The organism is Amycolatopsis vancoresmycina, assembly GCF_000716785.1.
GTDB lineage: Bacteria > Actinomycetota > Actinomycetes > Mycobacteriales > Pseudonocardiaceae > Amycolatopsis > Amycolatopsis vancoresmycina.
In genome coordinates this window covers 395,946-857,318 of the sequence record NZ_JNYY01000001.1, presented here as the reverse complement: position 1 = coordinate 857,318, position 461,373 = coordinate 395,946, and the positions used below count along the sequence as shown (strand labels likewise).

369 protein-coding genes (2 of these 369 running past the window's edge) are annotated in these 461,373 nt (G+C 72.5%); 182 read left to right on the top strand and 187 right to left on the bottom strand.

Annotated elements, in window-relative coordinates:
* Positions 1–66, bottom strand: partial view of a fumarylacetoacetate hydrolase family protein gene (locus OO60_RS03630; protein ID WP_004558403.1) — the start only. The gene continues 1,353 nt to the left of window position 1, outside the view; 66 of the gene's 1,419 nt are visible here — the first part of the coding sequence; the start codon lies at positions 64–66; its stop codon lies off the left edge, out of view.
* Between the two features lie 73 nt (positions 67–139).
* Positions 140–1,576 carry an aldehyde dehydrogenase family protein gene (locus OO60_RS03625; protein ID WP_033260757.1) on the bottom strand — a complete coding sequence of 479 codons (1,437 nt, stop codon included), beginning with the start codon at positions 1,574–1,576 and terminating at the stop codon, positions 140–142.
* A gap of 138 nt (positions 1,577–1,714) precedes the next feature.
* Here OO60_RS03625 and OO60_RS03620 point away from each other — a divergent pair, with 138 nt between their 5' ends.
* Positions 1,715–3,145 (top strand): GMC family oxidoreductase, encoded by a 1,431-nt coding sequence (locus OO60_RS03620; protein WP_004562821.1) that lies wholly within the window; start codon positions 1,715–1,717, stop codon positions 3,143–3,145.
* 76 nt (positions 3,146–3,221) lie between these two features.
* Here the strand turns inward: OO60_RS03620 and OO60_RS03615 are convergent, their stop codons facing one another.
* The 3 genes from OO60_RS03615 to OO60_RS03605 are packed head-to-tail and all read right to left on the bottom strand — an operon-like array spanning position 3,222 to position 7,448.
* Positions 3,222–4,823, bottom strand: coding sequence for an amidohydrolase (locus OO60_RS03615; protein WP_004562822.1), 1,602 nt, complete (start codon positions 4,821–4,823; stop codon positions 3,222–3,224).
* A 2-nt stretch (positions 4,824–4,825) separates the two neighbouring features.
* Positions 4,826–5,578 carry a MoaF C-terminal domain-containing protein gene (locus OO60_RS03610; protein ID WP_004562823.1) on the bottom strand — a complete coding sequence of 251 codons (753 nt, stop codon included), beginning with the start codon at positions 5,576–5,578 and terminating at the stop codon, positions 4,826–4,828.
* Between the two features lie 7 nt (positions 5,579–5,585).
* A complete protein-coding gene (locus OO60_RS03605; protein ID WP_004562824.1) occupies positions 5,586–7,448 on the bottom strand; it encodes a primary-amine oxidase in 1,863 nt (620 codons plus the stop codon).
* A 113-nt stretch (positions 7,449–7,561) separates the two neighbouring features.
* On the opposite strand from OO60_RS03605, the gene OO60_RS03600 reads away from it, so the two are divergent.
* Positions 7,562–8,260 carry an SDR family NAD(P)-dependent oxidoreductase gene (locus tag OO60_RS03600; protein ID WP_004562825.1) on the top strand — a complete coding sequence of 233 codons (699 nt, stop codon included), beginning with the start codon at positions 7,562–7,564 and terminating at the stop codon, positions 8,258–8,260.
* Positions 8,261–8,272: 12 nt separating this feature from the next.
* Positions 8,273–9,073 (top strand): SDR family NAD(P)-dependent oxidoreductase, encoded by an 801-nt coding sequence (locus OO60_RS03595; protein WP_004562826.1) that lies wholly within the window; start codon positions 8,273–8,275, stop codon positions 9,071–9,073.
* Between the two features lie 47 nt (positions 9,074–9,120).
* Here the strand turns inward: OO60_RS03595 and OO60_RS03590 are convergent, their stop codons facing one another.
* From OO60_RS03590 to OO60_RS03545, 10 genes are all read right to left on the bottom strand, one after another.
* Positions 9,121–9,813 (bottom strand): ABC transporter ATP-binding protein, encoded by a 693-nt coding sequence (locus tag OO60_RS03590; protein WP_004562827.1) that lies wholly within the window; start codon positions 9,811–9,813, stop codon positions 9,121–9,123.
* The gene (locus OO60_RS03585) at positions 9,810–11,528 is read right to left on the bottom strand and encodes a branched-chain amino acid ABC transporter ATP-binding protein/permease (RefSeq protein ID WP_004562828.1); all 1,719 of its coding nucleotides are present in this window, start codon (positions 11,526–11,528) and stop codon (positions 9,810–9,812) included. Before OO60_RS03585 ends, OO60_RS03590 begins: the two co-directional genes overlap by 4 nt.
* Positions 11,515–12,375 (bottom strand): branched-chain amino acid ABC transporter permease, encoded by an 861-nt coding sequence (locus OO60_RS03580; RefSeq protein WP_004562829.1) that lies wholly within the window; start codon positions 12,373–12,375, stop codon positions 11,515–11,517. The genes OO60_RS03585 and OO60_RS03580 overlap by 14 nt, the downstream gene beginning before the upstream one ends.
* Before the next feature lie 10 nt (positions 12,376–12,385).
* On the bottom strand, positions 12,386–13,558 hold the full coding sequence (locus OO60_RS03575) for an ABC transporter substrate-binding protein (protein ID WP_004562830.1): 1,173 nt from the start codon (positions 13,556–13,558) through the stop codon (positions 12,386–12,388).
* Complete coding sequence (locus tag OO60_RS03570) at positions 13,555–13,968, bottom strand: nuclear transport factor 2 family protein (RefSeq protein ID WP_276204643.1); 414 nt, start codon at positions 13,966–13,968, stop codon at positions 13,555–13,557. Before OO60_RS03570 ends, OO60_RS03575 begins: the two co-directional genes overlap by 4 nt.
* An 11-nt stretch (positions 13,969–13,979) precedes the next feature.
* Positions 13,980–14,747, bottom strand: a complete 768-nt coding sequence (locus OO60_RS03565; protein ID WP_004562832.1) for a MoaF C-terminal domain-containing protein — start codon at positions 14,745–14,747, stop codon at positions 13,980–13,982.
* A gap of 57 nt (positions 14,748–14,804) precedes the next feature.
* Positions 14,805–15,749: an AraC-like ligand-binding domain-containing protein gene (locus OO60_RS03560; protein WP_004562833.1), complete on the bottom strand. Its 945-nt coding sequence runs from the start codon at positions 15,747–15,749 to the stop codon at positions 14,805–14,807.
* Positions 15,750–15,887: 138 nt separating this feature from the next.
* Entirely contained in the window at positions 15,888–16,619 is a 732-nt protein-coding gene (locus OO60_RS03555; protein ID WP_004562834.1) for a glycosyltransferase family 2 protein, read from the bottom strand.
* Positions 16,616–17,899: a bifunctional PIG-L family deacetylase/class I SAM-dependent methyltransferase gene (locus OO60_RS03550; RefSeq protein ID WP_004562835.1), complete on the bottom strand. Its 1,284-nt coding sequence runs from the start codon at positions 17,897–17,899 to the stop codon at positions 16,616–16,618. Before OO60_RS03550 ends, OO60_RS03555 begins: the two co-directional genes overlap by 4 nt.
* Positions 17,896–18,846: an acyl-CoA dehydrogenase family protein gene (locus OO60_RS03545; protein ID WP_051767625.1), complete on the bottom strand. Its 951-nt coding sequence runs from the start codon at positions 18,844–18,846 to the stop codon at positions 17,896–17,898. Before OO60_RS03545 ends, OO60_RS03550 begins: the two co-directional genes overlap by 4 nt.
* 75 nt (positions 18,847–18,921) lie before the next feature.
* Here OO60_RS03545 and OO60_RS03540 point away from each other — a divergent pair, with 75 nt between their 5' ends.
* Complete coding sequence (locus OO60_RS03540) at positions 18,922–19,893, top strand: magnesium transporter CorA family protein (protein WP_033260931.1); 972 nt, start codon at positions 18,922–18,924, stop codon at positions 19,891–19,893.
* Here OO60_RS03540 and OO60_RS03535 read toward each other — a convergent pair.
* Positions 19,888–21,042 carry an NAD(P)/FAD-dependent oxidoreductase gene (locus OO60_RS03535; protein ID WP_003101548.1) on the bottom strand — a complete coding sequence of 385 codons (1,155 nt, stop codon included), beginning with the start codon at positions 21,040–21,042 and terminating at the stop codon, positions 19,888–19,890. The two genes, OO60_RS03540 and OO60_RS03535, sit on opposite strands and share 6 nt — an antisense overlap.
* A gap of 333 nt (positions 21,043–21,375) precedes the next feature.
* Between OO60_RS03535 and OO60_RS03530 the strand changes: the two genes are divergently transcribed.
* Positions 21,376–25,911, top strand: coding sequence for a HAMP domain-containing protein (locus OO60_RS03530; RefSeq protein WP_003101551.1), 4,536 nt, complete (start codon positions 21,376–21,378; stop codon positions 25,909–25,911).
* A gap of 4 nt (positions 25,912–25,915) precedes the next feature.
* Complete coding sequence (locus tag OO60_RS03525) at positions 25,916–28,291, top strand: SpoIIE family protein phosphatase (protein ID WP_003101554.1); 2,376 nt, start codon at positions 25,916–25,918, stop codon at positions 28,289–28,291.
* 58 nt (positions 28,292–28,349) lie between these two features.
* Here OO60_RS03525 and OO60_RS03520 read toward each other — a convergent pair whose 3' ends face one another.
* Positions 28,350–29,447: a calcium:cation antiporter gene (locus tag OO60_RS03520; protein WP_003101557.1), complete on the bottom strand. Its 1,098-nt coding sequence runs from the start codon at positions 29,445–29,447 to the stop codon at positions 28,350–28,352.
* Positions 29,448–29,498: 51 nt separating this feature from the next.
* On the bottom strand, positions 29,499–30,410 hold the full coding sequence (locus OO60_RS03515) for a LysR family transcriptional regulator (protein ID WP_003101569.1): 912 nt from the start codon (positions 30,408–30,410) through the stop codon (positions 29,499–29,501).
* A gap of 70 nt (positions 30,411–30,480) precedes the next feature.
* Between OO60_RS03515 and OO60_RS03510 the strand changes: the two genes are divergently transcribed.
* The 3 genes from OO60_RS03510 (at position 30,481) to OO60_RS03500 (ending at position 34,076) form a co-directional block, all read left to right on the top strand.
* Positions 30,481–32,214, top strand: coding sequence for a pyruvate dehydrogenase (locus OO60_RS03510; RefSeq protein ID WP_003101573.1), 1,734 nt, complete (start codon positions 30,481–30,483; stop codon positions 32,212–32,214).
* 132 nt (positions 32,215–32,346) lie between these two features.
* A complete protein-coding gene (locus tag OO60_RS03505; RefSeq protein ID WP_003101575.1) occupies positions 32,347–33,336 on the top strand; it encodes a hypothetical protein in 990 nt (329 codons plus the stop codon).
* An 89-nt stretch (positions 33,337–33,425) separates the two neighbouring features.
* The gene (locus OO60_RS03500; protein ID WP_003101578.1) at positions 33,426–34,076 is read left to right on the top strand and encodes an HNH endonuclease family protein; all 651 of its coding nucleotides are present in this window, start codon (positions 33,426–33,428) and stop codon (positions 34,074–34,076) included.
* On the opposite strand, the gene OO60_RS03495 is transcribed toward OO60_RS03500, so the two are convergent.
* Positions 34,073–34,825, bottom strand: a complete 753-nt coding sequence (locus OO60_RS03495; RefSeq protein WP_033260754.1) for a fructosamine kinase family protein — start codon at positions 34,823–34,825, stop codon at positions 34,073–34,075. The genes OO60_RS03500 and OO60_RS03495 overlap by 4 nt on opposite strands.
* 54 nt (positions 34,826–34,879) lie before the next feature.
* Between OO60_RS03495 and OO60_RS03490 the strand changes: the two genes are divergently transcribed.
* Entirely contained in the window at positions 34,880–35,236 is a 357-nt protein-coding gene (locus OO60_RS03490) for an MmcQ/YjbR family DNA-binding protein (RefSeq protein WP_033260753.1), read from the top strand.
* Here OO60_RS03490 and OO60_RS03485 read toward each other — a convergent pair.
* Positions 35,161–36,018, bottom strand: a complete 858-nt coding sequence (locus tag OO60_RS03485; RefSeq protein ID WP_033260752.1) for a GNAT family N-acetyltransferase — start codon at positions 36,016–36,018, stop codon at positions 35,161–35,163. The two genes, OO60_RS03490 and OO60_RS03485, sit on opposite strands and share 76 nt — an antisense overlap.
* An 80-nt stretch (positions 36,019–36,098) precedes the next feature.
* Complete coding sequence (locus OO60_RS03480) at positions 36,099–38,171, bottom strand: putative Ig domain-containing protein (protein ID WP_003094033.1); 2,073 nt, start codon at positions 38,169–38,171, stop codon at positions 36,099–36,101.
* A gap of 197 nt (positions 38,172–38,368) precedes the next feature.
* Here OO60_RS03480 and OO60_RS03475 point away from each other — a divergent pair, with 197 nt between their 5' ends.
* Positions 38,369–39,571: a phospholipase D-like domain-containing protein gene (locus OO60_RS03475; protein WP_003094034.1), complete on the top strand. Its 1,203-nt coding sequence runs from the start codon at positions 38,369–38,371 to the stop codon at positions 39,569–39,571.
* A 39-nt stretch (positions 39,572–39,610) separates the two neighbouring features.
* Here OO60_RS03475 and OO60_RS03470 read toward each other — a convergent pair whose 3' ends face one another.
* On the bottom strand, positions 39,611–42,598 hold the full coding sequence (locus OO60_RS03470; protein ID WP_033260751.1) for an AfsR/SARP family transcriptional regulator: 2,988 nt from the start codon (positions 42,596–42,598) through the stop codon (positions 39,611–39,613).
* A gap of 271 nt (positions 42,599–42,869) precedes the next feature.
* Between OO60_RS03470 and OO60_RS03465 the strand changes: the two genes are divergently transcribed.
* Positions 42,870–43,247: a DUF488 domain-containing protein gene (locus OO60_RS03465; RefSeq protein WP_033260930.1), complete on the top strand. Its 378-nt coding sequence runs from the start codon at positions 42,870–42,872 to the stop codon at positions 43,245–43,247.
* Positions 43,248–43,474: 227 nt separating this feature from the next.
* Here the strand turns inward: OO60_RS03465 and OO60_RS03460 are convergent, their stop codons facing one another.
* A complete protein-coding gene (locus OO60_RS03460) occupies positions 43,475–45,847 on the bottom strand; it encodes a glycoside hydrolase family 2 protein (protein ID WP_003094042.1) in 2,373 nt (790 codons plus the stop codon).
* A 76-nt stretch (positions 45,848–45,923) separates the two neighbouring features.
* Positions 45,924–46,961, bottom strand: coding sequence for a LacI family DNA-binding transcriptional regulator (locus tag OO60_RS03455; protein WP_033260750.1), 1,038 nt, complete (start codon positions 46,959–46,961; stop codon positions 45,924–45,926).
* Between the two features lie 161 nt (positions 46,962–47,122).
* Between OO60_RS03455 and OO60_RS03450 the strand changes: the two genes are divergently transcribed.
* Genes OO60_RS03450 through OO60_RS03410 form a run of 9 tightly spaced genes read left to right on the top strand, consistent with a single transcriptional unit; the run spans position 47,123 to position 58,089 of the window.
* Positions 47,123–48,640, top strand: coding sequence for a sugar ABC transporter ATP-binding protein (locus OO60_RS03450; RefSeq protein ID WP_003094047.1), 1,518 nt, complete (start codon positions 47,123–47,125; stop codon positions 48,638–48,640).
* Positions 48,637–49,677, top strand: coding sequence for an ABC transporter permease (locus OO60_RS03445; protein WP_033260749.1), 1,041 nt, complete (start codon positions 48,637–48,639; stop codon positions 49,675–49,677). Before OO60_RS03450 ends, OO60_RS03445 begins: the two co-directional genes overlap by 4 nt.
* A complete protein-coding gene (locus OO60_RS03440; protein ID WP_003094052.1) occupies positions 49,670–50,659 on the top strand; it encodes an ABC transporter permease in 990 nt (329 codons plus the stop codon). The genes OO60_RS03445 and OO60_RS03440 overlap by 8 nt, the downstream gene beginning before the upstream one ends.
* Before the next feature lie 5 nt (positions 50,660–50,664).
* Positions 50,665–51,726 carry a rhamnose ABC transporter substrate-binding protein gene (gene rhaS / locus OO60_RS03435; protein ID WP_033260928.1) on the top strand — a complete coding sequence of 354 codons (1,062 nt, stop codon included), beginning with the start codon at positions 50,665–50,667 and terminating at the stop codon, positions 51,724–51,726.
* Entirely contained in the window at positions 51,726–52,061 is a 336-nt protein-coding gene (locus tag OO60_RS03430) for an L-rhamnose mutarotase (RefSeq protein WP_003094057.1), read from the top strand. The genes rhaS and OO60_RS03430 overlap by 1 nt, the downstream gene beginning before the upstream one ends.
* A gap of 5 nt (positions 52,062–52,066) precedes the next feature.
* Positions 52,067–53,233: an L-rhamnose isomerase gene (gene rhaI / locus OO60_RS03425; protein ID WP_003094060.1), complete on the top strand. Its 1,167-nt coding sequence runs from the start codon at positions 52,067–52,069 to the stop codon at positions 53,231–53,233.
* 2 nt (positions 53,234–53,235) lie between these two features.
* A complete protein-coding gene (locus OO60_RS03420; RefSeq protein WP_003094062.1) occupies positions 53,236–55,254 on the top strand; it encodes a bifunctional rhamnulose-1-phosphate aldolase/short-chain dehydrogenase in 2,019 nt (672 codons plus the stop codon).
* 10 nt (positions 55,255–55,264) lie between these two features.
* On the top strand, positions 55,265–56,686 hold the full coding sequence (locus tag OO60_RS03415; RefSeq protein ID WP_003094065.1) for an L-fucose/L-arabinose isomerase family protein: 1,422 nt from the start codon (positions 55,265–55,267) through the stop codon (positions 56,684–56,686).
* A 5-nt stretch (positions 56,687–56,691) separates the two neighbouring features.
* A complete protein-coding gene (locus tag OO60_RS03410) occupies positions 56,692–58,089 on the top strand; it encodes a rhamnulokinase (protein WP_003094068.1) in 1,398 nt (465 codons plus the stop codon).
* On the opposite strand, the gene OO60_RS03405 is transcribed toward OO60_RS03410, so the two are convergent.
* From OO60_RS03405 to OO60_RS03385, 5 genes are read right to left on the bottom strand one after another with little or no spacing between them, the layout of a single operon-like run.
* Positions 58,032–63,296 (bottom strand): NACHT domain-containing protein, encoded by a 5,265-nt coding sequence (locus OO60_RS03405; RefSeq protein WP_033260747.1) that lies wholly within the window; start codon positions 63,294–63,296, stop codon positions 58,032–58,034. The genes OO60_RS03410 and OO60_RS03405 overlap by 58 nt on opposite strands.
* Before the next feature lie 3 nt (positions 63,297–63,299).
* The gene (locus OO60_RS03400; protein WP_033260746.1) at positions 63,300–63,644 is read right to left on the bottom strand and encodes a hypothetical protein; all 345 of its coding nucleotides are present in this window, start codon (positions 63,642–63,644) and stop codon (positions 63,300–63,302) included.
* A 33-nt stretch (positions 63,645–63,677) separates the two neighbouring features.
* The gene (locus OO60_RS03395; protein ID WP_033260745.1) at positions 63,678–64,286 is read right to left on the bottom strand and encodes a response regulator transcription factor; all 609 of its coding nucleotides are present in this window, start codon (positions 64,284–64,286) and stop codon (positions 63,678–63,680) included.
* Positions 64,283–65,365: a sensor histidine kinase gene (locus OO60_RS03390; RefSeq protein WP_033260927.1), complete on the bottom strand. Its 1,083-nt coding sequence runs from the start codon at positions 65,363–65,365 to the stop codon at positions 64,283–64,285. Before OO60_RS03390 ends, OO60_RS03395 begins: the two co-directional genes overlap by 4 nt.
* Before the next feature lie 10 nt (positions 65,366–65,375).
* Positions 65,376–65,759 carry a hypothetical protein gene (locus OO60_RS03385; RefSeq protein WP_033260744.1) on the bottom strand — a complete coding sequence of 128 codons (384 nt, stop codon included), beginning with the start codon at positions 65,757–65,759 and terminating at the stop codon, positions 65,376–65,378.
* Between the two features lie 121 nt (positions 65,760–65,880).
* On the opposite strand from OO60_RS03385, the gene OO60_RS03380 reads away from it, so the two are divergent.
* Both OO60_RS03380 and OO60_RS03375 read left to right on the top strand, forming a co-directional pair.
* Positions 65,881–66,912: a LacI family DNA-binding transcriptional regulator gene (locus OO60_RS03380; protein ID WP_033260743.1), complete on the top strand. Its 1,032-nt coding sequence runs from the start codon at positions 65,881–65,883 to the stop codon at positions 66,910–66,912.
* A gap of 141 nt (positions 66,913–67,053) precedes the next feature.
* Entirely contained in the window at positions 67,054–70,278 is a 3,225-nt protein-coding gene (locus OO60_RS03375; protein ID WP_004559101.1) for a TIM-barrel domain-containing protein, read from the top strand.
* Between the two features lie 64 nt (positions 70,279–70,342).
* Here the strand turns inward: OO60_RS03375 and OO60_RS03370 are convergent, their stop codons facing one another.
* Together OO60_RS03370 and OO60_RS03365 are read right to left on the bottom strand one after the other, a co-directional pair.
* Positions 70,343–70,882, bottom strand: coding sequence for a DUF305 domain-containing protein (locus OO60_RS03370; protein WP_004559102.1), 540 nt, complete (start codon positions 70,880–70,882; stop codon positions 70,343–70,345).
* Positions 70,879–71,811, bottom strand: a complete 933-nt coding sequence (locus tag OO60_RS03365; protein ID WP_004559103.1) for a DUF1996 domain-containing protein — start codon at positions 71,809–71,811, stop codon at positions 70,879–70,881. Before OO60_RS03365 ends, OO60_RS03370 begins: the two co-directional genes overlap by 4 nt.
* Before the next feature lie 216 nt (positions 71,812–72,027).
* On the opposite strand from OO60_RS03365, the gene OO60_RS03360 reads away from it, so the two are divergent.
* From OO60_RS03360 to OO60_RS03345, 4 genes are all read left to right on the top strand, one after another.
* Positions 72,028–74,154, top strand: coding sequence for a discoidin domain-containing protein (locus OO60_RS03360; protein WP_004559104.1), 2,127 nt, complete (start codon positions 72,028–72,030; stop codon positions 74,152–74,154).
* Between the two features lie 254 nt (positions 74,155–74,408).
* Positions 74,409–74,843 (top strand): transcriptional regulator, encoded by a 435-nt coding sequence (locus OO60_RS03355; RefSeq protein WP_081656018.1) that lies wholly within the window; start codon positions 74,409–74,411, stop codon positions 74,841–74,843.
* A 32-nt stretch (positions 74,844–74,875) separates the two neighbouring features.
* Entirely contained in the window at positions 74,876–75,454 is a 579-nt protein-coding gene (locus tag OO60_RS03350) for a hypothetical protein (RefSeq protein ID WP_244885479.1), read from the top strand.
* A 9-nt stretch (positions 75,455–75,463) separates the two neighbouring features.
* Positions 75,464–76,564 (top strand): hypothetical protein, encoded by a 1,101-nt coding sequence (locus OO60_RS03345; protein ID WP_004559107.1) that lies wholly within the window; start codon positions 75,464–75,466, stop codon positions 76,562–76,564.
* Between the two features lie 97 nt (positions 76,565–76,661).
* On the opposite strand, the gene OO60_RS03340 is transcribed toward OO60_RS03345, so the two are convergent.
* Both OO60_RS03340 and OO60_RS03335 read right to left on the bottom strand, forming a co-directional pair.
* The gene (locus tag OO60_RS03340; RefSeq protein ID WP_004559108.1) at positions 76,662–77,174 is read right to left on the bottom strand and encodes a 2'-5' RNA ligase family protein; all 513 of its coding nucleotides are present in this window, start codon (positions 77,172–77,174) and stop codon (positions 76,662–76,664) included.
* Positions 77,175–77,521: 347 nt separating this feature from the next.
* Positions 77,522–77,941, bottom strand: a complete 420-nt coding sequence (locus OO60_RS03335; RefSeq protein ID WP_004559109.1) for a hypothetical protein — start codon at positions 77,939–77,941, stop codon at positions 77,522–77,524.
* A gap of 154 nt (positions 77,942–78,095) precedes the next feature.
* On the opposite strand from OO60_RS03335, the gene dinB reads away from it, so the two are divergent.
* The gene (gene dinB / locus OO60_RS03330; RefSeq protein WP_033260741.1) at positions 78,096–79,286 is read left to right on the top strand and encodes a DNA polymerase IV; all 1,191 of its coding nucleotides are present in this window, start codon (positions 78,096–78,098) and stop codon (positions 79,284–79,286) included.
* 30 nt (positions 79,287–79,316) lie between these two features.
* Here the strand turns inward: dinB and OO60_RS03325 are convergent, their stop codons facing one another.
* Positions 79,317–80,210, bottom strand: a complete 894-nt coding sequence (locus OO60_RS03325; protein WP_081911111.1) for a class I SAM-dependent methyltransferase — start codon at positions 80,208–80,210, stop codon at positions 79,317–79,319.
* A 217-nt stretch (positions 80,211–80,427) separates the two neighbouring features.
* Here OO60_RS03325 and OO60_RS03320 point away from each other — a divergent pair, with 217 nt between their 5' ends.
* The 3 genes from OO60_RS03320 (at position 80,428) to fdhD (ending at position 83,417) form a co-directional block, all read left to right on the top strand.
* A complete protein-coding gene (locus OO60_RS03320; RefSeq protein WP_033260739.1) occupies positions 80,428–80,838 on the top strand; it encodes a histone-like nucleoid-structuring protein Lsr2 in 411 nt (136 codons plus the stop codon).
* A 433-nt stretch (positions 80,839–81,271) separates the two neighbouring features.
* Entirely contained in the window at positions 81,272–82,582 is a 1,311-nt protein-coding gene (locus OO60_RS03315; RefSeq protein WP_033260738.1) for an OFA family MFS transporter, read from the top strand.
* Position 82,583: 1 nt separating this feature from the next.
* On the top strand, positions 82,584–83,417 hold the full coding sequence (gene fdhD / locus OO60_RS03310; RefSeq protein ID WP_033260737.1) for a formate dehydrogenase accessory sulfurtransferase FdhD: 834 nt from the start codon (positions 82,584–82,586) through the stop codon (positions 83,415–83,417).
* Here the strand turns inward: fdhD and OO60_RS03305 are convergent.
* From OO60_RS03305 to sucC, 3 genes are read right to left on the bottom strand one after another with little or no spacing between them, the layout of a single operon-like run.
* Positions 83,405–84,202, bottom strand: coding sequence for a LysR family transcriptional regulator (locus OO60_RS03305; RefSeq protein ID WP_004562326.1), 798 nt, complete (start codon positions 84,200–84,202; stop codon positions 83,405–83,407). The two genes, fdhD and OO60_RS03305, sit on opposite strands and share 13 nt — an antisense overlap.
* Entirely contained in the window at positions 84,202–85,083 is an 882-nt protein-coding gene (gene sucD / locus OO60_RS03300) for a succinate--CoA ligase subunit alpha (RefSeq protein WP_004562327.1), read from the bottom strand. The genes OO60_RS03305 and sucD overlap by 1 nt, the downstream gene beginning before the upstream one ends.
* Positions 85,084–85,086: 3 nt before the next feature.
* The gene (gene sucC, locus OO60_RS03295; protein ID WP_004562328.1) at positions 85,087–86,232 is read right to left on the bottom strand and encodes an ADP-forming succinate--CoA ligase subunit beta; all 1,146 of its coding nucleotides are present in this window, start codon (positions 86,230–86,232) and stop codon (positions 85,087–85,089) included.
* 247 nt (positions 86,233–86,479) lie between these two features.
* On the opposite strand from sucC, the gene OO60_RS03290 reads away from it, so the two are divergent.
* Genes OO60_RS03290 through OO60_RS03275 form a run of 4 tightly spaced genes read left to right on the top strand, consistent with a single transcriptional unit; the run spans position 86,480 to position 92,998 of the window.
* Positions 86,480–88,216, top strand: coding sequence for a thiamine pyrophosphate-binding protein (locus OO60_RS03290; RefSeq protein WP_004562329.1), 1,737 nt, complete (start codon positions 86,480–86,482; stop codon positions 88,214–88,216).
* Between the two features lie 14 nt (positions 88,217–88,230).
* Positions 88,231–89,460, top strand: coding sequence for a formyl-CoA transferase (frc, locus tag OO60_RS03285; RefSeq protein WP_004562330.1), 1,230 nt, complete (start codon positions 88,231–88,233; stop codon positions 89,458–89,460).
* 1 nt (position 89,461) lies between these two features.
* The gene (locus tag OO60_RS03280; RefSeq protein ID WP_004562331.1) at positions 89,462–91,606 is read left to right on the top strand and encodes an acetate--CoA ligase family protein; all 2,145 of its coding nucleotides are present in this window, start codon (positions 89,462–89,464) and stop codon (positions 91,604–91,606) included.
* Positions 91,607–91,621: 15 nt separating this feature from the next.
* On the top strand, positions 91,622–92,998 hold the full coding sequence (locus OO60_RS03275; RefSeq protein ID WP_033260736.1) for an OFA family MFS transporter: 1,377 nt from the start codon (positions 91,622–91,624) through the stop codon (positions 92,996–92,998).
* Between the two features lie 61 nt (positions 92,999–93,059).
* Here the strand turns inward: OO60_RS03275 and OO60_RS03270 are convergent, their stop codons facing one another.
* Positions 93,060–93,848 carry a GntR family transcriptional regulator gene (locus tag OO60_RS03270; protein WP_004562333.1) on the bottom strand — a complete coding sequence of 263 codons (789 nt, stop codon included), beginning with the start codon at positions 93,846–93,848 and terminating at the stop codon, positions 93,060–93,062.
* Between the two features lie 175 nt (positions 93,849–94,023).
* Between OO60_RS03270 and OO60_RS03265 the strand changes: the two genes are divergently transcribed.
* The 4 genes from OO60_RS03265 to OO60_RS03250 are packed head-to-tail and all read left to right on the top strand — an operon-like array spanning position 94,024 to position 99,539.
* Complete coding sequence (locus tag OO60_RS03265) at positions 94,024–95,013, top strand: 2-dehydropantoate 2-reductase (RefSeq protein WP_004562334.1); 990 nt, start codon at positions 94,024–94,026, stop codon at positions 95,011–95,013.
* Between the two features lie 13 nt (positions 95,014–95,026).
* A complete protein-coding gene (locus tag OO60_RS03260) occupies positions 95,027–96,940 on the top strand; it encodes a molybdopterin oxidoreductase family protein (protein ID WP_004562335.1) in 1,914 nt (637 codons plus the stop codon).
* 2 nt (positions 96,941–96,942) lie between these two features.
* On the top strand, positions 96,943–98,685 hold the full coding sequence (locus OO60_RS03255; protein WP_033260735.1) for an NAD(P)H-dependent oxidoreductase subunit E: 1,743 nt from the start codon (positions 96,943–96,945) through the stop codon (positions 98,683–98,685).
* Positions 98,682–99,539, top strand: coding sequence for a 2Fe-2S iron-sulfur cluster-binding protein (locus OO60_RS03250; RefSeq protein ID WP_004562337.1), 858 nt, complete (start codon positions 98,682–98,684; stop codon positions 99,537–99,539). Before OO60_RS03255 ends, OO60_RS03250 begins: the two co-directional genes overlap by 4 nt.
* On the opposite strand, the gene OO60_RS44900 is transcribed toward OO60_RS03250, so the two are convergent.
* Complete coding sequence (locus tag OO60_RS44900; protein ID WP_051767624.1) at positions 99,536–100,771, bottom strand: SMI1/KNR4 family protein; 1,236 nt, start codon at positions 100,769–100,771, stop codon at positions 99,536–99,538. The genes OO60_RS03250 and OO60_RS44900 overlap by 4 nt on opposite strands.
* A 116-nt stretch (positions 100,772–100,887) precedes the next feature.
* On the opposite strand from OO60_RS44900, the gene OO60_RS03240 reads away from it, so the two are divergent.
* The 12 genes from OO60_RS03240 (at position 100,888) to OO60_RS03185 (ending at position 114,711) form a co-directional block, all read left to right on the top strand.
* Positions 100,888–101,697 carry a hydroxypyruvate isomerase family protein gene (locus OO60_RS03240; RefSeq protein WP_003055169.1) on the top strand — a complete coding sequence of 270 codons (810 nt, stop codon included), beginning with the start codon at positions 100,888–100,890 and terminating at the stop codon, positions 101,695–101,697.
* On the top strand, positions 101,694–102,581 hold the full coding sequence (locus OO60_RS03235; RefSeq protein WP_003055171.1) for a 2-hydroxy-3-oxopropionate reductase: 888 nt from the start codon (positions 101,694–101,696) through the stop codon (positions 102,579–102,581). The genes OO60_RS03240 and OO60_RS03235 overlap by 4 nt, the downstream gene beginning before the upstream one ends.
* Before the next feature lies 1 nt (position 102,582).
* Positions 102,583–104,271, top strand: a complete 1,689-nt coding sequence (gene gcl, locus OO60_RS03230; RefSeq protein WP_003055174.1) for a glyoxylate carboligase — start codon at positions 102,583–102,585, stop codon at positions 104,269–104,271.
* 242 nt (positions 104,272–104,513) lie between these two features.
* Positions 104,514–105,383 carry an FAD binding domain-containing protein gene (locus OO60_RS03225; protein WP_033260734.1) on the top strand — a complete coding sequence of 290 codons (870 nt, stop codon included), beginning with the start codon at positions 104,514–104,516 and terminating at the stop codon, positions 105,381–105,383.
* A complete protein-coding gene (locus OO60_RS03220) occupies positions 105,374–105,844 on the top strand; it encodes a (2Fe-2S)-binding protein (RefSeq protein ID WP_003055180.1) in 471 nt (156 codons plus the stop codon). The genes OO60_RS03225 and OO60_RS03220 overlap by 10 nt, the downstream gene beginning before the upstream one ends.
* Positions 105,841–108,132: a xanthine dehydrogenase subunit D gene (gene pucD, locus OO60_RS03215; RefSeq protein ID WP_003055182.1), complete on the top strand. Its 2,292-nt coding sequence runs from the start codon at positions 105,841–105,843 to the stop codon at positions 108,130–108,132. The genes OO60_RS03220 and pucD overlap by 4 nt, the downstream gene beginning before the upstream one ends.
* A gap of 1 nt (position 108,133) precedes the next feature.
* Positions 108,134–108,616 (top strand): nucleoside deaminase, encoded by a 483-nt coding sequence (locus OO60_RS03210; protein WP_003055184.1) that lies wholly within the window; start codon positions 108,134–108,136, stop codon positions 108,614–108,616.
* Positions 108,617–108,728: 112 nt separating this feature from the next.
* Positions 108,729–110,174: an NCS2 family permease gene (locus tag OO60_RS03205; protein ID WP_003055186.1), complete on the top strand. Its 1,446-nt coding sequence runs from the start codon at positions 108,729–108,731 to the stop codon at positions 110,172–110,174.
* Between the two features lie 9 nt (positions 110,175–110,183).
* The gene (locus tag OO60_RS03200) at positions 110,184–110,561 is read left to right on the top strand and encodes an allophanate hydrolase-related protein (RefSeq protein WP_003055188.1); all 378 of its coding nucleotides are present in this window, start codon (positions 110,184–110,186) and stop codon (positions 110,559–110,561) included.
* A complete protein-coding gene (locus tag OO60_RS03195) occupies positions 110,558–111,655 on the top strand; it encodes a glycerate kinase (RefSeq protein WP_033260733.1) in 1,098 nt (365 codons plus the stop codon). The genes OO60_RS03200 and OO60_RS03195 overlap by 4 nt, the downstream gene beginning before the upstream one ends.
* Before the next feature lie 27 nt (positions 111,656–111,682).
* Entirely contained in the window at positions 111,683–112,378 is a 696-nt protein-coding gene (locus OO60_RS03190; protein ID WP_004561771.1) for a TetR/AcrR family transcriptional regulator, read from the top strand.
* Between the two features lie 107 nt (positions 112,379–112,485).
* The gene (locus tag OO60_RS03185; RefSeq protein WP_004561772.1) at positions 112,486–114,711 is read left to right on the top strand and encodes a glycoside hydrolase family 15 protein; all 2,226 of its coding nucleotides are present in this window, start codon (positions 112,486–112,488) and stop codon (positions 114,709–114,711) included.
* 42 nt (positions 114,712–114,753) lie between these two features.
* Here OO60_RS03185 and OO60_RS03180 read toward each other — a convergent pair whose 3' ends face one another.
* Both OO60_RS03180 and OO60_RS03175 read right to left on the bottom strand, forming a co-directional pair.
* Positions 114,754–115,620: an NAD(+)/NADH kinase gene (locus OO60_RS03180; protein WP_004561773.1), complete on the bottom strand. Its 867-nt coding sequence runs from the start codon at positions 115,618–115,620 to the stop codon at positions 114,754–114,756.
* Positions 115,617–116,618 (bottom strand): SPFH domain-containing protein, encoded by a 1,002-nt coding sequence (locus tag OO60_RS03175; RefSeq protein WP_004561774.1) that lies wholly within the window; start codon positions 116,616–116,618, stop codon positions 115,617–115,619. Before OO60_RS03175 ends, OO60_RS03180 begins: the two co-directional genes overlap by 4 nt.
* A gap of 77 nt (positions 116,619–116,695) precedes the next feature.
* Between OO60_RS03175 and OO60_RS03170 the strand changes: the two genes are divergently transcribed.
* Together OO60_RS03170 and OO60_RS03165 are read left to right on the top strand one after the other, a co-directional pair.
* Positions 116,696–117,373: an NUDIX hydrolase gene (locus tag OO60_RS03170; RefSeq protein ID WP_033260732.1), complete on the top strand. Its 678-nt coding sequence runs from the start codon at positions 116,696–116,698 to the stop codon at positions 117,371–117,373.
* A 27-nt stretch (positions 117,374–117,400) separates the two neighbouring features.
* On the top strand, positions 117,401–117,781 hold the full coding sequence (locus OO60_RS03165) for a hypothetical protein (protein WP_004561776.1): 381 nt from the start codon (positions 117,401–117,403) through the stop codon (positions 117,779–117,781).
* Positions 117,782–117,874: 93 nt separating this feature from the next.
* Here the strand turns inward: OO60_RS03165 and OO60_RS03160 are convergent, their stop codons facing one another.
* The 3 genes from OO60_RS03160 to OO60_RS03150 all read right to left on the bottom strand — a co-directional run bounded on the left by OO60_RS03160 (position 117,875) and on the right by OO60_RS03150 (position 123,227).
* Entirely contained in the window at positions 117,875–120,712 is a 2,838-nt protein-coding gene (locus OO60_RS03160; protein ID WP_004561777.1) for a glycoside hydrolase family 2 TIM barrel-domain containing protein, read from the bottom strand.
* 90 nt (positions 120,713–120,802) lie between these two features.
* The gene (locus OO60_RS03155) at positions 120,803–121,804 is read right to left on the bottom strand and encodes a LacI family DNA-binding transcriptional regulator (RefSeq protein ID WP_244885478.1); all 1,002 of its coding nucleotides are present in this window, start codon (positions 121,802–121,804) and stop codon (positions 120,803–120,805) included.
* A 31-nt stretch (positions 121,805–121,835) separates the two neighbouring features.
* The gene (locus tag OO60_RS03150) at positions 121,836–123,227 is read right to left on the bottom strand and encodes an amino acid permease (protein ID WP_004559684.1); all 1,392 of its coding nucleotides are present in this window, start codon (positions 123,225–123,227) and stop codon (positions 121,836–121,838) included.
* Between the two features lie 126 nt (positions 123,228–123,353).
* Here OO60_RS03150 and OO60_RS03145 point away from each other — a divergent pair, with 126 nt between their 5' ends.
* Positions 123,354–124,259, top strand: coding sequence for a glutaminase (locus OO60_RS03145; RefSeq protein ID WP_004559683.1), 906 nt, complete (start codon positions 123,354–123,356; stop codon positions 124,257–124,259).
* Position 124,260: 1 nt separating this feature from the next.
* Here the strand turns inward: OO60_RS03145 and OO60_RS03140 are convergent, their stop codons facing one another.
* The 3 genes from OO60_RS03140 to OO60_RS03130 all read right to left on the bottom strand — a co-directional run bounded on the left by OO60_RS03140 (position 124,261) and on the right by OO60_RS03130 (position 129,465).
* The gene (locus tag OO60_RS03140; RefSeq protein WP_033260730.1) at positions 124,261–127,653 is read right to left on the bottom strand and encodes a DEAD/DEAH box helicase; all 3,393 of its coding nucleotides are present in this window, start codon (positions 127,651–127,653) and stop codon (positions 124,261–124,263) included.
* 88 nt (positions 127,654–127,741) lie between these two features.
* Positions 127,742–128,359: a helix-turn-helix transcriptional regulator gene (locus OO60_RS03135; RefSeq protein WP_004559681.1), complete on the bottom strand. Its 618-nt coding sequence runs from the start codon at positions 128,357–128,359 to the stop codon at positions 127,742–127,744.
* Positions 128,356–129,465, bottom strand: coding sequence for a threonine synthase (locus OO60_RS03130; RefSeq protein WP_004559680.1), 1,110 nt, complete (start codon positions 129,463–129,465; stop codon positions 128,356–128,358). Before OO60_RS03130 ends, OO60_RS03135 begins: the two co-directional genes overlap by 4 nt.
* A gap of 768 nt (positions 129,466–130,233) precedes the next feature.
* Between OO60_RS03130 and OO60_RS03125 the strand changes: the two genes are divergently transcribed.
* From OO60_RS03125 to OO60_RS03100, 6 genes are all read left to right on the top strand, one after another.
* On the top strand, positions 130,234–136,962 hold the full coding sequence (locus OO60_RS03125; RefSeq protein ID WP_033260729.1) for a type I polyketide synthase: 6,729 nt from the start codon (positions 130,234–130,236) through the stop codon (positions 136,960–136,962).
* The gene (locus OO60_RS03120) at positions 136,959–141,242 is read left to right on the top strand and encodes a beta-ketoacyl synthase N-terminal-like domain-containing protein (RefSeq protein WP_167346727.1); all 4,284 of its coding nucleotides are present in this window, start codon (positions 136,959–136,961) and stop codon (positions 141,240–141,242) included. The genes OO60_RS03125 and OO60_RS03120 overlap by 4 nt, the downstream gene beginning before the upstream one ends.
* The gene (locus OO60_RS03115) at positions 141,239–141,544 is read left to right on the top strand and encodes an acyl carrier protein (protein ID WP_004560718.1); all 306 of its coding nucleotides are present in this window, start codon (positions 141,239–141,241) and stop codon (positions 141,542–141,544) included. Before OO60_RS03120 ends, OO60_RS03115 begins: the two co-directional genes overlap by 4 nt.
* Positions 141,541–142,347 carry an alpha/beta fold hydrolase gene (locus tag OO60_RS03110; RefSeq protein ID WP_004560719.1) on the top strand — a complete coding sequence of 269 codons (807 nt, stop codon included), beginning with the start codon at positions 141,541–141,543 and terminating at the stop codon, positions 142,345–142,347. The genes OO60_RS03115 and OO60_RS03110 overlap by 4 nt, the downstream gene beginning before the upstream one ends.
* Positions 142,347–143,525 (top strand): glycosyltransferase, encoded by a 1,179-nt coding sequence (locus OO60_RS03105; protein ID WP_033260728.1) that lies wholly within the window; start codon positions 142,347–142,349, stop codon positions 143,523–143,525. The genes OO60_RS03110 and OO60_RS03105 overlap by 1 nt, the downstream gene beginning before the upstream one ends.
* 107 nt (positions 143,526–143,632) lie before the next feature.
* Positions 143,633–145,666 carry an MDR family MFS transporter gene (locus OO60_RS03100; RefSeq protein ID WP_004559526.1) on the top strand — a complete coding sequence of 678 codons (2,034 nt, stop codon included), beginning with the start codon at positions 143,633–143,635 and terminating at the stop codon, positions 145,664–145,666.
* A 9-nt stretch (positions 145,667–145,675) separates the two neighbouring features.
* Here the strand turns inward: OO60_RS03100 and OO60_RS03095 are convergent, their stop codons facing one another.
* On the bottom strand, positions 145,676–146,512 hold the full coding sequence (locus tag OO60_RS03095) for a PHP domain-containing protein (protein ID WP_004559527.1): 837 nt from the start codon (positions 146,510–146,512) through the stop codon (positions 145,676–145,678).
* A gap of 40 nt (positions 146,513–146,552) precedes the next feature.
* Between OO60_RS03095 and ligD the strand changes: the two genes are divergently transcribed.
* On the top strand, positions 146,553–147,497 hold the full coding sequence (ligD, locus tag OO60_RS03090; RefSeq protein WP_004559528.1) for a non-homologous end-joining DNA ligase: 945 nt from the start codon (positions 146,553–146,555) through the stop codon (positions 147,495–147,497).
* A 217-nt stretch (positions 147,498–147,714) separates the two neighbouring features.
* Here the strand turns inward: ligD and OO60_RS03085 are convergent, their stop codons facing one another.
* Positions 147,715–148,911 (bottom strand): thiolase family protein, encoded by a 1,197-nt coding sequence (locus OO60_RS03085; RefSeq protein WP_004559529.1) that lies wholly within the window; start codon positions 148,909–148,911, stop codon positions 147,715–147,717.
* Between the two features lie 131 nt (positions 148,912–149,042).
* On the opposite strand from OO60_RS03085, the gene OO60_RS03080 reads away from it, so the two are divergent.
* From OO60_RS03080 to OO60_RS03055, 6 genes are all read left to right on the top strand, one after another.
* Positions 149,043–149,483 carry a winged helix-turn-helix transcriptional regulator gene (locus OO60_RS03080; protein WP_004559530.1) on the top strand — a complete coding sequence of 147 codons (441 nt, stop codon included), beginning with the start codon at positions 149,043–149,045 and terminating at the stop codon, positions 149,481–149,483.
* 198 nt (positions 149,484–149,681) lie between these two features.
* Positions 149,682–153,248 (top strand): discoidin domain-containing protein, encoded by a 3,567-nt coding sequence (locus OO60_RS03075; RefSeq protein WP_033260727.1) that lies wholly within the window; start codon positions 149,682–149,684, stop codon positions 153,246–153,248.
* A gap of 71 nt (positions 153,249–153,319) precedes the next feature.
* The gene (locus OO60_RS03070; RefSeq protein WP_004559532.1) at positions 153,320–154,096 is read left to right on the top strand and encodes an SDR family oxidoreductase; all 777 of its coding nucleotides are present in this window, start codon (positions 153,320–153,322) and stop codon (positions 154,094–154,096) included.
* Positions 154,097–154,168: 72 nt separating this feature from the next.
* A complete protein-coding gene (locus OO60_RS03065; RefSeq protein WP_033260726.1) occupies positions 154,169–156,475 on the top strand; it encodes a glycosyl hydrolase family 95 catalytic domain-containing protein in 2,307 nt (768 codons plus the stop codon).
* 60 nt (positions 156,476–156,535) lie between these two features.
* Positions 156,536–156,904, top strand: a complete 369-nt coding sequence (locus OO60_RS03060; protein WP_004559534.1) for a DoxX family protein — start codon at positions 156,536–156,538, stop codon at positions 156,902–156,904.
* A 51-nt stretch (positions 156,905–156,955) separates the two neighbouring features.
* Positions 156,956–157,624 (top strand): HAD family hydrolase, encoded by a 669-nt coding sequence (locus OO60_RS03055; RefSeq protein WP_004559535.1) that lies wholly within the window; start codon positions 156,956–156,958, stop codon positions 157,622–157,624.
* A gap of 6 nt (positions 157,625–157,630) precedes the next feature.
* On the opposite strand, the gene OO60_RS46320 is transcribed toward OO60_RS03055, so the two are convergent.
* Positions 157,631–157,783 carry a hypothetical protein gene (locus OO60_RS46320; RefSeq protein WP_004559536.1) on the bottom strand — a complete coding sequence of 51 codons (153 nt, stop codon included), beginning with the start codon at positions 157,781–157,783 and terminating at the stop codon, positions 157,631–157,633.
* A 118-nt stretch (positions 157,784–157,901) separates the two neighbouring features.
* Here OO60_RS46320 and OO60_RS03050 point away from each other — a divergent pair, with 118 nt between their 5' ends.
* Complete coding sequence (locus OO60_RS03050; protein ID WP_004559537.1) at positions 157,902–158,660, top strand: HpcH/HpaI aldolase/citrate lyase family protein; 759 nt, start codon at positions 157,902–157,904, stop codon at positions 158,658–158,660.
* A 24-nt stretch (positions 158,661–158,684) separates the two neighbouring features.
* Here the strand turns inward: OO60_RS03050 and OO60_RS45725 are convergent, their stop codons facing one another.
* Positions 158,685–159,860, bottom strand: coding sequence for a CaiB/BaiF CoA transferase family protein (locus tag OO60_RS45725; protein ID WP_004559538.1), 1,176 nt, complete (start codon positions 159,858–159,860; stop codon positions 158,685–158,687).
* A 147-nt stretch (positions 159,861–160,007) separates the two neighbouring features.
* Here OO60_RS45725 and OO60_RS03040 point away from each other — a divergent pair, with 147 nt between their 5' ends.
* The 3 genes from OO60_RS03040 to OO60_RS03025 all read left to right on the top strand — a co-directional run bounded on the left by OO60_RS03040 (position 160,008) and on the right by OO60_RS03025 (position 162,545).
* Positions 160,008–160,964: a substrate-binding domain-containing protein gene (locus tag OO60_RS03040; RefSeq protein ID WP_004559539.1), complete on the top strand. Its 957-nt coding sequence runs from the start codon at positions 160,008–160,010 to the stop codon at positions 160,962–160,964.
* Between the two features lie 295 nt (positions 160,965–161,259).
* Positions 161,260–162,360 (top strand): hypothetical protein, encoded by a 1,101-nt coding sequence (locus tag OO60_RS46315; protein WP_004559540.1) that lies wholly within the window; start codon positions 161,260–161,262, stop codon positions 162,358–162,360.
* 2 nt (positions 162,361–162,362) lie between these two features.
* Complete coding sequence (locus OO60_RS03025; protein WP_004559541.1) at positions 162,363–162,545, top strand: hypothetical protein; 183 nt, start codon at positions 162,363–162,365, stop codon at positions 162,543–162,545.
* 82 nt (positions 162,546–162,627) lie between these two features.
* Here the strand turns inward: OO60_RS03025 and OO60_RS46310 are convergent, their stop codons facing one another.
* The 3 genes from OO60_RS46310 to OO60_RS03015 all read right to left on the bottom strand — a co-directional run bounded on the left by OO60_RS46310 (position 162,628) and on the right by OO60_RS03015 (position 165,635).
* Positions 162,628–163,089 carry a glycine-rich domain-containing protein gene (locus tag OO60_RS46310; RefSeq protein WP_004559542.1) on the bottom strand — a complete coding sequence of 154 codons (462 nt, stop codon included), beginning with the start codon at positions 163,087–163,089 and terminating at the stop codon, positions 162,628–162,630.
* A gap of 581 nt (positions 163,090–163,670) precedes the next feature.
* Positions 163,671–164,864: a YVTN family beta-propeller repeat protein gene (locus OO60_RS03020; protein WP_004559543.1), complete on the bottom strand. Its 1,194-nt coding sequence runs from the start codon at positions 164,862–164,864 to the stop codon at positions 163,671–163,673.
* Between the two features lie 3 nt (positions 164,865–164,867).
* Positions 164,868–165,635 (bottom strand): polysaccharide deacetylase family protein, encoded by a 768-nt coding sequence (locus tag OO60_RS03015; protein WP_004559544.1) that lies wholly within the window; start codon positions 165,633–165,635, stop codon positions 164,868–164,870.
* A 243-nt stretch (positions 165,636–165,878) separates the two neighbouring features.
* Between OO60_RS03015 and OO60_RS03010 the strand changes: the two genes are divergently transcribed.
* From OO60_RS03010 to OO60_RS02995, 4 genes are all read left to right on the top strand, one after another.
* On the top strand, positions 165,879–166,235 hold the full coding sequence (locus OO60_RS03010; protein WP_004559545.1) for a hypothetical protein: 357 nt from the start codon (positions 165,879–165,881) through the stop codon (positions 166,233–166,235).
* Positions 166,236–166,335: 100 nt separating this feature from the next.
* Positions 166,336–166,569: a phosphopantetheine-binding protein gene (locus OO60_RS03005; protein WP_004559546.1), complete on the top strand. Its 234-nt coding sequence runs from the start codon at positions 166,336–166,338 to the stop codon at positions 166,567–166,569.
* Positions 166,566–167,801, top strand: a complete 1,236-nt coding sequence (locus tag OO60_RS03000; RefSeq protein WP_004559547.1) for a beta-ketoacyl-[acyl-carrier-protein] synthase family protein — start codon at positions 166,566–166,568, stop codon at positions 167,799–167,801. Before OO60_RS03005 ends, OO60_RS03000 begins: the two co-directional genes overlap by 4 nt.
* Positions 167,802–167,812: 11 nt before the next feature.
* Positions 167,813–168,679: an alpha/beta fold hydrolase gene (locus OO60_RS02995; RefSeq protein ID WP_004559548.1), complete on the top strand. Its 867-nt coding sequence runs from the start codon at positions 167,813–167,815 to the stop codon at positions 168,677–168,679.
* Here OO60_RS02995 and OO60_RS02990 read toward each other — a convergent pair.
* A complete protein-coding gene (locus OO60_RS02990; RefSeq protein WP_033260921.1) occupies positions 168,627–169,301 on the bottom strand; it encodes a GntR family transcriptional regulator in 675 nt (224 codons plus the stop codon). The two genes, OO60_RS02995 and OO60_RS02990, sit on opposite strands and share 53 nt — an antisense overlap.
* A 139-nt stretch (positions 169,302–169,440) precedes the next feature.
* Here OO60_RS02990 and OO60_RS02985 point away from each other — a divergent pair, with 139 nt between their 5' ends.
* Both OO60_RS02985 and OO60_RS02980 read left to right on the top strand, forming a co-directional pair.
* Entirely contained in the window at positions 169,441–170,430 is a 990-nt protein-coding gene (locus tag OO60_RS02985; protein ID WP_004559550.1) for a YbhB/YbcL family Raf kinase inhibitor-like protein, read from the top strand.
* A gap of 61 nt (positions 170,431–170,491) precedes the next feature.
* Complete coding sequence (locus tag OO60_RS02980; RefSeq protein WP_004559551.1) at positions 170,492–171,046, top strand: hypothetical protein; 555 nt, start codon at positions 170,492–170,494, stop codon at positions 171,044–171,046.
* A gap of 207 nt (positions 171,047–171,253) precedes the next feature.
* Here OO60_RS02980 and OO60_RS47645 read toward each other — a convergent pair whose 3' ends face one another.
* Positions 171,254–171,928, bottom strand: coding sequence for an alpha/beta fold hydrolase (locus OO60_RS47645; protein ID WP_004559552.1), 675 nt, complete (start codon positions 171,926–171,928; stop codon positions 171,254–171,256).
* A complete protein-coding gene (locus OO60_RS47640) occupies positions 171,925–173,091 on the bottom strand; it encodes a YbfB/YjiJ family MFS transporter (RefSeq protein ID WP_063749372.1) in 1,167 nt (388 codons plus the stop codon). Before OO60_RS47640 ends, OO60_RS47645 begins: the two co-directional genes overlap by 4 nt.
* A gap of 72 nt (positions 173,092–173,163) precedes the next feature.
* Between OO60_RS47640 and OO60_RS02965 the strand changes: the two genes are divergently transcribed.
* The gene (locus OO60_RS02965; RefSeq protein ID WP_033260919.1) at positions 173,164–173,748 is read left to right on the top strand and encodes a TetR/AcrR family transcriptional regulator; all 585 of its coding nucleotides are present in this window, start codon (positions 173,164–173,166) and stop codon (positions 173,746–173,748) included.
* Between the two features lie 579 nt (positions 173,749–174,327).
* Here the strand turns inward: OO60_RS02965 and OO60_RS02955 are convergent.
* Positions 174,328–174,729: a barstar family protein gene (locus tag OO60_RS02955; protein ID WP_004561932.1), complete on the bottom strand. Its 402-nt coding sequence runs from the start codon at positions 174,727–174,729 to the stop codon at positions 174,328–174,330.
* 120 nt (positions 174,730–174,849) lie between these two features.
* Here OO60_RS02955 and OO60_RS46300 point away from each other — a divergent pair, with 120 nt between their 5' ends.
* From OO60_RS46300 to OO60_RS02940, 3 genes are read left to right on the top strand one after another with little or no spacing between them, the layout of a single operon-like run.
* Positions 174,850–175,539: a hypothetical protein gene (locus OO60_RS46300; RefSeq protein ID WP_155849066.1), complete on the top strand. Its 690-nt coding sequence runs from the start codon at positions 174,850–174,852 to the stop codon at positions 175,537–175,539.
* Positions 175,448–176,770 carry a M20/M25/M40 family metallo-hydrolase gene (locus tag OO60_RS02945; RefSeq protein ID WP_004561934.1) on the top strand — a complete coding sequence of 441 codons (1,323 nt, stop codon included), beginning with the start codon at positions 175,448–175,450 and terminating at the stop codon, positions 176,768–176,770. Before OO60_RS46300 ends, OO60_RS02945 begins: the two co-directional genes overlap by 92 nt.
* Positions 176,770–177,651 carry an alpha/beta fold hydrolase gene (locus tag OO60_RS02940; protein ID WP_004561935.1) on the top strand — a complete coding sequence of 294 codons (882 nt, stop codon included), beginning with the start codon at positions 176,770–176,772 and terminating at the stop codon, positions 177,649–177,651. Before OO60_RS02945 ends, OO60_RS02940 begins: the two co-directional genes overlap by 1 nt.
* Here OO60_RS02940 and OO60_RS02935 read toward each other — a convergent pair.
* A complete protein-coding gene (locus OO60_RS02935; RefSeq protein WP_004561936.1) occupies positions 177,629–178,330 on the bottom strand; it encodes a methyltransferase domain-containing protein in 702 nt (233 codons plus the stop codon). The genes OO60_RS02940 and OO60_RS02935 overlap by 23 nt on opposite strands.
* A 28-nt stretch (positions 178,331–178,358) precedes the next feature.
* Here OO60_RS02935 and OO60_RS02930 point away from each other — a divergent pair, with 28 nt between their 5' ends.
* The 3 genes from OO60_RS02930 to OO60_RS02920 are packed head-to-tail and all read left to right on the top strand — an operon-like array spanning position 178,359 to position 180,086.
* On the top strand, positions 178,359–178,736 hold the full coding sequence (locus tag OO60_RS02930; RefSeq protein ID WP_004561937.1) for a MerR family transcriptional regulator: 378 nt from the start codon (positions 178,359–178,361) through the stop codon (positions 178,734–178,736).
* A gap of 32 nt (positions 178,737–178,768) precedes the next feature.
* Complete coding sequence (locus OO60_RS02925) at positions 178,769–179,356, top strand: ArsR/SmtB family transcription factor (protein WP_205624284.1); 588 nt, start codon at positions 178,769–178,771, stop codon at positions 179,354–179,356.
* A 1-nt stretch (position 179,357) separates the two neighbouring features.
* Positions 179,358–180,086: an SRPBCC family protein gene (locus tag OO60_RS02920; RefSeq protein ID WP_004561939.1), complete on the top strand. Its 729-nt coding sequence runs from the start codon at positions 179,358–179,360 to the stop codon at positions 180,084–180,086.
* Here the strand turns inward: OO60_RS02920 and OO60_RS02915 are convergent.
* The 3 genes from OO60_RS02915 to OO60_RS02905 all read right to left on the bottom strand — a co-directional run bounded on the left by OO60_RS02915 (position 180,083) and on the right by OO60_RS02905 (position 182,384).
* On the bottom strand, positions 180,083–180,307 hold the full coding sequence (locus OO60_RS02915) for a DUF5703 family protein (RefSeq protein ID WP_004561940.1): 225 nt from the start codon (positions 180,305–180,307) through the stop codon (positions 180,083–180,085). The two genes, OO60_RS02920 and OO60_RS02915, sit on opposite strands and share 4 nt — an antisense overlap.
* Positions 180,304–181,317, bottom strand: coding sequence for a YncE family protein (locus OO60_RS02910; protein ID WP_004561941.1), 1,014 nt, complete (start codon positions 181,315–181,317; stop codon positions 180,304–180,306). The genes OO60_RS02915 and OO60_RS02910 overlap by 4 nt, the downstream gene beginning before the upstream one ends.
* A gap of 98 nt (positions 181,318–181,415) precedes the next feature.
* A complete protein-coding gene (locus OO60_RS02905; protein ID WP_004561942.1) occupies positions 181,416–182,384 on the bottom strand; it encodes an aldo/keto reductase in 969 nt (322 codons plus the stop codon).
* Positions 182,385–182,470: 86 nt separating this feature from the next.
* Here OO60_RS02905 and OO60_RS02900 point away from each other — a divergent pair, with 86 nt between their 5' ends.
* The 4 genes from OO60_RS02900 (at position 182,471) to OO60_RS02885 (ending at position 187,322) form a co-directional block, all read left to right on the top strand.
* Positions 182,471–183,508: an LLM class F420-dependent oxidoreductase gene (locus tag OO60_RS02900; protein WP_004561943.1), complete on the top strand. Its 1,038-nt coding sequence runs from the start codon at positions 182,471–182,473 to the stop codon at positions 183,506–183,508.
* Between the two features lies 1 nt (position 183,509).
* On the top strand, positions 183,510–184,352 hold the full coding sequence (locus OO60_RS02895; protein WP_004561944.1) for an undecaprenyl-diphosphate phosphatase: 843 nt from the start codon (positions 183,510–183,512) through the stop codon (positions 184,350–184,352).
* A gap of 115 nt (positions 184,353–184,467) precedes the next feature.
* Positions 184,468–185,172, top strand: a complete 705-nt coding sequence (locus OO60_RS02890; RefSeq protein ID WP_004561945.1) for a histidine phosphatase family protein — start codon at positions 184,468–184,470, stop codon at positions 185,170–185,172.
* A gap of 95 nt (positions 185,173–185,267) precedes the next feature.
* A complete protein-coding gene (locus tag OO60_RS02885; protein ID WP_004561946.1) occupies positions 185,268–187,322 on the top strand; it encodes a M3 family metallopeptidase in 2,055 nt (684 codons plus the stop codon).
* 92 nt (positions 187,323–187,414) lie between these two features.
* On the opposite strand, the gene OO60_RS02880 is transcribed toward OO60_RS02885, so the two are convergent.
* The 3 genes from OO60_RS02880 to OO60_RS02870 all read right to left on the bottom strand — a co-directional run bounded on the left by OO60_RS02880 (position 187,415) and on the right by OO60_RS02870 (position 189,853).
* Positions 187,415–188,077, bottom strand: coding sequence for an SGNH/GDSL hydrolase family protein (locus tag OO60_RS02880; protein ID WP_004561947.1), 663 nt, complete (start codon positions 188,075–188,077; stop codon positions 187,415–187,417).
* Positions 188,078–188,145: 68 nt separating this feature from the next.
* Positions 188,146–188,742 carry a ClpP family protease gene (locus tag OO60_RS02875; RefSeq protein WP_033260722.1) on the bottom strand — a complete coding sequence of 199 codons (597 nt, stop codon included), beginning with the start codon at positions 188,740–188,742 and terminating at the stop codon, positions 188,146–188,148.
* Positions 188,743–188,866: 124 nt separating this feature from the next.
* The gene (locus OO60_RS02870) at positions 188,867–189,853 is read right to left on the bottom strand and encodes a malate dehydrogenase (RefSeq protein WP_004561949.1); all 987 of its coding nucleotides are present in this window, start codon (positions 189,851–189,853) and stop codon (positions 188,867–188,869) included.
* A 364-nt stretch (positions 189,854–190,217) separates the two neighbouring features.
* Here OO60_RS02870 and OO60_RS02865 point away from each other — a divergent pair, with 364 nt between their 5' ends.
* Positions 190,218–190,847 carry a DUF4360 domain-containing protein gene (locus OO60_RS02865; RefSeq protein ID WP_167346726.1) on the top strand — a complete coding sequence of 210 codons (630 nt, stop codon included), beginning with the start codon at positions 190,218–190,220 and terminating at the stop codon, positions 190,845–190,847.
* Between the two features lie 67 nt (positions 190,848–190,914).
* Here OO60_RS02865 and OO60_RS02860 read toward each other — a convergent pair whose 3' ends face one another.
* The 3 genes from OO60_RS02860 to OO60_RS02850 form a co-directional block, all read right to left on the bottom strand.
* The gene (locus OO60_RS02860; RefSeq protein ID WP_004561951.1) at positions 190,915–192,999 is read right to left on the bottom strand and encodes an FUSC family protein; all 2,085 of its coding nucleotides are present in this window, start codon (positions 192,997–192,999) and stop codon (positions 190,915–190,917) included.
* Entirely contained in the window at positions 192,996–196,118 is a 3,123-nt protein-coding gene (locus OO60_RS02855; protein ID WP_004561952.1) for a GH92 family glycosyl hydrolase, read from the bottom strand. The genes OO60_RS02860 and OO60_RS02855 overlap by 4 nt, the downstream gene beginning before the upstream one ends.
* Positions 196,119–196,201: 83 nt before the next feature.
* Positions 196,202–196,597, bottom strand: a complete 396-nt coding sequence (locus tag OO60_RS02850; protein ID WP_033260918.1) for a RidA family protein — start codon at positions 196,595–196,597, stop codon at positions 196,202–196,204.
* Positions 196,598–196,691: 94 nt separating this feature from the next.
* On the opposite strand from OO60_RS02850, the gene OO60_RS02845 reads away from it, so the two are divergent.
* The gene (locus OO60_RS02845; RefSeq protein ID WP_004561954.1) at positions 196,692–197,639 is read left to right on the top strand and encodes a helix-turn-helix transcriptional regulator; all 948 of its coding nucleotides are present in this window, start codon (positions 196,692–196,694) and stop codon (positions 197,637–197,639) included.
* Between the two features lie 49 nt (positions 197,640–197,688).
* On the opposite strand, the gene OO60_RS02840 is transcribed toward OO60_RS02845, so the two are convergent.
* Positions 197,689–201,999, bottom strand: a complete 4,311-nt coding sequence (locus OO60_RS02840; protein WP_033260720.1) for a GH92 family glycosyl hydrolase — start codon at positions 201,997–201,999, stop codon at positions 197,689–197,691.
* Positions 202,000–202,147: 148 nt separating this feature from the next.
* On the opposite strand from OO60_RS02840, the gene OO60_RS02835 reads away from it, so the two are divergent.
* Together OO60_RS02835 and OO60_RS02830 are read left to right on the top strand one after the other, a co-directional pair.
* The gene (locus tag OO60_RS02835; RefSeq protein ID WP_004561956.1) at positions 202,148–203,779 is read left to right on the top strand and encodes a tannase/feruloyl esterase family alpha/beta hydrolase; all 1,632 of its coding nucleotides are present in this window, start codon (positions 202,148–202,150) and stop codon (positions 203,777–203,779) included.
* A 41-nt stretch (positions 203,780–203,820) separates the two neighbouring features.
* Positions 203,821–204,465: a class I SAM-dependent methyltransferase gene (locus OO60_RS02830; protein WP_004561957.1), complete on the top strand. Its 645-nt coding sequence runs from the start codon at positions 203,821–203,823 to the stop codon at positions 204,463–204,465.
* On the opposite strand, the gene OO60_RS02825 is transcribed toward OO60_RS02830, so the two are convergent.
* Positions 204,455–205,210: a helix-turn-helix domain-containing protein gene (locus OO60_RS02825; RefSeq protein WP_240490935.1), complete on the bottom strand. Its 756-nt coding sequence runs from the start codon at positions 205,208–205,210 to the stop codon at positions 204,455–204,457. The two genes, OO60_RS02830 and OO60_RS02825, sit on opposite strands and share 11 nt — an antisense overlap.
* A 55-nt stretch (positions 205,211–205,265) precedes the next feature.
* Between OO60_RS02825 and OO60_RS02820 the strand changes: the two genes are divergently transcribed.
* Together OO60_RS02820 and OO60_RS02815 are read left to right on the top strand one after the other, a co-directional pair.
* Positions 205,266–206,231 carry a zinc-binding dehydrogenase gene (locus tag OO60_RS02820; protein WP_033260916.1) on the top strand — a complete coding sequence of 322 codons (966 nt, stop codon included), beginning with the start codon at positions 205,266–205,268 and terminating at the stop codon, positions 206,229–206,231.
* An 85-nt stretch (positions 206,232–206,316) separates the two neighbouring features.
* On the top strand, positions 206,317–206,577 hold the full coding sequence (locus OO60_RS02815; protein WP_004561960.1) for a dienelactone hydrolase family protein: 261 nt from the start codon (positions 206,317–206,319) through the stop codon (positions 206,575–206,577).
* Here the strand turns inward: OO60_RS02815 and OO60_RS02810 are convergent.
* Together OO60_RS02810 and OO60_RS02805 are read right to left on the bottom strand one after the other, a co-directional pair.
* Positions 206,574–207,872 (bottom strand): M20/M25/M40 family metallo-hydrolase, encoded by a 1,299-nt coding sequence (locus tag OO60_RS02810; protein WP_004561961.1) that lies wholly within the window; start codon positions 207,870–207,872, stop codon positions 206,574–206,576. The genes OO60_RS02815 and OO60_RS02810 overlap by 4 nt on opposite strands.
* The gene (locus OO60_RS02805) at positions 207,865–208,692 is read right to left on the bottom strand and encodes a M55 family metallopeptidase (protein WP_004561962.1); all 828 of its coding nucleotides are present in this window, start codon (positions 208,690–208,692) and stop codon (positions 207,865–207,867) included. The genes OO60_RS02810 and OO60_RS02805 overlap by 8 nt, the downstream gene beginning before the upstream one ends.
* Positions 208,693–208,871: 179 nt before the next feature.
* On the opposite strand from OO60_RS02805, the gene OO60_RS02800 reads away from it, so the two are divergent.
* From OO60_RS02800 to mptB, 5 genes are all read left to right on the top strand, one after another.
* Positions 208,872–210,704: an ABC transporter substrate-binding protein gene (locus tag OO60_RS02800; RefSeq protein ID WP_004561963.1), complete on the top strand. Its 1,833-nt coding sequence runs from the start codon at positions 208,872–208,874 to the stop codon at positions 210,702–210,704.
* Between the two features lie 3 nt (positions 210,705–210,707).
* Positions 210,708–211,733, top strand: a complete 1,026-nt coding sequence (locus OO60_RS02795; RefSeq protein ID WP_004561964.1) for an ABC transporter permease — start codon at positions 210,708–210,710, stop codon at positions 211,731–211,733.
* Complete coding sequence (locus OO60_RS02790; RefSeq protein WP_004561965.1) at positions 211,730–212,626, top strand: ABC transporter permease; 897 nt, start codon at positions 211,730–211,732, stop codon at positions 212,624–212,626. The genes OO60_RS02795 and OO60_RS02790 overlap by 4 nt, the downstream gene beginning before the upstream one ends.
* Positions 212,623–214,275, top strand: a complete 1,653-nt coding sequence (locus OO60_RS02785) for a dipeptide ABC transporter ATP-binding protein (protein ID WP_004561966.1) — start codon at positions 212,623–212,625, stop codon at positions 214,273–214,275. The genes OO60_RS02790 and OO60_RS02785 overlap by 4 nt, the downstream gene beginning before the upstream one ends.
* A gap of 165 nt (positions 214,276–214,440) precedes the next feature.
* Complete coding sequence (gene mptB, locus OO60_RS02780; protein ID WP_004561967.1) at positions 214,441–215,976, top strand: polyprenol phosphomannose-dependent alpha 1,6 mannosyltransferase MptB; 1,536 nt, start codon at positions 214,441–214,443, stop codon at positions 215,974–215,976.
* Between the two features lie 56 nt (positions 215,977–216,032).
* Here the strand turns inward: mptB and OO60_RS02775 are convergent, their stop codons facing one another.
* Genes OO60_RS02775 through OO60_RS02765 form a run of 3 tightly spaced genes read right to left on the bottom strand, consistent with a single transcriptional unit; the run spans position 216,033 to position 219,243 of the window.
* Positions 216,033–216,434 carry a TIGR03668 family PPOX class F420-dependent oxidoreductase gene (locus tag OO60_RS02775; RefSeq protein ID WP_004561968.1) on the bottom strand — a complete coding sequence of 134 codons (402 nt, stop codon included), beginning with the start codon at positions 216,432–216,434 and terminating at the stop codon, positions 216,033–216,035.
* Complete coding sequence (locus OO60_RS02770) at positions 216,431–217,330, bottom strand: S66 peptidase family protein (RefSeq protein ID WP_033260719.1); 900 nt, start codon at positions 217,328–217,330, stop codon at positions 216,431–216,433. Before OO60_RS02770 ends, OO60_RS02775 begins: the two co-directional genes overlap by 4 nt.
* Positions 217,327–219,243 carry a prolyl oligopeptidase family serine peptidase gene (locus OO60_RS02765; RefSeq protein WP_004561970.1) on the bottom strand — a complete coding sequence of 639 codons (1,917 nt, stop codon included), beginning with the start codon at positions 219,241–219,243 and terminating at the stop codon, positions 217,327–217,329. The genes OO60_RS02770 and OO60_RS02765 overlap by 4 nt, the downstream gene beginning before the upstream one ends.
* A gap of 77 nt (positions 219,244–219,320) precedes the next feature.
* Here OO60_RS02765 and OO60_RS02760 point away from each other — a divergent pair, with 77 nt between their 5' ends.
* The 7 genes from OO60_RS02760 to OO60_RS02730 all read left to right on the top strand — a co-directional run bounded on the left by OO60_RS02760 (position 219,321) and on the right by OO60_RS02730 (position 224,865).
* Entirely contained in the window at positions 219,321–219,896 is a 576-nt protein-coding gene (locus tag OO60_RS02760; RefSeq protein ID WP_004561971.1) for a DUF3090 domain-containing protein, read from the top strand.
* Positions 219,897–219,898: 2 nt separating this feature from the next.
* Complete coding sequence (locus OO60_RS02755) at positions 219,899–220,696, top strand: SCO1664 family protein (protein ID WP_004561972.1); 798 nt, start codon at positions 219,899–219,901, stop codon at positions 220,694–220,696.
* Positions 220,681–221,568: an aminoglycoside phosphotransferase family protein gene (locus OO60_RS02750; protein WP_004561973.1), complete on the top strand. Its 888-nt coding sequence runs from the start codon at positions 220,681–220,683 to the stop codon at positions 221,566–221,568. Before OO60_RS02755 ends, OO60_RS02750 begins: the two co-directional genes overlap by 16 nt.
* A gap of 51 nt (positions 221,569–221,619) precedes the next feature.
* The gene (locus OO60_RS02745) at positions 221,620–222,435 is read left to right on the top strand and encodes a DUF3097 domain-containing protein (RefSeq protein ID WP_033260718.1); all 816 of its coding nucleotides are present in this window, start codon (positions 221,620–221,622) and stop codon (positions 222,433–222,435) included.
* Between the two features lie 84 nt (positions 222,436–222,519).
* Positions 222,520–222,954: an NfeD family protein gene (locus tag OO60_RS02740; protein WP_004561975.1), complete on the top strand. Its 435-nt coding sequence runs from the start codon at positions 222,520–222,522 to the stop codon at positions 222,952–222,954.
* Positions 222,951–223,439: an SPFH domain-containing protein gene (locus OO60_RS02735; protein WP_004561976.1), complete on the top strand. Its 489-nt coding sequence runs from the start codon at positions 222,951–222,953 to the stop codon at positions 223,437–223,439. The genes OO60_RS02740 and OO60_RS02735 overlap by 4 nt, the downstream gene beginning before the upstream one ends.
* Positions 223,440–223,455: 16 nt before the next feature.
* On the top strand, positions 223,456–224,865 hold the full coding sequence (locus OO60_RS02730) for an SPFH domain-containing protein (RefSeq protein ID WP_033260717.1): 1,410 nt from the start codon (positions 223,456–223,458) through the stop codon (positions 224,863–224,865).
* 84 nt (positions 224,866–224,949) lie between these two features.
* Here the strand turns inward: OO60_RS02730 and OO60_RS02725 are convergent, their stop codons facing one another.
* On the bottom strand, positions 224,950–226,287 hold the full coding sequence (locus OO60_RS02725; RefSeq protein ID WP_003091255.1) for an MFS transporter: 1,338 nt from the start codon (positions 226,285–226,287) through the stop codon (positions 224,950–224,952).
* A 148-nt stretch (positions 226,288–226,435) separates the two neighbouring features.
* Between OO60_RS02725 and OO60_RS02720 the strand changes: the two genes are divergently transcribed.
* From OO60_RS02720 to OO60_RS02690, 7 genes are all read left to right on the top strand, one after another.
* The gene (locus tag OO60_RS02720) at positions 226,436–226,753 is read left to right on the top strand and encodes a hypothetical protein (protein ID WP_003091253.1); all 318 of its coding nucleotides are present in this window, start codon (positions 226,436–226,438) and stop codon (positions 226,751–226,753) included.
* A gap of 40 nt (positions 226,754–226,793) precedes the next feature.
* Positions 226,794–227,417, top strand: a complete 624-nt coding sequence (locus OO60_RS02715; RefSeq protein ID WP_003091245.1) for an acyl-CoA-like ligand-binding transcription factor — start codon at positions 226,794–226,796, stop codon at positions 227,415–227,417.
* Between the two features lie 81 nt (positions 227,418–227,498).
* A complete protein-coding gene (locus OO60_RS02710; RefSeq protein WP_003091244.1) occupies positions 227,499–229,004 on the top strand; it encodes an FAD-dependent monooxygenase in 1,506 nt (501 codons plus the stop codon).
* 26 nt (positions 229,005–229,030) lie between these two features.
* Positions 229,031–229,417 carry a VOC family protein gene (locus tag OO60_RS02705; protein WP_003091243.1) on the top strand — a complete coding sequence of 129 codons (387 nt, stop codon included), beginning with the start codon at positions 229,031–229,033 and terminating at the stop codon, positions 229,415–229,417.
* On the top strand, positions 229,417–229,737 hold the full coding sequence (locus tag OO60_RS02700) for a metalloregulator ArsR/SmtB family transcription factor (protein WP_003091241.1): 321 nt from the start codon (positions 229,417–229,419) through the stop codon (positions 229,735–229,737). The genes OO60_RS02705 and OO60_RS02700 overlap by 1 nt, the downstream gene beginning before the upstream one ends.
* On the top strand, positions 229,734–230,210 hold the full coding sequence (locus tag OO60_RS02695) for an SRPBCC family protein (RefSeq protein WP_003091239.1): 477 nt from the start codon (positions 229,734–229,736) through the stop codon (positions 230,208–230,210). Before OO60_RS02700 ends, OO60_RS02695 begins: the two co-directional genes overlap by 4 nt.
* A complete protein-coding gene (locus tag OO60_RS02690; protein ID WP_033260915.1) occupies positions 230,191–230,799 on the top strand; it encodes a TetR/AcrR family transcriptional regulator in 609 nt (202 codons plus the stop codon). The genes OO60_RS02695 and OO60_RS02690 overlap by 20 nt, the downstream gene beginning before the upstream one ends.
* Here the strand turns inward: OO60_RS02690 and OO60_RS02685 are convergent.
* Positions 230,779–231,555 (bottom strand): SGNH/GDSL hydrolase family protein, encoded by a 777-nt coding sequence (locus tag OO60_RS02685; protein ID WP_205624197.1) that lies wholly within the window; start codon positions 231,553–231,555, stop codon positions 230,779–230,781. The two genes, OO60_RS02690 and OO60_RS02685, sit on opposite strands and share 21 nt — an antisense overlap.
* 91 nt (positions 231,556–231,646) lie before the next feature.
* On the opposite strand from OO60_RS02685, the gene OO60_RS02680 reads away from it, so the two are divergent.
* Positions 231,647–232,306, top strand: coding sequence for a class I SAM-dependent methyltransferase (locus OO60_RS02680; RefSeq protein ID WP_003091231.1), 660 nt, complete (start codon positions 231,647–231,649; stop codon positions 232,304–232,306).
* Here the strand turns inward: OO60_RS02680 and OO60_RS02675 are convergent.
* Positions 232,296–232,805: a CGNR zinc finger domain-containing protein gene (locus OO60_RS02675; RefSeq protein ID WP_003091229.1), complete on the bottom strand. Its 510-nt coding sequence runs from the start codon at positions 232,803–232,805 to the stop codon at positions 232,296–232,298. The genes OO60_RS02680 and OO60_RS02675 overlap by 11 nt on opposite strands.
* 25 nt (positions 232,806–232,830) lie before the next feature.
* Between OO60_RS02675 and OO60_RS47045 the strand changes: the two genes are divergently transcribed.
* Positions 232,831–232,995 carry a hypothetical protein gene (locus tag OO60_RS47045; RefSeq protein ID WP_003091228.1) on the top strand — a complete coding sequence of 55 codons (165 nt, stop codon included), beginning with the start codon at positions 232,831–232,833 and terminating at the stop codon, positions 232,993–232,995.
* A 19-nt stretch (positions 232,996–233,014) separates the two neighbouring features.
* On the opposite strand, the gene OO60_RS02670 is transcribed toward OO60_RS47045, so the two are convergent.
* On the bottom strand, positions 233,015–233,371 hold the full coding sequence (locus OO60_RS02670) for a darcynin family protein (RefSeq protein ID WP_003091226.1): 357 nt from the start codon (positions 233,369–233,371) through the stop codon (positions 233,015–233,017).
* Positions 233,361–234,260: an NAD(P)H-binding protein gene (locus OO60_RS02665; protein ID WP_003091224.1), complete on the bottom strand. Its 900-nt coding sequence runs from the start codon at positions 234,258–234,260 to the stop codon at positions 233,361–233,363. Before OO60_RS02665 ends, OO60_RS02670 begins: the two co-directional genes overlap by 11 nt.
* 107 nt (positions 234,261–234,367) lie before the next feature.
* Here OO60_RS02665 and OO60_RS02660 point away from each other — a divergent pair, with 107 nt between their 5' ends.
* Positions 234,368–235,288 carry a LysR substrate-binding domain-containing protein gene (locus tag OO60_RS02660; RefSeq protein ID WP_003091223.1) on the top strand — a complete coding sequence of 307 codons (921 nt, stop codon included), beginning with the start codon at positions 234,368–234,370 and terminating at the stop codon, positions 235,286–235,288.
* 5 nt (positions 235,289–235,293) lie between these two features.
* Here the strand turns inward: OO60_RS02660 and OO60_RS02655 are convergent, their stop codons facing one another.
* Complete coding sequence (locus tag OO60_RS02655; protein ID WP_003091221.1) at positions 235,294–236,328, bottom strand: site-specific integrase; 1,035 nt, start codon at positions 236,326–236,328, stop codon at positions 235,294–235,296.
* A gap of 95 nt (positions 236,329–236,423) precedes the next feature.
* Between OO60_RS02655 and OO60_RS02650 the strand changes: the two genes are divergently transcribed.
* Positions 236,424–236,768, top strand: a complete 345-nt coding sequence (locus OO60_RS02650) for a YciI family protein (RefSeq protein WP_033260914.1) — start codon at positions 236,424–236,426, stop codon at positions 236,766–236,768.
* Complete coding sequence (locus OO60_RS02645; RefSeq protein ID WP_003091218.1) at positions 236,765–237,973, top strand: RNA polymerase sigma factor; 1,209 nt, start codon at positions 236,765–236,767, stop codon at positions 237,971–237,973. Before OO60_RS02650 ends, OO60_RS02645 begins: the two co-directional genes overlap by 4 nt.
* Here the strand turns inward: OO60_RS02645 and OO60_RS02640 are convergent.
* Complete coding sequence (locus tag OO60_RS02640) at positions 237,946–240,663, bottom strand: P-loop NTPase fold protein (protein ID WP_081655896.1); 2,718 nt, start codon at positions 240,661–240,663, stop codon at positions 237,946–237,948. The genes OO60_RS02645 and OO60_RS02640 overlap by 28 nt on opposite strands.
* Before the next feature lie 216 nt (positions 240,664–240,879).
* On the opposite strand from OO60_RS02640, the gene OO60_RS02635 reads away from it, so the two are divergent.
* The 3 genes from OO60_RS02635 to OO60_RS02625 are packed head-to-tail and all read left to right on the top strand — an operon-like array spanning position 240,880 to position 242,663.
* A complete protein-coding gene (locus OO60_RS02635) occupies positions 240,880–241,872 on the top strand; it encodes a coiled-coil domain-containing protein (RefSeq protein ID WP_003091214.1) in 993 nt (330 codons plus the stop codon).
* Between the two features lie 9 nt (positions 241,873–241,881).
* Positions 241,882–242,232, top strand: a complete 351-nt coding sequence (locus OO60_RS02630) for an ArsR/SmtB family transcription factor (RefSeq protein WP_063749371.1) — start codon at positions 241,882–241,884, stop codon at positions 242,230–242,232.
* Positions 242,229–242,663, top strand: a complete 435-nt coding sequence (locus OO60_RS02625; RefSeq protein ID WP_003091211.1) for an SRPBCC family protein — start codon at positions 242,229–242,231, stop codon at positions 242,661–242,663. The genes OO60_RS02630 and OO60_RS02625 overlap by 4 nt, the downstream gene beginning before the upstream one ends.
* A gap of 4 nt (positions 242,664–242,667) precedes the next feature.
* Here the strand turns inward: OO60_RS02625 and OO60_RS02620 are convergent, their stop codons facing one another.
* The 4 genes from OO60_RS02620 to OO60_RS02605 are packed head-to-tail and all read right to left on the bottom strand — an operon-like array spanning position 242,668 to position 245,599.
* Positions 242,668–243,396, bottom strand: a complete 729-nt coding sequence (locus tag OO60_RS02620; RefSeq protein ID WP_033260715.1) for an SDR family NAD(P)-dependent oxidoreductase — start codon at positions 243,394–243,396, stop codon at positions 242,668–242,670.
* Positions 243,393–244,031 (bottom strand): VC0807 family protein, encoded by a 639-nt coding sequence (locus tag OO60_RS46885; RefSeq protein WP_003065699.1) that lies wholly within the window; start codon positions 244,029–244,031, stop codon positions 243,393–243,395. The genes OO60_RS02620 and OO60_RS46885 overlap by 4 nt, the downstream gene beginning before the upstream one ends.
* Positions 244,028–244,621, bottom strand: a complete 594-nt coding sequence (locus tag OO60_RS02610) for a TetR/AcrR family transcriptional regulator (RefSeq protein WP_033260714.1) — start codon at positions 244,619–244,621, stop codon at positions 244,028–244,030. The genes OO60_RS46885 and OO60_RS02610 overlap by 4 nt, the downstream gene beginning before the upstream one ends.
* A 45-nt stretch (positions 244,622–244,666) precedes the next feature.
* Positions 244,667–245,599, bottom strand: coding sequence for an AraC family transcriptional regulator (locus OO60_RS02605; RefSeq protein WP_003065703.1), 933 nt, complete (start codon positions 245,597–245,599; stop codon positions 244,667–244,669).
* Positions 245,600–245,681: 82 nt separating this feature from the next.
* On the opposite strand from OO60_RS02605, the gene OO60_RS02600 reads away from it, so the two are divergent.
* Together OO60_RS02600 and OO60_RS02595 are read left to right on the top strand one after the other, a co-directional pair.
* Positions 245,682–246,503: an NAD(P)H-binding protein gene (locus tag OO60_RS02600; protein WP_033260713.1), complete on the top strand. Its 822-nt coding sequence runs from the start codon at positions 245,682–245,684 to the stop codon at positions 246,501–246,503.
* 17 nt (positions 246,504–246,520) lie between these two features.
* The gene (locus tag OO60_RS02595; protein ID WP_003065707.1) at positions 246,521–246,973 is read left to right on the top strand and encodes an anthrone oxygenase family protein; all 453 of its coding nucleotides are present in this window, start codon (positions 246,521–246,523) and stop codon (positions 246,971–246,973) included.
* Here the strand turns inward: OO60_RS02595 and OO60_RS02590 are convergent.
* Genes OO60_RS02590 through OO60_RS02570 form a run of 5 tightly spaced genes read right to left on the bottom strand, consistent with a single transcriptional unit; the run spans position 246,970 to position 250,912 of the window.
* Positions 246,970–247,455 (bottom strand): GyrI-like domain-containing protein, encoded by a 486-nt coding sequence (locus OO60_RS02590; RefSeq protein WP_003065709.1) that lies wholly within the window; start codon positions 247,453–247,455, stop codon positions 246,970–246,972. The two genes, OO60_RS02595 and OO60_RS02590, sit on opposite strands and share 4 nt — an antisense overlap.
* Complete coding sequence (locus OO60_RS02585; RefSeq protein ID WP_003065711.1) at positions 247,455–247,790, bottom strand: YciI family protein; 336 nt, start codon at positions 247,788–247,790, stop codon at positions 247,455–247,457. Before OO60_RS02585 ends, OO60_RS02590 begins: the two co-directional genes overlap by 1 nt.
* Position 247,791: 1 nt before the next feature.
* A complete protein-coding gene (locus OO60_RS02580; RefSeq protein WP_033260712.1) occupies positions 247,792–248,550 on the bottom strand; it encodes an alpha/beta fold hydrolase in 759 nt (252 codons plus the stop codon).
* The gene (locus OO60_RS02575) at positions 248,547–249,821 is read right to left on the bottom strand and encodes an RNA polymerase sigma factor (RefSeq protein WP_003065714.1); all 1,275 of its coding nucleotides are present in this window, start codon (positions 249,819–249,821) and stop codon (positions 248,547–248,549) included. The genes OO60_RS02580 and OO60_RS02575 overlap by 4 nt, the downstream gene beginning before the upstream one ends.
* Positions 249,822–249,841: 20 nt before the next feature.
* The gene (locus OO60_RS02570; protein ID WP_033260711.1) at positions 249,842–250,912 is read right to left on the bottom strand and encodes a TetR/AcrR family transcriptional regulator; all 1,071 of its coding nucleotides are present in this window, start codon (positions 250,910–250,912) and stop codon (positions 249,842–249,844) included.
* An 86-nt stretch (positions 250,913–250,998) separates the two neighbouring features.
* On the opposite strand from OO60_RS02570, the gene OO60_RS02565 reads away from it, so the two are divergent.
* Positions 250,999–252,174, top strand: coding sequence for a cytochrome P450 family protein (locus OO60_RS02565; protein ID WP_003081436.1), 1,176 nt, complete (start codon positions 250,999–251,001; stop codon positions 252,172–252,174).
* Here OO60_RS02565 and OO60_RS02560 read toward each other — a convergent pair.
* On the bottom strand, positions 252,157–252,933 hold the full coding sequence (locus OO60_RS02560) for a TetR/AcrR family transcriptional regulator C-terminal domain-containing protein (protein ID WP_003081439.1): 777 nt from the start codon (positions 252,931–252,933) through the stop codon (positions 252,157–252,159). The genes OO60_RS02565 and OO60_RS02560 overlap by 18 nt on opposite strands.
* Positions 252,934–253,012: 79 nt before the next feature.
* Here OO60_RS02560 and OO60_RS02555 point away from each other — a divergent pair, with 79 nt between their 5' ends.
* Genes OO60_RS02555 through OO60_RS02540 form a run of 4 tightly spaced genes read left to right on the top strand, consistent with a single transcriptional unit; the run spans position 253,013 to position 258,358 of the window.
* On the top strand, positions 253,013–253,939 hold the full coding sequence (locus OO60_RS02555) for a daunorubicin resistance protein DrrA family ABC transporter ATP-binding protein (protein ID WP_003081442.1): 927 nt from the start codon (positions 253,013–253,015) through the stop codon (positions 253,937–253,939).
* Positions 253,936–254,718, top strand: coding sequence for an ABC transporter permease (locus OO60_RS02550; protein WP_003081445.1), 783 nt, complete (start codon positions 253,936–253,938; stop codon positions 254,716–254,718). The genes OO60_RS02555 and OO60_RS02550 overlap by 4 nt, the downstream gene beginning before the upstream one ends.
* Positions 254,719–254,762: 44 nt before the next feature.
* The gene (locus tag OO60_RS02545; protein WP_003081447.1) at positions 254,763–257,264 is read left to right on the top strand and encodes a DEAD/DEAH box helicase; all 2,502 of its coding nucleotides are present in this window, start codon (positions 254,763–254,765) and stop codon (positions 257,262–257,264) included.
* Entirely contained in the window at positions 257,261–258,358 is a 1,098-nt protein-coding gene (locus OO60_RS02540; protein ID WP_003081450.1) for an SWIM zinc finger family protein, read from the top strand. Before OO60_RS02545 ends, OO60_RS02540 begins: the two co-directional genes overlap by 4 nt.
* A gap of 206 nt (positions 258,359–258,564) precedes the next feature.
* On the opposite strand, the gene OO60_RS02535 is transcribed toward OO60_RS02540, so the two are convergent.
* Positions 258,565–259,776 carry an FAD-dependent monooxygenase gene (locus OO60_RS02535; protein ID WP_003081455.1) on the bottom strand — a complete coding sequence of 404 codons (1,212 nt, stop codon included), beginning with the start codon at positions 259,774–259,776 and terminating at the stop codon, positions 258,565–258,567.
* 77 nt (positions 259,777–259,853) lie between these two features.
* Between OO60_RS02535 and OO60_RS02530 the strand changes: the two genes are divergently transcribed.
* Entirely contained in the window at positions 259,854–260,387 is a 534-nt protein-coding gene (locus OO60_RS02530) for a TetR/AcrR family transcriptional regulator (protein WP_003081458.1), read from the top strand.
* Between the two features lie 81 nt (positions 260,388–260,468).
* Positions 260,469–260,963, top strand: a complete 495-nt coding sequence (locus tag OO60_RS02525; RefSeq protein ID WP_003081461.1) for a pyridoxamine 5'-phosphate oxidase family protein — start codon at positions 260,469–260,471, stop codon at positions 260,961–260,963.
* Here OO60_RS02525 and OO60_RS02520 read toward each other — a convergent pair.
* The 3 genes from OO60_RS02520 to OO60_RS02510 are packed head-to-tail and all read right to left on the bottom strand — an operon-like array spanning position 260,960 to position 263,660.
* Positions 260,960–262,582: an acyl-CoA dehydrogenase family protein gene (locus OO60_RS02520; RefSeq protein ID WP_003081464.1), complete on the bottom strand. Its 1,623-nt coding sequence runs from the start codon at positions 262,580–262,582 to the stop codon at positions 260,960–260,962. The two genes, OO60_RS02525 and OO60_RS02520, sit on opposite strands and share 4 nt — an antisense overlap.
* Positions 262,566–263,171: a TetR/AcrR family transcriptional regulator gene (locus OO60_RS02515; protein ID WP_003081467.1), complete on the bottom strand. Its 606-nt coding sequence runs from the start codon at positions 263,169–263,171 to the stop codon at positions 262,566–262,568. The genes OO60_RS02520 and OO60_RS02515 overlap by 17 nt, the downstream gene beginning before the upstream one ends.
* Positions 263,172–263,204: 33 nt before the next feature.
* Positions 263,205–263,660, bottom strand: a complete 456-nt coding sequence (locus OO60_RS02510) for an SRPBCC family protein (RefSeq protein ID WP_003081469.1) — start codon at positions 263,658–263,660, stop codon at positions 263,205–263,207.
* A gap of 22 nt (positions 263,661–263,682) precedes the next feature.
* Here OO60_RS02510 and OO60_RS45710 point away from each other — a divergent pair, with 22 nt between their 5' ends.
* Positions 263,683–264,294: a TetR/AcrR family transcriptional regulator gene (locus OO60_RS45710; protein ID WP_003081472.1), complete on the top strand. Its 612-nt coding sequence runs from the start codon at positions 263,683–263,685 to the stop codon at positions 264,292–264,294.
* On the opposite strand, the gene OO60_RS02500 is transcribed toward OO60_RS45710, so the two are convergent.
* Positions 264,278–264,841: a cupin domain-containing protein gene (locus OO60_RS02500; protein WP_033260710.1), complete on the bottom strand. Its 564-nt coding sequence runs from the start codon at positions 264,839–264,841 to the stop codon at positions 264,278–264,280. The two genes, OO60_RS45710 and OO60_RS02500, sit on opposite strands and share 17 nt — an antisense overlap.
* A gap of 43 nt (positions 264,842–264,884) precedes the next feature.
* Here OO60_RS02500 and OO60_RS02495 point away from each other — a divergent pair, with 43 nt between their 5' ends.
* From OO60_RS02495 to OO60_RS02475, 5 genes are all read left to right on the top strand, one after another.
* Positions 264,885–265,400 carry a GNAT family N-acetyltransferase gene (locus OO60_RS02495; protein WP_003081478.1) on the top strand — a complete coding sequence of 172 codons (516 nt, stop codon included), beginning with the start codon at positions 264,885–264,887 and terminating at the stop codon, positions 265,398–265,400.
* Between the two features lie 31 nt (positions 265,401–265,431).
* Positions 265,432–265,878: an SRPBCC domain-containing protein gene (locus OO60_RS02490; RefSeq protein ID WP_003081481.1), complete on the top strand. Its 447-nt coding sequence runs from the start codon at positions 265,432–265,434 to the stop codon at positions 265,876–265,878.
* Complete coding sequence (locus tag OO60_RS02485) at positions 265,875–266,207, top strand: ArsR/SmtB family transcription factor (RefSeq protein ID WP_003081484.1); 333 nt, start codon at positions 265,875–265,877, stop codon at positions 266,205–266,207. The genes OO60_RS02490 and OO60_RS02485 overlap by 4 nt, the downstream gene beginning before the upstream one ends.
* Before the next feature lie 4 nt (positions 266,208–266,211).
* Positions 266,212–266,652, top strand: coding sequence for an SRPBCC family protein (locus OO60_RS02480; protein ID WP_003081487.1), 441 nt, complete (start codon positions 266,212–266,214; stop codon positions 266,650–266,652).
* A gap of 545 nt (positions 266,653–267,197) precedes the next feature.
* On the top strand, positions 267,198–268,178 hold the full coding sequence (locus OO60_RS02475) for a tyrosine-type recombinase/integrase (RefSeq protein ID WP_003081491.1): 981 nt from the start codon (positions 267,198–267,200) through the stop codon (positions 268,176–268,178).
* Between the two features lie 57 nt (positions 268,179–268,235).
* On the opposite strand, the gene OO60_RS02470 is transcribed toward OO60_RS02475, so the two are convergent.
* A complete protein-coding gene (locus OO60_RS02470; RefSeq protein ID WP_003081494.1) occupies positions 268,236–268,616 on the bottom strand; it encodes a hypothetical protein in 381 nt (126 codons plus the stop codon).
* Between the two features lie 66 nt (positions 268,617–268,682).
* On the opposite strand from OO60_RS02470, the gene OO60_RS02465 reads away from it, so the two are divergent.
* Together OO60_RS02465 and OO60_RS02460 are read left to right on the top strand one after the other, a co-directional pair.
* Complete coding sequence (locus OO60_RS02465; RefSeq protein ID WP_003081497.1) at positions 268,683–269,462, top strand: glycerophosphodiester phosphodiesterase family protein; 780 nt, start codon at positions 268,683–268,685, stop codon at positions 269,460–269,462.
* A gap of 83 nt (positions 269,463–269,545) precedes the next feature.
* Positions 269,546–270,694, top strand: coding sequence for a hypothetical protein (locus tag OO60_RS02460; RefSeq protein WP_155848888.1), 1,149 nt, complete (start codon positions 269,546–269,548; stop codon positions 270,692–270,694).
* Here OO60_RS02460 and OO60_RS02455 read toward each other — a convergent pair whose 3' ends face one another.
* Complete coding sequence (locus OO60_RS02455; protein WP_003081505.1) at positions 270,695–271,363, bottom strand: transglycosylase family protein; 669 nt, start codon at positions 271,361–271,363, stop codon at positions 270,695–270,697. It lies immediately after the preceding gene.
* A 234-nt stretch (positions 271,364–271,597) separates the two neighbouring features.
* Here OO60_RS02455 and OO60_RS02450 point away from each other — a divergent pair, with 234 nt between their 5' ends.
* The 3 genes from OO60_RS02450 (at position 271,598) to OO60_RS02440 (ending at position 274,345) form a co-directional block, all read left to right on the top strand.
* On the top strand, positions 271,598–272,998 hold the full coding sequence (locus OO60_RS02450) for an MFS transporter (RefSeq protein ID WP_033260709.1): 1,401 nt from the start codon (positions 271,598–271,600) through the stop codon (positions 272,996–272,998).
* 21 nt (positions 272,999–273,019) lie between these two features.
* Complete coding sequence (locus OO60_RS02445) at positions 273,020–273,772, top strand: thymidine kinase (protein WP_003081510.1); 753 nt, start codon at positions 273,020–273,022, stop codon at positions 273,770–273,772.
* A gap of 225 nt (positions 273,773–273,997) precedes the next feature.
* Positions 273,998–274,345 carry an RNA polymerase-binding protein RbpA gene (locus OO60_RS02440; RefSeq protein WP_003081521.1) on the top strand — a complete coding sequence of 116 codons (348 nt, stop codon included), beginning with the start codon at positions 273,998–274,000 and terminating at the stop codon, positions 274,343–274,345.
* A gap of 196 nt (positions 274,346–274,541) precedes the next feature.
* On the opposite strand, the gene OO60_RS02435 is transcribed toward OO60_RS02440, so the two are convergent.
* The gene (locus OO60_RS02435; RefSeq protein WP_003081523.1) at positions 274,542–275,150 is read right to left on the bottom strand and encodes an NUDIX domain-containing protein; all 609 of its coding nucleotides are present in this window, start codon (positions 275,148–275,150) and stop codon (positions 274,542–274,544) included.
* Positions 275,151–275,198: 48 nt separating this feature from the next.
* Here OO60_RS02435 and OO60_RS02430 point away from each other — a divergent pair, with 48 nt between their 5' ends.
* Complete coding sequence (locus OO60_RS02430) at positions 275,199–275,948, top strand: DeoR/GlpR family DNA-binding transcription regulator (protein ID WP_003081525.1); 750 nt, start codon at positions 275,199–275,201, stop codon at positions 275,946–275,948.
* Here OO60_RS02430 and OO60_RS02425 read toward each other — a convergent pair.
* From OO60_RS02425 to OO60_RS02410, 4 genes are read right to left on the bottom strand one after another with little or no spacing between them, the layout of a single operon-like run.
* A complete protein-coding gene (locus OO60_RS02425; RefSeq protein ID WP_033260910.1) occupies positions 275,881–276,684 on the bottom strand; it encodes a PIG-L deacetylase family protein in 804 nt (267 codons plus the stop codon). The genes OO60_RS02430 and OO60_RS02425 overlap by 68 nt on opposite strands.
* Positions 276,685–276,710: 26 nt before the next feature.
* Positions 276,711–277,478, bottom strand: coding sequence for a polyprenol monophosphomannose synthase (locus OO60_RS02420; protein ID WP_003081532.1), 768 nt, complete (start codon positions 277,476–277,478; stop codon positions 276,711–276,713).
* Between the two features lie 26 nt (positions 277,479–277,504).
* A complete protein-coding gene (lnt, locus tag OO60_RS02415; RefSeq protein ID WP_003081535.1) occupies positions 277,505–279,118 on the bottom strand; it encodes an apolipoprotein N-acyltransferase in 1,614 nt (537 codons plus the stop codon).
* A gap of 11 nt (positions 279,119–279,129) precedes the next feature.
* The gene (locus tag OO60_RS02410; RefSeq protein ID WP_033260708.1) at positions 279,130–280,725 is read right to left on the bottom strand and encodes an amidohydrolase; all 1,596 of its coding nucleotides are present in this window, start codon (positions 280,723–280,725) and stop codon (positions 279,130–279,132) included.
* 119 nt (positions 280,726–280,844) lie between these two features.
* On the opposite strand from OO60_RS02410, the gene OO60_RS02405 reads away from it, so the two are divergent.
* Entirely contained in the window at positions 280,845–282,236 is a 1,392-nt protein-coding gene (locus OO60_RS02405) for a KamA family radical SAM protein (RefSeq protein WP_205624261.1), read from the top strand.
* A 123-nt stretch (positions 282,237–282,359) separates the two neighbouring features.
* Here OO60_RS02405 and OO60_RS02400 read toward each other — a convergent pair whose 3' ends face one another.
* A complete protein-coding gene (locus OO60_RS02400; RefSeq protein WP_240490867.1) occupies positions 282,360–283,331 on the bottom strand; it encodes an NAD(P)-dependent alcohol dehydrogenase in 972 nt (323 codons plus the stop codon).
* A gap of 442 nt (positions 283,332–283,773) precedes the next feature.
* Between OO60_RS02400 and OO60_RS02395 the strand changes: the two genes are divergently transcribed.
* The 3 genes from OO60_RS02395 (at position 283,774) to OO60_RS02385 (ending at position 302,527) form a co-directional block, all read left to right on the top strand.
* Positions 283,774–290,850 carry a SpvB/TcaC N-terminal domain-containing protein gene (locus OO60_RS02395; protein ID WP_004559673.1) on the top strand — a complete coding sequence of 2,359 codons (7,077 nt, stop codon included), beginning with the start codon at positions 283,774–283,776 and terminating at the stop codon, positions 290,848–290,850.
* A gap of 79 nt (positions 290,851–290,929) precedes the next feature.
* Positions 290,930–300,970, top strand: a complete 10,041-nt coding sequence (locus OO60_RS02390) for a Tc toxin subunit A-related protein (RefSeq protein WP_004559674.1) — start codon at positions 290,930–290,932, stop codon at positions 300,968–300,970.
* 48 nt (positions 300,971–301,018) lie between these two features.
* The gene (locus OO60_RS02385; RefSeq protein WP_155849027.1) at positions 301,019–302,527 is read left to right on the top strand and encodes a beta-ketoacyl-[acyl-carrier-protein] synthase family protein; all 1,509 of its coding nucleotides are present in this window, start codon (positions 301,019–301,021) and stop codon (positions 302,525–302,527) included.
* Between the two features lie 59 nt (positions 302,528–302,586).
* On the opposite strand, the gene OO60_RS02380 is transcribed toward OO60_RS02385, so the two are convergent.
* The 6 genes from OO60_RS02380 to OO60_RS02355 form a co-directional block, all read right to left on the bottom strand.
* Complete coding sequence (locus tag OO60_RS02380; RefSeq protein ID WP_004559676.1) at positions 302,587–303,213, bottom strand: hypothetical protein; 627 nt, start codon at positions 303,211–303,213, stop codon at positions 302,587–302,589.
* 5 nt (positions 303,214–303,218) lie between these two features.
* On the bottom strand, positions 303,219–304,046 hold the full coding sequence (locus OO60_RS02375) for a G1 family glutamic endopeptidase (RefSeq protein ID WP_033260706.1): 828 nt from the start codon (positions 304,044–304,046) through the stop codon (positions 303,219–303,221).
* 107 nt (positions 304,047–304,153) lie between these two features.
* Positions 304,154–304,915 carry an AfsR/SARP family transcriptional regulator gene (locus tag OO60_RS02370; protein WP_244885477.1) on the bottom strand — a complete coding sequence of 254 codons (762 nt, stop codon included), beginning with the start codon at positions 304,913–304,915 and terminating at the stop codon, positions 304,154–304,156.
* A gap of 79 nt (positions 304,916–304,994) precedes the next feature.
* Entirely contained in the window at positions 304,995–305,768 is a 774-nt protein-coding gene (locus OO60_RS02365; RefSeq protein WP_244885476.1) for a dimethylarginine dimethylaminohydrolase family protein, read from the bottom strand.
* A 41-nt stretch (positions 305,769–305,809) separates the two neighbouring features.
* The gene (locus tag OO60_RS02360; protein WP_033260704.1) at positions 305,810–306,277 is read right to left on the bottom strand and encodes a pyridoxamine 5'-phosphate oxidase family protein; all 468 of its coding nucleotides are present in this window, start codon (positions 306,275–306,277) and stop codon (positions 305,810–305,812) included.
* A 20-nt stretch (positions 306,278–306,297) separates the two neighbouring features.
* Positions 306,298–307,587: an MFS transporter gene (locus OO60_RS02355; protein ID WP_162186942.1), complete on the bottom strand. Its 1,290-nt coding sequence runs from the start codon at positions 307,585–307,587 to the stop codon at positions 306,298–306,300.
* Between the two features lie 189 nt (positions 307,588–307,776).
* On the opposite strand from OO60_RS02355, the gene OO60_RS44895 reads away from it, so the two are divergent.
* The 7 genes from OO60_RS44895 (at position 307,777) to OO60_RS44885 (ending at position 333,950) form a co-directional block, all read left to right on the top strand.
* Positions 307,777–310,470 (top strand): amino acid adenylation domain-containing protein, encoded by a 2,694-nt coding sequence (locus tag OO60_RS44895; RefSeq protein ID WP_051767622.1) that lies wholly within the window; start codon positions 307,777–307,779, stop codon positions 310,468–310,470.
* Positions 310,470–313,592 (top strand): non-ribosomal peptide synthetase, encoded by a 3,123-nt coding sequence (locus tag OO60_RS02345; RefSeq protein WP_004561805.1) that lies wholly within the window; start codon positions 310,470–310,472, stop codon positions 313,590–313,592. Before OO60_RS44895 ends, OO60_RS02345 begins: the two co-directional genes overlap by 1 nt.
* Positions 313,589–319,843, top strand: coding sequence for a non-ribosomal peptide synthetase (locus OO60_RS02340; RefSeq protein WP_004561804.1), 6,255 nt, complete (start codon positions 313,589–313,591; stop codon positions 319,841–319,843). Before OO60_RS02345 ends, OO60_RS02340 begins: the two co-directional genes overlap by 4 nt.
* Positions 319,840–330,003: a hybrid non-ribosomal peptide synthetase/type I polyketide synthase gene (locus tag OO60_RS44890; protein WP_051767620.1), complete on the top strand. Its 10,164-nt coding sequence runs from the start codon at positions 319,840–319,842 to the stop codon at positions 330,001–330,003. The genes OO60_RS02340 and OO60_RS44890 overlap by 4 nt, the downstream gene beginning before the upstream one ends.
* Positions 330,000–330,218 (top strand): MbtH family protein, encoded by a 219-nt coding sequence (locus OO60_RS02330; RefSeq protein ID WP_033260701.1) that lies wholly within the window; start codon positions 330,000–330,002, stop codon positions 330,216–330,218. Before OO60_RS44890 ends, OO60_RS02330 begins: the two co-directional genes overlap by 4 nt.
* Positions 330,219–330,443: 225 nt before the next feature.
* On the top strand, positions 330,444–332,708 hold the full coding sequence (locus OO60_RS02325) for an ATP-binding protein (protein WP_051767619.1): 2,265 nt from the start codon (positions 330,444–330,446) through the stop codon (positions 332,706–332,708).
* Between the two features lie 54 nt (positions 332,709–332,762).
* Entirely contained in the window at positions 332,763–333,950 is a 1,188-nt protein-coding gene (locus OO60_RS44885) for a hypothetical protein (protein WP_051767618.1), read from the top strand.
* Between the two features lie 63 nt (positions 333,951–334,013).
* Here the strand turns inward: OO60_RS44885 and OO60_RS02315 are convergent, their stop codons facing one another.
* The 4 genes from OO60_RS02315 to OO60_RS02300 form a co-directional block, all read right to left on the bottom strand.
* Positions 334,014–335,474 (bottom strand): non-reducing end alpha-L-arabinofuranosidase family hydrolase, encoded by a 1,461-nt coding sequence (locus OO60_RS02315; protein ID WP_033260700.1) that lies wholly within the window; start codon positions 335,472–335,474, stop codon positions 334,014–334,016.
* Between the two features lie 190 nt (positions 335,475–335,664).
* Positions 335,665–336,114, bottom strand: coding sequence for a redoxin domain-containing protein (locus OO60_RS02310; protein WP_004562303.1), 450 nt, complete (start codon positions 336,112–336,114; stop codon positions 335,665–335,667).
* Positions 336,115–336,127: 13 nt separating this feature from the next.
* A complete protein-coding gene (locus OO60_RS02305; protein WP_004562305.1) occupies positions 336,128–336,652 on the bottom strand; it encodes an RNA polymerase sigma factor in 525 nt (174 codons plus the stop codon).
* Between the two features lie 66 nt (positions 336,653–336,718).
* The gene (locus OO60_RS02300; protein WP_004562306.1) at positions 336,719–337,624 is read right to left on the bottom strand and encodes an alpha/beta hydrolase; all 906 of its coding nucleotides are present in this window, start codon (positions 337,622–337,624) and stop codon (positions 336,719–336,721) included.
* Positions 337,625–337,744: 120 nt separating this feature from the next.
* Between OO60_RS02300 and OO60_RS02295 the strand changes: the two genes are divergently transcribed.
* Positions 337,745–338,659, top strand: coding sequence for a helix-turn-helix domain-containing protein (locus tag OO60_RS02295; protein ID WP_004562308.1), 915 nt, complete (start codon positions 337,745–337,747; stop codon positions 338,657–338,659).
* Here OO60_RS02295 and OO60_RS46295 read toward each other — a convergent pair.
* Positions 338,576–341,887: an HD domain-containing protein gene (locus tag OO60_RS46295; RefSeq protein ID WP_051767617.1), complete on the bottom strand. Its 3,312-nt coding sequence runs from the start codon at positions 341,885–341,887 to the stop codon at positions 338,576–338,578. The two genes, OO60_RS02295 and OO60_RS46295, sit on opposite strands and share 84 nt — an antisense overlap.
* Positions 341,888–342,071: 184 nt before the next feature.
* On the opposite strand from OO60_RS46295, the gene OO60_RS02285 reads away from it, so the two are divergent.
* Positions 342,072–345,524, top strand: a complete 3,453-nt coding sequence (locus OO60_RS02285) for a phage tail protein (protein WP_209441369.1) — start codon at positions 342,072–342,074, stop codon at positions 345,522–345,524.
* A gap of 6 nt (positions 345,525–345,530) precedes the next feature.
* Complete coding sequence (locus OO60_RS02280) at positions 345,531–346,298, top strand: hypothetical protein (RefSeq protein ID WP_003067618.1); 768 nt, start codon at positions 345,531–345,533, stop codon at positions 346,296–346,298.
* Between the two features lie 3 nt (positions 346,299–346,301).
* On the opposite strand, the gene OO60_RS02275 is transcribed toward OO60_RS02280, so the two are convergent.
* Genes OO60_RS02275 through OO60_RS02175 form a run of 21 tightly spaced genes read right to left on the bottom strand, consistent with a single transcriptional unit; the run spans position 346,302 to position 369,782 of the window.
* Positions 346,302–346,583 (bottom strand): hypothetical protein, encoded by a 282-nt coding sequence (locus OO60_RS02275; RefSeq protein WP_003067621.1) that lies wholly within the window; start codon positions 346,581–346,583, stop codon positions 346,302–346,304.
* The gene (locus tag OO60_RS02270; RefSeq protein ID WP_244885475.1) at positions 346,580–348,652 is read right to left on the bottom strand and encodes an ATP-binding protein; all 2,073 of its coding nucleotides are present in this window, start codon (positions 348,650–348,652) and stop codon (positions 346,580–346,582) included. Before OO60_RS02270 ends, OO60_RS02275 begins: the two co-directional genes overlap by 4 nt.
* A complete protein-coding gene (locus OO60_RS02265) occupies positions 348,649–350,220 on the bottom strand; it encodes a hypothetical protein (protein ID WP_033260698.1) in 1,572 nt (523 codons plus the stop codon). The genes OO60_RS02270 and OO60_RS02265 overlap by 4 nt, the downstream gene beginning before the upstream one ends.
* Positions 350,217–350,762 (bottom strand): hypothetical protein, encoded by a 546-nt coding sequence (locus OO60_RS02260; RefSeq protein ID WP_033260697.1) that lies wholly within the window; start codon positions 350,760–350,762, stop codon positions 350,217–350,219. Before OO60_RS02260 ends, OO60_RS02265 begins: the two co-directional genes overlap by 4 nt.
* Complete coding sequence (locus OO60_RS02255; protein WP_004560708.1) at positions 350,762–351,889, bottom strand: hypothetical protein; 1,128 nt, start codon at positions 351,887–351,889, stop codon at positions 350,762–350,764. The genes OO60_RS02260 and OO60_RS02255 overlap by 1 nt, the downstream gene beginning before the upstream one ends.
* On the bottom strand, positions 351,886–353,820 hold the full coding sequence (locus tag OO60_RS02250; RefSeq protein WP_004560709.1) for a hypothetical protein: 1,935 nt from the start codon (positions 353,818–353,820) through the stop codon (positions 351,886–351,888). Before OO60_RS02250 ends, OO60_RS02255 begins: the two co-directional genes overlap by 4 nt.
* 3 nt (positions 353,821–353,823) lie before the next feature.
* Complete coding sequence (locus OO60_RS02245) at positions 353,824–355,002, bottom strand: hypothetical protein (protein WP_004560710.1); 1,179 nt, start codon at positions 355,000–355,002, stop codon at positions 353,824–353,826.
* A 13-nt stretch (positions 355,003–355,015) separates the two neighbouring features.
* Positions 355,016–356,890, bottom strand: a complete 1,875-nt coding sequence (locus OO60_RS02240; protein WP_033260696.1) for a phage tail protein — start codon at positions 356,888–356,890, stop codon at positions 355,016–355,018.
* Positions 356,887–358,851 (bottom strand): putative baseplate assembly protein, encoded by a 1,965-nt coding sequence (locus OO60_RS02235; protein WP_033260695.1) that lies wholly within the window; start codon positions 358,849–358,851, stop codon positions 356,887–356,889. The genes OO60_RS02240 and OO60_RS02235 overlap by 4 nt, the downstream gene beginning before the upstream one ends.
* The gene (locus OO60_RS48135) at positions 358,848–360,713 is read right to left on the bottom strand and encodes a baseplate J/gp47 family protein (protein WP_004562217.1); all 1,866 of its coding nucleotides are present in this window, start codon (positions 360,711–360,713) and stop codon (positions 358,848–358,850) included. The genes OO60_RS02235 and OO60_RS48135 overlap by 4 nt, the downstream gene beginning before the upstream one ends.
* On the bottom strand, positions 360,710–361,105 hold the full coding sequence (locus OO60_RS02225) for a GPW/gp25 family protein (RefSeq protein WP_004562218.1): 396 nt from the start codon (positions 361,103–361,105) through the stop codon (positions 360,710–360,712). The genes OO60_RS48135 and OO60_RS02225 overlap by 4 nt, the downstream gene beginning before the upstream one ends.
* On the bottom strand, positions 361,102–361,797 hold the full coding sequence (locus tag OO60_RS02220; protein ID WP_004562219.1) for a phage baseplate assembly protein V: 696 nt from the start codon (positions 361,795–361,797) through the stop codon (positions 361,102–361,104). The genes OO60_RS02225 and OO60_RS02220 overlap by 4 nt, the downstream gene beginning before the upstream one ends.
* Positions 361,797–362,972, bottom strand: coding sequence for a phage late control D family protein (locus OO60_RS02215; protein WP_004562220.1), 1,176 nt, complete (start codon positions 362,970–362,972; stop codon positions 361,797–361,799). The genes OO60_RS02220 and OO60_RS02215 overlap by 1 nt, the downstream gene beginning before the upstream one ends.
* Positions 362,973–362,982: 10 nt before the next feature.
* Positions 362,983–363,654 (bottom strand): CIS tube protein, encoded by a 672-nt coding sequence (locus OO60_RS02210; protein ID WP_004562221.1) that lies wholly within the window; start codon positions 363,652–363,654, stop codon positions 362,983–362,985.
* Positions 363,651–363,833 carry a putative phage tail protein gene (locus tag OO60_RS02205; protein WP_004562222.1) on the bottom strand — a complete coding sequence of 61 codons (183 nt, stop codon included), beginning with the start codon at positions 363,831–363,833 and terminating at the stop codon, positions 363,651–363,653. The genes OO60_RS02210 and OO60_RS02205 overlap by 4 nt, the downstream gene beginning before the upstream one ends.
* 1 nt (position 363,834) lies before the next feature.
* Complete coding sequence (locus OO60_RS02200) at positions 363,835–364,317, bottom strand: phage tail protein (protein WP_004562223.1); 483 nt, start codon at positions 364,315–364,317, stop codon at positions 363,835–363,837.
* The gene (locus OO60_RS02195) at positions 364,314–365,780 is read right to left on the bottom strand and encodes a phage tail sheath subtilisin-like domain-containing protein (protein WP_033260694.1); all 1,467 of its coding nucleotides are present in this window, start codon (positions 365,778–365,780) and stop codon (positions 364,314–364,316) included. The genes OO60_RS02200 and OO60_RS02195 overlap by 4 nt, the downstream gene beginning before the upstream one ends.
* Positions 365,781–365,782: 2 nt before the next feature.
* The gene (locus OO60_RS02190) at positions 365,783–366,238 is read right to left on the bottom strand and encodes a phage tail protein (protein ID WP_004561206.1); all 456 of its coding nucleotides are present in this window, start codon (positions 366,236–366,238) and stop codon (positions 365,783–365,785) included.
* Between the two features lie 19 nt (positions 366,239–366,257).
* The gene (locus tag OO60_RS02185) at positions 366,258–368,501 is read right to left on the bottom strand and encodes a phage tail sheath C-terminal domain-containing protein (RefSeq protein WP_004561205.1); all 2,244 of its coding nucleotides are present in this window, start codon (positions 368,499–368,501) and stop codon (positions 366,258–366,260) included.
* A 22-nt stretch (positions 368,502–368,523) separates the two neighbouring features.
* Positions 368,524–369,207: a hypothetical protein gene (locus OO60_RS02180; protein ID WP_033260693.1), complete on the bottom strand. Its 684-nt coding sequence runs from the start codon at positions 369,205–369,207 to the stop codon at positions 368,524–368,526.
* Positions 369,204–369,782 carry a Pvc16 family protein gene (locus OO60_RS02175; protein WP_003079856.1) on the bottom strand — a complete coding sequence of 193 codons (579 nt, stop codon included), beginning with the start codon at positions 369,780–369,782 and terminating at the stop codon, positions 369,204–369,206. Before OO60_RS02175 ends, OO60_RS02180 begins: the two co-directional genes overlap by 4 nt.
* A gap of 182 nt (positions 369,783–369,964) precedes the next feature.
* Here OO60_RS02175 and OO60_RS02170 point away from each other — a divergent pair, with 182 nt between their 5' ends.
* Together OO60_RS02170 and OO60_RS02165 are read left to right on the top strand one after the other, a co-directional pair.
* A complete protein-coding gene (locus OO60_RS02170; RefSeq protein WP_003079853.1) occupies positions 369,965–370,183 on the top strand; it encodes a hypothetical protein in 219 nt (72 codons plus the stop codon).
* Positions 370,184–370,344: 161 nt separating this feature from the next.
* Positions 370,345–371,007 carry an AfsR/SARP family transcriptional regulator gene (locus OO60_RS02165; RefSeq protein WP_003079850.1) on the top strand — a complete coding sequence of 221 codons (663 nt, stop codon included), beginning with the start codon at positions 370,345–370,347 and terminating at the stop codon, positions 371,005–371,007.
* A gap of 134 nt (positions 371,008–371,141) precedes the next feature.
* Here OO60_RS02165 and OO60_RS47355 read toward each other — a convergent pair whose 3' ends face one another.
* Together OO60_RS47355 and OO60_RS02155 are read right to left on the bottom strand one after the other, a co-directional pair.
* Entirely contained in the window at positions 371,142–372,083 is a 942-nt protein-coding gene (locus OO60_RS47355; RefSeq protein WP_003079847.1) for a glycoside hydrolase family 25 protein, read from the bottom strand.
* 106 nt (positions 372,084–372,189) lie between these two features.
* The gene (locus OO60_RS02155; RefSeq protein WP_240490679.1) at positions 372,190–372,819 is read right to left on the bottom strand and encodes a MauE/DoxX family redox-associated membrane protein; all 630 of its coding nucleotides are present in this window, start codon (positions 372,817–372,819) and stop codon (positions 372,190–372,192) included.
* Positions 372,820–372,848: 29 nt separating this feature from the next.
* On the opposite strand from OO60_RS02155, the gene OO60_RS02150 reads away from it, so the two are divergent.
* From OO60_RS02150 to OO60_RS02135, 5 genes are read left to right on the top strand one after another with little or no spacing between them, the layout of a single operon-like run.
* Positions 372,849–373,529 carry a hypothetical protein gene (locus OO60_RS02150; protein ID WP_033260692.1) on the top strand — a complete coding sequence of 227 codons (681 nt, stop codon included), beginning with the start codon at positions 372,849–372,851 and terminating at the stop codon, positions 373,527–373,529.
* Positions 373,526–374,047 carry a hypothetical protein gene (locus tag OO60_RS02145; protein WP_033260691.1) on the top strand — a complete coding sequence of 174 codons (522 nt, stop codon included), beginning with the start codon at positions 373,526–373,528 and terminating at the stop codon, positions 374,045–374,047. The genes OO60_RS02150 and OO60_RS02145 overlap by 4 nt, the downstream gene beginning before the upstream one ends.
* Positions 374,013–374,579: a hypothetical protein gene (locus OO60_RS02140; protein ID WP_003079840.1), complete on the top strand. Its 567-nt coding sequence runs from the start codon at positions 374,013–374,015 to the stop codon at positions 374,577–374,579. Before OO60_RS02145 ends, OO60_RS02140 begins: the two co-directional genes overlap by 35 nt.
* A complete protein-coding gene (locus tag OO60_RS47040) occupies positions 374,576–374,737 on the top strand; it encodes a hypothetical protein (RefSeq protein ID WP_003079837.1) in 162 nt (53 codons plus the stop codon). The genes OO60_RS02140 and OO60_RS47040 overlap by 4 nt, the downstream gene beginning before the upstream one ends.
* Before the next feature lie 18 nt (positions 374,738–374,755).
* On the top strand, positions 374,756–375,319 hold the full coding sequence (locus tag OO60_RS02135) for a hypothetical protein (protein ID WP_003079834.1): 564 nt from the start codon (positions 374,756–374,758) through the stop codon (positions 375,317–375,319).
* On the opposite strand, the gene OO60_RS02130 is transcribed toward OO60_RS02135, so the two are convergent.
* From OO60_RS02130 to OO60_RS02115, 4 genes are all read right to left on the bottom strand, one after another.
* A complete protein-coding gene (locus tag OO60_RS02130) occupies positions 375,294–378,617 on the bottom strand; it encodes a S8 family serine peptidase (RefSeq protein ID WP_033260690.1) in 3,324 nt (1,107 codons plus the stop codon). The genes OO60_RS02135 and OO60_RS02130 overlap by 26 nt on opposite strands.
* Positions 378,618–378,846: 229 nt before the next feature.
* On the bottom strand, positions 378,847–379,824 hold the full coding sequence (locus tag OO60_RS02125) for a trypsin-like serine peptidase (RefSeq protein WP_033260689.1): 978 nt from the start codon (positions 379,822–379,824) through the stop codon (positions 378,847–378,849).
* Between the two features lie 396 nt (positions 379,825–380,220).
* Positions 380,221–381,354, bottom strand: coding sequence for an aminotransferase class V-fold PLP-dependent enzyme (locus tag OO60_RS02120; protein WP_003091173.1), 1,134 nt, complete (start codon positions 381,352–381,354; stop codon positions 380,221–380,223).
* Positions 381,351–382,496 (bottom strand): fatty acid desaturase family protein, encoded by a 1,146-nt coding sequence (locus OO60_RS02115; protein WP_003091174.1) that lies wholly within the window; start codon positions 382,494–382,496, stop codon positions 381,351–381,353. The genes OO60_RS02120 and OO60_RS02115 overlap by 4 nt, the downstream gene beginning before the upstream one ends.
* 694 nt (positions 382,497–383,190) lie before the next feature.
* Here OO60_RS02115 and OO60_RS02110 point away from each other — a divergent pair.
* Entirely contained in the window at positions 383,191–384,405 is a 1,215-nt protein-coding gene (locus OO60_RS02110; RefSeq protein WP_004561715.1) for a helix-turn-helix domain-containing protein, read from the top strand.
* A gap of 3 nt (positions 384,406–384,408) precedes the next feature.
* Here OO60_RS02110 and OO60_RS02105 read toward each other — a convergent pair whose 3' ends face one another.
* From OO60_RS02105 to OO60_RS02095, 3 genes are all read right to left on the bottom strand, one after another.
* Entirely contained in the window at positions 384,409–384,804 is a 396-nt protein-coding gene (locus tag OO60_RS02105; RefSeq protein WP_004561714.1) for a RidA family protein, read from the bottom strand.
* 20 nt (positions 384,805–384,824) lie between these two features.
* Positions 384,825–385,799, bottom strand: a complete 975-nt coding sequence (locus OO60_RS02100) for an alpha/beta hydrolase (RefSeq protein WP_004561712.1) — start codon at positions 385,797–385,799, stop codon at positions 384,825–384,827.
* A gap of 90 nt (positions 385,800–385,889) precedes the next feature.
* Positions 385,890–386,810, bottom strand: a complete 921-nt coding sequence (locus OO60_RS02095) for a TauD/TfdA dioxygenase family protein (RefSeq protein ID WP_004561711.1) — start codon at positions 386,808–386,810, stop codon at positions 385,890–385,892.
* A 118-nt stretch (positions 386,811–386,928) separates the two neighbouring features.
* Here OO60_RS02095 and OO60_RS02090 point away from each other — a divergent pair, with 118 nt between their 5' ends.
* A complete protein-coding gene (locus tag OO60_RS02090; RefSeq protein ID WP_033260893.1) occupies positions 386,929–388,200 on the top strand; it encodes an amino acid deaminase in 1,272 nt (423 codons plus the stop codon).
* A gap of 44 nt (positions 388,201–388,244) precedes the next feature.
* Here OO60_RS02090 and OO60_RS02085 read toward each other — a convergent pair whose 3' ends face one another.
* Positions 388,245–389,135 carry a TauD/TfdA dioxygenase family protein gene (locus OO60_RS02085; RefSeq protein ID WP_004561709.1) on the bottom strand — a complete coding sequence of 297 codons (891 nt, stop codon included), beginning with the start codon at positions 389,133–389,135 and terminating at the stop codon, positions 388,245–388,247.
* 179 nt (positions 389,136–389,314) lie between these two features.
* Here OO60_RS02085 and OO60_RS02080 point away from each other — a divergent pair, with 179 nt between their 5' ends.
* The gene (locus tag OO60_RS02080) at positions 389,315–390,550 is read left to right on the top strand and encodes an MFS transporter (RefSeq protein WP_004561708.1); all 1,236 of its coding nucleotides are present in this window, start codon (positions 389,315–389,317) and stop codon (positions 390,548–390,550) included.
* On the opposite strand, the gene OO60_RS02075 is transcribed toward OO60_RS02080, so the two are convergent.
* Genes OO60_RS02075 through OO60_RS02055 form a run of 5 tightly spaced genes read right to left on the bottom strand, consistent with a single transcriptional unit; the run spans position 390,517 to position 398,597 of the window.
* Positions 390,517–391,770, bottom strand: a complete 1,254-nt coding sequence (locus tag OO60_RS02075; protein WP_033260688.1) for an ATP-grasp domain-containing protein — start codon at positions 391,768–391,770, stop codon at positions 390,517–390,519. The two genes, OO60_RS02080 and OO60_RS02075, sit on opposite strands and share 34 nt — an antisense overlap.
* A complete protein-coding gene (locus OO60_RS02070; RefSeq protein ID WP_033260687.1) occupies positions 391,767–393,026 on the bottom strand; it encodes an ATP-grasp domain-containing protein in 1,260 nt (419 codons plus the stop codon). The genes OO60_RS02075 and OO60_RS02070 overlap by 4 nt, the downstream gene beginning before the upstream one ends.
* Positions 393,027–393,052: 26 nt before the next feature.
* Positions 393,053–393,787, bottom strand: a complete 735-nt coding sequence (locus tag OO60_RS02065) for a thioesterase II family protein (RefSeq protein WP_003103882.1) — start codon at positions 393,785–393,787, stop codon at positions 393,053–393,055.
* Entirely contained in the window at positions 393,784–395,670 is a 1,887-nt protein-coding gene (locus OO60_RS02060; RefSeq protein ID WP_209441368.1) for a non-ribosomal peptide synthetase, read from the bottom strand. Before OO60_RS02060 ends, OO60_RS02065 begins: the two co-directional genes overlap by 4 nt.
* A 38-nt stretch (positions 395,671–395,708) precedes the next feature.
* Positions 395,709–398,597, bottom strand: coding sequence for a type I polyketide synthase (locus OO60_RS02055; RefSeq protein WP_033260686.1), 2,889 nt, complete (start codon positions 398,595–398,597; stop codon positions 395,709–395,711).
* A gap of 81 nt (positions 398,598–398,678) precedes the next feature.
* Here OO60_RS02055 and OO60_RS02050 point away from each other — a divergent pair, with 81 nt between their 5' ends.
* Both OO60_RS02050 and OO60_RS02045 read left to right on the top strand, forming a co-directional pair.
* Positions 398,679–401,711, top strand: coding sequence for an AMP-binding protein (locus tag OO60_RS02050; protein WP_240490799.1), 3,033 nt, complete (start codon positions 398,679–398,681; stop codon positions 401,709–401,711).
* On the top strand, positions 401,708–402,889 hold the full coding sequence (locus tag OO60_RS02045) for a cytochrome P450 (RefSeq protein ID WP_003104682.1): 1,182 nt from the start codon (positions 401,708–401,710) through the stop codon (positions 402,887–402,889). Before OO60_RS02050 ends, OO60_RS02045 begins: the two co-directional genes overlap by 4 nt.
* A 1-nt stretch (position 402,890) precedes the next feature.
* On the opposite strand, the gene OO60_RS02040 is transcribed toward OO60_RS02045, so the two are convergent.
* The 7 genes from OO60_RS02040 to OO60_RS02010 form a co-directional block, all read right to left on the bottom strand.
* Positions 402,891–403,760 carry a GNAT family N-acetyltransferase gene (locus tag OO60_RS02040; RefSeq protein ID WP_205624234.1) on the bottom strand — a complete coding sequence of 290 codons (870 nt, stop codon included), beginning with the start codon at positions 403,758–403,760 and terminating at the stop codon, positions 402,891–402,893.
* A complete protein-coding gene (locus OO60_RS02035) occupies positions 403,757–405,064 on the bottom strand; it encodes an MFS transporter (RefSeq protein WP_003104668.1) in 1,308 nt (435 codons plus the stop codon). Before OO60_RS02035 ends, OO60_RS02040 begins: the two co-directional genes overlap by 4 nt.
* A 42-nt stretch (positions 405,065–405,106) precedes the next feature.
* Positions 405,107–406,165 carry an amino acid--tRNA ligase-related protein gene (locus OO60_RS02030; RefSeq protein ID WP_420835575.1) on the bottom strand — a complete coding sequence of 353 codons (1,059 nt, stop codon included), beginning with the start codon at positions 406,163–406,165 and terminating at the stop codon, positions 405,107–405,109.
* 17 nt (positions 406,166–406,182) lie between these two features.
* Positions 406,183–407,565: an FAD-binding oxidoreductase gene (locus OO60_RS02025; RefSeq protein WP_205624233.1), complete on the bottom strand. Its 1,383-nt coding sequence runs from the start codon at positions 407,563–407,565 to the stop codon at positions 406,183–406,185.
* 5 nt (positions 407,566–407,570) lie between these two features.
* The gene (locus tag OO60_RS02020; RefSeq protein WP_003104663.1) at positions 407,571–408,494 is read right to left on the bottom strand and encodes an ATP-grasp domain-containing protein; all 924 of its coding nucleotides are present in this window, start codon (positions 408,492–408,494) and stop codon (positions 407,571–407,573) included.
* A 66-nt stretch (positions 408,495–408,560) separates the two neighbouring features.
* Positions 408,561–409,787 carry an MFS transporter gene (locus OO60_RS02015; RefSeq protein WP_003104658.1) on the bottom strand — a complete coding sequence of 409 codons (1,227 nt, stop codon included), beginning with the start codon at positions 409,785–409,787 and terminating at the stop codon, positions 408,561–408,563.
* Positions 409,765–411,084, bottom strand: a complete 1,320-nt coding sequence (locus OO60_RS02010) for a preATP grasp domain-containing protein (RefSeq protein WP_003104656.1) — start codon at positions 411,082–411,084, stop codon at positions 409,765–409,767. The genes OO60_RS02015 and OO60_RS02010 overlap by 23 nt, the downstream gene beginning before the upstream one ends.
* Positions 411,085–411,254: 170 nt before the next feature.
* Between OO60_RS02010 and OO60_RS02005 the strand changes: the two genes are divergently transcribed.
* Together OO60_RS02005 and OO60_RS02000 are read left to right on the top strand one after the other, a co-directional pair.
* Positions 411,255–412,562 (top strand): preATP grasp domain-containing protein, encoded by a 1,308-nt coding sequence (locus OO60_RS02005; protein WP_003104654.1) that lies wholly within the window; start codon positions 411,255–411,257, stop codon positions 412,560–412,562.
* 37 nt (positions 412,563–412,599) lie between these two features.
* Positions 412,600–412,944, top strand: a complete 345-nt coding sequence (locus OO60_RS02000) for a hypothetical protein (protein ID WP_003104653.1) — start codon at positions 412,600–412,602, stop codon at positions 412,942–412,944.
* On the opposite strand, the gene asnB is transcribed toward OO60_RS02000, so the two are convergent.
* From asnB to OO60_RS46285, 5 genes are read right to left on the bottom strand one after another with little or no spacing between them, the layout of a single operon-like run.
* On the bottom strand, positions 412,925–414,664 hold the full coding sequence (asnB, locus tag OO60_RS01995) for an asparagine synthase (glutamine-hydrolyzing) (protein WP_033260685.1): 1,740 nt from the start codon (positions 414,662–414,664) through the stop codon (positions 412,925–412,927). The two genes, OO60_RS02000 and asnB, sit on opposite strands and share 20 nt — an antisense overlap.
* A 16-nt stretch (positions 414,665–414,680) precedes the next feature.
* Entirely contained in the window at positions 414,681–415,784 is a 1,104-nt protein-coding gene (locus tag OO60_RS01990; protein ID WP_051767615.1) for an N-acetyltransferase DgcN family protein, read from the bottom strand.
* An 11-nt stretch (positions 415,785–415,795) separates the two neighbouring features.
* Entirely contained in the window at positions 415,796–417,046 is a 1,251-nt protein-coding gene (locus OO60_RS01985) for an MFS transporter (protein ID WP_051767614.1), read from the bottom strand.
* Entirely contained in the window at positions 417,043–419,184 is a 2,142-nt protein-coding gene (locus OO60_RS01980) for a prolyl oligopeptidase family serine peptidase (protein ID WP_003097055.1), read from the bottom strand. Before OO60_RS01980 ends, OO60_RS01985 begins: the two co-directional genes overlap by 4 nt.
* On the bottom strand, positions 419,181–419,843 hold the full coding sequence (locus tag OO60_RS46285) for a VldE C-terminal domain-containing protein (RefSeq protein WP_003097053.1): 663 nt from the start codon (positions 419,841–419,843) through the stop codon (positions 419,181–419,183). Before OO60_RS46285 ends, OO60_RS01980 begins: the two co-directional genes overlap by 4 nt.
* A gap of 594 nt (positions 419,844–420,437) precedes the next feature.
* Between OO60_RS46285 and OO60_RS01970 the strand changes: the two genes are divergently transcribed.
* The 3 genes from OO60_RS01970 to OO60_RS01960 all read left to right on the top strand — a co-directional run bounded on the left by OO60_RS01970 (position 420,438) and on the right by OO60_RS01960 (position 422,498).
* On the top strand, positions 420,438–421,115 hold the full coding sequence (locus tag OO60_RS01970) for a sensor histidine kinase (protein ID WP_003097050.1): 678 nt from the start codon (positions 420,438–420,440) through the stop codon (positions 421,113–421,115).
* 3 nt (positions 421,116–421,118) lie between these two features.
* Complete coding sequence (locus tag OO60_RS01965; protein ID WP_003097047.1) at positions 421,119–421,769, top strand: response regulator; 651 nt, start codon at positions 421,119–421,121, stop codon at positions 421,767–421,769.
* A 102-nt stretch (positions 421,770–421,871) separates the two neighbouring features.
* Positions 421,872–422,498 (top strand): response regulator transcription factor, encoded by a 627-nt coding sequence (locus tag OO60_RS01960; protein WP_003097044.1) that lies wholly within the window; start codon positions 421,872–421,874, stop codon positions 422,496–422,498.
* A 6-nt stretch (positions 422,499–422,504) separates the two neighbouring features.
* Here OO60_RS01960 and OO60_RS01955 read toward each other — a convergent pair whose 3' ends face one another.
* The 11 genes from OO60_RS01955 to OO60_RS01905 all read right to left on the bottom strand — a co-directional run bounded on the left by OO60_RS01955 (position 422,505) and on the right by OO60_RS01905 (position 438,168).
* Positions 422,505–423,824 (bottom strand): COG1470 family protein, encoded by a 1,320-nt coding sequence (locus OO60_RS01955; RefSeq protein ID WP_003097041.1) that lies wholly within the window; start codon positions 423,822–423,824, stop codon positions 422,505–422,507.
* Between the two features lie 523 nt (positions 423,825–424,347).
* Complete coding sequence (locus OO60_RS01950) at positions 424,348–428,427, bottom strand: DPP IV N-terminal domain-containing protein (protein WP_033260684.1); 4,080 nt, start codon at positions 428,425–428,427, stop codon at positions 424,348–424,350.
* Between the two features lie 29 nt (positions 428,428–428,456).
* Entirely contained in the window at positions 428,457–429,437 is a 981-nt protein-coding gene (locus OO60_RS01945; protein WP_033260683.1) for a zinc ribbon domain-containing protein, read from the bottom strand.
* A gap of 3 nt (positions 429,438–429,440) precedes the next feature.
* Positions 429,441–429,980, bottom strand: coding sequence for a phage tail protein (locus tag OO60_RS01940; protein ID WP_033260682.1), 540 nt, complete (start codon positions 429,978–429,980; stop codon positions 429,441–429,443).
* 226 nt (positions 429,981–430,206) lie between these two features.
* Positions 430,207–432,168 carry a putative baseplate assembly protein gene (locus tag OO60_RS01935; protein ID WP_003098532.1) on the bottom strand — a complete coding sequence of 654 codons (1,962 nt, stop codon included), beginning with the start codon at positions 432,166–432,168 and terminating at the stop codon, positions 430,207–430,209.
* Positions 432,168–432,581, bottom strand: a complete 414-nt coding sequence (locus OO60_RS01930; protein WP_003098531.1) for a GPW/gp25 family protein — start codon at positions 432,579–432,581, stop codon at positions 432,168–432,170. The genes OO60_RS01935 and OO60_RS01930 overlap by 1 nt, the downstream gene beginning before the upstream one ends.
* A 13-nt stretch (positions 432,582–432,594) precedes the next feature.
* The gene (locus tag OO60_RS01925) at positions 432,595–432,876 is read right to left on the bottom strand and encodes a PAAR domain-containing protein (protein WP_003098529.1); all 282 of its coding nucleotides are present in this window, start codon (positions 432,874–432,876) and stop codon (positions 432,595–432,597) included.
* A 13-nt stretch (positions 432,877–432,889) separates the two neighbouring features.
* A complete protein-coding gene (locus OO60_RS01920; protein WP_003098527.1) occupies positions 432,890–434,710 on the bottom strand; it encodes a VgrG-related protein in 1,821 nt (606 codons plus the stop codon).
* Positions 434,703–435,473: a CIS tube protein gene (locus OO60_RS01915; RefSeq protein WP_003098525.1), complete on the bottom strand. Its 771-nt coding sequence runs from the start codon at positions 435,471–435,473 to the stop codon at positions 434,703–434,705. The genes OO60_RS01920 and OO60_RS01915 overlap by 8 nt, the downstream gene beginning before the upstream one ends.
* Before the next feature lie 2 nt (positions 435,474–435,475).
* Positions 435,476–435,922 carry a phage tail protein gene (locus OO60_RS01910; protein WP_003098522.1) on the bottom strand — a complete coding sequence of 149 codons (447 nt, stop codon included), beginning with the start codon at positions 435,920–435,922 and terminating at the stop codon, positions 435,476–435,478.
* A gap of 11 nt (positions 435,923–435,933) precedes the next feature.
* Positions 435,934–438,168: a hypothetical protein gene (locus OO60_RS01905; protein ID WP_209441367.1), complete on the bottom strand. Its 2,235-nt coding sequence runs from the start codon at positions 438,166–438,168 to the stop codon at positions 435,934–435,936.
* Between the two features lie 37 nt (positions 438,169–438,205).
* Between OO60_RS01905 and OO60_RS47350 the strand changes: the two genes are divergently transcribed.
* Complete coding sequence (locus OO60_RS47350) at positions 438,206–438,430, top strand: hypothetical protein (protein ID WP_209441366.1); 225 nt, start codon at positions 438,206–438,208, stop codon at positions 438,428–438,430.
* Positions 438,431–438,613: 183 nt separating this feature from the next.
* Here OO60_RS47350 and OO60_RS47035 read toward each other — a convergent pair whose 3' ends face one another.
* From OO60_RS47035 to OO60_RS01890, 4 genes are read right to left on the bottom strand one after another with little or no spacing between them, the layout of a single operon-like run.
* On the bottom strand, positions 438,614–438,772 hold the full coding sequence (locus tag OO60_RS47035) for a DUF6760 family protein (RefSeq protein ID WP_003098516.1): 159 nt from the start codon (positions 438,770–438,772) through the stop codon (positions 438,614–438,616).
* Positions 438,769–439,212, bottom strand: a complete 444-nt coding sequence (locus OO60_RS01900) for a hypothetical protein (RefSeq protein WP_003098514.1) — start codon at positions 439,210–439,212, stop codon at positions 438,769–438,771. Before OO60_RS01900 ends, OO60_RS47035 begins: the two co-directional genes overlap by 4 nt.
* 4 nt (positions 439,213–439,216) lie before the next feature.
* Positions 439,217–439,660 (bottom strand): phage tail protein, encoded by a 444-nt coding sequence (locus tag OO60_RS01895; RefSeq protein WP_003098512.1) that lies wholly within the window; start codon positions 439,658–439,660, stop codon positions 439,217–439,219.
* A gap of 18 nt (positions 439,661–439,678) precedes the next feature.
* Positions 439,679–441,223, bottom strand: a complete 1,545-nt coding sequence (locus tag OO60_RS01890; RefSeq protein ID WP_003098509.1) for a phage tail sheath family protein — start codon at positions 441,221–441,223, stop codon at positions 439,679–439,681.
* A 190-nt stretch (positions 441,224–441,413) separates the two neighbouring features.
* Between OO60_RS01890 and OO60_RS01885 the strand changes: the two genes are divergently transcribed.
* Positions 441,414–444,773 (top strand): phage tail protein, encoded by a 3,360-nt coding sequence (locus OO60_RS01885; protein WP_240490765.1) that lies wholly within the window; start codon positions 441,414–441,416, stop codon positions 444,771–444,773.
* On the opposite strand, the gene OO60_RS01880 is transcribed toward OO60_RS01885, so the two are convergent.
* The 5 genes from OO60_RS01880 to OO60_RS01860 all read right to left on the bottom strand — a co-directional run bounded on the left by OO60_RS01880 (position 444,770) and on the right by OO60_RS01860 (position 452,255).
* Entirely contained in the window at positions 444,770–445,510 is a 741-nt protein-coding gene (locus tag OO60_RS01880) for an eCIS core domain-containing protein (RefSeq protein ID WP_003098504.1), read from the bottom strand. The genes OO60_RS01885 and OO60_RS01880 overlap by 4 nt on opposite strands.
* Positions 445,511–445,613: 103 nt before the next feature.
* The gene (locus OO60_RS01875; RefSeq protein ID WP_033260681.1) at positions 445,614–447,590 is read right to left on the bottom strand and encodes an ATP-binding protein; all 1,977 of its coding nucleotides are present in this window, start codon (positions 447,588–447,590) and stop codon (positions 445,614–445,616) included.
* Complete coding sequence (locus OO60_RS01870) at positions 447,587–448,246, bottom strand: Pvc16 family protein (protein ID WP_033260680.1); 660 nt, start codon at positions 448,244–448,246, stop codon at positions 447,587–447,589. The genes OO60_RS01875 and OO60_RS01870 overlap by 4 nt, the downstream gene beginning before the upstream one ends.
* A 156-nt stretch (positions 448,247–448,402) precedes the next feature.
* On the bottom strand, positions 448,403–450,661 hold the full coding sequence (locus tag OO60_RS47345; protein WP_033260679.1) for an ATP-binding protein: 2,259 nt from the start codon (positions 450,659–450,661) through the stop codon (positions 448,403–448,405).
* A 103-nt stretch (positions 450,662–450,764) separates the two neighbouring features.
* Entirely contained in the window at positions 450,765–452,255 is a 1,491-nt protein-coding gene (locus OO60_RS01860; RefSeq protein WP_033260678.1) for a right-handed parallel beta-helix repeat-containing protein, read from the bottom strand.
* A 594-nt stretch (positions 452,256–452,849) separates the two neighbouring features.
* On the opposite strand from OO60_RS01860, the gene OO60_RS47340 reads away from it, so the two are divergent.
* Positions 452,850–453,731, top strand: coding sequence for a hypothetical protein (locus tag OO60_RS47340; protein WP_033260677.1), 882 nt, complete (start codon positions 452,850–452,852; stop codon positions 453,729–453,731).
* A 59-nt stretch (positions 453,732–453,790) separates the two neighbouring features.
* Here the strand turns inward: OO60_RS47340 and OO60_RS01850 are convergent, their stop codons facing one another.
* Both OO60_RS01850 and OO60_RS01845 read right to left on the bottom strand, forming a co-directional pair.
* Positions 453,791–454,285, bottom strand: coding sequence for a hypothetical protein (locus OO60_RS01850; RefSeq protein WP_003074593.1), 495 nt, complete (start codon positions 454,283–454,285; stop codon positions 453,791–453,793).
* A gap of 16 nt (positions 454,286–454,301) precedes the next feature.
* A complete protein-coding gene (locus tag OO60_RS01845; protein ID WP_033260676.1) occupies positions 454,302–455,717 on the bottom strand; it encodes an amidohydrolase family protein in 1,416 nt (471 codons plus the stop codon).
* 131 nt (positions 455,718–455,848) lie between these two features.
* On the opposite strand from OO60_RS01845, the gene OO60_RS01840 reads away from it, so the two are divergent.
* The 5 genes from OO60_RS01840 to OO60_RS01820 all read left to right on the top strand — a co-directional run bounded on the left by OO60_RS01840 (position 455,849) and on the right by OO60_RS01820 (position 460,527).
* The gene (locus tag OO60_RS01840) at positions 455,849–456,661 is read left to right on the top strand and encodes an IclR family transcriptional regulator domain-containing protein (RefSeq protein WP_003074598.1); all 813 of its coding nucleotides are present in this window, start codon (positions 455,849–455,851) and stop codon (positions 456,659–456,661) included.
* Between the two features lie 110 nt (positions 456,662–456,771).
* Positions 456,772–457,929 carry a CaiB/BaiF CoA transferase family protein gene (locus tag OO60_RS01835; protein WP_003074601.1) on the top strand — a complete coding sequence of 386 codons (1,158 nt, stop codon included), beginning with the start codon at positions 456,772–456,774 and terminating at the stop codon, positions 457,927–457,929.
* On the top strand, positions 457,922–458,716 hold the full coding sequence (locus OO60_RS01830) for a citryl-CoA lyase (RefSeq protein ID WP_003074604.1): 795 nt from the start codon (positions 457,922–457,924) through the stop codon (positions 458,714–458,716). The genes OO60_RS01835 and OO60_RS01830 overlap by 8 nt, the downstream gene beginning before the upstream one ends.
* A gap of 11 nt (positions 458,717–458,727) precedes the next feature.
* Positions 458,728–459,588, top strand: coding sequence for a dioxygenase family protein (locus OO60_RS01825; RefSeq protein WP_003074607.1), 861 nt, complete (start codon positions 458,728–458,730; stop codon positions 459,586–459,588).
* A 6-nt stretch (positions 459,589–459,594) separates the two neighbouring features.
* Positions 459,595–460,527, top strand: coding sequence for a quinone oxidoreductase family protein (locus OO60_RS01820; RefSeq protein ID WP_244885474.1), 933 nt, complete (start codon positions 459,595–459,597; stop codon positions 460,525–460,527).
* Position 460,528: 1 nt separating this feature from the next.
* Here OO60_RS01820 and OO60_RS46270 read toward each other — a convergent pair whose 3' ends face one another.
* Positions 460,529–460,696: a hypothetical protein gene (locus OO60_RS46270; RefSeq protein WP_156081289.1), complete on the bottom strand. Its 168-nt coding sequence runs from the start codon at positions 460,694–460,696 to the stop codon at positions 460,529–460,531.
* A 142-nt stretch (positions 460,697–460,838) separates the two neighbouring features.
* Between OO60_RS46270 and OO60_RS46265 the strand changes: the two genes are divergently transcribed.
* Positions 460,839–461,373, top strand: partial view of a hypothetical protein gene (locus OO60_RS46265; RefSeq protein ID WP_051767613.1) — the beginning only. It continues 641 nt past the right edge of the window; the window shows 535 of its 1,176 coding nt (coding positions 1–535); its start codon is at positions 460,839–460,841; its stop codon lies beyond the right edge, outside the window.

The following is a 461,373-nucleotide window of genomic DNA, read 5'->3' as shown; positions in this document are numbered from 1 at the left end:
GGCGGCGCGGGAGCGGTAGTTGAGGTGCAGCGCGATGATCTTGCCGGGTCGCGCGATGCTGGTCATCCGTGGTTCCTGCCTGCCGGTGCGGGAAGATATTTCAAATGATATACGATTTTCGGGGTGGGGGAACCCCCGGTCAGTCCCCGTAGTGCAGCCACACGGACTTGGTCTCGGTGTACGCGTCGAGCGCCCACGGACCCATCTCGCGGCCCCAGCCGGACGCCTTGTACCCGCCCCACGGCGCCGCCATGTCCGGGATCGGCGGCATGTTGACGAACACCGCACCGGCCCGGATGCCGTCGGCGTAGCGCTGGGCCGTGCGGATGTCCCGGGTCCACACCGTGGCGGCCAGGCCGTACTCGGTGTCGTTGGCGCGGGCCAGCGGTTCGTCGCCGTCGTCGTAGGCCGTCACGGCGAGCACCGGGCCGAAGATCTCCTCGCGCATGATCGCCATGTCGTCGCGGACGCCGGCGAACAGCGTCGGGGTGTAGAAGTAGCCGTCGCCGTCGACCGGGCGGCCGCCGGTGACCAGGTCGGCGCCCTGCTCGCGGCCGGTGCCGACCAGGAGGTCGACGTGTTCGCGGTGCTTGGCCGACACGAGCGGGCCGAGCTGCGTGGTCTCCTCGGTGCCGGGCCCGAGCCGGAGTCCTTCCAGGCCGCGGGCCAGCTTGTCGACGAACTCCTGTTCGCGCTTGCGGTCGACGTAGAAGCGCGTGTACGCGGCGCAGACCTGGCCGGTGTTGAGCGTCGCCCCGGCGAGGTTGCCCGCGACGGCGGCGTCGATGTCGGCGTCGGCCGCGATGATGCTCGGGGCCTTCCCGCCGAGTTCGAGGGTGAGCCGCTTGAGGTTCGACGCCGCGCTCGCCGCGGTGATCAGCTTCCCGACCGCGGTCGAGCCGGTGTAGGAGACGTGGTCGACGTCCGCGTGCTCGGTCAGCAGGGCGCCGACCGCGCCGTCGCCGGTGACGAGGTTGACCACGCCCGCCGGGATACCGGCCTCGTGGACCAGCTCGACCAGGCGGATGCTGGTCAGCGGCGTGACCTCGCTGGGCTTGATCACCACCGTGTTGCCGGTGGCCAGTGCCGGGGCGAGCTTCCAGGCGAGGATCATCAGCGGGAAGTTCCACGGCGTGATCAGCGCGTTCACCCCGACCGGCTCGCGGCGGGTGTAGTGCAGCGTGTCCGGGAAGGACACCGGGTTCGTGGTGCCCTGCAGCTTCGTCACCCAGCCGGCGAAGTAGCGGAAGTGCTCCGCCGCGCCGGTCACGCTCACCTGCCGGGACACCCCGATCGGCTGGCCCTGGTCCAGGGTTTCCAGCCGGGCCAGTTCCTCGTGGTGCTGCTCGACGAGGTCGGCCAGCCGGAACAGCAGCGCGGCGCGCCGGACCGGCGGCAGGCCGGCCCACTCCGGCGCGGAAAGCGCTCGCCGGGCGGCCGCCACCGCGGCGTCGACGTCGGCCCGCGAAGCCGTGCCGACCTCTTCGAGGACCCGGCCGGTGGCCGGGTCGCGGGTCGGGAGCGCGCCGCCGCCGGCTTCGGTCCACTGTCCGTCGATGCAGAGGCGTGTCGCCATCCCGGTGTCCTCCTCGGCCTGGGGTGAGCCGAGTATCGGGCGGCGGGGCGCCGCGGGTCTTGTCCGCTCCCGCACGCCCGTTGACCGACCGCGAAGGGATGCCGCGCGGCTCCGGGGACGCGCGTCACGCTGGAGCGCATGGACGTGATCGTGGTGGGCGCCGGCTCGGCCGGTTCGGTGGTGGCGCGGCGGCTGGTGGACGCGGGCGCGGCGGTGACGCTGCTGGAGGCCGGCGGTGAAGACGTCAATCCGGCGATCCACGACCCCTCGCGAGCCGGCGAGCTGTGGCACGGTCCGGAGGACTGGGACCTGTACACGGTCCCGCAGGAGCACGCGGCCGGACGGCGGCTGCACCTGCCTCGGGGCCGCGTGCTCGGCGGGTCGCACGCGCTCAACGCGATGATCTGGGTCCGCGGCGCCCCGGCCGACTACGACGGCTGGGGCCTGCCCGGCTGGACCTGGGCCGACGTCGAACCGGTGTTCGCGAGGATCGAGAAGGACCTCCTGGAGGTCGTCCCGAACGAGCCGCTGCACCCGGTCCAGCAGTCCATAGTGGACGCTTGTCGGGAGGTCGGCCTGCCGCTCAACCCGGACTACAACAGCGGAACCCTGGACGGGGTGTCCGTCGAGCAGATCACGCTGCGCGGCGGCCGTCGGTTCAACACGTGGCACGCCTACGGTTCGCCGGTGGCCTCCCGGATGACCGTCCACACGGGAGCGCTGGTGCACCGGCTGCGGTTCTCCGGCTCCCGCGTCACCGGTGTCGAGGTCGCCATCGACGGTGTGCGGCAGGAACTCCGGGCGGACCTGGTGGTGCTCGCGGCGGGCGCGCTGGCCTCGCCCGCGATCCTGCTCCGCAGCGGCGTCGGCCCGGCGGACGAGCTGCGCGAGCTCGGCCTCGACGTCGTCGCGGACCTGCCGGGTGTCGGGCGCAACCTGCACGACCACCTGCTCTCGCCGGTCATCTTCACGACTTCGCGGGAGGTGGCGCCGCCGGTGTCCGGGCGATCGGTGACGCAGGTGCACTGGTTCTGGCGCAGCCGCCCGGGCCTGGCGGTGCCGGACACGCAGCCGATCTGCTTCAGCGTCCCGATGTACGAGCCGTGGATGTCCGGGCCGCCGACCGGGTTCTCGCTGATGGCGGGCATGGTGACGCCGGAGAGCCGGGGCAGCCTGCGGCTGGCCCCGGACGGCTCGCCGCTGATCGACCTCGCCGCGCTTGCCGAACCCGCGGACTTCGAAAGCCTCCTGGCGTCGGTCGAGCAGTGCCTCGCGGTCGGTGCGGCCCCGGCGCTGGCGGGGGAGTGGGGCGCCCGGCGGCGGTACCCGGGCCCGGCGGACGACCTGCGCGAGTACGTCCGCCGGACGGCGATCACGTACCACCACCAGGTCGGCACCTGCCGGATGGGCACCGGCGCGGACGCGGTGGTCGACCCGCGGCTGGCGGTGCACGGCCTGGACGGCCTGGTCGTCGCGGACGCATCGGTGCTGCCCCGGGTGACGACGGGCAACACGAACGCGCCGGCGGTGCTGGTCGGCGAGCAGGCCGCACGGTTCCTCACCGGCTAAGGAGGTCGTGAGTGGTAAGGCGGGTTCTAACCCGCCTTACCACTCACGACCCCGCACCGAGCGAGACAGCCGGCGGTCAGCGCTCGAAGACGCGCCGCCCGGCGAACCACGTCTCGACGACCTGCGTCTCCGCCACCGCGGCCGTCCGGAAGGGATTGCGGTCCAGCACCACGAAGTCCGCCGACCGGCCCGGCGTCAGCGCGCCCGTCACGTCGTCCAGGCCGCACGCCCGCGCCCCGCCGAGGGTGAACACCTCGATCGCCTCGGCCAGGGTGATCGCCTGCTCCGGCCAGAGCGCGCCCGGCCGCCGCCCGTGCGGGTCCTCTCGCGTCACCAGGCCCGCGATGCCCTCCCAGGCGTTCGGCGACTCGCTCACCGGCCAGTCCGAGCCGCCCGCGACCAGTGCTCCGGTGTCCAGCAGCGTCCGGTTCGGCTGCATCCGCGACGCCCGTCCGGCCGGGAGCACCTCGGCGATCGCCTCCGGGATCACCCCCGGCACCCACAGGAACGGCGAGATGTCCGCCGCGACGCCCAGCGCGGCGAACCGCGGCAGGTCGTCGGGGTGCACGAACTGCCCGTGCGCCACCTGGAACCGCGTGTCGGCGAACCCCGCGGCGCGCACCTGCTCGACCGCGTCCAGGAACTGCCGCACCGAGGCGTCGCCCGTGCAGTGGACCTTGGCCGAGAACCCCGCCCTGGCCGCGGTGAGCAGCCACTCGGCCAGCTGGGCCGGCGGCATCGTCGTCGCGCCGTGGAAGCAGCCGCCGTGGGTCTCGTCGGGCAGGTACGGCTCCAGGAACGCCGCCGTGCGGGTCGGCGGGACGCCGTCGAGGAAGATCTTCACGAAGTCCGGGCGGTGGTGCTCGGTGCGGTACTCCCCGGCGACCGCCAGCAGCGGCGCCCCGACCGGGTCGAAGCCGAAGATCGGGTCGTTGACCAGCAGCGACGACACCACCCAGGCGTCGAGCTCGCCGTCGAGGTCCAGCGAGCGCAGCGCGCCCAGGATGTCCGTGGACACCCCGGCGTCCTGGAACGCCGTGACGCCGAAGCCGTGCAGGATCTCGATCGCCCGCCGGGACGCCTGCCGGTGCTGCTCCGCGGTCAGCCCGCCGGTCACGCGTTCGACGAGCACCCCGGCGGCCTCCAGGAGCAGGCCGCTGGGCTCGCCGCCGTCGCGGACGACGACCCCGCCGGGCGGGTCCGGTGTCGCCGCGGTGATCCCGGCCAGTTCCAGGGCCCGGCTGCTCACCCAGCGGTTGTGCCTGCTGTCGTCAGACAGCGACACGGGCCGTCCGCCCGCGGCGTCGTCGAGCGCGCGCCGGGCGGCCACGGTGGACAGCTTCGCGACCAAAGTGGACGCCCAGGCGCCGCCGGTGAGCCACTCGTCCGGTCCCAGCGACGCCGTCCGCGCGCGGACCGCGTCGAGGATGTCCTCGAAGCCCGCGTCCGCGCCGAAGGAGAGCTCGAACAGCTCGGTCCGCCCGGCCATCGCGTGGTGGTTGTGCACGTCCACCAGCCCCGGCATGACGAACGCGCCGCCGAGGTCGAGCACCTCGGCCTCCGGGCCGGCGACGTCGTCGACGACCTTCCCGCCCGCGACGGCCAGCGAAGCCGCCCACGGCCGCGCCGAGTCCATTGTGTACACGACGGCGTTGGTCAAGACCAGGTCGGCGGCCATGGTCAGCGCTCCGCCGGGTCGAACTCGGCGGGGTGGGCGGTCATGCTCAGCAGCTGCCCGTGCGCGCCGAAGGTGAAGTGCGCCGGCTGCTCACCGGTGGCGTCGAGTCCGAAGAGGACGCCGTGGGAGCGCAGGCGGCGGGCGTCGCGGTGGTCGGCGATCGTCACCGACGCGCACGGGATGACCTTCTCCCGCCAGGCGAAGAGGTGGATGCCCGGCCGGATCCGGTAGACGGTGTTCTCGTCGGTGTCGGCGAGCCCGCGCTCGGGCCCGGCCAGGCACTGCCAGGTGTACCAGTGCGGGCTGAGGTAGACGTGCTCGTAGGCGTGCTCGCGGCTGTACACCCACAGCACCCGGCGGCCGATCAGCGCGGTGCTGGGGGCCATCGGCTCGCCGCGGACCTCGAAGCCGCCGATCGTCGCGGGCCGGAACCGCTGGGTGACGCGCGGGGTGCCGTGGTCGCCGATCGTCGTGGTGACGACCAGCGCGCGGCCGTCCCGCAGGTCCAGGAACAGCGACACCGCCTCGCGCGCGTCCGGCGACGGGTGGTGCTGGACGTAGTAGAGGTCGTCGTCGACGAGGAACGTCTCGCCGGCCGCGATCTCCGCGTCGACGGCCCGGCCGGGGCCGCCGTCGTCGTCGTGCAGCACGAAGGAGCGGCCCTGCAGGTCGTCGACGACCGGCGCCTTGTTGGCGTCGAAGCCGGGGGCGAGGCCGTCGAGTGGCAGCCAGGTGGAGGTGTCGGAGAGCGTCATCGTGTCCTCAGGGGTGGCAGTGGTCGCCGGACGGGAGGTCGAGCGCGGGGTTGCGGTCGAGGAACCCGGCCGGCCGGAACAGGAACCCGGAGCGGTCGACCGGCATCACCGGCCAGTCCTCGGGGCGGGGGACGTGGGTGGGACCGAACACGTGCCACAGCACGAGGTCGGTGTCGACGAGGTCGCGGTCGGCGGCCGTCCACGCGGGCAGCCCGGCGCCGCCGGGGTGGGCGTTCGGCCGGTCGCCGGCCGGGAACCGCTCGTCCTCGCGGTACGGCGTCGCCCACAGGTGCTGCGTCGCGAAGGTGGCGCGGGCGTGCACGGTCGCCTCCGGCTGCGCCATCAGCGTCGCCGAGGGCCGCGGCACCAGCTGGTAGGCGGTCGGCTTGCCGAGCCGGTTGACCCGCGACGCGCTGCGGACCTCCCAGACGCGGGCGCGCGCCGGGTCGGCCCGGCGCATCGCCTCGCGTTCGGTCCGCAGCGGCGTGGTCTTCCAGGTGAACGCGTTGCCGTACGGGTTGCGGGGGCCGGTCGGCACGCCTTCGACGTCGACCTCATGCAGGCTGGTGCGGTCGCCGTCGACCTCGACGTCCAGCCGCGCGCAGAACAGGTGCTGGTGCACCGGCGCGAACAGGCCGGGCGCCAGCTCGGTGGCGTGCGGCTGGTCCTGCCCCGGTTCCCCGGCGCCGCAGAAGACGATGCCGGTGGCCTTCGCCTCGAACTCGATCGAGCCGTCGAGGTGGAAGTACCAGTAGTGGCCGTAGTCGTAGTTGCCGATGGTGGAGATCGAGGAGACGACCAGCCGCCGCGACCGCCGGACCTCGGGGTGCCCGCCGAGGTCGGTGTGCTTCCAGAGGATCCCGTCGTCCTCCTCGTGCAGGCAGATCGCGCGCGGGATCTCCACCGGCTCGCCGCGGTCGTCGGCCACCCAGGCCGGGAAGTAGCGGATTTCGCCGACGCAGTCGCAGCCCAGGCGCAGGTCGTTGCCGTTCTTGCCGAACTGGTACTCGCCGGCGTCGAAGTAGCTGATCCAGAACCGGCCGGGCGCGACGTCCCCGTACGGGACCACCATCTCCGGGACGGAGGCCCGGTACAGGACCGGCCGGTCCTGGAAGCTCATCTGGTGCAGCGTCAGCCCTTCGCGGGCGTTGAAGCCGACGCGCAGCCGCCAGCCCTCCCAGGTCACTTCGGAGCCGTCGACGGTGAAGCTCGGCCCGGCGGGCTGGGTGATCTCGACCGGCTTGAGCGTGGTCCGGGCCGGGACGCCGATGTAGCGGCCGCTTTCGGCGGGCACCGGAACGTCCCCCTCGTCCTCGACGCGCAGCACGCGCTGCTCGGTGAGGTTCAGGTGCACGACCAGGCCTTCGACCGGGTGGGCCCACGGGCTGTCGTCGGCGTCTTCGCGCAGGAAGGTCAGCGACCTGATGACGCGGCCGGTCTCGTCCTCGCGCCCGAAGTAGCCGGGCGCGAGCGGTGCGCAGAAGGCGTGCTCGATCCGGTCGGCGAGGCCGCGGCGGGTCATCGCGGCCTGCCACTCCGCGGACGCCTTCGTCAGCTGCTCGGCCTGCGCGTACTCCTCGAACAGGTACGACGGCTGACCGTCGGCCTCGGCCCAGTCGTCCCAGGACACCAGTTCGCCCTTGGTCACCGAGACGACGGCCTCGCCGGCGCGGCCGGTGGCGGTGTCGAGCAGCGTGTACCGGATCCGGCGGTCGCCGCCGCCCGCGCGCACCTCCTCCTTGGCGGGTTCGACCGGCAGGACCTGCGGGACGCGGATGGTCTCGCCGGCCAGCCCGGCCGCGGCGAGGATCGCGCGGCCGGTGGCCAGCTCGGCGGCGGTCAGCGGATCGAGGGGATGCGGCGTGCTCACCCTGATGAGTCTCGCCCCCCGTCGTCGCGCGCGGAATCGCCCGTGCGGGGCCGGACAACAACGCTGCGCTCGCGGCCAACCGCCCGGCGCCCGCCCGCGGTGAGGATGGGCGCATGCGAACCGAACTCGCCGGGAAAGCGGTGCTGGTGACCGGCGGCGCGTCCGGCATCGGCCTGGCCTGCGCCGAAGCGTTCCGCGCCGAGGGCGCGCGCGTCGGCGTCATCGACCGCCAGGACGGCCTTGGCGTCGTCCGGGCGGACGTCACCGACGAGCCCGCCCTGGCCGCCGCGGTGGACACCGTGGCCCGCCGCTTCGGCGGCCTCGACGCCGTGGTCGGCTGCGCCGGGATCTCCGGCCCGGTCGGCACGCCGATGTCCGCCACCACGGCCGCCGACGTCGCCCGGGTCCTTGCGGTCAACGTCACCGGGCAGTTCCTGCTGGTCAAGCACGCGCTGCCGTGGCTGGCCGACGGCGGCGCGGTGGTCCTGCTCGGCAGCGACTCGGCGTTCACCGCGGCGCCGGGGATGGTGCCGTACTGCGCGTCCAAGGGCGCGGTGGTCGCGATGACCCGCGCGCTGGCCGTCGAGGTGCCGGGCATCCGGGTCAACTGCGTCTGCCCGTCGGTGGTGGACACGCCGATGGCGCGCGCCGACCTCGGTGCCGTCCTGGACGACCCCGCGTTCCCGGTGCAGGCCGCCGGTGACGTGGCCCGGCAGGTTCTGTTCCTCGCGTCCCCGGCTTCGCGGCCGGTCAACGGCCAGGCCCTGCTGGCCGACTTCGGGATGTCGGCGCGTTCCGCGTTCCCCGCTTAGAAAGGATCCACAGTGGACTCATCAGGCAAGGTCGTCGCGATCACCGGCGGCGGCACCGGCATCGGCGCGGCGGTGGCCCGCCGCTACGCGGGCGAAGGCGCGCGCGTGGTCGTGCTGGGACGGCGTCGGGAGCCCCTCGAGAAGGTGGCCGCGGAAACCGGCGCGCACGTCATCACCGGCGACGCGAGCGTGCGGGAAGACGCCGAAGCCGCGGTCGCCGAGATCATCGGTGCCTACGGGCGGCTCGACGTCGTCGTGGCCAACGCCGGCGGCCACGGCCTGTCGTCGGTGGTCGACACCGGCGACGACGAGTGGGAGCTGGCCCTGCGCTCGAACCTCTCCAGCGCGTTCGTGTTCTGCCGGGCCGCACTGCCGTCGCTGGTCGAGACGGGCGGGCAGGTGGTCGTGGTGTCGTCGCTGGCCGGGCTGTTCGCCGGCCCGAACGTCGCCGGGTACACGGTCGCGAAGCACGCGCTCATCGGCCTGACCCGCTCGATCGCCCGCGACTTCGGGCCGCGGGGGGTGCGGGCGAACGCCGTGTGCCCGGGCTGGGTCCGCACCCCGATGGCGGACGGCGAAATGGACCAGTTCGCCGCCGCGTCGGGCTTCATCGGCGGCCACGACGAGGGCTACCGCCGCGTGACGGCCGAGGTCCCGCTGCGCCGCCCGGCCGAGCCCGAGGAGATCGCCGCGATCGTCCGGTTCCTGGGCTCGGCGGAGTCGTCGTACATCACCGGCGCGGTCATCGTCGCCGACGGCGGCGCCCACGCCGTGGACCTGCCGACCCTGGCCTTCGAGCGCGCGGGGATGTGACACCAGGGCTCGTGAGTGCGTAACAGTGTTCTAACACTGTTACGCACTCACGAGCCCAGGTAGGCGGAGTGCAGGGTGGCGGGGGAGTCGAGGAGGGTCTGCGCGTCACCGGTGTAGGTGACGCGGCCCGACGAGACGACCACCGCCTCCTGCGCGACGCCGAGCGCCAGGTGCGTGAACTGCTCGACCAGCAGGATCGCCGCCCCTTCCGCGGCGAACCGCGTGACGACCGGCAGCAGCCGGGTGAACACCACCGGGGCCAGGCCGAGGGACATCTCGTCGATGAGCAGGTACGCCGGGCGCGCGGCGAACGCGCGCGCCAGCACCACCATCTGCTGTTCGCCGCCCGACAGCAGGGCCGCGGGGGAGTCGCGCCGCTTCTCCAGCTCGGGGAACAGCGCGAGGACCTCGTCGACGGCCGCGGGCGTGCGGGCGGTCAGGCGGAGGTTCTCCAGCACCGTCAGCCCGGGGAACACCGCCCGGCCCTGTTCGATGTGGGCCAGCCCGAGCCGGGCCCGCGCCACCCGCGAGTGGCGCGTGACGTTCACCCCGCCGAGGTGCACGCTGCCCGCCGACGGCGGCACCACGCCCGACACCGCCTCCAGCAGGCTCGTCTTCCCGGCGCCGTTGGGCCCGACCAGCGCCGTGATCCGGCCCGGTTCGAGGACGAGGCCGACGTCGCGGACGACCGGGCCGGCCCCGCGCTTCACCGTCAGCCCGTGGACTCGCAACGCGTTCACAGCAGCTCCGTTTCACCCATGTACGCCTTCAGCACGGCCGGATCGGCCAGGACGTCCGCCTGCGGCCCGCTCGCCAGCACCCGGCCGAAGTCGAGCACCGTCAGCGTGTCGCAGACCGACCGGACGAGGTCGAGGTCGTGCTCGATGAGCAGCACCGAGACCCCGAACCGGGCCGGCACCTGCCGCAGCCGCCGCCCGAACGCCACGTGCTCCTCGTGCGGCAGCCCGGCCGCGGGTTCGTCGAGCAGCAGCACCCGCGGCTTCGCAAGCAGGTGACCGACCACTTCGACGAGCCGCCGCGCGCCCGCGTCGACCCGCGACAGCGGCGTCCGAGGCCCCGGGCAGCCGAAGAACGCCAGCGCGTCGGCGACTTCCCGGCCGGTGAGCCGCCGCCGGGCGACGAACCGCACGTAGGCGCCGACGGTGAGGCCGGGTGGGACGCGGTCCTGCTGGAACGTCCGCCGCAGCCCGCTGCGGGCGCGCCGGGTGGGCGAACCGGTGAGCGGCCGCCCGCCGAGGGTGGCGGTGCCGTCGGCCCGGGGGAGGAAGCCGCTGATCGCGTCGACCAAAGTGGACTTCCCGGCGCCGTTGGGCCCGATCACCCCGAGGATCCCGTGTTCCGGCACTACGATGTCCACATCGGACAGTGCGACGACGTGTCCGAAGGAGACACTCAGCCCGCGGACCTCGAGCACCGGGTCGCCGGGTGGCAGCGGTTCGACGTCGGCGATGCTGTCGGCCGGCCCGACCCCGGCGGTCCTGGCGGACCGGCGGCGGTACCAGAGGGCCCGCACGGCGGTGCCGAGGTTGCCGCGGCTGGTGAGGGCCTGGACACCGAGCACGCCGAAGACGACGAAACCCCAGTCCTGCGGCACGCCCCAGCGTTTGAGCAGCTCGGGCACGGCGACCCAGAGCAGCGCGCCGAACACGGCCATGTCGATCAGGTGCGCGCCGGACATGATGGCCAGCACGTACAGCGCGAGGGACTGGATCGCGGTGAAGCTGGCCGGGAAGGCGAGGCCGACCTGCCCGGTGAGCAGGCCGCCGCTGATGCCGCCGAGGGCCGCGCTGACCGCGAAGGCGGTGAGCTTCGAGGTCCGCACGCCCGCGCCGACCGCCGCGGTCCCGCGCTCGGAGAAGGCGACGAGGTGCCAGCTGCTGCCCCACCGCCCACGGCGCAGGAAATACACGGCCAGCGCGCAGGCCACCAGCACGAGCACGGCGAACAGGAAGTACGAGCGGTCGTCGGAGAACGCGTCCGGCCGCTCGACGGAGAGACCTTCGGTGGCGCCGGGGAACTGGATCTGCACGAGCGTGAGGTCGGCGGCCGCGGCGAGCCCGAGGGTGACGACGGCGAGGGTGATCCCGCGCAGCCGCAGCGCGGGCAGCCCGACGAGCACCCCGGCCGCGGCGGCGGCCAGGCCCCCGAGCAGCAGCCAGGTGACGAACCCGCCGGGGACACCGGCGACGTTGCACGCGGAGACGACGAACGCTCCGACCGCGGCGAAGGTGAGCTGGCAGAGCGAGATCATCCCGGCGGTCCCGGTGACGACGCCGAGCCCGAGCAGCGCGATGGCGGCGACGACGGCACTGACCCCGAGGTAGACGAAGTACCCGGCGAGCCCGACGCTGAGCGCATAGCCGATGCCGACGGCGGCGGCCGCGACGAGGAGAGGCAGGCTCGCCCGCGCGAGACGGTTTTCAGCGAGCCGCATCCCACACCTCCTTGCGCTGCGTCCACAGCAGCAACACCACGATCACCAGGAACGGGAGGAAGTACCGCAGCACCGACAGCCGGTCGGACTGCGCGACCGCGCCCTGGGCCATCCCGAGCACCAGCCCGCCCGCCACGGCCAGGTCCAGTCGCCGGAAGCCGCCCAGCAGGGCCGCCGCCGCGGCCGGGACCACCAGCATCGCCAGGGACGTCGGGTCGTTCGACTGCGAGGGCGCCACGATCGACACGGCGAGGGTGGCGATCACCCCGGTCGCCGTCCACACCCCGACCGACAGCGGGCGGGCGGGGATGCCCAGCAGCTCCGCCGTCGTCGGGCGTTCCGACAACGCCCGCAGGCGCACGCCCAGCAGGGTCCGGGCCAGCACCACCCGGCAGCCCAGCGCGACCAGCACCGCCAGCACCACCGTGAGCACCGTGACCTGGCTGACCACCACGCCACCGACGGTGAACGCCGGGCCGGCCAGCAGCGGGCGGAACGGCTGCGGCTTGTTCCCGAACAGGATGAACGCCAGCGAAATCAGCAGCAGGAGCACCGCGACGGTCGCCGCCGAGCGCGTCCCGGTGTCCGCCTCGGCCAGCCACGTCGAGACGATCCAGCCCAGGACCGCGCTCAGCGCGCCGCCGAGCAGGATCCCCGCCAGTGTCGCCAGCCACGACGGCACGCCGAGGTGGACGGCGAGGAAGACGGCGACGTAGCAGCCGAACATCCCGGTCGCGGACTGGGCGAAGTTGACCACCCGCACCAGCCGCGACATCAGGGTCAGGCACACCGCGAGCACCGCGTAGAGCCCGCCGGCGGCGAGACCGGCCAGAGCGCCCTGCAGCATGAACGTCCTCCTACTGCTTCGGGATCCGGAGCCAGTCCTGCGCCACCAGTTCCCACTTGCCGGCGCCGGTCGCGAGCTTGATCGGCCAGCCCGCGGTGTTGTCGTGGTGCGCCTGCGCGGGCCCGAACACGTACGGCGTGCCGACCATCGGATCGCTGATCGGCTTCATCTCGCGCAGCGCCTTCGACACCGTCTCGCGCGTGATGTCGCCCTTCATCCCGCGAAGGACGGCGAGGAAGTACTTCGCGGCCAGGTAGCCGCCCTGGCTGAACGACGTCAGCGGGATCTTGTGCTGCGTCATCAGGTCCCGCCACTCCTTGTTGGCCGGGGCGGCGGCGTCGGTGAACGGGTAGAACTCGGCCGGCACGTACACGCCGGCGCCCGCGTTGGAGATCGCCTTGGCGTAGTTCTCGCTGTAGACACTGGTCAGCAGCAGCCATGTGACGTCGGTCCAGCCCTGCGCCTGCGCGGCCTTGAGCTGCCCGATCGAGTCCGGCTCCACCGGGTTGACGGTGATCGCCTTGCAGCCGGCCGCGCGCGCCTTGACGATGTAGGGCGTGTAGTCCGACCCTCCATAGGGGACGGTCGAGTCGACGTACTTCAGCTTCTTGCCGGTGATCTTCGTCCACTCGCCGATGGCCGCCTGGTACGCCGGGAGCGTGTTGCCGGCGATCTCCAGCAGCGCGCAGATGTCGTCCTGCTTCAGCACTTCCGAGCCGTAGAGCAGGGTCAGCGTCATGTCGTGGAACGGCCCGACGTTGACCGGCGCGATGTTCGGGCTGGAGAAGCACGCCGGGTCGACGCCGATGCCCGGCATCGAAAGGATCTTCTGCTGCTCGTAGTACTTCTCGTTGATCTCGCACTCGATGAGGCTCGACGAGCCGACGAGCGCGACGGCCTGGTCGCCGCCGACCACCTCGCGGGCGGCCGCCGCGGCCGCGGCCGGGTCGCCCTTGTCGTCGATGGCCTTGTACTCGATCCGGCGGCCGTTGACGCCGCCGGCCGCGTTGGCCGCGTCGAAGACGGCCTTCGCCGCCTGGGACGCCTCCGGGAAGGTGGCCGCGCCGGACAGCGCGTTCACCGACCCGACCACGATCGGGCCGTTCGAGCCGGCGTCGGAACCGGCGCAGCCCGCGGTGGCCAGGAGGACGGCGGTCGCGAGCGCGGGCAGGACTTTTCTCATTGCTGCTCCCGGAGGGCGGCCACGACGGGCGCGGAGTCGACGATCTGCTCGAAGGACGCGACCTCGCCGCCTTCGAAGCGCCACAGGTGCGCGACGCGGGCGGTGAACGACCGGCCGGTGCCGCGGTGCGTGCCGGTGTAGGTGCCGACGCCGATCACCGTGCCGCCGGCGTCCAGCAGGTCGCCGAGGGTGAAGCGGTAGCCGTCCCAGTCCCGGCCGATGGCCTCGAACACGTGCTCGCGCACCTCGTCGGGACCGGTGTACGTGCCGGCGTAGGGGAACCCGGCCGCCTCCGTCCACGTCGTCTTCGGGCCGAGCGGGGCGAGCATGCCGGGCAGGTCGCCCCGGTCGCTGGCGGCGTAGTGCGCGCGGATGACGTCCACATTGGACGCACGGGGCACAGTGGGCACGAGGGACTCCTTCAGACGGGCTGGGCGTCGGGGTAGGCGACCGCGCCCAGCGGGTAGATGTGCCCGCCGGCGCGGGAGTGCTCGGACTGCCCGTCGCCGGTCAGGCCGAGGAACACGCCGGTGGTGCGCAGGGCGTAGCCGAGGTCGTGCAGCCACACGCTCGCCACGGCGATCCGGAACTCGCGGAAGCAGAACAGGTAGAGCCCGTCGGCGAACTTCCAGACCGTCGACAGGTCCATGTCGCCGTGACCGCGCTGCACGCCTTCCAGGCACTGCCAGGCGTAGCGCTGCGAGGAGACGTAGACGTGCTCGTACAGGTGGTCGGGGCTGTAGCGGTAGAGGTTCCGCTTGCCGATCAGGTCGCGCGACGGCCCGGGCACGGCCCCGGACGGCTCGCCGCCGTCGGTGACGCCCGCCCGGAAGTCCTGCGAGACGCGGGGGACACCCTCGACGTCTTCGGCGCCGATCACCGAGCGGACGGCGAGCGCGCGGTGGGTCGCCGTCGAGTACACGACGGTCAGCGCTTCGCCGTCGACGCTGGTGAGCGGCAGGTTCACGAAGAAGACGTCGTCGCGCACGGCAACGGCGTCGTACGGGTCTTCGACGCCGTTGCACACGACGTGCTCCGCGTCCTTGAAGGTCAGCGCGAGGGTTTCGCCGTCGTCGAGGGTGATCGTGACGTCCCGGCCGGTGAGGTCGGCGGCCGGCAGCCGGTAGGTGGCGATGCCGGCGGCGAACTCGTCGTAGGTGCGCCAGTCGTCGGAGGGGGCTTCGGGCATGGCCTCATCGTCGGGCGGCCCGGCGCGGCGGGCGAGCGGTCACGCGCTGGCGGGCAACTACCGGACGCTGACGGTCAACTCCCGGCGCACCTCGCTCGGCGCCCGCCCGAACGCGGTCTTGAACACCCGGCTGAAGTGCGCCGCGTCGACGAACCCCCAGCGGGCGGCGATGGCCGCGACCGGGCGGCCGGCGTGCACCGGGTCGAGCAGGTCGCGGCGGCAGTGCTCGAGCCGCCGGGTGCGGATCCAGCCGGAGACGGTGGTGCCCTGCTCCTGGAACAGCCCGTGCAGGTGCCGGGTGGAGATGAAGTGCTCGGCCGCGATCCGCGCCGGGGTCAGGTCCGCCGAGTGCAGGTTCGCGTCGATGTGGGCGCGGATCCGGCGCATCAGCTCGTGGTGCGGGTCGGCGTTCGCCCGCGCCAGGTCCAGCTCGGTGGCGAACAGGGTGGACAGCAGGTCGACGGCGCTGTGCGCCAGCCGCGCGCCCGCCGGGCCCGCCAGCTGCTCGAGGTTGCCGCCGAGCTGGGCGAGGAACGGCACGACGACGTTGCCGACCCCCTCCTTGCCCGACATCCGCACCGCGGTCAGCCGCCCGACCAGCTCGGCGGGCAGGTCGATCAGCCGCTGCGGGAACATCATGACCAGCGTCCGGAAGTCCTCTTCGAACACCAGCGAGTACGGCCGGTGCGTGTCGTAGAGGGCGACGTCGCCGGGGCGCAGCACGGCCTGGCGGTCGTCCTGCACGAGCAGCCCGGTGCCGGCCAGGATCAGGCTCAGCTTGTAGTAGCGGCGCTCGCCGCGCGCGATCAGCTCCGGCGTGCGCTCGACGACGTGGGGCGACGCGGTCACCTCGGAAACCTGCACGTCGTCGGCCACCGACGAGCGGATCCGGCCGCGGAAGCCGTCACCGCCCGCGGTCACGTGCAGCGGCACGAAGGACTGCGAAACGGCGGTGCGGAACTCGGTGAAGTCACGGGCGATGAGGGTCGTCGGGGCAGGCACGGGGTCACCTCGCAGCGTCGGGAGGGTGCGGCGTCGTATACGATAAGCGATACGATCTTCGGCGACAATGCCCGGCCGCCGACCATGAGAAGGTCCAGCTCGCTCGCGATCCGGGGATTGCCTGGCCGGTGGCCACGCCTACGGGCGGCCGCCGCAGCAGTCCGGTTCCGGCACCAGGCTCCGCAGCAGGGCCGCGAGACCGTCCGGCGCGCGGCCGTGGAGCCGGGCGCTCGTCACCACCGGAGCCAGCGCCTCGAAGCAGCGGCGGAACCCCGCCCGCCCGAGACGGCGCCACAGGTCGTGGTCCTCGCCGGTCGCGCACGGGCCGAAGCCGCCCACCGCGTCGAACGCGTCCGCGCGAATGCCGAGGTTCGCCCCGTAGACCGATCCGTGGCCCGCCGGGGTGCGCGCGCGGCCCAGGATGTCCTCGTACCGTCGCAGTGCCCGGGCCGACGTGCTGAACGGGGTCGACAGCTCGGCCGTCCCGGCGATCGCGTGGTAGCCCTGCCGCGCCCGGGCCAGGTGGGCACGAGCCCATCCCGGCGTCACCCGGGTGTCCGCGTCGGTGCTCAGCAGCAGCGTCCCGGCCGCGGGGGCGTCCAGCAGCCGGCGGACCCGCGCCAGCCCGAAATCGCGGACCTCGCCGATCGTCCGGGCCGACCGGCACTCCACGACCACGCCGGCCAGATCGCCGAACGCCGCCCTGGCGACCGCGGCGGTGGTGTCCCGGCAGCGGTCGGCGACCACGCAGACCGCGGCCGAAACCCCGGACGGCAGCTGCCGCAGGGCGTCCCGGAGGGCGTGCACGCACGCGCCGACCAGCTCCGCTTCGTCCCGGGCCGGCACGACCACGCCGACCGCCTCGATCACCGGCGCCTCAGCACGTGCAGCAGGAACTCCTCGTCGGTGTGCTCGACCAGCGGCTCGAGCGCGGGGTTCGCCAGCAGCCGTGCGTGCGCGTCCCGGCCGTCGCGCGGCGCCTCCGGCGCCCACGAGAGCCAGTGCACGGCCAGCAGGTGCCCGCCGGGCCGCAGCGCCGCCACCGACGCCGCCACGGTCCGTTCGAGGGCTTCGTCGTCCAGGTAGTACAGCAGTTCGCCGTACACCAGCAGGTCGACCGGGCCGTCCGGCAGCGCGTCGGGCACCGATCCGATGTGGACGTCCACATGCGACAGATCGGCGACGGCCCGGCCGGCGCGCTCGGCCGCGGCGGGCACCGGGTCGAAGGCGATCAGCCGACCGGCCCGGTCCGCGAGGTCGCGGGTGAGTGCGCCGACGCCGCAGCCCGGCTCGACGACCGTGCCGTACCGGTCGTCGGGCAGGCAGGCCAGCACCATCGCGCGCTTGCGCCGTTCGTACCACTTCGTCCGCACCGACCACGGGTCTTCGGCGCCGGCGTACAGCTCGGTGAACCGGCTGACCGGCGCCGAGGACCGCGGTGGTTCGCGGAAGAAGACCTCGGTGTCGCGGGCGAAGTGGGCCAGCACCTCCTCGGGCAGGATCGGTGGCTCGCCGCGCGGGCCCGGCTTCAGCTGCGACGGGAAAGCCGCCAGGGCCGCGGCTTTCGCTTCGCGCTCGGCCTCGGTGAGCCGCAGGGACCGCGCCCGCGGCCAGGGGATGCCCGGGTCGTCCGGACGCAACCAGTGCCACAGCCAGATCGGGTACGACCAGCACTGCGTGGTGAGCGGCGCCGCCGCGAGGGCGGCACGCGCGGCCGCTTGGTGGTCCGGGTGCGGATCGCCGGGCCACGGCAGCAGGCACAGGTCGTACCCGGCGGCGTGCGGTCGCAGGGCGTCGGCCAGCTCGTCCTCGTGCGCGGCGAGCGCGGAGTCCGGCAGGCCGAGCCACACCGGCTCCACCTCCGGAAGTCCCTGCTCCCGCAAGGAATCCCGGAGTTCGCGGCGGCGGGTCCGGCCCAGCGCCCGGCGTTCTTCGCCGGACGAGTCCGGGAACGCCGCTTCGCCGTCGGTCGCGACGACCAGCGTCACCGCGGTGCCCTCGGCGTGCAGCCGCTGCAGGAGCCCGCTCGCGCCCAGCGTCTCGTCGTCGGGATGGGCGGCGACGACGAGCGCGCGCTCGAACCGCTGCGCGGGCCACGGCGGTGACGCGGGCCGCGTGGCCCATTCGCTTTCCGGGACGTACGAGGTCATGCGCGGCCCAGGACGTCTCGGCCGAGCGCGGCGAGGTCCCGCTCGGCGTGGTGCTGCCGGACGTACACCGGCAGGTCGGCGATCCGCTGCGCGAACCGGCGGTCCCGGCACGCCGGCGTCGGCCCGGTGACCTTCAGCGCCCGTTCCAGGATCTCGACGGCGGTGCGCTCGGCCGCGGCCCGGCAGGTGCCCGCGAGCAGGGCGTCCACCACGTCCGCTGCGGCCGCCCGGGCGAGCACCGCTTCGGCCGTGCTCAGCGCCGTGTGCATCGCGCCCAAGTGCGCCAGCTGGTGTTCGTCGGCGGTGCCGCGGTCGCGCAGGTACGCGAGGACGCCGTCGAAGACGCCTGCCGCACCGCCGAGCCAGACCGCCGCCACGCCGGCGCCGCCCAGGGCGAACCCGGGCCGGGCCACGTACCAGCCGGGCGGGCCGAGCACCTCGGCGCGCACGCCGTCGAAGACCACGTCACCGCTGTCGGAGGCGTCCATCCCGACCGCCTGCCACGCGTCCGGGTGCCGCCGGACACCGGGGTCGGCCAGGTCCACCTCGACCAGGTGGTCACCCGCGGCCACCAGCGCGCGGTCGAGCAGCGTCAGGCCCGAGCAGAACCGGACCGTGCCGGTCAGCACACCGTCCTCGAGGGCCGCGCCGGTGCCGCCGGACTTCGCCGCCCACACGCCGTAGAGCGCGCCGGGAACGGGGGAGCGGCCTGCCTCTTCGAGGATCGCGACGGCGTCGGTGTGTCCCTCGGCGAGCCGGGCCAGGGCCAGGTCCCGGCGGCCGAACGCCGCCAGGGCCGCCCAGCGAGCGGCGGTCCGGCCGGCGCCGGGCCGGGGCAGGCCGAGTTCGCCCGCGGCGTGCAGCGTGCGCAGCTCGGCCCCGATGGCCGCGACCGTGCGCGGCGCGGGCAGGGGCTTGGGCGGGTGCTCGGTCAGCAGGCTCTCCACAAGATCGGCGAGTACCCCGTTTTCCGCCGTTCACGCGAGCGTGTGAACGCTTTCGTGGCCGGGCACTCCCCGGGCATGACGAAAACCCGGGCCTACCGCGACGGCACGCTGCAGAAGGAAGACTTCCCGGTGGCGGAGGCGGCCGCCGTCCTGGCCGAACCGGGCACGGTGGTGTGGATCGATCTCTGCGAGCCGTCCGAAGCGGACCTGTCCCGGCTCGCCGGCGATCTGGGCCTGCACCGGCTGGCCGTCGAAGACGCCGTGCAGGAGCACCAGCGGCCCAAATTGGACCGCTACGACGGGCACGCCTTCCTCACCGCGTACGCGGTCCGGTTCGGTTCCGCGAGCGACCGTCCGCAGACGTCCGAGCTCGCCGTGTTCATCACACCCCGTGCGCTCGTGACCGTCCGCAAGGAGGACGGCTTCGACATCGACGCGGTCACCGACCGCTGGGACCAGGCGCCGGACCTGGCCGCGTCCGGTGTGCCGTTCCTGCTGCACGGCCTGCTCGACCACGTCGTCGACGGCCACTTCGACGCCGTCCAGGTGCTCGACGACGAGGTCGAGGCCCTGGAGGACCTGGTCTTCGACGACCGCCCGGACACCGACGAACTGCAGCGCCGGTCGTTCCGGGTGCGCAAGAACCTGACCAGGCTGCGCAAGGTCGTGGGCCCCGTGCCCGACGTCCTCGGCTCGCTGATGCGCCCGGACCTGCACCTGGCCGACGGCACGACCCGGCCGTACTTCGCCGACGTCCACGACCACGCGCGGCAGGCCGCCGACCACCTCGAGGCCCTGCGCGAACGCCTCACGACCGTCCGCGAAACCCAGCTGAACCTGCAGAGCGACCGGCTGAACCTGATCATGAAGAAGGTCACCGGGTGGGCCGCGGTGATCGCGGTCCCGACCGCGGTGACCGGCTTCTACGGGCAGAACGTCCCCTATCCCGGCAACGGCACGACGGCCGGGTTCTGGGTGTCGACGACCGTGATGCTGGTGCTTTCGGTCGGGCTGTACGTGCTCTTCAAGAAGCGGGACTGGTTATGACGCCGGGACGGGCGCACCGCGGCGGACGAGGTCCTGGCCCCGTTCGTAGTCTTCGTCCGCTTCGTGGGTGAGGACGCCGACCGTCCGGCCGTCGCGTTCGTACCAGACCGTGAAGCCGCCGTCGTCGCGCGGCCGCGGGTGCGCGCGGTCGAAGCCGTCGCCCCAGGCGGCGTACTTGAGCACGCGGTCGCCGATCACCGACCAGAAACCGGGGACCTCGGCCCAGGCGGCGTCCTGCCCGGCCGCGGTCCGCCCGGCCACTTCGCCCATCGCGAGGCCTTCGCCCCAGTGCTCGACCGCGAGAGCCCGTCCGGCCGCGGGGTTGTAGGCCAGCGCGACGTCGCCCGCCGCCAGCACGCCGGGCCGGCTGGTCCGCAGGTGCTCGTCGGTGCGGATCCGGCCCTGCTCGAGGGCGATGCCGGCGGCTTCGGCCAGCTCGGTCCGCGGCCGGACACCGGTGGCGAGCACGACGACACCCGCGTCCAGGACCGGCACCAGGTCGGTGCGGATCCGGTGGCCGCCCTCGACCGCCAGCAGCTTCGTGCCGCGCAGCACGCTCACCCCCTCCGCCTTGAGCCAGCGCAGCAGGAACCGGCCCGCATCGCGGCCGAGCCGCTTTTCCTGCGGGACGTCGTCCGGGCAGACGACGGTGACCTGCAGCCCGAGCCGGGACAGCGAAACCGCGGCCTCGCAGCCGATGAACCCGGCGCCGACGACGATCGCGCTGCGCACACCGGAGGCGGCCGCGCGCAGGGCGCGTGAATCGGCGGCCGACCGCAGTGTCCGGACGTCTCGGTGATCGGCACCCGGGATGCCGGGCCGCACGGGTTCCGCGCCGGTGGCGAGCAGGCAGGTGGTGAAGCCGTGGACCGCGCCGGAGGCCGTCCGGACCCGGTCCTCGCCCAGCTCGGTGACCGGGTCGTCCAGCGTCACGGTGACGTCGTGGATCTTGGCGAAGTCTTCGTCGATCGGGCTGAGCCCGGCTTCGCCGCGCAGGAACTCCTTCGACAGCGGCGGGCGCTCGTAGGGCGGATCGGCGTCCGCGGAGAGCAGGCGGACTTCTCCGGCACCGCCGGCTTCCCGGTACGCGCGGACCGCCGACACGCCGGCCGGCCCGCTTCCGATGACGACCAGGTTTTCGGCATCCATGACAGCCGGGTACCCCGTTCGTGCGCCCGTACACGTCGTCCAAAGTGGAGTGTCCAGTGTGGACGCCGACGGGCGGCACGGCGACGGGCGGTGACCCGCCACCGGATGGGGTCACCGCTGTCTGGGAGCGCGTTCAGCCGAATGGGCCAACGCGGCGGATGGCCTGCGAGGAAAGGAAAGGCTTTCGAGCACCGCCTGGGGAGCGCACGTGGACACCGGCGCGGCTGGTTGCTCAACCGTTGCCCTTCAGCATAGTGCAGCTGCACTATGCTGAGCCATCCGGTGTGCACACAGCGGGACAGGCGAAGAAACGGGTGGCGGATGAGTGGGGCAATGGTCGAGGGGACGCGCCCGGGTACGGGCGTGGGCGAGGCGGGGGAGCAGGAGCTGCGCCGGCTGCTCGCCGGCCTGACCGCGGTCCGCGACGGCGACTTCGGCATCCGGCTGCCGGGCGGCACCGACGGGCTGCTCGGCGAGATCGCGACCGTTTTCAACGGCATGGCCGACCAGCTGTCGCTGTTCACCTCCGAGGTCACCCGCGTCGCCCGCGAGGTCGGCAGCGAGGGCCAGCTGGGCGGCCAGGCGAAGGTCCCCGGCGTGTCCGGCACGTGGAAGGACCTCACCGATTCGGTGAACGCCATGGCCGGCAACCTGACCACCCAGGTCCGCGACATCGCGCAGGTGGCGACGGCGGTCGCGAAGGGCGACCTGTCACAGAAGATCGACGTCGATGCGCGCGGTGAGATCCTGGAGCTCAAGGACACCGTCAACACGATGGTGGACCAGCTGTCGTCCTTCGCGGACGAGGTCACCCGGGTGGCGCGCGAGGTGGGCAGCGAAGGCCGTCTCGGCGGCCAGGCCCAGGTGCCCGGGGTCGGCGGGGTCTGGCGTGACCTCACCGATTCGGTGAACTTCATGGCCGGGAACCTCACCGACCAGGTCCGCAACGTCGCCCAGGTGACCACCGCGGTCGCGAAGGGCGACCTGTCACAGAAGATCACGGTCGACGCCCGGGGCGAGATCCTCGAGCTGAAGAGCACCATCAACACGATGGTCGACCAGCTGTCGTCCTTCGCCGACGAGGTCACGCGCGTCGCGCGAGAAGTCGGCACCGAAGGCCGGCTGGGCGGCCAGGCCGACGTCAAGGGCGTCTCGGGCACCTGGCGCGACCTCACCGACTCGGTGAACTTCATGGCGGGCAACCTGACCGACCAGGTCCGCAACATCGCCCAGGTCGCCACCGCGGTGGCGAAGGGCGACCTCTCGCAGAAGATCAACGTGACCGCCCGCGGCGAGGTCCTGGAGCTCAAGGACACGCTGAACACGATGGTGGACCAGCTGTCCGCGTTCGCGGACGAGGTCACCCGCGTGGCCCGCGAGGTCGGTACCGAGGGCCGGCTGGGTGGCCAGGCCGACGTCAAGGGCGTCTCGGGCACCTGGAAGGACCTCACCGAGTCGGTCAACGTCATGGCCGACAACCTCACCGCGCAGGTCCGCTCGATCGCCCAGGTCACCACCGCGGTCGCCCGCGGCGACCTGTCCCAGAAGATCCGCGTCGACGCGCGCGGCGAGATCCTCGAGCTGAAGGACACCATCAACACGATGGTGGACCAGCTGTCCGCGTTCGCGGACGAGGTCACCCGCGTCGCCCGCGAGGTCGGCACCGAGGGCAACCTCGGCGGCCAGGCCACCGTCCGCGGCGTGTCCGGGACCTGGAAGAACCTGACCGACAACGTCAACGTGATGGCGTCCAACCTGACCGGCCAGGTCCGCTCGATCGCCCAGGTCGCCACCGCGGTCGCCCGCGGCGACCTCTCCGGCAAGATCACCGTCGAGGCCAAGGGCGAGGTCGCGGCGCTGGCCGACGTCATCAACACGATGGTCGACACGCTGTCGGCGTTCGCGGACGAGGTCACCCGCGTGGCCCGCGAGGTGGGCACCGAGGGCATGCTCGGCGGCCAGGCGCGCGTGCCGAACGTGGCCGGCACCTGGAAGGACCTCACCGACAACGTCAACTCGATGGCGAACAACCTCACCGGGCAGGTCCGCAACATCGCCCAGGTGACCACCGCCGTCGCGCAGGGCGACCTGACCCGCAAGATCGACGTCGACGCCCGCGGCGAGATCCTCGAGCTCAAGACCACGATCAACACGATGGTCGACCAGCTCTCGGCGTTCGCCGCGGAGGTCACGCGCGTGGCGCGCGAGGTGGGCAGCGAAGGCCGCCTCGGCGGCCAGGCCGAGGTCGAGGGCGTCTCGGGCACCTGGAAGCGGCTGACCGAGAACGTCAACGAGCTGGCCGGGAACCTGACCCGGCAGGTCCGCGCGATCGCCGAGGTCACCAGCGCCGTGGCCGAGGGCGACCTGACCCGTTCGATCACCGTCGACGCCTCCGGCGAGGTCGCCGAGCTGAAGGACAACATCAACTCGATGGTGGAGTCGCTGCGCGAGACGACGCGGGCGAACCAGGAGCAGGACTGGCTCAAGTCCAACCTGGCCACCATCACCGGCCTGATGCAGGGCCGCCGCGACCTCGCCGTCGTCGCGGCCGCGGTGATGGACGAACTGGTCCCGCTGGTCAACGCCCAGTACGGCGCGTTCTACCTGGCCGACGACACCGCCGACGTCCCGGAGCTGCGCCTGGTCGGCGCCTACGGCCACCCGGACGACGGCGACGGCCCGGCCGTCCGGTTCCGGGTCGGCCAGTCGCTGGTCGGGCAGGCCGCCCGCAGCCGCCGCGCGATCGCCGTCGACGACGTGCCGCCCGGGTACGCCACGATCTCGTCCGGCCTGGGCAGCACCGCGCCGGCCAACCTGATCGTGCTGCCGATCGTGGTCGAGGACCAGGTGCTCGGCGTGATCGAACTGGCCTCGGTGCACGGCTTCACCACGGTCCACCGGGCGTTCCTCGAGCTGCTGATGGAGCAGATCGGCGTCAACGTCAACAGCATCGTCGCCAACGCCCGCACCGACGAGCTGCTCGGCGAATCGCAGCGGCTGACCGCGGAGCTGCAGGCCCGGTCCGAAGAGCTGCAGGCGCGCCAGGAGGAGCTCCAGTCGTCCAACGCCGAGCTGGAGGAGAAGGCGGCGCTGCTGGTCACGCAGAACCGCGACATCGAGACGAAGAACCTGGAGATCGAGCAGGCCCGCCAGGAGCTGGAGGCCCGCGCCCAGCAGCTGACGCTCGCCTCGAAGTACAAGTCCGAGTTCCTGGCCAACATGAGCCACGAGCTGCGCACCCCGCTCAACAGCCTGCTGATCCTCGCCCAGCTGCTCGCGCAGAACCCGACCCGCAACCTCACCGCGAAGCAGGTCGAGTACGCGGGCATCATCCACTCCGCGGGCTCGGACCTGCTGCAGCTGATCAACGACATCCTCGACCTGTCGAAGGTCGAGGCCGGGAAGATGGACGTCACGCCGGAGCAGGTGTCGCTGCGCCAGCTCATCGACTACGTCGAGGCGACGTTCCGGCCGATGACCTCGCAGCGCAACCTCGACTTCCGGATCACCGTCGCCCCCGGCTCGCCCCCCGAGCTGCTCACCGACGACTCGCGGCTGCGGCAGGTGCTGCGCAACCTGCTGTCCAACGCCGTCAAGTTCACCGAGGTCGGCGTGATCGAGCTGCACATCGAACCGGTCGACCCCGAGCGGCTCCCGCGGCCGCTGCGCGCGCACGGGCCCGCGGTCGCGTTCCGGGTCACCGACACCGGCATCGGCATCGCCGAGCACCAACTCGAATCGATCTTCGGCGCGTTCCAGCAGGCCGACGGCACGACCAGCCGCAAGTACGGCGGCACCGGGCTCGGCCTGTCGATCAGCCGGGAGATCGCCCAGCTGCTCGGCGGGGTCATCACCGCCGAGAGCACGCTGGGCGAGGGCAGCACGTTCACCTTCTCGCTGCCGGTCGCGCGGCCGGACTTCGCGCCGCTGCCGGCGGGGGAGCACCCCGGCACCGCCCTCGCGACGACGGATTCCGGCGCCGCCCTCGTGTCCTCGGGCCCGCGGCCGTACCGGCGGCTGCTGGTCGTCGAGGAACGCCAGCACGGCCTCCTGACGCTCGTCGCCGAGAGCGCGGCGGCGGACCTGGCCGACAGCCGTGACATCGGTCTTTCGCCTGCCGACGTCGAGGTGGTGACGGCGGTCGGCACGCAGGAGGCCGCGGCGGCGCTCGCCACCGACGCCTACCACTGCGTGGTGCTCGACCTGGACCTGCCGGACCGCACCGCGTTCACCTTCCTCGACGCGATGCAGGGCGACAGCGCGCTGCGGCTGGTGCCGGTGCTCGCGCACAACAGCCGCCGGCTCGACGTCGAACTCGAACAGCTCGTGCAGTCCCGCGCGGACGTGCAGTCCCTGGAGGTGCTGTCCGGGCTGGACGAACTGCGCGAGCGGATCGCGCTGCACCTGTCGGCGGAGGAACCCGGTGCCGTGCTGCCGCTGGTCCGCCCGGACGAGCCGGCCGCGCCGGTGCGGGCGGCCGACGTCGACACGACGCTGGCCGGGCGCACGGTGCTGATCGTCGACGACGACCCCCGCAACGTCTACGCGCTGACCGGGATCCTGGAGCTGCACGGCATGCAGGTGCTGCACGCCGAGGACGGCCGCAAGGGCGTCGAGACGGTCGCGGCGCACCCGGGCATCGACCTGATCCTGATGGACGTGATGATGCCCGAGATGGACGGCTACACCGCGACCGCGAAGATCCGCGCGATGCCCGAGCACGCGGGGATCCCGATCGTCGCGGTCACGGCGAAGGCGATGCCGGGGGACCGGGAGAAGAGCCTGGCCTCGGGCGCGACCGACTACGTGACGAAGCCGGTGGACGCCGACGACCTGATCAGCCGCATCAAGCGGCACGTGACGGCGTGATCGGGTGACGACCGAAGACGAGATCGTCCCCGTGCTGCCCCCGCCCGCCGAGGTGTCGGCCAACCTCGCCCGGCTCGCCGACACCGTCGCGCGCCTGCGCGGCGAGGTCGACCACGCGCACGCCGTCGCCGACGGCCGCGCGCTGATCGAGCTGGCCAAGGGCGTCCTGATGGAACGCCTCCACTGCACGCCGCCGGATGCGGCGATGCAGCTGGAGACGCTGGCCGAGCGGTCCGGCGTGACGCCGCTGGAGTTCGCCGCGGACGTCGTCGGCGAGGCGGCCGAGGACCGCATCACCGAGGTGACGCAGGAGTTCCTGGCCCGCGCCGAGGGCGAAGAGTCCGTCGCGGTGCGGCTGCGCACGGCCGAAAGCGGCGTGCTGGCGGCCGGCGACACCCAGCGCGTCGCGGAGTCCATTCTGGAGCACGCGCTGCGGCCGCTCGGCGCGACCGCGGTCGCGGTGTGGCTCGCCGGGCCCGACGGGTCGCTGACCCTCGCCGGCTCGGCGGGGTTCTCCGCCGAGGAGGCGGCACGCTGGTGCTACGTCCCGCCCGGCGTGGCGACCCCGGCCCGCAGCGCGCTGATCGAGCGCGACACCGTCTGGCTGCCGACGCTGGTGGCGGCCGGGCTGCCGTCGATCGGGCAGCACACGCTGTCCGGTGGCGGCCGGGTGACGGTCCCGACCGGCACCGGCGGGCGGATCATCGGCGTCGTCGAGATGTGCTGGCCGGAGCCGCTGCCCGCGGAACCGGGCCGGCAGCGCCGTCAGCTGGAGGCGCTGGCCGAGCTGTGCGCGCACACCCTCGACACGTGGGACGGCGTGGTCGCGCCGGTGGCGGCGAACGGTTCCGGGGACTTCCTCGGCGAGCTGGTCGACTTCATCGACGGCCTGCACGACCCGGCCGTGCTGCTGTCGCCGTGCCTGGACGGCGGCGACCACCTCAGCGACTTCCGGATCCACCACGCCAACGTCCGGTTCGCCGACCCCGGCGGGCGGCCGCGCAGCCGGATCGTCGGCACCCGGATGCTGGAGTCCTACCCGCTGGCGGCCGAGGAGAGCGGCCTGCTGGACAAGATCCAGCGCGTCTACGCCACCGGGGAGCCGTTCCGGGCCGACAGCATGGCGATCACCACCCTGGTCGACCAGGTGCCGCTGACCGTGCTCACCGACGTCAGCGTCACCCGCTTCGCCGGGAACGTGCTGCTCATCCTGCGCATCCAGGACGACGCGGCGAAGCTCGCCGTGCTGCTGCAGCACGCCCAGCGGCTCGGCCGGATCGGCGGCTTCGAGGAGAACGTCGTCACCGGCGTGATCACCTGGAACACCGAGCTGTTCTCGTTGTACGGCCTGCCGCCCAACGCCACGCCGCTGTCGCTGCACGACCTGGCCGCGAACGCCCACCCCGACGACGCGCCGGCGATCGGCCGGTTCCTGCGGGCGGTGCTGCACCACAAGCGCCCGTCGTCGACGGCGTTCCGGCTGCAGCGCTCCGACGGCGTCGCCCGGCACATCCGGGTGGTCGCCGAGCCGGTGGCCGACGGCCGCGGCGAGCTGGTCGCGGTCCGCGGCGCCTACCAGGACGTTTCGTCGCAGCACTGGACCGAGGTGGCACTGGCGGCGACGCGGGACAGGCTGGCCGAGACCGAGCAGCAGGCGATCGAGCGCAACCGGCTCGCGCTGCAGCTGCAGCACGCGATCATGCCGCCCGCCAAGGGCCCGATCGACATGCCGGGCCTGCGCGCGGCGGTCCGCTACCGCCCGGCGGAGAAGGAGCACCTGGTCGGCGGCGACTGGTACGACGCGGTCGCGCTGCCGACGGGCGAGGTCCTGCTGTGCGTCGGCGACGTCGCGGGCCACGGCATCGACGCGGCGACGGGCATGGTGAGCCTCCGCAACGCCCTGCGCGGCCTCGCGGCGACCGGTGCCGGCCCGGCCCAGCTGCTGACGTGGCTGAACCTGGTGGCCTACCACCTGACTGACCACGTCACGGCGACTGCGGTCACGGCGGTCTACGACCCGGCGAGTCGCCGGCTGCGCTGGGCCCGGGCGGGGCACCTCCCCCCGATCGTCCGTCACCGCGACGGCACGGCGACGACGTTGCCGCTGATCCGCGGGTCCCTGCTGGGCGCGGTCCGCGACGTGGAGTATCAGGAGGACGAGCTGCAGCTGGCCGAGGGCGACATCCTGCTGATCTACACCGACGGCCTGATCGAGCGCCGCGACCGCCCGGTCCAGGATTCGGTGTCCCGCCTGGTGACCCTGGTCGACGGCCACGGCGGCGGCTTGGAGCACCAGCTGGACACGCTACTGACGTACAGCACAGCAGACACCGACGACGACACGTGCGTGGTCGGCATCGAGGTCCAGCCGGGGTCGTGAGTGGTAAGGCGAGTTCTAACCCTCTTTTCCACTCACGACCGGCTGCGGCAGACTCGGGTCAGGGGTTGACGGCCAGGACGAGGAAGCCCGCCAGCAGGACCAGGTGCACGCCGCCTTGGAGGCGGGTTGCGCGGCCCGGGACCACCGTCAGGACGCTCACCACCACCGTCAGCGCCAGCAGGACGATCTGCGTCGAGCCCAGGCCGAGCAGCAGCTGGCTCGGCAGCCACACCGACGCCAGCGCGATCGCCGGGATCGTCAGGCCGATGCTCGCGATCGCCGAGCCGTACGCGAGGTTGAGGCTGATCTGCATCCGGTCGCGCTGGGCCGCGCGGACCGCCGCCAGCGTCTCCGGCAGCAGGACCAGCAGCGCGATCACCACCCCCACGAACGACTGCGGGAACCCGGCCGCGCGCACCCCCGCCTCGATCGCCGGCGACTCCACCTTCGCCAGCCCGACCACCGCGACCAGCGCCACCAGCAGCAGCGCCAGGCTTCCCAGGGCCGCGCGGTTGGACGGCGGGTCGGCGTGGTCGTCCTCCTTGACCGCGCCGTCGGCCGCCACCGGGAGAAAGAAGTCGCGGTGGCGGACCGTCTGCGTCAGCACAAATGTCCCGTACAGCGCCAGTGACGCCAGCGCCGCGAACGTCAGCTGCGTGGCGGAGAAGACCGGCCCGGGCGTGCTGGAGGTGAACGCCGGCAGGACCAGGCTCAGCGTGGCCAGTGTCGCGACCGTCGCCAGCGCGGCGCCGCTGCCTTCGGAGTTGAACAACGTCGAGCCGTAGCGGCGGGCGCCGACGAGCAGCGAGATGCCGACGATGCCGTTGGTGGTGATCATGACGGCCGCGAACACCGTGTCCCGCGCCAGCGAACCGGCTTCCGGGCCGCCGGAGACCATCATCGTGACGATCAGCGCCACCTCGATGACGGTGACCGCGACCGCGAGCACGAGCGAGCCGAACGGTTCACCCACCCGGTGGGCGACGACCTCCGCGTGGTGCACCGCGGCCAGCACGGTCGCCCCCAGCGCGACGGCGACGACCGCCACGAAGACCGGGCCGAGGTCGCGGCCCCACGACAGCGCCAGCACGAGCACGCCGAGCACCGGGGTGACGGAGGTCCAGGACAGCAGGAAGGATCTCAGCGCGGCGACCATGCCTCCACCTTCGCACACCACCGGTGCACCCGCGGGCCCGTACGGCGATTCTCACATCGTCCCTTGTGGACGGTCGAGGTCCGGGACCAGCCGCGGGGCGGCCGTCAGCACGTGCCGCCGGAAGGTTTCGCTCAATGGTGGGAGTTTCCGGCCCGTCGCCCACGCCAGGCCGATGTCGCGCGCAGCGTCCACATCGGTCAGTTCCAGGTGCGGCGCCGGGAACGCCGCGGTGTGGGGCAGCGGCAGCACGGACACGCCGAGCCCGGCGGTGACGAGCCCGCGCAGCGTCTCGACCTCGTCGCCTTCGAACCCGGTGCGCGGGGCGAACCCGGCCTCGGCGCACAACCGCTCGGTCGTTTCGCGCAGCGCGTACCCCGGGCGCAGGAGGATGAACGGTTCGTTCGCGACGTCGGCGAGGCGGACCCGGCGGCGCCCGGCGAGCCGGTGGCGCGGCGGGACCGCCAGGCGCAGCGGTTCGACGAGCAGCCGGGACCAGTGCAGCTGCGGGTGCCCGGGATCGCCGCTGGTGATCACCAGGTCCGCGGTGCCGTCGAGGAGTTCCGCCTCGAGCCCGGCCTCGCCGTGCTGCCGGAGTTCGAAGCGGGCGCCGGGGTGCTCGTGCAGGAAGCCGCGCAGGACCTCGGGCACGAGCCAGGTGCCGAAGGTGTGCAGGAACGCCAGCGGGACGACGCCGGTGCCGGGCGCGACGATCTCGCCGACCTCGCGCAGGCCCTGGTCCAGCTGGTCGAGCACGAGATCGACGTGCCGCCTGAAGGCGTGCCCGGCCGGCGTCAGCCGCAGCACCCGCCCGGACCGGCGGAACAGCTCGGCGCCGGCGTCGCGTTCGAGGCGGCGCAGGGCCCGGGACAGCGCGGGCTGGGTCAGGTGACCCCGCGCCGCGGTCTCGGTGACCGTGGCGCCGGCGGCGACCGCCCGGAAGAGCCGCAACGTCTCCACGTCCATGCGTCCAGTGTATGGATTTTCAGCCAATCAGGCATTGGACGCATTGATCACCGCGGGGCAGGCTGGAGGTATGGCTACCGTGGCAGAACAACTGGTCAGGACCCTGCGGGACGCGGGCGTCGAGCGCATCTACGGGATCGTCGGCGACAGCCTGAACCCGATCGTCGACGCCGTCCGCCGCACCGACGGCATCGACTGGGTGCACGTGCGCCACGAGGAAACCGCGGCCTTCGCCGCGGCGGCCGAAGCGCAGGTCACCGGCAAGCTCGCCGTCTGCGCCGGCAGCTGCGGCCCGGGCAACCTGCACCTGATCAACGGCCTGTTCGATGCCCACCGCTCGGGCGCGCCGGTGCTGGCGATCGCGTCGCACATCCCGTCCAACCAGATCGGCACGGGTTTCTTCCAGGAGACCCACCCGGACCGGCTCTTCGCCGAGTGCAGCCACTTCAGCGAAGTGGTGGCGGACCCGGCGCAGCTGCCGCGCCTGCTGCGCATCGCCACCCAGGCCGCGGTCGGCAAGGGCGGTGTCGCGGTGCTGACCATCCCCGGCGACCTCGCCGACCGCAAGGCCACCGGCCCGCTCACCGAGCGGCTCCCGCTGGTCACGCCGTCGCCCGCGGTGCCTTCGCCGGAGACCGTCCGGGAACTCGCGGACCTGCTGAACTCCGGCGAGAAGGTGATGCTCTTCGCCGGCGCGGGTGTCCGCGGCGCGCACGACGAGGTCATGGCGCTGGCGGAGAAGCTCGCCGCGCCGGTCGGGCACTCACTCGGCGGCAAGGAGTGGATCCAGTACGACAACCCGTTCGACGTCGGCATGAGCGGCCTCCTCGGCTACGGCGCTTGCTACGACGCGATGCACGAAGCCGACCGGGTCGTGCTTCTGGGCACGGACTTCCCGTACGACAACTTCCTCCCGCAGGCGCGCACGATCCAGCTCGACCACGACGCTTCCCGCCTCGGCCGCCGCACGCCCCTGGACCTGGCGGTGCACGGCGACGTGCGCGAGACGCTGCGTGCGCTGCTCCCGCTGCTGCGGCCCCGCACCGACCGGGCGTTCCTCGACCGGATGCTGCGCGAGCACGTGCGGAAGCTGGAGAAGGTCGTCGGCGCGTACACGACGAAGATCGAGCACCGCCGCCCGATCCACCCGGAGTACGTCGCTTCGGTGCTCGACGAGGTCGCCGCGGACGACGCGGTGTTCACCGTCGACACCGGCATGGGCAATGTCTGGGCCGCCCGCTACCTGACGCCGAACGGCCGCCGCCGCGTGCTGGGTTCGTTCCGCCACGGCAGCATGGCGAACGCGCTGCCGCACGCGATCGGCGCGCAGCTGTCGCAGCCGGGCCGCCAGGTGGTGTCGCTGTCGGGCGACGGCGGGCTCGCGATGCTGATGGGCGACCTGCTGACGCTGCCGGCCTACGACGTCCCGGTGAAGGTGGTGGTGTTCAACAACGCCACGCTGGGCATGGTGAAGCTGGAGATGCTGGTGGACGGCCTCCCGGACTTCGGCACCGACCACGCCCCGGTCAACTTCGCGGCGATCGCGGCGGCGTGCGGCGTGTTCGCGGAGCGCGTCGAGGACCCGGCCGACGTGCGCGGCGCGCTGGAGAAGGCGTTCGCCCACCCGGGCCCGGCGGTGGTCGAGGTGGTGACGGACCCGAATGCGCTGTCGATCCCGCCGCGGATCACTGGCGAGATGGTCCGCGGGTTCGCGCTGGGCGCGACGAAAACGGTGCTCAACGGGGGTGTCGGCAAGATGGTCGACCTGGCGCGGGCGAACCTGCGCAACACCCCGAGGCCGTAACTGGTCCACTGTGGACTGACGCTCGGCTACCCACCGTGGTGATCGACCACTCGTTCGGCTGCTGGGGCGGAGGCGGGTTGCCTCTTACCTTCGAGGAAGCGCTCGCCGTTTCGTCGTGGGAGGTGTGCCGGCGTGCTCGTGGCTCTCCAGCGCACCGGCGAAGGCCGGGTGTTGCCCCCGGCGGTGGGGCACCTGGTGGAGTTGCTCCGTTCGTGGGGCCCGGGCCCGGACCATCTGACGGGGCTGGCGTTGGTGGGGGTGAGCCTGCCGAGCCGCCTGGGCGCGCGGTTCGTGGACGCGCTGGTGTTCACGCGGAGCGGAGTGGTGGTGATCGCGGCCCACGCCCCAGGGCCGGCGGAGTGGCCTGGCCCGGGAGACAGGACGGGCGCGGCGGTCGAGGCGGCGAGGGGTGCGCTGGCCGGGCATGAGGGTGGGCGGTATGTGACCGGGCTGGTCGCGGTGGTGCCGCAGGCGGAGGCGGTTGAGCGTGAAGGCGGGCCGGCGGAGCATCAGCGCTCCAGGCAGCCTGCGGGATCGCCGGGCAGCTGGGCCGAACCTGCGGCGGAGTCGTCCGGCGGCCGCCTTGAGCCCTCGGAGCCGCATGGCACCGCTGCACCGCGCAGCACCCACCCCGAGCCCGCCGCGCCGCCACCCCCAAGCGAGCCCGTCCCGGCCTTCCACCGCCACGAACCAGCCCCCGTCCCCGGCGTCGCCGTCGTCCTCGCCGATCCGCGCGGGCTGCGGCGGATCATCAGCCAGCACAACCGGTGGCGGACCGTCTGGTCCGCCGACGACATCCTCGACGCCTGCTACGCCCTCTCCCTCGCGCACCTCGCCCCGCCCCGAGCCGCCCTTCTCGCCGATGGCTTCCCCGCGCGGCTTCCCGTCCGCTCCCGGCTGCCCGAACTGCCCGCCGTCATCCCCGTGCCCCCCGAACCCCCGGCGCCGGTCGCCGATGACGAACCCTGGGTCCCGCCCGTTCGCGGGCCCGGCTCGGCCGTCTTCCCGCGGCCGCGGCCGATCCGGCAGGTTCCCTGGGGCCTGGTCTTCGTACTGACCGTGCTGGTCGCTGCCGGTGTTGTTGCCGCCGTGTTCGTTGCGCAGGTCTTCCACGGCTCTTGACCCGTTTGGATCGCTTCAACTAGGCCATCTGCACCGTTTCCCCGGGGCGTTCGCTGGGCACCTCCCGTTCGATGTGAAAGGGGTTCACGATGCCGCGCACCCAAGCGCTTGTTCTTCTCGCCCTGCTCGCGGGCTCCTCCCTCACCGCGTGCAAGCTCGCCGACGGGATGACCACCCAGGCACCCGGGACAGCCGCCGCCCCGCCCGTCTCGTCCACCGAGGCGCGCAGCGAGCTCGCCGCCCTCAAGGTCGCCGTGCGCGGGACCATGGACGGCTACAGCCGCGACGAGTTCCCGCACTGGGACAAGGTCGACGCCAACTGCGACGTCCGCGAGCAGGTCCTCAAGCGCGACGGCAAGGACGTCAAGACCGACGCCCAATGCGCCCCGAAGTCCGGTACCTGGGTCAGCCCCTACGACGGCGAAACCTGGCACAAGGCGTCCGATGTGGACATCGATCACGTCGTGCCGCTCGGGCAGGCGTGGATCAGCGGTGCGAAGTCGTGGACGCGCCAGCGGCGCGAGCAGTTCGCCAACGACCTCGTCCGGCCGCAGCTCAAGGCCGTCACCGACAACCTCAACGAGCAGAAGAGCGACAAGGCTCCGGACGCCTGGAAGCCGCCGCTGGTCTCGTACTGGTGCACCTACGCCACCGACTGGATCGTCGTCAAGACCAACTACGGCCTGACGATCACCGTCCCGGAGAAGACGGCGCTGGAGTCGATGCTGCAGCACTGCTAGAACGACCGGGCCGCCGCCACCGCCTGGTCCGCATAGGACTGTCCGAACAGGACGGTGTGCACCAGCAGCGGGAACAGCTGGTGCAGCCCGATCCGGTCGCGCCAGCCGTCCGCCAGGGGTGCCACCTCTTCGTAGGCGGCGATGACGCGGTCGAGGTGCGGGCAGCCGAACAGGTGCAGCATCGCCAGGTCCGTCTCGCGGTGCCCGCCGTGGGCGGCCGGGTCGATCAGCCACGCCTTGCGCCCGTCCCACAGGACGTTGCCGTTCCACAGGTCGCCGTGCAGCCGCGCGGGCGGCTCGGCCGAGGCCGGGATCCGCGCGCAGGCCCGCTCGAACACCGCCGCTTCGGACGGGCCGAACGTGCCCGCGTCCACCGCCAGCCGGACGTAGGGCAGCACGCGGTCCGCCGCGTACCAGGACGCCCAGTCGGCCGCCGGGACGTTCGCCATCGGGGCCCGGCCGATCCACGCCTCCGCGGGCCCGTCCGGCGGTGGCGCGCCGAACGCCGGCGCGCCCGCGGCGTGCACCCCGGCCAGCCCGCGGCCGAAGCGGTCCGCCGCCGCGGCCGACGGACGCCCGGCCGGGACGCGGTCGATGACCAGCCGGTCTTCGTCGTGGCTGCGCACGACGGGCACCGGTACCGTGCCCGCCGCCGCCAGCCAGCGCAGGCCCGCCACCTCGGCGGCCGTCGCGCCGGGAGCGTGGCCGTGCTTGACCACGACTTCGCGATCGTCTCCGGACTGGGTCATGTCCCGCACGGTACCGGCGCGCTACGGTGGTCGCCGGAGACACGGGGAGCGGCTGTGGTGGTGCGGGTCCAGGAGTTCGAGCGGGTGCTGAAGACGCTGGCGGAGGTCCAGCGGTCGGAAGCGCGCGACTACTCGTCGTTCAGCGTGCGCGGCAAGCGGTTCGGCTACTTCTGGCCGCGCACCCGGACGGTCGGCCTCAAGCAGACCGTGTCCGAGCAGCTGGCGCTCGTGTCGGAGCGGCCGGACGTGTTCGAGGTCCAGTTCACCGCCGGCGGGTTCGGCTGGGTGGTCGTGTACCTCGACGGCATCGACGCCGACGAGCTCGCCGAGCTCGTCTACGAAGCCTGGCGGCTCTCGGCTCCGGAGGAGCTCGTCGCCGAGGTGCCCTTCACCAGGATCGCCCGCGCGTAGAGCAGGTCGAACCCCTGCCGCTGCACGTTCTGCTGCGACTTCGACCCCGGCTGCGTCGTGACGACGGCGATGTCGCACCCGGCCTCGGCCGCCGCCGCGAGCCGGGCCTGCAGCAACGCCGTCTGGACGCCGCGGCGCCGGTGCGCGGGCACGGTCGCGGCGCCGCTGAACTGGGCGATGCCGTCGGTCACCCGGAAGCTCGCGCCGCCGGCGAACTCGCCGTCGCGTTCCGCGAGGTACCGCCGGACCCCGGCCATGTCCCGCAGGGCGTTCACCAGCAGGTCGTGCGGGAAGTCTTCGTGCGCAGGGATGCCTTGGTCGTCGGCCACCGCCGACGCTCCGGCGACCTCGGCCAGCCACGTCTCCAGCTCGTCGTCCTCGCAGGCCCGGACGTCGTCGGGAAACCAGGTGCGCTCGATGCGCCGCCCGAGCACGTTCTCGTAGGACTCGAGCCGGTAGCCCCGGGCGGTCAGGAACGCGCCGATCGCGGGATCGGCGAGCTGCGAAAGCTCGACCTGCACCGGCGCACCCACCGCCGCGAAAGCGTCCTCGATCCCGGAGAGCTCGGAGACGTCCGGCAGCCCGGCGAAGCCGAGCCCGGCGACCTTGGTGAACGGTGACCCCGCCTCGGCGAAGGTCGCCACCCCGTCGGCGAGCGGGTACGAGAACCCGCCACCCCGCCGAGCGCGCGTCGCGTCACAGCACGCGGCGACGAACCTCGCTTCCGCGTGTTCGATGCGCCGCGCCAAGCCGGTGTCGCAAAAGAACCGTTCCCCGTCCACGTCCCCACAGTGGCGGACGCGGACGGGGAACGAAACCGATTTTGCCGGTGCCCTCCGCTAGCGTGGAAAACGGGGGCTGCTCAGCCCTCCACGCGGTGCGAAGCCCAGAACGACGTCAGGTCGGTCGACCCCGCCGCCGCCTGCGCCGCGGCCTTGAACTCCGCCGTGGTCGACACGCCGTACCAGTGCGACTGCGCGTACGACTTGAGCAGGTTCGCCATCGCCGTGTCGCCGATCAGCCGCCGCAGGTCGTGCAGCGTGCACTTGCCGTAGTTGTAGACCACCGTCGAGTACCGGGACGAATGCGCGTCCCAGTAGGCCATCGAGTTGGTCAGCTTCTCCGCGCTCGACTGCCACGTGATGCCGCAGCCGCTGCCGGTGATCCCGCGGTAGAGGTCGGTGGCGTAGTCGGTGAAGCTCTCGTCCAGCCACGGCGAGTTGTACTCGTCGTCACCGACGATCCCGTAGAACCACTGGTGCGCCAGCTCGTGGGGGAGCGCCGTGGTGGACACGAGGTCCATCACGAAGCCCGGGTACTCCATGCCGCCGAACCAGAAGTTGTTGTCCAGCACCACGTCCACCTCGCCGTACGGGTAGTCGCCGAAGCGGCCCGAGTGGACGTCGATGGCGTCGGCGGCCAGCGTCAGCATCTGGTTGGCGCTGCTGGTGGAGATCCCGCTGACCGAGTAGACGTTGACCCGCACGCCCTTGCCGGACGTCGTCGTGATCTTCGCGAACGGCCCGGCGGCCCACGCGAAGTCCCGCACCTTCGACGCCACCGCGTGCGTGGTGGTCGTGCTGCCGCTGGTCGTCTCGGTCGACGTGCCGGTGGCCGGGGTCAGCAGCGACGTCGGGTGCACCAGGGTGACGTCGAAGTCGCTGATCACCGTGTAGAACGACTCGCCGTTGTTCGTGTACGGGTCCAGGTGCCAGCCCGCGCCGTCGCGGACCGCGAGCACCGGCAGAGCGTTGCCGATCATGTTGAACGCGCCGTCGTGGCCGAACCGGTCGGCCCCGCTCGGCACGACGATGCTCAGGTCGAACCCGATGGTCGCCGACTGGCCCTGCGCCAGCGGCGCGGGCAGCGTGATCTTCATGGCCGTGCAGTTCACGCTCAGCGCGGACGGCGTGCCGCCGGTGACGTTCGTGACGGTGATCGGCGTGCTCGGGCAGCTGCCGTGGTAGTTGTCCCACAGCCGCAGGTACACCTCGGGCAGCGCGGTCGCCGAACCGTTGGTGAAGCTGACGCTCTGGTGCCCGGTCCACGTGTCACCCGCGGTGTTCGACGTCAGGTTCACCGTGTAGGCGGGGTTGATCGGCGTGCGCGTGGAGTCCGCGGGCGCCGCGCTGATCGTCCAGGTGAAGGTGGCGCTCCCGCTGTTGCCGGCCGGGTCCTTCGCCGTCACGGTCACCGAGGACGTGCCCGCGGTCGTCGGCGTGCCGGTGATCTTGCCGGTGCCCGCGCCGATCGCCAGGCCCGCGGGCAGGCCGGTGGCGCTGTAGGTGAGCGCGTCGCCCTGCGGGTCGCTCGCCTGGATCTGCAGCGACGCGGCCTGGCCGACGGCGCCGGTCTGGGCGCCCGGCGAGGTGACGACCGGTGACTGCGGGTTGCTCGTGCCGGTGGTGGTCAGCGCGAAGTCGTCGAGGAGGAAGTTGGTGGCCAGGCTGGCATCCTCGGTACCGGTGATCTTCAGCGTCACCGTCTGGCCGAGGTAGCGCGAGACGTCCACCGTGCGCTGGACGTAGCCGGTGTTCTTGTCCAGGTTCGAGTAGCTCGCCAGGGTGTCGGAGCCGGCCTGCACCACCAGCTTGTCGTAGGCGGTGCCGGCCGAGGTCTCCTTGGTGTCGATGTGCGTCCACCACGAGAGCGTCGCCGACGCGCAGCCGGCGGGCAGCGTCAGCGACTGGGACAGGGTGTCGGTGTGCGTGCTGCCGTAGCCGTCCAGCCAGGCGTCCATCGTGCCGCTGTGCGCGGGTTCCGCGGTGGTGGCGGCGGAGATGACCCCGCTGGACTGGGTCCACGGCGTCGTGCCGCTCTCGAACCCGCCGTTGCCGATGAGCTGGTCGCCGCACACCGCGGCGGCCTGGGCCGGCGCGGCGAAGGCGACGGTGCCCAGCAGGCCGGTGGCCACGCCGAGCGCGGCAGAAAGCACCCTCGATCTCATGGAGGTCGTCCTTTCCCGGCTCCGCCCCTGGGAGCCAGGAGAAGCGTCCTCTGCGGTCCGGGCAGGCGGAACCCGCCATGAGTCGGGTTCCCTGCCCCTTTCGTCGTGTATGCGCGGCAACGTCCGGGTGTACGGATCTTGTACGCCGGGTTGCGAGCGTGATCCCTTCCGACAGGGAGGAAGACATGGGCTCCAGATTCAAGGCGTTCACGGTGGCCGCGGGCGCGCTGCTCGCGCTGGCCGGCAGCGGGATCGCGCACGCGGCGCCGTCGGTGGCCGCCGACGCGACCGGTATGGAAGCGATCTTCAACAACCCGCCCGAGAACGGCGACCGCGACCACTCGATCGAAACGCGGCTGGTCCAGCTGACCAACGGCACGCCGGCCGGCGCGGAGATCCACATCTCGCTCTACAGCTGGACCCGGCCCGCGATGGCCGAGGCGCTCAAGGCGGCGCAGGCCCGCGGGGTCAAGGTGCGGATCGCCCTCGACGGCGGTGCGGACGACGATCCCGCCAACACCGCGATGCCCATCCTCAAGGGCGCCGGGCTCACCCAGCTGGTCTTCTGCGGCACCGGCGGCGACAACACCGGCTGCATCGCCCACGACGGCAGCCCGCACTCGATCAACCACGACAAGCTCTGGATGTTCTCCGAGACCGAGGGCAAGAAGGACGTCGTCGTCATCGGCTCGTACAACCTGACCACGGTGCAGGGCAACCTGTTCAACAACGCCCTGCTCACCTACGGCGACCCGGACCTGTACGCCTTCTACCTCGGGCACGTGCAGAAGATGCTGGCGCAGAAGAAGAACAACAACTACTTCGCCGACGCCGGCTACCACAAGACGCTGACCACCATGGTCACCAGCTACCTCTCGCCGCGCGCCGACTCCCACGGCGGCACGTCCGAGGAGTTCGCCACCGACACCTGGGCGCAGCTGCTGAAGTACGTCACCAAGTACGAAACGGGGTGCTCGCTCAACGTCGTGCAGGCCAACATCGCCGACTCGCGCACCCCGGTCGTCGACGAACTGGTCCGCATCGCCAAGCTGGGCTGCAAGGTCCGGATCGTCTACGACGACATGGGCACCGCGGCCCTGGCGGCCCTCAAGGGCAAGGCGAACGTGACGCTCAAGCGGTTCAACACAACTGTGAACGACCGCGAGATCTCCGTGCACTCGAAGTACATGCTCTACACGGGCAACTACAGCGAGAAAGCCGGACGGCAGCTCGTCTTCACCGGTTCGCACAACGTCTCCGGCGCGGCCCTGCGCGACAACGACGAGATCCTGATCAAGGTCGAGAACGCGGCGATCAGCGCGGCCTACCAGGACAACTTCAGCACCATCCTGGCCCGCGCGAAGTGCACGGCCCCGGCCGTCTGCTGAGCGGTCTCCCGCAGCCGGTCGTGAGTGGTAAGGCGAGTTCTAACTCGCCTTACCACTCACGACGGCGTCGAAGACGCGGGCGGCGCGGGCTTCCAGGGGGCGGTAGCCGGCCTGGGCGGCGAGCTTGACCGCCGCTTCGCCGTGGGTGCGCGCCATTTCGGTGGCACCCACGGCGAGCGCCGCTTCCGCGAGCCCGGTGAGCGCGGCCGCTTCACACCACGTGAAGCTCGTCTCGCGGGCGATGGCCAAAGCCGCGGTCAGGTGCTCGGCGGCCTCCGCCGGGTGGCCGAGCCGGAGGCACGTCTCGCCCAGTGCGGCCAACGCCGACGCCTCCGTACCGCGGTCGCCGATGCGCCGGGTCAGCTCCACGCCTTCGGCCGCGTCGGCGAGCGCGCGGGTCGTGTCGCCCGCCCGGGCTTCCATCACCGCGCGGCCCGACAGCGCCGCCGCTTCGCCGTACTGGTAGCCGAGTTCGCGGTTGGCCGTCAGCGCCCGCTCGTAGAATTCGGCCGCGACGGCGTTGCCGAGGTCGCGGTGGACGTGGCCGAGGTCGACCAGCAGCACGGCCACGCTGAACCGGGCGCCGTCGCGCTCGGCGATCTCCAGTGCGCGGCCGAAGTGGCCGAGCGCCGCCTCGAAGTCGCCGACCTGGCCGCACGCGAACCCGAGGTTGGCCAGCGCCATCGTGATGCCCGGCATGCTGTCCTCTTCGCACAGCCGCAACGCCTCCAGGCCGCACGCGATCGCCTCGTGCGCGTCGCCGAGGCGCTGGTGCACCGCGCTCAGGTTGTTGAGCGCCGCGGCGCGCCCGGCGGGCCAGTCCGCCGCCAGCCCGTCGGCCAGGACCGTCGTCAGGTGGGCGCGCGCCTCGGTGTAGCGGCCGCTGTTGACCCCGGCCAGCGCGATGGACAGCCGCATCGCCGCCTGCGCCTGGTGGTCGCCGGCCGCCTGCGCGGCCTTCAACGCCGTGGTGGCCGTGTCGATCCACTCCGTGTGGTGGCCGCGGTGGTGGAAGAACGCCCGCAGCGCGTCGGCCAGGTGCCAGGCGTACTCGCGCGGCCCCTGCCCGGCCGCGTGTTCGACGGCGGCGGCGAGGTTCGGCCACTCCGTGTCCAGCCACGCCAGCGCGTCCTCGGCGCCCTCGAACGCCGGCTGCGGTTCGGGCCGCGGCAGCCGGAGGAAGTGCGGGATCAGCAGGCGGCCCGCCGCGTCCGCCGTCGCGAGGTAGTGCTCGAACAGCCGCCGCCGCGCCGCGTCCGCTTCGGCGGGGGAGTCGTCGGCCTCGGCGCGGCCGCCCGCGTAGCTGCGCAGCAGGTCGTGGAAGCGGTAGCGGCCGGGCAGGTGCCGTTCGACGAGGTTCGCCGCGGTGAGGGCCTTGAGCTGCTGCCCCGCGCGTCCTTCGGCGACGGCGGCGAGCTGTGCGGCCACCGGCGCGGTGAACGTCTGGCCCGGCACCAGCGCGAGCCGCCGGAACAGCAGCCGGTGTCCGGCGGGCAGCGCCCGGTAGGACACGGAGAACGCCGTCGTCACGGCGCTTTCCTCGGCGCCGTCGACGCTCAGCCCGGCGAGGGGGTCGCCGTCGGCCAGCTCCCGGGTCAGCTCCGCGATCCCGGACACCTCGCCGGCGCCGAGGTTGGCCGCGGCCAGCCGCAGCGCCAGCGGGAGGTGCCCGCACAGCCGGGCCAGCTCCGCCGCCGCAGCCGGTTCGGCGGCCACCGCGGGCGGCCCGAGCACGGCTTCCAGGAGCTGCCGGGAATCCTCGGCCGGCAGCACCGACAGCGGCACCGCCCGCGCGCCGGTGCGGGCGATGAGGTCACCCAGCCGCTGCCGGCTGGTGACGAGCACCGTGCCCGACGGCGGCAGCAGCGGCGTCACCTGCGCGCTGTCCCGTGCGTTGTCGAGCAGGACGAGCACCTGCCGGTCGGCCAGCAGGGAGCGCCACAGCGCGGTGCGGCTGTCCGGGTCCGGCGGGATCGCCCGCGGGTCGGTGCCCAGGGCCCGCAGCAGCTGCGCGGCCGCGACGGCCGGGGTGAGCGGCTCGTGGTCGGGGTCGAACCCGCGCAGGTCGAGGTAGAGCTGGCCGTCGGGGAACCGGTCGCGGACGCGGTGCGCCCAGCGGACCGCGAGCGCGGTCTTGCCGACGCCGGCGGTGCCGGTGACCACGCGGATGTCCGCGCCGGGGCCGGCCGGTTCGTCGAGCCGGGCCAGCTCCGCGGCGCGGCCGGTGAAGCCGCGGACGTCGTGGGGCAGCTGGGCCGGGCGCACCGGCTCGTCACCGGGCTCCGGCCCGGGATCCAGCGCCGGGTCGCCGGCGAGGATCGCGGCCTCCAGCCGGGTCAGCTCGGGCGCCGGGTCGAGCCCGAGCTCGGTGACCAGCCGGGCGCGTAGGCCGCGGAAGGCGGCCAGGGCGGCGTCGGTGCGGCCTTCGCGGTGCAGCGCGAGCATCAGCTGGCCGACGAACCGCTGCCGCAGCGGGTGCGCGGCGACCAGCGTCGTCAGCTCGGCGAGCACGTCCCGGCCCCGGCCGAGCCGCAGCTGCGCGTCGATGCGGTCTTCCAGGGCACTCCAGCGGGCCTCGGTCAGCCCGGCGAGCAGCCGCCCGGCGACGTCGGCGGAGGCGGACCCGGCCAGCGCGTCGCCTCGCCAGAGCGCGAGGGCCTCGTCGAGCAGGGCGACGGCGGTCTCGTCGTCGGCCGCGCGGGCCCGGCGGACGAGCGCGGTGAAGCGGTGGGCGTCGACGGTCTCCGGGTCGGTGCGCAGGACGTACCCGTGCCCCTCGGTGACGAGCTCGGGACCGTCGGCGGCGCGGAACACCGCCCGCAGCCGCGAGATCAGCGCCTGGACGGTGTTGCGCGCGCTCGCCGGGGGATCGTCGGGCCAGAGCAGGTCAACGAGGTGGTCCAGGGCGACCGGGTGCGGGGTCTCGAGGAGCAGGACGGCGAGGACCAGGCGCTGCTTGCGGGAGCCGAGCTCGACCGGGTCGCCGTCCGCTGCCGCCTCGACGGCGCCGAGGACGCGGAACTCCACCCGGTCACCTCCGCTCACCCGATCGGGGGTTGCAAGCGTACTGCAAGGCCGGTAGGGCCCCGGTCCGCCATCCTGGCGGGGCCGCCGGGCACGCTCCCGACGATGTCCGCGGCCGGCTCGGCCGTCGGTGGGTACCGGCGGTTTCGGCTGTCGCTTCACAGGCGGCACGAGCTGGGGGTAGGACCACCACGGCGATCCCTCCACGATCGCCGTGGTGGCCCTTGTGTGGGTTCCGGTGGCGGGTGGGGGCCGGGCGACGCAGAATGCGCTCATGCGGCCGTCGGTTGTCCGGGTGGCGCGGCTGGCCGATCCGGTGGGGGCCGCTGATGGGGTTCGGGTGCTCGTCGAGCGGTTCTGGCCGCGGGGTGTTGGCCGGACCGTTGTTCTTGATGGGTGGTATCGGGGGCTTGCGCCTTCGGATTCGCTGCTGACCTGGTATGGGCATGATCCTGAGCGGTTCGGTGAGTTCGGGGAGCGGTATCGGGGGGAGTTGCGGCTGGTGGATCGGGTTGCTGCTTTGGGGCGGTTGCGGTTGCGGTTGCGGGTGCTGGCTGGGGGTGGGGTCGTTACCTTGCTTACCGGTAGTGGGTCTCCGGGGATCAGTTCGGCTGCTGTGCTTGCTGAGGTGGTCGCTGAGCTCTCGGACTGAGTGGTAATTCTGCGGTTTTGTGGTGGGTAAAAGATTGTCCTCGCCGGACGGGCAGGCTCTGGGATGGCCTGGGGTTTTGTTCTTTCTCTCGGCTTTGTCTGTGGTTGCTGGGTGGTCATCCCGTCGCCTGATTGAGGCCTATCACTTTGAGCCGGGCCCGCAATCTTGCGCTGCTCTCTTGCGTTGTGCTGTGGGTTGCGGGCCCGGCTCAAAGTGATTTTTGGGCCTCAGGCGACGGGATGACCACCCAGCTCTTCTGGTGGGTTGCCTTTGGCTGCTGGTCCGGGCTTTGCGTGGACCGTTGCTGTTGCCGTGCCCAGAATGTTGTGGTTTGCCGTTAGTGTTAGTGTTGCTTGGGGGCCTGGTGATGGTCTTATCCATACCGCTGCTGCGCCGCCGGTTGCTGTGAAGTCCAGGCTTGTTTCTCCGATCAGGGTGGCTGGGCCGTTCAGTTCCAGTGTTACCACTCCTGGTGTTGCTGCTCGTATTGTTCCGAATTGGTCCCTTGCTGCTACCACCACCCTTGTTGCGTCCGTTCCGTCGGCCTTCAGCTCGGGGTCGTCGGGGATGCAGGTGAGGACGTCTGTGCTTCGGTCGCCGCTGAACTGGCGGCTTGTCACCAGGTGGTTGCCCACATAACCGTCGATGCGCAGCTGGGGGCGTCGTCCCTTCTGGACCGTCAGGTCGGCTGCGAACGGTGGGTAGCGCAGGTGGGGGAAGTCCGCTCTGCGGCTTCGGGCCTCGCCTGCCGGGCGGTTGTCCAGGAACAGGAGCAGGCGGTCGCAGTTCGACCAGATCGTTGCGGGCCTTCCTGGGCCCGCCGGCTGGGCGGTGAAGTCCCAGGCGAAGCCGGGCTCGATGACCGGTCTTACTGCCGGGTCGACCTGGGATGCGTAGAACGCCGCGGCCGGTTTGGGGATGCGGAAGATGTCCGATACCCCTGCGTACTTCAAGCCGCCCAGCGATCGCTGCCAGCCTGATGGGTAGTCGAATGCGCACCAGGCCAGGAGGCCGCAGTAGCGGTCGTCGGCCGCCGCCAGGTCGTGGGCCTTTGCGTGTAGCTCTGCCTGCTGCTCTCGGGCCGCCGGGGTGTCCGTTCGGCGGTACGCTCGGGCGCCGGCCAATGTGCCGATCGTCTCCGTCACCAGGTACGGTACGCCCGGGCGTGGTGGGCGCAGCTGGAACTGTGCGCCGCGGCGGGCCGTGTAGTCGTTGTACGCCAGGATTTCGATGTCGGCGCCCGCGTAGTGCGCCGCCGTTGTGCTGGCCAGTGCGCCGCTCGTCGGGCGGGATGGGTCTAGCCGGCGGGCCACGGTTCCCGTCCGGCCGTACATCGCTGTGGTGCCGTTGGCCTCGTTCACCCGGGTGCCCCACACGATGATGCTCGGGTGGTTGCGGTCTCGGATGACCATTCCCGCGACGTCGGACAGGTTCTGCCGCTGCCACGCGTCGTCCCCGATGTGGCCCCAGCCCGGGATCTCCTCCCACACCAGGAGGCCCAGCTCGTCGCAGGCGTCGAGGAACGCCGTCGACTGGGGGTAGTGGGAGCAGCGGACCATCGTGCAGTTCAGCTCGCGGCGCAGGATCTCGGCGTCGCGCCGCTGCGCGCGGTCCGGGAGCGCGCCGCCCGCGAACGGGTACCACTGGTGGCGGTTGAGGCCGAACAGCTTCAGGCGCCTGCCGTTGAGGAAGAACCCTTCGGTGGTGAACCGGGCGTCGCGGAACCCGGTTCGCACCACCCGCTGGTCGAGTACGCGCAAGCCGGACCGGACGGTCACGACGACGTCGCAGAGTGCCGGGTCCTCGACGTCCCAGAGCCGGACCGCGTCGAGGCCGGTGACGTCGAACTCGACGGTCTTGCCGCGCACGGGTGCGGCGCCGTGGGCGAGTTCGCGGCCCGCCTGGCGCACCGACGCGGTCACCTGGCCGACCACGGGTGCGTCGAGCGTGCACGTCAGGTGCAGGGACCGGCCGGGGGAGAGGACGTCCACCGGCCGGGCGAAGACGTCGGTCAGGCGGATCCGCGGCACCGCGGCGATGGTCGCCGGGCGGTAGATTCCGGCCGGCTGGTAGAAGTCGATCACCGACGGGCCCGGGCTGCGCGGCAGGTTGGGCGGGACGTCCAGCGCCCACCGCCCGTCGACGACCACGGCGAGGACGTTGTCGCCCGCCACGACGTCCGGCAGCTCCACCTCGAAGGGCAGGTAGCCGCCGTGGTGGGTGGCGACCAGCCGGCCGTTCAGGTGGACCTCCGCGTCGGTCATGACGCCGTCGAAGCGCGCAGTGCGGCGTTCGCCCGGTGACGCCGTGAAGTGCCGGCGGTAGACCCACCGGTCCTGCCAGGACGCCGGGTCCCAGCCGGTCCAGGACAGCGGTGTCACGCAGTGGGGCAGCTGCACCGGGGCGAGGTCGAGCTCGTCGAAGCCGAGCTCGGTGCAGCCGTCGTCGTACCGCCCGAACAGCCAGAAATCGCCCAGCCGGACGGCTTCCGGGCCCGGCGCGGCGTTGCCGGCCGAGCCGGCCACGGCGGCGCCGAGCAGCGCGGCCCCGCTCGCGGCGAGGAACCCGCGCCGGGACAGTCGCGGTTGCCGTCCGGCCATCGGCGACCTCCCTGCTCGGCCTCCCCGGTGATATCGCTTGCCCGCGGTAAGACGTCACAAACGATCAGCCGGTTGCTCAGCGCAGGGTCGAGGCGCGGACCACCAGTTCGGGGGTGAAGACGACCTGCCGGTGCTCGTGCCCGTTTTCGGTGGTTTCCGCCAGCAGGAGCTCCGCGGCCGTGCGGCCCAGGCGCCGGCGGGGCTGGCGGACCGACGTCAGCGGGACCGCGGCCGCCGCGGCGAACTCGATGTCGTCGTAGCCCACGATCGCCAGGTCGTCCGGGACGCGCATGCGGAGGTTCGCGCAGGTCTGCAGCAGGCCGAGCGCGACGAGGTCGTTCGCGCAGAACGCGGCCGTCGGCCGGACCGGCGCGGGCAGGCCGGCCAGCCGCTCGCCGGCGCCGCGGCCGTCGGCCACCGTCAGCGCCGACGTCGTCAGGTCGACCAGGTGGTCCGGGCCGAGCCCGGCGGCGCTCAGCGCCCGCATCGCACCGAGCCGCCGGTCGCGGACCTGGCCGACGCTCGGGTGGTTGCCGACGAAGGCGATCCGCTCGTGGCCCTGTTCGAGCAGGTGCCGCACGGCGATCTCGCCGCCGTAGACGTCGTCGACCGCGACCGAGCAGAGCGCGGTGCCGCCGGGGGTCCGGTCGACGACGACCACCGGCGTGCCGCGGCGGGCGATCTCGTGCAGCACCGGCGCGTCCGGGTCGACCGGCGTGATGAGGATGCCCTGGACGCGCTGCTGCTCGAGCCGGCCGAGGTAGGCCGCCTCGCGCGACGGCTGGTGCGCGCTGTTGCAGAGGAACAGCGAGAGGTCGCCGGCGTCGGCGGCGTCCTCCATGCCGGCGGCGACGTCGGTGAAGAACGGGTTGCTGCCGTCGAGCATGACGTAGGCCAGCACGCGGCTGCGCCCGGCGCGCAGCTGCCGCGCGGACTCGTTGCGCACGAACCGGAGTTCGGCCATCGCGGCCTCGACCTTCGCCCGGGTCGCCGGGCTGACCCGGTCGGGCCGGTTGAGCACGTTGGACACCGTGCCGAGGGAGACGCCGGCCGCCGCCGCGACGTCCTTCATCCCCGCGGCCCTCGGCTCGGCACCGGGCTCCCTGACCACCATGCGACCCCCTCTCGGCCCGGGCGTTGAAACGTAACATCACCACGAACTACCTGCTGGAGATGCCGTTCGGCCACGGCTGCGCCGATCCATTGACTTCTTCTTCCGTCGCATAGTAGCTTCACCGCACCAGATTTGTGAAACCTTTCAATCCGGAGGTCGCGATGACGCGGCAGGACCCGGGCCGGGCCCCTCTGCTGGAGGTGCGCGGCGTGACGAAGTCGTTCGGCGCGGTCGCGGCCGTCGCCGGTGTGAGCTTCGGGCTGCACGGCGGGGAGGCCCACGCGCTGGTCGGGGAGAACGGCGCCGGCAAGTCCACGATCGTCAAGATGCTGGCCGGCGTGCACCGGCCCGACGACGGCACGCTGCTGCTGGACGGGCAGCCCGTCGAGTTCGGTTCCCCGGCCGACGCGAAGGCGGCCGGCATCGCGGTCATCTACCAGGAACCCACGCTGTTCCCGGACCTGAGCGTCGCGGAGAACATCGTGATGGGCCGCCACCCGCGCAAGAGCCTCGGCCGGATCGACCGGACGGCGATCCGCGCCGAGGCCGAGCGCCTGTTCGCCCGCCTCGGCGTCCGGATCGACCCCGCCCGCCCGGCTCGTGGACTGTCCATCGCCGACCAGCAGATCGTCGAGATCGCCAAGGCGCTCGGCGCCGACGCCCGCGTGCTGGTGATGGACGAGCCGACCGCCGCACTGACCCGGATCGAGGTCGAACGGCTGTTCAGCGTCGCCCGGACGCTGCGCGGGGAAGGCGCGGCGATCATGTTCATCTCCCACCGCTTCGAGGAGATCACCGAACTCTGCCAGCGCGTGACGATCATGCGCGACGGCAAGCACGTCTCCACCGACGCCCTCGAGGACGTCACCGTCGACGAGATGGTCAAGCGCATGGTCGGCCGCGACCTCGACGCGCTGTTCCCCAAGCAGGACGTCGAACCCGGCGCGGTCGTCCTCGAAGTCGAGGGCCTGGCCCGCGAGGGCGTCTTCCGCGACATCTCCTTCTCCGTGCGCGCGGGCGAAATCGTCGCGTTCGCGGGCCTGGTCGGCTCCGGGCGCTCGGAGGTCGTCCAGGCGGTCTTCGGCGTCGACGAGCGGGACGCGGGTGTGGTGAAGGTGAGCGGCAAGAAGCTCAAGCCGCACTCCTCGCGGGCCGCGATGGCCGCCGGGATGGCTCTCGTTCCCGAAGACCGGCGGCAGCAGGGCCTGATCATGGACCTCTCGATCGAGCGGAACGTGACGCTGCCGCGCTCGCGGGCGCTGTCCAAACTCGGCTTCCTGACCGGCGCGAGCGAACGCCGGGAAGCACGGCGCTGGACCGAACGCCTGCGCACCAAGTACCGCAGGCTCGGCGACCCGGTCGGCACCCTCTCCGGCGGGAACCAGCAGAAGGTCGTGCTGGCCAAGTGGCTGGCGATGGCTCCGCGGGTGCTGATCGTGGACGAGCCGACCCGCGGCATCGACGTCGGCACGAAGGCCGAGGTGCACCGGCTCATGTCGTCGCTGGCCGCCGAAGGCGTCGCGATCGTGATGGTGTCCTCGGAACTGCCCGAGGTGCTGGGCATGGCCGACCGGGTGCTGGTGATGCGCGAAGGCCGGATCGTGGCCGAACTCCCGCGCGCCGAGGCCACCGAGGACTCGGTGATGTTCGCCGCGATGGGCCAGGGGGCCGCCGCATGACTGTCACCGAGGAGGCCCGCGTGACGAACGAACCGGCTGTCCATTCGCGACGGTCGTGGACCGCGAACGTGCTGAAGGCCCGCGAATCCGGCATCGTGCTCGCCCTGGTCGTGCTGGTCGCGTTCACCGCGACGCAGAATTCCCGGTTCCTGTCCGGGCAGAGCATCCGCGACATCCTGCTGGGGACGGCCATCCTGGCGGTGCTCGCCGTCGGGCAGGCGATCGTGATGATCACCCGCAACATCGACCTGTCGGTCGGTTCGGTGCTCGGCCTGTCGGCGTTCGCCGTCGGCACGCTGATGAAGGACCACCCGGGCCTGCCGGTGATCGTCGCGATCCTGGCCGGGCTGGGTGTCGGCGCGGTGTGCGGGCTGGTCAACGGCGCCCTGGTGCGCTTCGGCCAGGTGCCCGCGCTGGTCGTCACGCTCGGCACGCTCTACGCCTACCGCGGGGTCAGCTACTTCTGGGCCGGTGGCCGGCAGATCAACGCCGACAAGCTGCCCACGTCCTTTTTGGACTTCGGCACCGCGTCGGTGCTCGGCGTGCCGTGGCTGGTCCTCATCGCGGTGCTGGTCCTGGTCGCCGCCGGGATCGTGCTCCGGAGCTACCGCGCCGGGCGCGAGCTGTACGCGATGGGCTCGAGCCCGCAGGCCGCGAAGCTGGCGGGCATCAAAGTCGGCCGCAACACGAGCGCCGCGTTCCTGGTCAGCGGCGCCCTCGCGGGGCTGGCCGGAGTCCTGTTCGCCGCCCGGTTCGGCACGGTGGACGCGGCCGCCGGCACCGGCTACGAGCTCAACGTCGTCGCCGCGGCCGTGGTCGGCGGGGTCGCGGTGTTCGGCGGCAGCGGCTCGGTCTGGGGCGCGGGTCTCGGCGCGCTGCTGCTGACCGTGATCGGCAGCGCGCTGGCCGTGCTCGACATCAACCAGTTCTGGCAGCAGGCGATCGTCGGGGCGCTGATCCTGCTGGCCATCGGCGCCGACCGGCTGGTCGCCGTCCGGGTCGCCAAGGCACTGAAGAAGAGGGATTCCCATGTCTGAACGGGGAAACCGGCTGCTCAGCTGGGACACCGCGGTCATCGTCGTGACGGTGCTCGTGCTGGTCGTCTCCTCCGGCGCCGTCGAGAACTTCGGCACCAGCCGCAACTTCACGTTCCTGCTGCTCGACCTGCTCCCGATCGCGCTGGTCGCATTGCCGATGACGTTCATCATCGTCACCGGCGAAATCGACCTCTCGGTGGCCAGCACGCTCGGCCTGACGTCGGCGGTGATGGGCTCGCTGTGGGACGCGGGGCTGTCGATCGAGACGATCATCCCGCTCTGCATCGTGCTCGGCGCGGTCCTCGGCGCCCTGAACGGCTTCTTCGTCACTGTGCTGAAGCTGCCGTCCCTGGCCGTCACGATCGGCACCCTGGCCCTCTATCGCGGCCTGGCCTTCGTGGTCCTGGGTGACGGCGCGGTCGCCGACTTCCCGCGGGCCTACACGAGCTGGGTGACCGGGACGATCGGCGACGGCCCGATCCCGAACGTGCTGATCCCGCTGGTGGTCGTCGCGCTCATTTTCGGCGTGGTGCTGCACGCGACCCCGATCGGCCGCGGAGTCTTCGCCGCCGGAGCGGGCGAACAGGCGGCCCGGTTCGCCGGGATCCGCACCGGACGGCTCAAGTTCTGGCTGTACGTCGTCAGCGGCGCGGTCGCGGGGCTCGCCGGGGTCCTGTGGACGCTGCGGTATTCCAGCGCCCGCGCCGACAACGGTTTCGGCCTCGAACTCGCCGTCGTCGCCGCCGTGCTGCTCGGCGGGGTGTCCATCTTCGGTGGCAAGGGCACGCTGCCCGGTGTGCTGGCCGGGGTGGTCCTGCTGGCGACCCTGCAGAACGCGCTGCGCCTGCAGGACGTGTCGAACGAAGCGCTCAACATCGTGACCGGCGTGCTCCTCATCGTGTCGGTCCTGCTCCCCAACATCGTGACTTCGGCCCGCACGGCAGTGCGTCGCCGCAGGCAAGCGGTAACTCCGGAAAGGTGACGAAGATGTCCCGACGGTTCCTCACCGGTGCAGTGTCGGCCGGGCTGGTGCTGGTCCTCGCCGCGTGCAGCGGCACGACCAAGAACGACAACGCCGGCTCCGGCGGCCAGCAGTCCACCGCCGCGGCGAACCCGAACGCGGCGGCCGCGACCGGCGTCAAGATGGCGTTCCTGCCCAAGCAGCTCAACAACCCCTACAGCGACATCGAGGTCAGCGGCGGCAAGGCGGCGCTCGAAGAGCTGAAGGGGGAGTACAAGCTGGTCGGGCCGAACGACGCCAGCGCGTCGTCGCAGGTCAGCTACATCAACACGCTGATCCAGCAGCAGCAGGACGTCATCGGCATCGCCGCGAACGACCCGAACGCGGTGTGCCCGTCGCTCAACCAGGCCCGCAGCGCCGGCATCAAGGTCGTCGCCTTCGACTCCGACGCCGCCAAGGACTGCCGCGACGTCTTCATCAACCAGGCCACCACCCAGGGCATCGGCGAGGCGCTGGCCAAGCAGGCCAAGGACCTCTCCGGCGGCTCGGGCGAGGTCGCGGTGCTGTCGGCGACGCCGAACGCCACCAACCAGAACGCCTGGATCGACGTGTTCAAGAAGGAACTCGCCAAGCCGGAGTACGCGAGCCTGAAGCTGGACAAGGTCGCCTACGGCAACGACGACGACCAGAAGTCGTTCCAGGAGGCCCAGGGCCTGCTGCAGTCGTTCCCGAACCTCAAGGTGATCGTCGCGCCGACCACGGTCGGCATCGCCGCCGCCGCGCGGTACGTCAGCTCGTCCAGCTACAAGGGCAAGGTCGCGGTGACCGGTCTCGGCACGCCGAACCAGATGCGCGCCTTCGTCAAGGACGGCACGGTCAAGCAGTTCGCGCTGTGGAACCCGGCCGACATCGGCTACCTCGCCGCCTACGCCGGCGTCGCGCTCAAGTCCGGCCAGATCACCGGCAAGACCGGCGAGAAGTTCAAGGCGGGCAAGCTCGGCGAGTACACGATCGGCGAGAACGGCGAGATCGTGCTCGGCCCGCCGACGACGTTCGACGCGAACAACATCGACAAGTTCAACTTCTGATGCCCCGGTACTGCTTCTGCCTCCAGGTGAAGCCCGACCGGAAGGCCGCCTACGCCGAGCGGCACCGATCGGTCTGGCCCGAGATGCGGCAGGCCCTGCACGACACCGGCTGGCGCAACTATTCGCTGTTCCTCCGCGACGACGGTCTGCTGATCGGGTACGTCGAGGCGGACGACCTCGAAGCCGCACAGGCCGCCATGGCGGAAACCGACGTCAACACGCGCTGGCAGGCGGAAATGGCGGAGTTCTTCACCGGTCTCGACGGCGGTCCGCCGGATGAAGGGTTCCAGCTGCTCGACGAGGTCTTCCACCTCGACGTCCAGAAAGGACAGTGATCGCCATGGGCGACTTGACCGCGGTCAAAGCGGCTTTGCGGGCCCAGCGCATCGAGACGCCGTCGTGGGCGTACGCGAACTCGGGCACCCGGTTCAAGGTGTTCCCGCAACCGGGTGTCCCGCGCACGCCGGAGGAGAAGATCGCCGACGCGGCGACCGTGCACCGGTTCACCGGGGTCGCGCCCAGCGTGGCGCTGCACATCCCGTGGGATCGCGTGGACGACTACGGTGCCCTGACCGCGTACGCGCGGGACCTGGGCATCGAGATCGGCGCGATCAACACCAACGTCTTCCAGGACGAGGACTACAAGCTCGGCTCGGTGACCAACCCGGACCCGGGCATCCGCCGCAAGGCGACCGACCACCTCCTGGAAGCCGTCGACATCATGGACGCGACCGGCTCGCGCGACTTGAAGCTGTGGTTCTCCGACGGCATCAACTACCCGGGTCAGGACGACATCCGCGACCGCCAGGACCGCCTGGCGGCGGCGCTGCGCGAGACGTACGGCCGGCTGGGCCCGCAGCAGCGGATGCTGCTGGAGTACAAGCTGTTCGAGCCCGCCTTCTACGCCACCGACGTCCCGGACTGGGGCACGTCGTACGCGCACTGCATGGAGCTGGGGGAGCGGGCGACGGTGTGCATCGACACCGGCCACCACGCTCCGGGGACGAACATCGAGTTCATCGTGGCCTTCCTGCTGCGGGCCGGGAAGCTGGGCGCGTTCGACTTCAACTCCCGCTTCTACGCCGACGACGACCTGATGGTCGGGGCGGCGGACCCGTTCCAGCTGTTCCGGATCATGTACGAGATCGTCCGCGCCGACGCATTGGATCCTGCATACGGTATTGCGTTCATGCTGGATCAGTGTCACAACATCGAGGCGAAGATCCCGGCGATCATCCGGTCGGTGATGAATGTCCAGGAAGCCACCGCGAAGGCGCTGCTGGTCGATCGCCCCGCGCTGCGGGCGGCGCAGCAGGCGGGTGACGTGCTCGGCGCGAACGCCGTGCTGATGGACGCCTACAACACCGACGTCCGGCCGCTGCTGGCCGAGCTGCGCACGGAAGCCGGGCTCGACCCGGACCCGGTCGCGGCGTACGCCCGCAGCGGGTACCAGGAGCAGATCGTGGCCGAGCGCGCCGGCGGCACGCAGGCCGGATGGGGAGCATGAGGATGACCGTGCCGGAGCAGCTCATCGCGCGCAGCAACGCGCTCGGAGCCGACCCGCGCAACACCAACTACGCCGGCGGCAACACCTCGGCCAAGGGCTCGGTGACCGATCCGGTCACCGGTTCGCCCACGGACGTGCTGTGGGTCAAGGGTTCCGGCGGTGACCTCGGCACGCTCACCGAGGCCGGGCTCGCGGTGCTGCGGCTGGACCGGCTGCGGTCGCTCGTCGACGTCTACCCGGGGGTCGAGCGCGAGGACGAGATGGTCGCCGCGTTCGACTACTGCCTGCACGGGCGCGGTGGGGCGGCGCCGTCGATCGACACCGCCATGCACGGTCTCGTCGAGTCCGACCACGTCGATCACCTGCACCCCGACTCCGGGATCGCCCTCGCCACCGCGGCCGACGGCCCGGCCTTGACGAAGGAGTGCTTCGGCGACCGGGTCGCCTGGGTCGACTGGCGGCGGCCCGGGTTCCAGCTGGGCTTGGACATCGCCGCGGTCAAGGCGGCCAACCCTCAGGCCATCGGCGTCATCCTCGGCGGGCACGGCATCACCGCCTGGGGCACGACTTCCGAAGAGTGCGAGCGGAACTCCCTCGACATCATCCGCACCGCCGAAGCCTTCTTGGCCGAGCGAGGCGCCCCGGAGCCGTTCGGGCCGGTCGTCCCCGGCTTCGAGGCGTTGCCGGCGGCCGAGCGGCACGCGCGGGCGGCGGCCCTGGCGCCGGTGATCCGCGGCCTGGCCTCGACCGACCAGCGGGTCGTCGGGCACTACACCGACAGCGACGTCGTCCTCGAGTTCCTGTCCCGGGAGAAGCTCCCGCCGCTCGCCGCGCTGGGCACCTCGTGCCCGGATCACTTCCTGCGCACCAAGGTCCGACCGCTGGTCCTCGACCTGCCCGCGACGGCCCCGGTCGACGATATCCTGGCGCGGCTGAAGGAATTGCATACCGAATACCGTGCGGAGTATGCCGCCTACTACGACCGGCACGCCGACGCCGATTCGCCCGCGATGCGCGGCGCCGACCCCGCGATCGTGCTCGTTCCCGGCGTCGGGATGTTCTCCTTCGGCAAGGACAAGCAGACCGCGCGGGTGGCGGGGGAGTTCTACGTCAACGCCATCAACGTGATGCGCGGCGCCGAAGCCGTCTCGACCTACGCGCCGATCCCGGAGAGCGAGAAGTTCCGGATCGAATACTGGGCCCTCGAAGAGGCGAAGCTGCAGCGGATGCCGAAACCCAAGCCCCTCGCCGGGCGGATCGCCCTGGTCACCGGGGCCGGCTCCGGGATCGGCAAGGCCATCGCCCAGCGGCTCGCCGCCGAAGGTGCCTGCGTGACGATCGCCGACCTCAACGGCGACGCAGCGACGGCGGTCGCGTCGGAGATCGGCGGCACTGCCGTCACCGCCGACGTAACCGATGCCGAAGCCGTGCAGGCGGCGGTCGACGCCACCGTGCTCGCGTACGGCGGCATCGACCTGGTCGTCAACAACGCCGGGCTGTCCATCTCCAAGCCACTGCTGGAAACCACCGAACGCGACTGGGACCTGCAGCACGACGTCATGGCCAAGGGTTCGTTCCTGGTCGCCCGCGCCGCGGCCAAGGCCATGATCGACCAGGGCATCGGCGGGGATATCGTCTACATTTCGTCGAAGAACTCGGTGTTCGCCGGGCCGAACAACGTCGCCTACGGGGCCGCCAAGGCCGATCAGGCCCACCAAGTCCGGCTACTGGCTGCGGAACTCGGTGCATACGGTATCCGCGTCAACGGCGTCAATCCCGACGGCGTCGTCCAAGGCTCCGGCATCTTCGCCGGCGGCTGGGGCGCCCAGCGGGCGGCGGTCTACGGCGTCGAGGAGTCGAAGCTCGGCGAGTTCTACGCCCAGCGGACCATCCTCAAGCGCGAGGTGCTGCCCGAGCACGTCGCCGCCGCGGTGTTCGCCCTCACCGGCGGCGACCTCACCCACACCACCGGCCTGCACGTTCCGGTGGACGCCGGGGTGGCCGCCGCGTTCCTGCGCTGACGGAGGACCGATGACCTTGGAACGCACGACCCCGCGCCGCACGCGCGTCGGCCTCGTCTCGGGCGGGCTGGGCGCGTACTGGCCGCAGTTCCCGGCCCTGCTGCCCCAGCTGCAGGACTCGGCCCGGCGCGTCTCTTCTCGACTGTCCGGAATGGACTGCGAGGTGATCGACGCCGGATTCGTCTCCGACGCCGCCGAAGGCGCGGCCGCGGCCGAGAGGCTGCGGGTGGCCGGGTGCGACCTGATCGTCGGGTTCCTCACGACGTACCTGACGTCCAGCATGCTGGCCCCGGTCGCGCAGCGCTCGGGCGCGCCGGTGCTGCTGCTGAACCTGCAGCCCACCGAGGCGATGGACCACGAGTCCTTCGACACCGGCGCGTGGCTGGCCTACTGCGGCGCCTGCCCGCTGCCGGAGATGGCCAACGCGTTCCGCCGCCTCGGCGTCGAGTTCCGCTCGGTGTCCGGCTACCTCGAGGACGAGCGCGCCTGGACGCGGATTTCCCGCTGGATCAAGGCAGCCGGCGTCCGTGCGGCGCTGCGGCACGGCCGCCACGGCCTGCTCGGGCACCTCTACCCGGGCATGATGGACGTCGCCACCGACCCGACCCTGGTCTCGGCCCAGCTCGGCGGGCACGTCGAGATCCTGGAGATCGACGACCTGCGGGTCCGCGTCGAGAAGGTCACCGACGCCGAAACCGCCGCGCGCGTCGCGCTGGCCCGCGAAGTGTTCACTGTGGACGAGTCCGTTGTGGATGAAGACTTCGCCTGGGGCGCCCGGGTTTCGGTCGCCCTCGACCGCCTGGTTTCGGATTTCTCACTGGACTCCCTGGCCTACTACCACCGCGGCCTGGACGGCGAGGCGCACGAGCGCGTCGGCGCCGGGTTCATCCTCGGCGCGTCCCTGCTCACCGCCCGCGGCATCCCGGCGGTCGGCGAGTACGAGCTGCGGACGTCACTGGCCATGCTCGTCATGGACCGCCTCGGCGCGGGCGGTTCGTTCACCGAGCTGCAGGCGCTGAACTTCCGCGACGGCGTGGTCGAGATGGGCCACGACGGCCCGGCGCACCTCGGGATCAGCGCCCGCAAGCCACTGCTGCGCGGCTTGGGCGTCTACCACGGCAAGCGCGGCTGGGGCGTCTCGGTGGAGTTCGACGTCCAGCACGGGCCGGTGACGCTGTGCGGGCTCGGCCAGCGCCGGGACGGAACGTTCACGCTGATCGCATCCGAGGGCACGGTGGTACCGGGACCGCTGCTGCGCATCGGCAACACGACGTCCCGTGTGGACTTCGGCTGCGACCCGGGCGAGTGGACCGACGCGTGGTCGGCGAGCGGCATCGCCCACCACTGGGCGCTCGGCACCGGCCACCGCGTCGACGAACTGACGGCGGTGGCGGACCTGCTCGGCCTGGAGCTGACGGTGGTCCGCCCGTGAAGCGAGTGGCGGCGGTCGACCTCGGCGCGTCCAGCGGCCGGGTGATGGCCGGGACGGTCGGGCCTTCGCGGCTGGCGGTCGACGAGGTCCGGCGCTTCCCGAACGGCGGCGTCCGCGCGGGGCCGCTGCTGTACTGGGACATTCTCGGGCTGTACCGCGAAACCCTGGCCGGGATCCGGGAAGCCGGCCGCCTGGACGGCGTCGGCATCGACTCCTGGGCGGTGGACTACGGACTCCTGGACGACCGCGGCGCCCTCCTAGGCAATCCTGTCCACTACCGCGACTCGCGCACGGACGGCATTCCCGCTCGGGTTTCCGCTCGGCTCTCCCCACGGTCCCTTTACGACGTGACGGGCCTGCAGCAGTTGCCGTTCAACACGCTCTACCAGCTGGTTTCCGAAGGCGACCGCCTCTCGGCGGCGTCGACGATGCTCCTCATTCCGGACCTGCTGAACTACTGGCTCACCGGATCGATCGGTGCCGAGCGCACGAACGCTTCGACGACCCAGCTGTACGACGTCCGCGCTCGAACCTGGGCGACATCGTTGGCGTCTCGCGTGGGGATCCCGCCGCGGCTGCTGCCCCCGTTGCGCGACCCCGGGACAGTGGTGGGCACGGCGGACGAGCTGGGCGGCGTCCCGGTGGTCGCGGTGGGCTCCCACGACACGGCATCGGCTGTGGCCGCGGTCCCGGCGGCCCCCGGAACGAATTTCGCGTACATCTCGTCGGGCACGTGGTCGCTGGCCGGTCTGGAGCTGCCCGCCCCGGTGCTGAGCGACGCGGCCCTGGCGGCGAACTTCACAAACGAAGGCGGAGTCGACGGCACGATCCGCTTCCTGCGCAACGTGATGGGCCTGTGGGTACTGTCGGAAACGCTGCGGACATGGTCCACTTCGGACCTCCCTCTTCTGCTCACCGCCGCAGCGGAATCCCCAGCCCTGGCAGCGGTGGTGGACATCGACGCACCCGAGTTCCTCCCGCCGGGCGACATGCCAGCCCGAATTTCCGCAGCCTGCCAAGCAACGGGCCAGCGCCCCTCATCCGACCGAGCGGCAATGGTCCGGTGCATAGTGGACAGCCTGGCGTTGGCCCACCGCCGCACAATCCACGAGGCGGCCCGCATCGCCGGCCGCCAGGTCGACATGATCCACCTGGTGGGCGGCGGCGCCCGCAACGAGCTTTTGTGCCAGTCGACGGCGGACGCATGCGGAGTCCCGGTCCTGGCAGGCCCGGTCGAGGCGGCAGCGCTGGGTAACGTGCTGGTCCAGGCCCGGGCCCTGGGAGAGGACCTACCGGACTTGGCGTCGATGCGGGCGTTGGTGCGCGAGACGCAGGAGATCCGCCGCTACGACCCGTCGGGAACGGCCGACTGGGCGGCCGCAGAGGCCCGTTTATTCAGCTGACGGCCCCAGTTCGCGTTGATCTCGGTTAGGAGATCCCGCGCTTCCTGGCGGCACATGGCACTGAGGAGGGCCAGCATTCGCGCCGCGCCAGCCCTGATATGGCGAGGCACGGCGATGTCGTGCGCCAGTTCACGGCAAACGAGCGCGGCGGGCTCACGGTAGTCCCGGTGCAATGCGGACATCGCTTTGGCACAGCGCAGCCTGATGACAGACGGTTGCGCTGCGTCTTCGGCGATGGCCCGCAAGGCGAGCGCAGCCTCCTCCGGTTCGTACCGGCCGATGGCTTCGAGCACCTGGAACCGGACGAAGGGGCGGGCGGTGGCATCAAGCCGGTGGAGGAAGGCCAATGCCTCACTACGCAGGTCCGGCCGGATGTCGCCGAGCACTTGCGCGGCGTTCATGCGGGCCAGAAGCGGCAACGTCTCGTCCGGCATCATCGCCTGCAGCCGTTCCACGGCAAGCTCGCGGCCGCGCGTGCCGAACAACGCGAGATCCTGAGCCGCCCGCCAGCGCAGGGCAGGCCGGGAGGCTTGATCTTCGGCGATGGCTGCGAGAACCTGAGCGCCGCGCTCACGGTCCTCGCGGGTGTAGTCGCGCATCCAGCCGGCCGCCAGCCAATGCGTCACCGGGCTGCTTTCCGGGTTGTCACGGAGGGCACGGATGGCGTTGAGCCGCCCGAGCGCGGCGGACACCACGATCCGCTGCTGATCGGCGAAACGGGCGTCGTGGAGCATCCTCGTCAGCCAAGCACGGTCGCCGTCCGTCAACGGTTCGGGGTCGAGGTTCAGGAGGAGATCCGCGGCCTCGAGCTGCTGCCGCCACCCTGCGCCGTCGAATCCGTCACGGGTGCCGGCGAGGAGGCGTTGCCGCCACGCGGGCTCCAGCTCCGCGAGGGCGAGAAGCCGTCGCTGCCGGAGATGGCCGCTCTCGCCGAGATCCGTCAACAGGGCAACGGCTTCCGGGACGAGCCGAGGGGAAAGGTCGGCCAGCGCGGACGCGACGGCAATCCGCTCGGCTTCGGAGGTTTCGGGAGCGGCCAGCGCGTCCCGAAGCGTGGCTTCGAGTTCGCTTGCCAAGGACCAGTTGTCCCAGTAGCCGGAGGTGGCCCCCGTCCAGGACGCGACCGACGCGAAGCGATCGGCGATCGTCGCCCGCGAAACGGCTCGCAACTCGGTTGCGGGCAGGAGCCGGGCGAGGTCCTGCCGCACGGTGGGGGAGGTCGCCGGAGCGTGCACGATGGCCCGCACGAGCGGAAGGAACTCGGTCGGCGGAAGACTGTTCCAGGTGAGTCGCTTGACAGCGACCGCGCGTTCGGCGTCGGATAGCCCGGAGCTACCGGCCAGCCTTCGGAGGACGGGCTGCGCGGCACCGTCCTGTGCGGGATCGAGCTGCACGAGTGTGTTCGCGGCGTCGCAGCGGTGGCGAACGAGTTCTCCTTCGTCGTCGAGAGCCCTCCGATGGAAACCGATCGCTTCGTCGACGGTGGCGAGGTCAAGCTGCACCAGCTGCAGAAGTGCCGAGGAGCGCCAGGTGAACGCAAGGTGCTCGTCCTCGGCTTGCGAGCGCAGCTCGGCCACCGCCTCGTGGCTCAGGTCGGGACGGTATTCGGTCAGCAGCTCGGCGCACTCCTGCCGCACCCATACCGCCGCGTCCGCGGCCGCGGTGCCCGTGCTCACCTCCCCGGGCAGTTCCGCGCCGAGCTCGGCGAGATCCCGGATGTGACTGGACCACGTGTGAATGCCGATGTCGTGCTGTAGGGGCCGCACGATCTCCAGGGCGGTCGGGACTTCGGCCGGGTCTTGCGCGGCGACGATGACGGCCGCCTCGGCGCGTCGGCCGCCGGCGATCGATTCGTCGGATCGCAGGGCACGCACCGCGGCGTCGACCCGCGGGTGGGAGAGGGCCAGCTCGGCCAATGCCTCGGCCGTCGCGCAAACCAGTTCGGCCGAAGCCTGTCCCGGTACCACGGTGGCGGCCAGCAAATCGGCCAGGTCCATTCGCCGGGTGACACTCACGTCGGAGAAGGCACCCACCGCCAGTGTGAGCTCATCGAAGGGTATCTCCTTTCGGTCGAGGAGCTCGGCGAATCCTTCAATGGCCTGGAAGTGGTGGTGCCGGCCGAGATTCACCAAGCTGCGCGCGGCCGCCACGCGGTGCCGGACACTCCGCGTCGGATCACGCAGCACCGAGACCAGTGCGACGGCTGCGGCGTTCGAATCGACATCGCCGTCGTAGGGATAGAAGACGCCGGTCGAAGTGTGCGCTTCCCAAGCGCTTGCCTCTTGAGGACCGAGGAGCGTGAGGAGGGCGTCCGATGCCTGGTGGTGGAAGGCCGTCCCGAGCGGCTGGAGTACTTGCCACGCCGACATGCGCACCTGAGGATCGACAGCGCGGCCCGAAGCGATCTTTAAGAGCTGCTGAGCTGCCTCGGCGTGGAATGCCGGCCCCAGCCTGACGAGCTCACGGCCCGCCCCGACGCGGAGATCGGGATTGGCACTGCGGTTCGTCAAGTCACCGCGCAGCGCCTGCAGGGCGGCCGCGCGGTGGGGTTCGCCGAGCTCGGCGAGCTTGCCCAGCGCAATGGTGCGTTCGAAGTGCGCGGCATGGGGATGATCAGCCACGCGGTTGAATTCCCGTGCAGCCTCCAGGTGGTACTCCGGACCGAAGTCGGCCAAGGTGTCGGCCATCCAGAGCAGCGCGTTGGTGTCGACCGGCCGGTGGGCGGAGGCTCTGCGGAGCAAGGCCAGTGCGCTCTCACGAAACTCCGTGCCGAAAGCTTCGAGCGTGCCGGCGACGTTCACCCGGACTGAGGTACGCACACCCGGGCGGGAGGCCGAGGCGAACAGCATTTCCGCCGCTTCCAACCGGTACTGAGGCCCGAGCTGGACGAGCAGGATGGCCGCGAGGCGAACACGGTTCGGCCGCCGATCGGCGAGCCGGGCCTTGAGCGCGGTCACCACATCCGCGAGGTGTCCCAGTGACGCCAAGCCCAAGGCCGCGTTCCGCACGTCGGGCGTGGCATCGTCGGGACCGGCCAGGATGGCGCGGAAAAGCTCGGCGCACCGGTCCTCGTACCCGGCTCCGATCTCAAGCAGTCCCAGCGCTGCCTGGACCATGTCGTCCTGCGGCACGTCGGAGTCGTCGAGCAGCCTGGCCAGCGCCTCGATCGCTCGGGTCCGTGGCTCCGGCCCCAACCCGGCGAGCACGATCGCCGCGTTCCGGTTTTGCAACGCAGTCGCGCCCGGGTCCGTCAGCACCGACACCAGACCGGACACCGCCGTCAGTCGTTCGTCCGTGCTGCCTTCGGCCAGCGCCTTGGCCGCTTCGAACCGGAACTCGACCGCGATCGCCTCGTCCTCGACGACCGACCGCAGCATCTCCACCGCATCAACACGGTCGGACCCGTACAACCGTGCCGCCAGCGCACGGCCCGCTTCGATCCGTGACTCCCACGGCGCTTCCGCGTCGCCCATCAGGTCGCGCAGCCAGCCCGCCAGCGGTGGGTGGTGGGCGGCGCGGCTCACCTGGGTGAGGATCACCTGTGCCGGGTACTGCGTGGTCATCGCCCACTTCCGGGCGGTGGCCAGGAACGCGTCCGTGGTTTCCACGCCCGCCGGGGCGTGCCAGGCGAGCAATCGCGCCGCCAGTACGTGCATCGCCGGGTTGCCCGCGTGCAGGTGCCTGATCAGGCGGTCGGTCTCCGGCTGCCGCAACCGGGTGTAGTGCAGCAGGACGAGCCGGGCGTGCCGGCCGCGTTCGCCCGGGCGCGCGGTGTGCAGCAGCCGGACGAATTCTTCCGCTTCCGGGTCGAACCGGTCCGGGAGCCGCAGCGCGTGCGCCGTCGCCGCGAGGTGCTCGGCGAAACTGTGGTGGAGGAACCGCAGCTCACCCGCGCGGGACACGAACGGGCCGACGGCGGTGAGGTACGTCGTCAGCTGCTCGCGCCAGTTCGTGCCGCCGCAGGCATGGGATGCGTTGGCGGCCACCCAGTCGCAGGCCGCCGTCAGGAGCGACGTGTCCTCCTCCAACCGCACGCAGCCGAGGTGCTCGAAGAGCCGCGAGCGGCACTCGTCCCACGGCGAGGGCGCGATCACGCGGGCGGACTGCAGGTACGTCAGGTAGCTCTCGTAGAGCTCGTACCGGTTGTCCGGCAGCCGCCGGTCGCGGTCCTGCTCGAACATGATCGCCGCGATCGTGGCCAGCAGCGGCACGCGGACCAGCTCGTCCAGGTTCGCGTCGTGCACCTGCCGGACGAACCGCTCGGCGGTGTCGCCCTCGGCGAACCAGTTGGCCGCGAAGTGGCGCAACGCCTCTTCGTCGAACGGCAAGAGTTCATAGCGCGCCGCACCGGCTCCGTGGAACGGCGCCAGCGCCGCCCCGGCGATCGGCCGCGTGGTCAGCACGATCCGGTAGTGAGCCGACGCCTCCTGGGACGCCCGCGAGGCCAGGACCTTGATCAGCCGGTCCCGCTGGACGAGGTCGGCGACCTCGTCCAGGCCGTCGACCAGGAGCAGCCAGCGGCAGCCCGCCACGCGCCCGGCCAGCGTGCCGGCCTCGACCGGGAAATCGAGCAGCGCGCCGTACTCGGCCTGGACGCTTTCCGCCAGTGCCTGGAAGAACGGCAGGTTCAGCCGGGCGGCCAGTTCCCGGGCGGGCAGGCGCACCGGGATCACCGGTTCGGCGAGCGGCGCTTCGCCGTCGTGGCCCTTCCACTGCTGGGCGATGTCCGCCGCCAGCCGGAGCGACAGCGTCGACTTGCCCTGGCCCGGGCCGCCGGTGACCAGCAGGTGGTCGTCGTCGTCGAGGGCGGCTCGCACCGTGCGGGACGGCGGCCGCACCACCAGCCGCGGCACCGGCCGTGCCGGCAGGTCGATCCGCTGCCCGCGGCCGTCGAGCACCGGGCGCGGGCGGGCCGGCTCGGCCGGCCCGCTGTCGGTCTCGCTGCTGATCTCCTGCCGCACGTAGACGGCCGCCAGTGACGTCTGCCGGGCACCGGGCAGCTGGTACGGCAGGTCCTTCGCGGTGTCGATCTGGACCTGCAGCAGGTTCCGGACGGCCGGCGGCAGCTCCGGCCGGTCGTCCCACCCCTTCGGCGGCGCGACCTCGGTCTCCGGCGCCGCCGCGGTCCCGTGGACGTTCACCACGCCGTACACCGCGCCGAACTGCGCCACGGTGCGGGCGTCGCCGGTGAACTGGTTGTCCGCCACGGCTCAGAGGTTGATGTTGCCGTGCACGTCCCGCAGCTGCACGACCTTCCCGGTGACGGTCCCGGTCACCGAATTGTGCACGTCGCCGTGCGACACGCGGCTCTCCGGCAGCTTGTCCCACTCCGCCCGCAACGCTTCGGAAAACTCCCCGTCCTCCGCCTCCGCCTCGTAAAGCCGCTCGGCGAGGGCGGTGATCGGCTTGTCGTCCTCCGGAGCCGCCGAGGCCGCCTCCAAGGCCGCGATGGCCTTGGGGTTCTTCGCGAACTTGCGTTTGACCAGGTCGTAGAGGCCGGTCGCACCCTTCGCCGCCAGTGCGGCGGCGATGGAGACCAGGATCGGTTCGGGCATGCCTCCAACCTACTGGCGCACCTGCTCCGCCAGCTACAGCCAGCCGCGCTCGTCCGCGATCCGCACGGCTTCGATCCGGTTGCGGGCCCCGGTCTTGGTGATCGCCGCCGAGACGTAGTTGCGGACTGTGCCCTCCGACAGGTAGAGGCGCCCGGCTATCTCGGCGATCGTCGCGCCGGTGCGGGCCGTGATGAGGACGTCGCGTTCGCGGGCGGTCAGCGGTGATCCGCCCGCCGCCAGGGTCGCCACCGCGAGCGCCGGGTCCACCACCCGCTCGCCGGCCCGGACCCGGCGGATCGCGTCGGCCAGCGCTTCGGCGGGCGCGTCCTTCACCACGAACCCGGCCGCGCCCGCCTCCATCGCGCGGCGCAGGTAGCCGGCGCGCCCGAACGTCGTGAGCATGATGACGCGGCAGTTCGGCACCTGCGCGGTGAGCACCGCCGCGGCCGCCAGCCCGTCCAGGCCCGGCATTTCGATGTCGAGCAGGGCCACGTCGGGCCGGTGCTCGCGGGCCGCCGCCACGACCTCGTCGCCCCGGCCGACCGAGGCGACCACCTCGAAGCCGTCCTCGAGGGACAGCAGCGCGCACAACGCTTCGCGGACCAGCGCCTGGTCGTCGGCGAGCAGCAACCGGATCGTCACAGCGTCACCCGCAGCCGCCAGCCGCGCGGGGACACCGGTCCCGCTTCGAAGCACCCGCCGGCCGCCTCGACGCGCTCGCGCAGGCCGTCGAGGCCGGAACCGTGGGGCGCCGGCCCGCCCCCGCCGTCGTCGGCCACCTCCACCGACGCGGCCGAAAGGGTGACCGTGCACCGGGTCGCGCGGGCGTGGCGCGCGACGTTTGTCAGGCCCTCCCGCACCACCCAGCCGAAGAGCTCCTGGCGGTCCGGGGCGACGACGTCGGTGGCCGTCGGCAGGTCCGCGGCCACCCCGCACGCGCGCAGCAGCTCGCGCCCGCGGGCGAGTTCGACGGCCAGCGTCACCTCGCGGTAGCCCGACACGGCCGCGCGCACGTCGGTGAGCGCCTGCCGCGCCAGCGTCTCGACGGCCGACATCTCCTCGCCCGCGCGGGTGGCCTCGGCGGTGACGAGCCGCCGGGCGAGGGTGCTCTTGACCGTGATCGCGGTGAGCGAGTGGCCGAGCAGGTCGTGCAGGTCGCGGGCGATCCGGGCGCGTTCGGCCTCGGACGCCAGCCGCGCGACCTCGGCGCGGGCCTCGACGAGCGCGGTGTTGGCGCGGATCGCTTCGGCGAACGCGGACACCATCAGGACGGTGAACACGAGGGCGACCGCCTGCGTCCAGCCCGGCCCGCTCTGCCACGGCCGCACCGCCCACGGCAGGACGACGGCGGCCACGGCGGACGCCGCCACCAGCGCGGCCGCGGCCCGCCGGGGGAGCCGCGGGGCGGCCAGGGAAAGGACGACGGCGGCGAGAAAGAACGCGTCGGCGTGGGCGAAGGGGAGTGCGACGGCGAACAGCACCGCGCAGCCGCCCACCAGCAGCCAGAACGGCCGCGTGGCCCGGCGGGCCGCAGCGGCGGCGGCGAGCAGGTAGCCGGCGGCGAACGCGGTGACGACCGCGCAGCCCAGCACCGCGCCGGCGCCCGGTGAGTGCTGCAGCACGGCCGCGAGCGTCACGGCCGGGTAGACGAGCATGCCCGCGTCGAGCAGCCGCAGCCGCCAGCCGCGCACCCAGCGCTGCACGTCCCTCGTCCCGTCCACCGGGCGCACGCTACCGCTCCCGCAGCCGCCGGCCGTTGACCAGCAGGGTGACACCGAGCAGCAGCAGCCCGCAGGCGGCTTGCTCGATCCGCAGCCACAACGGGAACAAGCCGGGCAGCACGACGATGACGGCGATCGCCACGAGCATCACCGCCGCCACGATCCGCAGCCGCAGCAGGCCCTTCCGCGAGCCCCGGGCGGCGCTGCGGGCGAAGGCGAAGGTCAGCAGCGAGCTGGCGACGACGAGGGTGGCGCGCACCCAGACCGCGTCGGTCACCATCGCCGGGTGGTCGCGGAACACGACGATGACGACCAAGGTGAGCAGGGACAACCCGGCGTACGCGCCGGTGAGCAGGAGCACCGGGCGGAACCCGGCGGCTTCGGTTCTGGTCATGCCGGAAATGCTCGCCGCGGGGGTGGCCGGCGGGGCAGTGCCGTCCCGCATCGGCCCGCCGTGACATTTGTCAGCGGCGCGGTGCTGGGAGAGCGCTCTCACAGCGTGCTACAAAAGAGGTGTGACGACGCAGCCGCCCACCCTGGAGGACGTCGCGCGGGTCGCCGGCGTCTCCCGCGCCACGGTGTCCCGCGTGGTGAACAGCGTGCGCAACGTCGACCCGAAGCTGCGTGAGACGGTCGAGCGCGCGATCGCCGACACCGGATACGTCCCGAACCGGGCGGCGCGCTCGCTGGTCACCCGGCGCACCGGCGGGATCGCGCTGGTGGTGTCCGAGCCGGAGCGGCACGTCGAAGCGTTCACCGGGGGCGTCTTCGGCGACCCGTTCTTCGGCCGGGTCGTGGAAGGGGTGGTCGCGCACCTGCGCCCGCACGGCCTGCACCCGCTGCTGATGCTCGTCGACAGCGACGAAGAACGCGGGAAACTGGTGCCGAAGCTGCGCCAGGAGCAGGTGAGCGGGGTGCTGCTGATTTCCCTGCACCCGGCGGAGGACCCGCTGCCGCGCGCGCTGACCGACGCGGGCATCCCGACGGCGCTGTTCGCGCGGCCCGCGCGCCCGGCGCCGGTCTGCTACGTCGATGTCGCCCACCAGGACGGCGCCCGGCTCGCGGCGGAGCGGCTCATCGCGCGCGGCTGCCACCGCGTCGCCACGATCGCCGGCCCGGCGGGCACGCCCGCGGGGCAGGACCGGCTGGCCGGGTTCCGCGACGCGATGGCCCGGCACGGCCACGCGTACGTCGCGGTGGCCGAGGGCGACTTCACCGAACGCGGCGGCGAACGGGCGATGGAAGTCCTCCTGGCGGAGGAGCCCGCGTTGGACGGGCTGTTCGTGGCGAACGACCTGATGGCGTACGGCGCGCTGACGGTGCTGCGTGAAGCGGGCCGGCGCGTCCCGGACGACGTGGCGGTGGTCGGGTTCGACGACAGCCGCGTCGCGCTGAGCTGCCGTCCGCGGCTCACGACGGTCCGCCAGCCGGTCGAGGAGATGGGCGCGGCGATGGCCCGGATGGTCCTCGAGCGCCTGGCCCAGCCGGACCTGCGTGCGGAGTCGGTGATCTTCGAGCCGAAGCTGGTGGTCCGCGACTCGGCCTGACCACACCGCGACGGCGTCACCGGCCGCTGATCTGTCCGGGACAGGATTCGGCCGGTGGTCTGGACATCGGCCGATGCGTTGTGCTCAGCTTTCCAACGTTGTAACGCCGCCGAGTCCCCTTCACCGGAACGGAGTTCCGCCGTGCGGACCAGAACCGCGAGAACCATCCGGCGGGCGTGCGCGCTCGCCGTCGCCGGGGTCGCCGCCGCGGGGGTGACCGTCGCGACGCCCGCCGCGGCCGGGCCCGCGCGTCAGACCGTCACCGCCGGGAACGCGCGCTTCCAGGTGCTGTCCCCGACCCTGATCCGCACCGAATACGCCGGCGACGGCCGGTTCACCGACGCCGCCACGTTCAACGCGGTCGGCCGCGGCGCCTTCACGCCGACGACGTACACCAGCACCGTTTCCGGCGGCGTCCTCACCATCAAGACGAGCGCGACGACGCTGACCTACCGGCTGAACTCGGGCCCGTTCGACGGCGGCAACCTCGAAATCCGCACGACCGCCGGCGCGGCGCCGGTGCTCGCGGCGCCGTGGCACCACCTGACCTGCACGGCCGGGGCCCTGTGCGAGGCCGAAGACCTCACGGCCGACGGCCTCGGCGTCGCCACCGACCACTCCGGCTACACCGGCGAAGGCTTCCTCGCCGGCTTCGAAAGCACCGGCAACTCGGTGACGGCGGACGTCCTCGCCCCCACCGCCGGGACGTACGCGCTGACCGCCCGGTACGCAAACGGCCAGGGCGGCGACGGCCAGCACGTCACGCGCACGCTGAGCGTTTCGGTCGACGGGGGAGCGGCGCAGAAGCTCACCCTGCCCGTGACGGCCGACTGGAACGCCTGGGCGCTGGCCTCGGTCCCGGTCACCCTCGGCGCCGGACACCACAGCGTCCGGATCGAACGGACCGCGGGCGACTCCGGCAACGTCAACCTCGACGCCTTGGCCGTGCTGACCGCCGGGGCGGCCTTCCCGCCCGCGTCGGCACGCGCGTTCACCGGCTGCCCGGCCGGGGTGAGCTGCGAGGCCGAAGCCGGGCTGCGCTCGGGTTCCGCCGTCGTCGCGACCGACCACACCGGGTACGCCGGGCGCGGGCTCGTCGCCGAGCTGAACCGCGGGGCGACGCTGACCCACCGCGTCTCGGACGTCCCGGCCGACGGCTCCTACCTGCTGCACGTCCGCTACGCCAACGGCACCGGCGGCGACGGCCGGCACGAAACGCGCACCGCCGCCGTCACCGCGAACGGCGTCACCCGCACCCTGTCCCTGCCGGTCACCGACAACTGGGACGCGTGGAAGAGCGCGTCCGTGCCGGTCGACCTCAAGGCGGGCACGAACGACGTCGTCCTGGGCTGCCCCGACGACACCAGCTGCCACGTCAACATCGACACCGTCGCGATCACGCCGTCCGGCGGCACCGCGCCGCCGCCCCACCTCGCGCTCGGCGGCTACCGGCGCGGCCTCGACGGCGTCAACGGCGACAACGGCTGGCCGTCGATCACCGAAGGGCTGCTGCACCAGGACGGCTGGTACCTGCTCGACGACACCCCCTCGGCGCTCTACGACACCCGCACGCGCGCGGTGACGCAGCGGCCGACGCACGGCGGGAACCCCTACCAGGACGGCTACGTCTTCGCCTTCGGCCACGACTACAAGGCCGGCCTGCGCGACCTGGCCACCCTGACCGGGCCGCCGCAGCTGCTGCCGCGCTGGGCCTACGGCGTCTGGTACTCCGAGTACATCGACCGCACCGCGGCCGACTACCGCGACAAGATCTTGCCGCGGTTCCGCAGCGAAGGTGTCCCGCTGGACGTCCTGGTGACCGACACGGACTTCAAGGCGCCGGACACCTGGAACGGCTGGCAGTTCGACACCGCGAAGTTCCCCGACCCGGCCGGGTTCTTCGCCTGGTCGAAGGCCCAGGGGCTGCACAACAACCTCAACATCCACCCCAGCATCATGGGTTCGGACCCGCAGTTCGCCCGGGCCCAGGCCACGGCGAAGGGCAAGCTGGCCAAGTCGAACTGCGGCAGCGACTGCTACGTCTTCGACTGGGGCGACCCGGACCAGCTCAAGGCGTACCTCGACCTGCACGCCGGGATGATGCAGCAGGGCAACGACTTCTGGTGGCTCGACTGGTGCTGCGACGCCTCGCGCTCGAGCCTGCCCGGCGTGACCCCGGACGCCTGGATCAACCAGCAGTACGCCGACCTCGCGGCGCCCGCGACCGGCCGCGGGTTCGTCATCTCGCGGGCGTACGGCTCCCTGCAGGCCGGCGGCTACGGCGGCCCGACCGGGCTGGCTACCGGGCCGTGGGCGGACAAGCGCAGCACGCTGCACTTCACCGGCGACACGTCCTCGACGTGGGGGACGCTGCGGATGGAGGTCGGCATCACGCCGGCGGAGTCCGCCGCGACCGGCATGTCGGCGATCAGCCACGACATCGGCGGCCACAACGACACGACCGGCCTGCGCGGCAGCGAGACCTACACCTCCGGCGGCCAGCAGCGCCAGACGGCCAAGCTGCCCGACGACATGTACGCGCGCTGGGTGCAGCTCGGGACGTTCCAGCCGATCGACCGGCTGCACAGCAACCACAGCGACCGGCTGCCCTGGCAGTACGGCGACGCGGCGAAGGCGTCGGCGACGAAGTTCCTGAACCTGCGCGAAAACCTGGTGCCCTACACCTACACCCTGGCCCAGGAAGCGGCGACGACGGGTGTTCCGGTGGTGCGGCCGACGTACCTGGAGTACCCGGACGACCCGGCCGCGTACGCGGCGGCCCAGAGCGAGTACTTCTACGGCCCGGACATGCTGGTGGCGCCGGTGACGTCGCCGGGCACGTCCGCGACGACGTCGGTGTGGTTCCCGCCGGGCCAGTGGACGGACTACTTCAGCGGCAAGACGTACGCGGGCGGGACGACCCAGCAGGTGACGTCCGACCTGGGCACGATGCCAGTGTTCCTCCGCGCGGGCGGCATCACGGCCACCCGGACGGCGGACGTCGCCAACGACGTCCAGAACCCGCTGAGCCGGGTGACGGTGACGGTGGCGCCGGGCGGCTCGGGCACGTTCTCGCTGTATGAGGACAACGGCGTCTCCTCGTCGCGGTCGTCGTCGACGAAGATCACCTACAGCGAGCGCTTCGGGGCGCACACGGTCACGGTGGCGCCCACCCAGGGCTCCTACCGCGTGGCACCCCGCGAGTGGACGGTGAAGTTCCTCGGCGTGGCGTCGGCTCCGAACCGCGTCAAGGTGGGCAACGGCTGGGCGCCTTCGTCGGCGTGGAAGTGGGACGCGGCGGCGCAGACGCTGACGGTGACCGCGCCGGTGCACCCGGGCTGGGCCCCGGTGACGGTCACGTACTGAGCGACCGGCGGGCGGAGCCGGAAATGCCGCCGGGGCCGCGGATCACCGTGGCCCCGGCAGTTTCTCACGCCGCTTTCGCGAGCAGTTCGCTCGCGTGTGTTCCCTCGGTACCGGTTTCCCGCGCCAGGGCGCGAGTTTCCGCGTCCTGGCCGGAGGTCTGTTCACCACCGGCCAGCACGACGAGCTGCGTGGCGTGCGCCCGCAGCAGGGCGACCAGCCGCCGGTCGAACCCGGCACCCCGGTCGCTGCGCAACGCCACCAGATCGGCGGCCGTGACCATGCCCGGCATCCGATGTCCACTGTGGATGTCGGCCGCCGGCAGCCCGGCCCGGTCCCGGGTGGCCCGCAGGCGGACCAGCAGCCGCTCCTGCGGACCGGCGAAGGCAGCGGCCGCCGAGCGGACCGCCGGGCTCGCGGTGTGCTCCGGCGCCAAGCGGGCCGCGGTCAGTGCGTTCTCCGACATCGGCACCACCAGCTGCAGCCACGCCACGTCCGTCGGGTTGAAGGGCGTGGCGGCGGGGCCGGTGGCGGCGGGGCCGGCGGTGGTGGCGCAACCGCCCATGATCAGCGCCACCACCGCCGCCCCCAGGATCCGCCGTCTCACGGACGGCCGGGCAGCCGGTAGTTCGGCCCGAGCACGGTGCCCCGGTCGGGCTTGTACAGGTCGAACCCGCGCGGGTCGCACTGCAGGCCGCCGTTGATGCAGTGCTTCACCAGTGCCGCCAGGGTTTCCGGGTCCCACGCGTTGAAGAAGTCGTAGTGCCACGAGTACCCGCGCCCGCTGGCCAGGTGCACGCCGGACATGTCGCCGCTGACCGGGAACGCCATCTTGAACTCCAGCATCGGCACCGCCACCGGGTGATCGGCCGGGCACGTCAGCGTCGCCCGGTCCGGGTACGCCAGATGGCTCTTGTGGTCGGCCGAATCCAGGTGGACGCCGTCCCAGCAGCTCGGCGCCTGGTACCGGATGTTGAGCTGGCTGCCGGCGACGCAGTTCACCGGGATGTCCCAGTTGTGGAAGCTGTCGCCGCACTCCCAGCCCTCGATCGCGCCGGGCGCGTGCTGGAACTCGTCCTGCGTCGCGGTGACGCTCCCGGCCACGTACCGCAGGCCGGGTGGGAACGGCACCACTTTCGTGTAGTCGAGGATGCCGGACTTGTAGTAGACGACCTGCGCGAAGTTCGGCAGCACCACCTGGTTCCCGTTGTAGACGGTGGGGAACCAGTACGCGGACAGGTCGTCCGGGGCCAGGCAGGTCGTGTTCCCGACGCCCGCGGCCTGCAGGGACTGCGTGGTGCTGGCCGCGTTCGTGGTCTTGTTGCCGAGGAACGTGTGGTCGTGCGACGCGCCGGGCAGCCCGGGGAAGACGATCGGGTCGTCCGGCTGGTGGTGGCTCGGGGAGCAGTTGACCTGGAACTCGTGGTGGGTCACCAGGTCATCGGCCCCGGCGGGCGACCAGGTGGCCGCGGTCAGGAAGGCGCCTGCCAGCACGGTGGCGGCGGTGCAGGCGAGGAGCGCGGCTTTCGTTGCCAAGGGTCCTCCACGGTGAGGGTGCCAATGGGAGAGCGCTCTCCCACAGCATGCGCACCTCGTGGCGGCGCTGTCAAGGAGCACCCGGATGGGCCGCCGGACAGTCATTGTCGAGTTGCGGGCCGCTTCTTGACAACGCGGGCCGCGGTGCCGTTCCATCGACGTCTCGGGAGAGCGCTCTCCGACCTCATCTCCGTCCCCTGCCGTACGGGAGTCATCGTGGACCGACCGTCGCTCCTCCGTGCCGTTCCGGCGCTGGTGGCCTTGCTGGTGCTGGGGCTGCTCGCCGGCCCCGCCCCGGCGCACGCCGCCACCCTGCTGTCCCAGGGCAGACCGGCGACCGCCTCCAGCAGCGAAGGCGCGGGCACCCCGGCGTCGGCGGCCGTCGACGGCGACCCCGGCACGCGCTGGGCGAGCGCCTGGAGCGACCCGCAGTGGCTGCAGGTCGACCTCGGCGCGCCGGCCGACATCAGCCAGGTCACCCTGAACTGGGAGGCCGCCTACGCGACTGCATACGAAATCCAGGTTTCCGACGACGCCGCGAATTGGCAGACTGTATACAGTACGACCACGGCGGTCGGCGGTATACAGAATCTCGCCGTCACCGGTCACGGCCGGTACGTCCGCCTGTACGGCACGCACCGCGTGGGCGGCTACGGCTACTCGCTGTGGGAATTCCAGGTCAGCGGCACTCTGGGGACGCAGAGCGGTGCCGGCGTCACGCGGGTGACCGGAACCCAGGGGAACTGGCAGCTGACGGTCGACGGTATCCCGTGGACCGTCAAGGGGCTGACCTGGGGACCGCCGGTCGGCGAGGCGGCCACGCGGATGCCCGAGCTGCACGCGATCGGCGTCAACACGGTCCGCACGTGGGGCACCGACGGCACCACCCAGCCACTGCTCGACGCGGCGGCGGCCAACGGCATCAAGGTGGTCAACGGCTTCTGGCTGCAACCCGGCGGCGGCCCGGGCAGCGGCGGCTGCGTCGACTACACGACCGACACGAACTACCAGAACACGATGCTGGTCGAGATCCAGAAGTGGGTCACCGCTTACCGGGCGCACCCGGGCGTGCTGATGTGGAACGTCGGCAACGAGTCGATCCTCGGCATGCAGAACTGCTACTCCGGCACGCAGCTGGAGCAGAACCGGATCGCCTACACGCGGTTCGTCGACCGGGCCGCGCAGGCGATCCACGCGCTCGACGCGAACCACCCGGTCACCTCGACCGACGCGTGGACCGGCGCCTGGCCGTACTACAAGGCGTACGCGCCGAACCTCGACCTGTACTCCGTGAACTCCTACGCGCACGTCTGCCAGGTCAAGCAGGACTGGCTCGCGGGCGGCTACACGAAGCCGTACATCGTCACCGAGACCGGCCCGGCCGGCGAGTGGGAGGTGCCGAACGACGCGAACGGCGTCCCCGCCGAGCCGACGGACCAGCAGAAGCGCGACGGATACGTGAACGCGTGGAACTGCGTGCTGGCCCACCCCGGCGTGGCCCTCGGCGCGACGCTCTTCCACTACGGCACCGAGGGCGACTTCGGCGGCGTCTGGTTCAACATCACCACCGGCAACGAGAAGCGGCTTTCCTGGTACGCCGTCCGCAAGCTCTACAGTGGACAGATCGGTGGCAACACACCGCCGGTGATCTCGTCGATGAACCTCAGCCGCAGCACCGACGTCCCGGCGGGCGGCACGTTCACGGTGACCGCGGCGGTGTCCGATCCGGACGGTGACCCGATCGCCTACACCATGGGCTACAACAGCAAGTACATCAACAACGCGGCCGGGTTGATCCCGGCGCAGTTCACCGGCACCGGGACGTTCACCGTCACCGCGCCGCAGCAGCTCGGCGTCTGGAAGCTGTACCTCTACGCCCGCGACGGCCACGGCAACGTCGGCATCGAAACGCGCTCCCTGCGCGTGGTCGCGCCCCCGGTCCCGGGCACGAACCTCGCCCGCGGTGCGGCGACGACGGCGTCCACGTACCAGGCCGACGGCCCCGGCGCGCCCTACCCGCCGCAGGCCGCCACCGACGGGAACACGGCGACCCGCTGGGCCAGCGCCTGGGCCGACCCGCAGTGGCTGCAGGTGGACCTGGGCCGCAGCCAGGCGTTCGACCACGTCCAGCTGGTGTGGGAAGCGGCGTTCGGGAAGGCGTACGAAATCCAGGTGAGCGACGACGCGGTGAACTGGCGCCCGGTGTACACGACGACGTCCGGAGATGGCGGCGCGGACGACATCGCCGTGTCGGCGACCGCGCGGTACGTGCGCGTGTACGGCACCCAGCGCGGCAGCGGATTCGGCTACTCGCTGTACGAGTTCGGGGTGTACCGCTCCTGAGGCGCCGGACGGGTGCGCCGCCGCCCGGCTGAACGGGAACGCAAGAAGGGGCGGCGCGGCGGACAGGGCTGGGCGCGTGGCCACCCCCAGCGGCCACGTGAGTCACCCCGCGGCCGCAGCGCCGCCCCGGGTCGGGTGTCACGTTTCCGAAACACCGGACGGGAGTATCGTAGTCTTTCCGGCACAGGATGTGTCAAGTTTTCGGAACAGCTAGGCTGACCGTCGTCACGTTTCATGGCGGTAGGTGGTGTGTGGTGAGCGAAGAGCGCAGTTTCGCCGAACGGCTGGCGCACCTGATCGCGACCGTGCACCCGCCGGACCGCAAGCCGTACTCGTACCGGGAGATCGCGCACGGCGTCGCCGAGCAGACCGGCGTGACGATGTCGGCGACGCACGTGCAGCAGCTGGCCGTGGGTGCGCGCAAGGACCCGAAGCGCTCGCACATCCAGGCGTTCGCCCAGTTCTTCGGCGTGCCCGTGACGTACTTCTTCGACGACGAGGTCGCCGGCGAGGTCGACCGGCAGGTCGAGGACGTCGTGGCGTGGCGCGACAGCGAGGCGCGCACGCTCGCCCAGCGCGCGATGCGGCTGTCGCCGCGCGATCGCGAAACCGTGACGGCCCTGCTGGATCAGCTCAGCAGCTACGACGACACCCGGAGCCGCGCGGGCCGCCGGCGGAAGCCGGAGTGACCACGGGCGTCTCGGCTACGATGAGGTCGTCCGTGATCGCGCCCCGGTGCACCCGGCTGGCGCCCGGTGACCGGGGAGGACCCATCGACGAGCGCGGCCTGCCGGACCTGCGTGACCGGGCGCGCGAACGCGTGCGGGCGGTGCTGGCCGCCGTCCCGCTGCCGCGGCCGTGGTCGATGAACGCGTGGGTCGACGGGCTCGAAGCGTGGCGGGGGCGGGAGATCGACCTCGTCCCGATCGCGTACCGGCCGGGTCAGCCGTCCGGCGCCTGGCAGGCCCGCCCGGACTACGACCTGATCGCCTACACCGAGCACACGTCGGCGCTGCACCAGGACCACATCATCGCCCACGAGCTGGCGCACATGCTGTGCGCGCACACCGGGACCTGCCTGATGTCGGAGTCCGAGGCCGCCGAGCTCGCCCCGGACCTCGCACCGCGGGCGTTGTCGCACCTGCTGACCCGCGTCACGACGGGCACGGACGAGTACGAAGCCGAGCTGATCGCGGTCCTGCTGCTGAGCGCGGCGACGAGCGAGCCACCCGCCGTTCAGCCGGGCGCGTCCGGCCGGGCGGCCGATCAGGCTAGGCGGCTGGCGGCACTCCTGGGATAGTCGCGTCCCGTGATCGACATACTTTTCGTCGCCGTCGGGGCGTTCGCCCTCTTCGCCGGGATCTGGCGGGCGGTCCGCGCGCGGCGCACCGGCGCGGGCGCGGGCCTGGCCGTTTCCCTGATCGCGCTGGGGGCGGCGTTCTGCTTCCTGTCGAACCGCGCGCAGCAGTTCGAGAGCGAGCTCTACCCGAGCCTCGGCCGGCTGCTGTCGAACCTGGCGACGATGGTCGCGGCGTACGGCATCGGCCTGACGGTGGCGGAGATCAGCGGAACCCGCGACCGCGGCCGGCGCACCCGGCTGGTGGCGCTCGGCGTGGCGCTGGCGGTGCTGGTGGTGACGTTCTTCAGCACCTCGGGCCTGCCGCGCGGTGTCGGCGTGTTCGACGAGCTGTACGGAACGCACCCGACGCTGGTGGTCTATGTCTTCACGTACACGGTGTACCTGGGCTTCGCGGTCATCGACATCGGCATCATGGCGGCGGTGACGATCCGCGCCAGCGGCGGCGCGCTGCGCGCGGGGCTGGCGTTGCTGCTGCTGGCGTCGGCGTTCGCGGTCGCCTACCTGGCCGGCAAGGTCGTGGCGACGATCCACGCGCTGCAGGCCGATCATCCGGTGAAGGCGTTGTGCCGGGGGCCGTTCTCGACGCTGCCGTGCACGCTGGACGTGGGGTTCCCGGCGGTGTCGGTGCTGCTGATCGTCGTGGGGCTGACGGTCCCGGCGGTCCCGGGCTGGGCGGCGGCCCGGCGTGACGCGCGGACGTTGCGCTTGCTGCGGCCGTTGCGCGCGCACCTGACGCGCCGGTTCCCGGAGATAGCCCGCATCGACGCCGGGGGCGCTTCCCGCCGCGAGCGGTTGCTGACGGCGATGAGCGAGACGAACGACGGCTTGATCCTGGCGGGCGCGACCCCGGACATGCCACCCGCGGCGGCGGCCCGGCTGGTGCGCGACCTGCCGGACGAGCCGGACGAGACGGAGCCGTCCATCGAGACGGAGCCGTTTGCCGCGACGGGCGAGCCGTTCGCCGCGGACGTGGCCCGGTTGAGGGCGATCGCGCGGGCGTACAGGGGGCTGGAGAAGACGGCGGCGGCCGGTGCGCCACCCAGCCCGTGAAGCTGACCGGCCGGCTCAGTGATGGTGTATCGACTGCAAAGGTGTAGTCACACAACTTGTGTAGTGACTGCAAGACTGCAGTAACTGCGGCAACCGGTCAGCCGCCGAGCGGAGCCTCCAGCCGCGACTCCCACCCGCGTTCCGTCAGCGCCACGAGCCGCAGCATTTCCGCCCGATCGACCACGGGTAGGAGCGGCCGGACCTCCCGGCCGACCTGCTCGAGAGTCGCTTCCGACCCGCCCATGGCGACGGTCAGGTGCGCGGCAGGCCGGGGACCGAACCGGCCCCCGTAGGGCTGAACGTCCGGCCACCGGGCACAGGCGGCATCGGCCACCCCCTGGAGCCCCGGAGCGGGAATCGCCGCAAAACCGGGGGCGGTCACGAACTCGGTGAGCTGAACGTCCGTCGGCAGCAGGTCCGCAGCCAGCGAGCGAACGGCAGCCAGCTCCGCATCACCCAGCGAGCCGTCGGCCAGGAACGGGTACAGGGCCGTCACGTGGGCGGGCAGGCCGGGCCGGACCAGGGCGGGATCGACCCGCCGAACCGCAGCCAGCACCGGCTCGGCGGCGGGCAGCAGGATGACCAGCGCGGTGGTTCCGAGTTCGGGCACCCCCGCATCATGGCAGTGACGCGATCAAGCTCTCCGGCAACCGCCCCGAGAAAGCCGGGGGAGAGCCTCCGCCGACGCGGGGCTCTCGGAAAGCCGCCTCGGGAGGGTGGTCGAGGTGCGGCGCTCCGAAAACACCGTTCGGGCGGCCCAGTCCCAGGCGCCGGTAGCGCGGCGGTCGAGGTGCAGTGCTCGGGGAGCAGCGTCCGGGCGGCCCAGCGCCGGACGCCTCGGCGGTCCGGTGGCAGCTCTCGGGGAACAGCGTTCGGGCGCCCAGCATCAGACGCCTCGGCGGTCCGGTGGCAGCTCCCGGGGGCAACCGGCCCGGGTGAACCAGCGCAGCGTCGCACTCAGGCGACAGCGCTCTCCGGAAACCGCCCCGAGCGGGCCAGCGCCAAGCTCCGCCGGCACAACTCCACCAGCTCCTCGTTCGCCCGGCTGCGCGGGATCCGCCCGCACAACCCGCACCGGATCGTCACCTCTCCGGCGAGCTCGTCGACCGCCACCAGTGCCTGGTGGTCACATCGACGGCACCACCGGTAGCCCACCGCCGGGTTCGTGTGCACCGGTGAGGCCACGCAGTCGTGCAGCCAGCGGCGGTGGGTTCGGCACGTCACGCGGTCGGTCGGGTCGAGGCCGTCGGTGTCCTCCGCGCGGTCTTCGTGGGCCAGCGTTGCCGCCAGCAGTGGCTGCCGCGCCGCTGCCGGCCTGTCCTCCTGGCTCGGTGCGGCCCACGCGTGGTGGTCGCCGCAGCGGCACTTCTCGGTCATGTCGCCCCCAGTGGTCGGGTCGTTCGATCCGTCGAGTGTGAGTGGGGCACAGAACGCCGACAACCGGAAAAGGGCGCACTTTCGTCCGGCGGCGTGTCACCCGCGGCGGGCGGAGGGGCGGACTTCGGCGCACCGGTATGCGAACATGTGTTCTATGACCGACGAGGGGCCCATCCTGCACGCCGACCTCGACTCCTTCTACGCCTCGGTCGAACAGCGGGACGATCCGGCGCTCAAGGGACGGCCGGTGATCGTCGGCGGCGGGGTCGTCCTGGCCGCGAGTTACGAGGCCAAGGCCTATGGCGTGCGCACCGCGATGGGGGGCACGCAGGCCCGGCGGCTGTGCCCGCACGCCGTCGTCGTGCCGCCGCGGATGTCCGCCTACATGGCCGCCAGCCGGCTGGTCTTCGACGTCTTCCGCGACACGACGCCGTGGGTGGAAGGCATCTCGGTCGACGAAGCGTTCCTCGACGTCGGCGGGTTGGGCAGGATCGCCGGGCGGCCGAGCCAGATCGCCGAACGGCTGCGGGCCGCCGTCGCCGAGCGGGCCGGGCTGCCGATCACCGTCGGGGTGGCGCGGACGAAGTTCCTCGCCAAGGTCGCCAGCCGGGTGGCGAAGCCCGACGGCCTGCTCGTCGTCCCGCACGACGGCGAGCTGGAGTTCCTGCACCCGCTGCCGGTCTCGGCGCTGTGGGGTGTCGGCAAGATCACCGCCGAGAAGCTGCGGGTCCGGGGGATCACCACCGTCGGGCAGCTGGCCGCCTCCGAGCAGGTGGACCTCGTCGGCCTGCTCGGCCGGGTCGCGGGCGCGCACCTGCACGACCTGGCGCGCAACGAAGACCCGCGGCGCGTCGAGCTCGGGGTGCGGCGGCGCTCGATCGGCGCCCAGCGGGCCCTCGGCCGCGGCAGGCGGACCCCGGCCGAGCTCGACGTCGTGCTGGTGGCGCTGATCGACCGGATCGCCCGGCGGCTGCGCGCGGCCCGCCGCATCTGCCGGACGGTGACGATCCGCCTGCGCTTCGCCGACTTCTCCCGCGCCACCCGCTCGCACACGCTGACCGACCCGACCGCCGGCACCGGCGTGCTGCTCGCCGCGGCGCGGGACCTGCTCGTCGCCGCGCTGCCGCTGATCGCCGACCGCGGGCTGACCATGCTGGGCGCCTCGCTGTCCAACCTGGCCGACGAAAACCCGTTCCAGCCGACCCTGCCGTTCGAGCGCGAGCGGGCGACCGAGCTCGACACCGCGCTGGACGCCGTGCGCGACCGGTTCGGGAAGACGGCGGTCACCCGGGCGGTCCTGCTCGGCCGCCCGGACGACCTCGAAGTGCCGATGCTGCCGGACTGACCGGGAAACCGCGGCCCGCCGGAAAAGCGTTCAGCAGCCGGGCATTCCGGGCCGGTGCGGAATACGTGCGTGCGCCAACGCGGAAAGCGCGGCCGGCCGCAGCGCGTCCGTGCGGTGCCACAGCTGCGGGTCGACGCTCTGCCGCTGCCCCGCCTGCTCGACGACTTCGAAACCCGCGCCACGCAACATCCCGGACAGCGCGCCGGGGGAGAGGAACGTGCGCCACGGCTCTCCCTGTTCGGCGGCCACCGGTCCGACGGCTTCGGCGAAGGCGTTCCCGGCCGCGTCCCGCAGTTCCGGGGGCAGCAGGTGGTCGGTCACGATTTCCGATCCCGGGGCGAATCCGCCGAGATCCGTCAATGCGGCGGCAATCGCCGCCCCGGTCAGGTACATGGTGACGCCGAGCCAGCTGATGAACACGGGGCGGATCGGGTCGAGTCCACTCTGGACGAGCCGTTCCCGGAGCGGTTCGGCTTCGAAGTCGACCGGGACGAACGTGACCGACGCCGGTTCGGCGACGCCGGCGGCGGCCAGCAGTTCCCGTTTGGCCGCCTGGGTCGCCGGGTGATCGACCTCGAAGACGCGGAATCGTCGTGCCGTGGATCGATACGCGAACGAATCGAGCCCGGCACCCAGAATCACATACTGGTCTATACCGGAATTGCCACGCGTCAGCCGGTCTTCGGTGAACCGGCTCCGGCAGACTGCTTCGGCGCGGGCGACGGCCAGTACCGGATGTGTGGTATGCATCCGGTGGTAGGCCAGAAGTTCCTCGGCGCGGTCGCCGAGCAGGGGCGCGGCGAGGGGGTCGGAGAAGATGACGGGGTCGGCATCGACCAGCAAATGTGCCGCGCGTGCGGCGGCGGCCGTGAAGGCGGTGCGGCTGGGAAGGGGCGCATTACGGCTAACGTCGGCGGTCCTCATCCCACCACGGTACCGATTTGATTTCGAGCATATCACAAAAATGATTTTTCTACAAGGTGACGAGCATTTCGGCTCGGTTGCGGTCACTCTGGACGCGGGCGACCCGCTCGCCCGAGCGGCCATTGTGGACGCTTCAGGGTGTCGCGCGTGCTGGACGTGATTCGACAGGTTAGGGTCTGTCCGACCGTGTTCTGGAGAAGATGAGGAACGACGAACCATGGCGCAACGGGTGCAGGTCCAGATGGTGGACGACCTCGACGGGAGCGAGGCTTCGCAGACCGTCCCCTTCAGCCTCGACGGGGTGACGTACGAGATCGACCTGTCCGAGGAGAACGCCTCCGCGCTGCGGGACGAGCTCGCCCGGTACGTCGCGGCCGCGCGGCGCATCGGCGGCCGCAAGGTGCGCCTGGCGAGCGGGCAGTCGCTGTCCGGCCCGTCCGGCTCGGGCACCGACCGCGAACGCAACCGGCAGATCCGCGAATGGGCGCAGGCGAACGGCTACGAGGTCGCCGAACGCGGCCGGCTCTCCAGCGAGATCATCGCCGGGTTCGAAGCGGAGCAGGCCGCCGCGGCCGAGCCCGCCGACGCCAAGCCGGCGCGCAAGCGAGCGTCTCGCCGGAAGTCTTGAGGCTTTGCTGTCCGGCCACCCGTGCTGACGAAGCTGCACCCGCAGGTGTGGCTTCGTCAGCTGGCTGCCCGCTGAGGGCGCCGGTGCGCTGACGTCTCCTGCTGGACGCCAGGTGGCGTTCAGTGCTTTATTTGTGCCTCGCCGTCACTTTTCGTGGCCGCGGCCCGTGCCGGATGGTTCGTTGTGGACAAAGCCCGGCCCGGCGGCGGGTGAAACCTTGTCGGAAGGCGGCCGGAATCGCCACACTGTCAGTGCTCCGCGCGGCCGGTACCGCGGCGGGGCACCGGTCCGGTGGCCGCCTCCTCCCTCGATGGCCACCGGGCCGCCTTACCTTCTCCCTTGTGTGACCCCGCGGTGGACAACCGGCCGGATCTGGCGCACACTCAGCCTACTCCATACTGCATACAATCTTCAGCGTGAGGAGGCGGTCGCCATGGCGGAGGTCCGCGAGCTGCGGGACGTCTACGGACGGCGGTACCGCGTCGGCGAGACCGACCGGGAGCTGCTCGGCCGGCCGCGGACGTGGATCACGTGGCTCGCGGCGGCGGCCATGCTCGCGGCCGGGGTGCAGCAGTACGGCTTCGGCGCGATCGTGCCGTCGCTGGGCCGGACGCCCGGCTGGACGTCCGGCGGGATCGTGCTGTCGCTCGCGGTCTGGGCCATCTGCCAGGCCGGAGCCGCGTTCCCGGCGGCGTGGCTGCGCGAACGCGGCCTGCTCCCGGCACCGGCGGCGATGGCCACCGGCGCGGTCCTGTGCGCGGCCGGGCTCGTGACGCTCGGCCACGCGACCAGCCTCGCCGCCGTCTTCCTCGGTTACTCCGTGCTCGGCGGGCTCGGCACCGGCTTGGTCTACGCCACATCCGTCGGCGCGGTACTTGCCTGGTTCCCCGACCGCACCGGGTCCCGGGCCGGCATCGTGAGCGGTGCCTTCGCCTGCGGCAGCGTCCCCTTCGTCGTGCTCGCCGCCGCCCTGCCGGCCGCGCGTCCGGAGCTGCTCGACGGCACCGCCGCCGTCGTGCTCACCGTCATCGCCGGCTGCGCGGCGCTGCTGCGGTACCCGCCGCGGCACTGGTGGCCCGCCACGCCCGAGCCCCGGACGTGGGCCCTCGACCGCGCGCACAACCGGCGACCGGCGGTCCGGCACTACCGGCCGGCCGAGCTGTTCCGGTGCCGCACGACGCTTTCGCTGTACCTGGTGGTCGTCCTCGCCGCCGCTGTGCTGCTGTTCGACCTGGCCTACCTGGCGACGTTCGCCGCCGCGCGCAGCGGTCCGGGGCTCGCCGCGGCCGCGCTGGCGGCCCTCGCGGCGGCCACCGGCAGCGGCCGTGTCCTCATCGGACACCTCGCCGAGAGGCTCGGCCGCCACCGGATCCTGCGGCTCGCGCTGCTCGCCGGCGGTCTCGCGCAGTTCGTGCTGTTCTACTCCGGCGACCACCGGCACGCCGTCGGCCTGCTGCTGGGCGCCGCGCTGGCCGGGCTCGGCAACGGCTGCTGCTACACGCTGCTCGTCGGCTTGGTGCGCGAGTACTTCGGCGAGGAGTCGGCGGCGCAGAACTTCGGGATCCTGTACAGCGCCAAGGCCGTCGGTGCGGCGGTGGGGATCGGGCCGGCGACGATCGTCGTGACGACACACGGGTTCCTCGGCGCGTTCGCCGCCGCCGGGGTGCTGAGCCTGGCCGCGGCGGTGCTGTCCGGGCGGCTGACCCAGCCGGGCCGTCCCGAGTCGCTGCTCCCGGCGGCGTGAGGTGGGACGGACGACCGCCCGGCGGCGGGTGCTGCGCGTCCACGACGGCGCGCACACCACGCGGCCGGACACGCTGACCGTCGAGGAACCCCTCGAGATCCGGGTCGCCGGGACACCGCTGACGATCACGATGCGCACCCCGGGCGACGACTTCGACCTGGCGGCGGGGTTCCTGGTCGGCGAAGGCGTGGTCCGCGCGGCGGCCGACATCCGGTCGATCCGCTACTGCGCCGGCGCCACCGCGGACGGTGGCAACACCTACAACGTCCTCGACGTCGTCCTCGCCGACGGCGTCGCCCCGCCGGAGGCCTCGGTGGCGCGGAACTTCTACACGACGTCGTCGTGCGGCCTGTGCGGCAAGGCGAGCCTGGACGCGGTGCGCACCACGGTCACCTGGCCGGTCGACGCCGACCCGTTCGCCACGGATCCGGCGACCCTGGCCCGGCTGCCGGGCGAACTCCGGGCGGCCCAACGGGTTTTCGACCGCACCGGCGGCCTCCACGCGGCGGGGCTGTTCGACGCGGACGGGAAACTGCGGTGCCTGCGTGAGGACGTCGGACGGCACAACGCGGTGGACAAAGTCGTGGGCCGGGCGACCCGGGACGGCGGGCTGCCCCTGTCGGGAACGGCCCTGATGGTGAGCGGACGGGCGTCGTTCGAGCTGGTGCAGAAGGCGGCGATGGCCGGGATCCCGCTGCTGGCCGCGGTTTCCGCGCCGTCGTCGCTGGCGGTGGACCTGGCGGCGGAGCTCGGCCTGACCCTGGTGGGCTTCCTGCGCGGCACGTCGATGAACGTCTACACGCGACCGGACCGCCTCGGTCTTCAGCCGAGCTGAGCGAGCAAAGCGGCGACGGCGGGAGAGGAATCACCGCGGTGCACGGCGGCGAGCTGCCACCGCGGTGGCCGCCCGAACCGCCGGACGGCGAGCTCGGGAAACCGCGCGGCGGCGGAGGCGGGGAGCACGCAGGCGGCGAGCCCGGCTCCGGCGAGCCCGGCGGCAGCGGCGAGATCGTCGACTTCGAGGGTGCCGCGGCGGTCGGGGAACGCCCGGTCGACGGCTTGGCGGATGGCCCAGCCGGGTGGGAAGCCGACGAGGGGAACCGAGGACGGCTCGGCGGAGGCCGTGGCGAGTACGAGTTCCTCCGGCGGCAGGAGAGTGACCACCCCGGAACCCTCTTCCGGCGTGCGGTCGCCGGTCGTCAGCGCAACGTCCACAAGAGACTCGGTCAATCCACATCGGACTTCTTCCGGTCGCAACTGCCGCATCTCCACCTGCACCCCGGGATGCGCCTGCCGCAACCCCGCCAGCACCCGCGGCAAGTCCGCCAGCAGCCCCGGGCACACCCCCAACCGGACCGTGCCGCTCACCGGGGACACCGCCGCGCGGGCCCGTTCCGCGGCCTGGAGGGCCGCCCGGGCCGCGGGGACGAACGCCTCGCCCGCGGGCGTCAGGACCACCCGGTGGGTCGTCCGGTGGAACAGCGGTGTGCCCAGGTCGCGCTCCAGGGCCCGGACCACCGTCGAGACCGTCGACTGCCCCGTCCGCAGGCGCTGGGCGGCCGCCGTGAAGCCGCCTTCCTCGGCGACCGCCACCACCACCGCCAGCTGGCGGAGCTCCATCAGCCGAGCACTTCGCGGACCAGCGCCGCTGTCTCGCTCGGCGTGCGGCCGACCCGGATGCCCGCCGCTTCCAGCGCTTCCTTCTTCGCCGCCGCCGTTCCCGCCGATCCCGAGACGATCGCGCCCGCGTGGCCCATCGTCCTGCCCTCCGGTGCCGTGAAGCCCGCGACGTACCCGACGACCGGCTTCGACACGTTGGCGCGCACGAACTCCGCCGCCCGCTCCTCGGCGTCCCCGCCGATCTCGCCGATCAGCACGATCAGCTCGGTCTCGGGGTCCTTTTCGAACGCCTCCACCGCGTCGATGTGCGTCGTCCCGATGATCGGGTCGCCGCCGATGCCGAGGCACGTCGAGAAGCCGATGTCCCGCAGCTCGTGCATCAGCTGGTACGTCAGCGTCCCCGACTTCGACACCAGGCCGATCCGGCCGGGGCCGGTGATGTCCGCCGGGATGATGCCGGCGTTCGACCGGCCGGGGGAGACGATGCCCGGGCAGTTCGGGCCGATGATCCGGGTGCGCCCGCCCGCCGCGGCGGCGTGCGCCCAGAACCGCGCGGTGTCGTGCACCGGGACGCCTTCAGTGATCACCACCGCGAGCCCGATCCCGGCGTCCACCGCCTCGATCACCGCGTCCGCGACGAACGGCGGCGGCACGAACAGCACGCAGACGTCGGCGCCGGCCGACGCCATCGACTCCGCGACGCTGCCGAACACCGGCAGCGCACGATCGGAGACCTCGACGCGCTGCCCGGCTTTGCGCGGGTTCACCCCGCCCACGACGTTCGTCCCGGCGGCCAGCATCCGCCGCGTGTGCTTGGCGCCCTCGGCGCCGGTGATGCCGGAGACGACGATCCGGCTGTTCTCGTCCAGGAACACGGCCATGGTTCAGACCTCCGCGATCGCGAGCTTCGCCGCCTCGCGGGCGGCGTCGTCCATGGTGGCCACCACGGTGACCAGCGGGTGGGCGGCTTCGGCGAGGATCCGCCTGCCCTCGGTGACGTTGTTGCCGTCGAGCCGGACCACCAGTGGCTTGGCGGCCCGCGAACCCAGGATCGCCAGCGCTCGCACGATCCCGGCCGCCACCGCGTCGCACGCGGTGATGCCGCCGAAGACGTTGACGAACACGCTGCGCACCTGCGGATCGCCGAGGACCACCGTCAGGCCGTCGACCATCACCTGTGCCGACGCCCCGCCGCCGATGTCGAGGAAGTTCGCCGGCCCGCGGGCGCCCGACTCGGCGGCGGCGGCCGCCACGACGTCCAGAGTGGACATGACGAGCCCGGCGCCGTTGCCGATGACGCCGATGTCGCCGTCGAGCTTGACGTAGTTGAGGCCCTTCGCGCGGGCCGAACGCTCCAGCGGATCACCGTCGGCGCAATCGTCGTGGGACGAGGTGCGGCGGAAGGCGGCGTTGTCGTCCAGGGTGATCTTGCCGTCCAGTGCGACGATCCCGGCCGGTGTGCTCGCGAGGGGGTTCACCTCCACGAGCGTGCAGTCCTCGGCGACGAACACGGTCCACAGCTTCTCGACGACGCCGGCGACCTCGTCGCGGACGTGGGCGGGGAACGCGGCGGCCACGGCGGCCGAGTCGACGCCGGCCAGCGGGTCGACCGGCACGCGGACCAGGGCGTCCGGCCGGGCGGCCGCGACCTCCTCGACGTCCATCCCGCCTTCGGCCGACGCCATGGCGAGGAACGTCCGGCCGGCTCGGTCGAGCAGGAAGGACAGGTAGTACTCGTCGGCGATCTCGCTCGCTTCGGTCACCAGGACGCGGTGCACGGTGTGGCCCTTGATGTCCATCCCGAGGATGTCGTCGGCGGCCTGCTCGGCGTCGTCGGCTGTCTGCACCACGCGGACACCGCCCGCCTTGCCCCGGCCGCCGGTTTTCACCTGGGCCTTGACCACGACCGGGCCGCCGAGGGCCACCGCGGCGGAGCGCGCCTCGGCCGGATCGGCGACGACCCGGCCGCGGAGGACCGGCACGCCGTGCTTCTCGAAGAGGTCGCGGGCTTCGTGTTCGAAGAGGTCCATGCGGGAGCGTCCTTTCCGCGGCGGGGCAGGGCGAAGGGCGTGGAGTGGTGGTCCGCGGGGGCCGGTTCCGAGTCCGGAAAAACCCTGCGGACGGCCCTGGACACGGGCTGCTAGAAGGGTGACTATATGCCTACCCCATACGGTATGCAATCTACAGTCTGCCGCGAAGGGGTCGCTGACCTCGGGGAAAGGCGACACGCACCGCCGGACGAGAGAGATCCGGCGGCGGACCAGAGGAGTTGAGCCCATGGCGCTGACCACGACCGGCACCACCGCGGGGGAGGGTGCCGCGGCGACGAACGGCGCCGCGCCCGCACCCGCCGAAATCTCCGGCGGCCACCTGGTGGCCAAGGCGCTGAAGGCCGAAGGGGTCGACACGATCTTCACCCTGTGCGGCGGTCACATCATCGACATCTACGACGGCTGCGTCGACGAAGGCATCGAGGTCATCGACGTCCGCCACGAGCAGGTCGCGGCGCACGCGGCCGACGGCTACGCGCGGATCACCGGCAAGCCCGGCTGCGCGGTGGTCACCGCCGGCCCGGGCACCACCGACGCCGTGACCGGGGTCGCCAACGCCCTGCGCGCCGAAAGCCCGATGCTGCTCATCGGCGGCCAGGGCGCGCTGACCCAGCACAAGATGGGGTCCCTGCAGGACCTCCCGCACGTGGACATGATGACGCCGATCACCAAGTTCGCCGCCACCGTGCCGCACACCGCCCGGGTCGCCGACCTCGTGAGCATGGCCTTCCGCGAGGCGTACGCCGGCGCGCCCGGCCCGTCCTTCCTGGAAATCCCCCGTGACGTCCTCGACGCGCGCGTGCCGCTGCCGGACGCCCGGATCCCCGAAGCCGGCCGCTACCGCGCATCGACGAAGAACGCGGGCGACCCCGCGGACGTCGAAAAGCTCGCCGACCTGCTGGTGCACGCGAAGAAGCCCGCCATCCTGCTCGGCAGCCAGGTCTGGACCACCCGCGCCACCGGTCCCGCCACCGAGCTGGTGCGTGCACTCAACATCCCGGCGTACATGAACGGCGCCGGCCGGGGCACGCTGCCGCCGGGCGACCCGCACCACTTCCAGCTCTCGCGCCGGTACGCCTTCGACAACGCCGACGTCATCGTCATCGTCGGCACCCCGTTCGACTTCCGGATGGGCTACGGCAAGCGGCTGTCGAAGGACGCCACGGTCGTCCAGATCGACCTCGACTACCGCACGGTCGGCAAGAACCGCGACGTCGACCTCGGCATCGTCGGCGACGCCGGCCAGGTCCTGGCCGCGGTCGCCGAAGCCGCTACCGGGCGCACCGACAACGGCGCCACCGGCCGCAAGGCCTGGCTCGAAGAACTCCAGGCGGTGGAGGACAAGGCGAAGCGGAAGCGGCTGCCGCTGCAGCTCTCCGACGCCAGCCCGATCCACCCGTACCGGCTCGTCCACGAGATCAACGAGTTCCTCACCGAGGACTCGATCTACATCGGCGACGGCGGCGACATCGTCACCTTCTCCGGCCAGGTCGTCCAGCCGAAGTCGCCCGGCCACTGGATGGACCCCGGTCCACTCGGGACACTCGGCGTCGGCATCCCGTTCGTCCTGGCCGCCAAGCACGCGCGGCCGGACAAGGAGGTCGTCGCGCTCTTCGGCGACGGCGCCTTCAGCCTCACCGGCTGGGACTTCGAGACGCTCGTGCGGTTCGGCCTGCCGTTCGTCGGGATCGTCGGCAACAACTCGTCGATGAACCAGATCCGGTACGGCCAGGCCGCGAAGTACGGCCTGCCGCGCGAGCGGGTCGGCAACACCCTCGGCGACGTCCGCTACGACGAGTTCGCGCGGATGCTCGGCGGCTACGGCGAAGAAGTCCGCGACCCGGCCGACATCGGGCCGGCGCTGCTGCGGGCCCGCGAGTCCGGCAAGCCGTCGCTGATCAACGTCTGGGTCGATCCCGATGTGTACGCCCCCGGAACCATGAACCAGACCATGTACAAGTGAGCGGAGGCCAAGGCATGGGTAAGGCACTGGAGGGCGTCCGCGTCCTCGACATGACGCACGTGCAGTCCGGTCCGTCGTCGACGCAGCTGCTCGCCTGGCTCGGCGCGGACGTGATCAAACTGGAGACGCCCGGGCGCGGCGACATCACCCGCGGGCAGCTGCGCGACCTGCCCGGCGTCGACAGCCTCTACTTCACGATGCTTAACGCCAACAAGCGCAGCATCACGCTCAACATGAAGAGCGAGGAAGGCAAGGGCGTCTTCGAAAAGCTCGTGTCCGGAGTGGACGTCCTGGTGGAGAACTTCGGCCCGGGTGTCGTCGACCGGTTCGGCTACCCCTGGGAGAAGCTCGCCGCGCTCAACCCGCGGCTGATCTACGCTTCCATCAAGGGGTTCGGCCCCGGCCGGTACGCGGACTTCAAGGCGTACGAGGTGATCGCGCAGGCCATGGGCGGCGCCATGAGCACCACCGGCTTCGAGGACGGGCCGCCCACCGCGACCGGCGCGCAGATCGGCGACTCCGGCACCGGCATCCACCTCGTGGCCGCCATCCTCGCGGCGCTGTACCAGCGGACCTCCACCGGCCGCGGCCAGCGCGTCCAGGTCGCCATGCAGGACGCCGTGCTCAACCTGTGCCGCGTCAAGCTGCGTGACCAGCAGCGCCTGGCGCACGGCCCGCTGGGGGAGTACCCGAACGACCAGTTCGGCGACGAGGTCCCGCGTTCGGGCAACGCCTCCGGCGGCGGGCAGCCCGGCTGGGCGGTGAAGTGCGCGCCCGGCGGGCCGAACGACTACATCTACGTGATCGTGCAGCCACCCGGCTGGGCGCCGCTGGCGCGGCTGATCGGCAAGGCCGAGCTGGCCGACGACCCGGCGTGGGCCACGCCCGAGGTCCGGCTGTCCAAACTGGACAAGATGTTCGCGCTCGTCGAGGAGTGGACCGAGAAGCACACCAAGTGGGAGGTGCTGGAGAAGCTCAACGCCGGCAACATCCCGTGCGGCCCGATCCTGTCCACGAAGGAGCTGATCGAGGACGAGACGCTGGCCGAGCTCGGCTCGGTGGTCGAGGTCCCGCACCCCGAGCGCGGCACCTTCAAGACCGTCGGCTGCCCGCTGAAGCTGTCCGACTCGCCGGTGGAGATCGAACGATCGCCGCTGCTCGGCGAGCACAACGACGAGGTGCTGGCCGAACTCGGCTACAGCGAAGCGGAGCTCGACAAGTTCCGCGCGGCGGGGGTGATCTGACGTGGCGGATCGCGCGGCGGTCGGGAAGATCCTGGAACGGGCGGCCGCCGAGGGCCGGTCATCGCTGACCGCGCCCGAGGGGCGTGCGGTCTGCGAGGCCTACGGTATCCCGACCCCGGCCGAGCAGCTGGCCACCACGGCCGAGGAGGCCGTGGCGCACGCCGAAGCCATCGGGCTGCCGGTGGTGCTCAAGATCGTCTCCCCGGACATCCTGCACAAGACCGAGGCCGGGGGCGTGCTCGTCGGGCTGACCGACGTGGATGCGGTATCCGCGGGGTTCACGCAGATCGTTGACAATGCCCGGACCTACGACGCCGACGCGAAGATCCTCGGCGTCCAGGTGCAGCAGATGCTCACCGAAGGCCAGGAGGTGATCATCGGCTCGGTCACCGACCCGACCTTCGGCAAGATCGTCGCGTTCGGCCTCGGCGGCGTCCTGGTCGAGGTGCTCAAGGACGTCACCTTCCGCCTCGCACCGACGTCGACCGAAGACGCACTGTCGATGGTCGACGGTATCCAAGCGGCCGAAATCCTGCGGGGTGTCCGCGGATCGGATCCCGTCGACCGCGACGCGCTCGCCGCCGTGATCACCGGCCTCGGCGAGCTGGTCACCGACTTCCCGCAGCTGTCCGAAGTGGACCTCAACCCGGTGCTCGCCACGCCACGCGGGGCCACCGCGGTCGACGTCCGGATCCTGCTCGACCCGGACGCGGCGCAGGAGCCGGTCAGGTTCACCCAGGAGGAGATCCTCGCTTCGATGAACCGGATCATGAAACCGGCGGCGGTCGCGGTGATCGGCGCGTCGGCCGAGCCCGGGAAGATCGGCAACTCGGTCATGAAGAACCTGGTCGACGGCGGGTACGCGGGCGAGATCCACCCGATCAACCCCAAGGCCGCCGAAATCCTCGACCGCAAGGCCTACCCGAGCATCGCCGACGTGCCCGGCGACGTCGACGTGGCGGTGTTCGCCATCCCGGCGAAGTTCGTCCCCGCGGCACTGGAGGAGGCCGGCAAGAAGGGCGTGGCGGGCGCGATCCTCATCCCGTCCGGCTTCGGCGAGACCGGCAACACCGACCTGCAGGACGAGGTCGTCGCGATCGCCCGCAAGCACGGCGTGCGCATCCTCGGCCCGAACATCTACGGCTACTACTACACGCCGGAAAACCTGTCGGCGACATTCTGTACACCGTATGACGTCAAGGGTGGCGTCGCCCTGTCATCGCAGAGCGGCGGCATCGGGATGGCCATCCTCGGCTTCAGCCGGTCGGCGAAGATGGGCGTCTCCTCGATCGTCGGCGTCGGCAACAAGGCCGACATCGACGAGGACGACCTGCTCACCTTCTTCGAAGAGGACGAGCACACCCGGCTCGTCGCGATGCACCTGGAGGACCTCAAGGACGGGCGGGCGTTCGCGGAAACGGCGAAACGGGTGTCGAAGCACAAGCCGGTCGTCGTGCTCAAGGCCGGGCGGACGTCCCAGGGCGCCAAGGCGGCCGGCTCGCACACCGGCGCGCTCGCCGGCGACGACCGGGTCTACGACGACATCTTCCGCCAGAGCGGCGTGATCCGGGCGCCCGGGCTGAACGACATGCTCGAGTACGCCCGCGGCATCCCGCTGCTGCCGACGCCGCGGGGCGAGAACGTCGTCATCATCACCGGCGCCGGCGGCTCCGGCGTGCTCCTGTCGGACGCCTGCGTCGACAACGGGCTCGGCCTGATGGAGATCCCGCCGGACCTCGACACGGCGTTCCGGGCGTTCATCCCGCCCTTCGGCGCGGCGGGCAACCCGGTCGACATCACCGGCGGCGAGCCGCCGTCGACCTACCGCAACACGATCGCGCTGGGGCTCGGGGACGACCGGATCCACGCCCTGGTCCTCGGCTACTGGCACACCATCGTCACCCCGCCGATGGTGTTCGCGGAGCTCGTCGCCGACGTGGCCGAGGAGTTCCGCGCGAAGGGGATCCACAAGCCCGTCGTCGCGTCCCTGTCCGGCGACGTCGAAGTCGAGGAGGCGAGCGACTACTTGTACGACCGCGGCGTCGTCGCGTACCCGTACACCACCGAGAAGCCCGTGGCGGTGCTCGGCGCGAAGTACCGCTGGGCGCGGGCCGCCGGCCTGCTTTCGAACCTGAGTCAACGGTGACGAAGGAGAACTGTCATGACCGCAGCCACTTATCAGGAGATCGTTGACGAGAACGGAAGAGTCTACCGGGTGGGCGAGTCCCCGCACGACATCATGGGCCGCTCACGCAGCTGGATGGTCTGGCTGCCCTGGATCGCCATGATGGCGGTCAGCGTCTTCGAGTACGGCTGGGGTGCCGTCGAGGGCACTCTGGAAGAGAAGTACGGCTGGACGCTGTCGGACGCGTTCTGGCTGGCCAGCATCTGGGCGGTGTTCCAGGCCGGCGTCGCTTTCCCGGCGGGGCGGCTCCGGGAGCGCAACGTCGTCTCGGCGAAGACGGCGATGCTGTTCGGCGCCCTGTTCAGCGGAATCGGCTACTTCACCATCGCGCACAGCGGGAACCTGACGCTGGCGTTCATCGGGTACTCGGTCCTCGGTGGCACCGGCGCCGGGCTCGTGTACGCAACGTGCATCAACATGGTCGGCAAGTGGTACCCGGAGAAGCGCGGCGCGCGGACCGGGTTCGTCAACGGCGGGTTCGCCTACGGCTCGGTGCCGTTCATCTACCTGTTCAGCGCGTTCCTCGGGCACGAGAACGTGACCGGGGTGCTGGACGGCATCGGCCTCTACATGCTGGTCGTCGTCGGCGTCTGCGGGTTCCTGTTCAAGGACCCGCCGAAGAGCTGGTGGCCGGCGGAGGTCGACCCGATCTCGTGGGCGAAGGGCAAGGTGGGGGTGCAGAGCCTGGCCAAGAACCCGCCCGCGGTCCGCCAGTTCACGCCGGTGGAGGCGATCCGGACCGGCATGCTCCCGCTGATGTGGGTGTGCCTGGTGATCATCGGCGGGGTGTCGCTGTTCGGCATCAACTTCCAGGTGCCGTTCGCCAAGGAGAGCCACTTCGGCGCGTTCGTCGCGGCCTCTTCGGCCGGTGTGCTGGCCATCGTGAACGGTACCGGCCGCGCGGTCGTCGGCTGGGCGTCGGACAAGCTCGGGCGCCGGCAGACGCTGACGATCGTGCTGCTGATCGCCGGCGGCGCCCAGTTCGGTGTGCTGTATGCCGGCAACACGCACAACCTGGTGCTGTTCATGGTGTTCGCGTTCCTGACCGGGTTCGGCGGCGGCGCGTTCTACCCGCTGTTCGCGGCGCTCGTGCCGGACTACTTCGGCGAAAACAACAACGCGTCGAACTACGGCCTGGTCTACAGCGCGAAACTGGTCGGCGGCGTCGGTGGCGGCGGGCTCGCCGCCGGGGTGATCAGCGCGTGGGGCTACACCGGCGCGTACGTCCTGGCCGGGTGCATCGCGGTCCTTTCGGCCGTGCTGACGCTGTTCCTGCGCCAGCCGGGCCGGCCGCGCCACCAGCTCGCCGAAACCGAGCTGGTGACGCGCCCGTCCGCCGCCGCCGGCGGTTAACCTCGCCGGTGAGGCGGTGTTCACCCGGCCAGGGCCCACCTGGCCGGGGGTTCAGCGGCGCTCACCCCCGCCGGGGGTCCGGGGACTTGCCCCCCGGCGGGGTGTGGGGCTCGGTCCCGGACGGCTCAGCCGGACGTTCGTGGTAGGCCTGGCGGGTCCGTTCGGTGTGCTTCGCCATGATCTTCTCGGCCGCGTCGGCGTCCTGGGCGGAGATGGCCCGGATCAGCTCTTCGTGCTCGTTCCAGGCGTCGCGCCCGCGGGGCCGGGCGATCGGGGTGTAGTACCAGCGGACGCGGCGGTCGACCAGGCCGATCAGCTCCGCGAGCACGGCGTTGCCGGAGAGCTCGGTGATGAACGCGTGGAGCGCGGCATTGGCCGCGACCAGGCCTTCGGTGTCCTGTTTGGCCAGTGCCTTGAGGCCGATCTGCTGCAGGTGGTGCAGGTGGAAGACGTCTTCCGCCTTCGCGTTGCCGGCGGCGAGCTTCGCCGAGTGCGTCTCCAGCACGCTGCGGACGCTCAGCAGCTGGTCGGCCTCCTCGTCGGTGGGCAGGTGCACGAAGGCGCCCTGGGCGGGGCGGAGGTCGACCCAGCCTTCGCTCTGCAGCCGCTGCAGGGCTTCGCGGACGGGCTGCCGGCTCACGCCGAGGTATTCGGCGAGGTCGGCTTCGACCAGGTGCTGGCCGGGTTCGAGGGTGCGGTTGATGATCAGCTCGGCGAGGGCCTCGTAGACGACCTGGCGCAGCGGGGCCGGCCGTTCGACGCGCTTGGCGGCGGTCGAGCTGAGCGAGCCCTTGGCCGTGCGGCGGCCGGTCGGGCCGCGGCCGGGGAGCGGGGGAACGGGCTGGCTCACGGGACACCTCGAAGTCGAGTGGAAGGGACGATCGCACCCAGGATACAGGTTTTGGTATGCAAAATCCCGAAAGCTCACCCGGTCGGGAAGCCGGGGTGGTCGCTGACCAGGACACTCTGGCCTCCATCCCGAATCCAGGATACTGTATGCAATCGAGCGACCAGGGAGGCACATCATGAAGGTGGCTGTTCTCGGGGCCGGCGCGATCGGCGCCTACGTCGGGGCCGCGCTGCACCGCGGCGGGACCGAGGTGCACCTGATCGCCCGCCGGGCCCACCTCGCCGCGATGCGCGAACGCGGCGTCCGCGTGCTCAGCCCGCGCGGTGACTTCACCGCGCACCCCCACGTCACCGACGACCCCGCCGAGGTGGGCGAGGTCGACTACGTGTTCCTCGGCCTGAAAGCCAACTCCTACGCGAGCAGCGGCCCCTTGCTGGCCCCGCTGCTCGGCCCCGAGACGGCGGTCGTGGCCGCCCAGAACGGCATCCCGTGGTGGTACTTCCACGGCCTGCGCGGACATCCGCTCGAAGGACGCCGGGTCGAGACCGTCGACCCCGGCGGTGCGGTGACCGCGGTGCTCGGGCTCCGGCGGGCGATCGGCTGCGTCGTCTACTGCTCGACGGTGATCGAGGAGCCGGGCCTCATCCGGCACCTGGAAGGCACCCGGTTCTCCCTCGGCGAGCCGGACGGCGAGATCTCGGCACGGGCCAAGGTGCTGAGCGCGGCGCTGATCGCCGGTGGCCTCAAGGCGCCGGTCGAACCCGCGCTGCGCGACGACATCTGGATCAAGCTGATGGGCAACGTCGCCTTCAACCCGCTCTCGGCGCTGACCCGGGCGACCATGGCCCAGATGTGCGAGCACGACGACACCCGCGAGCTCGTCGCCACCATGATGACCGAAACCCTGGCGATCGCCCGCGCCGCGGGCAGCGACCCGGGTGTCTCGGTCGAGAAGCGCATCGACGGCGCCTGGCGCGTCGGCCACCACAAGACGTCGATGCTGCAGGACCTGGAAGCCGGCAAGCCCCTCGAGATCGACGCGATCATCGGCGCGGTCGTCGAGCTGGCCGGGCTCACCGGCGTGCCCGCGCCCGCGCTGCGGTACGTCCACGCCGCCGTTTCCCTGCTCGACCACACCAGCAAAGTCCCCGTCGGATCGCACTGACCGGAGGTTCGGAGTGAAGCGCAGGAAGACCGAGCCGTACGTCCGGCTCACCCGGCCACTGGTGCGCGATTCCGGCGTGCTGCGCCCGGCGACCTGGGCGGAAGCCCTCGACCGAGCCGCCGCCGGGATCCGCCGGACCCTGGAGACCCGCGGGCCCGAGGCGTTCGGCATGTTCTCGTGCGCCCGCGCGACCAACGAGATGAACTTCGCCGCGCAGAAGTTCGCCCGCGCGGTGATCGGCACGAACAACGTCGACTCGTGCAACCGCACCTGCCACGCACCCAGCGTCGCCGGGCTGGCCCGCGTGTTCGGCAGCGGCGGCGGCACATCGTCCTACCAGGAGATCGAGGACGCCGACGTCATCGTGATCTGGGGCGGCAACCCCCGCGAGGCGCACCCGATCTTCTTCCACCACGTCCTCAAAGCCGTCCACAAGGGAGCGAAGCTCTTCGTCGTCGACCCACGGCGGACCAGCACCGGGAGCTGGGCGCACCGGCTGCTGCAGCTCGAAGTCGGCGCCGACATCCCGCTGGCCCACGCCATCGCGCGGGAGATCATCCACTCGGGACTGGCGAACACGACGTTCGTCGAGCGGGCCACCGAGGGGTTCGCCGAGTTCGCCGCGTCGGTCGAGCCGTGGACCCTCGAAGCCGCGGAGCAGACCACCGGTGTGCCGGCCGGGCTGATCCGCGAGCTCGCCCACGCCTACGCCCGCGCCGACCGCGCCCAGCTGTCCTGGACCCTCGGCATCACCGAGCACCACAACGGCACCGACAACGTGCTCGCGCTGATCAACCTGGCGCTGCTGACCGGGCAGGTCGGCCGCTACGGCGCCGGGCTGAACCCGCTGCGCGGGCAGAACAACGTCCAGGGCGGCGGCGACATGGGGGCCATCCCGGACCGGCTCCCGGGTTTCCAGGACGTCCTCGACGCGGACGTCCGCGCGAAGTTCGACACGGCGTGGGGCTCGGCGATCCCGCCGCGCCAGGGCCTCAACCTGACCCAGATGCTCGACGCGATGGAACGCGGCGACCTGACCTGCGTGTACGTCATCGGCGAGAACCCAGTCCAGTCCGAAGCGGACTGCGAGCACACGATCAAGCGGCTGTCCACTGTGGATCACCTGATCGTGCAGGACATCTTCCTGACCAAGACCGCGCAGCTGGCCGATGTCGTGCTGCCGGCGACCGCGGCCTGGTGCGAGAGCGACGGCACGTTCACCAACTCCGAACGCCGGGTGCAGCGCGTCCGCAAGGCCCTCGAACCGCCCGAGGGCGCCCGCGACGACATCGAGCTGCTGTCGGAACTGGCCCGGCGGCTCGGCCACGACTGGCACTACACCGGCGGCGAAGAGGTCTGGGACGAGCTGCGTTCGCTGTCGCCGATGCACGCCGGGATGTCCTACGCCCGGCTCGAGGAACTCGGCGGCATCCAGTGGCCGTGCTACGCCGAAGACACCCTCGAACCGACGTTCCTGCACGGCCGCCTGTGGGCAGCCGACCCGGCCGAGCGCGGCCGCCCGGCGCCGTTCACGGTCATCGAGCACAGCCCGCCGGTCGACCTGCTCACCGACGAGTTCCCGATCCGGCTCACCACCGGACGGCGCCTGGACTCCTACAACACCGGCGTCCAGTCCGGCGGGTTCCCGTCCCCGCTGCGGCAGGGCGAGACCCTCGACCTGTGCCCGGAGGACGCCCGGTCGCTCGCCGTCGAGCCCGGCGAACTGGTCCGGATCTCCTCGCGGCGCGGCGAGATCGTCGCGCCGGTGCGGCTGGACAAGGGCCTGAAACCCGGGCTGGCGTTCATGACCTTCCACTTCCCGGACGAGGTCGACGTCAACGTCATCACGATCGAGGCCACCTGCCCGATCGCCGGGACGGCCGAGTACAAGGCCGCGGCCATCCGCGTCGACAAGCTGGCGGTGTGACGGTGGACCTCAAGCTGCTGGACGCCGTGGCGTCGCACGAGGAACGGGAGGCGGTCGCCGGGTTCGCCGGCGGCGGCCGCGACCAGCTGCTGCCCGCGCTGCACGCGGTCAACGACCGGGTCGGCTGGATCAGCCAGGGCGCGCTGAACCTCATCTGCGAGACGCTGCACGTGCCGCCCGCCGACGGGTACGGCGTGGCGAGTTTCTACTCGCTGTTCGCGCTGGAGGAGCGCCCGGAGCGGGTCGTGCACGTGTGCACCGACCTGGCCTGCCGGCTCAGCGGTGCGGATACTGTCTGCGATGTGCTCACCGAGCACGTCGGCGCCGCGGGGAAGGCGCGCGGCGGGGTCACGTGGCTGCGCAGCCCGTGCCTCGGCGTCTGCGAACGCGCCCCCGCGGCGCTGACGTTCCAGGCCGGCGACCCGCCCACCACCGAACTGCTCGCTCCGGCGACCGGCGCGTCGGCCGTCCTCGCCGCCGGGCGCCCGCCCGCGGGAGACGGTCCGCCGCCGGTGATCCACCAGAAGGAGGGGGTGCGGCTGCTGCGCCGGGCCGGGGTGGTCGATCCGTCCAGTTTGGACGCCTACCGCGCCACCGGCGGATACGCCGCGTTGCGCAACGCCTTCCGGATGGGGCAGGCCGCGGTGATCCGCGAAGTCACCGACTCCGGACTGCTCGGCCGCGGCGGGGCCGCGTTCCCGACCGGGCGCAAGTGGGCGGCCACGGCCGCGCAACCCGCCGCGCCGCACTACCTGGTGTGCAACGCCGACGAGAGCGAACCCGGCACGTTCAAGGACCGCGTGCTGCTCGAAGGCGACCCGTTCGCGCTGGTCGAGGCGATGACGATCGCGGCGTTCGCGATCGGCGCCCGCCAGGGGTACGTCTACCTGCGCGGCGAATACCCGCGGGCGCTGCGGCTGCTGCGGAACGCGATCGGCGTGGCACGGGAGCGCGGGTTCCTCGGCGTCGACGTCATGGGGCACGAAGGGTTCTCGTTCGACATCGAGATCCGGCGCGGCGCGGGCGCCTACATCTGCGGTGAGGAGACCGCGATCTTCAACTCCATCGAGGGCTTCCGCGGCGAGCCCCGCACGAAACCGCCGTTCCCGGTCGAGCAGGGGCTGTTCGGCAAGCCGACCGTGGTGAACAACGTCGAGACACTGGTCAACGTCCCGCTGATCCTCACCGAAGGCGCCGCCGCGTACCGGGCGATCGGCACCGAGGGCTCAGCCGGCCCGAAGCTGTTCTGTCTCTCCGGGAATGTCGAACGGCCCGGTGTCTACGAAGTACCGTTCGGAACGACGCTGCGTGAGCTGCTCGCCATGGCCGGGGGAGTGCCGGAGGGCCACTCGCTGCGGGCGATCCTGCTCGGCGGCGCGGCGGGCGGGTTCGTCCGCCCGGACGAGCTGGATCTGCCGCTCACGTTCGAGGACGCGCGGGCGGCCGGGACCACGCTCGGCTCGGGGGTCGTCCTGGTGCTGGACGACCGCGCCGACCTCGGCGGGTTCCTGCTGCGGATCGCGGAGTTCTTCCGCGACGAGTCGTGCGGCCAGTGCGTCCCCTGCCGGATCGGCACCGTGCGCCAGGAGGAGGCGATCCGGCGGGTCCTGTCCGCCGGCTCCGAGGAACGGCCGCTGCTCCGGGAACTGGGCGGGGTCATGCGCGACTCGTCGATCTGCGGCCTCGGCCAGACCGCCTGGAACGCCATCGAATCCGCCATCGACCGGCTGGGAGCCCTGCAATGACCATTGTGGACATCGGTATCCCGCGCCGGCTGGTCGAGTTCACCGTGGACGGCGAGACCGTCCGCGTCCCCGAAGGATCGACCATCCTCGACGCGTGCACCGCGGCCGGGAAGGCGATCCCGACCCTCTGCTACGGCGACACCCTGGAACCGGCGAACGCCTGCCGGGTCTGCATGGTCGAGGTCGAGGGATCCCGGACGCTGGTGCCGTCGTGCTCCCGCCGGGCCGAGCCGGGGATGGTGGTGCACACCGATTCCGCGCGCACGCGCACGAGCCGCAAGGTGGTCCTCGAGCTCCTGGCGTCGGCCACCGACCTTTCGACGACGCCGGGCGTCGCGGAATGGCTCGCGGAGTCCGGCGCCGATCCCGGCCGGTTCGGCCCGGACGCGGCCACCGTCGCCCAGCCGGCCATTGTGGACAATGAACTGTACGTCCGTGACTACGGCAAGTGCATCCTCTGCTACAAGTGCGTCGACGCGTGCGGCGAGCAGTGGCAGAACTCGTTCGCGATCACCGTGGCCGGTCGCGGTTTCGACGCGCGGATCTCGACGGAGTTCTCGAATCCGTTGCCGGACAGTGCCTGCGTGTACTGCGGCAACTGCGTCGAGGTCTGCCCGACCGGCGCGCTGAGCTTCAAGCGCGAGTACGACAAGCGCGAAGACGGCACCTGGGACGAGGCCCGCCAGCAGCAGACCACGACCGTCTGCACGTTCTGCGGTGTCGGGTGCACTCTGACGCTGCACGTCCAGGACAACGAGATCGTGAAGGTGACCTCACCGCACGAAAGCTCGGTGACGCACGGGAACCTGTGCATCAAGGGCCGCTTCGGCTGGCAGCACGTCCAGAACCGTTAGGACCACGCAGCCAGCACGCGATCGAGGTTGATCAGCACGGTCGGGTGCTCTTCGACGGCTCGGCGGCGGCGCAGCGCCGTGCGCAGGGAACGTTCGTCCCGGCGCTGCACGGCCTGCACGGCGTGGATCCGGACGTGGGCGTCCTCGTCGTCCAAGGCCGGCTCCAGCAGCGCCTTCGCCTCGCCACCGGCGTCGATGAGGTGCCAGACGGCGGCCGTGCGGGTGCTCGGTTCGGGCCGGGTGAGCAGCGGCGCCAGGTCGGTGACGAGGAGTTCCCCGGACGCGGTCAACGCTCGCATCGCGTGCCAGACCACGTCGGGATCGGGGTCGGCGAGGAGCTCCCTGGCCCGGCCGGCGAGATCCGCAGTGGCGAGCGCGGCGAGGGCGCGGATCGCCTCGGCGCGAACGGCGGGTTCGGGGTCGGCCATGGCCGCGCGGGCGGCCGGTGCCACCGCCGCTTTCACCGCCCGGGCGGCCGCGAGTGCTGCCGCACGCACCCGGGCGTCCGGGTCGGCGGCCGCGGCCGCGAACGCCGTGGCCGCCGCGGGACCGGCCGAGGGCAGGAAGGCCACCGATGCCGCGGCCTTGGCCCGCCGTCGCGGATCCGGGTCCCCGGCGAGGACCGCGAGCAAGGTGTCTTCGCCGCCGGGAAGCTTGTGGCCGAACTCCGACACGGAGCACCCGGCCAGCAGCTCGTCGAGCCAGCGGTGGTACCACGCGAGGAAGTCTTCGTCTTCCAGCACGTACGGGGCGGGCACGCCGTTGAGGTCGAGGTTGACCAGCCGGCCGCGGCCCGGGCCGGAAACGACGAGGTGCGTGTACCCGGTGCAGCCGTGGTGGACGACCGCGAGCGTGCCCTGGACCGGGTCGGGCCGGTCATCCGGTCCCCAGAAGCCGTCCCACCAGCCGTTCTCGAACCACCGGCCCGGCCGGAACGGGCTCGGTACGCGGAGGTGGCCGGGGAACGAGTCCGACACTTCCGCGTAGGCGTCGGCGAGCCGGAGCAGTCCGTAGCCCGGACCCGCGCCACCGTCGCCGACTTCGAGCAGGAACGTGCGGTAGCTCTCGGGCAGCCGGATGCCGTGCGCCGCCTCGAAAGCCGAAACCTCGTGCTCGGGCAAGGCCGGGTTCAGCCGGAAGTGGTGGGCGCCCGCGCCGAACGTCTCGCGCAGCCGCGGGTCGGCGGCCGCCCGTTCGAGCTGCTCGAGGATGCGGGCCCGTTCTCCGGTCATGTCTTCCCCCTGCGGTCCGGAACGAGCGTAGCGACCGAGCGTTGACCGCATCGCAGGTCAGCAGCTATTCTCGATATGCGAAAGAAAAATTCCGGATAGCGAAATTCGAGGTCGCGATGCCTGAAGGTCACTCCCTGCCGTACGTCGCCAACCTGTCGATCCTGTTCAAGGAGGTGCCCCTGCTCGAGCGGGCCGCCGCCGCGCGGGACGCCGGGTTCACCGACGTGGAGTTCTGGTGGCCGTTCGACACCGCGGTCCCCGCGCGCGACGAGGTGGACGCCTTCGTGGCCGGCCTCGACGGCGTCCGGTTGCGGGGCCTGAACTTCTTCGCCGGCGACATGGCCGCGGGGGAGCGGGGCCTGGTGAGCTGGCCCGGCCGCGAGACCGAGTTCGCCGACAGCCTCGCCGTCGCCCTCGCGATCGCCGAACGCACCGGCTGCCGCAGCTTCAACGCCCTCTACGGCAACCGGCTCGACGGCGAGGACCCGGCCAAGCAGGACGACCTGGCCCGCGTGCACCTGGACAAGGCCGCCGACGCCGCCGCGCGGATCGGCGCGCAACTGGTGCTCGAACCGCTTTCCGGCGCGGACCGCTATCCGCTCAAGACCGCCGCGGACGCCGTGGCCGTGCTCGACGACCTCGGGCGCGGCAACGTGCGGCTGCTGGCCGACCTCTACCATCTGGCAGTCAACGGGGACGACCTCGACGCCCTGGTCACGGTGCACACACCGCGGATCGGGCACGTGCAGATCGCCGACGCGCCCGGGCGCCACCAGCCCGGCACCGGCTCCCTCGACATCGACGGGTACCTCGCGAAGCTGCAGCAGGCGGGGTACGCGGGGTTCGTCGGGATCGAGTACGTCCCGGAGCCCGACACCGTCACGTCGCTGGACTGGCTGCCGATCACCCGAAGGGGACGAGCATGAAACTGGGATTCATCGGACTGGGCGTGATGGGCGCCCCGATGGCCGCGCACTTGGTCGCGGCCGGCCACGACGTCGGCGGCTACGACGTCCACCCCGCCGCGGGGGAGAAGCTGCAGGCCGTGGGCGGCCGCGCGGCGAGCGGGGTCGCCGACGCGGTGGCCGGTGCGGACGTCGTGATCACGATGCTGCCGAACCACCCGCAGGTCGAGGCGGTCGTGCTGGCCGCCGGTGGGGTGCTCGACACCGCCGAGCCCGGCACGTTGCTCATCGACATGAGCACCATCCGGCCCGAGACGTCGATCGCCGTCGCCGAAGCCGCGCGGGACAAGAAGGTCCGCGTGCTCGACGCGCCCGTCTCGGGTGGGCAGACCGGGGCCGAGCAGGCGTCACTGTCCATCATGGTCGGCGGTGACGAGGCGGACTTCGCGGCCGCGAAACCGGTGCTGGACGCGCTCGGGAAGACGATCGTGCACGTCGGCCCGCACGGTGCCGGCCAGGTCGTCAAGGCCGCGAACCAGCTCGTCGTCGGCGGGATCTACGGCCTGGTCGCCGAGGCGATCGTGCTGCTGGAAGCGTCCGGTGTGGACGCCGCCACGGGCCTCGACGTGCTCGCCGGCGGCCTCGCGGGCAGCCGGATCCTCGAGCTCAAGCGGCAGTCCATGGTGGACCGCCGGTTCGCGCCCGGCTTCCGGATCGACCTGCACCACAAGGACATGGGGATCGCGCTGGCCGCCGCCCGGCAGGCCGACGTCGCGCTCCCGCTGACCGGGCTGGTCGCCCAGCTCGTCGCCGCCGGCCGTGCCATGGGGTACGGCTCCCTGGACCACTCGGCCTTGCTCAAGGTCGTCGAACAGTTGTCGGGCCGCGTCCCGGCGGAGGTGTGACATGCCCCGGATCCCCGCGATGCAGGCCGTCGTCGACGTCCTGGAAAGCGAAGGCGTCGACACCGTCTTCGGCTGCCCCGGCGCCGCCATCCTCCCGCTGTATAACGCCCTACAAGGCCGGGCGATCGAGCACCTGATCGTCCGCCACGAAGAAGGCGCGACGCACATGGCCGACGGCTGGGCCAGGACGAACGGCAACGTCGGCGTCGCCATCGGCACGTCCGGGCCGGCCGGGACCAACATGATCACCGGGCTCTACACCGCGCACGCGGACTCGATCCCGATGATCTGCATCACCGGCCAGGCGGCGACGACGAAGCTGCACCAGGAGGCGTTCCAGGCCGTCGACATCGTCGAGATCGCCAAGCCGGTGACGAAGTGGGCGGTGCAGGTCAAGGAAGCCGCTCAGCTGCCGTGGATCTTCCGCGAGGCGTTCCGGGTCGCCCGCTCGGGCCGGCCCGGACCGGTCCTCATCGACCTGCCGATCGACGTCCAGAAACAGGACATCGAGTGGGATTCCTCGATCGACTCGCCGCTGCCGGTGACCCGGGTGACCCCGGCGCCCGCGCGGGTCGAGCGGGCCCTCGACCTGCTGCTGGCCGCCGAACGCCCGCTGATCCTGGCCGGCGGCGGAGTCGTCCTCGGCGAGGCGAGCGAGCAGCTGCGGGCCGCGGCCGAGCGCTTCGGCGTGCCCGTCCAGGTGACGCTGATGGGCAAGGGCAGCTTCCCCGAGGACCACGAGCTGTTCGCCGGGATGGCCGGCATCCAGACGTCCCAGCGCTGGGCCAACGCGGCCTTCCTGGAGGCCGACCTGGTGCTGGCGCTGGGCGCCCGGTTCGGCGACCGGCACACCGGCGAGCTGTCGGTGTACCGCGGCGAGCGGAAGTTCATCCACGTCGACATCGAGCCCACCCAGCTGGGCAAGGTGTTCGGCCCCGACCTCGGGATCGTCTCGGACACGCGCGAGTTCCTCGACGCACTGCTGGCGGCCGCCGCGGAACGCGAGCCGCGGCCGCGCCGGGACTGGGTCGCCCGGATCGGGGAGCTGAAGGAGGCACTGCCGCGGCGGGACGACTTCGACAGCCTGCCGATCAAGGCGCCGCGGGTGTTCAAGGAGATCAACGAAACCTTCGGCGATGACACCTACTTCGTCACCGCGATCGGGCTGTACCAGATCTGGTCGGGTCAGTTCCAGAAGGCGCACAAGCCACGGCACTACCAGGTGTGCGGCCAGGCCGGCCCGCTCGGCTGGGAGATCCCGGCCGCGATCGGGGTGAAGAAGGCGCGCCCCGAAGCCGAAGTCGTCGGCGTGGTCGGCGACTACTCGTTCCAGTTCCTGGTCGAGGAGCTGGCGGTGGCCGCCCAGTACGACGTCGGGTTCGTGCTGATCATGCTGAACAACGAGTACCTCGGGCTGATCCGGCAGGCCGAGACCGGCTACGAGATGAACTTCGAGGTCGACATCCACTACGACGCGATCGGCACGGACAACGTGAAGATCATGGAGGCCTACGGCTGCTCCGGGACCCGGGTGCACGAGCCGGGGGAGATCCGCACGTCGCTGGAGTGGGCGCGCAAGGAGGCCGAGCGCACCAGCCGCCCGGTCCTGGTGGAGATCATGATCGAGCGCGAAGGCAACGCCGCCATGGGGGCCGCGCTCGACACCGTCCGCGAGTTCGAACCCTGCTGACGCTCGTGAGTGGTAAGGCGAGTTCTAACTCGCCTTACCACTCACGACCGCTCGCGTGACCACGGCCGCTGTACGGGATCCTGACCTCGTACGGCGGCCTTTCCGCGCGCGCACGAAGGCGGTTGTCGGAAAGTACAAACGCGGGCTCGAAATTCACCCGTCTTTCAGGGGTTTTGCCGTGGTCCCGGCCACAGCTCAGCGTGTGTACTTCTTGCCGAAGCAGCCCCGAAAGGACGTCCACAGTGGAATTCCTCCGACCCGCCTCGCTGGCCGACGCGCTCGCCGCGCGCGCCGCGAACCCCGGTGCGGTCCCGATCGCCGGCGGCACGGACGTGATGGTCGAGCTCAACTTCGACCACCGCCGCCCGGAGTCGCTCCTCGACCTCGGGCGCGTGCCCGAGCTGCACGAGCACGGCACCGACGGCGGCCGGATCCGGCTCGGCGCGGCCGTGCCCTACACCCGGATCATCGCCGAACTGGGCACGCAGCTGCCCGGGCTGGCGATGGCCGCGCGGACCGTCGGGTCCCCGCAGATCCGCAACCGCGGGTCCGTGGGCGGCAATCTGGGCGCGGCTTCGCCGGCGGGTGACTCCCACCCGGCGTTGCTCGCGGCGGAGGCGGAGGTCGAAATCGCGTCGGTCCGCGGCACCCGGGTCGTCGCGGCGAAGGACTTCTACGTGGGCGTCAAGCGGAACGTCCTGGCGCCGGACGAGCTGATCACGGCCGTGCTCCTGCGACCGGCCACCGGGCCCCAGCAGTTCAGCAAGATCGGCACCCGCAACGCCATGGTCATCGCGGTCGCCGCGTTCGGGCTGGCTCTGCACCCGGCGGAGCAGCGGGTCGGCACCGGAGTCGGCTCGGCCGCGCCGACTCCGCGCCGGGCCCTCGACGCCGAGGAGTTCCTGGCCGCCGAGCTGGACTGGGAGTCGCGCCGGCCGGTGACCGACTCGGTGAAGCGCCGCTTCGGCGACCTGGTGGCCGCGGCCGCGTCACCGATCGACGACGTCCGGGGGAGCGCGGCCTACCGGCGGCACGCGCTCGGTGTGATGGCGAGACGGACGCTGACCTGGGCCTGGACCGAATACTGCGAAGGGAGCGCGAAGTGCGCGTGAACGTCACCGTCAACGGCGAACACCGCCGGGCGGACAACGTCTGGGAAGGCGAAAGCCTGCTCTACGTGCTGCGCGAGCGGCTCGGCCTGCCGGGCTCGAAGAACGCCTGCGAGCAGGGCGAATGCGGTTCGTGCACGGTCTACCTCGACGGTGTCCCGGCGTGTGCGTGCCTGGTTGCGGCCGGGCAGGCCGAGGGCCGCGAGGTCGTGACGGTCGAGGGGCTGGCCGACGGGGAAGCCCTCGACCCGGTGCAGGAGGCGTTCGTCGAGCGCGGTGCCGTCCAGTGCGGGTTCTGCACACCCGGCCTGCTGGTCGCCGCGCACGACCTGATCGGGCGCGTCCCGGACCCGAGCGACGTCGAGATCCGCGAGGCTCTCGCCGGGAACCTCTGCCGCTGCACCGGTTACGAGAAGATCTTGGACGCCGTCCGCGACGCGGCCGCGAAGAAGGCCGTCCGATGAGCGCCCCGGCCCGGTCCCCGCAGGAGCTGCACGACACGATCGCGGGCGGCATCGGCGAGAGCCCGCTGCGCCCGGACGGCACGCTCAAGGTCCGCGGCGAGTTCGCCTATTCCTCGGACCTGTGGCACGAGGACATGCTGTGGGGCGCCACGCTGCGCAGCCCGCACCCGCACGCCCGGATCGTCCGCCTCGACGTCTCCCGCGCGCTGGCCCAGCCGGGCGTGCACGCGGTGCTGACCCACGAGGACGTACCGGGGGAGAACGTCTACGGCCTGAAGTACCAGGACACCCCGGCGCTGGCCGCGGACCTCGTCCGCTACCAGGGTGAGCCGATCGCCGTCCTGGCCGCCGACCACCCGGAGATCGCGCGGCAGGCGCTCAAGGAGATCGTCGTCGAGTACGACGTCCTCGAGCCGATCACCGACCCGGAGCGGGCCGCGCACGACAACACCCTGCCGAAGTTGCACCCGGGCGGGAACCTGGTCCGCCACCAGCGGATCGTCAAGGGCGACCCGGACGCGACCGCGGACGTCGTCGTCTCCGGTGTCTACGAGATCGGGATGCAGGACCAGGCGTTCCTCGGCCCGGAGTCCGGGCTCGCGGTGCCGGCCGAGGACGGGGGTGTCGACCTGTACCTGGCCACCCAGTGGCTGCACGTCGACCAGCGGCAGACGGCGAAGGCACTGGGCCTGCCCCTCGACAAGGTCCGGCTGACGCTGTCGGGGGTCGGTGGCGCGTTCGGCGGCCGCGAGGACCTGTCCATGCAGATCCACTCGTGCATGCTGGCGCTGCGCACCGGCCGTCCGGTGAAGATGAGCTACAACCGGCTGGAGTCCTTCTTCGGGCACGTCCACCGGCACCCGGCGAAGATGTACTACGAGCACGGCGCGACCCGCGACGGCAAGCTCGTGTACGTCCGCGCGAAGCTGTACTTCGACGGCGGCGCGTACGCGTCCAAGACCCCGGTCGTGGTCGGCAACGGCACCACGCTGAGCGTCGGCCCCTACGACGTCCCGAACGCGCACATCGAGGGCTGGGGCGTGTACACGAACAACCCGACCTGCGGTGCGATGCGCGGGCTCGGTGCGGTGCAGCCGACGTACGCCTACGAGTCCCAAATGGACAAGCTGGCGTCCGCTTTGGACATGGACCCCGCGGAACTGCGGATCCGGAACGCGCTGAGCGAAGGGTCCACTGTGGTCACCGGGCAGGTGGTCGACTTCCCGGCGCCGGTGGCGGAACTCGTCCAGCGGGTCCGCGACCTGCCGCTGCCGCCCGAGCCCGCCGGCGAGCGGGACATCCGCGAGCTGCCCGGCGGGGCGTCCAACACCACGCACGGCGAAGGTGTCGTCCGTGGCGTCGGCTACGGCGTCACGATCAAGAACATCTCCTACGCCGAAGGGCTCGACGACTACTCGACCGCCCGGGTCCGCCTGGAGGTGCTCGGCGGCGAACCGGTGGCGATGGTGCACACCGCCGCCGCGGAGGTCGGGCAGGGGCTGGTGACGCTGCAGCAGCAGATCGCCCGCACCGAGCTGGGCGTGACGCGGGTGAGCGTGCACCCGGCCGACACGAGCGTCGGGGACGCTGGCTCGAGCTCGGCGTCACGCCAGACCTACGTCACCGGCGGCGCGGTCCGCAACGCCTGCCGCGCGGTCGCGGATGCTGTATACAGTCGCCTGGGTATCGCCTCCGAAGGCATGAGCCTGGCCGGCGGCAAGGTCGTCGCGGCCGACGGCGAAGTCGTCGCCGACCTGGCCGAACTACTCGGCGACACGGCCATCGAGGAGACCCGCGAGTTCCACCACCGGCCGACCTACCCCCTCGATCCGGAAACCGGGCAGGGTGACGCCCACGTCCAGTACGGCTTCTCGGCCCACCGTGCGGTGGTCGACGTCGACCTGGACCTCGGCCTGGTCAAGGTCGTCCAGCTCGACTGCGCCCAGGACGTAGGCAAGGCGATGAACCCCGACGCCGTCGTCGCCCAGATCCAGGGCGGCTCGGCGCAGGGCCTCGGCCTCGCCGTGATGGAGGAGATCCTGGTGCGGGACGGGAAGGTGCGGAACCCGTCGTTCACCGACTACCTCATCCCGACCATCCTCGACATGCCGCCGATGCGCGTCGACGTCCTCGAACGGCCCGACCCGCACGCGCCCTACGGCGTCCGCGGCGTCGGCGAACCACCCACGATCTCGGCCACGCCCGCGATCGCCAACGCCATCCGCGCGGCCACCGGCCTCGAGCTGCCGCGCGTCCCGATCCGTCCCGAGCACATCACCGGAGTCTGAGATGACCACGTCGATTTCCGTCGAGCAGGAGTGGCTCGACCAGGCCATCCGCATTGCCGAACGCAACGTCGCGAACGGCGGCGGTCCGTTCGGCGCGCTGGTCGTGCAGGACGGCGAGGTCGTCGCGACCGGCGTCAACCGCGTCACCGCGAACCTGGATCCGACCGCGCACGCCGAGGTGGTCGCGATCCGCGCGGCCTGCCAGGCGCTCGGCACGTTCAAGCTGGACGGCTGCGTGCTCGTCTCCAGCTGCGAGCCGTGCCCGATGTGCCTGTCGTCGGCGCTGTGGGCGCGCGTCGACCGGATTTTGTATACCGCCGACCGCGACGACGCGGCCAAGGCCGGGTTCGACGACCGGGCCTTCTACGAACTCTTCGACCGTCCTCGCGAGACCTGGACGGTACCCGTGACCCGACTGTCCATGAAGGACGGTTTCGCCCCCTTCGCGGCCTGGCTCGACAAGGCCGACCGCACCGACTACTGACCCACGAAGTCAGCAGCTGACCGGAGCACAACCGAATCGAACGTCCCGCTCGGCCAGGCACGGCGTGGTGCCTGGCCCTGGCCGAGCACACCCACCGGCAAGGGCAGGACGCATGACCCAGACCGAAGTCCCCACCCCAGTAGTCGACGAAGTACCCTCGCAACGCCGTTCGCTGCTCGAGAAGCTCTTCGAGTTGCGTACCAGGCAGACCACGATCGGCCGCGAAGTCCGCGGCGGCGTCACGACGTTCGTCGCGATGGCCTACATCGTGCTCCTCAACCCGCTCATCCTCGGCGCCTCCGCCGACATCACCGGTGCCCGGCTCTCGGCCGCGCAGGTGACCACCGCGACCGCGCTGTCCGCCGCCGTGATGACCGTCCTCATGGGACTCGTCGGCAACGCGCCGCTCGCGCTGGCCGCCGGGCTCGGCATCAACGGCATCGTCGCCTTCCAGATGGCGCCGTCGATGACCTGGCCGCAGGCGTTCGGGCTGGTCGTGCTCGAAGGCGTGTGCATCGTGCTGATGGCCGTCAGCGGCGTCCGCGAGCGGATCATGAACGCCATCCCGCGGCCGCTGAAGATGGCGATCACCGTGGGCATCGGGCTCTACATCGCCCTGGTCGGGCTGGTCAGCGCCGGATTCGTGACCCGGGTGCCGGACTCGGCGCAGACGACCGTCCCGGTGCGCCTCGGGGCGAGCGGGCACCTGCACGGGTGGCCGATCGTCGTGTTCTGCTTCGGCCTGCTGCTGATGATCGTGCTGATGGCCCGCAAGGTGCCGGGCGCGGTGCTGATCAGCATCGGGGTGGCCACCGTGTTCGCCGTCGTGCTGCACGAGGGGTTCGGCGTCGGCGGCTGGGGCCTGACCACCCCGGCCCTGCCCGACCACGTCGTCGCCGCCCCGGACTTCGGGCTCTTCGGCCACATCGACCTCTTCGGCGGCTTCGCTTCGGCGGGAGCGCTCGCGGCCACGGTGTTCCTGTTCACGCTGGTGCTGTCCGGCTTCTTCGACGCGATGGGCACGATCACCAGCGTTTCCGACGAAGCCGGTCTGTCCCAGCACGGCAAGGTGCCGCGGATGGGCCGCATCCTGCTGGTCGACGGCGCGGGCGCGATCGCCGGCGGGGTCACCGGCTCGTCGCCGAACACGGTGTTCCTCGAATCGGCGGCCGGCGTGGGCGAGGGGGCGCGGACCGGGCTGGCGAGCGTCGTCACCGGGCTGCTGTTCGCCGGCACGCTGCTGTTCACGCCGCTCGCCGGGGTCGTCCCGGCGCAGGCCGCCGCGCCCGCGCTGGTGGTCATCGGCGGGATGATGGTCGCGCAGTGCCGCACCATCCCGTGGCACGACCCGGACTACACGATCCCGGTGTTCCTCACCGCGGCGCTGATCCCGTTCACCTACTCGATCACCAACGGCGTCGGGGCCGGCCTGATCGCGTTCGTGCTGATCAAGATCGGCCGCGGCCGGTGGCGCGAGGCCGGGTGGCTGCTTTCCCTGCTGGCGCTGGTGTTCGCCGGGTACTTCGCCATCGACGGCGTCGAAACCCTCTTCCGGTAAGGAGTTCCCGTGACCCTGATGTTCTTCAACGGCGGTGCCATGCGCGGCGAGCCGCTGCACCACCTCCTGGCCGGCTCGCCCTTCGTGACCACGGCGGAAACCGCGCCGAAGTACCGGTTCTACGCCGTCGGCGACCAGTGCCCGGCGCTGTACCCGGTGTCGCACGGCGGCGCGGCGGTGACCGGCGAGGTCTACGACGTCTCCCTGGACGACCTGCGGGACAAGGTGCTGCCGTCCGAGCCGCACGAGCTGGAGCTGGGCGTGGTGGAGCTGGCGGACGGCAGTTCGGCGTTCGCGATGCTGCTGCGGCGGCCGTACACCTCGCACGTCGCCCTGCGGGACATCACCGAGATCGGGGACTGGCGGGCGTACCGGGCGAGCGCGTGAAGGTCCTGGTCGCGCCGGACAAGTTCAAGGGGTCGCTGACCGCGGCCGAGGTGGCGTCGGCGGTGGCTTCCGGCTTCGCCGACGTTCACCCGGCAGCCGCGGTGACGACGCTGCCGGTGGCCGACGGCGGCGAGGGCACGGTCGACGCCGCCGTCGCCGCCGGGTTCCGCCGCGTGCGGGTGCCCGCCCGCGGGCCGACCGGGGCGCCGCTCACCGCGTCCTACGCGGTCCGCGGGGACACCGCGGTGGTGGAACTGGCCGAGGCGTCCGGGCTGCACCGGCTCCCCGGCGGCCCGCAACCGCGCACCGCGTCGAGCGCGGGCACCGGCGACGTCATCGCCGCCGCAGTGCGGGCGGGCTGCCGCCGGATCGTGCTCGGCGTCGGCGGCAGCGCCTGCACCGACGGCGGCGCGGGGATGCTGACCGCACTGGGTGCACGGCTCCTGGACGCCGCCGGGCGCGAACTCCCGCCCGGCGGTGCGGCTTTGTCCCGGCTAGCCTTGCTGGACCTAACTGGACTGTCCGAAGTGGACATCGAGCTGGCGAGCGATGTGGACAATCCGCTGTACGGCCCGCGCGGGGCCGCTGCCGTCTACGGCCCGCAGAAGGGTGCGTCCGCGGCGGACGTCGAGATCCTGGACGCCGCACTGCGGCACTGGGCCTCGATCGCCGGACCTTCCTTCGCCGAACGACCGGGTGCGGGTGCGGCCGGGGGAGTGGGCTTCGCCGCGATGGCCGTGCTGGGCGCCCGGATGCGCCCCGGCATCGAGCTGCTCCTCGACCTGCTCGGCTTCGACGCGGCGCTGGCCGGAGCCTCGCTGGTCGTCACCGGCGAGGGTTCCCTCGACGAGCAGACCCTCTCCGGCAAGGCGCCGGCGGGGGTGGCCCGCGCCGCGGCGGCCCAGGGCATCCCGTGCGTCGCGGTGTCCGGACGCTGCGCGCTGTCCGCGCGCGACCTCGCCGCCGCGGGCATCTCCGCGGCCTACGCGCTGACCGACCTGGAACCGGATCCGGCGCGGTGCATGGCCGAGGCGGCACCCCTGCTCCGCCGCCTCGCCCGGCGAGTCGCGGCGGACCACGTACCGAACAAGTGATAGCGAGCTTTTGTTACCATTGGAACCATGGTGACGAAGACGGCGGCGGACACCCGTGAGCGGATCCTCCAGGCGGCGGCCGCGCTGCTGGCCGCGGAGGGGCGCGACGGCCTGTCGACCCGCGCGGTCAGTGCCGCGGCCGGCGTCCAGCCGCCCGCGTTGTACCGGCTGTTCGGCGACAAGGACGGCCTGCTCGACGCCGTCGCCGCGTACGGTTTCGACGAGTACCTGGCGAGCAAGCGCGCGCTGGGCTCGACCGGCGACGCGGTGGAGGACCTGCGTCGCGGCTGGGACCTGCACATCGAATTCGGGCTGTCCCGTCCGGAGTTCTACGTGCTCATGTACGGCGACACGCGCCCGGGCCGCACCTCGCCCGCCGGCCGCGAGGCCGAGGCGATGCTGCACGGCATCGTCGAGCGCGTCGCGGCGGCGGGGCGGCTCCGGGTGAGCGTCGAGCGCGCGGCTCGGCTGGTGCACGCGACCGGCATGGGCGTCGTGCTGTCCCTGATCGCGACCCCGGTGGCGGACCGCGACCCCGAGTTGTCGCCGACCGCACGCGAAACGGTGCTGAGCCGGATCCTGACCGGCGGCGGCGAACCGGCGGGTTCGGACCTGCCGGAGCGCGCGATCGCGCTGCGGGCCGGGCTCGACGGCGCCACCGTCCTCACCGCGGCCGAGCGCGTCCTGATGGCCGAATGGCTGGACCGCATCGCCGACGCCTGAGCCGGGCTGGATCGGTTCAGTCCGATCGGACATTGCTTGTCACCGACCGGTGGCTCAATATGTTGCGGCTCGCAACATATTGACGACAACGCCGTCGGAGGACCCCGATGATCAGGTGGAAAGCAGTCCTGGCCTGCGCCGGAGCCGGAATTCTGCTCGCCGGGGCGCTGCCCGGCACGGCCCTGGCGAGCGGCACCGCGACCGACTGCTGCGGTGGCGGCGCCTCGTGGGCGACCGGCAACAAGTCCGCGCTCGGCACGTCGACGACCACCGGCAGCCCGGTGTGGTTCACCGTCGCCAACGGCGTCACCTCCGAGGTCTTCTACCCGCGGGCCGACGTCCCGAACATGCAGGACATGCAGTTCGTGATCACCGACGGCTCGAGCTTCGTCGACCTCGAACGCGACGCCACCAACCACGTCGTGTCCATGCCCGACGAGAAGGCGCTGCAGTACACCGTCACCAACACGGCCAAGAGCGGGAAGTACCGGATCACCACCGACTACGTCACCGACCCGGCCCGCGCGACCCTGGTGACGAACACCCGGTTCCAGTCGCTCGACGGCGGCAGCTACCGGCTCTACCTGCTGGCCAACCCGTCGATGGCCGGCGGCGGCTCGAACGACAACGCCTGGTGGGACTCCTCGGGCGCGCTGATGGCGAGCGGGACCGAGACGCTGTTCGGCGGCACGGCCACCACGGTCGTCTCCGCGCTGCGCGTCTCGACCGGCTTCACCGCGCACGACAACGGCTACACCGGCGCGGCCAGCGACTGCCTGGTCGACCTGCGCGCCGACAAGACCCTGAACAACCAGTTCGACGCCATCTCCGGCACCGGCAACGTCGTCCAATGTGGACAGATTCCGGTGGGCACCGACACGACGTTCACCGTCGCCCTCGGCTACGGCGGCACCGCGGCCGCCGCTTCCTCGGCCGCGAGCGCGTCCCTGACCAGCGGTTTCCCGGCCGTTTCGGCGTCCTACCGCAGCGGCTGGAACTCGTACGTGACCGGCTTGAAGGCCGCGCCGGCGAGCGTTTCCGGTGACACGCAACGGCGTCGCGCCTACTACGTCGCGGCGATGGCGCTGAAGACCGCCGAAGACAAGCAGCACCCGGGCGCGAGCGTCGCCGGGCTGGCGACCCCGTGGGGCGACTTCACGAACGGTGACCACCTCAACGACGGCTACCACCGCGTCTGGGGCCGTGACCTGTACCAGCAGGCGACCGGCCTGCTGGCCGCCGGCGACAGCGCGCAGGCCAAGCGGATGGCCCAATTCCTCTGGAACTCCCAGTGGATCGGCAGCCCCACGGCCGGTGACGGCACGACGTACCCGGCGGGCTCGTTCCCGCGCTACAGCCCGGTTTCCGGCGTGGCGGGCGCGAGCGCCCAGCAGCTCGGCTGCTGCGAACAGCTCGACCAGGACGCCGACGCGATCCTGCTGGCCTGGCTGACCGGCCTCACCGACGCCTCGACGTACGCCAAGGTCAAGACGACGGCCGGGCACATCGTCTCGGCCGGCCCGGACACCACCGAGCGGTGGGAGGAGCAGTACGGCAAGTCGCCGTCCTCGGTGGCCGCCGAGATCGCCGGGCTCGTCGCCGCGGGTGCCATCGCGCGGGCGAACGGCGACACGGCGAGCGCGTCGGCGTGGGAGTCCACAGCGGACTCCTGGCGCAACTCCCTGGCCGGCTGGACCGTGACGACGTCCGGCTACTGGGGCGGGCACACCTACTACGAACGCCTCGACCGGGCCGGCAACCCCAACGACGGCGCGACGATCTGCTTCGACGAAGGCTGCTTCTACGAGCACGACGTCACCGACTTCGGCTTCCTCGACCTGGTGCGGCTCGGGATCCGGCCGGCCGGCGACACGACGATCGCGAACTCGGTGGCGCCGACGGCCGCGGCGTCGGACGGCAACTCGGCGGTGCAGGTGACGCTGCCGAACGGCGACGTCTACTTCCACCGCTACCCGCACGACAACTACGGCGAGAGCACGGCGAACTGCAGCGGCTGGCCGGCGAACGGCTCGCAGCGGTTCGGGCGGCTGTGGCCGGTGCTGTCGGGGGAGCGCGGCGAGTACGAACTGGCCAACGGCCGCTCGGCGGCGGTGTACCTCAAGTCGATGGCGGACTCGGTCAACGACGGGTACTTCGTGCCGGAGCAGGTCTGGGACCGCGCCGACGTCGGCTGCTTCGGCCTCGGCAGGCCCACCGGCAGCGCGGGCCCGCTGATGTGGGCCGAGGGTCAGTACCTGCGGCTGGCGCAGAGCATCGACGCGGGCCGCAACCTCGACACGCCGTCGATCGTCAAGACCCGCTACGGCACCTGATCCCACCGGCCCGGCACCCCTCGGTGTGCCGGGCCGGCGCGGTCACCGCACCAGGCGGACGGTCTTCGCCGCCGGGGCGAAGGTCGCCGTCTGGCCGCGGGTGAGGGCGACGCTGTCGGATTCGAGGCCGTCGCCGAACGCGACCAGCCGGTCGGATTCGACCTCGACGGTCAGCGGCGACGCCGTCAGTTCTCCTTCGGTGCAGCCGGTTCCCGTCGTCGGTGACGGCCACGCCTCCCGGACGAACCAGACCAGCCGTGCCTCGCCGGGCGCGGGCAGCCGCAGCGCGCTGCGGCGTTCCCGCCAGACCGAACCGCACCAGCCGGTGGCCCCGGTGCCGGTGCCGACGAGGAGGCCCGAGGACGCCTGGCGTTCGGCCGTCCCGCCGGCCCGCAGCCGGTAGCGCGCGGTCTGGTGCCCGGCGTGCCCGAGGTAGATCTCGTTCAACGCGAGCAGCCGCTGGCCGTCGTCGGCGGTGAGTTCGGCCATCGTCCGGTGCTCGACGGCACCGGTGGACCGCACGAGATCGGCGACGGCGTGCGCCGGGTGCCTGACGAGCACGCCGGGCTCGCCGGGCGCGATCCCAACGACCGGCTGGCCGTCGAGGTACTTGGCGACGTTGGCGACCAGGCCGTCCTGCCCGACCACGACGACTACGTCCTCCGGGGTGAAGAGGAACCGGTCGAGGTCCGCCCGTTCGACCTCGCCGCGCCGCCAGTCGAGCGGGATGGCGGCACTGGCCGCGGCGAGAGCGGCGCGCACGGCCGCGTCGGCGGCGGTCACCTCGGCGAGGTCACGGCCCCGGGTGCGCAGGAAGAACTCGGCTTGGCCGCGCGTGCCGTGGCGGGCGACCAGCTCGTCCAGCTCGGTGCGGCGGTGCACGAGGACGACCCGCGGGGCCAGGCTCACGAGCGGACACCGAGCTTCGTCAGCAGCGGCGTGAGCAGGTCCGGGGTCAGCACCAAGCTGTCGATCTGCGGCAGGTTCCCCGCCAGTTCCTTCAGGGCCAGCCCGGTCAGCACGCCCTCGGGCAGATCGCGGTACGCCGCCAGGCGCGCGGCCTCGCCCGCCGCCTCCGCCTCGCCGAGGGCGCGCTTGCCGTCCGCCTCCACCTGCGTCAGCCGCTCCTTCCGCGACGCCTGCGCTTCGGTCTCGATCCGGTTCGCCGCCGCGGCTTCCTCGGCCTGGCGGCGGGCGTTCGCGCCGCGCTGGGTGAGCAGCTGCTCCTCGCGGCGGGCCAGCTCGATCTGGTTCTGCAGCTCGTTCTCGCTGATCGCGCGTTCGCGTTCGACGGCGAGCGCCCGCCGCTCGAAGGTCGCGCGGTCGGCTTCCTGCTGCACCTTCTCGCGCGCGGTCGTTTGCAGTGCCTTCTCGACCTCCGGCTCGGCCCGGATCGCCACGACCCGGACGTCGATCACCGCCGAGCCGGTCTGCGCGAGCCGGGTGTCCTCTTCGGCCAGCCCGGCGCGGATCCGGTCGCGGACCGCGCGGACGCCGTCGACGAGCGCGGTCGCCAGCGGGGTGCGGGTCAGCACCTCGACCGCGTACTGCTGGACGTTTTCGGTGAGCAGCCCGCTGATCTGGGCCAGGGGGTCGCTTCTCCAGCGCCCGGTGTCCGGGTCGATGGAGAAGTCGATGCGCTGGGCGGCCAGTGCCGGGTCCTCGATCCGGAAGGTCAGGGCCAGCTGGACGGTGACGTCCTGGAAGTCGGCCGTGCGGGCATGGAACAGCAGCGGCAGCTCGCGGTCGTCCACCGGGACCTCCGACACGACCGCGGTCAGCGGCCGGTACCAGAAGGACAGCCCGACGCCGTCGTGCGCGAGCTTGCCGCGGCGGTAGTGGCGGATGTGGACGGTCGGGGCGCCGCGCAGGTGCCGGAACCCGAAGCGGCGGTCGATGTCGGCCATGGAGTCCTCCTCTTATCGTCGAGGTGACGATATGCGGTGGACTCGCTAATCGTCAAGCTGACGATTAGAGTGGTGGCATGGGTCACCCGCCGTTCGCCGTCACCGTCGACCTCGTCGTGCTCACCCTGACCGGGGAGGAGCTGTGCGCGCTGGTGGTGCGCCGCGGCGTCGAGCCGTACCGGGGGGAGTGGGCGCTGCCCGGCGGGTTCGTCCGGGAGGACGAGGACCTGGCGGACGCGGCGCGCCGGGAACTGGCGGAGGAGACGGGACTGGCGCCGGGGTCGGTCCACATCGAACAGCTCGCCGGCTACGGCGCCCCGGACCGCGACCCGCGCATGCGGGTGGTGACGGTGGCGTACCTGGCGCTGGCCCCGGACCTGCCGGTGCCGCGCGCGGGCACGGACGCGGCGGAGGCCCGCTGGGCGCCGGTGCGGACGTTGCGGGCCGAGCACCTGGCGTTCGACCACGACCGCATCCTCGCCGACGGCCTCGAGCGCGCCCGCGCGAAGCTGGAGTACTCGCCCTTGGCCACGGCGTTCTGCCCGCCGGAGTTCACGGTCGCGGAGCTGCGCCGGGTGTACGAGGTGGTCTGGGACACCCGCCTCGACCCGCGCAACTTCCACCGCAAGGTGACGGGCGCGGACGGCCTGCTGGAGCCGACGGGCCGGACGACCACCCGCGACGGCGGCCGCCCGGCCCAGCTCTACCGGCGGGGCGAGGCGGACCTGCTGTACCCGCCGATGCTGCGCGGCTGAGCCGGGTTTCCTTGCTAGGTTGGCAGCATGGGGTTCTGGGGGAGACGGAAGAAGAAGCCGGACCTGACCGAGTGGCGGGTCACGGCACTGGAGCCGATCGAGCCGGTCGCGCACTGGGGCTTCGCCGCGGACACGGCCGACAGCTGGGTGACGGGCCAGCTCCTCCTGCTGCCCGACGGGGTGCTGGTCCGGCGTTACGGCGGCTCCCGCTACGGCGGCGGGGAGACGACGTACCAGTACGGCGCTTGGGAGCTGGTGACGTGGTGGCCGGGAATCACCGGCCGCGACGAGGCGATCGGCGCGCTGCGCGGTGCGGGCTACGACCTGTACGAACCGGACCCGGTGCCGCCCGGGGAGCGGACGGCGGGGCCGTTCCCGGGGGCGCCGGATCCGGCTACGCCGATCTGACCCGGGCGGCGCGGGTCATCGGGGTGCGGGCGGCGGGGCTGTTCCCGGGCCCGGCCGCGCTGACCTGACCTGACCTGACCCGGGCGGCGCGGATCACCGGGACCGCACCGCCCGGAACCACAGCGTGAACTCCGTCTTCTGCGGCACCAGCCGGTACCGCGGCAGCACCCCGGGCCCGCACGAAGCCGACCCGAGCCCGTGCTGTGCCACATCCAGCGTCAGGTGCACCAGCTCACCCGGCACCAGATCGTCCGTGTGCCGCGCCGCCTCCAGCTCCGCCGCCGTCCAGCGGCGGGCCGTGAAGTCGAAGACCGGGTCGCCGTCGACCTGGATGCCGTGGCCGTCCGGGGCCGTCAGGCGGGCCCAGCGGACCGCCGTCCGGTTGCCGTTCTCCTGCGGGAACACGTACGGCGTCTGCAGACCGTCGACGCTGCGGGAAAACCGGCCGATCCGGGCCGCCTGGCGGCTGTCCGGGTACGCCTCGCCCGGGCCGCCGCCGAACCACTCGGCCGCGCCGAACGCGCCCGGGACCGCCATCGTCAGCCCGAGCCGGGGGAGCGTGCCGGGGAACTCGCCGTCCGGGGTCACCGCCACCCGCAGCCGCAGGCGGTCGTCGAACGCCGTCCACGTGTAGTCGGCCAGCAGGCCGGACGGCAGCGCCGGCGGCGCCACCCGGGTGCGCACCACCAGTTCCTCGCCGTCGGCGTCGACCGCGATCACCCGGTGCTGCATCCGGTGCAGGCCCGCCTCACGCCACTGGTCGGCGTCCGGCCGCCCGGCGAACGTGCCCCGGTCGTTGTCGGTCGTCGCGCGCCAGACGTCCAGCCGCGGCCCGTGCACCGCGTGCTCGCCGAGCGAGGTCAGGACACCGGTCGCCGGGTCGAACGCACCGGCGCCCAGCACCAGCCGGCCGCCGGTGCGGAACACCGGCCCGCGCGGCGGCAGCGGCGCCGCGGCGGGCGCCGCCGACACCGGCAGCTGGCCCCAGCCGACGACGTGCCCGGCCGGGGCCCACGCCGTCGCCGAGGCCAGCGCCGCCGACACGGTCAGCCACGACTCGCCGCCCGTCGCGGGCAGCACGGGCAGCGGCACCGACACGCTCTGTCCGGAAGGGACGGACGGCACGTCGAGAACCCCTTGCGCCACCGTGATTCCCTCGTCCTCCAGCGTCCAGGTGAACGTGAGGTGCGCGGTGGTCACGAAGTCGTGGTGGTTGCGCACCACGATCCCGGACGCGCCGGCCGAGATCCGCACCGGCTCGATGATCTTCGCGAACTCGGCCAGCGACGGCGACGGCGTCCGGTCGGGGAAGAGCAGGCCGTCGATGACGAAGTTGCCGTCGTGGATCGGCTCGCCGAAGTCCCCGCCGTAGGCGAAGTGCTCGTCGGCGGCCAGGCCGTGGTCGATCCACTCCCAGACGAACCCGCCCTGGCAGTTCGGGTACCGCTCGAACAGCTCGCGGTACTCCAGCAGGCCGCCGGGTCCGTTGCCCATCGCGTGCCCGTACTCGCACAGCACGAACGGCAGATCCCGCCGTCGCGCGTTGTCGTCCTCGCGGCGGCCGATCCGCTCGACCTCCTCGTGCGTGGCGTACATCCGGCTGTGGACGTCCACGTAGGCGCATTCGTGATCGCCCTCGTAGTGGATCGGCCGCGTCGGGTCGCGGTGGCGCACCCAATCGGCCATCCGCGCCAGATTTTCGCCGGTGTGGCTTTCGTTGCCCAGGGACCAGAGGATCACGCTGGGCCGGTTCTTGTCCCGCTCGACCGTGCGCCGCATCCGGTCGAGGTAGGCATCCGCCCAGATCGGGTCGCTGCTGGGGTTGCCCGCCCAGCCCAGCGGCTCGAACCCGTGCGTCTCGAGGTCGCACTCGTCGATCACCCACAGGCCGTGGGTGTCGCACAGCTCGAGGAACGCCGGATCCGGCGGGTAGTGGCTGGTCCGGACGGCGTTGACGTTGTGCCGCTTCATCAGCAGCACGTCGGCCAGCGCGGTCTCCGGCGACACCACGCGCCCGGTGCGCGGGTCGTGCTCGTGGCGGTTCACCCCGCGCAGCAGCAGCCGGCGGCCGTTGACCTTGAGCTGCCCGTCCTCGATGGACACCGTCCGGAACCCGATCCGCACCGGCACCCGCTCGGCTACGGTCGACAGTATCCCGTCGTACAACCTGGGAGTCTCCGCGGTCCACGGCTCGACCGGCAGCGCGAGCGGCTCCCCGGCCGGGTGCCCGGCGATTTCGAGCTCGGGGATGTCCAGCACGACATCCGGGCCGGTCTCGACCTGGACCGTGCCGAGGCCGGTCGTGTGGTCGTAGTCCGCGCGGACCCAGTAGTCGCCGATGCCGCCGTCCGGGCGGGCGAGCAGGGTGACGCCGCGGAAGATCCCGGACAGCCACCACATGTCCTGGTCCTCGAGGTAACTGCCGGCCGACCACTGGTGCACGCGCACCGCGAGGACGTTGCCGTGCGGCCGCAGCAGCGGCCCGACCTCGAACTCCGCCGGCAGCCGGCTGCCCCGCGTGACGCCGAGTTCGGTGCCGTTGAGCCAGATCCGGCCGCACGAGTCGATCCCGTCGAAGCGCAGCAGCGCGGACCCGGCGGGCCAGTCCGCGGGCAGGTCGAACCGTAGCCGGTGGTCCCCGGTCGGGTTGTCCGACGGCACGTGCGGCGGGTCGACCGGGAAGGGGTAGCGCACGTTCGTGTAGGCGGGCCGGCCGTGGCCGTGCAGCTGCCACAGCGACGGCACCGGCAGCTCGTCCCAGGCCGAGTCGTCGAAGTCGTCGCCCTCGATCCCCGCCGGCGCGGCCGCGAGGCCGGGCGAAAGCCGGAACCGCCACGTGCCGTTCAGCGACAGGGCCGGCGCGTCGGAGGTGAAGGCCGCGCGCGCGGGGACGGATCCCCGGCCGGGACCGGGGTCTTCGAGGTACGGCATGAGGTCCTTTCCACGGCGGCCGTGAACGTTCCCGTGAACGTTCACGGCCCCTCGGCAGTGTGCGCGGCGGGAGGACGGGGTGTCAAGCAGTCAGGCGGATTCGCGCAGGTGGAGGCGAGCGCGGACGACCAGCTCGCCGGGTTCGAGCGGCTCGGCACCGGTCACGAGCCGGGCCGCCTGCTCGACGGCCAGCGCGCCGACCGCGCGGGTGTCGACGGCGACGCTGGAGAGCTCCGGCTCGACCAGGGTGCCGAGCGCGAGCCCGTCGAACCCGATCACGGCGAGGTCGGCGGGCAGGCGCAGGCCGAACCGGCGGGCCTCGCGCAGGGCGCCGATCGCCATCACGTCGTTGAACGCGAACAGGGCGGTGACGTCGGGGTGGGCGGCGAGCAGCGTGGCCAGCGCCGCGCCGCCGCCGTCGACGCTCTGCGCGCCGCCGGCGATCCAGCCGGGGTGCACGGAGATCCCGCACTCGGCGGCGGCCCGCAGGAACCACTGCCGCCGGACGCTCGGGGTGGGCCGGCCGTCGAGCATCCCGATCCGCCGGTGCCCGCGCGCGACGAGGTGGGCGACGGCCTCGCGGACGCCGTCCTCGCCGTCGATCCCGATGCCGCTGAACCGCGGGGTGCGCGGCTCCCGGCCGATCAGCACGACCGGGATGCCGGCGGTGAGGCGGTCGAGGTCCTCGTCGGACCGGCCGAAGTACCCGGCGACCGCGTCGACCTGGGCGCCGATCACCCGCAGGGTGGCCAGCTCCTGCTCGGGGTCGTCGGTGGTGTCGTAGACGACGACGTGCCAGCCGCGGGTCCGGGCCGCCGCCAGCGCCCCGGAGGCGACCTCGGTGAAGAACGGGTTGAGCAGGTCCGGCACGACGAGCCCGATGGTGGTGGTCTCGGGCCGGACCAGGCCGCGGGCGAAGCGGCTGGGCCGGTAGCCCAGCTCGCGGGCGGCGTCGAGGACGCGCTGCTTGGTCGAGCCGTCGATCTCGGCCTTGTCGTTCAGCGCCCGCGACACCGTCTGCCGCGAAACCCCGGCCGAGCGGGCGACGTCGTGGATCGTCACCCGCCGGGGTTCCGTGCTGCTCGAAGACACGCGTCGAGTATGCCCGCCCGCGGCCGGGGCGCTAGCCGGCCGGGGTGCGTTCGCGGCGTTTCGCCACGAAGCGCCAGCCCACCGCCAGGATCACCGCGAGGACCGGGATCGAGGAGAACGCGATCTTCTCGGCGCCGTCCGAGAAGCCCATCAGCACCACCACCAGGGCCAGGAACACCAGGGTCGCCCAGCCGCTGTAGGGCGCCCACGGCATCCGGTACGACGGCCGCTCCAGCTCGCCGCGCAGGGCGGCCTGCCGCAGCCGCAGCTGGCAGAAGATCAGCGTCGCCCAGGTGGTGATCACGCCGAGCGACGCGATCGCGATGGCGATGTCGAACGCCTCCTTCGGCACCAGGTAGTTCAGCACCACGCCGAGCACGTAGGCCACCGACGTGAACAGGATGCCGCCGTAGGGCACGTGCCGGCGGCTCATCCGGCTGACGAACGACGGCGCCTCGCCCTGCTCGGCCAGCGAGCGCAGGATGCGGCCGGTGGAGTAGAGGCCGGAGTTGACGCTGGACAGCGCCGCGGTCAGGACCACGGCGTTCATCACGTCGCCGATGCCCGGGATGCCGAGCCTGCTGAACACGGTGACGAACGGGCTCTCGTCGCCGCTGTAGAACGGCCACGGCAGCAGCATCGCCAGCAGCAGCACCGAACCGACGTAGAACACGCCGATCCGCCAGACCACGCCGTTGATCGCCTTCGGCAGCACCTTGCGGGCGTCCTTCGTCTCGCCCGCCGCGATGCCGACCACCTCGATGGCCGAGTAGGCGAAGATGACCGCCTGCAGCGTCATCAGCGCGACGCCGATGCCGGCCGGGAACAGTCCACTGTGCCCGGTCAGGTTGTGCGCGCCGGCGGAGCTGCCGCCGATGTCCGCGCTCGTCAGCACCAGGCCGGCGCCGACGACCAGGAACACGACGATGGCCAGCACCTTGACCACCGAGAACCAGAACTCCAGCTCGCCGAACACCTTGACCGACAGCAGGTTCACCGCCAGCAGCACACCCAGCGCGATCAGCGCGGTGACCCACTGCGGCACGTCCGGCAGCCACTTGTGGACGTAGATGGCGACCGCGGTGATCTCGGCGATCCCGGTCATCGCCCAGTTCACCCAGTACATCCAGCCGGAGGCGAACCCGGCCCACGGGCCGATGAACTTCCGCGCGTAGGTGACGAAGCTGCCGGAGCTGGGCTCGTGCAGGACGAGCTCGCCGAGCGCGCGCATCACGAAGTAGGCGGCGATTCCGCAGATCGCGTAGGAGAAGACCAGCGACGGGCCGACCTGGTGGAGCTTGCCGCCGGCGCCGAGGAACAGCCCGACGCCGATCGCGCCGCCGATGGCGATCATCTGCACCTGGCGGTTGCCCAGTGCTTTCGAATAGCTTTCACCTTTTTCGGTGAGCAGCGAGGAATCCATGGTTGCCAGACGCTAGAGCGATGTGCGGCGGGTCACCAAGCAGGCTAAGGAAGACTTAAGGTGTGCGGGAAATCACGGCCGGGGGTGCGCGCCGACCGGTCCGGGCGGCCTTCTACGCTACGGCCCGTGGATCTCGCGGCGCTGCTGGACCGGATAGCCGACGACGTCGCGCCGGAGATCGGCCGCGGCGCCGTCGCCGGCTACATTCCCGCGCTGGCCAGGGTGGAACCGGGCCGGTTCGGCATGGCGGTGGCCGAAGTGGACGGTGCGCTGCACGGCGTCGGCGACTGGCAGCACCCGTTCTCGGTGCAGAGCATGTCCAAAGTGTTCACCCTCGCGCTGGCGCTCGCCCGCGGCGACGGCGTGTGGGCGCGCGTCGGCCGCGAACCGTCGGGTGACCCGTTCAATTCGCTGGTGCAGCTGGAACACGAGGACGGCATCCCGCGGAACCCGTTCATCAACGCGGGCGCGCTGGTGGTCACCGACGAGCTCGCCCGCCACGGCGACGCGGCCGAGGCGCTGCTGGCCTTCGTGCGGCAGGAGAGCGGCCGCCAGGAGATCGCGGTGGAACCGGAGGTGGCGGCCTCGGAGGCGGCGCACGCCGACCGCAACCGCGCACTGGCCTACTTCATGGCGTCCTACGGCAACATGCGCCACCCGGTGCCGTCGGTGCTGGACCAGTACGTCAGGCAGTGTTCGATCGCGATGAGCTGCGCGGACGTGGCCCGCTCGGCGTTGTTCCTGGCCCGCCACGGCCTCCGCAACGACGGCTCGCGCCTGCTGGGCCTGAGCGCGGCGAAGCGGATCAACGCGGTGATGCTGACCTGCGGAACGTACGACGCGGCGGGCGAGTTCGCGTACCGGGTCGGGTTGCCGGGCAAGAGCGGCGTGGGCGGGGGCATCGTGGCGATCGTGCCGGGCCGGTGTGCCGTCTGCGTGTGGAGCCCGGGGCTGGACGCGCGCGGCAACTCGGTCGCGGGGGTGGCGGCGCTCGACCGCTTCACGACGCTGACCGGCTGGTCGATCTTCTGACTCAGCCGGATTCGGTCCGGACGGGCAGGGCCGCAGCCAGGGTGTCGAAGTAGCGCTGGTCCTGCCAGCGGCGCCGGTCGCCGATCACGTAGAGCCGGCGCTTCGCCCGCGAGACCGCCACGTTGAGCAGGTTGGGCTTGGCCGCGGCCCACCGGCGCGCACCCTCCTTGGCCGGATCGCTGCCGAGCACGATCACGACCACGTCGGCTTCCTGGCCCTGCACGGTGTGGACCGTGCCTACCTCGATCGCGCCGGCTCGCTGCCGCACGACGCGCTGGGCGCCGCGGACCACGTCCCGGAACGGGCTGATCACCCGGATTGCGCCCGGGTCGACGTCGAGGGCGACGAGCTCGTCGAGCAGCCGTCCGAGCTCGGCCCCTTCGGCAGGGACCCAATGCTTCTCGGAGTGGGTCGCCGGGACGTCGATCCACTCGTCACGGCCCGGGAACGGCGGGCGCTCGCCGGTGCCGTAGACCATGAGCTCCCCGCCGTAAGCGATCCGGTTCGAGACCTCGAACATCAGCCGATCACACCGGCGGTGCACGCGAAGGGGTGCACCCACCCAGGTCGCCCCGTCACCCACCGGATCGGGCAAGGCGGTGCCGAACCGGTTGAGGCGGTCCGCCACCCGCTGCGCCGAGGTCGCGTCCGGCAGCCATTCATCGGCGACGCGGTATCGCGTGAGCAGGGCGGTCTGGGCGGTCGTCGGCAGCGTCACGATCGGTTCCAGCTGCTGCGGATCACCGACGAGCACGGTCCGCCGGGCCCGCCAGATGCCTCCGGCCGTCTGCTGGGGCGTGGCTTGGCCGGCTTCGTCGACGAACAGCCACCCGAGCGCTTCGGGACCGAGCCGGCCGAAAAGCCGCGGAAGGGAGGCGAACGTCGTCGAGATGACCGGGACAACCAGGAAAAGCGTCTGCCAGACCGCCAGCAGCGTGTCATCCCGGAGGGTCGGGTTGCCGCTGAGCACCGCTTCGGCCGCGGTGAGGTTGTCGCGCATCGGCGCACCCGCGCCGAGCACGAAGGCCTTGTGCAGGCGGAGGGCTTCGAGCGTGACCCGGTTGCGGGCGGTGGTGAACTCGGAGTCGGCCCAGGGCGCGCACAGCTGGAAGGCGTCGTCCCCGGCGAACGCCGCGGGATCGGGGACGTGGCCCGGCCAACGGCGGTGCGCGGTGGCGATGAAGGAGACGACCTTGTCCAGCTCGAACCGGGCCGAGTCGAGCCGGCCGCCGGCGTTGCGGAGCCGGGCGTCGAGGGCGGAGCCTTCCTCGGCCAGGCGGCGAAGTGCGGCCGCCCACTGGTCCAGCACCCGCGCCGCGTCGTCACGCCGGCGGCGGAGCCGATCGTGCTCGGCGTGCCACGCGCGTCCTGCCCGGAACAGCGTCGAGACCGAAACCCAGAATCCGGGTTTGTCCGCGCGATGATCCCGGTGGACCGCCGTCGCGTGGTGGAGCACGGCCGCGGCGGCTGCGTGCCCGCGCTGCGATTCCGCGACCCGCCGGCCCCAGTCCGCATGCTGATGCTGCAGCTGCGTGAAAGCTCCTTCGGCTTCGCGCAGGCAGGCCTCCAGCCCGGGACGATCCTTCAAGGCCCGCGCGACCTGCTCGCGTTCGGCGGCCAACCGGGTGCACGTTGCCTCGGCGTCGCGGAAACGCCGGACCGCCGTCGCCCAGTCGTCGACCGCGCCGGGCTGATCCCGGGCCGCGCGCAGGATCCGTTGCAGACCCGGGATGTCCGGCTGTGCGGCGGAGTCGTCGGTCTGCACCGTTTCCCGGCCCCACCAGAACCGTTTGGCGAACTGGCCGCAGTTCTTCCGGTTGCCCAGTGTGGCGGCGAGCAGGCCCCAGGCCGGCTTGCCGAGCACGTGGGAAGCCAGGTCGCGGAAGTAGTCGACCGCGACCGCGGCCTCTTCGGCGCCGCCGATCGCATCGATGCCGGGTATCTCCGCGGTCACGTTCGCGGCCGCCTTGTTCCCGGAGGTGGCCACGAGGATCTCCGCGCCGGTCACGGCCGGCGAGACGCGTCGGACGGACGCCGAGAACCGTTCGGTGATCTTGACCCGCTCGAGCTCGCCGGAGAACGCGTCGGCCGGCGTGGCCAGCCCGGCGAGCGATTCGGCCCGCTGGACCAGCACGGCGGCGATCACGTCGCGGAGCAAGGTGGTCTTGCCGGTGCCCGGCGGGCCGTTGACGGCGAACAGACCGCCGCCCGAATCGAACTCGGCCAGGATTCGGTCGACCGCGAACTGCTGGCTCAGCACCAGTGGCCGAGCCGGGTCGCCGGGCCAGCGCCCGAGCGGCAGCCGGGCGGGCGCGACCGCCTCGAGCACGGCGCCGGGTGTGGTGCGGACGTCGACCCGGGCGTGGACCGGCACCGAGCCGGAGTCGGCGAGGAAGCCGCGAAGCCCGGTACCGAGGTCGCCGGTTCGCACGGCCTTGGCGATCTTCGCGAGGTCGGGCACGTAAAAGCTGTTCAGGAACGTGCTGTCGCGCGCGTCGGCGGCGTCCCTGACCCGCACCTTCGTGCACTGCACGCGGATGCCCCGTGGATCGAGCGCGCCGTCGACGCCCAGTGCTGAGGCCAGTTCCGCGGTGAACTCGTGCACCGCGTCCGCGGTGAGGTCGAACCGCGGGCGGGCACCGGGGCCGGGCTCGGCCGCCGGTTCTCCCGCCCTCTTCTTCGGGGTCAGCAGCTTCGCAGCGAAGGTGCCGGCCACCGCCCCGGCGATGCCTCCGACAACCGGGCCGGCCACCGAGGTGACCGCGGTGGCCGCGGCCGTGGTGACTGCCGCACCCGTCGCCTTGGCCCCCGCTCCGGCTGCTTCGCGCGCAGCTTCCTTCGCGTGTTCGCCAAGCGCATGCATCGCCTTGCCCGCCGTGGAACCGCTTCGGGGTTCGCGGGAAGGCGGTGCGAGCCGGTCCAAACCGTCAGCGAACCCGCGCTCTTCGGCTTCGAATCCGTCGAGCCAGTCGGCGTCCGGGCCCTCGCGGCTCAGCCGGCCCAGGGCCCACGCGCACGCGGAGAGGATGCCCGAGCCCTCGACCAGGAAGCCGTCGGCGTCCACCGTGAACGCGAACAGCGCCGCCTGGCCCGAACTGCGTCCATCCGCAGGCGTGGTGTCGTCGCCGAACGCCCGGGCCAGCGTGTCCCGGATCGCCGTCAGCTCGTACAGACCACCGTAAACGGTGAACTGCCAAGCCAGCGCCGTCGGCAGCGGGCGAGCCCTGAGCGGGTGATTTTCCGACCACGGGGTCTGCTCCCGCGGGTCGAGGTCGAACACGAGCTGGTCGGCTCCGGGGCCGCCGCGCCGGTCGATCTTGGGGACGGTGGCCGGGCTGAGCGTCTCGACCGCACGCCAGAACTCGACCGTGCGCGCACGACTGTCCCCCTGCATGAGCCCCCTCACGTCTGTGGCAGGTGTCACTGTACGCCAGCGTCGTCACAGCGGGTCACCGACCGGGTGACCCGCCCCGGTATCCGGCTCAGCGCAGGTAGTTGTAGACGCTGGCGCGCGAGATCCCGAGCAGGTCGGTCACCGCGGGCACCGCGTTCTTCACCTCCAGGAACCCGCGCGCCTTCAACGTCCGCACCAGGTCCTTCTTCCCGGACGGCGGCAGGCTGCGCGGGGTGTGACCGCGCTCGGTCGCGTAGTCCTCGACCAGTGCGCGCAGCTCGTCGGCCGTCCGGGCGCGCAGGGACTCCGCCAGCGGTGCCGGCTCGTCGGTGCGGGCCAGCCTGGTCAGCGCCCGGGCCGCCGGGCCGAGCAAGGACACGTCGAGGTTGAGGCACAGGGCCGCGACGTACTCGCCCGCCGAATTGCGGAGGCCGATCGAGGTGCTCTTCGCCGGGCGGCCGTCCGGGAAGCGGTTCGGGTAGTTCTGCAGCACGTCCGGGAAGTCCGGGTCCGCGATCCTCGCCAGGCCCAGCTCGGTGGCCGGGTCGCCGACCGCCCGGCCCGACAGGCCGCCTTCGATCGCGCGCACCGCGTGGGCCGGGTCGCGCAGGTCGTGCAGCACCACCTCGCACAGGCCCGGGAACATCCGGCCGATCGCGTGGGCGATCTTCTCCGCCTCGCGCAGCAGCAGCTCGTCCTCGGTCATCCGATCAGCTCCCGCAGCGTGTCCGGCGCCTTCAGGCCGGAGCCGGTCAGCACGACGACCGTCGTTTCGCCGGGCCGGATGGCGCCCCGCGCGCGGAACACGTCGATGGCCGCGGCGGCCGTGGCGCTGGTCGGCTCCGCGTAGAGGCCGAGGGACGCCAGGCGGCGGGCGGCCGCGGCGATGGCGTCCTCCTCGATCGCCGCCGTGTCGCCGCCCGAGCGCCGGATCGCCGCGAGCACCTCGGGCAGCCGCACCGGATGGCGGATCGCCGTTCCCTCGGCGACGGTCGGGGCGAACGGCGGCGGCTGCCGGTCGTGGCAGGCCGCGTCGATCGGGGAGCAGTTGCGCGGCTGGGCGACGAGCAGGCGCGGCCGCCGCCCGATCGACCCCGCGGCCAGCAGCTCCCCGAACCCGAGGTCGCAGCCCAGCACGATGCTGCCCGCCCCGGCCACCGTGACGACGGCGTCCGGCGCGCGGAACCCGAGGTCCTCCCACAGCTCGTAGGCCAGCGTCTTGGTGCCCTGCAGGAAGAACGGGTGCCAGTTGTGGCTGGCGTAGGTCGTGTGCGCCGAACGGCGGACGGCCTCCGCGGCGGTGTCGTCGCGGGTGCCCGGCACCAGTTCGACGGCCGCGCCGTACGCGCGGGTCTGCAGCACCTTCGCCGGCGATGTCCCCTCGGGGGCCAGGACGGTCGCCGCGATGCCGGCCGCGGCGCTGTAGGCCGCGACCGACGAGCCGCCGTTGCCCGAGCTGTCCTCCAGCAGTTCGCGCACCCCGGCGCCGGCCAGCGCGGAGACCATGACGCTGGAACCGCGGTCCTTGAAGCTGCCGGTCGGGCTGAACCATTCGAGCTTGAACCGGACGTCGGTGCCGTCCCAGGCGCGGGGGACGAGCGGGGTGCAGCCTTCGCCGAGCGACACCGGGCGGAGGTCGCCGGGCAGCGCGGCCCGGTAGCGCCACAGGGACCGGACGCCGGTGTCGACGTCGTCCGGGCGCAGGCCCGGCAGCGGTGCGACGGTCAGCGGAGTGCCGTCGTCGCCGCGCCAGCGCCGGGGATCACCGGGGTACCGCTGCCCCGAGCGCTCGTCGGTGTACCAGTACTCCACCGCCACCTCCGTGTCTGGACGAACAGTCGAAGTCTAGACGCACTGTCTAGTGCTACTCGCTGGTACGCGAAATGTCTTCAGCTTCTTCTCAGGAAAAGCTTGTAACGCGGAGGCGGAAAATTTCGATCACCGCCGCCCGGGCTGCGCCGGCCGGACCACCGAAGGTGGGCGGCCGAATACCGGAGGTCGTCCCGGCCGCCGCGGCCGGGTGCCCCGTTCGTGGTCCGTGAGCACCGGGAACCCCGGTGCCGTCCCCATCCATTGTGGACTCGCGGCCGGGTGGCAGGCCGGTCCGCGTATTCTTCGGCCGATTCTTCCGGTCGCCCGGAAAAGCGGCGAGAAATCAACATCTGAAACCGGGGAAGAGGTGTCGGGGTCCATCTGCGAAGAGAGCTGTTCCGGATAGCGGGTTTACCATCCGGATACGCGGCGGTGGCCTTCCGGAAACGCGGCACCCGCCGGTCGATGTGGTCCGGACCGATCAACCGGACCGCGTCCACCAGGCGGGATGGCTTGCGCCGTCCGGCGGTGCGGGCCGGGTGGACCACGGCGCGGAACCGGTACGGGTGGCCGGCCACGGCAATCGCGTCCCGCCGGCCGGGTGTCCGAACGTGACGGCGGCGTTAAATTCTTGCGCTGCCGGCCTGGTCCGCCGCGAATTTTCTGAACAGCGGCGATGAAATCGCGGTGGGTTGTTGACGGCACGGAAGGAACCCGCTTAAGTACTCCCCGTTACCCTTCACCCTTTCGTGCGTAGCGGGAGTTCCCATGCGTCTCTCGAAACACGACTCCGCGCCGGCCGGGCTGGTCGTCGCCGTGTCGCCGCTGCGCCGGCCGTCGGCGCGCGGGGTCGCCGCCGCCGCGCGCGGCGGCGGGCTCGGGGTGCTCGACCTGACCGGCGGCGGCGCCGCGGCCGCGGAAGAGCTCGCGCTCCTGGGGGAATGGGACGTCCCGGCGTTCGGGGTGCGGCTGGCCCAGCCGGCGGACCTGCCCGACGCGGTGACCACCGTGCTGCTGACCGAAGACGCCCCCTGCGTGGCACGGGACTTCCCGGGCCGGTGGGTGCTGGCCGAGGTGACCTCCCGCGCGGCGGCCGCACGAGCGGTCGGCGGCGGCGCGCACGGCCTGATCGCCCGCGGCCACGAGTGCGGCGGACCGGCCGGGGAACTGAGCACCTTCGTGCTGCTGCAGGCCCTCCTGGCCGACGACACGCTCGGCGTCCCGGTGTGGGCGGCGGGCGGCATCGGGCCGCACACCGCCGCGGCCGCGATCGCGGGCGGCGCGGCCGGCGTCCTCGTCGACACGCAGCTCGCCCTGCTGCCCGAAGCCGAACTGCCGGCCACGCTCACCGCCGCCCTCACCGGTCTCGACGGTTCGGAAACGACCGTCGTCGACGGCGTCCGCGTGCTGGCGCGCCGCGGCACCGAGCCGGTCGAAGCGGGCCAGGACGTCTTCCTCGCCACCCGGTTCCGCGACCGCTGGGGCACCGTGACCGCGGCGGTCCGCGGCCTGGCCGACGCCGTCGGCGAAGCCCTGCGCGTGCCGGACGCCGTCCTCGGCCCGGGCAGCGCGGGCAGCCGCGCGCTCGGCACCGCGCTGCCCGTCGCGCAGGGACCGATGACCCGGGTCAGCGACCAGCCGGCCTTCGCGGCCGAAGTCGCCGCGGGCGGGGCGCTGCCGTTCATCGCACTGGCCCTGTCCGGCCCCGAGCAGACCCGCGACGTCCTGGAGCGGACCCGCGAAGCCGTCGGCGGCGCGCCTTGGGGCGTCGGAGTCCTCGGGTTCGCCGCCGACGACGTCAAGACCGCGCAGCTGGCGGTGATCCGCGAGCTGCGGCCGACCCACGCGATCATCGCCGGCGGCCGCCCGGCCCAGGCCGCGGCCCTGGAGGACGCCGGCATCAGCACGTTCCTGCACGTGCCGTCACCGGGCCTGCTGAAGCAGTTCCTCGAGGCGGGCGCGCGCAAGTTCGTGTTCGAAGGCTCCGAGTGCGGCGGGCACGTCGGCCCGCGCACCAGTTTCCCGTTGTGGGAGGCGCAGCTCGGCGTGCTCGGCGACTTCCTCGCGGCGACCCCGGCCGCGGCTGCCGAGCTGCAGCTGCTGTTCGCCGGCGGCGTTCACGACGAACGTTCGGCCGCGATGGTGGCCGCCCTCGCCGCGCCGGTGGCCGCGCGGGGCGCGGCGATCGGGGTGCTGATGGGCACCGCCTACCTCTTCACCCGCGAAGCCGTCGATGCCGGTGCCGTGCTCCCGCTGTTCCAGCGCCGGCTCCTGGCCGCCGAGCACACCGACCTCCTCGAAACCGCGCCCGGCCACGCCACCCGCTGCGTGCGCAGCCCGTTCACCGAGGAGTACGCCGCGATCAAGGCGGACCTCGCCGAGCGCGGCGTGCCGAGCCGCGACGCGTGGGAGCAGCTGGAAACGCTCAACGTCGGGCGGCTTCGCCTGGCGAGCAAGGGGATCGAGCGCGTCGGCGCCGAGCTGCGGGACGTCGGCGAAGACCGCCAGCTGGCCGAAGGCATGTTCATGGCCGGCGAGGTGGCGGTGCTGCGCTCGGCCGTCACGACGATCGCCGACCTGCACCACGCCGTCGGCGAAGGCGCGAACGCATTCCTGCGGGCACGCGCCGCCGGATTCGCGCTCACGACCCCGGAGCCGCCCGCGCCCGCGCCGCTGGACATCGCGATCGTCGGCATGGCCTGCATGTTCCCGCAGGCCCCGGACCTGGCCGCGTTCTGGGCGAACATCCTGGCCGGCGCCGACGCGGTCACCGAGGTGCCGCCGCAGCGCTGGGACACCTCGCTGTACTACGACCCGGACGGCCAGGGGGAGAAGACGCCGTCCCGCTGGGGCGGGTTCCTCCCGGAAATCGGCTTCGACCCGCTGCAGTACGGCATCCCGCCGTCGTCGCTGGCCAGCATCGAGCCCGTGCAGCTGCTGGCACTGGAGGCCGCGCACCGGGCGCTGGCCGACGCCGGGTACGCCGACCGGCCGTTCGACCGGGCGCGGACGTCGGTGGTGTTCGGCGCCGAGGCGGGCAGCGACCTGTCGAACGCGATGACCCTGCGGACCGTGCTGCCGTCCTACATGGGCGAACTACCGTCCGAGCTGGCCGAACGGCTGCCGCGGATCACCGAAGACTCCTTCCCCGGCGTGCTCGCCAACGTCATCGCCGGGCGGATCGCCAACCGGCTCGACCTGGGCGGGGCCAACTACACCGTCGACGCCGCGTGTGCGTCCTCCCTGACCGCGGTCGACGTCGCCTGCAAGGAACTGACCGCCGGCACCAGCGACCTCGTCCTCTGCGGCGGCGCCGACCTGCACAACGGCATCAACGACTACCTCCTGTTCGCCTCCGCGCACGCCCTCTCGCCGACCGGCCGGTCGGCCACGTTCGACAGCGCGGCCGACGGCATCGCGCTCGGCGAAGGCGTCGCGTGCCTCGCGCTCAAGCGCCTCGCCGACGCCGAACGCGACGGCGACCGCGTGTACGCGGTGATCAAGGGCGTCGGCGCGGCTTCGGACGGCCGCGCGCTCGGCCTCACCGCACCGCGGCCCGAAGGCCAGCACACCGCGTTGACCCGCGCCTACCGCAACGCCGGCGTCTCGCCCGCGCGCGTCGGGCTCGTCGAGGCGCACGGCACCGGCACGGTCGTCGGCGACCGGACCGAACTCGGGACCCTGACGAAGGTGTTCACCGAGGCCGGCGCCGCGCCGGGCGGATGCACGGTCGGCTCGGTGAAGTCCCAGATCGGGCACACCAAGTGCGCCGCGGGCCTGGCCGGGCTGATCAAGACCGCGCTGGCGCTGCACACCGGCGTCAAACCGCCGACGCTGCACCTTACGTCGCCGAACCCGGCGTGGGATCCGGAGACGAGCCCGTTCGTGTTCCAGTCGGCGGCGCAGCCGTGGACCGCGCCGCCGGCGGAGCGGCTCGCCGGGGTCAGCGCGTTCGGCTTCGGCGGCACGAACTTCCACGTGGTGCTCGGCGCGCACCCCGGGGTGCCGCCCGCGCAGGCGGCGGACGAGTGGCCCGCGGAGCTGTTCACCTTCACCACCGAAGCCGCGGCGCGGGCCGTGCTGGAACTGGCCACCGACGTCCCGGCCGGCCGGGCGCCGTGGCGGCTGCGCGACCTGGCCCTCGGCGCGTCCCGGCGGGCCGAAGCGGCGGGCGGGCGGATCCGGCTCGCCGTCGTCGCGTCCACTGTGGACGAGCTGGCCGAGCTGCTGCGGACGGCGCTGGCCGGGGACGACGCGCCGGGCGTGTACCGCGCCGGCCCGGCGGAGCCCGGCGAGGTCGCGGTGCTGTTCCCCGGCCAGGGCAGCCAGCGGCCGGGCATGTTCGCCGAGCTGTTCGTCACTTTCCCCGAGCTGCAGCGGTACCTGCGCCTCGACCCGCCCACGGCCGGGGTCGTGTTCGGCCCGGCGGTGTTCGGGGAACCGGCGCGGCAGGCGCAGGCCGGGCGCGTCACCGACACCCGCGTCGCCCAGCCCGCGCTCGGCCTCACCGGCCTGGCGGCGTTCCGGTTGCTGACCCGCGCCGGCGTCCGGCCCGCGATGCTCGGCGGCCACAGCTACGGCGAACTGACGGCGCTGGCCGCCGCGGGCGCGCTGACCCCGGAAGCCCTGCTGCACGCCAGCCACGCCCGGGCCGGCGCGATGGCCGGCGCGGTGCCATCGGACGACCCCGGCGCGATGGCCGCGGTCTCCGCGGGCGCCGCGGAGACCGGGAAGGTGCTCGCCGACGCCGGGCTCGCCACCGTCGTCCTGGCCAACCACAACTCGCCGCAGCAGACGGTCATCTCCGGGCCCACCGCCGACGTCGAGACCGCCGTCGGGCACCTGCGGGCCGCCGGGCTCGGCGCGAAACGCCTCCAGGTCGCGTGCGCGTTCCACAGCTCTCTGGTGGCACCGGCGGGGGAGGCGTTCGGCCGCGCGCTCGAGGCGATCGGCGTCGTGCGGCCCGCCGTCCCGGTGTACGCCAACCGGACGGCAGGCCCCTACCCGCCGGACCCGGACGCCATCCGCGGCGAGCTGGCCGCCCAGCTGGGCGCGCCGGTCCGGTTCGTCGAGCAGGTCGAGGCGATGTACGCGGCCGGTGCGCGGGTCTTCGTCGAGGCCGGGCCGGGTGCGGTCCTGGCCAAGCAGGTCGCCGCGATCCTCGGCGACCGTCCGCATCGGACGGTCGGCTTCGAACAGCCGGGCCGCCGCGGCCTGCCCGGCTTCCTCGGCGCGCTGGCGCAGCTGGCGGTGTCCGGAGTGGACGTCGGGACCGGCTGGCTGTTCCGCGGCCGCGACGCGGTCGACGCGTCGGCGGCCGAACGGCCGACGCGTCCCGGGTGGACGGTCGACGGGCACCTGCTGCGCGCCGCGGACGGCACGATCCCGGCCGGCGCCCTGCGCCCGGCCGAGCGGATCACCCTCGGCGTTTCGCCCGGGCCGGAGCCGGTTTCGTCGGAGGCGATGGTCGCGGACTTCCTGCGCACGAGCCGCGAGATGATCGCGGCCCAGCGTGACGTGCTCCTCGGCTTCTTCGGCGCGGACGCCCCGGCGCCGGTGCGAGCCGCGATCCCGGCGCCGCAGGTCGTCGTGGCCCCGGCCCCGCCGGAAGTCACCGTGGGCCGGTCCGTGCTGGCGACCGTGGTCGAGGTGATCGGGGAGCGGACCGGGTACCCGGTGGAGATGATCGAGCCGGACCTCGATCTGGAAGCCGACCTGAGCGTGGATTCGATCAAGCGTGCGGAGATCGCGGGCGAGCTGGCGGCCCGGCTGGGGCTCGCCGGCGGTGACGTCGAGGAGTTCGCGAAGGCCCGGACGGCCGCGGCGATCGTCGAGCTGATCGGCGGTGCGGAGCCCGCCGCGGCCGTCGTGCCGGTGCTGGCGACCGTGGTCGAGGTGATCGGGGAGCGGACCGGGTACCCGGCAGAGATGATCGAGCCGGACCTCGATCTGGAAGCCGACCTGAGCATCGACTCGATCAAGCGCGCCGAGATCGCCGGCGAACTGACCGTCCGCCTGGGGACCGGCGACGTCGAAGAGCTGGCCAAGGCCCGGACGGCGGCGGGGATCGCCGAGCTGCTGGGCAACGGCGAACCGGGCTCCGGCGAACCGCGGCCGGTGCCGGGCGAGCCCGAACCGGTGATCGTCGCGCCGAAGCGGTACCTCATGACCGAGGTCGCGCTCGCGCCCGCCGGTGTCCCCACCATCGCGGGCCGCCGGTTCCTGGTCGTCGGTTCCGGCGCGGGGGACGTCCGCGCCGCACTCGAGACCCACGGCGCCGAGGCCGAGACCGGTGCGGAGGTCCGGCCCGGGTTCGACGGGTACCTTTTCCTCGACCCCGTCCTGCCGGCCGCCTTCCGGCGCTACCAGGACGCCCTCGGGAGCCACCCCCGGTGGCTGCTCAGCGCCGGACCGGCCGAAGGTCTGCGCGGGTTCCACCGGAGTCTCGCCCGCGAGTACCCGGACACCCTCGTCCGGGTCGTCGAAGGCGCGGACGCGGCCGCCCTCGTGGCCGAGCTGTCCACAGCGGACCGCGAGCCGGTCGTCGTCCACCGCGGAGGCGTCAGGCACGGCATCGAACCGGCCGAGGAGGACCTCGGCCCGCTCGCCCGCAGCGGCGCGGGCCCGGCGGGCGACGGCGCCGCCGAGGCCGCCGCGATCGGCCTGGACCGCGACTCGGTCGTCCTGCTCGTCGGCGGCGCCAAGGGCATCACCGCCCGGTTCGCCGCCACCCTCGCCGGTGCCGCCCGCTGCCGCGTCGAACTGCTCGGCCGGACGCCGGTGCCTGCCGCCCAGGACGAACACCCGCACGCCCGGACCGCCAAGGACCTCCGCGCCGCGCTCGTCGCCAGCGGGCTGAAGAACCCGGCCGAGATCGAACGGACGGTCCGCCGGATCCAGGGCGAACGCGAGGTCCGGCAGACCCTGCGGACGCTGGGCGAACTCGGCAGCCCGGCCCGCTACCAGTCGGTCGACATGCTCGACGCCGAAGCCGTGCACCGCGCGGTCAAGGAGATCCACGCCGAGTACGGCCGCCTCGACGGCATCGTCTACGCGGCCGGCGTGATCGAGGACAAGCTCGTCGCCGACAAGACGGCGGAGTCGTTCGAGCGCGTCTACGGCACGAAGGTCGACGGCGCCCGCACCCTCCTCGAAGCGACCGCCGACCTGCCCGACGAGCCGAAGTTCGTGGTCCTCTTCGGCAGCATCGCCGCCACCCTCGGCAACCGCGGCCAGTCGGACTACGCCGCCGCGAACGACGCCCTCGAAGCGCTCGGCGGCCGGTGGCCGGCCGGGCGCTCGGTGACCGTCCACTGGGGACCGTGGGCCCCGACCGGCGACCACGACGGTATGGTGACCCCCGAGCTGATGCGCGACTACGCCCGCCGCGGCATCGCCCTCATCGACCCCGAAGAAGGCACTCTCGGCCTGCTGCGCGAGCTGGCGTGGGGTCGTCCGGGCACCGCCGCCGTCGTCCACACCGCGTCCGGGTGGTGACGGACGTGCGCGTGGCGATCGTCGGGATGTCGGTGCTGTTGCCCGGCGCGCCGGACCTGGCGGCCTACTGGCGCAACCTCGTCGGCGGCGTCGACGCGATCACCGAAGTGCCGCCGGAGAAGTGGGACCACGCGCACTACGCGCCGGACGAGCAGCGCCGGGCCGACCGCGTCTATTGCCGGCGCGGCGGGTTCGTCGACGAACTGGCCGAAGTGGACGTCACCGGCTTCGGGATCATGCCGAACTCCGTGCCCGCCACCGAGCCCGACCAGCTGATCGCGCTGCGCGTGGCGGCGCAGGCCGTCGCCGACGCGGGCGGCCCGGACCGGCTGCCCGCCGACCGGGCGAAGGTCGGTGTCGTGCTCGGCCGCGGCGGCTACCTGACACCCGGGCTGGTCCGCCTCGACCAGCGCGTCCGCACCGCGACCCAGCTCGTCCGCACCCTCGGCGAGCTGCTGCCGGACCTGGACGCCGACCGGCTCGACGCGGTCCGCCGCGCCTTCACCGACCAGCTCGGCCCGGAGGCGCCCGAGTCCGCGATCGGGCTGGTGCCCAACCTGGCCGCGTCCCGGCTGGCCAACCGCCTCGACCTGCGCGGCCCGGCGTACACCGTGGACGCCGCCTGCGCGTCCTCGCTGATCGCGGTCGACCACGCCGTGCGCGAGCTGGCCACCGGCCGGTGCGACGTCGTCCTCGCCGGCGGGGTGCACCACTGCCACGACATCACCTTCTGGAGCGTGTTCACGCAGCTCGGCGCGCTGTCGCCGACCGAGCGGATCCGGCCGTTCCACCGCGACGCCGACGGTGTGCTGATCGGCGAGGGCACCGGGGTCGTCGTCCTCAAACGCCTCGCCGACGCCCAGCGCGACGGCGACCGCGTGTACGCCGTGATCACCGGCACCGGCGTCGCCTCCGACGGGCGGACGGCCAGCCTGGCCAGCCCCGACTCCGGCGGCCAGGTCCGGGCGGTCCGCCAGGCGTGGGCCGCGGCGGGCCTGGACCCGGCCGCCCCGGACTCGATCGGCCTGCTGGAGGCGCACGGCACCGCGACCCCGGCCGGCGACGCGGCGGAGCTCGCCACCCTCTCCGAGGTCTTCGGGGCGCAGGGGAGCGCGGTGCTCGGCTCGGTCAAGTCGATGATCGGCCACACGATGCCCGCGGCCGGCGTCGCGGGGCTCGTCAAGGCGGCCTTGGCCGTGCACCACGGCGTCCTGCTGCCCACCCTGCACTGCGACGACCCGCACCCGGCGCTCGCGTCCACCCGGTTCTCCCCTTTGGACAGTGCAAGGCCGTGGGACGCGCCGGTGCGCCGCGCCGGGGTCAACGCGTTCGGGTTCGGCGGGATCAACGCCCACGTCGTGCTGGAGCAGGCGCCGGGCCGCGCGAAGCCGGTCGCGGTGCGCGAGCCCGAACGCGTGCTGCGGCTCGCCGCGCCGACCCTCGACGCGCTGCGGGAGGCGTTCGACCGGCCCGGCCACCGGGAAACCGGCGACGGCCCGGTCCGGCTCGGCGTCGTCGACCCGACGGAGAAACGGCTGGCCCTCGCCCGCAAGGCCCTGGCGCGGGGCCGGGCCTGGCGCGGCCGCAACGACGTCTGGTTCGCCGACCGCCCCCTGCTCGGGCCGGGCGGCGGCAAGATCGTCTTCCTCTTCCCCGGCCTGGAATCGGAGCTCACGCTCGACTGCGGCGACATCGCCCGCCACTTCGGGCTGCCGTGGCAGCACGCGGACGTCGAGGTCGGCGACGTCGGACGGCAGGGCGCCGCGGTGTTCGAGCTGGGCAGGCTCCTGCACGCCGCCCTCGGCAGGCTCGGCGTGACGCCGGACGCCGTCGCCGGGCACAGCCTGGGCGAATGGACGGCGATGGCCGTCGCCGGTGTCTACGCCGAAGCCGAGGTCGACGCCTTCCTCGCCGGGTTCGACCCGGACAGCCTCGTCGTGCCCGGGCTCGCCTTCGCCGCGATCGGCGCGCCCGCGCCGCGCGTCGCCGAGGAGCTGGCCGGGCGCGCGGACGTCGTGCTCTCCCACGACAACTCCCCGAACCAGGCCATGGTCTGCGGCCCGGAGGCGGCGGTCGGCGCGCTCGTGCAGCGGTTCCGGGACGCCGGGACCGTGGCGCAGGTGCTGCCCTTCCGGTCCGGTTTCCACACCCCGATGCTGCGGCCGTACCTGGACCCGATCCGCGCGGCGGCCGGGCGCTTCACCCTGCACCCGCCCGTCCTGCCGCTCTGGTCGGCGACCACGGTGTCGGAGTACCCGGCGGGCGAGGCCGACGTCCGCGAGCTGTTCGTGCGGCACCTCCTGGAGCCGGTCCGGTTCCGCCCGCTGGTGCAGGCACTGCACGCGGCCGGGTTCCGCGCGTTCGTCCAGGCCGGTGCCGGGCAGCTGGGCTCGCTGGTCGGCGACACCCTGCACGGCGAGGAGCACCTGGTCGTGGCGGCCCACTCGGCGCACCGGCCCGGGCTCGCGCAGCTGCGCCGGGTCGCCACCGCGTTGTGGGTGGACGGCCTGGACGTCGACTTCGCCCGCCTCCCCGGCGAGCGCCCGGCGACGCCCAAGGCCGTCAAGCTCGACCTCGGCGGCCGCCTGATCTCCCTCGACGACCAGGTGCGGGCGCGGATCGCCCTGCCCGCCGGCCGGTCCACAGTGGACGATCTGGCCGCGAAGGGCCCGCTGGCCGCGGAGTTCGCCGCCCTGCTGGCCGACACCGCCGACCTGGCCTCCACTGTGCTCGCCGGACCGGCCCGGCGGCGGCCACCCCCGCGGAAGCTCGACACCACGCTGACCGTGTCGCTCGACGCGATGCCGTACCTGCTCGACCACTGCTTCTTCAAGCAGCCACCCCAGGCCGACCCGGGCGACCGCTGGCCGGTCGTCCCGGCCACCACGGTGATCGACCACCTGATGCGCTTCGCCGAACAGGCCGCGCCCGGCCGGCACGCGGTCGCGGTGCACGACGTCCGGCTCTCCCAGTGGATCACCGCGGTCCCGCCGGTCACCGTGCCGGTCCGCGTCCGGCCGCAGGGCCCGGACCGGGTGTCCGCCGCCCTCGCCGGGTACTCCCAGGCTGTCGTCGAGCTGGCCCCGGCGTACCCGGCGGCGGCGCCGGCGCCGTGGCGGTTCCCGGCGTCGGCCGAGCGGGTGCCCGAGACCACCGCGGCGCAGCTGTACGACGAGCGCTGGATGTTCCACGGTCCGCGCTTCCAGGGGGTCACCGAGCTGACCGCGGTCGGCGAACGGCACGTGCGGGCCGTGCTCACCACGCCGCCCGCGCCCGGCGCGCTGCTCGACAACGTCGGCCAGGTGCTCGGCTACTGGATCATGTCCCGGCTGCCCGAACGGACCACCGTGTTCCCGGTCGCCATGCGCGAAATCCGGTTCCACGGCGCGCACCCGGCGCCGGGGGAGCGCCTGGAGTGCCTGGTCCGGATCACCGGCCTGACGGACGAGTTCCTCGACGCCGACATGCAGCTCGTCCACGACGGCCGGGTCTGGGCCGAGTTCACCGGCTGGCGCGACCGGCGGTTCGACAGCACCGCGCACATCCGCCAGGCCGACCGCACCCCCGAGCGTTCGACGCTGTCGCACGAACAGCCGGGCGGCTGGGCGCTGGTGCACGAGCAGTGGCCGGACCTGGCCACGCGCGAGCTGATCATGCGCAACTACCTCGCCGGCCCCGAGCGGGACGCCTACGACCGCCGTCCGCCGCGCGGGCGCCGCCAGTGGCTGCTCGGGCGGATCGCGGCGAAGGACGCTGTCCGCCAGTTCCTCTGGGCCCGCGGCGAGGCCGAGATGTTTCCCGCCGAGCTGCGCATCGGCAACGACGACGCCGGCTGCCCGTTCGCCATCGGCGCCTACGGCCGTGACCTGCCGGAGCTGACGATCTCGGTGGCCCACCGGGCCGAGGCCGGGGTGGCGATCGCCCGCCACGGCCCCTGCGGGATCGACGTCGAGGAGGTCGGGCCGCGCTCGCAGTCCACTGTGGAGGCTGCGCTGGGGCCGGGCGAACTGGCGCTGTTCGCGAGCCTGCCCGGCGATCCGGAACGCTGGTTCGCCCGGTTCTGGACGGCCAAGGAGGCCGTCGCGAAGCGGCTCGGCACCGGTCTGCGCGGTGAGCCCCGCGACTTCGAGGTCGTCGCGGCGGCCCCGGACGCGCTCACCGTCCGGGCCCGCGCGCACGAGTACCGCGTGTGCTGCACCGACGTCGAGAACCCGCCCGGAGCGCCGCCGCGCCACTACGTCGTCGCCTGGACCGAAGAGACGAAGGAGACCACCGGATGAGCATCGAGACCACGGCGACCGAAGCGGCGACCGTCCTCGCGGCGCTGGCCGGGATGCTGCGCGAGCTGCTCGAAGAGTACGGCCTGGACGACGCCGAGATCACCATGGAGACGACCTTCCACGACGACCTCGAGCTGGAGAGCGTCGACCTGGTGGCGCTGTCCGGGCAGCTGCGCGAGCACTACGGCGACCGCGTCAACTTCGCCGCCTTCATCGCCGAACGCGACTTGGACGAGATCATCGCGCTGACCGTGGGCGAGCTCGTCCGGTACATCGTCGCGTCGCTGCGGGCGACCGCGTGAGCCGGATCCGCGCGGGTGAGCTGGACGTGCACGTCCAGCGGCTCACCCCGGACGCGCCGCTGGACGGCGACGCGCCGGTCGTCGTGTGCGTCCACGGCCTGCTCACCGACAGCCTCGCCAGCTACTACTTCACCCTCGGCCCGGACTTCGCCGCGCGCGGGCTCGACGTGCTGATGTACGACCTGCGCGGGCACGGCCGGACGACCCGCCCGGCGTCCGGCTACCACCTGGAGCGGTTCGTCGACGACCTCGTCGCGGTCCTCGACGCGTGCGAAGTCACCCGGCCGGTGCACGTCGTCGGCAACTCGTTCGGCGCTTCGGTGGCGTTCGGGCTGGCCGCCGCCCGGCCCGACCGGGTGGCGAGCGTCGTCGTGATCGAGGGCGAGCCCCCGACCGCGGAGTGGACCGGGCACATGGCCGACGGCCTGGCCGACGCCAAGGCCCGGCTGGCGATCGACGAGGTGATCGGCTGGATCGCCGACCACCACGGCGCGCACACCGCCCGGCTGTCCAAGGCCGCGAACCGCATCCTGCAGACCACCACGATCGCCGAGGACATCCCGCGCAGCGCGACGATCGCCGCGGACCTCTCGGCGGTGCGCTGCCCGGTGTTCGCCATCTTCGGCGGCGACTCGGGCCTGGCCGCCCAGGTGCCGCACTTCGAGACGCACCTGGCGGGCTGCCGCACCGTCGTGCTGCCCGACCAGGGGCACTCGGTGCTGGTCGAGCGGACCGCCGAGGTCACCGAGCTGATCTTCGGGTGGGTCCGCGACACCGCGCGCACGCAGGCCCGGGTGCGGTAGTGGCCCGGTTCCTCTTCGTCGTCCCGCCCCTGACCGGGCACGTCAACCCGGCCGCCGGGGTGGCGGCCGAGCTGGCCGCACGCGGCCACGAGGTCGCCTGGGCCGGGCACCCCGAGCTGCTGTGGCAGCTGGCCGGGCCGGACGCGCTGGTGTTCTCGTGCGCCCTGCCGGCGGACGCGCCGGAGCGGCCCGCCGGGCTCAAGGGCCCGGCGGCGCTGCGGTTCCTGTGGCAGGACTTCCTGGTCCCGCTCGCCGACGCGATGGCGCCCGGCGTGGCCGCGGCCCTCGACGCGTTCCAGCCGCACGTCGTCGTCGCCGACCAGCAGGCCCTGGCCGGCGGGCTGCTCGCCGAAGCGCACGGCCTGCCGTGGGTGACGTCGGCGACGACGTCGGCCGAGCTGGTCGACCCCCTCGCCGGGATGCCGAAAGTCGGCGAGTGGGTCGCCTCGCTGCTCGACGGGCTGCGCGCCCGGATCGCCGGCGGCCGGGGCACGGCCGACCCCCGGTTCTCCCCGCACGGCGTCCTGGCGTTCACCACCCGCGAGCTGCTCGGCGCGGCCGCCCTGCCGCCCCGCGTCCGGCTCGTGGGCCCGGCGCTCGGCGCGCGTCCGTCCACAACGGACTTCCCGTGGGAGTGGCTCGACCCGCTGCGGCCGGCGGTCCTGGTGTCCCTCGGCACCGCGAACACGGCCGCGGGCGCCGGGTTCCTGGCCGCGACGGCGGCGGCGTTCGCCGGGCTGCCGGCGCGGGCCGTGATCGCCGACCCCGGCGGCGTGCTGGGCGAGGTCCCGCCGAACGTCCTGGTGCGGCGGCAGGTCCCGCAGGTGCCGTTGCTCGCGCGGGTGGACGCGGTGCTGTGCCACGCGGGCCACAACACGGTCTGCGAAACCCTGTGGCACGGCCTCCCGCTGGTGGTCGCCCCGATCCGCGACGACCAGCCGATCGTGGCGGGCCAGGTGGTGGCGGCCGGTGCGGGCCTCCGGCTGCGGTTCGGCCGCGCGGACGCCCCGCGCATCGCGGCGGCGGTCGAGGAGGTGCTGACGGAACCGGCGTACCGGCGGGCGGCCGAGACGATCGCCGCGTCCTTCCACGCGGCGGGCGGCAGCGCGGCGGCCGCGGGTCACCTGGAGCAGCTCGCGCTCGAAAGCCTGGCCCACCTGGCTCCGGCAAAGCCTTGACCTGCAGTGCGCAGGGGGTTCGAACCCCGGCCCGGCGTCACCGGAACGGGTGGCTATCCACAGTGGACTCAGCGCACTAGCTTGGAAGGCCGAGCCAGGAGGTGCGGATGACGGCCACCGCGGAGGCCACCCCCGGTGCGGCGGTCCCGCCCGCCCTGAGCCGCGGGCGGGTCAACGCCGTGTTCGGCGCCGTGCTGCTCGGCATGCTGCTGGCCGCGCTGGACCAGACCATCGTCGGGACCGCGCTGCCCACCATCGTCGGCGACCTCGGCGGGGCCGGGCACCTGTCCTGGGTGGTGACGTCCTACCTGCTCGCCGAGACGATCATGACCGTGGTCGTCGGCAAGCTCGGCGACCTGTTCGGCCGCAAACTGCTGTTCCAGCTGTCGGTGATCGTGTTCGGCATCGGCTCGTTCTGCGCCGGGTTCGCCGGCAGCATGGTCTGGCTGATCGTCTGGCGCGCGGTGCAGGGCCTCGGCGGCGGCGGGCTGATGGTCACCTCGACCGCGCTGATCGCCGACGTCGTGCCGCTGCGCGAGCGCGGCAAGTACCAGGGCGTCCTCGGGTCGGTGTTCGGCGTGGTCACCGTGGCCGGCCCGATGCTCGGCGGCTTCTTCGTCGACCACCTGTCCTGGCGCTGGGCGTTCTACGTCAACATCCCGCTGGTCGTGGTGGTGCTGGTGGTGGCGTCCTCGGCGATGCCGAACGCGCGCGCCGCGGTCAAACCGGTCATCGACTACCTCGGCATCCTGCTGATCGGCCTCGCCGCGACCGGACTGACGCTGGTCACGAGCTGGGGCGGCACGCAGTACGCGTGGGGCTCGCCGGTGATCATCGGGATGGCGGCCGGTTCGCTGGTGCTGCTGGCCGCGTTCGTCTTCACCGAGCTGCGCGCGAAGGAGCCGATGCTGCCGATGCGGCTGTTCCGCAACCCGGTGTTCACGGTCGGCGGGATCATGAGCTTCGTCGTCGGCTTCGCGATGCTCGGCGCGTTGTCGTACCTGCCGACGTACATGCAGTACGTCCAGGGCACGTCCGCGACGACGTCGGGCGTGCGGCTGCTGCCGATGGTGCTGGCGCTGCTCGTCGCGTCGATCGCCGCGGGCAACGCGGTGAGCCGCACCGGGCGCTACAAGATCTTCCCCCTGGCCGGGGCCGCGGGCATGACGATCGGGCTCTACCTGCTGTCGCGGCTGGACACCGACACCGGGTTCTGGGAGGCGTCGGCGTACATGGCGGTGCTGGGCCTGGGCATCGGGCTCGGCATGCAGGTGCTGACCATCGCCGTGCAGAACACCGTCGACTACGCCGACCTCGGCGTCGCGACCTCGGGCGTGACGTTCCTGCGGTCGATCGGCAGCTCGTTCGGCGCGGCGATCTTCGGCACGGTGTACGCGAACCAGCTGACGCCGAAGCTGGCCGCGGCGGTGCCGCCGGGCATCGATTCGCGGGTGGTCCAGGTGCCGACCGCGCTGCACGCCCTGCCGGAAGCGGTGTCGGCGCCGGTGATCAAGGCCTACAGCGACTCGCTGCACGTGGTGTTCCTCGCCGCGGCCCCGGTCGGCCTGGTGGCCCTGGTCCTGGCGTTCTTCCTCAAGGAGGTCCCGCTGCGCGACACGGCCCGCGCGGCGGCCCCGGACCTCGGCGACGGCTTCGCGATGCCGGAGGCCCGCACCGGCGACCGCGAGCTGGAACGCGCGGTCGCGACGCTGTTCTTCCGCGAGCGCCGCCAGGTGGCGCCGTCGATCATCGAGCGGGCCGGCGGCGACCTCGACGAGGGTGGCATCTGGTGCCTGCTGCAGGTCCACCTGCGAGAACGCCGTGGAACGCCCGCCACGCTGCGGGCGATCGGCGCGTACTTCGGCGTCCCGGCGCAGGTCCTGGAACCGGCGTTCAACCGCCTGGAGCTGACGGGCCACCTGAGCTACACCCGCGACGGCTGGGCGCTGACCGCCGCGGGCCGCGCGGAGTTCGGGAAGGTGGTGCAGGCCTGGCACGACTGGCTGGCCGACCGCCTCGGCGACTGGGGCACGGGCAACCGCGCCGAGCTGGACGCGGCCATCGGGCGGGTGGCGGCCCGGCTGATGGACCAGAGCGCGGAGTCGCGGACGCACGGCCGCCACGCGCTCGCCGGCGCCTGACGGCCCTGGTCAGCGGCGCCAGAAGTCGTGCGGGGTCCGGCCCGGCCGGAAACCGCACGACTCCACCAACGCCGCCGCTTCCGTGAAGCCGTGCCCGACCAGGCCCGGCTCGTGCGCGTCGCTGCCGAACGTCACCGCTTCGCCACCCTCCTGGAACCACCACCGCACCACCTCGCCCGGCAGCGGGACCTTCGTGTTCACCTCCAGCGCCCGGCCGCTCGCCCGCAAGGCGCGCAGCACCGTCCGGAACTCCTCCTCGAACTCGCCCACCTCGAACGGCGGGCCCTCCGCCGGCCACGAGCGCAGCGCGTAGTCGATGTGGGCGAGCACCGCGAAGCCGGCCGTCGACTCGGCCAGGCCCAGCACCTCGCCGAGGTAGGCCCGCAGCACCTCGCCCGGCGGCCGGTCCGAGACCAGCGTCAGCTCGTGGTGGTGCTCACCGCCGGGCAGGGAGTGCACCGAGCCGAGCACGCGGTCGAAGTCGTGGGCCGCCAGCAGGGCGTCGGCCCGCGGCCGGTGCCAATGCGGCTCGCTGAGCTCCACCCCGGACAGGATCCGCAGCCCGGGGAACCGCGCGCGGCACTCCTCGACGCACGCCAGGTACCCGGCCACGTCCAGCTCGGGTGGTTCAAGCACGCCGTCCGGGCGCAGGCGCACCCGGAAGTGGCCGGGCAGCAGTGGCCGGACCGGCTCGGGGATCAGCCACGGCGTCAGGTCGGCGTGCTCGGTGAACGCCACCGACGGCAGGCCCAGCTCGATCGCCCGCTCGCACGAGCCGATCATCGACCCGGTGACGGTGTCCCATGACCATTCGGTGTGGACGTGACCGTCCGTCGGCAGGCTCACCAGCCCACCGTAGCGGCGAATTTCGGCTAGCGTCTTGTCCATGGCGGACAAGGCTGTGGAACTGGAGGTCGGCCCGCACACCGTGCGGATCTCCAACCCGGACCGGGTCTACTTCCCGGCCCGCGGCGAGACGAAGCTCGACCTGGTCAAGTACTACCTCTCGGTGGGCGACGGGATCGTCAACGCCCTGCGCGAACGTCCCTGCATGCTGCACCGGTTCCCGTCCGGTGTGGCGGGGGAGAAGGTGCACCAGAAGCGCGTGCCGAACGGGGCGCCGCCGTGGCTGGAGACCGTCCGGGTGACCTTTCCGCGCTATAACCGGCATGCCGATGAGCTGTGTGTCACCGAGCTCGCGCACGTCGTCTGGGCCGTGCAGATGTCCACTGTGGAGTTTCATCCGTGGAACTCGCGGCGGGCTGACACCGAGAAGCCAGATGAGTGGCGGATCGATCTCGATCCGATGCCGGAGTGTGGTTATGACCGGGTTCGGCGGGTCGCGCATGTTGCTCATGAGGTTCTTGATGAGCTTGGGGCGGTGGGGTGGCCGAAGACTTCGGGCGGGCGGGGGCTGCACATCTATGTTCGGATTGAGCCTCGGTGGGGTTTTGCCGATGTTCGGCGGGCGGCTCTTGCCTTTGCTCGTGAGGTTGAGCGGCGGGCTCCGGATGATGTCACCACCACCTGGTGGCGGAAGGATCGGGATCCGCGGTTGCTTTTTGTCGACTACAACCAGAATGCCCGGGATCATACGATTGCCAGTGCCTATTCGGTGCGGGGCAATCCCGAAGGGACGGTCTCCACGCCGGTTCGGTGGACGGAGATCGACGATGCCGAGCCGGGGGATTTCACCATTGCCACCGTTCCGGCGCGGTATGCCGAGGTGGGGGATCTTCATGCCGGGATCGATGATGCGGTGTTTTCGCTCGAGCCGCTGCTGGAGTGGGCCGATCGGGATGGGGTCGAGGAGCCGCCTGATTCCGATTGACTGATCTTCCGCAACCCCGAAGCCCCATTGTGACTACGGACGGCGGCGGTTTGTCAAGGCGGGAAAGCGTGCCTTGACAAACCGCCGCCGTCCGTGTTCTGGCTTCGGATCGGGGTTGCGGGGAGTCTGGGTTGTTCCCTGCCGGGGTCTCGCTGTCGTGCTCGGCTTGTCGTGAGTGGTACGGCTTGTTCTAACACGTCTTGCCACTCACGAGGTTTTAGCTCAGGCGCTCGATTATTGTTGCGTTGGCGAGGCCGCCCGCTTCGCACATTGTCTGGAGGCCGTAGCGGCCTCCTGTTTGCTCCAGTACCGACAGCAGTGTTGTTGCCAGCCTGGCTCCGCTGGCGCCCAGGGGGTGTCCTAGGGCTATTGCTCCGCCGTTGATGTTGACCTTTGCCGGGTCTGCTCCTGTTTCCTGCTGCCAGGCCAGTACTACGCTGGCGAATGCCTCGTTTACCTCGAATGCGTCGATGTCCGCTATGTTCAAGCCTGCTCGGGCCAGGACCTTGTGGGTGGCCGGGATGATGCCCGTCAGCATGAGCAGGGGGTCGTCGCCCGTTACCGCGAAACTGTGGATCCTCGCTCGGGGCTTGAGACCCAATGCTGCCGCCGTTTCGGTGCTGGTGATCAGGAGGGCTGCCGCGCCGTCGTTGATCGGTGAGGAGTTGCCTGCCGTGATGTGCCAGGGGAGGTTCGGGAATCGCTGCTCCCAGACGTCCGCGCGGAATGCCGGCTTCAGGCCCGCCAGGATCTCCGGGGTGGTGCCGGGGCGGACCGTCTCGTCGGTGGTGACGTCGATGAGCGCGCCGTCGGGGCCTGGGGCCTTCAGTGGGGCCACTTCGGCCGCGAACTTGCCGCCCGCCCATGCCTTTGCCGCGCGCTGGTGGCTTTGCGCGGAGAACTCGTCCAGCTGCGCTCGGGTCAGGCCCCACTTTGCCGCGATGAGTTCCGCGCTGATGCCCTGGGGGACCAGCCCGTCCGGGTAGCGCGCGGCGATCCGGGAGCCGAACGGGTCGCGGCCCGCCACCTGGCTGCCCATCGGGACCCGGCTCATCGACTCGACGCCCGAGGCGATCACGGCGTCGTACGCGCCTGCGATGACGCCCTGGGCCGCGAAGTGGATTGCCTGCTGGCTGCTGCCGCACTGGCGGTCGACGGTCACCGCCGGTACCGATTCCGGCAGGCCCGCCGCCAGGGCCGCCCAGCGTGCCGTGTTCATGCTCTGCTCGCCGATCTGGCCGACCGCTCCGCTGATCACGTCGTCGATGCGGGCCGGGTCGATGCCGGTGCGCTCGATCAGGGAACGCAGGGCGTGGGCGTGCAGGTCGACCGGGTGGACCCCGGCCAGGGTGCCGTTCGGCTTGCCCTTGCCGATCGGGGTTCGTACCGCGTCGACGATCACCGCGTCCGTCATGGCGTCTGCCTCCTCGCAGCTGGGGATACCTCCGGGTATACGCCCGGTGAGTTGGATTTCACAACTCAGGTGTTCGGCACGTCACAGGGCGTTGACGTGCTAGGTTGGATTTTCAATCCCGTGGAGGTGGCATGGTCCGGCGTGGTCGCGAGTGCTCAGTCGCCGAGGCGCTGGAGGTCGTCGGCGAGCGGTGGAGCCTGCTGGCCCTGCGCGAGATCATGCTGGGGGAACGGCGGTTCAACCAGATCGCCGAGAACACCGGCGCCAGCCGGGACATCCTGGCCGCGCGGCTGCGCAAGCTCGTCGACGCCGGTGTCCTCGAGAAGGTCCAGTACGAGGACCACCCGCCGCGGCACGAGTACCACCCGACCGAGGCCGGCCGGGCCCTGCAGCCGATCCTGCTCGGGCTGATGGCCTGGGGCGACAAGTACGTCCACCAGGGCGAACCGCCCACCCTCTGGCGCCACGCCTGCGGTGAACTGCTGGTCCCGGCCACCGTGTGCGCGCACTGCGGCGACCCGGTGAACGCCCCCGGCACCCACGCGGTCCGCCTCGGCGCCGTGCACTCCTGACCGAAGCCTCCTCGGCCTCCTCGCTCCCTGCGGGGAGGCCTTTTTGCTGCGCGCCCGTTGACTTGAGACCCACGTCACTGTAACTCTTGAACGAATCAGTGCAAGAACCTGACAGATGGCCGGTAAATCGAGGCAGCTGTCAGGAAGATTCCGGTTTCGCTCCGATGTCTCCCTCCCCCCCCGGATCAGAGGAACCGCATGAGAACGAAGCGAGTGCTGTCACCCGCGGCCGCCTTCGCCGCCCTGTCCCTGCTCCTGGCCACGCCCGCCACCCCGGCGAGCGCGGCACCCGCCGTCACCCCGGCCGCCTCGGCGACCTACACCGCCAGCAGCCAGCTCCCCGGCTATCCCGTCTCGAACGTCGGCGACGGGAACCAGGCCACCTACTGGGAGAGCGCGAACAACCAGTTCCCGCAGTGGGTCCAGGCCGACCTCGGCGCCCCGACGGACGTCGCGCAGCTGGTGCTCAAGCTGCCGACGGCGAACTGGGGTGCCCGTACCGAGACTTTCAGCGTCCAGGGCAGCACCGACGGGACGAGCTTCACCGACCTGAAGGCGTCGGCCGGGTACGTGTTCGACCCGGCCAGCGCCAACACGGTCACCGTGGCCGTCACCGGCAAGCCCCGGTACGTCCGGCTCAACGTCACCGCCAACACCGGCTGGCCCGCCGCGCAGCTGTCCGAGTTCGAGGTGCACGGCCCCGCCGGCGGGGACACCCAGCCGCCGTCGGCGCCCGGCAACCTCGCCTACTCCCAGCCCGCGAGTGGCCAGATCCGGCTCACCTGGTCGGCCTCGACCGACAACACCGGTGTCGCCGGCTACGACGTCTACGCGAACAACCAGCTGCGCGGCAGCGTCGCCGGGAACGTCCTGACCTACACCGACAACCAGCCCGACGGAACGACGGTTTCGTACTTCGTCCGCGCGAAGGACGCCGCGGGCAACCAGTCGGCGGACAGCAACACCGTGACGCGCACCGGCACGCAGGCGGGCACGAACCTGGCACTGGGCAAGCCCATCACGGCGTCCTCGACGGAGTGGACGTACGTGGCGGGCAACGCCAACGACGACTCCCTGACCACCTACTGGGAGGGTGGCGGCGGGACCTACCCGAACCTGCTGACCGTGGCACTGGGCGCGAACGCCGACCTCAACCAGGTCGTGGTCAAGCTCAACCCCGACCCCGCCTGGGGCCCGCGGACCCAGACGATCGCCGTCGAAGGCCGTGAGCAGAGCGCGGCCGCCTTCACCACGCTGGCCGCCGCGCAGACCTACAGCTTCAGCCCGGCGACCGGCAACACCGTGACGATCCCGCTCGGCGGCCGCGCCGCCGACGTCCGCCTGCGCGTCACCGCCAACTCCGGCGCGGGCGGCGGGCAGGCCGCCGAATTCCAGGTCTTCGGCGTCCCCGCGCCCAACCCGGACCTGACCGTCTCGGGCGTGTCGTGGTCGCCGCAGAACCCGGTCGAGACCGATGCGATCACGACGTCAGCGACCGTCCGCAACGCCGGGACCGCGGCCTCCGGCGCCACCAACGTCAACTTCTACCTCGGCACGACCAAGGTCGGCACGGCGAACGTCGGCGCCCTCGCGGCCGGCGCGTCGGCGACGGTGACGGCGAACATCGGCACCCGCGACGCGGGCAGCTACCAGCTGACCGCGAAGGTCGACGAGGCCAACGCCGTCATCGAGCAGAACGAGGCCAACAACTCCTACACCGCTTCGACGGCGCTGGTCGTCAGCCCGGTGCAGAGCTCCGACCTCGTCGCGGCGACGGTGTGGTCGCCGGGCAACCCGTCCGCGGGCAACGCGGTCACGTTCACCACGACCCTGCGCAACCAGGGCACCGTGGCGAGCGCGGGCGGCGCCCACGGCGTCACGGTGACGATCACCGACCAGAACGGGACCGTCGTCAAGACGCTCAGCGGCAGCTACACCGGAGCCATCGCGCCCGGCGCGACCGCCCCGCCGGTGACCGCCGGCACCTGGACCGCGGTCAACGGCCGGTACACCGTGAAGACGGTCGTCGCGAACGACGCCAACGAACTGCCGGTCAAGCAGGGCAACAACACCAGCACCCAGGCGCTGTTCGTCGGCCGGGGCGCCAACATGCCCTACGACCTGAACGAGGCCGAGGACGGCGTCCTCGCGGGCGGCGCGGCCGTGGCCGGGCCGAACCGCACGATCGGCGACCTCGCGGGCGAGGCGTCGGGCCGCAAGGCCGTCACGCTGAACTCGACCGGCTCCTCGGTGGAGTTCACCACCCGCGCGGCGACCAACACCCTCGTCACGCGGTTCTCCATCCCGGACTCCGCGGGCGGCGGCGGGATCAACGCCACGCTGAACGTCTACGTCGACGGCACGTTCCTCAAGGCCATCGACCTGACGTCGCACTACGCGTGGCTCTACGGCGCCGAGACCGGCCCGGGCAACTCGCCGGGCGCCGGCCCGCGGCACATCTACGACGAGGCGAGCACGCTGCTCGGCACGACCGTGCCCGCCGGGCACCGGATCAAGCTGCAGAAGGACGCGGCGAACACCACGAACTACGCGATCGACTTCGTCAGCTTCGAGCAGGCGACCGCGCAGGCCAACCCCGACCCGGCACACTTCGCGGTGCCCGCCGGGTTCACCCAGCAGGACGTGCAGAACGCCCTCGACAAGGTCCGGCAGGACACCACCCTCACCGGCGTCTACCTGCCGGCCGGGACCTACGCGCTGTCGAGCAAGCTGAACGTCTACGGCAAGGCCGTCACGGTCACCGGCGCCGGGCCGTGGTTCACGAAGTTCACCGCGCCTTCGGGCCAGGAGAACACCGACATCGGCATCGACGTCCAGTCGAGCGCGAACGGCTCGACGTTCAGCGGGTTCGCCGTGTTCGGCAACTACACCTCCCGCATCGACGGCCCCGGCAAGGTGTTCAACCTGACGAACGTCGCCGACCTGACGATCGACAACATCTGGGTCGAGCACCAGGTGGTCATGGTGTGGGGCACGAACGTGGACAACACCACGATCAAGAACTCCCGGATCCGCGACACCTTCGCCGACGGCGTCAACCTCACCAACGGCAGCACCGGCAACCACGTCGTCAACAACGAGGCCCGGTCCACCGGCGACGACAGCTTCGCGCTGTTCGCCGCCACGGACATCAACGCGGGCAACCAGTACGACAACGTGTTCGAGAACCTGACCGCGCTCACCCCGTGGCGCGCGGCCGGGCTGGCGGTCTACGGCGGGTACAACAACACCTTCCGCAACCTCTACATCGCGGACACGCTGACCTACTCGGCGATCACCATCAGCTCGCTCGACTTCGGCTACCCGTTCCTCGGGTTCGGGCCGCAGCCGACGACGGTCCAGAACGCCTCCCTGGTCCGGGACGGCGGCCACTTCTGGGGCCAGCAGACCTTCCCGGCGATCTGGCTGTTCTCCGCGTCGAAGGAGTTCCGCGGCATCCGGGTGTCCGATGTGGACATCCTGAGCCCGACCTACAGCGGCATCATGTTCCAGACCAAGTACGACGGCACCACGCCGGAGCACCCGGTCGAGGACACCGTGCTGGCGAACGTGTCGATCACCGGCGCCCACCGCAGCGGGGACGCCTTCGACGCGAAGTCCGGGATCGGGATCTGGGCCAACGAGCTGCCGGAACCGGGCCAGGGCCCGGCCGTCGGCTCGGCGACGTTCACCGGGCTCACGCTCGGCGACAACGACCAGGACATCCGCAACACGACGTCCACCTTCACCATCGTCCGCAACTGAAGCACCCCTCACGCGGGCCCGCCGGGAAGCCGTTCCCGGCGGGCCCGCCCCGTGCCAGGATGGCGCCGGAGGTGGTCGGCGTGCGGATCCTGGTCACGGGCGGAACCGGTCGGCTCGGCTCGGCGGTCGTAACGCGGCTGCGGGCGGCGGGGGAGGAGGTCCGCGTGCTCAGCCGGCGTCCCGGCCCGGACGTCGTCCGGGGCGACCTGCGGACCGGCCGCGGCATCGACAGCGCGGTGGCCGGGGCCGACGTGGTCGTCCACTGCGCCACCGACTACCTCGGGCGGGAAGCCGCGCTCGCCCGCACCCTGGTCGAGGCGGCGCGCTGGGCCGGGGCGCCGCACCTGGTCTACGTCTCGATCGTCGGCGTCGACCGCGTGCCGCTCGGCTACTACCGGGCCAAGCACGAAACCGAGGAGATCATCGCCGCCTCGGGGCTGCCGGCCACGATCCAGCGTGCCACCCAGTTCCACGGCCTGGTCCGCGGCCTGCTGGCGGGCGCGTCCCGGCTGCCCGTGGTGCCGGTACCGCGGATCTCGTTCCAGCCGGTGGACGTCCGGGACGTGGCCAGGCGGCTCGCGGACCTCGCACTGGCCGACCCGGCGGGCCGCGTGCCGGACTTCGGCGGGCCGGAGATCCTCCCGGCGGCGGAGCTGGCGGAGGCGGTCGGTGAGGCGAGCGGCCGGCGCCGCCGGATCGTGCCGGTGAACGTGCCGGGGGAGACGTTCCGGGCCTACGCCGGCGGCGGTCACCTGGCACCGGGTCACCGCGACGGGGAGACCACGTTCCGGCAGTACCTGGCCGAGCGAGTCGCTCACGGGACAGCGGTCCATCGCGAAGATTCTTGACCACCGCGCCGGAGAGGTCATATGTTTGGCGGGCTTCGCGGCCGTTTTCCGCCCACGCCGAACGGATGACCCATGCCGGAACTGCCTCTTCCGCCGTCGCGGCGGACCTTCCTCAAGCTCGGTGGCGCGGTCGGCGCCGGTGTTGCGCTGGGTGGCCTTCATCCCTTTACTGCCAACGCCGAGATCGTGCGACCGGCGGGTGAAGAGCTGGTCCCCGCAGGGCAGGCCACCACGCTGTGGTACCCGGCGCCCGCGAGTGAAGCCAAGATCATCCAGGAGGGCCTGCCGATCGGCAATGGTCGGATCGGTGCCCTCGTCGGTGGCGACCCCGCCGCCGACTTCCTCTACCTGGCCGACGCGTCGCTGTGGACCGGCGGCCCGAACGACGTCCTCCAGGACGACGGCCAGTTCCCCTACGAGACCGAGAAGTTCGGCACGCTCGGCCTGCTGGCGAAGCTGCGGATCGCGGTCCCGGCCCACACCGGCGTGACGGACTACCGGCGCACGCTCGACCTCAGCAACGGCCTGGTCGTGATCACCTACCGGTACCGGGGCGTGCAGTACCGCCGCGAGTACTTCGCGAGCCATCCCGACGACGTCGTGGTGATCCGGCTCAGCGGCGGGCCCGTCACCGGGTCGGTCTCGCTGGAGCCGACCCGCGGTGAGCCCGCGGCCGGCGCGGGCGCCTTCACCGGCGCGTTCGCCAACGGCCTGAAGTACGCGTGCACGGTGGCCGGCGGGACCACGTTCAGCGGGAGCGACGTCGTCATCGTCCTCAGCGGCGGCACGAACTACGTGCCCGACGCGGCGCGGAAGTTCCTCGACACCTCCCTCGACCCCCTGGCGCTCGCGAAGCGGAAGGCGGCCGCGGCCCTGGCCGCCGGCGGCGGTGCCCTGCGGGCCACGCACGTCGCCGACTACCGGCGGTGGTACGACCGGATGAGCGTCGACCTCGGCCAGTCGCCGCCGGCGAAGCGGGCGCTGGACACGTGGTCGCGGCTGGTCGCCCGCCACGACGACCCGGCGACGGCCGACCCGGAACTGGAGGCGAGCTACCTGCAGTTCGGCCGGTACCTCACGATCACCGGCTCGCGCGACGGTCTGCCCATGGGCCTGCAGGGCCTGTGGCAGAACAGCAACACCCCGGACTGGATGAGCGACTACCACACCGACATCAACGTCCAGATGAACTACTGGCTGGCCGACCGCGCGGCGCTGCCCGGGAGCTTCACTGCGCTGGCCGACTACTGCCTCGCGCAGCTTCCCGTGTGGACGGACACCACGAAACGGCTGTTCAACGACCCGCGCAACCGGTTCCGGAACACCAGCGGCCAGGTCGCGGGCTGGGCGGTCGCGTTCTCCACCAACATCTACGGCGGCTCCGGCTGGTGGTGGCACCCCGGCGGCAACGCCTGGCTGTGCAACTCGCTGTGGGACCACTACGCCTTCACCCAGGACAAGGCGTACCTCGCGCGGATCTACCCGCTGCTCAAGGGGGCGTGCGAGTTCTGGGCGGCGCGGCTGGTCCCAGCGACCGTCGACGGCCGCGAGGTGCTCGTCGACGACCACGACTGGTCGCCGGAGCACGGCCCGCAGGACACGCGCGGGATCACCTACGCGCAGGAAATCGTCTGGGACCTGTTCGAGCACTACCGCGAGGCGGTCGCGGTCCTCGGCCGCGACCGCGCGTACGGCGACCGGATCGGCGGGCTGCAGCAGCGGCTGTACCTGCCGAAGGTGAGCCCGAAGACCGGCTGGCTCGAGGAGTGGATGGCACCGGACAACCTCGGCGAAACCACCCACCGCCACCTGTCCCCGCTGATCGGGTTCTTCCCGGGCGACCGCATCGCCGCCGATACGGCACCGCCGGAGCTGCTCGACGGCGTGCGGGCGTTGCTGGTCGCACGCGGGATGGACAGCTACGGCTGGGCGACGGCGTGGCGGTCGGCGTGCTGGGCGCGGCTGAAGGACGCCGACCGCGCGTACCGGCTGCTGCTCACCGTGCTGCGCCCGTCGGTGGCCAACGGCAACGGGACCGCGCCGAACTTCTTCGACATGTACAGCCAGGGCAGCTACACGATCTTCCAGATCGACGCGAACCTCGGCGCTCCCGCCGCGATGGTGGAGATGCTGGTCTACTCCCGGCCGGGGGTCGTGGACCTGCTGCCGGCGCTGCCCGCCGCGTGGGCTGCGGCGGGCCGGGTGACCGGCATCGGGGTCCGCGGTGGGTTCGAGCTCGACCTCGAATGGCGGGCCGGGAAGGTCACCCGGGCGGTGTTCCGCAGTGTCGGCGGGACACGCACCGAGGTCCGGGCGGGCGCCTGGCGGCGCACGGTCGCGCTGCGGCCCGGCGAGTCGGTCACGGTCCGGCCAAGTTGAGGCACGTCCTCCGGAAAGTGGTGTAGTGTTCAACTACTTTCTTCGAACCGGAGGTCGAGCATGAACGTCGTCCTGTGGATCGCGGCGGGGCTGCTCGCCGTGCTGTACCTGTTCGCCGGCGGCATGAAGCTCGCGACCCCGCGGGAGAAGCTGCTGGAGAACCCCAACATGGGCTGGGCGGCGGACTTCTCCGAGGCGGCGGTGAAGGGCATCGGCGCGGTCGAGGTCCTCGGCGCGCTCGGGCTGATCCTGCCGTGGGCGCTGGGCATCGCGCCGGTGCTGACCCCGCTGGCCGCCACCGGCCTCGCGGTCGTCCAGGTGGGGGCGATCGTCGTGCACGTCCGGCGCAAGGAGGCGAAGGCACTGCCGATGAACGTCGTGCTGCTCCTGCTGGCGGCGTTCGTGGCGGTGGGCCGCTTCGCCGGTTAACCTGCCCGGACGATCTTCGCGCACCTGAAGCGACCGGGAGGACCGCGCACGATGATCCGCTGGGCGACGTTCGACTGCTTCGGCACGCTGGTGGACTGGCGGCACGGCATCGCGACCGGCATCGAGCTGCTGTTCCCCGGCCGCGGCGCCGAGCTCCTGGAGGTCTACAACCGGTTCGAGCCGCAGGTGCAGGCCGAGACGCCGGTGCGGCGGTACCGGGAGGTGCTGGCCGAGTCCCTGCGCCGGACCGCGGCCGAAGCCGGCTTGGAGCTGGGTCCCGACGACGCGTCCGTGCTCGGGACCGGGCTGCCGTACTGGCCGGTCTTCCCGGACACCCGGGCCGCACTCGCCCGGCTGCGGGAGGCGGGCTGGCGGGTCGCCCTGCTGACCAACTGCGACCGCGACCTCATCGGCGAGACCCAGCGGCGGCTCGCGGTGCCCATCGACGCGATCGTCACCGCGGAGGACGCCGGCGAGTACAAACCCGGCCACGGCCCCTTCCGGCGGTTCGCCGCCGCCTTCGAAGCCACCGCCGGGAACTGGGTGCACATCGCCCAGAGCCACTTCCACGACATGGTGCCGGCCCGGGCGCTGGGCATCCCGCGCGTGTGGGTCAACCGCCACGGCGACCCGCGCGATCCGGCGGTGGCCGATGCGGTCCTGCCCGGGCTGGACGGCCTGCTCCCGGTCGTCGAGCGGGTGCACGCCGCGGCCCGCTGACCGCCGTCACGCCTGCCTCGCCCGCACCCGGAACAGCGCGGCCCACCACGGTTTCGCGGGCCGCCGCTCCTTCGCGGCCCGCACCACCGGCGCCGGGAGCGGCCCGGCCCGGTAGTCCAGCTCGACCTGCACCCAGTCGTGAATCCAGTCGCCTCGCATGGCGGCTCCTCTCTCGTGGGACCCACGATCGTCCTGAGGTTCCCGCGCCCGCATCGGGTGATCACGCAGTCCGGCGCCGGGCGACCCCTTACCCGCCGGCCTTCGTTATCGTGGCCGGATGGCGGCGACGACGTTCCTGTTCGTGCCCGGTGACCGGCCGGACCGCTTCGACAAGGCCGTGACCAGCGGTGCCGACGTCGTGATCCTCGATCTGGAGGACGCCGTCGGACCGGCGGCGAAGGACTCCGCGCGTGCCTCAGCCGACGCGTGGCTGGAGAACCACCGCGCGGTGGTCCGGATCAACGCGCCGGGCACCCCGTGGTTCGCCGCCGACGCCGAGCTGGTGGCCGCGCGGGGTGTCCCGGTGGTGGTGCCGAAGGCGGAGACGCCCGGGGTGCTCGCCGGGTTCCGCGAGGTGGTGGCGCTCGTCGAGACGGCGGCCGGGGTGGAACGCGCCGCCGAGCTGGCCGCCGTGCCGTCGGTGACCCGGCTGGCGTTCGGCAGCGTCGACCTCGCGGCGGAGCTCGGCGTCGCACCGGAGGACCGCGAGCCGTTCGCCTACGCGCGCTCGCGCCTGGTGATCGCGTCGGCGGCGGCCGGGCTCGCCCCGCCGGTGGACGGCGTCACGGCGAACCTGGGTGACGACGCCGAGCTCGAAGCCGACGTCCGGTACGCGCGCCGCCTCGGCTTCGGTGGCAAGCTCTGCATCCACCCGCGCCAGGTGCCCGTGGCCCGCGCGGCGTTCGCCCCGACAGCGGCCGAACGCGAGTGGGCCCGCCGGGTGCTGACGGCGGGCGATTCGGTGTCCGTTGTGGACGGCCGGATGGTGGACAAGCCGGTGCTGGACCGAGCCCGCCGCATCCTCGGCGAGGGGTGAAACCGTGGCGCACCGGCAGCCGCGCTACACGGCTCCCTGACGCCGCAACGCCTCCGCGTCGAAGCCGAACTCGGCCAGGACCGCGTCCGTGTGCTCGCCCAGCGCCGGCACGGGGTCCATCCGCGGCGCCCGGCCGGCGGCCGTGATCGGTAGCAGCGTCGCCCGGACCGGCCCGCCCGGCGTCGGCACCTCGGCGAACCGGTCGCGCGCGGTGAGCTGCGGGTGCGTCAGAACCTCCGGGAGTTCCCGCCGTCGGGCGTGCGCGATCCGGCCCGCCTTCAGCCGCTCCTCCAGCTCGGTGCCGGTCAGCGTGGCGAAGATCGCGCCGATCCCGCTTTCCAGCGCGGCCCGGTTCGCCACCCGCGCGCTGCCGGTGGCGAACCGCTCGTCGGTGACCCAGTCCGGGCGGGCGACGGCGTGCTCGCAGAACGCCGCCCACTCGCGGTCGTTCTGCACCGCCAGCACCAGCTCGGTGCCGTCCCCCGCGGCGAAGGTGCCGTAGGGCGCGATCGCCGCGTGGCTGGTGCCGGTCCGCGGCGGCGGTGTTCCGCCGTAACCGGCGTAGTAGAGCGGGAAGCCCATCCACTCCACCAGCGAGTCGAACAGGCTGACTTCCAGCTCGGTGCCGAGCCCGGTGCGCTCGCGGTCGTAGAGCGCGGAAAGGATGCCGGAGAAGGCGTACATGCCCGCACCGATGTCCGCGGCGGGGATGCCGCTCTTGGCCGGCTCGGCCGCCGACCCGGTCACCGAAACCAGTCCGGCCTCCGACTGGATCAGCAGGTCGTACGCCTTCGCGTCCCGGTACGGCCCGGTCGAGCCGTAGCCGGACACCGAGCAGGTGATCAGCCGCGGCCGCGTGGCGCGCAGGGCCGCGGCGCCGAGCCCGAGCCGGTCCGCGACGCCGGGGGCGAAGTTCTGCACGAACACGTCGGCGCGGTCCAGCAGCGCGGCCATCACGGCGGGTGCGGCGTCGCTCTTGAGGTCGAGCGTGACGCTCTCCTTGGACCGGTTGAGCCAGACGAAGTGGCTGGAGAGGCCGTGCACGGTTTCGTCGTAGGCGCGGGCGAAATCGCCGCTGCCCGGCCGCTCGATCTTGAGCACCCGGGCGCCGAGGTCGGCCAGGTGCCGGGTGGCCAGCGGGGCCGCGACGGCCTGTTCGCACGACACGACGGTGACGCCGTCGAGGGGCAGGGAAGGCATGGCCGCATCCTGCCACCCGGCTCGCGCACGGCCGGTAAGACCGGGCCGGATCCGCTGGAGTTTCGGGCAAAACCGTTGACGCTCCGCGGGCGCAATTGCACTCTGAATCGGATCAGCTGACCCCGCGACCGGCGAGCGAGGTACCCGATGGGCAGGGTGCGGCAGGCCGACATCGCCCGCGTGGCCGGGGTTTCGCAGGCGACGGTGTCGGTGGTGCTGGGCGGCAACCGCACCGGGGTCCGGCTGGCCGAGTCGACGCGGCTGCGGGTGCTGGAGACCGCCCGGCGCCTCGGGTACGCCGACCCGCTCGTCAAACGGCCCGCGGGCCACGACCTCTTCGGCATCTGCACCGCTTCACCGGCGTTCGAAGGGCACCAGCCGGTGCTGGCCGGCGTCGAGGCGGAGGCGGCCGCGCTCGGCAAGGACCTGATCATGTTCACCGGCACGGGCCCGGCGCCGTCCCGCCGCACCCGCCTCGCCGACGGCTGCCTGTTCCTCGGTGACCCGGTGCCCGGCGAACTGCTCGCCACCGGGTTCCCGGTCGTCCACATCGGACACCACCCGGACGACGGCGGCCGCGTGCCCCGTGTCGACGCGGACTACGCGTCGGCTGCGGCGGAGGTGTTCGCCCGGCTGGCGCGCGCGGGGCACCGGCGGGTCCGCTACCTGCGCGCGCCGGACGACACCGCGGCGGCCCGCGAGCGCGAGCGCGGGATCCGCACCGGAACCGGAACGGTGGTCCGCACCGACGGCACCGGCCTCGACGCGGCGGCGATCCGCGGCTGGCTCGCCGACGGCATGACGGCGCTGGTGGTCGAGGAAGCGGTGTTCACCGCGGCCCGGCAGGCGCTGGCCGCGGCGGAGGTCCGGGTCCCCGGCGACGTCTCACTGGCGGTGCTGGGCCGCCCGCCGGACGGTACGCCGGGCCCGGAGGTCAGCGGCTTCGAGGTACCGCGCCGGGCGGTCGGCCGCGAGGCGGTGCGGTTGCTGGCGTCGGTCGTGGCCACGGGCGCCGGCGAGCACCGGCTGCTGACCTGCCTGCCGGTGCCGGGGGAGACGATCGCGCCACCTCGCCAGGACGCCGGGGAGAGAGCGCCGTCGTAGTCCGGAGCTTCGAGGTACCCTCAGTGTGGCCGCGGTTTGATCACTCGCTTTGTCACCGTTCGCTCACCGGGCATTTTTGAACAACGGAAGCTGCGTTCCCAGATCTCGATTATTCGCTACCCGGCTCTCGAAACCGCCGACACATGCCGGCCATCGACGATGGTCCTCAGTTCTCGGAATGATCATTCCCGTCGGCCGTCCGTCAGCAGACGAGCGTCGGCGACACGCTGTAACAGGCGGACACGCGCTGGCGACCTAGACCGAGTAGGGTGAGCCTACCTGCGAAGAGGTGCGCATGAGATTGATACTGACCTTCAACGAGAAGGGAGCCGATCATTCGCCGCAGCGAGGCGCGGCAATCTTGGCGACCATCTCCGCCCTGGTCACGATCGCGACCCCGGTGGTCACCGGGATCTTCTTGTTCCTGCCGAGTTCGAGTGTGGTGCCCACTACGGTCTTGGCCGTGTACGTGTGCGTACTGACGACCGTTCTGCTACTGGTTCTGATTCGGCAGGGTGTTTACCATGCGCGTCAACTGCAAGAACAAGAACTGCGTCATTCGGAGCAGGACGCAGATTGCGCCAGGCGACTCGCCGAACTCGGCGCGCAGCACGGTGAGCAGCTGAGGGAGCAAGAGATTCGTCATGCGGAGCAGCTGCGATCGCAGGAAGTTCGTCACACCGAGCAGCTCTCGGTTCAGGGGCGAGCTGCCCGCTACGCGCCTGCCATGATTCCGCTTCGGAAGTCTTTTGGATCCTTGGCCAACGCTTCTTGGACGATGCTGGAAGGTGACAGGTCCGAGGACACCTTCATCCGGCACCTTCAGAATTCTTTGCAATTCTTGGCTGAAAGCTTCAGTCTCATCACGGACAACCCGTGCCGGACTTCGATCAAGGTCACCTCGGCGCCGGCGAATGGCGGCCATATTTACGACGGTTTGGTCACGACGTTGTGTCGAAGTGATGAAGACGAGCTGGACTACGCCACCACTCGCGACCAAATCGGGAACAATACCGACTTCAGGCAGATCCTGGAGGACGGTCTGGCTTACTTCATCAGTAACGACCTGGTTGCGGAAATTAGTAAAGGGTATCAGAACTCGCATTGGACGCCGCAAGTTCTGCAGTCGCACAAGTTCAAATATCGCGCCACCATCGTGTGGCCGATTTCCCGTGCGCGCGCACGTATGAGTTCGAGTCCCAGCCCGCAGGAGGTCATCGGTTTCCTGTGTGTCGACACGCCGATGATCAACTCTTTCCATGAAACCTTCGATGTGCCGATCGGAATGACCTTTGCCGGTGGCCTGCACCTTGCCTTGAACAGATTTCGCGAACAGCAGATGCGAGATCGCAACGGCAAGACACCTGACTTTGTTCACGGATCTGACGAGGAGTAACCATGTCCGATATGCCTTCGAGTGATGGCGTTGAAGATCAATTGAAGCCACTCGATGACCAGTGGTTCGAGTCTGCACGGGTCGTCAATGACGATTGGGTGGAGTTCAGGGTGGAGGTGAGCGGCGGCGACACCGTGTTGTACCACTTCCCGCGTAGCACACTGTTTGCGGCCATCGACACGTGACCAGTGCTTGGTGGGCTATCTGTATGGCGCGCATGATGAAGGGGCGGAAGTCGGTGTCGGAGTAACGCTGGAGGGCGGATCGCTACAGTGTGCTCCGACATGCGTGTGATTCACAGGGGCGGCCGCCGCTGCAGCTGGCGCTCTCGTTCCAGAGTGCTTCATCGACCTCAATACCGAATGCCTTCATGGCGGCTGTTGTCGACGGGGCGGACGTTGATGTGCCGGAGTCGTCATCGATGGGGGAGTGGTGGATGAAGTGGCCTGCCCAGCGCTCGCAGAATGCTGCGTAATCCCTGGTGAACAGAATAAAAGTGTGCCATCCGATGTCAACTGTGGGTGACGGGCTGTAGCTGATGGCGGGATCCGCGGCGCACAGCCTCAAGAATCCGAGAGCTTGATCCATGATGCGTGTGGCGAACGCAGGCTCGAATCCGTGCTCCTCTGTGATCTTCTTGACGAGGCGACCCAGCAGGCTTGGATCGATCACGTTGACGTTTGAGACATTGTAAGGCAGTAACGTGATACCTGGTGCAATTGTTGACATCTTGCGACTTTCTGCTGGGGAAGAGCGCTGTATTAAACTCGTTTGATCGGGGAAACGCTGCGGCAGGCTATCAATGGGTTGCACTTGTGGTCGCCTACTGCATCCCTTCGGTACTTCGACGGCGGCCGCGGGTCGCTTGGGGCGAAATGGTAGCGGCCGCTCGCAGAGGCCGCTCATTGGGGCCGCAATCACATCGAGTGAATGTCGACTGCGCAGAGAGTTGCCGCCAGGGTGTCGATCCCGTATTGCGCGGTGAAGTTGTGTCTGGCCCGCGCTGATCGCTGTATATCGAAGTCTGCTGCGTCCAGTGCGGCGTTGTTCTGCGGCGATGCCGGCATGGGCGCTGAACGCCGGGCCGATGGCGACGAAAGTGTGGGCGAGCTGGTGCCAGTCGAGCAGCCGGCACGACCGGCGTGAGGGTCACCGGAGATTCGGTGGACAAGGCCGCCGAGCGCGATCGTGGCACGCCCGATGACGGTGGTCGGGCCCTGCGGAGCTGTTGGCGCCCGTTCTGGCCGTATCCGTCCCCCATCCGTGCGGATCTCCGGCTGCACGGCGCGTTCGGAGCGTGGCGGTGGCGACTACCGGGTGATGCCGGTGTGCCCCAGCGAGTACCGGCCCGGCTGCGGCCAGACGCACAGCCCGTGCGGCTCGTTCCCGGCCGGGATCTTCGCCAGCACCGAACCATCCTTTGTGGACAGCACGTACACCACCCGGTCGTACCGCCCGGACAGCCAGAGCTGCGTGCCGTCGGCGGTCACGTTGCCCATGTCCGGGCTGCCGCCGCCCGGGATGTGCCACACCGTCACCGGCGCGCCCGTGTACGCGTCGAGCACGCTGACGCTCCCTTCGTGGCGGTTGGTCACGTACAGCTGCTTCGCATCCCGCGACAAGTAGAGCCCGTGCGCGCCGCGGCCGGTAGGGATGAAGCGGAGCACCTTCGTCGCCGCGCCGTCGAGGACCCAGAGGCCGTTCGCGTCCGAGTCCGCTATGTAGTACACCGAGCCGTCCGGGGCGAGCTTGATGTCCTGGGGGCCCATGCGCGTGTTGCGGTGGGGCATGTCGATCATCCGCAGCAGGTGGTGCGAAGCCACGTCGACCACCGCGACCCGGCCGGCGAACTCGCACGTGAAGACCGCCGTGCGGCCGTCCGGGGAGAAGTCCGCGTGGTCGATGCCCGCGCACTCCGGGACCGGGGTCTCGTCGTGCGCCTGCCACGTGTGCGGGTCGTACCAGACCAGCTTGCGCAGCCGCTCGGCCACCGAGATCGCGTAGCGCCCGTCCGGGGTGAAGTACATGTTGTACGGGTCCACGACCGGGAACGCCTTGCCCGGCAGCCCGGTCTTCGGGTCGAACGGCAGCACGTGGTCACCGCGGTCGTCGGTGGCGTACAGCGTGCGCAGGTCCCACGACGGCACCACGTGCTGCAGTTCCTTGCCCGCCGGGTACTTCGCGACGACGCGGAAGGTCGCCGGGTCGATCACCCAGACGTCCCCCGAGCCGCTGTGCGGCACGTAGACCAGCGGCTTGTCGCCGGCGACCGCGGGCGAGAGCATCCCGGCGCCCGCCGCGGCGTCGACGTCGTGCGGGTCGGGGACGGCGGGCATGCCGGGCAACGGGTTCCCCGCCGGCGCCGGCGGGGTGGGCAGGTGCGGTACCGACGTGCCGGTGCCGCCGTCCATGCCCGGCATCCCGGGCATGGACGAGCCGGCGTCGGACGAGCAGCCGGCGGCGAGGAAGACACTGAGGACCACGGCGGTCAGCCGGACGCGCATCCGCTACGCCAGCAGGTCCGACGCGGTGACCGGGGTGAGGCCGCGGCCGGCCAGCGCGGTCAGGATGCCGGGGAGCGCGGCCACTGTGCCCGGGTGCCCGAGGTGCATGCTCACCACGCTGCCCGCGCGGGCCTTCGCCACCGCGGCGCGGATCGCGGACGGCCCGGGGTCCTTCCAGTCCAGCGAATCGATGTCGTAGGACAGCACCCGCGCGTACCCCGCCTTGCCCGCTTCGGCGAGTTCCTCCGGGGTGGCGTGCTGGCCCTGGGACTGCCGGAAGAAGGCACCCGGCGACCCGGTCAGTTCGGCCAGTTTGTCCCGGCAGCGCTGGATTTCCGCGTACATCGGCTCCGCCGCGTAGCCCGCGAGCGCGGGGTGGCTCCAGGTGTGGTTGCCCAGTTCGTGCCCGCCGTCGCGGATCATCCGGGCGGCGTCCGGGTGCTCGGCGAGCCAGGTGCCCACCGCCAGCACGGTGATCCGCGCGCCGTGCTGGTGCACGACGTCCAGCACCTGGCGGGTGACCTGGGGATCGCCCGCGCCGTGGAAGGTCAGCGCGACCTGCGGTCGTCCCGAGGATGACCGGGCGACCTCGGTGGCCGGCCCCTGCGGGTGCGGCGACGGGGACGGGGACGGCGACGGCGGGGGTGCGCTCGAAGGCGGCGGCACCGGACCGGCCGGAACCGGCGTTGGCCCGGGTGCCGAGCACGCCGTCAGCGCGGCGGCGCCCAGCGCCACCCCGAACAGGCGGCGCCGGGTGAGCGGGTCGACCACGAAACCTCCAGCACAGACGGACAGCGCCGAACCCTTTCGCAGACACGCTGTGAGGACGCTGAGAGACCCCGGCGGCCCCCACGAGGCTCCACGAACGAGGCAATGACTGCGCGGTAGGCGGGCCGCGGTGCTCACTCGATGGTGTCCCGAGGTGGAATCACGAGCGGGCACCACAGTAATTTCTGCTCGCGCGCGGCGTAAAACGCTGCCGTTCATATTTCGTGATTTCGAGGAGTCTCCCGCATGCTGAAGAAAGTTTTTGCCGTCACCGCCGCCCTCGGGGCCGGCGCGTTCCTCGTCGGCGGTGTCGCCGCCGCCGACACCACGGACGGCTACGACCACCACTACGGCGACTCCGACTCCCTCAGCCAGTTCAGCCTGCTGAACCTGAACAACACCGACGCGCTGCACAACGTCGAGGGCACGGTCGGGGTCTGCGACAACAACGTGAACGTCCTCGGCGTCCAGGTGCCGCTGCACGACGTCGCGAACGGCATCGACGTGCCGATCCTGTCGGGCAGCAGCGCGGCCGAGGGCGAGAGCCCCGACAACTGCGCCGGCTCCGGCCAGTCCGACGGCGGCACCACCCAGGGCCACTGAGCCACGGCGGAACGCGGGCGGGAACGGCCACGACGTGCGCCGGTCCCGCCCGCAGCCGTGAACCGGTGTTCGTGGAAAACGGAATGGGAGTCCGCACAAAGTGACCTGCACCGAAGAAATCACCACGATCCTGCACCGGAACTTCGGTGTCGAACCGGCGGCCGTGCGTTCCGGGGCCTCGCTGCACGAGCTCGGCATGGATTCACTGGCCCTGGAGGAATTGCGCGTCCTGCTCGAGGAACGCCTGGACATCGACCTCGAAGACGTCCAGCTCACCTCGCGGGAGACCGTGGGGCAGCTGGCGGCGGCCGTCGACGAGAAGAGCGCTCGGTGACGGCGCGTCCGGCCGCGGCGGTGACGGGGCTGGGCCTGGTCACCGCGGCGGGTGTCGGGGCCGGCGCCGCGTGGCGGGGAGTGACCCGGTCCGGGCCCGCCCCCGGCGTCCGCCACCGGGCGGAACTGCACGGCCTGTCCTGCGATTTCATGTACACCATCGACGACCTCGACACCGAAAGCGTGCTCGGGGTGCCGGCGCTGCGGATGATGGACCGGTTCTCCCAGTTCGCCGTGATCGCGGCCCGGGAAGCGGTGGCCGACGCCGGCCTCGACCCGGCGGTGTGGGAATCGGACCGGGTCGCGGTCGTCATCGGATCCGCCCACGGCGGCCTGCCGTTCTACGACCAGCAGAGCGCCGTCCTGGCGGAAAAGGGCGCCCGGCGGGTCTCGCCGAAACTCGCGCCGATGACCACGGTGAACAGCGCCGCCAGCAGTGTGTGCCTGGACCTCGGCGCCCGTGGGCCGAGCCTGAGCGTCTCCACCGCGTGCTCTTCGGGCACCGTCGCCATCGGGACCGCGCTGGAGCTGCTGCGCGCCGGGGCGTGCGACATCGTCATCGCCGGCGGCGCCGAATCGGTGTGCTCGCGGCTGCTGATCGCCAGTGCCTGCCAGATGCGCGCGGTGTCCACCCGCCGCGACGACCCGTCGACGGCGTGCCGCCCGTTCGACGCCGGCCGCGACGGATTCGTGGTGGGGGAGGGCGCCGGTCTCGTCGTCCTGGAGCGGTCCGAAGACGCCGCCGCGCGTGGGGCGCGGATCCGGGCGGGCATCGCGGGGTACGGCGCGTCCAGCGACGCGTACGCGGCCGTGGCGCCGGACCCCGAAGGCGCCGGGATCGAGCGGGCGCTGCGGACCGCGCTCGCCGACGCCGGCGTGGCGGCCACCGACGTGGGGCACGTCAACGCCCACGGCACGTCGACGGTGATGAACGACCTCGTCGAGGCCACCGTGCTGCACCGGGTGCTCGGCGACCGGCCGCTGGTGACCTCGACCAAGGCGATGACCGGGCACGCGCTCGGCGCGGCCGGCGGCATCGAAGCCGCGCTCACCGTGCTGGCCCTCGAACGGCAGCTGGTGCCGCCCACGGCCAACTTCGAGACCCGGGACATCCGGATCCCGGTCGACGTGGTCGCCAAGGAAGCCCGGCCGGCCGCGTTCGACTGCGCGGTCAAGACGTCGATGGGCTTCGGCGGCCACAACGCCGCCCTCGTCCTCACGAAGAGCTGCTGAGCAAGGAGATCATGCGGGAAGAAGAGGTCCGTCCGCTGACCCTCGGCGGGACCCGGTTCAGCTACCGGCTCCTGCGGCAGCCCGGTCCGCGGACGGAACCGGTGATCGTGCTCGGCGGCGGCTTCCAGGGCAGCCGGGGCTGGCCGCACATGGAGGACCGGATCGCCCCGGTGGCGGACTTCGTGACCGCGGACCTGCCCGGCGTCGGCGAGTCCGACCCCCTGCCGCCCGGGGCGGGGACGGAGTTCGCGGGCGCCGCGGTCGATCGGATCCTCGACGACCTCGCCGCGCCGCGGGTCAACCTCTTCGGCTACTCCTACGGCGCGGAACTGGCTTTCGGCTGCGCCCAGCGCAACCCGCACCGCATCGCGCGCTTGATGCTCGGCGGCGTGGTCTCGCACACGAGCGCCGCCCAGCGGGAGTCGCTGCAGCTGGCGGCCGGTCACCTCGAGCGGGGCGACACCGAAGGCTTCGCCGCGGTGGCCGCGCGGATGCAGCTGTGCCTGGACGAGGACCGCCACATCCCACGGCGGGCTCTGGTGCACCGGTACGTCAAGCGCTCGATGCTCCACGTCGCCGTCCACGTGCCCGACGTGCTGGCCTACCTCCAGCGGTCGCTGATCAGCAGCCCGTCGTTCGACGGCGGCCTGGCCGGGGTGCCGGCCCTGGTGTTCACCGGCGAGCACGACTCCATCACTTCCCCGGACCGGCAGCGCGCCTTCGCGGCGACGATCCGGGGCAGCCGGTTCGCCGCCATCAGGGATGCCGACCACTGGGTGGTCCTGGAACGCGCCGCCGACGTCGCCGACCTGGCCGCCCGTTTCTTCACCGGCCGCTCCTGGGACGACGCTCCTTACCTGACGCCTGCCCCGCGGTGAGCCCGTCCGCCGTCAGGGTGAGGTGCCGGGTCAGCTCCCCGGCCGCGGCATCCGCGTCGCGGGCCAGCGCGGCTTCCTCGAGCCGGCGGTGCTCGGCGACGTGGTCCCGGCCCGGGCCGTGGTGCGCCGACCAGCGGCGAGCCAGTTCGCTCGCGGCCCACAACCGGTCGAACGTCTCCAGCAGCACCGGGTTCCCGCAGCCCGCCAGCAGCGTGCGGTGGAACACCCGGTGGGCCTCGGACCAGGCTTCGCTGTAGTACTCGCCTTCCCCGGGCGCGAACGCCGGGGTGCGGGCCAGCCGGTGGTGGGCGGCCCGCACGTCGGCCTCCCAGCCGACGTCGCCGCGTTCGACGGACAGCCGCAGCACCACCGGTTCGAGGGTCCGGCGCGCTTCCGCGATCTCCTGCCAGCGCCGGTGGGACAGGGCCGGGACGGCGAAGCCGCGGTTGGGCAACCGGTCGGCGAGCCCGTCGCCGACCACGCGCACCAGCGCCTCGCGCACCACGGCCAGGCTGACGCCCTGCTCCTGGGCGAGGCTCTGGGGTTTGAGCGCGTCGCCGGGCGCGTAGTCACCGCGCATGATCGCGGCCCGGATGCGGGCGTAAACCTGCTCGGAAAGCATGAGCGGGCCGGAGGCGTCGGCCGGGCGTGTGGTGCGGGTCACCGGAGCAGTGTAGATGATCGTGGCAATAATCGATTATTAAGGCTATCGTCGATCTAGCGGCGGCACTCGCCCCGCGGCACGATCCGGAAGGAACGCCTTGAGCGTCAACGATCCCTTCGCCCGCCTGCCCGAAGCGGCCCCCTTCACCGTCACCAGCACCGGCGTCACCGACGGCGGCGCCCTGCCGCCCGCGCAGCTCTCCGGCCAGGACCGGTCCCCGCAGCTGTCGTGGAGCGGAGCTCCGGACGGCACCAGGAGCTACGCCGTCACCGTCTACGACCCCGACGCCCCCACCGGTTCCGGGTTCTGGCACTGGGCGGTCGCCGACATCCCCGCCACGGTCACCGAACTCCCCGAAGGCGCCGGCGACGACACCGGCTCCGGCCTGCCCGAGGGCGCGTTCCAGCTGCCCAACGACGCCCGGGTGGCCCGCTTCCTGGGCGCCGCACCGCCGGCCGGCCACGGCCCGCACCGCTACTTCGTCGTGGTGCACGCCCTCGACGTCGAATCCATCGGCGTGCCCGCCGACGCCACCCCGGCCGTCCTCGGCTTCACCATGGCGGCCCACACGCTCGGCCGCGCGGTCCTCACCGCGACGGCGGAAACGCCGGCGGAGGGCGGACAACGCATTGAGGTTTCCCGGCTGATCCCCGCCTCCGCCGATGCCGTCTTCGCGGTGCTGACCGACCCGGAGGGCCACGTCGACATCGACGCGTCGGGCATGCTCATGGCCGCCGAGGGCGACCGCGTCCGGCAGCCGGGGGACCGGTTCCGGGTGCACATGGACCGCGAAGCCCTCGGCGACGTTCCGCTGGGCAAGTACGAGGTCGAAGTGGTGATCACCACGCTGGTCCCGGACGAGGAAATCGCCTGGACCGTGGAAGCCGGGCTCCGGCCGCACGTCCGCCACATCTACGGCTACCGCCTCGAACGGGCCGAGGGCGGCACGCTGGTCACGTCCTATTACGACTGGTCGCAGATCGACGAAGAGTGGAAGCGGCGCAACGTCTTCCCGATCGTTCCCGAGTCCGCTCTCAAGGCCACGCTGGGGATCCTCGAACGCACGGTACGCCGTCGCGCCCGTTAAACGTCACTTTCGGGTCCGATTTCGAATTGCCGTGCGCCGGGCCTTTGCCGACACTCGGGGAATGGAGAACACGGTTTCCGAACCCGAGACGCTGCCCGAGTCCGACGTCCGGTTCCCGATCGTCCTGCGGGGCTACGACCGCCGTCAGGTGGACGAGTACGTGCGCGTCGCGGAGAAGCGCGTCGACCGGCACGAGAAAGCGCGGCGGGTCGCGGAGCGCCGGCTGGCCAAGGCCCAGGTGCCCGCGCCCCGTGACCCCGACGACGCCGCCGGGCTGGGCCGCCGGATCGAAAAGATCCTCCAGGTCGCCCGGGCCGAGGCGGCGGAGATCAAGGAACAGGCGCGCAAGGAGGGTGACGACCTGCGGGCGGCAGCGGAGCAGGCGGTCGCCGAAGCGGAGACGGCACGCGCGGAGACCGAACTCGCCGCCCAGCGCGACGCCCAGCTGATCATCTCCCGCGCGGAGGACGAAGCCGCCGCGATCCGGTCGGCCAACCAGGCGGTGCTGGACCGGCTGAGCCAGATCGTCGGCCTCGTCGAAGAGGCGCGCGACCGGTTCGGCGAGGCCGAGGCGGAGAGCCCGGCCGAGCCGGAGGCCGTGCCCACGCTCGCCTGACCGGGGCGGCTGCGCTCACGCCCGGCGGCGCCACAGCCGGCAGCCCGCGCCGACGACCGCGCGTTCATCGCCCTCGGTACGAGCCCGCGGGGCCGGGCCCATCCGGTCGGCGTGCGCCGGAGACAGCGGGCCGCTCAGCATGTGGGCGCGGCCCGCACCCGCATCCGTCCACTGTGGCGTAGCCACCGCGCCCGCCGGCCGCGGTGGCTACGCAGCCGCAACACCGAGCAGGATCTCCAGTAGTTCGCCGGGCGCGTCCCGCATGAGGTTGTGCCCGCCGTCGACAGCGTGCGTGGTCCACCCGGGATCCGCACGCAGGCGCTGGTAGACGGGGGTGAAGGGCGACTCGCCGTCCCAGCCGGCGGCGTAGACGTAGTCCCGGCGCCGGAACCGGGCCGGGTCGCCGGTCAGGCGAAGCGGCTGCAGCACCGAGGCGAGCGGGTGCGGGGTGGCCCGCGGATCGAAGAACGGCAGCGGGCGGATGGCGTACCCGCTGTCGACGACGTCGAGGTACCACTCGCGCTCCCGGTCGGAGACCAGCGCCCAGCAGGAGTCACCGTGCGCGGGAACGACGGCGTCGAGGTAGACGAGGCTGGCCACCCGACCGGGCAGGCGGTCGGCGGCACCGGTGATGACCATTCCGCCGTAGCTGTGGCCGACCAGCACGGCGTCGTGGACGTCCTCGGCTTCCATCAGCGCCGTCACGTCCTCGATGTGGGTGTCGAGGTTGACCCCGCCGGGCAGGAGGTGGCTGCGTTCGGCGATCCCGGTCGGCGTCACCGGGTGGACGCGGTGCCCGTGTCCGCGCAGCTGGGCGGTGAGGTCGGCGAAGCACCAGCCTCCGTGGCACATGCCGGGAACGAGGACGAAGGTGGCGGTCATGATCGTGCTCCGATTTCTTCCGTGTGGTTGCGGGCCGGTTCGAGGAGGGGCCGGGCGCCGGCCAGGACCGCCGCCACGGCGCACAGGGCGGCGGTCCACGCGAGGGCGGCGGCCGGCGAGGTGCGGTCGGCGAGGAGGCCGGCCAGCCAGGGGCCTGCCGTCTGCCCGGCGGCGAACAGCGCGGTGAACGCGGCCAGGGTGGCGGTCCAGCCGGTGGGTGCGACGACGGTCCGGAGGTACGCGGTGACCGCGGCGGGCACCGCCATGAAAGTGGCTCCGTAGGCGACGGCGGAGGCGATCACCACCGCGGGCGAGGACGACAGCAGCGCCAGCGCCGCGCCGGCGGCCAGCACGCCGAGCAGGAGGGCCAGCGCGCGCGTGCCGGGCCAGCGGGTGATCGGGCGGCTCCACACCGCCGGGGCCGCCACGACGGCCGCGCCCAGCAGGGTCCAGGTGAGCGTCACCTGCGCGACCGGGGCCTGCCGGTCGTGCAGGTACACGGACAGGAAGGTGATGTAGGTGATGTAGCCCGCCGCGAAGAGGAAGTACGCCGCCGCGACCGGCCACAGTGGACGGATCCGGGCGCGGCCCGCCCGGCCGGCCGGTTCCTCGCCGGGTTCCGGCGCCGTCCAGCAGATCAGGGTCGCCAGCCCGGCGGCTGCGCCGAGTCCGATCCACGCCGCCTGCCACTGGCCGGCGAGGCCGGGAATGGTCAGACCGCCGAGGACGATGCCGAGGCCGGTACCGGCGAAGTACACCGTGATGGGCGTGCTGGAGCCGGTTCGCGCGGCGGACCGGGCCGCGAGCACACCACCCGCGATGAACACCACCGCGCCGCTCGCCCCGGCCACGACCCGGGCCGCCAGCAGCACCGCGAAGACGTCACCGGCCGCGGTGCCGGCCAGCGCCACCGCGGTCACGGCCAGGCCCCAGCGGAACGCCGCGGCCGCACCCCACCGGCGGACCACGGCCGCCGTCGTCACGGCGCCGGCCAGGTAGCCCAGCCCGTTCGCGGTGCTGACCGTTCCCGCCTCGGCCAAGGTCCACCCCAGGTCCTCGCGCATCGCCGGCACGAGCAGGCCGTAGGCGAAGCGTGCGAGGCCCAGCGCGGACGCCGTGCCGAGCGCCAGCCGCGCGGCTCGCCGGATCGCTGTCACGCCCACCCCCGAGATCGAACCGATCGGTACGACCCGGACGCTAGCACAAGGATCGAACCGTTCGGTACCATCGTGGTCATGCCGGTTGCCAAAGGCTCGACCATCGACCCGGACCGCACGCGCGCCGCGATCCTGCACGAGGCCACGCAGGTGCTGTACGAACGCGGGCTCGACGGGATCGGCGTCGCCGAGCTCTGCGGCCGCCTCGGCGTGTCGAAGGAAACGCTCTACCGGCACTTCGGCACCAAGGACGGACTCGTGCAGGCGGTGCTCGAAGCACGAAGTGACCGGGTCGTCCAGTGGCTCACCGGCGTCGTCCGGCAGGCCGGCGACCCCGCCGGCCGGCTCGCCGCCCTGTTCGGCGCGCTCCAGCGGTGGTACGAGGAGCCGGGTTTCCGCGGCTGCGGACTGCTTAACGCCGCCGCCCAGCACCACACCGCCCCGGTCCGGGCCGTCGCCGCCCGCCATCTCGGCCGCTACCTCGACCTGCTCACCGAGATCGCCGTCGCGGCCGGCGTCGCCGATCCCCCTCGCCTGGCCCGGCAGTTGCTCATCATCGTCGAGGGCGCCACGGCCGTGGCCGACCACCACGACCACCGGCACGCGGGCGAGGACGCACGCCAGGCCGCTCTCACGCTGCTGGCCGCGGCGCGCCGGTCCTGAGGACCGGCCCGGTCAGGGGCTCTGGCGCGCGCTCTCGGCCCAACCAGCTGGTAGCTGGTTGGTCCAAGAACCGCGCTGCAGCGGCTAACCCGCGGCTCCGCCGCCACATCTCGTCCGAGCCGTAGCCCTGCGGCGCACGATCGCCGCCGTCTGCATGCCGACGGCCAACACCAGGTGCCCGGCCCTGGCTGGGTCGACGTCGACATGCTCGATCCGCCGCGCTGGCCCGGCAAGGACGAAGCGGGCTGAATCAGTGTCGAACCAGCTGATCCGGAGGCGCACGAGCACGGCGGCCGAGGCCGTGGCGGTCAGCTCTCCGGCGTCGAGTCCGGCCTCACCGGGTAGCCACAAGACTTCGAACACCGTTTCCACGCGCAGGCCAGGGACGTCGTCCGGCGCATGCAGCCGCCAGCCCGATCACGGCGACGTCGACCGCCCGCGTCGACCCAGCTGACTCCGGACGTTCTGCGGACGGGGCCGGTCGTTCACCCAGGCTTGGCCTTTCAGGGCATCAGCCAGCGCTGGTCCGTGTGACCGGTGAGCCAACCGGACACAGTGAGATCCTGGGGACCAGGGGACTTATTCAGACTCTGGCGCCGACGGTTGGTTGATGTAGACCGTGACAATTTTGGTGGATCCGATGGCGGCTTTGGCGTCGGCGAGGGTTGCCGTGATGTCTTCCAGCACGGCGACGGCGGTCTGGTAGTCGTCGGGGTGAGTCTTGCTCATGATCTCGGCGTCTCGCCACACGATCACCACCCGTGGGGCGTCGAGGGTGCGGAGGCCTTCCCAGAGGGAGTCGGACAGCGCGTCCCAGCTGCGTGAGCCGATCAGTGGCGGGTCGAGCGGGAACGTAGTACGGACGGCGTCGAAGAACGCGGCCCGGTCGGCCGGCTCGGGGACCGACAGAACGTAGGTGGCGGCCCCGCTGGCTGTTGCTTCCTCGAGAACCTCGTCGATGGCACTGGGGTCGATCGTCACCAGTCCTGGCTGCGGGCTCATGGGCGTATCACCGGATCCGGACGAAGGCGGGGTTACCGCTGTCACCGTAGTGGGTCCAGGTGGGCCGACCGGGCCAAGAGCCGCTACACGGTGGCCGGCTTGCGCAACACCTGGATCGTCACCGTGCCGCGCGACTTCCCGCCGAGGGACCTCAAAGGCATCGACGCGCTGCTGCTGACGTGCGAAGAACACGACGCAGCCTCGCACGAGCAGCTGTACGGGGCCGCGCTGCTCGGGCACGTCAGCTTCGCTGTGGACGAGGCCGTCGATGCCGGGGTCTCGGCCGACGTCTCCCGCAGCAGCACCGCGCGGCCACCGGAGGTCTGGGGCCTGGCCGACGGCGTCGGCGGTGTCGCCGACGGTGGCGAGCGCCTCCTGCCGGGCGAGCCGGTGGCAGTTGGCCGGCTGTTCGCGTGGTTATCCGTCCACAGTGGATCGGCCGGGCCGGATCTGGGCCGTGTCGCGATCGGTTGCAACCGGCATTCATCGGTCCTGACCAGCCAAAACGTCCTGTCGTGCGGTTCACCGGCCCACGCCTACTCGGCCGGCCCGGCTGATCCGCCCCGGCTTGGCACCGAGAGGAGCGTGGTGCGGTCGATGCGCGCCGTCGTGGGTCCGGTGTCTCCACCGAGGCCCCCGGCCGTCTCAGCAGGCGTGCAGCCAGCGCATCCGGCCGTCCGGGTGATAGGAATGGCCGGTGACCGACACGAACCTGATCGAAGCCGCCGCGGCCGAGGCCGTCACGCTGACCAGCGAGCTCATCCGCATCGACACCACCAACACCGGTGACCCCGACACGCTGGTCGGCGAGCGGACGGCGGCCGAGTACGTCGCGGAGAAGCTGACCGACGCCGGGTACGAGATCACCTACGTCGAGTCCGGCGGCAAGAACCGGCACAACGTCTTCGTGCGGCTCGAAGGGGCCGACCGGTCGCGGGGGGCGCTGCTGATCCACGGGCACCTCGACGCCGTGCCCGCCGATCCGTCCGAATGGTCGGTGCACCCCTTCTCCGGGGCGATCCAGGACGACTACGTCTGGGGCCGGGGCGCGGTCGACATGAAGGACATGTGCGGGATGGCGCTCGCGCTGGCCCGGCACTACAAGCTGAACAACGTCGTGCCGCCGCGCGACCTCGTCTTCGCCTTCCTCGCCGACGAGGAGGCCGGCGGCCAGTACGGTGCCCAGTGGCTGATCGAGAACCGGCCCGAGCTGTTCGAGGGCGTCACCGAGGCGATCAGCGAGGTCGGCGGCTTCTCCATCACGCTCAAGGACGACGTCCGCGCGTACCTCATCGAGACGGCGGAAAAGGGCATCCGGTGGATGAAGCTGCGCGTGCGCGGCACCGCCGGGCACGGCTCGATGATCCACCGCGACAACGCCGTCACCAAGCTCGCCGAGGCGGTCGCGAAGCTCGGCAACCACCGGTTCCCGCTCGTGCTCACCGACTCCGTGAAGGAGTTCCTCGCCGGTGTCACCGAAATCACCGGCTGGGACTTCCCGGAGGACGACCTCGAAGGCTCGGTCGCCAAGCTGGGCAACATCTCCCGGATGATCGGCGCGACCCTGCGCGACACCGCCAACCCCACCATGCTCACCGCCGGGTACAAGTCGAACGTCATCCCGTCGGTCGCCGAGGCCGCCGTCGACTGCCGGATCCTGCCCGGGCGGCTGGCGGCCTTCGACCGCGAGCTCGACGAGCTGCTCGGCCCGGACATCGAGAAGGAGTGGATGGAGCTGCCGCCGGTCGAGACGACCTTCGACGGCGCGCTCGTCGACGCGATGACCGCCGCGGTCCTGGCCGAGGACCCGGGCGCGAAGACGCTGCCGTACATGCTCTCCGGCGGCACCGACGCGAAGTCGTTCCAGCAGCTCGGCATCCGCAACTTCGGCTTCGCGCCGCTCAAACTGCCGGCCGACCTCGACTTCTCGGCGCTGTTCCACGGCGTCGACGAGCGGGTCCCGGTGGAAGCGCTGAAGTTCGGCACCCGGGTGCTCGACCGGTTCCTGCGCACGTCCTGATGACCGGGTTCGCGCTCGCCGACGGCACGCTCCTGCAGGTCATCCGCCGGGGCGATCCGGCAGCGCCGGTGACCGTGGTGTTCGTCCACGGCTACGCGCTCGACCAGCGCAGCTGGGGCCGGATCGCGCCGCTGGTACCGGACGCGGCCGGCGCGCCGGTGGCCGTGCTGACCTACGACCAGCGCGGCCACGGCGGATCGGGGCGGGCGCGGCGCGGCACGGCGACGATGGCGCAGCTCGGCGACGACCTCGCCGAGCTGCTGGAGCGCGAGGTGCCCGAGGGCCGGGTGGTGCTGGTCGGCCACGACATGGGTGGCCTGGCGATCATGTCGCTGTCCCAGCGCCACCCGGAGCTGTTCGCCGATCGGGTGTCCGGGCTGGTGCTGCTGGCGACGTCGTCGGGCACGCTGGCCACCGAGGTGTCGGCGGCCTGGCCGAACGCGCTGGGCAAGCTGGCCCGCGACCTCGAAGCCGTGCTCGGCTCGAAGCTCTTCGGCGTCGTGCGCGAGCGCACCAGCCGGGCGGTCAGCGCAGGCCTGCGCTGGTGGCTGTTCGGCGACGACCCGGACCCGGACCTGGTCGAGCTGACCGTGAAGATGATCCGCGGCAACTGGCCGCACACCGTCTCGCTGTTCCGCCCGGCCCTGGACGCCTACGCCCGCGAAGCGGCCTTGGCGCAGGTCAGCGGCCTGCCGGTGACGGCGATCGTGGGGGAGCGGGACCGGATCGTCCGGGCCTCCGACGTCGAGCAGTGGGTCCGCGGCCTCGACGCCGGGACCGCGGTGGTGCTGCCCGGCGTCGGGCACGTCGTGCCGCTGGAGGCCGCGGCCCAGGTGCTGCCGCGGGTCGTCGCGCTGGTCAACGCGAGCCACCGCAGCTGAGGCGGCCCGCGGCCAGGAAGATCGGCACCGCGACGAACAGCCGGTCGTCGCGGGCCCGGGCGGTCTGCTCGGCCAGCCAGGCCCCATCGCCGCCGAGGTTGGCGAGCACCGGCAGGGCCGCCCCGTCGGTCCACACCAGCGCGCGGACTTCGACGGTGACATCTGTGAACCCGTTGTCCAGCAGAAGGTTCCGGTACCGCCGGGCGATCCGCGGGTGGGGCATGCCGTCCGCGCGCGTGTGGACGATCGACCGGGTGCGGGCCGGGTCGTCGGAGTCGATCACGACGGTGTCCCAGTCCTGGCCGGTGAGCACCGCGCGGCCGCCCGGTGCCAGGACGCGGCGGGCTTCGGCGACCGCGAGCTGCGGCTCGGGCAGGACGTGCAGGACCTTGTCGGCGCGGTAGCCGGTCACCGAGCCGTCGTCGAGGGGCAGCGCGGTGGCGTCGGCGACGTGGAATTCGCCGGCGGGCCAGCGCTCGGCGGCGACCTCGATCATCTCGGGATCGGCGTCGACGCCGACGGCCCGCACCCCGCGGGCGGCCAGCTCGCCGACGGCCCGCCCGCTGCCGCAGCCGACGTCGACCACGACGTCGCCGAGGCCTTCATAGGTAAGTTCCCGCAGCTGGACGGCTTGCGGGCGGTCGTCGAGGGCATCGAGGAGGGGAAGCAACGTGGACATGCGGCCAATCCTGCGACTTAATGCCGACATGAAGTCAATCGGCGAAGTGGCGGCCCGGTTCGGGCTGCCGGCCCATGTGCTGCGCTACTGGGAGGCGGAAGGGCTGCTGGCCCCCGCCCGCGCGGGCGCCCGGCGCCGCTACACCGAAGCGGACCTGCGCCGGGTGGCCGCGATCCTGGTCGCCAAGGAGGCCGGGTGGGAGCTCGCGGACATCCGGTCGATGCTGACCGACCGGTCCGCGGCCGGCCGGGCGGCGATGGCGGCCCGCCAGCGCGAGCGGCTGCGGACTCAGATCGCCCGGGCGCAGGCCGCGCTCGAGCTTCTGGAGGGCGACTGCACGCACGACGACCTCATGGCGTGCCCGCACTTCCAAGGCCTCCTGCGCCGACAGCTCGAACGTTCTTGACAACTTCTCTGTTCGGTCGGCATGCTGGGCGCATGTTTCCCGTGGCGGTGATCGAGGACGCGGCGGCGGCCGAGGTGTCGCTGGACCCGGTCCGGGCCCGGCTGCTGGCCGAACTGGCCGAACCGGCGTCGGCGACGATGCTCGCCGCGCGGATCGGCCTGCCTCGGCAGAAGGTCAACTACCACCTCCGCGCGCTGGAGAGCCACGGCCTGGTGGAGCTGGTCGAGGAACGGCGCAAGGGCAACGTCACCGAGCGGATGATGCAGGCGACGGCGGCGTCGTACGTCATCTCGCCGACGGCGCTGGCCGCGGTCCAGCCGGACCCGGCCCGCTCGCCCGACCGGCTCTCGGCGCGGTGGCTGCTCGCCGTCGCCGGACGGCTGGTGCGCGACGTCGGCCTCCTGATCACCGGCGCGGCGAAGGCGCAGCAGCGCGTCGCGACCTTCGCCCTCGACGGCGAGGTGCGGTTCGCCTCGGCCGCCGACCGGGCCGCGTTCGCCGAGGAACTCACCGCCGCCGTCACCACGCTGGTGGGGAAGTACCACGACGAGACGGCGGGCAAGGGCCGTCGGCACCGGGTGGTCGTCGCCGTGCACCCGAGCGTCCCGGAGGAGTCCTGACGTGGGCCACGAGTTCGAACTGACCGACGTCGCCGAGGCCGGGGCGACGCCGGAGCAGGTGTGGGAAGCCATCGCGACCGGACCCGGCATCGACTCGTGGTTCATGGGCCGCAACGAGGTCGATGGCGGCACCGGCGGCACGGTCCGCGGCGCCTTCGGCGGCTACGAGCCGGAGTACGGGATCCGCGCGTGGGAGCCGCCCGGGAAACTGGCCTACGGAAGCGGAACCGCGCCGGACGGACGGCGGATCGCCTACGAGTTCCTCGTCGAGGGCCGCGACGGCGGCAGCTCGGTGATCCGGTGCGTCACCAGCGGCTTCCTGCCCGGCGACGACTGGGAGGACGAGTTCGAGGCGATGACCGCGGGCGGCGCGCTGTTCTTCCGCACCCTGGTCGAGTACCTGACGCACTTCGCGGGCCGCACGGCGGTGCCGGTGACGGCGTTCGGCCCGCCGGTGGCGGACTGGGACCGGGCCTGGGCACAGCTGGGCACCGCCCTCGGCCTGTCCGCGCGGCCCGCCGAGGGCGACCGCGTCCGGCTCGGCCGCGAGGGGGTCGTCTACGCCGTCAACGACCAGGCCGTGGGCGTGCGGACCGAGGACGCGATGTTCCGGTTCCTGCGCGGCTTCCGCGGGCCGATGGTGGCGTCCCACCACCTCTTCGCCGCGGGCACCGACCCCGGCACCGAGGAGAAGACCTGGGGCGAGTGGCTGAACCGCGTGTTCGGCTAAGTCGGCAGGGCGCCGGGCAGGCTCTGGGCCGTCTTCTTGCGGCGCAGCCAGACCCGGCGCGTCCCGTCGGCGTAGAGCCGCACGGTGCGCAGTTCCCAGCCCGCGAACTCCGCGTGGATGGAGAGCTGGATCGCCGCCGCACGCCGGGACACGCCCGGGGGGAGGTGCAGACGGCGATACTCCCAATCCCCTTCGACCACCGCCTCGCTGACCGCTGTCATGGCTGGATCACCTGGGTCCCTTCTCCGGCGGCCGAGCCGACGATCACCCGGCCGCTCTTCTCGTCCACCCCGACCGAGTCCGGCTGGCGCACGGTGGGGAACCGGTACTTCTCGACGGGCTCGCCGCCGCGGACGTCGAACCCGACCACTTCGTTGCGTTCGGTGAGCGTCACCCACGCCAGGCTTCGCTGGGCGTCGTAGGCGATCCCGTACGCCCCGCCGGGGACCGGGTAGCGCTGCTTCAGGATCAGCGGGCCGGCCGAGAACGCCAGCAGCGCCCCCGCCCGCGCGTCGGTCACCAGCACCCGCCCGTAGGAGTCCGCCACGGCGTTCGCGGCGCCGTCGCCCGCCCGCAGGCCCTCGTTGACCTTCCCCGCGGCCACGTCGACCGAGAACACCGCGGTCCGCAGCCGGTCCAGCACCACGACGCCGTTCCCGGTGTCGACGACGTCGTCGGCGCTGTAGAGCTGCCCGCCGATCGTCCGCGCCGGACCCGCCGCCGGCAGCACCTGGATGTCCTTCGCCGCCCCCATCGCCACCAGCCGATCTGGCCCGAAGGCGATGCTCGACGCCGGCTGCCCGCCGGTCTTCGTCTCGGTCAGCTTCCGGTCCGGCAGCGTCAGCTGCTGCACCACACCCGCCCCGGGCTCGGCGATCTCCACCCGCCCGGGTGTCACCGTCAGCCGGGACGCAGCACCGTATAACGGCATATTCACCGGGGCGGACGCGAGCGCGTTCAGGTCGTACAGCCGCAGAGCCGGCGGCGAAGAAACCGCAACGACGAGGGTCGACGTCTTCGGATCCACGGCGACGGCCGAGACCGGGCCGTTGCCGAGCACCTGACCGGCGGGCCGCACGGTCACCGCGGGGGAGACGGCCGGGCGCGCGGCCGTCGGGTTCGCCACGATCTGCAGGTCGTCGGACGTCGGCTTGGCCGACGAGCAGCCCGAGAGCACCAGGGCACCGGCGAGCGGGAGCGCGATCCACGACACGGCGGCGAGCCGACGCACGTTGTGGCCTCCAGGTGTCCCTCGGCGGGCGGTCTTCACCAGCATGCTCCTTGATCCCCGTGCCGTCACGTGCGTGTCACCGAACAGACACCTGGCGCTCACCGCGGCCAGCGTTCGGGGTAGCCGACCTCGATCGCGCTGACGTCGTCGAGGGCGGACCGGATGGCGGGCGGCAGGGTGATGTCCTCCGCCGCCAGCGAGCCGGTGAGCTGGCCGGTGTCCCGCGCGCCGACGACCGGGGCGACGACGCCGGGCCGGTCGCGGACCCAGGCGAGGGCAACCGCCAAGGGTGACGTGCCGAGCCCGTCGGCCGCGGTGGCGACGGCCTGCACGATCCGGGCGGCGCGGTCGGTGCGGTGGTGCTCGACGTAGCCGGCGTACGCGCTGTTCGCGCCGCGGGAGTCGGCCGGCGTGCCGGTGCGGTACTTGCCGGTCAGGACGCCGCGGCCGAGCGGCGCCCACGGCAGCAGCCCGATGCCGTGGTGGGTGGCGGCGGGCACGACCTCGCGGTCCACCCCGCGCTCCAGCAGCGAGTACTCGACCTGGGTGGAGACCAGCGGCGCGGCGGCCGGTGCGCCCGTGGCGGCGGTGGCCAGCTGCCAGCCCGCGTAGTTCGAGACGCCGACGTAGCGGACCTTTCCGCTGGTCACGGCGTACTCGAGGGCGGACAGCGTCTCGGCGAGCGGCACGCATTCGTCCCAGGCGTGCAGCTGCCACAGGTCGATGTGGTCGGTGCCGAGCCGCTTGAGGGAGCCGTCGAGCGCGCTGAGCAGGGCACCGCGGGAGGCGCCGCCGCCGAAGGGGCCTTCGGTGCGCCGGGCGACCGCTTTCGTGGCGAGGACGACGTCTTCGCGGGGCACCAGGTCGCCGAGCAGCGAGCCGAGCACCCGTTCGCTCTCGCCCTCGCCGTAGATGTCGGCCGTGTCGACCAGGGTGCCGCCGGCGTCGACGAAGGCGACCAGCTGGCTGGCGGCCTCCTCCGCGTCCGTGTCGCCACCCCAGGTCATGGTGCCGAGCGCCATCCGGGAGACGCGCAGTCCCGAGCGGCCGAGCAGTCGCTTTTCCACGACCGCCGAGCCTAGTGGGCTGCCCCGTCCGGAGGAGACCAAGGTGAGTCGTGTCGCGATCAAGGCCCCCGTTAGGGTCTGGCCCCGTGCGACTCGGACTGAATCTCGGCTACTGGGGCACGGGGAGCGACCCCGCGAGCCTGGCGTTGGCGAAGCAGGCGGAGGAGCTGGGGTACGCGGTCGTGTGGGCCGCGGAGGCCTACGGCTCGGACGCCGTGACCGTGCTCACCTGGATCGCGGCGCAGACGTCCCGGATCGACGTCGGGGCCGCGGTGCTGCAGATCCCGGCCCGCACCCCGGCGATGACCGCGATGACGGCCGCGACGCTCGACACGCTCTCGGGCGGCCGGTTCCGGCTCGGCCTGGGTGTCTCGGGCCCGCAGGTGTCCGAGGGCTGGCACGGCGTGCGCTTCACCTCGCCGGTGGCCCGGACCCGCGAATACGCCTCGATCGTGCGGTCGGCGTTGCGGCGGGAACGGGTGACGTTCGCGGGGGAGCACTTCACGCTGCCGCTGCCGGACGGCCCCGGCAAGGCGTTGCGGATGACCGTCCGCCCGGCCCGCAAGCACGTCCCGCTGTACCTGGCCGCGATCGGGCCGAAGAACCTGGAGCTGGCCGGGGAGATCGCCGACGGCTGGTTGCCGGTGTTCTTCTCGCCGTCGCACGCGGGGGAGCAGCTGGCCCACGTCCGCGCCGGCGCCGAGCGGGCCGGCCGCACGCTGGAGGATTTCGACGTGGTGCCGTCCGTGCCGCTGGTGCCCGGCGACGACTGGCGGGCCTGCGCGGACGCCGTCCGCGGGTACGCGGCCCTCTACCTGGGCGGGATGGGGAGCAGGGAGAAGAACTTCTACAACCGGCTGGCGTGCCGGATGGGATTCGCGGCCGAGGCCGCCGAAGTGCAGGAGAAGTACCTGGCCGGTGACCGGGCGGGGGCGATGGCGGCGGTGCCGCCGGAGTTCCTCGACGCGACGTCGCTGCTGGGTCCGAAGGAACGGATCGCGGAGAAGATGAAGGAATACGCCGAAGCCGGCGTGACGACCCTGTCGGTGTCGCCGTACTCGCCCGAGCCCGCCGCTGCCCTGCGCACGGCCGCCGAGGCGCTCGAGCTGGCGGGGGTGGCCTGACGTGGGGTGGTTCGAAGCCCTGGTGCTCGGCCTGGTCCAGGGCCTGACCGAGTTCCTGCCGATCTCGTCGAGCGCGCACCTGCGGATCGTGGCGGCCCTGGCGGGCTGGGACGACCCGGGCGCGGCGTTCACCGCGGTCACCCAGATCGGCACCGAGCTGGCGGTGATCATCTACTTCGGGCCGAAGATCGGGAAGATCCTGCGGGCCTGGTTCTTCTCGCTGTACAAGGCGGAGTGGCGCCGGGACCCGGACGCCCGGCTGGGCTGGCTGATCATCGTCGGCTCGCTGCCGATCGTGGTGCTCGGGCTGCTGCTGCAGGACCAGATCGACAGCGCGTTCCGCGACCTGCGGATCACCGCGACCGTGCTGATCGTGTTCGGCGTGATCCTGCTGGTCGCCGACCGGATCGGGAAGCAGGAGCGCACGCTCGACCAGCTGACCGTGCCGCACGGCCTCGGCTTCGGCTTCGCGCAGGCGCTGGCCCTGATCCCGGGCGTGTCCCGCTCGGGCGGCACCACGAGCGCGGGCCTGCTGCTGGGCTACACCCGCGCCGAGGCGGCGGAGTACTCGTTCCTGCTGGCGCTGCCGGCGGTGTTCGGCTCGGGGGTGTACAAGCTCAAGGACATCGGCTCGGGCGCGGTTCCGGCCCAGTGGGGGCCGACGATCCTGGCCACGCTGGTCGCCTTCGGCGTCGGCTACGCGGTGATCGCCTGGCTGATGGCCTACATCAAGAAGCGCAGCTTCGTGCCGTTCGTGGTGTACCGGCTGGTGCTCGGCGTGCTGCTGTACGTGCTGATCTTCAGCGGCGTGCTGGACCCGAACGCGGGCCCGGTCGGCCACTGATCCCGGTCTGCCGCAGCTGGTCGTGAGTGGTAAGGCGGGTTCTAACCCGCCTTACCACTCACGACGGCTGCGGCAGGGCGCCGGCGGTGATCGGTTGCCACGTAGGGTGGGGGCCGTGAGTACGGTCATTCTGCTGCGGCACGGCAAGTCGACGGCCAACGGCTCCGGCATCCTGGCCGGGCGCTCCCCGAAGGTGAACCTCGACGACACCGGCCGCGCCCAGGCGGACAAGCTCGTCGAACGGCTCGACGGCGTGCCCCTCGCGGAGCTCGTGGTCTCGCCGATGCTGCGGTGCAAGCAGACGGTCGGCCCCCTGGCGGCGGCCTGGGGGCTCGACAAGGTCGTCGAGCCCGGGCTGTCCGAAGTGGACTACGGCGACTGGACCGGCAAGGAGCTCAAGCACCTGGCGAAGGAGCCGCTCTGGCGTGTGGTGCAGGCGCACGCGTCCGCGGCGGTGTTCCCCGGCGGCGAAGGGCTGGCGGCGATGCAGGCGCGGTCGGTGGCGGCCGTCCGCGCGCACGACCGGCGGATCGCCGCCGAGCACGGCGACCACGCCGTCTGGCTGCTGTGCAGCCACGGCGACGTGATCAAGTCCATCCTGGCCGACGCCCTCGGCCAGCACCTGGACGCCTTCCAGCGGATCGTCGTCGACCCGGCGTCGATCTCGGTCGTGCGCTACACCGAGACGCGGCCGTTCGTCATGCGGGTCAACGACCACGGCGGCGACCTGCGCGGGATCGTGCCCCCGGAACCGAAGCCCAAGCGCGGGAAGAAGGCGGCGGCCAGCGACGCCGTCGTGGGTGGTAGCACGGGCCGGTGACCCCGGCCACCTCCGGAAAGCGCTGACACCGGCACAGGTGGACCACGTAGGGTGGCGGGACCGAGTGTGTCTGTCCCCGACCAGGAGCCTGCCCGATGATTTCGCCGGACAATCCGTTCGCCGCACCCAGCGAGCTGCCCTACGCCCTGCCGCCCTTCGACCGGATCTCCGACGAGCACTACCGGCCGGCGTTCGAAGCCGGGCTGGCCGAGCACGCGGCGGAGATCGAGCAGATCGCGGCGCAGGACGCCGAGCCGACGTTCGAGAACACCATCGTAGCCCTCGAGCGCGCCGGCGAGCTGCTGGGCCGCGTGGCGAGCGTGTTCTACAACCTGGCCGGCTCCAACGGCACCGACGAGATCCAGGCCATCCAGGCCGAGTTCGCGCCGAAGCTGGCCGCCCACCACGACGCGCTGCACCTGAACCCGCAGCTGTTCGCCCGGATCGACGCGCTGCACGCGCGGCGCGACGAGCTCGGCCTGGACGAGGAGTCGCTGCGGCTGCTGGAACGGCAGCACACCGACTTCAGCCGGGCCGGTGCCGGGCTCGGGGAAACCGAGCAGGCAAGGCTGCGCGAGCTCAACGAGCAGCTGTCCACCCTGCAGACGAAGTTCCAGCAGAACCTGCTCAAGGACACCAACGAGCTGGCCGTGGTCATCGCCGACCGCGCCGAGCTCGACGGGTTCGGCGAAGGCGCGATCGCCACCGCGGCCGAGGCGGCCACCGCCCGCGGCGAGGACGGCAAGTACGTGCTCACGCTGAGCCTGCCGACGAGCCAGGCGTCCCCGCTGGAGACGCTGCGCAACCGCGAAGTCCGCGAGCGGATCCACACCGCGTCGATGGCGCGGGGCAACCGCGGCAACGACTACGACAACAACGCCGTCGTCGCCGAAATCGTGCGGCTGCGCGCGGAACGGGCCGCACTTCTGGGCTATCCGGACCACGCCGCGTACGTCATCGCGGACGAGACGGCGAAGACCGCCGAAGCCGCCGCCGGGCTGCTGGAACGGCTGGCGCCGGCCGCCGTCGCGAACGCCCGCGCCGAAGCCGCCGAACTGCAGCAGCTGCTGGAAGCCGACGTGCCGGGGGCGCAGCTGCGGCCGTCGGACTGGCCGTACTACGCCGCCCAGGTCCGCCGTGAGCGCTTCGACGTCGACACCGAGGCGTTGCGCCCGTACTTCGAGGCCGACCGCGTGTACCTCGACGGCGTCTTCTTCGCCGCGACGAAGCTGTACGGTCTGACGTTCACCGAGCGCGACGACCTGCCGAAGTACCACCCGGAGGTCCGGACCTTCGAGGTCTTCGACGCCGACGGCACCCCGCTGGGCCTGTACCTGCTCGATCTGTACACCCGGGACGCCAAGCGCGGCGGCGCCTGGATGAACACCTTCGTCGACCAGTCGGAGCTGCTCGGCCGCAAGACCGTCGTGGTGAACGTGCTCAACGTGAACAAGCCGCCGGCGGGGGAGCCCACCTTGCTGACGTTCGACGAGGTCGTCACCGCGTTCCACGAGTTCGGCCACGCCCTCCACGCGCTGGTCTCCGCGGTCCGCTACCCCACGTTCTCCGGCACCAACGTGCCCCGCGACTTCGTCGAGTACCCGTCCCAGGTGAACGAGATGTGGATGCTGTGGCCGGAAGTGCTGGCCAACTACGCCAAACACCACGAGACGGGGGAGGCGCTGCCGCAGGCCCAGGTCGAGAAGCTGCTGGCCGCGCAGCAGTACGGCGAAGGGTTCTCCACCACTGAGTACCTTGCGGCGTCCCTGCTCGACCAGGCCTGGCACAGCCTCGGCGTCGACGACCACGTGGGGGAGGTGCAGCCGTTCGAGCGCGAGGCGCTCGTCAAGGCCGGCGTGGCCGTCGACGCGATTCCGCCGCGCTACCGCACGACGTACTTCGCGCACATCTTCAGCGGCGGCTACAGCGCCGGGTACTACTCCTACATCTGGAGCGAAGTCCTCGACGCGGACACCGTCCAGTGGTTCCGGGAGAGCGGGGGACTGACCCGCGAGAACGGCGACCACTTCCGCCGCACCCTGCTCGGCCGCGGCGGCAGCATCGACCCGATGGACGCCTTTCGCGCGTTCCGCGGCCGCGACCCCGAGATCGAACCCCTGCTGGCCCGCCGCGGCCTCAACGGAGTCTGAGTCTACTAACTGTATAACGACCTATACCCGGGGGCAGGTTCGGAAAAACCTGCCCCCGGAATCCGCTACGGACGACCAAAAAACCGCTCCGACTAGGAGACCAGGTCGAGCCAAGCGGCCGCGAGCGCGGCGTGGCCGGCAGGCGTCGGGTGCACGCCGTCTTCGGACCAGCGTTCGGGCCCGGTCGCCGCGCTGAGGCCGGCGAACATGGTGTCCGCGGCGAGCAGTTCCGCGCCGTACGCCGCGGCGAGTTCGTGGACGGCCTGGATCTTGGGGTTCAGGCCGGCGCGCCATTCGTCGCGGGTGGTGTCGTCGATGCGGACGGGTTTGCCGTTGACGCCGGCTTCGACCACGCCCTTGATCGGGAGCAGGAACGGTTCGATGAGGATGAGGGGTGTGCCGGCGAGGGGGGCGAGCAGGCGGTCGTAGCCGGCGGCGAACTCGTCGGCGGAGATCGCGGGGCGGTCGGGGGCGAAGGTGTGGCGGCCGTTGTCGTTGACGCCGATGAGGATCGAGACGACGTCGGGCCGGGCGGCGAGCACGTCGGTCTGCCAGCGGGCTTCGAGGTCGGCGACGGTGTCTCCGCGGTGGCCGGCGTCGAGCCAGGTGACGGGCCGGTCGGGGTGCCGGAAGCACCATTGGCCGGCGGCGAGTGCGGGGTAGCCGCAGCGTTCTTCGCCGTCCGGTCGCCAGAGGGTGGTGATGGAGTCGCCGGCGAAGAGCACGGTGCTGTGGGGTTTCAGGGTGATCGTCATGCGGTCGAGGGTGGCGGGGGTGGCTGGCGGGGAACGCACAGCGGGCTGGCATCCCCCGCCAGGAGCTGTCAGGCCGTGGCGGTTCGCTCTCCGGCGACGATGTGGTCGACGAAGCCGTAGGTCAGGGCTTCGTCGGCGTCGAACCAGCGGTCGCGGTCGGCGTCGGCGGTGATGCGTTCGACGGTCTGGCCGGTCTGGCGGGCGGTGATTTCGGCGATGCGGCGTTTCATCCGGCCGAAGACTTCGGCCTGGATGGCGATGTCGGTGGCGGCGCCGCTGATGCCGGCGGAGGGCTGGTGCATGACGATGCGGGTGTTGGGCAGCAGGTAGCGCTTGCCGGGGGTGCCGGAGGAGAGCAGGAACTGGCCCATGGAGGCGACGAAGCCGAGGCCGTAGGTGGCGACGTCGGGTTTGACGAGCTGCATGGTGTCGTAGATGGCCATGCCGGCGGTGACGGAGCCGCCGGGGGAGTTGATGTAGAAGGTGATGTCTTCGGCGGGGTCGTCGGCGGCGAGCAGGAGCAGCTGGGCGACGATGCGGTTGGCGACGTCGTCGTTGACTTCGGAGCCGAGGAAGACGATGCGGTCGCGCAGGAGCTGCTGGTACACCGATTCGTCGGGGGACGGGGTGGGGGTGTGCATGTCGGGTACGGCGAGAAGGGTCATGGGGCGACGGTAGGGCGCGTGATCCGGTTCGTGGTGGTGGTTTCGCTGTGGGCGTGCGGTGTTCGCCGGGCGCGAAAGGGGCCGCCGTCCATTGCGGACGGCGGCCCTTTTTTCGTGTGGCGGCTCAGATGAGGCCGAGCTTCTGCACGGTGTCGCGTTCTTCGACGAGCTCGTTGACGGAGGCGTCGATGCGGGCGCGGGAGAAGTCGTCGATCTCGAGGCCCTGGACGATCTTGTGCTGGCCGTTCTCGGCGGTGACCGGGAAGGACGAGATGAGGCCTTCGGGGACGCCGTAGGAGCCGTCGGAGGCGACGGCGGCGGAGGTCCAGTCGCCGGCCGGGGTGCCGTTGACCCAGGTGTGGACGTGGTCGATGGCGGCGGAGGCGGCGGAGGCGGCGGAGGAGAGGCCGCGGGCTTCGATGATGGCCGCGCCGCGCTTGGCGACGGTGGGGATGAAGTCGTTTTCGAGCCAGGCCTGGTCGACGGCGTCGGCGATGCTCTTGCCGCCGAATTCGGCGTGCTGGACCGAGGGGTACTGGGTGGCGGAGTGGTTGCCCCAGATGGCGACCTTCTTGAGTTCGGTCACCGGGACGCCGAGCTTCTTGGCGAGCTGGGCGAGGGCGCGGTTGTGGTCGAGGCGGGTCATCGCGGTGAAGCGGTCGGCGGGCACGTCGGGGGCGTGCGAGCGGGCGATGAGGGCGTTGGTGTTGGCGGGGTTGCCGACGACGAGGACCTTGATGTCGTCGGCGGCGCCGGCGTTGATGGCTTCGCCCTGTGGCTTGAAGATGCCGCCGTTGGCTTCGAGGAGGTCGCCGCGTTCCATGCCCTTGCTGCGGGGGCGGGCGCCGACGAGGAGGGCGATGTTGGTGCCTTCGAAGGCCTGCTTGGGGTCGTCGAAGATGTCGGTGCCGGCGAGGAGGGGGAACGCGCCGTCTTCGAGTTCCATCGCGGTGCCCTCGGCCGCCTTGACCGCCTGCGGGATCTCGAGGAGCCGCAGCTTCACGGGGACGTCCTGGCCGAGGAGCTGACCGGACGCGATGCGGAAGAGCAGCGCGTAGCCGATCTGGCCGGCGGCGCCGGTGACGGTCACGTTGACTGGGGCTTGGGTCATTGCGGTTCTCCAGCTTGAGACGACTTTGGCTAGTAGGGAGCCTATCCCTCCTCGGCGTTGCTGGTTGGGTGCGTCCGGTCACGCTGCCGGCGGCGGTGTCGCCGCCCGGGTGGCGGGGTGAAACGATCAAGCCCGGACGTCGTGGGGTGATCGCGGACGGCGGGCAGCGGTCCGGGGGTGCGAAATCGTTTTCCGGTCCAATTCATTCGTGCCTCGCGAGAATGTCGGTCCGAAATTATCGGCATACCGCGTGGCGGGACGGCTTCGGTGTGTTGCTCCGTTCAGCGGGGTTTGCTTCCATGATCCTTTCGCTACCATGGTCGGCGCCCCCGTCCCCAATTCGAATGTATTGGGAAGGATTCCGATGCTGTCTGCGGTCGTTGCTGCCGTAATGGCGCTATCCTCTGTGGTCGCCCCGCATTCGTGGAACACCCCGCCGCCGCCCGACAAAATCGTCATCGACGTCGTCAACGCCATCGGCACCGGCTGTCCGCCCAACACGTCCGCGGTGGCGGTTTCGCAGGACAACACGGCGTTCACCGTGACCTACAGCGCTTACACGGCGTTGGTCGGGGTCGGCGCCGGACCGCTGGACGCCAGGAAGAACTGCCAGATCGGCCTGCGGGTGCACGTGCCGCAGGGCTTCACCTACGGAATCGCGCAGGCCGACTACCGCGGATTCGCGCACCTGGAACGCGGCGCGACCGGCCTCGAAAGAGCGAACTACTATTTCCAGGGGAATTCACCGACGGCTTACGTGCAGCATCCGCTGACCGGGCCGATCGACGACGACTGGCATTTCACGGATTCGACGGAGGTCGGGGCGATCGTCTTCAAGCCGTGTGGTGAGGAACGCAATCTGAACATCAACACGGAATTGCGGGCCGCGGCCGGGACGTCGGATCCGAAGAAGACGACGAGCTACGTCACGATGGACTCGACCGACGGCAGCATCACCACGGTGTACCACTTCGCGTGGCTGGTCTGTCCGTGATCGGCTCCGGGTGACCGGAGGTCCAGAGGGGCGGCGCGGCCGGTGAAGCTGCGCCGCCCCGGGCCGGTCACGGCGTCGCCGGGGTGCGGGGGTCGGTGGCTTCGAGGCCGAAGACGCGGCCGAGGGCGACGAGGGCTTCGTCGAGGTGGCTGAGGCTGGACAGGACCGCGCGGGTTTCGGCCTGCTCGACGCGGTCGGAGACGGGCGTGCCGTCGTCGCGCACGAGCGTGCCGGGTGTGGGGCCACCCGGGGCGGCCAGTGCCTTGCGGAGGACGTCGATGTTGGCCAGCAGCCGTCCGGTGAACCGGCGGAGCCGGTCGGCGTCGGTGCCGGTGAGCTGGCCGGGCTGGGCGCGGGCGGCGACGTGCCGGGCCCGGAAGGCGATGGTTTCCAGGGTGGTGAGCACGTGCCAGCCGTAGTCGCGGCGGGCGCTGCGGAGGTTCACCGGGTGGGTCAGCGGTTCGACGGTGGTGCGGACCTGTTCGACGCTGCGGTCGAGGTCGCGGGAGAGTTCGATGACGTTGACGTTCTCCTCGCCGGCGAGCAGGCCGCGGGTGTGGCCGAGGAACTCCTCGAGGTCGTCGAGGACCTCGGCGATGTCGTCGAGCATCACCGAGCGGGTGCGGACCGGGACGATGACGACGGCGGCGAGGATGCCGGCGGCGGCGCCGACGGCGGTTTCGGCGACGCGGATCCAGAGGACTTCGAGGCTGAACGTGCCGAGCAGGCTGTAGAGCAGGCCGAGCATGCTGGTGATGAAGAACGCCATCACCACCTGGGAGACGCGCGCGGTGTAGACCATGCCGAAGACGCACACGAGGATGAGGGCGAGGGTGGCGGCGGTGTTGCCGCCGACGAGCAGTGCGAGCAGGACGCCGCCGACGATGCCGATCAGGGTGCCGCCGAGGCGGCGGACGCCCTTGACGAAGGTGGCGCCGGCGCTGGAGGCGCCGATGAACACGACGAAGACGGTGAGCACGGCCCAGTACCAGCGCTGGTGGGAGACGAGTTCGCCGCCGAGCACGGCGAGCCCGCCGCCGACGACGGCCTGGATGGCGCTGCGGGTCCGGTTGTCGTAGGCGAACTTGGGGGTCGGCTCGTCGTCGGGTTCGGCGGCGGGGTCGGTGACCGACTCGGGGTCGGCGGCGCGCTGGGCGCGGTCGTCGGCCAGTGCCAGTTCGGCGAGTGCCTTGCGGACGCCGTCGCCGGGGGCGGCGTGTTCGTCGATGCGGCTGCCTTCGACGAGCATCCGGCTGTATTCGCCGGTCTGGCTGATCAGCGGCAGCTCGCGCGGGTCGCGTTCCATGAGGGCGCGGAAGCGGGCTAGCCGGGCGATGAGGTCGTCGCGGACTTCGGTGGTGAGGTCGCCGGTGCAGGTGCGCTGGACGGTGCTGGCCAGCCAGCCGACGGCGAGTTCGACTTCGATGGCGCGGCGGCGCAGCCGGTCGGCGGCGCGGGCGTCGACGACGTCGGGGGCGGCGTCCTCGATGAGCAGGACGCATTCGTGCAGCCGCGCCAGCGCGGAGCGCAGCTGTTTGCGGGTGCGTTCGCTGCCGTTGACCGCGAGGTGGGCTTCGGTGGCGCGGACGACGGCGGCCAGGCGGGCGCGGAAGGCGCGGCGCACGCGGAGGAACTCGGCTTCGGGGTTGTGCCGCAGCAGCACGAACCGGACGACGGCGTTGGCGAGCACCCCGACGCCGAGGGCCATCAGCAGCTGGGGGACCTGTTTGAGGTGGGCCTGCAGGAACATCGGGAAGAAGAACAGGAAGAAGCCGATCGAGCCGAGCGCGGTGCCGCGGGCGCCGAAGCGCTGGGCGTAGACGGCGACGAAGATGAGCAGGACGAACACGATGCTGTCCATCGGCGGCAGCGCCGAGCCGAGGCTGGCGGCGGTGATGGACGCGGCTCCGGTGAGGAAGGCGAGGACGAGGGTGACGGCCTGGCCGCCGGGGGTGGGGTCGTTGACGGTGAACGCGGTCATCATCGCGGCGATGGCGCCGACGAGCATGACGGTGAGCGGGACGTGCGCGGGCAGCAGCGCGGCCACGGCCAGGACGATGCCGAGCACGGCGGAGCCGGCCAGGCGCAGCCGGACCAGGCCGGGGTCGGCCGCCGCGAGCCGGTCGAGGGCGGCGGTGCGGAGGTGGTTCATCGGGCGAGGAGCTCCCACTGGGCGAGGGTGGTGCGGCGGCCGCGGGTGGCGGTGATCCGCAGCCGGTAGCGGGCGTGCGCGGCCGGGGCGGCGAGGGTGAACGGGCGGGTCTGGCGGCGCCAGCGGAACAGTTCGTCGTGGCGTTCGTCCAGGGTGGACCACGCGGTGCCGTCGTCGGAGCCTTCCAGCACCCACGCGCTCGGGTCGCCGCGGCGGTCGCCGGAGGTGAGCGTGTACAGGGTGACTTCGCGGGGTTCGCCGGTGACGGTGAATTCGATCGCCGGGGTGGCACTGCGGAAGGTGACCTGGGTGCGGGTGGTGTCGTCGAACAGCGCGCCGGTCTTGGTGCCGTCGGACGCGGTCGCGGTGCCGGTGAGGTCGGTGGCCGGGGCGGGGTGCTCGGCCGGTGGCGGCGGGGCACCCCAGCCGGTGGGTTCGGTCGTCAGGTCGAAGACGAGCTCGGCGCCGCGGGCGAGGGTCGCGTGGGCGATCGAGGTGCTCTCGTGCGGTTCGCCGTCGACGGTGAGCCCCCGGACGTGGACGGTTTCCTCGGTGTTGCCGGGCGCGTGGATCACCAGTTTCCTGCCGTCACCGAGGTGGACGGTCGCCTTTTCGAACAGCGGTGAGCCGATCGCGTAGCGCGGGCTGCCGACGGCGAGGGGGTAGAAGCCCAGCGCGCTGAAGACGTACCAGGCGGACATCTCGCCGTTGTCCTCGTCGCCCGGGTAGCCCTGGCCGATGTCGCTGCCGAGGTAGAGCCGCCGCAGCACCTCCCGCGCGACGGCCTGGGTCTTCGCGGGCGCGCCGGCGAGGTTGTAGACGTAGGGGATGTGGTGGGAGGGCTGGTTGGAGTGGCCGTACTGGCCCATCCGGACGTCGCGGGCTTCGGTCATCTCGTGGATCAGGCCGCCGTACGCGCCGGGCCGCCGTCCGGTTTCCGGCGTGGCGAAGAACGTGTCGAGTTTGGCTTCCAGTGCCGCGTTGCCGCCGTGGAGGGCGGCGAGGCCGGGGCCGTCGTGGGGTGCGGTGAAGGCGGTGTTCCAGGCGTTGGTTTCGACGAAGTCGCCGCCCCAGGCGGCCGGGTCGTAGCCTTCGGGTGCGAACTTGCGGCGGCCGTCGCGGTGGCGGCCCTGGAAGAAGCCGATCTCCGGGTCGAAGTGGTGGACGTAGTGCTTCGCGCGCTCGCGGAAGTAGGCGGCGTAGTCGCCGTACCTGCGGGCCCGCGGCCCGTCGCTCTCCCGGGACAGCTCCGCCGCGAGGTTGGCCAGTCCGAAGTCGTTGATGCAGCCTTCCAGCGCCCAGGACAGTCCTTCGTGGACCGTCACCGGGGTGAAGTGCAGGAAGATCGACTCCGCCAGGCCCTTGCGGCCGACCGCGCGGCGCGGCGGGGTGACGGTGGCGTTCTTCACCGCGGCGTCGAAGGCGGCCTCGACGTCGAAGTTGCGCACGCCCTTGAGGTAGGCGTCGGCGAACGCGACGTCGGAGCTGGTGCCGGTCATCAGGTCGGCGTAGCCGGGGGAGGACCAGCGGGCGATCCAGCCGCCCTCGCGGTACTGCTGGACGAACCCGTCGATCATCCGGCCGCAGCGGTCCGGGGTGAGCAGCGCGTAGGCGGGCCAGGTGGTGCGGTAGGTGTCCCAGAAGCCGTTGTTGACGTACAGCTCGCCGTCGACGACCTTCGCGCCGGTCCGGCGGCGGGTGCTCGGCCACCACCGGCGCACGACCGGGCTGGCGTGCCGGATCCCCTTCGGGGTGGTCTCGTGCGCGACGTTCGGGTACAGGAACAGCCGGTAGAGGTTCGAGTACAGCGTCGTGCGCTGGTCCTCGGTGGCGCCTTCGACCTCGACGCGGCCCAGCTCCTCCTGCCACAGCTGCCGGGCTTGGTCCCTGACCTGCTCGAACGTTGTCCCGGCCGGGATCTCCAGCTCCAGGTTGCGCCGGGCCTGGGCGAGGCTGATCAGCGAGGTCGCGATCCGCAGCGTCACGTCGGGCCCGTCGAACTCGAAGGACCCCGACACCCGCCGCCACGGCGGGAACCGGACCTTGGCGCCGCGGGTGGCGGGGGCGTCGGTGACGCCGTAGACGAACATCCGGCGCGCCCCGGCCGACAGGCGGCTGCGGACTCCGGTGTAGCCGGTGATCACGCCGGTGTCGGGGTTGATCCGGAGGCGGCCGCGGTTGCCGGCGTTGTCGAACAGCAGCCAGCCGTGCTTGGCGGGGAAGGTGAACCGCATGATCGCCGCGTGCGACGTGGGCGCGAGGTCGGCGGTCATCCCGTTGGCGAACCGGACGCCGTAGTGGTGCGGGGAGTCGGTTTCGTCGTCGTGGGAGAAGGCCAGCGCGCGCTTGCGGCGGTCGGGCTCGACCGGGCCGGTGCCGGGCACGACGTGGAAGGTGTGCCGGTCGCCCATCCACGGGCTCGGCTGGTGCGACAGGGCGAACGCCTGCAGCGCGGGCCGGTTCTTTTCGTCGTTGTGGCGGTGGTAGGAGTAGAGCCAGTTGGTCACGCCCGCGTCGGTGACCGGGGTCCAGAAGTTGAACCCGTGCGGCACCGCCGTGGCCGGGAAGGTGTTGCCGCGGGAGAACTCGCCGCTGGAGTGCGTGCCGCGGGTGGTGCGGACGCAGTCGACCGGGTCGCGCGGCGGTTCGCGGCGCTCGGCGATCCGGACGTCGTCGAGCCAGCCGGTGATCTCGTCCGGCGCGTCGGTGCGCAGCACGATCCGGGCGATCCGGCGCCCGGCGAACGCCCCGAGCGGGCGGCGGACGAGGTTCCACTGGTCCACCCACAGCGTCTTGTCGTCGACCGGGTCGAACCCGGCGGTGGTGCCGTCGGCGAACTCGACGTCGAGGCTGACCCGGGTGGCGCGGTAGGCCGGGATGTCGCCGTCGGCGACCGGGAAGACCACATAGGACAGCTCGGTGCGCCCGGTGACGGGCACGTCGAGTTCGAACAGGACCGCGCGGGGCCGCCCGGTGTAGCGCAGGGCACGCACGCCGGTGAAGCCGGCCCCGGTCCGGGCCGTGGGGGAGTGCTCCGGGCCGCTGCCGACGCGCAGGCCGGGATCCGCCGGCTGCGGGTCACCGGTTTCGAAGGACGAGAAGAACGCGGCGTCGGACATGCGCTACACCGTATCCGCCGAACGGCGCAGCCTGCGCGCTCTGCTGCTCGTGCCGGGACCGGCCCGGCACGAGCAGCAGCTTCCTACGCGACGGCGGTTGCGGTCAGGTCGACGACCAGGCCGGGCAGGGCCAGCCGGGTCACCCCGAGCATCGTGGTGACCGGGGCCGCCCCGGCGGCACCCAGCCGGGCCGCCAGCACGCCGTAGTGCGGGAACAGCGCGTCGACGTCGGTGGTGTGGACGTCGAGCCGGACGAGGTCGGCCAGTGCCATGCCGGCCGCGGCGAGCACGGCCTCCAGGTTGTCCAGGCTCGACGCCAGCTGGGCGGCCACGTCCCCCTCGTGGCGGGGCCTGCCCTCGGCGTCCGTCGACGCCTGCCCCGAGCAGTACAGGGTGCGCGTCTGCCCCGAGACGACCTCGCCCTGGTTGAAGCCCAGCGCGTGCGACCACGTCACCGGGTTGACCGCCGTTCGTTCCAGTGCCACATCAGCTCCGTTCGTTGCGTTTGCTGCGCGGGGGAGCTTTCCGGCGAATCACGACATCTCCTGTCGGGTATTCGCTACGGTCCTGCGAGTGCGTGCCGACCGGCTGATCTCCCTGGTCCTGCTGCTGCGCCGGCGCGGCCGGCTGACCGCGGAGGCGCTGGCGGCCGAGCTGGAGGTGTCCACCCGCACGGTGCTGCGCGACATCGAAGCGCTGTCCGCGGCCGGGGTGCCGGTGTACGCCGAACGCGGCCGGCACGGCGGGTACGCGCTGCTGCCCGGATTCCGGACCGAACTCACCGGGTTGAACCACGACGAGGCCCTCGCCCTGCTGACCACCGGGCGGGCCTTCGGCCTCGGCCCGGCGCTGGCCTCGGCGCTGCGCAAGGTGGCCGACGCGCTGCCCGAATCCCAGGTGGCCACGGCCGGGCGCTTCCTCGTCGAACCCGAAACCGACCTGCTCTCCCGCCGCCGGGTCACCGAGGACGTCGACCGGGCCGCGATGCTCGAGGTCCGGCGCGCGGTCCTGGCCGGCCACCGGCTGCGGATCCGCTACGCGGCCACCGGCCAGGAGCCGCTTTGGCGCACGGTGGATCCGCTCGGCCTGGTCACCGTCCGGGACCGCGGCTACCTGCTGGCCACGCGAGCGGGCGCGGACCGCACCTACCGGCTGTCGCGGATCCTCGCCGCGCAAGAGCGGCCCGAACCGGCCGAGCGGCCGGGCGAGGTCGACCTGGCCCGGATCTGGCGGCAACGCTGTGCCGCCTTCCTGGCCGACGGGCACCTCACCGTCCTGGTCCGGGTGCACCCGGACCGCCGCGAGGACCTGCTGAACACGGCGGTGGCGGTCCGCGCGGAGCACCCCGAGCCGGACGGCCGGCTGCGGCTGGAGGTCACCTACCAGGACGCCCGGCACGCCGAGTGGGCGCTGTGGCAGCTGGGCACGGACGCCGAAGCCCTCACCCCGCAGTCCCTGCGCACCGCCCTGCACGACCGGGCCGCCGCGATCGCCGGCCGCTACCGCCCCCGAACGGCGTGAAGGCCACCCCCGATTGCTCGGGGATGGCCTTCACCGCACTACCGCAGCACTACATCTTCGCGCACTGCCCGACGTTCGGCCCGCGCACCGTGTTCGGCAGGTCGTGGTCCGTCGGCGCCGGGGTGTTCACCGCGCAGGCCAGCGGGCCGCCGACCGTGCTCGAGGTCAGCACCGGCCCGTGGTTGCCGGTCAGCGCCAGCGGGCCGCCGATGTCGGTCAGCTCGATCGACACCGGTCCGGTCGCTCCCGTGATCGCCACCGGACCGCCCACCTTCGTGCGGTTGAGCACCACCTGGGCCGCGCCCGTCGCCGCCAGGGGGCCGTTCAGCGAACCGCCGCGGACGATCAGCGACGCGCCGGGCGCCACGGTGACCGGGCCGGACACCGTGGCGTCCTGCAGGCAGACCGTGCCGCTCGAAACCGTCAGCGGGCCGTTGGACGCGCCCGTGATGGTGCGGGTGCACGCGGCGTCCGGCTTGCCCAGCAGCTCGAACTCGGCCAGCTGCGCCGGGGCGCCGGTGCTGGTCGCGGTCACTTCGAGCTTGTAGTAGGCGTAGTGCGCCGGGTCGGCCACCTTGAACGCGCGGGTCTGCTGCCGCCAGGTGAACGCCTGGTTCTCCTGCCGGTCGGCCACCGCCCAGGTCTTGCCGTCGTAGGAGCCCTTCAGCACCCAGCTCTTCGGGTCGCCCGCACCGGTCTGGGACGTCAGCGTGTAGTGCGTGACGGCCTCGTCGGTGTTGGTCAGCTGGTACTGGACGGCGCCGGTGACGGCGGCCTGCGTGCGGGAGGTGTTGTCGATCAGCGCCGCCGCGTCCGAGCCGTCCGAAGTGGACAGCGTGCCCCGGCCGGCGCCGGTCTCGTCGTGCAGCGGCGTCGGCACCGCGTCACCCGTGGTGATCGACTTCGGCGCGTCGTTCGGGCCGGTGCCCCAGTTCGAGGGGTTCGGGCCCATGGCGAAGTCGATCGTCCCGCCGCGCGCGATCAGGTCCTGCGGCAGCGACGTCGAGGAGTACGCCTTGCCGTTGACCTTCACGCCCTGGACGTAGACGTTCTTCGCGCTGTTCTTCGGCGCGTTGATCACCAGGTCCTTGCCACCGGCCAGGTGGATGGTGGCCTTCTTGAACAGCGGCGACCCGATCGCGTAGTCCGGGCTGCCCATCTGCAGCGGGTAGAAGCCCAGCGCGCTGAAGATGTACCACGCGGACATCTCGCCGTTGTCTTCGTCGCCGGCGTAGCCCTGGCCGATCTCGGCGCCGTTGTAGAGCCGCGAGAGCGCCTCACGGACCTTCGCCTGCGTCTTCGCCGGCTGACCGGCGTAGTCGTACATGTAGAGCAGGTGGTGGGCCGGCTGGTTGGAGTGGCCGTACTGGCCCATCCGCACGTCCCGCGCCTCCCGCATCTCGTGGATCACGCCGCCGTAGGAGCCGGGGTAGTTGGCGGTCTCCTGGTCGGCGAAGAACTGATCCAGCTTGGTCGCCAGCCCGGCCTTGCCGCCGTAGAGGTTCGCCAGGCCCCGGCCGTCCTGCGGCACGGTGAACGCCATGCCCCAGCCGTCGGTTTCGGTGTAGTCCCCGCCCCACGCACGCGGGTCGTACTGGTCCTTGGTCTTGGTGAACTTGCCGTTCGCGTCCTTGCCCTGGAAGAACCTGACGCTGGGGTCGTAGAGGTTCACGTACTGCTGGGCGCGGCTGGTGAAGTACTCGTAGTTCTCCTGGTACTCCGCCTTGCGCGGGTCGTTCGGCGCGGCTTCGTCGGCGAGCTTCTTCGACAGGTTGGCGATGCCGAAGTCGTTGACGTAGCCCTCGATCGCCCACGAGAAGCCCTCGCTGGCGGTGTTGGGCGTGTAGCCGAGGAAGATGCCCTGGTCCAGGCCCTTGCGCCCGACCGCGGAGTTCGGCGGGGTGACCGTGGCGTTCTTGATCGCCGCGTCGTAGGCCGACTTCACGTCGAAGTTGCGCACGCCCTTGAGGTAGGCGTCGGCGAACGCGACGTCGGAGCTCGTGCCGGTCATCAGGTCCGCGTAGCCGGGGGAGGACCAGCGCGCGATCCACCCGCCGTCGCGGTACTGCTGCACGAACCCGTCGACCATCTTCCCGGCCATGTCCGGCGTGAGCAGCGAGTACGCCGGCCACGTCGTCCGGTAGGTGTCCCAGAAGCCGTTGTTGACGTACATCTGCCCGTCGACCACCTTCGACCCGGTCTGGGTCGCGGTGTCCGCGCCGGCCTTCGGCGACACCGGGCTCGCGTACTTGTACGCCGGCTTCTGCGCCGTGCCGGTGTTCTCGAACTGCGAGTTCGGGTACAGGAACAGCCGGTAGAGGTTCGAGTACAGCGTCGTGAGCTGGTCCTTCGACGCGCCCTCGACCTCGATCACCTTCAGCTGGTCGTCCCACGCCTTCTGCGCCGCGTCCCGCACGGTGTCGAAGGTCGCGGCCGGGGCGATCTCCTGGGCGAGGTTCTTCTTCGCCTGTTCGACGCTGATCAGCGACGTCGCGATCCGCATGTTCACGGTCTTGTCGGCGCCGGCGTCGAAGCGCAGGTAGCCGGTGACGTTGTCGCGGCCCTGCCCGGTGAGCTTGCCGCCCGCGGTGACGGGCTTGTCGAAGCTCGCGTAGACGAACATCCGGCCCGCGCCGGCGTACACGCCCGTCTCGGTGTAGCCCGAGAGCGTGCCGGCCGCGGTGTCGAGGGTGAGCCCGGCGGAGTTGTTGACGCTGTCGAAGATCAGGCTCGAGTCCGCGCCCGGGAAGGTGAACTTCATCATCGCCGCGTGGTCGGTCGGCGCGATCTCGGTCTTGATCCCGTTCTGGAACTGGACGCCGTAGTAGTGCGCCCGCGCGACCTCGTCGCTGTGCTTGAACGGCAGCGCGCGCTTGTCGCGGTTGGCGTCGGGCACCCCGGCGGCCGCGGACGGCATCACCTGGAACGCCTGGCGGTCACCCATCCACGGGCTGGGCTCGTGGCTGACGCTGAACGCCTGCAGCTGCGGGAGGTTCTGCGCGTTGTTCTGGGTGCTGTAGTTGTAGAGCCAGCTGCCCGAGCCGGCGTCGGTGACCGGGGTCCAGAAGTTGAACCCGTGCGGCACCGCGGTGGCCGGGAAGTTGTTGCCGCGGGAGAAGGTGCTGTTGGCCATCGTGCCCCGCGTGGTGACCACGTTGTCACTCGGGCGGGTGCTCGCGGGCGGGGTCGGGGTCGCCGACACCTTGACGTCGTCGAGCCAGCCCTGCAGCGTGCCCGGGCCGTCCGGGTTGTCGTAGCCGACCAGGATCCGGTCGATGGTCTTGCCCTTGGCGACCTGCCCGATCGCCGAGCGCACCAGGTTCCACTGGTTGGCGTAGAGCACCTTCGAGGCGCCCTGGCCCTCCGGGGTCAGCGGGAAGCCGTACTGGTCGGTCGCGCCCAGGTTGCGCAGGTAGGTGCCGTCGGTGAAGGCCAGGTCGATCGCGACGTTGGTGCTCGGGTACTTCAGGTCGCCGGTGATGAACTGCGGCTGCACCTTGTACGACAGCTCGGTCGAGGGCACGACCGGGATGTTCACGTCGAAGATCTTGTTGTAGGACCAGCCGTGCCCGGTGGCGGTCTGGCTGCCCGAGTAGCGGAAGGCCTTCATGCCGGTGAAGCCGACGCGGTTCTTGTTGGTGTACCCGCTGGTCGGGCCGGAGTCGACGAAGCTGCGCATGTTCGGCAGCGGCGGCGGCGCGGGCTCGTCGTTGGCCAGCAGCAGCTCCGACATCTGCAGGATCGGGCCGCCGTTGTTGCGGGTGACATCGAGCCGGTAGTACTTGTACGCCGCGCTCGGGGCGGCCAGCTTGTAGTCCTTCTGCTGGAACCGCGCGGTGAACGCCTGGTCGGTCTGCTTGTCCAGGTCCGTCCAGTTGCTCGCGTCGTTGGAGCCCTGCAGCGTCCAGTCCTTGGGGTCGCGCTCGTCGAAGTCGTTGGCCGAGGAGATCGCGTAGTGCGTGATCGAGGTGGCCTCGGACAGGTCGATCTGCGCCCACGCGGTGGGGTCCCAGGACAGCCACTTGGTGTCGGTGGTGCCGTCGACGAGGTTGGCGACCACCTCGCCGCCGCCGGTGTTCTCGCTGCTGGCGCTGGTCTCGGTCACCTTGCCGCGGATGTCGCCGGGGATGGCGGTGCCGTTCGCGCCGTTGACGCCGTAGGCGCGCGGCTTGCCGGCGGCGTCGGTGTCGACGGTGTCGGTCCAGGTCGGCTGGACGTCACCGGGCTCGAACGAGGACGAGAAATCGGCGGGCAGGGCGTCTTCGGCGGCGGACGAGGCTGCGGGGAGGGCGACCAGGCCGGCGGCGACCACAGCGGCGGTCACCAGGAATGCGACCGGCGGTCTGGCGCTTCGGGGCATCGTTGCTCCAAGCTCGGAGGGCGGATTCAGCAGCGCCGCGCAGGCGGGGACCGGCGGCGCCAACGAAGGGAAACGCGCGGGTGACATCGATGTCAAGACCGCCCGGCAAACCTGGCCAAAAACAGACAACGCCGAAAACGGGGGACCGATGAGACCACTGAAGATCTTCGCCACCGTAGCCGCACTCACGCTCGCCACCACCACGTTCACCCCGGCCGCCGCCACCGCCGCGGCCGATGCCGCCGTCCGGCCGGTGACCACCTGCGCCGCCCTGGTCCGCGGATTCACCCTCCCGGGCGCCGCCACGCACGTCACCTCGGCCGCCGTCGTCGCCGCGACCGGCACCGACCCCGAATACTGCGGCGTGGCCGGCTACGTCGAACCCGCCGCCCGCTTCGAGCTGCGGCTGCCCACCAAGACCTACGCCGGGCGCTACCTGCAGTACGGCTGCGGCGGCTTCTGCGGCCTGGTCAACCCGCCCGAATTCGCCGACTGCGGCCTGCCCCACGGCGGCGACGTCGCGGTCGCCGCCACCGACGACGGGCACGTCGGCAAGACCCCCGCCGTCGTCGACGACGGCAGCTGGGGCGCCCACGACCAGGCCGCCCGCACCGACTTCGAATACCGCGCACCCCACGTCGTCTCGCGCGCCTCGAAGGCGATCATCCAGGCGTTCTACGGCGCCCCGCCGCGCAAGTCCTACTTCACCGGCTGCTCCGACGGCGGCCGCGAGGCCCTCCTGCTCGCCCAGCGCTACCCGGCCGACTTCGACGGCATCGTCGCCGGCGCCCCGGCCAACGACTGGAGCCCGCTGCTCGGCGAGTACCAGACGTGGCTCGCCCGGGTGAACACCGCCGCCGACGGCAGCCCCATCCTCACCGCCGCGAAGCTGCCCGCCCTCCACAACGCCGTCCTAGCCGCCTGTGACCGCCTCGACGGGCTCACCGATGGCCAGCTCGACGACCCCCGCGCCTGCCGCTTCGACCCGGCCACGCTCACCTGCTCCGGGCCCGACACCCCGGCCTGCCTCACCCCGGCCCAGGTCACCGCGACCCGCAAGCTGTACGCCCCGCCCGCCGACGCCCACGGCACCCTGCTCTACCCCGGCGGCCAGCAGCCCGGCTCCGAGCTGTCCTGGGCCGGCTGGATCATCCCGACCCCGGAAACCGGCGGCGTCGCCTTCGCCCGCAGCCTCGCCGACAACTACCTGCGCTACCTCGGCTACCCGATCGGCGCCCCGGCCTCGACCGTCGACGCGTTCACCTTCACCCGCCGCGACTTCGACCGGCTCACCCCGGTCGGCGTCCGCTACAACGCGCTGAGCACCGACCTGTCGGCGTTCCAGCGGCGCGGCGGCAAGCTCGTGCTCTGGCACGGCTGGGCCGACGAAGCCATCCCGCCCGCCGGCACGCTCGACTACTACCAGCGCCTCACCCACGGCCGTCCGCAGGACTCCGTGCGGCTGTTCATGGTCCCGTCGCTCTACCACTGCGGCGGCGGCACCACGCTCACCGAGTTCGACCCGCTGCGCGAACTGGTCGCCTGGGTCGAGCGCGGCACCGCACCCACCCGCGTCACCGCCACCGGCCGCGACGCCGACGGCCACGTCACCCGCACCCGGCCGGTGTTCGCCTACCCGCAGCGAGCGGTCTACGACGGCACCGGCAGCGTCGACGACGCCGCCAACTTCCGGCCCGCGCCGCCGACGTCACCGGTCCGCGACGTCGTCCACTGGGCCGGCGAGCCGCTCTACGCGATTCCGGGCCCGGTAGCGCCCTAAACCGGTCACGCGGGTCCGGCGTCGTCGCTAAAGTCGCGATCATGACGACGCCGGAACCCGCCGACCGTGTCCTTGCCCGCGCCTCCCTCGCCGAGGGCAACCCGACCGGGTGGTTCGACCAGCTCTACACCGCGGCCGCCCGCGGCGAAGCCGAGGTCCCGTGGACCCGCGGCAAACCGGGTGTCGACCTGACCGCCTGGGCCGCCGAACACCCGGGCGAAGGCCGCCGCGCCCTGGTCGTGGGCAGCGCCCTCGGCGACGACCCGGAACTGCTCGCCGCCCACGGCTGGGCGGTGACCGGCTTCGACGTCGCCCCGACCGCGGTGGCCGCCGCCCGCGACCGGTTCCCGGAGTCCACAGTGGACTACGTGGTCGCGGACCTGCTGAACCCGCCGCCCGCCTGGCACCACGCGTTCGACCTGGTCGTGGAGATCATGAACATCCAGGCCATGCCCCGCGACTTCCGGCCCGCGGCGCTGAAATCGCTGGCCTCGTTCCTCGCCCCGGGCGGCACGGCCATCGTGTGCGAAGTGGCCGAGGAGAACATGGACATGGCCACCTGGCAGAGCCCGCCGTGGCCGTTCAGCCGCGCGGAGGTCGAATCCGTCGCCCAGGACGGCGTCCGCCTGGTGAGCCTGGACACCGTCCGCGACGGCGCCCGCTACTGGGCCACCTTCACCCGTTAGCCCGGTGACGGCCGGGCGTCGTCCCGACCACGGCCGCGAACGCCGCGATGAAGTGGCTCGGGTTCGCCCAGCCGCACGCGCGGGCCACGTACGCCGTGTCGTGCCCCTCGGCCAGCAGCACCAGCGCGTGGTGGATGCGCACCTGCGTGCGCCACGCGTGGAACGTCATGCCCAGCTCGGCGCGGAACAGCCGGCTGAGCGTGCGGCCGCTCGCCCCGACCCGCGGCCCGAGCTCCGCCAGCGGCGTGTTGTCCGCGGGTGTCTCGTAGAACAGCCGCGCCAGGGCGCGCAGCCGGTCGTCACGGGGTTCCGGCAGCTGCAGCGGCTGCTCGGGGGCCTCGCGCAGCTCGTCGACCAGCACCCGGCGCAGGCGCGCGCTCGCGGCCCGGTCGTACTCGCGCGGGCCGGTCAGGGCCAGCAGCACCTCGCGGGCCAGGCCCGACGCGGTGAACACGGCCGGGTGGCCGGGCACCAGCCGGGCCAGTGACGCGGGCAGGAACACGATCCGCATGTCGGTGTGGCCGTGCGCGCGGTGCCGGTGGACGAACCCGGCCGGGGTCCAGGCCACCCGGTTGGCCGGCACGATCGACGTCCCCCGCTCGGTGTGCACCGACAGCACTCCGCTCGCCGCGTAGACCAGGTGGCCCCGCTCGTGGACGTCGGCCTCGCTGGCGCCGCCGGGCGGCCACAGGTGCACCCCGCCGGACGGCCAGATCCGCGACACGGGTTGGCGGCCATCGGGCATGAAGTGGCAGTCTACCGGTGGTCGGCCACCGCCCCCGCCGGTGAGAGTGGACCGCATGAAGACGATGCGTGCAGCGGTGTGTGCCCGGCCCGGCGGCCCGGAAGTCCTGCAGATCCGCGAGGTGCTGGTGCCCGCGGTCCGGCCCGGCTGGAGCCTGGTGCAGGTCACCGGCGCCGGCCTGAACCGGTCGGAGCTGCGGACCCGCCAGGGACACTCCCCGGACGTGCGGTTCCCGCGGGTGCTCGGCATCGAATGCACCGGGGTCGTGGCCGCCTCCACCGACCCCCGCCTGCCGGAGGGGACGACCGTCGCGGCGGTGATGGGGGAGATGGGCCGCGCCTTCGACGGCGGCTACGCCGAGTACGCGCTGCTGCCCAACGCCCTGCTGATGCCGGTCACCACCACCCTGCCCCGCGAGACACTGGCCGCGCTGCCCGAGACGTACCTGACCGCACAGGGCGCGCTCGACGCCCTCGGCATCGGTCCGGGCAGCACCGGACGGCTGCTGATCCGCGGCGGCACGTCCTCGGTCGGGCTGGCGGCCGCCGCCATCGCGGCCGGCCACGGCCTGGAAGTCGCCGCCACCACCCGCCGCCCGGCGAAGGCCGGCGCGCTGACCGGCCACGTCCTCATCGACGACGGCGGCCCGCTGACCGGCCTGCCGCAGCTGTGGCCCGAAGGCCCGGACTGGGTTCTGGACCTCGTCGGCGCCCGCACCGCGGTGGACTCCCTGCGCCTGGTCCGCCGCGGCGGCACGGTGTGCGTGGCCGGCTCCCTCAGCGGCTGGACCGTCCCGGACTTCGAACCGATCGCGAAGATCCCGTCCGGCACGAAGCTGACCGCCTTCCACAGCAACGACCACGCCGGCGCCACCGAGGTGCTGCAGCGGATCATCGGCGAAGTCGAGGCGGGTACGTACCGGCCGCACATCGACCGGGTCTTCTCCCTGGACGACATCGCCGACGCCCACCGGTACATGGAGGACAACCGGGCAGCCGGGAAACTGGTCGTGCTGCCGTGATCCGGTGGCCTAGGCTCGGCGATCATGCCCACCCAGTCGCTGCGGATCCCCACCCCGGACGGCCACGCCGACGCCTTCGCCGCCTTTGATCGAGGCGCACACCACCGACCGGATCCTGCGCGACGCCGACGCCTACCTCGAATTCGGCCACGCCGAAACCGACCTGACGCCCGAGGCACTCGCCGAGCTCAACCGGACCTTGGACGCCGCCGGGATCGAGTACACCTCGCAGATCTACCCCGGCACCGTCCACGGCTTCACCATGGCCGACACCGACGCCTTCGACGCCGCCGGGCTGCGGCGGCATTGGGAGAGCCTGCTCGCGCTCCTCGGCCGCGCCTGCTAGCAGTCCGCGAGGAACCGGGCCAGGACGCGGGTGCCGAAGTGCAGCCCGTCCACCGGCACCCGCTCGTCCACCCCGTGCGCCATCGCCCGGTACGGGAACCCCTTCGGCAGCCACAACGGCGCGAAGCCGTAGCAGTCGATCCCCAGCTGCGCGAACGCCTTCGCGTCCGTCCCGCCGCCCAGGCAGTACGGCACCACCACGGCCTCGGGGTCCTCCGCCCGCAACGCCGAAGCCATCGCGTCGAACCACGGCGAGTCCACCGGCGCCTGCACCGGCGGCTGGTGCGCGACGAACTCCCGCGTCACACCCTCACCCAGCAGCTCGTCCAGCACCGCGAACAACGACTCCTCGGTCCCCGGCAGCACCCGCACGTCGACCTGCGCCGACGCCGTCGACGGGATCACGTTCACCTTGTACCCCGCGTCCAGCATCGTCGGGGTCGTGCTGGTGCGGACCGTCGGCACCACCAGCGCACCCGCCGGGCCCAGCGCCGCCACCGCCGCGTCCACCCCGTCCGAAGAGGACAGATCCACCGGCACGCCCAGTGCCGCGCCGGTCCGCTCCAGGAACGCCCGCACCGCCGGGGTCAGCGACACCGGCCAGCGGTGCGCCGAAATCCGGTGCAGCGCGCCCACCAGGCGGACCACGGCGTTCTCGTCGTTGGGCCGCGATCCGTGCCCCGCGCGACCCCGGGCGGTCAGGCGCAGGTGCGCGGTCCCGCGCTCGGCCGTCCCGACCGGGTACAGGTGCACGTCCCGGCCGTCGGCCGCGGGCACGTGGTAGGTGTAGCCGCCCGACTCGCTGATCGCCGCCGCGCACCCCTCGAACAACTCCGGGTGGTGGGCGACCAGCCAGTGCGCACCCCAGTCCCCGCGGTCCTCCTCGTCGGCGACGAACGCCAGCACCAGCTCCCGCCGCGGCCGCACCCCGCCGGCCAGCGCCGCGAGCACCATCGCCACGAAGTCCTTCATGTCGGTCGCGCCGCGACCCCACAGGTAGCCGTCGCGCACCTCGCCGTCGAACGGCGGCACCGACCAGTCCGCCGCGTCCGCCGGCACGACGTCCAGGTGTCCCTGCACCAGCAGCGCCGGCAGCGACGGATCGGTGCCCGGCACGCGCGCGATCACGCTGGCCCGCCCCGGCGCGGCCTCCAGGATCCGCGACGGGATGCCCAGGCCGTCCAGGAACGCGGCCACGTACTCCGCGGCCGGCCGTTCCGGGTTGGCGTCGTTGTTCCCGCGGTTGGTCGTGTCGAACCGGATCAGGTCCGCGCACAGCTCGACGACGTCAGCCATAGATGCCCTGCACCGCCCCGCCCGCGATCGCCGTGACGACCTTGAAGCACTTCATCGCCTCGGTCATGGTCGGCGCGTCGAACCCGACCCGGCGCGTCCCGATCTGCTCCACCGTCGGGATCACCGCCGTCGCCTGCGCCAGGTGGCTCGCGTCGAACTCCACCTCGATCCGGTGCGCCCCGGCCTGCCGTTCCTCCCGGCCCGCGCGCGCCATCGCGTCGGCCGCCGCGGCGGTCAGCAGCTCCGAGGTCCGCGCCGGCGGCAGGCAGATCGCCGCGTACCGGCTCACGCACTCCTTCACCTGGACCAGCTCCGCCTCCGGAGCGTAATCACGGGCGTCGTCGCACGTTTTGTCGTCACCCGAAACGAGCAGGACAGGGACGCCGTACTCCGCGGCCATGCCCGCGTTCAGCCGCCCCTCGCTCGCCGGGACGTCGTCCAGCCACACCCCGGTGATCTGGTTCTCCAGGTAGGTGTGGGAAAGCACCCCGTCGAAGCCCGCGCCGGCGTGGTAGCCCAGGAACACCACCCCGTCCACGCCGTTGTCGATGCCCTGCATCATCGACAACGGCTTGTGCCGCCCGGTCAGCATCCGCGCCCGCGGGTCCAGGTCTTCCAGCAGCAGGTTCCGCTGCGACGAATGCGCCTCGTTGACCAGCACATCGGTGGCCCCGGCCGCGTACAGGCCGGCCAGCACCGCGTTGACGTCACCGGTGAACAGCCGTCGGAAGCGGTCCCACTGCGGGGAACCGGGCACGACGTCGTCGGTCCAGGTGACGCCGGTGGCGCCCTCCATGTCCGCCGAGATCAGGATGCGCATGCCGGGCACTCTAGCCAGCCCGCCCGGCCCCCGGACGCGGAATGCCCCCATCCCGATGTCACCGAGCGTGACGGCGTATGGATCGATAACGATCGGGCACCTGCCGAGGCGGCAACATATTGCGCGGTTGTCCCCGCATGTGGTTACTTCTCGTCTTCGGGGAGGCTCACATGCGAACGATGGGGTGGTTTTCGGTGCAGTTCCAACGCAGATCCGGGCGGTTCGCCCGCGCGGGTGCGGTCGTCGCGGCCGCGACACTGGCGGCGATCCCGCTCGCCGTTCCCGCCCACGCCCAGCAGGCCAAGGTGCTGCGGGTCGCGCTCACCACCGGCATCGACCACCTCAACCCCTTCACCGCCGTGCTCGCCGCGTCCACGCAGATCGGCCGGTTCACCTTCGAGTTCCTCACCGTCCCGGACGCGGAAAAGGCCGAAGCCTCGCCCGCGCTCGCCGAGTCGTGGACCCCGTCGGCGGACAAGCTGACCTGGACGTTCAAGATCCGCAGCGGCGTCAAGTGGAGCGACGGGCAGCCGGTGACCGCCAAGGACGCGGCCTACACCTTCAACCGGATGCTGACCGACGAGAACGCCCGCACCGCCAACGGCAACTACGTGGCCAACTTCGAGACGGTCACCGCACCCGACGACACCACGCTCGTCATCAAGACCAAGACCGTGCAGGTCAACATGAACCTGCTCGACGTGCCGATCGTGCCCCAGCACATCTGGGAACCGGTCAAGGACCTCAAGGCCGCCTCGACCGACAGCCTCGCCGTCGCCGGCGTCTCCGACGGCCCCTACCACGTCACCGAGTACAAGCCGAACGAGTACGTCAAGTTCAGCGCCAACAAGGACTACTGGCGCGGCGCCCCCAAGGTCGACGAACTGCAGCTGCTGCAGTTCAAGGACACCGAAGCCGCGGTCAACGCGCTCAAGCAGGGCGAAGTCGACGTCATCAACCGGCTCAACCCCAACCAGTTCGCCGCGCTGCAGGGCCAGCAGGGCATCACCACCAACGCCGCCCCCGGCCGCCGCTACGACGAGCTGGCGCTCAACTTCGGCGTCACCGACAACGCCAACAACCCCATCGGCGACGGCAACCCGGTCCTCAAGGACCTCAACGTCCGCAAGGCGATCGCCCAGGCCGTGGACACCAAGACCATCGTCGACAAGGTCCTCAAGGGCCTCGGCCAGGTCGGCGGCGGCGTCGTGCCCGCCGTCTACGCCGCCTACCACTGGGACCCCAGCGACGCCGAACGCATCAAGTTCGACCTCGCCGCCGCCAACACCACCCTCGAGCAGGCCGGCTACAAGAAGGGCGCCGACGGCGTCCGCACCGCCCCCGGCGGCGCGAAGCTGGAACTGCGCCTGACCGGGCACGCCAACCGCAGCTACGACCAGGGCGTCGCCCAGTACGTCACCGGCTGGCTCAAGGACGTCGGCATCACCGTCAAGCAGGACCTGGTCTCCGACGACGAGCTGTCCGACCGCACCTCCACCGGCAAGTACGACCTGGCCATCGGCGGCTACGGCACCAACCCCGACCCGGACTACGCGCTCTCGCTGCACACCTGCGCCGCGCGCCCCAGCCCGGACGCCAAGGGCGGCAGCACCGACACCTTCTTCTGCGACGCCGCCTACGACGACCTCTACAAGAAGCAGCTGACCGAAACCGACGACGCCAAGCGCGCCGACTACGTCAAGCAGGCACAGGCCCGGCTCTACAGCCAGGTCCCGACGATCGTGCTGGACTACCAGAACGCCCTCGAGGCCTACCGCTCCGACAAGTTCGCCGGCTTCACCACCCAGCCGCAGCCCAAGGGCGCGATCCTCGAGCAGACCGGCTACTGGGGCGTCTACGGCGCCACCCCGGCCGGCACCACGAACGCCGCGGACTCCGGCAGCGGCAACACCGTGCTGTGGGTCGTCCTCGGCGCGGTCGTCGTGGTCGTCCTCGTCGGCGGCGGCATCGCCCTGAGCCGCCGGAACAAGACCTCGGAAGACCGCGAGTAACCGATGACCGCCCCCGAACAAGCCGCGGTGCTCGCCGATCCCGGCGAGCACCGCGGCGGGACCGGCACCGCCCGGTTCGTGCTCAAGAAGCTCCTCGAAGCCGTCATCAGCGTCCTGCTGGTGATCGTGCTGTTCTTCTTCCTCTTCCGGATGCTGCCCGGCGACCCGGTCGCGGCGATGACCCGCGACCGCGTCACCAGCCCCCAGCAGATCGCCGAGCTGCGCGAGAAGATGGGCGTCGACAAGCCCGTCTTCGTCCAGTTCGGCACCTACTTCTGGAACCTGCTGCACGGCGACCTCGGCGAATCCCGGCTGCTCAACAACGGCCGCCCGGTCGCCGACATGATCGGCGAACGGCTCTGGCCGACCATCCTGCTCGTCGGCAGCGCCACCCTGCTCGCCGTGCTCCTCGGCCTGTGGCTGGGCATCCGCGCCGCCTGGCGCCGCGACAGCGTCTTCGACCGCACCCAGACCGGGATCGCGCTGACCCTGTGGTCGGTCCCGCAGTTCTGGCTCGGCCTGATGCTGCTCGTGGTCACCAACGGCCTGTTCCCCAGCCGCGGCATGCACTCGCCCGACGCCGCGCCGGACTTCCTGTCCCAGACCCTCGACGTCCTGCACCACCTGGTGCTGCCGTGCGTGACGCTGCTGGCGGTGTTCTACGCCCAGTACATGCTCATCATGCGGTCGTCGCTGCTGGGGGAGATGAACGCCGACTACCTCACCACCGCCCGCGCCAAGGGCCTGCGCGACGACCTCGTCCGCCGCCGCCACGCCGTCCCCAACGCCCTGCTGCCCACCACCACCCTGGTGTTCATGCAGTTCGGCATGGTCGTCTCCGGCGCCGTCACCGTCGAAGCCGTGTTCAGCTGGCCCGGGCTGGGCCAGCTCACCTACGACGCCCTGCACGGCCCCGACCTGCCGGTCCTGCAGGGCGTGTTCACCGTGCTGGCGAGCGCGGTGGTGCTGATGAACCTGCTCGCGGAACTGCTCTACCGCGTGCTCGACCCGAGGGTGCGTACCTCATGACCACCGCCGAGACGCCCCGGCAGATCGCCTGGGCGCGCCGCCGCGCGTCCGCCGCCCGGACCTGGCGCGAGTTCGCCGCCCAGCGCGCCGCGCTCGCCGGGCTCGTCCTGCTCGGCGCCACCGTCGTCGTCGCGCTCCTGCTGCCGCTGATCAGCGACCAGAGCGGCCTCGACGTCACCAAGGCCACCGGGCAGCCGCTGGCCCCGCCGGACGCCGGCCACTGGCTCGGCACCGACAACTTCGGCCGGTCCGTGCTGCTGATGACCGTCTGGGGCAGCCGCGTCTCCCTGCTCGTCGGGTTCTCCGCCGCCCTGCTGTCGGTCGTCATCGGCACCCTGATCGGCATCACCGCCGCCCACTTCGGCGGCTGGGTGTCGGCGACGCTGCTGCGGTTCACCGACTTCTTCCTGGTCCTGCCCTCGCTGATCCTCGCGATCGCGCTCTCGGCGGTGCTGCCCAAGGGCGTCGGCACGATCATCATCGCCATCGGCCTCACCGCCTGGCCCAGCACCGCGCGCCTCGTCCGCGCCCAGACCCTGACCATCGAAAGCCGCCCCTACATCGAGCGCGCCCACGCCCTCGGCGGCGGCCACCTGCACGTCATCGGACGGCACGTGCTGCCCGGCGTGATGCCCCTGGTGCTGGCCAACACCACCCTGGTCGTGGGCAACGCCGTCATCGCCGACGCGACCCTGTCCTTCCTCGGCGTCGGCGACCCCAACTCCGTCACCTGGGGCCTGGTGCTGGAAAGCGCGCTCAACAACGGCGCCATCAGCCGCGGCGCCTGGTGGAACGTGCTGCCGCCCGGCATCGCCATCGTCCTCGTCGTCCTCTTCTTCACCCTGGTCGGCCGGGGCCTGGAGACCGTGTTCAACCCGAGGTTGAAGAAGTGACCACCCCGCTGCTGCAGCTGTCCGACCTGAACGTCACCTACGCCGTGGGGGACAAGGAGGTCCCCGCCGTCCGCGGCGTCGGCCTCACCCTCGACCCCGGCGGCACCCTCGGCGTCGCCGGCGAATCCGGCTCGGGCAAGTCCACCGTCGCCATGAGCGTCCTGCGGCTGCTGCCCCGCACCGCGAAGACCACCGGCGAAATCCTCCTCGACGGCGAAGACGTCACCACCATGAAGTGGGGCCGGCTGCGTGCGGTCCGCTGGGCCGAGGCGTCGGTGGTGTTCCAGGGCGCCATGCACGCGCTCAACCCGGTCCGCAAGATCGGCGAGCAGATCGCCGAACCGCTGCGGCTGCACCCGCCGTCCGGCAAACCCCTCACCGACGCGCAGGTCGACGCCCGCGTCGCCGAGCTGCTCACCCAGGTCGACCTGCCCCCGGGCCGGGCCGGCGCCTACCCCCACGAGCTGTCCGGCGGGCAGAAGCAGCGCGTCATGATCGCCATGGCCCTGGCCTGCTCACCCCGGCTGATCATCGCCGACGAGCCCACCACCGCCCTCGACGTCATCGTCCAGGCCCAGGTCCTCGCCCTGCTCACCAAGCTGGTCGCCGAACAGCACATCGGGCTGATCATGATCAGCCACGACCTGTCCGTGCTCGCCGCCACCTGCGACCGCATCGCCGTCATGTACGACGGGCAGATCGTCGAAGAAGGCCCCAGCGCCGACGTGATGGGCTCGCCTCGCCACGAACACACCCGCGCGCTGGCCGCGGCGTTCCCGACCGTCGGCGACCCGGTGTCCCGCTTCGCCCCGGCCACCAGCAACCCGCTGCCGCCCGAACCCCCCGGCCGGGTGGCCGGTGGCGAGCCGCTGCTGGCCGCGGAAAACCTGCGCGTGTCCTTCCGCGACCGCACCGGCAAGCGCATCGACGCCGTCGCCGGGGTCGACCTCACGGTGTCCCGCGACGAGATCGTCGCGCTGGTCGGCCAGTCCGGCTCCGGCAAGACCACCCTCGCCCGCACCCTGCTCGGCCTGCAGAAACCCGACTCCGGCGTGGTCCGCTACGCCGGCGACCCGGTGCCCACCGGCGGCGCGGGCCTCAAGGCCTACCGCCGTCAGGTCCAGCTCGTCCTGCAGGACCCCACAAGCGCGCTGAACCCGGCCCACACCGTGTACGAAGCGGTCGCGGAAGGGCCGCGGATCCACCAGCTCGCCGACGAACGCGCCGTCGTCCACCGGGCGCTGGAAGCCGCGGAACTGCGGCCGGCGGAGAAGTACGCCGACCGGCTGCCGCACCAGCTCTCCGGCGGCCAGCGCCAGCGGGTCGTCATCGCCGGGGCGCTGGCGCTCGAACCGTCGGTGGTGGTGGCCGACGAACCGGTCGCCTCGCTCGACGCCTCCGTCCGCGGCGAAATCCTCGCGCTGCTGCTGCGGCTGCGCCGCGAACTCGGCCTCGCCGCCCTGGTGATCACCCACGACCTGGGCCTGGCCTGGAACATCGCCGACCGCGTCGCCGTGATGTACCGCGGCGAGCTCGTCGAAACCGGAACCGTCGAGCAGGTCCTGCTCGACCCGCAGCACGAGTACACGAAGTCCCTGCTGGCCGCCCTCCCGGGCGGGACCGCCCAGCGCCGCACCGTCGGCACCTGACCGGGAAGCCGCCCCTCCGCTGCCGCGAATGACTCATTCGGGACCTCCGACGTCCCGAATGAGTCATTCGCGACCTTCCGCGCGGCGCCGGTCCCGGTCGCGGCAGGCGGCAACCCGGCACTGCGGGAACCCCGCGCGAGCGCAGTGTGTAATCTCCGAACGGAAATGGCGACCACCACCGACCCCGCACAGACGCCCTCGGCCGGACTGGCCGAGCGGCTCCGCGTGCCCTCGCGATTCCCGTACCGCACGATCGCGATGGGCACGGTCGGCAGCACGCTGCTGATGATCGCCGCCCTCGGCGCCGGCGGCATCCTCATCAAGGACCCCGTGCTCGGGCACGGCCCGCTGTCGTGGGTCCGCTACGGCCACGGCCGCATGCTCGCCAACGCCGTTCTCTACACCGGCTTCGGGCTCGTCGTGTGGGCGTGGGTCCGGCTCGGCCGCTACGTGCTGCTCGGCCGCGTCGGCAGCCGTCCCGTGCTGATCGCGGCCGGCTGCTGGATGGCGCCGCTGCTGGTGTCGCCGCCGCTGTTCACCCGCGACGTCTTCTCCTACCTCGGCCAGGGCGCCCAGCTGCTCTACGGGCTCGACCCGTACGCCAACGGCCCCGCCGAGCTCGACGTGCTGCCGAACGTGGTGCAGAACGTCCACCCGCTCTGGCAGACCACCCCGGCCCCGTACGGGCCGCTGTTCCTGCTCATCTCCAAGGGCGTGGTCGCCACCACCGGCGACAACATGATCCTCGGCGTCATCCTGATGCGCGTCGTGCTGCTGGTGGGCCTCGCGGGGACGCTGTGGGCGCTGCCGCGGCTGGTCAAGCACCTCGGCGGCAAGCTCCCGGTCGCGCTCTGGCTCGCCGTGGCCAGCCCGATGATGGTCATCCACCTCTTCGGCGGCCCGCACAACGACCTGATGATGCTCGCGTTCCTGACCATCGGCGTCCTCGCCGCGCTGGAACGCAAGCACGTCGCCGCGATCGTGCTGGTCACCATCGGCATGCTGATCAAGCCCACCGCGGCGATCGCGCTGCCGTTCCTCGTCTGGATCTGGGCCAACCACCTCGAAGGCGAGTCCAAGGTCCGCAACTTCCTGCGCGCCGGCGCCGCCTCGGTCGGCCTGTTCCTCCCGGTGTTCGTCGCCGGCACCTGGATCTCGCTCGGCTCGCTCAACCTCGGCTGGTGGTCGGGGTTGAAGGCCCCGCAGCTCATCGCGAACTGGCTCAACATCCCGACCGGCATCGGCGAGGTGTTCTACAACCTGGTCCACCTGATCGTGGACGTCCAGGTCTCCCCGTTCGTCACGGTCGCCCGCGCGGCCGGCATGCTCCTGCTGATCGGCATCGGCATCCGCCAGTGGTGGCTCGGCCGCGGCGGCGGCACCGAGGCGGTCTACCGCGCCGGGATCTCGCTCCTGGCCGTGGCGATCCTCATGCCGCCGACCCTCCCGTGGTACCTGACCTGGGGTTTCGTGCTGCTGTCGGCGTTCAAGTGGCAGCCGAGGCACCTGGCGCTCGTGGTGGCGGTGTCGGTGTTCGTGACGCTGGTGTACTACCCGACCGGCGAGCAGGCACTGTACGACTGGTGGTTCATCGCCCTGGTCGTGGTGGCCAGCCTGTACTCGGCGGCGTCCCTGCTGCGCCCGGACCCCCTCGGCCTCATCGACGCCTGGCGCCGCCCGGAGAAGTTCCTCCGCGACTGATCAGGTCTGCCGCGGCCCTCGTGAGTGGTAAGGCGAGTTCTAACTCGCCTTACCACTCACGAGCCCGTCCAGCCGCGCCAGGTGTGGATCTCCGTGACCACCACCGCGTGTTCCGGTGGGCGCTGCGCGTACTGCGAGTACTTCGCCACCAGCCACGACACCGGCTCCGAGCCCGGCGGCAGCACCTGCGCGACACCGTCCGCGCGGGCCCACCACAGCCGCGACCAGTCCTCGTCGTAACCGTCGGCCAGGAAGCACACCGCCGGGTTCTCCGCGATGTTGCGCAGCCGCCGCAGCGCCACGGACGACTTCGGCTTGTGGTCCACCGCGAACACCACCACGTCACCCCGCACCGCGAACGTCACCGGCACCAGGTGCGGCACCCCCTCGGCCGAGACCGTCGCCAGCCGCGCGACCCGCGCGGCGGCGAAGCGGTCCCTGGCCTCCTCGGGGGTCATGTCAGCGCGGGGGAGTCGAACGTCAGCGTCCCCAGGTCCGCGTCCAGCGTCACCGGCACCCCCAGCGGCAACGTCGGCGACGACGCCACGTGCCCGAACCCGAACTCCTCGACCAGCGGCACCCCCAGCGGCACCAGCCGGTCCACCACCAGCGCCCGGATGTCCGCCGCGTCGCCGCACGCCGCCCACGAACCCAGCACGATCCCGCGCACGCCGGAGAACCAGCCGCTGCGCAGCAGCTGCGTCAGCATCCGGTCCAGCCGGTACACGCTCTCCGTCACGTCCTCCAGCAGCACCACCGCGTCCCGCGCCGACCCCTGCTCCGGCGTCCCGATCCCGGCCGCCAGCAGCGACAGGTTCCCGCCGGTCAACCGGCCCGACGCCCGGCCCGGCACCAGCGCCGAGCCACCCCGGACCACCAGGTTGCGCTCCGGTTCGAACAGCGACCGCCGCAGGTGCTCCACCGCGAAGTCGTCGAACAGCACGCTCGCCGGCATCGGCGAGAACAAAGTGGACAGTCCGAGGTGGACGTCCACCGCCCGGTGCAGCGCCGTGATGTCCGACGACCCGGCCAGCACCTTCGGGCCCGCCGCCCGCAGCGCCGCCCAGTCCACCAGCTCCAGCATCCGCTGCACGCCGTAGCCGCCCCGCGCCGCCACGACGCACCGCACGCCCGGGTCCAGCCACGCCTCGGTTAACTCCGCCGCCCGCGCCGCGTCCGGACCGGACAGGTACGGCGGCGACCCGGGCGACGCACGCACGCACGGCCCGACCCGCACCTCCACGCCCCAGCCGCGCAGCACCGGCAGCGCCTTCTCCAGCAGGTCCGCCGGCACCGGCCCGGCCGGCGCCACCAGCGCCACCGTGTCCCCGGCCCGCAACCGCGGCGGCCTCACCGCGACAGCTCCAGCCGCGCCACACCCGGCGTCTCGAACCCGAACGCCTGACCGTAGAACGACAGCTCCGCCTCCAGCGCCGCCACGATCGTCGCCGCCTGCCGGAACCCGTGCTGCTCCCCGGGGAACCGCTGGTAGGCGTACGGGATGCCGCGCCCAGCCAGCCCGGCCACGAACCGGTCCGCCTGCTCCGGCGGGCAGATCCGGTCCTCCAGGCCCTGCTGGAACAGCACCGGCCCGGCCAGCGCCCCCGCGTTCGCCAGCGGCGAACGCTCCAGGTACCGCTGCCGCGCCGCCGGCAGCGGCCCCACCAGGCCGTCCAGGTACCGCGACTCGAAGTCGTGTGTGTCGCCTTCGGTGCCGGTCCACCCGGCCAGGTCCAGCACCGGGAACATCACCGTCCCGGCCCGGTAGGTCTTCGTCGTCGTCAGCGACGCCGCCGCGGTGAACCCGCCCGCGCTGCCGCCGCGGATCCCGAGCCGGTCACCGTCGGCCAGCCCGGCCGCCACCAGCGCCTCGGCCACCGCGACGCAGTCGGCGACGTCCACCACACCCCACTGCTCCCGCAGCCGCTCGCGGTAGGCGCGCCCGAACCCCGTCGACCCGCCGTAGTTCACCGCCGCCACGCCGATCCCGCGGCTGGTGAAGTACGCGATCTCCAGCTCCAGCGCCGGGAGGTGCTGCCCGGTCGGCCCGCCGTGGACGTGGACCAGCAGCGGCGGCCGCTCGCCCTCGGGCGCCGCGAACTCCGGGTTCCGCGGCGGGTACAGCACCACCGGCACGGTCTCCCCGCCGGCCGTGCCGAACACCCGCTCCTGCGGCACCGGCAGGTACGCGTGCGGCAGCTCCGGCTGCGGGGTCAGGTCCGTCACCGCGCCGCCGGGCGAAACCCGCACGACCGCGGCCTCGCGCGCCGGGCCACCCGCGACACCCACCACCTCGTCCCCGGAGACCGCGAAGGCGGTCGAAGACCACGCCGTCAGCTCGCCCGCCACCGGCGTCACCGAACCGTCCGCCTCGTCGAGCACCGCCAGCCGCCCCGAGGACAGCACCGCGTACCGCCCGCCGCCCAGCGCCGCGAACCACCGCGATCCCGGCTTCCACAACGGCCCGCCCAGCTCCTGCTCGACCGGTGCGACGTTCACCACGGACCCGTCGAGGCCGACCCGGTGCAGGTTCCACCAGCCGTCCGGGTCCGCCAGCGCCAGCAGCGACGACGGCGTCTCCCACTCGACCTGGCACACCGAGACGTCCGCGCCGCCGGCCAGCACCCGGTGCGGCCCGAACGCGCCGTCCGCGTCGACCGGCGCGACGCACAGCTCGGTGCCGTCCCACGGCATCCGCGGGTGGTCCCAGCCGAACCAGGCCGCGTGCCGCCCGTCCGGCGACAGCTTCGGCACGGTCAGGAACCGGTGGCTCGCGGCCAGCACCCGCTCGCCGCCGTCCAGCCCGATCGCCACCAGCGCCCGCTCGACGTCCGTCGGCCGCGGCCCGGTGCCGCGCTCGCGGACCGCCCACACCTCGCCGGGCCGCCCGGCCCGCAGATCGCCGTAGCGGACCCCCTGCGGTTCCGCCGGCGCCGGGGTGAGGGGCACCACGCCGGTTTCGCTCTGCGCGTACACGCGCTGGTCGGCCCAGTGCGTGAACACCACGACACCGTCGGCGGCCGCCCACGGCCGCCCGCCGTACTCGTGCAGCCGGTTGCGGACGTTCCAGGGGGCCGGCAGCACGTCCTCGGTGCCGCCCGGCACCGCCCGGACCAGCGCGACCCGCCCCTGTTCACCGGGTCGCGCCTCGGCCCACCACACCTCGCCGGAGACGACGTCGAGCCACTGCGGGCCGCCGCCGGCGGCGGCCACCTCGGCGGCGGTGATGGGCGAAGACCAGGTTCCGTACGGCGAGATCCGAGACACCCCCAGAGGCTAGCGGCCCGCGAACGGTGGGGCGGCGGATGCCGATCATGCGGCGGTGGCCTAGGGTCGTCAGTGCTATGTCTCGCGTAATCCACGTCTTCCGCCAGCCGGATCGGTTCGTCGCCGGCACCGTCGGCGAGCCCGGCGATCGCACGTTCTACCTCCAGGCGTCGGAGGACGTGCGCACGATCAGCGTCACCATCGAAAAACAGCAGGTCGTCGTCCTCGCGGAACGGCTGAGCTCGCTGCTGGAGGAGGTCGCCAGCCGGTTCGGCGCCGACGTGCCCGAGGAGGTCCCCGAGGACCTCGTCGACGTCGACCCGCTCACCGTGCCGGTCGAGGAGGAGTTCCGCGTCGGCACCATGGGGCTGGGCTGGGACGCCGACAGCAGCGCGGTCGTCATCGAACTGCTCGCCATCACCGAGGGCGAGGTCGACGAGACCGTCGTGCTCGACGACACCGAGGAGGGCCCGGACGCCGTCCGCGTCTTCCTCAGCCCGGCCGCCGCCCGGGCCTTCGCCGAGCGAGCCGACCGCGTCGTCAATGCTGGCCGCAAGCCGTGCCCGCTGTGCGGCGAGCCCCTCGACCCGACGGGGCACATCTGCCCCCGGCAGAACGGCTACCGGCGCGAGACCGACGCGGGCGAAGACTGACCATGACGCCTGCCCCGGCCGACCCCGCCTCCCGCGAACTCGTCACCCACGGCCGCATCGACGTCGAAGGCCGGCTCGTCGACGCCTCCAACGTCACGCTGTTCTGCGCCATCGAGCTCGACGGCGTCACCGGCCGGGTCGTGTACAAGCCGGTGTCGGGGGAGCGGCCGCTGTGGGACTTCCCCGACGGCACCCTCGCCGGGCGCGAGGTCGCCACCGCGATCATCGCCGACACCACCGGCATCGGCGCGATCCCGCCCACCGTGCTGCGCGACGGCCCGTTCGGCCCCGGCATGGTCCAGCTGTGGGTGGAGACCACCGAAGACGACCTGGTCGAAGTCCTGCCGCCCGACGAGGTCCCCGACGGCTGGCGCGTGGTCCTGCACGCCCACGACCGGGCGGGCGAGCCCGCGGTCCTGGCCCACGCCGACCACCCCGGGCTGCGCGACCTCGCCGTGCTCGACATCGTCACCAACAACACCGACCGCAAGGGCGGGCACCTGCTGCCCGGCACCGACGGCCGCGTCTACGGCGTCGACCACGGCATCTGCCTGCACACCGACCCCAAGCTGCGGACCGTCCTGTGGGGCTGGATCGGCGAGCCGGTGCCGCCCGCCACCGTCGAGAAGCTGCGCAAGCTGCGCTCGGAGCTCGACGGCGGCCTCGGCAAGACCCTCGCCGAGCACATCACCAAGTTCGAGATCCGCGCCCTGGCCGAACGCACCGACCTGCTGCTCGCCGAAGGCATCTTCCCCGAACCGGGCGACGACTGGCGCGCCGTCCCGTGGCCGCTGTTCTGATCGACGACAGCGCCCGCGCCCGGCTCGTCGGCCGCTTCGGCGCCGAACTGGCCGAACCGTGGTGCGACACGCTCCCGGACCTGGTGGCCCGGCTGAGCGCGAAGTGGGGGCTGACCGTCCGCGAGGCCCGGCCCGGCAACACCGGCCGCACCCTCCTGTGCACCGGCCCGGCCGGTGAGCTGCAGGTCCTCAAGCTGACTCCCGACCACGAAGTCGCCCGCCTGGAGTTCGCCGGGCTGAACGCCTGGGCCGGCTGCCCGCGGGCCGTGCAGGTGCTCGACACCGAGCTCGAAGCCGGCGCGATCCTGCTCGAAGGACTGGTCCCCGGCACCGAACTGCGCGGCCGCGAGGTCCCGTGGCCACAGATCGGCGCGCTGCTCACCGAGCTGCACGCGGTCGCGCCCCCAGCCGACCTGCCCCCGCTGACCGAGCGCGTGACGTTCATGTTCGACATCACCGAGCGGACCCTCGCGGAGTCTGCGGCCGAGCACCTCCTGCCGCCCGGGCTCCTCGCGAAAGCCCGCAGCCGGGCACTGGCGCTGGCCGGGGACGGCCCGGTCGCGGTCGTCCACGGCGACCTGCACCCCGGCAACGTCCTCGACGCCGGCCCCCGCCGCGGCCCGGTCGCCATCGACCCGCGCCCCAGCGTCGGCGACCCGGCCTTCGACCTCGCCGACTGGCTCTACCTGCCGCTTTCCGCCGGTGGCACGCTCGACGACGGCATCGAGGCGCTCCGCCCCCACCTGCCCGGTCTCGACGCCGGACGGGCCCGCGCGTGGTGCGCCGCGCTGGCTCCGCTGGCCGCCCTCGCCCCGCTGCGCCGGGGTGAGCGCACGCCGTTCACCGATGTCCTGCTGGAGATGGCGCGCTGACCGGCGTGGCATGACGCTGCCGGGCGCCCGCGGCCACTAGGTTGCCTGGTCGTGCGCTCCCAACGCTATGACGACGTGCTCGCCGGCCCGCGCCGCAAGAAGGTGCCGGAGGTCCCCGCCGAACCCGGCCTGGTCGTCGAGGACCCGGCCAGCGGCTACTGCGGCGCCGTGGTGAAGATCGAGTACGGCAACGTCGTGCTCGAGGACGCCAAGGGCCGTCACCGCGTCTTCCCGCTCGCCCCCGCCGGGTTCCTCCTGGAGGGCAAGCCGGTCACGCTGGTGCCGTTCAAAGCCCCGGCGAAGGCCCCGGCCCGGCAGGTCTCGGCGTCCGGATCCGTGCGCGTCGAAGGGCTGAAGGCCCGCGTCGCCCGCGACTCCCACATCTGGGTCGAGGGCAAGCACGACGCCGAGCTGGTCGAACGCGTCTGGGGCCACGACCTGCGCGTCGAAGGGGTCGTCGTCGAGCCCCTCGACGGCGTCGACGTCCTCGCCGGCCGGATCGCCGAGTTCGGCACCGGCGCCACGCGCCGGCTGGGAGTCCTGGTCGACCACCTGGTGCCCGGCAGCAAGGAGTCCCGGCTGGTCGAGGCCATCCACGACGAGAACGTGCTGGTCACCGGCCACCCGTACATCGACGTCTGGGAAGCCGTGCGGCCCGAGGCCGTCGGGATCCGGGCGTGGCCGAAGATCCCCCGCGGCACCGAGTGGAAGCAGGGCATCTGCGACGCGCTCGGCTGGGGGCAACCTTTCGAAGGCTGGCAACGTGTCCTGAGCGGGGTGAGCAGTTTCCGCGACCTCGAGACCCCGCTCATCGGGGCCGTGGAACGGCTCATCGACTTCGTCACCGAACCGACGGAAGAGGGCTGAATGTCCGTTTTGTCCAAGGTCACGCGTGGGTCACGTCCCGTCACTGTGCCGGTGCGAACCGGCGCGATCTGAGAGCATGAAGCCATGGCTTGGGCACTGGTCTGGTTGATCGTCGGCATCGCCCTGATGATCGCCGAAGTCGTCTCCGGCGACTTCGTGCTGATCATGCTGGGCGTCGCCGCGCTGTTCGGCGCGGGTGCCGAAGTGCTCACCGGGAACCTGCTCATCGACGTCGCCGTGTTCGCGGTCGCCTCGGTCGGCATGCTCCTGCTGGTCCGGCCCACCCTCAAGCGGCGCCTGCTGTCCGGGCCGGCCCACCACACCGGCATCGACGCGCTGATCGGCGCCCGCGCCGTCGTCGTGTCCACAGTGGACGCCGAGGCGGGCCGGGTGAAACTGGGCGGCGACGTCTGGTCGGCCCGCAGCATGGGGGACCACCTCCCGCCCATCCAGCCGGGCACCTCGGTCACCGTCGTCGAGATCTCCGGCGCCACCGCCGTCGTGTCGGCCGAGCCGTGAGCCTCGGACTCGTCATCGTCGGCGACGGCCACGCCGCGGTGATCGAACGCGGCGGCCGGTTCCGCACCGTGCTCGGCCCCGGCCGCCACTTCGTGCTCCCGTTCGCCGACCGGGTCCGGGCCCGCGTCGATCTCGGCGAGCAGATCCTCTCGGCCCCGCCCCGCCCGGTCGAGGCCGGCGACGGGCGGGAGGTCCTCATCGGCTTCGAGGTCACCTTCGCGGTGACCGACCCGCGGCTGGCCGCCTACGGGATCGCGAACCCGGCGCTCGCGATCGAGCAGCTCACCCGGACCGCGTTGCGGCAGGAAGCCGGCCTGACCACGGCCGAGCGCGCCGTCACCGCGCCGGGCGACCTGCACCGTACAGTGTGGACGGTCCTGCACGACACCACCGGCCGCTGGGGCATCACCGCGAAGGACCTCAAGCTCGCGGTGCTCCCGCCCGCGGCACCCGAGACGCCGTCAACCGCGCAAGAATGGTACTAGGTAAGGGGAAATTCTCTTGACCGGATTTGTGATCGGCCTGGTCATCGCGCTGGCCTTGCTCGTGATCATCACGATAGCCAAGGCGGTCATGGTGGTCCCGCAGGCGCAGTCGGCCGTGATCGAGCGGCTCGGCCGGTTCCGCACGGTCGCCTCGCCCGGCCTCAACATCCTCGTGCCGTTCCTGGACAAGGTGCGCGCCCGGATCGACCTGCGCGAGCAGGTCGTCTCGTTCCCGCCGCAGCCGGTGATCACCGAAGACAACCTGACGGTGTCGATCGACACGGTCGTGTACTTCCAGGTGACCGATTCGCGCGCCGCGGTGTACGAGATCTCCAACTACATCGTCGGTGTCGAGCAGCTGACCACCACCACGCTGCGCAACGTGGTCGGTGGCATGAGCCTCGAGCAGACCCTGACCTCCCGCGACTCCATCAACAGCCAGCTGCGTGGCGTGCTCGACGAAGCCACCGGCCGCTGGGGCATCCGCGTGGCCCGCGTCGAGCTGAAGGCGATCGACCCGCCGCCGTCCATCCAGGACTCGATGGAGAAGCAGATGCGCGCCGACCGCGAGAAGCGCGCGATGATCCTCACCGCGGAAGGCCAGCGGGAGTCGGCGATCAAGACCGCGGAAGGCCAGAAGCAGAGCCAGATCCTCTCGGCCGAAGGTGCCCGCCAGGCCACCATCCTCGCCGCCGAAGCCGAGCGGCAGTCCCGCATCCTGCGGGCCCAGGGTGAGCGGGCCGCGCGCTACCTGCAGGCGCAGGGCCAGGCGAAGGCGATCGAGAAGGTGTTCGCCGCGATCAAGGCCGGCCGCCCGACCCCGGAGGTGCTGGCCTACCAGTACCTGCAGACGCTGCCGCAGATGGCCCAGGGCGACGCCAACAAGGTCTGGATGATCCCCAGCGACTACGGCAAGGCCCTCGAAGGCTTCGCCCGCGCGCTCGGCGCCCCCGGCGACGACGGCGTGTTCCGCTACGAGCCGCCGAAGGACGACGACGTCCCGGACAAGCCCGACCTCGAAGACGACGAGGTCTCCAGCTGGTTCGAAACCAAGAGCGACCCGAAGGTCGCCGAGGCCGTCGCGGCCGCGGAAGCGGTGGCGCGCAAGGAGGTCCCGGCGATCGGGGCGCCCTCGTCGCCGCCCGCGCGGCCCTCGATCCCGCGCCCGGCCCAGCAGGCCGAGCCGGAGGCGGACGAGGACCGCGGCACGGAAGCCGTGCCGCCGCCGCAGCAGCCGTCGACCCCGAAGAGCGGCCAGCCCGCGCTGCCGCAGCCGCAGCCCCCGGCCGGCCCGCCTCCGGGCGGCCAGTACCAGGGCCCGCCGCCGCAGGCCCCGCCGCCGGGCCAGTTCGGCGGCCCGCAGCAGCAGAACCCGGGCAGCGGACCGTTCCCGCAGCAGCCCCCGTTCGGCGGCCCCCGCCGCTGAGCAATCTGCCGCAGCTCGTCGTGAGTGAGAAACAGTGTTCTAACCCTGTTTCTCACTCACGACTGCCGCGGCAGGCTCGGGTGGTCAGGTGCGCTGGTAGACGGTCACGTCGTCGATGTCGGCCTTCGAGCGGTCCTTCAGGAAGATCACGCACAGCACGGTGACCACCGCCGACAGGATGATGTAACCGGAGATCGCGTACGGCGTCCCGGTCGTGTGCAGCAGCCACGTCGCCAGCAGCGGCGCCGGCCCGCCCGCGAACACCGACGCCAGCTGGTAGCCGAGCCCGGCGCCGCCGTAGCGCAGGTGCGTCGGGAAGCTCTCGCCGATCAGCGCCGCCTGCGGCCCGTACTGCAGCGCGTGCGGGACGAACGACACGACGACCGCGACGAACACCAGCGCGTGGCTGCCGTGCGCCAGGATCGTGAAGTACGGGAACGCGATCAGCCCCGTCAGCACCGCCCCGCACAGGTAGACCCGCTTGCGGCCGAAGGTGTCCGACAGCGACGAGAACAGCGGGATCAGCGCCAGTTCGCACGCGGCGCCGACGAGGACCGCGTTGAGCACGAAGGTCTTGCTGAACTCGTGCCGCGACACGACGTAGATCAGCACGTAGCTGGTGAACAGGTAGAACGGCATCTGCTCGCTGAACCGGACGCCGGCCGAGAGCAGGATTTCCCGCCAGTGGTGCCGGATCGCGTCGAGCACCGGGGTGCGGGCGGTCTGCCGGTTCTCGACGAGCTTCGCGAACATCGGCGTCTCGAGGATCTTCAGCCGGATCACCAGGCCGACCGCGACCAGCACCAGGCTGAGCAGGAACGGGATCCGCCAGCCCCAGGAGTCGAACGCGTCGGGGGACAGGGTCGCCGACAGCAGCGTCATCCCGCCGGTGCCCAGCACCAGCCCGACCGGGACGCCGATCTGCGCGAAACTGCCGAGCAGCCCGCGTTTGCGCTGGTCACCCCACTCCATCGCGAGCAGCACCGAGCCGCTCCACTCACCGCCGATGGCGATGCCCTGCACCAGCCGCAGCAGCACCAGGATCAGCGGGGCGGCGATCCCGATCGCCGACGTCCCGGGCAGCATCCCGACCACCCCGGAGGAGATGCCCATCAGCAGCAGCGTGACGATCAGCGTCGCCTTCCGCCCGATCCGGTCGCCCCAGTGCCCGAAGACGGCCGCCCCGACCGGTCGCGCGGCGAACCCGACCGCGTAGGTGGCGAACGACTGCATGGCTCCCGCGTACGCGCTCGACGCGGGGAAGAACAGGTGCGGGAAGACCAGCGCCGCCGCGGTGTTGTAGAGGAAGAAGTCGTACCACTCGATGGTCGTGCCGATGGCGCTCGCCAGCGCCGCCCGCCGTACTTGCACTCTGCTGTCGGGCGCCACCTTGTGAGTGACGCCGTTGTCGCCCAGAACCATCTCGCAACACCTCCGGTGACCGATGTCACACAACAGTGTGACGCGCGTCGACGGTTTCGGCGATCGATGACGCGGTTCTCGTCCGGTCGGTGACGAACCGCCGGAAAAATCGGGCGCGCGCGGCGAGCTGGGTCTTTACTCTCGGGGCATGCCGCGCCGGATCATGTACCTCCAGCTCAAGACGGGCTACGACACCGACCGGGGTCCGTCGTGGATCGCCTGGGTGCGGTTCTCCAAGACGTGGCGGACCGCGTACGTCCACGGCCGCGAACTGCGCCGGTGGCCGGGGCTGTACGACGCCAACTTCGTCGACGTGGACACCGGCGACGAGTTCTGGCTGTCCGGCCCGAAACGCGACCGCACCGACGGCCGCTACAGCAGCGCCCAGCCCGTCGTCGACGGCGACGCAGCTGCCGGCTACGCGGCCTTCCTCCGCGGCGCACCCGCCACCAAACTTGCCGACTAGGCAACTTTGCAGATTCGGCAAAGTTCGGTACGGTGAGGTCATGGACAGCGACCGCGCCGGCCTTCGGGAGCGCAAGAAGCGCGAAACGCGCATCGCGCTGAGCTGGGCGGCGATCCGGCTCACCGTCGAGCGCGGGTTCGACAACGTCCGGATCGAGGACATCGCGGCCGAAGCCGGGGTGTCCACCCGGACCTTCAGCAACTACTTCGGCAGCAAGGGCGAAGCCATCGTCGCCCGCGAGCACGACCGGGCCCGGGCGATCGCCGCCGCGTTGCGTGAACGGCCGGCCGGGGAACCGATCTGGGAAGCCATCACCCAGGCCGCGCTCGAGGGGTTCGCGCTCGGCGAGCCGATGCCCGAGAAGCAGGTGTCCGATCAGGCGTGGGTGGCCGGGTTGCGGCTGATGATCGCCGAACCCGCGCTGCAGGGCGAGTTCCAGAAGGCGGGTTTGGCCGTCAGGGCCGAGCTCGAGCTCGTCGTCGCGGAACGCACCGGCACCGATGCCGGCCGGGACGTCTACCCGCGGCTCGTCGCCGGTGTCGTCGGGGCCGCGCTCAACGTCGTCACCCAGCAGTGGCTCGGCGCCGAGCCGTCGCAGTCGCTGGAAAGCATCCTGCGGGACGTGTTCGGCCGGCTCGCCGCCGGCCTGCCCGCCCCGCGCTAGACCCTCGCCGCAGCAGGCCCGCGCTGGTGCCCGGGCTTCTTCGGCGTGCCCATTTTCCCTGCCACCACAAGGAGTTCCGCCATGGAAGACGTCGTCATCGCCGGCGCCGGCCCCAACGGCCTCATGCTCGCCTGCGAACTCGCCCTCGCCGGGATCCGCCCGCTGGTCCTGGAACGGCTGCCCGAGCCGACCACCGAAAACCGCGCCAACGGCCTCGTCGGCCAGGTCGTGCGCCTCCTCGACCGCCGCGGCCTGCACGAGCGGCTGGCCGGCCCGATCGGCCCGCCGGTGCCGGCGTTCGTCTTCGGCGGGATGCGGCTCGACCTCACCCTCACCGACCCGAACCCGCTGCACATCCTCGGCGTGCCACAGCGGCGGGTCGAGGCGATGCTCAACGAACGCGCGGCCGAACTCGGCGTCGAGGTCCGCCGCGGCCACGAACTCACCGGCCTGACCCAGGACGCCGACGCGGTCACCCTCGAAGTCGCCGGCCCCGACGGGCCCTACCGGCTGCGGACCCGCTACCACGTCGGCGCCGACGGCGGCCGCAGCGTCACCCGCAAACTCGCCGGCATCGACTTCCCCGGCGTCACCGAAGACCGCACGATCTCCATCTCCGCGAACGCCACCGTGCCCGCGGAGTTCGCCGACCCCGGGTCCGGCGGCCTGCGCGTCCCCGGCCACGGCGTCATCCCGCCGTTCTTCCACTACCGCACCGAAACGGGCCTCTTCGTCTACGCGCCCTTCCCGGCCGGCACGCTGCTCAGCACCATGGAACAGGCCGACGGCGAAGAACCCGGCGACGAGCCGCCGATGACCCTCGACGACCTGCGCGCGAGCATCGAGCGGGTCCTCGGGTTCGCCCTGCCGGTCGAGCCGCCGTCCGGCGACGGACCGCACCTGCTGCGACGGCTGCGCGGGCGCAACACACGCCTGGCCGCCAAGTTCCGCGAAGGCCGCGTGCTGCTGGTCGGCGACGCCGCCCACGTCCACTCGGCGATCGGCGGTCCCGGGCTGAACCTGGGCCTGCAGGACGCCGCCGGCCTCGGCTGGAAGCTCGCCGCCACCCTGCACGGCTGGGCGCCCGCGGGCCTGCTCGACACCTACGAGCGCGAACGCCGTCCGGTCGCCGAGCGCGTCGTCATGCACACCCAGGCGCAAGCCGTGCTGGTCGCGCCGGGCCGGGACGTCACCGCGCTGCGCGAGCTGTTCGGCGAGCTGCTGCAGCTGCCCGGGACGGTGCAGCACATCGCGGACCTCATGTCCGGCGCCGACGTCCGGTACGAGGCGGCCACCGGCCACCCGCTGGACGGCCGCTGGACCCCCGACGTCGTGCCGGCCGAGCTGACCCGCACGGCCCGGCCGCTGCTGGTGGACTCCACCGGCTCGCTCGGCGACGAACTGCGTGGCTGGAGCGACCGGGTCGACCTCGTCCCCGGCACGGCGCAGGAGGGCGTGACCGCGCTGCTGATCCGGCCGGACGGGTACGTGGCCTGGGCGACCGGCTCGGCCGCACCGGACGACGCGGACCGCAAAGCCCTGCGGGCCGCCCTCGAACGCTGGTTCGGCGACCCGGTTGACGCGTAGGAGATTTCCTACGTAATGTCGGCGGCATGACGATCACCCACGTGCAGTTCCTGACCCTGCCGGTCGCCGACCACGCCCGCGCGCGGGACTTCTACGTCGGCAAGCTCGGCTTCGAAGCGCTCGTCGACCGCCGGACGCCCGAGGGCGGCCGGTTCGTGCTGGTCGCGCCGAAGGGCGCGAAGACCGGCGTGGTCCTCACCGACCAGCCGGTCACCGGTGCCGGTGGTGGACCGCAGCACTTCCAGCTGCAGTCCACCGACCTCGACGCCGACGTCGCCGCGCTGCGGGCGGCCGGGGTCGAGGTCGCCGACCCGCAGGTGCGGCCGTGGGGCCGCGCGACGTCGTTCCGGGACGTCGACGGCCATACGCTCGGCCTGCTGGAGCCGTCGGACTTCGGCGCCGTGCCGCGCTGATGCCGGTCAACGACGACGTCTTCGCCGCCTTGGCCAGCCCGGCGCGGCGGGAGGTGCTGCGGCTGCTGCTCGACGGCCCGATGGCCGCCGGCGCGATCGCCGAGCGGTTCGCGATGGCCCGGCCCAGCCTTTCGGAACACCTGCGGGTGCTGCGCGAGGCGGGCCTGGTCACCGAGCAGCGCCAGGGTCGCAACCGCCTCTACCGGCTGGACGCGGCCCCGCTGGAAGAGGTTGCGGACTGGCTGACCCCGTACGAGCGCTTCTGGCGCACCAAGCTCGCCAGCCTGCGCGACCTGCTGGACGAGGAGGAGGACTGGTGACCGACGACGACCCGGCCGCGGTGCACGTCGACCAGTTCCTCGCCCACCCGCCGGCCAAGGTGTGGCGTGCCCTGACCGAACCGGACCTGCTCGAACGGTGGCTCGGTATGCCCAACGACATCACACCCGTGGTGGGGCATCGGTTCGAGCTGCTGGCCGAGCCGGTGCCGGCGGCCGGGTTCGCCGGCAGCCCGGTGGCGTGCGAGGTCCTCGAGGTCGAGCCCGAGCGCAGGCTCGGCATCCGCTGGGGTCCGCAGTGGACGGTCACCTGGCGGCTCGAACCGGAGGGCACCGGCACCCGCTTGTTCCTCAGCCACGAAGGGTTCGACCCGGATGACGAGTTCCAGCGCGTTTCGCGGCGGATCATGGGCGCCGGCTGGCGCTCCCACGTGCCGCGGGCCTTGGCCCGGTTGCTGGACACGCTGCCCGGGCCGCCCCCGTTACGATCGGGTGGTGACCCCCGCCGCCGCTGATCCCGATGCGTCGAAACCACTGCGCGCCGACGCCCGGCGCAACCGGGCGCGTGTGCTGGAGGCGGCCGAGAGCGTCTTCGCCGCCAAGGGCACCGGGGCTCCCACCGAGGAGGTCGCGCGCGTTGCCGGCGTCGGCATTGGCACGGTGTTCCGGCACTTCCCGACGAAGGAGGCGCTGCTGGAAGCGGTGCTCTTCGCGCGGCTGCGCCGGTTCGTCGACGAGGCCGAAGCGGCCGTCGCGGCGGAGTCCGCGGACCCGGGCGCCGCGTTCTTCGCCTTCCTCACCAGCTGGGTGGAGATGTCGAGCGCGAAGAACGCCTACTTCGAAGCCCTCACCGCGGCCGGGGTGACGGTTCCGGTGGCGAAGTCCGACATCGGCGCGCGCCTGATGTCGGCGCTGGGCGTGCTGCTGTCACGGGCGCAGGAGGCCGGTGCGGTCCGCGGCGACCTCGTCGTCGGCGAGCTCATCCCAGTGATCATCGGCGTCGCGCGGGCCGCCGAGTACGCCGGCCCGGACGCGTCCCTGCGCGACCGGGCCGTGGCGATCCTGTTCGACGGCCTCCGCCCGTCAGCGCGGCAGCGGCGCTGAGTCCACCGGCGCGAGAACCGGGCGTTTCGCGGTGAGCGTGTCGCCGGAGGACTCGCCCCGCAGCCGGCGCCGCACCCACGGCAGCGCGTGCTCCTGCGCCCACTTGAGGTTCTGGCTGCGGCGCGCGGCCGGGCTGAGCACCTCGCGCGGCCCCAGTTCGGTGGCGGTCAGCGGGTGTTCGACGCCGAGCGCGGCCAGCACCGCGATGGCGACCTCGGTGTGGCCGTAAGGGTTGAGGTGCAGGCGGTCCGGCGCCCACAGCCGCCGGTCGCGCAGCTGCCGCATGGCCCACATGTCCACCAGCAGGGCGCCGTGGCGGACGGCGATGGCCCGCACGAACTCGTTGTAGATGGCGACCCGGCCGCGCATCTTGCGGAACAGCGCGTCCTCGACCCCGTCGACCCCGGTGAACAGCACCAGCCGGGCCCCGGTCCCGCGGATCTTCGCGACGGCGGCTTCGTAGTCGGCCATCAGCCCGTCGATGTCGACCTTGGGCCGCATCAGGTCGTTGCCCCCGGCGTAGAGGGTGACGAGGTCGGGGGCCATGGCCAGCGCGGGCTCGAGCTGCTCGCCGAGGATCTGCGGCATCAGCTTGCCCCGGATCGCGAGGTTGGCGTACCGGAAGCCGGGCTCGCGCGCGGCGAGCTGCTCGGCCACGCGATCGGCCCAGCCACGCACCCCGTTCGGGGCGGCGGGGTCGTCGTCACCGACGCCTTCGGTGAACGAGTCCCCCAAAGTCACTAAGCGCTTGCTCATGTGTCCAGTGTAGGCAGCGCCCGGAAGCCGCCGGTTCCGCCCGGCGCAAAATCCGTGGACCGCCGCGCCGCCAGGCCGGTACACGGGAAAGGTGACCGACTACGACGCGATCGCCGACTGGTACGAAACCACCTTCGTCCCCACCTGGCACGAGGATCCGCTGGAGTTCGGGACGGCCCTGCGCGAACTCCTCGGCCCCGGCACGGGACCCTGCCTCGAGCTCGGCTGCGGCACCGGCGCCCACGCCGGGCGGATCCGGGACCCCGGCCGCACGCCGCTCGGGGTCGACGTCTCCGCCGGGATGCTGCGGCACGCCGCCGCGCGGCTGCCGGTCGCGCGGGGTGATGCCACGGCACTGCCGATCGCCTCCGGGGTGCTGCCCGCCGTCGTCGCGATCATGGTCCACACCGACATGCCCGCCTACCCGGCCGCGCTGCGCGAAGCGGCCCGTGTCCTGGCACCGGGCGGGGTGTTCGTGCACGTCGGGGTGCACCCGTGCTTCTGCGGCGGGTTCGCCGACCGCTCCGACAGCCGGGCCGTCGTCATCCGGCCCGGTTACCGGGAGCCCGGCTGGACGATGGAGTCGTGGAGCGACCAGGGCCTGCGGGACAAGGTCGGTGCCACCCACCTGCCGCTGCCGGCCCTCCTGGGCGCGGTCGTCGAGGCGGGCCTGGTGTTCGAGCGGTTCGCCGAGGGCGGCGCACCGACGCCGACGGTCCTGGCCTGGCGGGCGCGAAAGCCTAGGCGCTGACCTGCCGCGCCCGGTGCTCGGCTACGTGCACCCGCGTCGCACAGCGCGTCGAGCAGAACCGGCGGCGGCCGTTGCGCGAGACGTCGACGTACGCCGTTTCGCAGCCTTCGCGGCTGCAGATGCCCAAGCGGTCCGGAGCCTCGCACACCAGGTGCGCCAGGCCGCCCGCGGTGTACGCGCGGACCCGGCCCACCGGCCCCGCGTCCGCCGCCGAGTAGTGCAGGTGGGGCGGCTTGCCGTCGTGAGTGGTGATGTACGGCCGGCAAGCCGCTTCCGCCAGCAGGGTGTTGACCAGGTCCGGCCGGTCCGCCGGGTCGGCGGCGAACACCGGCCGCAGGTGGTCCGCCCAGGCGCCGATCCGGGCGGCTTCGCCGTCGGTCAGGGCCGGGATGGACATGCCGTTGCGGACCATGCCGTCGAGGAGCTCGCTCGCCGACCCGGCGTTGACCAGGTCGGCGGCCACGAGCGCGGCCGGCCCGCCGTAAGGGTTGAAGTGCACTGAAGCATTACAGCACGATCGGGGCATGGATCGGAACCGTTGCCCCCGCTGCGGCTGGCCGCTCGCCGAACTCACCGCGACGCGGCCCGTCACCCACCGGCTCGACTACGTGCGCTGCGTCTGCGGCAGCTGGCTCGCCCGCCTCGACGGCGAAGTCGTCGGCGCCACCCGCGCCCGGCTGACCCCGTGAGGCGGGCGGCGCCGGTTCGTCAGGTGGCGATGGTGGCCACCGGCTCCACGCCGTAGGTGCGCGCGTAGCCGTTTTCGGTGCCGACCAGCAGGTCCACGACGTCGAAGTAGCGGTCCCAGAACGGGGTTTCGCGCAGCGCGTCGATCAGCAGCCGGTAGGCCTCGTGGTCATCGGCCTCCCAGACCCAGACGTCGGTGACCCGCGCGGAGTAGAACTCCGTGTCGTAGAACCGGGAGCGGACGCCGTGGGTGCGGGCCTCGATCACCGGGACGACCTGGGTGGTGAACGCGTGGACGCGTTCGGCGACGGTCAGCGCCAGCCACTCGGGTGTGGTCTTGACCAGCATGAACGCGGTGACCGGAGCCTCAGCGGACATCGACGGCCTCCTCGGCGACCAGCGGCTTCAGGACATCCCGGCACCACTGCGCGAAGCCGGTGCCCGTGCGCGGGCTCTGTTCGTGACCCGAGTCCAGGCCCTGGTCCTTGGCGCGTTTCATCTCGACCATGCCTTCGACGAACGTCGCGTCGAGGCCGTAGCCGAGCATGGTGGACCGCAGCTCGTCGAGCGATTCGCGCTCGTAGCGGACCGGACGGCCCAGCTCCTCGGTCATGATGCGGGCGAGGTCCTCGGGCGAGAGGTCCTGCGGGCCGAGCACCGGAACGCTGCCGGTGCCGGACCACGAGCGGTCCAGCAGCAGCCCGGCCGCGGTCGCGGCGATGTCGGCGACGGCCACCAGCGGCGCCTTCCGGTCGGCGGCGACGGTGTCGGTGAAGACGCCGCGGTCCCGGATCGAGTCGGCTTCGTCCAGCAGGTTGTCGTAGAAGGACGGGCAGGCCAGCGCGCGGTAGGCGACGCCGGAGCCGGCGATGAGGTCGTCCACGGCCAGTGACGCGGTGACCAGCCCGGCTCGCCCGGCGAGCGGGGTGCCGCGGCCGAGCGCCGAGACGCCGACCACGTGGCCGACGCCGTGGGTGGCGAACGCCCGCACGGCCGGGCGGGTGAAGCCGCGGTACGCCTGGTCGGGCGGGACCGAGCCGTCCGGCGGCACGAGCCAGAAGACGGCGTCGGCCCCGGCGAAGGCGCGGTCGGCGGTCTCGGCGTCGCCGTGCGAGCCGGTGACGACCTCCACCCGGTCGCGGACGGCGCCGGGCAGCCGGGCGGGGTCGCGGACCACGACCCGCAGTTCTTCGCCGGGGACGGCCTCGATCAGCAGTGACAGCAGCCGCCGGCCGATGTTCCCGGTGGGGGCGGTGATGACGATCATGAAAACCTCGGTCTGGGTCGGATCGGTTTGACCCCTTCAGCGTGCTGATCCCGACCGCATTGCCACAATGGGAACTTCCGCATCCAATCATTGCCTGGAACGGAACAATGCCGGTGAGCACCCTCGATGCCAACCTGGCGGTCGCCCTCGACGCCCTGCTGACCGAGCAGAGCGTCACGCGGGCGGCCGCGCGGCTGCAGACCTCGCCCGCGGCGATGAGCCGCACCCTCGCCCGGCTGCGCCGGGTGCTGCAGGACCCGCTGCTGGTGCGGGCCGGGCAGGCGATGGTGCCGACCCCGCGCGCCGAGGCGCTGCGGGAGGAGGCCGCCGCGGTGGTCCGCCGGCTGGAAACGCTCCTCGCCCCGGGCGGCGGGATCGACCCCGCGGCCCTGCGGCGCACCTTCACCGTCCAGACCTCCGACCTGCTCGGCGCCGCGCTGGCGCCGGGGCTGCTGGAGCTGGCCCGCCGTGAGGCACCGGGGGTGTCCCTGCGGGTGCTGGCCGAGGAGTGGGAAGCCGGGCCCGCGTTGCGCGAAGGCCGGGTCGACCTGGAGATCGGGGCGATCGACCACGTCGACCCGGAAACCCGGGTGGAGGACCTGGTCGAGCTGCGCATGATGGCGGGTGTCCGGGCCGGGCACCCCCTTGACGGCGAAACCCTGACCGCCGGCGGACTGGCCGCGGCCGAGCACGTGGCCGTCAGCCGCAAAGGCCGTTTCACCGGGCCGCTGGACGCGGCACTGGCCGAGCACGGCCTCGACCGGCGGGTCAGCGTGGTGCTGCCCGCCCACCTGGCGGCGATGGCGCTGGCCGCGGCCGGCGACGTGGTGTGCCTGGTCCCGGCCGAGCGGCCGGGCGAGCCCCCGTCACCCCTCGCGGCCGCGGCGCGCGGCATGGGCCTGCGCCTGCTGGACATCCCGCTGCCGCTGCCGCCGCTGGTGATCGGCATGGCGTGGCACCCGCGCCACACCGCCGACGGCGGGCACCAGTGGCTGCGCGGTGCCGTGCGCCGGGTACTCCGCCCCTGACCGGTTCAGAGGTCGAGTGCGCCCGCGGCGTTGTCGTTCCACTGGTCGACGCGGCGGATGTACTCGTACAGCGCGCGGCTGCCGCGCACCCAGCGGCCCTGGTCGGCGATCGCCAGGTCGTCGGCACCGGCCCGGCGGGCCTCGGTGGCGAACCCGGACCGCAGGGAGTGCCCGGTCACCGGGTAGGGCAGGCCCGCGCGGACGCCCGCCCGGGTGAGGATCTGGTTGACGCCGGTGGTGGTCAGCGCGGGCACGCCGACGTTGCCGTGCCGGTCGACGCGGCGGAACGCCGGTCCCTCGGTGATCCCGGCGCCGGCCCGCCACGCGTGCCACGCCCGCACGGGGTCGGTGTCGGGGCTCTCGCGCCGCGGGACGACCATGTCGCCGGTGCTCTTGCCGTGCCGGACGGTCACCGCCAGGCCCCGGTCCTCGACCGGCTGCACGTCGGTGACCAGCAGGTTCGCCAGGTCGGAGCAGCGGGCGGCGATCGGGAAGCCGATCAGCAGCATCGCCCGGTCGCGGGCGCCGGCGAGGGTGTCCGGGCACGCGCGCGACATCGCCCGCAGGTCGGCGAGGGTGACCATGGTGGCCTTGCCGCGGCCGCGCTGGATCCCCTCCCTGGCCAGCCGCTGCCGGTAGCCCTTCAGCGCCCGCCACGCCGCGCGGCTCGCCTCCGGATCGACGACGACCCGGTGGTGGCGCAGCCCGGCGAGCGCCCCGGTGAGGCGCCGCTCGATCGTGGACGGCGCCGCCGGGGCGGCCCGCTCGGGCACCTCGGGCACCGCGCGTTCGGCCGGCCGCAGCGTGCGTCCCCGTTCCAGCCAGACGACGAACCCGGTCAGCGCGCCGATCGACGCCGACAGCGGCGGAATCCCGGCTTCGGCGGTGTAGTCCTGCCACACCTGCCAGTCCTGGGCGTAGGCCTTGAGCGTGTTCGGCGGCCGCTGCTCGTCGACGTGCCGGGCGGCCGCGGCGTCCAGCAGCGCCAGCCGGTCCTGCGGGCCGAGCGCGGCGTCGATCACCGGTTCCAGGTCGGGCACGCGCCGAGGTTACGGGAAAATCCCGGCAGCGAGTGTCGATCCGCGCCGGGCCCGTTCGTGTCAGCGGTGACGGCACCCGATCCGAGGAGGACGACGTGAAGCAGTACCTGCTCAGCATCTACCAGCCCGACGGCCCGACCCCGGCGCCGGAGGTGCTCGACGGCATCGCCCGGCAGCTCGACGCGCTCAACGCCGACCTCGAGGCGGCCGGGGCCTGGGTGTTCGCCGGTGGCCTGCACCCGCCGTCGACCGCGACCGTGCTGCGGGCCGGCGACAGCGGCACCCTCGTCACCGACGGGCCCTACGCCGAGGGCAAGGAGCACCTCGGCGGGTTCACCATCATCACCGCGCCCGACCTCGACGCCGCCCTCGCCTGGGGCGGCCGGCTCGCCGACGCGGTCGCGCCGCTGCCGGTCGAGGTGCGGCCGTTCCGCGGATGAGCGTCGAGGCGGTGTTCGCCGCCGAGTACGGCCGGGCCGTGTCGGTGCTCGTGCGGGTCTTCGGCGACATCGACATCGCCGAAGAAGCCGTGCAGGACGCCTTCGCCGAGGCGGTCCGGCGGTGGCCGTCGGCCGGGCTGCCGCCGAGCCCGGCCGGGTGGATCATCACCACCGCCCGCAACCGGGCCGTCGACCGCCTGCGCCGCGAGGCCGCCCGGACGGACAAGCACGCCCAGGCCGCCCTGCTGCACGCCACTCTTTCGCCTGCCGAGCCCGTGGCGGAGGGCGCCGTGCCCGACGAACGGCTCCGGCTGATCTTCACCTGCTGCCACCCGGCACTGGCCCGGCCGGCGCAGGTCGCGCTGACGTTGCGGCTGCTCGGCGGCCTGACCACCACGGAGATCGCGGCGGCGTTCCTGGTCGACGAGCCGACGATGGCCCAGCGGATCGTCCGCGCGAAGCACAAGATCCGCGACGCCGGCATCCCGTACCGCGTCCCGCGCGACGCCGACCTGCCCGCACGGCTGGCCGCGGTGCTCGGTGTGCTGTACCTGATCTTCAACGAGGGCTACACGGCCAGCGCGGGGGAGAACCTGGTCCGCGACGAGCTGTGCCGCGAGGCGATCCGGCTCACCCGCGCCCTGGCCGGCCTGATGCCCGGCGAACCCGAGGTGCAGGGACTGCTGGCGCTGATGCTGCTCATCCAGTCGCGCCGCGCCGCCCGCACCACCGCCGGCGGTGCATTGGTCCTGCTGGCCGACCAGGACCGCGCCCGGTGGGACACCGACCTGATCGCCGAGGGCCAGGACATCGTCCGCGGCTGCCTGCGCCGCAACCAGCCGGGCCCGTACCAGATCCAGGCGGCGATCCAGGCCGTCCACAGCGACCCGCCCACCGACTGGTCCCAGGTCAAAGCGCTCTACGACCAGCTGCTGGCGGTGACGCCGACGCCGGTGGTGGCCCTGAACCGGGCGGTCGCGGTCGCCGAAGTCGACGGCCCGGCGGCGGCATTGGCGCTGGTCGAAAAGCTGGACCTGCCCCGCTTCCCGCTGTTCCACGCGATCCGCGCGGACCTGCTGGCGCGCCTGGGCCGGTCCGCCGATGCGGCGGCCGCGTACACGGCGGCGATCGAGCTGACCGGCAACGCCGCCGAACGCGATCTCCTGCGCAGCAAGCTTCAGGGCGTGGCGGGGGCGAGCACGTAGGAGAACCGGCGCACGCGCGGCGCCCAGGTCTGGAACACGCTGATGTCGGGCAGCGTGATCGACGGTGCGAGGTCGGCCAGGCTGCGGTGCAGGTGGGCCCAGTGCGCGACCTCGGCGACCGGGATCGGGCCGACGGCGTCGCTGTGCCACCGCTCGTCGCGCTCGACCGGCTGCAGGTCCGCCACGAAGTCGGCCCACGGGGTCCGGGGCGCGCGCCGGAGCAGGGCGTCGGCGAAGCGGCCGAGCAGGCGCCCGTGCGCGGTGCACGTCCCGAGCAGCACGACCACGGCCTCGAACTCGCCGTCGAGGAAGGCGGACGCGGCCGAGAGGTCCCGCGTCGCCCGCAGCATGCGGTAGAGGTTGATCAGGCGTTTCGCGTCCCGGGGTGTGTCGACCAGCCCGTCCAGGCGGGCCAGCAGGGCGATCTCGGGTTCGGTCAGCGGACGCGGTTTCGCCGGCGGCTCGGCCGGGTCCAGCTGCGCGGCCACCTGCGAGCCGGGCTCCACCGGCAGGTCGGTGACCGGCCGGTCCCAGGTGGCAGGCGATTCCGGGGCCCGGTCCCGCTCCGGTTGCGGCGCGGGTTCCGGTTCGGGGCCGGCCGGCGGTTCGGCCAGCCCGTCCAGCAGCCGCCGGAGACTGCCGGCCGGCATCCGGGGGAGGACCAGCGGGATGTTGAGGATCTTCTCGAGGTAGTCCTCGGGCGTCACGTGCCACCCGTCGGCCCGCACGACGGGGTCGGCTTCGATCAGCCGGTCGTAGTGCGTGCTCAGCGACCGCAGCAGCCAGCGCGGGTCGACCCCGACGACCACCACGAACAGGTCGAACGCGAGCAGCAGGTGCACCGCCTGCAGCACGTCGACGACCTGGCCGGGACTGCAGCGGTCGAGGTCGTCGATGTAGAGCACGATCCGGTCCAGCGGCCGGGTCCCGTCGTCGTCACCGGCGGTCATCAGCGCGACGAGCTTCTCGAAGTCCTTGCGGATGGTGGAGATCAGGCCCAGGTTGCCGTGGTAGTCGTCGGTGCGGGACCGCTCGGCGAGGAAGGCGTAGAGCCGTCGCCCGGGTGTCAGCTCGGCGAGCTGACGGCCCAGCTCGCCGATCCGGTCGACGACCTCGGCCAGCTGCCGTTCGGCGATCTGCTGCTCGGCGTCGGCCTGCCGCAGGGCGGCGAACTCCCGGCGCGTGGTGTCGTCGAGGCCGTCCTGCAGGTCTTCGGCGAGGACCCGCAGCCGCCGCAGCCCGCCGGCGGCCAGGCGCACCAGCGTGAGCCCCGTGGCCAGGAGGGCCCCGGCCACGGCCCCGACGCCGATCAGCCAGCTGCGGACGTCCGGCACGAACGCGGTGAGAGCCACGCCCGCCAGCAGCACGATCCCGGCGACCACCAGCGCGGTCCGGCCGTGGCGGTAGCGCGAGATCCGGCTCAGCTCCTCGGCTTCGTCGCGCGTTTCGCGGAGTTCACCGGCCAGCAGGCGGCCCTGCTCTGCCACGTCGGCGACGCCGAGCTTGCGCCACACCTCGGCGTACTGCTCCCGCAGCGTCGGGGACCTCCCCAGCGCCCGGACCAGGTCGAGGGCCCGGGTCCGGCGGCTGCTGCGTGCTTCGCCGATCTTGAGCTTGAGGGCGGCGGCTTCGGCCTGGGCGCGCTCGGTGACCGCGGTCAGCTGTTTGCGCTGTTCCAGTTCGCCGGCCAGCCGGTCGCGCAGCCGGGCGCGTTCGCGCAGCAGGGCTTGGTGTTCGTCGTCCGGTTCGCCCGGTTGCCGGACCGGCTCGGCGAGCTGGCGGAAGATCTCGTCCCCGAGGCTGGCCCAGAGGTTCGCGTCGGCGTAGTGCCAGGCGTTGAACCCGACCTGGGCGATCTTCCGGCACTGGCCGGGCCCGCCTTCGAGGGCTTTGACCTGGCCGCGCAGCATGCCCATGAAGAAGCTCTTCCCGGCGCCCCACTCGCCGAACACCCCGATCGACAGCGGCAGCGGCGTGTCCTTCGCGGCGATCACCGTGGCCAGCATGGAGACGTAGGGCCGGACGCCGAGGTGGTCACGGGTCAGCGGGATGCATTCGTTCGGGTCGACGAGGTCCTTGTCCAGCCCGCCGGCGAGCTCCTCCGCCGGTCTCGGGAAGCGGGTGGCCCACCACCGTTCCGCGATGGTGTTCACCTGGTCATCGCGGAGGGAGAAGAAGATCACCTTGCGGACCATGGTGTGCGCAGCGAGCGCCCCTTCGATCAGGGCGTCGGCCGCGACCTGGGGCGGCATGCCTAGCTGGCCGGTGGCGAACAGCGGCAGCGCAATGGATGTCGCCCCGGAGCCTGCCGCGGCGAGGATCGCGCACTTCGCGGCGGTGGCGATCGCCTGAGGGGTCGCCGAATTGAGCTCGTCCGGGGCGTGGGGCGTCGCCAGCACGGCTAGGTACACCTGCAGTTGTTCGTTGTGTTCGGTCAGGGGGAGCACGGCCGGGGCGCCGGGCTTGACCTGGCTTAGCGAGACCGAATCCCAGTCCGTGTCGGGAAACTCCTCCTGCATGGCGGCGGCGAGCTGCCCGAACCCCGCTCCGACGGAGACCGCCAGTGCATCCACCGGGAGCTCCCAGGGTCGATGGGTCAGCGCGACGCTGTAGGTCACGCCGCCGAAGGTCTGCAGCGGCGTGATCACCTGGGGGCGCGGGGAGGGGTGCACAGTTTCAGACTCGCCCATCCACCCTCCGTTGTTACGCCGGGGTCGTCCTGGGTGTTCTGAGTTGGGATATGTGACCTTATCCGAACTCAAGCTCGTGGTCTTTAATCTTCTGATTTTGAACAGTTGTTTCTAGTTCTGATCAGAAGCTTTGATAGGGTCCTGTTCATGACGGAAGACGCAGGTCAGGCACGGGTTTGCGAGTACCGGAGGTGTGGGGCGGCGCTACCGCCGGCGGTGGGGCGGGGAAGCCGGGCGCGGTTCTGCCAGGACGGGAAGACCTGGGGGCGCCGGAACCTCAGCTGCCGCGACGCCGAAGCCGTGCTCTCGGACGCCGAGTCGCTGCGGGAGAGCGACACCGAACTGGACGACACGGCCGTCACGGCGCTGGCCGGCCAGGTCGACCGGGTGCTGGAACCGGCCCGCGGGCTCGTCGAAACCCTCACGACCCTGCGCCACCAGCTCGAAGCGACCACCGCGGCGGCCCTCGCCGAACGGGACGCCGCTCTCGCCGAGGCTGACGAACACCGGCTGCAGCGCGGCCGCGCCGACGCCGAAGCCGCTCAGGCCCGGGATGCCGCCGAGACGGCCACCGCCGCGGCGGCCGCGGCCGAGAAGGACAAGGCCGCCGCCCTCCGGGAGCGGGACGAAGAGCGGGCCGCCCGGCGGGCCGCGGTTCAGGAGCAGCAGCGGGCCGAGGGGCAGCTGGCGGCCGTGCGGGACGAACTCGCCCGCGTCGCCGATCGGGCCGATGCCTCCGCGGCCCTCGCCGGTGAACGTGCCGCGGTGATCGCCACCCTGACCGCCGAACTGGGCGCCGCCCGGAGCGCGATCGAAGAGGAACGCGGCCGCGGTCACGCCGCCGCGGCGCGCGCGGAGGCCGCCGAGATCCGCGCCGACGCCGTCCAGGAACGGTTCGACACCGCTCGCGACGACCATGCCCGGGCTGTCGCGGCGCGGGAGGCCGCGCTCGAGCGGGTCCGTGCCGACGCCGAGCACCGGCAGGGGCAGTTCGACCAGCGGCTGGCCGACCTGCAGGCGAGCCACGAGCACACCGTCCGGTCGATGCACGAAACCACGACGAACCTCGGCGCCGAACTGCGTGCCGCGCTGAGCCGGGCCGACGCCGCCGAACGAGAACTCGCCGGTCTGCACACCGCCCTGCGCGACACCCCCGAGCTCCCCGAAATACTTAAGCAGTTACTTGACCGATCGCCGGAGCGGAGTTAACTTAAGTAAGTGCTTAACCATGAGGAGTCACTGGACCTGGTGTTCCGCGCACTGGGCGACCGGACGCGGCGGGCGCTGGTGGAGCGGCTCGTGCGCGGCCCGGCGTCGGTCAGTGAACTGGCCGAGCCGCTGACCATGTCGCTCGCCGCCGTCGTCCAGCACCTGCAGGTGCTGGAGACCGCCGGGATCGTGCGGTCGGAGAAGGTCGGCCGCGTCCGCACCTGCCGGATCGAACCGGCGGCGCTGCGCGCCGGCGAGCAGTGGCTGGGGCGCCAGCGCACCACGTGGGAGAGCAAGCTCGACCGGCTCGGCGACTTCCTCGCCGAGCCGCCCGGAACGTCGGAAGGGAGCACGTCATGACCGTCCTGCACAGCACGTTCAGCCTGGAGCGCACCTACCCCGTGCCGCCGGAGCGGGTGTTCGCCGCCTGGGCCGACCCGGCGGCGAAGGAACGCTGGTTCGTTTCCGCGGGTGCGCACGAACTGGACTTCCGCGTCGGGGGCCGGGAAACCGTCGACGGCCGCACCCCCGAGGGCGGCGCGCTGACCTTCGTCGCGACCTTCCACGACATCGTGCCGGAGCAGCGGATCGTCTTCTCCGGCACGCTCTCCGGCGACGGCACGCTCGCGACCGTCTCGACCACGACCGTGGAGCTGTTCGGGGAAGGGGACGGCACGCGGCTGGTGCTCACCGAGCAGGACACCTTCCTCGACGGCGCCGAGAAGCCGGAGTGGCGCGAGCAGGGCACCGGCGAGTGGCTCGACCGGCTCGGCGACGAACTGAAGGCGTGACGGGTCACTCCGCCGCGAGCGCCACCTCGGGTGCCGGGACCACGGTCGCGGGCTGTCCGGCTTGGACCGTCCACACCTGCCCGGTGCCGGGGCCGGCCAGCACGGTCTCGACCGCGGCGGCGACCGCGCCGGGATCGGCCAGGCGCAGGCCCCGCTCCCGCAGCACCCGCCGATACGGGGCGAGGGCGGGGGTGTCGGCCAGTCCCGGGCACAGGGCGTTGAGCCGGATCCCGGCGGCGGCCAGCGCCGGGGCGGCCGAGCGGGCCAGGCCGACCAGCGCGTGCTTGCTGGTGGCGTAGAACAGGTCCGGTGATCCGCTCAGCCCGGCGATGCTGGCCATCACGACGATGGAGCCGTGGCGCTGTCGCCGCAGCGGGGCCAGGCAGGCGTGCAGCCCGTAGACCACGCCGTCGAGGTTGGTGCGCAGCGTGTCGCGGTAGCGCTCGACGGTGAAGTCGGCCAGCCCGCAGCGGCCGGGGACGCCGGCGTTGAGCACGACGTTGTCGAGCCGCCCGAAGGCTTCGACGGTGGCGTCGACCGCGCGGGTGTTGTCGGCCGGTACACCGACGTCCGCGCGGACGAACAGGCCGCCGACCTCGGCGGCGACGGCCTCGCCCGCGGCCGGGTCGCGATCGGCGATCACGACCCGGCCGCCGCGGCGGCCGAACCGGCGGGCGGTCGCCGCGCCGATCCCGCTCGCGCCGCCGGTGATCAGCGTGACCGGGCCGGTCACCGGGCCGCCGTCACGGGGGTGAGCTGCACGCCGTCCAGCCGCAGCCCGTGGCGGCGGAGGAAGGCGCGGCCGAGGACGCGCTGGCCGAGGACGAGGGCGGCGAGGGTCACCACGAGCAGGGCCAGTTCGGCGCCGGGCACCGCGTCGACCGGCAGGGCCAGCACGATCACCGCCCGCAGCGCCGCGTCGAGCAGGCACGCCGCCGCCCAGAGCGCGCTGCACAGGCGCAGCAGGCGCCGGAACGGCGGGTGCTCGTCCCAGTTGCGGCACCAGGTGCGCTGGTTGTCCCGGTCGAGGACCGTCTTCGCCGCCTCGTACAGGAACGGGCGCCGGGCCCACACCGTGACCAGGAGGAACACCCCGAGTGCCGCCATCAGCACCACGCCGCGCAGCAGCAGCGCGCGGGGGCTGCCGCTGATGAAGGACCCGGCCACGGTCACCGCCATGGCGCCGAGCACGAACCAGCGCACGCCGCCGATCCGCTGCCCGGCCGCCAGGGCACGCAGTCCGGTCACGACCGGGATGGCCGCCCCGGCGAGCAGGGCGAACAGTTGGTCCACGCCCGCGGCGCGCAGCCCGTAGAACAGGGCCAGTGGTGCCAGTACGTCGACGAGGACGCCGTTGAACCGCCTCACCGGGCCACCGCCCGGGTGAACGTCGTGACGGCTTCGCGGGCGTAGGCGCCGAAGTCGAAGTCGGCTTCGTCCCGCATCCGCCGGGCGGCACCGTCGACGGCGCCGCGGATCAGCACGGCCATCGACCGGACGTCGAAGTCGCGGAATTCGCCGCTGGTCTGACCCTGGCCGAGGAGTTTCTCCAGGCTCTGCACGCTGACTTCCTGGGCGCCGGCGGAGGTGTAGGGCTTGCCGGCCGCGGTGCGCAGGTGCGGGCCGATCTCGGTCAGGGCCGCCATGTCGGCGGGGTGTTCGCGCAGGAATTCCAGGTTGGCTTCGAGGTAGGCCCGCACCTTGCCGGTCGCGGTGGCCTCGGCTTCCACCCGCTCGTTGATGAACGCCGCACCGGCGGTGAAGACGTGCATCAGGATCTCGTGGATCAGGTCGTCCTTGTCGGCGAAGTGGTAGGAGATCATGCGCGGGCCGCTCAGCCCGGCCTTTTCGGTGATCCGCGCGAAGGACGCTTTCGCGTACCCCACCTCCGCGATCGTGTCGATCGCCGCCCGCATGATCTGCGCCCGCCGCGCCTCGTTGGTGAACGTCCGCCCCATGGCCCCTCCCCGGGATTTTATCTGATTAGATAAAAGTTACCACAGTCAGTACGTCCGGGAGCGGTAGTGCTGCGGGCTGACGCCGAACTCGCGCTTGAAGGCCGCGCTGAGGGCGAACGCGCTGCCGTAGCCGACCTGGCGGGCGACCGAGGCGATCGTCGCGTCCGGGTGCTGGCGCAGCAGGTCCGCGGCCAGCGCGAGCCGCCAGCCCGCCAGGTACGCCATCGGTGTCTCGCCGACCGTGGCGGCGAACCGCCGGGCCAGTGCCGCGCGGGACACGCCGACGTCGGCGGCGAGCTTGGCGACCGTCCAGGGTTCGGCCGGTTGGTGCTGCAGCAGCCGGAGTGCCTGCCCGACGACCGGGTCGTCGTGGGCCCGGTACCAGGCCGGTGCGCTGGTGTCCGGCCGGTCGAACCAGGCCCGCAGCGCGGCGATCAGCAGCAGGTCCAGCAGCCGGTCGAGGACGGCTTCCTGGCCAGGGACGTCGCGGCCGATCTCGTCGGCGAGCAGCCCGGCCAGCGGCGTGGGCCAGTCGGCGGCGCGCAGGACGATCAGCGTGGGCAGGGCGGCGATGAGCTTGCGGCTGATTTCGCCCGCCATGCCGTAGGTGCCGGTGAGCAGCACGACCGGGCCGCCGGTGCCCCAGGTGCGGACGCCGAGGTCGGCGTAGGCGGTGAGGTGGCCGCCGTCGGGGGTGCGGCACTCCTGGCCGGGCAGGATCACCGCCTGCGGCGGCGTCGCGGGGTGGTCGGCGACGAGGTACGGGTCGGGGCCGCGCGCGATCGCGACGTCGCCTTCGCCCAGCAGGACGGCGTCGCCGGTGTCGGGCACGATCCACGCTTCGCCGTGGACGACCGACACGACAGTCAGGGGTGCCTGGTCTTCGATGCGCAGCGACCACGGCGGCGTCAGCACCGACCGGAGCAGGAACGCGCCGTGGGCGCGGGGACCGTCCAGCAGGGCGGCGAGGGGATCCATGCGCCGCAGTGTAGACGCTGGAACATGTCATCGAGGCTTTGAACTATGGAGAGTCTCACCCTGGGCCGCTTGACTGAGCGGCATGACAACGACATTCCTGGTGGTGGGCGGCACCGGCAAGACCGGGCGCCGGGTGGCGGACCGGCTGCGGGAGCGCGGCCTGGCGGTGCGGAGCACGTCGCGGCGGGGGACGCCGCCGTTCGACTGGGCCGACCGCGGGACCTGGGCGCCGGTGCTGGCGGGCGTCGACGCGGTCTACCTGACCTACTACCCCGATCTGGCGGTGCCGTCGGCGGCGGGCGACATCCGGGCGTTCACCGAGCTGGCGGCCGCGGCCGGCGTGCGGCACGTGGTGCTGCTGTCCGGGCGCGGCGAAGAACAGGCCGAGGTGTGCGAAGCGATCGTCCGCGAGGCCGGTCCGGCGTGGACGGTCCTGCGGTGCAGCTGGTTCGCGCAGAACTTCAGCGAGCACTTCCTGCTGGACGCGGTGCGCGCCGGGGAGATCGCGCTGCCGGCGGGCACGGTGACCGAGCCGTTCGTCGACGTCCGCGACATCGCCGACGTCGCGGTGACGGTGCTGACCGAGCCCGGGCACACCGGGCGGCTGTACGAGCTGACCGGGCCGCGGCTGCTGGGCTTCGCCGACGCCGCGGCGGACATTTCGGCCGCTTCGGGGCGGGCTGTCCGCTACCGTGCGGTTTCGCCGGCCGAGTTCGCCGCCGGGGCGGCCGCCCAGGGGGTGCCGGAGGCGGAGGTCGGTGCGCTGACCGAGCTGTTCGCGCACGTCCTCGACGGCCGGAACGAGTCGGTGACGTCCGACGTGGCGCGGGTGCTGGGCCGTCCGGCGACGGACTTCGCCGAGTTCGCGCGGACCGCCGCGGCCACCGGGGTCTGGTCGCGGTGACGGGGAAGGGGAGACCGATGTCGATGGTGGTGCTGGTGGCCGCGCTGGTCGCGGCGGGGCTGGTCGCGGGCCTGTTCTACGCCTACGCGTGTTCGGTGATGCCGGGCTTGGCGCGCGGGGACGACAAGACGTTCGTGGAAGGGATGCGCGGCATCAACATCGCGATCGTCAACCCGGTGTTCCTGCTGACGTTCCTGGGCGCGCCGCTGCTGGCGGGGGTGGCGGTGTTCCTGAACCCGGGGCCGCGGCCGTGGGTGATCGCGGGGTTCGTGCTGCTGGTGGCGATGGTGCTGCTCACCGGCGCGGTGCACATCCCGCTGAACAACGCCCTCGAGGGCGGTGGGGACGACTACGCGGCGGTGCGGGCGGCGTTCGAGGCGGTGTGGGTGCGCTGGAACGTGGTGCGGGCGCTGGTGAGCACGGCCGGGTTCGGCTGCCTGGTGGCGGCCGTGCTCACCGGGCGCGGTTAGCCCGCGAGGCGGAAGAGCAGGTCGGTGACCCATTGCGCGGGGTCCGGGACTTCGCGGGGGTTGGTGCGCAGCACTTCCAGGCGGCCGCCCCACGCTTCGCCGTCCGGAGTGTCGGTGCGGTCCCAGGTGAGGCCCTCGGCGGCGCCCCAGGCCAGCACGGCCTCGGTCGCGGCGGCCAGCCCGGCCGGGGCGCCGACGTAGGTCTCCAGGACGTACCGGCCCGCCGGCAGCTCGCCGAGGAAGGCGGGCTCTTCCGGGGTGTGGTCGCCCTCGATCGGGACGCCGGCTTCGACGGTGAACCGCGGGCCGGGGTGCAGGACGCGGTAGCGGAAGAACGGGGCTCCGGCAGGTGCGACGCCGCGGGCGGCGAGGGCGCCGATGAGCGGCGGCAGCCGGTCGGCGATCCGCGGGAAGTCGCCGAACCCGACGGTGGCGCGCTCGGCGACGTACCGCTGGGCCGGCCGGTCGACGATGACGGGCATCAGGCGAAGTCCTCCGGTCCGAGCATCGGGCGGACTTCGATGCTGCCGTAGCCGGCGGCGGGGTGGCGGGCCGCGAGCTCGAGGGCTTCGTCGAGGTCTTCGCAGTCGAGGATGACGAAGCCGCCGATCTGTTCCTTGGCCTCGGTGAACGGCCCGTCGGTGAGCAGCACTTCGCCGTCGCGGACGCGGACGGTGGTGGCTTCCGACGGCGGGCGCAGGCCACCGCCGCCGCGGACCTTGCCGGCGCGTTCGACGTCTTCGCTCCAGCCGCCGCAGCCGTCGTCGGCGTGTGCTTCGGCGGTCTCGTCGCCGCAGATCATCAGCAGGTACTGCATGTCAGCATCCTTTCAGGACTTCGCGCAGGCGCGTGGCGAAGGCTGGCGCGTGGGTGTCGAACCCGCCGTGCCCGCCGGGGAACACCTCGGGGCCGGTACCGAGGTCGGCGGCCAGCCCGAGGGCGGCGTGGTGGACCGGCAGCGCGGCGGATTCCTCGCCGACGGCGACCACGATCCGGGCCGGGCCGGCCCGCACGGCGTCGAGGTCGGGCTCGTAGGCGCCGGTCGCGGGCATGAGGTGGCCGAAGAAGTAGGCGAAGTTGCCTTCGGCGCGCGGGTCGAGCGGCGGGGCGGGGTCGACGCCGACGACCTTCATGAACGCGGTGAAGGCGGCCGGGAGGCCGTGGTCGCGGAAGAGGGCCGGGATGTCGGGGCCGTCGAGGGTGGGCAGGTAGCGGGTGACGGGTGGTTCGTGCAGCACGGCGGTGCGGACGCCGCCGGGATGGCGGCGCAGGTGTTCGAGCAGGGTGATCGCGCCGCCGCTGGAGGCCAGGACGTCGGCGGGGCCGACCTCGGTGAGCAGCCGGTGCACGTCGTCGGCGTGCTCGCGGATGGTGTCCGGGCCGGGTGCGCCGTCGAGGGGGCTGCGGGAGAGGCCGCGCGGGTCGTAGGTGACGACGGTGTGGTCTTCGGCCAGCAGCGGCCGGATGTGGGTGAAGACCATGGCGTCGGCGGGGCCGCCGGGGATGAGCAGCAGGGCCGGGCCGTGGCCTTCGACGTCGTAGGTGAGGGTGGCGCCGGGGACGGCGAGGGTGGTCATGGGTGTTCCTCCGGTGGTCGGGCTTCCCCAGCCCGACGAACGGGCTCGCCCGGGACCGACAGCGCTTCGGAAATTCTCCGGCTGAGGTAGGCGCGTTCGGCGTCGGTGCCGGCGAGGTCGCGGGCCTCGGCGTACCAGTGGGCGGCTTCGGCGTGGCGGCCGAGGCGGCGGAGGAAGTCGGCTCGGGTGGCGGCCAGCAGGTGGTAGCCCGTCAGGGGCAGGTCCTCGAGGAGGGCGAGACCGGCCGCGGGCCCGTCGGCCATGCCGACGGCGATGGCCCGGTTGAGGTCGACGACCGCGCTGGGGACGTGGTGGCGCAGCTGGTCGTAGAGCCCGGCGATCTGGACCCAGTCGGTGTCGGCCGGGTGGGCGGCGGTGGCGTGGCAGGCGGCGATGGCGGCCTGGATCTGGTAGGGCCCGGGCCGGCGGCGGCGCAGCGCGGTCTCCAGGATTGCGGTGCCCTCGGTGATCGCGGTGTGGTCCCAGCGGGTGCGGTCCTGTTCTTCGAGCGGCACGAGGACGCCGTCGGCGCCGATGCGGGTTTCGCGGCGGGCGTGCTGGAGCAGCATCAGCGCGAGCAGGCCGAGGACCTCGGGTTCGTCGGGCATCAGCCGGGCCAGGACGCGGGCGAGCCGGATCGCTTCGGCGGCGAGGTCGGGCCGCAGCAGGTCGGGGCCGGTGCTGGCGGAGTAGCCCTCGTTGAACGTCAGGTAGAGCACGCCGAGCACGGCGTGGGTGCGTTCGGGCAGCAGGTGGGCGGGCGGGACGCGGTAGGGGATGCGGGCGTGGCGGATCTTGCGTTTCACCCGCACGAGCCGCTGGGACATGGTCGCTTCCGGGATGAGGAAGGCGCGGGCGATCTCGGCGGTGGAAAGCCCGGCGAGGGTGCGCAGGGCGAGCGCGACCTGGGCTTCGGTGGCCAGCGCGGGGTGACAGCAGGTGAAGATGAGCCGCAGCCGGTCGTCGGTGACGCCGCTGTCGTCGGGTTCGGGTTCGTCGGGCACGGGCATGCGGGCGGCCTCCCGGAGCTTGGCGGCGCCGACGGCGTCGCGGCGGAGGCGGTCGGTGGCGCGGTGGCGGGCGGCGGTGGTGAGCCAGGCGCCGGGCCGGTCGGGGACGCCGTCACGGGGCCAGGTGCGCAGGGCGAGGGCGAAGGCCTCCTGCGCGCACTCCTCGGCGAGGTCCCAGTCGCCGGTGATCCGGATGAGCGTGGCCACGACCTGGCCCCACTCCTCCCGGAACGCCGCGGCGACCGCGGTCTCGACGTCCATTCCCGCTCCTTCCGCCGGTGTCACCCACCCGACGAACGGCCGGCCTGCGGACCGACAGCCACCGCGTGACAGGCGCCGAACCCTTCGGCGCGCGCGACGATCCGGCCGCCTTCGACGCGGACGGCGGTCTCGGTGGCGTCGCTGACGGCGGTGACGCCGGCGGCCGCGGCGAGGTGGCCGCCGTCGTCGCAGACGATCCGCAGCCCCGGCCGGGCCGGGGGCGCGATCGCCTGGTCGAGGCAGCTGCGCAGGTCGGCGACGGCGAGCCGGGCCAGCGGGGCGAGTTCGCCGGGGTCGCTGGTGACGAGCACGGCGGTGACGTCGGCGCCGGCGCGGACGGCTTCCTCGAAGGCGGCGGCGCGGTGCAGGCCGAGGACGGTGACGACGCCGTCGCCGGGCCGGACGGGCTCGCCGGTCAGCAGGTCGGTCGCGGCCGGCGGGTTCCACGGGTGGTCGTCGGGGCGGGCGCGGGCGGTGATCGGGGGCTCGGCGGGCCAGTCGTCGGCCAGGTCGAGGCCGAGCAGGGCGGCGCAGGCGGTGACCAGGTGGAACGGTTCGCCGAAGCCGGGTGCGGCGGCGGCGAGCTGGCTCGCGCCGTGCAGCGTGGTGAGCGCGGCTTCGGCGACCCGCACGAGGCGGCGTCCCGGGTGCCGGCGTTCGAGGGCGAGCCCGAGCAGGATCGCCTCGACCCGCATGAGCTGGGCGTAGGGCCGGCGGGTGTGCTCGTCGGCGAGGATTTCCGGCAGCAGGTCGCGGGCGAGGCGGGCGTCTTCGCCGTCGCTGTCGGTGGACAGCGGGAGCCGGGCGATCCAGGCGCGGGCGAAGGCGGCCAGGACCTCGCTCGCGGTGGGGTCGGCCGGTGGGGTGGCGGGCCGCGGGGCGCGTTCGGCGAGGTCGGCCAGGACGGCGAAGTACAGGGCGCGTTTGCCGGGGAAGTTGGAGTAGACCGCGCCGCGGGTGAGGTCGGCGCGGTCGGCGATGACGTCGATCTTCGCCTCGCGGAAGCCGCGGCGGGCGAACTCGTCGCGGGCGGCGGTGAGCACCTTGGCGCGGTTGCGTTCCTGGGTCTGCGCCCTGCTGAGCCTGACCATCGTCCTCCTTGCCGCGGGGTCGCGAGTCAAGATACCGTGACCACTGAGATGATAAGAACATCTGATTTGAACATCTGGAGAGCTGGATGACCCCCGAAATCGATCTCACCGACGTCAAGGTGCTCACCGACCCGTTCACCGCCTACGACCGGGCGCGGGAGGCGAGTGCGGTGGCCAAGCTGGTCATCCCCGGTTTCGGCCCGTTCTGGGCCCTGACCCGCTACGCCGAAGCGCGCGACATGCTCAGCGACCCGCGGTTCGAGGTGAACTCCGGCAGCTTCCTGCGCCCGCCCGGCGTCCCGGACCACTGCTTGCAGTACCTGGAGACGATGTCGGAGAAGGACGGGCCGGAGCACCGGCGGCTGCGGCGGCTGGTCGCCCCGGCGTTCACGCCCAAACGGGCCGCGCAGCTGCGGCCCCGGCTGGCGGCGATCACCGGGGCGCTGCTCGACGAGCTGCCCGGGCACGCCGTGGACGGCGTCGTCGACCTGGTGCCGCACTTCGCGCGGCCGCTGCCGATCGACGTGATCTGCGAGCTGGTGGGCATTCCCGAGGCGGATCGGCCGCGCTGGCGCGAATACGGTGCCGGGGTCGCGAGCGGGATGGGGCCGGACTTCGCCGCGGCGATCCCGGCGATCATCGAGGGGGCCAAGGCGGCGGTGGCGCGCAGCCGGGCCGAGCCGGGCGACGACCTCATCGGCGACCTGGTGCGCGTGCAGGAGGAAGACGGTGACCGGCTCACCGACACCGAGCTGGTCACCCTGGTCTGGCACCTGGTGCTGGGCGGGCAGACGCCGGTGAACCTGATCGCGAACTCCGTCGAGGCCCTGCTGCGGCACCCGGACCAGCTGGCCATGCTGCGGGCGGAGCCGGAGCGGTGGCCGGGGGCGGTGGAGGAGCTGATGCGCTGGTGCAGCCCGCAGCTGCTGACCACGCCGCGGTTCGCGCGGGAAGACGTGGTGATCGACGGGCAGCTGATCGGCAAGGGTGAGCGGGTGACGGCGGCGATGGTGGCCGCCGACCGCGACCCGCGGGCGTTCGAGGACCCGGACCGCTTCGACATCACCCGGGCCGGGCCGGCGCAGCTGGGCTTCTCCCACGGGCCGCACTTCTGCCTGGGTGCGTCGATCTCGCGGGTGCAGACCGAGGTGGCGTTGTCGGCGCTGTTCGCGCGCTTCCCGGGGCTGGCGCTCACCGAGGACGTCCCGCGGGCGCCCGACGGCGGGACCTGGCGGCCGGCGCGGCTACTGCTGGCGCTCTGACACGAGCGCTTCGATGCCGTCGAGGACGCGGGCGAGGCCGAAGCGGAACGCGTGGGCCGGGTTCTCGGCGGCGTTGTGGGCCTCCCCGGCGGCTTGGCCGACGCGGGAGGCGATCGGGTAGTGCGCCGCGTCGGCGGCCGGGATGCCGGCCAGCACCGGCGCGGCGCGCTCCCACCACTGGGCGTCGGTCAGCCCGCTGGCGCGGACCAGCCGCGCGTTGTCGAGCGAGCTGCGCGCGGTGGTGCGGACCAGTCCGGTGACGAGGCCGGCCACGGCGTCCATCTCGACGTCGTCGAGGCCGATGCCCTCGACCGCGGACAGTTCGCGCTCGTACTTGGCGAAGCTGTGCGGGCCCAGCGCCGAGCGGCTGGTGGTGACCTGCAGCAGCCAGGGGTGGCGGTGGAACAGCGCCCACTGGTCTTCGGCGATCGCGGTCAGCGCCGCGCGCCAGCCGAGGCCCGGTTCGGGGGCCGTCAGCTCGCCGTGGGCGTGGTCGATCATCAGGTCCAGCAGCTCCGCGCGGCCGGGCACGTAGGTGTAGAGCGACATGGGGGAGACGCCGAGGTGGTCGGCGACGCGGCGCATGGTGACGGCCTCGATGTCGTCGGCGTCGGCCAGTGCCACCGCCGCCTGCACGACGTCGGCCGTGGTCAGCTTCGGTTTCGGGCCCCGGCGCGGTGCGCCGGGGACGCCCCAGAGCAGCTCGATCGCCCGGCGCGGGTCCCCATCGCCGTTGTCCTGCGTGCGCACGCCGGCCATTCTGCCCGCCTTATTCTCGTACAACGTACAGAGTTGTGCTAACCTCTTCTTCGTACAATGTACAGAGTTAAGGGGCTCGATGACTCCGCAGATCCACGCCGAGGGACTTCGCAAGCGCTACGGCGACGCGTACGCCCTCGATGGGTTCGACCTCTCCGTCCCGGCCGGCACCCTGTGCGGCCTGCTGGGACCCAACGGCGCGGGCAAGACCACCGCCGTCCGCGTGCTCTCCACGCTGCTGCGGCACGACGGCGGCCACGCCACGGTCGCCGGCTTCGACGTCGCCACCGAACCGGCGAAGGTGCGGTCGGCGATCGGGCTGGCCGGGCAGCAGGCCGCCCTCGACGAGCTGCTGTCGGGCCGGCAGAACCTGGTGCTGTTCGGCCGGCTGCACCACCTGGGCCGGCGCGAGGCCACCCGCCGCGCCGACGACCTGCTCGAGCGGTTCGACCTCGCCGGCACCGGGCCGAAGCCGGTGTCGGCGTATTCGGGCGGGATGCGGCGGCGGCTGGACCTCGCCGCGTCACTGCTGGCCGCGCCGCGGGTGCTGTTCCTCGACGAACCGACGACCGGGCTCGACCCGCGCAGCCGCATCGAGGTCTGGGCGGCGGTGCGCTCGCTGGTCGCCGACGGCACGACCGTGCTGCTCACGACGCAGTACCTCGAGGAGGCCGACCGGCTGGCCGACCGGATTTCCCTCGTCGAGCACGGCCGGGTGATCGCCGAAGGCACCCCGGCCGAGCTGAAGGGCTCGCTCGGGGCGACCCGGATCGAGCTGCTGCTGACCGATCCGGACGCGCTCGGCGCGGCGGCGGCGTTGCTGGCGCGGGTCACCGGCGCCGAGCCGGTGACCGAGGAGCTGCGGGTCAGCGCCCAGGCCGAGCCGTCGATGCTGGCCGACGTCGTGCGGGCGCTGGCGGCGGCCGAGCTGGCGTTCGCCGACATCGCGCTGCGGCACCCGACGCTGGACGAAGTGTTCCTGGAGCTGACGGGGGTGGCGCGATGAGGTGGGCGATCGAAGACGGCTGGACGCTGACCCAGCGGTATCTCGCGCAGCTGGCCCGCCGCCCGGCCCGGCTGGCCACCGTGGTGGCGTTCCCGATCCTGATGGTGCTGATCTTCGCCTACCTGCTCGGCGGCGGGATGACGGTGCCCGGCGGCGGCTCCTACCGCGAGTTCCTGATGCCGGGGATGTTCGCGATGACGATGGCGTTCGGGCTGTCCGGGACGATGATCGCGGTGCTGGACGACGCCGCCAAGGGCGTCACCGACCGGTTCCGGTCGCTGCCGATGGCGCCGTCGGCGGTGCTCACCGGCCGGGTCGCGGCCGACCTGCTGAACGCCGTGCTGGCGCTGGCGGTGCTGCTGGGCTGCGGGTTCGCCGTCGGCTGGCGCCCGCACGGCAGCCTGGGCGAGACCCTCGCCGCGCTCGGCCTGCTGCTCCTGCTGCGCACCGCGCTGGTGTGGGCGGGGATCCACCTGGGGCTGCTGACGTCGGATCCGGCGATGGTGACGCTGGCGCAGACCCTGGAGTTCCCGTTCGGGTTCCTTTCCAGCGCGTTCGTGGCGACCTCGACGATGCCGGCGTGGCTGGGAACCGTGGCGGAGTGGAACCCGTTGTCCTCCACGGTGACGGCGGCGCGGGTTTTGTTCGGCAACCCGGGCGCGGCGGGGACGTCCTGGGTGAGCGCGCACGCGGTGCCGATGGCGGTGGTGTGGCCGCTGGTGCTGCTGGCGGTGTTCGTACCGCTGGCGGTGCGACGGTACGGGAGGCTGGGGAACTGAACGTCCACTTCGAACCGGGTGAGCCGCCGCGGGCGGGGCGCCTGGTGGTCGACGGCCGTGATCTGTCCATCGTGGACGGCCTGCCGGAACTGCTGGGCGGTGCCGACGCGTTCTGGGCGACCGCGGCGCAGGCCGCGCTGCGGCTGGTCGCGGCGGGACGGCTGCTGCCGGGGGTCACCGACGCCGGGCACGACGCCTGGCGGGCAGGGCCGTTCGAACCGGCGGAAGCCGCGTGGCTGCGGGACCTCGCGGCCGCGATGCCGCCGGACGAGCGTGCGCCGGGGCCGCTGCTGCGGGCGTTCCTCGACGCCGTCGCCGACACGCTGCCCCGTACCCCGGCCGCGGCCAAGGCGGCCGGGACGCGGTTGTTCGCCGCCACGGCACCGCAGCGCGCGGATTCGCTGCGGGACTGGGCCGGCGAACTGGCCGCGGGGCTGGACTCGGGTGTGCGGGTGTCGCTGCGGGTGGAAGTGCCGGAGGGGTTCGACGCCGGCCGCTTCCACGCCGTGGTGCAGGTGCACAGCCTCGCCGAGCCGGGGCAGGTCGCCGACGCGGCGCAGCTGTGGGAGACCGGGCGGTTCGGGCCGCGGGCTCGCATCGACGTGGTGCTGGCGCTGCGGCGGGGGGCGCAGGTGTGGCCCGCGCTGGGCCCGCTGCTGACCTCGGCGGTGCCGGACGCGCTGGCCCTCGGCGAGGACGACGTGACCGAGCTGGTCGCGTCGGCGGCGCCGCGGCTGGCGGCGGCCGGGATCGACGTGCACTGGCCGGCCGAGCTGGCGGGCGCGATGACCGCGCGGGCGGTGGTCCGCGGCGGGGACGACCCGGGTGACCTGCCGTCGTTCTTCGGTGGCGGCCGCGCACTGCAGTTCGACTGGCAGCTCGCCCTGGGCGGCGAAGTGCTGACCGAGGCCGAACTGGACGCCCTGGCCGAGGCGCGGCGTCCGGTGGTGCGGCTGCGCGACCGGTGGGTCCTGGTGGACCCGGCGCTGGCGGCGAAGGCCCGGGAACGGACGCTGAAGCCGCTGAACCCGGTCGACGCGCTCGGCGTCGTGCTCTCGGGCACCACCGAGGTCGACGGCGAGGCGATCGAGGTCGTCACCGACGGCTGGCTGGCGCGGCTGCGGGAACGGCTGTCCGCGCCACCGCAACCCCAGGCGCCGCCGCCCGGCCTGGCCGCGCAGCTGCGGGACTACCAGCTGCGCGGGCTGCAGTGGCTGGCCACGGTCACCGGTCTCGGGCTCGGCGGCTGCCTCGCCGACGACATGGGCCTCGGCAAGACCGTCACGCTGATCGCGCTGCACCTGCACCGGGCGGCGGGGGCGACGCTGGTGGTGTGCCCGGCGTCGCTGCTGGGCAACTGGGAGCGCGAGATCCGCCGGTTCGCCCCGGACGTGCCGGTCCGGCGCTTCCACGGCAGCGCCCGGTCGCTCGAGGACCTCGACGGGTTCGTCCTGACCACCTACGGCACGCTGCGCACCGATCCGGCGCCGCTGGCCGGGGTGCGGTGGGGGCTGCTGGTGGCCGACGAGGCCCAGCACGTCAAGAACCACCGGTCGGGCACCGCGAAGGCGTTGCGGCTGGTGCCCGCGGCGGCCCGGGTGGCGCTGACCGGGACCCCGGTGGAGAACACGCTCTCGGAGCTGTGGGCGATCCTCGACTGGACCGCACCGGGCCTGCTGGGCTCGCTGAGCGAATTCCGGGCGCGCTGGGCGCGGCCGATCGAGGCCGGCGACCCGGGTGCCGCGGAGCGGCTGGCCCGGTTGCTGCGGCCGTTCCTGCTGCGGCGCCGCAAATCCGATCCGGGGATCGCGCCGGAGCTGCCGCCGAAGACCGAAACCGACCGGCCGGTGGGCTTGAGCGCGGACCAGGTGGCGCTGTACGAGGCGGTGGTGCGGGAGATGATGGCCGGCATCGCCGCGAGCGACGGGATGGCCCGGCGCGGCCGGATCGTGAAGCTGCTGACCGCGCTCAAGCAGATCTGCAACCACCCGGCCCAGTACCTGAAAGAACCGGGCGGGCGGTCGGGCAAGGTGGAGCTGCTCGACGAGCTGCTGGACACGATCCTCGCCGAGGGCGGCGCGGTGCTGGTGTTCACCCAGTACGTCGCGATGGCCCGGCTGCTGGAGAGACACCTGGCCGGACGCGGGATCGCGACCCAGCTGCTGCACGGCGGGACACCGGTGGCCCGCCGCGACGACCTCGTCCGGCGGTTCCAGGACGGCGAGGTGCCGGTGTTCCTGCTGTCGCTCAAGGCCGCCGGGACGGGCCTGAACCTGACCCGCGCCGACCACGTCGTGCACTTCGACCGCTGGTGGAACCCGGCGGTGGAGGACCAGGCGACCGACCGGGCGTACCGGATCGGGCAGACCCGGCCGGTCCAGGTGCACCGGCTGGTGGCCGAGGGGACGGTCGAGGACCGGATCGCGGCGATGCTGCGGGAGAAGCGCGCGCTGGCCGAGGCGGTGCTGGCCGGCGGGGAGGCCGCGTTGACGGAACTGTCGGACACCGAGCTGGCGGAGCTGGTCGAGCTGAGGAGCCGCGGATGAGCGAGGACCGGGTACGCGGGTTCCCGGCGTTCGGGGCGGGCGGGCGGTTCGCCCGGTCCTGGTGGGGCCGGGCGTGGGTGAGCGCGATGGAGGACACCGCGCTGGACCTGCGGCAGCTCAAGCGCGGCCGCAAGTACGCGGCGGCCGGGCTGGTCGGCCCGATCACGGTGAGCCCGGGCCGGATCGCGGCGGCGGTCGACGACGCCGACGGCGGCCCGTACCGGACGGCGCTGCGGCTGGCGGAACTGTCCGAAGCGGACTGGACCCGGTTCTTCGACCGGGTGGCCGCCCGCGCGGGGCACCTGGCGGCGCTGCTGGACCGCGACATGCCGCACGACCTGGTGGAGGCGGCCGCCGACGTCGGCGTCCACCTGCTGCCGGGAATCGGCGACCTCGACCCGGAGTGCGACTGCGAGGGGTGGGAGCTGCCCTGCCGCCACGCGGCGGCGCTGTCGTTCCAGGCGTCGTGGCTGCTCGACGCGGACCCGTTCGTGCTGCTGCTGATGCGCGGCAAGGGCGAAGGCGAGATCCGCGCGGAGCTGTCGAGCCGCACGGCGCCGCCTGAGCTCTTCGCGTCCACGGATCGGACGCCGGGCGAAGTGCCGGACCTGGCCGGGTTCCGGCCGACGGGGGCACCGTCGATCCCGGCTGCGCCGGGGGTGCCGGTCGAGGCGTTCGCCTTGTTGTCTTCGAACGCGGCGGGCCGGGCCCGGGCGCTGCTGGCGGGACAGCCATGGCCTCCGCGGCGCCACGACGCGGTCCGGCTGGCGGCGGAGTTCCCGCCGGTGGCGGAGCGGCTGGACTCGGGCGCGGAGTTCTCGCGGGCGGTCGCGGCGTGGACGCACGGCGGGCCGGACGGGCTGGAGGTGCTGGAGTCGACGTGGGCACCACCGAAGCCGGTGGTGGCGGCGGCGCGGGCGGCGCTGGTCGATGTGGCGGCGGCGGAGCCGGTGTTCGACCGGAACCGGTGCACGGTCGGGGCGGTCCAGCTGCGGCTGGATCGGCGGGGCCGCTGGCACCCGTACCGGCTCGAGGGGGAGACGTGGTGGCCCGCGGGGGCGCCGGAGAGCGATCCGGGGTTGCTGCTGGGGTGAGGTGCGGCCGGGGCGGAAATCCCGTTCGACTCCCGGTATCCAGCGCGGTACTCGTTGTCTCCTGTCCCCCGACGGCGGGTTCCGCCGGGCCACTGGGGGTGCGGGCGCGCGGGTTCTCTTCCGCGCGCCCGCCCGGTTTCCGCCGGTGACCGAAGATCCGCTGTCGGGCTGGAGGGGGCTTTCGCGCGCGGCGGTCCCCTCCAGCGTCAGGCCGGTGCCGGTACCGCGTAGTCCTTGACCTGCATCGAGTCGTGCATGCGGACGCCCGCGGAGTTCAGCTTCGCCAGTGCCCGCGTCAGCCCGGCCGGCAACGTCGAGACCAGCTGGCCGCCCCGGGCCAGCGCCCAGGTGCCCGCGCGGGAAGCCGGGATCAGGCTGCGCGAGGCGCCGACGGCGAACGCCCGGCTGCGGCGGACCAGCTCGCCCATCTCCCGTTCGTAGGCGGCGAAGGCACGCGTGTGGTCGCCGCCGGCCGCGGCCAGTTCGCCGGCCAGGACGTACGCGCCGAGCACGGCGAGGCTGGTGCTGCCGCCGACGGCCGGTCCGGGGCAGTAGCCCGCGTCGCCGACCAGGGTGACGCGGCCGCGGGACCAGGTGTCCAGCTGCAGCTGGGTGATCGAGTCGAAGTAGAACGGGCCGCCGTCGTCCAGCCGGGCGAGCCAGCCGTCGACCTGCGGGTGCATCCCGGCGAACGCCTCGCGCAGCAGGTCCTTCTGCCGCGGGAGGTCGCGGTGGTGGTGGCCGAGTTCCCGGTCGCGGCGGAACAGGAACACCGCGCGGGCGTCGCTCATGTGCCGGGCGCTGTAGAGCGACACCGTGCGGCCGGCGCCGAGGTGGGTGACCGCCTCGCCGTCGAGGCCGAGGGTGTCGGGCAGGGACAGCACGGCCAGGTAGGCGCCGATGAACCGGGTCAGCCCGGCTTCTTCGCCGAAGACCAGGCGCCGGACGGTGGAGTGCAGCCCGTCGGCGCCGACGACGACGTCGAACCGGCGGGGCGGGGCGTGCTCGAAGGTCACGTCGCCGTCGGGGGAGAGGGCGGTGATCGTGTCGCCGAAGAGGTACTCGACGTCGTCGCGGCCGGCGTCGTAGTAGATCTCGCTGAGGTCGTCGCGCATGATCTCGACGTGCCGGTCGGAGGCGGCCTGGAACACCTTCGCCAGGTCCACCCGGATCGGGCGGCGGCTGCCTTCGCGGTGCAGCGTCATCCGGGTCGTGCCGGTGGCCAGCGCCGTGACGCGCGGCAGCACGCCCATCCGTTCGGTGATGTCCACGGCGGGCCGGAACAGGTCGACGGCGTGGCCGCCGGTCTTGCGCAGCGCCGGGGCGCGCTCGACGACGGTGACGTCGAAGCCGTGCCGGCTGAGCCAGTACGCCAGCACCGGACCCGCGATGCTGGCGCCGGAGACGAGAATCCGCATGAGTACCTCCCTGACTTAACGGTAGGTAAGTTGTACCACGGATCCTTACCTATCGTTAAGTCAGTTATGCTGGGGCCGTGCCGAAGCCCTCCGACACCAAACAGCGCATCCTCGACGTCGCCCGCGACCTGTTCACCACCCAGGGCGTGCAGCGCACCAGCCTCCAGGACATCGCCGACCGCCTCGGCATCACCAAACCCGCCCTCTACTACCACTTCCCGTCCCGCGACGACCTGGTCCGCAGCATCGTCCAGCCGATGCTCGAGGACGGCGAGCAGTTCCTCCTCGACCAGGAGGCCCGCGGCGACGCCCCGGTGCGCGAGCTGATCGAAGGCTTCTTCGACTTCAACTACCGCCACCGCGCCGACGTCGTCATGCTGCTGGCCGAGATGCCGACCCTGGCCGACCTCGGCCTCATCGACCGGGTACTGGGCTGGCGCACCCGGCTCACCGAGCTGATCTGCGGCCCCTCGCCGACGGTCGCCCAGCAGGCCCGCGCGATCCTCGCCCTCGGCGGCCTGCAGGACGTCTGCATGCAGTTCCCCGACGTGCCCGTCGGCGAACTCAAGGCCGCGGCGGTCGAGGGCGCCCTCGACGCACTCGGCCGCTGAAAAAGTTCGGCCGTGCGTGTCGAGAACGCGCCGGCGGCTCCGTCCCCGGGACAACAGCGAGCCCGACCCGAGGAGACGGCCATGCAGCAGCACGAGATCACCGAGATCCTGAACCGCCCGTACAGCCGCGAGCTGCTCGCCCGCGACCTGACCCGCCTGGCCTACGTCGCCCAGGACGGCACCCCGCGCACGATCCCGATCGCCTTCACCTGGAACGGCGCCCAGATCGTGATGTGCACGTCGAAGAACGCCCCGAAACTGGCGTCGCTGCGCGCCAACCCCGCGGTCGCCCTCACCATCGACACCGAGGTGCACCCGCCCAAGATCCTGCTCATCCGCGGCCGCGCCGAGCTGGACGTCGTCGACGGCATCCCGGAGGAGTACCTGCAGCTGAACGGCAGCTACGAGATGACCCCCGAACAGCGGGTCGAATGGGAACGCGAGGTGCGCTCCCTCTACGACGGCATGGTCCGGATCGTCGTCACCCCGACCTGGGCCAAGCTGATCGACTTCGAGACCACCCTGCCCAGCGCGGTCGAGGAACTGGCCCGCCGGCGCGCCGAGCGCGTCGGCTAACCGGCCGCCGCGCGCTCGACGATCGCTCCCGTGTCGACGCCGGCCGGGAGCGTCCCGAACGCGATGCCCCAGTCGCCGCCGAAACGCGACGCGCAGAACGCGTCGGCGACCGCCGGGTGGCCGTGGCGCACCAGCAGCGAACCCTGCAGCACCAACGCCATCGCCTCGACCAGCCGCCGCGCCCGGTACTCGACGCCCGCCAGGTCGGTCAGCTCCTTGCGGAGCCGGTCGACAGCGTCGTCGAGCCGGGCGTCGCCGCCGGCCGCCAGCTCGACCTCGGCGAAGAACGCCGCCACCGACTCCGGCTGCCGGCCCATCGCGCGCAACGCGTCCAGCGCGGCGACGTTGCCCGAGCCCTCCCAGATCGACGACAGCGGCGCCTCCCGGTACAGCCGCGGCATCCCCGACTCCTCGACGTACCCATTGCCGCCGAAGCATTCCAGCGCCTCCGCGGCGTGCACCGGCGCCCGCTTGCACACCCAGTACTTCGACACCGCCAGCCCCAACCGCCGGAACGCCTGCTCCTGCGCGTCACCCGGCCGGTCGCCCGCCGCGGCCAGCCGCATCGCCACCGTCGTCGCCGCCTCGGCCTCCAGCACCAGGTCCGCCAGCACGTTCGCCATCAGCGGCTGGTCGGCCAGGGCCTTGCCGAACGCCCGCCGGTGCGTCGCGTGGTGCACCGCGCGCACCGCGCCCAGCCGCATCCCCGACGCGCTGCCCAGTGTGCAGTCCAGCCGGGTGTTGTTGACCATCTCGATGATCGTGCGGACCCCGCGGCCCTCCTCGCCGACCAGCCAGCCGACGGCCTTGTCGTACTCGATCTCGGAAGAGGCGTTCGACCGGTTGCCGAGCTTGTCCTTCAGCCGCTGCAGCCGGATCGGGTTGCGCGAGCCGTCGGGCAGGACGCGGGGGAGCAGGAAGCACGACAGCCCGCCGGGCGCCTGCGCCAGCGTCAGGAACATGTCCGACATCGGCGCCGACGTGAACCACTTGTGCCCGACCAGGGTGTAACTGCCGTCCGCGCTCGGCGTCGCCGTCGTCGTGTTCGCACGGACATCGGAGCCGCCCTGCTTCTCCGTCATCGACATGCCCGCGATCAACCCACGCTTGCCGCTGGGCTCACGCAGCCCGAAGTCGTACTCGGTCGCCGCCAGCAGCGGCTCGTACCGCGCCGCCAGCTCCGGGTTCGCCCGCAGCGCCGGAACGGCCGCGTACGTCATCGAAATGGGGCAGCTGTGCCCGGCTTCAGCCTGGCTCCACACGTAGAACTTCGCCGCCCGCGCCGCGTGCGCGCCGGGCCGGGAATCCCGCCACGGCGTGCCGTGCATCCCGTGCGACACCGCGACCGTCATCAGCTCGTGCCAGTACGGGTGGAACTCGACCTCGTCGATCCGGTTCCCGTACCGGTCGTGGGTGCGCAGCACCGGCTCGTTCTCGTTGACCAGCCGGCCCCACTCCTGCACCTGCTCGCTCCCGGCCAGCCGGCCCAGCTCGTGCAGCTCGCCGGCCACCCAGCTCGCCCCGGCCCGCTCGAGCCCGGCCAGCAGCGCCGGATCGTCGGCGACGTCGTGCCCCGCCAGCGGCGGAACCTGGTTGGTGACCTCATGCGTGGCGGGCATCGGAACCTCCTAGAGCGCGCAGGATGAACGTGCGGAGCTCGGCGACGTCACCGGCGTTTCCGCTGGTCAACGGACCGATCAGAACTTCGGCGGCGGCACCGACCAGCGCGGCGGCCGTCAGCCGGCCGTCCTGGGCGGGCAGCACGCCCTGCCGCACCCCGGCGGCGACGTGCTCGGCGATGACGTCGGTGTAGGCGCGCCGGAACTCCAGGCGCTCGGCATCGATGAGCGCGTCGACCGGCTCGGCGAGCAAGGCGTACGCCTGCTTCGGCGCCTTCAGCGCGCGCTGGGCGAACGTCTCGACCGCGGCCAGCACCCGCTCCGCGGGCTCGCCCGCCGCCGCCGACGCCACCCGGACCGCCTCCACCTCCCGCGTCACCACCTGCCGAAACACGTGCACGACCAGGTCGGCCTTGGTGGGGAAGTGCCGGTAGACGCTGCCCACGGCGACCCCGGCGCGCTCGGCGACCGCGGCCACCGAGCACCCGCCGTAGCCGTGCTCGGCCAGCTGGCGCGTGGCGGCGGCGACGATCGTCTCGCGCTGGGCGTCCAGACGTTCCTGCACCTTCGGGGTGCGGCGGTAGGGCACGTCAAGAAGTGAAGCACTGATTCACTGCTTCAGTCAACGCTCCAGCAGCCGCTTGGCGCCGCGCACTTCCGCCTCGACATCGGCCCGCAGCCTCCGCCGCAGGACCGGCTCCACCAGCGGACGCAGAACCGCGGCGAAGCCGAACGCGATCCGCCGCGTCACCCGGATCCCGCCGTCCACCGGCACGCACTCGAAGTGCGCCTCGAACGTCGAAAACCGGCGCGCCAGGCGGTTCTCCGGCCGGTCGGGCAGCCGCACGTCCACCCGGCGGCCCGGCGTCAGCGTCATCCGCGACACCACCTTCGGCCCCGGCCCGAGCCCCGGCAATGCCGAGCGGAACCGGAACTCGGTGACCTCGCCCGCGGAGCGCACCCAGTCGATCCGGCCCAGCTTGCGATCGACCTGCGCGTACCGCCGCGGGTCCATCACCAGGGCCAGGAACTCGTCCGCAGAGCACGACACGAACTCTTCGACGGTCACTTCCACCATAGAAAGAGAGTAGTTTCTCACTATGGCTCGGACAACCCCCGGCGTCACCCGCCGCCGCATCCTCGACGAAGCAGTCCACCTCTTCGCCACCCGCGGCTACGACGCCACCTCCGTCGCCGACATCCAGACCGCCTGCGGCCTCAACCCCGGCAGCGGCGCCCTCTACAAGCACTTCCCGTCCAAGGCCGCCCTCCTCGAGGCAGCCGTCCACGACAACCTCACCCGCCTGGCCACCAGCACGGCCGCCACCGCCGACCACCAGCTGCCCGACGACCCCCGAGAAGCCCTGCGCACGCTCGCCGACGTCGTCTGGGCGTTCATGGCCGCCGACCGCGACCTCATCCGCCTGATGATCCGCGAATTCACCGGGTTCCCCGACCTGTTCGAGCAGATGTGGCAGGGCGTCGTCGCCACCGTCTACCGCCGGGGCACCGAATGGCTCACCACGCTGCGAGACCAGGGGAGAGCCGCGGTGCGCGACCCGGAAGCCACCGCCGCGGTGCTCGTGGCGTCCCTGACCTACTACCCGATCCTCGACGTCCTCATCGGGCACACCCCCGGCGACCTCGCCCCGGACCGGTTCCTCGACGCCTGGCTCGACTCGTCGGTCGCCGCCCTTAACCTGCGCGCTTGACCAGCGCCACCAGATACCGGCACGGCACCGATCCCGGGTTCGCGAACACGCAGTCCGCCGCCGGCCCCAGCTGCAGGCAGTCACCCGCGGCCAGCTCGTGCACCTCCGCACCCTCGTGGAACCGCAGGTGCCCGGCCAGCACCCAGATCTGCTGGTGCAGGAACGCATACGTCCCCGACACCAGCGGCACCTCCACCCCCGGCGGCAACTCGACCTCCACCAGCTCCAGCGGCCGGCCGGCCGCGGGGGAGACCGACCGCCGCCGGTAGCCGGTCTCCGGGTCCACCCACACCGGCTGCTCCGCCGCCCGCGCCAGCCGCCGCTCGTCGCCCTCGGCCCGGGCGATCAGCTCCGACAGCGTCAACCCCAGCGCGGCCGACAGCTTCGCCAGCAACGCCGCCGTCGGCTGGACGTCACCCCGCTCGATCTTGCCGATCATCGCCCGCGACACCCCCGACGCTTCGGCCAGCGCGGCCGCCGACAGGCCTTGGGACGTCCGCGCCGCGTGCACGGTGGCGGCCAGGCGGGCAGTCAGGGGATCGGTCATAACCGTGGATACTATACGAGTCATCACAGCTACCATATGAGCCATGATCCGAGCCGCCACCACCCACGACGCAGCCGGCTGCGCCGCCCTCTACGCGCCCTACGTCACCGACACCGCCGTCTCCTTCGAAACCGAACCACCCGGCACCTCCGAAATGGCCCGCCGCATCGCCGCCGCCCACGCCTGGTACGTCCTCGACGACCACGGCCACATCGCCGGCTACGCCTACGCCACTCCCTTCGCCGCCCGCGCCGCCTACCGCTGGTCCTGCGAAACGAGCATCTACCTCGAACAAGGCCGCCGCCGCACCGGCGCCGGCCGCGCCCTCTACGAGACCCTGTTCGAGCGGCTGCGCGAACGCGGGTTCTGCCGCGCCTTCGCCGGCATGACTCTGCCCAACGAAGCCAGCGCCGGACTGCACCGCGCGCTCGGGTTCGAGCCGGCGGGCGTCTACCGCCGCGTCGGCTGGAAGCACGGCGCCTGGCACGACGTCGCCTGGGTCCAGAAAGACCTACGCGCAACTGAAGGTTGCACATCGGCGCCCGCCGAGCTAACGTGACACGCAACCAAACGTTGCACAAGGAGCCACCATGGACCACGGCACACTCGAACGCGAAATCCACATCGACGCCCACCCCGACACCGTCTTCGACGTCGTCAGCAACCCCCGGCACCTCCGCGAATGGTGGCCCGACGAAGCCGAATACCCCGCCGAACCCGGGGGAGCGGGACGCATCGCCTTCGGCGACAGCTGGGTCGGGTTCACCGTCGTCGACGCCGTCCCCCCGAAACTCTTCTCCTTCCGCTGGACCCACGCACCAGGGGAGACCGCCGCACCCGGCAACTCCTTCCTCGTCGTCTTCGAACTCGAACCCACCGCCACCGGCACCCGCCTGCGGATGACCGAAACCGGCTTCCGCGAACGCGGCTGGGACGAAGCCAAGATCGCCGCCGAATACGCCGACCACGTCACCGGCTGGGACCACTTCCTGCCCCGCCTGCCCGCCGTCGCCGCCGAGGTGGGAGCCACCCGGTGACCACCACCGTCGACGACGACCTCTGGTCCGCCATCGGCGACCCCACCCGCCGCCGCCTGCTCGACCTGCTCCTCGGCGACGGCCAGGGGACCGCCACCAGCCTCAGCGAACACCTCCCGGTCACCCGCCAAGCCGTCGCCAAGCACCTCGCCGTCCTCGACCGCGCCGGGCTCGTCCACGCACAGGCCGAAGGCCGCGAAAAGCAGTTCCGCGTCGACGAAGACCAGCTCGCCCGCGCCGTCGCCCAGCTCACCGACGTCGGCAACGCCTGGGACGCCCGCCTCCGCCGCATCAAGCGCATCGCCGAAACCATCGAAAGGAACCGGTAGCAAAATGGACATCCTGCACCGCATCGGCATCCGGAACACCACACCCGCCGACGTCTACGCCGCCCTCACCACCATCGACGGCCTGGCCGGCTGGTGGACCGAGAAAACCGAGGGGGAGACCGGCCTCGGCGGCGTCATCGCCTTCCGCTTCATCCCGGGCGGCTTCGACATGAAGGTCACCGAACTCGACCCGGGCCGGCTCGTCCGCTGGGAGGTCGTCGACGGCCCGCCCGAGTGGATCGGCACGACGATCCGCTGGGACATCGACCAGCGCGACGACCACACGATCGTCCTGTTCAAGCACGAAGGCTGGCGCGAAGCCGGCGAGTTCATGCACCACTGCAGCACGAAGTGGGCCATCTACCTGATGAGCCTGAAGCAGCTCGCCGAGACCGGGGAAGGCGCCCCGGCACCGCGGGACGTGATGATCAGCGACTGGCACTGACGTTACTTGACATAATGTACATTATCGGCACTTGGTGACATGCTGGGCGGAGAGCCGAGAGGGGCGCGAAACCCGGGGTTGCGGTGAGCCTGTTCGCGAGCAGGTCCCGGCTTCGCCAGGACGGCTTCTCTCAGGGTTTCCCCGCCGCCCGGCTTGGAGTGGGTGGCAATCTGGGCCTCAAGGGACTTGAGAGCATCCCCTGGAAGGCGTGAGTTCGAAGTCCAGTCACCCGACCGTAAAACGTCACGGTGACGAAACTATGCGGCGCTGGTGGGACCTGACGGTTGCCGTGCAGCACGGTTTGCGGCGACTTTCTCGCCGCGAACCCACCGGGCGGCCGCCCCTGAGTCGTCGCGTGCCGCTGTCGAACATGTGTGCGCATGCCCTGTTGTGCGTCTCAGGGGCGGCTCGCGGGACGGAATCGGCCTTCGGAGAGACCCGGATCCCCCAGGGGGCAGATCCCGGGATGTACCGGTGTTTCATGCATAATGGCAATTATGCATGAAACACCGCGTGACCGGCCGGGCGCGGAAACTGTCGGTGGCGTGCGGTACAAGATCCACATGAAGGTTTCCGAGGCGCAGCAAGCCTTCTTCGCTGCCCGCCGTCCCCGCAAGGACTCCCCGCACACCACCGACGCCTACCGCCGGGACCTCGCCGGGATCACCACTCTCCTGGTTTCGGAGCTCGGCCGCCCGGCCGAGGACCTGGAGGTCGCCGACCTGACCGGGCCGGCGCTGCGGTCGGTGTTCGGGGTGTTCGCGGACGGGCACGCGAAGAGCTCGGTGCTGCGCGCGTGGTCGACGTGGAACCAGTTCCTGACGTTCTGCGTGGCCGACGGGTTGCTGGCGGGCAATCCGATGGGGGCGGTGGCGCGGCCGCGGACGCCGGCGTTGACGCCGAAGCCCTTGCGGGGCGAGGAAACGCCGGAGCAGCTGCTTTCGGCAGCTGCTGCCGGGTCGCGGCGGGCGCGGGATCCGTGGCCGGAGCGCGATGTGCTGGTGATCGCGCTGGGGCTGGTGGCGGGCTTGCGGGCGGCGGAGATGCGGGCGCTGACGTCGCGGTCGCTGGTGGGGCGCGCGGGTGAGCTGCGGTTGCACGTGAAGGGGAAAGGCAGCCGGGATCGGTCGATTCCGGTGCAGCCGGTGCTGGCGGAGCTGATCGAGCGGTACCGGGCGTCGTGCCGGGTGCGGTTCCCGAACGTGCGGTTCTCCCCCGGTTCGCCGTTGCTGCTGGACCGCGCGGGTGAGCCGATCGGGCGGGGTGCGCTGGAGTACCTGGTGAAGTCGTGTTACCGGGGTGCGGGGTTGCACGACCGGGTGCCGGAGGGGGCGAATCTGCACGCGTTGCGGCACACGTTCGCGACGCGGCTGGCGGAGGACGGGGCGACGGCGTCGGAGATCATGGCGTTGCTGGGGCACGCGAGTTTGGCGACGAGCCAGAACTACATCGAGGCGACGGGCCGTGAGCAGCGCGCGGCAGCGGCAAGCAACCGGACATACCGGGCGCTGGACGGCTTGGGCTGACCCGGGGGTCGTGAGTGAGAAACAGCGTTAGAACACTGTTTCTCACTCACGACCGGGTCAGCGGAGTTGTTCGAGGTCTTTGGCGGCGCGGGCGATCTCTTCGGCGAGGCCGCGGAGTTCGCGGGGGTCGGCGCCGTCGTCGGCGGCGGTGACGATGTCTTCGGCGGCGCAGCGGAGCTGGAAGAGGCGGTCCTGGAGGGCGGCGATTTCGGTGTCGGAGAGGACGACGGCGTCTTCGGGGAGGCCGCTGCGCTGGAGGGCGGTGCGGCGTTCGTAGGCGCGCTGGCGGCAGGACTGGCCGCAGTAGCGGCGGCGGCGGCCGACGTTGCCGCCTTCGGGGAGGCGTCGTCCGCACCAGCCGCAGTGCTTGGGGGCGCCTCGGCGGGCCGGGGCGAGTTCGATGGTGGTCGGCTGGGTCAGTTCGGCGGCTTCCCTCACCCGGGAGACCCTAGCTGGCCACCGGTTGCTCATGCCGGGGTCATGGCGGAAGGGCACACTTGGGGGATGCAGGCGTCGTTTCCGTACCTGGCCGATCCGCTCCCCCGTGCCTTCGCTCACCGGGGGTGGCACCTCGGTGACTTGGCGGGGCTGGAGAATTCGCTGCCGGCGTTCAAGCGGGCGTGTGCGGAGGGGTACCGGTACCTGGAGACGGATGTGCACGCGACGGCGGACGGCGTGGTGGTGGTGCACCACGACGCGAGCCTGGACCGGACGACGGACGGTGCGGGGCTGATTGCGGCGCAGACGTGGGAGCAGCTGAAGAACGTCAAGGTGGGTGGGAAGGCGCCGTTGTCGCGGCTGGAGGACGTGCTGGAGGAGCTGCCGGACGCGCGGTTCAACGTGGACGTGAAGGCGGATCGGGCGGTGGAGCCGTTCGTGCGGGTGCTGGAGCGGACGGACTCGTTCGACCGGGTGGCGGGGGCGGCGTTTTCGGATGCGCGGCTGGTGCGGTTGCGGAAGCTGGCGGGGCCGAAGCTGGTGACGGCGATGGGGCCGCGGTCGGCGTTCGCGTTGTGGGCGCGGGGGAAGCTGCCGCTGCTGCCGCTCGGCCGGCTGGTGCTGGGGGCGATGGCGCAGGTGCCGGTGCGGCAGGGGGCGCTGCGGGTGGTGGACAAGGCGTTCCTGGCGATGGCGGGGCGGTCCGGGATCGAGGTGCACACGTGGACCATCGACGATCCGGCGGAGATGCGGATGCTGCTGGACCTGGGGGTGCACGGGATCGTGACGGACCGGCCGGACCTGTTGCGCGAGGTGCTGATCGAGCGGGGTGCGTGGCCGGTTTGACCTGTTCGCCGGAGTGACCGGTCCGGCCGGGTCTCGCTAGCGTGGGTTTCCGCCCGGTGCGGGCGTCCTTGGGGAGGGAATCCATGCGAAGACGTGGTGTTGTGCTGCTGTGCGCGGTTTTGGCGGTGCTGGGGCTGGTGGCGGGGCCGGCGTCGGCGGTGGATCCGCCGCCGAATTCGGAGCCGTACACCGCGCCGATCGACCAGCCGTTGCCGCTGGGCCAGTGCTATCGGGACATCAAGCACGGGTATTACGCGAAGAACGTCTACGGGGCGTGCTGGTTCTCGGACATGCAGTTCGTGCACTACGCGTGTCCGGAGCCGGAGTGCGCGGTGGACGGGTCGGCGGCGGCGTACGTGTACACGACGTTGAACGTGCTGAAGGAGTCGCGGCAGGTCGCGGTGGCGCACCGGTTCGTGAACTGGCGGATTTCGGGGGTGCCGGACTCGGCGCGGCTGGGGGTGACGATTTCGTGCGGGCCGGCGGCCGGTGGTGGCGGGGTGTGTGACCGGCCGTCGGTGCCGGTGGTGAAGAGCATCGCGGAGTGGAAGGTGGCGCCGGACGTCACGGAGGTGTTTTCGCTGGACGGGGTGGATGCGCCGGCGGCGGGGGTGTCGCCGGAGGTGGCGGCGGAGCTGCGGACGGAGTACCGGGTGACGGCGCGGTTCGCCGCGGAGGTGCCGGCGGGTGAGCGGTACACGTTGACCGAGGCGACGGCCGGGACCGGGGTGCGGTGTGATGTGGCCCGGCAGGCCGATCCGGCGTACGTGCGGGGTGCGGACTGTGTGCTGAGGACGTGGTATCGGCCGTGGTTCGACTTCTCGGCGGGTGAGGCGGCGATCGCGGAGCCGGGGGCGTTCGTGCGGGCGGTGGCGCCGGCGGGGTACCTGCCGGGGTTCCCGGGGGTGAACGGGACGAGCGCGGGGTTCACGGGGCCGCAGTACCGGTTGTTCTACGACGTGGCGGCGCGGCAGGCGCACCGGGCGGCGGCGGAGGCGAAGTGCCTGTCGTCGTGGGGGCCGGACTGGTGGCGGCATGCGGGTGGGTTGACGAACGCGTGTGCGGCGTACCCGTTCGACGAGAGTGTGCAGGGTGCGGCGCCGGGGGTGCAGTTCCAGGTGCGGCCGGTGCTGGACACGCAGCAGGCGGAGTTCCTGCGGCGGTTCACGCGGTTCCTGGCGGAGAACCACGTGCTGGACGGGGACGGGTACTACGTCTATCCCCTGCCGTGATCAGCGGGGTGGTTTGCCGGTCCAGGCGGCGTCCCAGGTTTTGGGGCCGAGGAGGCCGCTGTCCTTGATGCCGTTGGCGCGCTGGAGGTCGAGGACGGCGGTGCGGGTCTTTTCGTAGTAGCAGCCGGTGCCGCTGAAGCCGTAGCCGAAGGCGTTCATGCGGAGTTGGAAGGTCTTGAGCGGGGTGGCGCAGTCGCCGTAGCTGTAGACGACGCCGGGCCAGGCGGGGCGGGGGCCGCCGGGGCCCGGGGGTGGTGCGGGGAGGCCGCCGCCGCCGATGTAGGCGGCTTCGGCGTAGGTGGGGACGCGTTTGCTGCGGGCGTCGGCGTCGCCCGTGAGGTTGAGGGTGCCGGCGCACTGCCAGGGTTGCCAGCCGCGCATGCGGTAGAGGTAGAGGGCGCGGTAGTCCTGTTCGGCGGGGGCGGCCTGGTCGGGGCGGCCGCCGCCGCCGACGCTGCGCCAGGTGGGCAGGTCGAACTGGTAGGCGCCGTAGTAGCCGTTGCCGGTGTTGGTGGCGTAGCGGTTGCTCGATTCGCACATGCGGAGCTTGGCCCAGGCGGTCGGGGCGGGGTCGGCGGCGGCGAGGGCGGGGTTGGTGAGGGGCAGACCCGTGACGGCGAGCGCGAGGAGCAGGAGTCTCAGCGGGCTGCGTCGGTGGTTCCGGATCATGGGAGCACAGTAGAAGCGTGTCTCGTTGTCCACAACAGACACACGACGCCCTTCATTCTCACATGGAACACCGTTCACATTTGTCAGCGACACGCGGTGGTGGCCGGCCGCGGGGGCGCCGGATGATCACCGGGCGACGAACCGGACACGGTTTGGGCGGTGCGGTGACCGGGGTGCGGCGTGGCCCGTAGTCTCCGCGCTGACCTGGACGTTCTCGAGGTGAAGGAGCCGTGGATGACGCTGGCCGGGACGCGCTCGACCAAGCGCGAGCGCTGGGGCTGGTATTTCTACGACTGGGCGAATTCGCCGTTCTATTCGTCGTCGACGACGGTGTTCGGCGCGCTGTCGATGAGCTCGATCGCGGCGGAGGACGCCAAGACGAACTTCACCCTTAACGGGGATCGTCCGTGCGTGGACGCGGCGGGGGCGGCGGACACGCTGCAGCACTGCGACGTGACGTTGTTCGGGCTGCACTTCCCGGCCGGTTCGGTGTGGGGGTACCTGCTGTCGGTGGCGACGGTGGTGCAGGTGCTGGTGCTGCCGATCGCCGGTGCGGTGGCCGACCGCAGCCACAACAAGCGGCGGATCCTGGGCGGGTTCGCGTTCCTGGGCGCGGCCGCGGCGGCGGCGATGTTCTTCCTGGCCGGTTCGGACTGGCAGCTGGGTGTGGTGCTGTTCGTCGTGGCGAACATCGGTTACGGGGGTTCGCTGGTCGTCTACTACTCGTTCCTGGTCGACATCGGCGGGCCGGACGAGCGGGACGACATCTCGGCGAAGGGCTGGGCGTTCGGGTACCTGGGTGGCGGGCTGGCGCTGGCGTTGCAGCTGGGGTTCTACCTCGGGCACGACGCGTTCGGTGTGAGCAAGGGCATGGCGGTGCAGATCTGCTTCCTGACCTCGGGGTTGTGGTGGGCGGCGTTCACCGTGCCTGCGGTGCGGGCGCTCCCCCGCCGGCACACGCCGGTCGACGTCGCGCCGGGGCGTTCGGTGCTGCGTGCGGGCTTCGCGGAGTTGCGGCAGACGCTGGTGGCGGCGAAGGCGTACCCGTTGACGCTGGCGTTCCTGGGCAGCTACCTGGTCTTCACCGACGGGATCAACACGGTGGTGACGGTGTCGGCGCAGTACGGCAAGGACGAGCTGGGGTTCGGCAACGAGGTGCTGATCGTCACGATCCTGGTGATCCAGTTCGTGGCGTACCTGGGTGGGACGCTGCACGGGCTGGTGGCGCGGCGGATCGGGGCGAAGCGGACGATCCTGGGCAGCCTGGTGCTGTGGGTCGTGGTGCTGGCCGGGGCGTACTTCGTGCAGCCGAAGCAGATGCTGCAGTTCCTGGCGGTGGCGGTGGGGATCGGGCTGGTGCTGGGCGGGACGAACGCGTTGTCGCGGTCGCTGTTCAGCCAGATGATCCCGGCGGGCAAGGACGCGCAGTACTACTCGCTCTACGTCGTGGGTGAGCGCGGGACGTCGTGGCTGGGGCCGCTGGTGTTCGCCGGGGTGGGGCAGGCGACGGGGTCGTTCCGGTCGGCCATCGTGGCGCTGGTGGTGTTCTTCGCGGCGGGGCTGGTGCTGGTCGCGCTGGTGCCGGTGCGGCGGGCGATCGTGGCGGCGGGCAACCGTCCGCCGGAGGTTCTGTAGGCACCGATAGGGTCGGGCGTCGTGACCTTGCTCAACGACCCAGATCCCACGGACGCCCTGTCGTCGGTCCCGGCGGCCGGTTCGCGCCGCGGGACGCCCCCGGTGGGCAGGCTGAAGTTCTGCTACGGGCCGATGGACTGCGGGAAGTCGACCCTGGCGCTGCAGATCGACCACAACCACGCTCGGCAGGGCCGGCGGGGGCTGGTGCTGGTCCGCCACGACCGGTCGGGTGCGCCGCAGATCTCCAGCCGGATCGGGCTGACCCGGCAGGCGGTGGAGGTCGGCGAGGACACCGACGTGCGTGACCTGGTGCGGCAGGAGTGGGCGCGGGGGCAGCACGTGGACTACGTGGTGGTGGACGAGGCGCAGTTCCTCTCCCCCGGGCAGGTCGACCAGCTGGCGGAGCTGGCCGACGAGGTCGAGATCGACGTGTACTGCTTCGGGATCGCGACGGACTTCCGGAGCCGGTTGTTCCCGGGGGCCGCTCGTCTGTTCGAACTGGCGGACGAGCTGCAGCCGGTTCAGGTGGAGGTGCTGTGCTGGTGCGGGCTGCCCGGGCGGTTCAACGCGCGGGTGGTCGACGGGGAGGTCGTGCGCGAAGGCGATACCGTCGTGGTGGCAGATACCGAACAATCCGTAGTTGAAACTTCAGCTTCAGCACGTTTCGAGGCCGAATTCGCTACCGTGCGTTATCAGGTATTGTGTCGGCGCCACTTTCGATCGGGTGACTTGGGCGCGGTTACCGCCCATCACGGTCAGTTACGGTTGACCTGAGCGAGACGCTAGTAGCCCATCCGGGGGATATCAGCACTAAGAAGGCCGTATTGACGTCACGCCGGAGCGCGAAACGCCTCCTACTAGAGGAAGCTGATCCCGGTGGGTGACGCAGCTCATCGTGAGCAACGACATGGTGTCCCGGGAATCCTCCCGGGGCCTGGGTCGTTGCATAGGGTGAGCATCACCCTGGCTCCACCCCGGAGCTGACTGAAAGGACCCATCATGGCCGACCGTGTTCTTCGTGGAAGCCGGCTGGGAGCGGTCAGCTACGAGACCGACCGCAACCACGACCTCGCCCCACGCCGCACCGTGCGCTACGCCTGCCCGAAGAACCACGAGTTCGAGGTGCCGTTCTCCGACGACGCCGAGATCCCGACGGTCTGGGAGTGCCGCCTGCACGGCAGCGAATCGGAGATCGTCGATGGCGGGCAGCCCGAGCAGAAGAAGGTCAAGCCGCCGCGCACCCACTGGGACATGCTGCTCGAGCGGCGCACGATCCCCGAGCTCGAGGACCTGCTCAACGAACGTCTCGCCGAGCTGAAGGGCCGCCGCACCTCCCGGTCGGCGTGACCCAGCGGAACTCGGCCCCGTAGCCCAGCTCCCACCACAACGGAAAGGCCCCCGCGACCTCCCCCCGCGGGGGCCTTTCGCCTACCCAGCCCCAGGCCCCCCAGCCCCTCCAACCCCCCGCCCCGAACGTCGCGAATGACTCATTCGGGACGTCCGGTGTCCCGAATGAGTCATTCGCGACGTTCGGCGGCCGGTTCTAGCTCGGGCGGAAGGGGCCGTGCAGGGCCGCCCACTGCAGGAGCATGATCGTTTTCGCGTCCGCGATCTCGCCGGTGCCGATCATTTCCAGGGCCTTCGGGAACGGGAGCTCCAGGACCTCGATGTCCTCGCCCTCCTCCGCCAGGCCGCCGCCCGTACCGCGGTCGGCCGGGTCGTAGGGGGCCGCGTAGCAGTGCAGGCGCTCGGTGACCGAGCCCGGGCTCGTGTAGACGTCGAACACGTGCTCCAGCGAGCCGATGCGGACGCCGGTTTCCTCCTCCGCCTCGCGGCGGATCGCCGTTTCCGGGTCGTCGGCGTCCAGCAGGCCGGCCGCGGTCTCGATGAACATGCCGTCCGGGTGGTCGTTGACGTAGACCGGGTAGCGGAACTGGCGGGTCAGCAGGACCGTGCCGCCGTCCGCGTCGTAGAGCAGCACCGTCGCGCCGTTGCCGCGGTCGTAGGTCTCGCGCTGCTCGGTCGTCCAGTGGCCGTCGGCGTGCTGGTAGTCGAACGTCGTGCGGCGCAGCACGTACCAGGCCGACGACAGCAGCTCGACGTCGGTGACCCGGACCCGCGGGTTGCGGGACGGGCTTGTCGAAGAGGTCATACCGCGACCATAATGTGCACGACTCGGAAGAAACAAGGAGGATCGTGCATGCTGGTCGCGGAACGCCGTGAACTGCTGCTCGCCCGGCTCGCCGCCGACGGCAAGGTGCTGGCCAAAGACGTCGCGGCCGAGTTGGGGGTGTCCGAAGACAGCATCCGCCGCGACCTGCGCGACCTCGCAGCCGCCGGGCTCTGCCAGCGCGTCTACGGCGGCGCCCTGCCCGTCTCCCCCGCGCTCGCCGACTACGCGAGCCGGACGGCCATCGCCGTCGACGGCAAGGACCGGGTCGCCGCGGTCGCTGCCGCGCTGGTCCGGCCCGGCTCCACGGTCATCCTCGACGGCGGCACCACCACCCTCGCCGTCGCGAACGCCCTGCCCAAAGACCTCGAAGCCACCGTCGTCACCCACAGCCCGACCGTCGCGGTCGCCCTGCTCGGCCACCACGGCATCGAGGTCTTCCTGCTCGGCGGGCGGCTGTTCCGGCACTCCGCCGTGACCTGCGGCGCCGCCGCGGCCGAGGCCGCCCAGTCGATCAGCGCCGACGTCTTCCTGCTCGGTGTCACCGGGGTCCACCCCGAGGCCGGGCTCACCACCGGCGACGCCGACGAAGCCGCCATGAAACGCGCGCTGGCCCGGCGCGCGGCCGACACCTACGTGCTGGCCAGCGCCGAAAAGCTCGGCACGGCTTCGCGGTTCACCGTGCTGCCCTTCGCCGACGTCGCCGGCGTGATCACCGACGCCGACGACCAGAACGTGCAGAAACTTGCAGAGGGCGGTGTGGCGATCCTGAGGGCGTGACCTCGGTGTACCACTCACGGCCCGCCACCAGCCCGAAAAGCGGCGCCGGCAGCCACACGAGCAGCCGCAGCACCGCCGAGAGCCGCCCGGTGCCGCGGACGTCGGACACGTGCGCAGCCAGCGCCGCCTGCTTGCGCCCGGAGAAGCGCCGCACGTCGAACCGGTGGGTGACCGCCGAGGCCGGGCTGTAGGCCCGCTCCAGGGCCTCGACGTCGTAGTCGAACGGGATCCGCAGCGCCCGCACCACCCGCACGAACCGCAGCGCGAACTCGCGCGGCAGGGTGGCCTCCAGCAGCCGCGTCCCGGTCAGCCGGGCCGCCCGCCGGGCCACTTCATGCACCTTCACGTGGTCGCGGTGCCCGTAGCCGCCGTTGCCGTCGTAACCGAGCAGCAGATCGGCGCGCTCCTCGTGCAGCAGCGCCGCGAGCCGGTGCGCAGCCTCCTCGGTGTCCGCGCGCGCGAAACGGACCCGGCCCGGCGGATCCGCGTACAGCACGGGACCGTGGCCGCTGTCGGCGTACCCCAGGTGCACGACCCGCCGGACGCCGAGGATGGCCGCCGCGGCCTCCAGCTCGGCCCAGCGCGGCGTCGGGTGCTCGGCGGCCATGCCGTCGGTGGCCACCACGACCACCACCCGGTGCCCGTCGGCCGCCGCGCGGGCCAGGGTGCCGCCGCTGAGCAGGACCGGGTCGTCGGGGTGGGCGTGGAAGGCCACGATGGTCGTCACCGGCCCCATCATGGCCCAGAACGACCCGGAACGGCTCAGGCGCGCTTGACCAGCCGGCGCAGCTGGTGCCAGCGGCGCCCGAGGCCCCACTTCGCCACCCGCAGGAACGCCTCCTGGATGATCGAGCCGTTCATCTTCGACTCGCCGATCTCGCGCTCGGTGAACGTGATCGGGACCTCGACGATCTCGAACCCGGCCTCGTCGGTGCGGATCGTCAGGTCGATCTGGAAGCAGTAGCCGTGGGAGTTGACCTCGTCCAGGGCCAGCTTCTCCAGCACCGGACGGCGGTAGGCGCGGAACCCGGCGGTGATGTCGCGCACCCGCATGCCGAGCGCGAGCTGCGAGTAGAGGTTCGCGCCGCGGGAGAGGACCTGGCGCTTGACCGGCCAGTTCACCACCGCGCCGCCCGGCACGTACCGCGAGCCGATCGCCAGGTCGGCGTCGCCGACCGCGTCCAGCAGCCGCGGCAGGTCCTCCGGGGCGTGCGAGCCGTCGGCGTCCATCTCGACGATCGTGTTGTACTCCCGCGCCAGTCCCCAGCGGAAGCCGGCGATGTAGGCCGCGCCCAGGCCGGCCTTCTCGGTGCGGTGCAGCACGTGGACGTGGTCGTTCGCCGCCGCGCGCTCGTCGGCGAGCTCGCCGGTGCCGTCCGGGCTGCCGTCGTCCACCACGAGCACGTGCACGTCCGGGAGTGCCTTGTGCAGGCGGTCCAGGATCGGGCCGAGGTTCTCCCGCTCGTTGTAGGTCGGGATCACCACCAGCACCGGCTCGATTTCCCGGGCCCCCCGCGGCGCCTGCGACATCCGTGCTCCTCCGATATCCGCGGCGGTCAGTCCGCCGCTTCCCCTGCTGCCGTGCCGGCGCTGCCGCGCCGGGTGCGAAAACGGAGTACGAGCCCACCGGCCACCCCGGCGATCGCCAGAGCCAGCAGCCCGTACTCCGTCCACGCACCTAGTTGATCCGACAGCGTAGTCTGCGTCCGCAGCGGGACGCGCCCGACCAGGGAATCCGCCGTGAAAAGGCCCGTTGAGCTGGTCACGGTCCCGTCGGGTGCGACGATCGCGCTCACCCCGGAGACCGCGGACACCACGACCGCGCGGCCGTGCTCGACCGCCCGCAGCCGCGACATGGCCAGCTGCTGGTAGCTCATCTCGCTGCGGCCGTACCAGGCGTTGTTGGTGGGGACGACGAGCAGTTCGGCGCCGTCGCGCACCGCGTCGCGGGCCGGGTAGTCGAAGGCCGCTTCGTAGCAGACGAACACGCCGATCTTCGTGCCCGCGGCGGCCATGGCCTGGTTCGTCCCGTCGCCGGGGACCATGTCCACGGTCTCGGAGTCGAGGAACGGGGTGACGAGCTCGGCGACCTTGCGGGCCGGGACGTACTCGCCGAAGGGCACCAGCTGCTGCTTGGCGTAGCGCGGGCCGGGCCCGGTGCGCGGGTCCCAGGTGATGACGGAGTTCTGGAGGTGCCCGTCCGGCAGGGCGTAGAGCGCCCCGATCAGCGCGGGGACGCCGAAGTTCGTGACGAGCCGGTCGACCTGCGGGTCCGGGCCGGTGACCGTGGTCGCGCTCTCCGGCCACACCACCAGGTCCGGCTTGGGCACCTTCCCGGCCTGGATCGCCGCCAGCAGCCGTTCGCTCTCGGCGAGGGTGTTGCGGCGCAGCAGCGTCCGCTCCCCCTGCAGGGCCAGGCCGATGTCGGGGGCGTTGCCCTGGACGGTCGCGACGGTGCGCTCGCCGTCCTGCGCGCCGGTGCCGATCGACGGCCACAGCGCGAGACCGGCGACGACGGGCAGCAGCGTGCCGAGGGCGGCGAAGACCACCGGCCGGGTGGCCTTGCGGGCCTGCCGCAGCCGGGCGGCGAGCGCGGCCAGGCCGAAGCCGGTGGCGACGACCGCGAGGCCGACCAGCGGGGCGCCGCCGATCGAGGCGAGCGGCAGGAACGCGCCTTCGGGCTGGCTGAACGCGACCCGCCCCCACGGGAACCCGCCGAACGGGAACCAGGCCCGCGGCGTTTCCAGCGCGACGAACACCAGCGCCGCCCACAGCGGCGCGGCGGGCAGGCGGGACACCAGCGTGATCAGGCCGCCCGCCAGGCCGTGGTAGAGCGCCAGCGCGAACGACAGGCCCAGCCACGGCCACGGGCCGAAGTCGGGGCCCAGGAAGTCCAGCAGCCAGGTCAGCAGCGGGAGGAAGAACGTCAGGCCGAACGCGAAGCCGTAGCCGAAGCCAGCCCGGAACCGGCGTCCGCGCAGCACGAGCGCGAGCCCGGCGAACGCCAGCGGCGCGAGCCACCACAGCGGGCGCGGCGCGAAGCTGAGGTAGTAGGCGAAGCCGGACCCCAGCGCCGCGAGGGTGCGCAGCAGCCAGGCACGGGGGAACCGCCGCGTGCGGGCGGACTGGTGCGGGGTGCCCGGCTCGGGCTCGGCCACGGTGACTGCCACAACCGAGAACTCTAGGTGATGGCGTCGTGGAGGACGGCACCTGCGCGGACCGTGCGCAGGCAGCGCGGGAGGGTGGCGTCCGGTTCGAGCCGCGGCAGCGGCGGGACGCCGGCCCGCGGATCGGTGGACCAGCGTTGCACGCGGCTGTCGGGGGTGGCCACGACCAGGTCGGTGGCGTCCCAGATCGCGTAGTGCGCCGGTGCGCCCGGGACGAGGCTGCCGGTGACGCCGTCGTTGACCCCGGCGGCGCGGTGCCCGGCGCGGGTGTGGGCGGTGAAGGCCGCCCGCGGCGACAGGCCGGCGCCCGGGGTGCGGTGGTAGGCCGCGGCGCGGACGCTCGCCCACGGGTCCAGCGGTGTCACCGGCGCGTCGGAGCCGAAGGCGAGCAGGACGCCTTCGGCGGCGAGCGTGGCGAAGGGGTTGAGGCCGGCCGCGCGGTCCGCGCCGAGGCGTTCGGCGTACATGCCTTCGCGGCCGCCCCACAGCGCGTCGAACAGGGGCTGGGAGGAGGCGACCGCGCCCCAGCCGGCCAGCTGCCTGGCCTGTTCGGCGGTGACCATCTCGAGGTGTTCGAGGCGGTGGTGGCGGGCCGCGAGGGCGCGCTGCCCGACTTCCTTCTCGGCGAGCCGGAAGCCTTCGATCACTTCGGCGACGGCGGCGTCGCCGATGACGTGGAAGCCGGCCTGCAGCCCGGCTTCGGTGCAGGTGGTGAGGTGTTCGGCGATGCGGTGGGCGTCGAGGTAGCGCGTCCCCCGGCCCGGGTGGTCGGCGTAGGGCTCGCTCAGCGCGGCGGTGCGGGAGCCGAGGGCGCCGTCGACGAACAGGTCGCCGGCCAGGCCGCGGGTGCCCAGTTCGCGAGCGGTTCCGACGGCGCCGAGCTCGCCCCAGTAACCGACGACCTCGGGGGCCTGCGGCCCGGCCAGGGCGAGCAGGGCGGCGAGGTCGTCGCGGCCGGAGATGTCGGGGCCGGCGCATTCGTGGACGCTGACGATGCCCTGCTTCGCGGCCTCGGCGAGGAAGGCCCGCTGGGCGCGTTCGCGCTGCTGCGGGGTGATCGCGGCGCGCACGGCCGCGCGGACGGCGTGGTGGGCGGCGCGGGTCAGCGGGCCGTCGGGCGACCACCCGTCGGCGCCGCGGGCGGCCGGGGCCAGCTCGACCAGTGCGGTGGAGACCAGCGCGGAGTGCACGTCGACGCGGCTGAGGTAGACGGGCGCGCCGGAAGCGGCGTCGTCGAGTTCGGCGCGGCTGGGCAGGCGCGGGTCGGTCCAGGTGGTCTCGTCCCAGCCGTGGGCGAGCAGGACCTGGCCGGGAACGGCGGCGGTGCGGACGCGGGCCAGCAGCGTGGCGCGGTCGCGGACGCCGGTGAGGTCGAGGCCGGTCAGGTGCAGGCCGGTGGCGGTGGCGTGGACGTGGGCGTCGACGAACGCGGGGGCGACGAACGCGCCGTCGAGGTCGATCTCTTCGGCGCCGGGGTGCAGGGCGCGGGCCGGGGCGTCCTGGCCGACCCAGACCACGGTGCCGCCGGTGACCGCCATCGCCGTCGCGTCGGGGCCGGCGGGGGTGTAGATGCGCCCGCCGAGCAGGAGCGTGGTGTGTTCGTCCGTCACACCTTGAGTCTGCCCCCTTCGGCCACGTGGGGGACGGCGACCCAGCAGGCAGGAAGATTTACTCCGTGAGAACGTTATGACAGGATATTTTAACGCGTTCCCGACGACTAGGAGTACAAGTGACTGCGATCCAGGAACCTGTGACGCCTGCCGCCGCCTTCGACCAGCCCTACGAGTACGCCCGCGCCGAGCTGGTGGAACCCGACTGGCGCCGTTTCCCCGGCTGGCACGACGTCACCGAAGCCGAGTGGCGCGACGCGCAGTGGCAGCGGGTGCACTGCATCCGCAACGTCAAGCAGCTGCGCGCCCTGATGGGCGACCTGCTCGAGGAGCGCTTCTACGACGACTTGCTCGCCGACCAGCGCGAACTGGCGACGATGTCGATGCTGCTGCCCCCGCAGATGCTCAACACGATGGCCCCGACGGCCGGCACCGACCCGGCCAAGGTCACCGAGGCGTTCTACGCCGACCCGATCCGCCGCTACATGCTCCCGGTGAAGAGCGACCGCGACGCCACCTGGCCGAGCCACCCGCACTCCGAGCGCGACTCCCTGCACGAGGCCGAGATGTGGGTGGTGGAGGGCCTGACCCACCGCTACCCGACGAAGGTGCTGGCCGAGATGATCTCGACCTGCCCCCAGTACTGCGGCCACTGCACCCGCATGGACCTGGTCGGCAATTCTACGGAGACGGTCGAGAAGCACAAGCTGACCCTCAAGCCGGTCGACCGCCAGGACGCGATGATCGCGTACCTGAAGAAGACCCCGGGCGTCCGCGACGTGGTGGTCTCCGGCGGCGACGTGGCCAACGTGCCGTGGCCGCAGCTGGAGTCGTTCCTGATGCGCCTGATGGACATCGACACCGTCCGCGACATCCGCCTGGCGACGAAGGCACTGGCCGCGCTGCCGCAGCACTGGATCCAGCCGAAGGTGGTCGAGGGCCTGGAGCGCGTGGCGGTGACCGCGCAGCGTCGTGGCGTGAACCTGGCGATCCACACGCACGTCAACCACGCCCAGTCGGTGACGCCGCTGGTGGCCGAGGCGGCGCAGACGGCGTTGAACGTCGGGGTCCGGGACGTGCGCAACCAGGGCGTGCTGATGCGCGGGGTCAACGCCACCCCGGCGGCGCTGCTGGACCTGTGCTTTGCGCTGCAAGGGGAAGCGAACATCCTGCCGTACTACTTCTACATGTGCGACATGATCCCGAATGCCGAGCACTGGCGGGTGTCGGTGTGGGAGGCCCAGGAGCTGCAGCACGCGATCATGGGGTACCTGCCCGGGTACGCGACGCCGCGGATCGTGTGCGACGTGCCCTACGTCGGCAAGCGCTGGGTGCACCAGCTCGCCGAGTACGACCGGGAGCTGGGGATTTCCTACTGGACCAAGAACTACCGGACCGGGATCGAACTAGAGGACCCGGAGGCGCTGCAGCGGCGCTACCCGTACTACGACCCGATCTCGACGCTGCCGGAAGCCGGCCAGACCTGGTGGAGCACCCAGCCCCGGCCGTGATCAGGTAGCCACCTGATCCCTACAGGCACCCGTGCGGTCCGGGTTCGCGGTGTACTCCGCAAACCCGGACCGCACGCCTGACCAGCGTGGATGTGTCCAGGAGCACCATTCCCCGCTCATCGGTCAGTCCGCGTGTGCGACGGTGATCACGACATTGCCGATTTTCTGTCCGGTCTCCACATACCGGTAGGCCTCGACGATCCGGTCCAGTGCATACCGGCGGTCGATGAGCGGCGTGAAGTCCCCGGACTCGATCAACGCTCGCAGGTGGCGAACGACGGCCTGGTCGTCCCGCGGGAACGCGAACTTCACCTTCCTGCCGCCCAGCAGCGGGGTGATCAGTGCCAACACGGGGTTCTGCGCCCAGGGCCCCAGCTCCGAGGACAGGTACACCCCACCGGGTTTGAGCAGTCGTCTGCAGCGGCCGAACGTGCTCTTGCCCACCGCGTCGAACACCGCGTCGTAGGTCTGCTCGTCCTCGGCGAAGTCCCCGGCCGTGTAGTCGACGACCCGATCCGCGCCCAGGTCTTTCACCAGCGCCAGGCTCTCCGTGGCGCACACCGCGGTCACGGTGACGTCGAGGCTCTTCAGCAACTGCACGGCCGCCGAGCCGATCCCGCCGGTCGCGCCGTAGACGAGGCCGTCCTGTCCGGCCCGGATCCCCGCGTGCCTGATGGCCGCGAGCGCGTAGTGCGCCCCCTCGGTGCCGGGAGCGGCCTGCTCGAAGGTCATGTCCGCCGGCATGGTCGCGATCGACCCGTCCTCCGGCACCGACAGGTATTCGGCGTGCGCGCCGAACGCGCCCTCGTTGTACCCGAACACCCGGTCGCCGAGCGAGAAGGACGTGACACCACAGCCGACCGCCTCGACCTCCCCGGCGAACTCGGTTCCCATGATCGTCCGGCGAGGCCGGGCGATGCCGGTGAGCAGTCGCATGAAGAAGGGCCTGGCCGCCCGGTAGGCGCAGTCGGTCCGGTTCACCGTCGTGGCGTGTACCCGGACGAGCACGTCCTGGTCCCCGACCGCCGGCCTGGCGACCTCGCGGATCCGAACGACCTCCGGCGGGCCGTACCTGGTGTGCACCGCAGCCTTCATCCGACACCCTTCACCCCTGCTGCACCTTACCGCGTAAGGTAACCATACACTGTAAGGTGCAGGCAAGAGTGATCCAGGCAGCACTTCGCCGCGGTGGACACCAGCTGGCCGGCCTGTGGCGGAAGGCATTCAGGGCGTTTGTGGTTCCGCAAGTAAACAACATTGCGGAAACTGTCTGACGTGAGGTTGCCCGACGGTGGTGAACACCGTTCTGCACTTTCGGGCTAAAACAGCTTCCCGGCCGTTCACACATTCGGCGGTGACCGCCCCATGATCGAACGACCATCATTTCCGGAGAAGCACGTATTCTGCCGAAAGATCGTATCTCCTGGGGAGGTGAGGCGACGTGGCGGAGGAATCCCCGGCGACCGCACCGCCGGGTCGCGGCTCGGCTCTTTCGGCAGCCACGCCGACGGGTCCCGGCGGCCCAGCAACCGCGCCGATGCCCGAAGTGCCGGTGATTTCCGTGCCGAAGGGTGGCGGTGCGGTCCGGGGAATCGGGGAAAAGTTCGGCGCCAACCCGGCCACCGGCACCGGTTCGCTGACCGTGCCGCTCGAACCCAGCCCCGGGCGGAACGGGTTCGGCCCCGCGCTCGAACTCGCCTACGACTCCGGAGCCGGGAACGGGCCGTTCGGGCTCGGCTGGCACCTCGGGCTTCCGTCCGTCACCCGGAAGACCGAAAAAGGACTGCCTGCCTACCGTGATGATTCCACAAGCGCCGCGGAGGACACGTTTCTCCTTTCCGGCGCGGAAGACCTCGTCCCGGAACTGAACGCGCACGGCGTTCCGGAAACACGACACCGGGAGCAGGACGGCCGCGGCTTCACCGTGCGGCGGTACCGCCCGCGAATCGAAGGGCTGTTCGCCAGGATCGAGCGCTGGACCGCGGTGGACACCGGTGAAACGCACTGGCGCTCGATCAGCAAGGACGACGTCACCACGTGCTACGGCCGCACCGCGGAAAGCCGCATCGCGGACCCGCGTGACCCGCGGCGGGTGTTCAGCTGGCTCGTCTGCGAAAGCCGGGACGCCGTCGGCAACGAAGTCCGCTACGAATACAAAGCCGAGGACGTCGCCGGAGTCGATGTCCTGGCGAGCCACGAACGCAACCGGGAAGATGCCGACCGCACCGCGCAGCGGCACCTGAAACGGATCAAGTACGGCAACGACGCGCCCGGCGAAGGGCCGGATTGGCACTTCGAGGTCGTGTTCGACTACGGCGAGCACGACACCGACACCCCGACGCCCGCCGAGGACCAGCCGTGGCGGTGCCGGCTCGACCCCTTCTCCACCTACCGCGCCGGGTTCGAAGTCCGCGAATACCGACTCTGCCGCCGGGTCCTGATGTTCCACCACTTCCCCGGCGAACCGGGCGTCGGGCGCGACTGCCTGGTGCGCGCGACCGAGCTGCGGTACCGCGGTGACGCCGTGCGGGGTGAACGGGTGCTGTCGGCGCTGGCCTCGGTCGTCCGCCACGGGTTCCGGCGTTCGGCCGACGGCTGGGTCAAGCGGTCGTTGCCGCCGCTGGAGCTCGAATACCGCGAAGCGACGATCGACACCCGCGTCCACGCGCTCGACCACGACGCGCTGGCCAACCTGCCGGTCGGCCTGGGCGAACCGGCCTACCGCTGGGTCGACCTCGACGGGGACGGCCGGTCCGGCGTGCTGAGCGAGCAGGCCGGTGCCTGGTTCTACAAGCCGAACCTCGGCAACGGCCGGTTCGGCCCGGTGCAGACGACACGGCGGCCGTCCCAGGCGGCCCTCGCCGGCGGACGCGGCCAGCTGCTCGACCTCTCCGGCGACGGCAGCCTCGACTTCGCCGAGTTCGGCGGCCGCACGCCGGGCTTCTCCGAACGCACCGGCGACCACGGCTGGGGGCCGTTCCGCTCCTTCGCCGCACGCCCAGACCTCGACTGGACCGACGCCAACCTGCGGTTCGTCGACCTCGACGGGGACGGGCACGCCGACGTCCTGCTCACCGGCGACTGGATGTTCACCTGGTACCGCTCGCTCGGGGAGAACGGGTTCGACCTGGGCGGGCGGACGTTCCTCACCGGTGACGAGGAACGCGGGCCGCGGCTCGTCTTCGCCGAGGAGAGCCAGTCGGTCCACCTCGCGGACATGTCCGGTGACGGGCTGACCGACCTGGTCCGCATCCGCAACGGCGAGGCCTGCTACTGGCCCAACCTCGGCCACGGCCGGTTCGGCGCCAAGGTGGCGATGGACCACGCACCCTGGCTGGACGACCCGGCGCAGTTCGACCCGGCGCGGCTGCGGCTCGCCGACGTCGACGGCTCGGGCACCACGGACCTCCTCTACCTGCACCCGCGCGGCACGCGGCTGTACCGCAACCAGTCGGGCAACAGCTGGGCCGCGGCCCACGACCTCGGCGTCCCGTTCCCCCGGGCCGACAGCGCGGCGCAGGTCAGCGCGGTGGACCTGCTCGGCACCGGCACGGCGTGCCTCGTCTGGTCCTCCCCGCTGCCCGGCGACGCCGGACAGCCGCTGCGGTACCTGAACCTGATGAGCGGCGGCAAACCGCACCTGCTGGTTGCCGCCCGGAACAACCTGGGCGCGGAGACGCGCGTGTCGTACGCGCCGTCGACCCGGTTCTCCGCGGCGGACCAGGCGGCCGGGCGGCCGTGGGTCACGCGCCTGCCGTTCCCGGTCCAGGTCGTCGACCGCGTCGAGACCGTCGACCTCGTGGGCCGCAACCGGTTCACCACCGTGTACGCCTACCACCACGGGTACTTCGACGGCGTGGAACGGGAGTTTCGCGGGTTCGGCATGGTCGAGCAGTGGGACACCGAACTGCTCACGACGCTGGAGGACGGCGACCTGCGGCCGGACGCGGCGAACCACAGCCGGGAATCGGACGTGCCGCCGGTGCTCACCCGGACCTGGTTCCACACCGGGGCGTTCCTCGACGCACAGCGCGTGTCCCGCCAGTTCGCCCACGAATACTTCGACGGCGGCCTCACACTGCCCGGCTCGGTGGTCCCGCCCGGCCTCACCGCCGACGAGGAGCGCCAAGCCCACCGGGCGCTCAAGGGCATGCCCCTGCGCCAAGAGGTCTACGCCCTCGACGGCAGCGACCGGGAAACCACGCCTTACCTGGTCACCGAACACAACTACACCGTCGAGCTGCTGCAGCACGCCCGGCAGCGGAGAGCCGACCGCGAAGACATGCGGCACGCGGTCTTCCACACCACGCCGCGGGAAACCCTGACCGCGCACTACGAACGCGGCCCCGACCCGCGCGTCGGGCATGAGCTGGTGCTCGACGTCGACGCCTTCGGCAACGTCCTGCGCTCGGCCGCCGTCGCCTACGGCCGTCGCGAGCCGGGAACGGCCGGCCTGGCAGAGCAGCGCCGGTTGCACGTGGTCGTCACCGAGAACGACTTCACCAACCCGGTCGACGGCCCTGACGACCACCGCGTCCCGCTGCGCTGCGAAACCCGGACGTTCGAGGTGCTCGGGGTAGCGCCCGCCGGGGTCCTGTTCTCCTTCGACGAGCTGCGAGCCGGACTGGGCGCGGTCGCCGTCGACCTGCCTTACGAGGACGACCGGGACCCCGGTTCCGCCGCCCGGCGGCTGATCGAGCGCAGCCGGACCCTGTTCCGGCGCGACGACCTGACCGGCCCGCTGCCGCCGGGCTCGCTCGAGACGCTGGCGCTGCCGTTCCAGGGCTACCGGCAGGCGTTCACCCCGGGGCTCGTCACCGAGTTGTACGGCGACCGCGTCGACACCAAGACGCTGGCGGACAGCGGCTACGTGCGGATCGACGGCGACTGGTGGATCCCCTCCGGGCAGGTCCGCTATTCGCCGGGGCACGACGACGATCCCCCGGCCGAGCTGGAGTTCGCCCGACGGCACTTCTTCCTGCCGCACCGGTTCCACGATCCGTTCGGCGGGGTCACGACCGTGACCTACGACCGGTACGCCCTGCTCGTGGCGAGCAGCACGGACGCCGTCGGGAACGTGACCACGGTCGGCGACCGCGACGCCGGCGGACAGGTCCTCGGCAACGGCAACGACTACCGGGTCCTCCGGCCGCGGCTGGTCACCGACGCCAACCGCAACCGCGCCGAGATCGCCCACGACGCACTCGGCCGCGTCTGCGGCACCGCGGTGACGGGCAAGCTCGGCGAACGGCTGGGCGACTCGCTCGACGGCTTCCGGGCCGACCTGGACCAGGCCGAGATCGACCGGTACTTCGGCGACCCGCTCGCCGATCCGGCTGCCCTCCTACGGGGCGCGAGCACCCGCGTGGTCTACGACGAGCTGGCCTTCTGGCGCGCCGGTCGTCCGTGCGCGACCGCCACGCTGGCCCGGGAGACGCACGTCGGCGACCTGGCGCCCGGTGCGCACAGCCGCGTCCGGCATTATCTGTCCTTTTCGGACGGATTCGGCCGGGACATCCAGCAGAAGGCGCAGGCCGAACCCGGCCCCGGCGGCGAGACCCGCTGGGTCGGCAGCGGGTGGACGATCTTCAACAACAAGGGCAAGCCCGTCCGGACCTTCGAGCCCTTCTTCACGGCGACACCGCGGTTCGAGTTCGCGAAGGCCGCCGGGGTGAGCTCGGTGTTGTTCTACGACCCGATGGACCGGGTCGTGGTCACCCTGAACCCGGATTCGACGTACACCAAGACGCGCCTGGATCCGTGGCACGAGGAAACCTGGGACGCCAACGACACCGTGCTGCTGCACCCCGGTGAAGACCCGGAAACGGCCGGGTACACCGGCCGGTACCTGGCCGGCCTAGGCAGCTGGACGACCTGGTACACCCGCCGGATCGGCGGCGACCTCGGCCCGGCCGAGCAGCACGCCGCCGAGCAGGCCGCCGTCCACGCGGCGACGCCCGTCCGCGTGTCCTTCGACACCCTCGGCCGCACCTTCCGGTCCGAGGAGCACAACCGGTTCGTCCGTGACGGTTCGCTCGTCGAGGAGCGGTACCCGACGCACACCCGGCTTGACGTCGAAGGCAACGAACGCGAAGTCCGCGACGCGCTGGGCCGCGTCGTGATGCGGTACCGGTACGACATGCTGGGCAACCGGCTGAACCGGTCCGGAATGGACACCGGCGGCGGCCCGCTGCTGCTCGACGTGCTCGGAAAGCCGAGGTACAGCTGGAACTCCCGCGGTTTCCGGTTCCGCACCGAGTACGACCCGCTGCGGCGGCCCGTGCGGTCCCACGTGAGCGGGCCGGGCCTCGACGGCGAGCTGCTGCACCAGCGCACCGAATACGGCGAGGGCCGGCCGGACGCCGAGGCGAAGAACCTCCGCGGTCAGGTCGTCCGGCAGTTCGACGACGCCGGAGTCAGCACGCACGACACGTACGACTTCAAGGGCAACCCGGTCGACGCGGGACGGCAGCTGGCCGCCGGGTACCGTGCACTGCCGGACTGGAACGGGCCGGTCCGGCTGGAGGACCAGGTCTTCGCCGGGCGCACGCGGTACGACGCGCTGAACCGGCCGACGAGCGTGACCACCCCCGACGGCAGCGTGGTCCGCCCGCGCTACAACGAGGCGTCACTGCTGGAGCGGCTCGACGCCCAACTGCGCGGGTCCGCCGACGTCACGACGTTCGTCGCGAACCTCGACTACAACGCGCGAGGACAACGGCTCGCCGCCGAACTCGGCAGCGGCGCGACGACCACCTACGACTACGACCCGCTGACCTTCCGCATGCGGGGCCTGCGGACGCACCGGCACGCGGAGCTGCTGCAGGACCTGACCTACACGTTCGACCCGGCCGGCAACGTCACCGGCGTGCGAGACGACGCCCAGCAGACGGTGTTCTTCCGCAACCAGGTCGTCGAACCCAGCGCGGCCTACACCTACGACGCGGTGTACCGCCTGGTCTCGGCGACCGGCCGCGAACACCTCGGCCAGACGGCACCGGACGCCACCGACGCACCCCGCGTCGGCCTGAGCCACCCGGGCGACGGCGCGGCGATGGCGCGTTACGTCCAGCGGTACGTGTACGACGCCGTCGGGAACATCCTGCGCATGGCGCACCGCACGGGCGGTTCGGGGTGGACGCGGGACTACACGTACGCCGAGCCGAGCCTGCTCGAACCCGAGCTGTCCGGCAACCGGTTGAGCCACACGGCTTCCAGCGGCGAGAGTACGACGCCACAGCCCTTCGGCTACGACGAGCAGGGCAACATCACGGCGATGCCGGAGCTGCCGTCGATGCGCTGGGACCCGCAGGACCGGCTCCAGTCGACGTCCCGTCAGGCGCTGGGCGACGACAGCCCGGAGACGACGTACTACGTGTACGACGGGACCGGCCGGCGTGTCCGCAAGGTCACCGAACTGGGCGGGGAGACGCCGCGGCGGAAGGCCGAACGGATTTACCTGGGGTCGTTCGAGGTCTACCGCGAGTACGGCGTCGACGGCGAGGTGAGCCTCGAGCGCGAGACGCTGCACTTCCTCGACGGGGCTCAGCGTGTCGCGCTGGTGGAGACGCGGACGCTCGGCCGGGACGAAGGGGCGGAAAGCCTGACTCGCTATCAGCTCGCCAACCACCTCGGCTCGGCGGTGCTGGAGCTCGATGGCGTCGGCCGGGTGATCTCGTACGAGGAGTATCACCCGTACGGGAGTACGGCGTATCAGGCGGTGCGGTCGGCGGTTGAGGCGCCGAAGCGGTACCGGTACACGGGTAAGGAGCGGGACTCGGAGACGGGGTTGTACTACCACGGGGCCCGGTACTACGCGCCGTGGCTGGGGCGGTGGACGGCGGCAGACCCGTCGGGGCTGGCCGACGGGACCGACCTGTACGCCTACGTCCGAGGAGACCCCATCCGGCTTCGGGACCCATCCGGAATGGGCGGCGAAGATTCGACGAAACGCCCTGGAGGCGCGGAGCACACGAAGAACGCTCGTCCGAGCACCAAGCACGATCATCAGCGTGGCATGTCCCGGAAGCAGCGCGAACAAGAGAACGCGCGTGAACGGGCCGAGGAAGCCAAGCGACGCGGCAAGAGGCCCACGAACGAGACGGACACGGAGCGCAAGCAGCGAGAGAACCTCGAGCGAAAAGAACGGTATCGAAAGGAGGCCGAGAAGGAACGCGAAGAGAAGACGCGCGATCCGGAGGCCGAGGAGCGGGAAAAAGTTCAGAAGGAACGCGAAGAACGTCAGCGGCAACGTGAACAACGAGCCAGGGAAGAGAAGGCGCGCAGGGAACAAGAAAAGAAGGATCGGGAATCGCAGGAGGAACACGAGCGCGGGGAACAAGAGAAGCACCCCGAGCCGAAGCCGGAGAAGCCGCCTGAGGTCAAACCCGACCTGAATCCGGAGCAGACCACCGAGCGGAGGGCGAACCCGCAGGAAACGCCACCCCACGGCGAAGTGCCGCCTGTGGTGACCCCCTCGCCTTCCCCGGGCTGGCAGATGCCCAGGCTGCCCGCGCCGACTCGGCAGCAACAGCAACAGGCCGCAACCACGCTCACGTTCGGAACGGTACTGCTGATCATCGTGGTGATCGTGCTCGCACCCGTAGGTGCCTGACGCGCCCAATTTTCCGGAAAGAGCCTGCCGGGGCCATCGAGGATCGATTGCGAATATTCACGCGAGGGGAAACCGAGCCATGCCTGACCTGATCGTCGTCAAACTCCACCCGACGCAGCCGGTGCCCGTGTCGGCTTTCAGGCAGGCGCTGAACGGGCTCACCGTCACCGCCTTCGATCTGGCCTTCGGGGACAGCACGACCGGTGTCCCGCTCGGGTCGGCGAAGGGGCTGGCCGATGCGCACGTCCCCGCCGGTGGGCTGAATCCGTCCGACAACAGCGTCGACCTGACCAAGACCCAGATCATCCAGCACTACGCGGACACGCTCGTCTCGCCGACGCCGCCCACGGTGATCCGGTCGCTGCTGTCGGCCGCGAGTGCCGTGATCGTCGCCAACCCGCCCTCGCCGCACCCGGAATACCCGCGGCCGAACGCCTATGACCTGCGGCTGGAGCTGAGCCGCAACGGTACTCCGATCGTCGACCGGACGATCGACTTCAACATCGCCGTTGTCACGGTTGCTTCCCTTTCCACCGACCAGCGGGACTACCTCGGCATGGCGGCGTCGGCGTACGCGACGTTGCCGACGAACCTCGGGAAGTCGCGGGTGGACGTTCCGCAGGACGGGACCGCTCCGCCGTTCGGGCCGCTGGTCAGCGCGATCGACGAGGTGCTCGCCAAGGATCCCGGCGACGGCCACCAGCTCGCCGGCCGCGGTCAGCTCACCGCCGCCCAAAGCCTGCAGATCGCCTCCGAGCTGACCTGGGACCGCACCGTTTACCCACCGCCCGCGGAACCTCGGCCGCTCGGGGTGCTCTACACCAAGCCGGACGAAGGCGATGTCGACCAGAACGTCGACAGCGACCGGAAGAAGTTCGAAGGGCAGCTCACCGGCTACCACGCCACGCACGACGCCGAAGCCGCCCGGCTGGCGAAATTCGTGTATTCCGCTTCCGCGGCGGTCCAGTGCGAACGGCTCAGCGCCGGCGGGACCGTCGTGAAGGGCGGACCGTCCGGGCAGGACCTGGTGGGCGCCCCGCTGGCCGCCTTCCCGTTCCCCGTCATCGCCGGCGGGGCCGCGCCGCTGGACACCGCCGTCATCCTCGAACCGGCCACCCCGACCCTCAAGGACCTCTTCGTCGTTCCCGCCGCCTACTTCTACGCGCTGGCCGTGGCGCTTCCCGTCCAGGTCGGTATCGGGCAGCGGTACGACATGGCGCGGTTCGACACCGAGCCCAAGATCCTCCAGGAGATCCAGACCGCGATCGACGCCGGTTCGGTCCTCGACGCCGAGAAACCGGTGACCGGAGCCACCGCCGTCACCCCGGCACAGGCGGCCCGGCGGCTGCACGCACTGGGCACCGTCGCCGGCTCGCTCCCCGAAGTCGCCTTCGACCCGCAGACCTCCGCGTTCAAGGTGCTGGTGACCGACTGGCTGGCCCGCACCGAGGCCACCCCCGACCTCGACCGGAAGTTCTGGCCGCCGGAGATCTCGGCCCAGCCGCAGGCCTACCTCGACCTGGTGCTCCAGGTCGTCACGCAGAGTTGGACACCCCTGATCACCGAGATCGCCGCCCGGCAGATCACCTCGGTGGACAAGCTGGTCCAGCTGACCGACCAGGACTGGCGCGCGCTGTTCGGCGGGCAGGCGCTGAAGCTGCTGCCGCCCTTCACCCAGCCGGGCACGCCCGCCCAGCGCGTCGAGGCCTTCATCCGGCACCTGCGCAAGTTCTTCACCGTGCCGCCCGGCGTCACGCCGAACAACGGCACGGCACCGCCCGGCGCCCCGATGCTGGACACCTCCGCCGTGGACGTCTTCGCCCGGTTCGCCGTCGCCTACTCCGCACACGGTGGCGGCGCGTTCACCTTCACCACGCCGCGCGACGCGACCGCGTCCGCGGCGGCCGTCGCCGACACCTTCCCGGACGACGCCGACGCCCAGGCGTGGCTGACCGAGACCCTCGACCTCGTCGAAGTGCTCTACGAGCTGAGCGCGCCCGCGGACGCCGAGTTGCGCTTCTCCGTGATGGAAGCCCTGTACGCCCGGGGTTTCGTCAGCAAAGCCGCCGTCCAGGCGCTCACCCCGGCCGACTTCGCCGCGGCGCTGACCGGCACCGTCGCCTACCCGCTCGCCCCGGCCATCCAGGCGGCCGCGGGCGGCTCCACCGCGCCCGGCCCGGTCCCGCCCGGCACCTTCCGGCCGGTCGACCCCGACGGCTCGCTGACCGACTGCCGTCCGCCGTCGCACCTTTCGCCGTTCGGGCCCGTCGCCTACCTGCACGAACTGCTCCTCGCGTCCGCCGCCTCGGCCCCCGGGCAGCCGACCGTGCCCGGCGATCCCGCAACGCTCGGCACGCTCCTCACCGGGCGCCGCGGCCCGCTCGGCGAACTGCACGCGACCCACGCGAACACCGAAACCCCGCTTCCCGCGCTGGACCTGGTCAACGAAAGCCTCGAAAAGCTCACCGCCGCGGTGGCCACGGGTGCCCCGGTCCCGGGTGGCGCCGTGCACGACACGGCGTCCGGGACACTCGCCGGGCACCCCCTCCGGCAGCCGGGCGGCGCGGACGGGCACGACCCCGCGACGCTGTTCGCCGCGATCCCGGAACACTCCTCGCCCGCGGCCGTGGCGGTCCCCGCCGACGAGGCGGGCGCCTACGCCGGGCTGCGGAACGACTTCACCGCCCCCGTTCTCCCGTACGACCAGCCGCTGGATGTGAACCGCTCCTACCTCGGTGAGCTGCGCACCAGCCGGTTCTCGGCGATGCGGCACTTCCGCCGCGAGATCACCGAGTTCGTGCTCGACCCGGCGCACGAGCCGGACGGGTTCGACCCCGCCGTCTGGCGCTACCCGGTCCGGTTCGACATCGCCCGGGAGTACCTCGGCGTCTCGGCACCGGAGTACGACGTCCTGTTCGCCCACGACCTCGGCGACGAGGCCACCGAAGGCAGGCCGGCGCTGCACGAGGTGTTCGGCTTCCCGTCGGCCACGGTGGACGACCGCTCGTGGACGGACACGGCGACACGCGTCGGCGAATTCCTCCGCCGGACCGGCCTCACCTACTGCGAGTTCCTGGAACTGCAGCAGGCGGAGTTCGTCTGCTTCACCCGCGCACGCTCGAACGAGGCCGACGGCCACGGCGGCTTCCCCGCCTGCGAGCCCTGCGACCTCGACGACCTCCGCATGTCCTTCGGCGAGCAGGACACCGCGACCGCGCTGCGCGAGCTCATGGTGTTCGTCAGGCTGTGGCGGCACGTCCGCGGCCACGGGATCTCCCTGGCCGGGCTGGCCGCCTACGCCCGCGTCCTGCACCTGTTCGACGCCGGCGCGCACGTGAACTCCGACTTCCTCCGCCGGCTCGCCGCCGCGCTGATGCTGGCACGCGACCTCCGCCTGCCCGACGCCGGCCGGCTGCTGCCGCTGTGGGACTCCGCCGAGCCGGACGACCGCGCCGGCGCCGTGGCGCTGCTGCTCGACGCCGTCGAAGACCTCGCCGAGGAACGGTTCCACTGCCGCCGCCGGGAGCCGGAGTTCCTCAAGGTGATCGCCGAAAACCTCGACCGGCTGTCGGTGCTGGCCGGGTTCGACCCCGGCACCCCGGCCGACACCTGGTCCGCGCAGCCGACGCACACCCTGCGGTTCGTCGAGGTGCTGGGCAAGATCTACGCCTCGGACTTCTCCGTCGGCGAGATCCTGTTCCTGTTCACCACGGACGACCACCTCGACGGCGACGACCCGTTCCCCCTGCAGGACCGCATCGAATCCGCCGACGACCCGCTGTCCCTGCCGGAAACCGTGCAGGCCGACGGCGACCACGAGTTCTCGCTCTGGAAGCTGCGCCGAGCGTTGCTGGACGTCGAAGTCGGCGACGAGGAAGCCGGGCACTGGAGCTGGCAGCGGATCGTCACCGCCCTGCGCGAACAGTTCGGCTACGGCCACGACGGCGCCGATGCCGACCGGCTGCTCGACCTCGGCAAGCACTTCTTCGCCGCCGAACTGCGCCGCTGCGGGTGCCCGGTCGACCCGCACGAGCGCCGGTACCGGGTCGCCCTTCCCGCCGGCGACACCTGTCCGCACGCGTGGATCGCGCCACCGGACGGGCCGTTCGGCTACGACGAGACCGCCGAGGAGCTGTGGACCGAACTCCCGCTGCGGGACTCGGCCGTGATCGAGCGGCTGCGCGAACTGTGGCCGCTGAACGAGCGGGAGCAGTTCGCCGTCCGTGACCTCTACTTCGCCCCGCGCGCGGCGCTGGCGCCGTTCGCGGCGATCTTCGGGAACTTCGACCAGGCGGTCGACCGGCTGGTCCAGGAACCGGACGAGCACGAGCGGTTCGCCTTCTTCCGGCGGGAGTTCGCACTGTTCCACCGCCGGTGCGAGGTCGTCGCCACGCACCTGGCGGCCCACGTCCGCCAGGCCACCGGAGACGAGAACGCCGAGCCCGGCACCGCGGCCGCGTGGCGGTTGCTGCGGACGCTGCTCGCGGACGAGAACTTCGCGCTCACCCCCTGGGAGGACGACTCCGGCGAGCCGCCGCCGACCCGGTGGGCACCGCGGCCGGGCGGCGGCGCGTTCGCCGCGGTGCTGGGGCTCACCGGCACCGGCCTGCTCGGCGAGTTCGAGGTCCGCGCACCGCAGGAGGAGGACGGCGAGCTGGTGTGGCGGGAGACCCGCGGCCCGCTGAGCGCGTTCGGGCCGACCCGCAACGCCCTCAACGCCCCCGTGCCCACCGTGCTGCCCGCGCTCGACTTCGAACTGACGCGGGAGCAGCTGCAGTTCGCCGGGATCCGCAACGGGTTCGCGTTCCGCGACCGCAGCGGCGAACCACTCGGCGGCGCGCAGCCGTTCGCCGTCACCTGGTCCGGGGTGCTGCTGATCGAGGAACGCGGCGAGTACCGCTTCCACGCGTGCCTGCCCGGCGACGGCGACGCCCGGCACAACCGCTGGCGGGTGACGCTGGGCCGGGGGCAGAAGTCGTGGACGGTCCTCAACCACCACCGGCCCGGCGAACCGGCGCCGGCCGGCCACTCGCGGCCGGTGCCGCTGCGCCGCGGTGCCTACCGCATCACCGTCGAGTTCGAGCAGACCGAACCCGACTTCTCCCGGCCCGAGGACGACTGCCCGGCCCGCACCGGCTTCGAGCTGAAGTACTCCGGGCCCGACAGCGGCGGCGAGCCCGTCGTGCTGCCCTTCGACCGGCTCTTCCGCGACACGAAGGACGCCACGCTGGGCGAGGACATCGTGCGAAGCCGGCCGACCGCCGCCGCGCTGGACGTCGAGAGCGGCGAAGCGGCCGCCGCCTACCTCACCGGCCACTACCCGCCGACCCTGCGCGACATCCGCCGCACCTACCAGCGGGCGTTCAAGGCGCTGCTGTTCGCCGAGCGGTTCCGCCTGTCCGCCCACCCCGTCGCCGGGTACCGGCAGTCCGAGCTCGGGTTCCTGCTCGACCACCCCGCGACGTTCGAAGGCACCACCCACCACCGGACGGACGAGACGTCGTTCTCGACCCACCACGCGTGGTTCGCCCCCGACCTGCTCCCGGTGTCCGACCACTACCCGCCCGAAACGCTCCGGCCGAGGGAACCGGCGCCGGAGGACCAGCGGTCGGCGCCGAGCCCCCGCCGCCAAGCGGCGTTGTTCGACTGGTGGGAACGCGTCTTCGACTACACCCGCCTGCGGGAAGCCACCGAACGAGCACTCGAACGGCCGCCCTGGCTGCTGTTCGCGGACGCCCTCGAACAGCAGCCGGACGATCCGGGCGAGCTGCTGCGGCACCTCGGCGTCGACCTCCGGCACGCGCCCCTGGTCCTCAACTACTTCGCCCCGGACAGCACCCCGCCGATCCATTCGGTCGGCCTGCCGGGCAGCGCCGAGCTCGCGGACGAACGCTGGGCCGTGCGCATCCGGCACGCCGAGAGCTGGGTCCGCCGGCTGCGCCGGCACTTCCTCCCGGCGGACATCTCACTCGCCCGGCCCGCGTTGTGGGCCGCCGACGACCCGTCGGCCGAGGTGGACGCCCCACCGCTGGTCTCCCCGCCGCGGTCCGGCAACGCCGACCTGACCCGGTTCGTGCAGGACGGCTGCCTCGAACGCGGCGAGCCCCGCCGCTACGAAAACCTCGAGCGGCTCGACGACGGGCTGCGGGAACGAGCACGCGAAGCACTCCTGGCCTACCTCTGCGGAATGCGCCGGGTGCCGCTCCCCTGGGCGCCCGCCCGGTTCGCCACCGAGCCGCGGGACCTGTCCGACCTGCTGCTGCAGGACGTCCAGTGCGGGATCACCCAGCGAGTCACCCGGATCGAGGACGCCGTCACCGCCGTGCAGGCGTTCGTGCAGCGGGCCCGGCTCGGGCTCGAACCGGGGTTCGCCGTGACGCCCCGGTTCGCCGCGGTGTGGGAGCACCGGTTCGGCACGTTCCGCACCTGGGTGGCGGCGCGCCGGCGCGAGGTCTACCGGGAGAACTGGATCGAGTGGGACGACCTGCGGACCGCACGGCGCTCGGAGGCGTTCCGGTTCCTCGAAGACGAGCTGCGCCGGACCGCGCTGACCGTGCCCGTCCCCGGCGGCCTCGAGTGGTGGCCGAAGACCGCCGCGCACCGGCCGCCCGGCCATCCCGGGCTGCCGGCCCGGCAGGTACCGGAACCGGCCGGGATCCGGCTCGAGCGGTCCGCGCCGGACGGGCTCGGCCTGCTCGGCACGCCCGAGCGCGTCGCGAGGCCGTCGTGGCTCGCCCCGGTGTCGTTCCTGCTCGACGGGCAGAACGGCGGCAACGACGGTCCCGACGGCCCCAGGATCACCACCCGGCGCAAGACCGCGGCCGTGCGCAAGAAGGCGCTCACAACCACCAAAGCGTCCGAAGTGGACGTTCTGGCGGAGCCAGGACTTCCGTTGTGGTTGCGCGCCGCGGAAGGGCTCGGCTCGGGCTTCGTGCGGCTCGCCGCCGCCGGGCTGCCGACGGCGGCAGCCCGGTTCGCCCCGCGCCCCGGCGGCCACGACGACGTGCCACCGGAGGTCGACGAGTACTACTTCTGGGTCGCCGGCTCCGGGTTCTTCGCCGCCGCGGACGCCGAGCAGAACGCGGACGCCGGGGCCGTGGCGCCCGGCGACCAGGGCCACACCGACGAGCAGACGTCCGACTGGCACCGCCCCGGCAAGGTGCCCGGACTGCTGAACTGGGACCCGGAACCGCAGGTGCACCTGTACTGGTCCCGGTTCCACCACGGCGAGTTCGAACCGCCGCGGCGCTCGGCGGAAGGGCTGGCCGTCGCCGGCGGGCCGCTGCGGCTGAAGTTCGACGGCCGCACCGGCGACTCACTGCGGTTCGAGGTCACCGACCTGACCGGCACGACCAACGCCGGAACGACGCCGGACGGCTACGGCGACTACGCCGGCGCGCCACCGCCCGGCTTCCGCTACGACCTGGCGGCGGACTCCGCGGTGGTCCTGCCGCTGGTGGCGAAACCGTCGTCCGTCCCGGCGCCGCAGTTCGGGCTGGCCGCCTACCCGTTCTTCGCCTACGTCTCGCCGGGTGCGCCGCTGCTGCCGCCGTCGGTGCACGCCGTGGCCTCCGCCGTGGCGAAGACCCTGCGCACGCACAACGGGTTCGAGGCCGCGCTGCGGTGGTACGAGCTGGCCTACCCGCCCCTGGCGCGGGACAACGCCTGGACACCGGACGAGGACGACGCCAAGGCACGCGACCGCGCCGTGCTGCTCGACTACCTGGAGACGCTCCTGCAGTGGGGCGAAACCCTGCTGTGCCGCGACTCCGCGGAGGCGAGCAGGCAGGCGGCCGTCGTGTTCGACTCGCTGCGCCGGCTGCTCGGCGCCGGCCCACGGCTGGTGGAGGACCACGACGACGGCGGCGACCCGCAGCAGGTCGCAACCTTCGTCCCGGCACGAGCGCCACTCAACCCGAGGCTCGCCTCGCTGTACGAACGGTCCGCGGACCGGCTCGCGCTCGTGCGGAACGCGCTCGACGGCCGCCGCCTCCGCGGCCGGACCCAGCGATCGGACGCCGAGTTCTGGGGCGATGCCCCGCTGCGGGACAGCGAGCACTGCGACGGCGACTGCCCGTGCTGCGCCACGCCGTACCGGTTCGGCTACCTGATCGGCAAGGCCGTCGAGCTGGCGAACGAAGTACGCGGTCTCGGCGCCGCACTGCTCTCGGCGTACGAGAAGGGTGACGCCGAAGCCCTCGCCGCCCTGCACGCCACCCACGAGCGCCAGCTGCTCGAACTGGCGCTGCAGACCCGCCGGTTCCAATGGCGGGAAGCGGACTGGCAGGTCCAGGCGCTGAACAAGACCAAGGACGGCGCGCTGACCCGGCTGCGGTACTTCCAGCAGCTCATCGCGCGAGGACTCAACGCGGGCGAGACCGGGTACGAAGCCCTGACCGGCGTTTCCATGGTCTCGCGCACGGCGGGCAACGTGTCGGAGGCCATCGCCCAGGGCATCGGGCTCATCCCCGACATCCACATCGGCGTCGCCGGGCTCGGGCCGCTGGAAGCCAACCAGCTGCCGATCGGCACGAAGCTGGCGAACGCGACGTTCGCCACCGCGGCGCGGATCATGAACGCGCTCGCCGACATCGCCGGCACCGGCGCCGGCCTGAGCCTCACCGAGGCGGGCTGGCAGCGGCGGCTGGAGGACTGGCAGCACCAGCTCGACGTCACCACCATCGAGGTCCAGCAGATCGAGCGGCAGATCCTCGCCGCCGAACGCCACCGCGACTCGGCGCTGCGCGACCTGAACAGCCACCAGCGTCAGCTGGAGCACTCGGCGGAGGTGCAGGACTTCCTCCGCGGCAAGTTCACCAACGGCGAGCTGTACACCCACCTCCAGTCCGAGACGGCGGCCCTGCACCGCGAGCTGTACGAGCTGGCACTGCGGGCCTCCCGGCAGGCCCAGCGGGCGTTCAACAACGAGCGCGGGCACCTCGCCAGGGAGTTCCTGCCCGAACGCGGCTGGGACAGCCTGCACGAGGGGCTGCTGGCCGGCGACCGGCTCCACGTGGCGCTGCGGCAGATGGAGCTGGCCTACACCGACGCCAACTGCCGTGAATACGAGCTGACCAAGCACCTCTCGCTGCGGCTGGACTTCCCGGCGGCGTTCCTGCGCCTGCAGACCACCGGGGCGGCCGAGATCGAGCTGCCGGAGTGGCTGTTCGACCTCGACCACCCCGGCCACTACCTGCGCCGGATCAAGAACGTGACGCTGAGCATCCCGTGCGTCGTCGGCCCGTACGTCGGCGTCCACTGCCGGCTCACCCTGCTCAGCAGCACCACCCGGGTCGACCCGCGGCTGAGCGGGCCGGTGGCCGGCTGCTGCGGCGACCGGGAGTGCCGGTGCGGCGCGGGTTACCGCCCGGTCCCGGACGACCCGCGGCTGGTGCACGGCTTCGCCGCCACGGAGGCCATCGCGACCTCGAGCGGGCAGAACGACTCCGGGCTGTTCGAACTGGGCTTCCGGGACGAACGCTACCTGCCGTTCGAATTCTCCGGTGCGGTCAGCCGGTGGCGGCTCGAGCTGCCACCGGAGAACAACCGGTTCGACTTCGACACCCTCGCCGACGTCGTGCTGCACCTCAACTACACCGCCCGCGAAGGCGGCGACGTCCTGCGCAAGGCCGCGAACGACTGCGCGCAACGACACCTGCCCGGCGCCGGAGTGCGGCTGTTCGACGTCCGCCACGACTTCCCCGACGACTGGTACCGCCTGACCGGCGGCACCGACGGCGTGCTGCCGCTCGTGCTCGGTCGCGAGCACTTCCCGTTCCTGCCGGCCCACCGCCGGCTGCGGGTCACCCGGCTCGAGCTGTTCGCGGAGCTGGACCACCCCGGCGGCCGCGGCGAGCTGCCGGTCCGGTTCGTCGCCGCGGACGACCACGACCACGAGGACGGCCGGGCGTGCCGCTGCGCGGGTCGTGACATCCACTGCGTGACCAGTGCCGGCTGGCCGAGCCTGGTCCACGGGGACCTCGACGTCTCGCTCGAACCCGGACGCTCCCACCGAGCGGACCGCCCGCTGGGGGTCTTCCACTTCCCGGCCACCGACCTGCGGAAGGTGTTCCTGCTGTGCCACTACGAGCTGAGTGACACTTTCACCGGCCCGGCGTGACCCGGATGGGGAATGGCGGCCGGAAATCCGCGGTGCGATTCTTTGAAGATGAGCGGAAGACGGCGGCGGAGACCGGAGCCGGTTCCGGGACCGCCGCCGCAGCGCGAAACGGCCGTTCCGGAGGCGGGTCCGCAGGTTTTCCGGCATCCCGACCGGCTATCCCTGCCGGCCCTGCAGCGCGCGGCGGGCAATGCGGCCGTGAACCACCTCATGCGGGCCCACTCCGTGCAGCGAGTGGTCAAAAGAACGACGAACACGGACACGGCTCAGCCCGCGGAGGCGCCGACGGAGTTCACGGCCCGGATCGGTTCGGCGGAAACGGTTTCCCTGACGTGCGACCGCGGCGACACGGTCAAGGACCTGATCCGGTTTGCGGAGGCGAACACCGAAGCCATCCTCCCCACCTTTCGGGTATCCGTCGCGGATCGCGAAGTGCCGGAGACCGCGCCGCTCACCGCAGGCCACTATCGCGTCGAGATCGCCGAGGCGAACTGGGCCGACCTTGTGGAGGAAGCGGAGGGTGAAGGGGAAGGGGACCAGGCGCGCGATCCCGTGTTCCGCCTGCGGCTGCGCGGTCACACCTTCAGCGTGACCTGTGACCAGGGCAATACGATCGCCGATCTGAAGCAGTTCGTCGTGGCGCAAACCCGCGCGAAGCCCGCGACCGTCAAGGTGTTCAGTCCCGACGGCGCACCCGTCGATGACGCATCGACGCTGGTCGACGGCAAGACCTACGCCACGCGCTACCGGACCCGCCCGGCAAGGCACGCCGAAGCAGAAAAGGAGAGTGAACGCGCGAGCGATCGAGCGTCGGCGGATTTCCGGCTCTCGCCCGAGGTTGAAGAGGTGCTCGCTCGTGGTCGCTACGTCAATCAGGACAATCCGGAAATCGCCGAGTCGGTCGGCGAGCGGAATTCCCTTTTCCACTTCATCGGGGAAGAGCTCGCCTACACCTACAACCTCAAGACCTGCACGGCGATAACGCTCTACTGCGGCCAGGCCAAGCTCGCTTTTCTCGACCACATCGACGCCGGTGCGGACGTTGGACGGATCGCCGGCCAGGTCGAAAAGTTCCTGGCGGAGTTGCTGGAGGCGCGCGGAACCGACCGGGAAACGGTAGTGCAACAATTGACCGTGCAGATCTATCGTGCGCGCGGCGGGGAAGGCCCGGACAGTGCGTTCGAGGTGGCCGAGGAGGCCCTTCGTCGTGCCGGCATCAGTACCGTGAACGTCGACGAGGTGAGCGGGACCGATCTGATCGTGGTCGGCGGCGAGAAAGCACCTCGAAGACTCGAGCCGGGAGACGTCAACCTGCATGATCGGGTGGCGCTGCGCGCTTACCTCGAAGGCGATCTCGGCTGTACCGTCCTGGGAGAGAGCCTCCACCACTACCTCGACCGCAGTTGGCGTTATGCCCGGGATTACCCCGAGCTCCACCCGCTCCTCCGCGCAGCTTGCGACACGGCGGAATCGCGCGGAGACCGCAGCCTGGCCCGCGCTTTCTCCAGTGGGCTGCCCGAGCCCACCGGCGTCCGCTGGCACAATTCGACGACGTAGTCACCGGCCGCCGGGTGGCGGTCACGCGCACCAGCGTGACCGCCACCCGGCGCAGGGAGTCAGCCGCTGGTGCCCGGTGGGCGGGTGCACGCCGCCAGGACCGTGCCGCCCATCTTGATCCGGAGCTGGGTGGCCGTCGCCTCGCCGAACAGCTGGCCGGTCGGTGTCAGCGGTGGTGGGCCGGGGCAGAGGATCGTGCCGTTGTCACTGCGGTAGATGCCCAGTCCCGCCACCGTCGTGCCGGTGGGCGCGAACACGAAGAACGCGTCGCCGGTTCCCACGCTGAACTGGACGCCCGGTGAGCTCACCGCCGCCGAGGTGACCAGGACCGACAGGATCGGCCGCTCGGTGGGCGGGGTGGTGGTGAAGTCCACCAGCGACACCGAACGGGTGCCGCCGCCGGTCGGTGTCTCCAGGAACAGGACGTAGTTGTGGGTGCCGATGAACATGTACCTCGACACGCCGAGCGTCTGGTGGAACACCGACCCCGTCAGGCCGCTGGCGACCAGCCCCGAGGCCGACCTGGTCACGGTCCTATCGCCCATCGTCGTGCTCGGCGCCGACGACCAGGCCAGCGCGGCGCTGTTGTTGAACAGGCCGTTGGAAATCGTGATCGGGTTCGCGGCCAGCGCCGGCGTCACGGCCGCCACCAGGGCGGTCACGGCCGCGGACACCACCAGCGCCACGCGCCTCACTGGTGCGCCCAGGTGACCGCGAAGTTCTGGCCGTTGGTGCTGGTGTCGCCGGTCGTGGCGTAGGTGGTGGTCGTGTCCTGCTCCTGGATCTTGGTCCGCTGCCAGGTCGAGCTCGCGGTCATCGACCCGCTGTGGCCGGCGTTGTCGCTGCCGACCGAGTTGTTCATCAGGGCCCGGCCGTAGTTGGCGAGCGGGAAGAAGTCGCCGGACCCGAACCGGCCCACGTCCTCGACGACCCAGTCGGCGCTGCTGCGGGAGCAGGTCAGGGTGGCCGCGCACGTCTGGGTGGTGGTGAAGCTCGTGTGCTGGGTCGCGTCGGCGACGGTGATCGTGTACTGCGCGGTGGCCGCGTTGTAGGTGACGTCCGCGCTCACCGAGTCGCCGGCGTTGATGGTCAGCACCGGCTGGATCGCGTTGGTCGGGAACATCTCCCACCACAGCTCGTAGACCGGGGTGCCGTTGATGCACCGGGCCGAGCTGCCGCCCTGCTCGACCGTGCCGTTGGTCCACCCGTCGAACCCGACCCAGAACACCGCCCAGGCGTCCGACGCCGGGCAGGTGACCGGCCGCTGCGTCCACGAACCGTGCACGTGGGTGAAGGTGGCGGCGGGCGAGGACAGCGAGGTGATGGCGTAGCCGGCCCAGTTCCGCGAGGTCGCGTTGACCAGCGGACCGGCGACCGCGGGCGAGAAGCCGGTGTGCCGGGCCGCGCCGGCGTACCCCAGCGGTGCGCTCGCGGCGCCGGCGGCCGCCGTGGCCCCGGCGCCGAACACGGCCGCCACCGCCGCCAGGGCGGCCAGTGGCAGGATCCGTCGAAGTTTCATGGAGCCCCCTTGCCTTCGAAGATCGGCACCGGCATCGGCAGCCGGGCCCGCGCCGACTCTGCCAACGGGCGCTGAAACGGCACTGACGCGGCGCTGAAAACCGGTGGTCAGCCGGCCAGCAGCCGGACGGTGACCGCGGACTCCTCGAGCGCCGGATCCTGCCGCAGGATCGCGGTTTCGAGGTCACGCAGCCGCTGGTTGGGGTCGATGCCCAGGTTGTCGGCCAAGGCCGCGCGCAGCCGGCGGTACACCGACAGCGCGTCGGCCTGCCGGCCGGTCCGGTACAGCGCGAACATCAGCTGCGCGTGGACCTGTTCGTCGAACGGGCGGGCGCGGGCCAGCCGCTCCAGGTCGGGTTCGAGCTGCGCGTGCTCGCCGAGGGCGAGCCGGGCCCGGATCAGCGCCAGCTGCGCCCGCGTCCGCAGCCGCTCCAGGCCGGCGGCCTGTTCGTCCAGCCACCCCACCCCGCCGACGTCGACCAGCGAACGGTCCCGCCACAGGCCCAGCGCGGCCCGCAGCGTCGCGGCGCTCTCCGCCGGGTCCTCGCCCGACTCGCCCCGCTCGACCAGGTGCCGCGCCTCGGCCACGTCGGTCGTACCCGAACCGAGCAGGTAACCGGGCGAGCGGGCGACGATCGCGCCCCGGTTCCCGAGCAGGCGGCGGAGGGCGGACACGTGGCTTTGCAGGGTGTTCAGCGATGCCCCGCCCGCCTTGTCACCCCACACGGCTTCGATGAGCCGCCCGGTGCCGACGATGCCTTCGTCGTGCAGGCCGAGGACCGCGAGGACCGCTTTCCGCCGCAATCCCGGTATCGCCACCGGCGCACCGCCGACGACGGCGTCGACCGGGCCGAGGAGTCTGACGCGCACGTGCCCTCCCGTCCATCGCGGGGACTGGCCCGTCCCCCGCGTTGGACATTCCCATGCTCCGTCGACAATCGGTCGACAGTCACGGGTTGTCGAGCGTCAACGCCGTGCAGCGGACTCCCCCGCCGCCCTTGCGCAGCTGGGTCGTGTCGAGCTCCACCACCGTCAACCCGCGCTCGCGCAGCTCCGCCGCCAGCTTCGGCGCGCCCGCCGTCATCGTCACCGTCGTCCCGTCGCTGACCAGGTTGAGCGCGAAGCCGCTCGCCTCCTGCTCGCCCACCTCGATCAGCTCACGGCCCAAGCCGCGCAGGCGAGCCCGGCTCGGCTCGTCCAGTGCCTCCGGGTGGTAGGCCAGCAACTCGGGGCCGAGCACCGCCACCACCAGGTCCAGGTCGTACCAGCGGGGGCCGGTCGTGCGCAGCGGCACGATCTCGTAACCCAGGAAATCCGCCACGACGTCGTGCGCGCGGGGGTCCGTGCGCTGGCCGTGGCCCGCCAGCAGCAGGTTGCCGCACGCCAAGGCGTCGCCCTGGCCGCTGAACTCGTACGGGCTCTGGATCACCTCGAAACCGTTGCCGGAGAACCACTCGCGGTGGTACGGCGTCTCGGCCCGGCGCTCCGGTGGCAGGTTCGCCAGCACCGCACGGCGGCCGCGGACCACCGCCGCGTTGGCCGTGTAGACCATGTCCGGGCACTCCGGGGCCGAGGGCAGCAGCTCCACCTTGCGGCCCGCCGCCAGGTGGGCCCGCACCAGGGCGTCGTGCTCGGCCGCCGCGGCGGCCGGGTCCGGCTGGACCGCGGTGTCCATGTACGGGTTGATCACGTAGTCGACGCGGAAGTACCTGGCGTCGGACATCAGCAGAACCGTGTTCACGCCTGTCCTTCCATGCGACGCGGTCAGAAGGTGACCGGCACCCGCAGGTCGTGGCCCGCGGGGTCGAGGGTGAAGTGCTCGGAAACCGTGGCGCGGTACAGGCGGTAGATCGCCGCACCTTCGACGTCTTCGCGGTCCAGCGGCGGAACCCCGCGCGAAGCCGACGGGCCGTTGTACACCTCGATACCGGCCGTGAGGTCGTCGCCCGACAGCTCCTCGCCGACGGCCTTCAGGAACACCGCCCGGCCCTGGTACACCGGCACCCGGGAATCGAAGATCACGATGCTCAGGCCGGAGCGGACCGCCAGGTTGCGCGAGTGCGCCGTGTCGGTCTTCGACGCCCAGTAGAACTCGCCGTAGGTGTCCGAGGCGACGTAGTACACCGGCGACACCCACGGCGTCCCCGACTCGTCCGCCGTGCCCAGCGTCATGTACAGGTTGGTGTCGACGACGTCCTTCGCGACGGTGGTCAGTTCGGCAGTGCGGTCCACGAGGTCCCTTCCGTTCGCCGTCACGCGGCGGCTTTCACGTCGGCCGGTGCGCCGGCCGGCTCCGCCCCGCGCCGCTCGCGCACCGACCAGCGGCCGGTGAACAGCAGGCCGGCGCCGGCGACGAGGAACAGCCCGCCGAGCAGGAGCCACCCGGCCACGCCCCAGCCGCTGAGCAACGCGGTCAGCAGGCCGGGCGCGAGCATCATGGCAGTCCCCTCGCCCAGCCCGTACATGCCCTGGTACTCGCCGTGGGCCTCGTCCTTCGTCATCCCCACCGAAAGCCCGTAGCCGCTGCCGAGCACGAACAGCTCGCCCACCGTGTGCACCGCGGCTCCCGCGAACAGCAGCGCGATCACCACGAACCCGGTCCCGCCGTCCGTCGTCGCGTAGACCACGCAGGACAGCGCGAGCACCACGCCGGAGACGACCGCGAGCCGGCTCGCGCTCGGCACGGTCGCCGCCGCCTGGGTGAACCGGTTGAGCAGCAGCACGATCACGATGCCGTTGAACACCATCAGCGCGCCCATCGTCCACGGCGGCGCGTGCGTGTGCGTGGTCAACCAGACCGGCAGCCCCGAGTCGTAGACGCCCCAGTTCAGCGCCAGCACCCCGCTCAGCGCCGTCAGCACGAGGAACGGCCGGTCGCGCAGCACCAGCACCTTGCGCGTGACCCGGCGCTCGCGCAGCGACTCCACGTGCGGCACCCGCAGCAGCAGGAGCGCGAAGGCCAGGTTCGTCCCCCCGCAGAGCAGCACCATCGCGAGGTAGGCGGGCTGGGTGTCGAAGAAGAGGATCACCCCGCCGATCAGGGAGCCGACGACCGCGCCCGACTCCTTCATGACGTGGGTGTTCGACAGCGCCTTCAACCGCTCCGGCCCGGTCGTCAGGCCCGAGATGACGGCGATCCGGATGCCCGGCGCCGCGCGCTCGACCATCACGACCACGCACGTCACCAGCATGACCGCCCAGAACCCGCCGACGAGGGCCAGCGAAAGGATCGCCAGGCCCCGCACCAGCGTGAGGCCGAAGAGCACCTCGCGCGGGCCGACCCGGTCGGCGAGGTAGCCGAACGGCATCCCGGCCACCATGCCCACCACCCCGGCGGCGGTGATGCCGAACCCGAACTGGGCCGGCGAAAGGCCGATCGAGCGCAGGTAGAACATCGCCCAGCACGCGTACCAGGCGCCCTTGCCGACCGAAAGGACCAGGGTCGCGACGTAGATCGGGCCGATCGGGGCGCGCCAGAAGTCCGGCCGGGCCCAGCCGGGCCGGCGCCGCCACCGGACCTTCTGCTCTTCGAGCGCGTCCACGTCCACCCCTTCTCGCGCGTGCGGTCCTGCCAGCCTCGTGCCGCCGCGGGTCCATGGTCATCTCCGGTCGTGCTGGGTCCGGCATCCGGCCGAGCCCGCGATCCGCACTCCGGAAGAGGACCTCCACGACAGCCGGTGGAGAGGATCACCCCGTCGGGGGAAGAAGCGACTGGGGGAAGGACACAGGCTGTGAACGAACGGCAAGGTGCGGACCGCGCCGGCGGTGCCGAACCGGTCCACGAACTCGTCGCGCGCCGGGCCCGGCTCACCCCCGGTGCGCCCGCCCTCACCTGCGCCGACGGCACCCTCTCCTACGGCCAGCTCGACGAACGCGCCAACCGCTTCGCCCACCACCTGCGCTCCCTCGGCACCGGCCGGGACGTCGTCGTCGCGATCCACCTCCCCCGCGGCCTCGACCACTACGTGGCCCTGCTCGGCGTGCTCAAGGCCGGCGGCGCGGCGCTGCCGCTGGACACCGGCTACCCCGCCGCCCGCCTGCGCTACATGCTCGGCGACAGCGGCGCGCGCGTCCTGGTGACCCGCGGTCCGGCGCCGGCCGACGGGGACTGGGCCGTCGTCGACCCGGACACCGACGCCGCCCGCATCGCCGCCCACCCCGCCACGCCGCCGTCCGGTCGAGCCGCGCCAGGCGACCTGGCCTACCTCATGTACACCTCCGCCTCGACCGGCGCACCCAAGGGAGTCCAGCTCGAACACGGCGGCATCACCAACCTCTGCCGTCAGCACGCGGCCGCGCTGAACCTGACCGCCGCCGACCGCGGGTCGCTCGCCGCGCCGCTGAGCTTCGACGCCTCGATCCTCGACCTGTGGCCGCTGCTGAGCGTGGGCGGGCACGGCGTCGCGGTGTCCGACGAAGACCGGGCGGACCCCGAACGGCTGGTGAAAGCGTTGCGGGACAACGAGATCACGCTCTGCTTCCTCACCACGGCCCTGGCCGAGATCTTCCTCGCGCAGCCGGACCTGGAGACCCTTTCGCTGCGGTACCTGGTGACCGGCGGCGAAGCGCTGCGGCGGCGGCCCCGGCCCGGGCTGCCCTTCCGGCTGCTCAACATCTACGGCCCCACCGAAACCACGGTCTACGTCACCTCCGCGGTGGTCGCCGACTCGGCGACCGAAGACGGCCCGATCCCGATCGGGCGTCCCCTCGGCGGGGTCGACGTGCGGCTGCTGGACACCCGCGGCGAGCCCGTGCCCGACGGCGAGGCCGGCGAAGTGGTCGTCGCGAGCGCCGGTGTCGCCCGCGGCTACCGCGGGCAACCCGAGCTCACCGCCCGGCGGTTCGGCGTGGACGGCAACCGGCGGACCTACCGCACCGGTGACCTCGCCCGGCGGACGGCGCAGGGTGACTTCGAGTTCCTCGGCCGCGTCGACCGGCAGGTGAAGATCCGCGGGCACCGCATCGAACCCGACGAGATCGAGCGCGTCCTGCTGCGGCACCCGCAGGTCCGCCAGGCCGCGGTGATCGCGGTGCGGCCGTCGCCGGAGACCGCGCAGCTCGTGGCCTACGTCGAGCCCGGCCGGGCACCGGCCGCGGGCTGGACCGCCCCGCCCGAGCCCGCCGGGGACGAGGTCGCCACGGTGGCCGCGATCCGCGCGCTGGCCCCGGATTCCCTGCTCGAAATCGGCCCGGGAGTCGCCGGACTCGCCGAAGCGGCCCGCACGCACGTCCGCGCCGGGTCGGTCGACCAGGCGACGGGCGGCCCCTTCGACGTCGTCCTCATCGACGCCCACGCCGCGGGCCTCGGCTCGGCGGCCGACGTGCTCGCCGCCATCACCACCGCGGCGGACCTGGCCGGCGTGGTCGTCGTCAGCGGCGTGCGGTCACTGCCGTTGCTGCCCGCCGCCCACTGCGCCACCGAACTCGCGGCGGCCGCGGACGACACGACCGCGCACGAGCTGCGCTGGCGGGTGCTCGGCCGGCTCGCCGCGGACCCGGCGCCGGCGATCCACCCGGCCGCCTTCGCCGCGCTGGACGCCGAGATCGTGCCCCGCTTCGACCGGTCCGCGCCGGGCCGGTTCGACGTGATCGTCCGGACCGGCGAGGCGGCGCCGGAACCCGCCTGGCTGGACTGGGCGGCCGACGGGGTGGACCTGCCGTCGATCAGGGCGGCGCTGCGCACCGGCGGACACCGCGTGTTCGGCGTCCGGGCCGTGCCGCACGCCGAAGTCGCCGCGTGGGCCGCCGCCTGGGCCGCGGCCCAGGGCGACGCGACAGCCGGGGAACTGCGGACGCGACCCGGCACGCCGTCGCCGATCGACCTGCGGGCCCTGTGCATCGGGCTGCCCTACCGGCTGCGGCTCAGCTGGGCCGCCGGCCACCCCGGCGGTGCCCTCGACGCGGTGTGGCTGCACGAATCGGTGCCGGCCACCGCCCGCATCCCGTGGCCCGCCGCCATCGGCGTCCCGGACGTGCCGGAGAACCGCGCACCGGACGAGCGGGCGACCGAGGCCCTGCGGCAGGAGCTGCGGGACGCGCTGGCCGAACGGTTCGTCCCGCACGAGATGCCGGACCTGTTCGTCGTGCTCGACCGGCTCCCGCTGACCCCGGTGGGCAAGGTCGACCGCGACGCCCTGCCGCCGCCGCACTGGCTGGGCGGCGGCCGGGCGCCCTCGGCCGCGCCGCGAACCCCCGCCGAAGAGGCGGTCACCCGGCTCGCCGAAGAGGTCCTCGGCCGCGCCGGCGTCGGCCGCGACGACGACCTCCGCTCGTTCGGCGCGCACTCGCTCACGCTGGCGCAGCTGTCCGCGCGGCTCCTGCGCCACTTCGGCGTCCGGGTCCCGGTGCGGGACCTGCTCGCCGCACCCACCGTCGGGGCGATCGCCGCGCGCGTGGACACCACCGACCGGCGGGAGGCGGCCTGATGGCAGCGCCCTTGTCCTTCGCCCAGCAGCGCCTGTGGTTCCTCGACCAGCTGCACCCCGGCGCCACCGGCTACAACATCCCCTCCGCCCACCGCATCCGCGGCCCCCTGGACGACGGCCTGCTCGCCGCCGCGCTGACCGAGGTCGTCCGGCGGCACGAGGTCGTCCGCTCGGTCGTCGCCGAAGGCCCCGGCGGGCAACCGGAGTTGCGGACCCGGCCCCCGGAGCCGGTCAAGCTGCCGGTCACGCTGGTCGACGGCGACACCGTGGACCGGCGGCTGGCGCAGGCGGCCGACCTGGCCAGGGCCCACGTGCTCCGGCCGTTCGACCTGCGCCACGGCCCGCTGCTGCGCGCGGAGCTGTTCCGGATCGGCGACGACGACCACGTCCTGCTGGTCTGCCTGCACCACCTGGTCGCCGACCAGTGGACGCTGTCGCTGCTGCTGCGCGAGCTGTCCGAGTTGTACCCGGCCTTCCTGCTCGGCTTCGGCTCGCCGCTGCCCGCACCCGCCGTCCAGTACGCCGACTTCACGCGCTGGCAGCGGGAAACCCTCACCGACGCCGCGCTGGAACCCCAGCTGCGGCACTGGCGCGAGCAGCTCGCCGGCTTCGAACCCCTGGAACTGCTCACCGACCGGCCCCGCCCGCCCGTGCAGGGCTGGGACGGCGCCCGCGTCCGCCGCCGGATCCCCGGCCGGGTCCTCACCGCGGTCCGGGAGGTGGCCGCGCAGCACGACGTGACGCTGTTCGCGGCCGTGGCCGCCGGGCTGGCGGCGGTGCTGGCCCGCCACACCGGCCAGGGCGAGGTCGTGTTCGGCGCCGCCATCGCCCACCGCGACCGGCCCGAGTTCGAAGACCTCCTCGGGTTCTTCGTCAACACCGTCGTGCTGCGCACCGACCTGGCCGGCGACCCGGGTTTCGGCGAGCTGCTGGCCCGCGTCCAGGAAACCGCGTTGCGCGCCCAGGAAAACCAGGACCTGCCGATCGAACGGCTCGCCGACCTCGCCGGCCCCGACCGCGACCTGAGCCGGCCGCCGCTGGTCAACGTCGTGCTGTCGTTCCTCAACACCCCCGCCGACCCGCTGCGGATCCCGGGCTCGGCGGTCACCGAATTCGTGTTCGACCCCGGTGTCGTCAAGTTCGAACTCGACTTCGTGGTGTCCGAAGCGGACGGTGAGCTGGTCGTCGACGTCGACTACCGCCGGGACCTGTTCGAGCGGGACACCGTCGAAAGCCTGCTGCGGCACCTCGAGCGGATCCTCGACGGCGCGGCCGCGGACCCGGCCACGCCGGTGGCGTCCCTCGCCGTGCTGTCCCCCGCCGAGGAAAGCCGGCTGCTGGCGTGGGGCAACGCCGCCGAGCCGCTGGACACGCCGGGCAAGACCGTGCCGGAGTTGTTCGCCGAGCAGGTCGCCCGGCGGCCGGACGCCCCCGCCGTGCGGTCCGGCACCGAAGTGCTGACCTACGCCGAACTCGACGTGCGGGCCGGGCGGGTCGCCGACGCCGTGCTGGCCCACGCGGACGGGCGGCCGCTGTGCGTGGGTGTCTGCCTGGACCGCTCGATCGACCAGGTCGCCGCCCTGCTCGGCATCCTCCGCGCCGGCGGGCACTACCTGCCGCTGGACCCCGGCTACCCGGCCGATCGGCTCGGGTACCTGCTCGGCGACGCCGCCGCCACCGTCGTGGTGACCAGCGCCGCGTTCGCCGGCCGGACCGCGGGCTGGGCCGGGCCGACGGTGTTCGTGGAGGACACGCCCGCCGTCAGCCCGCGTCCCGCCGCCCCCGTACCCGGCCCCGAAGACCTGGCGTACGTCATGTACACCTCCGGGTCCACCGGACGGCCCAAGGGCGTGCGCGTGCCGCACCGCGCGGTGGTGCGGCTGGTGCACGAAACCGACTACGTGCGCATCGGGCCGGGTGACCGCGTCGCCCACAGCAGCAGCATCTCCTTCGACGCCGCCACCTTCGAGATCTGGGGCGCGCTGCTCACCGGCGCCGAACTGGTCATCCTGCCCCGGGAAACCGTCGTCGAGCCCGCGGCGCTGGCCCACGAGCTGCGCGCGCGGGGCGTGTCCGTGCTGTGGATGACGTCGTCGCTGTTCAACCACACCGTCGGCGAAGTCCCGGACGCCGTCGCCGGGATCGGCACCGTGCTCGTCGGCGGCGAAGCGCTCGACCCCGCCGTCATCCGCGGGGTGCTGTCCGCGGGCAACGCGCCCCAGCGCCTGCTCAACGGGTACGGGCCCACCGAGAACACCACGTTCAGCACCACCCACCTCGTCACCGAGGTGCCCGGCGACGCCGTGTCCGTCCCGATCGGACGGCCGATCCGCGGCACCCGCTGCTACGTCACCGATGCCGGGCTCGGCCTCGTGCCGGTGGGCGTGCCCGGCGAACTCTGCGTCGCCGGGCTGGGCCTGGCCCACGGGTACGTCGGCGCGCCGGAGCTCACGGCGGACCGGTTCGTCCCCGGCCCCCACGGCGACCTGCTCTACCGCACCGGCGACCTGGTCCGCTGGCGGCCGGACGGGACGCTGGAGTTCCTCGGGCGGCGCGACGACCAGGTCAAGGTGCGCGGCTACCGCGTCGAACCCGGCGAGATCGAGGCGCGGCTGACCGGCTGCCCCGGCGTACGTGCCGCGCTCGTGCTGGTCCGGCCGGGCGACGACGGCGGACGGCTGGTCGCCTACGTCGTCGCCGACGGCGACCCCGCCACGCTGTCCACAGAGGACATCAAGACGCAGCTGGCCGGGACGCTGCCCGGTTACATGGTGCCCGGCGACATCGTGGCGCTCGACCAGTTCCCGTTGAACGCCAACGGGAAAGTGGACCGGGCCCGGCTGCCGGAACCCGGCCCGGCCGGCCGCGGAGCCGGGTACGTGGCCCCGCGCACCGAACTGGAGACGACCGTCTGCCGGGTCTGGGCCGAGCTGCTCGGCGCCGAGGTCGGTGTCACCGGGAACTTCTTCCACCTGGGCGGCACCTCGCTGCTCGCCACCCGTGCGGTCGGCCGCCTGCGCCGGGAGCTCGGCGTGCGGATCAGCGTGCGGACGTTGTTCGACCATCCCACGGCCGGCGAGTTCGCCGCCGCCGTGGCAGAACCCAAGGGGACGCGCACATGAGCGGGAACGCGGCAAACCACCCCGTGCCGGCGGCGAGCGTCCAGGAGCGGATGTGGTTCGCCGAACGGCTGGAACCCGGTGACGGGCTCTACAACATGCCCTTCGCCTGGCGGGTGCACGGCACCCTCTCGGCCGAGGCCCTGGAACGGGCCATCGCGGTGGTCGTCGAACGGCACGAGATCCTGCGCACCGCGTTCGCCGAACAGGACGGCCGGCTCTACCAGCACGTCGGGGCACCGTGGACGCCCGCCATCGAACGCCTCGACCTGCGCGGTGCGCCCGACGCCGAGCACCGGCTGGCGGAGTGGCTGCGGGAGGCCGCGCGCCGCACGTTCGACCTCGGGCAGGCCCGCCTGCTGCGGGTCGGGCTCGCCGACCTCGACGACAACCAGCAGGTGCTGTTCCTGTGCGTCCACCACATCGTGTGGGACGCCACCTCGACCCGGCTGTTCCTGCGCGAACTGAAGGACTGCTACGACGCCTTCGCCGTGGAAGCCGGGCCACCCGCGGAAACCGTGTGGGTCGAGCAGGCCCTGCCGCTGCCGGTGCAGTTCCTCGGGCAGGCCGCCCGCACGCCGGGCAAGACCGCGCTGGTCTTCGACGGCACGTCTCTCAGCTACGCCGAACTCGGCCGGCGGGCCCGTGCGGTCGCCGGCTACCTGACCGGGCGCGGCCTCGGCCGCGGCGACCTGGTCGGGGTGTACCTCGACCGCTCCGCCGATCTGGTGCCCGTGCTGCTCGGCGTGCTGCTGTCCGGCGCGGCCTACGTGCCGCTGGACCCGATCTACCCGCCGCAGCGCATCGCCGGGATGCTCGAAGACGCCCAGGCGGCCCTGCTCATCGCCGGCGGGGAGCTGCCGGCGGAGATCGCCGCGACCGGCGTCGAAACGGCCGCTCTCGACACCGTGCTCGCCGCCGCCCCGCTCGCCGGCGGCGCCGCGGTGACCGGCGACGACATCGCCTACGTCATCTACACCTCCGGCTCGACCGGGCGGCCCAAGGGTGTCCGCGTCACCCACCGCGGCCTGGCGAACCTGCTGCGGTCCATGGCCGCCAAGCCCGGGTTCGGCGACCAGGACACGATGCTGGCCCTGACCACCGCCTGCTTCGACATCGCCGCGCTCGAGCTGTTCCTGCCGCTGATCACCGGCGGCACGGTCGAGGTCGCCCCGGCGGAGATCGCCCGCGACGGCGAGCTGCTCGGCCGGCACCTGGCCCGCACGCGCCCCACCCACCTGCAGGCCACGCCGGCCACCTGGCGGATGCTGCTCGCCGCGGGCTGGCCCGGCGACCCGGAGCTGACCGTCCTCTGCGGCGGCGAAGCGCTGCCCCGCGTGCTGGCCGACGAGCTGCTCCCGCGCGCCCGCGTGGTGTGGAACCTCTACGGGCCCACGGAAACGACCATCTGGTCGACCGCGGGCCGGGTGACGGCCGGCCCGATCACCCTCGGCGAGCCCGTCACCAACACCACCCTCAGCATCCTCGACGAGGCCATGCGGCCGGTGCCGCCCGGCGAACCGGGCGAGCTGTGGATCGGCGGCGACGGCGTCGCGGCCGGGTACCTGCGCCGCCCGGAGCTGACCGCCGAGCGGTTCCGCCCCGACCCGGCCGACCCGGCGCGCGGCGTGCTCTACCGCACCGGCGACCTGGTGCGGCTGCTGCCCGGCGGGCAGCTGGAGTACGTCAACCGCGTCGACAACCAGATCAAGCTGCACGGGTTCCGGATCGAGCCCGGCGAGATCGAGTCGCTGCTGCGCGGCCGCCCCGAGATCGCCGACGCGGTCGTGCTGCTCGACGGCGACAAGCTGGCCGCCTACCTCGACTGCGCGGGGCCGCCGCCGTCGGTGGCCAGCCTGCGGGCCTTCCTCGGCAGCCACCTGCCCGAGTACATGATCCCGGCCGCGTTCCTCGTCGTGGAAGAATTCCCGTTGACGGGCAACGGAAAGGTCGACCGGCGGGCGCTGGCCGAGCTGGGCGGGCAGCTGCCCGCCGGGCCGCGCGCCGAACCCGCGACGCCGACCGAGCGCCTGCTCACCGGGATCTTCGCCGACGTGCTCGGCTGCCCCGAACCCGGCGTCGACGACTCCTTCCTGGAGCTCGGCGGGCACTCCCTGATGCTGGCGCAGCTCACCGGCGAAATCGCCGCCCGCACCGGGATCTCGCTCTCGATCGCCGACGTCTACCAGCTGGCCCGGCCGCGCGAGCTGGCCGCGCACCTCGACTCGCTCGCCGGCACGGCCACCACCGGACCGGCCGAGCCGGCTCAGGCGGGCACCCCGGCCTCCAGCATGCAGGAACAGATGTGGCTGGCCGAGCAGATGGTCGCCGCCGGCCCGTCCTACAACGTCCCGCTCACCTGGCGGATCACCGGCGAGCTCGACCCCGCCGCGCTGCAGGCCGCCCTCGGCGCGCTCACCGAACGCCACGAGATCCTGCGCGCGGCGTTCCGCCAGCGGCAAGGCCGGCTGCGGCAGATCGTCACCGACCCGTGGGTACCCGAGCTGGCGCGGACCGACCTGCGCGAGAGGCCCGGGGCCGACGCCGGCGCGGTGGTCGACGCGCTCGTCGACCAGGAAGCGGAGACGGCGTTCGACCTCGGATCCGGGCGCCCGCTGCGCGCGCACCTGGTCACCCTCGCCCCCGGCGAGCACGTGCTGCTGCTGTGCCTGCACCACATCGTGTTCGACGCGCAGTCGCTGCCGGTGCTCCAGCGCGATCTCGACCACGCCTACCGGCGCGCCCTCGGGCTCGCGGCGCCGGACCTGCCCGCGCCGGTGCAGTTCGCCGAAGTGACGCAGCGGCAGCGCGACGAGCTCGAATCCGCCGACGGCGAAGACGTCCTCGGCTACTGGACCGAACGCCTCACCGGCGCGCCCGAGACGCTCGACCTCGGCACGCCGCCCCGGCAGACCGGACCGCACGGCGCCGTCCCCGTCCCGTTCTCCCCGGACTTCGCCGAACGCGCCGCCGCCCTCTGCGACGAGCACCGCGTGAGCTGGTACATGGTCGCGGTCGCGGCGGTCTCGGCCTGGCTGCACCGCACGGCGAACAGCGACGACATCACCTTCGGGCTGCCGGTGGCCAACCGGGAGGACGAGGACCTGGAGGACGTGCTCGGCCCGTGCCTCAACACCGTCGTGCTGCGGTCGCAGGCGACGCCGGGCACGACGTTCGGTGAGCTGCTCGGCGAAGTCCGCGACGCGATGCTGGACGCCTTCGAGTACCAGGCGGCGCCGCTGCCCGCCGTGCTGAAGCAGCTCGACCCGCAACGACGGCACGGGCACACCCCGTTCCTCGACGTCATGCTCAACCTCGTCACCGGCGAAAGCACCGGGCACGCACTGGGGCCGGCCACGATGACGCCGCGGCCGTTCGACCGGTGGGAGCACGAGACGAAGTTCGGGCTCACCGTCACCTTCGTCGAGGAGACCGGGAAGCTCAGCGCCGTCCTGTCCTACCGCGGCGACCGGCACCCCGCGGCGCGGGTCCAGCGCCTGGCCGACGGTCTCGGCCGGGTGCTGGACGGGATCGGCGACCTCGCCGGCCGCCCGCTCGCCGAAATCCTCCCGTCGGGCCGGGCGCAGTTCCGCGACTTCGCCCTGTCCCAGGCCGACGAACGCGCGAGTGCGCCCGGTAAGGCGGCCCTGGACCGGTGGACGCGGCGGCTCGACGGCGCGCCGGCGTTCCCCGCGCTCACGCCGCCGCTGCGGCAGGCGCAGCCGGGGTCGGTGCCGATCCCGCTGTCCCCCGCCGCACTGCAGCAGCTGCGCCGCCTGCGGGCCGAACAGCGGATGTCGTGCTCGTGGTTCATGGTCGCCGCCACCGCGCTCGCCGCGCTGCTGCACCGGTGGACCGGGCAGGACGAAGTCACCTTCGGCTTCCCGGTGGCCAACCGCGACGAGTTCCCCGACCTGCTCGGCCCGTGCCTCAACACCGTCGTGCTGCGGTCCGAATGCGACGACGAGACCACCGTCCTCGGGCTGCTGCACACCGTGCGGGAAACCGCGCTGGCGGCGTTCGACGACCAGCGCGTGCCGTTCGAGGACGTCGTCGACGGGCTGCGGCCGCCGCGGCGGCCGGGCTGGACGCCGTATGCGGACGTGACGCTGGCCGCGACGGCCGTGGGCCGGGTGCGCACCGAGCTCGGCGGCGCCGCCCTGACGCCGCTCGAACTGGACCACACCGGCGCCGGGTACGCCGCCAAGCTGGGCCTCACCGTCGGCTTCGAGGAGAGCAACGGCCGGCTCCACGGCACGATCCTCTACCGCGGCGACCGGATCACCGACGGCGAAGCCCACCGGATGGCCGCCTGGATCGGCCGGTTCGTCGACACCTTCGCCGAGATCGTGCACCAGCCGGTGCGCACGCTGGACCTGCTCGGCGCCGGTGAGCTGGCCGAACTGGCCGGGTTCGAGCAGACCGCGCCGGCCGGGGAAGCGACGACGGTGCCCGCGCTGTTCGCCGCGCAACTCGCCGCCCGGCCGGACGCCCCGGCCATCCGCACCGGCCGCGGCGTGCTCAGCTACGCCGCCCTCGACCGGCGCGCCGAGGCCCTCGCCTCGGTGCTGCGGGCGAACGCCACCGGCGACCGCCCGGTGGCCGCGCTGGTGCTGCCCCGCGGCGCCGACCTCGTCGTGGCCATGCTGGCCGCGTGGAAGGCCGGGTTCGTCTACAGCCCGCTGGACCCGGCGTACCCGGAAGGGCGGATCCGGTTCATCCTCGAAGACCTCGGCGCGTGCGCGGTGGTGACCGACTCGCCCGCCGACGTCGCCGGTGCCGTCCCGCCGGGCACCACGGTGGTCGACGTCGGCAAGGTTCCCGAGGTCACCGCCCGCGCGGAGGCGGCCCTGCCGGACCCGGACTCGACCGCCTACGTGCTCTACACCTCGGGCACCACGGGCGAGCCCAAGGGCGTCGCCTACAGCCACGCCAGCCTGGCCCACGTCACCCGGTGGCACGTCGACACCTTCGGCGTCCGGCCCGGCGACCGCGTCAGCCAGATCCACAGCGTCGCCTTCGACATGACCGAGTACGAGGTCTGGCCCGCCCTCTGCGGCGGCGCCGAGCTGCTGCCCTACGAACGTCCCGTCGTCGTGCCGGAGCTGCTCGCCTGGCTGGGCGAACAGGACGTGACGATGTTCTTCACGCCGACGCCGCTGGCCGAGGCGCTGTGGACCACGGGCACCGCGCCCGCGTCGCTGCGGTGGCTGTTCTTCGCCGGCTCGCCGCTGACGACCGTCCCGCCGGAAACCCCGTACGGCGTCTGCGACGCCTACGGGCCGACCGAGACCTACATCACCACCACCCACGTGCTCGACGTCGCCACCGCGACCGCGCTCAACTGCGTCGGACGGCCGATCGACGGCGTGCACGCCTACGTCCTGGACCCGGCCGGGCAGCGCTGCCCGGCCGGCATGCCCGGCGAGCTGTTCGTCGGCGGGGCGACGGTGTCCCAGGGCTACTGGGGCCGCGCCGACCTGACCCGCGAACGGTTCACCGACCGCGACCCCGACGGGCGGCCCGGCTGGCTCTACCGCACCGGCGACCGGGCCCGCTGGCTGCCCGACGGCACCCTCGAGTACCTCGGCCGGCTCGACCGGCAGCTCAAGATCCGCGGCTACCGCATCGAACCGGCGGAGATCGAGACCCAGCTGCAGCTCGACCCCCTGGTCCACCAGGCCGTCGTGCGCGGGTTCCCCGGCGACGCCGCCGCGCTGGTCGCCTACCTCGTCGCGCCGCCGGGCGGAGCGCAGGACACCCAGTCGGTGCTGGCCGGGCTGAAGACGCGGCTGCCGGAGTTCATGGTGCCCAACGCCGTCGTGTGGCTGGCGGCGCTGCCGCTGAACCACCGCGGCAAGCTCGACGTCGACGCGCTGCCGGCCCCGGGCCGCGAAGACCGCGTCGGCGCGACCGCCTGGACGGCCCCCGAAGCCGGGACCGAACAGCGGATCGCCGCGGTCTGGTCGGCCGTGCTGGGCCTCGAAGCCGTCGGGGCGCACGACAACTTCTTCGACCTCGGCGGCAACTCGCTGCTGCTCGGGGCCCTGCACTCGCGGCTGGAACGCGAGCTGTCGATCACCCTGCCGATCCGGCGGCTGTTCGAGCACCCGACCGTGCACGCGCTGGCGCAGGCGCTCGAAGCCGGACCGGCGCCGCAGGCGTCCACAGTGGACGTACGAGGACGCGCCGAACGCGCGCGGGCGCGCCGGGCCAGGCCGGGCCGCCCCGAGAAGATGGGCGACGCCGCATGACCGAGAGCAACGCGATCGCGATCGTCGGGCTGGCCTGCCGGCTGCCGGGCGCGGAGAACGCCGGGCAGTACTGGCGCAACCTGCGCGCCGGGGTCGAAGGCATCACCCGGTTCGACCTGCCGACGCTGGTCGCCGCCGGGGTGGACCCCGCGCTGGCCCGGCACCCCCGGTACGTCCCCGCCCGGGGCGTGCTGGCCGGCGGCGAGTGCTTCGACCGGCGGTTCTTCGGCTACAGCCCGGCCGAAGCCGCGGCCATGGACCCGCAGCAGCGGGTGTTCCTCGAGTCGTCGTCCGCCGCGCTCGACGACGCCGGCCTCGACCCCCGGCGGTTCGACGGCTGGGTCGGCGTCTACGCCGGCTGCGACATGATGAACCCGGCGCTGCAGGGCAACGGCGACGGCCTGTCCCGGATGATCGACTACGACAAGGACTACATCGCCACCCGCGTCGCCTACAAGCTGGGGCTGCGCGGCCCGGCGATGACCGTGCAGTCGGCCTGCTCGACGTCGCTGGTCGCCGTCCACCAGGCCGCGCAGAGCCTGCTCAACTACGAATGCGACGCCGCACTCGCCGGCGGGGCTTCGCTGTGGCTGCCCCAGGCCACCGGCTACCTCCACGAAGAGGGCTACATCGAATCCGCCGACGGCCACTGCCGCCCGTTCGACGCCGCGGCCAGCGGCACCGTCGGCAGCAGCGGCGTCGCCGTGGTCGTGCTGCGGCGCCTCGAAGACGCGCTCGCCGACGGCCACCGGATCGTCGCCGTCATCCGCGGTTCGGCGCTCAACAACGACGGCGGCACGAAGATCGGCTACACCGCGCCCTCGTTCGACGGGCAGCGGGACGTGATCCGGTTCGCGCAGGCGCAGGCCGGGGTGGACGCCGCCGACATCGCCTACGTCGAAGCGCACGGCACCGCGACCCGGGTCGGCGACCCGATCGAGGTCGCCGCCCTGACCGCGGCCTTCCGCGAGGCCACCGACGCCGTCGGGTTCTGCTGGCTCGGCGCGGTGAAGAGCAACATCGGCCACACCGGGGCCGCCGCGGGCGCCGCGGGGCTGATCAAGGCGGCGCTGATGCTGAAGCACCGCGAGCTGGTGCCGACCCTGCACTACCGGACCCCGAACCCGGGCCTGGAACTGGACTCCTCGCCGTTCCGGATCGCCACCGAGCTCGCCCCGCTGCCCGCCGAGGGCGCGGTGCTGGCCGGGGTCAGCGCGTTCGGCGTCGGCGGCACCAACGCCCACGTCATCCTGGAGTCCCCGCCCACCGCGCCGAGCCGGACGAGCCGCACGCGGCCCCGCGTGTTCTGCGTGTCGGGGTCGACGCCGGCCGCTGTGCGCACGATCCGCACCGAGCTCGCCGACCACCTCGAAGCCGGTGAGGACGCCCTCGACGACGTCGCCTACACCCTGGCGGCCGGGCGGCGGCAGTTCCCGCACCGCAGCGCCGTCGTGGCGGCCGACCGCGCCCAGGCGGCCGAAGTCCTGCGTACGGACGAGCCGGTTTCGCAGGTGTCCGCCGAGCGGGACACCGCGTTCCTGTTCCCCGGCACCAGCGTGCTGCGCGCCGGGTTCGGCGGGGCCGCGCACCGCACGCTGCCGGTCTTCCGCGAGGTGTTCGACGGCCTCGCCGCGGAGACGCGCGCCAAGTTCGGCATCGACATCGCCACCGTCCTGCGTCCCGGCGACCACGTCGAGTGGCTGCGCACGCTCGTCCACGAACAGCTCGCCCTGTTCGCCATCGGCTTCGCCTTCGCCCGCCAGCTGCAGGAATTCGGCCTCGAACCGAAGGCGATGCTCGGCCACAGCGCCGGCGAATGCGTCGCTGCGGCCGTCGCCGGGCTGTGGACGCCGTCGGACGCGCTGCGGGTCGTGCACGCCCGCGGCACCATCCTCGACGACGTCGAGCCCGGCCGGATGCTCGCCGTGCAGGGCCCGCCCGAGCAGGTGCGGGAACTGCTCGCCACCCGGCCCGGGCTGGCCGTGGCCATCGAAGCGCCGCGCTACTCGGTGCTGGCCGGCCCGATCGAGCTGATCGACCAACTGCGCACCGAGGGCTTCGGCGACCGCGTGCTGGACCTCGGCGGGGCCTACCACACGGCGGCGGTCCGACCGGCCGCCGACCGGCTGGGCCGTGTCGTGGCGGAGATCCCGACCACGACGCCGTCCCTGCCGTACCTGTCCAACCTCACCGGCGGCTGGGCCGATCCCGCGGCCGTCGCCCGCGGTGACTACTGGGCCGACCACGCCGCGGGCACCGTCCGGCTGGCCGACGACGTCGAAACCCTCCTGGGCAGCTCGTGCCGGGTGTTCGTCGAACTCGGCCCCGGCCAGACGATGACCCGCATGCTGCGCGCACACCCGGCGTGGACGCCGGCGCACCTGGCCGTGCCGCTGACCCGGCGGGCCGAAGACAGCGATGAGGAGAACCTCCTGGCCGCGCTGGGCGCGCTGTGGGAACGCGGGTTCGACATCCCGGTCGAAGACCTGACCGACGAGAAGGTCCGCTGCGCGCTGCCGCCGCACCCGTTCGAAGCCATCGACTGCGAAACCGGGCGCCGCTGGGCGACCTCGCCGTCGGCCACCGCCCGACGGCACGACGTGATCGTCACCGTCGGGGAAGTCCCGGCGCCCGAGCTGGTGCCCGCCATGACGACCCCGCCGTCGACCGTCACGGCGTCCACTGTGGACGAAGCGCTGGCCGGGACGGCGGGGGCCGTCTCGCCCGCGGTCGTGGTGGCGGTCGGGCCGGACCCGGACATCCGAGCCGGCCTCGCCCGGCTGGCGGCCGACGCCGCCACCGCCGGCGTGCGCCTGGTCCTGCTCGGCCACGGCCTCCTCGACGACGCGCTGGTGACGGACCTGCGCCAGAACGGGCCGGTCACGGTGTACGACCTCGACGACGGCCCGCCGCCGGCGCAACCGCCGTTCGCCGACGTCGCCGTCCACACCTGGCGCGGCGGCCGTTGGTGGGCCCTGGACGAGGAACCCCGCGCCGCCGCCGTCCCGGCCCCCGAGGTCGAGGACGCCGTCGAAGCGGACGCCGCGCCGGCGGACCTCCCGCGCGACGACACCGAGTCGGCGATCGCCGAACTGTGGCGGGAACTGCTCGGCGTGACGAGCGTGGGCATCCACGACAACTTCTTCGACCTGGGCGGGCATTCGCTGCTGGCCACCCAGCTCACGTCCCGGCTGCGCGTGCGGTTCGAGACGGAGATCGCGATCCGCACCGTGCTCGACAACCCCACCGTCGCCGAGCTCGCCCGCGTCGTCGGCGCCACCGGCACCGGACGGCGGGCCGGCATCACCGCCCGGCCGGACCGCGACGGGCCCATCCCGGCCGCGTTCGTGCAGCGGCGGCTGTGGTTCCTCGAACGCGCCGGCGCCGACTCCGCCTACGCCATCCCGCTGGCGTTGGACATCGACGGCGAACTCGACGTCGAAACGCTGCGGGCCGCCCTCACCGAGGTCGTCCGGCGGCACGAGGTCCTGCGGACCGTGCTGCCCGAGCACGACGGCGAGCCGGTCCAGGTGGTCCTGCCGGCCACCCCGGTCGACATCCCCGTGATCGACGTCGGCGAGGCCGACCTGCCCGGCGCGCTGCAGGCCGACCTGCGCCGCCCGTTCGACCTCGCCGCCGGCCCGCTGGTCCGCGCGACGCTGTTCCGCACCGGCGAAAACCGGCACGTGTTCGCGCTGTGCATGCACCACATCATCGTCGACGGCTGGTCGCTGGACATCCTCTTCGACGAGCTCGGCCAGTTGTACAACGCCTTCCTGGCCGATCAGCCCTCGCCGCTGCCCGAGCCGCCCGTCCAGTACGGCGACTACACGCTCTGGCAACGGGACCACCTGGGCGAATCCCTCGAGGCGGGGCTCGCCTACTGGACCGGACGGCTGGCGGGCGCGCCCACCGCCCTCGAACTGCCGACCGACCGGCCGCGGCCGCGGGTGCAGACCCACCACGGCGCGATCGCCGACCGGTGGCTGCCCGCCGGCCTGCGGGCGGACCTCGAACGGCTCGGCCGCGACCACGACGTCACGCTCTACATGACCCTGCTCGGCGCGTTCCAGGCCCTGCTGCACCGCTACACCGGGGCGACGGACCTCTGCATCGGCACCCCGGTCGCCGGCCGCACCGAGGTCGAGCTGGAGAAGATGGTCGGGTTCTTCGTCAACACGCTGGTGCTGCGCACCGAGCTGGACCCCCGGCTGCCCTTCGCCGAGCTGCTGGGCCGGGTCCGGGAGACGGCGATGGGCGCGTTCGCCCACCAGGACGTCCCGTTCGACCGGCTCGTCGAAGCGGTGAACCCGCAGCGCGACCCCGGCCGCAACCCGCTGTTCCAGGTGATGTTCAACCTGCTCAACATCAAGGACACCCCGCCGGGCATGAGCGGCCTCGCGGTGCGGGAGCGCGACGACACCGGCCTCGGCACCGCCCAGGTCGACCTCGCCCTGGACGTCTTCCACCGCGACGACCGCCTGCTGTGCCGGCTGGAGTACAACACCGACCTGTTCGACGAAGCGACCGCCGACCGGCTCCTCGGGCACTTCGAGACGCTGCTCGCCGGGTTCGCCGCCGCGCCGGAGACCGAGCTCGGCCGGGGCGAGCTGCTGACCGCCGAAGAGCGGTGGCAGGTCCTCGACGGCTGGAACGACACCGCCGCCGCGTTCGACGCGGTGACCGTGCCGGAGCTGTTCGAACGCCAGGTCGCCCGCACCCCGGACGAACTCGCGCTGGTGGCCCGGGACGGCCGGTACACCTACGCCGAGCTCGACGCCCGCGCGAACCGGCTCGCCCGGCACCTCGCCGGGGCCGGCGTCGGCCCGGAGGACCGGGTCGCGCTGATCCTGCCGCGCACCACGGACTTCGTCGTCGCGATCCTCGGCGTGCTCAAGGCGGGCGCGGCCTACCTGCCGATCGACCCGGCGATGCCGGGCGACCGCGTCGCCGCGATGCTCGAAGACGCCGCTCCCGCCGTCGTCCTGACCGAGCTGGACGAGGACGTCCTGGCCGCGGACGACTGGGCGCTCGACCAGGCCGGCCGCGTCCGGCCCCTGCTGCCGGGGCACCCCGCCTACCTGATCTACACCTCCGGCTCCACCGGGCGGCCCAAGGCCGTCGTGGTGGAACACCGGAGCGTGGCCAACCTGCTGCACGAGCACCGGACCACGCTGATGGCGCCGCTGGCGCAGCGCGTCCGGCCGGTGCAGGTGGCGATCACGGCGTCGTTCTCCTTCGACACCTCGTGGGACGAGCTGCTGTGGCTGCTCGACGGGCACACCCTGCACGTCATCAGCGAAGAGGTGCGCGCCGACGCCGACGAGCTGGTCGCCTACACCGTGGCGAACCGGATCGACTTCCTCGACGTGACGCCGTCCTACGCCAAACCGCTGCTGGCCGCCGGGCTGCTCGACGACCCCCGGCACGCACCGGCGATCCTGTCGCTCGGCGGCGAAGCCATCGACGCGGCCCTGTGGTCGGAGGTGGCCGCGGCGCCGCGGACCGCCGCCTACAACTACTACGGGCCCACCGAGTGCACTGTGGACACTCTGGCCGGCCGGATCGACGCGGGAACCACGGTTTCGCTGGGCCGCCCGCTGGCCAACACACGAGCCTACGTGCTGAGCCCGCAGCTGCAGCCGGTGCCGCCCGGCGTCCCGGGCGAGCTGTACCTGGCGGGCGCGGTGCTGGCCCGCGGCTACTTCGGCCGGCCGGACCTGACGGCCGCGCGGTTCGTCGCCGACCCGTTCGGCGAGCCCGGCACGCGGATGTACCGGACCGGGGACCTGGTGCGCTGGCAGGCCGGCGGCACCCTCGAGTACCTCGGCCGCACCGACGACCAGGTCAAGATCCGCGGGTTCCGGATCGAGCCGGGCGAAATCGAAGCGGTGCTCACCGGCCACCCGGCGGTGGCGCAGGCCGCGGTGATCGCGCGGGAGGACCGGCCGGGCGATCCGCGCCTGGTCGCGTACGTGGTGCCGGCCGACGGCGCCGACGTCGACTCCGGCGAGCTGCGGACGTTCACCGGCCGGTCCCTGCCGGACTACATGGTGCCGGCGGCGGTCGTGGTGCTCGCGGAGATCCCGTTGAACACCAACGGGAAACTCGACCGCAAGGCGTTGCCCGCACCGGACTTCACCGGCTCGGCGGCCTCGCGGACACCGCGCACCCCGGAGGAGCGGGTGCTGGCGGACCTGTTCTCCGGCCTGCTCTCGGTGTCACCCATCGGCATCGACGACGACTTCTTCGCCCTCGGCGGGCATTCGCTCCTGGCCACGCGGCTGGTGACCCGGATCCGGTCGGCGTTCGGCGCCGACCTGCCGGTGCGGGCGCTGTTCGAGGCGCCGACCGTCGCCGGGCTCGCGGCGCTGCTGTCCGCGGCCGGCCGCGCGACGGCCCGCCCGGCCCTGCTCGGCGGGCCGCGCCCGGACGTGCTGCCGCTGTCGTTCGCCCAGCAGCGGCTGTGGTTCCTCAACCGGCTGGCGGGCCCCGATTCGACGTACAACCTGCCCTTCGCGCTGCGGCTGACCGGCGCGCTCGACGTCGACGCGCTGCGCCTGGCGCTGGCCGACGTCACCGGGCGGCACGAGGCCCTGCGCACGGTCTACCCGGAGGTGGACGGCGAACCGCGTCAGGTGATCCTCGACGCCGAGCCCGGCTTGACGGTCACCGAGCCCGGCGACCTCGAACGGACCCTCGAAGAGTGGTGCGACCGGGGTTTCGACCTGACCACCGAGTTGCCGCTGCGGGCGCACCTGGCCCGCGTCGCGCCGGAGGAGCACGTCCTGGTCGTGGTGTTCCACCACATCGCCTGTGACGGCTGGTCGCTGGCCCCGTTCGCCCGCGACCTGGGTGCCGCCTACGAAGCCCGCCTGGCCGGCACGGCCCCGCAGTGGTCGCCGCTGCCCGTCCAGTACGCGGACTACGCGTTGTGGCAACGGGAATCCCTCGGGGACGAAGGCGACCCGGACGGCGCACTGGCCCGTCAGCTCGCCTACTGGCGCGACGCCCTGGAGGGCAGCCCCGAACTGCTGGAACTCCCGCTGGACCGGCCGCGCCGCGCGGACACCGGCCACCGCGGCGGCGTGTTCGACTTCCGCCTCGGCGCCGGGCTGCGCGACGCGCTGAACGACCTCGCTCGGGAGCAGGGGTGCACGCTGTTCATGGTGCTGCAGGCGGCCCTGGCGGCGTTGCTGACGCGGTCGGGTGCCGGCACGGACCTGCCGATCGGGTCGGTGGTGGCGGGCCGGCACGCCGAGGAACTCGACGACCTGGTCGGGATGTTCGTCAACACGATCGTCCTGCGCACCGACACCTCGGGCGACCCGGCGTTCCGGGAGCTGCTGGGCCGGGTCAAGGACGGCGCTCTCGGCGCGCTGGTGCACCAGGACCTGCCTTTCGACCGCCTGGTCGAGAACCTCAACCCGGCCCGGTCGCTGGCCGCGCACCCGCTGTTCCAGGTGGCGCTGGTGCTGCAGAACACCGACGGCGAAGACCTCGCGCTGCCGGGCTTGACGGCCCGGCCCGAGGCGGTCGGGGCGGTCGGCGCGAAGTTCGACCTGACCGTCAACCTGGGTGAGGACGGCGACGGCATCGAAGGCGCCGTCGAATACCGCACCGACCTGTTCGACGAGGCCACCGCGGCGGCGCTGGCCGACCGGTTCACCCGGCTGCTGACCGCGGCCACCGCCGACCCCGGCACCCGGGTCAGCGAGTTCGACCTGCTCTCGGCGGCCGACCTGGCGCTCGTGCTGCCGCCGGCCGAGGTCGCCCCGGTGCCGCAGCGGACGTTCCCGGAGATGTTCCTGGACGCCGTCGCCGCGCACGCCGACGCCATCGCCGTGGTCGACGACGACGTCGAGTGGACCTACGCGGAGCTGGACGCGCGGTCCGGGCGGCTCGCCGGGATCCTCGTCGAGCGCGGGGTCGGCCCGGAGGACGTGGTGGCGCTGGCGCTGCCCCGCTCGGCCGAGCTGATCGCCTCGATGCTGGCGGTGCAGCGGGCGGGCGGCGCGTACCTGGCGATCGACCCGGACTACCCGGGCAAGCGGATCGCCTACCTGCTGGACGACGCCGAGCCCGCCCTTCTCGTCAGCACCGGGGCGATCGCGGCGGACCTGCCGGCCCACGACCGCCCGGTCGTCCTGCTCGAATCGCTCGAGCCGGCCGGGCCGCCGCCCGCCGGGCCGCGCGCGGACCTGCAGAACCCCGCCTACGTCATCTACACCTCGGGCTCGACCGGCCGGCCGAAGGGCGTCGCGGTCACGCACGCCGGGCTGGCCGCCCTCGCCGCCGACCAGGCGGCGCGGTTCGCGGCGGGTCCCGGGGACGCGATCCTGCAGTTCGCTTCGCCGAGTTTCGACGCGTCGGTGCTCGACCTGGCGATGGGCCTGACGACCGGCGCGCGGCTGGTGCTGACCGCGGCCGACCGGCGGCTGCCCGGCCCGGCGCTGACCGCGCTGCTGAACGACCGCGCGATCACCCACCTCCACGTGCCGCCGTCGGTGCTGGCGTTCCTGGAGCCCGGCGAGGTCCCGGCGGGGATGGCGGTGATCGTCGGCGGCGAAGCGTTCCCGGCGGACCTGGCCGCGCGCTGGGCCCCCGGGCGGCTGCTGGTCAACGTCTACGGCCCGACCGAGGCGACCGTCTACACGACGGCCAGCGACCCGCTGACCGGCGAAGGAACACCGCCGATCGGGCGGTCGGTCCGGGACACCCGGCAGTACGTGCTGGACAGCGCGTTGCGGCCGGTGCCGCCCGGCGTCACCGGCGAGCTGTACCTGGCCGGCCCCGGGCTCGCCCGCGGCTACCTCGGCCGGCCCGGCACGACCGCAGAACGGTTCGTGGCGAACCCGTTCGGCGAGCCGGGCACGCGGATGTACCGCACCGGCGACCTGGTCCGCCGGCTGCGGGACGGGAACCTGGAGTACCTGGGCCGCGCGGACGGCCAGGTCAAGGTCCGGGGCTTCCGGATCGAGACCGGCGAGGTCGAGGCGGTGCTGGCCGAGCACCCGGACGTGGCGCGCGCGGTCGTCGTGGTCCGGGAGGACCGGCCCGGCGACCCGCGGCTGGTCGCCTACCTCGTCGCGGAAGCCGGCGCGACCCCGGTGGTGCGGGAGTGGCTGGTCGAACGGCTGCCGGCGCACCTGATCCCGTCCGCGTTCGTCGTCCTGGACGCGATCCCGGTGACCCCCAACGGCAAGGCCGACCGGGCCGCGCTGCCGGCCCCGGACGTCGCCCCGGCCGGCCGGGCCCCGCGCACGGCCCGCGAGGTGGCGCTGTGCGGGCTGTTCGCCGAAACACTGGGCCTGGAACGCGTCGGCGTCGACGACGGGTTCTTCGAGCTGGGCGGGCATTCTCTGCTGGCGGTCAAGCTGATGAGCCGGATCCGCACGGCGCTGGGCGCGGACGTCCCGGTCCGCACGCTGTTCGCCGCGCCGACGCCCGAGGAGCTGGCGAAGCGCCTGGACCGCGACGAAGCGCCGGAGACGGGCCGCGAGGTGCTGCTGACGATCCGGACCACCGGGACCGAGCCACCGTTGTTCTGCGTGCACCCGATTTCCGGCCTCAGCTGGTGCTACACGGGCCTGCTGCCGTTCCTGCCGGGGCGTCCGGTGTACGGCCTGCAGGCGCGGCGCACGGACCCGCCGCCGAGCCTGGCGGCCCTGGTCGAGGACTACGTGACGCAGCTGAAGACGGCCCAGCCGTCGGGGCCGTACCACTTGCTCGGCTGGTCGGCGGGCGGCACGATCGCCCACGCGATCGCCTGCCGCCTGCAGCGCGACGGCGAGCAGGTCCGGTTCCTGGCCCTGCTGGACTCGGTACCGGGCCAGGGCGAGGTGGACCGCGAAGCAATCGCCGCGGCCATCGGCGACGACCTGGGTGCCACGGGCGAGGACCTGGCCACCCTGGTCGAAAGCGGAATCCACACCCACCGCCTGATCGAGCAGTCACCCCCGGGCCGGTACGAGGGCAACCTGGTGTACCTGACGGCGGCCCGCGACGAGTCCCCGTCGGCGGCCGCGTGGCTGGACCACATCACCGGCGAGCTCGAGGAGTACCGCATCGACTGCCACCACACGACGATGCTGCGCCAGGGCCCCCTGGGCGACATCGGCCCGATCATCGCCGCCGAGCTGAAGAGAGCAGTGTCTTGACGACGAACCCGTTCGAAGACGACGAAGCGCAGTATGTGGTGCTGGTGAACGACGAGGGCCAGCATTCCTTGTGGCCGGCCGGGGCGGAGGTGCCGGCGGGCTGGCGGAGCGTCCGGGAGGCGGACACCCGGAAGGCCAGCCTGAAGTACGTCGAGTCGGCTTGGACCGACATGCGGCCGTCGAGTCTGGTGGCGCGAGGGGAAGGCGCGGGCTGAGCCACCCGGAAACCCGTCGCCGCGATTCCGGAATGGAAGCCGGGAACACGCGTGGCTGGTATTGTCGCCAAGGGCTCGAATTCCGGCGAAACAGAAGGGCGAGAATTCTCGGGAAGGATCCGAGCTCCGTAACGTGATCACCGTCGGCGAAGCCTGTGCGCAATTCGCCGAACAGCCGCACCGGGAATGGGGAGCACGCGGCGACCGGATCCGGGCGGAGGACGGATGTCGGACGGGCACGAGAACCACGCCGAAGGCGGGACCGCCAACGACGTTTCCGGATCCACCTCAGCCGTGGTGCAGGCCGGCTCGATCGTCGGCGACGTGCACCTGCACCCCGGCCGCCCCGCGGTCGCCCGCCCGCACGAACTGCCCGCGGACGTGCACGCGTTCACCGACCGCGAAGAGCAGCTCGCCGACATGGATCTGCTGCTGGCCTCCACCGAGGGCGAATCGTCGACCGCCGCGGTGGTGATCTCCGCCGTGTCCGGTACCGCGGGGGTCGGCAAGACCGCGTTCGCGACGCACTGGGCCCATCGCGTCAGCGAGCGGTTTCCCGACGGCCAGCTCTACGTGAACCTGCGCGGTTACGGGCCCGACCGGCCGATGTCGCCCACCGAGGTGCTCGGCGGCTTCCTGCGCTCGCTCGGCGTGCCGCACGAGGACATCCCGTACGAGCTCGACGAACGGGCAGCGCGGTTCCGCAGCCTCGCCGCCGGGCAGCGGATGCTGATCGTGCTGGACAACGCGCGCTCCGCCGAGCAGGTCCGGCCGATGCTGCCGGGAACGTCGTCCTGCCTGGTCCTCGTCACGAGCCGCGACACCCTGCCCGGGCTCGTCTCGCGCGACGGTGCCCGCCGGGTCAACCTCGATCTCCTGCCGCACGGCCAAGCCGTCTCGCTCCTGCGCATGCTGATCGGGCCGCGGATCGACGCCGAGCCGGACGCCGCCGACGCGCTCGTCCAGCACTGCGCCCGGCTGCCATTGGCGCTGCGCATCGCCGCCGATCTCGCCGTCACGAATCCGGAGCTGACGCTCGCCGAGCTGGTCGCCGACCTCGCGGACGAGCAGCGACGGCTGGATCTGCTCGACGCCGGACACGACCCCTACACCGCGGTGCGCGCCGTGCTGTCCTGGTCCTACCGGAACCTCGATCCGGCGGAGGCACGCACGTTCCGGTTGCTCGGCCTGCATCCCGGGCGCGAATTCGACCCCGTCAGCGCCTCGGTGCTGGTCACTGGGAACCCGGGACAGGCACGCCGGCTGCTCGACTCGCTGGTCCGTGGCCACCTCCTGGAGCGCACGCGGGCGGGCCGGTACCAGATGCACGACCTGCTCCGGGTCTACGCGGCCGACCTCGTCGCGCAGGAGGAACCCGAGGAGGTCCAGCAGGAGGCCCTTCGGCGGCTGTTCGACTTCTACCTGCGCTCGGCATCGCTGGCGATGGACATCCTGCTTCCGCAGGAACGCGCCCGGCGGCCGGTGCTGCCGGGCACCGGTACCCGGGCCGATCTCGTCGACGACGACCAGGCGATGCGGTGGCTCGAGACCGAGCGGCCCACGTTCTCGGCCATCGCGGCACAGACGGTGGACACCACGTGGACCGTCTACACGACGCTGCTGTCCGGGACCCTTTACCGGTTCTTCGACATCTGCGGGCACTTCGACGACGCCGTGACGCTGCACAACCTCGCGGTCGTGGCGGGCAGGCAGGAGAACGACCAGGTCGCCGTCGGCCGGGCGCTGCACAACCTGGGTGCCGTCTACCAGCGCCTCGGGCGCTACCCGGACGCCCGGGACTACCTGGACCAGGCGATCGCGGTGGCTCACGAGGCCGGCGAGGCGAAGGTGGAGGCGTTGGCGCTGGCCGACCTCGGGCACGTGCACATGCTGCTCGGCGGGTTCGACGATGCCCTGGACTGCGACCGGCGGGCGCTGGCTTTGTTCGAAGCCGAGTCGGACCGCACCGGGCAGGGGCAGGTGCTCAACAACATGGGGCTCGTCCTGGACCGGCTGCACCGCTACGAGGAGTCGGTCGAGCACTCGCAGCGGGCGCTGGCGCTGTTCCGGGAGACCGGCGACCGGCCTCGGCAGGGATACGCCCTCAACGACATCGGCGTGGTGCTCCAGCACCTGTCGCGTCATTCCGAGGCGCTGGACTACCACGACGAGGCCCTCGTCCTCGCCCGCGACACCCGCGACCGCGCGCTGGAGGCCGAAGCGCTGAACGGACTGGGTAACGCCACCCGGCAGATCGAGGTCTCGGAATCGATCGTCGAATACCACAGGCAAGCTCTGAACATCGCCGAGCGAATCGGTGATCGCCACGAACAGGCGCAAGCGCACGAGGGGCTCGCCGAAACGTACGAAGCGCTCGGGAACGTCGCTGAAGCCCGGGAACGGTGGCGTTCGGCTCTGGAGATCTACGGCGAACTCGGCGCGCCGGAGGCGGTCGCCGCCGGTCGCCGGTTGTCCGGGCTGACCGAGTGATCACGCCGCGAAGTCGAACGAGTGGAGGGGGCAGTCGTGACCCAGGCAGCGGTAGTGGGGTTTCTCTTTCTGCTGGCCGTGTCCGCGATCCCGACCAGGCGACGGCAGCTCGCCTTCGCGGGCGAGGACTTCCGGGCGATGACCGTGCGACGGTCCGCGCTCGTCTCCATGCCGACGCCGGTTCGCCACCACTTCGAGCAGGCGAGCTTGCCCGGCCCGCCGTTCTTCGATGCCGTGATCATCCCCTCCGCTCGTGGCGCCGAGAACATCCGGCGCGCGGCCGAGACAGCGGCCAACGCGGGTTCGTACCTGGTCGTTCTTGCCAGCGAGCGGACCACTGCGGTGGACGTCGGCCACCTGCTGACGCACATCGGCTGGAGTCGCGAGAAGTTCGCGGTCCTGGACCGGAGCCGGTTCGCGCATGCGGACAAGCTTCGGCTGCGCACGTTCGCAAGCCTGTACGCCGACGGGGCCGGGGAGCTGAGCGAGAAGAAGAACGCCGGCCTGCTGCTGGCCCGGATGCTCGGTTGGCGAAGCGTCCTGTTCGTCGATGACGACGTGCAGTCGATCGGGCGGAAGCAGCTCCGTGATGCGGCGGGACTGCTGGACGGCCTCGACCGGGCCGGTGCCGGACGCCGGCTGGTCGGCTGGGCGTTCGACGAGTTCCCGGACTTCTCCTCCGTCGGCTACGCGCGCTCCTACGGGACAGGCGAGTGGCGGACCTTCGTGAGCGGCGGAGCGATGGCGCTGCGCTGCGACCAGGACCTGCTGTTCTTCCCGCCCGTCTACAACGAAGACATGGTGCTGGCGTTGGAGGTCCTGCACGGCGACCCGGGCGCCACCTGCGTCGCCGGGAAGCTCTCGCAGGACGAGTACGACCCGTTCGGGGATCTCCGCCGAGTCGCCAGGCAGGAGTTCGGCGAGGTTCTGGTGGAGGGCCTGGTCCGCGCGCCCGGCCTGGCCGGTGCCCGCGAGCCGGAGTTCTGGCGGCCCGTGCTGCTCGACCGGACCGCCATGTTGCGGCAGGTGTCCGCCAGGCTGAACACCCTCGGTGTCCACGACGGCGAACGGGCCGTCGAAGCGGCCCTCGAGGCACATCGGGGTCATTGGCCGGAGGCCCTGGCCGGCTTCGTCTCGGACTGGCTGCAGGATCTCGCTGTGTTGCGGGAGTTCCAGCGCAAGCTGCCGTCGACGACCCGGCTCGGCGCGGCCGCCGCCGGGCTGAGCTCGGCCACTCCGTGACGGAATTGGCGCAAACGCCGGGACGGAGGACCCCGCCCGCCGGGCGGGGTCCTCCGCGGTCACCTAGCGCTGCAGGGTCAGCACACCCGGCCGCCAGGGCAGCTGGTCGTACGGGCCGCTCGCGTTCGGCGCCTTGCCCTGGTACAGCAACTGCAGGTTGCACGGGTCGATCGTCATCGTCTGGTCCGGGTTCGTGCGGACCAGGTCGCCGTGGCTGATGTCGTTCGTCCAGCTTGCCCCGCTGTTGGCTTTGCCCGCGAACGGGTTGCTCTCGCTGGCCGCCTGCGGGGTCCACGAACCGCTCAGGCTGCTCGCCGTGAACGACCTGAAGTAGCGGCCGCCCGAGCCCATTGCCTCGACGATCATCAGGTACTGGCTCTGGCCCTGGACCTTGTACACCTGGACCGCTTCGAACAGGTTGGCCTGGGAGTCGCTCATGATCGTCGTGTAGTTCGAGCCGAAGCTGCCCGGGAAGTTGCCGATCGGCATGCTGGCGCGGTAGATCTTGCCGTTGTCACCGGCGAAGAACAGGTACATGTTCGAGCCGTCGGCGATCAGGGTCTGGTCGATCGGGCCGGTGCCGGAGCCGGAGATGCTGCCCGTGAACAGCGGCTGCGGTGACGACCAGCCGTTGGGGTTGGTCGGGTCGCTCGACGTGCGGTAGATGAACGGCCACGCACCCCACTGGTACGCCAGCACCCAGATGTTCTTCGGGGCGAAGTAGAACAGCGTCGGGGCCACCGTGCCCTGGTTCATCCCGGTCTGGCCGGCCGAGGCCATGTCGGACCAGTTCGTGAACGGGGTGAAGGCCATCGAGCCGTACGACGAGCCCGACACGTTCGACGCGTACACCAGGTGCTTGCCGTTGTAGACGACGTTCGTGAAGTCCTTGAGCGAGACCCACCCGTTCTTCGGCTGCGCCAGCGCGCCCGTCGACGACCAGCGGTACGACGACGGCAGGGAGCAGCTGCCGCCCGGGGTCGTCGTCGTGGTGGTGGTCGTCGGGGTCGAGCCGGACAGGCCCGTCCAGTTCTGGTTGCTGCCGCCGTTGCACGTCCAGATCTCCACCGCGGTGCCGTTGGCCGTGCCGGCGCCCGTGACGTCCAGGCAGAGGCCGGACTGCACCCCGACGATGGTGCCGTCGGAGTTCACCCGCCACTGCTGGTTGGCGCCGCCGTGGCAGGTCCAGATCTGCACCCGGGCGCCCGCCGTCGTCGATGCCCCGGACACGTCGAGGCACTTGCTGCCGTACACCGTCAGCTGGCCACTGGCCGTCGACGTCCACTGCTGGCCCGCACCGCCCGAGCAGTCGTAGATCTGCAGCGTGGTGCCGTCGGTCTGGCTCGCGTTCGGCACGTCGAGGCACCGGCCCGAACCGACACCGTGCAGCGCGCCGGTGACGTCGGCCGAGGCCGGGCCGGCCCCCAGCGTCACCGCGACCGCCGTCGCCGCCGCGACCGTCACCGCGGCGGCGAGGACGGCGAGCCGGGACCGGGTCCGGCGGCTGGTACTTGCTCTGTTCATCACGACTTCTCCCCGTCACCGGCAGGTGTTATCGCTAACATTGAGTTGCGACAGCCTGGGCCGGGGCCGGAAGGATTGTCAATCCGCGTGCTCGGCCGCCCGGGCTCCGGACGGCCGAGCACACGACCTTGCCACCTCACGGGCGTATTTCCGATCCACAGTGGACAGTCGGACGATGAAAGTTACACGGTCAGGCGGTGGTGCGCAGCCGGGCGACGGCGGCGAAGATGCCCTTCCGGTCGTAGCTGCCGGTGGGCAGGGTGGCGCCGTGGGCGTGGCGGACGATGCCCTGCGCGTCGACGAGCACGCTGCCGGACTGCTGCATCGAGCCGAACACCCGCCGGCTCAGGCCGACCAGCTCGTGGGGCGTGCCGCGGCGGCCGGTGAGGACCGGGAACGGGATCCGGCGCCTCGCCCGCCACGCGGCGGCCTCGGCGCGGTCCTCGGGGACGGCGATGTACACCCGGACCCCTGCCAGCGCTTCGGCGCTCTCGACGAGGTCGCGGACGTGCCGGGCGCAGACCGGGCAGGACGTCGACCGTATGAAGTAGAGCAGCGCCGCGTGGCCGGCGAGGCGGACGGTCCGGCCTTCGGTGTCCTCCAGTTCCAGGGGTGGTACGGGTGAGCCGGCTTCGAGCACGGGGAACTTCCTTTCAGGCGTGGGGAGAGCCGTGCAGCCGGAGCCGGACGGCCGTCCGGGCCCGGTGGAGGTGGGACTTCATCGCCGCGGTGCTCAGGCCGAGCCCGTCGGCGACCGCGCGCCCCGGCTGCCCCAGGACGTCGCGCATGATGAGCACGCGGCGCTGGACGTCCGGCAGCGCCCGGATGGCTTCGGCGACGCGCTCGGCTTCCAGCCGCCGGAGCACTTCGTCCTCGGCCGACGCCGCGAGGGCGGGCTCCGCCGCTTCGTCGCGGAGCCGCTGGACGCGGCGCAGGCACTCGTTGCGGACGATCCGGAACATCCAGGACGCCAGCGCCGCCGTGGCCCGCAACGACCCGATCTTGCGGTACAGGACGATCAAGGCCTCCTGCGCCGCGTCCTCGGCGTCCTGCGGCGAGGCGCACAGGTGGTCGGCGAAGCGCCGCACGTGGGGATGCGCCCCGTGCACGACCGCCGTGATCGATTCCAGGTCACCCTGCTGCGCGGCTTCGACGAGCTGCTCGCTGACCCACCCCATCGCACTCTCTCCCTTTCGACGTGACCGACACCCATAAGAGGGGCCGCTCCCGCGAAAGGATTCACCTCACCGCCCGAGGTGGGCGGTGTAGAACCCGGCCAGCTCGTCGACGGCCGGCCCAACGTACTGCTCGCGGTCGTAGAGGTCGACGTGGGTCGCGCCCTCGATCCACCGCAGCTGCTGCGGCTCGGCCGCGACCTCGGTCGACATGCGCGCGGTGACCGCTTCGGTGCCGACGACCATCAGCAGCGGCCGGGGCGCGATCAGCCCGGCGAAGCGGCGGCCCGCGTCGAACGCGACGATCCGGTCGAGGCTGTCCCAGGTGAACTCCGCGGCCGCGCGGGGGTGGAACGCCCGGCCGGTCCGGTAGTAGTCGAACCCCTCGAAGCCGTGCTGCCCGCCGGCGGCGCGGGCGTCCTCGGCGGCCGGCGGGAAGATCGGGAACGACGTCATCTTCTCGCCGCGGGCCTCGGCGGTGCGGGCCGCAGCCGCGGCGTCGAGCATGCCCTGGACGACCGCGGGGTCCTGGGTGCCGTCGGCGCCCTCGCGGAACATCCGGCCGATGTCGGCGGCGCTGACCGTGGCGACCGCGCGGATCCGGTGGTCGGTGGCCGCGGCGGGAAGCACGTATCCGCCGGAGGCGCAGATGCCGAGGGCGCCGATGCGCCCGGCGTCCACCTCGGGCCGCGTGGTCAGGAACGACACCGCGGCCTTGAGGTCTTCGACGCGCTGTGCCGGGTCTTCGAGGCCGCGGGGCAGACCGCCGCTTTCGCCCTGGTAGGCGGCGTCGAAGGCGAGGGCGGCGAACCCGCGTTCGGCGAGCCGCCGCGCGTAGAGCCCGGCGGTTTGCTCTTTGACGCCGCCGGCCGGGTGGCCGACGACGACGGCCGGGTGCGGCCCGGGGTGGGCGGGCAGGTACAGGTGGCCGGCGATGTCGACGCCGGCGCTGGGGAAACTCACGTTCTCGGGCATGCCTCCACCTTCGGGGCTCTCACGCCGCGGGGTAAGAGCCAGGTCTTTGCCCGGGACAGCGCGTTCGGGGGCAGGATCCTGCCCACCCACGGTCGTCGCGGACGGGGGACAATCGGCGGTATGGAGCCCACCGGACGGCCGAAGGAGCTCGGCGACTTCCTCAAGGCACGCCGCGCGCAGCTGACCCCGGGTGAGGTCGGGCTGCCGGACACCCGGCGGCGCGTCGCGGGGCTGCGCCGCGAGGAGGTCGCCCAGCTGGCGGCCATCAGCGTCGACTACCTGACGCGGCTGGAGCAGGGACGCGTCCAGGCGTCGGCGTCGGTGCTGGCGACGCTCGCCAAGGCGCTGCGGCTGAGCGACGACCAGCAGGCGTACGTGTACGAGCTGGCGGCGAAGCCGTTCCGCCGGCCTCGGCGCCGGCCGGGTGAGAAGCTGCGCCCGGCGATGAAGCGGCTGCTCGACCAGCTGGCGGAGACGCCGGCGATGGTGCTGGGGCGGCGGCTGGACATCGTGGCGTGGAACGACTCGGCGGCGGCGCTGTTCACGGACTTCTCCCGGTATCCGGCTGCGCGGCGGAACTACGTGTACCTGCTGTTCGCCGATGCCGCGATGCGCGCGTTGCACGTTTCGTGGGAGGAGGCGGCCCGGACGGCGGTGGCGGCGCTGCACCTGGAGGCGGCGCAGGACCCGGACGCGCCGGAGCTGGCGGACCTGGTCGGCGAGCTGGCGGTGCACCACCCGGAGTTCCGGACGTGGTGGGCGGCCCACCACGTGACCAGCGCGGCTTTCGGGGTGAAGCGGTACCGGCACCCGGTGGTCGGCAACCTGGCCCTGGACTGCGACATGTGGGAGAGCCCGGACGGCAGCGGGCAGCGGCTGATGGTGCTGACGGCGGAGCCGGGGTCGGCTTCGCACGAGGCGCTGCGGATCCTGGCGTCGTGGACGGCGGAATCACCGGGTGGTGGTCGGGACGCGGGCGAGGGCCGCGCGGATGGTGTCCCCGAGGTCGGGGACCTGGATGCCCAGCTCCCGTAGCCAGTCGATGACCTGCGCTATCGAGGTGTGGTTCCGGCGGGCCAAATCGATCAGCGCCTGCAGCGGGAGAGGTGCCTCCGGTTCCAGATTGATGTCTTCCAGGTCGTCCCGCTCCAGCAGGCCCAATGCACGGTCTGATGTCAGGTCCCGGGGCAATACGGAACCCGAGATGTCCAATCCGTACGCACGTACGAGGTTTTCCAGCTCGGACACCGGTGCGTGGAGCCGATCGGACGCCAGGATGAGGTAGCCGTACGGCATGGCCTGATCGGTCCGGAAGTTCCACCACCCGAATGGCTCGAACAGTGATCGTTCCAGATTTGTCAGCTTGTCCGGTACGTGGAGGCGCACGTCGAACCCGAACTCGCGCAAGCGTTCGACAACCTCGCTGACCCGGAGATCTAAATTACTCGCAAGCTCGAAAATGTGCCGATACGGAATCGGGCCGGGTGGAACGAGCGTCTTTCTAAGATACCTGTCGAAGAACCAAACCGAATCGAACGATTTGACTCCATACGGCAAAGAGATGCGTCTTTGGTGACCGCCACCAGCAGCCCCCGGCCCGCGGGCGAATTTCATGCACAACTCGGCAATCCGCTTTTCCGCCTCACATGCAGCCCAACCCAACGTGGCGACCACATCGCCGACGACAGTGCTGACATATGTGTTCTCGCTTCGCCATCTGAGCCTACCTCCGTCATGAAAACCCGTCGCCAAGATCAGTTGATCCGATGGTAGAGCGGGCCGCAGTTCTTCGAAACCTGACAGTTCAGGACAGAAATCCGTCAGCTCGTCGAGCATGGGGGTTGATCGGTGGGCCAGCAGCCGCCAAAGAAAAATGCTATTAGGTACCGGGCCAGGGATTTCTGCCATTTGGCGATAAGTCAGTTTTTTTTCATTGATTCCGACAGTCCGAAGAAGGTTGAAGTCCGCCGGTAAGCAGCCGGACCGCGCGATGTCGACCGAACGGTCACCGAGGCTCACGGTGCGGCGCGCACCGATGCAGGCCTCGGTCACCAGGTCAGCGATGATCGGGTTCCCGGTTGCGACGTGGCAGATCCATGCGTAACTGAGCGGGATGTCCTCCGAAGCCGCCAACTCCGCGGCCGCTGCCGTCAGGAGCTCCTCGACGAGGTCCGACACGTCGTCGACCAGTTCGGTGCGGTCGACCGAGAGCCGCTCGGGCGCACACGGTCCACTGAGGTCGACCACGACTCCGCGAACCGTCACGCCGGGACCTGCGCACACTCCTCGCCGCTGCGCCGGGTGCACGACCAGGCCGTCGACGAGCAGCGCTCCCCCTTCCTCGCACCAGAAGACCCGGCACCCTTCCACGGCGCCATGCCACCGGGCGATCTCCCCGCTCGCGTGGAAACCGAACCGCTCCCCCGCGACGGCCGAACGGCCCTGCAGTTCTCCGGGACGCCAGGTGGCCGTCTCCTCGCCGTCCTCGGCCGTGGTGTCGAATTCGGCCACCGCGAGCAGCCGCCGCAGCACCTTGACGCAGGACCACGGCCGGTCGCTGTTGAGGTACAGCCGGACCGTCGTCCCCGGTTCGGCACCCCGCTCCGCCACCCGGACGATCCGGAACAGGTGCGCCGGACCGTGGATGCCCACCTCGAACACGGGCCCGGGCACCCCGTCGAGTCCCATCCGGCACGTCGTCACCCGGATCTCGTCGGCCAGCATGAAGTAGCTGAACACGCCGATCCCGAACCGGCTGTTCGGGTAGAGCCGGATCGGCGGGTCCAGTTCCTCCCACGCCGCGCGCTCGTGCCGGAACTCGGCCTGCCCGGGGAAGCGCCCGCCGGCGTTGGAGAACACCCCGCGCAGCTCGCTCTCCCCCATGCCGATCCCGTTGTCCCGGCACTCGAGGTACGGCCGCCCGTCCTCGACGCCCTGCGCGAACGCAATCGCGCCCGTGTACGAGTACGCCGCCGGGCGGGTGCGGTCCAGGTACTGCGTCCGGGCCGAGCGGTAGCGGCACGCGTCCAGGGCGTTCTGGTACAGCTCCCGCACCGCCAGGTCCGGGTCCTTGTACAGCTGCACCCCCATCAGCAGGTCCCGCATCCGGTGCTGGTCCAGCCGGAACCGCGCCCAGCTGTCGAACACGCCCGGCGCCGGGCCCACCCCGGCTGCCGAGAGCCGGGCGGGCAGCTCCGGCATCGGGTGGGTGATGCGTTCCCGCACCAGGCGGCGCACGCCGTGCAGGAGCTCGTCGGCGGTGGCCGTGTGCTCGCGCAGGCCCTCGACCAGTGCCTCGTGGGGGCAGCGCGCCCGCAGCACCGGCAGGTCGTGCGGGCCTCCCCACACCGCGTCGCCGAGGCACGACACCACCGCGGCCGGGTCGACCGGGACCGGGATGCCCAGGTGCTCGCCCACGACGTCCGGCAGCGCCGTCGCCTCGATCGCCAACGCGGCCGCCAGCGCCGCCGTGAGGGCCAGCCGCTGGTCGCGGACGCGCTGGCGGCCCGGGGCCCGGACGTGGTCCTCCGCCGGCAGGGCACCGAGGAACTCCGGGTGGCACACGTCCGGCCCGAGCCGCAGACCCTCCAGCAGCGCCCCGACCCGCTCGACCGCGAACGTCTCCCCCAGCTCCGCCACCGGTGCGCCGGCGTCCGCGAGCAGCCGCCGGAGCCGGCCGGCGTCGACGAACGACTCGTGGCGCGCGAGCCAGCGGTGGAACAGCCACCAGCCGATCGGCGGCGCGGAGTCCGGCCGCAGGCGGGCCCGGTGGACGAGGACGTCGTGCCCGTCGAGGAACGCCGTGAACGAACGGGCGCCCGGCGCGTCCCGGCCCAGCTGCGCCGGGTTCACCCCCGCGTGCTCGGCGGCCAGGCTGACGAGGTTCGCCTGCCGGAGGAACGGCAGCAGGACGAGCAAGGCGGCCTCGGACGCACAGAGCTCGGGCGGCCGCTCGTTCCAGAGCCATTCGATGTGCTCCAGGAACCGCGCCGGGAACCCGAGGTCCAGCCACGGGTCCTCCGCCAGCTGTGGCAACAACGCCGTGACCACGCCCTCCAGGTGCGCGGCCGTGGCGCTGACGCGGGCGCGGTAGTACTCCGCGTCCTGGCCGACGTGCTCCCACAGGCTGGAGCCGAAGACGCGGGCCGCCCACCCGTCCGGCGTCTCCGACACGCCGCCGACGTCCCGGGCCTGCACGACCGAGCCGAACACGATCGAGTCCCGGATGACGTTGTGCGTCTCACCCTCACGACCGAGCGGCATCCACCCTCCAGCTGTCCGGCGGGACAGTGTAGTCCGCCGGCCACGACGTGATGACGCCGTCGTGACGCTGCGGCGATCCCCCGGCTGCCATGCTGCGGCGATGGCGCCGCCCCCCAAGGTCCTCGCGCCGCGCCCGGCGGCTACGACGGCGTCCGACGCCCCGGTGGCCACCAAAGGAGCACCCGTGGGGCGGGGGTCCGCGCCGGTGTCGAACGCGGCCGTCTCGGCCTTGCTGGCCAAACGGGTCGCGCCGCCGGTGCCGGCCGCCGGGCAGGATCTCGTGGGCAACAGTGCCGTGGCCGCGGCCGCCCTTCCCGCGGAGAAAACGGCGAAAGGGCCCGGCACGGATCCGAAGTTCGCCGCGCTGAGGAAAGACGTCCAGCACAAGAAACACACGCTCGCCGCGTCGCATCCGCCGCCGAAGGCCGAAGCCGGTGCGGCGCAGGACGCCGCGCGGCCGCCCAAGGACGACGAAGAGGCCCAGGGCAAGACCGCCAACGCCGAAAAGATGAACGACGCCAAGCCGAAGGAGTTCGACAAGGCCGCGTTCATCCGGGCGGTCGAGAAAGCCATCGCCGACAAGGCGCCCAAGAACCTCGACGAAGCCGACAAGTTCGCCGATTCCGGCAAGCCGGCGGAGATCAAGGCGGACGTCCAGGGCCGCGTCGACGGCGGGAAGGCCGACTCCTCCGCGGAAGTCGCCGCGACCACGGCGGCTCCGCCCGACACGTCCGCGGCGGTGGTGAAGAAGGTCGTCCCGATGGCGCCGGACCGGCCGCCGGGGACGCCCGCCGCGCCGAACGCCGCGGACGCCGTGCCCGACAAGCAGCCCGCGTCGGCCACCGACCTGTCCGCCGGACCCGCCGAGGTCGACCGGCAGCTGGCCGACGCCCGCGTCACCGAACCACAACTGCGGAAAGCCAACGAACCGGCCTTCACCGGCGCCCTCAACGACAAGAAGGCCGCCGAACGCGATTCGGAAGCCGCGCCTGGGCGGATGCGGGCGAGTGAGGCCAAGACCCTGCAGGCGTCGACCGCGCAGGCCAAGCGGCTCGGCACCGCGGCGATGGGCGCCATGGGTGCCCAGCGGGTCCGCGCCGGGCAGCAGGTCGCCGCGGGCAAGGGCGGCGCGAAAGGCCGGGACGAGGACAAACGCGTCGAAGTCACCGCGATCCTGCAGGCCGTCTTCGACACGATGCAGCAGGACGTCCAGCACATCCTGGCCGGTCTCGACAAGAAGGTCGACGACCAGTTCACCCGCGAGGAGAAGGACGCGCGCGACGCGTTCACCGCCGAACACCGGCAGAAGATGGACGAGTACAAGGACCGGCGGTACTCCGGCCCGATCGGCAAGCTGCGCTGGGTCAAGGACCAGTTCGCCGGGCTGCCCGACGAGGCGAACCTGATCTTCGACGCCGCCCGCGACCACTACCTGCAGCGGATGCGGCAGGTCATCTCGGACGTCGCCGACACCATCGGCGCCGAGCTCAACCGCGCCAAGCAGCGCATCGCCCGCGGCCGCACCGAACTGCAGGCGGCGGTCAGGAAGCTCCCCGCCGACCTGCAGAACATCGGCAAGCAGGCCGCCGCCGACTTCGCCGGCAAGTTCGACGAACTCAGCGAGTCGGTCGACGACAAGGGCACCGAACTCGTCGACACCCTGGCCACCAAGTACACCGACGCGCTCAAGGCCGTCGACGACGAAATCGCCGAGGAGAAGGAGAAGAACAAGGGCCTGGTGGCCAAGGCCGTCGACGCGGTCAAGGGCGTCATCAAGACCATCATGGAACTGAAGGACCTGCTGCTGTCGGTGCTGGCGAAGGCCGCGCAGGCGGTGTTCCTGATCCTCGGCGACCCGATCGGGTTCCTGCGCAACCTCGTCACCGGCGTCGGCGACGGGTTGCGGCTATTCCTGCGCAACATCGGCACCCACCTGCAGCAGGGCATCATGAGCTGGTTGCTGGGCAAGGCCACCGAGGCCGGGCTGCAGCTGCCGGACAAGTTCGACACCCGTGGCGTGCTGACGTTGCTGGCCGGGTTGCTCGGCCTGACCTGGCAGGCGATCCGCGCCCGGATCGTCCGCCGCGTCCCCGAGCAGGCGGTCGCCGCGGCGGAGGCCGCGGTGCCGCTGGTGGCCGAGGTGCGGCGGCGCGGTGTCGCGGGGATGTGGGACGACCTGCGGGAGCGCGTCGGCGACCTGCGCAAGACGCTGCTGGACAAGGTGATCGAGTACGTCACGCCGACCATCGTGGTCGCGGGCATCACCTGGATCATTTCGCTGTTCAACCCCGCGTCGGCGTTCATCCGGGCGGTGAAGCTGATCATCGACATCGTCACGTTCGTCGTCACCCGAGCGCGGCAGATCCTCGAGTTCGTCAACGCGGTGCTCGACGCCGTCATCGCGATCGCGCGCGGTGCCGTCGGCGGGGTGGCCGGGCTGGTCGAGCGGGCGCTGGCGAAGTCGATCCCGGTGCTGCTCGGCCTGCTGGCCTCGCTCCTCGGCGTCGGCGGCATCGCCGACCGGGTCAAGAAGATCGTGCAGGCGCTGGCGAAACCGGTCGGGAAGGCAGTCGACTGGGTGATCGACAAAATCGTCGGCCTGGTCAAACGCCTGTGGGGCAAGCGGCGGCCCGCGAAGCCGAAGAAGAAGCCCGCGAAACCCGGGAAGAAGGATTTCCAGCGGTTGCTGGCCGCGGGACTGCGGGACGCCCGGGCGCTGGTCAAGGCCGGGCTGACGGTGCGGCAGATCAAGCCGAAACTGGCCGGGATCCGCCGTCGGCACAAGCTGACCAGGCTGGACATCGTCGTCGAGGGGGTCAAGGGCACCGAGCACGTCGCCCATTTCGTGGCGGCGGTCAACCCGGAGCTTGCCGGGCCGAAGGAAAACATCGCGTTGACCCGGGAGGAAATCCGGGCCGACTACGGCATCCTGTCGGCCAACCAGAGCGAATTCCAGCGTCAGGCGGACCAGAACGAGCTGATCATCGAGGTCCGGCCGACCAACCCGGCTTCCGTGCGGCACCTGGAAAAGAAGAAGGCTCTGTACAAGCCGCAGGCGATCAAGGTCAAGACGATCAACGACCGGGACATCCAGCTCGGCGAACCACCGGTGATCGCACCCGCCAAACGCGGACTCGTCGGGTTCTTCCTCCGCGAGGTGCCCCAGCCGCGCCGCGGCCTGCGCGCCGAGCAGCGGGAAGCGGTCGTCGAGCGGCGGGAGCAGCGGGAGGTCGAACGGCGGAAGTACGGCGACACCATGCGGAAACTGGGGCAGGGACGACGAGGTCCCGGCCGGTACGACGTGAAGGACTACGTCGTCTTCGGTTACGACGAACACGGCAGGCGGTGGCCGCTGGCCGGCGACCACGACCTGTACGACATCCGATTCGCCGACGGCAGTGAAATGTCCGACGCCGAGTACGACGAATTCATCCAGGATCTGATCGACCGCGAGATCGGCGTGATGCACGGTGCCGTCGTGCGCTGGAAGACGAAGAACGAAGACGAGGAGAAGGACAGGCAGAAACTTTTGAAACAGCACACCCGTGCCGGAGGCGAGGGGCTGGTCCGGTTCGCGCCCGGCCAGCCGGTACGGTTCGCCTACGCCGAAACCCCGCTGAGCCGGAGGAGAAGCTGATCCGCGATGACCGACGATCCCGGTGCCGAACGAAGGCGGCTGACCGCCGAAGCCAACCAGTTGAAAGCGCGCGCGCTCGAACTGCGCGCAGCCGGCCGCGACGAAGAGGCGTTCCCGCTGTGGGACCGCATCACGGAGATCAACCGCTGGTACCGCCGGATGCTGCCGGCGGTGACCGTCGCCCGCAGCCCGGACACCGGCGAGGTGGTGCAGTGGCCCCTCGACACCTACGGGCTGGACGGGAAGTTCTGGGCTTACGACGCCACGATTCGCCGGTTGCCCACCTCGGTGCCCCCGACGTGGTTGGCCATGGCGGGCGCGATGCGTCTCGCGGATCCGGTGGAGGACACGCCTTTCACGGCCGTTCCGGGGCCGGGGGTGCCGTTCGTGGTGCCGCGGATCCTGGCCGCGCCCGGTGTCCGCGCGGTGCTCGCCGAGGTGCCCGTCGGCCGGCACACCGGCTGGACGATCAGCTACTTCGGGCCCGAACCCGAGGGGGTTCCGCTGATCAACCTGTGGGGCACCCACGATTACCCGGTCTACGTGCCCGGCGAGCCCCGCGGCTGGGCCACCGCCGCGGCCGACGTGGCGGACTACGACTTCGAGCTGGCCGGCTGGCTGGAATCGGGGAAGCTGCTGTGGCTCGAGCCGGGTGACGAGTCGGCGTCTTTGCGCGAAGGTGCCGACGGGTGCCCGTTCCTGGACCTGCCGGGTGAGCGGCTGATCGCGGTCGTCACGAACGGGTCGGTCCGCCGGGTGGAGGCGCTCGGGTAGCGGTCACCGGCCGGGGTGGGTCTCGGCCTTCGGCAGGGCCATCGGGATCATGCGCATCGCGGCGCCGGCCACGGCGGCGTTGCCGGCCCGGTCCTGCCCGGCCGAGACGGCGGCTTCGACGGGAGCAGTCTTCGACTCCATGCTCTTGGCCGTCTGGGCGTTGCCGACCACGGCGGGGACCAGGACCAGTGGTGTGTGGCCGCGTTCGGCGGCGGCCGCCACCCGCAGTTCCTGGGCGGTGACCGGGGGCGCCGGCGGGCGCTGGGGCGGGAGCAGTTCGGTCATGGCGCCTCCGAATCCAGCAGGTGCGCGAAGGGGCCGAGTTCGGCCGGGCGCAGCAGGCGGGCCTCGCGGTGGAACTGGCGGGCCACGCCGCGGACCACGTGCCGCATCCCGATCGACGCGGCCGTGGCGTCGGCGGCGGCCAGTGCGGCGGTGCGGGCCGCCGCCGTGATGCCCGCCCCGGTCATGTCCAGGCGGGCGAGGACGTCGAAGTCGACGTCGGCGGCCAGTGGCGCTTCGGGTGGGAAGGCCAGGCGCCACAGGCGGCGGCGTTCGGCGGCGCCGGGGCGCGGGAAGTGCACCACGAAGTGGAAGCGGCGGGTGAACGCCGGGTCGATGTTCTCCTTGAGGTTGCTGGTCAGGATGATCAGGCCGTCGCTGGCTTCCAGCCGCTGCAGCAGGTAGCCGACTTCGAGGTTCGCGTACCGGTCGGTGCCGTGGCGGACCTCGCCGCGCTTGCCGAACAGCGCGTCGGCCTCGTCGAACAGCAGCACCGCGTGGCTTTCCTCGGCCCGCCGGAACGCGGTCTCCATGTTCTTCTCGGTCTCCCCCACCCACTTGGAGACGACCTGGGCGAGGTCCACCTTCAGCAGCTCGAGCCCGAGCATGCCGGTGACGATCTCGGCCGACATCGTCTTCCCGGTCCCGGGCTCGCCGGTGAACAGCGCCTTGACCCCGCCGTGCGCCGAGCGCCGGGCGAACCCCCACGTCTCGGCGATCCGCGGCCAGGCGCGGAACGCCGACGCGATCTCCATGATCTGGGTGAGCTGCGGGCCGGGCAGGACCAGGTCGTCGAGCCCGCGCCGCGGCAGGATCGCCTGGACCGCGCCGCCGGACCGGCCGCGGGTGACGGTCGCGATCGCGGGTTCGACGTGCTCGGCGACCGGCTGCCCGTCGCCGGCGAGCCGGGCGCCCGCACCGGCCACCGAGGCGACCGCGCGCAGCTCGCCGCCGCTCATCCGGTACCGGACGGCGAGGTCCTCCAGCAGCGGCCCGGCCAGCCCGGGCAGGGCGGCCGACCACATCGCCCGGCGGTCCTGGAAGTCCGGCGAGGGGATGGTCAGCTCGCCGTACGAGCGCGCCGCCAGCAGGCTCGCCGGGCGCCACGGCTTGAGCCCGGTCAGGCACACCGGCACCCGGGACCGCACCAGCGCGGCGACCAGCGTCTCGTCCGGGACGTCGTCGACCGGGATCCACAGCACGGCGTCCACCGCGGCCGCGATCCGCAGGTCGTCCTCGACGGCGGAAGTCAGGCGCCGCAACGGCTTCCCGGCCGCCTGGGCGAGCGCCCGGACGGCGTCGAGCTGTCCGTCGGGCGGGCCGGCGGGCGGCGGGAACCACAGCCCGGCCAGGTCGACGTCGCCGGAGGCCAGCGCGCGTCCCAGCCGGGTCAGGCCGTCCGAGGACAGGACCGGCAGGACGACCCGCGGTGCGGCGACCTCGCCGGGGTCGTGGCCGAGCAGGCCGACGTCGCCGCCCCACCCCAGCAGGAACTCGAACACCCCGGGCCCGAGCACCAGTTCCTGGTCGAGGTCCAGTGGCGCGTCGCCGGAGGGCCGCAGCAGGCCGAACCGCCGCAGCGGACCGGCCGGGCCGAGCGCGCGCCGGCGGGCGAGCCGCGGGCCCGTGCCGACGGTGACCAGCAGTTCCACGCTCGGCAGGCGCCGGTTGAGGTTGTCGACGATGTAGGCGTAGATGCGGCCGTAGCCGGGGTCGAGTTCCGGGGCCGCGACCAGCACGAGTGCGTCCTGGTCGGCGCGGGAGAGCCCGAACCGGGTCGCGAGCGCGTCCAGCGGCAACGTCCGCCCGTTCGCGGCCGCCGCGCGCCGCAGGTCGCGTTCGGCGTCCGGCTCCGGCGGCACCCCGTCCCCGGGTTCGGTCATCGCTGCGGCGACCGCGGCCACCTGGTCGAGCAGCACGCCGACCTGTTCGTCGGTCACGCAGTACGGCGTGAGGTCGGGCCGGGTCAGCTGCGCGGCCAGCGCGGCCTGCCGCTCGACCGCCGCGCGCAGCGCCCGGTGCGTGCCGGTCAGGCGGATCCGCAGGTGTTCGATCGCCGCGTCCATCGTCATCCGCCCGAGAAGGTCAGGGTCCGGCCGCCGAGCCAGGGCACCCGGGGCACGTCGGCGAGCAGCCCGGCCCGCAGCAGGTCCGCGTGCCGGCGGCCCAGCGGGACCCGCACGCGCACCGCGTGGGCCTCGAACCGCACCGAAGCGTCCAGGTCACCGAACCGGCTCAGCGCCAGCACCGGTTCCGGGGTTTCCCGGTCGTGCCACAGCTGCCAGGCGATCATGCCCAGCCCCAGCGACGCCGCGAGCGTGACGCTGCGTTCGAGGTCCGGTGCGGCGGCGAGTGGGACGGCCCGGCGCTCCAGGACCAGGGCACGGACGAACGAGGCCAGCCGCGCGGCGTGGCCCGGGAAGTCCGCCGCGTGCCGGAGCTCGACCGCGCCGGCCGTCCACAGTGGAGTGCGCCAGGGCAGCCGGGCCAGCGGGTCGCCGCGCAGCGGCCGGACGTCGGTGATCAGGGGCACGCCCGCCGACACGAGGTCCGCGAGGCACCGGCGGGGCAGCGGGCTGTCGCAGACCAGGACCGGCGGCCGCCCGCACGCTTCCCAGTGCGGCAGCAGGTCCGACGGCGAGCCGGACCAGGCGATCGGGAACATGCCCTGTGCGTCGGCCAGCACCAGCCCGCCGGCGGCCCCGGCGAGCAGCAGCGGCACGGCGGGGTCGTGGCCGCGGCACAGCGCCAGCGCGAGCACGCCGTCGAGCACCCCGAGCGCGGGGCGGCCGCGGCGGGCGAACGCGGCCAGGTCGTCGTCCGGCACGTCGGCCAGCCCGGCGAAGGCGGCGGCGGTCCGGCGGTCGGGTTCGGTGCGCCGCCAGCCGCGCGCCGCCGGGCCGAGCACCTTGTACGCCAGTGCCGCGGCGAACAGCGGCGCGTCCTCGGCCAGGACGGGTCCGATCGCGTCGAGGTAGCCGACCCGCGCCAGCGGTCCGGCCAGCAGGAACGGCAGTGCCGACGCGGTCTCGACCGCGGTGCCCGGCCGGACCGCCGTGACGTCCACAGTGGACTCGGTAGCGGCGGTTCCGTTCTGCTCCGGCAGTTCCGGTCCCGGCAGGGCGGCCCGCAGCCGGTCGACGACTGCGGGTGGCAGCGCGCCGGGATCGGCGCGGACGTGCTCGAGCGCGGCCCGCACGTAGTGCCGTCGGGCCGCCTCGGGCAGCAGGGCCAGCATCGGGTCCAGTTCGCCGCGCTCGGCCAGTTCGGCGAAGAACCCGGCGATCGACTGCGGTTGCGGGCTCTCCCCCGCGACCGGCTCCGCGAACGAGACCGGATCCGCTGCCGGTTCCGGCGCGGACGGGGCCGGCGGCGGGGTGTCGGCCACGACGACCGGGGAGGCCGGTACCGCCGTCAGCGTCCCGGCCCGCACCACCAGGGTCACCGGTGCCGCGATCTCCACGTCCGGCCCGGCGCCGGCCAGCTCGGCGGAGTACTCCGCGGCGAGCAGGTCCGGCAGCCGGGCGAGCAGCTGCCGGACCAGGCCTTCGGGATCCGGGCCCCAGCTCCACCCGCCCCGCCGCACGAGGGTGACGCGGCACTGCCGCACGGTCACCTCCGGGGCGGTTGGTGCGCTCACGCGTCCGCCACCACCTTCGCCGCCAGCAGCCCGGTCAGCCCGGCGATCAGCACCAGCACGCCGCGCTCGTCGCCGGTGCGCAGCCGCACCTGCACGCCCACCTCCTGCTGCCCGGCCTGCAGCTGCCCGCTGGTCACCGACGGCTCGGTGTCGCCGGAAACCAGCACGAGCACCGGCGTGACCCGGGTGACCGGCGCCGGCAGCGTGACCGACAGCGTGGACGTCGTCAGCGTCACCGGATCGGCGACGGGCCACGGCGCCAGCTGCGCCAGCACCGGTTTCGGCCGGCCGGCCGTGGTCAGCTCGACGCCGAAGGACAGCGGGTCGGTGAACGCCCCCGGCTCGTCGTCGACCGCGGCCGCCCCGAGCCGCCGGGCGGCCACCGGCAGGTTCAGCGCCGTTCCGCCGAGCCTGGCGGTGACGCGCAGGGGCAGGCCCGTGCCGACGAGCGCCCCGACGTCGGCGGGCGCGCCGCCGCCGGTCAGCTCCAGCGCACCCAGGACGTGCCCGGTGTCCGCCGCGTACACCACGGACAGGCTCATCAGTCACCTCCGTTCGTCGCCGCGACCGCGGCCAGCACCAGGAACTCGACCGCCCCGGGCCGTTCGGCGATCTCCGGCGGCGCGGTCTGCAGGTCGTAGGTCCGGATCCGGCAGCGCACCCGCCGGTCGGCGTCCACCCCGGCCTCGGCCGCGCTGTGCAGCTGCATCCCGGTCACCGGCGGGATCCGCGGTGTGACCTGGACGTGCAGCACCGCGCGGCCGTCGGCGACCTCCTGCGCGGTGACGCCGTCGGGCAGCGGCAGCAGCATCCCGTCGGTGGCGGTCCCGGACGTCACCAGGACGCTGCCGACCGACATCCGGCCGGCGAAGCTGCCCTTGATCGACAGGTTGCCGTTGGCGGCGACGGTCAGCAGCGGGTCGACCCCGCCGTTGCCCTGGTACAGGCCGAAGACCAGGCTGGGCGGGTCCTCCCCGGACAGCACCACGGCCGGCTTGCCCTCGCTCGCCGACGTGCGCAGCGTCAGGGTGCCCGACTGCGCGGCCACGACGTCGGCGCGCACGCCCGCGTGCCGCAGGCCCACCCGGCGCGCGTCCGTGGTGACCCCGGTGAAGTGGCCGTCGGCCCAGCGGACGTACCCGAGCAGGACCAGCCAGCGCACCGGCGGGTCGGCCGACGCCGCGTCCACCGGCGGCGGCTGCTGCCCGGCGACCAGGCGCTCGTCGCCCAGCCGGCCGAACAGGATCTGGTAGGACTCCTCCACGCGCGTGCGCACCGCCGGGGTGCCGCACGCATCCGGCCGGGCGGGGCCGCCGGGATCGCGGTCGACGGCGGCGAGGAACACCGGGTACGGATCGGCCGTCGGCGCGGCGCCGTTGACCGCCTCGAAGTCGGCTTCGCGCAGCACGACCGGCCGCGGCACGAGCAGTTCGCGCCCGGTCCCGTCGACCGCCAGCCCGGCGGACACGGTGACCTCGACGAACCGCGCGCCCGACAGCGGATCCGTCCGGGGTGCGGTGACCAGCGCCAGCCCCTCGACGATCCCCCATTCGTGCAGGTACCGCGCGTGCCGGGCGGCGGTGGTGCGGGCGTGCTCGACGGTGGCCGTCAGGTCCGCCGCGGCCAGGACCTGGCCTTCCCCGAACGCGGGACGCAGCGGGCCGGTCATGACGTCTCACCGGTCGCCGGCTTCCGGGCCCGGGTGGTCCGCGGCCGCTTCGGCTTCTCCTCCGGCTCGTCCGCTCCGGCCGGTTCCGCGGCGGGCTCCGGCACGCGTTCGGCGACGGCGGACACCTGCTCCTGCGCCGAGGCCAGCTGCGCCCGCAGTCCCTCGACCGTGGTGGCCAGGTCGGTCACCCTCGCCCGCAGCACCGCGAGTTCCTGCAGGCTGTCGACGACCTCGCTCGGGGTGGCCTGGACCTGTTCGTGCAGCGCCTTCGGCGGTGTCTCGCCCGGCGCGCGCGTGAACACCAGCTCCAGCAGCTGGTCCAGGTCGTCGGTGCGGGGCCACGCTTCGAGCAGCTCGCCGACGTACCGGCGGGGCACCGGGCCGTCCGGCGGCAGCTCCGGTGTCCCGTAGGCCGGAACCGGCCGGCAGCACAGGCGTTCGGCCAGCTCACGCAGCGGGTACAGCTTCGGCAGCCACTCGCCGTAGGCCGAGCCGCCCGGCAGGACCTGCTCCCGGGTCGCCGAGCAGACCCGCACGACGTCGCAGCCGGCCAGTTCGACGTGCGCCAGCAGGACGTCGGTGTCGGCGCAGTCCTGGCACGGCGGGTTCAGCGTCGCGCAGGCCGCGTCGGTCACGAACCGCCGGAAGGCGACGGTCAGCCGCGCGGCCGCCTCCTGGATCTGCTGCAGGTCGACCAGCGCGACGCGCTCGGCGCTGTCCGGGGCCGGCGGCGCCAGCAGCACCGGCAGGGTCGTCCCGGCGACGTCACCGCGCAGGCCGCAGTCACCGCCCGCCGACTGGTCGAGCCGGCCCAGCAGCCAGCCGCGGATCCGGTCGAGGTCCGCGCGGAACGCCGCCTGCAGGGCGTCGCCGACCGGCGTGCCCTGCGCCAGCAGCCGGACCTGCGCGGGCGCGTCCACGTCCGGCTGCACGACCCGGGCCCGGGTTTCGGTCACCACCGCCACGGCGATCGCGCGGTGCACCGGATCCGGCCACACCACCGCAGCGTCCGCCGCGGCCAGGCGCCCGCACGCCGTCGCCAGCAGGTCACGGGCCGCGGAAACGCCGCCCAGGTCGGCGAAATCCTTGACCAGCTGCGCCTGCCCGGCGGTGTCGTAGGTGTCGAACCGGGCGATCGCGCTCGCCACCCCGCGGACCTGTTCGGTCATCGCACGGGCCAGCGGCGGTTCCGGCGCACCCTCCCCGGAACCGTTGTCGGTCAACCAGGCCACCCCGTCGCGGAAACGGGCGGCATCGGCCGCGTCGAACCGGAACGTCCGCCCCGACGCGGTCACCGCGACCGCCAGCGGGTCGAGGTACCGCCCGAGCCGCGCGACCAGGACGCGGATCTCCTCGAACCGGTCCGCGTCGCCCAGGCTCGCCAGCAGCCGGGTCCGCGGATTGTGCCGGTGGTCGTCGGCGTCGTCGCACTTCACGACGAACTTGAAGCCCTCCCGCACCCGCGACGGCACGCAGCCGGGCGACGGGCACGGCTCCTCGGTGGCGAACGGCGCCACCGGCTCGACGGGCAGCTCCTCGTACCGCACGAACAACCCGTAGGAGCGGTCCCCGTCGCACCCGGTGCCGCAGTCGACACCGAGCCCGCCGACCCGCAGTTCCCGCACGAGCGCGTCGACGTCGACCTTCTCCGGGCAGGTCAGCACGATGTCGTTGCCCGCGCAGTCGAGCGCGTGCCCGGGGTGCACGACGACGTCGCCGCCGCCGCACGGGTCGCAGCTGACCTCGAGGCCGCACACCACGCCGGGCCCGGACAGGCTCCGGTTGTGCAGCCGGTTCTTGCCCGTCAGGTACGTCACCAGCAGCCCGAGGTCGTCCTCGGTGAGCAACTGGCCCGCGAAGAAGCGGGGCCGGACGAAGGTCGACGGCCGGGCCGAGGTGCCCCCGCAGCCGCAGCCGCAGTCTGTGCGCATGGATCAGCCCTCCTTCACGAAGAACCAGCTCTCGAAGACGTCCCCGCCCGCGCCGGTACCGGACGTCCACGGCCCGATCCCGGACGGCGGCCGCGCGCAGCCCCCGCCGGGGGTGGTGTCCTCGGCCCCGATCAGCGGCACGCGCCCGCCGACGTTCGTCCCGTCGACCGGGCGGCAGCAGCGGTCGAGCAGGAACGCGGCCCGGACGGTGATCACCACCTGGTCGCCGTCCTGCAGCGTCTCCCGGGTGGTCTGCCGGTAGCGGAACTCCCGGGTGAACTCGCCGGCGGCGGCGTCCGGCGCGGCGAACTTCCCGCCCATGTACCAGGTGTCGGCGTTGCGGCCGGCGCCGCCTTCGATCACCTGGACCTGCACGACCCCCGGCTGCAGCGAGTCGACGCGGACGTCGTCGGAGAACCGCACGACCAGCCCGGCCGCCTCGTCCTGGGTGCCGAGCAGCTTCTTCGCCTCGTCGACGCCGTAGGTGTGGCCGTGGATCCAGTTCACGCCGGTGATGACCGTGGGCACGTGCCTGCCGAACGGGCGCCGGATGTCCTGCCGGATCCGCTCCGGGCGCACCGGCTCGCCGAAGTCCACCTCGGTGATCTCGGCCAGCCACAGCGTCCGGTGCGCGCACGGCTGGCAGCAGGTGTCGCAGCGGTCGTCCACCGGGGGCTCGCACCCGGTCACGCGCACGGCGAAACACTCCTCGATCCGGGTGAACTCGCAGTCCGGCGTGTCGGCGCAGCCGTCGTCGAACACCGCGCGGCTCGGCTCGACCGGCCGCTCCGCGTACCGGACACCCACCCAGACCGTGGTCTTGTCGCGCTCCTCCGGCGGCAGCGCCTTCCAGAGGTCGACCGTGCAGCTGCCGCGGACGACGACCTCGTTGCCCTCGCAGTCCACCGCCAGCCCCGGGGTGATCCGCACCTTCGCGCGGTGCCTGTGCGCCACCTCGGACCCGGCCTCGGCGGCCGCGTGCTCGTCGTCGTGCGCCGGCTCCACGTGCAGCCCGCACACCACGCCGTAGCCGAGCAGGCAGCGCAGGCGCAGCTTCAGCTTCTCGCGGAAGTAGTCCTGCTCCTGCTGGAAGTCCCGCGCGCTGAGCAGCTCGCCGTGGAAGTACCGCAGCCGGCGCAGCGGCGGGGCGTCGAACCCCGTGGTTACCTGTGTTTCCGTCATCTCCCCTGCCTTCTCAGGACATCTGTGTGTGCACGCCGACGGCGGAAACCACCCCGACGACCACTCCGTCGCGCGGGCCGCGCGGACCCGGCCGCAGCACCCCGCCCCGGTTCAGCCGGACCCGGCCCAGCACCGCCCGCGGCGGCGGCACGAACGCGGTGTCCACCCCGATCCGGGACCGCGTGCCGACCACGAACCCGCGCCGCCCGGTCCGCACCGAACCGGCCGTGTGCGCGGGCGCCTGGCGGGCGGCGAGCCGCCGGACCGCGTCCTCGTCGGCCGTGCCCGTGGGCAGCAGCAGGCGGTACCGGTGGGCGTGCGCGGTCAGCGGATCGTCGCCGGGGTCCCCGAACGCCCGCAGCGGCGCCGCACCGAGGGCCGAGGCCCCGATCCGGAACCGCGCCGAGGACCGCCCGGCCAGCCGGACCGAGCCGAGACTGCTCCCGCCGACCCGGGCCCAGTTCCGCTCGGCAGGCAGCTCGTCGAGCACCGGCGCCACCCCGGTCACGATCTCGACCGCCCGCCCGACCGCCCACGGCGTACCGCGCCGCCGGTACAGCTCGGGCGCCTCGGCCAGCAGCGCCCGCCGCGTCGGCGCGTCCCAGCCCGCCTCGAACGACAGCCCCAGCAGCCCGGCCAGCCACGGCAGCACGCGATCCGGCACCCCGGCCGGGTCCAGCAGCGCCGGATACCGCTCGACGACCTCGTCCAGCTCGGCCAGCGTGGCGTCGAACAGGGACAGGAAACGCTCGGTGAAGTCGTCGGCCACCGGGTCCTGCCGGAACGCCGGCGGCAGCAGATCCGCGCTGGTCGAGCGCGGGAAGTCGAGCCGGACCCGGCGCACGACCGGGGTCGCGGTGCCGTCGCCGGACAGCCGCAGCCGCAGCGTCAGGTGCCGGCCGGGCGGCTGGTCGACGAGGAAGTCGGTGGTGCCCGCCGGTGCGCTCTGCCAGTCGGTGCCGGTGTAGTGGCCGTCCTCGGACACGACGAGCCGGACGGCCACCGCGGTCCCGGCCGGCACCTCCGCCTCGACGCGCACCCGGTGCCAGCGGCACCGCGAAATCCCGCTGTCGACCAGGCCCGTGGTCAGCGTTCCGGCCGTGACGAACGGGCCGCCGGGCACCGGGCGGGCGGGCTGCGGTTCGCCGTGCCAGTCGTAACAGGAGGTCACGCCGCCGTCGCAGTCCTGCTCCCGCAGGCAGAACCCGTCGTCATCGGCCGCGACGAGCGTGCTCGGCGGCACCCGGCGCAATTCGTCCATTGTGGACGTCTGAAACGGACCGCGGTGGTCGCGGCGGTGGATGGTCAGGTCGCCGGTCAGCAGCCACAGCGTGCCGCCCGGGCCGGCCCGCAGGCCGATGACCTCACCCTCGACACCGGTGCGCAGGACACCGCGCGGACGGCCGTCCGAGGTGAACCGCCACAGGTCGCCCCGGCCTTCGCGGACGACGAGGACCTCGTCGCCGGGCACCAGCGCGGCCAGCCGGGCACCGGGCACCCGGATCACCCCGGCGAGCTGCTCCCCCTCCCGCCGCCAGACCAGCACCCGGCCGGAGTCCACGACGGCGACGCGGTGCCCGCGCGCCGCCACCGAAACCGGCGCGTGCAGGCGGTCCTCGAGGTCGAACGTCCCCGCGCAGCCGTCACGGCGCAGCAGGTCGCGGTCGACGAGGTACCACCCACCGGGCCGACACCCGGGCGCCAGCCGGGGATCCGGGAACCACGGCAGCAGCTGTGCACGCGTCGGACCGCCGGGCGACGCACCGGCGTTCGCCAGGCACAGCCCCGCCGGATCGGTGAGCCCGACGACACCGTCGACACCCTCCTCGTCCCACCCGGTGTAGGCGTCGAGCAGCCGGAACGTCGCCGGCGCGGGACCGCAGCTCACGACCGGCCTCCCTCGGCCGGAACCAGCACCGGCCGCCCGGGCCGGACCAGGGCGTTCGCCGGGATCGCGGCGTCGGCGCACGGCGGCAGCCGCAGCCCGTCGACCGTCAGCGAAAGCTGCGAAACCGCCAGCACCCCGTCGACCGCCAGCAGCCGGCGGACCAGCGGCGTCTGCCGGACGGCACTACCGAACGGCCAGCCGGCGCCCGTTTCGCCGCCGCCCACCGGGTCGAGGTACGCCGTCACCGCGTCACCCGCCCGCGTCAGCACCGCGGCCCGGTCCTGCCCGGGATCGAGCGAAACCTGCGCCTCGACGACCACCTCGGCGAATGAAGCCGGCGCGGCCACCACCGTCACCCCGGCCGGCGCCACCTCGCGTGCGAGGAAGTCCGACACCGCCCGCAGCGTCGCCTCGGTGGGTGTGGTCCCGCCGGGTGACACCACCAGCACCCCCACCACCCCCGGAATCGGACGGCCGGGAAACCCCGGGTGCAGACCGGGCACCCCCTGCGCCCGCGCCACCGACGCCCCCGGCGCACGCAGCGCCAGCAAGCCGTAGTCGGCCGGGGCCACCGCCCGGCCCCGCGCCCGGAGTTCGCCCGCGCCACGGCGGACGGCATCGTTATCCTGCTCCGCGTCCGTGCCACCCGAAGCCGGGAACGGATTCGTGACACCGGTGACGAACGGCAGCGCCGTGACCACACCCGTCACCGCCCCGGCCCGCACGGCACCGGCCTGACCGCCACCGACCCGGTAACTCACCGCACGGACGTTGCGGAACCCCGGCGGCACCGCAGCACCCGTGCTGCCGTCGCCGAAGAAGACCTCACCCGACTCGTGGTCCACCACGAACACCCGGTCGTCCGCACCGAACCCGGCCAGGCTCTCCACCTCCTGCCACCGCGTGCCCACCCCGCGGGTCGTGCCGAAGACGTCCCCGCCGGGATCGTCGTCCACCTCGATGACCACCGTCCCCGCGAGGATCGGCACCTGACTGAGCTTCATCCGCCGCCGCGACCCGGCCGGATCGCGCACCGGCTGCAACGGCTCGTTCCGGATCGTCCGCGCGGCCGTCGCGGCCACCGTGTTCAGCCGCAGCCCCGACAACAGCACCGCACCGGCCGCCTCCGCCTGCACACGCAACCACCGCAGCTGCGGGCCCGGCCGGAACCCGGGCGGGCTGCCCGGCGCCCACGTACGCGGGACGCGCAGCTCCACCGTCCCACTCGACAGAAGACCGCCGGTACCGTCCCGGACCAGCTCGGCCGGCACGAACCGGCCACCGTCCAAGACGTCCCAGCGCACCACCGGCACCGGCGGCACCACACCGGACACCGCCGGGGCCGCCGGACCCGGATCGACCACGAACCCCAGCGACAGCGCCGGATACGGACTCGCGGCACCGGCAAGCCCGAGCCACAGGCCGTTGCCCGGCTCCGGCACCCGACCGAACGGCGCGAACACCCGCCCCGGCCCCGACGGACCCAACGGCAACTGCGCCAGCGTCCCGGCCTCCTCGACCGCGATCGCCCCCAGCGTCGCCGGAGTCGCGTAAAGGTCCTCCTCGGTCTCGAACACCACCCGGCCGGCCGCGGCCGCCTGCGTCCCGGCGGGAACCAGCACGGACGCCCCGTCAGGCGGCCGGACCGTGAACTCCAGCAACGCCGTCGCCGCACTCGCCGGCCGCCGCCGGACACCGGCCGTCGCCAGCTCCTCGGCCAAGATCTTCGCCGGCAACCGGTTGACCCGGTCCAGGACCGGCTCCGCCTGCGTGCCGAACAACCGCACCAGCGCCACCCCGGCGTCCTGCCGATCGGGATTCGTCCAGTCCGGCGTGTACCCGGCGATCCGGCCACGCACCCCCGCCCGCACCGCCTCGCGCGTCGCATCGACGAGCTCCGGCTCCCCGTCACGCAGCCGCGCCTCGCCCGCCGCACCACGCTCCCACCAGACCGCGCTCACACCAATCCCTCCCCCGGCTCGGCCACGGCCACCACCCGGGTCCGCACCGACCGCAGCACCGGCAACTCCCCCGGCCGCAGCGGCACCTCACGGCAGTCCTCCACCGGCTCGGCCCCGTCCAGGCCGATCGCGACCCCGGCAACGTCGGCAAGATCCCCCAGCGCCATCCGGGCGGCCCGGACCAGCGCCGACGGCCGCAGCGCACCACCGAACGGCCAGCCGGTCCCGTCCACCCCATCGACCAGAAAGCCACGCAACGCCGAAGTGACCACAGCCGACACCCGGGCACGATCGGCGGGCAGCCCCGAAAGGTCCACCCGAAGCCCCACATCCCGGTACCGCGGCCCCCGGACGAACACCTCCGCCGTCAGCAACCGCGCCCCCGCCAACCGGCCCGCGACCGCACACACCATCGCCGGATCCGGCTGCGGCGCCACCACATCATCCGGCACCGACGGAACGATGTGGACGGTCACCGCACCCGGCACCCGCGAACACGGATACCCGGGATGCGCACCCAGCGCCGCATACGCCCGCGCCACCGCAACACCCGGCGTCGTCCGGGCCAGCGTCACGAAATCAGCCGCCGTCACCGCCCGCGTCACCTCACCGAGCGACCCCGCCGCACGCTCACGAGCCTCCGCAACGGTCTCCGGATCACTGCCCTCCGCAGCCTGCACCACGTTGGCCGCCGTCACCTCGGACTCGCTGACCCAATTGGCCGTGACACCACCGTTCCCGGCCCGGCCACCACCGACCGAGTACGCCACCCGCACGTCACCACCCGGCCGCGGAATGCGCCCGGTCAGACCATCACCGAACACACACGCCCCCTCGCTCCGCGACACCACGAACGTCCGATCGGCCGACGCCCCGAACGTGAAGTCCGGCACCGGCGTCCACTCGTCACCGGCGATCCGCACAACGGCATCGAGCAACCGGTCCGCGGCATCCGGCAGCACCAGCCGCTGGCCAGGCAGCTTCAGCCACGCTCCCGTCTGGCCGGCGAGATCCGCCGTCCGGCGTTCGAGCTGACGCGCGGCGGAAACGTTGACCGCAACCTGCACCAACCGCGGCGGCGCCGCAAAAGCCGCAGCCTCCGTCGACACCAGCAACCCACGCTCACCCGACGTCCACCCCGCCGGCAACCGCAACCGCACCACACCGGACCGGCGGAACCCACCCGTCCCGTCGACGACCTCGGCACACGGCCGCGCGTCACCGCCCTCCCGGAACACCGACCACCTCAGCTCCGCCGGCGCCCCGACTGCCACCGCACGCGACGACCACGACGGCGCCACCGGACTGTCCACTTCGAACAACAACGACAACCAGCCCGGCGCGGGATACTCACCGGTCAGCGGCAACGCGAACCGCACCGACGCCGCACCACCGTCACCGGAAAACAGCGGAACACCACGCCCCGCCACCAGATCCGCCGTCCGATCGCGATCGGTCACCACACCCACGACCCCGTCCACCGGGAACACCGCCACGTCGTCGTCCAACGTGAACCGCAACACCCCCGCCGGATCACGCCAGAACGCCGTCCCCGCCGGCACCACCAGCCCGGGCCGCCCCGCCGCCCCCAGCCGCAGCACCGTCACCGCCGGCCGCGCGGGCCGCGGCGGCTCCAGGCCCAGCAACCGCAGGATCGCCACCACCAGCGCATCCGGCACCTGATCGAGCCAGAACAACCGCTGCTCCAGCAAATACGCGAACAACTCCAGCAACGTCACCCCGGGATCGGCGGGCGCGTGCAACGTCCAGCGCCCGTCCGACTCCGCCGGGATCCGGCGGCGGATCGCGGCCATCAGATCGGCCCAGGTCAGATCGTCCAGCTTCGGCGCGGGCAACGTCACGACGACCCCCCGGCCAGACCCAGGTAGAACGGGAACACCAGATTCGCCTTCGTGTTGCTGTGCCGGACCCGATAGGTCACCGACACCGTCACCCGCGACTCGGCCGCCTCCGCCCGGACCTCGTCGAGCTCGACCCGCGGCTCGAAGTCCCGGATCGCCCCGGCCACCGAATCCTCCAGATCCCGCAGGCTCTGCACACTGCCCGGCGCGAACACCGACTCCTGCACACGTGTCCCGAAGTCCGGCCGCATCACCCGCTCACCCACGTTGGTCAGCAACAGCGCACGCAGGCACGCGTCGATGCTCTGCTCGCCCTCGGCGTACCCGAGCCGCCCGGCCTCGTCCGGCACCAGCGGGAACGGCCACCCGGTGCCCAGGAAGTCCTCGCTCACGACGTGCTCGCCTTCTTCGACAGGACGCCCGGGGTCAGCGGCGTCGGCGGGCCGGTGGGCCCGGCGGCCGTCGGGTGGGTGTGCGTGTTGAACGCCTGCAGCAACGCGTTCCCCAGCACCAGCGGCTCGGCACTCCCGCCGAGCTCGATCCGCGGCGAGTCGATGGTCACCTGCGGCGCCGACAGCGTCACCGAGCCGGACGCCGACACCGTGACGCTCCCGCCCTCGGCGGCGGTGATCCGGACGGCGTTGCCCGCGTCGTCCAGCTCCAGCACGTGCCCCGCGGCCGACTTCACCCGCACCGCGGCCTTGCCGGCGGTGTCGTCGAAGAGTATTTCGTGCCCGTGGCGAGTGCGGATGAGTTTCTGATCGCGACCATCGGTCCGCGATGTCGGCGGGGTGTCTACGCCGTTATACAGTCCACCGAGGACGATCGGGAAGCGCATGTCGCCGTGGACGAACGCGACGAGGACCTCGTCGCCTTTCTCGGGTACGAACACCGAGCCGTAGCCGTGGCCGGCGTACAGCTGGCTGACGCGGCACCAGTCGGTGACCGTGGTGTCGTCGAACCACGGGAAGCGGACCTTCACGCGGCCTTCGTCGTCGCCCTCGTTCTCCTCGACGATCGCTTCGACGACGCCGTAGAAGCGGCGGTCGGTCGTCCGGGCACGCGGGGCCGTCCTGGTCGTCATCACGCGTCTCCCTGGTGGATGCGCCGGGCGGTGAACTGGGTGAAGAAGCCGTTGGAGTCGAGGGTGTGCTCGACCCGTTTGACGAAGTAGGAGCCGGAGAACCGGCGGCCCAGGCCGTACACCTCGAGGTTGTCGCCGGGCTGCAGTTCCGGTAGCCCGGCGACGCGGCCGGTGGCGGTGATGAACTCGTACGCGCGCTCGCGCAGCAGGCTGATCGCCAGCTCGCGGGCCTCCTCGTCGCTGGTGACGGGGGCGTCGACCAGGACGTCCTGGCGGCCGCCGAGGGTGCTGTCGGCGGCCTGGGGCCCGCTCTGGCCGTCCGCGCCGTTCTGGCCGGCCGGCAGGTTCTCCGCGGTCGCGGTGAACGCGATCGGCTGCTTCGTGCGGGGGTCCCAGCCGCGCACGGTCAGCTTGCCGACCTGTTTGGACACCGTCAGGGTCGGCGTGAAGTCCAGCAGGTTCGGGACGAGGCCCGCGGGCAGGTCGGCGGGCCCGGTCGTCAGGCCGGGTGCGTAGGCCAGGCGGAAGACGTTGATCGCGCCGCCGTCGCGGCCGTCGGTCGGCTTGACGAAGTAGAGTGTTTCCTCGCCGGTTTCCGGGTCGGGCAGGATGTAGCAGTCGAAGTCGAGCCGTTTCGCGCGTTCCATCAGGAAGCTGGCGTCGTCCTGGTTCTTCTGGACGACGATGTCGTGCGTCGGGCCCTCCTGCGTCACCACGATCCGCAGGTGGTTGCGTGCGGCGATCTGTTCGGCGATCTGCCAGTCGGGCAGGTTCCGGTAGATCTTGACCTCGTTTTCGGCCGGCTTGCGGTCCTTGAGCCGCATCATCCCGTCGACGCCGCTGACCGCGACCGTCGGCGAGCTGCTGTCGGAGAACTTCGGGGCGAGGGTGCTGATCGTGCCGGTCGCGACGGTCAGCAGCCGGTCCGCGTAGCCGAGGCGGACCGCGACCCGGCCGCCGAGCCGGAACTGCGCGGAATCGCTGTGCTTGAACTTCAGGTTCGCGTCGTCCCAGTTGTTCAGCGTCAGGTCGAAGCCGGACATCTCGTCGAGGTCGCGGTGCACCTTGACGTCGATGATGTCGTTCTTGGTCGTCGGGTCGAGCTGCAGTCCTTCGATGTCGACGTCGAACTCGGGCGCGTACCGGTCCGGCGAGGCGACTTCGGGTGTGGTCACCGTGTCCTCCTCACGTCAGCCGGGGCACGGTCAGCACCCGGCCCGGCCGCAGGTCGCGCGGATCGGTGATGCCGTTGGCGCGCGCGAGTTCCCGCCACAGGTCCGGACGGCGGTAGACGGCGTTCGCGATGCTCGGCAGGGTGTCCCCGCGCCGCACGACGTAGCTCTTCTCGACCGTCGGGGACGACCGCGGTGACTCCGCCACCTGCACCGCGGCCGGCCGGAACTCCTTGAGGGAGAGGTCCAGCTGGGCGCGCAGCGGCACGCCGTCGGGCCGGAACAGCTGGTAGGCGACGTCGAGCTTTTCCAGCACCCCGGTGAACACCGACTCGTCCCAGACGAACCGGACCACCGGCGGCGCGTGCTCGCGCGAATCCGGCCGCAGCAGGTTCCGCACCGCGTCGACGTAGACCGTGCGGACGTTCTCCAGGGTGTCCGACGTGTCGACCAGCGCCTGCACGGTGAGGGTCTCCGAGCCGCCGCGGACGTACTGCAGCGGCGGGGTCTCCAGCCCGGGGATGGTGATCTCGGCGAAGGTGTTGGCCTTGCTGAGCTTGTAGTCGGTCGGGTTGAACCGCAGCGGGATCCGCCGCGCGCGCTCGTCGGCGATCACCGGCCGGACGATCTCCAGCCGGGCCTGCGCCGCGCCGGTGCGCGCGAAGGACACGGGCGTGGTGCTCACCGGTCCTCCCCGTCGCCGAGCCGGCGTTCGCTTTCGGCGTGCTTCGCGCGGGCGCACTCGTCCTCGTACAGCCGGGACCACGCCTGGATGTGCCGGTTGAACAGCCTGGTGAACACCGCGCCGTCGTCGCCCTCGACGTGCAGCCGGACCTCGAGGTTGTGGATGATCACGTTCGCCACGTCAGCTCCCCAGCACCTTCGTCAGACCTTCGTGCGCGATTTCCAGCGACTCGATCGCCACCGCGTTCTGCTCGGCGTGCAGGTCCGGGCCGCTCCACTTCGACGCGAGGCCGCCGTGGAAGGCCCACGCCGCGCCGGGCGTGCCGTCCGGGCCGAGCAGGATCACCGCGCCGTCGCGCCGCGCGCCCAGCGAGTCCGCCAGCCCGGCCTGGTACCACGCCCACAGCCCCGGCTCGCGGACGACGCCGCGCTTGAGCGTGATCGGGTTCCACTTGTGCCGCAGCGGCAGCTGGTGGGTGGTGTCGTTGCGGCCGCCCTCGGCGTAGCTGGTGACTTCCAGCTGGGCGCCGAGCCCGGTGATCTCCTGGAACGCCCCGGCCGCGACCAGCGGCAGCAGCACCGCCTGCGCGGGCGGCAGGTAGGCGTCGCCGGGGTCGAGGGTGACCACGAACCGGTACTTGGGCAGGGGCTCGGCGGACGTCACGCCTCGATCACCTCCAGGCTGCGGTCCTGGCCGAGCACGAGGCGCAGCCGGACGAACTCCATCGGGACGGCGGGCGCGACGCCGATCTCGCACACGACCCGGCCGGGGTCCTGCCCCGGCGGGTTGACCGTGTCGTCGCAGACCACCTGGAACGCCTGCTCGGGCCGGGCGCCGGCGAGCGCGCCGGACCGGAAGGCCGCCAGCAGCACCGACGTCAGCGACCGCACCAGGGTCAGCCGCAGCTCGGCCGAGTCGACGTCGAACACGAGCGGGGTGGCGACCCGGCGGATCGCGCGGACCAGCAGGTGCAGCAGCCGCCGGTGGGCGACGTACCGGCGGTCCGGGGCGAGGGTCCGCCCGCCCCAGACCACCAGCCCGCGGCCGCGGGTGCAGCGCAGGAGGTCGACGCCGGCGGCGAAGAGCCGGACCTGTTGCGGCTCCGGGTAGTCCGTGGCCAGGTCGACCGCGTCGAGGATGACGGCGTTGGCCGGGGTGTGGTGCGCGCCGCGCTCGGCGTCGAGCCGCGCGACGACGCCCAGCACGTGCCCCGACGCCGGGACCGTCCGGCCGGTGGCCGCACGCAGGGGCGGGTGGTACACGGCCGCGTTGGCCAGCAGCACCGGGTCGTCGGCCAGACCGTCCACCCAGGACAGCACTTCGTCCACAGGGGACACTCCGGGCGGGACGTCCAGCACGACCAGTCGGTCCAGCGACGCCGCCGCGGCGGCCAGCAGGTCCCGGACGGTGTCGGTGTGCGCGCCGCCGCCGAGGTCGGTGCCGAGGTCCGGCAACGCCACCAGGGCCGGCTCCGGCAGGTCGGCCTGCGCGGCGACGGCGGCGGCGTACTCGGCCCGGCCGGGTGCGACGTCGGTGCCGCCGTCGAGCGCGAGGTCCCACGACATCGAGAGCGGCCCGGGCCCGCCGGCCGGCTCCGGGCCGTCCGGCACCAGCGTGACCAGGCGGGACGCACCGACCCGGGCGATCACCTCCGCGGGCGGCCCGGTGAACGTCTCGGGCGGCTCGCCGGGGACGTCGGCCCGCACGGTCACCGTCGGCGGCCCGGCGACCGTGCTGGCCTGGAACCGGATCCGCACCCGGCCGCCGTTGGCCCAGGTGCCCGGGCTCGTCGCGGTGACCCGGTACTGCTCGTGCGCGAAGCCCGCGATGTCCCCGACCGTCCACAGTGCACTCGCCGGGACACCCGGCCCGGCCACGCGCAGCACCCAGGCCGTCCGGCCGCCGTTCTCGAAGAAGCCACGCAGGGCGTCCGGCGTCGCGCTGCCGGCGCCGGGCGCGCCGAACGCGGCCGCGACGTCGTTCCGGCTCTCCACGCGGACCGGGGTGAGGACCGGCCCGCGGCGGGTCCGGCCGGCGAAGACCGCCACGTCGGTGCGCAGCGGTTCCTCGTCCGGCTCGCGGCCGGCGAACGTCAGTGACACGCCCGGCAGGGCTTCGGCAGTCATGATTACGCGTCGATCTCCAGCTTTTCCACGGCCAGCACGAGGGTTTCCATCGCGATCTCGTTCTTGGTCGCGCTCAGCGTCGGCCCGGTGTACTTGGTCGGCCAGCCGCGGTCGAAGTTCCACCGCATGGCCTCCTGCCGGTTCTCGTCCAGCAGGATGATCGTGCCGGAGGTGCGGCGGACCTTGCCGTTGAGCGCCTCCACCACCCAGTTCCAGAACCCGACGTGCCCGGTGATCCCGCGCTTGAGCGTGATGTTGGTGAACTTCTTCAGCCCGGGGATCTTGCGCACGGTGGTGTCCTCGGCGCCGGTGCGGTACTCGATCGGCGGGATCTCCAGCTCCAGCCCGCTCGCCTCGGTGAAGGACCCGCTCACCGCCACCCCGTCGTCGCTGACGTTGGTGACGATCACCTGGAAGTTGTAGGACGCGTAGGGATCGTCCCTGGTCACGGGCGGCATGACCGCCCTCCTCTCGATGTCAGGCGAGCTGGGTCTCGCGGGCCTTCTGCTGGATCCGGAAGATCACGAACTCGGCCGGGAAGACCGGCGCGACGCCGATGACGCAGACGAGCCGGCCGTTGGCCAGGTCGTCGTCGGTCATCGTGGTGCGGTCACAGGCGACGAAGAACGCTTCGGCGGCGGTCGTGCCCGCCAGCGCGCCGCTGCGCCAGACCGTGGTCAGGAAGTTCGACACCGTCTGCCGCACGAGCGCCCACAGCGCCTCGTCGTTCGGCTCGAACACGACCCACCGGGTGCCCTTGTCGATCGACTCCTCGAGGAACAGGAACAGCCGCCGGACGTTGACGTACTTCCACGAGCTGTCCGAGGACAGCGTGCGGGCGCCCCAGACCCGCTGGCCGAGGCCGGGGAAGAAGCGCAGCGCGTTGATCCCCCGGGGGTTCAGCAGGTCCTGGTGCCGTTTGGTGATGTCCGCGGCGAGGCCGTCGGTGAGCTTGATGCCGCGGATGACGACGTTCGCGGGCGCCTTGTGCACCCCGCGTTCGGTGTCGACGCGGGCGTAGATGCCGGCGATGTGGCCGGACGGCGGCACCTGGACGTCCTGACCGGTCGACGGGTCGGTGGTGACGAGCCACGGGTAGTACAGCGCCGCGTCCTTCGTGTCGAACGGCTCCCGGAAGGCTTGGATGCCTTCGATGTCCAGGCCGTCCTGCGGGTCGAGCACGGCGAAGCGGTCCTTGAGCGTCTCGCAGTGCGTGATCAGCGCGGACTCGACCGTCCCGGCCCACACGCCGGGCACCGCGCACACCGACACCTCGTCGATGTCCTCCAGCGCGACGATGCCGGTCCGGGCGCCGCTGCCGCCGTCCACGCCGACGAAGTCGGCCACGCTCAGGGAGCCGGGCGCGTCGTCCCCGCCGGCCAGGCCGAGCCAGGAACCCGTGGCCGGCACCGGGAAGTTCGCCGGGTCCGGAGACAAGCCGGGCAACGCGGTCACGGTCACCAGCTGCGACCGGGCCAGCGCCGCGGCCACCGCCGACGGGTCGCCGGTGAGCCGGACGTTGCCGAACGTCTCGGTCGCCGTCGTGCCGCCCGGGTCGGTGAACCGCGTGTCGATCCGGGCTTCGACGAGCGCGACGCGGTCGGTCTCGAAGAGGTCGGGGGCGGTGCCGTCGAAGGTGACGACGTCGTCGTGGACGGCTTCGACGTGCCGGACGCTGAGGTGCCGTCCGTCGTCGAACTGCACGACCGCGCCGGGGTACAGCCGGCTCGCGCCGCCGATCCGCAGCGCGGGCCCGGCCGCCGGGTTGGCCCGCCGCACGCGCTGCACGCCCAGCCCGGTGCGCCAGGCGTGGTGGGTGGTGCCGTCCGCGAAGGTGAGCGTGACCTTGCCGTCCGACGGCTGGCCCGCCTGGGCCCGGAACCGGCCCGGGCCGATCCGCACCCAGACCTCCCCCGGTTCCAGCCCGGCCGCCTCGGCGACCTGGACGGTCGGGCTGTCGGCGTCCGCGTCGGCGGTCAGCCGGGTGACGAACAGGGCGCCTTCGGCCGGGTCCGGCAGCACCGGCAGCGCCGCGCCCACCACCGGCTGGATCCGAACCTGGACGCCGCTGCCCCACGCGCCCGGGCTGACCGCGGTGAACTCCAGCGTCGCGTCGCCGCTGCGCGCGCCGACCTGGACGTAGTCGCCGCGGGCGGACCGGACGGCGGCGGTCAGCGGCGGGTCGAGCTCGACGCGCCGGGTGGTGAAGTCGTAGCCCGTGACGGTGGCGGTGCCGATCGGCTGGTCGTCGTCCCCGCGGAAGAGCCCCACCTGCTGGCCCTCCCCGGTGAACCCGAGCAGGTGACCGAGCTGGACGGCGGTGGCACCGCTCGCCGCGTCGGCGACGACCGGGCTCACCAGGCCGTGGCCCAGCCGGCCCGACGCGGGCGTGGCGTTCCGGCTCACGACGCGCTTGACGTACAGCCGCTCGCCGCCGTTGTCGAAGAACCCCTTGACCGCCAACGGGAACAGCCACCAGCGGCCGCCCTCGGCGGCGTTGCCCGCCCAGGCGTCGCGCACGGCGGCCCCGGGTTCCGGCAGGAAGCCGCCGAAGGTGCGCTGGTACTCCAGGAAGTTCGTGACCAGCTGGGGCTTTCCGGTGGCGGGACCGCGCACGGTAACCCCGGCCATGCCCGCCGTGCTGGTGCTCACCCCCGCGATCGGCCGCGGCCCCGCATCGATCTCCTCGACGAAGACCCCGGGGCTCAGGTAGTCGGGCATGGCTGGCTCCTCACTTCTTTCCTCACTGCTCGCGGATCTCGATGACATGGCGGGTCCCGGCGTCGGCGGGCAGCCGGACCTCCAGTGACCCGGTCCGGCCCGGCCGTTCGGTGGCCTCCAGCCGGAACGTCTCGGTGTTCCCGTCGCCCGCCTCGCCGTCCCAGCGCAGCGCCAGCCGGAAGGCGCCCAGCGCGCCGGTCAGCGTCCGCTCCTGCCACGGGACCAGGTCGACGCTCGTCCGGCCGCGCGCCTCGACCAGCGCGTTCGCCACGGGGTTGCGCGTCGCCGCGTCGACGACCACGCCGTGCACCGTGCGCACACCGGGCGGGTAGGCGAAGGTCTCCGACGGCAGGAGCCGGACGAGCCGGGGTGCCGGCGTGCCCTCCCCCGGCGCCGTGAACTCGACCCCGGCGGTGCCGGCGTCGAAGGGTTCGCCGTCGGCCGGGTAGAGCGGCCGGTACCCGGCGGCCTCGAACCGGGCGCGGTGCCGCTGCGCCTGCGCCGCGCGCCCGCCCAGGCCGGGATAGGCGAAGGCGGCGCTCGGGGTGCGGACGGCCGCGGTGTCCTGCGGCACCCAGACGCCGTCGACGAGCCGGTCCAGCAGCACCGCGACGCCGGCGCTGCGGACCTTGCGCGCGAAGTCGTCGAACGGCACGAGCCAGGCCGGGCTGGACAGCGTGTCGCGTTCGAAGGGCAGGAAGCTCACGAGGCCGTCACCCCGTCGATCACCCGGCTGCGCACCGGCCGGACCGCCAGCTCGGTCGCGACGTCGAGGTTGACCACGCGGACCTCGTAGTTCAGCGAAAGCCGGTAGGGCTTCTGGATCGCGTACCAGACCCAGGACTTCTGGTCGAGCGTGAGCGCGGTCAGGCTGAGGTGCAGCGCGTCGGTCGTGCCCGCGAGGCTGCCCGAAAGCTGCGGCCCGTCGAGGATGGCGTCGTCGTAGAACACCTGCAGCGCGCGGCCCAGCATGCGGTGCTGGGTCGGCTGGTCGCCGCCCCACGGCGTGATGAGGTACCGCAGCAGCAGCGCCATCGGCGGCTTGCGGGTGCGCGGCGGGTCCGGGGGCAGCGACCGCACCGGCGGGCGGTTGCGCGACGCCGGGTCTTCGGCGATCTCGTACAGGAAAACGGTGAGCATCGGCGGCGGCGGGGTGACCGGCTCGGACAGGTCGTGCAGCACCGCGATGGGCGGCTGCTCGCCGCCGAGGCTGCGCAGCGCCGTCGTCAACGCGGTCACGATCGTGGTCGAGACGTCGGCGATGACGCCGAAGTCGCCCATACCCATTCCTCCCCCGTGTGCACCTTCCCCCAGTGCGTCTCGAAAGGATGCCCGTTCCGCCGTGGCGCGATCGCGATTCCGCCGTCACGGGGGCGTCACCGCCGCGTTTTCCGGTTCCGGTTGACGGCGGGACACACACCGCGGCAACGCCCGTGTGACAGTGTTCCGGCATTCTTCACAGCGTGGAGGTTCCCTCGGAGCGCAACGGCATCCTGATCCTCCGCGTCTGGCTGGAAAGCGGGCGGCCGGACAATTTCCGCGCGCGCGTGTTCCGCTCGATCGGGCCGGATCAGGCCCCACCACTGGTGTTCAGCGAGGTGGACGACGTGCGCTCGGCGGTGCAGGACTGGCTCGACGAATTGCTCGGGCCGGGCGGTGACGGCCCCGCGACGCCCTGGTGACGTTCCCGCTCACCGCAATTCCGGGACACGATCTTGGAATTGCTCGTAATATGGTGGCGGAGTGTCACAGTGGATCACATCGTCCGGGGGGATCGATGACCTCGTCCGTCATCTCGTTACGCCTGCTGCACAGTTTCGCCCTGACTGTCGATGAGTCGAGGGTGTCGATTTGCCTGAGCGCGCAGCGGCTGCTGGCGTTCCTGGCGCTGCAGAACATTCCGCGCAGCCGCGCCTACGTGGCGGGCTCGCTGTGGCCGGACACGACCGTGCCCCGCGCGAACGCGAACCTCCGGTCGTCGCTGTGGCGGGCGACGCGGGCCGGCCACCCGGTGATCGACGCGTCCGTGCAGGAGATCGCCATCGCCGCCGACGTCGTGGTCGACGTGCACGACGCGGTCGACCGCGCGCACCGGCTGCTCGACCCGACGTGCCCGTGCGACGACATCCTCACCACGCGGACCCGCGCCGACCTGTCCGCGGACCTGCTGCCGGAGTGGTCGGAGAGCGAGTGGGTGCTGATCGAGCAGGAGCAGTACCACCAGCTGCGCCTGCACGCACTGGAGGCGATGACCGCCCGCCTGACCGCGGCCGGCCGCCACGGCGAGGCGGTCGCGGCGGGCCTGGCCGCGGTGCGCGCCGAGCCGTTGCGGGAAAGCGCGCACAGCGTGCTGATCAAGGCCCACCTGGCGGCCGGCAACCGCGGCGCGGCGCTCGGGCAGTACGACGTCTGCCGCCGGGCACTGGCCGACGAACTCGGCCTGGAGCCGTCGGACACCCTGACGGAACTCCTGCCGAAGGGACTCGTGAGCGCCGCCGCCGGATGAGACCACCGCTGCCCAGCTCCGATATCGAAGGCCCCAGATTGTCGTGAGTGGTAAGGCGAGTTAGAGCCCGCCTTACCACTCACGACAACCTGGGCGATCCGGGCCGGGCACCTGCGCCGGGTTCGATGCCGGGGCTAGTTCTGCGTCACCAGGCGTTCGACCAGCATCTGGCGCACCTCGTCGGCCGTCTCGGCGCCGGCCGCCTGGGTGACGGCCTGGGTCACCGCCGGTACCAGCTCGGCGACCAGCTTGCCCTGGAGCGCGCCGGCGAGCTGCTCGGCGTCGACCGGGTGGGTGGCCGAATCGGTGATCAGCTTCGTCACCGAGTCCAGTGCGGCGCCGAGCGCGCTGAGCTTCGCGTCCATGTCCTTGATGAACTGGGCGTAGTTGCGGTTCCCGCCGGCGTCGAAGACGTTGCCCCACATCATGGCCCGGAAGTCTTCGGGAGTGAACGGCATGTCAGCCTCCGTGGTGAGGTGGTTGTTCGTGTAGGACTCGTCGAGGTCGACGGCGCCCGCCGAGCCGGGCAGGGCGCCGCTGCTGGTGTACTGGTGCACGTCGTAGCGGCCGACGTACCGGGCCGAGCCCATCGCCTCCGGCCGGGCGCCGTAGCGGGCGATCACGATCACCAGGTCCGGCACGTCCCACAGGTCCGGCCGCAACGCGGCGGCGAACGACGCGCTCATGTAGACCGCGGGCCGCAAGCCCGCGGCCGCGACGTGCCGGCAGAAGGCGACCGCGAAGTCGCGGGCGAACCCGTTCGGGGTGAACGGGCTCTCCAGGTCCAGCATCGGGGCCACGCCGGTCGCGCCGAGCCGCGCGACCTGCCCCAGCAGGACGTCGGCCTGGGTCTCCGGGTCCGGCTTGAGCTGCGCGTAGTGGTAGCCCCCGACCGGGATGTCCCGCGATTTCGCGCCGGCCACGTGCGTGTCCGGCCGGTAGGTCACACCCCCGCGGGTGGTCGTGTAGGGCGCGCCGCCGTCGGACAGCTTCACCCACGCGAACGCGATGTCGTTGACCTGATCCCAGCGCAGACCCCGTTGGTAGTAGGGATGCAGGTCGGTTCCTCTGGCCATAGCCGGCCTCCTCGCTGGTCGGACCCTCCCTCGATACCGGACGGGCAGTGTGCGCAAGCGCGGCCGAGCCGTCACCACGCCGCACGGAATTGCCGCAAGAAAATAATCAACCTTCGCGTCCCGGTTTTCCCACGACGATTCCCCGCCAGGCCGGGATCAGGTGGTTCGCCATTGCCAGAACGACACCGGCCGCGACGCACGGCCAGCGGTCCGGAACCGGGCCGAGCACCCCATATCCGGCCGTGCCCGCCGCGAGCACCACTGCCCGGAAAACCACGGCCCACGACACCCTTTCGGCGCCGAAACACCCACACGGCATCCCCGGCCGCCGCGTCCGCAGGACCGTCGCGTAACCGGCGAAAGCGCAATAGAGGACACCTTGCGCGGCCACCGCCACCCGGCTCGTCGATGCCGTGACCAGCACGAACAGCACGGTCGCCCCCACCAGGAGCTCGGCGCAGGCGGTCACCGCCGCCACGAACGGCGGCCAGTTCGGCGGGACGAGGCGATGGGCGCGCAGGACCGCCCGGTGCGCCGGCGGCCGCGCCGCGTGGGCCGCGCCCGCCGTGATCAGAAGAATCGCCCCCGCCGCCGTCAGTGCGGTCAATACGGACGGCCAGAAAACCTGCATACACCCAATGTATTCGCCGACAAAAGTACCGTCCCCGATCGGACCAATCTCCGAAACCGTTCCGAAACGATCGTGGCGACCGCCGAATCCGTCGGCTAGTCTCACCGGGCGGATTCGGCGAAAACGGAGGTCTCATGGCGACCCGAAGATTGCGGCTGGTGGCGCCCGGAGGTGACCGGGTCACCGTGGACCTGCCCGCCGCCGCTCCCGTTTCGCACGTCGTGGCCGGGGTCCGCTTCGTCGGCGGCTCGTTCGGCACGGGGTTCCAGATCGGGCCGCGCGGCTACCACGACTTCGCCTGCACCCACGTCGCCCCGGCGCGGACCCGCGACCGGCTGGTCGTGCACGGCCGCGAGGTCGTCGTCGCCGAAGCCGACGACGGGCAGACGTCGCTCGCCACCCTCATCGGGGCTTACCACGAGCTGATGACCGTGTACGCCGGCCCGGCCCCGCACCGCGAACGCGTCCTGGCCCTGTTCGGCTCGCTGCGGATCGAAGACCACGTCGACGGCATGACCGTCGTCCCCCGCGCCGCGACCCTGCTCGACTCGGCCAACGAACACCTCGTCGTCGTGGTGCGCGACCACGGCTCGCTCTCGATCCCCGCCCCGCGGCACGCCTCGGCCCTGCTCCCCCGCCACGCCGGCGCACCCACGAAACACGGCGAGGTCTGGAAGGCCGGGTACGCGCGTTCGTACGTCCTCGGGTGCCCGGCGGGCGTGGCCGAGGTGCACCTCGCGGACACACCGGCGAAAACCGAGCGGGAACGGCTCGACTGGCTCGACGACATCGGCATCGCCTGGGACCGGGGATGACCCCGTCGCTCGCGTTCACCACCATCACCTGGGCGGCGATCGTCCTGCTGTTCTTCGGCCTGGCGGCCGTCCTGCGCGAGGTCCGGCTGCTGCGCGCGACGGTCGCCCGGACCACGGACGGGTTCGCCGCCGTGCCCCCGGATCTGGTTCTCGGCCCGCGGTTCGCCGGCGGCAGCCGGATCGTCGCCGCGGTCGATTCCGGCTGCCCGCTGTGCCTGGCCGTCGCCGAGCGGCTGGCCCGGCTCGGCGCGGAGGCCACGCTGCTGACCCACGAACCGCCGGCCACGTGGACGTCCCTCGCCCACGGGCTGCCGGTGATCAGCGACGGCGAAGCGTGGCGTTCGGTCTCCCACCTCTCGCCGCCGGTGCTGATGCTGCTCGACGAAAGCGGCCGCGTCCGCCGGATGGTGCTTCCCGTGCGGGCGGCCGAAGTGGACACCACACTGGCCGGCTGGGCCGGCCCGACGGCAGGAGGCGATCCCGGTGACGCTGGAGTCGGCGCGCATTCCCGACCTTGACCGGCCGGCGCCCGGCGCCGCGGGCACCCGCGCGGGCCGGAAGCTGAAGGCAGGCGGCACCCGGCGGGCGTTCCTGCGCGCGGTGGCGCTGGGGGCGCTGACGATCGGCGCCACCGCACTGGACTGGACCGGGCTGTCCCGCACCCGGCGGGCGAACGCCGAGTTCAGCCCGTACGGCATGCCGGGCTACGACCGCAACGACTGCCGGGACGCCTACCCCACCGGCTACCCGGAGTTGCCCGACACCAGCGGCGCCTACGTCAACGCCTACGCCGCCTGCTTCGGCGGCTTCTGGCGGGGCAGCACCTACTGCGAAGCGGGCTGGCACAAGTACGGCACCTACAACGAAAACGGCATCCAGGTCGACCACCAGCCGGTGTCCAACACGTGCGGCCAGTTCGTCGGCAAGAACGCCTGGCGGTGGACGACGCCGGACCAGAAGGTCTACCGCTGCTCCGACGGCTTCTCCACCTTCTGGGGCGGCGGGTACACCGGCCAGACGTACCTGACGATCTGCCGGGCCGCCCTTTGACGCACGCACCCTCGCGGCGCCGGTGGCACCCGCTGACCATCGCCGCCGGACTCCTGCTCGCCGCCGGTGCGGCGAGCGCGCTCGTCCCCTGGCTGGTGCCCAGCGCGTGGCTGGTGATGTGCGCGGCCGCCGGGTTCGCCACCAGCGGCTCCAGTTGAAGCCGGAACTCGGCCTTCGTGCTGAGCTCGCCGGTCTGGCGAGGCACTCCGGTACTGGCGTTCTGCGCCGGGCTCCTCGGCGGCGGCGTCCTGACCGCGGCCGTCCTGCTCGTGGCCGGTTCGCTGCTGCGCGCCCCGCTCCCGCCGGTGGCCCGCTGGGCACTGGTGGCCGTGGCGCTGGGTGCCGTGCTGCTGCGGGAAACGGGCGCGTGGTCGTTCCGGCTGCCGGAGAACCGGCGGCTCGTGCCGGACACCGTGTTCCGGCTCGGCCGCCACCTCGGGCCGCTGCAGTTCGGGTTCGAGATGGGCACCGGCGCCCGCACCTACCTGCCCAGCGGCCTGCCGTACGCCGCCGCGGTCGCGGTGGCCCTCACCGCGTCCGTGCCCGCCGCGCTGTGCGCGGGCGCCGGCTTCGGGATCGGCCGGGCGCTGATGACCACGGCGAACCTGCGCTACGACAGCGAAAACGGCTGGGACGTCGAATGGCGAGCCCACGGCCGGACGCTGAAAGTCCTGACCGGGGCCGCCTTTGTCGTCCCGCTCGCCGCGATCGCCGTCACGGCGTGGTCTGGTACGCCCTGAGCACGGTCTGGGTGAGCGTGTTGCCTTCCGTGTCACGGGCGGAGATGCGCAGCGACACGAACCCCGTGGGGTTGCGCACCACGGCGAGGCCGCCGTTCCCGATCCGCGCGGTGGGAGCCGCCGTCCACGTCACGCCGTCGTCGGCGGACGTCTCGACCCGCAGCTCCGCCAGCCGGAACTCGCCCGCGCCCGGCTGGCGCTGCGCGGTCAGCGCGAGGACGAACGGACGGCCCGCCGGGGCCCGGCTCTGGTCGTCGACCGCCCCCTCGGCCCGCACGACCAGCAGCGGCAACGGCACGGCCGGCGCCGCCGAGCCCGGCTCGTGGAAGGTCCAGACGACGTCCACCTTCGTGCCCACCACCGACCACGGCACACTGCGCGTGCCGGCCGCGTGCAGTGTGTAGGTGCCCGCGCCGTCCGGGATGGCGAACGCGCCGACGGCCGGGTTTTCGGTGGTGCCGAGCGGGACGCCGTCCCGCGACAGCGTCGCGGTGCCGGTGAGGCCGCCCGGCGGCGAGGTGTACTGCGCCGGGTCGCTGCCCGACACCAGCGGGATCGCGTACACCAGCTGGTTGCCGGCGCGGAGCACGCCCCAGCCGTCCTGCGGTTCCCCGAAGGCGGGCCCGACCGGGGCCCGGTTCCACCCCGCGCGCTGCGGGCCGGGCCGGTAGGTCCGGTACGAGTAGTTGTTTTCCGCGTCGGTCAGCGGATCCGGGTACACCGCCACGATGTGCTGCCAGCGCAGCCCGGTCGTGTAGTACTCGGTGCGCCGGCTCGGCAGCGCCTGCGGCACGATCTCGTAGGTTCCGCTGTCGGCGCCCGGGAAACCGAAGGTGACGTCGTCCAGGCGCAGGCTCTGCGCCGGGGCGCCCTGCGTGTGGTAGCGGGCGTCGACCACCGCGAGGTCGCGGTCGCGCACCCGGAACACCGGGTCGGCCGGAACGCGGCCGCGCTCCAGCAGGGCCAGCTGGTAGACGTAGCCGTCCGGGTCCGTCCCGGGTGGCCGGGCGGCCAGCGTGGCCCGGAAGTACATGGCGTACGTGTGGTCGGTGATCTGGCGGTCCGAGCCGACCGCGTAGAGCTCGTTGCCCGGTTGGACGGTCCAGGCCAGTGTGCTGGTGCGCGTTCCGGCCGGGTTGCCCGAGACCAGGCCGAGTTCGCCGCCCTGCAGCCGGGCGTCCGGGCGGTCGACCACCGCGCGCACCGGTTTGCCCGCGCGGGCGTCCAGGGTGATCGAGACGTCGCCGATGATGGGCTGCCCCGGCCGCGAGAACGCGGTCACCGCGGCCGGCCGGGTCTGGCCGGTGGGGTCGCCGGACACGTCGAACGCGTTGAGGTCGTAGGTGCCCTTGGGCACCCGCGCCACGGCCGTGCCGTCCGCGCCGAACGGGCGGACGCCGAACGCGGCGCCGGTCGCGGTGTCGACCAGGGTGGCGACCCCCGCGGTGAACTTCCCGTCCCGGCCGATCATCCGCACGGACACCGGGTAGCTCTCGCCCTCGAGCACCGCACCCAGCGCGGTCTGCACGGTGATACCGGGTGCCGTCGCGGTCAACCGGCCGCCGTACTGCCCGGCACCGGCCGCGCCCGTCCGGAGGGTGACGCCGACGTCGGCGCTGCCGTGCGCGGCGACGACCACCGACGCCGCCGTCGGCGTGAACAGCTGCGCCGGCGCGCCGTCCGGTCCGGTGGCGGTGGTGGCGAGCGCCAGCGTGACGGCGGCGTCGCCGTCGTTGCGGTAGGTCACGGTCTTCGTCACGGCCTGGGTGTGGGGCCAGGCCAGGAAGCCGTAGCCGAGGCTGCCGGTGGTGGCGGTGACCTGCTGGGTCACCGCGCGGCCCGCGTCGACCCGGCCGGCGCCCTGCTCGGCGACGGCGGCGGTGGGCTTCGCGGTGCTCGTCAGCGCGGCCTTGAGCCGGCCGGCGAGCCAGTCCGGGTGCCGCTGCAGCACCAGCGCCGCCGAGCCGGCGACGTGCGGTGCCGCCATCGACGTGCCGGACAGCCGGGCGTAGCTGTCGCCGACCGGTGCGGTGTCGCCGTCGCGGGTGCCCGCGGCCCGCGCCGAAACGATCCCCTCGCCCGGGGCGGCGATGTCGGGCTTCACCGCGTGGTCGCCCAGCCGGAAGCCGCGGTTGGAGAACGCGCTGGTGGTGTCCTGGGCGGACACGCTGCCGACGGCCAGCGCCGCGTCCGCCGCCGCGGGCGCGACCACCGGCCCGGGTTCGGGCAGGTCGTTCGAACGGTCGTTGCCCGCCGGGGCGACGAACAGCGTGCCGTAGCGGTCGCTGAGCGCGTCGACCGCCTGGGACACCGGATCGGTGCCGTCGGACGCGTCGCCGCCGAGGCTCAGGTTCACCACGCGCACCTTCGGCGCGATCCACTCCAGCCCGGCGATCACCGCGGACTCCGGGCAGCCGGCGGCGACGCAGACCTTGCCGCTGATCAGCTGCGCGTCCGGCGCCACCCCGCGGTAGCGGCCGCCGGACGCGGCGCCCGTGCCGGCGATGATGCCGGCGACGTGCGTGCCGTGCCCGAGGTCGTCGCTCGCGTCGGGCCGGGTGCCGGTGAAGTCCTTCGCCGCCAGGACCTTGCCCGCCAGGTCGGGGTGGTCGGCGCGCACGCCGGTGTCGAGCAGCCCGACCGTCACGCCGCGGCCGGTGTAGCCGGCCTCCCAGGCCACCGGGCCGCCGATCTGCGGGACGCTGACGTCGAGGGCGGGTTCGGCCAGGCCGTCCAGCCACACGCGGTCGACCCCGGCCCGCAGCGACGAGCCGGTTCCGGCGGTGAGCCAGGCCCAGAACTCCGGGCCGCGGCGCCGGTCCTGGCGCAGCGCGGTGCCGTGCACGCTCGGCAGGTCGCGGACCTTCGTGGCGGCGGGCGGCTCCGGCGCGGCCGCGGAAGCCGGTCGGGTCACGATCAGCGGGAGGGCGGGCGCGGAGTCGGCGAGGTGCTGCCGCAGCAGCTCCGAAACGTCGAACAGCCGCGGGTCCAGCCGGCCGGCGGCCACCAGCGGCAGCGCGTCCGAAGGCACCACGGAGACGTCCCCGGTCTTCGTGCCGGTGCGGGTTTCGCGGAAGAAGCCGATCCGCTCGCGGCCCGGCCCCGGTTCGACCACGACCGCCTCGCCGCCGCGGGAATCCCGCAGCACGCGCACGCGGTCGCCGGTGAGCAACGTGACCGTGTTCCCGGCCGCCACGGGCGCCGCGGCCGGTGCGGCCGGTGCGGCCGCGGCCGGCGGCGGGACCACGACCAGCGCGGCCACCACGACGGCCGTCATCGCCTTCTGTTCGCGACGCATGTCAGAACCCCTCCGCCGAGATCGTTTCCCATTGCCGGACCGCACAATGCCCCAGTTGTCGTCGGCGCTTTTCGACCGCGCGGTACGTTACACGCCATCGACGCTTGTTCCCGACCACCGGAATGGCGAATCACCCGGGTGTCGCAATGGGAAATTGATCTCGAAGGGACGGGGAAAACGGCGCGCCCGCCGGAGTGGCCGCCGGCGGGCGCAATGGGTCGAATCCTGGTCAGAAACCGGCCGCCTGTGCCGCGTTGAGCACCGGGATCCACGTGTTCGACGCGGCGCGCGCGTAGAACGAGTTCGTGGACCGGTCGCTGCCGGACGTCACCGCGAGCAGCTGGTTGCTGCCGTTGATGACCGGGCCGCCGCTCCAGCCACCGAAGGCGACGCAGTTGTTGGTGAACAGGTAGGTGTCGCCGTTGAAGCCACCGGCATCGCGGCCGTTGCCGATGCAGTGCAGCTGGTTCTGGCCGCCGTACATCTCCTGCGGGTAACCGTGGGTGTCCCAGCCGTTGATCACGCCGGAGTTGTTCGACACCCAGCCGAGGCCGCCGACCACGTTGGTGATCTTGTTGGCGCCCTGCGCGGCGATGGCCACGGTGGCCACGTCGTCTTCGTGGGTGAAGCCGTCGTTGCCGTGGTTGAAGTACGTCGTCGGGATCCAGAACGTCGCCGCGTTCCAGGTGCCCAGCGGGCGGCTGTTGTTGTCGTAGGAGGGGATGAAGATGAGGTTCTGGCTCCAGATCGACTGGCCGGCACCGCCCTGGAACACGCAGTGCGCCGCGGTCGCGACCACGCTCTTGCCGGTCGAGTTGATCACCGAGCCGGAGCAGACGTAGGTCAGGCCGTCGCGCGGGTTGAGGAAGAAGATCTTCCCGGTCACCCGCGTCTTGAAGTCCGAGGTGTACGGCCGGGCCAGCTGCGCGTTGCCGAACTGGTCACCGCCCGGGGTCAGCACCGGCGACGCCGACCGGGGCTGGGCCGCCACCTTGGGGGCGTCCTGGGCGACGGGTCTGGCGCTGCGCAGCCGCTCCGCCGTCCAGAACTTGCCCGCCTGCTCCTGGGTGAACCGGTCGGCCTGCGGGGACTGCACGACGCCGTCCGCCGGCGCGGCGGACGCGACCGGCGCGGCGACCAGCACGGCGCCGGCCACCAGACCGGCCGAAGCCAGCAGCGTTTTCAGCCGCAAAGCACGGATTCCCATATGTTTCCTCCTCCGGATGAATGCACGCCAAAGCCGGTATCGCGAAAATGGGTGCACTGTGCAGTGCGCTGAATGTGATCGGTTTTCCGATCCCCCATGATCGGCGATCCGGCAACCCCGCAAAAGTGGCGGCAGCTCGGGGCCGTCACACAGTGTTCCGTGCTCCCGAAGTGCCGTCAAGGTGAATGGACACCCGGAACATTCATGATTCTTTTCCGCCTGCACGCCGGGAAAGAAACGTGAAACTTACCGCGGCCGATTGCTCCGGCCGGGCCAACCCGGGGGCACAAGTGGGCTATGGCGCGGTGAGCTCGGCTACCAAGGCGGCCGGTGCGCCGTCAATGCCCGCGGGGGCAGCCTTTCCAGCCCGAGCGGCAGCCGGCCCCAGCGGCGCGGTCAGTCCACCGCCCGGCGCAACGCCCGGGCGAACACCTCGACGTCACCGACGGTGTTGTGGTGGTGGGCCGACATCCGCACGAACCGGTCCACCCCGGCGGCCGCCAGGTACAGCGGGGTGTGCGAGCCCAGCGCGACCCAGCCGGTCACGCCGTCCTCGGCGAGCACCGCGCGGATCCGGTCGGCCGGCACGCGTTCGTGCCGGAACGAAACGATCGGCGTGCGGCTGCGCGGCGGCCCCAGCACCCGGGCGCCCGGAGCCGCGTTCACCACGTCGTGCAGGGCGTCGATCACCTCGGGCGCCGGACCGCCCGGGTGGCTCAGCGCGTGCTCGGCCGCCGCGAGCAGGCCCAGGGTCACCGCGTTGCTGCGCTCGGCCGTCTCCAGCCGGGCCGCCGTCGGGTCCGTCAGCCGGAACCGGTGCAGGGACTCCACGTCGGCGGCGTGCAGGTCGGCGAACCCGGGCTCCAGCCGGTCCCGCAGATCCGGCCGGACGTAGGCGAAGCCGCTCCCCCGCGGCCCGCGCAGGAACTTGCGGCCGGCCGCCGTCAGCACGTGGCAGCCGATCGCCGAGACGTCGACCGGGCGCTGCCCGACCGTCTGACAGGCGTCCACCACGTAGACCGCCGCCGAGCCCGCCAGCACCGCGCCGATCCGCTCGACCGGCAGCAGCACCCCCGCGCCCGAAGGCATGTGCACGACCGAGACGAGCGCGACCCGGTCGTCGAGGCGGGTGCGCATCCAGTCCAGGTCGAGCTCGCCGTCCGGGCCGAGCGGGACGACCTCCAGCGTGCAGCCGCGGCGGCGGGCCAGCAGCTGCAGGGCGATCAGGTTGCCGGCGTATTCGTAGGGCGTCAGCCAGATCCGGCTGCCGGGCGGCACGGGCAGCCGGTTCACCACCCGGCACCACGCGTCCGTCGCGCTGCCGAACAGCGCGATCTCCGCCGGCCGCGCGCCGACCAGTTCCGCGAGCCGCGCGTACACCGTGCTCGTCAGCTCGGTTTCGTGGAGCGCCTCGGCCTCGTAGGGGCCCACCTCGGCTTCCAGCGCGAGGTAGGCGGCCATCACGCGCGGCACCGCGGGGGCCGGGATCCCCGCGCCCGCGGTGTTGAAGTGGATGCGCCGCCCGGTCACGAACGCCCGGTCGCCGCGTCGCCGGCACGGCCTGCCTCGGTGCCCTGCAACGCCGCCAGCGCGGCCATTTCGGCGAAACTGCGGTCCGCGGCGCGCGGGTCCCCGCCGGCGCGCCGCCAGTCGCGGTACTTGGCCGCGTAACTGATCAGCGTTTCCTTGCCCCGTTCCTTCCGGGTGCGGGTGACGATTCCGGCCCACAACGCGTCCCAGCGGGCGTAGGCGCGGTCGCCGAGCAGCACCTCGTGCGCTTTTTTCATGTTCCAGAACGGCACCCCGGTGTTGAGGTGGTGCACCAGGTGGAAGTTGTCGTTGTGCCGGCCGAGCAGGAAGCGCTCCACCGCCCAGCCGTGGCGGTTGCGGGTCATCAGGATCTGCCGGTCTTCGCTCTCCGGCAGCGGGTAGTGCTCGGCCAGTTCCGACAGCCAGCCGATCGCGATCGCGGTCGTGAACAGCGGGACGATCCACAGCAGCAGGAATTCCGGGAGGAACCCGCCGATGGCGAGGAACGTGAGGATCACGGCCCACAAACCGGCCAGGATCCACCGTTCGGCGCGCAGGCTGACCGGCATCGACACCGTCACCTGTTCCTGTTTGAACAGCACCCGGTCCTCGACGACGTAACGCACGTATTCGAGCGTCCTCAGGCCGATCACCGCGAACAGGATGTTGCGCAGGAAGAACGTGCGGTTCGACGTGCGGGGGTCGTAGATGCCGACCTCGCGGTGGAAGCTGTAGTCCGGGTCGCGTTCTTCGTCGCCGAGGTTGCGGTGGTGCAGGCCGATGTGCGAACTGCGGTACGGGTTGTACAGGTGGAAGACCAGGTGCGCGGAGAACACCGTGCCGAGCAGCAGGTTCAGCGCGGGGTTGCGGGCGAGCACCTTGTGCGACGCCTCGTGCAGGATGTTGACCAGCGCGCGCTGCGTCGAGCCGATGAGGACGACCGAGACGGGGTAGCACCACCAGGACACCCCGACGCACAGGAAGACCGCGGCGGCGATGACGGCGTAATCGAACAGCAGGCCCAGCACGGCGTGGTAATTGTCGGTCTTGCACAGCTCGCGGAGCCGCCGCCGGATTTGCGGGGAAAGCCTGCTGAAATCGAAGTCGAGATGGGCAGGCTGGTCAGCGAACGCGGAGGACATCGGGCCTTCCTCTGGACAAGGGCAGCACACCGGCGTTCACCGGGAACCCCCGGCGCGCTGCGGCTCTTGCGCCGGCGCGCGGCCGGCACCGGCCTCGGCGGCCGGAACCCGGCCGCGGCCCGGCGGCCATGGCGGTGGCGCATGGAATGGTGGAGCGGGATTCTTGCCGTTATCCGGGAAACCGGCCGGTCAGGAGGGCCAGTCGATGTCGGAGTCCGAATCGGAGCCGCCACCCGAAGGCGAGCGGAGCCGGGCTGCCGACCGGCCGTCGAACGACGGCGAAGTGCATGCGAAACCGGAACGAATGTCTATCCGAGAGCAGACCATGATTGACGAACATCCCCCGCGTGATCTTGTGAAATTCACCCCTGGCAAATAGGCACGAAAGCCACGAACCCACACTACGACGGCTGGCAAAGTTTGGCAATACCGGGTTGCAGCCCGAACCGGGGAACTTCTGACCGGCGTGACCCGCGACGCGCAGGGGCGGTACCTGCGGCGATCCGTTCACGCGGCGGGACCGGCGCGGACCGCGTACGCTGGGCGCCGCCTCGACGAACGTGGCCCCCACGCCCGGCCGACATGCCGGGCGTCGCCGGGGTTTGCCAACGGTTGCCCGGGTAGGCACAATACAGGGAACGTCCCCTCGCCGACGCTCCCGCGCCCGGCCCTAGTGAACAGCCTCGAGGTTCAAATGCTGAAACAGCCCGATTTCGGGCAGCGACTGAGGGCCCTCCGGCTGGCCAGCGGCCTCTCCCAGGCCGACCTCGCCGGCGGCACCATTTCGACCGGCTACCTCTCGCGCCTGGAGTCCGGTGCCCGCCCGCCGACGGCCCGTGTCATCGCCCACCTGAGCGAACGGCTGGGCCTGCCCCTCTCGGCGTTCGAGAGCGAGCAGGCTTCTTCGCTGGCCCAGGTGCTCGCGTCGGTGACCTCCGCCTCCGAAGCGGACCTCACCGAGCTGCTGGTCGAGGCGCTGCAGTCCGACGGCGAGCAGGCACCCGCGCTGCGCTGGCAGGCGCTGTGGCTGCTGGCCAGGATGCGCGACACCCAGGGACGGCACGAGGACGAGCACGCGCTGCTGCTCGAGCTGACCGACCTCAGCGACCGGCTGGCCGCACCGGAACTGCAGGCCAGGGTGGCCACGCGGCTCGCCAGGTGCGTGCGCATCCTCGGTGACATCGACCAGGCGCGCGACTACGCCGCCAAGGCCGTGGAGCTGACCACCACGCTGTCGGTGTCCGACCGGGTCGCCGCGCTGCACGAGCTGGTGTCCGCGGAGGCCGAGGGCGGCCGGCTCGCCGAGGCCAGCGCGCACGCCGACGACCTGTGCAAGCTCACCGAGGCCGGTGGCGGCAGCGCGTACACGAAGGCCCTCTGGGCCTCGGCGACGGTCTGCATCCGCCGCGGCGCCCACGCCGAGGCCCGTACCGCCATCGAGCGGGCGCTGGAGAGCCTGGACAGCCGCGAGGACCTGCACCTGTGGATGCGCCTGCGGCTGGCCGCGGCATCGCTGTACCTGCAGGTCACGCCCCCGCAGACCGAGCAGGCGCGGCAGCGGCTCGACGAGATCGGCCCGGTGCTCGACCTGATCGGCACCGAGCTGCACCGGCAGCAGGCCCTTTCGCTGCGGGCCCACCTGGCCTACGACGAGGGTGACCTGGCCACCGCGCGGGAGCTGTGCGCCGAAGCGGAGGGGATGGGCATGTGGCTGTCCTTCCGCGACCGGATCCGGCTGGAGGCGCTGCAGAGCAAGCTGGCCATCCTGGACGGCAACGCCGAAAGCGGGGTCCTGAAGCTGAAGGAGCTCGCCCAGCAGGCCCAGGAGCAGCACAACGTCGACCTGGCGGCGGACATCTGGCGGAGCGTGGCGGAGATCCTGGCCAGCATGCGCCAGGCGCAGGTCTGAGTCTCACGCCGGCACGATCGCCAGCGCGTCGACCTCCATCAGCAGGTCCGGCCGGTAGAGGGCCACGACCTGCACGACCGTGCTCGCCGGGAGGCGGGCCGGGTCGATGAACTCGTCGCGCACGGCGAGCACGGCCGGCACGTGCGCGATGTCGGTGAGGTAGTAGTTGAGCCGGATGACGTCGGCGAACCCCGCCCCCGCGGCCGCGAGGCAGCCCCGCAGGTTCTCGAACACCTGGCGGGCCTGGGCGGCGGGGTCGCCGGCGCCGACGAACGTGCCGTCGGCGGCGAAGGGCATCTGCCCGGCCAGGGCGATCACCCGGCCGGTGCCCAGCACGACGTGGTGGTAGCCGTCGCTGGGGAACACCCCGTCGGGCTCGGCGATGCGGGTGAGCGCCATGGTCGTCTCCTCGGCGGAAGTCAGTGGCCGGCCAGCAGCCGGCGCAGCCAGCCGACCCGGGTGTCGTGGGCGGTCCGGGAGATCAGGGCGTCGGGCACCCATTCGTCGAAGCTGTGGAACGCGCCGGACCAGACGTGCAGCTCGGCGCTCCCGCCGGCTCGCCACAGGCGGGTGGCGAACTCGATGCCTTCGTCGCGCAACGCCTCGACCGAGCCCACTTCGAGGTAAGCCGGCGGCAGGCCGGACAGGTCTGCCGCCCGCGCGGGCGCGGCGTAGGGCGAAACCCCGTCGGTGCCGCGGCGCTCGCCCAGCAGCGCGGTCCAGCCGGTGCGGTTGGACCGGCCGTCCCACATCCCGATGGTCTCCATCCGGACCGCCGACGGCGACGTGCAGCGGTCGTCCAGCATCGGGAACTGCAGGAACTGCCCCAGCAGGGCCGGGCCGCCCCGGTCGCGGGCCAGCAGCGCCAGCCCGGCGGCCAGCGCGCCTCCGGCGCTGTTGCCGCTGACCACGATCCGCGTGGGATCGAGCCCGAGTTCCGCCGCGTTCGCGGCCAGCCACACCAGTCCCGTGTAGCAGTCTTCGACGGGGATCGGGTCCGGGTGTTCCGGCGCGAGCCGGTAGTCGACCGCGACGACCGCGCACTGCGTCGCCTGCGCCCGGTCGAGCTCGCCCACCAGCTCGGTGCTGCGGGGGTGGCCGGCGACCATGCCGCCGCCGTGGGTGTGGAAGACGACCGGGTGCGGCCCCGGCCCGGCGGTGGGCAGGCAGAGCAGCAGCGGGACGTCGCCGTGCGGCCCGGGCACCAGCCGTTCGGCCGTCGTGAAGGCACCGCCGCGGCGGATCTCGGCGTCGGACAGGCTCGCGGCCTTGCTCGCGGCCCGCCGTTCCGGGATGAGTTCGGGGGTGAGGGACGGGCGGCCGTCGAGGATCGCGCGCAGCGGCGCGTCGAGCTCGGGCTCGAACGGCGGCACCCGGGTGTCCGGTGTGGTCACAGTGTCGCTCCGGTGCTCGGGCGCGGACGGCCGCGCCGGAAGTGGTCGTGGACGGGCCGCGGGTCCCGGGCGGCACCCGCGGCCCGGGCCTCACATGCTCGCGCCGGCGCCCTTCGTGAACTCCGCGGTGTCGCCCTGGACGGCGAGACCGGGCTGCCCGTCGACGCCGACGGTCGTGGTGCCGGCGACGGTCACCCGCTCGCCGCGGCGGTGCTGGTCGCCGTAGTCGCGGACCGCGTAGTGCATCGTCGCCTGGTTGTCCCAGACCAGCAGGTCGCCGACCTGCCACCGCCACCGGACGGTGTACTCGGGCCGGGTGGCGTACTCCATCAGCGTCCGCAGCAGGTCCCGCCCGGCCTGCGGGCTGTAGCCGGAGACGCGGCGGGCGAACCCGCCCAGCAGCAGGGCGCGCTCGCCGGTCTCCGGGTGCACCCGGACCGCCGGGTGTTCCGACGCGAAGACGTGGTTGACGAAGTTGGACTTCGCGGTGCCGGAGTAGGTGGCGTCGGTGAAGTCCGAGTCGTTGCAGTGGACGACCCGCAGCGTGTCGGCGAGCGCCCGCAGCCCTTCGGGCAGCCCCTGGTAGGCCGCGGCCGTGTTCGCGAAGAGGGTGTCGCCGCCGACCGGCGGGCAGACCACGTTGTGCAGGATCGCGAACGCGGGCGGGTTCTCCATGTAGGAGAAGTCGACGTGCCAGTAGTTTGCGCGCGTTCCCTCGCCACGGGAGTCCATCTCGCGCAGCAGCGGCCGGCCTTCCGGGCCGCCGTAGATCGGGTGCCCCAGGGTCAGGTTGCCCAGTCTGCGGCCGAAGGCGACCAGCTGGTCGTAGTCGAGCTGCTGGTTGCGCAGGAAGATCACCTTGTGCGTCAGCAGCGCCGACCGGAGGCCGGCGACGACTTCGTCGCTCAGCTCCGCCGCCGCGTCCACGCCGTGGATCTCGGCGCCGACGTTGCCGGTGACTTGCCGGACATCCACGCCGACGGAACTCGCGGGCGCCATGAGTTCGGTCATGTTCGTGCACCTTTCCGATCGGGCCGCTCCCGGGACCCGTCCCACGTTGCCAGATATTGCCTACAATGGCAACATCTTGGTAAATCCGCCGATCGACGACGGGATCGAGGACGTGCTGATGATCGACACCGAGAAGGTGGCGGCGATCCGGGACGAACGGATCGACTGGAGGTTCAAGGGGCTCCCCGTGGCGCTGGAGGGCGACACGATCGGGGCCGCCGCAGACCGGCGGCTCACCCTGTTCGGCGACGAGTTCCTGGGGCCGGTGCTCACCCTCGACGAGACCGCACTCGACCACAACATCACCACGATGGCCAAGTGGTGCGCCCAGCGCGGCGTCGAGCTCGCGCCGCACGCCAAGACCACGATGGCGCCCCAGCTCTGGGCCCGGCAGCTCGCCGCGGGCGCGTGGGGCCTGACCGCGGCCAACGCGGCCCAGCTGCGGGTGTACCGCGCGTTCGGCGTGTCCCGCGTCCTGTTCGCCAACCAGCTGGTGGACGCCGCCGCCTTGCGCTGGGTGGACCGGGAACGGGCCGCCGATCCGGCGTTTTCCTTCGCCTCCTTCGTGGATTCCGTGGCGGTGGCCGACCGCATGGAGGCGTCACTGCGCGAGGTCGGCGCCCAGCCGGTCGACGTGCTGGTCGAGCTGGGCCGGACCGCCGGCCGCGCCGGGGCGCGGTCGCTCGAGGACGCGCTCGCCGTGGCCCGGAAGGTGGCTGCCAGTCCCCTGCTGCGCCTGGTCGGCGTCGGCGGCTACGAGGGCGTGCTGGTCAACGACCCGTCGCCGCACAGCCTCGCGGTGATCGACGACTTCCTGCGGCGCATGCGCGAACTGACGATCACGCTGGCCGGCGAGGGGTTGTTCGAGACGGACGAAATCCTGCTCACCGCCGGGGGAAGCTGCTTCTTCGACCGGGTGGCCGACATCTTCGCCGGTCCGTGGCCGGGGCTGTCGGTCACCACCGTGCTGCGCAGCGGCTGCTACGTCACGCACGACGACGGGTTCTACCGCTGGATGTCCCCGTTCTCCCGCGGCGAAACCGGCTCCCTGCGTCCCGCGATGCGGTTGTGGGCCCGCGTGACGTCGCTGCCCGAGCCCGGGCTCGCCCTGCTGACGGCGGGGAAACGGGACCTGTCCTTCGACGCCTGGCCGCCGGAGCCGCAGGTCGTCCGCACGGCCGACGGAACCGTCCGCGCCCTGCCGGACTGCGTGATCAAGCAGGTGAACGACCAGCACGCCTTCGTCACGCTGCCGCCGGACCACGGCGTGGCGCCCGGCGACTGGGTGGGGCTCGGGCTGGCCTACCCCTGCACCGCGTTCGACAAGTGGGCGCTCATCCCGGTCGTGCGCGGCGAAACCGTGGTCGACTTCGTCCGCACGTACTTCTGACGCGGTGGTGGCAGGGGCCGATCGCTCCTGCCACCACCGTCTCGTCAGTAGGACACGTCGCCGCGGAGGTGTTCGCTGGGCCGGCCGTCGACCCCGACCGGCACGGTCCCGGTGACCGTGACGCGCTCGCCGAGCCGGTGCGCGGTGCCGTAGTCGTGGACCGCGTAGTGCATCGTCGCCTGGTTGTCCCAGATCGCCAGGTCGCCGGTCTGCCACCGCCACCGGACCGTGTGCTCCGGCTTGGTCGCGTACTCGTGCAGCACGCGGATGAGGTCGCGGCCGGACTGCGGGCTGAAGCCCACCGCCCGCCGCGCGAAGCCGCCGATCAGGATCGAGCGCTCGCCGGTCTCCGGGTGCACCCGGACCGCGGGGTGCTCCGCTTCGAAGATGTCGGTCAGGTAGTTCGTGCGGTAGCCGCCGTCGCTGTAGGTGTCGTCGGTGTAGTCGCAGTCGTTGGAGTGCACGATGCGCAGCCCGTCGGCCAGCGCGCGCAGCCCGGCGGGCAGGTTCGCGTACGCCGCCGCGGTGTTGGCCCACAGGGTGTCGCCGCCCACCGGCGGGCAGACCTTGTTGTGCAGGAACGCGAACGACGGCGGCTTCGCCAGGTAGGTCAGGTCGGTGTGCCAGTGGTTGGCCCGCGTGCCTTCGCCGCGCGAGTCCATCGCCCGCAGGTGCGGGCGGCCGTCCGGGCCACCGTAGATCGGGTGGCCGAGGGTGAGCTCGCCGAACCGCTCGGCGAACGCGACCTGGCTGTCGTAGTCCAGCCGCTGGGCGCGCAGGAACACCACCTTGTGCTCAAGCAGCGCCTTCCGGATGGCGGCGACGGTGGCGTCGCCGAGCGGCGCACCGGCGTCCACGCCGCGGATCTCGGCGCCGATGCTGCCGGTCAGCTTGCCGACCTCGACGTCGGTGGCGGTCGAGAGCGTTTCGGTCATGGGACACGCCTTTCCTGGTCTCCGGATGTCCGGGCACGGAACGGGATAGCCTCCATGCTGACACAGGTTGCCAAGTCAGGCAATGCGCTCTAGCTGCGTATATCGTGAATCAGACGGCGGTCTTGTTGACGAACGTTGCCAAGACTGAAGCGGTGTGTTGTCATCGTGGCGGAGGGCCGATGAACCAGGCGATCGAGCGGAAACCCGGTGTGGTGGTCCGGGAGCCGGCGTTGCGGAGAACGCTGGCCCTGGACTACCTGGCGTGCTGCTTCGGGCGGTTCACGCTGATGCCCGTGCTGGCGATCATGCTGGCCGCGGGCAGCGGGGGCGCGGCCTGGGCCAGCACGGGCGTCGGCCTGTTCGGCTTCATGCTCTGCGCCGGGCTCGCCGCGCTGCCGGTCACCCGGTGGCTGCCCAAGTTCCCGTACGTGGTGAGCCTGCCCGCCAGCATGGTGTGTTCCGCCGCCGGGTTCGGGTTGCTGCCCTACACGCACCACGCCGTGCTCACGATGGCACTGCTGTTCCTCGGCGCGTTCGGCATCAGCGTGCACGCCACGCTGGTCCGGGTGCTGGTCCGCGAGGTGGTCCACGGCGAAACCGGGCGCAACACGATCTACTCGATCCAGCAGATCGCCACGAACGCGGCGGCCGCGGTCGGCCCGTTCGCCGCCGGGGTGCTCTACGTGGCGGGTGACGCGCGGCCGCTGCTCGCGGTGATCGCCCTCGCCTACGTCCTGGCGGGGGTGACGTTGCTGGCCGGCCTGCCGCGCGGGCTCCGCCCGTCGGACGCCCTGCGCGAACGCGTCCGCGGCCCCTCGCACCTGCTCGCCACGCTGCGCGGCCGCGAGGCGCGCCGGACCTCGCTGATCACGGTGGCCGGGGCGTTCGTCTACGCGCAGTTCTACTCGGCGTTCGCGCTGCTCGTCGGCTTCGCGGTCGACTCGGCGCTGCTGCGCGGCGCACTGCTCGCCGGCCCCCCGGTGGCCATCGCCCTGCTGCAGACCCCGGTCACGGTGGCCGCCAACCGGTTCCTGCGCACCGGCGTGCGCCCCGTTCGGATCCTCGCGCTGGCCACCCTGGTGTTCGGCGTGGCGATGCTGCTGCTCGGGCTGGGGCTGCCGGTCGTGGTGGCGGCCACGGCGGCGATGGCGGTGTTCGCGGTCGCCGAGATGCTCTTCACCCCGATGGTGAGCACGGCGTTCAGCCGGCTCCCCGGCCCGTCCGCGCTGGCCGCGTCGAACCTGCAGGGCGTCGCGTGGACGACCGGCGAAGCCCTCGGTTCCCTGTGCGGCGGCGCGCTGTTCCTGCTCGGCTACCACCACGGCGCCGGCCAGTGGTACTGGCTCGCCCTCGCCGCGGTCGCCGTCCTGGCCGCGATCCCCTACTTGGCCGGCCGCCGGTCCACAGTGGACTGATCGGCCGCAGCGGCGTCCACGACGAATTCCACCGACGACGTCAGCTCCACCGCGAGCGCCCGCGCCCGGGCCGGGCTGTCGGCGCCCACCACGACGACACCGGCGCGGTCGGTCGACTGCCGGATCGGGCCGAGCACCGCGCCCGGGGCCACCGTCAGTTCCGCGTACAGCACATCGGGGTGAGCCGTCACGGCGTCCCAGCCGCGGACCGCGAGCAGGCGCCCGGGCGGCGGGGCGAGGAAGTACGCCGCCGCCGCGCGGCTCGGGGCCGGTACCGGCCCGGCGGCGCGGCCGAGGACGTCGTCGAAGACGAGGCCGAACAGCTCGAGCCCCGGGATGGCGTGCGCCAGCAGCAGGTGCAGCCAGTCCCCGCCCGGACGGCCGTGGACCTCGCCCAGCACCACCCCGCCGCCGGTCAGCCACAGCTCGACGTGGAAGATCCCGAACCGCAGGTCCAGCGCGGTGAGCGCCCCGGTGACCTGCCGCTCGATCTCGCGCCGGGTGCCCGGCGGCAGCTCGGCGGGCAGCACGTGGCCCACCTCCACGAAACCCGGCGGGGGCAGCGTTTCCTTCGCGGTGATCGCGAGGACCCGGGGCCGCCCGCCGAGGAACACGCCCTCCACGCTGAATTCGGGACCCCGGACGAACTCTTCGATCAGGAACAGCCCCGGATCGGGCAGCTGACGCACGGCCCCGGGCAGTTCGGCGGCGCTGCGCACCTTCCGCACCCCGATGCTGGCCATCGCGTCCCGCGGCTTGACCACCCACGGGCCGGCCGATCCGGCGGTGAAGGCGGCCGCCTCGGCGACGGAGGTGCACAGCCGGACGGCGGGTTGCCGGAACCCGGCCGCCGCCAGCGCGGCCCGGCACTCGTCCTTGTTCCGGACCAGCCGCACCGCGTCCGGCGGGTTGCCCGGGGCGCCGAGCGCCGCCGCGGCTTCGGCCGCGGCGACCACCACGGTGTCGCGCAGGCCGAGCACGACGTCGAACGGCTCGCCCTGCTCCCGCACCCACCGCACGCTTTCCGCCGCATCTTCCGGGTCGACGGCCGAGACCGTGTCGGCGAGCGCGCCGACCCGGGCCGTCGCGGCGAGATTCGCCTCGGTGTTCGTCAAGTGGGACCGGAGGCCCCTGGCGCGCGCCTGGGTCAGGGCCGCGGTGGCGATGTCCAGGCTCGAGGCGACCGGGCCCGCGCCGCCGAGGAACAGGAACCCGGTCATGCCTCCTCCCCTTGTCCGCGAAGCCGGTAGACGCGGTCCTTGAGATCGCCGATCGCTTTGTGGTCCGCGGCCAGCAAGGCCGCGTCCGGCCCGGCCAGGAAGATGCGCAGCGGGCTGGTCAGCAGGTCCTCGGTCGGGCGCAGCCGCGCGCCGGGGGCGAGCTTGACGGTCACCGCGTGCACGGTGGGCAGCGCGGCGATCTCGTCGACGACCGCCTGGTCCACCGATTCGACGACGCCGTCGGCCGTCGTGCTCGTGTTGTGCACGACGGCGTGGCAGCGCCGGGAGTACCCGCCTCCGGTGAACTCGTCCGGGCGCACGAAGGCGAGCGCGGTCAGGTCGGCCTGGTTGCCGCCGAGGCAGCGGTCGTGGAAGCCGGGGTGCATGTTCCCGTTCAGCCGGGCGGCGATCTCGACCAGCGCGGGCCCGTCCGGCGTCATGATCACCTCCGCGTGCGCGGGGCCGTGCCGGATGCCGAGCGCGGCCAGCACGCCGTCGACGTACTCGACCAGCTCCGGCACCGGGGCGGTGCCCGGGTCGAGCAGCACGTCCCGGTCGTAGATCGGTTTCCCGGCCGCCGTCGTGGTCTTGACGTATTCCCAGACGCCGCAGACGTACCGCCGCCCGTCGCGGCTCACGGTGTCCACAATGTACTCGGTGCCGGGGAGGAACGACTGCGCCAGCACCGAGGTGTTGCGCTCGCCGAACATGGTCGTGTTCGCCAGGACCACGCGCGCCGCCCGGTCCGCCTCGGCGGCGGTGCGGCAGATGGCGACGTCTTCGGTGGACGCCGAACCGAGCGGCTTCACGACCACCGGGTAGCCGGTCCGGTCCGCCCACGCGACGACGTCACCGGCCGACGTGGCGACGCACTGGCGGGCGCAGCGGAGGCCCGCCGCCCGCAGGGTTTCGATCATCACGTACTTGTCCCGCCGGGCCGACGACAGGCGCGATCCGTTGCCGGGCAGCCCGAGCCGCTCGCCGAGCGCGTCGGCGAGCGGCACCCCGGACTCGGCGCCGGCCACGACCGCCACCGGGTCGTGCGCCGCCAGCGCCGCCACCACGCCGGGGATCGCCGCGGCAGCCGGACACGCGAGGTCGGCCCGGTAGCGGTCCAGGTCGGGCGGCGCCATCGAGGGCATCAGGTCCGCCGAGCTGCGGACGTGGACGACGTCGGCGCCGAGCCGGCGGAAGGCCGGTGGCAGGAAGTTCCCGGTGGAGTAACCGTCGACGATCACCGCGGTTCGGGCAGCCATGCGTTCCTCGTTTCGGGCTGGAGGGGTTATCGCGTCGCGAGACCGAGGCACTCCCGCACCAGCTGGTACGGCGGCTCGGCGACGAGGTAGAAGTGGTCCCCCCGGACGTTGCGCTCCTGGAACGTCCCCCCGGTCAGCTCCGCCCACGGCCGCCGGTCGGCGTCGACGTCGGCGTCCCCGACGATCGACGTCACCGGGCAGCTCAGCACCGGCTCGGCGCGGTGGCCGTAGGCGTGGAACATGCGGCCGTCACTGCGGATGTAGGGCAGCACCAGCTCCTGGAACAGCGGGTCGGCCGCCAGCTCGGGATCGGTGCCCCCGAGCGCGGCCAGCCTGCTCGCGGTGGTGTCATCGTCGTCGTCGGAGTCCTCGGGAGGCGGCCCCGGGTAGGGCGCGTGCCTGGCCCCGGACGCGAACAGGTGGGCCGGCGCCACCCCGGCCGCCTCGAGGCTCCGGGCCGTCTCCAGCGCCACCACCGCCCCCAGGCTGTGCCCGAACAACGCGATCGGCCGGTCCGCGATCGGCAGCAGCGCCGCGGCGATTTCGCGGCCGAGCCGGGCCAGGTCGTCCGGTGGCGGCTCGTCGAGGCGTTCGGCGCGGCCGGGGTACCGGACGGCGTGCACTTCCATGTCCGTGAGGTGCCGGCCCCAGTCCCGGAAGAACGACGCCGACCCGCCGGCGTGCGGGAAGCAGACGAGCCGCTGCCGCGGGTCGCCGTGGGCGACGGTGCACTGCAGCCAGACGTCCGGGCGGGCCGTCATTTCCCCGCACCTCCGCCCACGCGCTGCCGCCGGGCCCGGACCGCGCTCGCCCGCCGGGCGGCGGCCTGCCGGGCGTCCGACCGGGACCGGCCGTCCTGGGCGCCGGTGTCCCGGATCAGCGCGGCCTGCTCGGACACCGTGGTGTGGCGGAAGAGCTGGACCACCGACGGCCGGATCCCGGTCCGGCGTTCCAGGGCTTCCTGCAGCTGGAACATGGTGAGCGAGTGGCCGCCGAGGTCGAAGAAGTTGACTTCGGCGGGCACCTCCGGCAGTTCGAGGACCTCGGCCCAGGCCGCCGCCACCTTGCCGACCGTGTCGCCGGCCGCGGTGGCCGCCGGGACGGCCGCGGACTGCGTGGTTTCGGCCATGGCCTGCAGCGCGTTCCGGTCGATCTTGCCGGTGACGGTCTGCGGCAGCCGGTCCAGCGGCCGGATCCGGCCCGGCACGGCGGCCGCGGGCAGCCGGGCCGTCAGCGCGGCCCGCACGGCGTTCGTGTCGATCGCGGCAGCGGCGATGACGAACGCGGTCAGCGCGGGCGGGTCACCCGCGGCCACGACGACCGCGTCGTCGATCCCGGGTACCGTCCGCAGCGCCGCCTCGACCGCGCCGAGTTCGACGCGGTGGCCGCGGATCTTCACCTGGTGGTCACGGCGGCCGAGGAACTCGAGCTGGCCGTCGGCGTCGCGGCGGACGATGTCACCGGTGCGGTACATCCGGGCACCTTCCGCGAAGGGATCTTCGACGAACACCGCGGCGGTCGCGTCCGGCCGGCCGAAGTAGCCGCGGGCCACGCCGCGGCCGCCGATGTACAGCTCGCCCTGGGTCCCGTCGGGCACCGGCTGCCGCCGGTCGTCGAGCACGTACAGCCGCGCTCCGGGCACCGGTCCGCCGATCGACACCGGCCCGGGCGCGTCGAACCGGCGGTAGCTGGCCCAGACCGTGGCCTCGGTGGGGCCGTACTCGTTGACGAGCGCGACGGCACCGGCGTGCACGGCGAAGTGGCGGTCCACCAAGGCTTGCGGCAGGGGCTCGCCGGCCACGATCACGGTGTCGAGCGTGCTCATGCCGCGGCCGCCGAGCCGCGCGGAGGCGTCGAGCAGGACGCGGTAGAGGGACGGCACGCACAGCAGCCGTGTCACCCCGTGCCGCTCGATCAGCTCCAGGAGCCGTACCGGATCGCGCACCTCGTCCGGGCGGGCCACGACCACGCTGCCCCCGGCCGTCAGCGTGCCCCAGAGCCCGGCGACCGAAGAGTCGAACGCCAGCGGTGAGACGAGCAGGAAGACCGGCGCGCCCGGGTACACCGCGTGGCGCGCCTCGGTGGACGCGGCCAGCTGGCCGTGCTCGACCAGGACGCCCTTCGGTTCGCCGGTGCTGCCCGAGGTGTAGATCAGGTACGCGGGGTCGTCCGCGGTCACCGGAACCGGCGGCAGCGGGCGTTCGCTGCCCTCGGCTGCTTCGTCCGCGCGGATCACCGGAAGCCCGCTCCCGGCCAGGCGGTCGACCGTTTCGCCGGTCACCACGGCCGCGGTCACCCGGGCGTCGGCCAGCACGGCGGCGATCCGCCCGTCCGGCTGGGCCTGGTCGAGGGGGACGTAGGCGGCGCCGGCCCGCAGCACCCCGAACGCCGCGGCCACCATGGCGGTGGACGGCTCGGCGAGGACGGCGACGCGGCTGCCCCGGCCGGCACCCGCCGCGGCCAGCCGGGCCGCGATCCGGCCGGCCCACGCGTCCAGCTCGCGGTAGCCGGCGCGGTGGCCGCCGCTGAGCACCGCCGCCCGGCCGGGGTGCGCGCGCGCGAACCGGGCGATCAGTTCGGGCACCGGGGTGCCGCTGCTGCCGGGCTGCCGGACCCGGTCGTCGGTCTGGTGCGGGGCTGCCACAGGAATCTCCTCCACTGGTTGGCCGAAGCTCGGGCCGGTCACGCCGGCGGATTCAGCAGGGCGCGCACGATCTCCGCCTGCCGGCCCAAGGTCCGGCCGGTGAGCATGGCGCGCAACGGGACCTGGACGCCGAGTTCCTGCTTGACCTTGCGGGCCAGCTGCGTGATCAGCAGGGAATCGCCGCCCAGCCGGAAGAAGTCCGACTCGTCGGTGAGGTCGGGTTCGCCGAGCAGTTCCGCCCACAGCGCGGCCAGCAACGCGGCCGGCTCCGGCGGCTCGGGGGCGGCCTGCTCGGCGGGGACGTCCTCGGGGGCCGGCTGCCGGCCGTCGACCTCCGGCGCCAGCCACCGCGGCCCGGCGAAGGCGTAGGACGGCAGGTGGACCAGGCCGCCCTCGGCGCACAGCTGCGCGGTGTCCAGGGGCAGGCCTTGGGTCCACAGCGTGCCGAGCGCGGTCAGCAACTCTTCGGCCGGCCGCGCGGTGCGGGACGGCGACAGCGGGACGGCGTCGAGCATCGCCGACAGCGCCTGGCCGGGGCCGACTTCGACGAACACCGCGCCGGGCAGCCGCGTCCGGATCGCTTCGGCGGCCGGGGCGAACCGGACCGGCCGCCGGGCCTGGCGCACGAACAGGTCGGCGTCGGCCCGGGCGCCGGGCAGCACGAGCTCGCCGGTGGCGTTCGCCGCGAACGGCACCGCCGGGGTGCCCGGCACGACGCCGTCCAGCGCCGCGGCCAGGCTCGGCAGCGCCGGCTCGACGAGTGCGGAGTGGAACGCGTGGCTGGTCCGCAGTTGCTTGCTGAAGACGCGGTCGCCCAGCCAGGCGCGGAACTGCGCGGCCGCCGCGGCGGTGCCGGCGAGCACACAGGAGTCGGCCGAGTTGACCGCCGCCAGTTCCAGTGCGCAGCCGGACTCCGCGAGCAACTGCGTCGCGGCGGCTTCGTCGCAGGCCACGGCCACCATGGCGCCGGGCGGGCAGGCCTGCATCGCCCAGCCGCGGGCCGCGACGAACGCGGCGGCGGCCGGCAGGGCGAACACGCCCGCGCAGCAGGCGGCGGTGAGCTCGCCGAGGCTGTGCCCGAGCAGGGCGGCGGGCGTCAGGCCCAGCGCGGTCAACGCCTGGGCCGCGGCGTATTCGACGGCGAACAACGCGGGCTGGGCCAGCTCGGTCGCTTCCAGCTCGGTCGCGGGGAAACCCGGGTCGAACAGGGCGGCCCGCACCCGCGTGGCCAGGTCTGGCGCGAACGCGGCCAGGCATTGCTCCAGCGGCTCGGCGAAGCCCGGCAGCACCTCGGCGAACGGCCGGGCCATCCCCGGCCGCTGGACGCCCTGGCCGGGGAACACGAAGACGGTCGGCGGCGGCCCGTCGGCGGGCCGCCTGCCGCGGACGAGGCCGACGCCGCCGGTGATGCGGCCGGCGACCTCGGCGCTGGTCCGGCCGGTCACGGCGGCGCGTTCGGACAGCATCGCGCGGCCCGCCGCGAGCGTGTGCGCGACGTCGGCGAGGTCGGGGTTCTCCTTCACCAGGTGGTCGCCCAGCGCCCCGACCCCGCGCGCGAGCGCGTCCGGATCGGCCGCCGACACCAGGACCAGCCGGCTGACGTCGCCTTCCCGGCGCGGGACCGGCGGCGGTTCCGGGGCCTGTTCGACGAGCACGTGGACGTTGGTGCCGCCGATGCCGAACGAGCTGACCCCGGCCCGCCGCGGCGTCGGACCCGACCACGGTTCGAGGCCCGACGGCACGTACAGCGGCGAATCCGCGGTCTCCAGCAACGGGTTGAGCCGGGTGAAGCCGCCGACCGGCGGGACGGTCCCTTCGCGCACCACCAGCAGCGCCTTGATGAGCGCGGCGAGACCGGCGGCGGCGTCGAGGTGGCCGGTGTTGCCCTTCAGCGCCCCGACGGCGATCTGGCCGGCACCGGCGCCCCGGTCCCGGTAGGCCGCCGACGCGGCGGACCACTCGATGGGGTCGCCGACCTTCGTGCCCGTGCCGTGGGTTTCCAGGTACCCGACGGACGCGGCGTCGACGTCGGCCGCGCTCAACGCGGCCTCGATCGCGGCCTGCTGCCCGGACGGCGAAGGGGCGTAGTACCCGGCCTTCGCCGCGCCGTCGTTGTTGACCGCGCTGCCGAGGATGACGCCGTGCGGCTCGATGCCGTCGTCGAGGGCGTCGGCCAGCCGGCGCAGGACCACGCAGGCCACGCCGGATCCGGCGAGCACGCCGTCGGCGCCGGCGTCGAACGGGCGGCAGGCGCCGGACGCCGACTGGATCCCGCCGGCGACGTGCACGTACCCCGCTTGCGGGAAGTCGATCCCCGCGGCGGCCACCACGGCCTGGTCGCAGTCGCCGTTGAGCAGGGCCTGGATCGCCAGGTGCAGCCCGACCAGCGAGGACGAGCAGGCGGTCCGCACGCCGATGGCGGGGCCGGTGAGGTCGAGCTTGTAGGCGATGAGGCTGGCGATGAAGTCCGGCTCGGTGCCGTGGATCGCCTGGTCGAGGACCTGCGGGTCGAGCGGGCCGCGCGCGAGCATGGCGCGCAGGTAGCCGCTGCCGCTGTCCGAGGCGTACACGCCGGTGACCGGGCCGTCGCCGAGCGGCGCCCGGCCGGCGTCTTCCAGTGCCGCCCACGCGGCCTCGAGCATCAGCCGGTGCTGCGGGTCCATCAGCTCGGCGTCGCGGGCGCTGAACCGGAACACCGTGTGGTCGAACCGGTCCGCGTCGGCGAGGTGACCGCGGACGGGCACGTAACCCGGGTCGCCGAGCTCGGCGGCCGGGACCCCGGCGCGGGCCAGCCCGGCCGTGTCCAATGTCGTCGTCAGCACCTGTCCCGAGGTCACCGCCGACCAGAGTTCGGTGATGCTCGCCGAGCCGGGAAACCGGCCGGACATGCCGGTGACGGCGATGTCGAAGGAACGATCGCGGGCCATCTCACCCCCAGAGTCGGAACTTTCCCCAGGTTGCCTCATTAGGCAATCGCTGGCAAGCTGTTGACAATTGTTGGCAATAGCTTGCGGCGATCCGACCTGGGGGCGAGCGTGCAGCCAGATCCGCAGTGGACGACCGAGACCGGGCTGCACGAGGCGGTGGCCCGCACGGCACGGCACCGGCCCGGGGCCATCGCCCTGGTTTCCGGCCACCGGGCGGTCAGTTACGGCGAACTGGACCGCACGGCCGACGCCTGGGCGGCGAGCCTCGGCACCGGAGCGGGCGACCTCGTCCCGATCACCCTGCCGCGGAGCGTCGAGCTGGTGACCGCGCTGCTCGCGGTGCTGAAGACCGGCGCGGCCTACGCCCTGCTGGACCCGGCGTGGCCGGCCGGGCGCCTGCGCGAGGCGATCCGGCAGCTGGACCCGCCGCTGCTGGTGACCCGGCCCGGCGGGGTCGAGGTGCCCGGGCTGCCGGCGTGGACGCCGCCGTCGAGACCGGACGGCGTGCCCGGCTTCCGGCCCGCCGCCGTCGGTGGTTCGGCGCCCTGCTGCGTCTTCTTCACCTCCGGCACCACGGGAACCCCCAAGGGGGTGCTGGTCCCGCACCGGGCGACAGCGCGGCTGTTCCGGCCCGGCACCTTCGCGCGGTTCTCGGCGGACACCGTGGTGCCGCTGGCGGCGCCGGTGCCCTGGGACGCGTTCTCGCTCGAGCTGTGGTCCGTGCTGCTCAACGGCGGGACGAGCGTCATCGTCGACGAGCCGTTCCTGTCGGCGTCTTCGCTGCGCGACGGGATCGGCCGCCACGGCGTCGACACGGTCTGGCTCACCAGCAGCCTGTTCAACATGATCGTCGACGAGTCCCCCGAGGCGTTCGGCGGCCTGCACCAGGTCATGATCGGCGGGGAACGCCTCTCCCCCGGGCACGTGGCCCGGTTCCTGCGCCGGCATCCCGGGATCACGCTGCTCAACGGGTACGGCCCGGTCGAAAGCACGGTCTTCGCCACCACCCACCGCATCACGCCGCCGGACTGCGACCGGCCCGGCGGGATCCCGCTCGGCCGGCCGGTCCCGGGCACCGAGGTCCACGTGCTCGACGGCGGGCGGCCGTGCGCACCGGGCGAGACCGGCGAAATCTGCCTCGCCGGCGACGGGCTGGCCCTGCGGTACCTGGGGCCGCCCGAACTCACCGACGCGAAGTTCACCACCATCCGGCTCGAGGGGCGGCCACTGCGGCTCTACCAGACCGGCGACCTGGGCGAGTGGGACGCGGACGGTGTGCTGCACTTCCGCGGCCGCGCCGACCGGCAGGTCAAGATCCGGGGCCACCGCGTCGAACCGGCCGAGGTGGAACGCCAGATCGAACGGCTGCTGCCCGCCGTGCGCACCTGCCGCGTCCTGGCCCGCCGTGACGACGGCGGCAGCGTCCGGGAGCTGCTGGCGTTCTGCGTGCCCGCCGCCCCGGACGGGGCGATGGCGACGCTGCGAGCCGCCCTGCTGCCCCACCACCGGCCGTCGGCGCTGATCGCCGTCGACGCCTTCCCGGTGACGTCCCAGGGCAAGCTCGACGAACGGGCGTTGCTGGCCATGGCCGAAGAGCCGGCCGAGGCGGAACTTGCCCCGGCGCACGAGGATCCCCTCGTCCGCCTGGTGGCGGAGACGTTCGGCGCGGTCCTCGGCCGTCCGTCCGTACCCGCCGACGTGCCCTTCACCGACCTGGGTGGCGGCTCGCTGGACGCCGGGCGGGTGTGCGCCCGGCTGACCGGCCGGCTCGGCCGCGCGGTGCCGGTGTCCCGGCTCTACCAGCACCCGACCGCGCTCGCGCTCGCCGGCTGGCTCGGCACGTCCCCGCCGCCCGCACCGCCCGAGGCCGACGATGGGACGCCGCTGACGCCGATGCAGCTGGTGTTCCTGACCCGGCAGCTGCGGGATCCCGCCGACCGGACGTCGCACTGCCTGCTCACCTGGGTCGTCGAAGGCGAACTGGACCACGCGGCCCTGGCAGGGGCCATCGCCGAAGTCCACCGGCGGCACGAGCCGCTGCGGGCCGCGTACCTGCCCGACCCGCGCCCGGCCGCGCAGGTCGTCGACATCGAGCCGCCGCCACTGGAGTTCCTGCCCCGGCAGCCCGGCGTCGAGGCGGCGGTCGAGGCGCTGCGCGAGCTGCTTTCCGAGCCGCTCGACCCGACGGCCGGTGACGTCTGGCGGACGGCGCTGGCCGAGGTGGACGGCGGTTCCGTCGCCGTCTTCGGCTGCGTGGTCCACCACATCGCCTTCGACGGACGGGCGGAATCGGTGCTCGCATGCGACCTGGCGGCCGGCTACGAGACCGCGCGCGGCGGAACTCGCGCCGCCGCACCGGAGCCGGTGACCTTGGCGGCTGCCTACCGCGCCTACGCCGCACGGCTGGACGGTGCCGCGGCGCATCACGCCTCCCTGCGGGAGGAACTAACCGGTGCGCCCGACCTCCGCTGGCCGGACGGCGCCACCGAACCCGCTTCCGGCTGCGTGGTGGAAATCCCCCTCGCCGCCTCGGTCGTCGCCGCGGTGGACGCGCTGGCCGCCGCGTCCGGGGTCAGCCGGTTCGCCGTGCTGCTGACCTGCTACGCCACCAGCCTGGCCGAAGTAACCGGCCAGGACGACTTCGTCGTGGGCGTGCCGGTGGTCCAGCGGGACGCGCCGATCCTGGAACGCGCCATCGGGTGTCACATCACGATGCTCCCCCTTCGCCTGCGCGGCATCAGTTTGGCCGGGGTCGGCGCGGTAGGGCGGCTCACGGAACGGGCCTTCGCGGCGCAGGACGTCCCGTTCCCGGACCTGCTGCGGGTCGCCGGCACCCGGCCGGGCGAGCGGCACCCGCTGTTCCAGACGGTGTTCGCACTGCAGGACAACCCGGTCCCGGAGCTCCGGCTCCCCGGGCTGAAGACAACCTTCCTGCGGCAGCCCTACCTCGACCTGCCGCTGGAGTTGCACACCGAACTCTGGCCCGCCCCCGGCGGCGGCCTGCTGCTGACCGTCCACTTCCGGCCCGAGTCGGTGCCCGAGGTCACGGCGCAAGAAATCGCCAAGCGCTTCGCCGACCGCACGCACACCCTCCGCTCAGGACAGGCGAAATGACGACGCTCACGGCACACCCCGGCAGCCTCGCCGACCCGCGGACGCACGCCGCCGGCGACGCCCACGCGATCTGGCGGTGGATGCGCGAGAACGCCCCGGTGCACTGGCACGAACCCGGTCACCTGCCCGGGTTCTGGTCGCTGACCCGCTACGACGACGTCCGCGCCGCCTACCGCGACCCGCAGACCTTCAGTTCCCGCAGCGGGGTGCTGCTGCGGCCGGCCGAGCTGGGCCGGGACCCCGGCGGCGGGCTGACGCTGGCCCTCACCGATCCGCCGCGGCACAAGCAGCTGCGGGCGATCGTCGCCGACTGGTTCACCGCGCGCTCGGTCCGCGGCCTGGAAGACGCGATGCGCACGGCGGTCAAGGCCGTCCTCGCCCGGGCGCTCGAACAGGGCGAATGCGATGTGGTGCACGACATCGCGGGCCGGCTGTCGATCTACGTCATCGGTCATCTCGTGGGCGTGCCCGAAGAAGACCACGAGACGCTCTTCCGGTGGACCAACGAAGCGTTCGCGGCCCATATTTCCCTGGCCGCGCACCAGGATCTGATGCGGTACTTCATCGCGCTGATGGACCGGCGGATGGCCGAGCCCGGCGACGACCTGGTGAGCGCGCTCATCGGCGGCACGATCGACGACCGGCTGCTCACCGAAGAGGAGATCCTGCTCAACTGCGAAAACCTGGTCGGGGCCACGGAAAACGGCCGCCTCGCCCTGGCCGGCGGCATCCTGGCGCTGCTGCGCTACCCGGAACAGTGGGCTCGGCTGACGGCCGAGCCGGACCTGCTGCCCTCGGCGGTCGAAGAGATCCTGCGGTGGACTTCCAGTGCGACGCACAGCATGCGCACCGCGACGGCACCGGTCGAGGTCCGCGGCCACCGCATCGAACCCGGCGACCGGGTGGTGCTGTGGGTGCCGTCGGCCAACCGCGACGAGACGGTGTTCTCCGCTCCCGACCGCTTCGACGTCGCGCGCAAACCCAATCGGCACTTGGCGTTCGGCGGCGGCGAGCACTTCTGCCTCGGCGCCGTCCTGGCCCGCGCGGAGATGCGGATCCTGTTCGGCGAATTCCTCGCCACGGTGGCGAAGTTCGAGCTGACGGGCCCGGTGGAGCCGGTGGCCTCGATCAACGTGGGCGGCCCGGAAACCCTGCCGATCCGGCTGACCGGGAAGTAGCTCAGAGGAACTGGCCGCTGGCCAGGTAAGGCGCCGGTTCCGGCATGCCCCGCAGGGCGAGGTAGCCCTCCTGGCCGATGTCCAGGCGCGCGGCCAGGCCGACGTCGACCGCCCACTCGTTGGCCGTCGTGATGCAGTTGACCAGGGTCTCCCCCGGTGACGACGCCAGGCTCTCCCACAGCAGCTTTTCCGCCGTCTCACGGTCCTCTGCCGCCAGGAGGGCCGGGCGGCCGCTGCCGTCGATGTACACGTACCCGCGCCTCCGGGAGACCACCAGGCGGTTGTTGTCCAGCAGGTACTTGTGGTCCGGGCCGTGGCCGGCGCCGCGGCGCCGCTCGTCCAGCTCGTCCATCCAGCCGAAGTCGCCTTCGCCGCCCTCGTCCAGGCCGGTGATCGCCGGGAGGGTCGCCCGGTCCACCGTGCCGACCATGCGCATCTGCGGGTACAGCGAAAAACCGGCCAGCCGGTAGCGGCGGGTCGCCCCCGGGTGCACGGTCGAGGAGAACAGCCCGGCGCGATCGCCGGCGTGCGCCAGCGTGGCGTCGATCAGGCGCTTGCCGATGCCCCGGCCCTGGTGGCCCGGCAGCACGCCGTAGGTCGCGAGGTACCACACGCGGCCGCGGTTCTGGGAAATCGCGAACCCGACAATTTCGTCACCGTCGGCGGCGACCCAGCAGCCTTCCGGATCGACCTCGAGGAAGTAGCGCATCCGGTCGATCCACTTCTTCGTGCCTTCTTCCGACCGCGGTTCCGGTTCGGGTTCGCTGACCCGGCGGTCGCGCGCGTCCGCTTCGAGGAAGACGGCGTCGGAAGTGCGTTCGGCTTTCGGCAGATCTTCGACCCGCAGCAATCGCACCGCTGGCTGATTCACGCGTGCAGCTCCTCATTCCGGTCGGCCGGCCGGTCGGGGAAATCCCGCACCCGGCGGATCGGGCCCCACAACAGGATCAGCGAGCAGCATACCAGCGCGCCGGTCATGATCCACATCGTCGGGCGGAGGCCGATCCGGTCGCCGAGGAAACCTCCCAGAATCGCACCGACCGGGATGGTGCTGTATTTGATGAACGTCGTCGTCGCCACCACCCGGCCGAGCAGGTGCGGCGGGCAGTACGCCTGCCGGAAACTGTCGAGGGAGATGTTTCCCGCGACCAGGCTGCCGTCCACCGCCAGCAGGCCGACGAAGAAGAAAAGAACACCCAGATCGGGGCTTGCCAACGGCATCAGCAATCCGAACGGCGTCGCGACGAACCGGCCGATCAGGAATCCGCGCGCACTCCCGAACCGCCGCACCAGCGGCCGGACGACGAACGCGCCGAGGATCCCGCCGACCCCGCCCGCGGCCACCAGCAGGCCGACGACACCGGGGCTGACCCCGACCGTCCGGATGAGGAACGCGACGTAGATCGACTGGTACCCGTCCAGCGTGAGGTTCGCCATGGCGCCGTACAGCACGATGGGCTTGAAATAGGCGTCCTTCAGGACGAAGTGGAGTCCCTCCCGCATTTCCGTGCGGAGCCCGGTGCGCGGCCGGCTGCGGGTGTCCTCGGGCACCGGCGTGCGGATCCGCGTCATGCAGAAAGCCGACACCAGGTACGCGCCCGCGTTGACGAGCACGCCGGTGGCGGCGCCGAACGCCTGGGCGATGAGCCCGCCGGCGCTCGGCCCGACCATCAGCATCGCCGACTCGCTGCCCTGCAGCTTCGCGTTGCCCTCCATCAGGTCGCGTTCCCCGACGAGCAGCGGGAAGTAGGCGTGGTAAGCGGTGACGAAGAAGACCGTGGCACCCCCGGTCACCAGCGCCACCACGAGCAGCTGGCCGATCGTCAACGCCCCCGCGTACCACGCCAGCGGCACGCTGACCAGCAACGCCGCCGACACCAGCCCGCAGGTGATCAGCACCGGCCGCTTCGGCAGCCGGTCGACCCAGGCGCCGGCGGGCAGGCCGATGAGCAGCCACGGCAGCCACACGGCGGCGGCCAGGAACCCGAGCATCAGCGGGCTCGAATCCAGCACCGTCACCGCGACCAGCGGCAGCGCCAGCCCGGTCGCGTTGCTCGCGAAGACGCTGGTGGTCTCACCCGCCCAGAACAACCGGAAGTCCCGGTGCGCGAACAGGCTCCGGCGGGCCGCGCCGCCGTTCCCCGGTTCCCCCGCCCGGTCGGCCGTTTCATGCATGAACAGACACCTTAGCCGGGGAAATCCCGGTTCGCCGCGGAATCACGGGCGGTCGATGCTGGCCGGCCACTTCGCCGGCTCGTCGACCCGGGAAACGAGCGGGATGTCCCGGATGTCGCCGTGCTTGAGCACCCACAGCAGGAAGCGCTCGACCCCCATGCCGAACCCGGCCGTGCGCAACGGCTTTTCGTACTTCATCTGCACGTACCAGGAATACTCGTTTTCCGGCACGTCGTGCATGGCCAGCGCCTTGCGCACCTGTTCGCCGGTCGCGTGCCGTTCCCCCGAACCGACGACCTCGCCGATGCCGAACAGCAGATCGGCGTTGCGCGCGCTGCGGTGCCGGTCGTCTTCGAAAGCCTGGTAGAACGGCACCACGAGGTGGTCGAAATGGGTCACCCAGGTGAATTCGCCGACCCGCCGCATCAGTTCCAGCTCGCCGGCCCGGGTGAGGTTCCGCCCGGCGTCGCCGGTGACGACGTACCGCGGGTCGTTGCGCAGCACGCGGACCGCTTCGTCGAACGTGACGCGGGCGAACCGCTCGTGGCCCACCATGCGTTCGAGGTGCGAGACGTCGCCGCGGCCGGCCGCCAGCCGGCCGCCGTGCCGGTCGAGGATCGCCGCCGCCAGCGCCTTGACGTACCCCTCGACGTAGTCGACGAGGTCCTCCAGGCCGCCGGGGATTTCGGCTTCGCTGTGGGTGAACTGGCCGAGGTGCGTCGGGTCCGGGACCTCCCGGCGGAACGACGGCATGATCGTGTACCCGCCGCGCGCGGTCAGCTGGCAGCCGTACTCGAGCAGGAACTGCATGGAGTCCGGCAGGTAGGTGTCGACGCCGTTGACCGTCACCGGAACGGGGTTGGTGTCGCTGCCCAGCCCGGACGGGCAGGTGATCGTCCGGGTGGTCAAGGGCAGGTACAACGCCTTGAGCCCGCGGGACCCCGCGTACTCCACGGTGGCGGTGAGGATCGTGTCGTGCAGGTCGGTGACGAGCCGGTACCACGGTGAGCGCACGGCTTCGAGGAACGCGCCGTGGGTGTTGCCGTAGGTGCCCGGGGGCGTCAGGGCGGTGTCCGTGATCGACAGAGACAAGGCAGGCACTCCTGTCGTGTGGTTCCTCATACCGGCTGCTGGCTGTGCGGGCGGATGTTCTGGTTCGCCCGGAAGACGTTGGCGGGGTCGTAGCGCGCCTTGACCTCCGCCAGCTTCGCGTAGCGGACGTCGCCGTAGACGTCGAGCACTTTGCCGTCGGGCTCGTCCTGGAGGTAGTTGACGTAGGCGCCGCCGCGGCCGGGTTCCGCGACACCGGCGATCGACGCCCGGGCCCAGGCGATGTTTTCCGCGTCCTGGGCGGGATCCAGCCAGTGCGCCGACACCGTGCAGATGTACGGCGCGTCCCGGCCGGGGAACGCGGACTCGGCGTCGGGGAGGTCGAGGATGGCCCCGCGCAGGTATTCGAAGTCGATGGCGGACCACGGCGACCGGATGTCCGCGCAGGCCGCGGCCAGCCCCGCGGACGGCAGGTCCCCCAGGTAGCAGGACTTGGTGTAGTACCGGTGTCCGTGCGGTTCGCTGTGGTCGCCGAGGGCCTGCAGCTGGGCGTAGGAAAGCACCCGCTCCCGGGACACGGCCGGGCGCAGGGGTTCGAACAGCGCCGCGTTCGCGGCCGGGCCGTCGGCCGGTTCGCCGAGCCAGACCGACGTGAGCGCGAGGACGGGCGTGCGCCGCAGTCCCACCGGGATCCAGTCCTCGTCGCTCGCGATCTTCAGGCACCCCACGGCGTGCTGGTCCGGCCCCTGCGCTTCGGCGAACCGCGCGTACTGGTCGAGCGCAGCGACGGCGTCGTCGAACGGGTAGAGGCCGGCCCGGTGGTGAACGGGTCCCGCTTCCCGCAGCCGCAGCGTGAAGCGGGTGACGACGCCGAAGTTGCCGCCCCCGCCGCGCAACGCCCACAGCAGGTCCGGGTGCTGCGCGGTCTCGACCACGCTGCCGTCGGCCAGGACCACTTCGGCCGCGAGGACGTGGTCGCAGGTGAGCCCCCACTTGCGGGCGAGCCAGCCGTAGCCGCCGCCGAGCGCCAGCCCGGCGAGCCCGGTGTGCGAGACGACCCCGGCGGGGCACGCCAGGCCGTGCGGCGTGGTGGCGGCGTCGACGTCCCGCAGCAGCACCCCGCCCTGTGCGTGCGCCACGCGTTCGCCGGGTTCGACGACCACCTGCCGCATGAGCGAGAGGTCGATCAGCACGGCGCCGTCCGCGACCGCGGTGCCGGCGACGTTGTGGCCGCCGCCGCGGACGGTCACCGGCAGGCCGGCCGCCGCCGCGAACCGCAGGGCCGCACGCACGTCCGCGGTGCGCGTGCACCGGACGATCACCGCGGGCTCGCGCAGGTGCATCGCGTTCCAGACGCGGCGCACCTCGTCGTAGGAGGGGTCTTCGGGGGTCAGGACCGGGCCGGCGCAGTCCGCGCGCAGTCCGGCCACCCCGGGGGTTCGTCCCGCCACCGCCGTCACCCGACCGGCCGGGGCTCGGGAGCGCGGCCGTTGACGCGGTGGCCGGCTTCGTGGATCCCCACCATGATCTCGATGACCCGCTCGGTGAGGTGGCGCCGGTGGTCTTCCGGGGCCGGGTACCAGCCGGGGCAGTTGTTGAACTCGATGATCTTGTGGCCGTCGGGGGTCGGCAGGAAGTCCAGTCCCGCCATGGTGACCCCCATGACGCGGGCCGCGCGGGTGCTGACCTCGACCAGCTCCGGGGGTGGCGTGACCATGTGCACGGTGGCGCCCTGCTTGGCGTTGCTCTTCCAGCCCGTCGACCGGGGCACCCGCCGCATGTTCAGCGGGGCCTCGTCGCCGACGACCGTCACCCGCAGATCGCCGTCGGGGTGCGGGTAGTACGGCTGGCAGACCAGCCGTTCGTACTTTTTCAGCAGGCCCTCGACCAGCGCGCTGTCGTGGCCGAGGTTCCGCACGCGCTCCACGTCCGCGCCGCCGAGGCCGAACGACGGCTTGACCACGACCTCACCCCAGTCGGCCAGCGCGGCGGCGACGTCGGCCGGGTTCCGGCAGCACCGCGTCGGCGCGATGGGCAGCCCGGCGGCGCCGAGCCGCTGCAACGCCAGCAGCTTGCTCTCGGCGTTGAGGTAGACGTCGGCGGGGTCGAGCACGGTCACCCCCGGCACCTGGCACAGCAGCCCGTAGCGCTCGTGGTCGGACTGGGCCTGCTCGTACCGGATCTGTGCCCGCGAGATGATCAGGTCGAACGCGGTGGCCGGTTCGCCGCCGATCGTCGTTCCGACGGCGCCGGCGGTGAGGTCGCAGGACACGTCGCCGAGGAAGAACACGCTCGTGTCGTGCCCGAGGTCCCGCCCGGTCCTGGCGAGCTCGGGAGAGTCGGGATCCTCGTGATCCCACGCCACGATTCCGATGCGCATCGGCTGCCCCCTTGACCAGGTAACGCACAGTTGGCAACTTATTGCCAGGATTGTGCCATCAGTTTGTCACGCTTCCGGACCGGTTGGCAAGCGGGCCGGCCGTCGTTCGGCGACGGCGCTGACCGCGACGATGACCGCGGTGATCGCGCCACCGCAGCCGATCGCCACCGCGGGCGAGAGGGTGCGCAGCGCGAGCGCCGACGCGGCGGCGACCACGCTGTAGCCGATGCCGGTGGCCGCGTACATGATCGAGTAGCCGGCGGCGTGGGCGGCCGCGGGCAGCCGTTCCCGCAGCGACAGGTTCCGCGTCACCAGCACCGCGGCCTGGAACAGCCCGCCGAGCGCGAGAGTGGCGCCGATGCCGGCGACGCCGGGCAGGACCGCCACCGCGCTGAGCGCGGCCGTGGTGACCACCAGGCACACCAGGCTCTGCCGGGACGCGCTGCCGGGCCACCGCCGCCTGCCGTAGACGACCCCGCCGGCCACGCTGCTCACCCAGAACACGACCAGCAGCGGGCCGACCGTGGCGACGCTCAGGCCGCGCGACTCGATCAAGGCGGGCAGGACGAGTTCGATCGTGGACACCATGGCCATCGACGCGGCGGCGGTGAGGTAGACCGGCCACGGCGCGGCGAGCGTCTTCGCCGTCACGCGCACCGCCGGGCCGGTGTCGTCCGGGACGCTCTCCGGCAGCCGGAAGACGACCAGGCCGAACGCCAGCAGGTTCAGCGCCCCGGCGACCGCCATCGGCGCACCCGGCCCGGCGCCGACGGCGAGGAACGCCACCACCGCCGGCGCGCCCGCCCAGATCAGGCCGTTGAGCATCACCTCGGCGCTGAGCACCTTCGCGACGTCGTCCTCGGGCACCAGCCGGGTCAGCAGGGCCCGCAGCCCGCCGGGCGACGCGGCGGGCGCGAAGCCCGCGACGAAGGTGAGGGCCACGACGACGGACGTCGGCAGCGCCGGGCCGAAGGCCAGCCCCAGGTAGCAACCGGCGGCGACGCCGAAGGCGAGCAGCAGGTGCGCCTTCGTCCGCTCGGCCCGCAGCCACAACCCGAGCACGGGCGCGCCGATCACCTCGGCCAGCACCCAGATCGCGGCCAGCGTGGCCCCGAAGGCGTAGCCGCCGGGCAGCCCGCGGGCCAGGAACACCAGCGCCAGCGGGGCCATCGCGATCGGCAGCCGGGCGGCCACGGCGGTGGCGGCCCAGACGAGCACCGGCGCGGTCGCGATGCTCCGGTAGCCGGTCGGGCTCGTCCCGGGGCGGCGCTCAGCGCGGGAAGAGCTCGGCAACGGCCTGCTCCATCCGCTCGGCCTCGGCGAGGTCCCGGCCGACCAGGCACGCTTCGCCGCCCGTGCCGTCGGAGCGGGTGCCGTGAACCGGGACGATCACCCCGGTGCGCGTCTCGGGGTCGTAGGCCAGCCCGGCGGCGGCCAGTTCGCGGCGGGCGACGGCGAAGGCGGGGAACGCGCATTCGCGTTGCTCGACCAGGCAGCGGTCGGCCAGGTAGTCCCGGCCCACCACCCGCTCGCCGATCGCGAACAGGTGCGTCGATCCGCCGTACCGGCCGTTGAACTCGTTGAACAGGACCCGGCCGTCCGGGGTCAGGATGGCGTCGACGTTGACCAGGCCGCGGTACCCCATCGCGCGCATCGTCCCGGCCAGCGCCTCCAGGTGCACCAGGAACGCGCCGAACGCCTCGGTGCCGGAGTCGGGCGGCGGCACCGGGATGATCACGCCGTCGCACACCGGGTTCATCCGGATCCGGCCGTACCCGAAGATCCGCACGGACTCCTCGGTGATCGCCGCTTCGCCCCAGATCGGCACCGAACCGGCCGCGTACTCCTCGAACACCGCGCGGCGGCGCTGCCCGCCGGTGTACCACGGCCAGCGCCGGGTCAGGTGCTCGGCGACGGCGGCGCGGTCGGCGACGAGTGCGTGGTGGGCCGCGCCGATCGCCTCGACGCCGTCCCCCGTGCTCAGCACCTCGTTGCCCAGGCCGCCGCTGCTCACGTCCTGCTTGGCGATGGCCGCCCGGCCGGTGCGGAGCAGGTCCCAGACGAAGTCCACCGCCTCGGCCGGGGTTTCGGTGACGATCCCCTCGGGAATCGGCAGGCTCGTCCCGGCCGCGATCGCGCGGAAGGTGACCTTGCTGTTGAGCAGCTCGTTGCCGCCCTGGTCCATGAACCCGAAGCCGGGCGTGCCCTTGTCCAGCCCGAGCTGCCGGATCAGCCGGTTGACGTAGCCGTCGAGGTAGAACGGCTCGGCCCGGTCGATGCCGCGGTCGCGGACGATCCCGCGCAGCCGCTCGACGAAGCCTTCGTCTTCGAACCGGTCGCGGGTCAGCACCTCGCCGCCGCGGCCGGGCGGGGGCACGACGATCTCCAGCGCGTCCTCCTCGAGCCCGGCGAGCGCCGTGGCGTAGGCCAGGAAGTCCGGATCGGGCTCGACGGCGAGCACCAGGACGTCGCCGGGTTCCGCGCCCCAGATCATGCGCTGTCCCTGGCTGCCGGCGTGCCGCAGGGCGTCCGCCGGGATGTTCGCCAGTTCCGCTTCGTTGCCCCAGTTGCCGATCACGAGCCTGGCCATGGACGACCCCCTGATTTGCCGTGCAGCCGAAACCGTCGCGCTGATCGACCCTGCCACAGGTTGCCAGCATTGGCAATTGGCGACCGCGAACGCCGGTCCGGAAACTTGCCATCGTGTTGCCAACGGGGCAATCTGGAGCCCGCACCCCCGAGCCGCACCGGAGGCAAGCCGTGTCGAAACTCCTCGTCGGCAACTGGTCCCACGAAGCCGAACTGGCGAACCTGGCCGAGCACGAGCGCACGCACATCGGCAGCCAGGGGCAGCGGATGCTGTGGAGCGCCCGCCCCGGCGACGTCGTGCTGCTGCCCACCGCGCCCGACGCCCGGTTCCTGTCCTACGTCACCGGACTGCTCGGCTTCCCGGCCGAAGCGGTGCACGTGGTGATCCCGCCGCCGGGGCACCTCGGCGCCGTGCTGACGCGGGACCGCCTGGCCGGTACCGGCTTCCTCGCGGAGCTGGCCGAGGTGGTCCGCGACCGCGGTGTCGACCGCGTCGAGGCGTTCTACTTCGACGCCTACGTCAACCGGCTGGTCCGGCAGCTCGGGCTGGACAAGGGCACGCCCGGCTTCGGGTTCCTGGAGCAGGGCGGGCACGAGCTGCTCAACAGCAAGGTGGCCTTCCGCGCGGTGGCGGCCGGGATCGGCCTGCCCGTCCCGGACGGCGTCGTGACCGACCGCCCCGAGGACGCCGTGGCGTTCCTCGCGGACCTCTTCGCCGCGGGCCGGCCGGCGATCGTGAAGAAGGACGTCCACGTCGCCGGGATGGGCAACGAGGTCCTCACCCCGGTCGACGGCGTCGAAGCCGTCGGCACCCGGCACCGCACCGTGCTCACCGGCCACCAGGCGCTCGTGACGCACGTGCGGCAGCGCTGGCCCTGGTACACCGACGGCGACCGCCGCCGGGTGGTGCTCGAGGAGTACGTGCCGGAGTCGGCGTCGCTGTGGGGTGAAGCCGAAATCACCGAGGACGGCGCCGAGGTCTACGGCTACGGCGAGGTCCGGATGAAACCGGTGATCGACGGCGTGGACATCCCGGCGGCGCGCCGCGGGCCGGCCGACCCCTTCCTGACCGCGCTCGGAAAACTCGCCGGAGTCATGGGGGCGATGGGGTACCGCGGCCTGGTCAACATCGACGCGATGCTGACCCCGGACGGCCGTCTGCTCTTCAACGAGTTCAACGCCCGCTTCGGCGGCTCGACGCACCTGTTCCGGATCGGGCAGCGGGTGGTGGGCGGCCGCTACCTCGAGGACCGCTGCCTGGTCGAACGCCGCACCTGTGCCGTTCCCGCCTTCGACGAGGCGCTGGCCGAACTCGCCCGGCGCGGGCTCGCCTACGACCCGGCGACCCGGACCGGCGTCGTGATCCCGGTCTACGGCACCGATCCCGGCGGGACCGGCGGCGAAGCGTGCCTCGTCGCCGAGGACGCCGAAGCCGCCCGCGCGCTGGAACACGAACTGACGGCCGCGTTCCCGGGCTGACCCGGGGCGTTCGCCACCATCGAACCGGAGGTTCGCCGTGTACTGCACCGCCATCGCCGACCTCGCCGCCCTCGGCAGGCGGCTGCCCGACTACCTGAGGGTGACGTGCACGGACCGGACCGTGCTCGTCGACGTCCCCGAAGCCGAGTTCCGGATCAGGATCACCCCGGCCGGGTCGGAGAAGGTCGCGAAGTTCTTCGCCATCTTCCGCGAGGACGCCCCGGCGGGCGGCACCTGGTGGTCGGAGTGGACGGCCACACTGCCACCGGGTGCCCCCGCCGCGGAGGTGAGCGAAGCGCTCGCCGCGCACATCACCCGCCAGCGCCGGCTCTTCACGCGGCTGCTGCTGGAGGCCGCGCCGGTCAGCGGACCGGGCCGGTGACGCCCTCGACGTGGTGCCGGTGCCACAGCGCGAAGCAGATCAGCACCCACAGCCGGCGCCAGTCGAAGTCCGCGCCACGCCGGTAGTCGCGCAGCATGGTCAGGGCCGCGTCCCGGTGCACGTAGGCCCCGATCTGCGCCTCGGCGAGCACGGTTTCCGCGAAGTCGTACAGCTCGTCGCGGAGCCAGAACCGGATCGGCACCGGGAACCCGAGCTTGGCGCGGCCGGCGACGGCGGGCGGGACGAGCTCCGCGACGGCGGCCCGCAGGGCGACCTTCGTCGTGTCCCGGCCGATCTTCTCGCCCGGCGTCAGCGGCGCCGCCGCGGCCAGTACCCGCCGGTCGAGGAAGGGCACCCGCAGTTCGAGGCCGTGCGCCATCGTCATCCGGTCGGCCTTGGTGAGGATGTCACCCGGCAGCCAGAGCCCGAGGTCCACCGACTGGCGGACCGCCACCGGGTCCAGGCCCGCGGCCGCCGCCCGCCGGCGCAGCGGCTCGGCCAGGTCCTCGGCCGAGCCGTCGGTCAGCGGGCTGATCGACGGCAGCTCCGCCGGCGCGTAGACCTGGTCCGCCCCCAGATAACCCGGTCCCGTCTCGCGGTAGACGTGGTAGCCGCCGAACAGCTCGTCGGCGCCTTCGCCGGAGAGCACGACCTTCACCTGTTTGCGGGCTTCCCTGGCCAGGAACCACAGCGCGACCGCGGCGGCGTCGGCGAACGGTTCGTCGAACTGCGCCAGGATGCCGGGCAGGTGCGCGGCGAACTCGTCGGCGCCGATGACGTACGGGTTCGCCTTCAGCCCGAGCGCGTCCGCGGTGGCGAGCGCGTGCTCGATTTCGCTGTAGCCGTCCCGGCCGAAGCCCACCGTGAACGTCTGCAGGTCGCTGCGGTGGGCCGACGCGAGCGCGCACACGGCGGCCGAGTCGACGCCGCCGGACAGGAACGAACCCAGCGGGACGTCGCTGCGCAGGTGCGCGGCCACCGAGTCCGCCAGCGCGTCGCGGATGCGCCGCGCCCGGTCCGGCGTTGCCCGGGATTCCGGGCGCAGCGCCGGGTTGGCGTACCGCCGCACCTTCAGGCCGTCGTCCGCGCTGAAGGTGAGGTGGTGTCCCGGGGGCAGCACGCGGATCGCGGGCGACAGCGTTTCGGGGCCGGGCACGAACTGCAGCGTCAGGTACCGGCGGACGGCGGCGGTGTCCACGGGACCGTGCGCGCCCGGCCGGGAGAACGCTTTCTTCTCCGAGGCGAACCGCAGCAGCGAGCCGTCCCGGTGGTAGAGGAACGGCTTGATGCCGAACGGATCCCGGGCGGCGAACAGCGTGCGGTCCCGGGTGTCCCAGACGGCGAAGGCGAACATCCCGCGCAGCCGGTCCAGGCACGCCGGCCCGTGCGCGGCGAACAGCTCCAGCAGCACTTCGGTGTCACACGCGGAATCGAGCGTCACCCCGGCGTCGACGAGCTCCCTGGCGAGCGCCGGGGCGTTGTAGATCTCGCCGTTGAAGACGATCCGGTAGCGGCCGTCCGCCGAGGCCATCGGCTGGTGCCCGGCCGGCGACGGGTCGACGATCGCCAGCCGGCGGAAGCCGAGCGCCACGCCGTCGCCGGTGTAGTGGCCTTCGTCGTCCGGGCCGCGGTGGGCGAGCAGCCGGGTCGCGTCACGCACCCACGTCCCTTCGGCCGCCGCCAGCGGTGCCGGACCGGTCACCCCGCTGAAACCGCACATGTCCCCTCCTGTGTCGTCAGGTCGCGGAGCCGACCAGCCCGGCCCGCACGGGCGGCACCAGCTCGCCGGCGCCGTAGCGCAGCACGTCCGTGGCGGGCAGGCCGGTTTCGCCGGTCAGGCGCCGCAACGCCGCCCTGGCCTCGTCGTCGCCGAGCCCGGCGGTCACCACCGACAGCCCGATCACCCGCGGCGCGCGGTCCGGTTCGGCCCACCGGGCCGCTTCTTCGTTGATTTCGATCGCCCGCCGCAGCGACGGCAGCGCGACCTGGGGCAGCAGGCCGAGCGCGGTGCGCCGCAGGTCGTGGCACAGCACCATGGCGTCGGGCCGGGTGCCGTGCAGCAGCCCGAGCGTCACACCCGAATAGCGGGGGTGGTTGAGCGCGCCCTGGCCTTCCACCAGCACGACGTCGTGCTCCTCGGTGGCGCGGAAGACGGCGTCCTCGACCGTGCTGTTGAGGAAGTCGGCCAGCAGGCCGTCGACGGCGACCCCGCCGCCGGAGATCATCATCCCGACCTGGCCGGTGGCGAGGAAGGCGGCGTCGGTCCCGCCGGCCCGCAGCGCCCGCTCCAGCTCGAGCATCGTCGTCATCTTCCCGCTGGAGCAGTCGGTGCCCACGGCCAGCACCGTGCGGCTGCCGGGGCGGTGGTCGCGCAGGTGCACGATCGGGCGCCCGTCGGCGTCGAACGGCGTGAAGTACTTGTCCTCCGGTGCCTTGCGCAGGTCGTGGACCACCGCGCCGGTGCGCCGCGCGACGGCGGCCAGGTCCGGGTCCGCCGAGATCAGGAAGTGCATCCCGTTGACGACGTGCACCCCGGCCTCGAGCGCGAGCCGGATCTGGTCCCGCCAGTACGGCTGCAGTCCCGCGCCCACCGGTTCGTCGGCGAGCAGCACGGCGTCGGGCCGGAATCCGGCCAGCGCCGCGGGCACGTCCGCGACCACCGGGATTCCCAGTTCGGCGGGGAAACCGGCGACGGTGGCCGCGTCCCGGCCCGCGGTGGCCCGGTCGATCACCGCCACGATGCGTTCGGGCCGGTACCGCAGCAACGCCGTGAGCGTCTTCGACGGCTCGGGCAGGATTTCGTCGTCGGCGAGCACGGCGATACGGCTCAGGTCGTCCATTTTCCGTCTCCTCACACAGCTTCCGCGCGCACCGGGTGGTGCACGCCCGGACCGCCGCGGCCGGCGAGCCGGCGCACGGCGAGGCCCACGACCGCGAAGCCGGCGCCGATCCCGGCCCAGCCCCAGAACCCGTGGGAGAGGGCGACGGTGGTGCACAGGATCGGCCCGGCGAGCACCCCGACGCCCGAGGTCATCTCGAACACGCCCTGGTACTGGCCGTGGGCCCGCGGGTCCGCCAGGTCGTAGCTCAGCGTCCAGCTGCTCGCCGACGTCCACATCTCGCCGAGGGTCAGCGCCACCGCGCCGGCGACCAGGAGCACCACCGTCCAGGCTCCCCCGGTCCGGCCGGTCAGCCCGAACACCGCGCAGCTCGCGGCCAGCGCGAACCCGCCCGCCCGCATGACGCGGGCGGCGCCGCCCACCGTGGCCGCCCCGGCCGAGGCCCGCACCTGCAGGGCGATCACCATGGCGGTGTTGACGAACAGCAGCACCGAGACCAGCGGTCTCGGCGCGTCGGTGTGCGCGGTCACCCACAGCGGCAGGCCCACGGTGAGCACGCTGTCGCGGACCTCCATCAGCCCGCACAGCAGGCCGACCACCACGTACCGGCGGTCCCGCAGGGCGAGCCGCCCGGTCCGCTCCCGTGGCCGGGCGGGCACCCGCGCGCCGGGAACCGCCCGCACGAGCAGGGCGGCGACCCCGATCACGACGGCGTTGCCGAGGATCACCACCAGGTACGCCGGCCGGGTGTCGAGGTACAGCGGGACGGCCGCGGCCACCGTGCCCAGCGAGATTCCGATGTTCTGCACGGACCGCTGGTAGGCGCGGAACTTCGCGCGCGCGCCGACCAGGTGCGCGATCAGGGCGCTCTCGCCGATCTGCCGCCCGGTGCGCAGGGACGCCACGAGCAGGTGCACGACGGCGAACCCGGCGAGGCCGGACACCAGCGCGTAGGCGGCCACCGCGCCGGCCAGCGCCAGCCCGAGCCGGACCGCGACCGGGCGGGCGCCGTGCCGGTCCACGAGCGGGCCGACCACCACCGCCAGTGCCATCGACGTCAGCGCGGCCGCGCTCTGCACGGTCCCGACGGCGCTCGGGGCCAGCCCGACGACCCGGACGAAGAACACGGCGTTGCACGCCATCGCGGCGCCCTGGCCGACCGACTGGGCGAGGGTCGCGCCGAGCAGGTACCCGCCGCCGGAGGCCGCGAGTTCGTGCCGCAGCCCGGCCGGCCGGGCTGTCGGCGCCGGTTCGTCGGTCACGCGGGCGTTCCCCGGACCCGGCCGCCGTCGGCCGCCGTCATGCTCCGGGTCGCGGCATCGATCGCGAAGGCGGTGAGCTGCGCGGCCGCGCGGGCGACGTGCGCGGCCCCGGACGGGCCGTGGTGGCCGCCGTCCCCGAGTTCGGTGCGGAGCAGGATCACGTTGCCGTGCGTGTCGGCCTGCCGCAGCGCCGCGGTCCAGCGGGCGGGTTCGTGCACCAGCACCCGCGGGTCGTTGGCGTAGGCGGTCACCAGCAGCGGCGGCCGCGGGCGGTCGGAGACGTTCTCATAGGCGACGTACCCCCGCATGCTCCGGTAGATCGCCGGGTCCCGCGGGTCACCCCACTCCTCCCACTCGTTGATCGTGAGCGGCAGCTTCTCGTCCAGCATCGCGTTGAGCAGGTCGACCGCCGGCGCTTCGGCGATGATGCCCGCCCACTTGCCCGGCTCGTCGGTGTAGGCCTGCCCGACCGCGACCCCGCCGGCGCAGCTGCCGCTCGCGACCACCCCGGCCGGGTGCGCCCAGCCGGTCGCCACCAGGTGGTCGCGGACGGCGACCAGGTCGTGGAACGACGACGGCGTGGCGGCCATGCTGCCGTCGAACCAGCCGCACCGGCCCAGTTCGCCGCCGCCGCGGACGTGCGCGATGGCGTACACGAACCCGCGCTCCAGCAGGCTGAGCACGTCCTGGGAGAACGACGGCTCCCACGGCCGTTCGTAGGCGCCGTAACAGGACACGACGGCGGGGTTGGCGCCGTCGGGCCGCACGTCGGCCCGGTGGGCCAGGGTGACCGGCACGGCCGTGCCGTCCGCGGACTCGGCGAACACCTTCGTGGTGCGGAAGCGCGCGGGGTCGAAGCCGGTCACCGCCGGCGGCGGCAGGAGCTCGTGCGCGCCGGTGCGCAGGGAAAGCCGGTGGTGCCGCGGCGGTGCGGACAGCGTGTGCTCGGCGAGTTCGACCTCGTCGGCCTCGTACCCGGTCCGCTGGTCCATCTGGACCCGCAGGGCGTCGCGCCTGCCCTCGAAGACCAGGCAGCCACCGGGGCTGTCCGGGGTGATGTCGCGCGTGCGGCCGTCCGGGCCCAGCAGGGTGAACACCGTCGTCCCCCGCCGGTACCCGCTCAGCAGCAGCCCGGCGGCGAAGACGTCGAGCCGCTGCCACGCCGTGTCCGGGCGGCGCGGCAGGATTTCCCGCCACCGCTGGGTTTCCAGCTCGGCGAGCGGGAGCCCGACGAGCCGCCGCTCTTCCCGTCCTTCGGCGACCAGCGCGACCAGCCGGTCCTGCCCGGCGGTGCGCTGGTGGTCGGCGAAGTACACCTGCCCGTGGCGGCGCGGGAACACCGGGCGCGGCGGGGCGGTCAGGTCGCCCGCGGGGAGCAGGAGTTCTTCGGTGGTGGTGCGGCTCTGGTTCGTGACGACCAGCCAGTCGCGGGTGCGGGTGGCGCGGACGGTCGTGGTGAAGTGTTCGTCCCGCTCGTCCCACAGCACCGCGTCCGGGGCGCCGGGATCGGCGGTGAGGTCGTGCGCGAGCACCCGGTACGGGCGCATCGCGGCGTCGTGGACGACGTAGCAGAACTTCGCCGAAGACGCGTCCCACACGCCGGTGTAGTACGTCTCCTGGCGCGTACGCGGCAGGTCGGTGCCGGTGGTCAGGTCCCGGAAGCGGAGTTCGTAGGACTCGTAGCCGACGTGGTCGACCGAGTAGGCCAGCAGGCGGCCGTCCGGGCTGGGTTCGAAGACGCCGATCCGGGTGAAGTCGTGGCCGTCGGCGAGTTCGCCGAGGTCCAGCACCACTTCCGGCTCGCCGGTCCCGCGCACGTCCCGGCGCAGGTACCGGGTGTAGCGGCCGCCCTCGTCGGGCGGCCGGGTCGTGTACTCGTGGTGCCCGATCCGCCAGGAGAAGGACCGGCCGGCCGCCGTGCGCCGGGCCGCTTCCGCCACCAGTTCCCCGACGAGCGGGTCGAGATCCTGCGCGTAGCCGTCGAAGTACTCGCGTTCGGCCTCGAGGTAGGCCCGCAGCCGGGGGTCCGCGTGGTCGCGCATCCAGCCGAAGTCGTCGACGACCGGCTCGCCGTGCAGGGTCCGTTCGACCGGCTGCACCGGGGCGGACGGCGGGGTGCCGGAACCGGTGGTGTTCACAGTGCCTCCCTCGGGGCGGGGTTCGCCGTGGCGGTCAGGCCGAAGCGGCGCCACCACGAGGTTTCCCCGCGGGCGCCGGACCGGCTGAACGAGATGTGCACGTGGTCGGTGTGCGGGTGCGGCCCGGTGTACGGGCGCCAGCCCTGGGCGGCCGCGTACGCACCCCAGATGCGGGAATCCCAGATCAGGTACATGACCCCGAAGCGGCGGGCCGCCGCGAACGGGTTGCCGTGCCAGTCGGGCGCGAGCAGCCACGACAGCAGCGCGTCCGCGACCTCGCCCTGGGTGTCGCGGCACACCTTCCAGTCCCAGGCCCGGCCTTCCTTGTGCTCGCTGCGGCCGGCGACGTGCGGGGCACGGACGATGCCGAGGCTCCCGGTGTCCGGGAACGCTTCGAGCACGAGGTCGCGGAAGGCCGTGACGCCCGGCTGGGGTACCGGCGAGGAGCCGGTCTGCGGGTCATAGGCGGCGGGCTCGTCGATGCCGGGCCCGAAGCCGCGCAGCGCCGCGGCCAGTCCCTCGACGGTGCCGGCCCGCCGTCCCGGCCCGGGCCACGTCGTGGCGGTGACAGTGCTGATGGCTACCTCCCTGGCGACGGGACCGGGTGGCGGCGCCCGGCGAGGCGCCCGTTCCCCCTCGGTTTTTCGCTTGCCGGACACGGAAAACGCCGCAGCCTCGCCGTCTCTCGCGGGCCGGGGCGGATGCGGCCGGGAACGGACGGGGGTCGGAGGTGATCACCCGGCGCCCCCCTCGGAGCCGGAACCTTTCCCGGCTCAGGATGGCAATAGTTGGCAACCTTTGTCAAATGGTGACTTGTGCGCCCCCGCGTGAATCGCCGCGAAGATCGACTCAACCGGACTCGGCACCCACACGGCGGGATGCGCGTTCGGCCGCCCGTTGCCGGAGATCTACTCCGTCCGCCCTGCGACTTCGCGAACGTGCAGCGCCGGGGCTTTGTCGAACTTCGACCGGTTTGCCGCGCAGTTCATGAATCGTTTTTGGCGGGGCGCCGCCAGCAGGCGTACGAGGTCTTCACCCGGATGCGCACTGTTACGCCGGGATCCGTATCGAAACCGGACCGTTACCGAAACCGGGGGTCGGGGATGAAACGCCGGGGCCTGGCGCACCGACTAGTACAGCGGGTGACCATCCCGCTACGCGAAACGGAGCAGCCGGCTGGGCTACCCGCACGAGAGCTGGTTCCGCGGGATGCGGCCCGGGGGTCCAGACCACTTTGTGGGGACGGGGAGAAGATGCGCCGGACATTCGTCGTCGCCGACATCGTTCGTCCTGCCGGGTACGAAGACCGGCTCAAACGGGTGCTCACCGACCTGCACGACGGCCTGGGGCCGACGCTCACCGCCGCGGTGCTCGGGCTGCGCGCGGCCCGCGACCTGATCGCCCGCGACCGGGCGAGCGCCGAGCGCCTGCTGGCCCGGCTCGAGGACGAGCTCCACAGCGCGATCACCGACCTGCGCCGCATCGTGGCCGACGCGCGGCCGCCTGCCCTCGACGACGCCGGGCTCGTGCTGGCCGTGCGCCGGTACGCCACCACGCTCACCGACCGGGTGCCCGCCGAGCACGGCCCGCTGCGGGTCGAGGTCGAGGTGCGCGGCGAGCTGCCGGCGTTGTCGGCGGAGGTGGAGATCACCGCGTACCGGATCATCCGCGAGGCGCTGGTGAACGTGGCCCGCCACTCCGGGGCCCGGCACTGCACAGTGCACCTGTGGCCCCTCGACGGCGACCTGCACGTGGAGATCGTCGACGACGGCGTGGGCACGGACGGGGAAGCGCTGCCCGCGGTCGGCGGGACCGGGCTGCGGTCGATGCGGGAACGCGCCGGCGACCTCGGCGGCGGCTGCCGGGTCGAGCCGGTTTCCTCCGGCGGCACGCGGATCGCCGCGTGGCTCCCGATCGCGGCCGGGAAGTGAGCGATGTTCGGCTCCCTGCGCGTCCTCGTGGTGGACGACCACCCCGTCTTCCGGGCCGCGCTCTGCGCGATGCTCGACGCCACCGACGGCATGGAGGTCGCCGGCGAGGCGGCCGACGGCCTGACCGCGGTCGCCGACGCGGGCCGGCTGGAACCCGACGTCGTGCTGATGGACCTCAACCTGCCCGACCTCGACGGCGTCGAGGCGACGCGGCGGATCGTGAGCGCGAGCCCGCACACCGGCGTGCTCATGCTGACCATGTTCGAGAACGAGGCCGCGGTGTTCGCCGCCATGCGTGCCGGCGCCCGCGGCTACCTGCTCAAGGGCGCCCGCAACGAGCAGATCATCCGCGCGGTCCGGGTGATCGGCGACGGCGAGGCCATCTTCAGCCCGGCGATCGCCACCCGGGTGCTGTCCCTGCTGGGCACGGCGACCCCGCGCGACGAGTCGTTCCCGCGGCTGACGTTGCGGGAACAGGAGATCCTGCGGCTCGTCGCGCAGGGCATGGGCAACGCGTCGATCGCCGAAGAGCTGGTGCTGAGCCAGAAGACCGTGCGCAACCACGTGTCCCACATCTTCCGCAAACTCCGGGTCACCGACCGCACCCAGGCCATCGCGAAGGCCCGGGAGGCCGGCATTGCCCGATCGGAGTAAGGAAAGCGGGACAGATCGGGACTCCCTGTCCCTGTTCGGCGGCCGCCCGTGGCCCGATCCTTGGTGGGGGGAACCGACGTCGTTCGAGGGAGGGCTTCGCCGATGATCACCGACCAGGTCCCGGTGCTGCTGCACGCCACCGACACCATCACCCACGCGGGTGTCACCGCCGCGCTGCGGTCACGCCCCGAAATCCGCCTGGCCGACGGCGACCCCGGTGAGCCGGCCGTCGTGCTGGTCATCGTGGAGCGGCTCAACGACGAGGCCCGGCAGCTGCTGCGCAGTCTCCAGTGCGCCAACCACGCGGGCATCGTGCTGGTCGCCGGCGAGGTGGAGGACTCGGAACTGCTCGACGTCGTGGGAACCGGCGTCTCGGCGATCATCCGCCGCGCCGACGCCACCCCCGACACGCTGGTGCGGCTCGTCAAGGCCGCCGCCGCCGGCGAAGGGGCGCTGCCGCCCGACCTGCTCGGCCGCCTGCTGTCCCGGGTGTCCCGGCTGCAGCGGGACGTGCTGCACCCGAACGGCTGGGACCTCGCCGGGATGTCCCAGCGGGAGACCCGGGTGCTGAAGCTGGTCGCCGACGGGTTCGAAACCAAGGAGATCGCCGACCAGCTGAGCTACTCCGAACGGACGGTGAAGTCGATCCTGCACGACATCACCAACCGCTTCCAGCTCCGCAACCGCGCCCACGCGGTGGCGTTCGCCATGCGCGAAGGGCTGATCTAGCACGGTTCACTCGACCCGGCCGGAGAAGGAGACCGACGGCGTGCAGTGGCCCCGATCCCCCGGGTTCTGGCAGCTGACCGCGAGCACGACCTTCTCCCCCGGCTGGAACCGCCAGGCCTGCAGCCAGTGGTGGTCGAGGTCGCGGAAGTTGGCCAGGCCGACCTCCAGCAGAACGCTCTTGGTGCCGTTGGAATCCCGCAGCAGGCGCAGGGTTCCGTTGTCACCGCGCGGGTTCTGCAGCACGAGGTCGGTGATCACCAGCGTCTTGTTCGGATCCGGCAGCGTGTAGGGGAATTCGGCGAACCGGTTGACGTTCGAGTCGATGTTCGCGTCGGCGGCGACCCGGAAGTCCGTCGGCGTCCCGTCGGCGGCGTTCGCGGCGCGGCTGGGCGTGGCCCCGGGACCGGAGCCGGGCGCCGGGTTGTCGCCGGGCGGGGTCAGGCCGACGGCCTTCATCGCCTGCTCGGAGTTCTGCTTGGCCTGGTCGGCGTTCTTCTTCGCCTGGTCCGCACCGGCCCCGGCGTCCTGCGCGGCCTTCACGATCTGCTGGTTCTGTTCCGCGGCGGCCTCCCGGGCGGCCGACTTCACGGCGGGCCGCAGCACGGTGAACCACAGCGTCACCAGGGCCAGGAGGAGAACGAGCAGCGCGGCGAGGGCGGGCAGCAGCCACTTGGGCAGCAGCTGCCGCTGCACCATGGTGCCTTCGGTCTTGAGGGGCTCGGCCCCTTCGGCGGTGACGAACACCTGGAAGCGGTGCCGGATCGGCTGCCCGCGCAGGAACCGCTTCCGCGGCTGGGTGCGCATCCGGATGAACGCGGCCGTCCCCGGCGCGAGTTCGGCCCGGTCGCGTTCGAGCCGGAAGTCCAGCTCGTCTTCGGGATCGAGCGGGCTCAGCTCCACCGCCACCGGCCGGTTGCCCCGGTTGTCGACGGCGACCTCGAAGTCGGCCTTGGACGCGCCTTCCACCTTGGCCGGCACGAGTTCGGCGGTCACGTCGGTGAAGGCGCCGAGCTGGACGGTACCCTCCTCGACGACCGAGCCGGCCGGGTCTTCGCTCGAGAACACCCGCACCCCGAACGGAATCGTCCCGGCGGGCACGTCGGAGGACCGCGGTGGCGCGAACCGGACGGTGACCGTCCCGGTCTCCCCCGGCATCAGGTTGATCGTCGCGGGTTCCGCGGTGGCCCAGCCACTCGCGTCGCCCACCACGTCGATGGTGAACTGGTCGACGACCTGCCCGGCGTTCCGGACGGTCACCGAGCAGCTCGTCTCCTGGCCCGGTTCCGCGACCAGGCCGGCCTCGGACAGCGTCGCCGTTGCTCCCATGCCCGGAAGTCTCCGCGCCCGGCTGTGGTTGCGGCACCAGCGGACGGGTGTGCGGCCGTGCGCCTGTGGTTGCCCGTACGGGCAGCGGCTGCAGGCGAGCCGATTCCGGCCACCACGGTTCGCTGTGGCGGCGGATGCGGGCCTGCGACGGCAGGAATTCCGGCCATCGCTGCTACCCCACTGCCGAACCTGCTGCGGTAGTGGCGGTTACAGGCCGGCGAGGCAAGCAGCGGCCGCTCTCGCCCCTTGCGGCCGCAGGAGTTCTGACCGCCGCCGCAGCCCGCCGCGGCGGCGGGGCTGGGCCGGCGATGCGAGCCGGATCGCAGAGGCCGCAGGAATCCCGGCCATCGCCGCTACCCCACTGCCTAACCCGCCGCGGCCGCGGCGGATCCGGGCCGGCGAGGCGAACAGCAGCCGCTCTCGCCCCCCGCGGCCGCGGGAATCCCGGCCACCGCGCCGCCACCACCGCCGGCCACCACGGCCCGCTGCGGCGGCGAGGGGTCCGGACCCCCGCCGCCTTCCGTCAGCCCCGGGTGATGAACGGCGGTTGCTCCGTGCGCAGCACCACCAGGATCGGATTCGACTGCACCGGACCGAACTTCGGCCCGCTCACCGACGTCACCGACAGCGTGCGCGGCCCGATCAGGTCGTGGTGGAACAGCAGGAACTGCGCCTGGAAGGTCCCGTCCACGCCCACCGTCACCAGCCCCGGGGTCGCCGAGATGCCCGCCGACCAGGCCAGCCGGACCGTCGACCCCGGTGGGAAGCCGGTGCCCGTCACGCGCGGGACGAAGCCGAGCGCGCCGATCGCCGGGTCCACCGTGACCACCGGCTGGCGGACCACCACCCGTGCGGTCGCCGTGTTGTCCCGTGCGTCGGTGTCCGGGCCGCTCGTGCTGACCGTGCCGGACACCGGTGCGTCGACGGCCGCCTTGGCCGCCAGGGAAATCCGGACCTCGACCGTCTGGCCCGGGGTCAGCGTCCCGAGCGCGCAGCTGCCGCCGCCCGGCGTGCAGCCCGTCGGCACCGATGTCGCCGGCAGCTGCGGCGGCAGCTGGGTGACCAGGCGGACGTCCGGCATCGGAGCTCCGGAACCGTTGTGCACCAGGAAGGTCAGCCCGACGTCGTCGCCGCCGGTGAACAGCGGCACCGCCGACACGGCCATCCCGACCGACAACGACCCCGGCGTGACCGGCGGCACCGGCTTCTCGGCCACCTTCACGACGGCCGTGGCGGTGTTGTCGCGTGCGTCGGCGTCCTGGCCGGTCGTCGTCACCGTGCCCGTCGCGGCCTGCGCCCCGGCGACCACGCCGGCGGCGCTGAACCGCACCCGCGCGGTTTCGCCCGGTGCCAGGCTGCCGAGCACGCACACGAGATCCGCGGTGCAGGTGCCCTTCGTCGTGATGGGGGCCTGCGGCTGCAGTCCCGCGGTCAGCCGGACGAACAGCCCCACCCCGGGCGACGCCGCGATGCCGTGGTTGGTGACGGTGAACTCGAACGTCGTCAGGCCGCCGAACGGGATCGAGGGCGGAACGGCGGTGGCGGTCACGGCGACGTCCGCGATCCGCTGGAAAGCCGGTTCCGCGGCGCCGCCGGGCCCGCGGATCAGCGGCGCCGGCGGGCCGCCGGCCGACGGCACGATCAGGACGCTCGGCTGGGACTCACCGGGGGTGCTGTCGAAGGCGACCGAGGTGCCGTCCGGCGACCAGGCCGGGTTGTCGACGGATCCGGCGTCCGCCACCAGGACCCGCCCGGGCCCGCCGTCCGCGGGAGCCAGGCAGATCTGCCGCCGGTCGTTCTGGAACGCCAGCGCGGTGCCGTCCGGCGAGACGTCGGCCGAGCCCTGCCGGCCGGTCCCGCACGGCGATCCGAACGACGGCGAGAGGTTCCGCTGGGTCCCCGCGACGACGCTGTCCGTGCCGAAGCTCAGCGAGACCTGCCACAGCTCCTGCCGGAACTCCCCGCCCGGGTCGACCGCCATCACGGCGGTCTCGGTGGCGGTGCCGTTCCGCCCGGTCGCCGTGCACGTCACGGTGGTGGCGCCGACCGGGAACAGGCTGCCGGACGACGGCGTGCAGAACGGCGTGAGCGGGGCTTCGCGGTCGGCGTCGACCGCGGTCGCGGGGTACTCGATCACCGTCGGCGCGGTGCCGGTCACGGTCTTGTCGTGCACCGTGATCAGCGGCAGCCGCGGGTCCTTGACGCGCACGGTGACGTCCTCGGTGTAGCCGGGCCGCGCGGTGGGTTCGCCGTCCAGGCGGAACTCGACCCGGCAGTGCAGCAGCGAACCGATCGGCGCGGTGGGCGAAACGGTGGCGGTTTCGACGAAGTTCGCCTTGGTCCCGCCGGGAACCTGCTGCGTCCCGTCGGGGCTGAACGTCATCGTCAGGCCCGTGTCGCAGTACGGCACCGGCTGCACCTTCACCTTGAGGTCGGTGATCCCGCGGATGATCGCCTGGCTGACCTGGCCGACGTCGGTGCTTTCGGTCAGGACGCCGTCGGTGGCCTTCGTGACGGCGGTGGCCTGGCCGCGCCCGTCGAGGGACCCGTCCGTTTCTTCGTCGAAGCTCTCGCCGGAGCCACCACCGGTGCTGGTGATGGCGGGCACCGCGACCACGCGGATCTTTGCGGCCTTCAGCGCGTCGACGACGGCCGTGGTGGTCGGGAACGTGCCGCGCTTGTCGTCGGCCGGTGATTCGTGGCTGGCGGCGTCGCCGACCAGCACGACGATCCGGTTGCTCGTGTCGCGGAAGGAGACCGCGCCGGTGGAAAGCTTCTGCAGGGCGACGTACCAGTCCTCGGCGGTGTCGTCGCCGCCGGTCGCGGTGATCCGGCCGAAGGCGTCGGTGAGCAGCTGGCGCTGGGCGGCGTTCTCGACCGGCGTGAGCGGCTGCTGGACGTAGAACGACCGCGGCGGGTCCGGCGGCGAGCCCTCGCTGGGGTGGTCGTCGACGAGGTCGCCGTACGCGGCGACCGCGAAGTGCGCCGACGGCTGGACCTTCAGCACCTCGTCGATGACCTTGCCGAGGTTCGCCTTGACGTCGCCGATCACGCCGCCCATCGAGCCCGTCTGGTCCATCAGCAGCACGATGTCCGGGTTCGGCGGGACCCGGTCGGTCTCCACCGTCTTGGGCACCGAACCCGACGAGCCCTGCCCGACCGGCATGTCCACCACCGCCGGGTCCACTCTGGACGGTCCGGGCGGTGCGGTGCGGGCGGCCGCACGGGTCAGCGTGAGCTTCGTGCCGTCCGCCGACCACACCGGCTGCGAGTCGCGGGCCCGCAGGTACGGCGGGATCGGGATCTCGCCGAGGATCCGGCCGTCCGCGACGCGCGCGATCCGCACGGTGTCGGCGCGGCTTTCGTTGCGGATGGCCGAGCGGGTGAACGCGATCATCGTGGCGTCCGGCGACCAGGCGGGGTGCTGTTCGCCCTTGGTCCCGTCCACCGGGCCGGTCAGCGGGCGGGGTGCGCTGCCGTCGGCGTTCGCCACGACGATCTCGTTGTCCGGGGACTCGCCGGTGCCGGTCTGGGTGTAGGCCAGCAGGGAGCCGTCGGCGGAGAAGGCGGGGTCGGACTCGTCGGCGTCCGGGCGGTTCGTGAGGTCGCGGCGGTCGCCGCCGGTCGCGTCGGCGGACCAGATGTCGGTGGTGCCGCCCGAGCGCAGCTCGGTGAACACCGGCTGCCCGCCGGGGCGGAACGTCGGCTCGGTTTCGCCGGTGCCGGGCAGCGCCGAGATGACCGAAACCTTGCCGCCGTCGATCTCCTTGACGTCGCCGAGCGGGTCCTGGGCGCGGGTGCTGAACGCCAGCCGGGTGCCGTCCGCCGACCAGGCGGGCTCGGCCGAGTCGCCCGGGTCCGGCACCGCGCGGGTGACCGCGCCGCCGGTCTCGGCCATCAGGACCACGTCGCCCGCCGGGTGGAAGCGCGTGGTCGTGAAGGCGATCCGGCCCGGCCCCCACGCCGGCTGGGTGTCGGCGGCCGGGTCGGCGGTCAGCCGCACCGGCGTGCCGCCGGCCGCCGGGACGGCGTAGATGTCCCCGGCCGGGTCGTCGCGGGTGCTGCTGAACGCGAGGCGGGTGCCGTCGGGCGACCAGCTCGGCGAGTCGTCGGCGGCCGGCCCGGACGTCACCTGGCGCAGGCCGCGGCCGTCCACGCCGACGACGAACAGGTGCCGGCTGCCGGTGCGGTCCGAGGCGAACGCGACCGACTTCCCGTCGGGCGACAGCGCCGGATGGAGGTCGGCGGTGTCGTCGTCGGTCAGCTGCACCGGGGCCCGGGCGCCTTCGCGCAGGTACCAGAGTTCGCCGTCGCGTTCGGCGCCGCCGGGCGCCTTGGCGCGGTGGCTCACCCAGACGATGCCGCCGGTGGCCGCCGAGGCGTCGGAGTCGACGCCGCCGGCCGCGGCAGGCAGCGCGGGCACCGCGCCTTCGCCGGTGGCCTGGTACAGCCCGGTCGTGGCCGCGCTGACGTACCCGACGCGGTAGGGCGCCGGTCCCGGTGCGGGTGCCTGCGCCGCAGTCGGTGCCTGCGCCCCGGTGAGCGCCCAGCCGCCGAGCAGCGCGACGACCGCGACACCCGCCACCGCTCGGTTCGCGCGCATGGTCGGTCCTCCCCAAGAACTTCGGTGGCTCAGCCGGCTTCGAACAGCTCGATCTCGGAGATCGCGACGTCCGAGCCGTTGAGCGAGCGGTGCAGCCCGACGACGTGCAGCTCGACGCTGGTCGCGCCTTCGCTGTTCTCGATCGGGACTTCCTGGGCGTCCGGCGTGTCGGCCAGCGCCATGTCGTAGGTCTTGCCGGTGGAGAACACCAGGTGCAGTTTCTGCGGCCGGTGCTCGGCCTGGAAGTTCGCGGCGTCGCCGGAGTAGACGATCGCCTTCCGCAGGTCCGCCGGGTGGTCGAAGGTGAACACCAGCGCGGGTTCCCGGTCGGTCGGGGCCGCCCAGAAGGTGTTCTTGGCGTTGTCGGTGACCAGCGGCGCCGGGTGTCCCGCGGTCTGCGCGGTCGCGGTCACCTTGACCGGGTGGACCGGGTTCAGCTTGGCCTCGAAGATGCCGGTGACCTGGCTCCACAGCCCGGTCGCCGCGGTGTTGATCGCCCCGCGGAACGGCTGGTACAGCGCGTAGACCAGGGCGGAGAGCACCAGGAACACCGCGATGGCCCGGCGGACGACCTTGCCGACGGCCCGGCGCGCCCCGCGGGCCCGGCCGGTCCGGCGGCGGACGCCGTCCTTGCCCGGCCGCTGGCCCGCCAGGTGCTCCTTCGGTTTCCGGCCGAACACCCGGCGCCACCACGACGTCTTGACGGCCACGGACTCGGCCAGCGAGGCACCGCAGCGGCTGCAGAAGTTCCGGGTGGGCGCGTTGCCCTTGCCGCACCGGCCGCAGATCAGGTCGCCGGGGTTGAGCACCTGCTCCTCGACGGTCTGCTGCACCGGCTGCCGGACCGGCGCGATCGGTTCGGCCGGCTGCACGACCTGCTGTTGCTGCGCGACCGGCTGCGGCCGGACGGCGACCGGCTGCTCGTCGTCCCACTTCAGGTAGCGGCCGCATTCGCCGCAGAACTCGACGTCGGCGGGCCCCTGGTGCCCGCACTCCGCGTAGATGACCATCCGCTAGCCCTCCAGGACTTCCACCGCGACCCGCACGTGGGCGGGTACCGCGTCCACGACCGTCGCCGTCAGCCGCCGCACGTCGACCCGCGCCGGGTCGGGCACCCGCACGCGCACCTGCACCCAGGGCGGCCCCGGGTCCGGCAGCGGCGCGCCGGGCTGGGGCGATTCGACGACCCCGCCGCTGTCGGTCACTTCGACGGCGCCCCCGGTGAGCAGCCGCACGTGTTCGGCGAGCCCGCGCCGCGTCCCGCGCCACCGGTGCAGCTCGACCGAGCTCGTCACCAGCTGCCGCAGCTGCGCGGGGCTCCAGCTCTCGTCGACGCGCAGAGCCACCCAGGTGGCCAGCCAGCCGACGAAGTCTTCCGGCGCCAGCCCCGGGTCGAGGTAGCCGGCAAAGTTGTCCAAAGTGGACAGCACGGGCGCGAGGACCTCGTCGAGCGCACCGGTGAAGCCCTGCACGAACCGGTCCTCGGCGTAGACGGCGGGAAGCTGCTCGCCGATCGGGTGCGGACTCGGCAGCCCGGCAACGCCCGCCCTCATGCCCCCACCTCCCGCCCGAACACACGAGATGCCCGTCCAATCACGCGAGATGCGCGCTCAATCACGCGAGATTCCCCTCCAGTCACGTGAGACACGCGCTCAATCACGCGGGATACGCCGTTCCGCCCGCGAACCGCCCGTGCGGCAGCGGCAGCACGCGTGATCGGAGGGGCATCACGCGTGTCTGGAGGGGCATCATGCGTGATCGGAGGGGCATCATGTGCTCTCATGCGCCTGCCTCCCGGACCCGGACCTGGTGGCCGAACGAGAACGCGAGCGCGTTCGGCGGCAGGTCGAGCCGGTCGACCTGGTCGCCGCGCTCGCGGGTGATCGGGTTCGCCGCGAACAGGCGCACGTCCTCCACCAGCTCGACGCCCGGCAGCCGTTGCAGCACCGCGAACACCTCGCCCGACTGCACCGGGCGGCCGAACGGCCAGCCTTCGCCGTCCGGGCCGCCGCTGAGCGGGTTGAAGTAGTCGTACAGCGCCTGGGTCGCACGCGCCCCGAGGGTGCCCGCGGTCGTGCGGCGGCGGGCGCGCAGCCGCGCGACCACCGTCACCCCCTGGTAGAACGGCGGTTCCACGGACACGAGCGCGCCGACGCACCGCCGTTCGTCGAGGGACCGCTCGATCCGGCCGCGCATGCCCGGGTCGAGCATCAGGGTCGCGAAGGCGAGCTCGCCGGTGTCGGGCACCGCGGGCACGACCAGCACCCGGATCGCGCCGGTCTCCCGGCCGTCCGGGCCGTGCGCCGGGATGCAGCGCACGCGGGCCGCTTCCGGCGCCGCTTCGCGGGCGAGCTGCTCGTAGTCCTCGGCCGTGACCGCGCGGTCGCGGGTGCGCAGCAGCAGCGGACCGCGCACCTGCGCGTCCCGCACCGACTCGCCGTCCACCCCGCCGATCGCCGGCCGCCGGTTCACCACGCTGCTGACGAACGGGATCGGGTCCCGCTGCACCTCGAGGACTTCGCGGGCGACGTTGCCGCGCCGCCCGCCGCCGGACCGGTACTCCGGCACGCGGATCGCGGCGGACTTCGCCGGGAAAGCGCCGTAGTACCGGAGGCCGCCCTCGGGCTGGCGCACCGCCGGGCCGAACGCGATCTCCCCGCCGACCCGGTCCAGCATGACGTGCCGGTCGTCCGGCCCGGAGTCGGCGAACGACCGCACCTCGGTCCACTGCTGCCAGCCGTCCGGTCCCGAAACCTCTACGACCAGCTCGCCGTCCCCGGCGACCACCGGCGGACGGCCGAGCGGGAACCGCTGGCCCGGCGTGCCGTCCGAAGTGCCGACGATCTCGTTGCGGATCACCTCGGCGTGCACCGCGGGTGCGGTGCCGCCGATGGTGGATGCCTCGACGGTGTGCAGCCGCGGCGGCCGCTGGTAGAACGGCTGGTTCGGCTTGGCCTCGGCCAGCCGGCACCGCAGCCAGCCGGCCCGGCGGCGGGCGAGCACCGACATGGTGTGCCCGGGCGGGACGTGCACCACGATGTCCCCAGCTCGGTTGAACGCGCCGGTGCTGTCCCGGTCGACCTCGCAGGCCGCCCAGCCGGTGCCGTCCCACGCCTCCCACAGCCACGGCGGGTCGCGCGGGTCGACGCCCTGGCCTTCGACTTCGCAGTTCATCCGCAGCAGCACCGCGCAGCCGGGCACGGCGTCCGACAGCCCGAAGCAGACCGCGTCACCCGGTGCCGGGGTCTCCCCGAAGACCGCCGGACCACCGCCGACGAGCAGTTCGTCGGTGCGGTCGGCCGGCGGCAGGCCGGTGTCGGCCGTGCTGGTCACCAGGTGCTCGAGCGAGCACGGCACGATGGTCAGCGTGCGCTCGACGGTGAACACCACCGGGTCCTCGACCTCGTTGCGGGCGCTGGCGACCTGCTTGCCGGCGGCGACGACCACCGGGACGTCCCGCGCGGCCGAGAGCCAGAACGTCACGTCGGCGTGCGCCGCGGCGGGCGGGAACAGCCGGACCCCGATCAGGTCGAGGAAGCGCAGGTAGTGCAGGTCGGGCACCCGGTTGAGCCGGTAGAGCAGCTGGTCGACCATCTGCGCGAACGTCTCGATCAGCGTGACGCCGGGGTCCGAGACGTTGTGGTCCGTCCACTCCGGACAGTTGCGCTGGACCAGGAACTTGGCCTCGTCGACCAGGTCCTGGAACGTGCGGTCGTCCAGGTTCGGCTTGGGCAGCGACATCACGCACCGTCCGCTGCGGACTCGTGGGGCGGGATGACGTAGAACGGGAAGACGAGGTTGCGCGGGTCGTTCGTGCCGCGCAGGGTGTAGCGGATGTCGATCAGCAGCGTCCCCCGGTCGGCCTCGGCGAAGCTGACCACGACGTCGGTGAGGTCGATGCGCGGTTCCCAGCGTTCCAGCGACGTCCGCACCTCGTAGGCGATCTGCCCGGCGGTCGCGGCGTCGGCGGGGGCGAACACGAGGTCGTGCACCGCGCAGCCGAACTCGGGGCGCATCGGCCGTTCGCCCGGCGCGGTCGCGAGGATCAGCCGGATGCTTTCGACGATCTCGCGCTCGCCCCCGACCAGCGCGATCGAGCCGGTCGCGTCGGTGTGCACCGGGAACGCCAGTCCCCGGCCGAGGAAGTCCTTCATCGGCACAGTCACGTCAGCCTCCGATCAGGACGGTCGGGCAGCCCATGACGATCGGCGCGCCGCAAGCGGCCATGTCGCCCATCCGGGCCGCGGGCATGCCGCCGATCAGCACCGTCGGGCAGCCCGGCGGCGCGATCGGCGTCGGCGGGTGCACCGCGGGCGGCGGGAACGAGCACGTGTGCAGCGTGCCGACGTTCGCGGCGGGCATCCCGCCGATCAGCACGGTCGGCACGCCGGGACCGGCGATGACGCCCGGGTGCCCGGTCGGGTCGCCGACCCTCGCGGCTGGTGGCATGCGCACTCCCCCGTCAGTTGATCTTGACCACGCTGCCGCGCACGGTGACGACACCGCTGGCGGTCAGCTCCGTCTGGCCCTGGCCGGCCACCGACACGGTGGCGCCCTCGAGCTTGGCGCCGGCGGTGCCGTTCAGCTTCAGCTGCGCGCCCGCCTCGACACTGGCGTCGGTCTGGGACTTCACCGTCACCTTCTGGCCCTTGAGCTCCAGCGGCCCGGTGCCGGCGTCGATGCTGACGCCGTTCTGCGCCTTGACCGTGACGCTCTTGCCGCTGGTCACCTCGATGACCTGGTTCTTCTGGTCGATCTTGACCACGAACTTCGCGTCGCCGGAGGACAGGGTGATCCCGTCGTCCTCGGCGAACTCCAGCTTGTGGCCCTTCCGCGAGACGAACCCGCGCAGGGTGGCTTCCCCGCTGTTGCCGTCGACGGGGGCCTTGCTGAACGTCGGCACGCTGTCCTTGCCGTTGTAGAGCCCGCCGAGCACGTAGGGCGCCTCGAAGTCGCCGTGCTCGAAGCCGACCAGGACCTCGTCGCCGACCTCGGGCAGCACCACCGCGCCCCGGTCCTTGCCGGCCCCGGCCTGGACCGTGCGGGCCCAGGTGCTGGTGAAGTCCTTGTCCAGCCACGGGAACGTGAGCTTGACGCGGCCCAGCTTCGCCGGGTCCCGCAGGTCGGTCACCTGCGCGGGGACGAGGCCCGGCCACGACGAACCGTGCGCGCCGCCGGCGACCAGGCCGTAGAGCGAGCGTTCCTGGCGTCCGGACACGGTGAACTCGGTGGTGTAGCCGACCTCGGCGTTGAACAAGTGCCGCGTGCTGGTCAGCGTGTACTTGCCCGCGAAGGGCTGGCCGACGCCGGCGAGGGTGACCGCGGTACCCGCGCGCAGCTTCGGGTTGCCCTTGGCGACGCCGTCGAGTTCGGTGCAGGCGCTGCCGAGCTTGTCCGCCAACGCCTTCGCGGTCGCGTCCGCCTCGCCCTGGGCCCGCCGGGGCGAGGAGGCGTCGAGGAACGGCGGGCTGGCGAACTTCCCGGCGAGCGCGACCGGGTCGAGTCCCGGCACGTCCGTGCCGGCGGCCTTCGGGGTGGCGGTGGCGGTGATCGGCTGCTTGTTCTCGTAGTCCCAGCCGGTGGCCCGCACCTCGGGGACCTGCTCGGCCGCGGTGACGCTGGCGCGCAGGCTGACCAGCGTCCCGTGCGCCTCGAGCACGAGCGGGTCGGCGGTCGCCTTGGTGGTGGTCGAGGGCGCACCGGATGGTTTCTCCGGGAGCTCGAAGTTCAGCTTCGCGTCGCGCACGGCGATCTGGGCGCCCACCGCGTCGGCCAGCCGGGTCAGGAACTCCCAGTCGCTGATGTTGTCCTGGCTGAGCTGGGTGTTCGGCCGGCCGCCGAAGCCGCGGACGTTGTCGATCTTGCCGACGGCGATCTGCGCGCGCTGGGCGATCTTGCGCACGACGTCCGCGACGGTCATGTTCGGGTAGGCCGCGACCCGGCGGCCGCGGAACAGCCGGTGTGCGTGGTCGTACCCGCGGACCTCGGTGAAGGTGCCGTGCCGGTCCAGGTCGATCGCGACGGCGGTGACCTCGCCGGAGAGCAGGTCCTGCGGGCCGCCGGGGTCGGAGGTCTGGACCTTCAGCTTGATCTTCGCGCCGACCTTGAACTTGCCCTTCTCCAGCACGACGTACCCCGGGTCGCGGAACCGCAGCACGAAGGTGTCCGGCAGGTTCCGGCTGTCGTCGACGTAGGCGTAGCTGAGCATCACCTTGACGTCGTCGGGCAGCGCGGTGCCCTCGACCTCGACCATGAGGGTGTTCGTGAAGGTCTCGTTAGCCATCGAGCTCCTCCAGCGCGGGTACCAGCAGCCGGGTGCCGGGCCGCAGCCGCATCGGGTCGTCGATGTCGTTGGCGTCGGCGATCTCGCGCCACTTCCCGGCGTCGCCGTAGGCGCGGAACGCCACCGACGCCAGCGAGTCCCCGGCGACGAGCACGTGGGTGTCACGGGCCGCGAGCGCGCCGGACGTCGGGTTCTGGCCGCCGAGCTCGCCCGAGATCTCTTCGAGGTTCACCGTGCAGACCGCGCGCACCGGCGTCCCCGACGGGGTGAACAGGGTGTACTTCGCGGTGACGGACGAGACGTAGGCGGGGAAGCCGGTCATGCCGCCCCACTTGAAGATCACCCACGGCGGCGACGGTTTCCGGCTGTTGCGGCTGTCCTCGGTGGCCACGCAGCAGGTGAAGAGCTGCTCGACCTTCTTGACGACGGCGTCGTCCATCTTGTCGGTGGCGTCGAGGAACATCTCCAGCGCGAGCTTGGCCGGGTCGGAGCCCTTGAACTGCGGCGGCGCGCTCTTCTTCGCGTTCGGCTGCGCGTCGCGGCCCCACTTGGCGTTCTTGCTCAGCGAGAGTTCCTTGGGGTTGAACTGGAACTTGATGTCGAACAGCTTGTCCCCCGGCGGCTGCCCGGTCCCCCCGGACTGCGGCGGCTTGCGGACCTCCAGCAGGGCGCGCTGCAGGTTGTTGGGCGCCGGTTCGCCGGAGCCGTAGGCGGCCGGGGGTGCCGAGCCGGCCGAGGTGAAGGTGACGGGCGAGGAGGCCATGGCTAGCCCTTCTTCGCCGGGCTGAGGAAGCCGTGGTGGGCCAGTTCGAGGGTCTCGGTGGCGACCTTGGGCGAGTCGGGCGAGAGCTGCGGGCCGCTCCACCGCACCGGGACGACGCCTTCGAGGGCCCAGCTGGCGATCACCTTGCCTTCGAGGGTGCGTGCCTCGATCGTGGCGGTCTTGCGTTCGATCCCGCTCGCCAGGCTGGCGAACCACTTGGTGATCTGCGAGCTGGCCTCGGTGACCGGGCGCGACAGCTTGATGTTCGAGTACTTGATCCGGGTCGGCAGCTGCCAGACCATGCCGTTGTTGCCGCCCTCTTCCCGCTGTTCCATGACGAATTCGCAGCCGAGCCCGTCGCAGCTGGAGAAGGCGCCGAGGTTCCCGAGGTTCTTGTCGTCCAGCTTGACGACGTAACAGACGGCGACGGCCTCTTCGGTGTCCGGCATCGGCATCTCCTTCAGTGCGGGCGATCGGTGAGCGCGCCCCGGCGTTCACGGTCGAGACGGAGTTCGGTCTTGAGCCGCCGCAGCAGCGGATCGAAGAGCTTCCTGACGAGCTCATCGGTTTCGGTCGGCGCGGCGGCGGGTGCGGAATCCGGGTGAGCGGCGGGGGTTTCGGGCGGCGGCGCGACTGGCGCGGGTTCGTCGACGGCCCGTTGGATCACAGGCGGCGGCGGGGTGGGATCGGCGGTCTCGACGGCCGCGTTCGCCGGTGGAGTCAGCTGCTCGGCTGCACGCATTGGGGGCACGGGCAGGTTCGCGGTCTCGACGGCCCGGTTCACCGGCAGGGGCGGTGCCTGCGCGACGCGGACCACCGTGAGGGCCGGGGTCTCGGTCAGGGTGTGCACGGGAAGGGCGGGCTCGTGGGCGCCTTGGGGCGCCCGGCTCACCGGAAGGAGCGGTTGCTGCGGCGGTTTCGCCACGGTGGGTGTGGAGATTTCGGCTGTGTGGCTCACCGGAAGGGCCGAGGTCTCGATCGCCGCGGGTGGCTGGGTCACCGGCAGGGCCGGTTGATCGGCCACCCGGCTGACCGGTAGCGCGGAGTCCTGCGCCTGCTGCGCCACCAGCGGAGCCGGAGGCTCGGCCGCCCGGCTCACCGGCAGCGAAGGCTCCCGCGCCGGTCGAGTCACCGGCAGAACCGCGGGTTCGGTCGCCCGGCTCACCGGCAGGGCCGACTCCTGCGCCACCAGCGGAGCCGGAGGCTCGACCACCCGGCTCACCGGCAGAGAAGAATTTTGCGGCGGTTGAATCACCGGCAGGACGGAGGTTTCGATCGCCCGGCTCACCGGCAGCGCAGACTCCTGCGCCACTTGAGTCAACGGCAGAGCCGATTGGCCGGTCGCCCGGCTCACCGGCCCCTGGGCCGCTTGGGCCGCCAGCGGGACCGACGGGTCGGCCACCCGGCTGACCGGCAACGCGGGCACCTCGGCCGGTCGAGTCACCAGCGGGACCGATTGGTCGGCCACCCGGCTCACGGGCAACGCGGGCGCCTGGGCCGCAGCTACCAGTGGGGCCGGTGGATCAGCCGCCCGGCTCACCGGCAGCGCAGGCTCCTGTCGAGTCATCGGCAGGAGCGAGGGTTCGGTCGCCTGGCTGACTGGCAGCGCAGACTCCTGAGCCGATTGGTCTGCCACCAGGCTCACCGGCTCCTGCGCCCGAACCACCAGCGGCGCCGATTGGTCAGCCACCCGGCTCACGGGCAACACGGGCTCCTGGGCCCGTTGAGCCACCGGCAGGACCGAGGGCTCGGTCGCCCGGCTCACCGGCAAGGCCGACTCCTGCGCCTGTTGAGCCACGAGCGGAACCGAAGACCCAGCCACCCGGCTCCCCGGCTCCTGCGCCGGTTGAGCCACCGGCAGGGCCGAAGCCCCAGCGACCCGGCTCCCCGGCTCCTGCGCCGGTTGAATCACCGGCAGAGCCGGAGACCCAGCCACCTGACTTACCGACTCCTGCGCCAGCTGAATCACCGGCAGAGCCGAAGACCCCGCCACCGGCTCCTGCGCCGGCGGCGCCACCAGCGGAGCCGAAGACTCAGCCACCCGGCTCCCCGACTCTTGCGCCGGTTGAATCACCGGCAAAGCCGGAGACCCAGCCACCGGCTCCTGCCCCTGCCGAGCCACCAACGCACCCGAATCCTCAGCCGCCCGGCTCACCGAAAGGGGTGAATCCGATGCCGTCGGCAGCACCGGAAGCGCAGAATCCCGGCTGGCCGGTTCCTCCGCCCCGCGGGTCACCGCCGGCTCCTGAGCCGCCTCTTCGACAGCACGGGCCACCGGCAGGGAAACGCTCGTCGAGCCGCCCGGTGTCCCGGGCGGCTTCGCAGGGTCGAGCGGGCGGAACGTATTGACCGGCGACGACCGGCCCGGCAGCGCCCCCGCGTCACCGCCCCCGTGCGCCACCGTCGGTTCCGGCACGGCGTCGTCCGCGAGGCGCGACACCGGCAGCGGTGCCGGCTCCGGCAGGATCGGGGCACCCAGCCCCAGCCGCCGCGGCTCGGCCTGCCGGACGACCGGCAACACCGGACGCGCCTCCTCCGCAGCCACCGGCTCCCGGACCGGCAGCACCGGATCCGGCTCCGCCGGAGCGTCCTCCGTGATCGCCTGGACCGTCCGCATCGGCGGGACGACCGTGGCGGCGGCCGACGTCAGCGGCCGCACGGCCTCGCGCGAAACGACCGTCGGCAGCACCGGCATCGGAGGAACCGTGCGCGAGTCCGGAGACTCCGCCGGCATGGACGAATCCACCGCAGGAACTCCGCCGTCCGAAGAAACCCCGGGCAAGGAAGCGGACTCCGGCGAAGCACCCCACAGCCGCCCCAGCCCGCTGCGCTTGCGGGTCTCCCGCTGCACCACCGGCATCGGCGGCGTCGGCGATGCCACCCTCGGCCGGGCCAGGTCGGCGATGACACCCGCCGGCTCGTCCGGGCCCACGCTGTGCCCGAGCGGCTCGAGGTAGGCCGGGCTCTGCCAGGACGTCAGCGACGCGCTGAACCGCTGCACCGGGTTCACCAGCGGGTGCGCGGCGAGGACCGGCCGGATCGGCGGCACGGTCCGCCACTCCGCGCGCGCCACCGGCAGCGCCGCCGGGGCGGGCTCGGGTGCCGGGCCCGCCTCCTTCCTGCGGAACCACATTCCAGCGTCACCGTCCCTGGCTCATCCGGGTGTTGATCCGGGCGATCTCGGCGACGTAGGTCAACCGGTCGGGGTGTTCGAGGTCGAGGATGTCGTCGAGGGACCAGTGCAGGTGGTAGGCGACGTACGCGACTTCCTCGTGCAGCCGGTCGGCCGCGTACGTCACGATTCCCCCAGGCGGCCACCGGCGACGTCGACGACGAAGCCGTGGCCGCACTCGGGGCACGCCACCCCCGCCCTGGTGTGGCCCTCGCTGTTGATCCGGCGGTACATGTCCTGCAGGAACGCCAGGTCCGAGGCGAACAGGTTCTCGATGACCCCGGCGTGCACGTCGGTGATGTCGCCGATCCGGGTGACGACGCGGGCCAGCAGCACCACCGTGAGGAACGCCGAGTTCTCGCGCACCCGGTCGTCCCGCAGCGGGACGAGCTCGTCCCGTGCGGTCGCCAGCCGCATCACCCCGGAGTGGTGCACCTTGCCTTCGTCGTCGACGTACCCGCGCGGGAGCTCGAACGCGAACTCCGTCCGCAGCTTCGGCCGGGCTTCCGCCGCCGCCGCGGCGGCGGGGGCCTCCTCGACCGGAGCCGACGCCATCACCCTGCGCATGGGCTCACTCGACTTCCATCTGCTCGTAGGTGATGACGAGCTTCTCGGTGAGCACGCTGGTGTCGCCGGCCTTGAGCGAGCCGATCTCCAGGCTCTTCGGCCACGCGTTGGTCAGCTTGTAGCGCTTGAGCGGCGTGCCTTCGTAGTCGTAGACGATGATGGCGCCGCCCTTGCGCGCGGAGGCCATCTTGCCGAAGTGGGCGTCCTTGACCCACTTCTCGAAGCTGTTGTCGTCGGTCAGGCCGCGGGTCAGCGTGACCTCGCCCGCCTTCGGGCGGCCGGGCAGCTTCTTGATGACGTACTTGCCGTCCACGGTGTTCTGCTTGAGCTCGATGACGTCCTGCTCCATCTTCAGGCCGGAGACCTCGGAGATCTGCTTGATCTGGACGCCGTCGATCTCGAGCCCGAAGGAGTGGCCTACCGCCTTGTCGAGATCGGGAAGTGCCATGTCTGTGGAGTCCCTTCACTACTCGTTGACCAGGCTGGTGCCGCCGGACATCTGGGCCAGCCGGAAGATCACGAACTCCGCCGGTTTCACCGGGGCGATGCCCACCTCGCAGATCACCTGGCCGAGGTCGATGCCCTCGGCCGGGTTGGTCTCCCGGTCGCACTTCACGAAGAACGCTTCGTCCGGCGTCAGCCCGAACAGCGCGCCCTTGCGCCACTCCATGACCAGGAACGCGCTGATCGTGCGCCGGATCCGCGCCCACAGGGCGTCGTCGTTGGGCTCGAACACGACCCACTGCGTGCCGACGAGGATCGACTCCTCGAGGTAGTTGAACAGCCGCCGGACGTTCAGGTAGCGCCACGCCGCGTCGCTCGACAGCGTCCGCGCGCCCCAGACCCGGATGCCCTTGCCCGAGAACGACCGCACGCAGTTGATGCCGATCGGGTTGAGCAGTTCCTGCTCGGCCTTGGTCAGGTGGGTTTCGAGGGCGAGCGCGCCGCGGACGACCTCGTTGGCCGGTGCCTTGTGGACGCCGCGGGTGGCGTCGGTGCGGGCCCAGACCCCGGCCATGTGGCCGCTCGGCGGGATGAACACGTTGGTTCCGGTGGCCGGGTCGAGCACCTGGACCCAGGGGTAGTAGAGCGCCGCGTACTTCGAGTCGTAGCCGGCCACGTCCTGCCGCCAGTTGCGGACCTCCTGGGGGTTGAGCGACGGCGGCGGGTCGATGATCGCCATCCGGTTGCCCATCAGCTCGCAGTGGGCGATCATCGCCAGCTGCACGGCCTTGACGCCGTCCAGGTCGAGCAGCTCGCGCTGGTAGGCGGCCATCAGGTCCGGCGCCGCGACCATGGTGATCTCGTCGATCGCCTCCAAGCCGCCGAACCCGGTGCGGTCGGCGACGTCGCCGACGTAGTCGTCGGCCCCGACCCGGCGCGGCACCGGCGGCGCCTGCGGCGGTGCGGTGAGCACCGCGGCGCCCTTGTCGGGCTTGGTGACCGCGCCGCCCGTGGCGACCTCCTCGACGGTGACGAAGCTCGACTTCTCCCGCACCGCGGTGACGACGTTCTCCTTGGTGCGCTTGGTCGTCACGTTGTGCGTTTCGACGACCTTGCCGTCCTGCTTGACCAGCACGGTGAAGCGGTCTTCGGCCGGGTTGTCCCCGGTCGGCTCGGCGACCTCGACGGTGATCTCGCCGGCCTGCTTGCCCTCCGGCAGTTCCTTCGCGACGAACCGGTAGCCGCCGAGCACGGCCTGGCGGGCCGAGATCTGCTTCGGTGCGGAGCCGTTGTCGTGGGCGCGCGGGCCGCCGATGCGGACGACGTAGCAGTTGGCGCCGCCGTTGAGGAAGTAGCCGTAGACCGACTGGGCCAGGTAGCAGCCTTCGAGGAAGTCGCCGAAGGTCTGGGTGTACTGGCCCCAGTTGGACACCAGCGTCGGGGTGTTGAAGGGACCGTCCGCCGCGAAGCCGACGAAGGCGGCGACGGCGGTGCCCACGCCCTCGATCGGCCGTGCGCCCGCCTCGATCTCCTCGACGTACACCCCCGGCGTGAGATAGGTGGGCATGCGTGCCTCCCTTGTCGACGCACAAGTCTTGTCATCGGCGATGCTGCTGCCAGGGCGTTCTCCGCGGAACGGCCGTGCGGCTAGGCCCGCGGGAACCGATCTCTGCCCTTGCGGGCAACTGCCCGTTCGGGCAGTGCCGCCCGCCCGTCCGGTCGTTGGCAACCGGCCCGGCGCGGCCGACAGTGAACGCATGCCAGCGGCGCGGGACAAGACGCCACACGAGCTGTCCGGGCAGCCCGCGCGGCCGTCCCGCCCTGCGCGCCGGGCGGCGCCGCCCGCGTTGCTGCGCCTGCAGGCCGCCGCGGGCAACACGGCGGTGTCGCGGCTGGTCGCGCTGCAGCGGCAGGGCTGTCCCGCGCCCCCGGTCGCGCCGCCCGGCGTGACGCCGGCGTCCGACCCGAAGTTCCAATCGCTGACGAAGGACGTCGGCGACAAGGCCAAGACGGCGAAGGCGCACCCGCCGGCCGGCGCGGAGGTCAAGAAGGCGCAGGACGCCGCGGTGGCCCCCGCCGACGACAAGGAGGCCCAGGCCAAGGCGGCCCAGGCGGACAAGATGGCGGCGGCGAAACCGGCCGGCTTCGACAAGGCGGCCTTCATCGCCGCGGTGAACGCGGCGATCGCCAAGCAGGCGCCGAAGAACCTCGACGAGGCCGACAAGTTCGCCACGTCCGGCAAGGCGGACCAGGTGAAGACCGAGGTGCTGGGCAAGGTCACCAGCGGCAAGGACGCCTCGGCGAAGGACGTCACCGACCGGACGAAGGAGCCGCCGGACCCCGCCCGGGCCGTGGAAAAGCCGGTCACGCCGCTGCCGGAAGCACCGCCCCCGCCGGCGATGGCGCCGCCGGACGCGCGCAAGGCGACCCCCGACAAGGCACCGCCCGAGCAGACCGACCTGCGAGCCGACCAGTGCGAAACCCACGGCGCGATGGCCGCGGCCGGCGTCACCGACCGGCAGCTGGCCGAGTCCAACGAGCCGCAGTTCACCGGCGCGCTGGCCGCGAAGCAGGCGGGCGAGCAGCACACGGCTTCGGCCCCCGCCGCGGTCCGCGAGTCCGAAGCCGGGCAGCTGACCGCGGTGACCGGCGCGGCCCAGGCGTCCGGACAGGCCGCGGTCGCGGGCATGACGGGCGCGCGTGCGTCGTCGGCCCAGCGGGGCCAGGCGGCGAAGTCGGCCACGAAGGCGAAGGACGAGCAGGACCGGGCGCGGATCACCGGCGAGATCAAGGCGATCTTCGACGAGACCAAGACGAAGGTCGAGGGCGTGCTGGGCGCCCTCGACGACGAGGTGGCGAAGAAGTTCGAGGCGGGCGAGGCGCAGGCCAAGGCCGCGTTCACCGCGGACCACCAGGCACGGATGAAGCGCTACAAGGACGAGCGCTACGACGGCATCACCGGCGCGGCGCGCTGGGCGTACGACCTCTTCGCCGACCTGCCGGCCGAAGCGAACAACCTCTTCCTGGAGGCCAAGAAGGTCTACGAGTCGAAGATGCAGGCCGTCATCGGGGACATCGCGGACTTCGTCGGCCAGAAACTGGGCGAGGCGAAGCAGCTGATCGCGGACGGCCGGGCGAAGGTGCAGCAGAAGGTGGCGTCCCAGTCGCCGGCGTTGCGCAAGATCGCGGGCGAGGCGGCGAAGGAGTTCGGCGGCCAGTTCGACGACCTCGAGAAGTCCGTCGACGAGAAGCAGGACGCGCTGGTCGAGGACCTGGCCCAGAAGTACACCGAGGCCCGCACCGCCGTCGACGAGGAGATCAAGGCGCTGCAGGCGGAGAACAAGGGCCTGTGGAGCAAGGCGAAGGAGGCGGTCGGCGGCGCGATCGAGACGATCCTGAAGCTGAAGGACATGCTGCTGGGCGTGCTCTCGCGGGCCGCCAACGCGGTCGGGCTGATCATCGCGAAGCCGATCGAATTCCTCGGCAACCTGGTCAACGCGGTCAAGACCGGTGTCATGAACTTCGGGGCCAACATCGTCCAGCACCTCAAGGACGGCCTGAAGGGCTGGCTGCTGGGCAACCTGGCGAGCGCGGGCATCGAGATCCCGGAGGCGCTGGACGCCAAGGGCATCCTGAAGATGGTGCTGTCGCTGCTGGGGTTGACCTGGGCGAGCGTCCGCGCCCGGATCCTGCGGTTCATCCCGGAGCCGGTGCTGGCGAAACTGGAGCAGACGTTCGAGGTGGTCAAGATCCTGATCACCGAGGGCGTGCCGGGCCTGTGGCGCTGGATCGTCGCGAAACTGGGCGACCTGAAGGAGCTGGTGCTCGGCCGGATCAAGGAATTCGTGATCGAGAAGATCGTCAAGGCGGGCATCACCTGGATCATCTCGATGCTGAACCCGGCGGCGGCGTTCATCAAGGCGTGCAAGGCGATCTACGACATCGTCATGTTCTTCGTGGACAAGGCGGCGCAGATCAAGGAGTTCGTCGACTCGGTGCTGGACTCGGTGGAGTCGATCGCCCGTGGCGGGGCGGGGGCGGTCGCGGGGCTGATCGAGCGGACCCTGGCCAAGGCGTTGCCGATGGTGCTCGGGTTCTTGGCGAGCCTGCTGGGGCTGGGCGGGATCTCGGAGAAGATCAAGTCGGTGCTGGAGAAGGTCCAGGCCCCGGTGGGCAAGGTGATCGACTCGGTCGTGGGGACGATCGTCAAGGCGGGGAAGAAACTCTGGTCGAAGGTCAAGCGCGGCGGTTCCGCGGTCGCCGAAGGCGTCAAAGGCATCAAGGACGCCCTGCTCCGGAAACTGAAGGCGAAGACACCGGTCACCATGAAGGGCAACAGCCACTCGATCTACCTCCAGGATCGAGGCGGCCAACCCACCCTCATGATGGCCAGCCACCCCGACCCGCTGATCGACAAGATCGATCGGGCGCTCGCGCACGACGAGGTGAAGAGCAGGCCGGCCGTCGCCGGGCAGCTGTCCACCATGCGGGGCATGGTCGTGGCCCACGAGACCAAGCTGAAGAACGCCCTCGCAACGAGCGCGAAGGAGGAAATCCAGCACGCGGAAGCCGAGATCTGGCAGCAGCGCCAGCTGATCGCGGCCACCCTGCAGGCGGTCGGCCAGGAGATCGACCTCGAACTGCTCAAGGAGTCGACCTACGTGCTGGGCGGCGAAATCCGGGCGGACTACCGGCGGGACGGCAGGTTCCGCCCGACGTTCTACGGCGGCTTCAACGGCGCGGCGGAGGCAAAACGCGGGCTCGAGCTCAGCCGGCTGATGAGCCTGAAGATCAAGGAAGCCGCGAAGTGGCGGAGTGACCCGATGTACCCCATGGGTTCGTCCTACGTCTGCCCGGGCCGGGACTACAACTCACCGCACCTGGTGGCGGGCATCGGCAACACGGCGATCAACCTCGACCACCGGGACCCGAGCGTCATCAAGCACTGGAACACCATCGGCCGGAAGTCCGATCAGGCCACCCGGATCGCGTTCTTCAACCAGCTCGACAACCTGCACGGCATGTGCGGAACCTGCAACAAGTCCAACGGCGCCGCCGAAAGCGGCACCGGGATCTGGAACGTCGAGCCCGGGTTCAAGGGCCCGGACGGGACCTAGGCTTCTTCTTCGCCCTCTTCTTCGCGCTGCACGAAGGTCTGCGCCATCTTTTCCTCTTCGCCCTCTTCGGCCGCCGGAGCTTCTTCTCGCTGCACAGCCGCCGAATCGTCCGCCGCGTGGCCGCCGTCCTCGCACCGCTGCACCGCGGGCCCGGCCGGAGCAGGCGCCGACATCAGGCGGTCCGCGTTCGCCACCGCCTCGCGCTCGAAGCGGTCCGACGGGTCCGACACCTTCACCCCGCCGCCGGCGTCCGTGCCGTCCACCGGGCCGCTGCGCTGCTGCACCACGTGCGTGAGCTCGTGCGCCAGCATGTGCTTGCCGGAGTCCGATGCCGGGTCGTACTTGTCCCGCTGGAACACGATGTTCGAGCCCACCGTGTACGCCTGGGCGTTCACCGACTTCGCCGAGTCGTGGGCCGCGCCGTCCGTGTGCACCCGGACGTCCGAGAAGTCCGCCGCGAACCGGCTCTCCATGTCCGTCCGCGTCGCGGCGTCCAGCGGCGCTCCGCCGCCCGAGCCGACGACGTCGTGGACCGGCGAACGCTCCTCCTCGACCAGCGAGCCGGTGCCCGCGTTGCCCACCGCGCGCTGCAGGCCCAGCATGCCGGCCGGGCCCAGGACGTCCGTGCGGCCCGCCGCGGCCGCCCGGCCCAGCAGGTCCGTGTCGTCGCGCTCGAGCCGGTCGCCGCGGGGTCGCAGGGTCGGTTCGAGGTCGTGGTCGTGACTGTGCCCGCGCATGTCCGCTCCCTCCGCCACGGTTCCAGCTTGCCCGGCCGGCGCGCCGCGCACCAGACTGGCGTGCGCGGCCGGAAGGGCGGCGAACGCTGCCCGAACGGGCAGTTCAGCCGTCCGTCACCATCGCCAGGTAGGGCCCGAACTCGCGGTCGAGGCACAGCCGGCCCAGCTTGCGGTACTCGCGCGCGACCGCGCCGACCAGGTCGCTCATCGCCACCGGGCGGCCCGCCTCGGCCGCCAGGTACGCGCCGGTGACCGCGGCCGAGCGGATGTGCCCGCCGGCCAGCTCGAAGGCCTCGGCGAGGAACCCGAGGTCCAGGTCCGCGCCGCGCGGCATCCGTGCGCCCAGGCAGCGGTCCCACAGCCGGTGGCGGAGTTCGACGTCCGGCAGCGGGAAGTCGACGATCACGTCGAGCCGCCGGGTGAACGCCTCGTCGAGGTTCGCCCGCAGGTTGGTCGCCAGCACCGCGATGCCGTCGAAGGTCTCCATCCGCTGCAGCAGGTACGCGCTTTCGATGTTGGCGTACCGGTCGTGCGCGTCGCGGACCTCGGACCGCTTGCCGAAGATCGCGTCGGCCTCGTCGAACAGCAGGACGCCGTTGACGCCGGCGGCTTCGGTGAAGATCCGCTCGAGGTTCTTCTCCGTCTCGCCGACGTACTTGTCGACCACCGTCGCCAGGTTCACCGTGTAGAGGTCCAGCCCCAGCGACGCCGCGATGACCTCGGCGGACATCGTCTTGCCGGTCCCCGAGTCCCCCGCGAACAGCCCGGTCACGCCGCGCCCGCGGCCACCGCCCGGGCGCATCCGCCACTCGTCGAGCACCTGGTCGCGGTAGCGGGCCCTGGCCGCCAGTTCGTCCAAAAGGGACAGCACGCCGGCCGGGAGGACCAGGTCGGGCCAGCCGACCGCGGGCTCGATCCGCCGCGCGAGCCGTTGCAGGCCGGCCGCGTTCTGGCTGCGCGCGCCCGCACGGACGTGGGACGTCCGGACCAGCCCGTCGTCGGCCAGCGCGGTCACCGACGCCGCCTTCGCCGCGCGGGCGATCTGCCCGGGCCCGAGCACGAAGTGCGCGGTCGCCTCCCCCGGGTCGACGTCCGGGGCGAGCCGGCCGTCGAGGCGGCTGCGCCACAGCCGGGCGCGGTCGGCGCCGGACAGCGGCAACGCGTCGAGCTGCAACGGCGGCGTACCGCTCCACCGCGGGTCCCAGGCGCCGGTGCCGTGCACCAGGAGCGGGATCGCCGGATGCGCCAGCTCGTCGAGCCGCGGGTCGTCCACCGGCCCCAGCACGATCCCGGCGCCGCGCAGCAACGCCTCGCGCCGCAGCGACGCGGTCAGCTCGGGGTCGGCCTGCCAGCGCGCCGCGTCGACCACCAGCGCCGGGCACCCGGCCGCGGCCAGCGCGCCGACGCCGAGGTCCTCGGCGCCGCCGCCGGGGTGTTCCTTCAGGTAGACCAGCCCGACGCGGCCCTCGATCGCGCGGGCGAGCCGGTCGCGGCCCGGCACTTCGACGAGCTCGGTGCCCAGGTGCGCGCAGCCGGCGAGCTCGGGCGCGACCCGGTCGTCGCCGAGGAGGTGGTTCACCACGCGGTCGGGGACGCGCAGCGTGCGCGAGAGGAACGGCCGTTCGTCGTCCTGCACGGTGAGCAGGCCGCAGCTGATCAGCGGCGAGCCGGCGTCGAGCCGGGCGCGGCCGGCGGCCGAGGCTTCGGGGATCCCGCACAGGCGCAGCGCCAGCCCGGCGGTCGCGCGGCGGCGGGTCACGTCGTCGTTGAGGTAGCCGTAGAACTGCTCGAACCGGCTGTCGAGGTCGGGGGCGAGCGCGACCAGCAGCAGTTCGACGTCGACACCGGTGAGGTCCGCGCGCTCGGCGAGCGGGCGCAGCCGTCCGTCCGGGACGGAGTCCGTGAACGGCGCGAACGGCTCGCGGTGGCCTTCCAGCAGCGCGTCGATCGTCTCGTTCGACAGGTACAGGCCGCGGAACGGGTCGTCGGGGTTCGGGTCGGCCGCGCGCCGGACGTCGACCGCGTCGCGGATGCGCTGTTCGAGCCGCGCCAGCCGGCCGAACAGGTACTCCAGGCTCACCGGGGGTTCCGGTGGGTCCGCGCCATCGCGACCCGGCGCTGGCCGCCGACCACCCCGGTTTCGGACACCCGGTGCCCGACGAGCTCGCCGTCGCCGGTGTCGAGCTTGAGGCCCTCCTTCGCGGGCGGCCCGGCCGGGTACACGCGCCCGGTGTGGACGGGGGCGGAGACGACGACGTCCAGCGACGGCTTGAGCTCGCCGCCGAGCGCGGTCCAGACGTCGGCGAACGCGCGGTCCTCGGGCGGCGGCAGCGCGACGGTCATCGGCACCGGCAGCCCGGTCTCGGCCAGCGACCCGGTGAGCACCTCGGCCGGCACGGCCTCGTAGCGCAGCAGGCCGAGCAGCAGGTCCGACAGCACGCGGTGCTCGTCTTCCGGCCGCTGGGTCCACGCGGTGACCAGGTAGGACAGCTTGACGTGCTTGGGCGGCAGGTGCCGCGCGGCGACCTCGCCGCGCTGGTCGTACTCGTTGAGCAGCCCCCGCGACCGGCGGCGCATGTCCTCGCGCACGTCGTAGAGGTAGACGTTCACCGTCGGGGCGTTGCGCCGGGCCGCCCAGTCCTTGGTGGGAGCGTCGAAGGCGACTTCGACCTCGCTGCCGCGCAGCGCCTCGTCCTTCACCAGCCGCCGCAGCGCCTCGTCGACCTCGTGGATCACCGGCGGACCTCCTCGCACTGGCGGTCCTCCCACGATGATCGCGCGGTGCGGCCCCGGCCAGCCGCGCAGCGGCAAACCTTCGGGTACGCCCGGCTGCCCGAACGGGCAGCCCGGGTCAGACCGCCGCGCGGCCGGGATTTCCGGCCACAGCCGGGGTCAGCTCAGCCGGGTGAAGACGAAGGTGGCCTCGCGGCCGCGGTCGTCGCTCCACTCGCCGTCGTACCGGAGCTGGGGATCGGCCGAGACGAGGCTCCCGCGGAAGGTCTGGTTGCCGTCGGCGTCGGAGTCGGTGGCGGAGAAGCCGGTGGCACCCGGCGCGGCCCTGGCGACGAAGTTGCTGCTGCCCGCCGAGCCGCCGTCCGTCCACTGGCCGCCGTAGCAGGGCGCCGGGCCGCCGCACCGGACGGCGTCGAGCCGGTGCAGGGTGATCGTGGCCGTGTCCGGATCGGTCCAGAACCTGCCGTTGACCCGCTTCTGGGAAAAGACGATCCGCCACTGCCCGGTCAGGTCGGGAGCGGCGGTGGTCGTGGGCCGTTGGGCCGGGTCCGCGGTGCCATCGGTGGAAGCGCCGAACTTCCCGGCGGGGCCGGGCGGCGGCGACGGCCGGGCGGCCGGACCGGGCGACGGAGGAGCGGGCGGGGGTGCCGGCGGAGCCGGTTGCCCGCTCGGCGGTGCCCCGGCCGACGGCCGGACGCTCGTGGCCGGCGGAGTCATCGGCGCCGCGAGCCCGGACGGCGAGCTCGGTGCGCCGGTGGCCGAGGCAGGCGGCCCGGCGGAGGCGGGCAGCCCGAACAGCACGCCGGCCAGGAGCAGCATCCCGACGGCGTTGCGCAGCAAAGCCGGGTGCTCCTGCGCCAGCCGGAACGCGGTGCCGTCGAGCACCGGAACCCGCAGCACCAGCTGGGAGACGGTGTCCGCGCTCCGGCCGAGCACCCCGGGCCCGCGGCCGGGCAGCCCGTCGCGCAGGGCACCGGCCCGGTCGGCGAGCTGCCGGTCGCCGTGTTCTCTGGCGGCGTCGATCAGCGCCGTGAGCAGCTCGGCCGCTTCCGCCACCCGTTCGCTGTCGGCCCGGCGGGCAGCGAGGGCGTAGGTGAAGAACGCGATGTCGGTGCGGGAGCGAGCGCGCCGGGCCGCGCGGAGGCCGAGCTCGAGGACCTCGTCGCCGCGGTGCCACCACGGGGTGGGCAGGAGCTTCACCGACACGATCCGCGCGAGCACCAGGGCGTCCCATGGCCGGTCGTGGTCCAGCAGCCGGCGCAGGGTGCGTTCGAGGACGCCCAGCTCGGCCGCGATCTGCCCGGCGTCGGCGTCCTCGTGGGCCCAGCGGGTGAGGCGGGCGAACAGCGGCCACGGCGGGTCGGCCGGAGCCACCGCCCCGGCGACGTGCGGGCGCACCCGGTAGCGGCCCGTTGTGTGCTCGACCAGCTGCGCGGCTTCGAGTTTGCGCAGGCCGGCGGGCGCCAGCAGCCCTTCGCCCCAGAACACGCCGGGGAAGACCAGCAGCTCCTTCAACGTCGTCACGGCGGGCTCGCCGAGCTGGGCCAGCGCGCGGTCGACGACCACGGCGTAGGTGCCGGGATCGTCGACGTCGTGCGCGATTCCCTGCACGCCGGCGGTGCGCAGGGCGGCGGCGTATTCCGTCAGCGTGCCCGGATTTCCGTCGCAGCTGTCGAAAATTCGTTCACCCAGTCGCTTTTCCGCCGCGCCAAGGGGCGTGCCGAGCTCGTTCGCCCACAATTCGAGCCCGTCCGCGACGCTCAGCCCGGCCAGCGGAAGGCATTTGATCACCGAGGCGGAAACGGTGCGCCGGGAAGCGATGACGAACACGCTGCCGGGCATCGCGACGAGCACCTGCCGGATTTCTTCGGCCGACCACTCGACGCCGTCCAGCACGACGAGGGCGCGGACGCGGCCGAGCAGGTGCCGCGCGGCCGCCGGTTCGGCGTCGAAGCACTCCAGCGCCAGGTCGTCCAGCACACCTTCGGGGGTCATGCCGAGGCCGGACATCCGCCGCAGCACCCCTTCGCAGCGGGGAACCGTTTCGGCGGCGAGGATCCCTTCAGCGCCTGCGTGCAGCAGCAACAGGGTCTTGCCGATGCCCGCGGGGCCGCCGACCAGCACGTGCCGCCCGGCGGCGAGCTGCTCGCGCAGTTCCGCCAGTTCGCGGTCACGTCCCAGGCACGCGGCTCCCGGCGTCCACGGCAACGAGGGCGGCAGGCTCTTCCGGCGGACACCGCCGGAAGCTTTCCAGCGCTCGTCGACACCGTCGAACAACCGGTTCAGCGTCGGCTCATCCAGCCCGGTCATCAGGTGGACCTGGCCGTATTGGTTCACCTCGCCGTAATTGTTCTCGACGACGTTCGTGATCGTCACGTGTTCGGATGCGGCCGGGTCGCCGGACTCCGTGGGCTCCACTCAGCGTGCTCCTCCGCCACCAGAGGAGTGCAGAGTAGCGCGATTCGGAAATGGCCCGGCGGCGCCCCCGCGGTGTCAATCTTTTGTCCGGGAAAAGCCAGGTTCAGCAGCGCGGCATCACGTCGTCGAAGGTGGCGCAGTTGTCCTGGTACCACGGGGTCGACTGCCACTGGTCCGCGGTAAGAATCCGGGACGTGTCGCCCGCCACGAACTTCCAGGGACCGTAGTAGGCGTTGCTGAACCAGTAGTTGTTCTGGTCGCGGGTGATCGCGTCCTGGACGAGCGTGCCCTTGTACGGGGACCAGGATGGATACGTTCCGTAGTTGGAGAGCAGGGCCATCTTGCCGCAGACCCCGTTCGTGCAGCCGGCGACGGCCGGGTCGAAGCGGAACGTGTTGTCGTGGACCTCGACCAGCTGGGTCTTCCAGCGGCAGTCGTCGAACAGGGGCGGGGACTCGATGCCCGGCGACACGCACTGCGTGCGGTCGGTGACGAGCTTGGTGCACGTGTTGATCGAGGTGTTGGCCGGGCTGTTGCAGAACCGGTCGGCGTTCTCCCAGGCGGTGATGCCGGACCAGTTGTCCTCGAAGGTGTTGTCGTAGATGTCGATCAGGTGCGTGCGGGCCGGCACCCGGGGCTCGCCACCCGATTCGGACAGGTAGACGCTCGCCACCGGGAAGTTGTCGCCCTTGTCGGCGCGGCGCTTGCCCGCGACCAGGCTGTTGCGCCGCAGGACGTTGTCGCGGAACACGAGGTTGTAGCTGATCTCGTAGAACAGCGCCTCGGCGTCGTTGTCCTCGATGAGGTTGTTCTCGATCAGGAAGTCGTTGTTGTCGGTGTCGGCCCAGAGCCCGGCGCCGTGGTTGTGGTGGATCCAGTTGCCGCGGACGTCGGCCTTATCGACCACCCAGAACTTGATTCCGCCGCTGCACCCGCAGCCGGGGTTGCGCGTTTCCCAGTCGTCGGTGTTGTTGCCCGCGATTTCGTTGCCCTCGACGACCAGCGCGGTGATCGTGCTGTCGGACCGGTAGGCGTTCATGCCGTACTGCCCGTTGTTGCGCAGGCAGCTGTGCCGCAGCTCCTGGCGGGCGCCGGCCATGATTCCGGCGCCTTTGTTGTTCTGCACCGTCACGTTTTCGATGATCCAGTGTTCGCCGGAATCGTGGTTCACCACGCCCTGGTCCTGCGGGGCGACGAAGTTCTGGATCGTCAGCCCGCGGATGACGACGTTCTTCGCCAGCTGGGTGAAGGCCGCCCGGTTGATGCCCTGCCCGTCGAGCACCGCGCCCGGTGCGCCGAGGTAGACGTCGCCGTCCTTGGGGATGACCTGCCCGAACGGGTCCGCGGCCAGCAGGTGCGTGCCCGGCGGCAGCCAGAACGTCGTGCCGGGTGGCGAGTCCTGCGACTTGCGGTAGAGGTCGCCGGGCACCGCGGCGTCGATGGTGACGGCGCCCGCCGGTGCCGTCGTGTCGGCCACCGGCTGGTGGTCGCACACCGGGCCGGGCGTCACCGCGGCGCCGGCCGCCGCCGGGCCGGGTGCGACGACGAACGCGGTCAGCAGAACGGCGGCAAGAATCGGCCTCAGGTGCGACATGCCGTGAAACCTACGCAACTTCTTCGCGAAACGCTTTGGGCCGATCGTGTCAATCCATGCGATTTTCGGGTGTACGAGGTAACCAAAAAAGCGGTGATTACTCCACGACTGTGAATACCGTGGGAACAATCGGTGGACGGTTCTGTTATCGTGGCCGACCGCGGGGTTCGCGGCCGGAATTCCCCGCCGGCGGGCGGCTCGGGCGGCCGAGCCGGTGCGGCCGTCTGCCGGAGCCCGCTAGCCGCCGGGTGGCGGCTGCCCCGGCCGGCGCCGCCCGGACGGCCCCGGCGCCCGCCGGCGCCCCGGTGCCGCCGCCGCGTCCCACCCCCGCGATTCTCGCGTTAAACGGAGCACTACCTGAGCGAGTGATTTCCCGCCATTCATTCCGACCGTCCCGCCGGGGGCGGCCTAGGCTTGTCCGACCCCCTTCCGCATCTGTCCTCCACTCGGCGGTTCTCGCGCACCGATCGGGTCTTTGCGCAGGTCAACGCCCTCCGCAGGGCGGTAACGTCCATACCGGACAGAACTTCTGCCCCGACGTCCGGACCCCGAATGAAACCGGAGTCGCACTCAGGAAGGGAACCCCGAGAAATCATGTCCACATTGCGACGACTGGCTGTCGCCGGCGCTTTCGCGCTGCCGCTTTCCCTCGTCATCGCCGGCCCGGCGACCGCTCATCCGCTCGACTGGCCGAACGACTCGTGGAGCGCCGAAAGCTCCAGCGCCTGGGCCGGCATCGGTGGTGCGGGCACGACCGACACCGACGAAGGCGGCACCTGGTGGGGCCACCACTGGTCCGGCTCGGACTCCGCCGTGGCCGGTGTCGGTGGCGCCTCCGTCACCGAGACCGAAGAGTCCGGTGACCACCACTGGAACCAGCCGTGGCACCACGCCACGCACGACGGCTGGTACGGCGACGACAACGACTACGACGGCTGCGGCTGCAACGACTACGACAACAACGACAACGGTTACGACCACCACGTGGTCCACCACGCCGTGAGCCACCCCGACCCGGTCGAGGAGGCGCCTGCCGCCCACAGCCACCCGGCGTACGACAACAACGGCTGTGGTTGCGACGACTACGACAACAACGACAACGGTTACGACCACAACGGTTACGACCACCACAACGGCTGGAACCACGACAACGACTACGACCACGACGCCAGCTACGGTGCGGAGACGCACTCGGCCGGCATCGACGGTGCGACGTCGGGGCACGTCTGGAGCCACGCGGGTGAGCACTACGCCACCTACGAGGCGGAGAAGCTGACGGCGGGCCCGAACGGCGCTTCGTCCGAGGGTGCGCACTCGGTGGCCGTGCCGGACTACGCGGGTCACCACTCGTGGTACACCGCGGCGGGGATCGACGGTGCCGAGGCGCACTCGGTCACCGCGGAGGCCAACGCCAACGACGACGACGCGTGGGCCTACCACGACGCGGACAACGACTACGACTACGACCAGGGCTGACCCCCGCCGTCGGAGCCGAAGCTGAGCGAGCCGGGACCGCGAAGGCGGGCCCGGCTCGCTCAGCTCGTGGCCAGCAGCTCCCGCACCGCGGCCGACCTGGCCTCGTCGAGGAACCGCAGTCCCATGAAGTTGTCGCCGGGCGTGAAGCCGGGCAGCGCCCAGATCGCCTCGTACGGCAGCTCGACACGCCGGTAGCGCCGCAGGCTGTAGACGTTGCTGAACAGGCACTTGCCCGGGTCCGGCCGCCAGAGGCGGCGGGCGAAACCGGGGTTGCGGAACGCGTGCCCGACCTCCGCGGTGGCCTGGACGTGCTTGCGGCCGGTGAACAGCACGACGTCGCCGGTGGTGACGGTGTCCATCCGGCGGTCGTACTTGTCCTTGGCGCCCCAGAACCGGGCCCGGCCGCCCGGGTGCAGGGTGGTCAGGCGGGCGAGGTCCGCGGGGTGGAGCAGGTCGGCGAACGCGCCGAAGGCGACGGCCCGCTCGAGGGATTCCGCCCCGTACCGGCGGGCGTCGGCGGTGCCGTAGGCGGGCTGGACGAAGACCTGGGCCACGGGCCGCAACGGTAGCTCAGCCGCCGTGGGTGCGGTCGCTCTGGTAGTCGGTGTAGGTGTACGGGTTGTCCAGCACCTTCGTCTCCGGGACGTCGGGGTTCATCCCCTGCCGCCACGCCTCCTCCCCCAGCTGCGCGCGCAGGTGTTCCACCGTGTCTTCGACGCGCCGCCGGACCGCCGCGAGGTCGGCGCCGACCAGCTTGCCGTCGCGTTTGACGATCCGGCCGTCGACCAGCACGGTGTGGACGTCGCCGCGCTGGGCCTGGAAGGCGACGTGGCCGTAGGGGTTGAGCAGCGGGAACGACGCCGGGGACGCGTCGTTCTTCAGCAGCACGACGTCGGCCTTCTTGCCGGCCTCGAGGCTGCCCAGGTCCGAGCGGCCCAGCGCGGCGGCGCCGCCGCGGGTGGCCCATTCGACGACCTGTTCCGCGCGCAGCGCCGCGTGGGTCACCGTCTCGCCCTTGGCGTGGGCCTCCAGGTGCTCGCGGGACCGGTCGGCGCCGAGGGTGGCGCGCATGGCGGAGAACAGGTCGCCGCTCCACCACACCGACGTGTCCATCGACAGCGACACCGGGATGCCGTACTTGCGGAGCGCCCAAGTGGGCGGGTAGCCCTGGCCGGCACTCTGCTCGCTTTCGGTCGAGACCGACACCGATCCGCCGGTCGCGGCGATCCGGTGGTAGGAGTCCGCCGAGAGCGACGCGCCGTGGACGTAGATCGTCTCCGGGGTCATGAACCCGTGGTCGTGCATCAGCCGGATGCCGTCGTCGCCGGTGGCGCCCCAGACGCCGGCGTGCGTGGTCACCGGCACGCCGAGGTCGCGGGCCACCTCGAACGCGGGTTTCTCGGGGAACGCCGGGTCGCCGGTGACGTCGAAGGCGAGCTGGAAGCCGAGGTCACCGCCCGTCCGCCGCGAGACGAAGTCGCGGAACTCGGGCGTGCCGGTCCAGTTCGCCGGGGCGTCCTGGATGTTGCCGTAGGCCAGCACGAACCGGCCGGGGACGGATTCGAGCGCGTCGGCGGCGGCGTCGGCGTGCTGGGTCGTCTGCAGGCCGTGGGACCAGTCGACGGTGGTGGTGACGCCGGCTTCGAGGGCTTCCAGGGCGCCGAGCAGGTTGCCGGCGTAGATGTCTTCGGGGCGGAACACCTTGCCCCACTCGAGGTAGTACCAGACGAAGTACTGGGTCAGCGTCCAGTCGGCGCCGTAGCCGCGCATGGCGGTCTGCCACAGGTGGCGGTGGGTGTCGATCATCCCCGGCATGACGATGCCGCCGGCGGCGTCGATCTCGGTGGTGCCCGCCGGGACCTCCAGCGACGGCCCGATCGCGGCGATGCGGTCGCCGTCGACCAAGACGTCTTCGCCGGGCAGGACGCGGCGCGCGTCGTCGAGGGTCAGCACCGTGCCACCCCGCAGGACGATCGATCCGGACATGGCTGCCTCCGTTGCGTACACTTGTCCGCTGCGCGGACACTCGCCGGGTGCCGCCACCTTTGCCCAGTGCCGCGCCGGTGTCAATCCCCCCGGCTACGCTGCCGGGGAGGACATTGCAGAGGGAGGTCGCGATGCCACGCGAGGGAACGGGTCCCGACTTCATCGAGGCGCTGGCGCGCGGGCTCGAGGTGATCACGGCGTTCCGGCCGGGCCGGCGCGCGATGACGCTGGCCGAGGTCGCCACGGCCACCGGGCTGGCCCGCCCGACCGCGCGCCGGATCCTGCTGACCCTCGAAGAGCTCGGCTACGTCCGCACCGACGGGCGCGACTACTCCCTCACCCCGCGGGTGCTGGACCTCGGCGTCGCCTACGTGCACTCCACGGGCTTGTGGGAGGTGGCCCGCCCGCACCTGGAACGGCTGGTCGCGCGCACGGACGAATCGTGTTCGATCGCCCAGCTCGACGGCTCCGACATCGTCTACGTCGCCCGGGTCGCGGTGCCGAAGATCGTGGGACTGAGCGTGCAGATCGGCACCCGGTTCCCGGCGCTGCCGACGTCGCTGGGCAAGGTGCAGCTCGCGGCCCTGCCGCCGGACGAGCTGGAGGCGGTGCTGGCCGAGCCGACCCGGTCGGGGCTGGTCCCCCGCTGGCAGCCGGGCCGGGCCGAGCGCGACGCCGAGCTGCGCGAAGTCCGCGCGCGCGGCTGGGCGCTGACCGACGAGCAGCTCGCGCTGGGCATCCGGTCGGTGGCCGCGCCGCTGCGCGACGGCTCGGGCCGGGTGATCGCCGGGGTGAACGTGAACTGCCACGCCGCCGAGACGACGGTCGAGCGGCTGCTGGAGCACCACCTGCCGCTGCTGCTGCAGACGGCGGGCGAGATCAGCGCCGACTTCGCCCGCCTCGCCGACGTTCCGCACGTGGTCGTGAGTGGTAAGGCGGGTTAGAACGCGCCTTACCACTCACGACAGCCGCGGCAGGCGCCTTGACCGCGGCCGCCCCCTGTCGCAGACTGGCGGACAACAGTCCGACAGGCGGACACGAGTGGAGGCACTGCGTGGAACCACCCACCGGCCCGCTGTCCGGGCTGCTGGTCGCGGACTTCTCCCGGGTGCTGGCCGGCCCGTACGCCACGATGCTGCTGGCGGACATGGGCGCCGACGTCGTCAAGGTCGAGGGCCCGCAGGGCGACGAGACGCGCACGTGGATGCCGCCGGTGCGCGGGGACGTCTCGACCTACTACCTCGGCGTCAACCGCGGGAAGCGGTCCATCGCGCTGGACCTGCGCGAGGAGGCCGACGCCGTGGTCGCGCGGGAGCTCGCGGCCCGCGCGGACGTGCTGATCGAGAACTTCAAACCGGGCGGGCTGGCCAAGTACGGCCTGGACTACGCGGCGGTCCGCCGGGCCAACCCGGGCTGCGTCTACGCCTCGATCAGCGGCTTCGGGGCCGGCGAGGGCGCGCACGTGCCCGGCTATGACCTGATGGTGCAGGCGATTTCGGGCCTGATGAGCCTGACCGGTGATCCGGACGGCCCGCCGTACCGGGCGGGGATCTCGGTGTTCGACGTCATGGCGGGCAACCACGCGGTGATCGGCATCCTGGCCGCGCTGCGCCACCGCGACGCGGCCGGCGAGGGCCAGCACGTCGAGGTCAACCTGCTGTCCTCGGCGCTGACCGGGCTGGTCAACCACAGCTCGGCCTACGCCGCGGGCGGGGTGGTGCCGTACCGGATGGGCAACGCCCACCCGAGCGTCTTCCCCTACGAGCCGCTGCCGACCGCCGACGCCGACCTGATCGTCGCCGCGGCCAACGACGGGCAGTTCCGCCGGCTGTGCGAGGTCCTCGACCTGCCGGACGTCCCGGACGATCCGCGGTTCGCCCGCAACGCCGACCGGACGAAGCACCGCGAGGAGCTCCGGCCGATCCTCGTCGAGCGGCTGGCGAAGCGCGGTGCGGTGGACTGGTTCGACGCGCTGACGAAGGTCGGTGTCCCGTGTGGACCGATCAACACGATCGACGGCGGGTTCGCGATGGCCGAACGCTTCGGGCTCGACCCGGTCGTCGAGGTCGGCGAGGGTGACCGCGCGGTCCCGACCACCCGGCACCCCATCCGGTTCTCCGCGACCCCGGCCGGGTACCGGCTGCCGCCGCCGGAGCTCGACGAGCACGGCGCGGAACTGCGGGCGTGGCTGACGGAGGCCGCCGATGGCTGACCCGGTCTACGAAACCGCCCTCGGTGCGTCCACAAAGGACACGATCACGCTGCTCGGGCAGGACCTGGCCGAAGACGTCATGGGCACGGTCGGGTTCGGCGAGCTCGCCTTCTGGCTGGCGACGCAACGACGTCCGGCCAACGGTGAAACCAGGGTCTTCGAGGCGGTACTGGCGGCGCTGGCCGACCACGGCTTCACACCGACCGCGATCGTCACGCGCCTGACGTACCTGTCCGCGCCGGATTCGGTCCAGGGCGCGCTCGCGGCAGGCCTGCTGGGCGGCGGGTCGCGGTTCCTGGGCGTCACCGAGGACTGCGGCCGGTTCCTGCACGCCGTGCTGTCCGAAGTGGACACCCTGCCGGTCGACGACGAAGGCTGGGACGCGCTCGCCCTCGAAACCGTCGAAAAGGCCCGCGCGGCGAAGGAGTTCGTTCCCGGGCTCGGGCACCACGTGCACAAGGACGGCGACCCGCGCACCCCGCGGCTGTTCGCCATCGCCGACGAGGAAGGCCTGCGCGGCCCGCACCTGCAGCTGTTCGCCGCGATCGGCCGGGTGCACCCGCGGGTGCTGGGCAAGACGCTGCCGCTCAACGGGGCCGGTGTCTGCGGCGCCGCGCTCGCCGACCTCGGGCTGCCGCTGGAGCTGCTGCGCGGGTTCGCGCTGCTGGCCAGGACGGCCGGGCTGATCGGCCAGCTCGCCGAGGAGCTGCGCCACCCGGTCGCCAACGACATCTTCCTGTCGGTCGACCTGAACAACCGGTCGGTCCCGCCGGATCCGCACGCGTGAGAGGAACGCCGATGCAGCTGGTCACCGAGGACAACATCACCGAGCTCGCCGCGCAGCGCTGGGCGAGCGCGCACGATCCGCGGACCGCGGAGGTGATGGCCGCGCTCGTGCGTCACCTGCACGCCTTCGCCCGCGAAGTGCGGCTGAGCGAGCCGGAGTGGATGGCCGCCGTGCGGTGGCTCACCGAGACCGGGCAGATCAGCGACGAGAAGCGCGAGGAGTTCATCCTCGCCTCCGACGTGCTCGGCCTGAGCATGCTGGTGGTGCAGATGAACCACGCCTTCGACGCGAAGGCGACCCCGGCGACCGTGCTGGGCCCGTTCCACATCGACGGTTCGCCGGAGAAGGAGTTCGGCGGCGACATGTCCGACGGCCTGCCGGGCACGCCGCTCTACATCACCGGCGCGGTCCGCGACCTCGACGGCTCCCCCGTCACCGGCGCGATCCTCGACGTCTGGCAGGCCGACGAGGAAGGCGCGTACGAGTCGCAGATCCCGGACATCGACGAGGCCCGGCTGCGGGCGAAGTACGCCACCCGCGACGACGGGTCCTACTGCCTGCGGACCATCGCGCCGAAGGGGTATTCGATCCCGATGGACGGCCCGGTCGGCGCGCTGATCCGCGGGACCGACATCAGCCACTTCCGGCCGGCCCACGTGCACTTCCTGATCAACGCGGCCGGGTACGAGCCGCTGATCACCCACCTGTTCCGGGAGGGGGCCCAGTACCTGGACAGCGACGTCGTGTTCGGCACGAAGCAGGAGCTGGTGGTCACGTTCGAGGCGCGCGAGCCCGGGCCGACGCCGGATGGCGGCGAGTCGGCGGAACCGTGGCTCGAGGCGCGGTACGACTTCGTCCTGCAGCCGGTGTGACCGCCGGTGCGCGCGGCTGAAATCCGCACGCCGGGCCGGCCGCCGGTGGTGGCCGAGCGGGCCGCGCCCGAGCCGGGGCCCGGCCAGGTGCGCGTGCGGGTCACGGCGGCCCCGATCACCCCGCTCGACCTGCTCTGCGCGTCCGGCGAGTCCTACTTCGGCGTCCCCGCGACGCCGTACGTGCCCGGGGTGCAGGGCGTCGGGCTGCTGGACGGGCGACCGGTGTGGTTCGCCACCGCGGCGGGCATGCGGCCCGGCGACGGCAGCATGGCCGAGCACGCCGTGGCCGCGTCCGCCGACGTGGTCGCCCTGCCGGTGGAGGCCGACCACGCGCTCGTCGCGGCGCTCGGGCTGTCGGCCGTCGCGGCGTGGCGGTGCCTGACGGGCACCGGGGAGCTGGCCGAGGGCGAGACCGTGCTGGTGCTCGGGGCCGGTGGCGTGGTCGGGCAGTCGGCCGTGCAGCTGGCGCGGGTGGCCGGGGCCGGGCGGGTCGTGGCGTGCGCGCGGTCGGCGGCCGCGCTGAAGCGGGCCGAGCGGCTCGGCGCCGACGCCGTCGTGCGGCTCGGCGAGGACGACGTCGATGCGCTGGCCCGGCGGCTGGGTGACGCGGCCGGGCCGGTGGACCTCGTGCTGGACCCGGTGTGCGGCGTCCCGGCCGCGGCGGCGCTGCGCACCCTGCGCCCGGGCGGGCGGCTGGTCAACCTCGGCAGCGCGGCCGGCGAGGAGGTCGCGGTCCCGTCGGCGCTGCTGCGCAGCCGGTCACTGCGGATCCTCGGGTACACGAACAACGAGCTCACCGCCGAGGAACGCCGCGAAGCGCTCCTGACGGTCGTCGGGCACGCGATGGCGGGCGAGCTGACCGTGGGCTACGAGAAGGTTCCGCTGCACGAGGCGGCCCGGGCGTGGGACCGCCCGGGCCGCGTCGTGGTGTTGCCTTGAATCACTGGCCCCCAGGGCCGGGTTTCGGCACGTCGCCGATGTAGGGACCGCTTCCCACCCCGCCGACGGGCGACGGGTCGCTCGGCGGACCGCTGACCGCGGACGCCGCGGGGGCGAGCACGGCGAGCGCTGCTGCGGTGAGCAGAGCGGCAGCTACAGCACGTTTCATCGATGAGCTCCTTCGCGTTCCCCCGTATTGTGGCCGATCCGGCTTCCAAACCGCTTCCGCGCGCACGGACAGCCACCGCCGCTCCTCCGTTCGGTCCTATTCGGGCGAATGCCGTGGCCGCCGGCCGTCACCCTCTCGTTAGATGGCCGGGAACGAATCCGAGGGGGCCGGGGTGGAGGAACCGAAGTTCCGCGTCGTCGACACGAGACGGCGTTTCCTGTCCTGGTTCGTGCCGCCGGCCGGGGTGTTCGTGCTCGGGTTCGCCGCACTGCTCTTCGCCGGGCACGTCACCGGGCCGCTGCAGCACATCACCGTGGTGCGGGCGATGATCGCGTCCAAGCGGGACTTCTTCGCCGACGAGCAGGTCAAGCGGATCCTGCTGAGCCACGGCTACCAGGTGCAGGTGACCCCGGCCGGGTCGTTCGAGCTGGCCGAGACCGCCGATCTGGACAGCTACCAGTTCGTGTTCCCTTCGGGGCAGGCGGCGGGCGACCGCGTCTACGAGCGCCGCGGCACCAAGCACGCCAGCGGGTACAAGCCGTTCTTCACGCCGCTGGTGCTGGCCACCTTCCGCGACTACGCGGAGGCGCTGGTGAAGGCGGGCGTGGCCCGCCCCCAGTCCGCCGGCAACCAGCCGCTGTACTACCGCCTCGAGACGAAACCGCTGGTGGAGCACA

Coding starts and splice junctions, on each gene's coding strand:
- OO60_RS03265 (WP_004562334.1), top strand. CDS start 94,024: ATGAAGGTGGCTGTTCTCGGGGCCGGCGCGATCGGCGCCTACGTCGGG.
- OO60_RS03450 (WP_003094047.1), top strand. CDS start 47,123: ATGACGCGGCAGGACCCGGGCCGGGCCCCTCTGCTGGAGGTGCGCGGC.
- OO60_RS47645 (WP_004559552.1), bottom strand. CDS start 171,928: ATGACCGCCACCTTCGTCCTCGTTCCCGGCATGTGCCACGGAGGCTGG.
- OO60_RS02550 (WP_003081445.1), top strand. CDS start 253,936: ATGAGGTGGGCGATCGAAGACGGCTGGACGCTGACCCAGCGGTATCTC.
- pucD (WP_003055182.1), top strand. CDS start 105,841: ATGAGCGCCCCGGCCCGGTCCCCGCAGGAGCTGCACGACACGATCGCG.
- asnB (WP_033260685.1), bottom strand. CDS start 414,664: ATGTGCGGTTTCAGCGGGGTGACCGGTCCGGCACCGCTGGCGGCGGCC.
- OO60_RS03135 (WP_004559681.1), bottom strand. CDS start 128,359: ATGACCGAGGACGAGCTGCTGCTGCGCGAGGCGGAGAAGATCGCCCAC.
- OO60_RS02560 (WP_003081439.1), bottom strand. CDS start 252,933: ATGGCCGGCGTGCGCACGCAGGACAACGGCGATGGGGACCCGCGCCGG.
- OO60_RS02480 (WP_003081487.1), top strand. CDS start 266,212: ATGGACATCCTGCACCGCATCGGCATCCGGAACACCACACCCGCCGAC.
- OO60_RS02565 (WP_003081436.1), top strand. CDS start 250,999: ATGACCCCCGAAATCGATCTCACCGACGTCAAGGTGCTCACCGACCCG.
- OO60_RS01990 (WP_051767615.1), bottom strand. CDS start 415,784: ATGGACGACCTGAGCCGTATCGCCGTGCTCGCCGACGACGAAATCCTG.
- OO60_RS03175 (WP_004561774.1), bottom strand. CDS start 116,618: ATGGCCGACATCGACCGCCGCTTCGGGTTCCGGCACCTGCGCGGCGCC.
- OO60_RS02115 (WP_003091174.1), bottom strand. CDS start 382,496: ATGTCCTCCGCGTTCGCTGACCAGCCTGCCCATCTCGACTTCGATTTC.
- OO60_RS01955 (WP_003097041.1), bottom strand. CDS start 423,824: ATGGGAGCAACGGCGACGCTGTCCGAGGCCGGCCTGGTCGCGGAACCG.
- OO60_RS02150 (WP_033260692.1), top strand. CDS start 372,849: ATGGCGACCCGAAGATTGCGGCTGGTGGCGCCCGGAGGTGACCGGGTC.
- OO60_RS02930 (WP_004561937.1), top strand. CDS start 178,359: ATGAAGTCAATCGGCGAAGTGGCGGCCCGGTTCGGGCTGCCGGCCCAT.
- OO60_RS03315 (WP_033260738.1), top strand. CDS start 81,272: ATGGCGGAGGTCCGCGAGCTGCGGGACGTCTACGGACGGCGGTACCGC.
- OO60_RS02795 (WP_004561964.1), top strand. CDS start 210,708: ATGACCGCCCCCGAACAAGCCGCGGTGCTCGCCGATCCCGGCGAGCAC.
- OO60_RS02495 (WP_003081478.1), top strand. CDS start 264,885: ATGATCCGAGCCGCCACCACCCACGACGCAGCCGGCTGCGCCGCCCTC.
- ligD (WP_004559528.1), top strand. CDS start 146,553: ATGGCGGACAAGGCTGTGGAACTGGAGGTCGGCCCGCACACCGTGCGG.
- OO60_RS02440 (WP_003081521.1), top strand. CDS start 273,998: ATGGCCGACCGTGTTCTTCGTGGAAGCCGGCTGGGAGCGGTCAGCTAC.
- OO60_RS46315 (WP_004559540.1), top strand. CDS start 161,260: ATGAGATTGATACTGACCTTCAACGAGAAGGGAGCCGATCATTCGCCG.
- OO60_RS02295 (WP_004562308.1), top strand. CDS start 337,745: ATGGAGCCCACCGGACGGCCGAAGGAGCTCGGCGACTTCCTCAAGGCA.
- OO60_RS02580 (WP_033260712.1), bottom strand. CDS start 248,550: ATGACCACCCTCGCCGTCCCCGGCGCCACCCTCACCTACGACGTCGAA.
- OO60_RS47045 (WP_003091228.1), top strand. CDS start 232,831: ATGGATCGGAACCGTTGCCCCCGCTGCGGCTGGCCGCTCGCCGAACTC.
- OO60_RS03495 (WP_033260754.1), bottom strand. CDS start 34,825: ATGACCCAGTCCGGAGACGATCGCGAAGTCGTGGTCAAGCACGGCCAC.
- OO60_RS02460 (WP_155848888.1), top strand. CDS start 269,546: ATGCGAAGACGTGGTGTTGTGCTGCTGTGCGCGGTTTTGGCGGTGCTG.
- OO60_RS01935 (WP_003098532.1), bottom strand. CDS start 432,168: ATGTCGCTGCCCAAGCCGAACCTGGACGACCGCACGTTCCAGGACCTG.
- OO60_RS03190 (WP_004561771.1), top strand. CDS start 111,683: ATGGTGACGAAGACGGCGGCGGACACCCGTGAGCGGATCCTCCAGGCG.
- OO60_RS02600 (WP_033260713.1), top strand. CDS start 245,682: ATGACAACGACATTCCTGGTGGTGGGCGGCACCGGCAAGACCGGGCGC.
- OO60_RS02035 (WP_003104668.1), bottom strand. CDS start 405,064: ATGCATGAAACGGCCGACCGGGCGGGGGAACCGGGGAACGGCGGCGCG.
- OO60_RS02245 (WP_004560710.1), bottom strand. CDS start 355,002: ATGACGGAAACACAGGTAACCACGGGGTTCGACGCCCCGCCGCTGCGC.
- OO60_RS03250 (WP_004562337.1), top strand. CDS start 98,682: ATGACCATTGTGGACATCGGTATCCCGCGCCGGCTGGTCGAGTTCACC.
- OO60_RS02280 (WP_003067618.1), top strand. CDS start 345,531: ATGACCGACGATCCCGGTGCCGAACGAAGGCGGCTGACCGCCGAAGCC.
- OO60_RS03540 (WP_033260931.1), top strand. CDS start 18,922: ATGACGAAAACCCGGGCCTACCGCGACGGCACGCTGCAGAAGGAAGAC.
- OO60_RS02250 (WP_004560709.1), bottom strand. CDS start 353,820: ATGCGCACAGACTGCGGCTGCGGCTGCGGGGGCACCTCGGCCCGGCCG.
- OO60_RS03400 (WP_033260746.1), bottom strand. CDS start 63,644: ATGCCCGAACCGATCCTGGTCTCCATCGCCGCCGCACTGGCGGCGAAG.
- OO60_RS03060 (WP_004559534.1), top strand. CDS start 156,536: ATGAACGTCGTCCTGTGGATCGCGGCGGGGCTGCTCGCCGTGCTGTAC.
- OO60_RS01860 (WP_033260678.1), bottom strand. CDS start 452,255: ATGTCGCACCTGAGGCCGATTCTTGCCGCCGTTCTGCTGACCGCGTTC.
- OO60_RS47355 (WP_003079847.1), bottom strand. CDS start 372,083: ATGGCCAGAGGAACCGACCTGCATCCCTACTACCAACGGGGTCTGCGC.
- OO60_RS03040 (WP_004559539.1), top strand. CDS start 160,008: ATGGGCAGGGTGCGGCAGGCCGACATCGCCCGCGTGGCCGGGGTTTCG.
- OO60_RS01905 (WP_209441367.1), bottom strand. CDS start 438,168: ATGCCGGTGCTGCCGACGGTCGTTTCGCGCGAGGCCGTGCGGCCGCTG.
- OO60_RS02935 (WP_004561936.1), bottom strand. CDS start 178,330: ATGTCCACGTTGCTTCCCCTCCTCGATGCCCTCGACGACCGCCCGCAA.
- OO60_RS47350 (WP_209441366.1), top strand. CDS start 438,206: ATGGACGAATCCACCGCAGGAACTCCGCCGTCCGAAGAAACCCCGGGC.
- OO60_RS02400 (WP_240490867.1), bottom strand. CDS start 283,331: ATGAAGGCTGCGGTGCACACCAGGTACGGCCCGCCGGAGGTCGTTCGG.
- OO60_RS02340 (WP_004561804.1), top strand. CDS start 313,589: ATGAGCGGGAACGCGGCAAACCACCCCGTGCCGGCGGCGAGCGTCCAG.
- OO60_RS03075 (WP_033260727.1), top strand. CDS start 149,682: ATGAGAACGAAGCGAGTGCTGTCACCCGCGGCCGCCTTCGCCGCCCTG.
- OO60_RS03440 (WP_003094052.1), top strand. CDS start 49,670: ATGTCTGAACGGGGAAACCGGCTGCTCAGCTGGGACACCGCGGTCATC.
- OO60_RS02095 (WP_004561711.1), bottom strand. CDS start 386,810: ATGACCGAACTCATGGCGCCCGCGAGTTCCGTCGGCGTGGATGTCCGG.
- OO60_RS03170 (WP_033260732.1), top strand. CDS start 116,696: ATGGGTCACCCGCCGTTCGCCGTCACCGTCGACCTCGTCGTGCTCACC.
- OO60_RS01830 (WP_003074604.1), top strand. CDS start 457,922: ATGGCTGACCCGGTCTACGAAACCGCCCTCGGTGCGTCCACAAAGGAC.
- OO60_RS03010 (WP_004559545.1), top strand. CDS start 165,879: ATGCTGAAGAAAGTTTTTGCCGTCACCGCCGCCCTCGGGGCCGGCGCG.
- OO60_RS03325 (WP_081911111.1), bottom strand. CDS start 80,210: ATGAGGACCGCCGACGTTAGCCGTAATGCGCCCCTTCCCAGCCGCACC.
- OO60_RS02740 (WP_004561975.1), top strand. CDS start 222,520: ATGGCTTGGGCACTGGTCTGGTTGATCGTCGGCATCGCCCTGATGATC.
- OO60_RS02705 (WP_003091243.1), top strand. CDS start 229,031: ATGACGATCACCCACGTGCAGTTCCTGACCCTGCCGGTCGCCGACCAC.
- OO60_RS02455 (WP_003081505.1), bottom strand. CDS start 271,363: ATGATCCGGAACCACCGACGCAGCCCGCTGAGACTCCTGCTCCTCGCG.
- OO60_RS02775 (WP_004561968.1), bottom strand. CDS start 216,434: ATGACCCCCGAGGAGGCCAGGGACCGCTTCGCCGCCGCGCGGGTCGCG.
- OO60_RS01840 (WP_003074598.1), top strand. CDS start 455,849: ATGCCACGCGAGGGAACGGGTCCCGACTTCATCGAGGCGCTGGCGCGC.
- OO60_RS46270 (WP_156081289.1), bottom strand. CDS start 460,696: ATGAAACGTGCTGTAGCTGCCGCTCTGCTCACCGCAGCAGCGCTCGCC.
- OO60_RS02395 (WP_004559673.1), top strand. CDS start 283,774: ATGCCCGAAGTGCCGGTGATTTCCGTGCCGAAGGGTGGCGGTGCGGTC.
- OO60_RS03055 (WP_004559535.1), top strand. CDS start 156,956: ATGATCCGCTGGGCGACGTTCGACTGCTTCGGCACGCTGGTGGACTGG.
- OO60_RS02875 (WP_033260722.1), bottom strand. CDS start 188,742: ATGACCCTTCTCGCCGTACCCGACATGCACACCCCCACCCCGTCCCCC.
- OO60_RS03100 (WP_004559526.1), top strand. CDS start 143,633: ATGACGGCCACCGCGGAGGCCACCCCCGGTGCGGCGGTCCCGCCCGCC.
- OO60_RS02590 (WP_003065709.1), bottom strand. CDS start 247,455: ATGCCCGTCATCGTCGACCGGCCGGCCCAGCGGTACGTCGCCGAGCGC.
- OO60_RS03050 (WP_004559537.1), top strand. CDS start 157,902: ATGGCGGCGACGACGTTCCTGTTCGTGCCCGGTGACCGGCCGGACCGC.
- OO60_RS03475 (WP_003094034.1), top strand. CDS start 38,369: ATGGGCTCCAGATTCAAGGCGTTCACGGTGGCCGCGGGCGCGCTGCTC.
- OO60_RS03150 (WP_004559684.1), bottom strand. CDS start 123,227: ATGGATTCCTCGCTGCTCACCGAAAAAGGTGAAAGCTATTCGAAAGCA.
- rhaI (WP_003094060.1), top strand. CDS start 52,067: ATGGGCGACTTGACCGCGGTCAAAGCGGCTTTGCGGGCCCAGCGCATC.
- OO60_RS02605 (WP_003065703.1), bottom strand. CDS start 245,599: ATGGATCCCCTCGCCGCCCTGCTGGACGGTCCCCGCGCCCACGGCGCG.
- OO60_RS02420 (WP_003081532.1), bottom strand. CDS start 277,478: ATGTCGCAGGCGCCGCGGGGGGCCCGGGAAATCGAGCCGGTGCTGGTG.
- OO60_RS03500 (WP_003101578.1), top strand. CDS start 33,426: ATGCCGCGCACCCAAGCGCTTGTTCTTCTCGCCCTGCTCGCGGGCTCC.
- OO60_RS02685 (WP_205624197.1), bottom strand. CDS start 231,555: ATGAGCAAGCGCTTAGTGACTTTGGGGGACTCGTTCACCGAAGGCGTC.
- OO60_RS02190 (WP_004561206.1), bottom strand. CDS start 366,238: ATGCCGCCCGTGACCAGGGACGATCCCTACGCGTCCTACAACTTCCAG.
- OO60_RS02810 (WP_004561961.1), bottom strand. CDS start 207,872: ATGGCTGACGTCGTCGAGCTGTGCGCGGACCTGATCCGGTTCGACACG.
- OO60_RS02570 (WP_033260711.1), bottom strand. CDS start 250,912: ATGGTCAGGCTCAGCAGGGCGCAGACCCAGGAACGCAACCGCGCCAAG.
- OO60_RS02800 (WP_004561963.1), top strand. CDS start 208,872: ATGGGGTGGTTTTCGGTGCAGTTCCAACGCAGATCCGGGCGGTTCGCC.
- OO60_RS02540 (WP_003081450.1), top strand. CDS start 257,261: ATGAGCGAGGACCGGGTACGCGGGTTCCCGGCGTTCGGGGCGGGCGGG.
- OO60_RS03585 (WP_004562828.1), bottom strand. CDS start 11,528: ATGCGGCTCGCTGAAAACCGTCTCGCGCGGGCGAGCCTGCCTCTCCTC.
- OO60_RS02555 (WP_003081442.1), top strand. CDS start 253,013: ATGACTCCGCAGATCCACGCCGAGGGACTTCGCAAGCGCTACGGCGAC.
- OO60_RS03335 (WP_004559109.1), bottom strand. CDS start 77,941: ATGACCGAGAAGTGCCGCTGCGGCGACCACCACGCGTGGGCCGCACCG.
- OO60_RS45710 (WP_003081472.1), top strand. CDS start 263,683: ATGGCTCGGACAACCCCCGGCGTCACCCGCCGCCGCATCCTCGACGAA.
- OO60_RS02575 (WP_003065714.1), bottom strand. CDS start 249,821: ATGGACGTCGAGACCGCGGTCGCCGCGGCGTTCCGGGAGGAGTGGGGC.
- OO60_RS02660 (WP_003091223.1), top strand. CDS start 234,368: ATGCCGGTGAGCACCCTCGATGCCAACCTGGCGGTCGCCCTCGACGCC.
- OO60_RS01895 (WP_003098512.1), bottom strand. CDS start 439,660: ATGGCACTTCCCGATCTCGACAAGGCGGTAGGCCACTCCTTCGGGCTC.
- OO60_RS03165 (WP_004561776.1), top strand. CDS start 117,401: ATGGGGTTCTGGGGGAGACGGAAGAAGAAGCCGGACCTGACCGAGTGG.
- OO60_RS01930 (WP_003098531.1), bottom strand. CDS start 432,581: ATGAAGGACTTCCTCGGCCGGGGACTGGCGTTCCCGGTGCACACCGAC.
- OO60_RS02500 (WP_033260710.1), bottom strand. CDS start 264,841: ATGACCGATCCCCTGACTGCCCGCCTGGCCGCCACCGTGCACGCGGCG.
- OO60_RS03020 (WP_004559543.1), bottom strand. CDS start 164,864: ATGCGCGTCCGGCTGACCGCCGTGGTCCTCAGTGTCTTCCTCGCCGCC.
- OO60_RS02825 (WP_240490935.1), bottom strand. CDS start 205,210: ATGCCCGATGGCCGCCAACCCGTGTCGCGGATCTGGCCGTCCGGCGGG.
- OO60_RS01920 (WP_003098527.1), bottom strand. CDS start 434,710: ATGGCTAACGAGACCTTCACGAACACCCTCATGGTCGAGGTCGAGGGC.
- OO60_RS02525 (WP_003081461.1), top strand. CDS start 260,469: ATGCAGCAGCACGAGATCACCGAGATCCTGAACCGCCCGTACAGCCGC.
- OO60_RS03210 (WP_003055184.1), top strand. CDS start 108,134: ATGACCACGTCGATTTCCGTCGAGCAGGAGTGGCTCGACCAGGCCATC.
- OO60_RS03535 (WP_003101548.1), bottom strand. CDS start 21,042: ATGGATGCCGAAAACCTGGTCGTCATCGGAAGCGGGCCGGCCGGCGTG.
- OO60_RS03275 (WP_033260736.1), top strand. CDS start 91,622: ATGACCGCAGCCACTTATCAGGAGATCGTTGACGAGAACGGAAGAGTC.
- OO60_RS02090 (WP_033260893.1), top strand. CDS start 386,929: ATGATCGACACCGAGAAGGTGGCGGCGATCCGGGACGAACGGATCGAC.
- OO60_RS01965 (WP_003097047.1), top strand. CDS start 421,119: ATGTTCGGCTCCCTGCGCGTCCTCGTGGTGGACGACCACCCCGTCTTC.
- OO60_RS46295 (WP_051767617.1), bottom strand. CDS start 341,887: ATGCCGCTCGGTCGTGAGGGTGAGACGCACAACGTCATCCGGGACTCG.
- OO60_RS03385 (WP_033260744.1), bottom strand. CDS start 65,759: ATGACCAGAACCGAAGCCGCCGGGTTCCGCCCGGTGCTCCTGCTCACC.
- OO60_RS02520 (WP_003081464.1), bottom strand. CDS start 262,582: ATGCCCGCCACGCATGAGGTCACCAACCAGGTTCCGCCGCTGGCGGGG.
- OO60_RS03290 (WP_004562329.1), top strand. CDS start 86,480: ATGGCGCTGACCACGACCGGCACCACCGCGGGGGAGGGTGCCGCGGCG.
- OO60_RS03465 (WP_033260930.1), top strand. CDS start 42,870: ATGCGGCCGTCGGTTGTCCGGGTGGCGCGGCTGGCCGATCCGGTGGGG.
- OO60_RS03530 (WP_003101551.1), top strand. CDS start 21,376: ATGGTCGAGGGGACGCGCCCGGGTACGGGCGTGGGCGAGGCGGGGGAG.
- OO60_RS01970 (WP_003097050.1), top strand. CDS start 420,438: ATGCGCCGGACATTCGTCGTCGCCGACATCGTTCGTCCTGCCGGGTAC.
- OO60_RS01915 (WP_003098525.1), bottom strand. CDS start 435,473: ATGGCCTCCTCGCCCGTCACCTTCACCTCGGCCGGCTCGGCACCCCCG.
- OO60_RS02105 (WP_004561714.1), bottom strand. CDS start 384,804: ATGGCGCTCACCCGCATCGCCGAGCCCGACGGGGTGTTCCCCAGCGAC.
- OO60_RS03455 (WP_033260750.1), bottom strand. CDS start 46,961: ATGGTGGTCAGGGAGCCCGGTGCCGAGCCGAGGGCCGCGGGGATGAAG.
- OO60_RS03510 (WP_003101573.1), top strand. CDS start 30,481: ATGGCTACCGTGGCAGAACAACTGGTCAGGACCCTGCGGGACGCGGGC.
- OO60_RS02595 (WP_003065707.1), top strand. CDS start 246,521: ATGTCGATGGTGGTGCTGGTGGCCGCGCTGGTCGCGGCGGGGCTGGTC.
- OO60_RS01900 (WP_003098514.1), bottom strand. CDS start 439,212: ATGCGCAGGGTGATGGCGTCGGCTCCGGTCGAGGAGGCCCCCGCCGCC.
- OO60_RS02820 (WP_033260916.1), top strand. CDS start 205,266: ATGAAGACGATGCGTGCAGCGGTGTGTGCCCGGCCCGGCGGCCCGGAA.
- OO60_RS03085 (WP_004559529.1), bottom strand. CDS start 148,911: ATGACGGACGCGGTGATCGTCGACGCGGTACGAACCCCGATCGGCAAG.
- OO60_RS03415 (WP_003094065.1), top strand. CDS start 55,265: ATGACCTTGGAACGCACGACCCCGCGCCGCACGCGCGTCGGCCTCGTC.
- OO60_RS02885 (WP_004561946.1), top strand. CDS start 185,268: ATGATTTCGCCGGACAATCCGTTCGCCGCACCCAGCGAGCTGCCCTAC.
- OO60_RS03625 (WP_033260757.1), bottom strand. CDS start 1,576: ATGGCGACACGCCTCTGCATCGACGGACAGTGGACCGAAGCCGGCGGC.
- OO60_RS03185 (WP_004561772.1), top strand. CDS start 112,486: ATGATCAGGTGGAAAGCAGTCCTGGCCTGCGCCGGAGCCGGAATTCTG.
- OO60_RS02315 (WP_033260700.1), bottom strand. CDS start 335,474: ATGAACAGAGCAAGTACCAGCCGCCGGACCCGGTCCCGGCTCGCCGTC.
- OO60_RS02080 (WP_004561708.1), top strand. CDS start 389,315: ATGAACCAGGCGATCGAGCGGAAACCCGGTGTGGTGGTCCGGGAGCCG.
- OO60_RS44890 (WP_051767620.1), top strand. CDS start 319,840: ATGACCGAGAGCAACGCGATCGCGATCGTCGGGCTGGCCTGCCGGCTG.
- OO60_RS02860 (WP_004561951.1), bottom strand. CDS start 192,999: ATGAACCACCTCCGCACCGCCGCCCTCGACCGGCTCGCGGCGGCCGAC.
- sucD (WP_004562327.1), bottom strand. CDS start 85,083: ATGGCCGTGTTCCTGGACGAGAACAGCCGGATCGTCGTCTCCGGCATC.
- OO60_RS02790 (WP_004561965.1), top strand. CDS start 211,730: ATGACCACCGCCGAGACGCCCCGGCAGATCGCCTGGGCGCGCCGCCGC.
- OO60_RS01960 (WP_003097044.1), top strand. CDS start 421,872: ATGATCACCGACCAGGTCCCGGTGCTGCTGCACGCCACCGACACCATC.
- OO60_RS02125 (WP_033260689.1), bottom strand. CDS start 379,824: ATGGGAATCCGTGCTTTGCGGCTGAAAACGCTGCTGGCTTCGGCCGGT.
- OO60_RS02365 (WP_244885476.1), bottom strand. CDS start 305,768: ATGTCCGACGCCAGGTACTTCCGCGTCGACTACGTGATCAACCCGTAC.
- OO60_RS03620 (WP_004562821.1), top strand. CDS start 1,715: ATGGACGTGATCGTGGTGGGCGCCGGCTCGGCCGGTTCGGTGGTGGCG.
- OO60_RS02435 (WP_003081523.1), bottom strand. CDS start 275,150: ATGACCTCTTCGACAAGCCCGTCCCGCAACCCGCGGGTCCGGGTCACC.
- OO60_RS02020 (WP_003104663.1), bottom strand. CDS start 408,494: ATGCGCATCGGAATCGTGGCGTGGGATCACGAGGATCCCGACTCTCCC.
- OO60_RS03160 (WP_004561777.1), bottom strand. CDS start 120,712: ATGCCGTACCTCGAAGACCCCGGTCCCGGCCGGGGATCCGTCCCCGCG.
- OO60_RS01950 (WP_033260684.1), bottom strand. CDS start 428,427: ATGCGCGCGAACCGAGCGGTGGCGGGTGTCGCGGTCGTCGCGCTGCTC.
- OO60_RS02940 (WP_004561935.1), top strand. CDS start 176,770: ATGACCGGGTTCGCGCTCGCCGACGGCACGCTCCTGCAGGTCATCCGC.
- OO60_RS02275 (WP_003067621.1), bottom strand. CDS start 346,583: ATGACCGAACTGCTCCCGCCCCAGCGCCCGCCGGCGCCCCCGGTCACC.
- OO60_RS45725 (WP_004559538.1), bottom strand. CDS start 159,860: ATGCCTTCCCTGCCCCTCGACGGCGTCACCGTCGTGTCGTGCGAACAG.
- OO60_RS02450 (WP_033260709.1), top strand. CDS start 271,598: ATGACGCTGGCCGGGACGCGCTCGACCAAGCGCGAGCGCTGGGGCTGG.
- OO60_RS02915 (WP_004561940.1), bottom strand. CDS start 180,307: ATGACAGCGGTCAGCGAGGCGGTGGTCGAAGGGGATTGGGAGTATCGC.
- OO60_RS02625 (WP_003091211.1), top strand. CDS start 242,229: ATGACCGTCCTGCACAGCACGTTCAGCCTGGAGCGCACCTACCCCGTG.
- OO60_RS02670 (WP_003091226.1), bottom strand. CDS start 233,371: ATGTCCGCTGAGGCTCCGGTCACCGCGTTCATGCTGGTCAAGACCACA.
- OO60_RS03235 (WP_003055171.1), top strand. CDS start 101,694: ATGAAACTGGGATTCATCGGACTGGGCGTGATGGGCGCCCCGATGGCC.
- OO60_RS02990 (WP_033260921.1), bottom strand. CDS start 169,301: ATGCTTTCCGAGCAGGTTTACGCCCGCATCCGGGCCGCGATCATGCGC.
- OO60_RS46320 (WP_004559536.1), bottom strand. CDS start 157,783: ATGCGAGGCGACTGGATTCACGACTGGGTGCAGGTCGAGCTGGACTAC.
- OO60_RS03600 (WP_004562825.1), top strand. CDS start 7,562: ATGCGAACCGAACTCGCCGGGAAAGCGGTGCTGGTGACCGGCGGCGCG.
- dinB (WP_033260741.1), top strand. CDS start 78,096: ATGACCGACGAGGGGCCCATCCTGCACGCCGACCTCGACTCCTTCTAC.
- OO60_RS03205 (WP_003055186.1), top strand. CDS start 108,729: ATGACCCAGACCGAAGTCCCCACCCCAGTAGTCGACGAAGTACCCTCG.
- OO60_RS02270 (WP_244885475.1), bottom strand. CDS start 348,652: ATGACGATGGACGCGGCGATCGAACACCTGCGGATCCGCCTGACCGGC.
- OO60_RS02425 (WP_033260910.1), bottom strand. CDS start 276,684: ATGGGGCCGGTGACGACCATCGTGGCCTTCCACGCCCACCCCGACGAC.
- OO60_RS02045 (WP_003104682.1), top strand. CDS start 401,708: ATGACGACGCTCACGGCACACCCCGGCAGCCTCGCCGACCCGCGGACG.
- OO60_RS46310 (WP_004559542.1), bottom strand. CDS start 163,089: ATGTCAACAATTGCACCAGGTATCACGTTACTGCCTTACAATGTCTCA.
- OO60_RS01825 (WP_003074607.1), top strand. CDS start 458,728: ATGCAGCTGGTCACCGAGGACAACATCACCGAGCTCGCCGCGCAGCGC.
- OO60_RS02755 (WP_004561972.1), top strand. CDS start 219,899: ATGACGCCTGCCCCGGCCGACCCCGCCTCCCGCGAACTCGTCACCCAC.
- OO60_RS03520 (WP_003101557.1), bottom strand. CDS start 29,447: ATGGTCGCCGCGCTGAGATCCTTCCTGCTGTCCTGGACCTCCGTCACC.
- OO60_RS02390 (WP_004559674.1), top strand. CDS start 290,930: ATGCCTGACCTGATCGTCGTCAAACTCCACCCGACGCAGCCGGTGCCC.
- OO60_RS02865 (WP_167346726.1), top strand. CDS start 190,218: ATGCTGTCTGCGGTCGTTGCTGCCGTAATGGCGCTATCCTCTGTGGTC.
- OO60_RS02640 (WP_081655896.1), bottom strand. CDS start 240,663: ATGGGCGAGTCTGAAACTGTGCACCCCTCCCCGCGCCCCCAGGTGATC.
- OO60_RS03615 (WP_004562822.1), bottom strand. CDS start 4,823: ATGGCCGCCGACCTGGTCTTGACCAACGCCGTCGTGTACACAATGGAC.
- rhaS (WP_033260928.1), top strand. CDS start 50,665: ATGTCCCGACGGTTCCTCACCGGTGCAGTGTCGGCCGGGCTGGTGCTG.
- OO60_RS02385 (WP_155849027.1), top strand. CDS start 301,019: ATGAGCGGAAGACGGCGGCGGAGACCGGAGCCGGTTCCGGGACCGCCG.
- OO60_RS02185 (WP_004561205.1), bottom strand. CDS start 368,501: ATGCCCGACTACCTGAGCCCCGGGGTCTTCGTCGAGGAGATCGATGCG.
- OO60_RS47340 (WP_033260677.1), top strand. CDS start 452,850: ATGTCCACATTGCGACGACTGGCTGTCGCCGGCGCTTTCGCGCTGCCG.
- OO60_RS02110 (WP_004561715.1), top strand. CDS start 383,191: ATGCTGAAACAGCCCGATTTCGGGCAGCGACTGAGGGCCCTCCGGCTG.
- OO60_RS01890 (WP_003098509.1), bottom strand. CDS start 441,223: ATGCCCACCTATCTCACGCCGGGGGTGTACGTCGAGGAGATCGAGGCG.
- OO60_RS02535 (WP_003081455.1), bottom strand. CDS start 259,776: ATGCGGATTCTCGTCTCCGGCGCCAGCATCGCGGGTCCGGTGCTGGCG.
- OO60_RS03580 (WP_004562829.1), bottom strand. CDS start 12,375: ATGCTGCAGGGCGCTCTGGCCGGTCTCGCCGCCGGCGGGCTCTACGCG.
- OO60_RS03305 (WP_004562326.1), bottom strand. CDS start 84,202: ATGGAGCTCCGCCAGCTGGCGGTGGTGGTGGCGGTCGCCGAGGAAGGC.
- OO60_RS03430 (WP_003094057.1), top strand. CDS start 51,726: ATGCCCCGGTACTGCTTCTGCCTCCAGGTGAAGCCCGACCGGAAGGCC.
- OO60_RS02710 (WP_003091244.1), top strand. CDS start 227,499: ATGGAAGACGTCGTCATCGCCGGCGCCGGCCCCAACGGCCTCATGCTC.
- OO60_RS01910 (WP_003098522.1), bottom strand. CDS start 435,922: ATGCCGGACACCGAAGAGGCCGTCGCCGTCTGTTACGTCGTCAAGCTG.
- gcl (WP_003055174.1), top strand. CDS start 102,583: ATGCCCCGGATCCCCGCGATGCAGGCCGTCGTCGACGTCCTGGAAAGC.
- OO60_RS03125 (WP_033260729.1), top strand. CDS start 130,234: ATGCGTCTCTCGAAACACGACTCCGCGCCGGCCGGGCTGGTCGTCGCC.
- OO60_RS03445 (WP_033260749.1), top strand. CDS start 48,637: ATGACTGTCACCGAGGAGGCCCGCGTGACGAACGAACCGGCTGTCCAT.
- OO60_RS03320 (WP_033260739.1), top strand. CDS start 80,428: ATGGCGCAACGGGTGCAGGTCCAGATGGTGGACGACCTCGACGGGAGC.
- OO60_RS02070 (WP_033260687.1), bottom strand. CDS start 393,026: ATGGCTGCCCGAACCGCGGTGATCGTCGACGGTTACTCCACCGGGAAC.
- OO60_RS02835 (WP_004561956.1), top strand. CDS start 202,148: ATGAGACCACTGAAGATCTTCGCCACCGTAGCCGCACTCACGCTCGCC.
- OO60_RS02725 (WP_003091255.1), bottom strand. CDS start 226,287: ATGGTTCTGGGCGACAACGGCGTCACTCACAAGGTGGCGCCCGACAGC.
- OO60_RS03515 (WP_003101569.1), bottom strand. CDS start 30,410: ATGGACGTGGAGACGTTGCGGCTCTTCCGGGCGGTCGCCGCCGGCGCC.
- OO60_RS02465 (WP_003081497.1), top strand. CDS start 268,683: ATGCAGGCGTCGTTTCCGTACCTGGCCGATCCGCTCCCCCGTGCCTTC.
- OO60_RS02130 (WP_033260690.1), bottom strand. CDS start 378,617: ATGCGTCGCGAACAGAAGGCGATGACGGCCGTCGTGGTGGCCGCGCTG.
- OO60_RS02195 (WP_033260694.1), bottom strand. CDS start 365,780: ATGACTGCCGAAGCCCTGCCGGGCGTGTCACTGACGTTCGCCGGCCGC.
- OO60_RS01925 (WP_003098529.1), bottom strand. CDS start 432,876: ATGCCACCAGCCGCGAGGGTCGGCGACCCGACCGGGCACCCGGGCGTC.
- OO60_RS03240 (WP_003055169.1), top strand. CDS start 100,888: ATGCCTGAAGGTCACTCCCTGCCGTACGTCGCCAACCTGTCGATCCTG.
- OO60_RS02300 (WP_004562306.1), bottom strand. CDS start 337,624: ATGCCCGAGAACGTGAGTTTCCCCAGCGCCGGCGTCGACATCGCCGGC.
- OO60_RS03140 (WP_033260730.1), bottom strand. CDS start 127,653: ATGCAGGGGGACAGTCGTGCGCGCACGGTCGAGTTCTGGCGTGCGGTC.
- OO60_RS02700 (WP_003091241.1), top strand. CDS start 229,417: ATGCCGGTCAACGACGACGTCTTCGCCGCCTTGGCCAGCCCGGCGCGG.
- OO60_RS02760 (WP_004561971.1), top strand. CDS start 219,321: ATGTCTCGCGTAATCCACGTCTTCCGCCAGCCGGATCGGTTCGTCGCC.
- OO60_RS02430 (WP_003081525.1), top strand. CDS start 275,199: ATGCTGGTCGCGGAACGCCGTGAACTGCTGCTCGCCCGGCTCGCCGCC.
- OO60_RS02510 (WP_003081469.1), bottom strand. CDS start 263,660: ATGGTGGAAGTGACCGTCGAAGAGTTCGTGTCGTGCTCTGCGGACGAG.
- OO60_RS02255 (WP_004560708.1), bottom strand. CDS start 351,889: ATGACCGGCCCGCTGCGTCCCGCGTTCGGGGAAGGCCAGGTCCTGGCC.
- OO60_RS01880 (WP_003098504.1), bottom strand. CDS start 445,510: ATGCGCGGGCACAGTCACGACCACGACCTCGAACCGACCCTGCGACCC.
- OO60_RS02855 (WP_004561952.1), bottom strand. CDS start 196,118: ATGTCCGACGCCGCGTTCTTCTCGTCCTTCGAAACCGGTGACCCGCAG.
- OO60_RS01945 (WP_033260683.1), bottom strand. CDS start 429,437: ATGGTCATCTACGCGGAGTGCGGGCACCAGGGGCCCGCCGACGTCGAG.
- OO60_RS03080 (WP_004559530.1), top strand. CDS start 149,043: ATGGTCCGGCGTGGTCGCGAGTGCTCAGTCGCCGAGGCGCTGGAGGTC.
- mptB (WP_004561967.1), top strand. CDS start 214,441: ATGGCGACCACCACCGACCCCGCACAGACGCCCTCGGCCGGACTGGCC.
- OO60_RS02965 (WP_033260919.1), top strand. CDS start 173,164: ATGCCGGTTGCCAAAGGCTCGACCATCGACCCGGACCGCACGCGCGCC.
- OO60_RS03550 (WP_004562835.1), bottom strand. CDS start 17,899: ATGACCTCGTACGTCCCGGAAAGCGAATGGGCCACGCGGCCCGCGTCA.
- OO60_RS02830 (WP_004561957.1), top strand. CDS start 203,821: ATGACGACGCCGGAACCCGCCGACCGTGTCCTTGCCCGCGCCTCCCTC.
- OO60_RS03575 (WP_004562830.1), bottom strand. CDS start 13,558: ATGAGAAAAGTCCTGCCCGCGCTCGCGACCGCCGTCCTCCTGGCCACC.
- sucC (WP_004562328.1), bottom strand. CDS start 86,232: ATGGACCTCTTCGAACACGAAGCCCGCGACCTCTTCGAGAAGCACGGC.
- OO60_RS02805 (WP_004561962.1), bottom strand. CDS start 208,692: ATGCGCATCCTGATCTCGGCGGACATGGAGGGCGCCACCGGCGTCACC.
- OO60_RS02870 (WP_004561949.1), bottom strand. CDS start 189,853: ATGACCCAAGCCCCAGTCAACGTGACCGTCACCGGCGCCGCCGGCCAG.
- OO60_RS02055 (WP_033260686.1), bottom strand. CDS start 398,597: ATGGCCCGCGATCGTTCCTTCGACATCGCCGTCACCGGCATGTCCGGC.
- OO60_RS02145 (WP_033260691.1), top strand. CDS start 373,526: ATGACCCCGTCGCTCGCGTTCACCACCATCACCTGGGCGGCGATCGTC.
- OO60_RS01885 (WP_240490765.1), top strand. CDS start 441,414: ATGCCAGCGGCGCGGGACAAGACGCCACACGAGCTGTCCGGGCAGCCC.
- OO60_RS02065 (WP_003103882.1), bottom strand. CDS start 393,787: ATGACGGCCCGCCCGGACGTCTGGCTGCAGTGCACCGTCGCCCACGGC.
- OO60_RS02010 (WP_003104656.1), bottom strand. CDS start 411,084: ATGGCCAGGCTCGTGATCGGCAACTGGGGCAACGAAGCGGAACTGGCG.
- OO60_RS02720 (WP_003091253.1), top strand. CDS start 226,436: ATGCCGCGCCGGATCATGTACCTCCAGCTCAAGACGGGCTACGACACC.
- OO60_RS44900 (WP_051767624.1), bottom strand. CDS start 100,771: ATGACCGGAGAACGGGCCCGCATCCTCGAGCAGCTCGAACGGGCGGCC.
- OO60_RS02585 (WP_003065711.1), bottom strand. CDS start 247,790: ATGCAGTACCTGCTGATGATCTGCGGCGACGAGACCGCCGAAGCACAC.
- OO60_RS03025 (WP_004559541.1), top strand. CDS start 162,363: ATGTCCGATATGCCTTCGAGTGATGGCGTTGAAGATCAATTGAAGCCA.
- OO60_RS02325 (WP_051767619.1), top strand. CDS start 330,444: ATGTCGGACGGGCACGAGAACCACGCCGAAGGCGGGACCGCCAACGAC.
- OO60_RS02645 (WP_003091218.1), top strand. CDS start 236,765: ATGAGCGTCGAGGCGGTGTTCGCCGCCGAGTACGGCCGGGCCGTGTCG.
- OO60_RS01940 (WP_033260682.1), bottom strand. CDS start 429,980: ATGAGGGCGGGCGTTGCCGGGCTGCCGAGTCCGCACCCGATCGGCGAG.
- OO60_RS03460 (WP_003094042.1), bottom strand. CDS start 45,847: ATGGCCGGACGGCAACCGCGACTGTCCCGGCGCGGGTTCCTCGCCGCG.
- OO60_RS02490 (WP_003081481.1), top strand. CDS start 265,432: ATGGACCACGGCACACTCGAACGCGAAATCCACATCGACGCCCACCCC.
- OO60_RS02075 (WP_033260688.1), bottom strand. CDS start 391,770: ATGACCGGGTTCCTGTTCCTCGGCGGCGCGGGCCCGGTCGCCTCGAGC.
- OO60_RS03115 (WP_004560718.1), top strand. CDS start 141,239: ATGAGCATCGAGACCACGGCGACCGAAGCGGCGACCGTCCTCGCGGCG.
- OO60_RS02610 (WP_033260714.1), bottom strand. CDS start 244,621: ATGGGGCGGACGTTCACCAACGAGGCGCGGCGGGCGCAGATCATGCGG.
- OO60_RS02715 (WP_003091245.1), top strand. CDS start 226,794: ATGGACAGCGACCGCGCCGGCCTTCGGGAGCGCAAGAAGCGCGAAACG.
- OO60_RS02305 (WP_004562305.1), bottom strand. CDS start 336,652: ATGGGGTGGGTCAGCGAGCAGCTCGTCGAAGCCGCGCAGCAGGGTGAC.
- OO60_RS02995 (WP_004559548.1), top strand. CDS start 167,813: ATGCGGGAAGAAGAGGTCCGTCCGCTGACCCTCGGCGGGACCCGGTTC.
- OO60_RS02085 (WP_004561709.1), bottom strand. CDS start 389,135: ATGACCGAAACGCTCTCGACCGCCACCGACGTCGAGGTCGGCAAGCTG.
- OO60_RS03610 (WP_004562823.1), bottom strand. CDS start 5,578: ATGACGCTCTCCGACACCTCCACCTGGCTGCCACTCGACGGCCTCGCC.
- OO60_RS03565 (WP_004562832.1), bottom strand. CDS start 14,747: ATGCCCGAAGCCCCCTCCGACGACTGGCGCACCTACGACGAGTTCGCC.
- frc (WP_004562330.1), top strand. CDS start 88,231: ATGGGTAAGGCACTGGAGGGCGTCCGCGTCCTCGACATGACGCACGTG.
- OO60_RS02345 (WP_004561805.1), top strand. CDS start 310,470: ATGGCAGCGCCCTTGTCCTTCGCCCAGCAGCGCCTGTGGTTCCTCGAC.
- OO60_RS02980 (WP_004559551.1), top strand. CDS start 170,492: ATGGAGAACACGGTTTCCGAACCCGAGACGCTGCCCGAGTCCGACGTC.
- OO60_RS02880 (WP_004561947.1), bottom strand. CDS start 188,077: ATGACGATCACCCTGAAACCCCACAGCACCGTGCTCTTCGCCGGCGAC.
- OO60_RS01845 (WP_033260676.1), bottom strand. CDS start 455,717: ATGTCCGGATCGATCGTCCTGCGGGGTGGCACGGTGCTGACCCTCGAC.
- OO60_RS02375 (WP_033260706.1), bottom strand. CDS start 304,046: ATGAAACTTCGACGGATCCTGCCACTGGCCGCCCTGGCGGCGGTGGCG.
- OO60_RS02260 (WP_033260697.1), bottom strand. CDS start 350,762: ATGAGCCTGTCCGTGGTGTACGCGGCGGACACCGGGCACGTCCTGGGT.
- OO60_RS02665 (WP_003091224.1), bottom strand. CDS start 234,260: ATGATCGTCATCACCGCCCCCACCGGGAACATCGGCCGGCGGCTGCTG.
- OO60_RS02220 (WP_004562219.1), bottom strand. CDS start 361,797: ATGACGACCAGGACGGCCCCGCGTGCCCGGACGACCGACCGCCGCTTC.
- OO60_RS03065 (WP_033260726.1), top strand. CDS start 154,169: ATGCCGGAACTGCCTCTTCCGCCGTCGCGGCGGACCTTCCTCAAGCTC.
- OO60_RS02175 (WP_003079856.1), bottom strand. CDS start 369,782: ATGGGCGACTTCGGCGTCATCGCCGACGTCTCGACCACGATCGTGACC.
- OO60_RS02840 (WP_033260720.1), bottom strand. CDS start 201,999: ATGCCCCGAAGCGCCAGACCGCCGGTCGCATTCCTGGTGACCGCCGCT.
- OO60_RS02925 (WP_205624284.1), top strand. CDS start 178,769: ATGTTTCCCGTGGCGGTGATCGAGGACGCGGCGGCGGCCGAGGTGTCG.
- OO60_RS03420 (WP_003094062.1), top strand. CDS start 53,236: ATGACCGTGCCGGAGCAGCTCATCGCGCGCAGCAACGCGCTCGGAGCC.